Raw genomic sequence first — 453309 nt, 5'->3', positions numbered from 1 at the left:
GCCTATGAAAGCCCCGGCGCGGCCGGTATGGATCTGCGCGCGGCGGTGCCCGACGACCGGCCGCTGCTGATCCTACCTGGAAAACGCGCTCTGGTGCCGACCGGGCTGATCCTGGAAATTCCCGAAGGCATGGAAGGCCAGGTCCGGCCACGCTCCGGCCTTGCTTTCAAACATGGTCTTACCGTCCTCAACACACCCGGCACCATCGACAGCGACTATCGCGGCGAGGTGAAGGTGCTGCTGATCAATCTCGGCGACGAGGATTTTGCGGTGACGCGCGGCATGCGCATCGCCCAGATCGTTTTCGCAGCGGTGACGCAGGCGGCCGTGGAAGAGCGCAGCCTGGCTGGGGGCACGGCGCGAGGTTCGGGCGGGTTCGGATCGACCGGCACCGCCTGATGCCCGAACTGCCAAAACTCGTCATCTTCGACTGCGACGGGATCCTGGTCGATACAGAGAACCTCGCCAATCGACGCCTCGCCGAATGGCTTGTTACCGCCGGCTATCCGACGAGCTTCGAATATTGCCGCAAGCATTTCTCCGGCCGCAGCATGGCGTCGGTGCAAAAACAGATTGAAGAGGAGGCCAGTGTCCGCCTCGGCGCCGATTTCGTCGACCGCTGGAATGCCGGCCTGCCGGATCTGTTCGCCCACGGGGTCGAGGCGATCCCTTACGTCCGCGAGTTTGTCGAAGCCGTGCGCTCAGCCGGCATCGCCTATTGCGTCGCCACCTCGGCCAGGGTGTCGAAGATGCACATCACACTCGGCCAGACCGGGCTGTTGTCGCTGTTCGAACACGCGATGTTCAGCTCGACGATGGTCGGGCGCGGCAAGCCATTCCCCGACCTGTTCCTGCATGCGGCCAAGACGATGGGCTTCGCGCCCGCCGACTGCGTCGTCATCGAGGACAGCGTCGCCGGCACGCAAGCCGGCATTGCCGCCGGCATGCGGGTGTTTTCCTATCATGGCGACCCCTATTCCGACCGCGACGGCCTGATCCAGGCCGGCGGCATCCTGTTCAACGACATGCGCGAGCTGGCCGGGCTGGTGCCGATCCACTGACCTGCCGGCCACCGATCCGCCGGGTTTGACGGACGGATTGGACGTCCCGGACCGCTATGCTACGTTCCGCGCGCCCGACAGACCAAGGCGCGCCTATGACAACGAACCTGCTTCGCTTCATCCTCGCCTTGACGCTGCTGCCATTTCTCTGGACAGCCGCCGGCGCGCAAGCCGTCAGCTTCCCGGAACTCGGCAGCGCGCTGCCCGGCCACAAGGACGTCACCTATCTCGACCTGGCGCGGATGGTCATCCCGGATCTCGCCGTGGACAAGGACGGCTTCTACAAGGGTGGGCTGCCGATCGACATGCGCCACATCGAGGGACCTGACAGCGGCGGTTCGCCGCCCGAGACATCAGGCTTTTCAAATGCCGCGGTGCTGGCCATCAAGGCTGGCGGCAAGGACCGGCTGGCAATGCTGTTCGACCTCGGCGATTCTCCCGACAGTGCCGAAGGCTATGCGGTGCTGGCGCTGTACGACACTTCGGCCAAGCCAAAGCTGCTCGACGCGGTCAATGTCGCGGTCGACCGTGGCACCTATTTCCGGGAACCCGGCAAGCTTTCCGTCAGCGTCAACGATGACATCCTCATCACCATGAGCGCGCATTTCAATTCGAACCAGAACTATGTGGCCACGCCGCTGATCATGGTTCGCGGCGACAAGTTCGAACTGATCGACATGATCTATACGTTCGATGAAAACCTGTGCAGCTACAGCCGCAAGCAGGACGTGGCCTTACAGGCCATCGCCGACGATGGGCCTTTTGCCGCCATCAAGGTGACGGTGACCGATGCCACGGTGCCGAACGGTGAAAGCTGCGATGACGCGCCGCCCGCGGCTGCGTCGCAGGACATTTCCGTCACCTATCACTGGGACACCACGGCCTCGCACTACGCCAAGGATTCCGACGCGCTGGAAAAATTGGCAGGAGAGAACGCCAAACGCTTCTGAACCAATGGCATTCGTTTGCCCGGCCAGGGAGGGCAGGATAGAATCCTTTCCGCCACGCCGCACATGATGGGGGGAATTACCATGGACAAGGGCAAGATCTTTCGTGACCTGCATGCCTCGACCTTCGTCATGCCCAATCCCTGGGATGTCGGCACGACGAAGCTGCTGGATTCTTTCGGCTTCAAGGCGCTGGCGACGACCAGCGCCGGCTTTGCCTTTTCGCGCGGCCTGCCGGACGGCGCCGTGACCTTCGAGGCGATGATCCACCATTGCCGCGACGTGACGGCGGCGACCAGCCTGCCGGTCTCGGCCGACCTCGAGAGAGGCAAGGGCGACAGCGCCGAGCGCGCCGCCGAAACCATCTTCGCGGCCGAAGCGGCAGGCCTTGCCGGCTGCTCGATCGAGGATCACACCGGCGATCCGGACAAGCCGATCTATGATTTCTCGCACGCCGTCGAGCGCGTCGCGGCCGCCGTGGAGGCGGCGCGGGCGTTGAAGCGCGATTTCGTCTTCACCGCGCGGGCCGAGAACTTCCTGTGGGGCAGGTCCGACCTTGACGACACCATCAAGCGGCTGCAGGCCTTCGAGAAGGCCGGCGCCGATGTGCTCTATGCGCCAGGCATCGGCGATATAGAGATGGTACGCACGATCTGCTCGGCGGTCAGCAAGCCGGTCAACGTCATGGCGAGGCCCGGCTTCACCGTCGCCGATCTCGCCACGGCCGGCGTCAAGCGCATTTCGCTCGGGCCGTGGTTGACCAATTTCGCTTATGGCATGCTGGAAACGGCGGCACGCGAGATCCAGCAGGACGGCACGTTCGGCTTCACCCGCGCCGCCATGCCGTTCGGCAAATTGCAGGCCTTGTTTGGCAGATCCCCAGATTAGGAGGCCTGTCGCATGACGCTGAATGTCGTCGACATGCATACGGGGGGCGAGCCGCTCAGGATCGTTGCCGGCGGCTACCCGGATATCCCGAATGGCACCATCCTGGAAAAGCGCGCCTATGTGCGCGACCATCTCGATCATTTGCGCAAGATTTTGATGTTCGAGCCGCGCGGCCATTATGACATGTATGGCGCCTTGCTGGTCGAGCCGGATCTGCCCGGCGCCGACCTCGCCGTGCTGTTCATGCACAATGAAGGCTATTCGACCATGTGCGGCCACGCCATCGTCGCACTCGGCCGCTACGCCGTCGACGAAGGGCTGGTGACGAAACGCGAGCCGGTGACGACCGTCAACATCGAGGCACCGTGCGGGTTGGTCGTCGCTTCGGTGGAGGTCAGGGATGGCAAGGCCGGTGCTGTCTCGTTTGAAAGCGTTCCGGCATTCCTGTTCGCACGAAACCAGGCGATCGAGCTACAAGGCTATGGCACGATCGGCTTCGACATCGCCTATGGCGGCGCCTTCTACGCGCTGGCCGACTGTCACCAGTTCGGTCTGGAATTCGGCCGCAATCGGGTGCGCGATTTCGTCGATGCGGCGACGGCGCTCACAAACAGGCTCAAGGCCGAGCTGCCGCTGTCGCATCCCGACCATGCCGACCTTGCCTTCCTTTATGGCACCATCCTGACCGATGGCCGCGACGCGTTTTCCGGCGACGTGACCAAGAACGTCTGCGTCTTCGCCGAGGCCGAGGTCGACCGCTCACCGACCGGCTCCGGCGTCACCGCCCGGCTGGCGGCGATGCATGCCAAGGGCGAGATCGACATCGGGCAGACGCGCACATTCGAAAGCATCGCCGGCTCGCGCTTTTCCGGGGCCGTGGTGCGGACGGCCAAGGCTGGCCCGCACGAAGCAATCATCGCCCGCGTCGGCGGCCGCGCCTACTATTCCGGGCGAGCGGAATTCATCGTCGAAGCCGATGATGAGTTGGGGCGCGGATTCCTGTTGCGCTGAACGGAACTCACCCCCGCGAGACGCGAGCCGCTTCCCGTCCGCTGATCGCCTTGTGCAGATGCACCATCATGGCGGCGGCAAAAAGCGGCGTCACCAGGTTGAGCAGCGGCACGGCGAGGAAGGCTGATATGACCAGACCGGCGAGGAACACCGTGCCGGCATAGTGCCTGCGCAAGGCCCTGGCCTCTTCTTCCGGGCGAAAGCGCATGGCGGCGAATTCGAAGAACTCACGCCCGAGCAGATAGCCGTTGACGATGAAGAAGGCGGCAATGTTGACGCCCGGCACCAAGAGGAGCAGCAGGGCGACGATGTTGCCGAGGATGACGACGCCCAGGAACCTGGCTGACAAGACCAGCGAGCGCAGCGCCGGCATGGCGCGTCCGGCCGGGTCGCCGGGATAGTCGGTGCGTTCGACGACTTCGGCGATGTCGTCGAGAAACAGGCCGGCGATGATCGCCGTGACCGGGGCGATGAGCAACGCCATGCCGAAGGCAAGGGCGATGGCGGCGATGATGCCGCCCAGCCAGCCGGCCCAGGACGGCATGCCGGGCAACAGCGTTTGGAGCCACGGCAGGGCCAGCCACTCGACGAGGCTGGTGAGGCCGAACCACAAGGCCACCAACGCCAGCAAGGTCAGCCCGAGCGTCTTGATGAACACCGAACGGAACTCGGGCGAGAACAACTGGCCGGCGGCGGCGCGGGCGGCGTCAGAGATCACGGTGCTTCCAACCTCACGTCGAACGGATCGTCCGGAGATAGGCGGCGCGCCCGCCCGCCACAAGCGTGGATCGCTTTCGGGGCCAAGGCAATCGTTTCAGGTTTCGAACTCGCCCCACCTTCCGGACGTGGGCGCTGCCCCTCACCTGCCTGCCGGCATCCTCTCCCCGTATTTCGCCACAAGTCGGAGACTATCTTCGAAGCGATTGCCCTGCCTATCGCGCGAGCGCCGGCTTTCGAACCGGGATGGTCATGGCTGCGACGCCTGCGACGACAAAACCCATTCCCAGCCATGCCGTCGGGCCAAGGCTTTCGCCGAGGAAGACGGCGCCGATGCCGACGCCAATCGGCACGCGCAGATAGGCTTGCGAGGTGGTGCCGACCGAGCCCAGCGTGTGGATGAGGCGGAAATAGATGACGAAGGCCAGCGCGGTCGAAAACACCGACAGGCCGAGCAAGGCCAGGATCGACGCCGTCGATGGCGCGAGCGTCCATGGCTGGTCGACCATCACGCTGAGCGGCACCAGGATGATGGCGCCGCACAGCATCGAACCGGCGGCGGGCAGCATCGGGTCGAGGCCCTTGAAGCCACGGCCGAAGATCGCCGCCCCGGCATAGCAGATCGTCGCCGCGACGATTGCCAACTGGGCCCAGAGCTCATGACCGAGACCACCCAGCGCCTCGGTGCCGATGATGAGGCAGATGCCGGCAATGCCGGCGCCGACACCAATCAGTTTGCGAAACGTGACCGGCTCGTGGCGGGTGATGAGCGCGGTCAGCAGGAAGGTGAAGATCGGCGAGGTCGCGTTGAGGATGGTTGCGAGACCGGCATCAACGGAGCGCTCGGCCGCTGCGATCAGCGTGAACGGCACGACGCTGTTGAGGCATGCCTGGAAGGCGAAGCGGCGCCAGCTTGCCGCATCGCCCGGCATGGCGAGCCCGCGCCAGCGAATGATGGCGAAGAGAATGCCGCCGGCAATCAGTGTGCGCGCGGCAATGAACGTGACCGGCGGGATCGTCTCGACGCCTATCTTGATGAAGGTATAGGAGGCGCCCCAAAGCACCGACAGCACGGCGAGCAGCGCCAGGTCGGTGGTCATATCGTTGCTTGTCGGCCTGTTATTTGTAGGCATAGGGGCTGGCTCGCCTTAGAAAAATGATCGGCTGAGCCAGGCTTGTAAGCGGCGCCGCGATGAAATGCTTCGGCCACGGTCGAATTGTCATAGCGCCTCGCTACAGAGGCGCACCCCGGTTTGCAAGAACCGCGGCTCTGTGCCTTCCTCGACAAGGGAATGGTCATCGCCGCCACGCCGGCAACGACAGAAAATCGGTTGCCAATTTTCGCAGTCTTGCTGTAGACCCGCCCGGGCATGGCAAGAAGCCGGCTCGGGTTTTTGGCGGAGACATTGATGCCGGATTATGACGTGCTTTGCATCGGCAATGCCATTGTCGACATCATCGCCCAGTGCGACGAGGACTTCCTCGAGACCAACGGCATCATCAAGGGCGCGATGAACCTCATCGACACCCAGCGCGCCGAACTGCTCTACAGCCGCATGGGCCCGGCCATCGAAGCGTCCGGCGGCAGCGCCGGCAACACGGCGGCCGGCGTCGCCAGCTTCGGCGGCCGCGTCGCCTTCTTCGGCAAGGTTTCGAACGATGCGCTGGGCCAAATCTACGCGCACGACATCCATGCGCAGGGCGTCGCCTTCGACACCAAGCCGCTCAAGGGCGAGCCGCCGACGGCGCGCTCGATGATCTTCGTCACCCCCGACGGCGAGCGCTCGATGAACACCTATCTCGGCGCCGCCATCGAACTCGGGCCGGAGGATGTCGAGGCCGACAAGGCTTCCGGCGCCAAGGTCACCTATTTCGAGGGCTATCTATGGGACCCGCCGCGGGCCAAGGAAGCGATCCGGCAGACGGCGAAGCTGGCGCACGCGGCAGGCCGCGAGGTGTCGATGACACTCTCGGATTCGTTCTGCGTCGATCGCTACCGCGACGAGTTCCTCGACCTGATGCGCTCGGGCACCGTCGACATCGTCTTTGCCAACAGCCACGAGATCAAGTCGCTCTATCAGACATCGTCGTTCGACGAGGCGCTGGCGCAGATTCGCAAGGATTGCCGTATTGCCGCCGTGACCCGCTCGGAAAAAGGCTCGGTCATCGTGCGCGGCGACGAGACCGTGCTCATCCAGGCGACCGCGATCAAGGAACTGGTCGACACGACAGGCGCCGGCGACCTCTACGCCGCCGGTTTCCTGCATGGCTACACGCAAGGCCGCGACCTCAAGGCCTGCGGCGACCTTGGCTCACTGGCGGCCGGATTGGTGATCCAGCAGATCGGCCCACGCCCGCGCCAGAACCTGCGCCGCGAGGCTGAGCAGGCCGGGTTGCTGTAGGTTAGGTTTTCCCTTCTCCCCTTGTGGGAGAAGGTGGCCGAGCGAAGCTCGGCCGGATGAGGGGTGTTCCAGCTTGGTACTGGCAACACTCCGTCCAACACCCCTCAACCGTCTTGGCGCTGCGCGCCAATCCACCTTCTCCCACAAGGGGAGAAGGGAAGGCCGACCGCCTCTCACCGTCGCGCGGTTGTCATACATCCCTCCTACACGCAATCGAGGCGACCTGGGACTGACATTTCGGGACGCCTGCAGTCAGTTGGGGTGTCATAAAATGCAAGACAGCATGCTGTCGGGCCGCTGCATCTGTTGCCGCGGCGATCTCCGCTCTCCGCTCTAGCCGTTCAACAACCGGCCGCAGCTGTGGGAGGAGCGCCCGGCCCAAGAGACAGATGCATGAACAGATTTCAAATCCAGGCAACCGGCATCAAGCAGGACGACTTCGCGGAAATGGTCGCGGAGGATGTCGAACGTGCGCTTGCCCACTATGACGAGGCCATCAACAGACCCACCATGGTCTCGGTCGGCAAGATTGCCGGCAGCATAGCTTCCGCCGTCACCTTGCTGTCGCCGAAGCATCAGCGTGCCATCGACGCCATCCATGCCGACCTTCCCGGGCTTGCATCGAAATTCGTACGCGCGCTGGCGGCGGAAGCCGCGCGCCGCAGCGACGCCGGCAGAGGCGGCGCGACGGGGCTGCCGCCGGCATCCCCCGTGGATTTCGATGGACCTGCTTCCCCGTCGTCGCGCGCCGACGACCTCGAATCGATGCTGATAGAGGACTGGGCCGGGCGCGTCGCCGGATCGACCTATCTGGAAGAGAACATGCGCATCGCCCGCTCGACCCTGCATCGCTGGCAAAGGCGGGGTGAGGTCATCGCCCTGCGCAAGGGCGGCCGCAAGCATGTCTTCCCGCTGGCGCAGTTCGTCGACGGCAGGCCGGTCGCGGGCATCCATGACGTGCTGTCCCTGATCAGCAATCCCAGGCTGGCCTGGCTGTGGCTGACACGCCCCTCGGCACAACTCGATGGCCGCGTTCCGATCGACCTGCTCCGGCAGGATCAGATCGAGCAGGTCGTCGAGGCCGCACGCGTGTTCGCGCCGGCTTGACCGCTTCGGTGCACGCCCTTGATAGACGTGCCTAGGCAGTCCTGCGGATTGAGGGACGAGGCGCGGACGATCGCTGTTGCGGTGCCATTTCCGTGGCGGTGACCAACCGGTTGCGGCCACTCTTTTTTCCGATGTACATCAGCCGGTCGGCGAGCGCGACCAGTGCTTCGGAATCGGCGGCTTCCGCCGGATACATGGCCACGCCGACGGTGCAGCCGACCTGGATGGCGCCATTAGGCGTGGGAACCTTGATCTGCAGCCTTTCCAGGATGCGTTCGGCAACGCGCACGGCCTTGTGCTGTGCCAGATCGGCGGCGCCCGAGAACAGGAAGGCGAACTCGTCACCGCCGAGACGGGCGACGAAATCGGCGCTGCGCAAGATCGAGCGAAGCTGGCTCGAGACGCGCTGCAGCAGCGCGTCGCCGGCCTCATGGCCGAGCGTGTCATTGACTTCCTTGAAGCGGTCGAGGTCGATGAACAGAAGACCGGCGGCCTCGCCGGTGGCGCCGCAGCGGGCGACCACCGATTTGAGTTCGTTGTGGAAGGCACGCCGGTTGGGCAGGTCCGTCAACAGATCGTGGTTGGCCGAATGGTCGCTCTGCTGCTTGGCCAGTTCGATCTCGCGCTTTTGCGCGGATAGCTCCTCGTTGGCGGTCTTCAGATCCAGCAGCAGCTGAGAATTGAGGTCCTCGACAACCTTGCGGTCGCTGATGTCGACGACGAAGCCTTCGAGGAATTCGAGCTCGCCGGCGGCGTCCCAGACACCGCCGCCGATCTCGCGGACCCACAGCGGTTCGCCGGCCCTGGGCACGATGCGGTAGTCGACGTTCCAGTTGCAGCGCGCTTCGAGCGCGGCGTCGACGGCGGCATAGACCGAGGCGAGGTCGTCCGGATGGATGGCCGAAACGTAGTCGCGCACGGCGTTGTGCACGAAATCCGTTGGCGGATAGCCGCTGACGGTGAGAACGCCGTCGCTGATGTAGAGCATGGTGTAGGACGCATCGTTGCGGCAGCGGTAGAGGTAGCCGTCCATGCGGCCGGTGATGCTGAGCAGCGCGTCAAGGCGCTCGTCGTGATAGGCTCGCTCGCCGACCACGGATGCGGGAATCGTATCGTGCTTCACGGCTGCAAATCCATGATTGTCACCACCCCGGTCTGTCCAAAATGCCCCTCTGGCACATCGATGACAGCTCTCTGGTATAACAACCGGATATTATCAATATCTTATGGATCGCAGCGATTTTCCCATAAATTCGGCTTGAATCGCGGGATTCCTGCGATTGCACACATTCAGGTGGAGTGGTGCGGCCCTCGACCAGGGCCTGGGCCTAGCATCACTCGAAAGGCGTTCACGGGGCTTTCGTCCGCCGCTCAAGCCCCCGCTGTATACGCCGCAATCGCGGCCATGTTGACGATGTCTGAATCCTTGGCGTTCAACGACACGATCTGGACCGGCTTGTTCAGCCCGACCAGCAGCGGGCCGATCACCGTCGAGCCGCCGAGTTCCTGCAGCATCTTGGTCGAGATCGAGGCGGAGTGGAACGCCGGCATGATCAGCACATTGGCTGGACCAGTGAGGCGGATGAACGGATACTGCGACATGGCCCGCGCATTGAGCGCGACGTCGGCGGCCATCTCGCCGTCGTACTCGAAATCGACGCGGCGCTTGTCGAGGATGCGCACGGCTTCCTGGACGCGCTCGGAGCGCTCGCCCTGCGGATGGCCGAAGGTCGAATAAGCGAGCATGGCAAGCCTCGGCTCGTAGCCCATGCGGCGGGCGAAGCCTGCCGCCTCCTCGGCGATGTCGGCGATCTGCTCGGCGTTCGGCATGTCGTGCACGGCGGTATCGGCGACCAGCACGGTCCTGCCCCGCGCCAGCACGATCGAAACGCCGATGACGCGGTGGCCGGGCTTGGCGTCGATGACGCGGCGGATGTCGTCGAGCGCGGTCGAATAGTTGCGGGTCACACCGGTGACGATGCCGTCGGCATCGCCCAGCGCCACCATGCAGGCGGCGAAGTGGTTGCGGTCGTTGTTGATCAGCCGCTGGCAGTCACGGAACAGGAAGCCCTTCCGCTGCATACGCTCGTAGAGATAGTCGGTGTAGATGCCGTTGCGGCGCGATAGCCGGGCATTGATGATCTCGATGCCTTGCTTGTTGAGGTCGATGCCGGCGTGCTTGGCGTTCTCCTTGATGACGTCGTCGCGGCCGAGCAGGATGGCGGTGCCGAGCCGCTGGTTCACATAGGAGACGGCGGCGCGCATCACCTGCTCCTCCTCGCCCTCGGCAAAGACGATTCGCTTGGGCTGGCGGCGCACACGGTCGTAGATGCGCTGCAAGGTCGAGGCGATCGGGTCGCGGCGGGCGGACAGCTCCTGCGCGTAGCGGTCGAGATCGAGGATCGGCTTGCGGGCGACGCCGGAATCCATCGCCGCCTTGGCGACCGCGATCGGGATGGCCGAGATCAGGCGCGGGTCGAACGGCACCGGGATGATATAGTTGGGGCCGAATTTCGGCCGGTTGCCCTGATAGGCTGCAGCGACGTCGTCGGGCACATCCTGGCGCGCCAGCGCTGCCAGTGCCTGGGCGGCGGCGATCTTCATGTCGTCGTTGATGGTGGTAGCCCGCACATCCAGCGCGCCACGGAAGATGTAGGGAAAGCCGAGCACATTGTTGACCTGGTTCGGATAGTCCGAACGCCCGGTCGCCATAATGGCGTCGGTGCGGATTTCGGCGACTTCCTCGGGCGTGATTTCCGGGTCGGGATTTGCCATGGCGAAGATGATCGGGTTCTTGGCCATCGACTGCACCATGGCGGTGGTCAGCGCGCCCTTGGCCGAGAGGCCGAGGAAGACGTCGGCACCGTCGAGCGCCTCGGCGAGGCTGCGCGCCTCGGTCTTCACCGCATGTCCGGACTTCCACTGGTTCATGCCTTCGGTACGGCCCTGGAAGACGACGCCCTTGGTGTCGCACAGGATGATGTTTTCGGGCGCGAAGCCCATCGCCTTCATCAACTCGATGCAGGCGATGCCGGCGGCGCCAGCGCCGTTGCAGACCATCTTCGTCGTCTTCATGTCGCGGCCGGTGATCTCCAGCGCGTTGATCAGGCCGGCGGCCGAGATGATGGCGGTGCCGTGCTGGTCGTCATGGAAAACCGGGATGTCCATCAGTTCGCGCAGGCGCTGCTCGATGATGAAACACTCAGGCGCCTTGATGTCTTCAAGGTTGATGCCGCCGAAGGAGGGGCCGAGGAAGCGCACGCAGTTGATGAACTCGTCGGCATCCTCGGTGTCAACCTCGAGGTCGATGGAATCGACATCGGCGAAGCGCTTGAACAGCACCGCCTTGCCCTCCATGACCGGCTTGGAGGCCAGCGCGCCGAGATTGCCGAGGCCAAGGATGGCGGTGCCGTTGGAGATGACGGCGACCATGTTGCCACGCGTCGTGTAGTCGAAGGCGCGGCTGGGGTCCTCGGCGATGGCCAGAACAGGTACCGCGACGCCCGGCGAATAGGCGAGGCTCAGATCGCGCTGCGTCGCCATCGGCTTGGTGGCGACAACCTCCAGCTTGCCGGGGCGGCCCATGGCGTGGAATTCGAGCGCTTCCTGCGCACTGACGGACGGACCGTTGTTCTCGGTTTTTTTGGCCATGATGCTTTTGATTTCCTCGCCGGTGCAGCACCTCGTTAGGGCGGGTGCTTTGTGAGGTTCCGAATTAAGACCACGCACCGCCGCGTGTAAACCGCCAGTGTTCGGGAATCGCGCTGGTGCTGGCGATTGCGGGCATCTGGCCGTGTCGGTCGTCCCCTGTTTTTCGAGGCGCCGGCATTAAACCGCGCGACCACATCTGCTAGCGTGCCGCGCATGAACATGCATAGCCCGAACGAGCCGGACGCCCCCGAGGCGATGGCGCCCCTGCCGACAGCCGCTGCCGCCGTCACGCCGATGATGGAGCAGTTCATCGAGATCAAGGCGGCGAACCCGGATTCGCTGCTGTTCTACCGCATGGGCGATTTCTACGAGCTGTTCTTCGACGACGCCGAGAAGGCAAGCCGGGCGCTGGGCATCGTCCTGACCAAGCGCGGCAAGCACCAGGGCCACGACATCCCGATGTGCGGCGTGCCGGTGCATGCCGCCGACGACTATCTGCAGAAGCTGATCGGTCAGGGTTTTCGCGTCGCCGTCTGCGAGCAGATCGAGGATCCGGCCGAAGCCAAGAAACGCGGCGGCAAATCGGTGGTACGCCGCGACGTGGTGCGGCTGGTGACGCCGGGCACCATCACCGAGGACAAATTGCTGGCGCCGTCGGAATCGAGCTTCCTGATGGCGTTGGGACGGGTGAAAGGTGGGGCGGACCACTCCTTTGCCTTGGCCTGGATCGACATTTCGACCGGGGCTTTCCGCGTCGCCGAGACCACCGCCGACCGGCTGCTCGCCGACATCTTCCGCGTCGATCCGCGCGAGCTGATCGTCGCCGAGCCGGTGTTCTACGATGCCGAACTGAAACCGGTCTTCGACGTGCTCGGCCGCGTCGCCAACCCGCAGCCGCCCTCGCTGTTCGATTCGGCCTCGGCCACGGGGCGCATCGCCCGTTTCTTCGACGTGGCGACGCCGGACAGTTTTGGGGCGTTTTCGCGCGCCGAATTGTCGGCGATCTCAGGCGCCATCGCCTATGTCGAGAAGACGCAGAAGGCCGAGCGTCCGCCGCTGTCGCGGCCGGAGCGCGAGGAGCAGGGCTCGACCCTGTTCATCGATCCGGCGACGCGCGGCAATCTGGAACTGCTGCGCACGCTGTCCGGCAGCCGCGAAGGTTCGTTGTTCAAGGCGATCGACCGCACGGTGACCGGCGGCGGCGCAAGGCTGCTGGCCGACCGGCTGATGGCGCCGTTGACCGATCCGGCGGCGATCGGCGCCAGGCTGGACTCGGTGTCCTTCTTCCGCGCTGAAACGCGGCTCTGCCAGGCGGTGCGGGCAAGCCTGAAGAGCGTCGCCGACATGCCGCGCGCGCTGTCCAGGCTGGCGCTGAACCGTGGCGGCCCGCGCGACCTCGGCGCGCTGCGCGCCGGTTTCGAAGCGGCCGGTGCGATCGCCGGGATCTTCGGCGAGACCGCCCTGCCTCAGGAGCTCACGGCGGCGTTGGGCGCCATCCAGGCGCTGCCCAGAGCGCTTTCCCAGCACCTGACGCAGGCGCTTGGCGACGAACTGCCGCTGCTCAAGCGTGACGGCGGCTTCGTTCGCGGCGGCTACCATGCCGAGCTCGACGAGATGCGGGCGTTGCGCGACGAATCACGAAAGGTCATCGCCGGGCTGGAGCGCTCGCTTATCGACGAGACCGGCATCCGCTCGCTTAAAATCCGGCACAACAATGTGCTTGGCTATTACATCGAGGTGACCGCCAATCACCATGCGGTGATGACCGGCAGCGACGGCGCCAAGGCGCGCTTCATCCATCGCCAGACCATGGCCAACGCCATGCGCTTTACGACGACCGAACTCGCCGAACTGGAGACCAAGATCGCCAATGCCGCCGACCGGGCGCTCGGCATCGAGCTTGCCGCCTTCGACGCGCTGACGGCGGAAGCGGTCGGCGAGGCCGAAAGGATCCGCGCCGGCGCCGATGCACTGGCCGTGCTCGACGTGTCGGCGGCGCTCGCGCTGTTGTCCGAGAGCGAAGCCTGGTGCCGGCCGGTGGTGGATTCGAGCCTCGCCTTCGAAATTTCGGGGGGCCGGCATCCGGTGGTCGAGCAGGCGTTGCGGCGTTCGGGCGAAGGCCCGTTCGTCGCCAATGATTGCGACCTGTCGCCCGAGGGCAGCGCCAAGAATGGCGCGATCTGGCTTTTGACCGGCCCCAATATGGGCGGCAAGTCGACGTTCCTGCGGCAGAACGCGCTGATCGCCATCCTGGCGCAAACCGGCTCGTTCGTGCCGGCGGCATCGGCCCATATCGGCGTCGTCGACCGGCTGTTCTCGCGTGTCGGCGCCTCGGACGATCTGGCGCGCGGCCGCTCGACCTTCATGGTCGAGATGGTCGAGACGGCGGCGATCCTCAACCAGGCCGGCGAGCGTGCGCTGGTAATCCTCGACGAGATCGGCCGCGGCACGGCCACTTTCGACGGCCTGTCAATCGCCTGGGCGGCGGTGGAATACCTGCACGAGAAGAACCGCTGCCGGGCGATCTTCGCCACCCATTTCCACGAAATGACCTCGCTGGCGGGCAAGCTGGCGCGGCTGCACAACGTCACCATGCGGGTCAAGGAATGGGAAAACGACGTCGTCTTCCTGCATGAGGTCGGCAAGGGTGCCGCCGACCGCTCCTATGGCGTGCAGGTGGCACGGCTGGCCGGATTGCCGGAAGCGGTGGTCGACCGAGCGAAAGAAGTGCTGCACCAGCTGGAAGAGGGCGAGGTTTCGGGCAAGACCAACCGTCTGGTGGACGACCTGCCGCTGTTTTCGGTGGCGGTGAAGCGCGAAGCGCCGAAGCCGGTCAAGAACGATGCTCTGGGCGCCGCACTCGGCGACATCAACCCCGACGAGATGACGCCACGCGAGGCGCTTGAGGCGCTGTATCGGCTAAAGGTGCTGGCGGGAAAGTAGTCAAATCATCTCCAGACCGCGCTTGCGGGTCGGCGGCGGAAAGGCGCGGTCGAGTTCGGCGATGTCCTGCGGCGTCAGCTCGATGTCGAGCGCTGCAAAATTCTGGCGGACATGCTGCTGGCTGCTGGCCTTGGGAATGGCTATGACACCCTCCTGGTGCATGACCCAGGCCAAGGCAATCTGCGCCGGGGTCGCATCGTGGCGGGCCGCGACGGCGCCAAGCCTGGTATTGCGTGCCAGCGCGCCCTGCTCGACCGGTGAGTAGGCCATCAAGGCGATGCCGCGCTGGCGGCTCCAGGGCGCCAGATCGAATTCGAGGCCACGCCGAACCAGATTGTAGAGCACCTGGTTGGTCTGGACGTTGCCGCCGTCGGACAAGCCGACCAGTTCTTCCATCTCGTCGGTGTCGAAGTTGCTGACGCCCCAGTGGCGGATCTTGCCGGCATCTTTCAGCGCCTCGAAGGCCGCTACGGTTTCAATCAGCGGCACGCTGCCGGGCCAATGCAGCAGATAGAGATCGATGCGGTCGGTGCGCAGGCGCTTCAGGCTGTTTTCGCAGGCGCGCTGCACGCCGGCGCGCGAAGCGTTGGACGGCAGCACTTTCGAAACCAGGAAGGTCTCGTCGCGGCGCCCGGCGGTGGCCTCTGCGACCACCTCCTCGGCACCGCCGCTGGCATACATTTCGGCGGTGTCGATCAGCGTCATGCCAAGGTCGAGGCCGAGCTTGAGAGCGTTGACCTCATCGGCGCGGCGGCTGAAATCCTCGCCCATTTTCCACGTGCCCTGACCAAGCACCTGAACGGCTTCGCCGGAAGGCAGCGTGGTTGTTCTGATCGTCGATGGCATGGCAGGCTCCAGTTGAGGGCCGGATCGCATCACAGGCTCGGCGGGAAATCCAGAGAGAGCTCTCGCCGAATCCTGGCTTCGCGAAAAGGCTTATTTCACCGGATGGGCTGCGAGCCAGCCCTGCATCTGCTTGATCTCGGCTTCCTGCGCGGCGATGACCCCCTCGGCCAGCTTGCGGATCTCCGGGTCCTTGCCGTTGGCAAGCTCGACCTTGGCCATGTCGATGGCACCCTGATGGTGCGGGATCATGCCACGGACGAAATCGACATCAGCATTGCCAGTATTTTGCAACGCCATCATATCGGCATGCATCTTGTCCATGGCCGCCTTGTAGCCTTCGGTCGAAGGGCTGGTCGCATCCGCCGTCATGGCACCCATGTCGTGTTTCATCTCTTCACTCTGCGCCGGAACGCTTTCGAGGAAGACGGCAAGCAGCATTCCGGCAGCCATCAGCAAAAGGACGAGTTTTTTAGCCAAGGTCATTCATGGTCTCCTGTTGAGTGGGTTTCGTATTTGGGGGCTTTGCTCAGAGTTTCAACGCTCTCAGCCGCAATGCGTTGGATATCACCGACACCGAGGACAGGCTCATCGCCGCCGCCGCCAGCATCGGCGACAAAAGCGTGCCGGTGAGCGGATAGAGCACACCGGCGGCGACGGGTACGCCGAGCACGTTGTAGAGGAAGGCGAAGAACAGGTTCTGGCGGATGTTGCGGATCGTCGCCTGGGCGAGCGTACGCGCCCGCACGATGCCGTTGAGGTCGCCCTTGACCAGAGTGATGCCGGCGCTTTCGACGGCGACGTCGGCGCCGGTGCCCATGGCGATCCCGACATCGGCGGCGGCAAGGGCGGGGGCGTCGTTGACGCCGTCGCCGGCCATGGCGACGCCTTTGCTCCTGGCACGCAGCTCTTCGACCAGGGCTGCCTTCTGTTCCGGCAGCAGTCCGGCGCGAACCTCATCGATGCCGAGGCTCCTGGCGATCGCTTTTGCAGTACGTTCATTGTCGCCGGTCGCCATGACGATCCTCAGGCCGCTGTCACGCAGGGCCCGGATCGCTTCGGCGGTGGTCGCCTTGACGGGGTCGGCGACAGCGACGATGCCGGCCAGTTTGTCGCCTACGGCAACGAACATCACGGTCCTGCCTTCGGTCTGCAGCGTTTCGGACCTGGCGGAGACGGACGCGGTGTCGATGCCGAGATCGGTCATCATCGCCGCATTGCCGAGCGCGACCTTCTTTCCCGACACGGTGCCGGAAACGCCCTTGCCGGTGACGGCCTCGAAGCCGCTGGCGTCGGCGATCTCCAGGCCGCGCGTACCGGCGCCTTCGACGATGGCTTCGGCCAGCGGATGCTCCGAGCCCTTTTCCAGGCCGGCGGCAAGGGCCAGCAATTCGTCTTCGGAAAAGCCGTTTGCGGCAACGACATCGGTCAGTTTCGGCCGGCCTTCGGTCAGCGTGCCCGTCTTGTCGACGATCAGTGTGTCGACGGAAGCGAAGCGTTCGAGCGCGGCGGCTTCCTTGATCAGCACGCCGGCATGGGCGCCGCGCCCGGTGGCGGTCATGATCGACATCGGCGTGGCGAGGCCGAGCGCGCAGGGGCAAGCGATGATCAGCACCGACACCGCCGAGACGATGGCGAAGATCAGGCTGGGTTCGGGGCCAAGGACAGCCCAGGCGACGAAGGCGGCGATCGCGACCAGCACCACAGCCGGGACAAAGTAGAAGGAAACGCGATCGGCCAACCCCTGGATCGGGGCGCGCGAGCGCTGCGCCTTGGCGACGAGTTCGACGATGCGCGCCAGCGTGGTCTCGGCGCCGATCCGCTCGGCACGCAGGATCAGCGAGCCGTTTTTGTTGAGCGTGCCGGCGGTTAGGGTATCGCCTTCGGCCTTTTCGACCGGCAACGGTTCGCCTGTGATCATCGATTCGTCGAGGGAGGAACGGCCTTCCAACACGGTGCCGTCGACCGGCACGGCGTCACCGGGACGGATGCGCAGGCGGTCGCCCACCTTGACCGCGTCGAGCGGCACGTCGCCTTCGGAGCCGTCGGAACCGATCAGCCGCGCGGTCTTCGGCGCGAGATCAAGCAAAGCGCGGATTGCCGACCCGGTCTTTTCACGGGCGCGCAGCTCCAGCACCTGGCCGAGGAAGACCAGCGCGACGATGACGGCGGCGGCCTCGAAATAGACGGGCACCGCACCACCATGGCTGCGGAACTGATGCGGAAAAATGTCCGGGAACAGCGTGGCTGCGACGCTGTAGAGATAGGCCGCGCCGACGCCGAGCGAGATCAGCGTCCACATGTTGGGGCTGCGGTTCACGAGCGAATCCCAGCCGCGATGGAAAAAGGGCAGCGCCGCCCACAACACGACGGGGCTGGCCAACGCCAGTTCCAGCCAGACCATTGTGCGTTCGTCGACAAATACCTCGAACGTCAGGCCGAGCATCGGCGCCATGGCGATGAACAGCAACGGCAGCGACAGCACGGCACTGACCCAGAATCGCCTGGTGAAATCGACCAGCTCGGGATTTGGTCCTTCATCACCAGTGGGCACGCCCATCGGCTCCAGCGCCATGCCGCATATCGGGCAGGAGCCGGGCTTGTCGCGGATGATTTCGGGATGCATCGGGCAGGTGTATTGCGTGCCCTTGGGCATCGGCGGCGGTGCGGCCCTGTCGCCAAGATATTTCTGCGGTTCCGCCTCGAATTTCGCCTTGCAGCCGGCAGAGCAGAAGTAGAAGTCCCGACCTTGATGACGGACAGAGTGCTTGGCCGTCGCAGGGTCGACGGTCATGCCGCAGACAGGATCCCGCACCACGGCCGCCTCCCCGGCCGCGGCTTTCGCCGCGCAGCAGCCGTCATGCGCGTGATGATGATGGTCTGAATGCGTCATTCAAAATGCCTCGATGCCTCGTCTCGATGAGGAGGTAGTGCTTCCAGTAACTGGAAGGTCAAGGGCATAATTTTCTTTTTCCGTATGCCGGCGCCGGCGCCAGGCCACCGTCAAAGAAAGTCGGATGCGCGGTGGCTTCTTGTGCTATGGAGCCGTCGATCGACAATCCAAACGCATCCAAATGCATCGATTCCATTTCCAATGAAGTGCCTGGTTATAAACCTCGACCGGTCCCAGGACCGGCTCGCGCATATGACGTCGGAGTTTGCCCGCATCGGCATTGACTTCGAACGCGTCGCGGCGGTCGACGCCCAGGGCCGATCCGACCTCCCGCAAACACCGATGCGGCTCAATCCGCTGACGCAGTTGCATCTGACCAACACCGAGATCGCCTGTTTCCTCAGCCACAAGGCCTGCTGGGCAAAGATTGCCGATGGCGACGATGCCTATGGCGTCGTTTTTGAAGACGATGTCGTCTTTTCGGAAAATGCCGGCGCGATGCTTGCCGACGCCAATTGGATCCCGGCTGATGCCGAGATCGTCAAGCTGGAGACGTTCTTCAAGAAGACCCGGCTCGCATGGCGGCGCTCTCCGGCCGGGCACGGCTTTTCCACGTCCAGACTGCACGGAGATCACGTCGGCGCGGCCGGCTACATACTCTCGAGGCAGGCGGCGCGTGATCTCATCGACGGCACCGCAGAGCTCAGCAGTCCCGTCGACCAGGTCATCTTCAATCCAAGATTCGCCCCCTCGCCCGGCAAGGCGATCTATCAGCTGATTCCGGCTCTGTGCGCGCAGGAACGCTTCTTGCGGTCCGCCGCACTGCCGAGCCTGCTTCTTGAGGAACGGCGGGACCAGTGGCTTGCCGGTGTCCAATCCGGGTCGCGCACGACCAAGACGCTGACGATGAGAATCGGGGCTGAGGCCAGGAAATTGCTGAGCAGGATCGTCGACCTCTGCCTCCTGAAGCAGAGAAACAGGCTCATAGCGTTCTATCGCCACGGCGAACGTGTCCGTCCTGCCCATACCCACAACCGCGAAAAGGCGCTATAGACGCCGCCGAAAAGGCGAGGCCAACCGGTACCTATGGCGAAAATCTCCCTGAAACTCGACGAACTGATCGACGGCGAAGCCTTGCGCCGCGAGATGACGGCGCTGACCGCGACCACCGCGGGGGACGGCTCTGGACAGGCCGCGCGCAGCGGCGTGCTTCAGCTTCTCAAGGGGCGGTTGGCGGATGGACGCGCCATTGCCGAACGCATGCTGAGGGACGACGGCGGCGGCCGTGCCTGTGCAGCGCGTCTGTCGCACCTCATGGACGAGATCATCCGGGCGCTTTACGATTTCGCCGTCACGCATGTCTACCGGGTCAAGAATCCGTCTTCGGCGGAGCGCATGGCCGTCGTCGCCGTCGGCGGCTATGGCCGTGGCACGCTGGCGCCTGGCTCCGACATCGACCTTCTGTTCCTGTTGCCCTACAAGCAGACGCCATGGGGCGAGCAGACCGTAGAGTACATGCTCTACATGCTGTGGGATCTCGGGCTGAAGGTTGGCCACGCCACCCGCAACATCGACGAATGCCTGCGCCTGTCGCGCACCGACGTCACCATCCGGACCTCGATCCTCGAGGCGCGTTTCCTGTGGGGCGAGCTCAAGCTCTATGACGAGCTGATGCTGCGCTTCGACCATGAGGTGGTGCGCACGACCGGCCCCGAATATGTCCAGGCCAAGCTTGCCGAACGCGACGACCGGCATGCCAAGGCCGGCGAAAGCCGCTATCTCGTCGAGCCCAACGTCAAGGACGGCAAGGGCGGCCTGCGCGACCTGCAGACGCTGTTCTGGATCGGCAAGTATTTCTACCGCGTGCGCACCGGCGAGGAACTGGTCGACAAGGGCGTCTTCACTGAGGGCGAATATCGCGAGTTCCAGAAGGCCGAGGATTTCCTGTGGGCGGTGCGCTGCCACATGCATTTCCTCACTGGCAAGGCCGAGGAACGGCTGCATTTCGACATCCAGCGCGAGATTGCCGAGCGGCTCGGCTACACCAGCCATCCCGGCCTGTCGGCGGTCGAGCGCTTCATGAAGCACTACTTCCTCGTCGCCAAGGATGTCGGCGACCTGACCCGCATCTTCTGCGCCGCGCTCGAGGAAGAGCAGGCCAAGCACGTGCCAGGCTTCAACCGCATCTTCCTCACCTTCTCGCGGCGCAAGCGCAAGCTTGCCGGCACCTCTGACTTCATCGTCGACAACCACCGCATCAACGTCGCCGACGACCAGGTGTTCGAGCGCGATCCGGTCAATCTCTTGCGGTTGTTCTGGTTCGCCGACAAGCACGGTCTGGAGTTCCATCCCGATGCGCTGAAGCTGTTGACCCGCTCGCTCGGCCTGGTCAACAAGTCGCTGCGGCGCGACGAGGAGGCCAATCGGCTGTTCCTCGACATCCTGACCTCGGACCGCAATGCCGAACTCAATCTGCGGCGCATGAACGAGGCCGGGCTGCTCGGCAAGCTGATCCCGGATTTCGGCAAGATCGTCGCCATGATGCAATTCTCGATGTACCACCACTATACGGTGGACGAGCACCTGATCCGCTGCATCGGCGTGCTGGCCGAGATCGAGCGCGGCGATGGCGAGAAAGTCCATCCCCTCTCCCACACGCTGATGCCGGGCCTGAAGAAGAGCCGCGAGGCGCTCTATGTCGCCGTGCTACTGCACGACATCGCCAAAGGCAGGCCGGAGGATCATTCCGAGGCCGGGGCCAGGATCGCCCGGCGCATCTGCCCGCATATGGGGCTGTCACCAGCCGATACCGAAACGGTCGCCTGGCTGGTCGAGAACCACCTCGTAATGTCGATGACGGCGCAGACCCGCGACCTCAACGACCGCAAGACCATCGAGGATTTCGCCGCGATCGTGCAATCGGTCGAGCGGCTGAAGCTGCTTTTGATCCTCACCGTCTGCGACATCAGGGGCGTCGGACCCGGTGTGTGGAACGGCTGGAAGGGCCAGTTGCTGCGCACGCTCTATTACGAGACCGAACTGCTTTTGACCGGCGGCTTTTCGGAAGTGTCGCGCGCGCAGCGGACGGCGGCGGCGCGCGAGCGTCTGGCCGAGGCGCTCGCCAACTGGTCGGACAAGGCCCGCAAGCGCTATGTCGCCCTGCACTACGAGAATTACCTTTTGACCGTCGATCTCGCCGATCAGCTGCGCCATGCAGAGTTCATCCGCGAAGCGGACGCTTCGGGCAACAAGCTCGCCACCATGGTCAAGACCCACCAGTTCGAGGCAGTGACCGAAATCACCGTGCTGGCGCAGGACCATCCCCGCCTGCTCTCGGTCATCGCCGGGGCCTGCGCCGGAGCCGGCGGCAACATCGTCGACGCGCAGATCTTCACCACGTCGGACGGCCGCGCCTTGGACACCATCCTGATCTCGAGGGAATTCGACCGCGACGAGGACGAGCGTCGGCGTGCCGAGCGCGTCGGCCGGCTGATCGAGGACGTGCTGTCGGGCAAGAGCTGGCTGCCGGAGATGATCGAGAAGCGGACCAAGCCGCGGCGCGGCGCCAAGGTGTTCAAAATCCCACCGCGCGCCGAAATCCGCAACGCACTGTCGAACCGTTTTTCGGTCATCGAGGTCGAGGGGCTGGATCGGCCGGGCCTGCTCTCGGAGATCACCGGAACGCTATCCGACCTGTCGCTCGACATCGCATCGGCCCACATCACCACCTTCGGCGAGAAGGTCATCGACACCTTCTATGTCACCGACCTCACCGGCCAGAAGATCGACAATCCGACCCGCATCGCCACCATCCGCAACCGGCTGATGGCGGCGCTTGAAGGCGTCGCGCCCGAGCGTGGCGGCAAGGCCAAGGCCGCCGCCGAGTGACAGCGACCATCACTTTGTCCCAATTCCGCAGGCAGTTCCCGAAAGCATGAGCCTCGTCAAGAAATTCGCAACGGTCGCTTCCGGCACGCTGATGAGCCGCGCGCTCGGCTTCGGCCGCGAGATGCTGATGGCGGCAGCGCTGGGCACCGGGCCTGTCGCCGACGCCTTCAACGCCGCCTTCCAGTTTCCCAACACCTTTCGCCGGCTGTTCGCCGAGGGCGCTTTCAACGCCGCGTTCGTGCCGCTGTTCGCCAAGGAGATCGAGACACACGGCACCGAAGGCGCCAAGCGCTTCTCGGAGGAAGTGTTCGGCGTCTTGTTCACGGCGCTGCTGGCGCTGACCATCGTCATGGAATTGTCGATGCCGCTGATCGTACGCTACCTGGTGGCGCCGGGTTTTGCCGGCATACCGGGAAAATTCGACACCACGGTGACGTTGGCGACGATCATGTTCCCCTACCTGATCTGCATGTCGCTGGGCGCCATGATGGCGGGGATGCTGAATTCACTGCGCCGCTATTTCGCGGCGGCGGTGGCGCCGGTGTTTCTCAACATCATCCTGATCGGCGTGCTCGCATACGCCTGGTACAAGGGCTCCGACGCCCTCACCGTCGGCTACGGACTGTCCTGGGGCGTGCTGGCCGCCGGACTGGTGCAACTGGCGATCGTCTGGGTGGCGGTGCGCCATGCCGGCATCTCGATCGGCTTCCGCCGTCCGAAAATGACGCCCGCGGTCAAGCGGCTGCTGATCCTGGCGCTGCCGGCGGCGATCACCGGCGGCATCACGCAGATCAACCAACTTATCGGCACTGCGATCGCCTCGGCGCAGAACAGCGCGGTGTCCTCGCTCGCCTATGCCGACCGCATCTACCAGTTGCCGCTCGGCGTGGTCGGCGTGGCGGTGGCGATCGTGCTGTTGCCCGAACTGTCGCGGGCGCTGAAGTCGGGCAACCTGATCGAAGCCGCCAATCTGCAGAACCGCTCGGTCGAGTTCACGCTGTTCCTCACCTTGCCGGCAGCCGCGGCACTGTGGGTAATGTCGGAGCCGATCGTGCGGCTGGTCTATGAGCGCGGCGCGTTCGCCGCCAACAACTCGACGCCGACGGTGGCGGCGATCCTGGCGATCTTCGGCCTCGGCCTGCCGGCCTTCGTGCTGATCAAGGCGTTCACCCCAGGCTATTTCGCCCGCGAGGACACCCGCACGCCGATGATGTTCGCCGCCATCTCGGTGGCGGTGAACGTCACCACGGCGCTGACGCTGTTTCCGGAAATGGGCGCGCCCGGCATCGCCGTCGCCTCGGCGGTCGCCGGATGGGTCAACGCGCTGATGCTGCTCGGCGTCTTGATCAGACGTGGCCATTGGGGCCGCGACGTGCCGCTGATGAAACGCATTCCGCGGCTGGTGCTGTCGGCGATCGTGATGGGGGCGGCACTTTATTTTGCCGAACACTGGTTCGCCGTCAGGCTCGGCCGGGGTGCGCCGCTGGTCGTCAAGGCGACGACGCTTCTGGCGCTCGTCGCCGGCGGGGCGCTGCTCTACTTCATCACCGCCTTCGCCACCGGCGGCGCCGATTTCGGCATGATCCGGCGCAACGTCAAGCGGGGATCGGGGAAAGCGGCGCCACCGGCCCCAAAGACCGCCCCGGATGAGTAGGGCCGGATAACTCGACGGCAAAACCGGTCTTGATCGTATCGTCGTGTTCGTCCATAAGCGCGCCGTCGCAAGACTTTCGCCGCGCGCGAAACGGCCCTCCACAAGCCAAGGGAACAACCATGACCGCCTTCAAGCCACTCGTCTTTTCCGGTGTCCAGCCGACCGGCAATCTGCATCTCGGCAACTATCTCGGCGCCATCAAGAAATTCGTCGCCCTGCAGGAGACCTCCGACTGCATCTATTGCGTCGTCGACCTGCATTCGCTGACCGCACAGCTCGTCTATGACGACCTCGCCGACCAGACGCGGTCGATCACCGCGGCGTTCCTGGCCTCGGGCATCGACCCGAAGAAGCACATCGTCTTCAACCAGTCGCGGGTCATGCAGCATGCAGAACTCGCCTGGATCTTCAATTGCGTGGCGCGCATCGGCTGGATGAACCGCATGACGCAGTTCAAGGACAAGGCCGGCAAGGACCGCGAGAACGCTTCGCTGGGCCTGCTTGCCTATCCGAGCCTGATGGCTGCCGACATCCTGCTCTATCGCGCCACCCACGTCCCGGTGGGCGAGGACCAGAAGCAGCACCTGGAGCTGACCCGCGACATCGCGCAGAAATTCAACAACGACTTTTCCGACCGCATCGCAGCCCTTGGCGTCGGCGTCGAGATGCAGGTCGGCGAGGAGACCGTCAACGGCTATTTCCCGCTGACCGAGCCGGTGATCGGCGGGCCGGCGGCGCGCATCATGTCACTGCGCGACGGCTCGAAGAAGATGTCGAAGTCGGATCCGTCGGACCTGTCGCGCATCAACCTGACCGACGATGCCGACGCCATCTCGAAGAAGATCCGCAAGGCCAAGACCGACCCGGAAGCGTTGCCGAGCGAGCTGGACGGGCTGGCCAGCCGGCCCGAGGCGGAAAACCTGGTCGGCATCTATGCTGGTCTTGCCGATATGTCGAAGGCAGACGTGCTGAAAGAGTTCGCCGGCCAGCAGTTTTCGGTGTTCAAGCCGGCGCTGGCCGACCTTGCGGTGGAGAAGCTGGCGCCGATCGCCAGCGAGATGCGCCGCATTTCCGATGACCGCGCTTATGTCGACGCGGTGCTAAGGGATGGCGGCGAGCGCGCCGGTGTGCTCGCAGAGGCAACGATGAAAACCGTGCGCGACATCATCGGGCTGCTGCAGAGCTGATCCCAACATCGGGTGCACTGCACCACACTGGCATAAGGCCGGCGGCTTGCCGCCGGTCTGCGGCAGTGGCAGATTGCGGCAGCAATGACACCGAGTACGTAGACATGGTCTCCAAACGCCTCAGCCGCGAAGCCGGCCATCGCCGCAAGTTCCTGGCGATCATCGACGACACGCCGGAATGCGAGCGCGCCGTCGCCTACGCCTCGAAGCGGGCGCAGAGTACCAACGGCATGCTGGTGCTGCTCTATGTGATCGAGCCGGACGATTTCCAGCACTGGCTGGGTGTCGAGAAGATCATGCGCGAGGAGGCCAATGCCACGGCGCGCGCCGCGCTCGACGGTTATGCCAACAAGGTACGCCAGAAGCTCGGCATGGAGCCGGAGATGGTGGTGCGCGAAGGCAAGCCGACCGAAGAGATCCACAAGCTGATCGAGGAAGACCAGGACATCGCCATCCTGGTGCTGGCCGCCGGCGCCGGCAAGGAAGGTCCCGGACCGCTGGTCGGCGCCGTGGCCGGCAAGGGTGCCGCATTCCCGATCCCGGTGACCGTGGTGCCGCAGAACCTGTCGGACGAGGAGATCGACAGCCTCGCCTGAAATGTATCGATATTCGGGTGATGCCGGCCTGCAAACGGCCAGACCTGAATCGCACCTCAAAGCGCATCGCAGGTCGCAAAAACATTCCGCCAGCCAGCCGTTCCGGCGATGCGTTTCGCTTGAATGTCCAGCCAATAGAGCCTATTTAGAACTATTCCAAACTGGTTGCCCGAAACGGGCACGGAGACGGCCATGTTCATCCAGACCGAATCGACGCCAAATCCGGCGACGCTGAAATTCCTGCCCGGCAAGGAAGTGCTTCTGGAAGGCACCGCCGATTTCCGCGATGCCGACAGCGCCGCCACCGCCTCGCCGCTGGCTGGCCGGCTGTTCGAGATCCCCGGAGTTACCGGTGTTTTCTTCGGCTACGATTTCATTACCGTGACCAAGGACGGCCCCGACTGGCAGCATCTGAAGCCGGCGATTCTTGGCGCCATCATGGAGCATTTCATGTCCGGCGCGCCGGTCATGGTCAAAGCCGGCCCCGCCGCCGAGACCAGCCTGACGGGTGAGTTCTACGACAAGGCCGACGAGGAACTCGTCATCACCATCAAGGAACTGCTCGACACGCGGGTGCGCCCTGCGGTCGCCCAGGATGGCGGCGACATCACCTTCCGCGGCTTCGAGAACGGCACGGTGTTCCTGCACATGAAGGGCGCCTGCGCCGGCTGCCCGTCTTCGACGGCGACGCTGAAGCACGGTATCCAGAATCTCCTGCGCCACTTCGTGCCGGAAGTGCAGCAGGTCGAGCAGGTTTCCTGATTGTCCGCCGGACGCTTTGCCGGCAAAACAGATTCATAAAACGCAAAAAACAGGCGCAAATAACAAAAAACCGGGCCGAATTGCCCGGTTTTCTGTTTGGGACGTCCGTTGTTGCCTAGACGGTCCGCGCATGAAAGGCGTCTCTATCTGATCATGATTTTGCCGAAAACCGGTACCGGTTTTCGGGATCATGGCCTAAAGAACAATGACCTTGGCGCCCACCGAGGTGCGGTCATAAAGGTCGATAATGTCCTGGTTCATCAGGCGGATGCAGCCTGACGACATTGCCTTGCCGATCGAATTCCACTCCGGGCTGCCATGCAGGCGATAGCCCATGTCGCCGCCCTTGTTGAACAGGTACATGGCGCGGGCGCCGAGCGGGTTCTTCAGGCCCGGCTCCATGCCGCCGGCAAACTTGGCCAGTTCCGGCTGGCGGTGGATCATCTGCGAAGGCGGCGTCCAGGTCGGCCATTCGCGCTTCAGCGCGATGTGGGCGGTGCCGTGCCATTCGAAGCCTTCGCGACCCACGCCGATGCCGTAGCGCATCGCCAGGCCATCACCCTCGACGAAGTAGAGGAACTTGTTCTGCGTATCGACGATGATGGTGCCCGGCTTTTCCTTGGTGTCGTAGTCCACCTCCTGCCGATGATACCTCATCGGCACCTTCTCGATCGGGATGCGCGGCAGCTGGTAACCGGCGTCGGTGACCGCACCGTAGTCGTTGGAGAAAATCCGCATGCCGATGCTGCTGCAACCGGCGATAGCAGTGGAAAGCGCCAATGCGGCGACGATTGCAAACGACTTCATGCGCATAAGATGATCCGGCGCCCCGCCCCAACTTCAGCGGCACGAGTCGGCCGCTTTCTCACTGTCATTCATGCTGGCATTTGCTTTGCTTGCCAAGCACGCGATGCCTATATGCGGAGGCTTACCTGCTGGTAAGCGCATTACTATGGCATTTCGGCAACAGGCCTCACAGGATTGTGAAGGAAATTCAATGGCCCCGTCCGCAAGCCCGTTAAAAATCAAGGAAAATCGTCATGAATGTCGGTGACGCCGCCCACCATTCAGGCCTGCCGGCCAAGACCATCCGCTACTATGAGGAGATCGGCCTGATCGCCCCTGCGCGTGCCGCCAACGGCTACCGCGACTATTCGGGCGACGATATCCACCGGCTTGCCTTTCTGCGCCGCGCGCGCAACCTCGGCTTTTCCATCGACGATTGCCGCCAGCTGATGGCGCTCTACAAGGATCGAAGCCGCGCCAGCCACGACGTGCGCGAGATCGCCGCCGCCCATGTCAGGGCGATCGAGGAAAAGGTGCGCGAATTGCAGTCGATGCGTTCGACCCTGCAGACGCTGATCCACGCCTGCCACGGGGACGACCGGCCGGACTGCCCGATCCTGGATGACATGGCCGGGGCTGCGCTGCCCAGCGGCAAGGATGCTTCGACGGCCGCATAGGCGCTATGCGTCCAGCGGGAGCATCATTTGGAAACCAGTAGGATTTGCCGTAATATTAACCGGGGCTAATGCACATGTCCTTGGTCGGAAGGGACCTGAGTGGGGAAGTTCCTGGCAGGCCTGGTGGCCGCGGCGCTGGTCGCGTCGGCAGGACGATGCTGGTCCAAGGACAAACAGCCTTACAAGCCGATCTTCGAAGAAAAAGTAAGAATGGCCAGCGCCCTGCGGTATTCCGACATCCTGAGCCAGGAATGCATGCACGGGCGGCGGTATCCGCGGAACAAGATCAAGAACGGCTTCAAAAGGCACTACCAGGAAATGTGCCTGCAGTTGGTCGCGGAAGGGTACACCATCGTGCCAGATGTCACCGGGAACAGCTCACCCCAGGCACTGTCCGAGATGGAATTCGACGCCAAACGGCGGCGTGGGATCGCGCCCCAATTTGGCTGTTTTCGAGCATACTGGCTGGATGATTGAAGCCCGCTTCTCAATTGGCCCACAGAGTCGGCCTGTCAGTGGCCCGAGCGCGCCATGCTGGTGCGGCGCGGCGTGCAACGGCTTTTGATGGAGACGGGCGGCTGGGCATTCCCAAGATCGCTCCGGCCACCCGGCGTATCAAGTCGGTTCGCGCGGACGATCTCTTTGTTTTTCGACGAACTGATTGGCGTGTTCCGCCCAATCGTCCGCTGTGATCTTATGTTCCTGAACAGACTTTCCAAAGGCCTCGCGCAGAGCGTCAAGGTCGAAGGCCCACAGCTGTTCGCCTTCGTTGCTGTTCGATGTCGCGTCACCCGTCCCCATGGAAGCGACGATAAGCTCCACAAGTTCAGGCTTTCAAGGACCAATGCCTGACTTCTTTTGGGTGCATCCGGGTTAGATCATAAGATCGGCGTTCTCGCTCATCGGACGCCCCTAGCTTAGCGGTTGTGCTTCGTACCAGCGGGCCAACCAATCCAGAACGTCCATCCAGATAAGCTACCGGACCGGTATCGGCATGGAAAGAAGGGCATTCTCCAATCTATGGATTCGTGGCCTTGGGCTTCCGGCCGCGAGGGTGTCCTGCTTATGTGGCCAAGGCGGTATAGACCCGAGTGATGAAGCCATGGAATTGCATCATGTAGTCGCGCAGGAACTCCTCGGTCCCGGCGTCGGTGACCTCGCCTTCATCGGTGATCAGGCCGGGTTTGAACTGGATGTAAGCCTCGATCGAGTTCATCTGCGGGGAGTTGCAGAAGCCAAGAACGCCGCGAAGGCTTTGCTGCGCCAACGCGGTGCCGATCGAACCCGGCGAGGTGCCGATGACCGCCGACGGTTTTCGGGTGAACGAGTTGTGGCCGTAGGGTCGGCTCGCCCAGTCGATCGCGTTCTTGAGCCCACCTGGGATTGAGCGGTTGTATTCCGGCGTGACGAACAACACGGCTTCGATCCCGGCGAGCGCTTCCTTGAATGCCTTTGCCGGCGGAGGGAAATCAGCGTCGTAGTCGTAGCTGTACAGCGGCAGGTCCTTGAACGGGATTTCGGCCATCGAGAGTTCGGCTGGCGCCAAGTTCACGAGCGCCTTGGCCAGCTTCCGGTTGATTGAGCCCTTGGCGAGGCTGCCAATGAGATAACCGACTTTGTACGCGGTCATAAGAATGCCTCCTCGGGAGAAAGCCAGTATGCGGCTGGCAGCGCAGTCCTGAAGGGTACACCCCAAGGCCGATCAATGCACGCGTATCGTGGGTAGCGGCTGCCCTACGGCTGGGCAGGGCGTGTCTGGGACTTCAGTCTTAGTTGAGATATCGCTAATGTGCCTATAGCTTGGGCAGTGCGGGGGACGATCCCAAAAGCCTGATCCCGCAGTGGCCGGTGCGGCCTACCCCCAACACCAAGCACCCCGACCGTACCGGCCACTCCCATAGGGCCGGGCGAATTGGCTAGGCCGCCATTCATCGTAGCGCCTCTACCAACGAAGCACCTGAAGACCTTCTATCGGCCTTTCTCGATTGAACTCGTGCCCTTGGGCACGAAGAAACACCGCCATCTGTATCTCTGGTAGGCCTCGAACTTCATATGGGGAATGATCGTTCGATAGAACGTCATTAAATGCTCACAGAGATGGTAGCGGTCATCGGGGGAGGCTTGGGCACGCTCTCTAATACGTTCGCGGCGTGGTCCACACGAACACCGTATCACTATCGGAAGCCCGTCCAATTGAAGCTTCCCCTGTGGAAAGGCCAACCGTTTCGGAAACGGAATAAGCGTTGAGTCTTAAGGCGAAACCACCTATATTGTAGCTCTCCCTCGGCCCGAAACCCCTGCCAAGTGTAGGGAACCCGTCCAAGACGGAGGCGAAAGCTAGGGCCGGGGGACGCCTCTCATCTTCCTGTGCCAAATAGTGAATTTGCCCTGCATGGCGGTGTCGCGCGTCACGTCCAGAACACGCGCGCTGTCCAGTATGTAGTCCGACAGCCAGCACTTCGCGGGAGATGCGCCGGCGGCCTTCCTGTGCCCGTTTAGGTGGAATGCTACCGCGCCGATGAGCAAATCAGTCATCTGCAATAGCGGCTCATCGTGCGAGCTACGGAAATGAAGCCTGCGAAAAGGCCAGTCGCGCCGGTCTCCTTTCTTTTTGATCCCCCTGTTCAGCATCAACCGAATTTCTTCCAATGGCGTGTTCGTCTCGCGCTTGTCCGGGTAGACATGGAAAAGGCGGTTGCCGTAGACGCGACCGAATTTCATCAGGAGTTGGTAGATCTCCTTGTTGAAGCCAATTTCTCGATTGCCGCCGTTGAATGCGTGTTCGTTTCGGCGTGCCATTTCGACAACGAGACAATGGAATTCGACGGGGCCGCCGTACCACTCGCCCACGAAGAACTGATCTACGATTCGTCTATATAGATCGAGCTTAGCCGACGAAACTTTCGTCCATTTCAACTCTGAACCGGGCAACCCTTCACGACGGATAATGCCGCACGAAACGTTCAAGCGTTCGGCTGCGTAGCGCGATGCAATGATACCACCGAGAACCAGGAACCGGTGCTGGTTCTGGCTGCTTTCGTCGATGTAGATATTTCTGATAAGATCGTCGTCCGGAGACTGCATTGGAGGCCGTAATGGCAACTGAGTCGCAAGAGAAACAACAGTATCAGAAATTCAAAGGAGCCGCGTGGAAGCTGGAAACCGACCAGTCCGAGGAAGCCTTTGACCGCGTGTTGAAGAAGGTAGCGAAGGCACCGCCGCCTAAGGACGATAGGAAGGGCGGCAAAGAGTCAAGCTGAGCGGCTTCGATGGCATTCCTTCTGGCCTTCCTCGTCTGCGGGGCTATATTACTTGCCGTCGTATTCATCCATCAAAACTGGCTGCGGAACCACACAAGGGACTGGGTGCCGACAGCCGCTGAAGTTCTGAAGTTTATTGACGGTGGCGAGGGGCCTAACCGCTATCTGCTGCAATATGTGTTTGATGGAAAGGTCTACCGCATCGAAACCAGTCCGTGGTTGGTGCCCGTCTGCACTGCCAGCAAGGCGGGCTCGCAAATCAACGTTCTGGTCAACCCATATAGCCCTTACCGATGCGCAATCATCGATGGAACGGGACGAGGCCGGTGAAGCCCTCCTAGAGGCGGATAGCCGGCAGCCCATCCCGCAATTCAATGAATTGATCTTTTAGGCCGTGGGCGCGGATGTCGGGAGAATATTCAAATCGGCTCTTGTCGGGATTGGGCCGAAAGACGTTTTGTAGATGACCGTCGAGGCGATAGATCGCCAGCAGATCGCCTTCGAACACCCAACGAAATTCGTTGGCGTTGTTGCCATCTCCAATAGAGCCATTCTCTAGAAAGGTGATTGGCTTGCGCGCATCGGGTTTGAAATTGAAATACCGACGCCTGCGAGTGAGCATATCGCGTAGCGATGTCACATTCCCATTCTCGACAGGGGCCGGAGCAGGGGCTGGAGCGGGTGTGGTCTTGTCAATCTTCGGTGGCAGCGACGGCAGCGTTAGCTTAGGTGGCATCGGCGTCGGTGGTGTGGCAGGCAACTTAGGATGGTCGAGACGCAACTTCAGTTCCGTTATTGTCTCGTCACGGCGTTCCAACCGGCTTTTGAGATTTTCAATGCGTTCGCCGTACATGAACCGGCCGATCGCCCACCCGCCACCGGCGAACAGGACAGCTAGGGTTACGAACACCCACGGCGCGGCCATTACCGCAGCCCAATTAGCTTGAAGAAACTCGATAAGCCCCATGCGCTTTTCATATCAGCGCACCGTGGATTTCGCCAATGGGTCTGTCAAAGATACAATCGCTCCCATAAAACAGGTTCAAACCGTGAACAAAATCTGGCATGGTGCCGCCATGCCAATCATCTCGCCGATTCTGCAAAACCCGCTTATCGACGGTCGCCAGTCGGAGCGCGCCATGCTGGTGCGGCGCGGCGTGCAGCGGTTGTTGATGGAGATGGGCGCGCATGTGCTGCCCGAACTGTCGCTGGCCACCGGCCGCCGTGCCGACCTCGTCGCGCTGACGCGGCAGGGCGACATCTGGATCATCGAGATCAAGTCCTCGGTCGAGGATTTCCGGGTCGACCGCAAATGGCCCGACTACCGGCTGCACTCCGACCGCTTCTTCTTCGCCACTCATCCCGGCGTGCCCTCGGAGATCTTTCCCGAGGAGTGCGGCTTCATCCTCTCCGACGGCTACGGCGCCGAAATCCTGCGCGATGCGCCGGAGCACCGCATGGCGGCGGCGACGCGCAAGGCGCTGATGCTGCGGATCGCGCGAGCCGGCGCCTCGCGGCTGCTGGCGGCTGAGCTTGCCGGCGTGTCGGTGCCGGCGCTGGAGGGGGAGAGCGAGTAGTTCGCAAAACCCAGAAAATGCGGGGCCAGCCCTACTCTTCGCTCTCGTCCACGGCACTCGCCGCCGGCGCCATCAACAACACGGCGGCGCCGAGGAGGGCGGCGATGAAGGAGCCGGCGAGGATGCCGACCTTGACCGCGTCCTGGAGTGCCGCGTCGCTGGCGAAGGCGAGCAGGCCGATGAACAGGCTCATGGTGAAGCCGATGCCACACAGCAGCGAGATGCCGATCAAGTGCGACCAGCCGGCATGGGCCGGCAGGTCGGCAAGGCCGAAGCGGATGGCAAGTGCCGAGGAGCCGAAGACGCCGACCAGCTTGCCGACGACGAGGCCGGCGGCGACACCCAGCGTCAACGGCTCGACCAGCGCGCCAAAGCTCAGGCCGGCGAGCGAAACGCCGGCATTGGCAAAGCCGAAGATCGGGATGACGACAAAGGGCACGATCCTGTGCAGGCCATGCTCGAGCCGGTGCAGCGGCGAATGGTCGAGATCGTGGCGGATCCCGGCAGAGCGTTCGAGCGGAATGGTCAACGCCAGCGCCACGCCGGCAAGCGTGGCATGGACGCCGGATTTCAGCACCAGCACCCACAGAACGGCGCCGAGCACGAGATAGGGCAGCAGCGTCATCACCCGCATGCGGTTGAGCACGACGAGCACGGCAATGACGGCGAAGGCGGCACCAAGATAAGCTGATGACAGCCCGCTGCTGTAGAAGACGGCGATGATGATGACGGCACCGAGATCATCGATGATGGCAAGCGCGGTGAGGAAGACTCTCAGCGAGGCCGGCACACGGCTGCCGAGCAGCGACAGCACGCCGAGCGCGAAGGCGATGTCGGTGGCGGTCGGGATCGCCCAGCCGGACAGGGCCGCCGCATTGTTGCGGTTGATCGCGACGTAGACGAGTGCTGGAACCACCATGCCGCCGGCTGCGGCGATGCCGGGCAGGACGCGGCGCGGCCAGGTCGAGAGCTGGCCGTCCAGCACCTCGCGCTTGATCTCCAGCCCGACAAGCAGGAAGAACACCGCCATCAGCCCGTCATTGACCCAGTGCGAGACGCTGAGCGGGCCGAGATAGGCGTGGAGAGCGGAGAAATAGGTTTCGGAGAGAGGCGAGTTGGCAACGATCAGGGCCAGTGCGGCGGCCACCATCAGGACGATGCCGCCGGCCGCCTCGCTATCGAGAAACTCGCGGAAGACGGAAACCGGCCGCTGCTTCAAGTCCTGCATGTCGCCTCCGTCGTGCCGCCTATTGGCCGGCGTCATTTTCCGAGCGCTGGCGCCGCCCCTCACCTGCCTGCCGGCATCCTCTCCCCGTATAGTGACGGGGAGAGGGACGCTGTCATCAATGGTTTCGCCAATTTATCAGCGTTGCAAGAAAGGCACCGGCTTTGCGGCCGGCCCCTTTCTCCCCGTCACTATACGGGGAGAAATGCCCGGCAGGGCAATGAGGGGCGGGGCTTGCTTCGACAATTGGTGGTCACGGCCAAGAGTTGGAAACCGTCATTGATCCGAAGCCATTTGCCCCGCGTATTGCGCCAACTCAGCGCGGCGCGCGCTTGGCCAGGATCCGCTGCAAGGTGCGGCGATGCATGTTGAGCCGGCGCGCGGTCTCGGAGACGTTGCGCTCGCACATCTCATAGACGCGCTGGATATGCTCCCAGCGGACGCGATCGGCCGACATCGGGTTTTCCGGAGGCGCTGCCCGCTCGCCCGCCGTCCGGGTGAGCGCGGCGAAGATGTCATCGGCATCGGCCGGTTTGGAGAGATAATCGACGGCGCCGAGCTTCACCGCCGTCACCGCGGTGGCGATGTTGCCGTAGCCGGTCAGAATGATGGTGCGGGAATCGTCGCGCTTCTCACGGATGGCGGCAACCACGTCGAGACCATTGCCGTCGCCGAGCCGCATGTCGACCACGGCATAGGCGGGCGGGTTGGCACGCGCCTTGCCGACCGCCTCCTCGACGCTCTCGGCCGTCTCGACCACGAAGCCCCTGGTTTCCATGGCGCGGGCCAGGCGCGTGAGGAACGGCTTGTCGTCATCGACGATGAGCAGCGAGGTGTCCTCGCCTTCCACCATTGCGCCAATGTTTTCGTCGCCTGTCATGGTCTCAAAATTCCTGCTGCCTTAATTCCACGCAGATATAGTTCCTGAGCCTCATTGTCCAATTTTTCGAGCCCTTGCAAGGCTCTCAGGCGGTGTCGAACATGCTGGCCGAGGTGATTTCCGGATTGAGGAACACACCGCGCGGCCACGATATCTGTACCACGGCGCCCTCGCCCAGGCCGCTCGAATTGCGGAAATCGAGCGTCGCGCCGGAGCGTTCGAGCAGCGTCTTGGCGATGAACAGGCCCAGCCCCAGGCCGCCGCCGGCTTCCGTGCCCTGGCGCGTCGACATATAGGGCTCGCCGATACGGTCGATGATCTCGGCCGGGAACCCCGGCCCGTCATCGATGATCGAGAAGGCCACAATGGTGTCGTCCCAACTCCAGCTCACGGTGACGCTCTTGCGGGCGAAATCGACGGCGTTCTCGACCAGGTTGCCAAGGCCGTAGATGACGCCCGGATTGCGGCGCCCGACCGGTTCGGGGCCGATGCGCTCGCCAGGCCGAAGCTTGATCGAGATGCCGAAGTCGCGGTGCGGGGCGGTGACCTCCTCGACCAGCGAGGTCAGCGGCAACCGGGAAAGATGCGCCTCGCCCTCGGACGACAGGCTGGTCAGGCGCTTGAGGATCTCGCGGCAGCGCTCGCTCTGCGAGCGCAGCAGCTTGACGTCCTCGCCGTATTTGGGATCGTTGCCGAGCGCCTTTTCCATCTCCTTGACAACAAGCGTGATGGTGGCGAGCGGCGTGCCAAGCTCGTGCGCGGCGGCCGCCGCCAGCCCGTCCAGCGCCGACAGGTGCTGCTCGCGCTGAAGCACCAGTTCGGTGGCGGCAAGCGCATTGGCCAGAAGCCGCGCTTCGGCGGCCACCCGGAAGGCGTATATAGCGGTGAAGGCGATCGAGGACAGCACCGCCATCCAGATGCCGGCGACGTAGATGAAGGGCATCTCTAACGGCGCGCCTTCATGCCAGGGCAGCGGCAGATGGACGAAGACCAGCAAGGTCGCCGCCGTCATCACCAGTCCGCCGAGGATGGCGGTCAGGCGCAGGGGCAGCGAGGTGGCCGAAATGACGACGGGCACGGTCATCAGCAGCGAGAACGGGTTGGTGAGGCCACCGGTCATGTAAAGCAGGCCGGCAAGCTGCAGGCTGTCGAAGATGAGGATGCCAAAGGCCGCGAGCGGGGTCAGCCGGTGCGCCGCCGGAAAGCGAAAGGCGAGAAACAGGTTCATCCACGCCGAACAGGCGATCAGGGCGAAGCAGAGGCTGACCGGCAGCGGAAACTTCAGGCCATAGGCGACGACGAGCACCGTCACGCTCTGACCGACGATGGCAAGCCAGCGCAACCTGATCAGCGTGTTGAGGCGCAGTCTCTGGCTCTGCTGGAAATCGGGCGAACGCAAAACGTTGATCATGGTGATGGATTACAGCCGCGGGACGGTGAACGCTAGGTACCGCACCAATCCGAGGAGCCGGATTGGAGCTCTACTTCTTGTTTGAGCATGATCTTTTCCAAAAACCGGTTCCCACCTTTTGGGATCATGCTCTGGGCTTGGCGCGGGCCGTAGCGGCGGCGAGCAGCGGATTTTCCGGCCAGACATGCTTGGGATAGCGGCCGCGCATGTCGGCGCGCACATCGGCCCAGGAGCCGCGCCAGAAGCCGGGCAGGTCGCGCGTCGTCTGGATCGGCCGGTGCGCCGGCGACAGGAGCTCGAGCGTCAGCGGCACCGTGCCGTTGGCGATGGCAGGATGGCGGTCGAGGCCGAACAGCTCCTGCACGCGCACAGCCAGCACCGGCCATTCGCCGTCATAGCGGATCGGTACATGGCTGCCCGACGGGGCGTCGAAATGGGTTGGCGCCAGCGCTTCGATCCTGCGCTGCAAGTCATGCGGCACGAGCGTGGCCAGCCCCGCCGCGACGACGCCCGGATCGATGGCGGCAAAGGATGCCGCGCCGGACAGGAACGGCAGCAGCCAGTCGTCGAGGCGCTCGATGAGGGGGGCATCCGACATGTCCGGCCACGGCGCTCCGAGGCCACGGTGCAGCCAGGAGAGCCGCTGGCGCAGCGTTTGCGCCTCCTTGCCCCAGGTCAGCAGCGACAGCCCATGCTCGCGCAAGGCGTCGAGGATGGCTCGATCGGCAGCAGCGCCGGTTGGCGGCGGCAGCATACGCTCGGAAAGGGTGATGGCGCCAAGGCGCACGGTCTCGCGCACACGCACGGCGCGCTTGTCGCGGTCGAAGCTGGTTTGCCTGCGCGTTTCGATCCTGTCGGCAAGTGCTGCGCGGACATCGTCCTCGCCAATTGCCGCAGCCGCCGTGATGCGCGCATTCTGCGCCTTGCCCTGCAGGTCGGCGACGACCAGAAACGGCTCGCCGGCCAGCGGGTCGGGAGCGTCGAGCATGGCGCCGGAACCGTTGGCCAACACGAAACGGCCGCGCTCGCCGCGCGCCTTGGCGACGCGATCGGGCCAGGCGTGGATCAGAAGCGCGCCGGCGGAAACGGTCCCGCCGTTCTTCGCCCCGCCGGCCTGTCTCGCCAGCCGCTCGGCGAGCTGGCGCGCGGCGGTGGCGCGCGGCGATCGCTCGGAGCGAAAGCGCATCAGCCGTCGCTCCAGATCGGCGCCGTCGCCGCCAAGTCCACGTTCCGTCAGCAGCACGGCAAACATGGCCGCCTCGCCGGCATGGCCACTCCTGGCGGCCTCGGCGACCATATGCGCGAGCCGCACCGGCAGAGCGAGCTTGCGCATCGCCATGCCCGCGTCCGTGAGGCGGCCGGCCTCGTCAACGGCATCCAGCGCCCGCAGCAGCAGCCTTGCCTCGTTGAGCGCCGGAGCGGGCGGCGGATCGAGGAAGGCGAGGCTGATGGGATCGGCGACACCGAAGGCGGCGCAGTCGAGCAACAGGCTGGAAAGGTCGGCCTCGAGGATTTCCGGTGGCGTGAAGGCGGGGAGCGCAGCGGTCTGCTCGGCCCGCCACAGCCGCATGGCGACGCCTGGCTGCGTGCGCCCGGCACGGCCGGCGCGCTGGTCGGCGGACGCCTTGCTGACGCGCACGGTTTCCAGCCGGGTGAGGCCGCTGGCCGGCTCGTAGCGTGGCAGCCGTGACAGGCCGGAATCGATGACCACGCGCACACCGTCGATGGTGATGGAGGTTTCGGCGATAGAGGTGGCCAGCACCACCTTGCGGCGGCCAGCAGGCGCCGGCTTGATCGCAGCGTCCTGCGCCTTGCCGTCGAGCATGCCGTAGAGCGGCACGATATCGGTGTCGGCGCCAACCTTGCCGGCCAGCCGCTCGGCGGTGCGCTCGATCTCGCGTTGGCCAGGCAGGAAGGCGAGCACGCTGCCGCTTTCGTCGGCAAGCGCCACACGGATCGCCCTGGCCATGGCGTCCTCGATGGCAACGCCGGCCGGACGCTCGTCGTAGCGGATGTCGACGGGGAAGGCGCGGCCCTCGCTCTCGATCACCGATGCGTCGGACAGCAGCTTTGCGACGCGGGCGCCATCGAGCGTCGCCGACATCACCAGAACCCGCAGATCCGGCCGCAGCGCGCCTTGCACATCGAGCGCCAGCGCGAGGCCGAAATCGCCATCGAGCGAACGCTCGTGGAATTCGTCGAAGATCACCGCCGAGACGCCGGGCAGTTCGGGGTCATCGAGGACCATACGCGCCAGCACGCCTTCGGTGACGACCAGTATCCTGGTCTTGGCCGAGGTGCGGTTCTCCATGCGCATGGCGTAGCCGACGGCGGCGCCGGGCTCCTCGCCGAGCAATTCGGCCATGCGGCGGGCGGCGGCGCGGGCCGCGAGCCGGCGCGGTTCGAGCAGAACGATCTTGCCGGCCCCCAGCCAGGGCGCCCCGAGCAGCGCCAGCGGCACCAGCGTCGTCTTGCCGGCGCCGGGCGGCGCCACCAGCACGGCGCTGTTGCGTTCGGCCAGCGCTTCACTCAGCGCCGGCAGCACAGCGGATACGGGAAGCTCCGGCAAGGGTTTTGTCGTCATCGCGTCCGCATATCAGCGGTCGCGGTCGCCGTGCAACCGTGACAGGTTCAAAGCCGGGTGCGGGAAAACGGGTTCCAGCGCACCGTGCCGAGGCGCGCTTCCTCACGCACCATGGTCAGCAAGCCGGAGCCGCCGACGACCGCGAGGCCGACCAGCGACAGCCAGTCGGGGTATTCCTGGAAGAACAGCGCGCCGAGGATGACCGCCCAGACGATCTGCGAATAATGCGTCGGTGCGATCCGGTTGGCGGGCGCATATTTGACCGCCAGCAGCTGCAGCAACTGGCCGCAAGCGGTGAAGGCACCCGCCATCACCAGCCACACCAGCTGCTTGCCGTCCGGAACGGTGAACGAGGTGGCGGCGGCCCCAACGCCGTTGAACAACAGGCCGTAGCCGATCAGCACACCCAGCATGGTCGTGCGCTTTTCCTGCTGTGCCAGCGAGCGCATCAGGATGACGCTGGCGGCGGCGAGGAAGGCAACGCCGAAGGCGGCAAGATGGCCGAGATTGAGCTCGCGAAACCCCGGTCGCACCACCAGCATGACACCGGCGAAACCGGCGACCACCGCCAGCCATCGCCATGGACCGACCTTTTCCTTGAGGACGATGGTGGAGAGGATGGTGACGCAGAGCGGCGCCAGAAAGACCAGCGCATAGACTTCCGCCAGCGGGATGGTGGTGAAAGCGTAGACGCTAAGCACGCCGGACGCGATGCCCGCCCAGGCGCGCGCCTGCACCGCCCAGGGCCGGCTGGTGCGCCCAAAATCACGCCAGCGCTCACCCGCCGGCCGCGTAAAGAAGAGAAAGAAGCCGGCAAACAGCGTCGTGAAGAAACCGATCTCGAAGACCGTGAACTGTCCGCCGAGGCTTTTGACAACGGCATCGCTGCCCGAATAGCTTGCATAGGCGATCAGGGCGAGCAGGATTCCGTTCGTCACGTTTTTTCATTTCCGGGGAGAGAGTGGCTTGAAGATATTGGCGCTCGGTGCGCATCCGGACGACATCGAGATCTTCATGTTCGGTACGATGGCCGCCTATGCCGCGCAAGGCGCAGAACTCACTTTTGCCATAGCCACCGATGGGGCCAAGGGCGGCAAGGGAGATCCCGGCGCGCTTGCCCGGGCGCGGCGCAAGGAGGCGAGCCAAGCGGCAGGCCTGCTTGGGGCCACGCCGCGCTTTCTCGACTTCCCGGATGGTGCGCTGGTAGCCGATGCGGCGCTGATCGCGGCGGTGAAGGCGCTGATCGGCGAGATCGGCCCGGACCTGGCGATCACCCATGCGCCGAACGACTATCATGGCGACCACCGCGCGCTGTCGGACGGCGTGCGCATCGCGGCTTCTTTCGTGGTGCCGGTGCTGCACGCCGACACGCTCGGCGGCACCGGTTTTTCGCCGACGCACTATGTCGATATTTCCGCGCATGCCGACGTCAAGGCCAAGGCGATCCGCATGCATCAGTCGCAGGATCCGGAGCGCTTCGTCGACGGCGCGCGAACGCAAAACCTTTTTCGTTCAGGCCAGTGCAACGGCGCACAGGGTTCATTGGCCGAGGCCTTCCGCTTCGAACCTGTGTTTCCGTTCGCCGACATCCGCGCGCTGCTGCCGCCGGCACCGGCGATCCGGCCGGTCATGGTGAGCACCAAACGGGTCGACTGAGAGCCGAGACGACCTTCGAGTCTGGCCGGGCCCGGCCTGCGCGGCTTCCACAATAGGATCCGCGATACACGCTTTTCCCAACGTTTTCAGGCACCGCCGCAAGCATGCTGCGGCGCAGCAACGAATTCGCTTGCGTTGTTTAGTAAAAATTGCATCACTAAACAAATTACTAAACATCTGCAGCGCTGCCGCGCCGCCATGTTTGGGCCCCTGAGGAGAGGGGTTTGGAGCTCTTGAAACCGTCATCCGGACGCGTTTCGCAAATGGGAGGAAGGCATGAAATCGAGCTTGAAACTGGCGTTGGGACTGGCCTCGGCGATTACAACGTCGACAGCCGTGTCGAATGTCGCGCACGCTGAAGACCTGACGCTGTGCTGGGCCGCCTGGGACCCGGCGAACGCACTTGTCGAACTGTCCAAGGATTTTACCAAGGAAACCGGCATCGGCATGAAATTCGAATTCGTGCCGTGGACCAACTATGCCGACCGTTTCCTCAACGAGCTGAACTCGCACGGCAAGCTGTGCGACCTGATCATCGGCGACAGCCAGTGGATCGGCGGCGCCGCCGAGAACGGCCACTACGTCAAGCTGAACGACTTCTTCGACAAGGAGAAGATCAGCATGGACGACTTCGTGCCGGCAACCGTCGTCGGCTATTCGGAATGGCCGAAGAACACGCCGAACTACTGGGCGCTGCCGGCCATGGGCGACGTCGTCGGCTGGACCTATCGCAAGGACTGGTTCTCCAAGCCGGAGCTGCAGAAGGAGTTCAAGGAGAAGTACGGCTGGGATCTCGGCCCGCCGACCACCTTCGACCAGCTGAAGCAGATCGCCGAGTTCTTCCAGAAGCGGCAGGTCGACGGCAAGACCGTCTATGGCGCCTCGATCTACACCGAGCGCGGCTCGGAAGGCATCACCATGGGCGCCATGGACGTGCTTTACAGCTACGGCTTCCAGTACGAGAACCCGAAGAAGCCCTACGAAATGGAAGGCTTCGTCAATTCCGACAAGTCGGTAAAGGGGCTGGAGTTCTACAAGGCGCTCTATGATTGCTGCACCCCTCCGGGCGCCTCGAACAGCTACATGGGCGAAGGCGTCGATGCCTTCAAATCCGGCCAGGTGGCGATGCACATGAACTTCGCCTTCACATGGCCGGGCCTGCAGAAGGACGAGAATGTCGGCGGCGACAAGATCGGTTACTTCGTCAACCCCAAGGGGCCTGACGGCGATCAGTTCGCCCAGCTCGGCGGCCAGGGCATCTCCGTGGTGTCCTATTCCGACAAGCAGGAATCGGCGCTGAAATACATCAAGTGGTTCGCCAACAAGGATGTGCAGGCCAAATGGTGGTCGCTCGGTGGCTATTCCTGCCTCAATGCGGTGGTCAAGGACCCGAAGTTCCCGGCCAGCCAGCCCTATGCGCAGACCTTCCTCGACTCGATGGCGATCGTGAAGGACTTCTGGGCCGAGCCCAGCTATGCGCCGCTGCTGCAGGCGTCGCAGAAGCGCTTCCATGACTATGTCGTTGCCGGCCAGGGTTCGGCCAAGGATGCCCTCGACGGCCTGGTCAAGGACTGGACGCAGGTCTTCCAGGACGACGGCAAGATGTAACAGGCTCCTCCCGAGCTAGGCCCAGGCGTCCCGTGCCACCTTGGCACGGGACGCAGTTCAGATAAATTCCATGACAGAGACGACCCAAGTGACCGAAGCAGGACTGACCATGCTCAATCGGACCGCGGAGAACGTTGCCCGGGCGACCCCGGAGCCGTTGGCCCGCAAGGTCCGGGGCATCAGCGACAAGGGCCTCGCCTGGCTGTTCATCTCGCCGACGATCCTGTTGCTGCTCGCCATCAACATCTTCCCGCTGTTCTGGGCGATCTATCTGTCGTTCACCAATTTTCGGGCCAACCGCCCGAACGAGGTGGTGAAGAATCTCGGCTTTGCCAACTACCAGCGCATCCTCGCCGATAAGGATATCTGGATCGCCATGCAGACGACGGCGCATTTCGTGTTCTGGACCATCCTGCTGCAGACGCTCATCGGCTTCACGCTGGCGTGGCTGATCGACAGAAAGTTCCGTGGCCACGCGTTCTGGACGACCCTCATCCTGGTTCCGATGATGCTGTCGCCGGCGGTGGTCGGCAATTTCTGGCGCTTCCTATACGAGCCGCAGATCGGCCTGTTCGCCTATGCCATTTCCTTCGTCACCGGCATCCCGCCAACAAACATCCAGATGCTCTCCAACGTGTCGCTGGCGCCATGGTCGATCATCATCGTCGACACCTGGATGTGGACGCCCTACGTGATGCTGATCTGCCTCGCCGGGCTGCGCTCGATCCCCGAATACATCTATGAGGCGGCCGAGGTCGACCGCGCCTCCAACTGGCGGCAGTTCTGGTCGATCACACTGCCGATGGCGTTGCCTTTCATCATGCTGGCGGTGCTGTTTCGCGGCATCGAGAACTTCAAGATGTTCGACATGGTCAATCTGCTCACCGGCGGCGGGCCGGGCTCGACCACCGAGGTCGCCTCGATCACGCTGAAACGCCAGGCTTTCGAGAGCTGGCGGACGGGCTATTCCTCGGCCTTCGCCATCATCCTGTTCGTCGCGGTGTTCGGTCTCGCCAACATCTACGTCAAGGCGCTCAACAAGGTGAAGCAGAGATGAGCCTGACCACTGCCCACTCGGTCGTCGCACCTTCGGCAAATTCGAAGCGCATCGCCGGCGCGATCATCATCGCCTACGCGCTGATCTCGATCGTGCCGCTGCTGTGGATCTTCGCCACCAGCTTCAAGACGCCGCCGGACTCGATTGCCTATCCGCCGAAACTGCTGTTCCAGCCGAGCCTTGAGGGCTACTGCAACCTGTTCACGACGCGCACCCGGCAGACGCCGGAATACATCAACTCGCTGGGTCCGGCGACGGGCTTCTGCGACGAGACCACGCGCAAGCGCAACATGGTGATCGCCGGCCCGTCCAACTTCCTGCCGCGCTTCGTCAATTCGCTGATCATCGCCTTTGGCTCGACCTTCTGCGCCGTCTTCCTTGGCACGCTGTCGGCCTATGGTTTCTCGCGCTTCAAGGTGCCGCTCGCCGACGACCTCCTATTCTTCATCCTGTCGACGCGCATGATGCCGCCAATCGCCGTCGCGATTCCCATCTACCTGATGTACCGCGAGCTTGGCCTGTCCGACACCGCGCTCGGCATGATCCTGCTCTATACAGCGGTCAATGTTTCACTGGCGGTGTGGCTCTTGAAAGGCTTCATCGACGAGATCCCGCGCGAATATGAGGAGGCGGCGATGATCGACGGCTATACGCGGCTGCAGGCCTTCTGGCGCACCGTGCTGCCGCAAGCGACCACCGGCATTGCCGCCACCGCCATCTTCTGCCTGATCTTCGCCTGGAACGAATATGCCTTCGCTGCCCTTTTGACCTCGGGCACGGCGCAGACCGCGCCGCCCTTCATCCCGACCATCATCGGCGAAGGCGGCCAGGACTGGCCGGCGGTGGCGGCCGGCACGACCATCTTCCTGGTGCCGATCCTCGTCTTCACCATCCTGCTTCGCAAGCAATTGCTGCGCGGCATCACCTTCGGCGCGGTGCGCAAATGAGCTTGACCAGCCCTCAGAAACGCAAATCGCGCTGGCCGGTCTGGGCCAGGCGCGGGCTGATGGAAAACATCGCCACGGTGCTGATCGCCCTCGGCTTCCTGATGCTGTTCCAGCCCTTCGCGCTGTCGCTCTATACCTATTCCTTCATCACCATGCTCGCCGGCACCGTGATGTTCATCATCGTCTCGAAGTTCCCGGAATAGCCATGGCCGAAATTCGCGTTCAGCACCTGAGAAAGGCCTTCGGCGATTTCGTCGCCGTGCAGGATTCCAACTTCGTCGTCGAGGATGGCGAGTTCTTCGTCATGCTCGGACCGTCGGGCTGCGGCAAGACGACGACGCTGCGCATGATCGCCGGGCTCGAACTGCCGACAGGCGGGCAGATCCTGCTTGGCGGAGACGACGTCACCATGCTGCGGGCGCGCGAGCGCGACATCGCCTTCGTCTTCCAGCTGTTCGCGCTCTACCCGCACATGAACGTGCGCAAGAACATCGGCTTCCCGCTGCTGGCGCAAGGCATGCCGTCAGCCGAGATTCGCCAGCGCGTCGAAGAGACGGCCAAGCTTCTGCGCATCGACCATCTGCTCAACAAATCCGTCTCAGGCCTCGCCGGTGGCGACCGCCAGCGGGTGGCGCTCGGCCGCGCCATCGTGCGGCGGCCAAAGTGCTTCCTGATGGACGAGCCGCTCGGGACCCTTGATACCGAGTTCCGCGATTTGATGGTCCATGAGTTGCGCGAACTGCACAACCGCATCCACGCCACCACCGTCTATGTCACGCACGACCAGATGGAAGCGATGTCGATGGCCGACAAGATCGCGGTGATGAACCATGGCGTCATCGAACAGTTCGGCACGCCGCGCGAGATCTACGACCGGCCGGCGACCATGTTCGTCGCCGATTTCATCGGCTCGCCGCCGATGAATTTCCTGGGCTTCGGCGGTGGACTGGCAAAGGGCGTGAAGGAAATCATCGTCCAGGGCGCGAAGGTCGCGGTGCCGGAAGTGCGCGAGGATATCGCCCCGGCCGACATGGCGCTGGGCATCCGTCCGGAACATATCCGCTTCGACGACAACTCCAAGCTGCGTGGCGCAATCTACGGCACCGAATATCTCGGCACCACACAGATCGTCGCGGTGGAGACGGCGGACGGCATCATCAAGGCCCGGGTGCCGGCCGAAATCCGGCTCTCGACCGGCGACCATGTCGGCCTGACGCTGAGCAGCGCGCGGCTGTCACTGTTCGAGAAAGGATCGGGCCGCGCGGTGAGAACCGCGATCCACGATGCCGCCTCGGAGCGGAGGGCACAGCATGGCTGACGTGCACATCAAGAATGTGAGCAAGAGTTTTGGCGACCATGTCGCCGTCAACGGTCTCGACCTCTCCATCGCCGATGGTGAGTTCGTCGTGCTGCTCGGGCCGACCGGCGCCGGCAAGACGACGACGCTGCGGCTGATCGCCGGGCTGGAGCGGCCGGATGCCGGCACCATCGAAATCGGCGGCCACAATGCCACGACGCTGTCGCCGGCCGAGCGCGACACCGCCTTCGTGTTCCAGCAATACTCGCTCTATCCGCATCTGTCGGTTTTCGACAACCTTGCCTTCCCGCTGCGCTCGCCGGCACGAAGAATGCCGGAAGAACAGATCCGCCGCCGGGTCGAGGAGGTGGCGAAAATGGTGCGCATCCACCACAAGCTCGCCAACCGCTCGACCAAGCTGTCGGGTGGCGAAATGCAGCGCGTCGCCATCGGCCGTGCGCTGGTGCGCAAGCCTTCCATCTATCTGATGGACGAGCCGCTGTCGTCGCTCGATGCCAAGTTGCGGGCGGATCTCAGGCTCGAACTTAAACGCATCCAGGCCGAACTCGGCGCCACCATGCTCTATGTCACGCATGACCAGATCGAGGCTATGACGATGGCCGACCGCATCGGCATCCTTGCCGATGGCGTGCTGGTGCAGATCGGCTCGCCCCGTACGATCTATTCGGAGCCGGCAAACCTGCATGTCGCGGCCAGGCTCGGCCAGCCGGCGATCAATCTATTGCCAACCGGGCTGCTGCCCGATGGCGGCGCACCGGCCGGCACCAAGACGATCGGTGCACGCACCGAACATCTGTCGATCGAGAAGGCCGCGAATGGCCATGCCGACGGCGTCGTCGACTGGGTCGAGCATCTTGGCGACCAGAACCACCTGCATGTGACGGTGGGGGCCAGGAAGCTGGTGACGCTGACCGATCCCGAAACGGATCTGGGGCAAGGCGACAGGGTGGTGATCCGCTACCGGTCGCCGCTCTATTTTGGTGCCGACGGACAAAGGCTGATATGAACGGTTTTCGGTGTTTCCCTGCCAAGGGGTCAACACCGGCTTCTGATTGATGACTGCAGACAAGTGACTGGACGAATTCGATGAAGCACTTTTTCAATCGCAGGGAAACGATCGTCACCGAGGCGCTGGACGGCCTCTTGCGGACCATTGGCGCAGGCGACCTCGCGCGTCTCGATGGCTATCCCGAGATCAAGGTCGTCCTGCGCGCCGACTGGGACAAGACCAACGTCAGCGTCGTCTCCGGCGGCGGCGCCGGGCACGAGCCGTCACATGCCGGCTTCGTCGGCAAGGGCATGCTGACGGCGGCGGTCTCGGGCGAGATCTTTGCCTCGCCAAGCGTCGAAGCGGTGCTGGCGGCCATTCGCGCCGTGACCGGCCCGGCCGGCTGCCTGCTGATCGTCAAGAACTATACCGGCGACCGCCTCAATTTCGGTCTGGCGGCCGAGAAGGCGCGCGCCGAAGGCTTTCGCGTCGAGATGGTGATCGTCGCCGACGATATCGCGCTCCCCGACATTGCCCAGCCGCGCGGCGTTGCCGGCACCCTGTTCGTGCACAAGATATCAGGCCATCTGTCGGAAGCCGGCCACGATCTGGCTGATATCGCGGCGGCCGCGCGAGCCGCGGCGAAGGACATCGTGTCGCTCGGCATGTCACTGTCGTCCTGCTCGATACCAGGCCAGCCGCACGAAGACAGATTTGGCGAGAACGACGGCGAGCTCGGCCTCGGCATCCATGGCGAGCCGGGCGTGGAGCGGATCGCCGTGCAAAGCGCGGACAGACTGGTCGCGATCATGGCGGAGCGGCTTGCGGCACGGCTCGATCCTGCGGCCAGCCATGCCCTGCTGATCAACAATCTCGGTTCAGTACCGCCGCTCGAAATGTCGCTGGTCGCCAATGCGGTGCTTGCTTCGCCGCTGGCCAAATCCATCAAGCTCACGATCGGCCCAGGACCGTTGATGACGGCGCTCAACATGAACGGCCTCTCGCTGTCGCTGATCCGGCTCGACGCCGTACGCGAGAAAGCCCTGCTGGCGCCGGTTGGTCCGCACGCCTGGATGCCGGCAAAGCCTGTTGTATCGCCCTCTGTCGTGCCCATCGCGAAACCAGCTGCTGAAGGCGCGGCGCGCAAACCCAGCCAGGATGCCCGCACCCGGCGCCTTGTCGTCAGCATCTGCGAAAAGCTGATCGCGCTCGAAGGCACTTTGAACGGGCTGGACGCCAAGGCGGGAGACGGCGACACCGGTTCGACGGTGGCGACAGGCGCGCGCAGCGTGCTCGAGCGGCTTGATACGCTGCCGCTTGCCGATCCTGCGGCCACCCTTGGCGCGGTGGGCGACATTCTGAGCGCGTCCATGGGCGGCTCCAGCGGGGTGCTGCTGTCGATCTTCTTCACCGCGGCGGCGCAGGCCCTGGACGGCGGCGCCAGCGTGGCCAAGGCGCTGCTTGCCGGTCTCGAACGGATGACTTTCTATGGCGGCGCGGAGGTCGGCGACCGCACCATGATCGATGCCCTCGAGCCTGCCCTGAAAGCGCTCGACGCCGGCGGCCTGGGGGAAGCGGCAACAGCGGCTCGACGCGGTGCCGAGGCCACGTCCGCCATGGACCGGGCGAAAGCCGGGCGGTCCGCCTATGTCGGCAGCAAGCTGCAGGGCGTGGTCGACCCCGGCGCCCATGCGGTGGCCGAGGCCTTTGCGGCCGCGGCCGCGCTGCTTGCAGCGGCCTGACGCATGCTACAGTTGTCGAATGAAAATTCTTTCGCTACTGCCGGCAGGGTGGGAACCAGGAATTTGGCTGACATGGCGGCGTTGAACCTTTCCAGGCTGATCGTGGCGGCCGCGGATACGATTGCCGCTCACGCCGAGGAGTTGACGGCGCTGGACCAGGCGATCGGCGACGGCGACCACGGGCTGAACATGAAGCGCGGTTTCGAGGCCGTACGCAGCGAGGCCGAGGCGTTTGCCGCCAAACCGCTGCCCGAGGCACTGAAGGCGATCGGCACCAAGCTGGTGATGACGGTCGGCGGCGCTTCGGGTCCGCTGTTCGGCACCTTGTTCATGGCGCTCGGCAAGGAAATTTCTGCCGCGCCCGACCGCGCCAGTCTGACCTTGGCTTTCGGCAAGGCCATCGAAGCCGTGGCGGCGCGGGGCAAATCGCAGGTCGGGCAGAAGACGATGCTCGACGTGCTGCAGCCTGTGCATGAGGCGCTGCTTCAGGGAAAGACGGCGGCGGAGATCGCCGACAGCGCCGACGCGGCCGCCGAAGCAACCGTGCCGATGAAGGCCCAGCGTGGCCGCGCCTCGTTCCTTGGCGACCGTTCGATCGGCCATATGGATGCCGGTGCGCGCTCAACCGCGCTTCTGGTGCGGACAGTGGCGAAAACCGTCGAGGAAAGCGCATGAGCAATGTCGGCATCGTCATCGTTTCGCATTCGCCGCTCGTCGCCGAGGGCACGGCCGACATGGTGCGGCAGATGGTGGGCGACGAAGTGCCGCTTGCATGGTGCGGCGGAAACGGCCATGGCGGGCTCGGCACCAATGTCGAGGCAATCATGAGCGCCATCGACAGGGCCTGGTCGGAAGCCGGCGTCGCCATCCTGGTCGATCTCGGCGGTGCCGAGACCAACAGCGAAATGGCGGTGGAGATGATCGGCGAGCCGCGTGCGCAGAAGATCATCGTCTGCAACGCGCCGATCGTCGAAGGCGCGGTGATGGCGGCGACCGAGGCGTCCGGCGGCGCCTCGCTGCGGGAAGTGGTGGCGACGGCGCACGAATTGTCGCCGTCGTGAACGAACGGGAACTTTAAAGACATGTCCGCATCCGCCGAAGCGACCGTCCTGATCACCCACGAGGTGGGTCTGCATGCGCGTCCTTCGGTGAAGTTCACCAAGCTGGCCAAGACCTTCGCCGCCGAGGTGGAAATAGCACTGGCCGCCAATGGGCCATGGTTCGACGCCAAGAGCATCGTCAAGGTGATGGCCACCAAGGCGCCGAAGGGCACGGTACTGCACATTCGCGCCAGCGGCGATGGCGCCAATGATGCCGTCGACGCACTGGTCGAACTGGTGCGGCGCGATTTCGACGAAGGCGCGGACCATGTCCGAACCGCTTAGGCTGCAAGGCATTTCGGCCTCGGCCGGGTATGCCGAGGGACCGCTGTTCGACCTCGACCAGATTGCAATTGCCTACGCCTGCAAGGAAAATGCTGCCGACGAGAAGGCTGCGCTCGAGACCGCAATCGATGTCGCGACGAGCCGTCTCGCTGGATTGATCAAAATCGCTGACGGTGACGCCGCCGACATCCTCGAATTTCAGATCGCGATGCTGGAGGACGACGCGTTGAGCGGCCCGGCTTTTGCTGCGATTGCCTCTGGACACCCCGCCGATGCGGCATGGCGACAGGCGCTGGATGTGGAAATCGCTGGCTACGAGACCTCGGATCAAGATTATTTCCGCGCCCGTGCGGCCGACATACGCGACATCAGGGACCAGGTGCTGCGCGCGCTGACCGAGGATGGCGGGGTTCAAGCACCGTCCGGCGCCATCCTCTACGGCGCGGACATCGCGCCGACGCGTTTTCTCGAAACCGACTGGAGCGGCGGTGGCGGCATCGCGCTGAAGGCGGGCAGCACGGCGAGCCACGTCGCCATGCTGGCGCGCTCGCGTGGCGTGCCCATGGTCGTGGGGCTTGGGGTGGTGGATCTTGGCAACGCGCCCGCCAATCTTGCCGGCATAGCACTGCTCGATGCCGAACATGGCGGCATCGTGCTGTCACCTTCCAAGGCCGAGATCGACGCCTTTCGCCAATCGTCGTCGTTGTTCTCGGCGCGCCGCGACCGGGCCGGGATTTTTCTGGCGCGGCCGGCGGTGACCAGGACCGGCATAGCGGTGCGGGTGCAGGTCAACATCGCCGACCCGTCCGACGTCGACGGCATCGACATCGCCACCTGCGACGGTGTCGGCCTGATGCGCACCGAATTCCTGTTCGGCAAGACGTTGCCCGATGAGGAAACGCAGTATCGCGCCTATCGCAAGGTGCTGGACTGGGCCGGCGACAAGCCGGTGACGATCCGCACCGTCGATGCCGGCGGCGACAAGCCAGTGCCCGGCTTTACCGTCGAGGAAGGCAATCCGTTCCTCGGCCTGCGCGGCATCAGGCTGTCGCTGGCGCGGCCGGAAGTGTTTCGTGTACAAATCCGGGCACTGCTGCGCGCCGCCGTCCATGGCAGTCTGAAAGTGATGTTCCCGATGATCGCCATTGTGGAGGAATACAGACAGGCAGCGGCGATGTTCGCCGAAGAGCAGGCAGAGCTCGCCGCGCGCGGCATCGCGCAAAAGATGCCACCGCTCGGCATCATGGTCGAGGTGCCGTCGATGGCGATCGCGCCTGAGGCCTTTACCGAGGCCGCCTTTTTCTCGATCGGCTCCAACGACCTCACCCAATATGTCATGGCAGCCGCCCGCGACAACGCTCTGGTGGCGCACCTCAACTCGGTCCGTCATCCAGCCGTGCTGCGGCTGGTCGCCGCGGTCACCGCGTTTGGCCTGCGCGAAGAAATCCCGGTCAGCCTGTGCGGCGATGCCGGCGGTGACCCCACCGCGATCCCATCGCTGCTCGAGGCCGGCCTGCGCGATCTGTCCGTCGCTCCGGCGCAACTCGCCATGGCCAAGGCGGCGATCGCGGACGTTTCTATCCAGGCGCGGCCGGCATGATCGACAAGATACCTGAAGCCGGTTCCGAAGAGGCGATCCGCGCTTATAAGACGATCCTGTCGCATGTCATCGACCAGCGACCGTCCGGCATGCGCCAGCGGCTTGCCGATGCGCTTGGCAAGCACCGCAGCTTCGTCACGCAGATCTCCAGCCCGGCCTATTCGATCCCGATTCCGTCAAAGCATTTGCCTTCGATCTTTTCGGTCTGCCATTTCAGCCCGGCCGAGCGCGATCAGTTTCTTGCCGCCTACCACCAGGCGCATCCGGGAAAAATGTCTGTCGCGGCAGGCATGCGCAAGACGCGGCATGTTTCGCTCATCGTGCCCGATTTCGGCGACGACAAGCAGAACGCTGCACTCGATCGGGCAGTGAATGATTTTATCCAGAAGATCACCAGCATCACCGGCAAGGGTGGTTGATCCGTCAGAGCGGTTCAACAAGGCCCATTTCGGGAGGAGACGGCCGTGAAGAAATTTATGAATTCGCTGGACACGGTGCTGACCGAAAGCCTCGACGGCTTCGTTGCCGCCCATGCCGACATCCTGGTGCTTGGCGAGGAACATAAATTCGTCCGCCGCAAGACCTTGCGGCCGGGCAAAGTAGCGCTGATCTCCGGCGGCGGCTCCGGCCACGAGCCGCTGCATGGCGGCTTTGTCGGTCACGGCATGCTCGACGCCGCCTGCCCCGGCCAGGTGTTCACCTCGCCGACGCCGGACCAGATGCTGGCGGCGGCGGAAGCCGTCGACACCGGCGCCGGCTGCCTGTTCATCGTCAAGAATTATGAGGGCGATGTGATGAACTTCGAGATGGCGGCTGAAATGTCGGAAGGCGTCGTGCAAATCGTCACCAATGACGATGTCGCCGTCGAGAATTCGTCCTACACGACCGGCCGGCGCGGCGTCGCCGGCACGCTGGTGGTGGAAAAGATCGTCGGCGCGGCGGCCGAGCATGGCCTGGCGCTGGCGCCGCTGAAGGCGTTGGGCGAACGCGTCAACGCTGCTACCCGCTCGATGGGCGTGGCGCTGACCAGTTGCACCGTGCCGGCCGCCGGCAAGCCGACTTTCGACATCGGCGACGGCGAGATGGAGTTCGGCGTCGGCATCCACGGCGAGCCCGGACGGCGACGAGACACATTGAAAAGCGCCGATGCCATTGCCGAGGAAATTTGTGCCGCGATCGTCGGCGATCTCGGCGACGGAGCCAAGGGCCCGGCGCTGCTGTTCGTCAACGGTTTTGGCGGCACGCCGCTGATGGAGCTCTACCTCATGTACAACAGCGCGCGGCGGATTTTCGAGAAGCATGGCGTGACGGTGACCCGTTCGCTGGTCGGCTCCTATGTGACCTCACTGGACATGGCCGGCTGCTCGATCACGCTGACCATGCTCGACGCGGAAACGGCCGCGTTCTGGGATGCGCCGGTGCATACGGCGGCGCTGCGCTGGGGCATGTAATCTTCTGGAAGCCGGCGGCGGGAACACGCCCGCCGCCGGCTTCCAGCAGGTATCGTCCCAGAAATAGTCTTCTTCGCGATGCGGGAGCGCCCGACCCGTCCGGGCCAGACCGTTGCTTTTCTTCCCCTAAGTAAGGTAAAGACTCCTCGGGCCTTCGGGAGATAGCGTATGCGTTACAATTGGGAGCGGGCTCCGACGAGCTTCGAACGTCACAGAAAAGCCCTGGCGACAGCCATTTTGATCTTCGGTGGCATCGGCCTCATGCTTGTGGCTTTGCCGATCTAGAGCAATCGACTTTGTCAGCGCGGTTGGCCGGTCACCGCAATGAAGCGGCGGTCGCGGCCCTCGAAGCCCTGGCTGAAGCGCTGCACCAGCACCACAATGACGGCGGGCTTGCCGGCCGGGGTGAATTCGTAGGATTCCGAGAGGCTGTAGGAGGTCGGGCAATTCCTCGACCCCGGCACGGTCTTGTCTTCATGCAGGACCTTGAAGGGCTTGCCGTCCTGCCCTTGCAGCGTCAGCCGGAAGCCGAGCGCCTTGCCCGATATGTCGCCTTGCTGTGTGGCGTCGAAACTCGCTGAACAGTCTGTGGTGCTGCTGGCCAGGATCTGGTCGAGCTGGATGGTCGAAATGTCGAGTTGGTCATAGAGCGGCGAAAGCCATTTCTGCGATACCTGCTCGAGGCGGGAAATGTCGTTGTAGGCAACCATCTCATCGGGAAAGGTGAACTTGTCGGAGGCCGTCTGCTCGCCGCGCGATGCGATGGCATATTTGGCAAGGATGGGCGCCGCCTTGGCGGCGGCCTGTGCCCTTGCCTGTTCGAGGGTCAGTGTCGCCTCCTCGGACTCGTCGACGACGAGGATCGGCTTGCCGCCAACGAAGGCGTCGGCACGGGTGTCGATGATGTCGATTTGCGAATAGCCGGAGTTCGAAGCGCCGGCGTCGAGCGTTCCATATTGCTCGAAGGCGAAATAGTTGCCGTCGGGCGAAAAGCCGATGATGCGCCGGGCCGAGGCATCGCCAGCCCAGGCGGCGGACGCGGCCGTCAATGACAGCGCCGCCAGCACGGCCGCTCCAATCCGATATCGCAATTTCATCGCAGCTTGCCCCCAAGCGCCAGATCGATGCCGGCCGCACAATGGCGCACATTTGCGGCCAAGGTTAGAGCGCGCTATCTGGTGGGAAGAAAAACATTCCTGGGGAGGTGTCGGATGACTTCACGCTATCACGAGGTCTATGACGGCTGGAAACGCGATCCGGAAAGGTTCTGGGCGGAGGCGGCCGATGCCATCGACTGGTATTCGCCCTATGACAACGTGTTCGATGCCACGGCCGGCGTCTACGGCCGCTGGTTTACCGGCGCGACCTGCAACACCTGCTACAATGCCATCGACCGCCACGTCGCGGGCGGACGCGCCGAGCAGATCGCGCTGATCCATGACAGCGCCATCACCGGAACGATCAAGAAATTCACCTATGCCGAACTGAAGCGCGAGGTGGTCGCACTGACCTCGGTGCTGAAGAACCGCGGCATCGGCAAGGGCGACCGCGTCATCATCTACATGCCGATGGTGCCGGAGGCCGCCTTCGCCATGCTGGCCTGCGCCCGCATTGGCGCCGTGCATTCGGTCGTCTTCGGCGGCTTTGCCTCGCATGAGCTTGCCACCCGCATCGACGACGCCAAGCCGAAGCTGATCATCTCGGCCTCTTGCGGGCTGGAGCCGGGCCGCGTCGTTGCCTACAAGCCGCTGCTCGACAGAGCGATCGAGATTTCCCGCCACAAGCCGGACGGCTGCCTGATCCTGCAGCGCGACCAGTTGCCCTGCGAATTGAAAGAGCATTTCGACATCGACTATGCCGATGCCGTCGCCCGCGAACGGGCAGCCGGCGCCAATGTCGACTGCGTTCCGGTGCTTGCCACCGACCCGCTCTACATCATCTACACATCGGGTACGACCGGCCAGCCCAAGGGCATCGTGCGCGACAATGGCGGCCACATGGTCGCGCTCAAATGGACGATGGATAACGAGTTCGGCGTCAAGCCGGGCGAGGTGTTCTGGGCAGCCTCCGACGTCGGCTGGGTGGTCGGCCATTCCTATATCGTCTATGGGCCGCTGCTGCATGGCTGCACCAGCGTGCTGTTCGAAGGCAAGCCGATCGGCACGCCCGATGCCGGCACCTACTGGCGGGTGATAGCTGAGCATGGCGTCGTCGCGCTGTTCACCGCGCCGACCGCGTTTCGGGCCATCAAGGGACAGGATCCGAAGGGCGAGTTCATTCCGAAATACGACCTGTCGAAATTCCGCACGCTGTTCCTTGCCGGCGAGCGCGCCGACCCCGAAACCATCAAATGGGCGGAGCAGAAGCTCAACGTGCCGGTGGTCGACCATTGGTGGCAGACCGAGACTGGCTCGCCGATGACGATCAATCCCGCCGGCCTCGGCCTCCTGCCGGTGAAATATGGCTCGCCCGGCGTGCCGATGCCCGGCTACGACATTCGCGTCCTTGACGATGCCGGCCACGAAGTGCCGCGCGGCACGCTGGGCAATGTGGTGGTCAAGCTGCCGCTGCCGGCCGGCTGCCTGCCGACGTTGTGGAATGCCGATGCGCGGTTTCGCCAAGCCTATCTCGACGAGTTCCCCAGCTTCTACAAGACGGCGGATGCCGGCATGGTCGACGAGGATGGCTATCTCTACGTCATGGCCCGCACCGACGACATCATCAATGTCGCCGGCCACCGGTTGTCGACCGGAGCCATGGAGGAAGTGCTTTCCGCGCATCCCGATGTTGCCGAATGCGCCGTCATCGGCATCGCCGATACCATGAAGGGCCAGGTACCGCTCGGCTTTGTGGTGCTGAATGCAGGCGTTTCGCGCGAAACCGGCGCCATCGAAAGCGAAGTGGTCGGCCTGGTGCGCGAACGCATCGGCCCGGTCGCCGCCTTCAAGACGGTGGTGACGATCAAGCGCCTGCCCAAGACACGTTCGGGCAAGATCCTGCGCGGCACCATGCAGAAGATCGCCGACAAGGAAGAATGGACGATGCCGGCAACCATCGACGATCCGCTGATCCTCGACGAGATAACCGCCGCCTTGAGGGAGCGAGGGATCGTGGTTTAGGAAAATCGGCAAGGTCGACGCCGCAATCTTTTGTTGTGCAATGCAGCAATCCACCTTACACCCTCGATCGGGGGGCCATCCGGCGAGGCGGTATGGCTCAGCAGAAGAAAATCACATTTGGCGGCGTCGACATCCTGCGGTTCCTCGCCGCCGTCATGGTCATGGTCTACCACTACGGCTTCTGGGTGTGGGCATTTCCGGACGGCGTTTCGGCACGCGCCACGGGCGGCATTCCCGCGCAACCGGCGATAGGCGCCTGGGTCGAATCCGGCTGGGTCGGCGTCCAGATCTTCTTCGTCATCAGCGGCTTCGTCATCGCCTTCAGCGCCGAGAGATCGACGCCGCTGCGGTTTTTCGAAGCAAGGGTGAAACGACTGGCGCCGGCGGTCTGGATCTGCGCACCCGTCACCGCGGTCGTGCTTTTGATCGTCGGCCTGAGCTGGCCGACCGATGCCGTCGACAGGCTGGTTCGCACCGGCCTGTTCGTTCCCTACGCACCCTGGGTGGACAGCGTCTACTGGACGCTCGGCATCGAGATTGCCTTCTATGCCATCGTCTGGACCTTGCTGCGGCTTGGCCGCTTCCATCAGATGGAAATGGTGGCCGTCGCCATCGGACTGGTCAGCACGCTTTTCTGGTGCCTCTATTACCCACTCGGCTGGGCCGACCTTGCCGAGACACGCACGCTCGACCTTTTGCTGGTGCATCACGGCGTTTTCTTCGCGACCGGCGTCATGTTGTGGCTGATGCGCTTCAAGGCGGTGACGACGGCTCGCCTTGCCTTCTGCGCCCTGTTTCTGGGCGGCGGCGTGCTGCAGATCGCCAGTTCGGTCGACGTTCACATCCTGAAGGTCGGGCAAGAGATGCCGTTCGCGCCGCCGATCCTCATTTTCCTAGCAGGGGTCGGGCTGATGGCGTGGTCGCTTCGGCTCGATCTCTCCTGGAGCGGCTGGCGCCGGATCGGCCTGATGACCTATCCGCTCTACCTCCTGCACGACGTCGTCGGCGCGGCCCTGCTCGGCGTCCTGGTCCGCGCGGGACTGCCGCATCTCTTCTCGATGGTGATCGTCGGCGCGACGATGATCGCGGCAAGCTGGCTGGTGGCGACCGAGGCCGAACCACGCATCCGGCTGCTGCTCGACCACACCGTTTTCCGCTATCGGCTCAAGGCGGCGTAGTCGCGACTGTTCATCCGCAGGTCTCCGAGGCCCGGCTCGGCACTGCGGCCTTCCAGAGCCGACGGCCACAGGAATCGCCCGACCCGCGAAGTAGGCTGATTCATGTGCTCTAGAGGCTGATCCGCTCCTAATGCATCACCCAAAGCGCGCGGCGTTTGGGGCATGCATAAAGCGAAGATTCAGGGCGCGTCGACCGGCCCTGTTTCAACGCAATGCTCTTTCGAAAGGGCCTACTCGAACACCGTCAGACCGTTGCCTTTGCCTTGCTGCGCACTTCCGACTTTTCCAGATAGTAGGTCGAGTATTTGTCGAAGAATTTCTCGGAGCCGCCGAACGATCCGTATTTGGCCAGCTTCTTCAGATCGACCTTGTTCAGCACCGCCCCGATGATCTTGTTGGCAACATAGGGTTCGGATTCCAGCATCGACCTCACCATCGCGCGGGGCGTGCGCCCCCATTCGGTGACGAGCACAAACCCGTCGACCAGCGGCGCGAATGCCTTGGCATCGACCACCGGTCCGAGCGGCGGCAGATCGACGACGATGTATTCGAAGGTCTCCTTGGCGTTGTCGATGAAGCGCCGCATCCCGGCCGAGGAGAGAAGTTCGCTGGTGTGCGAGAAGTGACCGCGCGACACGGCCGGGATGATGGCCAGCTTCGTCTGCCGGTCGATCTTGCCAACGGACTGCCACGCCTGGCCGTTGACCACGGCTTCCATCAAACCTTGCTCGGCTTCCATGCCGAGACCACGGCTGAGGCCGGGGTTGCGCAGGTCGCCGTCGATGAGCAGCGTCTTGGCGCCGTTGGCGGCAAGCAATCCGGCGAGATTTGCCGCGACCGTCGACTTACCCTCGCCGGGAAGCACCGAGACGATGCCGATAACGCGGCTGCCTTGCCCTTCCATCACGACGTCGAAGGCGATCTTGGCGCTGCGCAGCGTTTCGGAGAACATCGACGCAGGCGAATCGATGCTCACCCGCATGCGCGCCCGCCTTTCGGCGGACGACAGCGATCTGGCGGTCTTGTCATCCACCTGGGTATCGCCGGGCTTTTCTTCCTTGCTCAGCTTGCCGCCGATCGTCGGCAGATAGCCGAGGAATTTCAGCCCGACACGGTCGCGCACTTCCTCGCCGGTCCTGAAGAAACGCTCGTTGAATTCATTCAGGCCGCCGAAGCCGGCGCCCATCAGCGTGCCAAGCACCAGCGAAAGTCCAATCACGATGATCGTGCGTGGGCTTGACGCGGAGAGCGGCATCGAGGCGTCCGAGATGATGCGGATCTTGCCAACCGGGAAGGATTGCTGCTGCGCGGCCTCCTCGTAGCGGCCGAGGAATGTCTGATAGAGCGTGGTGAGCGCCGTCGCCTGCTGATCGAGTTCACGCAGCTTGACTTGCGTCTGGTTGTCGACGGAACTCTTGCCTTGCGCGGCCGCGACATTGGCCCTGAGCGCGGTCTCGCGCGCCAGCGCCACTTCATATTCGTTGCGATAGCTTTCGGTCAGCTGCTTCAGTTCGCCGAAGATCTGCGTCGATATGTCGGCCTTCTCCTTGGCAAGCGCCAACGCCTGCGGATGCTGGGCGCCGAAATTCGCCTCGACGTCCTGCAGCCGCTTGGAGACTGTGAGGTAGCGGGTCTTGAGCGCCGCGATGACCGAGCTGCTCGGCTGGTCGCTTGATATGGCGGCATCCTTGAAAGCGTTGTCGGAGCCGCTTTCGACAATCGCCTTGTACTGCTGGTAGCGGGCACTGGCGCGTGCGGTGTCAGCCTGCGCGACGATGAGCTGGGCGTTGAGATCGGACAGTTGCTTGTCGCTCATCAACTGGCCATCGCTGTTGGCGGCCAGGCCATGTTCGGCCCTGAATTTCTCGACCGCGAGCGATGCCGCCTGCGAGCTCTCGCGCAATTCCGTCAACCGGCCCTGCAGCCAGACCGCCGCCCGCTCGGTGGCGTCGAAGCTGGCATCGAGCTGATCGGCAAGATAGGCATCGGCATAGGCTTTGGTGATCGCGTGGGCCAGAGCCGGATCCGTCGACTGATAGCCGAGGGCGATGACGTAGCTTCGCCCCGTGCGCTCTGCCCGCACCTCGTTCTGCAGCTTGAGGATCGCGTAGTCGCGACGGGACGTGGCGATCAGCGCATCGCGGGCGGCGGGGTCGAGCTTGCTGATGTCACCGACGCCCGGCATGACGGGGCTGGGGCGAACATACTGGATCAGGCCCCGGATCAGACCGACGCCCCTTGCCAGAGCCGATACGGGCGGATTCAGGAAGGCATCGTTCTGGTCGAGCTTCAGCTTGTCGACGACCACGGCGGCAAGCCGCGTCGAGGTCAGGATCTCGATCTGGCTCAGGATGGCGGAATCGGTCTGCATGGTTGTCGACGCCGCCGAGATGTCGTCGACGATCTTGTTCAAGCCCTCGTCGATCAGCACGCTTGAGACCGACTGATATTGGGGCGGCGTGGTCTGCAGATAGAGCAGGCCTAGAAAGAGACCGATGACGGCGCACACGGCAACCACCTTGGCTTGCCGTGCGGCCATACCAAGCAGCCGCTCGATGTCGATGAAGTCTTCGCCGTCTCCAGCGTCCGAATTCGGCAATGGCATCCTCTTGTCGAGAGGAAAGTTGGCATAATTCATCTTCGGTCCAATTCCAGAGCCTGTTCCATCCCGATGATCGGGATGGGGATCCATCTCAGCGTTTGAACATGATCTTTTCCGAAAACCCGTAGTCATTTTTCGGGATCATGCCGTGGCTTGCACAGCCGCGAAGATCGGGAGCATTGCGCAACAAAACGCAAACTTCGTGCCAGGCGGTGCGGGAGCTATCGCCCCGCGTCGCCGGCCATCTGTAAATGCTCCCGAAACATGGGCATTATGCGGCTTCTTCCTGGCGTTCATGCGACCGGACGAACTCCTGAAGCATCTCGAAAATCGGGCCCTTCATGTCGTCGCGCGCCAGCGCGAAGGCGATGTTGGCCTGGATGAACCCTTCCTTCGAACCGCAGTCGAACATGCGACCCTTGAACGGCTGGGCGAAGAACGCCTGATCCCGCGACAGCCGGACCATGGCATCCGTCAACTGGATCTCGTTGCCGGCGCCGCGCTGTTGATTGCCCAGAAGCGCGAAAATCTCGGGCTGCAGGATGTAGCGGCCGTTGATGTAGAAGTTCGACGGCGCGTTGGCCGGCGCGGGCTTTTCGACCATGGCCGTCACCTCGAAGCCGCCGCCGATATCGGCGCCACGGCCGACGATGCCGTATTTGTTGGTCTCGGTCGGATCGCAGCGCTCGACGGCGATGACGTTGCCGCCGGTTTCAGCATAGAGATCGACGATCTCGGCCAGGCATCCGCGGCCACCGAACGACACCATGTCCGGCAACAGCAAGGCGAAGGGCTCGTTGCCGATGACTTCGCGCGCGCACCAGACGGCATGGCCGAGGCCTTGCGGCGATTGCTGGCGGATGAAGGAGGTGGCGCCGGCCACCGGCAGCATGCTTTCGAGCGCCTCCAGCTGGGTCTTCTTGCCGGTCTGCTCCAGGGTTCCGATCAATTCCGGATGCAGGTCGAAATAGTCCTCGATGACCGCCTTGTTGCGGCCGGTGACGAACACGATGTGCTCGATGCCCGCCTCGAAGGCCTCGTCCACCGCATATTGCACGACAGGCCTGTCGACGACGGGGAGCATTTCCTTCGGCATCGACTTGGTCGCCGGCAGGAACCTTGTTCCAAGTCCTGCCACCGGTATCACGGCCTTCCTGATTTTCTTCATCGCAAATTCCTTCTGAGGAGATCGACTTCAGTCCATTCACAAGCCACGAAAAATCCCTTCATGTGCCTGCATCTTCACCTCCCCACCCCAACGGCAAACTGCGCCGCTACTCTTCGCAACCGCACGGCGATCGGCATGCCCAAATGCCTGACCGCCGCCGGGTCGCTGAGCGCAGTCCGGATCGCCTTGAGCGGGGACCGCGCCTTGATGTGCTGAACCATAGACAGGAACGATGCGGCCTTGCGCAGGCTGCGGCTGCGCCGGGCGAACGCGACTTGCGCGGCCTCGTCCATCGAATGGGTTTGAGCGAACACGGCATCTGCCTTGCGCATCGCTTCGACGTGGTGAAGCTCGAGCACCCGGGAGATGGAGCCGCTGCGGATATGATAGGCATAGCCGGTCGTCGGCTCGACCACGCATTTGCCGCCCTTGGCCAAGGCGTTGGCGAGCAGGATGTAATCTTCGCCGATGCTCAGTTTTTCATCATAGCGAAGCTCGTTTTCGTTCAGGAACGCGCGCTGGAAGATCGGCTTGAGGTAGCCGAGATTGAATTTCGATTCGAAAACGACGTTGCCGGCGATGTAGCTGGCCAGCGAGATTTCGCTCAAATCCTCCAGATAGCGCGTTGGAAACATCGCGTCCTCGACGACACCGTCCTCGCGAATGACCTGCAAATTGTCGACGGCGATCTCGGCGCCCGCCTTTTCGGCGCGGGCGATCATGGCCGCGATGCGGTCGGGAAAAACGGCGTCGTCGGAATCGAGAACCGCGATCCATCTGCCGCGGGCGACATCGAGCCCGGCATTCCTGGCGCCGCCGGGACCGCGATTGCTGGCCAGGGCGACGACGCGAACGATATCTTGCGGATAGGCCCGCGCCACGTCGAGCGTCGCGTCGCGCGACTTGTCGTCGATGACGATGATTTCGACGCTGACGTTTTTCTGCGCGATGGCGCTCGTGATCGCCCGGTCGAGGGTCGCCTCGGCGTTATAGGCGGCGATGACAAAGCTGACGTCAGGCTGCACGCTTGCCCCCTTCCTGCGGCGAAGGCTGGCCGTAGAGACGGATTTCGCGGATGCCGACAAGGCCGCTGACGACACCGATATGCATAATGCCGCGCAGCACGCTGCGGTTCCTTCGAACCGGGCTGACGACGACCGGAAGCGCAGAGGCGAAGCAATAGATGGCCTTTGCCGACGCCAAGCCAACCTGCTTGACCAGGGCGATGCCGCGCGCGTTGCGCCCCAGAAGATGCCCGTGCGTCTGCCCGACGCGGAAGCGGCGGCGCCCGAGCCAGTCGAATGCCGCCCTTGAGCGCGGCACCACCTCGTCGACCCAGGCGTCGGGCGAAAAGACGATGCGGCCGCCCGCTTTGTGCATCTGGTCGAAGAACTCGGTGTCCTCGCCGCCGGTCTGGCCGCGCGCCAGGCTGAAGCGGCGGCCGCGCAGGCTGTCCGACCCCATGCGGAGCAGAACGTTGCAGGTGTAGCCGGTCTGGATCTCGCCGCGAACCCAGACGGGCAAGGTCGAATGGAAATCGCCGCGCCGCATCCAGTCCGGCGCATCCGCGCGATAACGCGCCCGGACCGGGCCGAGCACGGCGGCCGCTCCGCTGGCTTGCGCCACTGCGGCCAGTTCGGCGAGCCAGCGCGGCGTGGCCGTCTCGTCATCGTCGATGAAAGCGACGAAATCCGCTGTGCTGGCGTCGAGGCAAGCGTTGCGGGCGATCGAAATGTTGCGCGCCGGGCAATGCTGATAGCGGACCGGCACCGTCAATTCCCGCGACAGCGCCGTCACCAGGTCGCGGGCGGTCGGCGTGTCGTCATTGTCGGCGACGATGATGCTGATATCGAACCCCGCCGGCATCTCCATGGTGTCGAGCGAGCGCAGCGTGTCGGCCAGCTCCGGCCGCCGGAACGTGCAGACGCCGATGTCGATGCTGAGCTTCTTGGCCATCACGCCACCCCGCGCCGCGACCCGAGGCCGAGAAGCTGCAGCCAGAAGCCGATCGACCAGCCAAGGTGCATGACCATCGCCGAGACGCCGGCCAGCGCGATGTCGGCATTGCGCTGGCGGATGGCCGTCCACAGGCCGTAACCCTGGCACACCGAGGCCCACAGGAGCAGCGGCACCGCCGCCAGCCAGTGCACGAATGAGAGCGCCGCCAGCAGCACGACCGGAAACACCAGGAGCGGCACCATCTGCCGGACCTTCGGGATGACGCGGTGCTTCAGCACATTCTTGGCGCGGCCGCGGCCATAGCCGAGATACTGGAAATAGAGGCCGCTGAGCGAGGTGCGCGGGTAGTAGATCATATGCGTCTTGCCGCTCATCCAGATCTTGTAGCCGGCCTGTCTCAGCCTGTAGTCGAGCTCGGCATCCTCGTTGTGGCTGAACGTCTCGTCATAGCCGCCGACAGAACCGAACGCCGATATCCTGATCAGCGCGTGATGGCCGTGATCGACCCACTCTCCGGCGGAGCGGTGCCGGTGCTTGGAGCCGCCGGTGCCGAGCTTGGAATTCTGCGCCGCCGCGGCAGCCTTCTGCACGGTGCTGCTGCCGCTGGTCAGCATCGAAACGACAACCGAATCCGCTCCGGTGGCCAATGCCTCCTCGACCAGCCGGTCGCAATAGTCGTCGGGATAGCCGCCATGCGCATCGATGCGGATGAGATAGTCGGCGCCTTCGCCGAAGGTACCGACGGCGAGGTTTATCGCCGCGCTCTGGATGCGCCGTTCGTTGTGAAGCAGGATAACGCGCGGATCCTTGCTTGCGACGTCCTTGACGATAGCCAGCGTGCCGTCGGTGCTGCCGCCATCGGCGACGATGATCCTGCCGCCAAGCCTTGCCGCGGCAGGGCGCAGTTGATCGAGCAGCGCGCCGATATGGGCCGCTTCGTTCAGGCACGGAATAACGATCAGGCTGGATGAAGTTTTTTTAGTCTGCGTCATCAGCCTCTGTCCATGTTCAGCCATCCTATGCCAACGCCTCAGCTGCAAACGAACCCGATACGGCGGTCAGGCTGCGCAGCCGCTCGACAAGCGCCCGGCAATCGCTGCGGTCGTAGCTCCAGGTCCTCGGGTTGCGGGCAAGAACATGCGCCTTCAACCCGGCGAAACGATGCTCATCCATCTTGCCAAGCGTCGCTTCGAGCGCCTCGGGCGAAGCCTCCGGCAAGAGAATGCCGATATCCTGTTTGCTGAGGAACCGCCCGGTTTCGGTGTCCCCCATCGAGATCGGCACCGCGCCGAAGCGGCAGCCTTCGTAGAGGCGGTTGGGCAGGAGCCATTCGGAGTTCTGTCCCGCTTCGAAGAAATCGATCGCCCAGGAAAAATGGACATCGCCATAGATCGACGCCATGTCCTCCGGGTTGCGATAGGGCCCGCCAAACGAGAGCCACGGCTCTGATTCGACGAAGGCATGGAAATCCGGGAATTCGGACAGAGCCGGACGGCCGCGCAGCACGATCTCGACGCGTCCCTCCATCCGGCGGGAGAAATCGGCCAGCAGTTCGAGCGAGCGGCGGCAGCGCAGCGCGCCGAACCAGCCGATTCGCCATGGCGGTCCGACGGGACTCTCAACCGCCTCAGGGCTAACGGGCGCTTCAGGGCTGCCGGGCAAAATCGCGGCTGCCTCGAAATACTTGTTCTCGACCAGTTCGATCGGCGCCGCGACCTGGCCGAACGGCTTGAAATAATTGGCGATGAAGGCAGGCGAACTGGTCACCAGCAGCTTCACGTCCCTGGCCAGAAGGCGTTCGACCGCGCGCAACGCCTTGCCCAGGACATCTTTGCGAAGCACAAGGCGATGAATGTCGAGGCACTCGTACACGATCGGAACCGATGCACCGAAGGCGGATCTGGCACGGCGGGCAAGCGCCAGCATTTCCAGGTTGCGCGCAATGATGAGATCGGGCCTGGGCATGCCGCCAAGCCTGGAGCCGATCGAAACCGCCGCCTTGGCGACCGCCGCGAGCCGCTGGCCGAATCGCCCGTCACGCGTCGCGCCAAGGTCGATCGGCCGCAATCCCTCGATATCCGCAATCGGATTTGTGGTGCGACGGAAGCCGGCCAACGTGACCTCGGCCCCACCTGCCCTGAGCATTATGATCCTCCGGCGCACGGCCGGATCGGAGACGTCGTGCACAAGGTACAAGACATGCAGCATGAAAACTCGACCGCTGTTGGCCCACCCAAGGAGAACCTAGTACAGCTCTTGCTGCATCGCAACATTTTTGGCGCGACGATCCACCTTTTCTGTTGCACTGCAAAATTATTGCCGTAGTTTGTCGTTGGCGGCGGTGGTGGATTTTTTCGGGGTCGGAAATCCGCACAAAAGTCAGGAATCCTGAATTTGGAAGCCAATGCATTCGATCCGCCGGAAGGCTCCCTGCGCAAATCCGTTGGGCGCGGTGCGGTTGTCACGGCCATGGCGCAATCGGTGCGCGTCGCGACACAGATCATATCCGTCATCGTGCTGTCGCGGCTTTTGTCGCCGCAGGATTTCGGCGTCGTGGCGATGTGCGCGCCGGTGCTGGCCTTCATCGCGCTGTTCCAGGATTTCGGCCTGACCCAGGCGACAATCCAGAAGAGCGGCATCCGGCATGAGGAAGTGAACTACCTCTTCTGGATCAATGTGGCCGTCAGCGCGATTCTGGCCTGCGTGCTTGCGGGTGCCGCCCCTCTGGTCGCCGCTTTCTATGGCGAGCCGCGCGTGGCCGGCCTGGTGGCGGCGTTCGGGCTGCAGATCATGGCCTATGGGTTGGGCGCCCAGCACCTGGCGCTTTTGACGCGCCGCATGCAGTTCGGCCGGCTGGCCGTCATCGACGTCGCCAGCGCCGTCGTGGGGCTCGCCGTATCGATCGCCTGGACCTTCATCGACCGCTCCTATTGGGCGTTGTTTGCCGGCACGCTGACCGGTTCCGTGCTGCCGACGCTCTGCTACTGGGCAAGCTCGCGCTGGCGTCCCGGCCTGCCGCGCAAGGTCGCCGGAATCAGCGAACTGATCCATTTCGGTGCCGGCATCACCGGCTTCAACTTCGCCAATTTCTTTGCCCGCAACCTCGACAATGTGCTGATCGGCAAATACTGGGGCGAAGCCCAGCTCGGCCTTTATGACCGCGCCTACAAGCTGCTTTTGTTTCCGCTGAGCCAGATCACCAATCCGTTGTCGAAGGTGATGGTTCCGGCGCTGTCCAGGCTGAAGGACGAGCCGGACCGCTACCGCAGTGCCTATCTGCGCGTCATGCCGCTGATCCTGCTGGTGGCGCTTCCCGGCGTCGCCTTCGCCACCGCGATGTCGGACGTGCTGATCCCCTTCGTGCTCGGCGAGCAATGGCGCGCGAGCGCCGACATTTTCCTGGCGCTCGGCTTTGCCGGGCTGCTGCAGCCGCTCAACAATCCGGCGGGATGGCTTTTCGTCAGCCAGGGCCGCTCCGGCGATTTCATGCGCTGGGGCATCATAACGGCCGTGACGTCGGTGCTGGCCTTCGCGCTCGGCCTGCCCTATGGCGCGGTGGGCGTGGCGATTGCCTATGCGATCAGCGAGTATCTGAGGACGCCGTTCCTGTGGCTCTATGTCGGCAAGAGCGGTCCGCTCCAGGCGCACCACGTGCTCCGTGCGGCAACGCCGTTCGTGCTTGGCGCCCATCTGGCGCTGGCCGCCATCTGGTTCATGAAGCCGGTGCTGCCGCAGCAGCATGTCATTGGCTTGGCCAGCGGCGCCGTTCTCGCCTATCTGATCACCATCGTCGTCGCCTTGGCATTCGCATCCGGCCGCGAAGCCCTGCGCGAGGCCTTGAAGATGCTGCCGGCAAGGCTGCCCGCAGCAGCACCACGCGAGGCGCAATAGTTTGCGCGACCTCGACAGGTACGGACATTCACTCCAGGACCAGGTCTGACCCTATGCACTACCGATCGATTTCCGACATGAACGACGCCATCGTCAGGGGCCTGCACCGGCTGCCGCGTGACATCGACCTGGTCGTCGGCGTTCCCAGAAGCGGTGTGCTCGCGGCGACGCTGGTGAGCCTGGCGGCAAACATTCCGATGACCGATCTGGACAGCTTCCTGGCCGGGCGGATCTACACATCGGGCATCACCAAGCGCCGGGCGGCACTCGACCGCAAGGTCTCCGAAATGCGCAAGGTGCTGGTGATCGACGACAGCGTCGCCGGCGGCAACGCCATGCGCGATGCACGCTCGCGCATCGAGACTGCCGGCATCGAGGCCGATTTCACCTTTGCCGCGGTGTTCGGCCTGCAGCCGCAGCATCAGGAGACCGATGTCGTCTTCGAGGTCGTGCCGCATCCGCGCATGTTCCAGTGGAATTTCATGCATCACAAATTCCTGGCGCAATGCTGCGTCGACATTGACGGCGTGCTGTGCCTCGATCCGACCGAAGCCGAAAACGACGATGGCCCGGCCTATGAGAAATTCCTCAGCGAGGCGCGGCCTCTCCATGTTGCGACCCACAAGATCGGCTGGCTGGTTACCAGCCGGCTGGAGAAATATCGCGCGCTGACCGAGGTATGGCTCGCCAAGCACGAGATCAAATACGACCAGCTGATCATGCTCGATCTGCCGAGCAAGGCGGAGCGGCAGCGGCTTGGCGCGCATGGCAGTTTCAAGGCCGATTTCTACCGCAAATCCGATGCCATCCTGTTCATCGAAAGCGAGCACGAGCAGGCGCTGAGGATCACCGAACTGTCCGGCAAGCCGGTGCTGTGCGTCGAAACGCATATGGTGAGTTTTCCCGACGCGCTGTCGCTGCCGGCACTTGGCCAGGCGGCCCGCAACCTGCCGGCAAGGCTGCGGCAGATCAACTCGCAAGAGGGCCGCAAAAGCGCCGCCAAGACTCTTGCCCGCGCCCTGCTCGGTGCGCGCGGTTACGAGACGCTGAAGAGCCGGGTCAAACGCCCGGCCTGATCCGCACGACGCCACCAGGCTTGCCGCGAGTTGGTTGCTACGCGGCTGGCGCCGCGAGCCTGGGTTAAGCGGCTTGCCGCCCGCGCTGCTGTATCGCCCTGTCCACGATCGAGAAGAAGGTGATGAACTGGCGGTCGGGTTCCAGTTCCGGCCGCCCGGCGAAGCTGCGCGCGAGGCCCGAGACCCGGTCATATTCCTGGCTGTCGTTCCACAGCCGCCTGACGGCCGCGACCCAGTCGGCGAGCGGTGCATCGTAGTCGAGCACCACGCCACCTGAGCCGATCGCCTCGGGCAGGCCGCCACGCCGCGAGCCGACAACCGGGATTCCGCTGCAATGGGCTTCCGACGCGACGCGGCCCCAGGCCTCTTCCCATTTGCTGGGAGCAAGCAGGATCTTGGTGCGGCCGTAAACCGTCTTCATGTCGCTGGTGCGGTTCTCCAGCACGACATTACCCAAAGGCGCGATCGTCTGTTCGATCCGCGCCCGATGATCGTCTTCCAGCTTCCAGCTTTCGACGAACAGGAACGGTATCTCGGGGCAGGCGCCGGCAATGCGCACCGCAAGCTCAAAACCCTTTTCCTCATACGGATTGATCAGCGTGACAAACTGGCCCGTGGTCGGCGTGCTGTAATGCGCCGGATTGATGGTCGGCGGGATCACCGTCGCGTTGATGTCGAACTCGTTCTTGTAGGTGCGCGCGGTGAACTCGGAATTCGCGATGTATAGTGCAGAACGCAGTTCGCGCAGGTCGCCGCCCAGTTCATGGAATTCGACATTGCGGAGATAGACGACCAAAGGCACGCCCTCCGCCTGCAGCGCCTTGCCGATCGGAACCGATTTGTGACACTGGACGACGGCCACATCCGGCTTCAGCCTGTCGACGGCAAAGGCCGCCGCTTCCCAGGGAAACCAGGCCCGTACCACCGGATAGCCGGGATAGCTGTCGATGACCGCCGGTTGCCGCAACAGCTTCATCTTGGCGCGCGCCTTCAAGCCGAAGACACCATCGCCGAACAGGGCGGCGAGCACAGCGGCTTCGTGGCCATGTTCGATCAACTGTTCGGCCAGATGGTGCGTGCTCGACTGAACGCCGCCGCTGAACTCGGGTGGATAGCCGCTGCCACCTGCAAAAAGGACTTTCATGGGATCGGGCTCCTTGTCGCATATCGTATTTCGTTCCGAGGCAACCGGCGGCGCCTCGCTTTCGACGTCAGGCGAGTTTCGGCGGCTCCAGATTCGCGAACGGGTTGGTACAGGATTGCCAGCCGGTAAACCGGATCGGGTCATTGGGCGAACTGCGCCATGCGTAGTCCGTCAGCATATGGAATTCGGCGATGACCCAGCGATCGAATTGGATCAGATCTTCCCGCTTCTCCTGCGGCAGGAGGCGGCGGACGGTGCCCAATTTGAGCTCCTCGACCAGGGTGACGGCGTCGCTAAGCTTGTCACTGGGAAATATCCACGGGTTCCGGTTGCGGAACTCCAGCACGAACTGCTGCAGATGCTCGATACGGATGTTGAGCCTGCCGAGGTATTTTTCGAGGGTGACGCGCACCAGGTCCTCATCGGAAAACGAGCTGACGGCAGCAAAGGCAACGCCCGTCGACACCACCCCACCGGCCACGACGGCCAAGGCCGAGCGTCTGGAAACTTCGATCATCAGATGCCCTCCTCTCACGCCATGCGGCTCGCCGCCCTCAGGGAGAGGGCCGCGGCGGTCAGGCTCGGGTTGGCGCAGGAACAGCTCGGATAGGTGCTGGTGCCGACGACAACCAGGTTTCTCAACTGGTGATGGATCATGTCGCTGTCGATGACCGAATCGGCCGGGCCGGTTCCCATCCTCAGCGTGCCCTGGACGTGCGATTCGGTTGGCCGGATGCCGCGATCGAATAGCTTTTCGACCGGCAGCGGAGCCAGAAGGTCAGGCAATTTCTCCAGCGCGCGGGCCATGCCCTTGACCGCGTAGTCCGACGGCGCCTTGAAGTTGACGAAGGCGTTGTCGTCTTCGTCGAGGGTGACGAAATTTTCGTGGTCGAGCAGGTTTTCGGTGACCACGACGAGCGGCAGCGCCTGGCGCAGCCGCCCCTTTTCGGCACGCATTCCGTGCTGCCAGCGGTTCTCGAAATAGACCAGTGCCGCCGCATGCTCCGATCTGTGCGGACCGTCATAGAGGCCGAAGTTCAGGCCGGTGGTGATGGTGCTGCCGTCGAAATTGTCGACACCGTCGAGATAGACCTCGAAGTTCCAGCCGTATGATTCGTGCAGGCCGCGGCCGACGAATTCGCCGCCCAGGCCGGACCGCAGCATGATCGCCGCGCTCTGGATGGCATTGGCACCGAGAATGAAAAGGTCGCCGCTGACCTGGTATTCCTTGCCGTCATGCATGAACGTGACCGAGCGGACCGTGCCGCCGACATGATCGAGCCGCCGTACCTCCGCACCGAGGCAAACCGAAATGTCGGGATGCTCGAAGACATGCATCAAGCCGTTGTTGACGGTGAATTTGGCGTCGACCGGACACAGCCAGCAGCGCAGGTTGGCACAGCATGAGGTGCGCTGCGCGGTCGGCACCCGCGCCCGCGCCGTCGGCATGACGAAATGCTGACCGGGCTGCGCCGCCTTCATCATCCGGTCCGGCGTCGACATGCGATGCGGCGGTTGCGGGAACGGCTTCGAGCGCGGCAGCATCGCCGCCATGTCGGGATCGCCGGAGATCGACATGATGTCTTCGGCGTCGCAGTAGAACGGTTCGACGTCGTCATAGCTGATCGGCCAGTCATTGCCGATGCCGTAGGTGCTTTTCAGCCTGAAGTCATTGGGATGGAACCTTGGCGTCTGCGCGAACCAGCAGTTCGTTCCACCCCCCAGTCCGATGGTGTAATTCCACGGCTTGTCGGAATTGGTCTTGTAGGTCGTCTCGTCGTCGATGTCGGTGTTGGCATTCTGCTGGAGCTGCCATTCATGGGTGTTGTGCCGGCCCCATTCGAGCACCAGGACGCGTGCCTTTCGGCGCTTGGCGAACTCATGCAGGAAGAAGGCCGAGCCGAAGCCGGAACCGATCGCGACGAGATCGAAATGATCGCTGGTGATTTGCTCGGGCTTTACGTCCAGCACCATCAGCCACAACTCCTTGAGGCGCCGGGCGCACCCGCCGGATTCCGCTTCCGGCTCTTCGCTGCCGGCCTCATGCCGCCATTCTGCCGATCGAGTGATATTCGATGCCGTGGCGGGCGATGACCTTGGGGTCATAGAGGTTGCGGCCATCGAAGATGATCGGCGTGGTCAGCGCATCCTTCATCGCGTCGAAGGACGGCGCGCGGAAACTCTTCCATTCGGTGGCGATCAGCAGCGCATCGGCGCCGCGCAGCGCGGCTTCCTTGGTGCCGCACAACAACAGGTCGTCGCGCAGCCCGTATATGTGCTGGCATTCCTGCATCGCCTCGGGGTCATAGGCCTGCACTTTGGCGCCGGCGTTCCACAGCGCCTCCATCAGCGTGCGGGCGGGCGCCTCGCGCATGTCGTCGGTGTTGGGCTTGAAGGCCAGCCCCCATAGCGCAAAGGTCTTGCCCTTGAGATTGCCCTTGAAATAGCGATTCACCTTGTCGAACAGGACGGATTTCTGCTCGTTGTTGCGTTCCTCGACAGCGCGCAGCAGCTTGGCGTCGAACTTGACACCTTCGGCGGTCTTGATCAGCGCGCGCACATCCTTGGGGAAGCACGAGCCGCCATAGCCAAGCCCCGGATAGATGAAGTGGTAGCCGATGCGCGGATCGCTGCCGATGCCCTTGCGGACCTCCTCGATGTCGGCGCCGAGCTGCTCGGCCAGGTTGGCCATCTCGTTCATGAAGCTGATCTTGGTCGCCAGCATGCAATTGGCGGCGTATTTGGTGAATTCGGCGCTGCGCACGTCCATCACGATCATCTTCTCGTGGTTGCGGTTGAAGGGAGCGTAGAGCTCGCGCATCACCGCTTCGGTGCCCTCGCTGTCGGTGCCGACGATGATGCGGTCGGGCTTCATGCAATCGGCAACCGCGGAACCCTCCTTGAGGAATTCCGGATTCGAAGCGACGTCGAAGGACAGGTCCTCGCGCCCTCTTTTCTTCAGCGTCTCGGCGACCCTGGCCTTCACCTTTTCGCAGGTGCCGACCGGCACGGTCGACTTGCCGACGATGATCTTGGGGGTGTCCATCTCACGGCCGATGGTCTCGGCGACCGCCAGCACATATTTGAGATCGGCCGAACCGTCCTCGCCCGGCGGCGTGCCGACCGCGATCATCTGGATTTCGCCGTGCCTGACCGCGGCCGCTGCGTCGGTGGTGAACTTGATGCGGCCAGCGGCATGGTTCTCCTTGACGAGGCTTTCGAGCCCGGGCTCGAAAATCGGAACGAACCCCTGGTTGAGCCGCTCGACCTTGTTGGCGTCGATGTCGACGCACACCACCTGGTGCCCGACTTCGGCAAGCACCGCTGCCTGCACGAGACCGACATAGCCAATTCCAAAGACCGTCAAATTCATTCGAGTTCATTCCCATGCAAGGCAGCGGACCGCTCTCGGCCCGGCCAGTTCAAATCGACTTTCCCAACTACTTTATGCTGCATGCCAGCGATTCTGGAAACTGACAGGGCTCGCCCAAGGCCGTGAACGCCACGCGATCGATCTGCAGCGTGAGCTTGCGACCTGGATCGGCGAACGCTCCCATCCAACCGGTCATCTTGTCGCTGCCCCAAAGGCTGAAGAATATCTTCTGGGCATGCGTCGGCAATTTAGCCGGATCGGTGATCGTGTTGACCAGCTGGCCGTTGACATACCAGCGCAAGCTATCTTTCTGCCAGACGAAGGCATAGTCGTTGAAGGCCTTGTCGGTGCCGCCCGCCACGTCGACCAGCTTCTCATTGTTGCCCTTGCCGGCGATGTAGGCGTTGACCTGCACCTTGGAGGTGTCCTTGGTCAGGACCTCGAAGTCGATCTCATCCCAGGGCTGCTTGTCGGACGGACCGATATAGGAGAAGAAAGCCGCATTGAGACCGGAGCCGGTGTCGGTCTTTATCCGCGCCTCATAGGTGCCGTAGCCGAAGCGCTGCTTGGTCTGGATCTCGCCGCAAGCGTAGTCGCGGTCCTTCAGCTTCTGCTTTTCGAAGCCGAGCGACAGCACGCCGTCGGACAGCGCGACCAGGCCTTTCGACCAGGTGCAGTTTTGATGACTGCCGTTCGACCAACCGTCGGAAACATACCAGCGTGCACGATCGAAGCTGGTGAAATCATCGACGAATGAAGGCGACGACTGAATGTCCTGGGCGTGGGCAGGAGCCGTCACCAAACTCCCAAGAGCGACGAGCAGCAACGCGCTGATCGCACTCAGCCGCTTGAGGCCGGCTTGTCTGGCCTGGCTTGTGAACGGCGTTCCGCCGGCTGCGATGGTGGACGTAGTCTTCGGATTCGAATTCATACCAAACTCACCTTTGTGCTGTGCATCCCCAACCCAAAGTCGACGTTCGAACCACTTCCTGAACGGGCCAACCTTGACCTCCTGCTTGACCCTCCCCTGACCTTGTCCTGCCTCGCATCAAATCTGTTGCAGCAATTGCGAACCTTCACTTTCAACCTCTGCCAGCGCCCGCCGGCCTGGTGTACTCGGCGGCTGCGGTGGCCGAATCGGACGCCGCATTCTCGTCGAAGACCGTATCCAGCGAATGACGGAGTTCTTTCATCATGCCGTTCTGGCGCGACAGCTCCGCGATGCGGCGTTCGCAATTCAGGATCGACTTCGTCAGTGCGCTGACTTCGGATGACCGGCGGTCTGAGGTGGAACCGTTCTCCATCGCTTCGACCAGGAAAGCGGCGTTGGTCGCCTTCGTCCGATAGCGATTCTCCAACCCGGCTCTCTCGGCCTCGATCTCGACCGCGATCTGCTCAAACAGCTTTGCCAGGCGATCAAGGCGTGAACCATCGGTCTGCCGGTCACGGGCCGGATCCCTGGATCTGAAACCGAATATCGAAGCCATGAACTCAGATTCCTGTCATCGCCGGCCTATGGGCCGGGCTTCTGGCCGATCCCCGCAGCCGGGGCTCAAAAAACTCATACTGCTCTGTCCTGCTCCCCTGAGGGAGAGACATCAGACCAATCCGATCGGGGGCCAGTTCGGCTTGTCGTCCAATTTGCTGCACCGCAACATAGACTGCCATCGTCTGGGCCGAGAGGCAACCACCCAGTTCGTAAACTCATAAATCCGACCGAAATGGTTTGCGCGATCAACTTGTCGCCGGCGGGTCAACCCGGACGAAACGGACAGTTTCACCGCTCCTTGCCGGTGCTGGTGCCGGCCATCAAAAAACGCAATGGCGGCACGTGCTTGTGCCTGGACACGAGGCCGACGCGGCGAAACAGCGCCTCGATCTTGTCGAAAGCCACGCCCTGGACGATGGGGACGAGGTTGGATTGGCTGGCGAATGCGTAGGCCGCTGCCGATGCCAGCCCGCGCTCGGCCTTGACGTCGAGGAAATTGCGCAGCCGGTATTTGTCGCGCACGTGCCGCTCGTGCCGTCTCAGCACCGCTTTCGAGCCTTCCGGCAGACTGTCGATCGCCAGCAGCGCCAGATCGGCATCGGCCAGACGCTTCAGGTCCTGCGTCTTGTGGCGGCCGCTGAGCGAATCGGCGCGGACGATGGCGCCGTAGCCACACGAGCGGATGACCTTGAAGCGCGCCCCGCAGGCGACAGCGCGGGCGTAGAGTTCATAATCCTCGCCGAGCCGCAGGCTCTCGTCATAGCGCAATCCATGGCGATCGAGGAAGGCGCGGCTGATCACCGGCTTGAGGAAGCCCAGTTCGCCCCTTTGCACGCGGCGCCTGGAAATATTACCTTCGACGAAGCTCTCGAAATCGAGGAATTCCGGATCCGCGGCAAATTGCGGGGCCACGATTTTCGTCGCGTCGCCGGTCGCATCATCCCTGATGAGCATGATGTTGTCCGCCGCGAAATCCCAGTCGGCGACGGCAAACAGGTTGCGAAACCGGCCTTCGAGGAAAAAATCGTCGGCGTCGAGAATGCTGATGAACGGCGATCTCGAACTGGCGATCGCGGCGTTGCGAGCGTAGGAGGGGCCGCGATTGACATCGAGGCGCATCACCGCAAGCCGGCCGCTGCCGTCGTCGGCGGACCGCGCGACGGCCGCGGTGTCGTCGGTGGACGCGTCGTCGACGACGACGACCTCCGCCACTTCCGGTTCGCGCAACGCGGACGCGATGGCGACGGCGATTGTCGCCGCCGCGTTCTTGGCCGCGATGATCACGCAGACCTGGGATTTCGTCATCGACATGGATTAGCCTCTCGTACAGGTGATATCGATTTGTGTTCGCCCCGTACCCGTTCGATGCCCGATTGCCACCAGCGCCAAATCTGTGTTCATTCAACGACCGCCCGGCCGTTCAAAGATGCGGCGGCTGATGTCAGCGGACGCCGCCCAACCAGCTTCCGCCAGATAGCGGACCGGCGCGCGACCGCACAGTTCCCACAGCACCGTTCGCCGCTGCGGCCACCGAAGCGACGACAGCCACGGCGCCATGACCATGTTGAGCAGGTCCTCGTTGCCGATGCGTGACAGGATGCGCGTCGCACGCTCCGACAGCAGCGTGCCGCCACCGCCGAGCAGTACATCGGCTGCGCGTATACCGAGCAGCAGCGTATCGTCCAGTCCCTGCGCTACCGCGGCATCGAGCACATGCCGCTGGTCCGTCTCGTCGAGGCGGCTGGCGCTGGCGCGCACGTCACAGACATAGCCCGCGCAGGGTTCCCGGTTGAACAGTGCCTTGGCGACGCTGATGCAGGACAAAAGCAGCGTGTCGGCGGCCGAGGTGAACGGCACCGTCCCACCGGCGATTTCGACCTGCCGCTTTCGCCGCAGAAACCCGTCCGCGTCGCGCGGGCTCGGCGAGCCGGGCTGCTGGAGGCGGTAGTGGAGATCGACGGTGGACTGCCTCGGTCCGTTGCCACGCGTCATATGCTGTTCGCCGAGGAAGCGAACCCACCAGACGGAGCGCGACTTGCCGGCGACCTCGTAGCCGATCGAGCGCAGCGCATCCCGCGCCTTGAAATAGCCGACCGGCGAGACCAGAATGTCGACATCGCCCGAGGGCTTCATGAAGTGGTCGTCGTAGAGAAGCTGCTGCTGGAACGGACCCTTCAGAAAGACGAAATCAATCCGGCTTTCACGCAGCACGTCATGGATTGCCATCGAATCCATGATGCAGGACGCGTTCATCGAAACCGTCCTCCTGCGGTAGCTGTCCAGCCAATGGAAAAGCTCGGGCGGTCCGTCACTGACAGGCGCGCGTGACAGGGCCTTGAGGACAAACGTCGCGACCTTGTTCAGCCTGGCGATGTCGGCAACATTGGCACCGCCAGGGCCGGGCATCGATACGTCGCCAGTGGTGGCTCCTGCCCCGGCGAAATACAACCGCAGGCAGGCCCGCACATAGGCAACCTCGTCGGCACAATCGGCGGCGCGCAGTCGTTCATAGGAACCATCCGGCAAGGCCATTTAGCGCACAGTCTCCCAAAAAAAGCGATTTGCGCGGCGCGTATGCTGCAAGTGCGAAGCAAGCATCACCAAAATCCTTGATGGCGTAAAGCCTTTCCTTTTGCAGTGCAGAATTTTGCAACCTGAGCGTTTACCGACACTTCTGAAAAGCCGGTCAAAACCGCTGTTGAAATACCGCCCCTAACAAGGCGTTTTCAGCTTGCCTCACCATGGATTTGCCGGCTCAGTTCACCCTATTAGGGATGCCTAAAATAAAGGCACTTCGCAAATGTTTTATTCAAGCAAAATCAAATGCTTAAAGAATCGGCATCGTCATGGTCGCCAAACATAGGGAATCGGTCTAGAAGATGTCATATTTTAGGCATGACCCACACATAAGGTGCTCGCGCAACCCGTAATTGATTAATGCCTGGTAAATCAGGCTTGACTCATAAATGCTGCCATGCAGCTATTGCGCTGCAGCATGCAAGTGCTGACGGCACTCGACAAGCCGTTTCCAGTCCATATTGGAGAGTAAAATGGAACAGAATGTTGAAAAGCAAGAATACGAGACGCCAAGCCTGACGGTGCATGGTTCGATCGAAACCATCACCCAGGGCGGCGGCGGCAGCACGGCGATCGACGCGTCTTTCCCCGCGCATACGCCGATCGGCGACCTGACGTTTTCCTGAAGCCTATCGCAATTACTCCAGAGTGATGACGTTGGGTCTCTGGGTTTAAAAAATAAGAGAGTCGGGGGCACTGCCTCCGACTCCCCTTTCATTGCCTGGAACTGCGAAGCGTAGTGTAAGCGAGGTTTTGGGATGAACTGGAAGCAATCCGGCCAGGAGTTGGCCGAACAGGATTTGGCCGACCGATATTCAGCCGACCACGCTCGTGTGAGTGCGACCAAGGATGCCGTGGCTTGCGAGTTCGGCGATGGCCTGGCGCTCCTCAATCTGAAATCCAACATCTATTACAGCCTGAACGGCGTCGGCGCCTTCATCTGGGATTTGATCCAGGAGCCCAAGTCGATCGCGGAGATCCGCAGTGCGGTGCTTGCGCGCTACAACGTCGATCCAGAGCGCTGCCAGGCCGACGTCGAGGCACTGCTGAAGGGCCTGGCCGATAACGGGCTTGCGAGGCTTGATCATGAGGAACTTGTCTAAGCAGGTTCCGCACAAGGCCATGGTTTTGCGGCAGGAACCCGCGACCGAAAGGAGCCCCCAGCAGAAAAGGCGCCGGCAAGGCCGGCGAAGCCTGTTTGGCATTCTCTCCCTGAGCGGCTCGGAAATGATCTTCCTTAGCCGCTGCCTGCTCGTGGTCGCGGCGGTTCGGCTGGGACTGACACTGTTGTCCTACAACCGTGTTCGCAGCCTGGTGACGCGGCTTGACGCGCGACAGTGCGCCAGCATGGGCGAACTGCGGCGCGTCGCTTGGGGGGTTGCCGCAGCGGCCCGTTTCGTTCCCTACGCCACGTGCCTGACCCAGGCGCTTTCGGGTCAATACATGCTTGCTCGACAGGGCAATGCCTCGAAGATACGCATCGGCATCGAACGCGGCACGGGCGAGCAACTCAAGGCGCATGCCTGGCTGGTCAGCGACAATCATATCGTGCTTGGCGGATCGATCGACGGTTTCGCCCATCTGGTCGACCACGGCAACTGATGAGCGGCGTGGCCGGAATCCTGCTTCGACAGGGGCACGCGGCAGCGGCCCGGGGGCACACACCGGCGGTCGCGGCGGCCGATATCCAGCAGATGCTGGCGCGCATGCGCCATCGCGGCCCCGACGGAAATTCGTGGTGGCTGGACACCGGCATCGCGCTTGGCCACGCCTGGCTCAACACCACCGATGAAGCCGGCCCCGGTCCGCTGACGATGGCCGACGGCAAGCTCGCCATCACCGCCGACTGCAGGCTCGACAACCGTGACGAGCTGCTGGCAAGGCTGGGCATCCGCGACAGGTCGGTCGCCGATGCGACCTTGCTGATGCGGGCCTATCTGCGTTGGGGCGAAGCCTGCCCCGTGCATCTGCAAGGCGATTTCGCATTCGCCATCTGGGATGCCGAGCGGCAGCTGCTGTTTTGCGCGCGCGACCATTTCGGGGTCAAACCGTTCTACTACCATGCGGCGGATCGGCGTTTTGCCTTTGCGTCGGAGATCGGGCCGATCCTTGGCGTCGAGGGGGTTGGCGGACATGTCTCCGAGCACCAGATCTCCGGGTTTCTGGCCGGGCTTCCCGATGACCCGCAGGCGACACCCTACAGCGACATCTTCAGCTTGCCGGCGCGCCACAGCCTAACCGTCACCGGCCAACAGGTGGTGCTGCGCCGTTACTGGCAGATCGAGCCGTCGCAACGACCGATACGGTCGGATGCGCCTGAGGAATTCGCCCATCTGTTCTCGCAATCGGTGCGCAATCGCATGCGGGGAACCTCGGCGGTCGGCGCGATGCTGAGCGGCGGCCTCGATTCCTCCTCGATCGCCTGTGTCGCCGGCCTGCAGAACGCCGCCGAGCGCAAGCCGAGGCTGCCCACCTTCTCGCTAATTTTCGAAAAGGGCTCGTCGATGGACGAGCGCCCGTTCATCGATGCGGTGCTGGATCAGCAGAAGGTCGACGGAACGCTGATTCCAGTCGGCAACTATGCGCCATTCGCCGAGTTCGAACGGGTGCTGGAAGAGCAGGAAGGGACGTTCCTGGCGCCGGGCCTGACGCTGACCCGCGGCATCTACCGGACTGCCGGCACAAAGGGCATCAAGGTGCTGCTGGACGGCCATGGCGGCGACGAGGTCGTTTCACAAGGTCATGGCCATCTGCATGAGCTTGCCAACGCCGGCCGATGGATGGATCTGTGGCGTGAGATCCGCAGCGCCTCCGACACCTATGGCGACAGCACGCTGGGCCTGTATTTCCAGTTCCTGACCCTCTACGGGCCGGCCTGGCGGATCGCGAGACTGAGGCATATGGCGAACCGCATCCTGAACAGGATACGCAGGCCGGCGCAGGCGCCGCGCGGCCGAGGCTGGCGCGACCTGGTCAATCCGGACCTGGCCAGGCGCACCGAGCTTGTGGACCGATTTCACCGAGCCGGATACATGCCGCCCGGCGTCCAGGCCAGCGACGCCTTGAGCCATCGCTGGATCCTGTCGAATGGTTATGTCCCGCATGCTTTCGAGGTTCTCGACAAGGCTGCCGCCAATTTCGGCGTCGAGCCGCGCTATCCGTTCTGGGACAAGCCGCTGGTCGAGTTCTGCCTCGGCCTGCCCGGTGAGGAAAAGCTCAGCCACGGCTTTGGTCGCTATGTGCTGCGCCGCGCCATGGAAGGCGTGCTGCCGGCAGCGGTTCAGTGGCGGCGCGACAAGATCGACTTCACCGCCAATCTCGTCAACGGCATGCTGCGCAACCACCGCGACCTCTTGGAACAGCTGCTGATCTCGGATGCGAGCCGCATCGCGCCCTACGTCAATCTCCCCCAGGTGGGTGCTGCCTATGCGCGGCTGCTGCGTCAGCCCGATCGGGCGGCGCCTTTGGATGTCCAGTATGTCTGGCGCTCGGCATCGCTGTCGCTCTGGCTGCGGCAGCTCCAGCACAGCGGGAGCTCCGCATGATGCCGCGCAATGAGCCGCTCGCCGCATACAGTGATCATCACCGCCCGCATAGCCGGATCACGAGAGAGCGCCGCTTCTACCGCGCCTATGGCCTGACCATCGCATCCGAGGTGACGTTGCCCGAACTGGAGCCGACGGCGCCTGGGGCGGCGGACGTCGTGATCGCCGTCGGCCCGATCGACCTGCCGAAACCCGGCTTGGAAGCCGCGACCGAGTTTCGGTTCGAAGCGGAGCGGCAATATCTCGCATGGCATGCCGTCGGCACATTCCTGATCAGCGATGGCTGCCGCATCGACGTCGAACCCGCGCCCGGCGTCGACGACACGCTGATCGCGTTTCCACTGCTGGGTCCGGTGATGGCGCTGCTGCTGCATCGGCGCGGCCTGCTCGTCCTGCACGCCAGTGCCATTGCGGTCGCCGGCACGAGCGCCATCTTCATGGGCGACAAGGGCGCCGGCAAGTCGACGACGGCAAGCGCGATGATCCGGGCCGGACACGACCTGCTTACCGATGATGTCGTGGCGCTGGACCTCGCCAATCCGGGTCAGCCGATGATCGTTCCGGGTTTTCCGCAGATCAAGCTGGCAGCCGACGCCGCGGCGGCGATCTCGCTCGGAGAAGCCGAGGTGCGACCGCAAGTGCATCCGGCAATCGACAAGATGCAGCATCGCCTGAATGGCGCCTTTTCCGGCAACAGGGTGCCTGCGACCAGGATCTATATCCTCGAGCGCGGCGAAAAGGCTGCCATCACGCCGTTGCCCGGCATCGCCGCCCTGCCGGCCATCATCAAATTCTCCTATGTGACGCGGTTCGGCCGCGCGGCCCTGCCAAGCGATCTTGCAGAAGTGCATCTTCGGCAATGCGCGCGGCTGGCTGACCATGTCGGCGTTCGACGCCTCGAAGTCCCGACGGGCCTCGACAGGATCGGTGAGGCCGTGGACATGATCGAAAGGGATCTGGCGGCCGGGAATCTGGCGACTGATCGTATGCGGTCGTGAGCGCAATCATGTCGAAGTTCTCAATCCTTCGCCTGTCGCTGTTTCGAGACGTTGCCGCATTCGGCGCCGCCATTGCCCAGATCGGCGGCCGGCGAACCTGGACGGCGCTGCTCTTCCTGATCCTCGGCAGCCTGACCGAAGGTATCTCCATCCTGCTGCTGGTGCCGCTGCTGCATCTGGTCGGACGCCCCGACCAGGATTTTGCGGTCAAGCTGCCGAACAATGATTTCGTACGCTGGCTGGTGCCGGACGGAACGCTGCAACTGACGACCGTGCTTTGCCTGCTGGTCGGGCTTGTTGCCGTGCAGGCGGCGTTCAACCGCTTCAAGTCGGTCTACATGGCCAAACTGCTGTTCGATTTCATCAACCGCGTGCGCATGAATCTGTTCGAGAGCATCGGCAAGGCACGCTGGGGCGTCTTCACGCGCATGCGCAGTTCCGATCTCGACCATGCCCTGACCGGCGATATCGACCGCGTCCAGGGCGCTGCCTTCTCGCTGTTGATGCTGGTGCAGATCGCCGTGCTCCTGGCCGGCTATCTGCTGGTTTCAGTGTTCATCTCGTCGGCGATGACGCTGTTTGCGGTCATTATCGGCATCGTGATGTTCGTGGCGCTGCAGCCGTTTCGATCGCGGGCCACCGCCTTTGGCCGGGTTCTGACCGCCAATCGCCAGGATCAGTACCGGACGGTTTCGGAATTCCTGGGCGGCATCAAGGTGGCCAAGAGCCTGAATGTCGAGGCGACCTATTTCGCACAGCTGCAAGCGACGCTCGAAAAGATGAAGGCCGACAATGTCGACTATGTGCGCAACAGCACGATCGGCACCGCGGTGTTCCAGGTGGCGAGCGTCGTTGGTTTGAGCCTGTTCATCTATGTGGCACTGGTCCGCTTCAACCTGTCGCTGGCCGAGATCGTCGTCCTGCTGCTGGTTTTCATGCGAATCGCGCCGCGCTTCATGGACATGCAGACGCAGGCCCAGCAGGTCTTGATCAATCTGCCCGCCTATACGGCGATGCGCGGCATGCAGGCGCGTTTCGACGCCGAACGCGAGCCGGGCGATGCCGAAACCAGCGACGGCGGCAAGCTGTCTCTGGCAACCGGCCTCAACATCGGGGACGTCTGTTTCGGCTATAGCGACGACCCGGCCAAGATGGTCGTCAGGGACATCACCTTCGGCCTGCCGGCCGGCAAGGTCACCGCGCTGATCGGCCCCTCCGGCTCGGGCAAGAGCACGATCGCCGACATTCTGCTCGGCCTGCTCGAGCCGACCGCCGGCACGATGCTCGTCGATGGCGTCGAGATCGATGCCGGCAACCGGCGCCGCTGGCGCGATCAGGTGGCCTATGTGCCGCAGGACGTGTTCCTGCTGCATGACACGATCGCGGCGAACCTGCGCCTTGCCGCGCCGCAAGCCAGCGATGACGATCTGTGGACCGCGCTGCGCTCGGCGCACGCCGGCGAATTCGTCGAACGGCTCGACATCGGGCTCGAGACGGTGGTCGGCGACCGCGGCGTGCGGCTTTCGGGCGGCGAACGCCAGCGCATTGCGCTTGCGCGCGCGCTGCTGCGCAAGCCGTCCCTGCTCATCCTGGACGAGGCCACCAGCGCGCTCGACTGGCAGAACCAGTCGCTGATCGCCCAGTCGATTGACGGATTGCGCGGCACCATGACGATCCTGACCATCGCGCACCGGCCGTCGATGATTGCCTTCGCCGACTGGGTGGTGGCGATGGAAAACGGCCGAGTCGTCGAAGTCGGGCAGTATCAGCGGCTGAAGGAAAAAGCCGGCAGCCGATTGTCGCGGATGCTTTTGGGCGAACAGTCCGAGAGCCAGCCCGCTAACGTCGCGTGAGGGCTGGCAGGCTTCTGGTTAGTGTAGGCTTCGCCTGGCGCTGCCCAGCTTCTCGCCTTCGGCCACCTCGGGCGCATTCAGCTTTCTCTCCGCGTCGCGAGCCATGTCGGCCGGCGTCGGCGGGCTTCTGGCGATCATGGCATAGACGAGCACGAAATAGCCCGCCTGAATGATAATTGCGCAGATGATGACGCGGATCAGCGTCGTACCGATCGAAGCGCCGCCTAGCCAGGACCAGGCAACGACGATTGAAAGAGCGAAAATCATCCCGACGATGAATTTTGGAAGTGCCATACCCAACAGCCCATAAACCGGCTCGGGTCTATATAACGATTGCCCCACCCGAGCGCCGTCCCTTGTCATGCGGGCTTGTTAAGGTCGCCCGCTCTCGGCCGGTTGCTTCCGGCCTTTTCTACCTGTCGCCACTGTGACAGGTATAATTTGCAATTCTATTAAGGCGAGCAGTAGGCGGCAAGGGCAACTCCGGATATTTTTGATTGAGCTTTTGCGATCGATTCGGCCATGCTGCAATGCACGCAAAGGGATTTGAACCGACCTCGAATGGTCGCCATTCTTGAGTAAAAGAAACAATATTAAGTAGTATTTTATGGGATTTGCCTTGAGTATCGAGCTCTGCTAAAGCACTATTGTGCTCCGCGCCGTACCCCGCAGGACAGCCCGCCTAAGAACCGCCCCAAAAAGGCCTTTATTTTTTGGGGTTTGCCCATTTATTGTCACAAATGTGCTAAATATCCCGAAATTTGTGCATGGCTAGCTTATTATTTAGTCAATTCATGACGCGACTATTTCAACCGGTTGGTAAATTGTGTGTTGCGCTGCAACATTTTTTTGGTATCTTGCGGCGAACCATTCGTTCACGCATGGAGTTTACGGCATGAGGGACGTTGCCAAGTCGGCCACAGCGGGCTTTTCGCAGGTCGACATCGATTTTCCGCCGCCGATCGGCGGCCTGCTCAAACGCAGCTTCGATATCACCGGATCACTGATTGGCTTGATCGCTCTCAGCCCGCTGTTTGTTATGATCGCTCTGCTCGTCAAACTTTCCGACGGCGGATCGATTTTTTACGGCCACAGGCGAATCGGACGCGGGGGACGGATTTTTCCGTGCCTGAAGTTCCGCACCATGGTTCCCGATGGCGACAAGGTGCTGGCCGCTTATCTCGCAACCAACCCGGACGCCAACGCGGAATGGGTGGCGACCCGCAAGCTGAAGAGCGATCCGCGCGTCACCCGCGTCGGAGCGGTCTTGAGGAAACTCAGCCTCGATGAGCTGCCGCAGATCATCAACATCCTGCAAGGCGACATGAGCCTTGTCGGGCCGCGTCCGGTCGTGCGCGACGAGCTCGAGATCTATGGCACCTCCGCCGTCTATTATCTGAAATCCCGCCCGGGCCTGACCGGCCTGTGGCAAGTCAGCGGTCGCAACGACGTCTCCTATGACAGCCGCGTCGCCTTCGATCGCCACTATGTCGAGAACTGGTCGCTGTTCGAGGACGTTCGCATCATCATCAAGACCGTCCCCGCCGTCTGGATGTCACGCGGTTCTTACTGACCGCCGCGATGCCAGGCTTTCGCGGCAAGCATCATCGGGCGATGGGGCTAAAGCGGATCGGAACTTTCAGTTGAAAACAGATATGTTTGAAGCCCTTCGCAGCGGCCCGGTTTCCGGCCGGCTGCGGCGGGCGCGTTTGATGGCCACATGCGTTGCCATGTCGCTGGTCATCCCCCACATCGCCGCGGCCGACGAATACCGTCTCGGATCGCAGGACAAACTCACCATCCGCGTTGCCGAATGGCAGACGGTCGAAGGCACATTCCGTGACTGGTCGGCGGTGAATGGCGAGTACACGGTTGGCCCATCCGGCACGCTGTCGGTTCCGTTTGCCGGCGAGCTTCCGGCATCCGGCAAGACCACGTCGGAAATCGCAGCGGCGATCGGCCAGGCATTGCAACGCAAGCTCGCTCTGTCGGACAAGCCCGAAGCCTCCGTCGAAATGGCGCAGTACCGGCCATTCTACATTTCGGGCGAAGTCCAGAACCCCGGCCAATTTCCCTATGTGCCCGAGCTGACGGTGCTGAAGGCCATCAGTGTCGCCGGTGGCATCAGGCGAAACGCCGACTACGGCCCGCAGCTCGGCAAGGACCTGGTCACCGCCAAGGGCAATTTCGATATCTCTGACGACCAGCGCATTCGGCTGCTCGTCAAGCGCGCCCGCATCGATGCCGATATGGCCGGCAAAGCGAGTTTCGAGGTGCCGAAGGAGGCCGAGGGCGATCCGCGGTTGCCAGCCATCGTCGCAGACGAGATGACGATCCTGACGTCCGACCAGAAGGCGCTGAAGCTGAAGCTTGAGGCGCTCAGCGATCTGAAGGGGGTTCTGCAGTCCGAAATCGAGTCGCTGCAGAAGAAGATCGTCAACCAGCAGCAGCAGGTTGACCTGGCACAGCAGCAGCTCACCAGCATCGGCCCGCTGGCCCAGAAAGGCCTGATCGCCAACGCCCGGCTGCTCGATTCGCGGCAGTCCGTCGCCGACCTGCAGGGCAAGATCCTGGACTACGAAACGGCCATCCTCACCGCCAAGCAGGCGATCAGCAAGGCGACGCAGGACGCCATCGATGCCCAGAACACCTTGAGTTCAAATCTCGCCACCGACCGGCAGCAGACCGAAGCCGACCTCAACGAGGCCGCGCTCAAGGTGAATATGCAGAAAGGCCTGATGGCCCAGGCAAGCGATCCCTCGATGAGGTCCGCCAGTGACACCGACCAGCAACCCAGCCTGCTCTACGCACTGGTGCGGGTCGTCGACGGCAAGAGCAGCGAAATCTCGGCGAAGGAAGATACGCCGGTGCTGCCCGGCGACGTGATCAAGGTCAAGCTGGCGCCGTTGACCAGCCAGTAGCCCCCAGCCCGCAGACCCCGGAAACCCCCAGCACGATCCGGTGTTTCGATCCTTCCCGCCAGGGATGGATCCCGCCTTGCGCCAGGCCTGCCTGGGCGAAGGCTCCCAGGCGAAGCCACCTTTGGCCCGGCTTCAGCCTGCGAAACGATAAAGCGCGTCGCGTTTGAAGGGATTCATGCGACGCACTTCAAGCCTTTGTTTTTATGCATTTCAAAATTGCTGCGCAGTTTGAGCGCCATGCACTGGCTCAGGACGGGTTGGCGGCCGCCGGACCATTCACATGCCGGGGCCAGGCGGCCTCTCTCTTGGCCGCCTCGGCCTGCTCGAAAGCGGGGCTCCACCGCGTGCGGGTGACCGGCAGCCGCGCCAGCTTGAAGAAGCTGAAATACATCAGGAAGGAGCCCATGATGTAGGGGTTGAGAATCTCGACCTCGACGAAGGAGCGGATCAGGAGCAGCACCATCACGCCGAAGAGAATCACCGAATCCGCTTGCCATGCCTTGAAGATCACCGCCGAGACATGGCCATAGAGCGTGCGCAGCATGATCAGCGAGACCAGCGTCGCTCCGACGAAGCCGAGTTCGACGAGGGCTTCGATATAGGTGTTGTGGAAATGGAAGCCGGTGCGGGTGGTGATGTAGAATTCGTTCCACAGCCGCTCGGCTTCGGCGAAGCCCTGCACCCAATAGGCGGCATAGCCGAGGCCGAGAATCGGTGCTTTCTGCACGGCGTTCCAGCCCTGCTCCCACAGATAGGTCCGCCCGGTGAGCGTCGAATCCTTGCCGAAGAGGCCAAGGACGAAGTCCATCAGCCCGAGATTCAAGGCGACGAAGGCAACCACGACCAGCAGGCCGGCGCCGATCAGGAAGATCACCCGCCGATAGCGCCGCGACAGCAGCTTGCTCATGGTAAGAAGCGCGACTAGCGCCAGGACCGCCGGTATCGAGGCCATCGAGGTGGCGGAATGCGCAATGACCAGCAGATAGGCCGACAACAGCACGATAGGCACCGCCAGGATGACGCTCCGCCAGCCGCGCCTGTAAAAAGCAACGAAAACGACGCAGAAGTAGATGCCGAGCGAGGCGACAAAGCCAATCTGGTTCTTGGAGGCGAAAGCGCCGACGAAGTTGTAGGTACCGTCGAGAACGTCCTCGGAATAGTTTCCGACCCGCAGCGAATAGAGCAGGACGACAAATATCCCGATCAGGGCGCCTATGGTCAATGTGCGCACACTGACGGTGCGCGCCGCGACGTAGGCGCAGGCGATATGGGAAAAATACTGGATCGACGTCCTCGCCGTGACGCCGGGCGCCTGCGACCAGAAGACCGAGAAGCAGACATAGGCGGCAAACAGCAGTGGCAGCCAGGCACTGGACAGGTGCCGCAGGAACCGCCGGTAGTCGACCAGGATGAGCGGCAGCCAGACCGCGTAGTAGGCGAGGATCAGGATCTGGCCGAAAATGACCGAATAGGAAAATGCCCAGATCGAGACGGCAACGGCAAAACTGCCATAGACCGAATTCTTCTCGGGATCGACCAGCAGGGACTTTGGAATCTTCATCTCAGAGTCCCGCCGGCGCGACCCAAGGCCGGCAGGCCGTGGGCCAGTCGGCATATCCGCAAACAAGGGCGTGCAATAAACGGCGTCTCCATTGTGCAGTGCAATATAACCTATCGCGCCCGGCGCTCAATGGCAAATCCGGTCACCTTGTCTTACAGCGAGGCGATTGCCGAGATCAGGCCGGCGCTTGTCCGGTCACAGCTGCCTGGATCAGCGCTACCACAGTGCTCCGCCGGTGATCTGTATGTTTTCCATGGTGATGCCCTTGGCCAGCTCCGAGCACAGGAAGACGGCAAGAGCCGCGATCTCCTGTGGCTGCAGCAGGCGCTGCTGCGGGTTGCCGCTGGCGATTTCGGCCATGGCTTGCTCCGCCGTGCGCCCCTTGCCTTCGCGCTCGACGACCTGCGCCACGTTGCGGCGCATCAGTTCGGTCTCGACCCAGGTCGGGCTGATCATGACGCAGGTGACGCCATGCGCCGCCCCTTCCAGCGCCACGCAGCGGGTCAGGCCGAGCAGGCCGGCCTTGGAAGCGCAATAGGCCGGGTTGTCCTTCCAGCCGACGGAGGCGGCGGTCGAGCCGATGTTGACGATACGGCCCCAGCCGCGCCCGATCATGCCGGGCAGCACGGCACGGGTGACGCGGAAGGCGCCGTTCAGATTGGTGTCGACGATCTTGTCCCACAGCGCGTCGGAGTGGCCGCAGACCGGCTGCTCGGCGGTGGTGCCGGCGGCGTTGACCAATATGTCGGCGGGGCCGATAGCGGCTTCGGCTTCCGCCGCGAAACCGTTGGTGACGTCGCTGTCGCGCACGTCGAGATGGGCGGCGTGAACCCTGGTGCCATGGGCGGCAAGAGCTGCGCGCACGCGTTCGATTTCGTCGGCGCCGGGATAATAGGCGGCATCGGATTTGTCGGCGCCGGCGGGCGCAATGTAGGAGCCGACGGCGACATTGGCGCCAGCCTCAGCCAGTGCCGTGGCAATGGCAAAGCCCATTCCGGAAAACCCGCCGGTGATGATCGCGCTGCGGCCGGAAAGGTTTGTCATCAGGCGTGGTCTCCAAGACAATTCGGTGCAGGCAGCCAGGCTACCTTGCCTGCAACGCGGCTCACAAGATCACTGCCGTCAAAGTGGTTTGCCCAGCCATTCGCGATAAAAGCCTTCGAGATCGGGTTCGAAATCATGCACGATCGGATATCCCGGCGCCGCCGCCTCGACCTCGTGCAAGGTACCGCACTGCGGGCAGATGAATTCGCGGATTTCCATCCATTCGGGATCGGGAAGATCGCTGTTCGGATAGATCTCGCGCAGGGATTGCTCGGTGTTGCGCACGTTGATGGCGGCGTTGAGCTTCCAGTTCTTGCGGTAGTCGCCGAAGGAGTGGCCGCACTCGCAGCGGGTTATCCGCTCATCGCCGCTCTGGCAGATGAACAGGTGATCCGAGACCGGCAGCAGGATCGGATCCTTCCAGGCCACACGGTCCTGATAGACGGCGACCATCTTGAAGAAGCGGTCATCGTCCTTGTAGGCACTCATGATGCGCCGCGTCTGCAGCCAGGGCAGCTGGCCGGTAGCCAGATCGCGGATGACTTCCTTGCTGTACGAGGTCATGGCTTTGCTCCCGGCGTGAAGATATACTTGGCGTCGACGTTCCAGAAATCACTGAAATCCTTGGTGAAGCGCGACGACAGCTTGATCGCGCTGGCGTACATTTTCTTCACCTCAGGCGCGAAGTCGGCCTTTTCGACCCTGCCTCGCTCGGTGGCGATCCAGTCCGCCACCGGGATTGCTTTCGCCAGCCGCTCTTTGCGCATGGCGGCACGACGCGTCACGGTCGCATCGATATCGGCTTTGGGATAACCGTCCTCATCGTCCTTCAGCACGATGCCGAACACGCTGTCCGCCGCTTCGCGGGTGAGAAAACCGTTCTCGACATCCCAGGCCGTCTTGATCGGATCGCGCTCCAGCACGTCGCCGTAGCCGCCGCCGCCATTGTAGGAATGGCTGAAGATATCGCCCTCCTTGTGCGGCGAGGTGATGTAGGGGCCCTCGACCACGACATGGTCGCCGCCAATGTTCTTCTCATAGTCCGACACAAGCGGGTCGATGCCTGGCGCATGCGCCAGCGGTTCGCCCCTGGCCGCCAGTTCATGGATGTTGGAATTGCGCACGGCGCGGTGCTTCTGGCAGGTCGGCGCCGGATAGCCGCCGCACATGCCGCCATTGTCGAACACGCGCGAAGAGTGCTCCGAGGTGTGGAGCCGCAGATGCGGGGTCTTGTTGATCAGCCAGGTCGAGACGAAGGAACAGCCGCCGCGATATTTGCCGGCGCCGCCGGAATTCGGCACGATCGAGCGGCCGATATAGACCATCGGCATCGACTGTTCCCAGACCTCGATGTTGCCCATGTCGGATTCCGGGTTCCAGCCGACATAGGCGGTGTCGAGGCCATCCTTGATGGCCAGAGCGCCGGAGCCGGCGGCGGCGCATTCGAAGTGTGCCATGCCGAACGGTGTGCCGTACTGGCTTTCGCCGCCCATCTCGATCATCGGGCTGTTGACCTGGCCGACGAAGGCCTCCTCGACGAAACCACGGGCAATGAAGCTGCGCGACAGCAGCCGCTGGAACACGCCATAGGCCGGCAGCAGCAGCGCCCATGATGTGGCTGTCGCCACCATCTCGTTGTCGGGGTTGGTCCAGGTGCCGTGCGGCAGTTTCAGCTCGGTCGCCATCCAGGCGCCGTCATTGACCAGGCCTTCGAAATTCATGTGCTGGGTCAAGGTCACGAACATGCCGCCATCCATGCCGGCCGGCGTGCAGTTCATCGAATGGTAGCCCCAGGGCTGGGTGCCCTCGAAGTCCATGGTGATCTTGCCGTCGGTGGTGATCTCCATCTCGATCGGGATGTTGTAGAGCCAATCCGGATCGCCGAGCAGCTGGAAGCCGGGCTTGCCTGCCGTGACGTGGCCATAGAAGGTGTGGCCGCGATAGATGCCGGGCACGGTGAGCTGGCGGGTGCGGGCAAGCTGCGCGCGGCGGCCTTCCTCGATGAACTCCTTCGACACCTTCATCCAGTAGTCGAGGCCGATCTCGGAGATCAGCTGCTTGACGCTTTCGCGCATGTCGATGCAGGAGGCGACCTTGGCCTTCTCGTCCAGCACCCAGTAGATCGGCATGCGCAGATTGCGCTCGCAGCGGATGACGTAGTCGCGGCGGATCTCGTCGTTCTCACCAATCTTTTCGGCGCATACGAACAGGCCTTCGGTGAAGCGCTCCTGCGCCAGGCAGACGTCGCCGCCGGGCGTGATGCCGCCGGCCTCGAGCTCGTGGCAGACGGCACCGGCCCAGCCGACCAGGGTGCCCTCATGGAAGATCGGCACCACGTCCATGACGTCGGGCACCTGCACGGTGCCGATGAAGGCATCGTTGTTGGCGAAGATATCGCCTTCGCGGATGCGCGGGTTTTCCTCGTAATTGTTCTTGATCATCCATTTGATGAAGCGGCTCATCGTGTGGACATGCACCATTATCCCGTTGGACAGCGCGATGGCGTCGCCCTCGGGAGTGTAGATGGCGACCACCATCTCGCCGACCTCGCGCACGCCAGGCGAGGCCGAGATGCGCCGGGCCATTTCACGTGCCGAGACGCAATAGGCGCGCAGCTTGGTGTGCAGGGTCTCGAATTTCAACGGATCCTGGTTGCGCAGCGTGAGTTCCGTGATGCCGTCATAGCAGCCGGTCTCTTCCATCAGCCGCTCGGAATCGAGCAGTCTTTCGCGAAGGCGCAGGGCCGAGGCAGGTTTGTCCAACATGGCGATCGCCCTCTCAAGCGTGGGTGTAGTGCAGCAGCGTCCATTCATCGACATGGACGCGATCTTGCGGGTGGACGACGAGCGTCGTGGCGGGATGTTCGATGATGGCGGGCCCGATCACCTCATGGCCGGGTTGCAAGAGATCCATCTCGTAGAGGTTGGCCTTGTGCCAGCGCCCACCGATATAGGCCTCGCGCACGCCCTTGTGGGCGGCAGCCGGATTGGAGGCACCGAGCGGCCGCTTGAGCAGCACCGGCTTGACCTTGTCGGCGGTGGCGATCAGGCCGAGTTCGGTGATGGTGAACCCGGCCTCGCCATAGCGCGACACGCGGTGGTTGACCTTGGCATAGACCGCCTCGAACTCGTCGAGCACCTTGCGCATGTCGTCGGCCGAATTGACTTCGGCGAGCGGCGCCATCACTTCGACGTCCTCGAGCTGGCCGGTGTAGCGCATCATCAGGAACGGCACGGTCCTGATCTTTTCGCGCGCGTGGCCGTCGGCGATCATCTCGTCGACCGCGGCCTTGGTCAGATCGTTCCAGACCGTGGTGACCTTGGCGCCGAAAGCGGCAAGCGTCGGCTCGTCGGCGCGCGAGGGGATGTCGTGCTGCGTCGACACCGAATGCCGGCGCATGAAATCGGCCGTGGTGCAGCCGAAGGCGGAGAAGGCGGCGGCGAACTGGAAGGTGATGATGTCCTTGAAGCCGATGCCCCTGGAGCAGCCGGCCAGATGCAGCGGGCCAGAGCCGCCATAGGACAGCAGCGTGAATTCCGACGGATGGATGCCCTGGCCCGAGATGACGCGGCGCAGCGCGTTGTTGGCGTCGGCCTCCAGCATGTCGATCATGCCTTCGGCGGCCTCCTCGACACCGACGCCGAGCACGTTGGCGCACTTTTCCTCGAAAGCCTTGCGGGCCTTCTCGACCTGCAGCACGACCTTGCCGCCGAGGAAGTAATACGGGTTCAGCCGACCGAGAATGGCGTCGCAATCGGCGATGGTCGGCTCGGTACCGCCCTTGGCGAAGCAGATCGGGCCGGGATCGGAGCCGGCGCTTTCCGGCCCTAGGCTGACTTTTTTGGTCAGCGGATCGACCTTGAGGATCATGCCGGCGCCGGCACCAATGGTGTCGAGATGCAGCGTCGGCACGTTGAGTTTGAAACGGTCCATCAGCGGCTCGTTCTCGATCCGCGTCTGGCCGCGCGTGATGACCCCCATGTCGAAGGAAGTGCCACCCATGTCCGAGCAGATCAGCGAGTCATTGCCGATCAGCTTGCCGACATAGGCCGCACCGAGAATGCCGCCGATCGGGCCTGAGATCATGGTTTCATGCAGGCGCGGATGATTGATCGAGGTCAGGCCGCCGAAGGAGAGCAGCGTCTGCACCCCATATTTGAAGCCGTATTTCTTCGAGACGTCCTCGATCCCCTTGAGCTGCTTGCGGCCGCGCGAGGTGGCGTAGGCCTCGATCAGCACCGAGTTCAGCCGCGACTGCTCGCGGATGACAGGGCGGACTTCGTGGCTGGTGTAGACGGTGATCTCGGCGCCGGCCTTCTCGATCTCCTCGCGGCAGATCTCGGCAATGCGCTTCTCGTGCACCGGATTGACGTGCGAGAAGATCGTCATGATGCAGATCGCCTCGACCTTGTCGGCGATCAGCTTTTTCGCGGCCGCCGCGACCTCATGCTCGTAGAGCGGCAGCACGATGTCGCCGAACTGGTCGATGCGTTCGGTAACGCCATGGGTACGGCGGCGCGGCACCAGCGGATCGGGATGATGGTGGGTGACCGCATGCAGCCGGTCGGCGTAGGAATAGTCGGCCCAGGCCTGCAGGCCGCGACCCATCAGGATCATGTCCTCGAGGCCCTTGGTGGTGATCAGGCCGAGCCGGCGCCCGGTGCGCGACAGCAGCGTGTTGAGCATGCCGGTACCGGAATAGAGCACGACATTGACGCCGGAAAACAGCTGCTCCAGCGAGATGCCCCAGGCGTCCGCCGCGTCCTCGGCCGAAGCGAGGAAACCTTCGGCTTCGTTCTTCGGCGTGGTCGCCGACTTGCCGATCTTGAAGTGGCCGTCCTGATCGACAAGGATCGTGTCGGTCATGGTGCCGCCGGCGTCGATACCGATGACAATTGGATTGCCAATGATTGGCGAATTGCCAACGATGGGGCTGGTGAGGTTGGGCTGGGTCACGGTCGCCTCGGAATCTGGTCTAAGTTGTCGCTAGGCTAGATTCGACGGGTGGCCTCGCGCCATATGCCTAAAGACACAATGACGGGCTGACCGACATCGCCGAGAAAAGGGCATGCGCATGGGGACCATCTGGGCGCCGCTCGCCAAAGCGATCGCCGCCACCGGCACGGACAGGCATGTCGATTGCCTGATCGACCTGATCGGCGCGGACATCGCGCACGACCTCGTCACCGTGACGCGCTATTCGGCGACGCAGACACCGGAATTCGTCAAGCACCGGCGCTTCTCGGACGAGATGGTGCAGCGCTATCTCGCCAGCTACTACGTCTTCGACCCGTTCTATGCCTCGTGGCGGCGCGAGCGAAGGCTCGGCATCATGCCGCTGAAGCGGCTTGCCGACGACGCGGCCAAGCGCGGCCAGTACATAGCCGGCTTCCTGGCGCAGTCGGAAATCTGCGACGAGGTTGGCATCATGCTGGCCGATGGCGGCGACTGGTGCCTCGGCATCTTCCTCGACCGCTCGACCACCGCATTCAAGGACAGCGAGATCGCCCTGCTGGACGAGCGGCTGCCGGTGTTCGAGGCGTTGCATGCGCTCGACATCAAGGCGCGCGGAACCGAGTTCTCCCGCACCTCAGCACCGACCGGCCCCGGTGCCTCGCCCCGGCAGGAGCCGACCATCCCGGCAAGCCTGTGGCCGGAACTGTCGCTGCGCGAGCGGGAACTGGTCCAGCTGATCCTGGCCGGCCACCCGACGGCGAACATCGCCGAGCGCCTCGGCATCACCGTCGGCACCGTGAAGAACCATCGCCGCCGCATCTACGAAAAACTCGACATCACCACCGAGCGGGAACTGTTCCTGCAGTTCTTCCAGCACCAGGTGGACCGATAGATGCTCCTGCGTCGACGTGCCTTTCCGTCGGTGGCGATGTGACAGCGCCATCCACCGGACCATTCCCTGCGTCGGCGGATACAGCTACAATTCTGCGTGACGGGGGCAACGAAGGGAGCGCTACACGCGTATGATTGCCAACGCCCGAATCGACGAGAACGCAAGAAAGATATGGGAAAGCCATGAGACCGAGTGACTGTTCGGCATGCGCGATGACCTGCCATGGGCTCGCCATGCGACCGGCGGAACCTGCAGCGGTCAGGCTGGAGTGTGCATCGTTTGCTTAGGGCCGAACCCGCCGCGCTGTCCGATGACGAGCTTCTGGATCGCTACCAGCGTGCGGCCTTCGACTATTTCCTGGAGAATGTGAACGCGGAGAACGGGCTGGTCGCCGATACGTCGCGGCCGAATTCGCCGGCCAGCATCGCCGTCGTCGGTTTCGCCCTGTCCTGCTATCCGATTGGCGTCGAGCGCGGCTGGATGACACGCGAGGCGGCGGTGAAACTGACCCTTGCTGCACTGCGCTTCTTCTCGACCTCCACGCAAGGCAATGGCGACGACGTCACCGGCCACAAAGGCTTCTACTACCACTTTCTCGACATGCGGACCGGCCTGCGCGTCTGGCGCTGCGAACTGTCGATGGTGGATACGGCATTGCTGATCGCCGGCGTGCTGGTGGCGGGCGCCTATTTCTCCGGTGACGATGACGAGGAAACCGAAATCCGCCGGCTGGCCGAGACACTCTACCGGCGTGTCGACTGGCGGTGGGCGCAAGGCAGCAGTCCGACCTTGCGGCAGGGCTGGAAGCCGAAGAGCGGCTTTCTCCACTATGGCTGGGAAGGCTACAACGAAGCGACGATCCTCTATGTGCTGTCGATGGCCTCGCCCGACAGCCCGACCTCCGGCGACAGCTACGAAGGTTGGACGGCCACCTACCAGTGGGAAAACATCTACGGCTACGACGTGCTCTATGGCGGACCGCTGTTCATGCACCAGTTCTCGCATGCCTGGATCGATTTCGCCGGCATCCGCGACGCTTTCATGCGCGAGAAGAATTCGGACTATTTCGAAAACAGCCGCCGCTCGACCTACCTCCACCGCGACTATGCGCGACACAACCCCTATGGCTATGGGGGTTACGACGAGAACCTGTGGGGACTTTCGGCAGGCGACGGGCCCGGCGGCTTTCGCACCAGCGTGGAGCGTCAGCGTCGCCGGTTTTCCGGCTATGCCGCGCGTGGCGCTCCGTTCGGGCCGGATGACGGGACGATCGCCCCATGGTCCTACCCCGCGTCACTGCCTTTCGCGCCGGAGATCTGCCTGGCGGCGCTGCGCCATCTCGGGGATCGCTACCCCGAGGTGGTCGACAATTTCCGGCTGCCGAGCGGCTTCAACCCGACACTGGCGAACCGGCGAAAATTCGGCCGCAACGGTTGGGTGTCGGAAGGCCACTACGGTCTGGACCAGGGCATTGTGGTGATGATGATCGAGAACCACCGCTCGCGCCTGGTCTGGAAACTGATGCGCTCCAACCAGCACATCCGTCGCGGCTTGCGCAAGGCGGGCTTCACGGGTGGATGGCTGTCGAGGGATGACGGCGATGGCGCGTGACCGGACTGCCGCCTTCCCTGTCGACCGCAATGACGTCGAGCTGATCCAGCACGCCCATCCACCGCACTGGAAGAACCCGGAGCCGGACGGTCCCTACAACCTCGTCGTTATCGGCGCCGGGCCGGCCGGGCTGACCGCCGCCCGCGACGCGGCCGGCCTCGGCGCAAAGGTCGCGCTGATCGAGCGCAACCTGATCGGCGGAGCCTGCGTCAATGTCGGCTGCATCCCGTCGAAGTCGGTCATCCGCACGGCCAGGCTCTATGCCGATATGCGCGATGCCGAAAGTTTTGGCGGCGACACGCCGGACCGTCTTCACGTCGACTTCCAGCGGGCCATGAGGCGGATGCGGCAAATCCGGCAGCGGATCAGCCGCGCCGATTCGGCCGCGACCATCGCCTCGGAAGGCATCGATGTCTTTTTCGGCGAAGCGCGGTTTGCCGGACTGGACGCGGTCATGGTCGCCGGCAAGACGCTGCGTTTCAAGAAGGCGCTGGTCGCGACAGGTGCCCGTGCGAGCCTGCCGACGATTCCGGGGCTGGCCGAAGCCGGTTATCTCAGCAACGAGACCGTGTTCAACCTCACAGCCTGCCCGCCACGGCTTCTGGTCATCGGCGGCGGGCCGCTCGGTTGCGAGGCGGCGCAGGCCTTCTGCCTGCTGGGTGCGAAAGTCATCCTGGCCCAGCGGGACCCGATGTTCCTGCCCGGCGAGGAGCGCGACGCCGCCCAGGTCCTTTCGGATGCGCTGGCGCGCGAAGGGGTCGAGGTTCGGCTCAACACCGAGGTTGTGGCGGTACGGACGGCAGGCGGCAAGAAGCTCGCCGACCTGCTGCGGGACGACGACACGACGACGATTTCCGTCGACGAGATCATCACCGGCATCGGCCGTTCGCCCAATGTCGACGGTCTCGACTTGGAAAACGCCGGGGTGGCATACGATGCCAACGGCATCAAGGTCGACGATTATCTGCGGACCACAAATCCGCGCGTCTATGCGGCGGGCGATGTCTGCCTCGACTACAAATTCACCCATATCGCGGAGGCAACGGCCCGCATCGTCGTGCAGAACGCCCTGTTCCTCGGGCGCAAGAGGGTGAGCCAGCTGGTCGTGCCGTGGTGCACCTATACCGATCCGGAAATTGCCCATGTCGGCCTCTATCCGGCACAGGCGCGCCAGGATGGCATCCCGGTCAAGACCTATACGGTGCTGATGCACGACGTCGCGCGTGCGGTCATGGACGGCGAGGAGGAGGGCTTTGTCAAAATCCACGTCAAGGAAGGGTCGGATCGCATCCTGGGTGCCACGGTCGTCGCCAGCCATGCAGGCGAGATGATCAATGCGGTGTCGCTCGCCATCAAATCCGGTATGGGACTGCACGCGCTTGCCGACGTCATCCATCCCTTCCCGACGCAGGCACGAGGCATAAAGATGGCCGGAGACGCTTACCGGCGAACCCGGTTCACCTCGCTGTGGAAGCGGTTGTCGGCGCGCTGGCTGGCGTGGTCCAGGCGGTGACCCCTGTGGCCCGCCGCCATGTTGCTGCACCAGACATCCAATGTATATCCGCCGCTTGACGAAAGCGCCGTTCAGCTAAACAAGTCGAACCCCTTTTGTGATTGCGGAACGGTCTGGAATGCCGTCTGGAACAGAGCCTCGGAGCGCCGAACGGCGTGTGCTGGTCGTGTCGCACGATCCGGCCTTTCCGCCGCAGTCCGGCACCGATCTGCGCAACCACCGCAATGCCGTGGCGGCAGCGGCGTTCGGACCCGTCTGCCTGGCATCGGTGCGGCCGCAGGCTGTGAAAGCAGTCGATCCGTCGATCCGCATCGAGGCCCTGTCGAACGAAGGCGAAGCTCGTACCGGTTCGATCGGCTGGTGGCGCATAAGGGCAGAACATCGCATTTCGCGCTCTGCCCTGACGCGGCTCGAGGCCCTCGTTCGAGACTTCCGCCCGGACACAATTGTGGTCGAGGGCATAGGCCTGTTCAAGCTGCTGCAGCCTTTGAGACCCCTGGCGAAACAGCTCATCCTCGACATGCACAATGTCGAGTCCGACCTGGCGGGACAATTGCATCGCGCCGACAAGGCGCGATCCGCCGCGGCCAGGCTTGCCACGGCCATTGCCATCAGGCGCCTCGAAGGAAAGGCGCTTTCCCTCGTCGACAGGGTATGGGTCTGCTCGAACGAGGACCGCGCAAGGCTGATGACCCTTTTCCCGCACAAGGTGCCGGTCGACGTCGTTCCTAACGGAATTCCCCACACCGGCGATATCCCCGAAACGCTGCGCGCCCAGGATGCGGCTGACAATGACTCTCCGGTGATCCTGTTCGTCGGCCATCTCGACTATCCGCCAAATGTCGATGCCGCCAAGAGATTAGCCGGCATCATATTTCCTCGAATCCAGGCGGCTTTTCCGGCGGCGACGCTGATTATTGCCGGGCGCAGGCCGAAGCCTGCAGTGCGGGCGCTGGCCGGATTGCAAGGGGTGGAGCTCGTCGAAGACCCGGAAACCATGGCGCCGCTCCTGTCCAGGGCGCATCTTACCATCATCCCGCTTGTGGCAGGCGGCGGCACGCGCATCAAGATCCTGGAGGCGATGGCCTGGGGCGTGCCGGTAATCGCGACACCGCTGGCGGCAGAGGGGCTTGGCTTTGTCGAGAACCAGGAGCTGCTGCTGTCGGTTTCCGATGAAGTGCTTGCCGACATGGCGGTCGGACTTTGCCTGGACGCTGAACGCAGAGCAAAGCAACGCATCCGCGCACATCAGGCGGTCTGGGCCAGGTTCGGTCCGCGAGCCATCCGCAACGCCGTTCGCGACGGGCTGGGGCTGGACGAGGCTGGTGGGTGATTGAGGCGCAGAAGCGCAGGCTTCAGTCGTGCAGTTCCCGCGCTATCGGCGGGCCGACCGAAAAGCCGGAGAACGTGACCTCAAAACCTTCGCGTTGCGGCGAACAGCACATCATGCCGACATCGACCACCTTCGAGATCGGAAAATAGGCGAGCCGCACCGGCTTCCAGCGGCCGTCGGAAGCATCGAGATACTGGATGCGGATCGTCTCGGCATGACGGGTCAAGCGGATCCGCACACCGTGCGGGCTGGCTGGAATGGTGGCCAGCGACCAGTCCGAGGCATCGTTGGTGACGACGACGGAAAAATACATAACGCCGTCGGTGTATTCGATACCGGCCTTGATCCAGTGCGTTTCGCTGAGCCGGACCATCAATCCGGCCTGATCGTAGAGCACCTCGTAGCGCCCTTCGACAGTGACTTCGGCGGTGAAATCGCCCTCGACCTTACGGTAGAGGAAGTGGCCGTTGTCGCGCCAGAAATCGTAGAAGGTCTCGCGCCAGAAATCGGTCTCCTTGCCGGTGCGCACACGAACTGTATCGCCGTCGATGGCATGGTGCGGCGGCGGATTGAGCCAGGTCAGGTCTCGCAATGTCATCGCCGCGCGCCGGTCCGGTGTTCTTGATGTTGCCGTATCGCCGGCATGATCGGCAGGGTGGCCGATCAGCCTGCGAAGGTATAGGCGGTCTTCACCGTGGTGTAGAATTCCATGGCATAGCGGCCCTGTTCGCGCGGGCCGTAGCTCGACCCCTTGCGGCCGCCGAAGGGAACATGGAAATCGACGCCCGCCGTCGGCAGGTTGACCATCACCATGCCGGCCTCCGAATTGCGCTTGAAGTGCGTGGCGTGCTTGAGGCTCGTGGTGCAGATGCCCGAGGTCAGCCCGAAGGGCGTGTCGTTGGCGACGGAAAGCGCCTCGTCATAGTCCTTGACGCGGATGACGCTCGCCACAGGGCCGAAAATCTCCTCGCGCGAGCTGCGCATGGCATTGGTGGCTTCGGTCAGCAGGGCCGGGTTGAGATAGAAGCCGGGCGTCTTGCGGTCGAGCCGTTCGCCGCCGAAGGCGAGCGTGGCGCCTTCCCTGACGCCGATGGCAATATAATCCTCGTCCTGCTTCAATTGGGTCGCGTCGACGACCGGGCCGATCTGGGTCTGCGCGTCGAGAGCGTCGCCGACGACCAGCTTGCCCATGCGATCCTTGAGGGCATCGACAAAACGGTCATGGATGGCGTCGGTCACGATCAGCCTGGACGAAGCCGTGCAGCGCTGGCCGGTCGAGAAGAAGGCACCGTTGAGCGCACAATCGACGGCGACCGCAAGGTCGGCATCGTCAAGCACGACCAGCGGGTTCTTGCCGCCCATTTCGAGCTGGAACTTGCGCATGTGCTCGACGCTTGCGGCGGCGACGCGCTTGCCCGTGCCGACCGAACCGGTGAAGCTGATAGCGTTGACATCTGGACTGTCGAGCATGGCCTGACCAACGACCGAGCCCTTGCCCATGACGAGATTGAGCACGCCCTTCGGCAGGCCGGCGCGATGCAGGATGTCGACGATGGACCAGGCGCTCTCGGGAACCAGCTCCGCCGGCTTGAAGACGACCGTGTTGCCATGGGCGAGCGCCGGAGCGATCTTCCAGGCCGGAATGGCGATCGGGAAATTCCACGGCGTGATGATGCCGACCACGCCGACGGCTTCCCGGGTGATCTCGACGCCAACGCCCGGCCGCACGCTTGGCACGACCTCGCCTGACAAGCGCAATGTTTCGCCGGCGAAGAAATCGAATATCTGGGCGGCGCGAATGGTCTCGCCGATGCCTTCGGCCAGTGTCTTGCCTTCCTCACGCGCCAAATTGCGGCCGATCTCGTCCTTGCGCGCCATAATCTCGTCCGAGGCCTTTTTCAGCACTGCGTGGCGCGCCAGCGGACCAGACCGGGACCATGCCGGAAACGCGGCCTTTGCGGCAGCGATTGCCTGCCCCGCCTGCGCGGCACCCGCCGAGGCATAGTCGCCGACGACATCGCCGGTGTCCGAAGGGTTGATGTTGCGGGAGCCGGCGTCGCCGACCCATTCGCCATCGATTAGGTTCTGTCGAAACAGGGTCATGTCTTGTCTTCCTGCTGGTTGGCCGCGCGGCGGCGTCTGTCTGAATTGGTATTTGCCAGACAATTGCCTTTCGGGAAAGCATGCAGTGGGCTGGCCGCCCGCGACAAAATCCCAGGCCTGGCATCATGCCGATGGCGCGGCGGCGACAGCGCCATACGTGAGGCATCATCCGGGCCAGGCCGAATTGACCTGGACAGAAGTGTCCATAGCCTTGATTTGCCTGATGCAGCGTGTCATGCGTCGTGCCTATGGAAGCCACAGATACGACGATCCAGCGCGCCGGCGCCACCGGAAACATCAAGGCCACCCGCGAAGACTGGCTCAAGCTTGCGCTCGAAACGTTGATCTCGGATGGTGTCGAACGCGTCCGCGTGCTGACCCTTGGCCAGAAGCTCGACGTCTCGCGCTCCAGCTTCTACTGGTATTTCAAGAGCCGTCAGGACCTGCTCGACCAGTTGCTGGACTACTGGCGGCAGACCAACACCAGGTTCATCGTCGAACGCGCCAGACGGCCCTCCGCGACCGTGATCCGCGGGGTAATGAGCATCTTCGAGTGCTGGGTGGACGAAAGGCTGTTCGATCCGCAGCTCGATTTCGCGATCAGGGCCTGGGCCCGTCGCTCGCCTGCCATCAGGCGCGCGCTCGACGAGGCCGATGAGGAGCGCGTCGATGCCATTCGCGACATGTTCGTGCGTCACGGCTATGACGAAGAAGACGCGTTCGTGCGCGCCCGCGTGCTCTATTTCATGCAGATCGGCTATTACTCCCTCGAACTCAACGAGCCAATGAGCAGCCGCCTGGCTCAGGTCGCCTTGTATCTGCGCAGCTTCACCGGCCAGGAGCCTTTGGCAGAGGATGTCGAGGCGTTCTCGCGCTACGTCGAGGAGACGATTTCGCGCAAACGCTAGCACCTATCCACTACGTGCACGATGGACAGGCGTACTAGACATATATGTACAATACCATTACGCTTTAAACTGAGAGAGCAGCTTGCCCGGCACGCCATGACCAGAATTTATTCCGCTTTGTCGCTCTTCAAGGAGGGTCTGGTCGGCCAGACCGGCTGGCAGCCCGCTTGGCGATCGCCCGAACCGAAGCCATCCTATGACGCGATCGTCATTGGCGGCGGCGGCCATGGGCTGGCGACAGCTTACTACCTGGCAAGGAACCATAATATCAGCCGGGTTGCAGTGCTGGAAAAGGGCTGGATCGGTGGCGGCAACACCGGCCGCAACACCACCGTGGTACGCTCCAATTACTATTATCCGGAAAGCGTAGAGCTCTATGGGCTGGCGCACCGGCTCTACGAGGGGTTGTCCAGGGATCTGAACTACAATGTCATGCTGTCGCAGCGCGGCATGGTCAATCTTTGTCACAGCACCGCCGAAATGGAGGTTGGGGCGCGCACCGTCAACGCCATGCAGATCAACGGAATCGATGCGGAGCTGTTTTCGCCCGAGGATGTGCGCCGGGTGGCGCCGATCTACAATTTCTCAACCGATGCGCGCTTCCCGGTGTTCGGCGGCATCTGGCAAGGCCGGGCCGGTACGGCGCGCCATGACGCGGTCGCCTGGGGTTACGCGCGGGCGGCGAGCCGGCTCGGCGTCGACATCATCCAGAACTGCGAGATCACCGATTTCATCATCGAGGGCGGCCGCTGCCGCGGCGTCCAGACGACGCGGGGCGCGATCCGTGCCGACCGCACCGGCATGGCGGTCGCCGGACATTCCTCGGTGCTGGCGGCCAAGGCCGGCTTTCGCCTGCCGATCAACTCCTACGCGCTGCAGGCCTGCGTTTCCGAACCGGTCAAGCCGATCCTCGACACGGTGGTGCTGTCGCCCGGCACAGGCGTCTATGTCAGCCAGTCGGACAAGGGCGAGATTGTCATCGGCGGCGGGCTCGACCGCATCCCCTCCTATGCGCAGCGCGGCAATCTGCCCTCCTTGGAGACGGTGATTGCCGGCGTGCTGGAGATGTTCCCGATCTTCGGCCAGTTGAAGCTGATGCGGCAATGGGCAGGGATCGTCGATGTCGTGCCGGACTCCTCGCCCATCATCAGTGAATCGCCATTGCCCGGCCTGTTCCTCAATTGCGGCTGGGGCACGGGGGGCTTCAAGGCCATCCCCGCCGGCGGCACGCTGCTGGCGCAATTGCTGGCAACAGGCAAGCACAACGACATCAGCCGTCCGTTCGACCTGGATCGCTTCGCCAGTGGGCGGCTGATCGACGAAGCGGCCGGCTCTGGCATCGCGCATTAAGAGGACTTTATGCAGCTTTTCCCTTGCCCGTTCTGCGGCCCGCGCGACGAGACCGAGTTCCACTATGGCGGCGATGCCGGCAACACGCGGCCGGATGGCGTCGATGTGTCGGTCGGGCGCTGGGCTGATTACCTCTATCTGCGTTCCAACCCGAAAGGCACCGCGCGCGAAATCTGGGTGCATATGAACTGCGGCGAGTTCTTCGTCATGGAACGTGACACCGTCACCCACACGGTGGTGTCCTCAACCGCTCTTGGTGGGGAGCACGCGGCGTGACCGCCTCGCGCCTCGCCACCGGCGGTAGCGCCATCGACCGGTCGCGGCCGATCCGCTTCAGCTTCGACGGCGCCACCGTGCACGGCTTTGCCGGTGACACCATCGCTTCGGCGCTGCTGGCCGGCGATGTCGCGGTCGTCGGCCGCAGCTTCAAGTATCACCGGCCGCGCGGCATCTGGGGCGCCGGCGTCGAGGAACCGAACGCACTGGTCGACATCGGCGGCAGCGTGCCGGCGACGCCGAACACGCGGGCCACGACCGAGGCGGCGCGCGACGGGCTGGTGGCGAAAAGCGTCAACGCCACGCCAACCGCACTGGCCGACCGCAACGCCTTCCTCGATCGCTTCTCCCGCTTCATTCCAGCGGCGTTTTACTACAAGACCTTCATGTGGCCCGACTGGCACATGTTCGAGCCGCGCATCCGCGCCATGGCGGGACTGGGCACGGTCGATACGGACTGGACATCGCAGGGCACAGCCGACCAGATCAACCACCATTGCGACGTGCTGGTGGTGGGCGCGGGACCGGCCGGGTTGGCGGCGGCAAGGCTGGCGGCCGGCGCGGGTCTCACCGTCACGCTGGTCGACGACCAACTGAGGCCAGGCGGATCGCTCGGCCACCGGACTGGTGAGATCGACGGCAAGCCGGTCGCCGACTGGATCGAGGAGGTGGTTGCGGAGCTTGCCGCGGCCGGTCACCTGGTCCTGTCTTCGACCACCGCCTTCGGCGTCTACGACCACAATCTGGTCGGCCTGAACCAGCGCCATCGCGACGGACGGCCGGACACGCTGTGGCGGGTCAGGCCGCGCCAGATCGTGCTGGCGACCGGCGCCATCGAGCGGCCGCTGCCCTTCGCCAACAACGACCTGCCGGGCATCATGTCGGCGGATGCCGCACTCGCCTATCTCAGGCGGCATGCGGTGCTGGTCGGCCGCAGGATCGTCATCGCCACGAACAATGACAGCGCCTATGAAGTGGCGGAGGCGCTCGCCACGGCCGGCGCCGAAGTCACGCTTGTCGATCTGCGGCGCGACGACACGCCCGCCGGGCCTGCCAATGTCCGGCTGATCGCGGGACGCAGCCTCGCCGCCGCGCAGGGCAGGTTGCGTGTCCAAGCCGTGACCCTCGATGACGGCACCAGGCTGGATGCCGATTGCGTGCTGGTTTCGGGTGGCTGGTCGCCGACCATTCATCTCTTCGGCCAGGCCAGGGGCAAGCTCGCCTGGAGCGAGGCGCGCGCCGCCTTCCTGCCGGGCGACCCGGTCGATGGTATCGCCGTGGCCGGCGCCGCAGCCGGTGCGGTTTCCTTGTCGGAGGTGTTTGCAGGCGCCGGCAAGGCGATTGCATCGCTCGGCCAGACCACGACAGCGGTGCCGCGCAGCACCGGGCCGGAAGCGACGGGCGGCATTCTCGCGGTATGGCCGATGCCCGGCTCGAAGGGACGCATCTGGATCGACTACCAGAACGACGTGACGGTGAAGGACGTCGAACTGGCGGCACGCGAAAACTTCGTCTCGGTCGAACATCTGAAGCGCTACACGACGCTCGGCATGGCAACCGACCAGGGCAAGACCTCCAACCTGCCGGGTCTAGCGCTGATGGCCGGGATCACCGGCCGGACGGTGCCGGAGGTCGGCACCACCACCTATCGCCCGCCGTTCACGCCGGTGCCGCTGGCGAGCTTCGCTGGCACGCGCGCCGGCGAACTGATGGCGCCAGTGCGCCGGCTGCCGCTGGAGAGCGTGCATCGTGCCAGCGGCGCCGTCTTCCAGGAGTATGGCGGCTGGCTGCGCCCGGCTCACTATGGCGGCAACGCCGATGCGGAACGCTCCATCGCGGACGAGGCGCGGCGCGCTCGCCAGTCGGTCGCGCTGTTCGATGGTTCAACGCTCGGCAAGATCGAGGTGATCGGACCCAAGGCGGCCGAATTCGTCGATTTCATCTACTACAACACCATGTCGACGCTGAAACCCGGCCGCTGCCGCTATGGCTTCATGCTGTCGGAGAATGGCGTGGTCTTCGATGACGGTGTGCTGGTGAGGCTTGACGAGCATCGCTTCGTGGTGTCGTGCTCGTCCTCGCATGTCGCTGCAGTGCATGCGCGGCTCGAGGAGTGGCGCCAGGACCGCTTCGGGCGCGGCGCCGTCTACATCCACAACGCCACCGCCGAAATGGCGACGCTGACCGTTTCCGGGCCTAACGCCCGGAAGTTGCTCGAAACGCTGGATCTCGGCCTCTCGCTCGACGATGCCGACCTGCCGCATATGGCGGTCAGCCATGGCTCCTATGCCAGTGACGAGGTCCGCATCGCCCGCGTCAGCTTCACCGGCGACAGGAGCTACGAGATCTCCATCCGGGCTGATCGCGCCGAGCCGCTGTGGGCGCACCTGCGCCATGCCGGCCAGGCGTTCGACGCGGTTGTCATCGGCCTCGAGGCATTGATGATCCTGCGGGCCGAGAAGGGGTTTATCGTCATTGGCAAGGACACTGACGGCACCACGCTGCCGCATGACCTCGGCGTCGATGGTCCGCGCGCCAAACGTCAGGGCGAATTCGTCGGCCGCCGCTCGTTGTTCACCGAGGAGGCTTCGCGCGGCGACCGCATGCAGCTTGTCGGACTGACGGTGCCTCAAGGCGAAGCGCCGCTGCCGACCGGCGCGCATGGCGTCAGGCGGAGCGACGGCAGATTGCGCAGCCAGGGCTTTGTCACCTCGAGCTACCAGAGCCCAGCACTCGGTCGTCCGGTCGCACTTGGGCTGATCGAACGCGGCGCCGCCCGCCACGGCGAGACGATCGACATCCAGCACCTCGGCAAGGTCAGCAAGGCGACGATTGCCGCGCCTTGCGCCTTCGACCCGGCAGGAGACCGGCTGCATGCGTGATCTGGCTGAAAAATGGTCCGTCGCGCCCGACTGGCAGTCGGCGGTCATCACGGCACCCGGCCTCGTGGCGCGCGCGACCGCCGGCCTCAATCAGTTGCTGGTCAGCGGCGACCTCGACGCCTGGTCGCGGGCGTCCGGCCTGGACGGAAATGGGGTCGGTGCCTTTCGCACAGCGCAAGGCGACCGCTATGCGGCGCGGCTGGCGCGCGACCGGCTGCTCGTCGTGTCGAACAGCCCACTCGCCGTCGCGATGGGCTGGCACGCAGAAGGCTTCGCGGTGACGGCGGTCAGCGCCGGGCTGCAGGTGTTCGAGGTCGAGGGCTCGGCGCTCGACGCTTTCATCGCGCGCGGGACGACACTCGATGCCAAGCAAGCGAGTGCCAGCGCAGCGCTTTCCTACGCCGGCATAAGCGCCATCGTCTATCGCCATCAGGGCAGGCTGCGCATCCATGTCGATCGCGGGCTTGCCGCCTATCTCTGGACATGGATGGCAACGGCGGCCAGCAACATCAGCGTCGGGTCAGGAAACTAGCCGGCTATGCTCTGGTCAGAGCGAGAAGGACCAGAACAGGCAGGCCAGCGTCGCGGCGGCAAAAACCACGAAGAACAGGCTGCGCAGCAGCACATTGCGGCGCAGCTCGTTCATGACGAAGTGGCAACCGACGATCGCTGCGGCAAACAGGAACCGCCAGTTGAGCAGCGCCCACACGGCGCTGCCCTGGCCGAAGGCCCATCTGGCAGCGAGACAGCCGACGATGGCGGCAAACAGCACGATCACGGTCCAGAAGACCGCATCGGCGGCATGGGTGAGAACGATGCTGGCCGCCCTGATCGGCAGGATCATCATCAGCAGGGCGCTGAAGAAATAGACCGCGGCAAGCGGAATGAACGTTCCGGCATCGGCAATACCATCGAGCCGCCTGACGCCGATCGCGCCATAGGGATAGCCGTGCCTGGCGACAGCCAGGCTCAACGCCATGAGCAAGGCGGTCAGCACCGCGACCAGTGCGAAGGATGTGAGGGCTTTGCTCATGACGTTCCTGTCTCAGACGAATCAGACAGGAACAGATGTAGCGGGCGGTCGTAAATTGCGCGTAAGCGAGACTACCGCCCACAGGAATTATCGTCGCAATCCGCCGACGGAATGCTACTCGGCGGCGATCCTTCCAGCCGAACGGTTGGCCAGCACGAAGCAGACCTCGTCCACCGCCTGCGCCGCACGCTTCAGGATGGCATCGGAGCGCAGCACGCCGTCGGTAAAATCCTTGTCGGTGGCGTAGACGGCGGTGGGCAGCGTGAAGGCCTCGAAGAAGCCGAACAGCGGCCGCAGCTGGTGCTCGACGATCAAGGCGTGGCGCTCGCCACCGCCGGTCGCGGTCAACAGGATGGGCTTTCCCCGCAACGCGGCCGGATCGATCAGGTCGAAGAAGTGCTTGAACAGGCCGGTATAGCTGCCCTTGTAGGTCGGCGACCCCACGACGAGCACGTCGGCAGCGAGGATTTCCTCGAGGATTGGGCGCGCCTGGCTGTCGAGATCGCGAGCCCATCTTGCCGTTCCCAGCGACGGACCGAGATCCTCGATATCATAGGTGCTCGCCGACAGGCCGTGGCGGGCTGCTATGTCCCTGGTGACCAGATCGACGAAGGCGCGCGTCTTTGACGGCAGGGTGATGTTGCCGGAAAAGCCGACGACTGTTGGATTTGACATGGCAGTGGGCCTCTTGATGATCGATGTCTGATGCGGCGAACCTGTGCCCGCCGGTGGAAAAATCAGCTCCAGGCGTGCAGCGGCGGATTTTCGCCGTTGAGGAAATACTTACCGAGGATGGAGTATTTCCAGCGCACCGGATCGTGCAGCGTGTGCGTGCGGGCGTTGCGCCAATGCCGGTCGAGATTGTGCTCGGCCAGCGTCGAGCGGGTTCCCGCCAGTTCGAACAGCTTGTTGGTGGCGGCGATGGCGATTTCCGTCGACAGTATCTTCGCCTCGGCGGTGACGACCTGCGCATGCGCCACCGTCTCGGCGGTCGGCTCGGCCACCGCCCGGTCTATCGCCAGGCCGGCCTTTTCCAGCAGCGCCTGCGCAGCGTGCAGGCGCAGCGTCAGGTCGCCGATGGCCTGGATGGTGTAGGGATCGTCCCAGGCATTGTCGACGCCGCTGTCGATCCAGGCGCGGCTCTTGGTCCTGACGAAACTGACCGTCTCGTCGATCGCCGCCTGGGCGATGCCGGTGTCCACCGCCACCTGGATGATCTGGAAGATGGCGCCGTCGGCGGTCGGCTTGTCATAGCCCTTGTAGCCGGGCACCAGATGCGTCTTCGGCACCTTGACATTGTCGATGATGACTGTGCCGGACAGCGTCGTGCGCTGGCCGAAGCTCGACCAGTCGTCGATGACCGTCAGGCCAGGCGCGGCGCGGTCGGCGATCGCATACCAGGCACGGCCCTCGTCATCGAGCGCCACGATCGGCACCAGATGAGCGAGCAGCGCGCCGGACGAATAGAATTTCCGGCCGTTGACGACGACATGATCGCCGGCATCAGTGAAGCGGGTCTCGAAATCGGCGGCGCGCTTGGAGCCGAACTCGGAAAAGGCGTTGCCGAACCGCGTGCCCTTCAGCACTTCGGCGAACAGCAGCTTCTGCTGATCCGCATCCGACACCGTACGAATGGCGGCGACGACACCAAGATGGTTCTGCGCAACCTGGCCGATCGAGGAATCCGCCGCCGAGATGATCTCGATCACCCTGGCGAGGGTGGCATAGGACAATTCGGGACCACCGAATGCCTTCGGCACATTGATCGACCACAGGCCGCTTTGCGAAAACGCATCGAGTTCGGCAACGGGCCAGATCCGCTCGCGGTCGCGCCGGGAAGAATCCCTAGCGAATTCGGCGGCGAGCGCTTGAGCGATGGCAATCGCCTCGGCGTCGTCCTTGACGATGTGCGCCGACGCGGTTGGCCTTGCGACTGGCGGCACGGCGGCGGAGGCGTGGTCGGTCTTGACGGTCGAGACGGTCATTTCACTGTTCCTTTAGATTTCGGTTCAGGCAACGGCATGAAGATGAGCTGATTTGGCGGCCGGCGATGCCTGTTGCCCCAGGTAGAAGGCCCGCACATCCTCGCGCTGGCGAAGCTCGGCAGCCGCACCGGAGAGGACGGAGACGCCGTTTTCGAGGACCGTGGCATGGTCGGCATATCTAAGCGCGACCGCCGAGTTCTGCTCGGCGACGAGGATCGACAGGCCGGTCTCGCGATTGAGTTTCCGGAGCGTCTGGAAAATATCCTGGACGATGAGCGGCGCGAGCCCCATCGAGGGTTCGTCGAGAACCAGAAGACGCGGCCGCGACATCAGCGCCCGGCCGATGGCCGTCATCTGCTGCTCGCCCCCAGAGGTGAGGCCGGACAGGGTCCGGCGCTTCTCCTTGAGACGGGGAAAATAGCCGTAGATCCGCTCGAGATCCCCGTTGATCTCGGCGCGGCGACCGCTGCGGCCGATGCCGCCGGCGACCAGGTTCTCCTCGACGGTGAGGCTCTTGAAACAGTGCCGGCCTTCCAGCACCTGCACCAGTCCGGCGCGCACCAGATCTCCCGGCTGGCGGCGCGAGACATCGCTGCCGTCATAGCGGATGGTACCGGCATTGACCTGACCGCGCTCAGCCGGCAGCAGGTTGGAGACGGCCTTCAGCGTGGTGGTCTTGCCGGCGCCGTTGGCGCCGAGCAGCGCCAGGATCTCGCCGCGCCTTAGCTCGAAGCTGACGCCGTGCAACGCGGTGATGGCGTGGTTGTAGGTCGCATGAACTGCGTCCACGACAAGAATGACGTCATCGTTCGGCATGGGCTCTTACTTCCCGTGGTTCGAAAACCGGAAATGGGCCGGGCGTCGCGGAAAACTGGCCGTGACGCCCGGCTTGGGTTGGTCAGTTGGTGGTCACGGCATCGGCGTCATCGGCGGTCCGCAGCTTGATGCCTTTCTCGGCGGCATAAGCCTCGGCAGACTTCTCGATGATCGGCCGCAGCAGAGCCCAGTCCGGCGCGATCCAGTCGGAGACGACATTCCATTTCTTGCCGTCCCACTGCTGGAAGGTCACGTAGCCCTCGCCCTCGTGATTGTCCCAGCTGACATTGATCGAGTGGAACAGGTCCTTGGCGCCGAGCGCCTCGACCTTGGCCGGATCAAGCTTGAGGTGCTCGAAGCCCCAGCGGACCTCGTCGCCGGTCAGCGTGCGATGGCCGAACTTCTCCTGCGCGACGCGGATCGCCTCGACATTGAGGATGCCGTTGACGATGCCGAGGTTGTGATAGACCGAGCCGATGCGCGACTTGTCTTCCAGATTGCCCTTGCCGGCGTCGTAGACCGTCTTCACGATCTCCTGCACCACCGGATAGGAGTTGCCGGAGGCCTGCGTGGTGATGGCGGTGTAGCCCTTGGCGGCGTCGCCGGCCGGGATCACGTCCTCTTCCGAATTCGACCAGACATTGCCGACGATATGGTCGACGGGATAACCGACCTTGACCGCCGTCTTCAACGCCACCGGGTTCATCACGCCCCAGCCGCGCAGGACGACGAAGTCCGGCTTGGCGCGGCGGATGGTCAGCCACTGCGACTGCTGCTCGTTGCCGGGATGCGGCACCTCGATCTGCTGCACGGTGAAGCCGTATTTCTGCGCCAGCAGCTCGTAGATCGGGATGGTCTCCTTCCCGTAAGGCGAGCCGTGATAGAGCACGACGATCTTCTTGCCCTTGAGCTTGTCGATGCCGCCCTCCTTCGAGGCGATGTAGTTCACGATGCCGGACGTCTCGCTGTAGGGATTGAGAAGCAGCGGAAAGACGTAAGGGAAGACACGGCCGTCGGTTGAGTCGGTACGGCCGTGGTTGACGGTGATCAGCGGCACCTTGTCGGCGGTGATGCGGTCGATCATGGCATAGGCGATGCCGACCGAGAGCGGGTTCCAGGCGGCGGCGCCGGCATGGCTCTTCTGCCGTTCGTAGCACTCGACGCCGCGCTCGACCTCATACTGGGTCTCGCATTCGTCCCAGGTCAGCTTGACCCCGTTGACGCCGCCGTCGCGGATGTTGATGAGATTGAGATAGTCGATGAAGCCGCCGAAGAAGCCGGTGCCGCCGGCCGCATAGGGCCCGACGCGGTAGCTTTGCAACGGGAAATATTGCTCGTCGGCGTGGGCGGCGGGCAAGGCCACCGACACGATCATCGCCGCGGACAGCGCCGCCGCCTTGATGGTGCTCAGGAAGGTCATGGCTAGGGTACTCCCGGTATGGGCCGTCTTGGGTCCGGCCTCTGGTTCATTTTCAGTTCGGGGCGGTTGCCCCGGATCAGCTCATGTCGACTGCCAGGCGAACAGGAGCCGTCTTCGGATCCTGTCCCACAGCGCCACCAGCCCGTCGGGTTCGAGGATCAGAAACAGGATGATGAGCGCGCCCAGCACGATGCGCTGGCTCATGTCGAGCACACCCGAGTCAAAGAGATCGCCGAGCAGAAAGCCGCCGAGGCGAGACAGAGCGAGCGGAAAGACCACGATGAGGGCGGCACCGAAGAAGGCGCCGCGGATCGAGGCCAGGCCACCGATGATGATGATGAACAGGATCTGGAACGAGCGATCGAGGTCGAAACCATCCGGCTCGACGGTCCGCAGATAGGCGAAGGCCCAGATGACGCCGGCGACGCCGATGATGAAGGACGAGATGGCGAAGGCCAGAAGCTTGGTCTTCAGGACCGGGATGCCGATGATGCGGGCGGCGGTTTCATTGTCGCGGATGGCGATGAAGTTGCGCCCGGTCTGTGACGACACCAGCCGATAAGCAAGGAAGGTGAGGACGGCGACGATGGTCAGCGCGAAGAGATAACGGCCGACGGCGCCATCGAGAGCGTAGCCGGCTATTGATAGTCTTGGCGCATCGATGATGCCGGACGCCGAGTCGTTGGAGAACCAGCTGAACTTGGTCAGCGCCCACTGGACAAAGAACTGTGCGGCAAGCGTCGAAACCGCGAGATAGAAGCCCTTCAGCCGCAGGCTCGGCAGGCCGAAGACGATGCCGATCGCGGCCGCGACCAGACCGGCCAGGACAATGCTGCCGATCAGCGGCAGGCCCTCGACCCGCAGGTTGAAATTATAGGCGGCGAAGGCGCCCGCCGCCATGAAGGCGGCGCTGCCCAGCGAAACCTGGCCGGCATAGCCGGTCAGGATATTCAAGCCCACGCCGGCGAGGCTGAGCGCCAGGAACGGCAGCAGGATGGCCTCGAACAGGTAGCTCGAGCCAATCAATGGCACGACGCCGTAGGCGAAGGCGAGCAGCAGGACGGGCGCGGTCCATTTCGGCAGCACCGGCGCGGAGGAGAAATCGCTTGGTATCGCGGTCATGGCTCAGATCCTTTCGACGAGCTTCTGGCCGAACAGGCCGGAAGGACGGATCAAGAGGAAGACGAGCGCGACGACATAGGCGAACCAGCTCTCGATGCCGCCGCCGAAATAGTCGCCGATATAGACCTCGGCGAGCTTTTCGCTGGCGCCGATCAGCAGTCCGCCGACGATGGCGCCGAGGATGGAATCGAAGCCGCCGAGCACCAGCACCGGCAGCGCCTTCAGCACCACCAGGGACAGCGAGAACTGCACGCCAAGGCGAGCCCCCCAGAGCAAACCTGCCACCAGCGCGACGAGGCCGGCCGCCGCCCAGACGGTGCCCCAGATCAAGGGCAGGCGCAGGCCAACCGCGAGGGCCGCGAACTGGTCGTCGGCGACGGCGCGAAAGCTGAGGCCGATGCGGGTGTAGCGGAAGAACAACGACAAAAGCAGAACCATGCCGGCGGCCACCACGGCGGCAAAGATATCGAACTGGCTGATCAGCACGCCGCCGATTTCCAGCGGCACGTCCTCGATGCCGAGATCGAGGCCGTGGACCTGCGTGCCCCAGATCAACTGGGCGGCGCCCTCGATGATGTAGGAGAGGCCAAGCGTGGCCATGAACAGCGTGATCGGCGGCTTGTTGGTGAGAGGCCGCAGCACGGTGCGCTCGATGGCGATGCCGATCGCCACCATGATGGTGAAGGTGACCACCAGCGCCAGCGCGAAGGGGATGCCGCGTTCGACCAGGCTGACGAAGGTGAGCGCCGCGAACAGGAGCAGCGCGCCTTGCGCGAAATTGAGCACGCCTGAGGTCTTGTAGATCAGCACGAAGCCGATGGCGACCAGCGAGTACATGACGCCGGAGAGCAGGCCACCGACGAGCACTTCGATGAAGAACTGATAATCGAAGTCGGCGATCATATGCCTGCCCCATCCTCATTGTCCGAGGCGACGCCGAGATAGGCATCGATGACGCGCTGGTCGTTCCTGACTTCGTCGGGCGTGGCGTCGGCGATCTTGCGGCCGTAGTCGAGAACGGCGATGCGGTCGGACAGGCCCATGACGACGCCGACATCATGCTCGATCAGCACGACGGTGGTGGCGAAGCGGTCGCGCGCGGCACGCACGAAGCCCGCCATCTCGCTCTTTTCGCTCGCGGTCATGCCGGCCATCGGTTCGTCGAGCAAAAGCAGGCGCGGCTGCGCGACCAGCGCGCGGGCAAGTTCGACCCGCTTCTGCAATCCGTACGGCAAGGTGCCGACAAGACGATCGCGAACGGCGGTGAGGTCGAGGAATTCGAGGATCTGATCGGCGCGGCTCAGAGTGTCGCGCTGCTCGCCGCGCGAGCGGCCGATGCCGAGCACCTGGCCGGCAAAGTTGGAGCCGACCTTGTAGGCAAGGCCTGAGGCGACATTGTCGAGGACGCTGAGGCCCTTGAACAGGGCAAGGTTCTGGAAGGTCCTGGCGACGCCGAGATGCGCCAGCCGCTGCGTCGGGACCTGGGCGTGACTGATCCCGTCGAGCAGGACATGACCGCGATCCGGCCGGTAGACGCCGCTGATGACGTTGATCAGCGAGCTCTTGCCGGCGCCGTTCGGGCCGATGATGGCGCGGATCTCGCCTGATAGAACCGACAGGTCGATATCGGCCAGTGCGACGACGCCGCCAAACGACAGGCCGATGCCCTGAAGTGAAAGCAGTGGGGCGGCTTGCGCGGCAAGCCCTGTGTGCTCGGCGCGGTCTTCGGCTGGCTGCACTGGCGGCAGGGTTGACGGCAGGCCGCGCGCCAAGATTTCCGGCGCATAGACCGAAGCCTCCATCGCTCCGAGGGCATAACTTGGCAACGGCATTCCAATCGTCCTCGATTGCACCCTCAGGCGCGCAAATCCTCGCTGCCGCTCGAAGGATCGAGCGCGCCGGGCAAGCTTCATTCGTGGGTTGGCCGGCGCCTGTCCGGCCAACCTTTCAGGGTGGCTATTCCGCCGCCAGCGAGGCTGCCGCCTCGCTGTCTTCCAGCTCGCGAACGAGCGGGATGACATGCTTGCCGAAATACTCGACCTCTTCCTGGAAGTGCAGGAAGCCGAGCAGGATGAGATCGGCGCCGGCGCGCTTCAGGTCGACGATGCGCTCGGCGACCTGCCTCGGCGTGCCGATCAGGTTCGAGCGGAAGCCGTCATTGTACTGGACCAGATCGTCGAAGGACGATTTCGCCCAATTGCCCTCACCTTCCGGCGAGGCCTTGCCGGCATTCTTGACCTCATGGCCAAAGGCGTTGACCGCTTCGGGATTGGCCTTGGCGATGATTTCGGCGAGCACCGCCTTCGCCTCGTCCTCGGTTTCGCGGACGATGGCGAAGGCATTGACGCCGACCTTGACCGAATGGTTGTTGGCCTTTGCCTTGGCCTGGATGTCATCCACCTGTTTGGCGATCTCGGTCGGTGTGTTGCCATTGGTGAAGTACCAGTCCGAAACGCGCGATGCCATGTCGCGCGCGGCGCGCGACGAGCCGCCCTGGAAGATTTCGGGCAGCGGATGCGGCGGCTTCGGCTTCAGCGAATATTCGTTGAAGCGATAGAAATCGCCACGGAAGGTGAAGCTGTCCTGCGTCCATATTCCGCGCAGCGAACGGATGAATTCCTCCGAGCGGCGATAGCGCTCGTCATGGTCGAGCCAATGCTCGCCGATGGCGTGGAACTCGCCACGGAACCAGCCGGAAACGAGGTTGATGGCGACGCGGCCGTTGGTCAGGTAGCTGATGGTGGCGATCTGCTTGGCCGCCAGCGCCGGATTCCACGGTCCGGGCAGGATCGCCGCTATGACCTTGAGCGTGGTGGTCGCCGCCAGCAGGTCATGGCTGAACGCCACCGATTCATGCTGCTCGTCGGCGCCGTAGCCGGCGGTGAAACGGATCTGGCTGAGCGCATAGTCGAAGCCGGCCTTCTCGGCGATCTGCGCCAGCTTGCGATTGTATTCAGCCGAATGGTTGGTGCGCTGCTCGATGTTGGAGATCACCAGGCCGCCCGAAACATTGGGCACCCAGTAGGCGAATTTGATCGCGTCGGTCTCTGCGTGTGCCATGAACTGTCTCCCCTTCAGGCCGTGTCGTTGATCGATCCGACCGCAGCCGGGTTTCGCCAATATTTATTATGTTTATAGAATATATATACAAAGAAGGATTTTCCGTTTTTGAAGCCCTCGCGGGACGGAAATACCAATTTTGCGCGGCCAACCCGGCTTCGATTGTCAGCCCGCGACCCGACCGTGTCCGGCAGTGGCGCCGACGGCCTCGGCTGGCGTGTCGAGCAACTTTGCAATCTCGGCCGCGACAGCCTGGGCATGGCGGGCAACCTCCGGCAGGCCCATGAGTTCGCCGAAAGTCCCCCGTGCCAGCGGACCGGCGACAAAGAGCGTCGTGACCACCCTGCCGTCCCGGCCGACGGCGCGGCTGTCGCGACTTGTCTCGATACCGAGCCCGTAGGGGTCGGCTCCGATCAGCCCTGCCTCGGTCAGCGAGCGCAGTGCCGGGTTGAGCTGCAGTGCCTGCCCATGCGCCGGGCCGGTGGTGTTGATGACCGCGTCGAAGCGGGCCGTCTCGATCCGCGTCTGCCCGCGCCGTTGAAAGCTGACCGCCAGGCTGCCGTCCTCGTGGTTCGATGCGACAAGCCTGGCGGCGATGTTGTCGAATGTGCCGGCTGCATGGCGGCGGTCGAGCACGGCCGCGACCTGCGGTGCGATCCTGAAGCGATGCACGTCCCAGAATACGCGCAGCTGGCGGACCAACCTTGCCCGCTCGGGCGGGGCAAGTCCTGCCCACAGCACCGGTCCCTGCTGGCGCAGCTGGTCGAAGACGGACTGCCAGTTGACATTGGCTGCCTGTGCCGCTGCCAGCGTCGTTCGGATGGTCTTGAGCAGAAGCAGCGCCGTCGCGGCCGGCTCGGACGCAAAGTCGCCGAAGGCCTCACCCCTGATGTCAGGGTGGCCGCGCGAGCGCAGCCCGCGGCGAGACAGCGCCAGGATGCGGCCGCGATGCTCGCGACGATCGAGTTCGGCAACCATGTCGGCCGAGGTCAGTCCGGAGCCGACGATCAGCACCGACGCTTCCCGGCCGATCCCGGCAAGTGCTGCAGGAGCGTACGGATCGGCGATGAACCCCGGCGCCTCCGCCAAGGAGGCCAGTGCGGCGGGAACATTGGGCAGCGGATGCGTCGCCGCCAGGACGACGATGTCAGCGGCGACCGGCCCGCTGGTGGTGTGCACGGTCCAACCCCTGCCATCTGCGTCAGGTGCCACATGTTTGGCGAGACCGTTGACATGACGCACCGCGCCCGAACCGAGCCAGGGAGCGAGGTGCTCGGCGACGTAACGACCGAACACGCGCCGACGCGGATAGGCGTCGCCATTCTTCCAGATGGCGTCCGGATCGCGTTCGAGTTCCCCATCACGGCTCAACCAGCGCGCAAAATGCTGCGGATCATCGGGAGCCATGCTCATCCTGACTGCCGGGACATTGACCCGGTGCGCGGGCTCCTCGCTGGAATAGGCAAGGCCGCCGCCGAGCGCCGGTCGCGGCTCGATCACGGAAATCGACAGGCGCTCCGGTCGAGATGCCTGCGCCAGATGCCAGGCCACCGCGGCACCGGAAAAGCCGCCGCCGATGATGGCAACGCGCAACCGACGGGCTGGAGGAAGCGCGTTCACGAGGCGCTGGCGAGTGACTTCGGCCGGTGGTCGCCGGCAATGGTCTCGCCGAACGGGCCGGTGTTGACCGACGAGCCGGCGTGCTTCACCGGATGATCGGTGGGCAGTTTCGGCAGCACCAATTCGCCGAAGCGGTAGGCTTCTTCGAGATGCGGATAGCCAGACAGGATGAAAGTATCGATGCCGAGGCGCCGGTACTCGTCGATGCGCTCGGCAATCGTGTCGGGGTCGCCGACAAGCGCTGTTCCAGCGCCGCCGCGCACCAGGCCGACACCGGCCCACAGATTGGGTGCAATCTCGAGCTTGGCGCGGTTGCCGCCGTGCAGTGCGCTCATCCGCGCCTGGCCGACCGAATCCATGCGGGCAAAGACCTTCTGCGCCGAGGCGATCGTCGCATCGTCGAGCCGGCTGATCAGGCTGTCCGCCGCGGCCCAGGCCTGTTCGGTCGTCTCGCGCGCGATGACATGCAGGCGAATGCCGAAGGAGAGCTTGCGGCCGGCCTTCTCGGCCAGTTCACGCACCGTGTCCAGCTTGCGCTCGACATCGGCGGGCGGCTCGCCCCAAGTCAGGTATTTGTCGATCTCCTGCGCTGCCACCACGGATCCGGCGTCGGAGGAGCCGCCGAAATAGAGCGGCGGGTACGGCGTCTGCACCGGCGGAAACAACAGCCGGCCATCCTCGATGCGGAAATGCTTGCCTTCATGCTCGACCGTCTCGCCGCTCAGCACGCGCTTGTAGATCTGCAGGAATTCCTGAGTCACCTCGTAGCGCTCGGCGTGCGACAGGAAGATGCCGTCCCCCTTGTTCTCCAGCGGGTCACCGCCGGTGACGACGTTGATCAGCAAACGGCCGTTGGAGATGCGGTCGAGCGTCGTGGTCATGCGCGCGGCGAGCGTCGGCGATTGCAGGCCGGGCCGCACGGCGACAAGGAAGCGCAACCGCTCGGTCGCCGGCACCAGAGCCGAGGCGATCACCCAGGAATCCTCGCAGGCCCGGCCGGTCGGCAACAGTACGCCATAATAACCCAGCGTGTCGGCTGCCTTTGCCACTTGCGTCAGATAGGGCAGGTCGACGGCCCTGCCGCCTTCCGATGTGCCGAGATAGCGGCTGTCGCCATGCGTCGGCAGGAACCAGAGCACCTTGATGCGGTCAGGGATGTCCCGGGTCATGACCTGCCTCCCGCGGTCTGACGACATTGGCCGACTATGCCAGACGGAATTGAGGGCGAGCGCAAAAGGTTGGGCATGGCGGGGTCCTGTCCGTGTGGAAACCAGATCGCCAGTGCAGATTGCTTATTCTATAAATTCTGTAGAGTTAGTTTATTCCAAATCCGCGACGGCGATTAGAATTTCTCTCCTCAGGTGGTGGCGCCGACCCGGTTCAACCCTTGCCCAAATCGCCGAAGCCGTGCTGCGATCGTCTCTTGGCTATGATCTTTCCCCGGCACTCAGGCGGGATGCTGCAGCTGGCTCAGCCCACCATCGACGACGAGGGTGGCCGCGTTCATGAACGGGCACTCGTCGGAAATCATGAACACCGCGGCGAGCGCGATCTCGTGCGTCGAGGCGATGCGGCCGCCGGGATGCAGCGCCATGGTGTCGGCGCGCGCTGCCACCGGATCAGGAAAACTGTTCCAGTAGTCGATGGCCTTCTGCGTCTCGACATAGCCCGGCGCCAGCGCGTTCACGCGCACGCCCTGCGCCGCATATTCGAGCGCCAGCGATTTGGTCAGTCCGAGCAGCGCGTGCTTGGCGACGGGATAGGGGAAAGTATGCGGAATGATGGTGAAGCTGTGCGTCGAGGCGATGTTGAGGATGACGCCACCGCCGCTTGCGATCATGCCCGGCAAGACTGCCTTGCTACAATTCCAGGCGCCCTTGACGTTGACATCGAAATTGCGGTTCCACTCCTCCTCGCTGGTGTCGAGCGGCGTCGAGAACACATTGACCCCGGCATTGTTGATCAGCGCGTTGATCGTACCGATTTCATCGTTTGCCCGGCTGACCGCCGCGGCAATCGCCGCCCCATCGCTGATGTCGGCGGCGGTATGCCCGACATGGCCTTGCGGTGCGACGAGGCTCGCGACGGTCTTGTCCAGCAGCGCGCCGTCGCGGTCGACCAGGAACAGTCTTGCTCCCTCGGCCAAACAGGCTTCGGCAATTGCGAGCCCGATGCCTTGCGCGGCCCCCGTCAGGAAGATGCGTTTGCCGGACAGGCGCTCAGCCATCTTTCTTGCTCCAGTCGAGGACGGTCAACGTCGGCCCAGTGCCGACGAGCGCAGATTGTCGAGCAGCACCGCCAGGAGCAAGATAACGCCGCGCACGATGTACTGGTAGAAGGCCGGGATGTTGAGCAGGTTCATGGCGTTTTCGGCGATGCCCATGATCAGCACGCCGACGATGACGCCCGACATGGTGGCGCGGCCGCCGGCGAGCGAGACGCCGCCGAGCACGCAGGCCGAGATGACCGAAAGCTCAAGGCCGACCGCCGCGTTGGGCTGGCCGGAGGTGATGCGTGACGCGAGCAGGATGCCGGCGATGCCGCAGACGACGCCCTGGAGCGTAAAGATCCAGATGCGCGTCCTGTCAACATTGACGCCGGCCAGCCGCGAGGCCTCCGGATTGCCGCCGATGGCCAGCGTGTTCTTGCCGAAGACGGTGCGGTTCAAGACAAAGCCGAAGATGCCGAAGAGAACGGCCAGCACCCAGATCGGCGTCGGTATGCCGAGCAGTTTCGACAGCGCCAGCTGGTAAAAATCCGGGCTGTTGATGCCAACGGCGCGGCCGTCGGATGCGATCAGCGCAAGGCCGCGCACGATCTGCATGGTGGCCAGGGTGGTGATCAGCGCGTTGATGCGGAATTTCGCGATGACGACGCCGTTGATGAAGCCGACGAAGGCGCCGCAGGCGATTGCCGCCAGAAGGCCAAGCAGGATCGAACCGGTGACGTTCGACGCCATCACCGCGACCATCCCGGCAAAGGCGACGATAGAGCCGACCGACAGGTCGAAGTCGCGCGCCGCGAGGCAGAACATCATGGTGCAGGCGACGATGCCGACAGTGACCACCGACTGCAGCAGGCCGAGCATGTTGCGGTCGGTGAGGAAGTTCGGCACCAGAGCCGACACCAGCGCGAAGGCAACGACGAAGATGACGACGAGGCCCTGTTCGCCGAGCAGGATCTTCTTCAACCGGTCGGTCATGGCAGGGTCCTCAGGATGCGATCGCGTCGGGGGTTTTCTTGTCGGGAAGGGCGGCGGCCAGGATCGCCTTCTCGGCGAACTGGTTGCGGTTAAGTTCCGCGCTGATGCGGCCACCGCACATCACCAGGATGCGGTCGCAGATGCCCATCACCTCCGGCAATTCGGACGAGACGACGACGATCGCCATGCCGTCCTCGGCAAGCTGGTAGAGCAGTTCGTAGATTTCCGATTTGGCGCCGACGTCGATGCCACGCGTCGGCTCGTCGACGATGAGAACCCGCACACCTTGCTCGGACAGCCAGCGGCCGAGGATGACCTTCTGCTGGTTGCCGCCGGAGAGGTTGATGATGTCCTGCTTGCGCGACGGCGTGCGCACCTTGAGCTTCTTGATGAATGTTTCGGCGGTCGCGATCTCGCTGGCGCGGTTGAGCACGCCAAAGCGTGTGTGATGGCGGCGTGACGAGATGTTGATGTTCTCCTCGATCGAGCGGCCCTGGATGATGCCGTCATGCTTGCGGTCTTCCGAGCACAGCACGACGCCGGCCCGGATCGCGCCATGCGGATCGGAGGCGTGGATACCCTTGCCGTCGACGGTGATGGCGCCGCCCGAGCGCGGATCGGCGCCGAAGACCAACCGCATCAGTTCCGAGCGCCCGGCGCCGATCAGGCCGAAGAAGCCGACGATCTCGCCGGCACGAGCCTCGAAGCTGGCAGGCGTCCGCAGCTTTGCCCCTGACAGGGCCTCGATCTTCAGTCTGATATCGCCTGCCTTGCGGGGGCGAAAGCCCCAAATGTCCGAGATTTCGCGGCCGACCATTTCGGCGACGACCTGGTCGCGGGTGACGTCCTTGAGCGAAATGTGGTGCGCCGCCAGCTTGCCGTCGCGCAGCACGGTCAGGCTGTCGCAAAGCCGGAACACCTCATCCAATCGGTGCGATACGTAGATGATGACCTTGCCCTCGCCGCGCAGCCGATCGATCAGGGCAAACAGGATTTCGCTTTCGCGCGACGATAGCGACGAGGTCGGCTCGTCCAGTGCTATGACGCGCGCGTCGAGCATGATCGCCTTGGCGATCTCGACCATCTGGCGTTCGCCGATGGACAGCGTCTTGACCTTGCGGCGCATGTCGATGTCGATGCCGGCCGATTTCAACTTGGCGCCGACGTCGTCCAGCATCCTGGTGCGCGCGATGATGCCGGCGCTGGCGGGAAAGCGGCCGAGGCTGAGGTTTTCGGCAACGGTGAGCTCGGGAACGAGCTGCAGTTCCTGGTGAATGACGATGACGCCATTGTCGAAGGCATCCCGGGTCGAGGCATAGGCCTGGACCTTGCCGTCGATGCTTATCTCACCCGTGTCGGCATGCTGGTCGCCGGACAGGATCTTGATCAGGGTGGATTTGCCCGCGCCGTTCTCGCCCATCAGGCCATGCACGGCGCCCTTGTCGACGCCGAACGAGACGTCCGACAGCGCCTTGACGCCCGGATAGGTCTTGGTGATGCGCGAAAAGTCGAGAAAGGACACGGGCGTCGATCCCTGTTGTGCCATGACAAACAGGCGGCGGGATGAGCCGCCGCCTGTTTGTACAGGGAGGATTACTCGATGCCGAGGCCCTGGCGGACCTTCTGATAGTCGTCGCGCTTGGCCAGCGCGCCGGAGGTCAGGATCAGCTTCTCCGGCTCCTTGTTGTTGGCAACCCAGTCGTACATGTTGAGCGCCGTCTCATAGCCATGGCGCTTCGGCGAGATGATCACGGTGCCGACAAAGCCGGTGGCGGCCGGCTTCTTGAACTCGTTGATCGCCGAATCCGCGCCGCCGATGCCGACGCCGATCATGCCGTCGGCCGGGATGCCGACGCTCTCGGAGGCGCGCACGGCGCCCAGCACGGCTTCGTCGTTGAGGCCGAAGGAGATCCATTTCTTGATGTCGGCATGCGCATTGAGCACGACCGTCGCGGCATTCAGCGCGGCTTCCGTGTCGGTCTTGGCCTGCGGGGCGTCGAAGATGTTCTCGGCCTTGAAGCCGTTCGCCTTCAGCACCGAGATGGCGCCTTCGACACGATCGACCGCCGTCGGCAGCTGATCATAGGAGACGCGGATGGCGCCAACCTCGTCGGCCTTCCAGCCGCGCGCCTTCATTTCATCAACGATCGCCTGGCCGACGGCCTCGCCGATCTTGGTGGCCGAGATGCCCATATGGGGCACGTCTTCCAGCGCCTTGCCGTCGGCACCGACCAGACGGTCGTCGACGGTCATCAGCTTGAGATTGTTGGCGGCGGCCTTGGCGACGATGCCAGGTCCGAGCTTCACATCCGGCGTGCAGACGATGAAGCCCTGGGCGCCCTGGGCGCCGAGATTGTCGATCGCCGACATCAGCTTCTCACCGTCCTCGGCGCCGATCTTGACGAGGGTGAAGCCCTTTTCCTTGGCTGCCTGGTCGGCGAACTTCCATTCGTCCTGGAACCACGGTTCCTCGGGCTGTTTGACGATGAAACCGATCTTGGTGTCCTGAGCATAGGCAGAAGCGATCGTCGTGACGGACAGCACGGCAAGGGCGCCCGCGACGAGCGCGGTCTTCAAAAGTCGCATGATTACCTCCCAGCGATAGGCCGGGCGCTCAGCCCGGGTGTCGGTGTTTCTATTCGCTTTTATCATACTCGTCAATTGATCTGGTATGATAATTAAGGTACATGCTCTGACCAACGATCGCTGGCGCAACTCGTTTGCATCCGCTAATGCCGGGCCGGTTGCGCGAACTCGCAGGTTCGCCGCCTTGGAGGAGGGCTAAGGTGACCGAAATTTCGAAGAAAGCCCCGGAGGGTGCGACCACCCGTCGCCCGCGCGTCATGCCCGACGTGACCAAGGCGATGGCCTCGGACATCTTTTCCGGCCGCTACCCGGCCGGGTCCTCCTTGCCGACCGAAAACGAACTTGGCGTCGAGTACGGCGTCAGCCGCACCGTCATCCGCGAGGCGCTGAAGGTGCTGGCCGCCAAGGGGCTGGTGTTGTCGCGGCCGCGCGTCGGCACCATCGTCTGCAACGAGGACGACTGGAACATCATCGACCCGCAGGTGCTGGCCTGGCACGCACCGCACGCGCTGGACGACAAGCTCTTCGACGCCATCCTGGAGACACGCCGGGCCATCGAACCGCTGGTCGCCGAGCTTGCCGCGACACGCGCGACGCTGCAGGAGATCGCCGATCTCGAAGCGGCGTGGCGCGGCATGGCCAGCGCCGGCGAGGATCGCGCCGCTTTCTCGCGCAGCGACATCGCTTTCCACCAGATCGTCTATGCCGCGAGCCACAACCCGATCTTTCGCCAGATCGGCAACCTGATCGATACGGGGCTCAAATTCTCGCTGGAGGCGACGGCGACGATTTCACTCGAACGGCGCCTGGAAGCGGTGGCGGCGCACCGCGAGGTGGTCGAGGCGCTGCGCATGCGCGACGCCGAGTCGGCGCGTGGGGCGGCAAACAAGATCCTCGACCTTGCGGCGCGCGACCTCGTCAGCGCCAAGAAACTCAAGAACAACTGAGACAGCGCATGAAAATCATCTCGCTCACCACCTACATCGTTCCACCGCGCTGGCTGTTCCTGAAGATCGAGACCGATGCCGGCGTCACCGGCTGGGGTGAGCCGGTCGTCGAAGGCCGGGCGCTGACCGTCGAGGCGGCGGTCAAGGAGCTTGGCGATTATCTCATCGGCAAGGATCCGCGCCTGATCGAGGACCACTGGACGGTGATGCATCGCGGCGGCTTCTACCGTGGCGGACCGATCCTGATGAGCGCCATCGCCGGCATCGACCAGGCGCTGTGGGACATCAAGGGCAAGGCGCTCGGCGTGCCCGTGCATGAACTGCTCGGCGGCAAGTTGCGCGACAGCATCAAGGTCTATTCCTGGATCGGCGGCGACCGTCCGGCTGAGGTCGCCGCCGGCGCCCTGGAAGTGGTGGCGCGCGGCTTCCTGGCGCTCAAGATGAACGGCACCGAGGAACTGCAGATCGTCGATAGCCATGACAGGATAGATGCCGCGGTCGAGCGGGTCGCCATGGTGCGCGAGGCCGTCGGCCCCAACATCGGCATCGCCGTCGATTTCCATGGCCGCGTGCACCGGCCGATGGCGCGCATCCTGGTCAAGGAGCTCGAGCCCTACAGGCTGATGTTCATCGAGGAGCCGGTGCTGAGCGAAAACCGCGAGGCGCTGAAGGAAATCGCCGCCCTTGGCTCGACGCCGATTGCTTTGGGTGAGCGGCTCTACAGCCGCTGGGACTTCAAGTCGGTGTTCGAGCAAGGCGTCGTCGACATCATCCAGCCCGACCTTTCGCATGCCGGCGGCATCACCGAATGCCGCAAGATCGCGGCCATGGCCGAGGCCTATGATGTCGCGGTGGCGCCGCACTGCCCGCTCGGGCCGATCGCGCTTGCCGCCTGCCTGCAGCTCGATGCGGTGAGCTACAACTGCTTCATCCAGGAGCAGAGCCTCGGCATCCACTACAACGCCGCCAACGACCTGCTCGACTATGCCGCCAACAAGGATGTCTTCCGCTACGAGGATGGTTATGTCGCCATTCCCGATGGCCCCGGCCTCGGCGTCGAGATCGACGAGGACTACGTCAAGGAGCGCGCCAAGGAAGGCCACCGCTGGCGCAACCCAATCTGGCGCCACAAGGATGGCTCCTTCGCCGAGTGGTGATGGCTACGCTTTCACCTGCGCCGCTTCGGATGACTTCAGTCCATCAATCAGGTGATGAAGATCCGCCTCGTTCTCGTAGTGCAGGGTAGAGACCAACGCATCAATCGTAAATTCCGGATCGACCTTGTCTATTTGAGCGAGGTGAGCGGACGCAGCGGTCCGATCGCCCAGCCAGTGATAGGCCGCCGCGACAAAAGCGTGTTGGTTGGCATCCATCTTCGACAGATGCATGAAGGCCTCGATTGCTTCGGGATATTCGTGGGCTGTAAAGTGAGCTTTCCCAAGATGGCTCCAGAAGCGTTCTGGGTGGTGAGGGTTCAACCGCATCGCCTTGCGGATCCAGTCGGCCCCTTCCTTGGGGTGACCGAGCCAAGTCAAAAGCTCGCCGTGCTGGACCACGACGAGATCGTAGTTTGGATTGAGGGCGAGTGCCCGCTCCTGGTGGTGCCGAGCCTTCGTCAGATCATTGCGGCTGATGCTGATGGCCGCCAATATCCGTTGGACGTCCGCATCGTTGCTGTCCAGTGCCTGCGCCAACTCAAGCTCACGGACGACTTCGTCGAAAGCGGCGTCCTTATCGGCGCACCAGCCGTAGCCCCAAGCTTGCCCCAGGATGCAGCCCCGCCAGGCATGGGCATGGGCGTATTCGGGGTCGAGTTCCAGCGCTCGTGTCACCAGCTTCAGCGCCTCCTCATTCTCGGCTCGACTGCTGCGATGGTGGCGGACCTTGGCCGCGAGCACGCATTCGTATGCTGCCATGTTGGCGGGTGTTTTGCGCGCCACGACATCCTGCTGCGCGGCTTCGACGCGGCCTGGCAGCGTGGCCACGATCGCTGCGGTCAGCTCGTCCTGAATGGCGAAGACATCGTCGAGCTTGCGGTCGTATCGCTCGGCCCAGATGTGCGTATCGGTGGCGGTATCGATCAGCTGCGCCGTCACCCTGAGCTGCCCGCCCGATTTGCGGACGCTGCCCTCCACCAGGAATTGCGCCCCCAGCTTCCGGGCAATTTCACGAAGGTTAACCGACTGCCCTTTGTAGACGAAGGTGGAGTTGCGCGAGATGACGAACAGCTCGTGCCGTCGCGAAAGTTCCGTGATGATGTCCTCGGTCAGACCATCAACGAAAAATTCCTGTTCGGATTCGCCGCTCATGTTGGCGAAAGGCAGGACCGCGATCGACGGCTTCACCACGCTGTGCCGGGCCGAGCTGTCCCCCACTCGCGGATCGGCTGCATCGTCCAGCACCGCGCGCCAGACCCGTATCGGGCGAGAGATGTTCTTCAGGGCCTTCTCGCCAAGGTCCTCGAACCTGATTTCGAGCCGATCGAAGACCTGTTCGTACACGGCCTGGGTGACGCACACCCCGCCGACTTCGGCCATCTGCTCCAGCCGGGCGGCGACATTCACGCCGTCGCCATAAATGTCGCCCTCATCGAAGATGATGTCGCCGAGATTGATGCCGATCCGAAACTGAATGCGTCCGGCTTCCGGTACGTCGGCGTTGCGGCGGCGCATGCGGATCTGCACCTCCGCCGCGCAGCGCACGGCATCTGCCACGCTCTGGAACTCGACCAGCATGCCGTCACCGGTGGTTTTGATGATGTGGCCCTGGTTCTTGGCGATTGCCGGATCAATGAGTTCGATCCGGTGCGTTTTGAGCCGCGCAAGCGTGCCCCTCTCGTCGGCTTCCATGAGCCGAGAGTATCCAGCCATGTCGGCTGCCAGCACCGCCGCGAGCCTGTGTTCCATGTTCCAGCCTCGAAGCACGCAATCCTAGATGGCAAACGCTGCAATCAAAGCCGATCACGGTCACGCCGCCACCTAACAGCACCGTCCCCGCGCGATCGGAAGGCGCCCAGTCGTAGCATTACTCGAAATGAGCGCATGCGGGAAGGAAATCGAACGCTCCCCATACCCGCTCGCGGCTGTTCAATTGGTCTGCCTGCTCGAAAGGGCAAGGTTTCATCCCAAATCGATCGCATTCAGTAGCCGATTGAACGGCTTCGAAGATGGTGGGAAAGTGCTTCGACCACGTGCGTAGAATAGAGCCTTGAAATCAAGGCTTTCCAGGAAAATCAATGGTCTAGAGGGAACTTGGTGGAGCCAATCGGAATCGAACCGACGACCTCTTGAATGCCATTCAAGCGCTCTCCCAACTGAGCTATGGCCCCACTTCCGGCAGTCAACCGGCGCCGTTTCCGGCGAAGAGATCCGGCGTGGGTTGGAGACCGCGCCGTTAGTGCAGGCGGCTTCTAACCCCGCCTTTCGTCAATATCAAGCCTTCAGGAGCGGCTTTTTCTTCACAGGCCACGAAAGCTGGCAAACGCCTGCTTTCAAGGCCGATCAGACCTCGTCGTCGTCGTCGCCGACGCCGATCATGTCGGCAACGTCGTCGTCTTCTTCTTCTTCGTCGGCAAGGAAGGTGTCATCTTCGTCGTCGCCGAGGTCGACATCGTCCTCGTCGTCGCCGAGATCCGGCAGATCGTCAGCCTTGACGTCCTCGTCGGCCTCTTCGAGCGAGACGACTTCAACGCCCTCTTCGTCCTCGGCGTCCACTTCCTTCTCAGCCACTTCCTCTTCCTCCTCGAGGGCGGCGATCTTGCCTTCCTCGAAATAGGAACGCGGATAGGTCTTGCCGGTGTAGGGCGAGACGATCGGGTCCTTGTTCAGGTCGTAGAATTTTCGACCCGTCTCCGGGTCGATGCGCTTTATGCCAAGTTCGGTTTTTGCCACGGCAAGCCTCGTCAATAAAAGAGTGGTCCCCTTAACCACAGTTTGCAGCGCTGTCAAAGCGAAAAGCCGGCGTCACAAAACCATGCAATGAAAGGCCTCGCGTCGATGACGACCATGGGGGACGACCATGGGGGATGACCATTTCGGCCCGCCGTGATACGAGACCGCCGCAACAAATGAAAAGCGCCGGCCCGCCGGCATTCCGTCCAGGGAAATTCCATGTCTCACGCCGCCGCCCCAAAGTCGGCCACCGCCCGCAAATCACCAGCCCTTGCCGGCACGGCGCGCGTGCCGGGCGACAAGTCGATCTCGCACCGCTCCTTCATGTTTGGCGGCCTCGCCTCTGGCGAGACCCGCATCACCGGCCTACTCGAAGGCGAGGACGTGATGCGCACCGGTGCGGCCATGAAGGCAATGGGCGCTCATATCGAGAAGCGCGGCGCCGAGTGGGTGATCCGCGGCACCGGCAATGGCGCGCTGCTGCAGCCGGAAGGCCCGCTCGACTTCGGCAATGCCGGTACTGGCTCGCGGCTGACCATGGGCCTGGTCGGTACCTATGACATGGAAACGACCTTCATCGGCGACGCTTCGCTGTCGGGCCGGCCGATGGGCCGCGTGCTCGAACCCTTGCGCCAGATGGGCGTTCAGGTGCTGAAGGCGACGCCCGGCGACCGCATGCCGATCACGCTGCATGGGCCGAAGCACGCCGCACCCATCACCTACCGCGTGCCGATGGCCTCGGCGCAGGTCAAGTCGGCGGTGCTGCTCGCCGGTCTCAACACGCCGGGCATCACCACCGTCATAGAGCCTGTCATGACGCGCGACCACACCGAAAAGATGCTGAAGGGCTTTGGCGCCAATCTGTCGGTGGAGACCGACGAGCGCGGCGTGCGCCACATCTTCATCGAAGGCCAGGGCAGACTGACCGGCCAGACGATCGCGGTGCCGGGCGACCCGTCCTCGGCCGGCTTCCCGCTGGTGGCGGCACTGATCGTACCGGACTCCGACATCACGATCGAGAATGTGCTGATGAACCCGACCCGCACCGGCCTGCTTTTGACGCTGCAGGAAATGGGCGGCAAGATCGAGATCCTCAATCCGCGCAATGCCGGCGGCGAGGATGTCGCCGACCTGCGCGTGCGTTATTCCGAACTGAAAGGCGTCACCGTGCCGCCCGAGCGGGCGCCGTCGATGATCGACGAATATCCCGTGCTTGCGGTTGCCGCCAGCTTCGCCGAGGGCGAAACGCTGATGCAGGGGCTGGAAGAGCTGCGGGTGAAGGAATCCGACCGGCTGTCGGCCGTCGCCAACGGGCTGAAGATCAACGGCGTCGACTGCACCGAGGGCGAGGCTTCCCTCGCCGTGCGCGGCAAACCGGGCGGCAAGGGACTTGGCCGCCATCCCAACGGCCAGGACACGACGGTGCAGACCCATCTCGACCACCGCATCGCCATGAGCTTTCTGGTCATGGGGCTGGCGACGGAAAAGCCCGTCACCATCGACGACCAGGCGATGATCGCAACCAGTTTTCCGGAATTCATGGGGCTGATGAAGGGGCTGGGCGCGGAGATTGGGTAACGGTTGATGGCAGCAACCCTGGGAGATTGGGACCGAACGGGAAGGTCGGAGGGACAGCGCGAAGGAATGCAACGCTTGTCTGGACCGCTGCGCTCTTCGATCTCAGTCACGGTAGCCCACCAATGACACACGTCTTCACCATCGCCATCGACGGCCCGGCCGGCGCCGGAAAAGGCACGCTGGCTCGGCGACTTGCCGACCATTACCGTCTGAACCTGCTCGACACTGGCCTTACCTATCGCGCGGTGGCCTACGCGCTGATCCAGCACGCGCTGCCGCTCGACAATGTCTCGGCGGCCGAAACCGCTGCACGCCAGGTCAATCTGGCGAAGCTCGACCGGTCGGTGCTGTCGGCGCATGCGGTCGGCGAGGCGGCCTCGAAGGTCGCGGTGTTCCCGACCGTGCGGCGCATCCTGGTGGAAAAGCAGCGCGCATTCGCCACGACACCGCCGGGCGCCGTCCTCGACGGCCGCGACATCGGCACCGTCGTCTGCCCCGATGCCGATATAAAACTCTATGTGACGGCGAGCGCCGAGGTGCGGGCGCGGCGGCGACTGGCCGAGATCGAGAGCATCGGCGGCACCGCCGATTTCACCGAGATCCTCGCCGATATCGTGCGCCGTGATGAGCGAGACATGGGCCGCGCCGACTCGCCCTTGAAGCCGGCGGCAGACGCGCACTTGCTTGATACCAGCGAAATGGCTATAGAAGCCGCGTTTCTTGCGGCCATGGCGATCATCGACGACGTGCTGGCCAAGAGAGACAAGGCCTGAGCCGGGTTTTTCCCTCGTGTTTCCGTTGCCGGAGGCGAAGAAAATACCCATATCGGGCACGAACCAGCCTGCCAGCATTCTTCATGCGCCGGAATTGCCGCTTAAAGAGCGGCCCAGGGCTTTTTGTAGCCCGGAACGCCGGCAGGCCAACGCAACGCTAACCCACGGCGCCCGTCCCGCGACAGAAGCGGGGCACTCCAGGAGAAACAATGTCAGCTGCAAATCCCACTCGCGACGATTTCGCGAGCCTGCTCGAAGAATCATTCACAACGGGTCATTCCGGCGAAGGCCAGGTCGTCAAGGGCACGATCACGGCCATCGAAAAGGACATGGCCATCATCGACGTCGGCCTCAAGGTCGAAGGCCGCGTGCCGCTGAAGGAATTCGGCGTCAAGGGCAAGGACACCACCCTCAAGGTCGGTGACACCGTCGAAGTCTATGTCGAGCGCATCGAGAACGCGCTTGGCGAAGCGATGCTCAGCCGTGAGAAGGCCCGCCGCGAAGAGAGCTGGGTCCGTCTCGAAGAGAAGTTCACCAAGGGTGAGCGCGTCGAAGGCGTCATCTTCAACCAGGTCAAGGGCGGCTTCACCGTCGACCTCGACGGCGCCGTGGCCTTCCTGCCGCGCAGCCAGGTCGATATCCGCCCGATCCGCGACGTCTCGCCGTTGATGCACAACCCGCAGCCCTTCGAGATCCTCAAGATGGATCGCCGCCGCGGCAACATCGTGGTGTCGCGCCGCACCGTGCTCGAGGAGAGCCGCGCCGAACAGCGTTCGGAAATCGTGCAGAACCTCGAAGAAGGCCAGGTTGTCGAAGGCGTCGTCAAGAACATCACCGACTACGGTGCGTTCGTCGACCTCGGCGGCATCGATGGCCTGCTGCATGTCACCGACATGGCATGGCGCCGCGTCAACCATCCGACCGAAATCCTCAATATCGGTCAGACGGTCAAGGTGCAGATCATCCGCATCAACCAGGAAACCCACCGCATCTCGCTCGGCATGAAGCAGCTCGAGAGCGATCCGTGGTCCGAGATCGGCACCAAGTTCCCGATCGGCAAGAAGATCAAGGGTACCGTCACCAACATCACCGACTACGGCGCGTTCGTCGAGCTGGAGCCGGGCATCGAAGGCCTCATCCACGTTTCGGAAATGTCGTGGACGAAGAAGAACGTGCATCCCGGCAAGATCCTGTCGACGACCCAGGAAGTCGACGTGGTGGTGCTCGAAGTCGATCCGGCCAAGCGCCGTATCTCGCTCGGCCTCAAGCAGACGCTCGAGAATCCGTGGCAGGCTTTCGCCAGCAGCCATCCGGTCGGCAGCCAGGTCGAGGGCGAGGTCAAGAACAAGACCGAGTTCGGCCTGTTCATCGGCCTCGAAGGCGATGTGGACGGTATGGTCCATCTCTCCGATCTCGACTGGACCCGTCCGGGCGAGCAGGTCATCGAAGAGTACAATCGCGGCGACATGGTCAAGGCGCAGGTGCTCGACGTCGACATCGACAAGGAGCGCATCTCGCTCGGCATCAAGCAGCTGGCCAAGGATACGGTCGGCGAAGCAGCGACGAGCGGCGAACTGCGCAAGAACGCGGTCGTCACCTGCGAAGTCATCGGCGTCAAGGATGGCGGTCTGGAAGTGCGGCTGGTCGACAGCGGCATCGAGACCTTCATCAAGCGCTCCGATCTGAGCCGTGACCGCGACGAGCAGCGCCCCGAGCGCTTCACCGTCGGCCAGAAGGTCGACGCGCGCGTCATCGCCTTCGACAAGAAGACACGCAAGCTGCAGGTCTCGATCAAGGCGTTGGAAATCGCCGAAGAGAAGGAAGCGGTCGCCCAGTACGGCTCGACCGACTCCGGCGCTTCGCTGGGCGACATCCTGGGTGCCGCGCTGAAGAAGCAGGGCAGCTAAGTCATCTGCCCCCGCCGCCCTGCGCGGTGGTCAGTTCAAGCCCCGCCGGAGCGATCCGGCGGGGTTTTTCTTTACGGTAAGATAAACTTCCTCGGGTATTTGCCAGTGGTCCGAGGAGAGGCTTTCCATGCGCAATGACGACGATTGTCCCGCTACGGGCTCTTCGTGGTTGCCGCGTCTCTACATCGGGTCACCGGCCTTGTTCTGCTTTTGCGGAATGGCGATCTTGATGGCCGTCCTCTGGTCCCTGGGCTTCCAGCTCAACGGCGACGTGGACGACCTGGTCAAACTGCATGAAGTCCGCACCTTGCTTGAAACGGGCAACATCTTCGACCGGATGCTGCCCGGTGTTGCCCAGCCAGAGCCTTATGTCTCGCATTGGCCATGGATAGTGGACCTGCCCTATGCCGCCTTCGCGCGTCTGCTGATGCCGTTTGCCGGCTTCGAGCCGGCGCTGACGATGGCAAGCTTTGCCGTGCCGCTGCTGCTGCTTGCGCCGGCGCTCTATTTCTACAATCGGCTGGTGATCGCAGTGGGCTTTGCCAACCCGGCCGTTGCATTGCCGCTGGCTCTGATCTTTGCCGCGCGCAGCTTTTTCGAATATGCCCCGGGACGGATCGACTACCACAATCTGCAAATACTGCTTCTGCTCGCGGCCCTGGTCTTGATGTTGTCGCAGAACCGCTTCGCTGCCTTCATCAACGGGCTACTGGCGGCCTTGGCGCTTGCGATCAGCGCCGAGTTCGCACCGTTCTATGCGCTGGTGATGGCGGTCTATGCCTTTGACTGGATCTTCGGCCGCGAACGGGGTGCCGACAGGATCGCTGGCTTCGGGCTGGCATTGGCCCTGGGCGGGCTCGGGCTGTTCGCCACGATCGTGCCGCCTTCAGCCTATTCCGACGTCAGATGCGACACCTATTCGACACCGCATGTGACGGCACTCGTCGCGGCCGGGCTTTCATTTGCCGTGGTGCCTTTGCTTGTCGGCCGGCGCGGCGGATGGGCGACGCGGACGGCAATCTTGCTGGTGTTCGCGGCCGCCAGCGCGGCGGCGCTGGTGGTGTTGTTCCCGCAATGCCTGGCCGGCCCTTATGCTTCGCTCGACGCCTATGTACGCGACAACATGCTCAACAGGATCCCTCAGGAACTGAGCCTGTTCCGGCGCCCTGATTTCGTTTTGTCGGACAGCTTTCCCAGCATGGCGTTGCTGTTCGTCGGCGCGCTCGCCCCGGCAGTCATCTGCCCCAATCCGCGGAGCCGAAGCCGGCCGCTTGTCATCCTGGCGCTGTTCTCGCTGCTCTCGCTGGCGCTGGCGATCGGCTACTTCCGCTACTTTCGCTATCTTCCGGTCTTTTCCGGCATCGGTCTGACCTTCGTGCTGGCGAGTTTCCTGCCACCGGATGCGGGACTGGGGCGCTATTTGAAGTCACGCGTGCCGGTGGCATCGCGAAGATACGCGTTGATCCTGCCCGGTCTGGTTCTGTCCGCGGCGATGGCGCTGTACCAGCTGTCGGCAAGACCATCGCAGGCAGCCATTCCAGCCGGCGAGTTCGCCGACAGCTGCGATCTCAGGCACATTGAGCCGCGACAGGGTTGGCCGGCAGGCGCCGTCGTTCTGACGCCACCGTTGATCGGAGCGCATTTTCTTGCTCTTGCCGAAGGTCCCAAGGTGGTGACAATCCCCAATCACCCGTCGGCTCAAGGGATCGAACGGAGCTATCGCTTCCTTGATCCCTCGACCGCCGACCCGCGCTCGTTTCTCGATGCGTCCAAGGCGACGCATGTCGCCCTTTGCGGGTGGAGAGGCCCACCGTCGCCAGATCTCGAAACCATCTATCCATTCGCGGCAGCGCTGATGGAGGGCCACCCGCCATCATGGCTCAAGGAGTGTCCGACGGATGCTTCCTCGCCGCTGCGGCTCTACCGCTACCGCAACGCCGACGGATCGGAGGCCACCTGCCCTGTTTCGACGGCTTCTGCTCAGGCCCTGCCGTAGAGCGGCACCAGCGTTCCGCTCATCGCCTGATTGGCTGGCGAGGCGAGATAGGCAATGGCTTCGGCGGCCGCTTCGAGACTGACCCATCTGGTGACGTCGGCATCCGGCATATCGGCGCGGTTTGCCGGCGTATCGAGCGTCGATGGCGCCACGGCATTGACCAGGATGCCCTTGCCTTTCAACTCCTCGGCCATCGCCACAGTCATCGCCGCTACCGCGGCCTTGCTGGCGGCGTAGGCAACCATGCCGCTGCCGCGCCGCGGGTCGAGCCCGGCGCGCGCTGTGACATTGACGATGCGGCCCGCGATGTCCGACGCCAGCATCGAGCGCACTGCCGCACGGCAGCACAGGAAGGCGGTGCGTGCGTTGGTGTCCATCATCTCGGCAAAGGATGCCGACTCGATCTTTTCCACCGGTGCCGCGGTGAAGCCGCCGGCCAGATGGATCGAGCCCCACAGACCTGGAACCTGGCTGTAGAACGCCTCGACCTTGGCGGAGTCCGAGAGATCGACATTGTGCACCAGCTTGACGCGGTCGTGCTCGGCAAAGGGGAAATGCCCGGGCGCCGCGGCATGGGCATTGGGCACATGGCAGATCGCGCCCTCACTCAGCAGTTTGCCGACGACCGCACCACCGAGCGCCCCGGTGCCTCCGGTCACGACAATGTGCCTGCCTTCAAGTGTTTCCGTCATCCTGGACCGCTCCTGTTATTTTTTTGATTGTGTCGCTTGTTACGCCGCCCGACGCAGAGCGTCGCGCCTTTCGCACCATCACTCAACTGATATCTCGACATGGCAGTTGTTGCGTCTTTGCATGCATCAGCCTGTCGGCCAGCCGGGTCCATGCCGGCTGAGGCACATGAAGCACGTTGCGCCGCCACTCTTCAGTCGACAGTGATTTCGATGACGCGCGGCAGTCCGGTTGCCCGGGCGCGTTTCAACGCGTCCGCCAAGGCGTCGATATCGGCAAGCCGTTCGGCGCCAAGGCCATAGGCTTCGGCCAGCTTGCAGAAATCCGGCGGCGCCGGCGACACGCCGACAGGCTCGACGCCGACATCGAGCATCGAGGTTTCGATCTCGCGGTAGCCGCGATTGTTCCAGACGACGAAGATGACCGCTGCCTGGGCATCAAGTGCGGCGCCCAGTTCCGGTAGCGTAAACTGGAAGCCGCCATCCCCCGTGAGGCAAACGACCGGCGCATCGGGCACGGCAAGGGCGGCTCCGATCGCCGCCGGCGGGCCGTAGCCGAGCGCGCCGAAGCCGGTGGCGGCGTTGAACCAGCCGCCGGGGCGATCATGGTCGTAGTAGAGATTGGCGGCATAGATCGGCTGCGTCGAATCGCCGACGATGAGCGCGCCCGGTAGTGCGTCGCGGATCACTTCCACGGCGCGCACCTGTGACTGCATCGTCGGACTGATCTCGGCAAAAGCCGCCTCTCGTGCTGCGGCGGCGCGTGATGGTCCGCCCTCGCTTGCCGGGACATGGCTGATTTCCAGGAGCAGCGCTTCGAGCGCCTCGGCGCAATCGGCCTGAATCGAAACCGTCGCCGGGCGGCGGGCCAATTGGTCCGCGCCGATATCGATGCGGATCAGATTGGCGGGCAGGACGAACCCGCCATCGCTGTAGCCGTCATAGTCGGTGGGGCCGAACTCGGTGCCGGCGGCAATGACCAGATCCGCTTGCGCCATCAGCGCCCGCACTGCCTTGAGGCTTGGACTGGCCGGCACGCAAAGCGGATGGGCATGCAGGAGGCCGCGCGCATTGGCTGTCTCGACGACCGGCGCCCCAAGCTGTTCGGCCAGACGCCGCAATGGCGCTTCGGCGCGTTTGGCGCCGCCGCCGGCCAGGATCAACGGAGCGCGCGCCGCGGCGATGAGTTTGGCCGCGCTGGCAATTGCCGCGCCGGAGGGCGCAGGCGGTGCTGCATTGCTCAGCATGGCGGTGATGCCATCCGCCGGCTTGACCATGACGTCGGTCGGGATTTCGATGTGCACCGGACCGGGCCGGGCCGATGAAAACAGCGCGAAGGCCTGCGCCAGCGCGCCAGGCAATTCACTAGCGTCGGTGACCCGCTGCGAAGAGAGCGCCACCTTCTCCATCATGCCGCGCTGGTCGGGCAGTTCATGCAGATGACCCAGGCCCTTGCCGAGCGTCGGCGTCGCGTTGACGCCTGAGATCACCAGCATCGGCACCGAATCGGCACGCGCCTGCCCCATGGCGGTGATGGTGTTGGTGAGCCCCGGTCCGGTGATGACGAAGGCGACGCCCGGCCTGCCGCTGGCGCGTGCATAGCCGTCGGCCATGAAGCCGGCACCCTGCTCGTGGCGCGGCGTGACGTGGCGGATATTCGAGCGCGCCAGCCCCCGGTAAAGTTCGACCGTGTGCACGCCGGGAATGCCGAAGACCGTGTCGACGCCATGGGCTTCGAGCAGCGAAATGAGCGCCTCGCCGACAGTCGTCCCTATGGTGTTCCCAATGGTGGTCCCGATGGTGGTCATTGGCGCAGTACCGGTCGCGTCAGGCAGGTCGGGCCACCCTCGCAAGCGATGCACAGCGCATCCGCCTCGAAGGTGGAAACCGTGCAGCCGGCCGCCTGCATGGCAGCCGCCGTCCTGGGGAAGCCGGCGACGGCGATCACCTGGCGTGGCGCCGTCGGCAGCACATTGAGACTGAGCCCGTTGGAAGCATGGAACTCATCTGCATCGCCCTCGACCAGCGTGATGCCGCGCCCCTTCAGCATCTGGTAGAAGGCGGCCGGCAGCAGAGGCGCGTAGACCAGCGCCAGATCATCGGCAAGCGGACTGATCACCGACATCAGGTGCAGGCAGGCCTCCTCGCCGTGCCAGAGCGGCAGATCGAAGCCAAAAACCGAAATCCCCCTAGGCGAAAGCAGGTTGGCGAGCTGCTGGATACCATCCTGGTTGGTGCGCACGCCACGGCCGACCGCCAGCGTGTTCGCATCCACCCAGACACAGTCCCCGCCTTCCACCTGGCCCGGATCATCGATGCGGCCGAGGATGGGAATGCCAAGTCGCTCGTAGGCTGCTTCGTGCAGGCCGGGCTCGGTCCGGCGCAGCGCCTTGCCCATGGCAAGAATGATCGCGCCGTGATCGGTCATCAGCGAAGGATCATGGGTGAAGACCGAATCGGCCAGCCCGTCGTTGGCATCCGTCAGCCATTCGACCTCGGCGCCGGAGGCAGAAACCAGCTGCGTCAATCGCTCATGCTGGGCAGCCGCCTTTCCCGGCTCGAAGCCCGGGCCGTAGTGCCACTCCTGCGCCCTGGCATCACGCATGGCGCTGGCGGCGGACCGCATAAGCACGCGTTTCAGCGGTCCGGCCATGGACTGCGACCCGTATGATTTGCCCACTCAATTCTCCCGACACGTCCGTTGCCGCCACTAACCACTACGGCAAGCTGTGATCAATAGTCCAAAAACCATGGTTGACGGAGGCAAGCGGAACGGTCCATCTTGAGAACGGGAACTCTGTCCAGTGACGGGTAATGGGTAAAAGAATCCAGCAGCGACGGGCTCGACCACTCCGCGGAGCGTCGAAGGGATGATGGCGCAAAGCGCCGTCCCCGTACTGAAACACACGGCGCAGGACGGCGCCGCCGAAGCCATCCATGTCGAGAACCTGCACAAGCGGTTCGGTGAGCTGCATGTGCTGAAAGGCGTCTCGCTGTCGGCGCGCGACGGCGAGGTCATCGCCATCATCGGCGGCTCGGGTTCGGGCAAATCGACATTACTGCGCTGCATCAACTGCCTGGAGAACCCGACCAGCGGCATCATCCGCGTCAATGGCGAGGAGATCAAGCTGAGGGCCGACAGCCACGGCCACACGGTTCCGGCCGACCGCAAGCAGATCGAGCGCATCCGCTCCAAGCTCGGCATGGTGTTCCAGAACTTCAACCTGTGGAGCCACATGACGCTGATCGAGAACGTCATCGAGGTTCCCGTGCACGTGCTTGGCATCCAGCGCGATGTGGCGATCCGCGAGGCCGAGAAGCTGCTCGCGCGCGTCGGCCTGGCCGAAAAGCGCGACGTCTATCCGGCCTATCTGTCGGGCGGCCAGCAGCAGCGCGCCGCGATCGCCCGGGCGCTGGCCATCAATCCGCGCGTCATGCTGTTCGACGAGCCGACTTCGGCGCTCGATCCCGAACTGGTCGGCGAAGTGCTGAAGGTGATCGGCGACCTGGCGCGCGAAGGCCGCACCATGGTGCTGGTCACCCACGAGATGAAGTTCGCCCGCGAGGTCGCGACGCATGTCGTCTATCTCTACAATGGATTGGTCGAGGAAGAAGGACCGCCGGAGCAGATCTTCGGCGCGCCCAGATCCGAAAGGCTCAAACAGTTCATCCGCAACATCGGCTAGGACAGGCCGAGACGGAAGAAAACCGGGAACCAACAACAAACTGGGAGTCGTGAAATGAAGACTGTTCTGAAGACATTTGCCGCAGCGCTGCTGCTGGGCGTCGCCGCCATGGGCGTGGCCAAGGCCGATCCGGTCAAGATCGGCGTCGCCGCCGAGCCCTATCCACCCTTCACCTCGCCTGATGCTTCGGGCAAGTGGGTTGGCTGGGAGATCGATTTCATCGACGCCGTCTGCGCCGAAGAGAAACTCGACTGCGTCATCACCCCGGTTGCCTGGGACGGCATCATCCCGGCGCTGACGACAAAGAAGATCGATGTCATCGCCAGCTCGATGTCGATCACCGCCGAGCGCCAGAAGACGATCGACTTCTCCGACAAATATTACAACACGCCAACCGCGATCATCGGTCCCAAGGACCAGAAATTCGGGCCCGCTCCCGCGGACCTCAAGGGCAAGGTCGTCGGGGTTCAGGTCTCGACCGTGCATGCCGTCTACGCCAAGAAGCACTTCACCGAGGCGGCCGAGATCAAGGAATACCAGACCCAGGACGAGGCCAACAACGATCTCGCCGCCGGCCGTCTCGACGCGGTGCAGGCCGATTCCATCGCGCTTGGCGAATTCCTCAAGTCGGACCAGGGCAAGGCGTGCTGCGACCTCAAGGGCATGGTGGCTCCGGACGATGAAGTGCTCGGACCGGGCGTCGGCGCCGGCGTGCGCAAGGAGGACACCGAGCTGAAGGACAAGATCAACGCCGGCATCAAGGCCATCCGCGCCAACGGCAAGTATGACGAAATCTCGAAGAAGTACTTCGATTTCGACATTTACGGCGGCCCGACGCAGTCGAACTGACATCGCCCACGCATGAGCAACAACCGCACGGCATCGCGCCGTGCGGTTTCGCCGGAACCTGTCCACGCACGCTTTCCGCTGACGAGAATTGACAGCGGCTGACGCCAGCAATTCGGGGACGACGCTGATCGACGCACTTCTTTCGGCCTCCGCGGCCGGCATCATCGAGCTTCTCTCGCCCTACCCGCCGGGCTGGGGCGGAGCTCTCTTGGTTGGATTGCTCCATTCGATCGAGATCGCGCTGGGCGCCACGTGCCTCGGCCTTCTGATCGGCACCGGAGGCGCCTATGGCAAGCTCTATGGCGGGCCGGTGGTACGCGATCTCCTGGCCGTCTACACCACCATCGTGCGCGCCGTGCCCGAACTGGTGCTGATCCTGCTGCTGTATTATGCCGGAACCGACCTGATCAACCAGGCGCTGACAGCAATGGGTTATCAGCGCGTCGACATCAGCGGCCTTGCCGCCGGCATCGCCGTGCTCGGATTTGTCCAGGGCGCCTATTCGACCGAAGTGATACGCGGCGCGATCCTGGCCATTCCGCAAGGCCAGATCGAAGCCGCCCGCGCCTATGGAATGTCTCCCGGCCTGCTGCTGCGGCGCATCACCTTGCCGGCCATGCTGCCCTTCGCCATACCGGGCCTCGCCAATCTCTGGCTGATCGCCACCAAGGACACCGCGCTGCTGGCGGTCGTCGGCTTCTATGAACTGGCGCTGGCAACGCGGCAGGCCGCGGGCGTCACCAAAGCCTATTTCACCTTCTTTTTTGCCGCCGGCGTGCTCTATCTGCTGCTGTCGCTGTTTTCCAATCTGATCATCGGCCGTATCGAGGCCTGGTCGCGGCGCGGCATGCCTTCGCTCAAGGAGGCGCGCTGATGACTGGTGAAACAGCCATCATCAATATCGTCGCGCGAACGTCGCTGTGGTTGCAGCCGCACCGCATTGTGCTGATCCTTGTGGCGTTGGGGCTGGTTCTGGGAGCCACCTTTTTCATGCGGTGGGACTGGCTGCCGCAGTATTATGAAATGGGATTGCTGGGCATCTGGCGCTCGCTGTGGATCCTGGCCGTCACCTGTGTGCTGGGCTTCCTGCTCGCCGTGCCGCTTGGGCTGGCGCAGGCGACCGGCTCCTTCTGGTTCGCCGCACCGGCCAAGGTCTTCTGCACGGTGATCCGGGGCACGCCGCTGCTGATCCAGTTGTGGCTGCTCTATTACGGCCTCGGCTCGCTGTTTCCGCAATACCCGTGGATCCGCGAATCCTGGATGTGGCCGTATCTGCGGCAAGCCTGGCCTTATGGCGTGCTGGCATTGACCTTGTCTTTCGCCGGGTATGAGGGTGAGGTGATGCGCGGCGCCTTTGCCGGCGTTCCCAAGGGCCAGGTCGAGGCCGCCCGCGCCTTCGGCATGACCCGCTGGAAGACATTTCGGCGCATCTGGCTGCCACAAGCATTCTATCGTGCGCTGCCGACGCTTACTGGCGAAACCGTGCTGCAATTGAAGTCGACGCCACTGGTGGCGACGATCAGCGTCATCGATATCTTCGCCGTTTCGTCCAAGGTGCGGCAGGATACCTACCTGACCTACGAACCCTTGCTGCTGCTGGCCCTGATCTACATGACGATCACCGGCATACTGGTCTTCGCCTTTAGCAGGATCGAGGCGCGGATCCCCAACAAGATCGGCTAGCGAGCAGCCAGCAGCGAATAGCGGGTAGAAGCGGCGCGCCGCATCCTCTATTCACTAGCCACCACTCCCTACTCGCTTAGAGGCAGCCATGATGCAACTCAGTCTCGACCAGGCAAAAGGACTTTGCCGGATGGCGGCGCTTGGCGCCGGCGCCAATGAGGAAGCGGCGCAATCGCTCACCGCCTCGATCATCGCCGCCGAGTCGGAAGGGCTTTCGACCGTCGGGCTCTCGCATTTCATCGATTATCTCGAGGCGCTTGAAGCCGGACGCATCGACGGCAATGCCGACCCGGTGATCACCAGGCCGGCGCTGGCGGTCTATCTCTCCGACGCGCGCGGCGGGCTGGCGCATACAGGCTTCGACCGCACCATCGACGACCTCGCCAAGGCGGCAAAGCTGTTCGGTGTCGCCATCTTCTCGCAGAAGAACGCCTATACATGCGGCGCGCTCGGCTACTTCACCGGCAGGCTGGCAGAACTTGGGCTGGTGTCGTTCGCCGCCACCAATGGCCCGGCGGTGCTCGCCGGCTCGGGCTCGGTCAAGCCGGTCTACTGCACCAACCCGATGTCGTTTGCAGCACCTGCCGCCGACGGCGCGCCGCTGGTCATCGACCAGTCGTCGAGCGCCACCGCCTTCGTCAACATCCGCAAGGCGGCGGAAGACGGCAAAAAGATCCCCGAAGGCTGGGCGCTGGATGCCAGCGGCAACCCGACCACCGATCCGGCCGCAGCCATGAAGGGCGCCATGCTTGCCTTCGGCGGCCAGCGCGGCGCCAACATCGCGCTGATGGTCGAAGTGCTGGCGGCGGGCCTGTCAGGCGCCAACTGGTCGCTCGACGCGCCATGGTTCACCGGCGGGCCGGACAGTCCAGGAACCGGGCTGTTCGTGCTTGCCGTCGAGCCCAAGCTGCTCGATCCCGATTTCGAGCAGCGCATGAAGGACCAGCTCGACCGGCTGCGGCGGCGCTTCGGCGTGCATGTGCCAGGGCGTGCCCGGGCCGAAGCCGCCGAGAAGGCACAGGCGCGGGGCATCACCGCGCCAAAGGCGGTGGTGCAGCGCATTTCCGAATTCGCCGCACGTTATTCTTCCTGAATAATCCGCTTATTTATCAGCTAGTTATCTGAAGACTGCCCGCCCAAGGCGAGCTGCGGTGCAAATTTTCTTTGCGTGCTGCTGAACCTTTCAGCGCATCGCAGCGACCCAGCTATGTCCAGGGCAAGGCGAGCTTGCCCGATCCACACCGAGGGGAACAGCAAACCGAAAGCGAAAGCCTGTTTCACGCAGGGGATGTCCCTTTGCGCCTCGAAAACCCACCCAAATCAAAAGGAAATTGCCATGACCAACACCAAGCTCACCATGCTGACCGCCGTCCTTCTTCTCGGCTCGTTCATGGGCGCCACACAGGCTGCCTCCTTGAAGGCCGCGCCGGTCAAACCGTCGGCGCCCGGCGTCATCACCGCTCCGGGCGGCGGCGCCACCGAGGATCATTACTGCAAGAACGGCCATGCAAAATTCGCCAACTGCAGCGCCGATTTCATCGCGGCCTGCAAGAAGGTTGGCGGCACCATGTCGGATGTCCAGGGCTGGGGTGGGCGTACTTGCTTCACGCCCTCCTGATACCGTCTCAGGTCAGGCCGCTCCGTCGGCCCCTGGCTTCGCATGATGTCACCCGGAAAACCCCGCTGCGGCGGGGTTTTCTGTACTTTGTTCTATGGCGCCAAAACATGACGGTCAAAGTTAACTTTTGTTAACTTGACTTGATGGGAGCCATCGGGCGTTTGCAAGGGATTATCACAAAAAGCAGGAGCTACGATGTCCGTGACCACTGACGCCTCCCGCGGCAAGCTGATCATTCCAGTGCTTGGCCGCCTGTATTCGTCGCTGCATGACGCCGGTGAAACCGTTCTTCGCGTCGTCGCCGGTGCGTTCCTGGCCATCCATGGCTCGCAGAAGATCACCAATCCTTTCGGCGCCGCCGAGATGGTCGAGGGCCTCGGCTTCTATCCCGGCGCCTTGTGGTCGTTGCTTCTGGCCTGCACGGAATTCTTCGGCGGCGTCTTCATTGCCATCGGCTTTTTGACGCGGCCGGCCGCCTTTGCTGGCCTGTTCGTGCTGCTGGTCACGGTCTGGTTCCACTGGGTCACGATGAGCCAGGGCTTTTCGGGTGCCGAGAAGTCGCTTCTGTGGGCCGCGATCCTGCTCTTCTTCGTCATTCGTGGCGGCAACCGCCACTCGGTCGACGCCCGCATCGGCAAGGCGTTCTAACAGATCGAAACAGGGGTGACGCGACCACGCGTCGCCCTTTGCCTTTGGCGCGAAACGGATTATGAAACGGCTTCAGCCAAGCTTGCGAGCGCCGGAGCCAGCCATGACCGAAATCCTGCAGACCCCAAAGCTCGTCGTCGTCTTTGGCGGCTCAGGCTTTGTCGGCCGCCATGTCGTGCGCGCGCTGGCCAAGCGCGGCTATCGCATCCGGGTCGCCTGCCGGCGGCCCGATCTCGCCGGCCATCTGCAGCCGCTCGGCAATGTCGGTCAGATCCAGCCGGTGCAGGCCAATGTGCGCGTCCGCTGGTCGGTCGACCGCGCCGTGCAAGGTGCCGACCATGTCGTCAATCTGGTCGCCATCCTGCATCAGAGCGGCCGGCAGAAGTTCTCCACGGTGCATGAGTTCGGCGCCCGCGCGGTGGCCGAAGCGGCGCGCGCCGTCGGCGCCGGCCTTACCCATATTTCAGCGCTTGGTGCCGATCTGGACTCCGGATCGGACTACGCACGCACCAAGGCGCTTGGCGAAAAGGCCGTCCTGGAGACGATCAGGGACGCCGTGATCTTCCGGCCGTCGATCATTTTCGGGCCCGAGGACAGCTTCTTCAACCGCTTCGCCAATATGGCGCGCTATTCGCCGGTGCTGCCGCTGATCGGCGGCGGGCAGACCAAGTTCCAGCCGGTCTATGTCGGCGACGTCGCCGAAGCCGTGGCGCGCTCGGTCGACGGCAAGGTCGATGGCGGCCAGATCTACGAGCTTGGCGGCCCCAAGGTGCTGACCTTCAAGGGGTGCATGGAAGAACTGCTAGACGTGACCGAACGCAAGCGCCTGCTGGTGCCGGTGCCGTGGTGGGTGGCGAATATGCAGGCCTCGATCCTCGGGCTCCTACCCAATCCGCTGCTGACCAAGGACCAGGTGATGCAGCTGCGCGAGCACAACATCGTTTCGGACGCGGCGGCCAAGGCTAACCGGACATTGGTCGGGCTCGGCATCCAGCCGCAATCGATCGCCACGATCCTGCCCAGCTACCTCTGGCGCTTCCGCGCCGCCGGCCAGTTCCAACAGCGCAAGCCCGCAGCATAAGTCAGTGCATCGCTAGCGCGCCGTGACCTGCATCGGCAAACCGCCTTGCGGCTGCGTGGTCAGCTTCTGCACCGGCCAGGGTTTCGTCTCGGCCGTGGTGTCGAAGCGGAAGCGCGACAGCATGATGGCGAGCGCGATGATCGCCTCCTGCATGGCGAAGCTGGCACCGATGCAGACGCGTGGGCCCGCGCCAAACGGCAGATACTGGAAGCGATCGATCTTCTCGCGGTTTCCCGGGTGGAAGCGCTCCGGCATAAAGGCGTCAGGGCGGTCCCACAACTTCCTGTGGCGATGGACGACCCATGGCATGACCAGCACCGCAGCGTATTTCGGGATGTAAAGATCCTTCCACATTTCCGGCTCGATCGGCTCGCGATTGATCGACGGCGCCGGCGGATAGAGCCTGAGCGCCTCGTCGAAAGCCGCACGCGTGAACGGCATGGCATCGAGCCATTTCGTCGGATCGGGCTCGCGCGCCAGCACCCGGTCTATCTCCTGCTCGACCCTGTCGCGCTCCCATGGCGATTCCGCGAGACAGTAAAGCGTCCAGCCGAGTGCACGCGCCGTGGTCTCGTGGCCGGCGCCGATGAAGGTGATGATGTTGTCCTCGACCTCGGCCCGCGTCAGCCCGTCGGGCCCCTCGGCCTTGAGCAGGAGCGTCAGGAAATCCTGTGGGACGGCATCGGGGTCGCGCTTGAATTTCTGTTCGCGCATCTTGACCGTGTCGGTGACGATCTTGCGGAAATAGGCCATGGTCTTGCGACCACGGATGCGGGTGAGCCGTGGCAGCCAATCGGGGGCGCGCAACAGGTCGAGCGGATCGACGCGGCCCATGGTCTCGAACAGCCGGTCGATCTCATTGGCAAAACTGCCCGGCTGGCCAGCGATCTCGCCGGAAAACAGCGTCTCGGCCAGGATGTCATAGGTGAGCAGCGTCATGTCATGGGCGATGTCGGACGTGCCGCCACCCTCGTAGCGGGCGACGAACTCTTGCGTGCGCCTGAGCATCGGCTCGGCGAAGCCGAAGATGTGGCGCGGCGTGAACACCGGCGCCATGGCCTTGCGCGAACGCTTCCAGACCTCGCCCTCGGCGGTCAGCAGGCCGTCGCGCAGGATCGGCCGCAGGATCTTCTGGCGCACCGTCGCCATCTTGTAGTTCTTGGCGTTGTCGACCAGCACGTGGCGGATGAGGCCGGGATCGTTGGCAACGACCAGATGTCCACCAATGCCATTAACCGAAATCCAGGGCTGGTTGTAGGTATGCTCGCCCCACAGTTCGAGCGGATTGCGGTAGACGATGCGGATCATCTCCAGCGTCGAGGGCGGCGTCGTGCGCGGCTTTGGCGCCGGGGGAACGAAGGGGGCGGGCTGGACGTCCATGGAGTGCTCCGCTGATACCTCAATGTAGTGGCTGGCAATCCAGGCGTCCATGTGACCGAAACGCAGACCGAAACCTCGGCAGCCAAGACGCGAACTCAGATCGTGTGTTCATCTGATCGTGACCGTTCTGCCGGCGACCTCGCCTTGTCCCCCAGGACGCCCTGCCGTAGTGACAGTCACCAACAGATACCGCCAATCGAAGGAGCCCGCCTTGAAGCACCAGTTGAACATCATCATCGGCAGCACGCGGCCCGGCCGTGCCGGACCGGTTTTTGCCAAATGGCTGGAGGCATTCGCACGCAAGCACGGGAAATTCGAACCGGTGCTGACCGACATCGCCGCGTTCAATCTGCCGGTTCTGGACGAGCCGCATCACCCCAAGCTCGGCAACTATCAGAACGACCACACCAAGGCCTGGTCGAAGGCGATCGATGCCGCCGACGCCTTCGTCTTCGTGGCGCCGGAATACAATTATTTCGCCGCTCCGGCGATCATCAACGCGATCGACTATCCGCACGCGAGTGGAAATACAAACCCGCCGCCATCTTCAGCTATGGTGGCGTCTCCGGCGGCCTGCGCGCGGCGCAAGCGCTCAAGCCGCTGCTGACTTCGGTGGGCGTAATGCCAATCTCCGAAGCGGTTTCCTTGCCGCTCTATCAGAAACTGCTCGAGCATGACGGCTCTTACCGGGCCAGCGAGCAGGTGCAGGGCGCAACCACGGCCATGCTGGACGAGCTGTTGCGCTGGAGTGAGGCCCTGAAGCCGATGCGGACGGCCTGAAGGAGCCGGTTTTCGGCCCAAAAACCCGGCTTGCTCGCGCCATAAAGAGGTGGAATGGTTGGCGAACGACTGCGCCGGGGGCGGTTCGACTTGCGCTTGCTGTTTGCCTTGCTGCTGATGCTTACGACCACCGCCACCGCGGTGGCGGAGCGGCGCGTGGCGCTGGTCATCGCCGACGACGACTACCGTCTGGTCCGGCCGCTCGCCAATCCCATCAATGACGGCGAGGCGATGGAAGCGTCGCTGAAGAAGCTCGGCTTCGAGGTCGTTCTCGAAACCAACCGCGATCTCCGACGCATGCGCCGCGCGCTCGACGATTTTCGCGAGGATGCGAAAGGCGCCGACGTGGCGCTGGTCTACTTCTCCGGCCATGGCGTCGAAATCTCAGGCGACAACCGGCTGCTGCCGATCGATGCCGACGCCTCTTCGCTCGATGCGCTGCAGAAGACCAGCCTGCCGCTGGAGGAAGTGCGCGACACGGTCGCCGCCACCGCAAGGGTCGGGCTGATCGTGCTCGACGCATGCCGCAGCGATCCCTTCTCGGGAAGCAGCAGCGAAGGGCGAGGCGCGACCTCACTGGCAAAGGATGTTGCCGACAAGGTCAAGCCGGGACTTGGCCGGATTGGCCGCGCGGAAAACATCCTGTTCGCCTTCTCGGCCGCCCCCGGCGAGACGGCTGCCGACGGAACCGGCCAGAATTCGCCGTTTACGACGGCACTGGCCAAATATCTCGGCACCGACGGTCTCGAGATCCGCTCGGTGCTGACTTTGGTGCAGCAGGAGGTCTATGACCTGTCGCGCGGAAAACAGCTGCCTTACGTCGAGAGCGGCCTGCCCAAACTGTTCTTTGCCGCGGCGGCCAAGGAACAGCTGCCGGAGCGCGAACGCCTGCTGCTCGCCATGGCCGACGTGACGCCGGACATGCGCGGCCAGGTCGAGCAGATCGCCAGCGACGCCGACATGCCGCTGGCGCCGCTCTATGGCGCGCTGATCGGTTCCGACACCGGCAATTTGTCAGCGGACAGCCTGAATACCCGGCTGCGTGAAGCGGCCGACGCCTTCGTCAAGGTGCGCAGCGAGATGAAGACGCTCGCGGCCGATGATCCGCGAGTGACGGAATTGCGTCGGCAGGCCGAAGAGCAGCTGTCGCTCGGCGCCTTCGACGCAGCGCAGGCAAAGCTGACGGAAGCGGCCAATATCGACGAGGTGTCGCGCAACGCACTGAAGGTGAATTTCGTCGACCGCACGCTGTCGCAGGCCGCAACGGTATTCCTGTCGGCAGGCGCGGCGCGCGCCGACCTGAACTATGCGGCAGCCATCAACGGCTACGAATTCGTGCTGGCGCTGTATGGCGAGGCCGGGCAGACCTCGCTCAGCCTGGAACAGGCCGACCGCCAGAGCCGCACGCTGGAGGAACTCGGAGTTCTCTATACGACGGTCGGCAATAGCGACGCGGCCGGCCGCGCCTTTTCCGCACTGTTGGCCAACCTCGAGCAGCGATCGCTTCAGGAAACCGATCCCAGCGTCAAGCGCGATCTCGCCATCAGCCATATCAAGCTCGCCAACACAAGGATGGCGCAAGGCGACCTGCCAACCTCCCTGGAAAACTATGAGTCGGCCAGGGACATGCTGCAGGACCTGACCACAAGCGTGCCGGACAAGAAGGACTGGCTCGGTGATCTTGCCATGGCCAACGACAAGATCGGCAACGTGCTGGCGACGCAAGGCGATGTGAACGCCGCGGCCCAAGCCTATCAGCAAAGCCTCTCGATCAAGCAACAGTTGGCCGATTCGGAGCCGGGCCGCGCCGATCTGCTCAATGATCTGACAATCACCTATGACGAAATCGGCGACCTTGCCCGTACTGCCGGTCAGTTGGACGGCGCCCAGACAGCGTTGGAAGAGAGCCTGAGAATTCGGTTGGCGCTGGCCGAGAACAAGCCCGATGACACGCGGCGCCAACGCGCTGTCTCAGTCAGCCAAACCAAGATCGGTGATCTGCTGCGGGAGCGCGGCGACGCCGCCGGTGCGCTCGTAGCCTTCAACAAGAGCCAGGCGATCGCCGAAGACTTGGCGCGCCGCGACCCCAACAATACCGACTTGAAGCGCGACCTGTCGATCGGTTACTCCAAAATCGGCAATGCTTACAGCGACCAGAAGGATTGGCCGCTCGCGCTGGAGGCCCACCAGCAGGCGCTGGCCACGGCGCGCGACCTTGCCGCCATCGATCCCGGCAACACGGACTGGCAGCGCGACCTGTCGGTGTGCCTCGAGCGGGTCGCCGAGGTGCTTAGGGTGCAAGGCAATGCCAGCGGCGCCCTGCAAAACTATCAGGACAGCCTTGCTATTGCCGACCGGCTGGCCAAGCTGGATTCTGCCAATTTGAACTGGCAACGCGATATTTCGATCACCCTGCAGAAGATCGGGTATCTGGAAACCGACCGACGTCACTTTGAGGGTTCCAAGGCGGCCTTCGAGGCCAGCCTCGCTATTGCCCAGAAATTGGCCCAGTCCGATCCGAACAATGCGATCTGGCAAATCGATCTGGCGCGCGCCTACGTCGCCTATGCCTATGTGGCGAGGGATCCGAAGGCCGCGCTGACCACGGCGCTCAACCTAACGCTGGAGCTCGACCGCACGGGGCGGCTGGCGCCCGGAGACAAATTCATGATCAAACATTTGCGCAGCCTTCTCGCCAAATCCGGCGCTCGAAAAAAATAGCCGGCTGCCGGCTCGGGATTCACCCCGGAAATGCCTGCAAACCTTGGAAAAACCGCCTTTAGCGCCTATATCTAGACAATATCAGAGGCGCGATTCGGTGCCGATTTTCAGCACCGTGCAAGCGGCATCCAGACAATAGGTTTTCATGAGCGATCAGATCGACAACAACAACGGCGCTGAAGCCGAATACGGCGCCGATTCCATCAAGGTTTTGAAGGGGTTGGATGCTGTCCGCAAACGCCCCGGCATGTATATCGGCGACACCGACGACGGTTCCGGCCTGCATCACATGGTCTACGAGGTGGTCGACAACGCTATCGACGAGGCCCTGGCCGGTCATGCCGACCTCGTCACGGTGACGCTCAACCCCGATGGTTCGGTCACCGTGATCGACAATGGCCGCGGCATTCCGACCGATATCCACACCGGCGAAGGCATTTCCGCGGCCGAAGTGATCATGACGCAGCTGCATGCCGGCGGCAAGTTCGACCAGAATTCCTACAAGGTGTCGGGCGGACTGCATGGCGTCGGCGTCTCGGTGGTCAACGCGCTTTCGGCATGGCTGAAATTGAAGATCCGCCGCAACGGCCAGATCTTCGAGATGAGCTTCACGCACGGCAATGCCGACGCGCCGCTGAAGGCGACCGGCACCTACGAGCAGCACAAGGTTGCCGGCACCTACGAAGGGCGCAGCGGCAGCGAGATCACCTTCTTCCCGTCGGCCGAAACCTTCACCATGGTCGAATTCGACTTCGGCACGCTGGAACACCGGCTGCGCGAACTCGCCTTCCTCAATTCCGGCGTGCGCATCGTTTTGACCGATGCCCGCCATGCCGACATCGTGCGCCACGAGCTGCATTATGATGGCGGGCTGGAAGAGTTCGTCAAATATCTCGACCGCGTCAAGAAACCGCTGATCGACAAGCCGGTCGCCATCAAGGCCGAGCGCGACGGCATCACCGTCGAAGTGGCGATGTGGTGGAACGACAGCTACCACGAGAACGTGCTGGCCTTCACCAACAACATCCCGCAACGCGACGGCGGCACCCATCTGGCCGGTTTCCGCGGTGCGCTGACCCGTCAGATCACCGGCTATGGCGACTCCTCGGGCCTGACCAAGAAGGAAAAGGTCTCGCTGATCGGCGACGACTGCCGCGAGGGCCTGACAGCGGTGCTGTCGGTCAAGGTACCCGATCCAAAGTTCTCCTCGCAGACCAAGGACAAGCTGGTCTCTTCAGAGGTCCGTCCGGTGGTCGAAGGGCTGGTCAACGAAGCGCTCGGCACCTGGCTGGAAGAACACCCGAGCGAGGGCAAGGTGGTCATCGAGAAAGTGATCCAGGCCGCGGCTGCGCGCGAAGCCGCGCGCAAGGCGCGCGACATCACCCGCAAGAGCTCGCTCGGCGTCACCTCGCTGCCCGGCAAGCTGGCCGACTGCCAGGAACGCGACCCGGCGAAATCCGAAATCTTCATCGTCGAGGGCGATTCCGCCGGCGGCTCGGCCAAGGGCGGCCGTTCGCGCCAGAACCAGGCGATCCTGCCGCTGCGCGGCAAGATCCTCAATGTCGAACGGGCTCGCTTCGACCGCATGCTCGGCTCCGACATGATCGGCACGCTGATCACAGCGCTCGGCACCTCGATCGGCAAGGACGAGTTCAACGCCGACAAGCTGCGCTACCACAAGATCATCCTGATGACCGACGCCGACGTCGACGGCGCCCACATCCGCACCTTGCTGCTCACCTTCTTCTTCCGGCAGATGCCGGAACTGATCGAGCGCGGCCATCTCTACATCGCCCAGCCGCCGCTCTACAAAGTGACGCGCGGCAAGAGCTCGCAATACATCAAGGACGAGAGCGCCTTCGAGGAGTTCCTGATCGGCTCGGGGCTCGAAGAAGCGTCGCTTTCTCTGGGCTCGGGCGAAGTTCGCACCGGACAGGACCTGCGCAGCGCCATCGACGATGCGCTGGCGGTGCGGCAGCTGATCAACGGGCTGCACACGCGCTACAACAGAGGCGTGGTCGAACAGGCGGCGATCGCCGGCGGGCTCAACCCCGACGTCTTCACAGATCTCGGCCGCGCCGATGCCATGGCGGAGCGGATCGCAAAACGCCTCGACATCATCGCCGAGGACACCGAGCGCGGCTGGACCGGCCGCATGTCAACCTCGAACGAAGGCGTCGGCGGCTATGTGTTCGAGCGTACGGTGCGCAGCGTCAAGGAATACGCGCATCTCGACCTGGCGCTGATCAATTCGGCCGATGCCCGCCAGCTCGACCGCTACGCACAGCGCCTCAGCGAGGTCTACGGGACGCCGCCGGTGCTGCGCCGCAAGGATGTCGCCGAAACCATCTCGGGGCCGCTGGCGCTGCTCAACGCGGTCTTTGCGACCGGCCGCAAGGGGCTGACCATGCAGCGCTACAAGGGTCTCGGCGAGATGAACGCCGAGCAGCTCTGGGAGACCACGCTCGACCCGAACGTGCGCTCGTTGCTGCAGGTCAAGGTCAACGACGCCACCGACGCGGACAGTCTGTTCTCGCGGCTGATGGGCGACGAGGTCGAGCCCCGGCGCGAATTCATCCAGGACAACGCGCTGTCGGTCGCCAACCTGGATATTTGATCTCCCTGGATATTGATCTCCGGCATTGGCGCGCTGCGGCGCGCCAATTTGTTCCATCCGAGGCAAACAAAATCATTTCATAACCCGCCGGAACGGAAGTCCCCGAGGGACATTGTGACAGTATCGATCACAATTTCTCACAGGAGGCCTTCATGGGACGCGGTATCTTGCTCTGGCTACTTGGAATCCCGATTCCAATCATCATTCTGATCATGCTTTTCTTACGGTAGGGGGGAAATTCATGCAGTCCACCCTATCGGCTGTCGACGTTTCCGCTTCCACTGAATCCTCCACTCCTGCCGTCAGCTGGGGACCGATCATCGCCGGTGCCTTCGCGGCCTCGACGTTGACCTTGATCCTGATGCTGCTCGGCTCAGGGCTCGGTCTCACCATGGTGTCACCCTGGTCGGGCTCAGGCGCGTCGGTCACCACCTTCGCGGTGTCCACCGCGATCTGGCTGATCGTCGTGCAATGGCTGTCCTCCGGTGTCGGCGGCTACCTTGCAGGGCGCCTGCGCACCAAATGGGTCGGCATCCATACCGACGAGGTCTATTTCCGCGACACCGCCCACGGCTTCCTCGCCTGGGCGCTGGCCACCTTGCTCGTCGTCGGGGTGCTTGGCTCGGCCCTCTCCGCTGCGCTGGGGTCAGGCGTGCAGGCGGTCTCGACCGTCGCTTCGGGTGCCGCCATGGGCGCGTCGGCGGGTGCTTCCGCCGGCGGTGTTTCGACCGACAATGCGACGTCTTATCTGGTGGATTCGCTGTTCCGCCCGGCCGATGCAAGCAAGCTCGCAGTAGCCAATCCGGACAGTAATGCCGCCGCGGTCGGGCAAGCCTCGCGCATCCTGATCGCCGGCGTTGCGGCAGGCGAGATTTCGGCCGACGACAAGACCTATCTGACGCAACTGGTCGCTGCCCGCACCGGCCTTTCGGAGGCAGATGCCAAGGCGCGGGTCGACGCGATCCTTGCCAAGGCTCAGGACGCCAAGGTCAAGGCGCAGCAGGCTGCCGACACCGCCAGGAAGGGGAGCGCGACCTTTGCGCTGCTTGGTGCGCTGTCGCTGGCCATCGGTGCCTTCATCGCAAGTGCTGCGGCGGCCCTCGGCGGCAGGCAGCGCGACGACGAGGAGGCGGTGTTCCTGACCGGCCGCTGATTCTGGGGCCGAAGCAAAATCAATCCACTCCGGGCCAAGCCCGGAGTGGATTTCTGTTTGAATTGCCATGCAGCGCGGGGGGATCTCTCTGTTCTTATCGTTTGGCAGTCGCCGGCGCTTGGCTTGGCTCCAGCTTACGGCCAAGATCCACAGCGTCGCGCAGCACGGCAAGATGCGTGCGCGGCACAACGCCGGCCGACGCGGCGACCTCGACGCCGGTTGCCGCCAGCGACCAATAGAGCGTGTGCGTGAAGATGCGGCCGAGGGAGCCGCGCAGCTCGACCTGGACGTTCTCCACGCCGGGGCCGAAATTCTCGGTCATCGGCCCGGAAATCGGGTCGCCGGTCAGCCAGCCATTGCCCCTGTCGAAGATGTTGGTCCATCGCGTTGCGGCAAACACCGCGCCATGATGCACCGCCCGTTCCGGTTTGCCTGACGGACTGCGCCCTTCCTGATAGAGGGTAGTGCCTCCGGCTGCGACCCCTTCGGCGATTGGCGGACAGGCTGAGAGCAGGCGCTCTGCGATGCCGCGCCGGAACTCGGTGAGGTCATACGTCACCAGAAACTCGCTGTGGGTCAGCGGACTGCCGAGCGTGACGAAATCGCTGATCTTCCATGGCAGCGGATGGTCGGCATCTTTCGTGCGCAGCTGTCGGTAGAGCTCCCACTGATCACGCCGCAAACCGGCGAGGTCGTCCAGCCTATCGGGCCACGCGGAACCGTCGGAACTGAGCGTCGCCTTGTCGATGGCGCGGATCGCTTTGAGTTTCGCCTTGTCGCGGATGGCCTCCAGTTTTCGGGGCCTGAAATCGGCCCACAATATCTGCAAGAGATCATAGGCGATCATCGATCCCAGACTGTGCGAGACGAGCACGATCCGGTCGTAGGTATCGTCCAACATCAGGCGCTTCAGCAGCCTGAGGCCACGCTCGCGGATCAGCGCGCGCTTCTCGACCGTCGCCGCTTCCGCGCGCACATAGGCGGCGACATCGCCGAAATAGGGAAGGCCGAACCGGTCGACCGACCAGATGACGAATGAGGCCAGGATCGTGACGAGCACGCCGGCGGCCCAGGACATGTAGCCTTGCCAAACCGATGTCGCCAGCGCCAGCGTCGCGCACAGGACGACGATGACCGCAAAGAGGGTGACGAGATAGAGCTTGCGGGCGTCGCGCGGAATGTCCGCGGGCTTGCGCCACAGCAGGTTCGTCACCCAGGCCGCGAGCCGGCCCCGTGTCGTGCCTTGCGTGATGTCGGCCCAGTAAAGCTCGTAGAAATCGGTGCGACGGCCATCGACATCGTAAGGCGTCGTGATGCGGCGAAGTTCGTACGAATTTGTCCGGCTGTCGGGTGTGATCCAGCTCTGGTTGATCTTCGCGCCAGCGGGGTCGACCGGATCGGCGACATGGGCATAAAACGGCGCACGGGCGGGGTCATGGCTCCAGACCGCCTGAACAAAGCCCCGCAGCGTATCCATGGGCCGCTGTTCGCCCATGCCATGCACGATCACCACCGCCTGGCTGAGCTTGCGCGGCGCTTTTGGGGTGGCCGGCGATGCGAAGGGGTCGGGCACCAACGTCTCCGTTGACGACAATCCCGTCGACGGGACGGGCATTCGTCATCGTAGCCCCGAAACCGCCGTCAAGCCAAGAAAAAGCCCGGCGCGAGGCCGGGCGTTTCTTGGCGCATCTCAGTGCTGATCCCCTGATCAGTGATCCATGGCCTTGACGATCTCCTCGGTCATCTTCTTGGCGTCGCCGAGCAGCATCATGGTGCCGTCCTTGTAGAACAGCGTGTTGTCGATGCCGGCATAGCCGGAGCCGAGCGAGCGCTTGACGAACAGGCAGGTGCGGGCCTTGTCGACGTCGAGGATCGGCATGCCGTAGATCGGCGACGACTTGTCGTCGCGGGCGGACGGGTTGGTGACGTCGTTGGCACCGATGACGTAGGCGACATCGGCCTGCGCGAATTCGGAGTTGATGTCCTCGAGCTCGAACACCTCGTCGTACGGCACGTTGGCCTCGGCCAAGAGCACGTTCATGTGGCCAGGCATGCGGCCTGCGACAGGATGAATGGCGTACTTGACGTCGACGCCGTTGGCCTTGAGCTTGTCGGCCATTTCGCGCAGCGCATGTTGCGCCTGGGCCACCGCCATGCCGTAGCCGGGCACGATGATGACCTTCTGCGCGTTCATCATCAGATAGGCCGCATCGTCGGCCGAACCTTGCTTGACTGTGCGCTCGATGCCGTCGTCGGCCGCCGCCGCCGTCTCGCCGCCGAAGCCGCCAAGGATGACCGAGATGAACGAGCGGTTCATGCCCTTGCACATGATGTAGGACAGGATCGCGCCGGACGAGCCGACCAGCGCGCCGGTGATGATCAGCGCCAGATTGCCAAGCGTGAAGCCGAGTGCGGCAGCCGCCCAGCCGGAATAGGAGTTGAGCATCGAGACGACGACCGGCATGTCGGCGCCGCCGATCGGAATGATGAGCAGGATACCCAGCACCAGCGAGGCGGCGACGATCAGCCAGAACACCAGCTTCGATTCCGTCGTGACCAGAAGCACGATCAGCACGATCAGCGCGATGCCGAGTGCGGCGTTGATGAAGTGGCGGGCGCCGATCATGATCGGCTTGCCCGACATGCGTCCGTCTAGCTTCAGGAAGGCGATGACCGAGCCGGTGAAGGTGATGGCGCCGATGGCGACGCCAAGGCTCATCTCGATCAGCGCCTGGGCATGGATGTCGCCTGCCGTGCCGATGCCGAAGCTTTCCGGCGCATAGATGGCCGCGGCGGCCACCATGACGGCGGCAAGACCGACCAGCGAGTGGAAGGCGGCGACCAGCTGCGGCATCGAGGTCATGGCGATGCGGCGCGCGGTGATGGCGCCGACGCCGCCGCCGATGGCAAGGCCAAGCACGATCAAACCGAAACGGCCGGCCGACGGAGTTGCCAGCGCCAGCGTGGTGGCGATGGCGATGCCCATGCCGATCATGCCGTAGAGGTTGCCCTGGCGGCTGGTGGTCGGATGCGACAGGCCACGCAGCGCCATGATGAACAGGACGCCGGAGACCAGATAGAGGAAGGACGCGAAGTTGGCGTTCATGGCGCTCTACTTGTCCTTCTTCTTGTACATGGCCAGCATGCGCTGGGTGACGAGGAAGCCGCCGAAGATGTTGACCGACACCAGCATAAGCGCGACGAAGCCGAAGCCGGCGGCAATGCCGGAGGCGGCGATGCCGACGGCAAGCAAGGCGCCGACGACGATGACCGAGGAAATGGCGTTGGTAACGGCCATCAGCGGCGTGTGCAAAGCCGGGGTCACCGACCAGACGACGTAGTAGCCGACGAAGATCGCCAGCACGAAGATGGCGAAGCGGAAGACAAAGGGATCGATGGCACCACCCGACAGGGCGTGCGCGGCATCACCCGCAGCTTCAGCGCCGCCGGGCGCCGTCGCCATGTTCTGTACCGCCAGCCGAACGGCGGCGGAGGCCTGGTCGAGCTGGTCGAGGGCTTTCTGCAAGGTCTGATCCATCACGCAATGCCTTTCGACTTCGACGAGGGCGACTTGGGTGCGGCCGGTTTCTTGGGCGCGGCCTTCTTTGCAGCCGGCTTGGCCGAAGCATCGGCGACCATGGTGGTGGCCGGGATCGCGGCGGGCTCGACATGAGGCTGCTGGTCGGCCTTGGCGAAGGCCGGATGGACCACCTTGCCGCCATCGGTGAGCATCGTTGCCTTGACCAGGTCGTCATCGCGGTTGATCGCAAGCGTCTTCGTCGTCTTGTCGACCAGCGTCTCGAGGAAAGCGAACAGGTTCTTGGCGTAAAGCAGCGAGGCGGATGCGGCGACCCGGCCCGGCACGTTGAGATGGCCAACGATCTTGACGTTGTTGGCCGTGGTGACGACCTTGCCGGCTTCAGCGCCCTCGACATTGCCGCCGCGCTCGACCGCCAGATCGACGAGCACCGAGCCCGGCTTCATCGAGGCGACCATGGCCGCCGACACCAGCTTCGGCGCCGGCCGGCCGGGGATCAACGCCGTGGTGATGACGATGTCCTGCTTGGCGATGTGCTCGGCGGTGAGTGCCGCCTGCTTGGCCTGATATTCCTTCGACATTTCCTTGGCGTAGCCGCCTGCCGTCTCGGCCGCCTTGAATTCGTCGTCCTCGACCGCCAGGAATTTTGCGCCGAGCGAGGCGACCTGTTCCTTGGCGGCGGGACGCACGTCTGTGGCGGTGACGACCGCACCGAGGCGACGCGCGGTGGCGATCGCCTGCAGGCCGGCGACGCCGACGCCCATGATGAAGACCTTCGCCGCCGGCACCGTGCCCGCCGCCGTCATCATCATCGGCAAGGCGCGATCGTATTCCGAAGCGCCGTCGATCACCGCCTGGTAGCCGGCGAGATTGGCCTGCGAGGAAAGCACGTCCATCGACTGGGCGCGGGTGATGCGCGGCATGAACTCCATCGAAAAAGCGGTGACACCCGCTTTTGCCAGGGCCGCCACGGCGGCATCATTGCCATAGGGATCCATGATAGCGATGACAGCCGTACCGGGCTTGTAGCCCTTCAGCTCGGTATCCGTCGGCCGGCGGACCTTCAGCACCACATCGGCCTTTGCGACATCGCCGGCCTTGCCGATGGCGGCACCGGCCTTGGCGAATTCCTCGTTGGGGATGCGCGACCTCGTGCCGGCACCGGTCTCGACGACGACATCGAAGCCAAGCCCCGCCAGCCGTTTCACCGTGTCGGGCGAAGCCGCTACGCGCGGCTCGTTGGCATCGAGTTCACGAGGGATGAAAACCGTCTGTCCCACCGCATGATCCTTTCGGCCGGAAGCTGTTTCCCGCAAGACGCCGACCGGCCTCGCGGCGGCGCCGTGGACAAGGTGTCGGAAAAATCTATCGGAGGATAAAGGCGCCGGCGGCCAGAATCAGAATGAACAGGATGGTCGCCGAAAAGAAGCCGCCCGCAAAGAAGCCGAAAGCCATCGCCAGGAGTATGGCGCCGCAAAAGAGCGATCCGTATTTGGCCAGCATGAGAAAGCCCGCATAGGTGCGGTCATGCTCGGCATAGTCCATCTTCGCGCCCAGTTCGACAGGACCGGTCGGCGTGTGATCAGCCATAGCAATACCCCTTCGAAGACATCTTTCAGGCACATAGCGAAAAGCCGAGCCGAGAGCAATGGCGCTATTGCCGCATCGCAGCCGACAACTGCCTCAAAGGAAAATTGAAGCCGGCTCCCCGAACCCGACCACAGGCGGCACCGGCGACCCTGTCAGCGGAACTGAACGCGCTGTGATAATTTCACATTTTCGGCGACATCAGCCCATCTCACGCAGGAAGATGCGCCCGAGGCGATCGTCGCCGCGACGCTGCGTTTCTTCGCCGGCTGACGGACGCTTCAGCCGGCAAGATGGGGGAAAAGCCCGAGAAGACCGACGACGATCAGATAGAGCGCGACAATGTAGTTCAACAGCCGAGGCATAATGAGAATCAGCACGCCGGCGATCAGCGAGATGAGCGGCGTGAGCGCGAGCTGCGAGATGTGCATGTCGGGTTCCTTCAAAGACTTCGCGGCGATGCCCGGGGCGCGGCAGCGCCCTTGACGTCATCCAGAACGCAGAAGTGGCCGGAAAGGTCCAGGCGCTTCGCGAAAATCGCGCGGTCTCAGGCGGCTTCGCGATAATATTTCGCTGTCGGCACGATGGACAAGGGTGTCAGTCGGTTGATGGCCGGATTGGCAAACATCAGCCGCTGTTCGGTCGGCGTCGACCTGAAGAATGGGAACCGTTCGAGTGTCAGGCGCATGTTTTCGCCGGCAGGGATTTCGAACAGTGCGATCGGAGTAAGAACGCCAGGAAACTCTTTGCCCTCAGTCCTCTGCACGGCATTGAAGTAACGGGCATAAAAATTGGAATGCTCGATCTTGACCGGCGTAAGGACCGAGTCCTGGCCAAAGTAGCGCGAGGCCACCATGGCAAGCCTGAGTGTCAGAAAAGGCAGCACTCCGGGCGCCGGCGCGCTATCGGGATCGGTTGCGAACCGGGTTCCGTCGATGAAGGTTTCTCCGCGGGCAAGTCGCTCGATCAGTATTTCCGGATAGGCATCGACGGAGGGCGAATACGGGTGCTCGCTGGAAATGTAATGGAAGCGGATCGTGCTGACCAATTCGCCATAGCAATAGACACCGAACCGGTAGGAATTGGGAAGATTGTCCCAGCGGTCCTCGAACATACCGCTGGCGATCGGACCGCACATGCCTGAGCGCAGGTAGGATTTATAGCGAAGTCGGTAGATCGCCTCCAGATCCTCGCCTCCTGTAATAAGGCGATAATCGACATGCTCCAGCAGTTGCATGATCGATCGGTTCAACACCGAATCCCCAGCCGTGCTGACCCCGCCAGACGCACTCCCTACAGCCCGTGCAGCATCCATTGTCTGTCCTCGAAAATCCCGCCTGCGGATAGGCTATTCGAGCTGAAATGAGACACAAGCTGAAATTCCGATATTGTTCATTTACCTTCTGTTAACGTTAACGGCCGGGCGTCCGTTTGGAAATGTCTACTGATGAATAACTCGAGTGAGGAGGAGGCTGCCAAGAGCCAACTTCGAAAAGCAGGATACTAACTGGCTGTCCGCTTGCCGGTGAGAAGCAGATCAGCGACGAATGGCCAGGTGGCACTCGACATCGTCTCGATACCCGACGCACTAAGCGCGGCGCCGAAGAGGAAGCCTTGCACGAGATCCGGTTTGACCTGCAAGGCCAGGATCTTGAGCTGCTCGAAGGTCTCTACACCTTCGACGGTCACGGAAAGTCCGAGCGGCCGTGACAGATTGACAATGCCCTTGAGCAGTTCGAGCGAGCGGCTGTTCTGAGTGACGTCTATCAGGAACGAACGGTCGATCTTGATCTTGTCGAGCGGCAGCTTGTGCAGGTAACTCAGGCTCGAATAGCCGGTGCCGAAATCGTCGAGCGCAATGCGCACGCCAAGCTGCTTCAGCTCCTCGATGTACTGGCGCGTCAGCGACTTGTCGTCGAGCAACGCCGTTTCGGTGACCTCGATCTCCAGCCGGCCGGCGGCGAGGCCGGAGCTGGTCAACGCATCACGAACCTTCTGGACGACGTCGCGGCTGCGGAAATCCTTGGCGGAGAGATTGACCGAGACGGTCGTCTGGTCCGGCCATTTGGCGCATTCGGTGCAGGCCGCCTGCAGCACGAAGGTGCTGATCTCGGAAATGATGCCCATTTCCTCGGCCAGCGGAATGAAGATGCTGGGCGAGATCGGCCCGAGATCTGGATGATCCCACCGGCACAGCGCCTCGCAGCTGGCGATACGCATGGTGCTCATCGCCACGATCGGCTGATAGACCACCCGCAGGGCCTTGCTTTCCACGGCGGTGCGCAGATCTGCCTTCATCAGCTGACGGTTGCGGAAGGCGGCATCCATCGAGGCCTCGAACAGCCGCCAGCTGTTCTTGCCGAGTTCCTTGGCCTTGTAGAGCGCCAGGTCCGCCTTGACGATCATGGCGTCGACATCGGTATCCTTGACCCGCGACAGCACCGCGCCGCCGCTGGCCTGGATGCGCAGCCCGTGACCGGCGACGTCGACCTCCCCCTGCAGGCCGGCGAAAATCTCGTCGAGCTGGCCGGTCAGATGGCTCTCGTCCTCGACGCGGTCGAAGAAGATCATGAATTCGTCGCCGCCGAAACGGCTGACCGTGATGCCTTGCCCGGCAATGGCGGCAAGGCGCTCGGCGACGGCGTAGATCAACCCGTCGCCGATCGGGTGCCCAAGCGTGTCGTTGACGCTCTTGAAATCGTCGAGGTCGAGCACTGCCAGCCCGCAGAGACGGTCGCCGTCGCCGGACGCCATGGCCTCGCCGACCAGTTCGTGGAAATAGGCGCGGTTGGGCAGGCCGGTGAGGTTGTCGTAGCGGGCCATGAAGCGGATCTTGTCTTCCGCCTCGACACGGGCGGTGACGTCCTCGAAGGTAATGACGCCCAACTCCTGGCTGCCCTCGCGAGCCGAGAATTCATAGTGCTGGCCGTTGGCGAGCGAAACCAGCACCTTGCGGTCGCGGCCTTCGCGCAGGGCGCGCGTCAACTGGGCCTCGATATAGCGGCAATCCTTCGGCGCCAGCATGCCGCCGGCGACACCGCGCATCAACAGACCGTGGATCGACCGCCCGAGCAGCGCATCCGGCGACTTGAGCGACATCAAATGCGCGGCCTCGGCATTGGCCACCGCCACGCGGCCGTTGGGGCCGAGCATGACAAGGCCGTGCGACATGGTGTTGAGGGCGCGATCGAACCTGAGGGCGAGCTTCCTCGCTTCCTTGTGGCCAATGACGGCCGAGAAAAGCACGTTGCGGACGTGATCGGCGCTGTTGATGGTGATGAAAGTCAACGGGATGATCATCAACCCGAGAACGACCGAAGGGACATCCATGCGCAGCAAGAGTGCAAGTGCCGCCGGACCAATGAAGGTCACGGAAAAAATCCGCACCATGCGCGGAGATCCGTAGTTCCGGCCAACAACCGTGACCAGGGTGGCAATGGCCAGCGACGTCGCGGCCAGTTCGGCAAAGGGGTCAGGGTACACATAGATCGAAATGAAGCAGAGCGCGCCCAACCCGAGGCCCTGCAGGCTGCCCTTGAGGATGTAGTTGCGCTCCCACCGCCGCGCCTCGTCGACATTGGCTATGACACCGCCCGCCTTGCGGAAGGCGCGAATGCCGAAGTAACGGAAGAGGCTGATGGACAGTAGAGTAAAGGAGAAAGCCAGGAACAATGGATTGTGCGTGCGAAAGTAGATCATGAATCCGAGGATCCAGTAGCACACGCCGCCAATCACCAGCATGTGGGCGTTGTCGAACAACGACCGCACAAACTGGATATAAACATCCGGTGGGATGTTTTCGGTCTTTGTCCTGCCCATATCGTCGGCCCAACGCTAAGCCCTGTCATGCCACGTCCGCCTTAAGAAAGGCTTAGAACAGTGGTTTCGGCTCGGTTGCCGAGGGCGCGCAGATGCAGGATCGGCTGGGAAACTGGGCTTCAGGTAAACAAGGCGTATCGATCATTCGGCAGCTTGAAGTTTCGGCCGTGCCGACGTGTTCGACAGACGTTCGAGCAGCCTTTTGCGTTCGCCGGCCGCCTTTTCGGCGCTGGCCTGGCGGACGTGGCCATAGCCGCGAATGAGAGCCGGCACCGAGGCCAGGGCAATTGCCGCATCGACCCCGGCCGGCGCCAGCGATCTGGCGACGAGGTCCAGATCCGCCTCGTACTGCACAAGAAGTTGCCGCTCCATGCGCCGCTCGGCGGTGTAGCCGAACAGGTCGAAGGCGGTGCCGCGCACACCTTTCATCGCCGCCAGTAGGCGAAAACCCTTCATCATCCAGGGGCCGAAGCTCGATTTCCTCGGTGTGCCGTCATTGCCGCGGCGGCCCATGATCGGCGGGGCGAGATGGAATTCGAGTTTCTCGTAGCTCTGGAACTGCTTGCCCAATTCGGCGGCGAAGGAACCATCGGTGTAGAGCCGCGCCACCTCGTACTCGTCCTTTATGGCCATCAGCTTGAACAGGTTCCTGGCGGCAGCCTCCGACACCGCGGTCGAACCGGGCACGGCCTTGGCTTCGGCGGTGCGCAGGACGGCGATCCTTTCGGCATAACGCCTGCCGTAGGCGGCATTCTGGTAGACGGTCAGGAAAGCAACGCGGCGGGCAATGATGTCATCCAGCGTCTCGGCGATCGCCGCGGCCTGCCCGGTCTTGCCCGGCTGGGCGACGAGGCCGCGCACGAAATCCGGCTGATGGGCGGCACGGCGGCCCCAGCGGAAGGCGGCGATGTTCATCGCCACGGCTTCGCCATTGAGCTCAATCGCCTTCTCGACAGCTTCGGCCGAAAGCGGCAAGCCGCCGTGCTGGAAGGCAAAGCCGAGCATGAACATGTTGGCGCCGAGCGAATTGCCGAACAGCGCGGTGGCCGTGCGCGTGGCGTCGAAGAAATGCGCCTTGCCGTCGCCGGCGGCGGCGCGGATCGCCTTCTTCAGGCGCTCGATCGGCAACGAGAAATCGGCCGACCGGGCAAATTCGCCGGGCATGATCTCGGCGGTGTTGGCGAGAAAGATGGTGTGGCCCTCGCGCACCGCCGTCAGCACTTTCTTGGCGCCCGACACGACGAGATCGCAGCCAAGCACGAGATCGGCCTTGCCGGCCGAGACACGGATGGCATGGATGTCGTCCGGGGTGCGGGCGATGCGGACATGGGTGAACACCGAGCCGCCCTTCTGCGCGAGGCCGGCCATGTCGATCATGCCGCAGCCCTTGTCCTCGAGATGGGCCGCCATTCCGAGCACCGCACCGACGGTGACGACGCCGGTGCCGCCGACGCCATCGATGATCGCCGCCCAGCCCTGCTCGCCAAGCGGGAATTCGGCGGGCGTCGGCACGCCGTCCAGCGGGTCGGCCTTGCCGGCCGTCCCCTCGGCCTTGCGGATCTTGGCGCCGTGCACGGTGACGAAGGACGGGCAAAAGCCGTTGACGCAGGAGAAATCCTTGTTGCAGCTCGACTGGTCGATCCTGCGCTTGCGGCCGAATTCGGTCTCGACCGGCTGGATCGAAACGCAGTTCGACTGCACGCCGCAATCGCCGCAGCCTTCGCAGACCAGTTCGTTGATGAAGACCCGCTTGTCGGGATCGGGAAAGGTGCCGCGCTTGCGGCGGCGGCGCTTTTCGGCCGCGCAGGTCTGGTCGTAAAGCAGCACCGACACGCCTTTGACGCCGCGCAGCTCGCGCTGGACGAGATCGAGGTCGTCGCGGTGATGGATGGTGGCGCCGACTGGGAATTCGGCCTTGCCGGCATATTTGTCCGGCTCGTCGGTGACGATCGCGATGCGGTTGATCCCTTCGGCGCGCACTTGCCTGGCGATCATGTCGACGGTCAGGCCGCCTTCGTGCGGCTGGCCGCCGGTCATGGCGACGGCGTCGTTGTAGAGGATCTTGTAGGTGATGTTGGCGTCGGTCGACAGTGCGAAGCGGATCGCTAGCGTGCCGGAATGGTTGTAGGTGCCGTCGCCGAGATTCTGGAAGATGTGGTCGCGCTTCGAGAACGGCGCCTGGCCAACCCATTGCGCGCCCTCGCCGCCCATCGCGGTGAAGCCGAGGGTGTTGCGGTCCATCCACAGCGCCATGAAGTGGCAACCGATGCCGGCAGCGGCGATCGAGCCGTCCGGCACCTTGGTCGAGGAATTGTGCGGACAGCCGGAACAGAAGAACGGGGTGCGCGAGCCGATGTCGGTGGCATCCGCCAACATCGCCTGGAACTGGCGCAGCTTTGCCACCCGCGCCGAAATCTCGTCCGACGGTCCGATCGTCCGCACGATCCGCTCGCCAAGCGCGATGGCGATCTCGTTGGGGTCGAGCGCACCCTTGGCTGGAAACAGCCAGTCGCCGCGCTCGTCCTTCTTGCCGACAATGACCGGCTGCGAGGCGGTGCCGTAAAGGCTTTCACGCAGTTGCACCTCGATCAGCGAGCGCTTCTCCTCGACGACGACGATGGTGTCGAGGCCGCGGGCAAAGTCGGCGATATGCTGCAGGTCGAGCGGCCAGGGACAGCCGACCTTGAACAGCCGCACGCCAATGCGGTTGGCGGCCGCCTCGTCGATGCCGATGTCCTCCAACGCCTGGCGGACATCGAGATAGCTCTTGCCCAGTGTGATGATGCCGAGCTTCGGGTTGCGGCCGCCCAAATAGACGATGCGGTTCAGCCCGTTGGCATGGATAAAGGCGGAGGCAGCGGCGCGCTTGTATTCATGCAGCCGCTCCTCCTGGCCGAGCATGTCGATCTCGTGGCGGATATTGAGACCGCCGGGCGGCATGTCGAAATCGGGCACGACGATGTTCAGCCGTTCGAGCGAGGCATCGACCGAAGCCGTCGATTCGATGTTGTCCTTGACGCATTTGATGGCCGCCCAAGTGCCGGCAAAGCGCGACATGGCAAAGCCGTAGAGGCCGTAATCGATGATCTCCTGGACGCCGGCCGGATTGAGGATCGGCACCATGGTGTCGACGAACAGGAATTCGGTGGCGTGCGCGTTGGTCGATGATTCGGCCATGTGGTCGTCGCCCATCAGGGCGAGCACACCGCCATGTTTGGACGAGCCGGCGAGATTGGCGTGGCGGAACACGTCACCCGAACGATCCACGCCCGGCCCCTTGCCGTACCAGACCGAAAAGACACCATCATGGGTGCCCTCGCCCAGCAGTTCCGCCTGCTGCGATCCCCAGCAAGCGGTGGCGGCAAGCTCCTCGTTGAGGCCGGGTTGGAAGACGATGTCGGCCTGGGCCAGATGCGTCTTGGCCTTCCACAACTGCATGTCGAGCCCGCCGAGCGGCGAGCCGCGATAGCCGGAAACGAAGCCCGCCGTGTTGAGGCCGGCGCGACGGTCGCGCTCGCGCTGCATCAGAAGCATGCGGATGACCGCCTGCGCACCGGACAGGAAGATGCGCTCCTTTGCGAGGTCGAACTTGTCGTCGAGCGCGACATCGTGCAGCGTCATCAGGCATTTCCTCTGCGGAGGCCGCGTGGAAGCAGGCAGCCAACGTTCGGAGTCGGATGACGCATCCTTTCTCCCCTTGCAAGGCAGGTCAAACAAAATCGAAGGTACCAGGCAACCCGCAACGAACGGTCCGAGGCGATCTCGAATTGGGTGCGAAACCACTCCACGGACGCTGCCTAGCGCACTAAATTTCTGCGCGTCAGATGCCTTTGGAGCAATCCGGCTTCGGTTCACCCGGCAACTTGCCGTCGGGATGGCCGACGAGATCGGGATTGGCCGTGTAGAGCTGATCGATGACCAGCGGCCGGTCGGGCAGCACCGACTGGTCCTCCGTCGACATCAACGTGGTGTCGATCTTTTGCAGGATGGCGCCATCGGCGCCCTTGATGCTGATGGCGATCGCATAGGGCTTGTTCTTGACGACGCAGGTCAGGGCCGGGCTCTCAAGGGTCACCTTGTCGAGCTTCGGCCAGACCTTCTGCTCGACCATCAAAGGCGCGCCGCCGGCGGGATCCTGGAAGCTGGCGACCGCCACCTGGCCGTCTCCCATTGGCTTTAGCGGCCGCAGCGTGACGACATAGGTCGCCCTGGCGAGACGGTAGTTGAAGACGAATATCTTGCCGGAAATCTCGAACAGCTTGCCTTCGTCGTTGCCGGTATCGCGGCAGGCACCGAGCGCAACGGCGGCAATCAATGCAGCGCCGACAACGATCGAGCGGGAAAGACTTCTAAGCATCCTTGACCTCATTGGCCGCCATGCGGCGGCGACGATAGTGACGACTTGCCTTCTGACGGTTGCCGCATACCGCCATGTCGCACCAAAGACGGCTGGAATTGCGGCTTCTGTCGACGAACAGCCAGGTGCAGTTGGGACAGATCCTCAGCCTTGCGACGGTGTCGTCGCGCAGCAGCGACAGGGCGGAAACCGCCAGCGCCGCCTCGAAGGCGATCGGTGTCACCGGGTCGCCGAACGGCCTCCCCGGCGCCCCGATTTCAGTCTGGCTGCCAGCCAGCCCCTCCGCGCAGGCGCTCAAGAACCCGGGCAGATCGGCGGTGGCAACCGTGCCTTTCGAAACCGCGCCACGAAACAGTCGGTCCGTCGCCTCGCGGATCGACAGCACGACGGGCGCGATTGCGACGGGCGACGATACCGCCAGTTGCCGGTCGCCCAGTTCGGCGGCGCGAAAGCCGCTCGCCGCGTCGGCAAAGCGGGCGATCTCGGCCGGATCATCGAAGCGGTCGAACGTTTTCTCCGGATCGCCGCGCAGCACCACGGTGTTCGCCGTGTCGAGCGCAAGCAGGCCGCCGGTGAAGCGGTGCGGGGTCCAGGATACCGTCATGCTCGAAATCTAACCGATAAATCGCATTTGACAAGTTAGATTCAGCGATGCAAACCTTCGTGAGGATGCGGTTCCCGCAGCCTTTTTGAACATGTCGTCGTCAAAACCGTTGCTTCGGGACGGCATGATCCGAGGGTTTTGCATGCTCTATTTTTTCCAGCAGGTGCTGAACGGGCTGCATTCGGGGGCGCTCTACGCGCTGCTCGCCTTCGGCTACGTGCTGACCAACGGCATCCTGCACCGCACCAATCTTGCCTATGGCGCACTGTTTGCGTTTTGCGGCCAGACGATGATCCTCACCGCGGCTTTCGGCTATCAGGTGCTGTGGCTGACGCTGCTGGCTGCGGTGGGACTCGGCGTCGCCGCGGCTTTCCTGTATTCCGCGCTGGTCAGCTACGTGCTGTCGCGCAGCGTCTTCGAACCGTTGGCCGACCGCTCGCCCAATGCGATCGTGGTGACGACGCTCGGCATCCTGCTTTTGTTGTCGGAAGCAAGCCGTATCGCCGCCGACACGCATGATCTGTGGCTGCCGCCGATGCTGGCACAGCCCGTCGTTTTCGCGCAGGACGCAACCTTCAAGGCAACGCTGACGCTCATCCAGCTCATCGACTGCGCGGTGGTGCTGGCTGCAATCGTGCTGGCTGCGTGGGCATTTGCCCGTTCGAGCTTCGGCCGGCGCTGGCGCGCCGTCTCCGACGATCCCAAGGCGGCCGCCATGTGCGGTGTCGACGTGCGCGCGGTGTTCCGGCATGCGGTGCTGTTCGGCGGTTTCTGCGCTGCACTGGCCGGCGTCATGGCCGGCCTCTATTACGGCAACGTCAGCTTCGGGTCAGGCCTGGTCTACGGCTTGAAGATCCTGTTCGTGACCGCGGTCGGCGGCTATCTCTCGCCGCCGCGCGCAGCGCTCGGTGCGGCCGCCTTCGGCATGGCCGAATCGCTGTGGGCCGGGTATTTCCCGGTCGAATGGCGCGACGCCTGGATGTATCTGTTCCTGGTCGCCATGCTGGTGCTGATCGGCGCCGGCCGCGACACCAGCAAAATCGCCTGAAACCATCAGACTTTGGTTGCATGACGCTGGGGCAGAGCGCCAATATCCGGACCTGCCCTCCGATGCGATGACGTTTGCTGCCTCCACCTTGTTGACCCGTCAATCCACGCGCGGCATACCGTTGGACCACGCGGCGTGACGGACCTGAGGGGGAAGCCGGCACGCCTCCGGCACTGGGAGGAATGCATGGCAGGGCTTCTCGCTCTATCCAGGACCATTGATCGCGCGAACGAATTCATCGGCAAATGGGTGTCGTGGCTAATTCTGCTGGCGATCCTGGTCAGCGCCGCCAACGCCATCATCCGCAAGATCTTCGACATATCCTCGAATGCCTGGCTGGAGCTGCAGTGGTATCTGTTCGGCGCCGCCTTCATGCTGGCTGCCGCCTATACGCTGAAGCAGAACGAACATATCCGCATCGACATCGTCTACGGCATGTTTTCGCGCCGCGTGCAGCACTGGATCGACCTGCTCGGCCACATCCTCTTCCTGATGCCATTCGTGACGCTGATGGTGATCTATTTCGTTCCCTATGTGTCGCTGTCGTTTCGCAGCGGCGAGATGTCCAACAATTCCGGCGGACTGATCATCTGGCCGGCCAAGGCCATCCTGCTGGTCGGCTTTTTCCTGCTCGCTCTGCAGGGCATCTCCGAGATCATCAAGAAGATCGCCATCATGCGCGGCGATATGGACGACCCCAATCCGTTCATATCGGCACATGAGCAGGCCGAACTCGAAGCCAAGGCGCTGGCCGACGGGGTGCGCTCATGATGGAGTTGATCGCCCAGAACATGGCGCCGATCATGTTCGCCTCGCTGATCATCTTCCTGCTGATCGGCTACCCCGTCGCGTTTTCGCTGGCCGCCAACGGCTTGATGTTCTTCTTCATCGGCGTGCTTCTCTCGCCCTATTCCGGTGGATCGATCAATCTCGCCTGGCCGCTTCTGCACGCCCTGCCGGATAATTTCTACGGCAGCCGGGTGATGTCGAACGACACGCTGCTTGCCATTCCGTTCTTCACCTTCATGGGCATCGTGCTCGAGCGATCGGGCATGGCCGAAGACCTGCTCGACACGATCGGCCAGCTGTTCGGACCGATCCGCGGCGGACTTGCCTATGCGGTGATCTTCGTCGGTGCACTGCTGGCGGCAACCACCGGTGTGGTGGCGGCGTCCGTCATCGCCATGGGCCTGATCTCGCTGCCGATCATGCTGCGCTACGGCTATGACCGCCGGCTGGCATCCGGTGTCATCGCGGCATCCGGCACGCTCGCCCAGATCATCCCGCCGTCGCTGGTGCTGATCGTGCTGGCCGACCAGCTCGGCCGCTCGGTCGGCGACATGTATGCGGGCGCGCTGATCCCGGGCCTGGTGCTGACCGGCCTTTACGCGCTTTACATCCTGATCATGTCGATCGTCCGGCCGGCATCGGTGCCGGCGCTGCCGCTGGAGGCCCGCACGCTCGGCCACGGCGTTCTGTCGCTGCTGGCGGCATTGCTGGTCACGTTGGCGGTTTCCTATGCAGCGTATCGCTATCTCGCGCCGGCGCATGGCGACAATGCCGACATTCTCGGCGCCACCGCCGGCGTGCTCTTCATCTACGTCGTGGCAATTGCCGACAAACGCCTGAACTTCAACATGATGTCCAGGCTGGCACAGCAGGTGATCATCGTTCTGATCCCGCCACTGGCGCTGATCTTCCTGGTGCTCGGCACCATCTTCCTCGGCATCGCCACCCCAACGGAGGGCGGCGCCATGGGTTCTGTCGGAGCCTTGATCATGGCGGCGGCAAAGGGGCGGCTGTCGCTGGACGTGGTCAAGCAGGCCTTGACCTCGACGACGCGGCTGTCGTCCTTCGTCCTGTTCATCCTGATCGGCGCGCGGGTGTTCTCGCTCACCTTCTACGGCGTCAACGGCCACATCTGGGTCGAGCACCTGCTGACCTCGCTGCCGGGTGGCGAAGTCGGCTTCCTGATCGGCGTCAACATGCTGGTCTTCTTCCTGGCGTTCTTCCTCGACTTCTTCGAACTCGCCTTCATCATCGTGCCACTGCTGGCGCCGGCCGCAGACAAGCTCGGCATCGACCTGATCTGGTTCGGCGTGCTTCTGGGCGTCAACATGCAGACCAGCTTCATGCACCCGCCCTTCGGCTTCGCGCTGTTCTACCTGCGCTCGGTCGCCGCGCGCGTGCCCTATCTCGACCGCATCACCGGCAAACAGATCGCGCCGGTGACCACCGGGCAGATCTATTGGGGCGCGGTGCCCTTCGTCTGCATCCAGGTGATCATGATCGGGCTGACCATCGCCTTCCCGCAGATGGTGATGCATTACAAGGGCACGGTGGTCGATCCCGGCACGATCGACTACAAGGTGCCGGAAGTCCCCGGCCTGTCGCCGCTTGGCACACCGCCGGCCGACGGCGGCTCGGCGCCGGCCGCTCCTGCCGCCCCTGATCTGTCGCAACCACCGAATTTCGGCGACACGCCGCCGGCCAAACCGGCGGCACCGCAGCCGGACCTGTCGCAACCGCCAAGCTTCAACTGAACCCGGCATGGCCAGGATCATGAAAGCGGTGCGGCTGGAAGCGGTGGGCAGCATCGCGCTGCGCGAGGTCGACAAGCCCGACATCGGGCCGGATGAGCTTCTGGTGCGCGTTGAAGCCTGCGGCGTCTGCGGCACGGACCGGCATCTGTTCCACGGCGAATTCCCGTGCACGCCGCCGGTGACGCCCGGGCATGAATTCTCCGGCATCGTCGAGGCACTCGGAAAATCCGTATCCGACTTTGCCGTTGGCGACCGCGTCACCGGCGACCCCAACATCGCCTGCGGGCGTTGCGCGCACTGTCATGCAGGGCGGGTCAACCTCTGCAGCAACCTGCGCGCCATCGGCATTCATCGCGATGGCGGCTTTGCCGAATACCTTGCCTTGCCGCAGAAGCAGGCCTTCATCCTGCCTGCCGACCTGAAGCCGACGCATGGTGCCTTCTGCGAACCGCTCGGCTGTTGCCTGCATGGCGTGGACCTGGCCGAGATCAGGCCAGGCAGATCGGTGGCCGTGCTTGGCGGCGGCGTCATCGGCCTGCTCACCGTGCAGCTGGCGCGCCTGGCCGGGGCCACGACCATCATCCTGTCGACCAGGCAGGCCTCGCGGCGCGCGCTCGCCGAAGATCTCGGGGCCACGGCGACGGTCGATCCGACCGCCGCCGATGTCATCAGTGCCGTCGCCGGGGCAACGGGCCTGGCGCCAGGCGGTGTCGACGTCGTCTTCGAATGCGCGGGCGTGCGGGAGACCGTCGAGCAGTCGATGCGGCTGGCCCGCGCCGGCGGCAAGGTCGTCATCGTCGGCGTGACGCCGCAAGGCATGAAGGCGGAATTCGAGCCTTTCGACCTGCTGTTCCGGGAATTGAAAGTGCTCGGCTCCTTCCTCAATCCCTACACGCATCGCCGCGCCGCCGAACTCATTGCATCGGGCGCAATCGAGATCGACCGGCTGATCTCCAGGCAGGTGGCGCTCGAAAACGCGGCAGCGGTGATCGCCAATCCGCCGGCGCCCGGCGAGGTCAAGGTGCTGGTGGTGCCGCACGCGGGCTGAGCGGCTGCGCCTTGGCCGTGCGCGCTTGCCGGCAACCCATCGATCGGTTATTGGGTACGCGCCGAAAAAGACATGACCGGTTCGGTAGTCCGGTCTCTTCCGTTGTTGAACGGAGGCCTGTTCACCGCATGATTTGCGGGAGAACCCACGGCCGGCAAGCGAGGCCAAAACCCGCGAGCCGGTTGGGTCATGTCCGGATTTCCTGATGCCACGGCCCCGCCGGTTCACGGTCTGCAGCCACGCCTGTCAACGCTTCAACCAACGACAGGACAAAGGACCATGAAACTGAACCATGCCAATCTCATTGCCACCGAAGTCGCGGCTCTTGCCGGCTTCTTCACCAGCCATTTCGGCTTCGAGCTTGTCGCCATGCGCGGCAAGGATGCCTTCGCGGTTCTACGCGGAACGGATGGCTTCATCCTCAACCTGATGATGCCGGGCAAGGGAGAGACGGCCAGATATCCCGATGGTTTTCACGTCGGCTTCATCGTCGGCAAACCGGACATTGTGCACGCAAAGCAGGCCGAGCTTGCCGATGCGGGCCTCGCGCCTGGCGAAGTCCAGGAGCTGACGCGAGGCGGCGTCAATTCGACCACCTTCTACTGCCTTGCGCCAGGCGGAATACTGATCGAGGTGAGTTCCTCGCCAGCCTGAAAGAAGGACCCCGGGCGAACAGGCCCGGGGTCCTGGAATGAATACATTGGAGTGGTTTACAGGGCTAAAGCTTGCCGTTGCGCTGCTGGACCATCATGAAGGTGTCGTAATTGTATTCGGCCACCTGCGCCCAGAGATAGTGCTCCTTGCGGAAGCCCTTGATCGATTCCCAGATCTTCTTGAACGGCGCGTTGGAGGCCTCCATTTCGGCATAGACCTCGTTGGCCTTTTCGAAGCAGGCGGACATGATCTCCTGGCTGAATGGGCGCAGCTTCGCACCACCGGCCACAAGCCGCTTCACCGCTGCCGGGTTCAGATAATCGTACTTCTGCAGCATGTTGGCATCGGTAGCCTGGGCGGCGGTGCGCAGCAGTGACTTGTAAGCCGGCGAAAGCTCGTCGTATTTCGCCTTGTTGAACATCAGGTGGACGGTCGGACCGCCTTCCCACCAGCCGGGGTAGTAGTAGTAGGGCGCCACCTTGTAGAAGCCGAGCTTCTCGTCGTCATACGGGCCGACCCATTCGGCGGCGTCGATGGTGCCTTTTTCCAGCGCCGGATAGATGTCGCCGCCGGCGATCTGCTGCGGCACGACGCCGAGCTTCTGCACCACCTTGCCGGCAAAGCCGCCGATGCGCATCTTGAGGCCGGACAGGTCGGCGACCGTGTTGATCTCCTTGCGGAACCAGCCACCCATCTGCACGCCGGTGTTGCCGCCCGGCAGGCCGAAAAGGCCCTGCGTGGCGAGAAACTCGTTGAACAGGTCGATGCCGCCGCCATGGTAGTGCCAGGCGTTCATGCCGCGCGCGTTGAGCGAAAAGGGAACCGCCGCACCGAGCGCCCATGTCGGGTCCTTGCCCCAGTAATAATATGCCACCGTGTGGCAGGCCTCGACCGTGCCGGCCGTGGTGGCGTCGGCGGCCTGCAGGCCAGGCACGAGTTCGCCGGCGGCAAAGACCTGGACCTGGAAGTTGCCATCGGTGGCTTCCGACAGCATTTTGGAGAACACCTCGGCGCCGCCATAGATGGTGTCGAGCGACTTCGGGAAGGACGACGCAAGCCGCCACGTCACCTTGGGATTGGACTGGGCTATTGCCGGCGCCGCGAGCGTGGCCGCCGCCGCCGCAGCACCGACGCCAGTAACACCAGCCTTGCGAATGAATGAACGACGATCCATGAAGTTCCTCCCTTTTGGACCAGACAGACCGACGTTCGGAAAATCCTCGCTTCCGTGTCGGTTGGCGCGAAACAATACACAGGCAAGAGGTCGAGTCCAGCGCGGCGGCCCGATTTGACGGCGCGGCCCAGCCGCCTTGCAACTATAGTCTAACAGGCTGTTTCGTGGCCCATGCGACACGTGAAACTTGTCATGGAAAAATGGCGGCGGATCGCCTATTTTGGAGGCAGGACATCCTTTGCAGATGGAAAACAGAGCCAAAATGCATCAGCCGCTCGTCGCCATATCGACCGACGTACGTCAGTTCGACAACTACACCTGGCATGCCGCCCCGCAGCAATATCTGGAGGCGGCGATTGCCGGTGCCGGCGTGTTTCCGGTGCTGGTGCCATCGTTCGGCGACAGGCTCGACTTCGACGAACTTCTCTCGTCGGTCGACGGGGTCATGGTCACCGGGTCGAAATCCAATGTGCACCCCTCGCTCTATGGCGGCGACGCTAGCGAGGCCAATGGCCCCTACGACCCGGCGCGCGACGCCACCACGCTCCCGCTGATTCGCAGGGCGATAGAGCGCGGCGTACCGCTGCTCGCCATCTGCCGCGGTATCCAGGAAATGAACGTGGCGCTCGGTGGCACGCTGGGCACCGAGATCCAGGAGCGCGAGGGTTCGTTCGACCACCGCGCGCCGGTGAGCGACAATCAGGATGAGCGCTTCGCCATCCACCAGACCATTTCGATCAAGCCGGGCAGCTGCCTGGCCGGCGTGTTCGGCGCCGGAGACATCAAGGTCAATTCGTTGCACCGCCAGGCGATCGACCGGCTGGGCTCGAAACTGCAGATCGAGGCGGTCGCCGGCGACGGCACGGTCGAGGCGGTTTCGGTGCGCGACTCCCGCGCCTTCGCCGTCGGCGTGCAATGGCATCCGGAATATTGGGTCAACTCGGACAGCAACTCGGTCAAGATTTTCCGTGCCTTCGGCGATGCCGTGCGGCTGCACGCCGTGGCGAAAGCCGGTGCGCGCGCCGCAGCGGAATAATCAGTCCCTAAAATCACCTGTCGCCGCCAGCGACAGCAATGGTGCGGCCGGCGCATAGGATTCGTAGCCGTCACCGTCAGCAACCGCGAAGGTGACGATCGGATCGACGCCATTGGCGCTGAAGGCGACCGTGCCGTCCTGTTCCTGGCGCCAGAACTTTGCCCGCTCGATGCCGGGCAAGAGCCGGCGGCAGTTCGGCCCCATCGTCAACAGCGACAGGTCATCCGAAACCGACGCACCGCGCGTGACCGCGCAGTTGCCTTGGTCGCCATTGGCCACCAGCCTGTAGCTGTTGGATGGTGCGACCGCATCGGCGGCACTTTCACCGCCGCCGTCGTGAAGCAGATGAAAGCTCCCAAACAGCGCGGCGGCAGCTGTCACGAGGGAAAGCGTTTTTATCATTCTTCATCCTCGAACACGGACAGGATAAAGAATGATTTCAGATGGTTAAGCGGACGTTAATAAGTGTGGCAACCTGCCGCCTGTCCGGACGGAAAGGCGCTTCACGCTTTTCCTGGAATAGCTTTGGCCTTCACATTCACAGTCTCCGGCACCGGCGTCAGCGGCCGCCGTTCGGTGAACCAGGAGACCAGATTGTCGACGCACAGATCCGCCATTGCGCGCCGTGTATGGTCCGAGGCCGAGCCGACATGCGGCAACAGCGAGGTGTTCGGTGCGTGGAGCAGCGCCTTGGGCACGTTCGGCTCGTCGGCAAAGACATCGAGCCCTGCGGCGGCGATGGTGCCATTGGCGAGCGCTGCCGCCAGCGCTGTCTCGTCGACCGTGCTGCCGCGGCCGATGTTGACGAAGACGCCGTTGGCGCCGAGCGCCGACAGGATTTCGGCATTGACCGCCTTCTCCGTCGAGGCGCCGCCGGGCGCCACCGAAATCAGCGTGTCGACCGCTTCGGCGAGGCCCTTCAATGTCGGGTGGTACTGGTAGCTCAAGCCTTCGACCCGGCGCCGATTGTGATAGGCGACCGACAGGCCAAAAGCTTCCAGCCGCCGGGCAACCGCTTGGCCGATTCGGCCCATGCCGAAAATACCGACCTTGCGGCCACGCAAGGTCAGCCGGCTCAGCGGATAGTTGCCCTTGCGCAGCCAGCTGCCGTCACGCAGCCAGGTCTCGGCGCGCGGCAGGTCGCGGATGGTGTTGATCAGCAGCCCGATGGTGGTGTCGGCAACCTCTTCGGTCAACACGTCGGGCGTGTTGGTGACCATGATGTTTTTGGCGGCCGCATGGCCGACATCAACCGAATCATAGCCGACGCCGAAGGAGGCGATGAGTTCGAGATTGGGCAATGCATCCATCATCGCCGCATTGATGCCGGCGAACGAGGCAATGCCACGCACGTTGCTGCGCATCTCGTCGGTGACCAGCGCCGGATCGGCTCGTTCGATCTTGACTCGCTTGAAGGTGCTGTCGATGCGCTTGATGGCATGATCGTTGAAATCGCCCGGCACCAGAATGGCGACGGTCTGCAATTGCTCGGCCTTGGTCATGCACGCTCCACCGGCTTGCCGGTCGACTGGCGCACATGCAGTTCCGGCTTGATCAGTTCCTGCGACGGCCGCACCGTCTGCCCGTTCAACTTGTCCAGCAGCGCACTGGCGGCGCGGCGTCCAACCTCGCGCTGGCCGTTCCAGACGGTGGTCAGCGCAGGCGTCGCAATTGCCGCCTCTTCGAGATCGTCATAGCCGGTGACCGAGATGTCGACGCCCGGCACCAGGCCGGCACGCGCGATGCCGTTCATCAGGCCGATGGCGACAAGGTCGTTCCAGCAGCAGGCGGCCGTCGGCTTGTCCTTCAGCGCTAGGAACTGCCCGGCGGCCTCGAAGCCGGCTTGCTTGGTGCGTGGGCCGGCGATGCGCCAGGACGGCCTGACCTCAAGCCCGGCCGCCTCCATGGCGTTGACATAGCCCTGGTAGCGATCGCGGCCGGTCGAGGTCTGGTCGGTGCCGCCGATCATGGCGATGCGCTTGTGGCCGAGCGAGATCAGATGGTTGGTGGCGAGCCCGGTGCCATAGGCATCGTCGCCGCGAAAGACCGGCACATCGGCACCCTCGACCGTGCGTGCGATCAGCACCGCCGGCAGGCCGTTCTCCTCGGCCATCAGGATGTCGGAAGCCGGCGTGCCGATGGCCGGCGACATGATGACGCCGTCGGCGCCCAGCTGCAGCAGCGTATCGATGAAGGTGCGCTGCTTCTCGAGCTGGTCATAATGGTTGGACAGGATGAAGGTCTGGCGGCTGCGGTCGAGTTCGCTTTCGATCGAGCGCAGGATCTCGGCGAAGAACGGATTCATGATGTCGTGGACGACGACCCCGACAATGCCCGAACGCGAGGTGCGCAGGCTGGCGGCGCGCCGGTTATAGATATAGCCGATGGCGCGGGCATGTTCCTTGATGCGGTCGCGGGTGGTGCCGGCGACCAGTGGACTGTCGCGCAGCGCCAGTGACACCGTGGCCGTGGAGACGCCGAGCGCATCCGCGATCGTCGAAAGCTTGATTTTCTGTGCCAGCGACCTGTGCTCCCCGACCGGCTTCAGTCCCTATGCATGTCGTTGTCCCGAAACCGGTTCCCACATGCATTAAACAGTTTAAAGGCGGCGTTATGCCATCGATCGGCAGTAAATCAAAGTTTTTTTGCCAACGCCTCCGCTTCGACATCGGAGGCCGCTCGGCTCTGCAGCCGAAGCCGATGCTCGCGATGAACGATGTAGAGGCCGCTGGCGACGATGATCGCGGCGCCGACCAATGTCCAACGGTCAGGGAACTGCTTGAAGACGATCCAGCCGGAAATGATCATCCACACCATCTGCGAATAGGGATAGGGCGCCAATGCGGTGGTCGTCGCAAGCCGGTAGGCCTGGACCAGCAGCCAGTGGCCGACGCCGCCGAACACGCCAAGCATGAGCAGGACGAACCAGTGCCAGCCATCATGCGGCAGGGAAAACGAAAACGGCAGCAGGGGCAAAAGTAGCACCGCCGGCGCCAGTGCCGAAAACAGGATCAGGCTTTCCGACGTCTCCCTCGCCGACATGCGGCGCGTCATGATGACGTAAAAGCAGTTCGACAGCATCGAGCCGAGCGCGAAGAGATGTCCGATGCCGAAAACGCCGACGCCTGGCCGGGTGATGATCAGAACCCCGGCGAAAGCGGTCAGGATCGCCAGCCAGCGCCGCCAGCCGGCCCATTCGCCAAGCAGCGGGCCGGCAAGTGCGGTGATCACCATCGGCCCGAAGAAATAGATCGAGGTGGTTTCGGCCAGTTGCAGGGAGCGTAGCGCCAGGATGTTGAACATGGTCGAGCCGAACAGGAACAGACCGCGCAGGACATGGGCCGGCAGGTTGACCGGGCGAAACCGTACCGGTTGGCGCCAGCCGCGCAAAAGCGTGCCGACCAGCACCACATGCACGGCAAATCGCACCCAGGCGACGATCAGTACGGATACGCCGGCCAGGACGAGATATTTGCTGCTGGTGTCGAGGAAGGTGAAGAAGATGTAGGTGGAAAGCATGCAGAGGATCGCCACCGGGGGCGTTGCGCTTTCTGGATGTCTTTGGGGAGCACTCACTTGCAGGCCGGATGGGAAGCTGGGCTGGAGCCCACCTTTGCGGGAAATGCCGCTTGCCGGCAAGCCAATTGTCGGCTGCCACCACGCCAAAGCCGGCTGGCACAACATCAGCGCCCGGCAGGCTTAGTCTTTTGGAGCGAAGGTGCGTCGAAACCCCCGATCAGGCCGGCATATTCAGCGCACCCTAGTCGTGCATCCGGGCGCCCTTGGTGATCTTGTCGACCACCTTCTTCTCGGCGCGAAGCGCGATACCGACCACCTTTGCGTCTTCAGGTGCGAATTCGGCAAAGACTGCACGGTTGGCCGCGTCGTGGCCGGTCGCGAACATCTCCTCGACATAGAGCGAGGTTGTCACGCCACGCTCCAGCGTGCGCCGGTTGATTGCGGCCAGCGTTGCCTGGTCGGCGGACAGCACGATGACCGGCTGGATCGACAGCGGATTGTAGAGATTGCCGGCGCGGTCGCGGTAGGGTTCGCCGATGATGTCCGGGAATTGGGCGACGATGCCGCTGGTCAGGAAGGCGGTGACGTTGAGTTTCTGCCAGACCGGCAGATCCTGCCGGAGCACGATTGCAAATTTCGTATCGAACATGAGACATTGACCATTCGAGCTGTGCCCCGATACGAGGCTGAAGGAGAAGATGTCGCACGATCTAAACAGCCAGGCCTTCGAGGGTCTTGGACGTTTGTGCGTTGACGCGGCGGAGAACCGCATCATCTCCGCCTCCGACCCTGCCGGCATGGAGCGGATCGAGGCGCGGTTCCATGGCAGCGCCTTCGACCTGCATCGCCACGACACCTATGCGATCGGGGTGACGCTGCACGGCGTACAGCGGTTTCGCTACCTCGGCGCGACGCGCCACAGCCTGCCTGGCCAGATCATCGTGCTGCATCCCGACGAATTGCATGACGGTGGTGCCGGCACCGAGGACGGATTGCGCTACAGGATGCTCTACCTGGAACCGTCGTTGATGCTCGACTGCCTTGGCGGCGCGTCTTTGCCCTTTGTCAGGGACGGCGTGCTGACGGACGATAGCTTCTGCACGACGCTGCTTTCGGCGCTGGGGCCGCTGGAGGAGGAACTCGACGAGCTGTTCGTTGCCGACTTCCTCACCCAGTTGATGCAAAGCCTGACCCGGCATGCCGGCCAGCCGGCGAAGCCGATTGCCAGGACGGCGTGGCGGGCGGCTGCGCTGGCCCGCGACTATCTCACGGAGAATTTCGGCCGCCCCGTCTGCTCGGGCGAACTGGAGGCGATCACTGGGCTCGACCGCTATGCCTTGTCACGGCATTTCCGGGCCGCCTTCTGCACCAGCCCGCATCGCTTCCTGGTGATGCGCCGGCTTCAGAGCGCGCGGCGGATGATTGCCGCCGGCGAGCCCTTGGCGCAGATCGCCATCGAGGCCGGCTTTAGCGACCAAAGCCATTTCATCAGGCAATTCAAGAAGGCGTATGGCATGACGCCGGGACGCTGGTCGTCGCTGATCCAAGGCACTGCAACGGAGGCGGCTTGATTGTTGCGCCGGGACCAGGCGATCAGTCGTCCGTCTCGGCGTCGTCGTCGATCAACACCAATTCCTCATTCGAGAGGTTGGCCTCGATACGGGCAAGCAGCTTGAACAGTGCCTTCTGGTCCTTCTTGTCGAGGCCCTTCAGCGCCTGCTTTTCGGTCTTCTTCACCGATTTCTCGATAGCGTGGATGATGTCGCGGCCCGTGTCGGTGAGGAAAATATGGGCCTGGCGAGCATCGGCCGAGGAGGCGCGCTTTTCCAGAAAGCCCTGCGCCTGCAGGCGGTTGATGGTTTTGGTGATGGTTGGCGGGCGCACGCCGAGGCGTCCGGCGAGATTACCCGGCGTCTGGCCGTCTTCACGGTCGAGCGCCAGCATGATCTGGTCCTGGCCGGCATAGAAGCCGTGTGCCAGAAGCCGCGCCGCAAGCGCGGTTCTTGCCAGCCTTGCTGCCGAATGCAGCCGGCTCATTGTTGCAGTCTTGTCCGCCTTGGCCATGGTCATCCCTCTTCGGCCGTACCGGTGCGGTCAGCATAGACTCAGCCGGCCGGTTGGCAATCGACTATCAAAAAGATTCCGGCGCTCCAAACAGCTTTGCCGGCAAGCATTGCGGTGTCCGCCGTGGCTAATGCCAGATGTTTATTTCAGTTAGATGACAAACGACTTTTCGCGAGCGGAGTTTTCGCCGCGGACCAGATGCGTGAGGGAATGTCGCTCAGCCGGGCTTCACTGCCACGATCATCAGTGCTTGATAGGCATCCTCCACCTCGTGCAGTGCGGCCCGCGACAGCGGTCCGGCCTGCCTGGCGATGCCGTCGCCGGCGTTCGAGGTGTCACGCTTGCCGGGCCTGTCGTTGTATGGCGCGACAGTGGTGAAGATCTGGTCGCTGACGCTGTCGGGGAAGAACAACTGCCCGGTCATCACCGAATTCTCATCAGGGAAGACCTTGAAATGGATATGGGTGGTGCGGCCGTGATACCAGCCGGGATAGATGGTGGCGAAGGAAACGATGCCGCTTGCATCGGTCTTCTGCCAGCCACGCAGGAACGTCTGGCCCGACGTGTCGACATCACGGCCGTCACCTTGTCCCGGGTAGCCCGAATAGGCACCTTGCGCATCGCAATGCCAGATGTCGACGCGGGCGCCGGCAAGCGGGCGGCAGGTCGCGTCGACAACCTGCAGCCTTACAGTGAGGGCAACGCCCTTTTTGCCTTCAGTGACATCGGCACGTTCGAGTTTCGGGTCGAAATAGAACGGCCCTTCGGTCACCTCGGGCGTGATGGCACAAACGCCGGCGCCGGATTGGAACAGGGTCAGCCCGGCATAGGACGAAGACTGGGCGGCGATTGCCGCGGCCGGCAGGAAGGCACCACCTCCGGCAGTCACCGCGATCAAGCCGAGCGCCTTGCGCCGGCTCAATGAGATGGAGAATGGCTTTCCGGACATATCGTGCCTCTCGAATTGGCCCCCGTCTCCTGATCTAGGCTGTGACGGCGGCTCCCGCCAATGAAAATTCGGCAATGCCGGCAAGCCGGTTTGGCCCATCGGTTTGCCTCGTGCAAAAGCCCGGCACACGTCCTATATGGAGCCGACAATCCCTTTTCGAGGCCTTTCAAGGCCCAGATTTTTCGAGGCAAGTCATGAGCGACGCACAGACGCAGATCCCCGTAACCGTTCTCACCGGCTATCTCGGCGCCGGCAAGACGACGCTGCTCAACCGCATCCTGTCGGAAAACCACGGCAAGCGCTACGCCGTCATCGTCAACGAGTTCGGCGAAATCGGCATCGACAACGAACTGATCGTCGAATCCGACGAGGAAATCTACGAGATGAACAATGGCTGCGTCTGCTGCACGGTGCGCGGCGACCTGATCCGCGTCGTCGAAGGCCTGATGCGCCGGCCCGGCCGTTTCGACGCCATCGTGGTCGAGACCACCGGCCTCGCCGATCCGGTGCCGGTGGCGCAGACCTTCTTCATGGACGACGATGTGCGCTCCAAGACCAGGCTCGACGCGGTGGTGGCGCTGGTCGATGCCAAGCATCTGCCGCTGCGGCTCAAGGATTCCAGGGAAGCCGAGGACCAGATCGCCTTCGCCGACGTCGTCGTGCTCAACAAGACCGACCTCGTCACCCCCGAAGAACTCGCCAAGGTCGAAGCGACGATCCGTGCCATCAATCCGGCGGCGAAGATCCATCGCACGACGCGCGCCGGCGTCGCCTTGACGGAAGTGCTTGACCGCGGCGCCTTCGACCTTTCAAGGGCGCTGGAAAACGATCCGCATTTCCTCGAGGCGCATGACGATCACGACCACGACCACGACCACGACCACGACCATCATGATCATGACCATAATGGGCATGACCACCACCATCACGCGCATCCTTCCGACATCCATGACGTGACGGTGCAGTCGGTGTCGCTGCGCGGCGGCGAGATGGACCCGAAAAAGTTCTTCCCGTGGATCGAGAAGATCACCCAGATGGAAGGCCCCAACATCCTGCGCCTGAAGGGCATCATCGCGCTCAAGGGCGATGACGAGCGCTATGTCATCCAGGGCGTGCACATGATCATCGAGGGTGACCACCAGCGCGCCTGGAAAGACGGCGAGAAGCATGAGAGCCGGCTGGTGTTCATCGGCCGCGAACTCGATGCCGAGCGGCTGAAGAAGAGCTTTGACGCCTGCCAGGCTGCCTGATTTCCTAATCAGTTTCTGGCGCTAGCGCTGGCCTTCCTTCTCCCCTTGTGGGAGAAGGAAGCCGGGCGAAGCTCGGTCGGATGAGGGGTGTTCCAGCTTGGCAAACCGCAATCCGTCCAGCACCCCTCAACCGTCTTGGCGCTGCGCGCCAATCCACCTTCTCCCACAGGGGGAGAAGGAAACGAGCGCGGTCGCCCGTGATTGAGACGGAAGAGGCCCAAACAGAAATCTCGAATGGAATAGTTGTAGATGCCCACCGTCGCCCCGCTTGATCTCGAAGGCCATTGCGTCGCCGCCGTCTTCCTCGGCGACGTGCCGCATTTCGCGCTGGCCGATGGTGCCGTCCATCGGCTCGACCATGGTCACAAGACCATTGAGGCCAATGACGGGCTGCTCGCCGCCTTCCACGATGCGGCCAATGACCGGCTGATCACAGGCGGCGAGGATGGCAAGATTTCCTCTGTCACCGCGGGCGGCGACGTCCAGGAACTGGCCAGCGCCGGGAAAAAATGGATCACCAGCGTCGCAGCCGGACCGCAGGGCGCGGTTGCCTATGCGACGGGCAAGACCGCCTTCGTGCGCTTCGCCGACGGCAAGACCAGGGAATTTGCCCATCCGCGTTCGGTCGAGGGGTTGGCGTTCTCGCCCAAGGGCATGCGCTTCGGTGTTGCCCGCTACAATGGCGCGACGCTGCATTTCCCGGCCACCGAAGGTAAGCCGGCGGAGCTCGAATGGGCCGGCGCCCATACCGGCATCACCTTCTCGCCCGACGGTGCGTTCCTAGTCACCACGATGCAGGAGAACGCCCTGCACGGCTGGAAGCTTGCCGACGGCAAACACATGCGTATGAGCGGCTATCCCGGCAAGGTCAAAAGCCTGTCATGGAGCGCGAAAGGCAAGTGGCTGGCGAGTTCCGGTGCACCGGCGGCGATCGTCTGGCCGTTTTCAGGCAAGGACGGCCCGATGGGCAAGGCGCCCCTGGAACTCGGCACGCGCGGCAACGCCATGGTGACGGCAGTCGCCTGCCACCCGAGCCAGGATGTCGTCGCCGTCGGCTATGATGACGGCATGGTGATGGCGGTACGCTTTTCCGATGCCAAGGAAGTGCTGTTGCGGCGACAGGGCAAGGGCGCCATCACCTCGATGATGTGGGACAAGGAAGAGCGCCGCGTCGCCTTCGGCAGTGCGGCCGGCGATTGCGGCGTCATCGACATCACGGCGTAAGGTGTGCTGAAATTCAGGTGAGGCCGGCCTGCAAACGACAGCTCTCTGCGCTTCCGGTGCTCACGGACCCGAACGTCCGCTCCGCTCCGGTTCTCGAAAGCCATCATTTTCGGCTCGGCCTGACCTGAATCTCAACACACCCTGGTCTGGGATCACTCGGCGCCGCAGGATACCTTGCCGGTCAGATCGGTGGTCTTGCCATCGCCGTCCTTGTCGGCGGTGCTGTCATAGACGGCAAGCGTGTACTGCCCGTCATAGACACCTTCATCGCTGGCCTTGGTCAGGATCGTCAGTTCGACGGAGCTGAAGGTCTGGGCCACCTCGTGCTCATGATAGATGTTCAGCCGCAGATCCTTGTCGTCGAGCCAGTATTGGGTGAGGTTGGCATCCTCGAACACGGTCTTGCGCAGATGGTCGTCAGCGGGCCTTGCCTTGATTTCGAGGTCGCCGCGAAAGTTGAAAGTCGGGCCGCCCATGCCTCTGGTGACACCGGCGCCGACCTCGAATGCCACCGCCGCATCGTCGACATTGCACCAGATGCCACCGGAGGCGCGGGCCATATTGGCCGACAGGAACAGCGCTGCCGCGCAGATGATCGTTCGCATTTTTCCCCCCGCGTAGGCCCAATGCCGTCCACATTGGCGCTGACTTCCGGATCAGCGTCAAGCGTTGCCACCAGCGGCTGAGCCAATGCAGGACAGACGCGCGGCCGATTGCGGTCGCGGACATGGATTGGCTAAGAGGGACGACCAGGGGGGTTTTCATGCATAGCGGCAGTTCAAGGACGTCCATCGGCGGCATCGATCGTGATCGCATTGCCGACCTGCGCGAGACCGAGGCGGCAGCCTTCCGCAAGGCGCGGCCGAAATCACAGGCGAAGGTCGGCAATGGCCTGCCTGGCTTCTTCGGCGGCGTGCCGATGCACTGGATGAACGACTGGCCGACGCCGTTTCCGATCCTGGTCGACAGAGCCAGGGGCGCCACCATCACCGATATCGACGGTATCAGGCTCGACGATTTCTGCCTTGGCGACACAGGCTCGATGTTCGGTCATTCGCCGCCGCCGGTGGCGCGCGCCATCCGCCGCCAGGCCGGACGTGGCCTGACCTATATGCTGCCCTCCGAAGACGCACTCGCCATCGGCCCGCTGCTGCAGCAGCATTTCGGCCTGCCGTTCTGGCAGATCGCGACGACGGCGACCGATGCCAACCGCTTTGCGCTACGGGTCGCCCGCGCCGTCACCGGACGCGAAAAGATCCTGGTCTTCAACGGCTGCTATCACGGCTCGGTCGATGAGACGATGGTGCGGCTGGTGGATGGTGTTCCGGTCAACCGGCCGGGACTGGCGGGCGAATTCCGCGACCTGACCCGCACGGCGAAGGTGATCGAATTCAACGATGTCGCCGCACTGGGGGCCGCGCTTGGGGACAAGGATGTCGCCTGCGTCATTGCCGAGCCGGTGCTGACCAACTCCTGCATGGTGCTGGCCGATCCGGGCTTCCATGACGCGTTGCGCAGGCTGACGCGTGAAGCCGGTACGCTGCTGCTGATCGACGAGACGCACACCATCTCGACAGGCCTGGGCGGTTACACCAGGAAATACGGGCTGGACCCGGACTTCTTCGTGCTGGGCAAGCCGATCGCCGGCGGTGTGCCCGCCAGTGTGTGGGGCATGAGCGACGGTGTCGCCTCGCGCTATGCGGCCTACAACAGGGAAAAGGAGCCGGGCTATTCCGGCATGGGCACGACGCTCTCGGCCAATCCGCTGCAGTTTGCGGCGATGCGCGCCACGCTCGAAGAGGTGATGACCGAAGACAATTATGCCCGCATGGACCATCTGGCGCGGCGGCTCGACGCCGGGCTGACCGGCGTCATCGACCGTTATCGCTTGCCCTGGCATGTTGCCCGCGTCGGCGCCCGCGTCGAGTTCATCTGCGCGCCCGGCCCGCTGCGGAATGGCGGCGAGGCCGAGACGGCGCATGCGCCGGAACTGGAAGCCGCCATCCATGTCGCGCTGGTCAATCGCGGCGTGCTGATTGCGCCCTTCCACAACATGATGCTGATCTCGCCGGCGACCACCGGCGCCCAGGTCAACCGGCTGATCTCCGCCTTCGGCGCGGTTGCGGCGAAGCTTGCGGCATGAGACAAGCGGCTAACACATGGGCGCGCCAAGCAAAGCCGGACAGATCATGACCTCACCTTCGGGCTCGACGCCCACCGAGGCGCAAGCCTTCCTCGAGGCCCATCCCGAGATCGAGGCCTTCGATATCGTGCTGACCGACGCCAATGGCGTCGGCCGCGGCAAGATCGTGCGCCGGCATGAGCTGAAAAGCATCTTCGAGGGCGGCCGGCACATGCCGATCTCGATCCTCGGCCTCGATATCACCGGCGAGGATGTGCACGAAACCGGGCTGATCTGGACAACCGGTGACGGCGACCTCAGGGCCTGGCCTATCCCCGGCACGCTGGTGCCGCTCTACGGCACGAACCCGCCACGCGGCCAGTTGCTGATGGAGATGTATCACCTCGACGGCCAGCCGATGTCGTCGGATCCGCGCCTGGCGCTGGCACGGCAAGTGGCGATCCTGGCCGCCAAGGGTCTTCATCCCGCCGGCGCCTTCGAGCTGGAATTTTTTCTCCTGGCCAACGAGCGCGATGCCGACGGCAAGGTGCAGCCGGCGCGCGCCGTGCTCGACGGCCGCGTCTCGGGCAAGACAGAAGTCTATTCCGTCGATCACCTGCACGGCATGGAGCCGCTGTTCTCCGACATCTATGCGGCTGCCAAGGCACAAGGCATTCCGGCCGAGACGGTGATTTCCGAATATGCGCCTGGCCAGTACGAATTGACGCTGAATTACCGCAAGGACGTGATGCGGGCGGCAGACGACTTGGTCATGCTGAAGCGGCTGGTGCGGGCACAGGCGCGCCGACACGGCGTCACCGCCTGTTTCATGGCCAAGCCAATCGAAAAATATGCCGGCTCAGGCATGCATTTCCACGTCTCGCTGCAGGACAGAGCGGGCCGAAACGTCTTTGCCGAAGCCGGCGGCGAGAGCTGGTCGCTGCCGCTGCTGCGCGGCCTTGGCGGCCTGATCCAGACGATGGCCGAATCGATGCTGGTGTTTGCGCCGCATGCCAATTCCTGGCGGCGCTTCGTCTCGCAATCCTATGCGCCGGTGGCGCCGACCTGGGGCGTCAACAACCGCTCGGTGGCGCTGCGCGTGCCGGCCGGCGACGCGAAGAACCGGCGCATCGAGCACCGGCCCTCGGGCGTCGACGCCAACCCCTATCTGATCGCCGCTACAGTGCTCGCCGGCATCATCAAAGGTCTCGACGAAGGTCTCGATCCCGGCCCGGAAACCACCGGCAACGGCTATGAGGCAGCGGTGACGCGCACGACCATGCCGGTCGACTGGCGCGCCGCCATCGAGGCCGCGCGAGCATCCAGCTTCCTGAAGGGCGCGCTCGGCGAAGACCTGCACCGCACCTTCGTGGCGATCAAGCAGTCCGAGTACCTGCGCGTGGCGCGCACGGTGAGCGAACTGGATTATCACCTCTACCTGCACGAGGTCTGAGAGCTTTTTGATCAGGCGGCGATCACTTTTTCGCCGCCTCCATCAAATGAGGTGGCGCGCCCGCCTTCAAGAACATATCATGAACATATGAGCGCACTTACCGTCCGCGAAAAGCTAGCGATCCTGTCCGATGCCGCCAAGTACGACGCCTCCTGCGCCTCATCGGGCGCGGCGAAAAAGGATTCCCTGAAATCCGGCGGGATCGGCTCCACCGAAGGCATGGGCATCTGCCATTCCTATGCGCCGGATGGGCGCTGCATTTCACTGCTGAAAATCCTGCTGACCAATTTCTGCATCTACGATTGCAGCTATTGCATCAACCGCTCGTCGTCGAATGTGCGGCGCACCCGTTTCACCGTTGACGAGGTGGTGAAGCTGACCATGGATTTCTACCGGCGCAACTACATCGAGGGCCTTTTCCTGTCCTCAGGCGTCATCCGCTCGCCCGACGAGACGATGGGCGAGATGGTCGAGGTGGCGCGAAGGCTGCGACTGGAAGAGAAGTTCTCCGGCTATATCCATTTGAAGACCATTCCGGAAAGTTCGGCGGAACTGGTCGAGAAAGCAGGCCTCTACGCCGACCGGCTGTCGATCAATGTCGAACTGCCCACCGATGAGGGCGTCAAAAAACTGGCGCCGGAAAAGAAGCCGGAAACGATCCGGCTTTCGATGGCCAGGCTGCGCGAGAAGATGGAGGAAAAGGCCGAGCCGACGCTGAGGACCAAAAAGCGCGAACGCTTCGCGCCGGGTGGGCAGTCGACGCAGATGATCGTCGGCGCCGACAGCACCACCGATGACGGCATCCTTCATACCAGCGCGCGGCTCTATGGCAGTTACCATCTGCGGCGCGTCTATTATTCCGCGTTCAGCCCGATCCCGGATTCGTCGTCGTCCCTGCCCTTGCAGAAACCGCCGCTGATGCGCGAACACCGGCTCTACCAAGCCGACTGGCTGATGCGGTTTTACGGATTTTCGCAGCCGGAGATCCTGGCCGGCAGCAGCGACGGCATGCTCGACCTCGCCATCGATCCGAAACTGGCGTGGGCGCTGCGCAACCGGGGACGGTTCCCCGTGGATATCAACCGCGCTGATCGAGAGGCATTGTTGCGCGTGCCCGGTCTCGGCACCAAGGTGATCGCCAAAATCCTGGAGACCCGACGTCACCGGCGGCTGCGGCTGGAAGATATCGGCCGTCTCTGCCAGTCGATCGCCAAGCTCAGGCCATTCATCGTCGCCGAAGGCTGGTCGCCGGGCGCGCTCACCGACAAAGCCGGTTTGCGCGGCAAGATCGTGCGTTCCTGCGAACAACTGTCCCTGTTTTGACCATGCGACCGGCACAGCTCGATCTTGCCAGATATACGGTTCGGCTCGACGCGGAGACCGACTTTTCCGGCTGGCGCGACGCGGCACGCCGGCTGGCCCTGAATGAAGTCGGGCCCGATGACATCAGCTGGCATGTCGAGCCGGGCTCCAATCAAACCGATTTGCCCGACCTGCCTGCGGGCGTGCAACTGGTGGTGCCGCGCGACTTCGTCGAGCATGCCGAAATCGCCTTCTGCCATTCAGACCCCGGCCGGTTCGCTTTTCTCTACCGGTTGCTCTGGCGGCTGCGCACAGAGCCGAAGCTGCTGGCAATTGCATCGGATCCAGACATCAGGCGTCTCGAAACCATGGAGAAAGCGGTGCGGCGCGACATCCACAAGATGCGCGCCTTCGTACGCTTCCGGAAGATCGGCGACGGTGACGAGGAGCGCTATGTTGCCTGGTTCGAGCCGGATCATTTCATCGTCGAGCGCAACGCGGCTTTCTTCGTCAGGCGCTTCACCGGCATGCGCTGGACCATTTTGACGCCGCATGCCTCTGCCGACTGGGATGGCGACAGGCTGGCGATCGGGCCTGGCGCCGTCAAGGGCGATGCGCCGGCGCAGGACGATACCGAAGCCCTGTGGCGCACCTATTTCGAGAACATCTTCAACCCGGCGCGGCTGAAGGTGAAAGCCATGCAGAAGGAGATGCCTAAGAAATATTGGCGGAACCTTCCCGAGGCCTCGCTCATTCCAGAACTGATCTCGGGAGCGGACAAGGCCGCTAAGGACATGATTGCCAGAATGCCAACGACACCCGCGCCGCACCACGCCAGGCTGCAGGCAAAGCATTGGCCGAAGAATGAGCCGGCTGAGGCCCTGGAAGATCAGGCCGCCAACACCATTTCCGAATTGCGAGAGGCGGCAAAAGGTTGCCGGCGCTGCCCGCTTTGGCGCGACGCCACGCAGACAGTGTTCGGCGAAGGGCCTGACGGCGCCAAGGTGATCTTCGTCGGCGAACAGCCCGGCGACCAGGAGGATCTGGCCGGCAAACCTTTTGTCGGCCCGGCGGGCAAGGTGTTCGATGCGATCCTCGACGACGCGGGGGTTGACCGCCAGAAGGTCTACGTCACCAATGCAGTCAAGCACTTCAAGTTCGAGCCGCGCGGCAAGCGGCGCATCCATTCCAAACCGAATGCCGGCGAGGTTCAGGCCTGCCGCTGGTGGACAGACAAGGAGTTCGAGCTGATCAAGCCGAATCTGGCCGTGGCACTCGGCGCAACGGCGGCCTTGTCGCTGCTTGGCAAGGCGATCCCGGTGACAAAAATGCGCGGCCAGGTGATCGAACGCGAGGACGGCTTGCGTGTCTTCATCACCATCCACCCCTCCTTTATCCTGCGCATCCAAGAGCCCGCGGACAAGGAAGCTGAACGCCAGCGGTTCCTGCAAGACATGAAGCAGGTGAAGCGGCTGATGGCCGCTTGAGGTTACCGGATCAGAATTGCCCGCAGGTCGTTTACATTCGTGCCAGTCGGGCCGGGTACGAATAGATCGCCTATCGCATTGAAGGCCGTCCAGGCATTGTTGCCCGCAAGCATCGCCTTGGCGTCGACGCCGGCCGCGCGCATGCGCGACACGGTCGAACCGTCGGCGAAGGCCCCGGCATTGTTTTCCGAACCGTCGATGCCGTCTGTGTCGGCGGCGAGCGCGTGAATGCCTTGCGCGCCGTTGATGCCGATGGCGAAGGCGAGCAGGAATTCCGAATTGCGGCCGCCCTTGCCTTTTGCGCGCAAGGTCACTGTCGTCTCGCCACCGGACAGGATCAGCACTGGCTTTGCGAATGGCCGGTTGCGCGTCGCCACTTCGCGCGCGATGGCCGCATGGACGCCGCCGACCTCACGCGCCTCGCCTTCGATGGCATCGGAAAGGATGACGGCTTCGATGCCTTGCCGTTTCGCCTCAGTGGCCGCTGCTTCGAGCGAGACGCCGGCCGAGGCAATCAGATGCACCTCGTTGCGTGAAAAGCAGGGATCATTGAGGTTTGGTGCATCGGCGGCAGGCGTGCTGATATGCGCCATCACCGCAGCCGGCAGTTTCATCCCATAGGCTGCAATCGACGCCATCGCGTCTTGACGGCTGCCGGTATCCGGCACGGTCGGACCGGAGGCAACCAGGGCAGGATTGTCGCCGGGAATGTCGGAAACGACCAGGGACACCACCTTGGCCGGCCAGGCGGCGGCAGCCAACCGTCCACCCTTGATGGTGGAAAGATGTTTGCGGATGGTGTTCATCGCTGCGATCGGCGCACCAGACGCGAGGAGCGCCTCATTGACGGCAATCTCGTCGGCCAGCGTCAGGCTGCCGGCGGGCGATGGCAAAAGCGCCGAACCACCGCCGGAAATCAGCGCCACGACTAGATCATCCGCTGTCAGCCCTTGGACCTTGGCGAGCAGGCGTTGCGAGGCTTCCAGGCCCGCGGCGTCCGGCACCGGATGCGCCGCCTCGATGATCTCGATGCGCTCGCATGTCGCGCCATAACCGTAGCGGGTGACGACCAGCCCCTCGATCGGCCCGTCCCAGACCTTCTCGAAGGCCGCTGCCATCTGCGCGGAGCCTTTTCCCGCGCCAATGACGATGGTGCGGCCCTTGGGCCTCGCCGGCAAATGATCCCGGATGGTTCGCTCCGGATCGGCGGCGGCGACGGCGGCGTTGAAGATGGAGGTGAGGAACGTCTTGGGGTCGCTCATTGTTCTTCCGGGGGCAGTGCCAGACCGCGCTTGTCGATGCCCAAATGATCGCAAAGTGCCTCGACGACGACGCCGTGATCCTGGCGCTCCGGCAGGCCGGAAACGGCGATCACACCGATGACGCCGGCGCCCTTGACCGTGACCGGGAAACCACCTCCGGCCAGCACATAATCAGCAATATCCAGCCCTTCGCCGATCTTGAAGGTGCGATCGGGGCGCTGTTGTTCCAGCACCATGCGGTAGGTGCTTTTCAGGAACCGCTTGACCACATTGATCTTGCGCCGCGCCCAGTCGGGATTGGAGGCGTTCGAACCTGGCATCGCGGCATAGAACAGCGGGCGGTCGAAAGTCCTGATGTCGACGATAACAGGCAGGTTCTCGGCCAAGGCTCGATCACGGATGGCCGAGCCGATCTTGAAGGCCACGGCCTCATCGAAGGCGGGAAAGACAAGAACGTCTTCCTGTCTCGTGATCAGAGCGATGTCTTCGGCAACGGCCATGTCGTTCCCCTGTCAACTTCGCCGCACGCTTTGACCGATGGCTGCCGCCGGGTCAAGCAAGGAAACACATCGGAGGGTGCCTAAATCGCCATGTCGGATTTGGCCGCTCGCCCGGCCACATAGACCTCGCGCACGGCGCGATCGTCGCCCAGCGTCTGCAAGAGAAACAATTCCTGTGCCAGCGTCTCGACCGTTTCCATCCTGAGCCGCATCGCCGATGTAGCCCTGGCATCGAGTACGACGATGTCGGCGTCGCTGCCTTCATCCAGCGAGCCGACCTTTTCCGCCACCGACAGCGCCTCGGCATTGCCGCGCGTCATCTGCCAGAAGGACTGGAAGGGATTGAGCTTCTCGCCATTCAGCGCAATCACCTTGTAGCCTTCGTCCATGGTGCGCAGCATGGAATAGTTGGTGCCGCCGCCGACATCGGTGGCGGCGGCGATCCGGATCGGTTTGTCGCGGCGGCGAAGGCGCTGGTAGCCGAACAGGCCGGAGCCGAGGAACAGGTTCGAGGTCGGACAGAACACCGCCACCGAACCGCTGTCCGACAGCGCATCCGCCTCACGGTCCGACAGATGGATGCAATGGCCGAACAGGCTCTTTGTCCCCAACAGCCCAAAGTGCTCGTAAACGTCGGTGTAGTCGCGCGACCACGGATAGAGTTCCTGGGTGAAGGCGATTTCGGCGTGGTTTTCCGACAGGTGCGTCTGCATGTGCAGGTCGGGGTACTCCCGGCACAGCGCGCCGGCCATCTCCATCTGTTCCGGTGACGAGGTGATGGCGAAGCGCGGTGTGATCGCATAGTGCTGGCGACCCTTGCCGTGCCATTGCGCGATCAGGGCCTTGCTGTCGTCGTAGCCGGATTGCGGCGTGTCGAGCACACCGTCGGGTGCATTGCGGTCCATCATCACCTTGCCGGCAATGTTGAGCATGTTGCGGTCATGCGATTCGGCAAAGAAGGCCTCGGCGGATGCCTTGTGCACCGAGCAGTAGGCGGCCACCGTCGTGGTGCCGTGGCGCACCATCTCGTCGAGGAACAGCCGTGCGACGCGGCGGCCATGCTGCGCATTGGCGAATTTCGTCTCTTCCGGGAAGGTATAGGTGTTCAACCAGTCGAGCAGTTCGGCGCCATAGGAGGCGATGATCTGCATCTGCGGGAAATGCACATGCGCGTCTATGAAGCCCGGCAGCAGCAGATGCGGCCGATGGTCGATCTTTTTCGCTGCGTCGCCTGCCTGTTTCTCGACGTCTGCATAGGCACCGGCGGCGACGATCCGGCCGTCGCGGATCAGCAGGCCACCATCCTCCTCGTAGCGCCAGGCGGAATGGTCATCGATGGTTTGCGGCCAGCGCACGAAGGACAGCGTGCGGCCGCGCAGAAGTGTCGAGGTCATGCTATTTCCCTGCGCCTTCGAACCAGGCCACCAGCAGCGCCCGTTCCTTGTCGGTAATCTGCGAGACGTTGGCCGGCGGCATGGCGTGGCTGCGGCCGGCCTGCAGATAGATCTCGCGGGCATGGTTGGCGATGTCGGCGTCGGTGTCGAGCATCACCCCCTTTGGCGCGTGGTAGATACCCTCATAGACCGGCTCCGCCGCGTGGCACATCGAGCAGCGGCCAAGCACGGTATCGCGCACGGCCGGGAAATGCGCTGATGCGACATAGATCTGCGCGGCGGCCGATTCTTTCGGCTCGCCGGTCAGCACCTTCGGCGCGGTCGACAGCCAGATGATGATGATGAACAGGACAACGGCTCCCAGCCAGGTCCAGGTCGGGTTACCCTTGCGCGCATGGACGCTGTTGAAATAGTGCCGGATCAGCACGCCGATGATGAACACCAGCGAGGCGATGACCCAGTTGAACTGCGTGCCAAACGCCAGCGGATAGTGGTTCGACAGCATCAGGAACAGCACAGGCAGCGTCAGGTAGTTGTTGTGCAGGGAGCGCTGCTTGGCGATCTTGCCGTATTTCGGATCGGGCTTGCGGCCGGCGATGAGGTCGGCAACAACGATCTTCTGGTTGGGGATGATGACCATGAAGACGTTGGCCGACATGATCGTCGCGGTGATGGCGCCGAGATGCAGGAAGGCGGCACGGCCGGTGAACAGATGGGTGAGGCCCCAGGCGATGAACACCAGCACGCAGTAGAGCACCAGCATCAGGCCGGTGTCGCTTTTTCCCAGCGGCGAACGGCACAGCAGGTCATAGACCACCCAGCCGACGCCGATCGTCGCCAGCGACAGCAAGATGCCGACCGGCACCGACATTGGCAACACATTGGGATCGATCAGGAACAGATCGGCTCCGGCATAATAGACGACGCACAGCATCGCAAAACCGGACAGCCAGGTGGCGTAGGATTCCCATTTGAACCAGGTCAGGTGCTCAGGCATCTCGGCCGGCGCCACCAGATATTTCTGGATGTGGTAAAAGCCGCCGCCATGCACCTGCCATTCCTCGCCGAAGGCGCCGACAGGCATGCCAGGGCGCTGCCGCAGGCCGAGATCGAGCGCCACGAAGTAGAAAGACGAACCGATCCAGGCGATGCCGGTGATGACATGCAGCCAACGCACGGCGAAGCTCAGCCAGTCCCAGAAAATCGCGAAATCCATCATTGAAGTCGTCCCTGCCGATGACGCGACTTTACGGTGTCGCGCGCAAACGGAAAGAGGCGAGGTGCGCGATGACTTTCAAAAAAAAATGGAAAATACTAGGTTGTTGAACGCAGCTGGATGAGAGCCACGAAACCGCATGGCCTATCTCGACAACATCGCCGTCTTCGTTCGCGTCGTCGAGCTCGGCAATTTGTCGGCGGCAGGCCGCGACATGCGCATTTCGCCGGCGGTCGCCTCCAACCGCATCAAGGAGCTGGAGAAGCATCTGGGCGTGCGGCTGTTCAACCGCACCACACGGCAATTGATGCCGACCGAGCATGGCACGGTTTTCTATTCGGGCGCCAAGCAGGTGCTGGAGGCGATCACCGAAGCGGAAGCCGCCGTTTCGGCACTGTCCGGACAACCGCGCGGCACCATCCGCGTGACGGCACCGCTCGGCCTCGGCCGCCGGCTGGTGGCCTCGGGCATCCCCGATTTCCACGACAAATATCCCGACATCGAAGTGCGGCTGAGGCTCTCGGACCACAATGTCGATATCATGAAGGAAGGCATCGACGTCGCCTTCCGGCTCGGCATCATCGAGGATTCCAGCCTCAGGATGCGCGGCATCATGGAATGCGAACGCGTACTGGTGGCAGCGCCGAAGTATCTGGAAGCGCGCGGCGAACCCGTTGAGCCGCAGGAACTGATCGGCAAGAAGCACGACTGCCTGATGCTGCGCTATTCCGGCGCGCGCGAATATGTGTGGACGTTGCAGACCCCCACCGGCCAGCAGAAATTCGAGGTGCACGGGCCCTACGACACCGACGATGGCGACGTGCTGACCGGCTGGGCGCTGTCCGGCCGCGGCATCATCAACAAGCCGCGCTTTGAGGTCGAGCCGTTCATCCGCGACCGGCGGCTGAAGGTGATCCTTAGCAACACGCCGCCGACGCCGGTGCAGTTCGCCGCCGTCTATCCGCACAAGAAGCTGCAGGACCCCAAGGTGCGGCTGCTGCTCGACTTCATGGCCGAGCGCTGCCAACGGCTGATCAAAGATCTTCTCGCTGGCAAGTAAGGGTTGGCTGGCAAGCAAGGCTGGTTCGAAAGTGATGGCTGGCAAGCAAGTGACCGGCAGTTGGCCCAGCGCCGGCGGTTGCCATCGCTGGACGTGACGAACATAGTTCCGATGGTATTTCGCCTTGCAGGGACCATCGATGGACAACGGCGCCACAATGCATCTTGCCGTTTCACCGCTTCCGGGAACCTCCGAGCCATCGCCAGGAGCCGAGCCGGACTTCAGCCTTCTGGCGCGGTTTGTCCAAAGGGCCGAAGTGGCCGGTCTGGACATGGTGATTTTCGCCGATTCCGCGCCGGCTTCCGGCAGCGATGCCGCGACGATGCCCTTCGAAGCGACGACCTTGGTGGCCGCGCTGGCGACGGTAACGATCACGATCGGGCTGGTCGCGGCGGCCTCGACGGTTGCCCACCAGCCCTACAATCTGGCGCGCCGTTTTGCTTCGCTCGACATCATCAGCCATGGCCGCGCTGGCTGGAACGCGACGATGGCGCAGGCCCCGCGTGAGGCAGCCAATTTCAGCCGCCCGGACGGGTTTTCCGCTGACGATTTTCGCCGCCGCAGCGAGGAATATTTCGCCATCGTTCAGGGCTTGTGGCAAGGCTGGGACGAAGACGCGCTCAAGTTCGACAAGAGCGGCGGCCGCTTCCACGATCCCGAAAAGATGCACCTGCTCGACCACAGGGGCGAATTCTTTTCGGTGCGCGGGCCGCTGAACGTCGCGCGCTCGCCACAGGATACGCCGGTGCTGGTGCTGTCCGGCCTGTCAGCGGCAGACATGGACATTGCCGCTCGCACCGCCGATGCCGTCCTGCTGGACAGCGAACCGATCGAGAGCGTGAAAACCCGCCATGACGATCTGAAGCGCCGCGTTGCCGCCTGCGGACGCGACCCGGATGTCGTGAAGGTGCTGATGAATGTCTCGCACGTCATTGATGAAAAGCTTGCCGTCACCGCCGATCGTCTCGACGACATGTTCCGGTCGAAAAGCTGCGATGGGTTCAACATGCAGATGCCGGCGGAGCTTTCGGCACTCGACAATTTTGTCGATATGGTTTTGCCGGCGCTGCGGCGACGCGGCCTGTTTCGAGAAAGCTATCGCGGGACAAATTTGCGGTCGCATCTTGGGATTGCCGGCGGAGGTGATCGATGACCGCCGCTTCCCGCCAGATGAAGCTTGGCGCCTTCCTGTGGGCGACAGGCCATCATATCGCCGCCTGGCGCCATCCCAACGCACATGTGACCGCCGGCATCGACATCGACCATTACATCCAGCTGGCGCGCACAGCGGAGGCGGCGAAGTTCGATATGGTCTTCTGCGAGGATGCCGCCGGCCTGCGCGAAGCCAATGTCGCCATCGCCAGCCAGACCTCGCGCTCGATCGGCTTCGAGCCGATCAGCCTTCTGTCGGCGCTGGCCGTCCAGACCAGCCGCATCGGCCTCGTCTCCACCGCGTCGACAAGCTACAACGAGCCCTACGGCCTGGCGCGGACCTTCCTGTCGCTCGACCATCTGAGCGGCGGTCGGGCCGGCTGGAATCTGGTCACTTCGGCCAGTCCCATCGAGGCCGCCAATTTCGGTTCGACCGGCTTGCGGCCGCATGCCGATCGCTACGAGCGGGCGCGTGAGTTCGCTGATGTGGTCACCGGACTTTGGCGCGGCAATCCAGATGGGGCTCCCGGTCACGATGGCCAGAGCTTTTCGGTGAGGGATCCGCTCGATCTGCCGCGTTCGCCGCAGGGCGCACCGGTGCTAGTTCAGGCCGGCGCCTCGGATGTCGGCCGCGACCTTGCCGCCCGCACCGCCGATGTGGTGTTCACGGCGGCGCAGACCTTCGAGGAAGCGAAGGCCTTCTACGACGATCTCAAGGGGCGCCTGGTGGCCTATGGGCGAGAGCCCGACGACATCAAGATCATGCCCGGCGTCGCACCAGTAGTGGCTGAAACCGCGGCGCAGGCCCAGGAAAAATACGAGGAATTGCAGGAGCTGATCCCCGACGATGTCGGCGTTGCGCTGCTGTCCAGCTACCTCAGCATCGCCGATCTGTGGCGCTATCCGATCGATGGGCCGCTGCCCGAGCTGCCGCCCAGCGAAGGCATGCAGAGCCGGCAAGCGCTGGTCATCGAGCAGTCGCGCCGCGACAACCTCTCCATCCGCCAGCTGGCGCGGCATTTCGCCGGCGCCCGCGGCCACTGGCGCATCGTCGGAACGGCGGCCGAGATCGCCGACGAGCTGCAGGCGCGGTTCGAAGGAGGTGCTGCCGACGGCTTCAACGTCATGCCCTCATATTTCCCCGGCGAACTCGATGCCTTTGCGACACTCGTCGTGCCGGAACTGCAGCGGCGTGGCCTTTTTCGCAAGGATTATGAAGGCCGCACGCTGCGCGACCATCTGGGCTTGAAGCGGCCGATGTAGCTGCGATGTAAGATTATCCGGCTAACACCCTGTCACGCTGGACCTGACGACCGGCGTTTGACGCTGCGCTGTGAATGACCATCGCGGTCATGATTTCTGCGGCCGCGAGTGCGGCGATGACAGGCGGGCGCTTGTCCTTGACGGCATCGCCGCCGATCGGCGAGACGAAGCGGGCAAACTCGGCCTCGCTGCCGTCCGCCGATTTCAGGAACCAGTTCTTGAACGTCGCTTTCTTGGTCTTCGAGCCGATCATGCCGACATAGGCGGTATCGTTGCGCTTCAACGCTTCGGCGACGATCAGGAAATCCAGCGCATGGTCGTGGGTGAGGATGGCGAAAGCGGTGCCGGCCGGCGCATCGCGCACCATCGCTTCGGGCATCGGCGTCAACCGGGTCTCGACGGTTTCCGGCATGCCTTCGAGCGCCTCGGCCCGCGTCTCGATGACGACGGCGTGCACAGGGAGAAGGGCCACCGCGGAGGCCAGCGCCTGGCCGACATGGCCGCCGCCGAAGATATAGACATAGGGCAGGTGTGCCTCTTCTGTCTCAGCCGATGCAACCAGCTCGGCTGCCAGCCCTGCGTCAACGAGCCGGATCAACACTTCGACGCGCCCGCCACAGCATTGGCCGATCTCGGGGCCGAGCGGCACGTCTAAGGTCGCGCAGACCTCGTCAACCTCGATGCGGGCATCCCTTGAGGGGGAGACAAGCATCTGCCGCGCCTTGTCGATCGCCATGTATTCGAGCTGGCCGCCGCCGATCGTGCCAAGAATCGTCGCCTGCGAGACGAGCATCAAGGCGCCCTTCTCGCGTGGCGTCGAGCCCTTGGTGCCCGCCACTTCGACCAGGGCAACCCGGCCGGCGGTACTGAGAAAGGCTTTCAGACTTTGCACTTTCGAGTTCATTTCTCACGTTCCCGAATGGGAAATGTAGGCTTTTTCGGCCTGAATTGCACGTTTTGCCGATTTCAGGCGGTCTTGACCTCGTTCTTCAGCCGCTCGATCGCCATCAACACCCGTTCCGGCGTCGCCGGCGCATCGAGACGCGGGCAGATCCTGTGGTCGGCGACGCTGGCCACCGCGTCCGACAGCGCGTGCAGCACCGACATGCCGAGGGGGAACGGCGGTTCACCGACTGCCTTGGAGCGGTGGATCGTCGGCTCGCTTGCTTCCGGCCAGTCGGCCAAGGTGACGTTGAAGATCTTCGGCCGGTCCGACGCCAGCGGGATCTTGTAGGTCGAGGGCGCGTGCGTGCGCAGCCGGCCCTTGCCGTCCCACCACAGTTCCTCGGTCGTCAGCCAGCCCATGCCCTGGATGAAGCCGCCCTCGATCTGGCCGATATCGATGGCGCGGTTCAGCGAGCGGCCCGTGTCATGCAATATGTCGGTGCGCTCGACCATGTACTCGCCGGTCAGCGTGTCGACCGAGACTTCCGAGCAGGAGGCGCCATAAGCGAAGTAGTAGAAGGGGCGGCCCTGGCCCTTGTCACGGTTCCAGTGGATCTTTGGCGTTTTGTAAAAGCCCGCCGCCGAAAGCTGGATACGGGCCATATATGCCTGTTTGACGAGGTCGGCGAAGGCGATCTCCTGGTTGCCGATGCGCACCCGGTTGGGCAGGAACAGCACCTGGTCGCGCGGCACCTGATATTTTTCGGCCGCGAAATCGGTCAACCGATCCTTGATCTGGCGAGCGCCATTCTGCGCCGCCATGCCGTTGAGATCGGAACCGGATGACGCTGCGGTGGCCGAGGTGTTCGGCACCTTGCCGGTCGTCGTCGCGGTGATCTTCACCTGATCGAGATCGATCTGGAACTCTTCCGCCACCACTTGCGCCACCTTGACGTAGAGGCCCTGCCCCATCTCCGTGCCGCCGTGGTTCAGATGCACCGAGCCATCGGTGTAGACATGCACCAGCGCGCCGGCCTGGTTGTAGTGCGTGGCCGTGAACGAGATGCCGAACTTGACCGGCGTCAGCGCCAGGCCACGCTTGATGAAACGGCTGTTGGCATTGAAGGCCGATATCTCGCGCCGCCGCCGCGCATAGCTGGCGCTTTGCTCAAGCTCGGCGACGATGCGCTGTATGATGTTGTCCTCGACCGTCTGGTGGTAGGGCGTGATATTGCGGTCGCTTGTGCCGTAAAAATTCTTCTTACGAATTTCGAGCGGATCCTTGCCGACGGCGAAGGCAACCTCGTCGATGACGCGCTCGGCGCCGACCATGCCTTGTGGACCGCCGAAACCACGGAAAGCGGTGTTCGACACGGTGTTGGTGTAGAGCGGCGCTGACTGTGCATGCACCGCCGGCCAGAAATAGGTGTTGTCACAGTGGAACAGCGCGCGATCGGTCACCGGACCCGACAGGTCCGAGGAGAAGCCGCAGCGCGCCGCGAACATGAAATCGACGCCGAGAATGTTGCCCTCGTCATCGAAGCCGACTTCGTAGTCGACGAGGAAGTCATGACGCTTGCCGGTGGCGATCATGTCGTCGTCGCGGTCGGGCCGGATTTTCACGGCGCGATGGTGCTTTTTCGCGGCGATGGCGGCCAATGCCGCAAACTGGTTGCCTTGCGTTTCCTTGCCGCCGAACCCGCCGCCCATGCGGCGGATTTCCACCGTGATGGCGTTGCTCGGCACGCCGAGCGCATGGCTGACCATGTGCTGGACTTCGCTCGGATGCTGGGTCGAGGAATAGATGGTGACGTCCTCGTCCTCGCCGGGCACGGCCATGGCGATATGGCCCTCGAGATAGAAGTGCTCCTGACCGCCGACGCGCATCTGGCCTTTGAGCCGGCGGGGCGCGGCCTTGATCGCTGCCGCGGCGTCGCCGCGCTTCAGGGTCAGTGGCGGCGTGACTAGCTTGTCCTTACGGGGATCAAGTTCGCCGATGTCGGTGACGAAAGGCAATTCCTTATATTCGACCTTGGCCAGCCTGGTGGCGCGGCGTGCCTGCTCGCGCGTCTCGGCAATGACGCAGAAGATCGGCTGGCCGTAGAACTGCACCTTGCCGTCAGCCAGCACCGGCTCATCATGGCGCCCCGTCGGCGAAATGTCGTTTTCGCCAGGCACATCTTTGGCCGTCAGCACGTCGACGACCCCGGGGGCGGTGCGCACAGCCGACAGGTCCATGCTGGTGATGGTGGCATGGGTGGCAGCCGAAAGCCCAAGGCAGCCATGCAGCGTGCCGGCCGGTTCCGGCATGTCGTCGATGTAGACGGCGGTGCCGCTGACATGCTTGTGGCCCGAATCATGCCGCTGGTCGGTGGCGACGCCGCCGGTGATCTTTTCGGCCTTGGGATTGGGGGTGGCGTGCTTGTTCATCATGCCGCCTCGTGCCTTGAAACCTGGATCGGCTCCCTGGTGCCGCTGGTCTCGGCGAAGAAGCGCAGCAAAAGGTTGCGCGCCGCCAGGGCGCGATATTCGGCCGAGGCCCGCATGTCTGTCAGCGGGGTGAAATCATCAGCATACTTTGCCATCGCAGTCACAACCGTCTGTTCGGTCCACGGCTTGCCGACCAGCGCTTTTTCGACAGCCGACGCCCGCTTCGGTATCGCCGCCATGCCGCCATAGGCGATGCGCACATCGGCGACCGTGCCATCCTTGGCCAGGTTCAGGAAGAAGGCGCCAAGGGCAGCCGTGATGTCCTCATCGCGGCGCTTGGTGATCTTGTGGACAGCGAATTTCGTGCCTTTGGCGGGGATGGGAACGTGCACCGCCTCGACGAACTCGCCAGGCTGTCGGTCCTGCTTGCCATAGGCGACAAAGAAGGTTTCCAGTGGGATCGTCCGCCGCTTCTTGCCCTTGCGCAGCGTCAGGCGCGCGCCGAGCGCGATCAGGGGCGGTGGCGTATCGCCGATCGGCGAACCGTTGGCGATGTTGCCGCCGATGGTGCCCATGTTGCGCACCTGATCGCCACCGATGCGATCGAACAGCGGCCCCATCGCCGGGATGCGCTTGGCGAGCGTCGAGAACGCGTCGGTGTAGGTGACGCCGGCGCCGATGGTGATGACGCCGTTGGCTTCGGCGATGGTGCAAAGCCCGTCGAGATCACCGATGAAGACCGCCGGCGAAATATCGCGCATGTGCTTGGTCACCCACAGGCCGACATCGGTCGAGCCGGCAACGATGGTGGCGCCGGGTTCCTTGTCAAGCACGGCGGCGAAATCGTCGACGTTGGCCGGCACGACGAGCCGCTCCTTGCCGACGCCGATCTCGATCCGCGCGCCGTCATGCATGGCCTGGAGCCTTGCCGTGATTGTCTTGCGCTCGACCGCCAGCGGGTCCTTCGCCGCCTTGCCGTAGCTGGAGATGGCGCGGGCCGCGCGCATGATCGCCTCGTAGCCTGTGCAGCGGCAGAGATTGCCTTGCAGCGCCTTTTCGATGGCTTCATTCGACGGGTCGGGCGACCTCATCCACAGGCCATAGAGCGACATGACGAAGCCCGGCGTGCAGAAGCCGCACTGCGAGCCATGGAAATCGACCATCGCCTGCTGCACCGGGTGCAACTGGCCGGGAAGACCGCGCAAATGCTCGACAGTCACGACATGGGTGCCGTCCAGCGAGCCGAGGAAGCGGATGCAGGCGTTGACGCTTTCATAGACGAGACCGCCTGCCGAGAGCTTTCCGACCAGCACGGTGCAGGCGCCGCAATCGCCCTCGGCGCAGCCTTCCTTGGTGCCGCGCAGCGAACGGTCGAGCCGCAGCCAGTCGAGCAAGGTCGCGTCTGGCGCCACCGACGAAAGCGCGACGCCCCTGCCATTGAGAATGAAGCGTATCTCGTTGCGGATACGGACCTTGGCCATGCGTCAGCTCCCCCTGTAGGTCGAATAGCCGTAGGGCGAGACGAGCAGCGGCACATGATAGTGCACGGGTTCGGCCATGCCGAAGCGGATCGGTATCACGTCGAGAAAGGCCGGCTTGGGCAATTTCGTCCCCTGCTGGCGCAAATAGTCGCCCGCGGCAAAGATCAGTTCATATTCGCCGGCGCGGAACTCGGCGCCGGCAAGCAGCGGTGCGTCGCAACGGCCATCATCATTGGTGACGACGGTCTTCAGATGTGTGCGCGTATCGCCCTCGAGGTGATAGAGCGCGATCGACAATCCCGCCGCCGGCCTGCCGGTCGCGGTGTCGAGGACATGGGTCGTCAGACGCCCGCCATCGGCTTTCGACGTTTCTGCCACTGGCCGCCTCCCATTTCCTGTACGAGCGAACTGGCCCGGTACAGTCGAACATTGCTGATGAATTGTGCGCCAATTAAAGGCGATGCATAAGTCCCGGTCGAGCGGAGTGCGACAAAAACACTTTCAAAAATTTTCGGGGGAATGCGCGAGCAGCCCTTTCGATATCCTGATCATACATCGGGCAATGCCCGGCGGGAGGGACGATGCGTTACATCAGAGACATGCGCGGCTATGGAGCCAATCCGCCGGATCCGAAATGGCCTGGTGGTGCGCATGTCGCCGTGCAGTTCGTCGTCAACTACGAAGAGGGCGGCGAGAACTGCGTGCTCCACGGCGACAAGGCTTCGGAAGCCTTCCTGTCGGAGATCGTCGGCGCCGCACCCTGGGTGGGCCAGCGCCACTGGAACATGGAATCAATCTACGAATACGGCGCCCGCGCCGGTTTCTGGCGGCTGCTCAGGCTGTTCACCGAGGCCGAGGTGCCGGTGACCTGCTACGGCGTCGCCACCGCGCTCGCCCGCTCGCCCGACCAGGTCACGGCGATGCAGGAAGCCGGCTGGGAGATCGCGTCGCACGGGCTGAGATGGATCGACTATCGCGACCACAGCGCCGAGGACGAGCGCCGCGACCTCGAAGCGGCGATCAGCCTGCACTACGAGGTGACAGGCCAGCGCCCGACCGGCTGGTACACGGGGCGCACATCGGTCAACACGGTGCTGCTTGTGGCTGAGGAAGGCGGCTTCGCCTATGTGTCGGACACCTATGACGACGAGCTGCCCTATTGGTTCGAGCACGAAGGAGGCGCCCAGCTCATCATCCCCTACACGCTCGACGCCAACGACATGCGCTTCGCGACGCCACAAGGCTTCAATTCAGGCGACCAGTTCTTTGCCTATCTGAAGGACAGTTTCGACACGCTCTATGCCGAGGGCAAGGCCGGCCGGCCGCGCATGATGAACATCGGCCTGCATTGCCGCCTCGTCGGGCGGCCGGGCCGGGTGGCGGCGCTGAAGCGCTTCGTCGACTACGTGAAGTCGCACGACAAGGTCTGGCTGGCACGGCGCATCGATATCGCCCGCCACTGGCAAGAAAACCACCCCTATCGACCCGCAGCACTCAGACCGTCCAAGATGGAATTCGAGACGTTCGTCCACACTTTCGGCGGTGTCTTCGAGCATTCGCCCTGGATCGCCGAACGCGCCTTCGAGTTGGAGCTGGGCCCGGCGCATGACTCATCCGGCGGCCTGCACAACGCGCTTTGCCGCGTCTTCCGTTCCGCAAGCGAGGCCGAGCGGCTTTCAGTGCTCAACGCCCATCCCGACCTTGCCGGCAAACTGGCCAAGGCCAAACGGCTGACGGCGGAATCGACCAAGGAACAGGCCTCAGCCGGACTCGACGCGCTGACCGACAAGGAGCGCGAACTGTTTTCCAAGCTCAATGCCGCATACGTCACCACCTTCGGCTTCCCGTTCATCATCGCGGTGAAAGGCAAGACCAAGGAGGAGATCCTGGCGGAATTCGAGGCACGCATCGGCAACAGCCGCGGCGTTGAATTCGACACCGCCTGCAAACAGGTCGAGCGCATCGCGCTGCTCCGCCTCAAGGACATGCTTCCGCAATAGGTTTAACCCATGGATACGATCAGGATGCCCGACCGAACCTATTACGCGCCGCATGGCGGCCACCCTGGCCAGAGTGAGCTGCTGACCGGCCGCGCCGTCTTCACCGAGGCCTATGCCGTCATCCCCAAGGGGGTGATGCAGGACATCGTCACCAGCGCCTTGCCGTTCTGGGACAAGACCCGCGTCTGGATATTGTCGCGGCCGCTGTCCGGCTTTGCCGAGACGTTTTCGCAATACATTGTCGAGGTCGCGCCCGGTGGCGGCAGCGAGAGGCCGGAGCCCGATGCAGGCGCCGAAGGGGCCTTGTTCGTGGTCGAAGGCGAGTTGACCGTTCTGCTTGCCGGCAAGAAGCATGTGCTCAGACCGGGCGGCTTCGCCTTCCTACCGCCGGCCAGCGCCTGGACGGTTCGCAACGAGAGCAAGACCGAGGTCCGCTTCCATTGGATCCGCAAGGCTTACGAGGCGGTCGACGGTCTAGAGGCGCCGGAAGCCTTCTTCACCAACGAACAGGACATCGCGCCAACGCCGATGCCCGGCACCGAAGGCCGCTGGGCGACGACCCGTTTCGTCGATCCTGCCGATTTGCGCCACGACATGCACATGACCATCGTGACGCTCGAGCCCGGCGCGGTCATTCCCTTCGCCGAGACGCATGTCATGGAGCACGGGCTTTATGTGCTGGAAGGCAAGGCGGTCTACCGCCTCAACCAGGACTGGGTCGAGGTCGAGGCCGGCGACTTCATGTGGCTGCGCGCCTTCTGCCCCCAGGCCTGCTATGCCGGCGGCCCGGGCAAATTCCGCTATCTGCTCTACAAGGACGTCAACCGCCACGCCAAGCTCGGCGGTGCCGGCATTGCTAGGCGGGCGCCGTGACCCGCATCGTCGCGCGGCCGCTGACCCGCGAGAGCTTTGCCGCCTTCGGCGACGTCATCGACATGGGCGGCGACAATCACTACCCGATCAATGGCGGCAAGGCCGAGCGCTACCACGATCTTGCCACGGCGCAAGCGACAGGGCCGAACGCCCGCGTGCTGATCTCGATGGTGCGCGGCACGCCTTACGAATTGCCGCTAAAGCTGACCATGGTCGAGCGCCATCCATTCGGCAGCCAGGCTTTCATTCCGCTGTCGCCCCGGCCGTTCCTTGTCGTCGTCTGCCACGACGGCGATGGGGGACCGGGTGAACCGCAGGCCTTCATCACCGCGCCCGGACAAGGCATCAACTATTCCCGCAACCTCTGGCACGGCGTGCTGACGCCGCTCGGCGAGGCGCAGGATTTCCTGATCGTCGACCGCGGCGGCGACGGTTCCAACCTGGAAGAATTCCATTTCTCGCACGCCTACGAGATCCATCTCCCCGACGAGAGCTTGTAATGACCGACATTTCCCTGATCGACCGCCTGCTCGACGTGATCGAGCACGACATCGTGCCGAAGACGGCCGACGGTGTTGCCCATGGCAACAAGCTGTTCGGCGCGGCGATCCTGCGAAAGGACGACCGTTCGCTGGTACTGGCCGAAACCAACAACGAGATCGAAAACCCGCTCTGGCATGGCGAGGTGCATTGCCTGAAGCGCTTCTATGAAATGCCAAAGGCCGAGCGCGTCGATACGAAAGACGCCATCTTCATCGCCACGCATGAACCCTGCTCGCTCTGCCTATCGGCGATCACCTGGACCGGCTTCGACAATTTCTACTATCTGTTCAGCCATGAGGATTCGCGCGACAGCTTCGCCATCCCGCATGATCTGAAGATTCTCAAGGAAGTCTTCACCCTCGATCCCGGCGGCTACAATGCCGAGAATGCCTACTGGAAGAGCTTTTCGATCCGCAGATTGGTACGGTCACTCCCCGAGGCCGAGCGCCAGCGGCTGGAAACGCGCATCGGCGAGATCTCGGCACGCTATGACGACCTGTCCGGCGCCTACCAAGCGAGCAAGGGCGACAACGACATTCCGCTGAATTGACGCGGACTGACCAGCCGAATTCGTTGGCTGGCCCACGACGCGATGCCACGGGCTCCATCATCTGGCGATCCTGGAGTCCCGCATGAAAATTGTCACCGAGTTCCCCCGCAAAGTCGTCGAATTTCCAGTAATGGGGATTGTCATGCCGGACGGCTGCCGGCTGTCGGCGAGGGTCTGGATGCCGGAAGACGCCGGCGACGATCCGGTGCCGGCGATCCTCGAGCACCTGCCCTACCGCAAGCGGGACGGCACCATTCTCCGCGATCAGCTGACGCATCCCTATTTCGCCGGCCACGGCTACGCCTCGATCCGCGTCGACATGCGCGGCAATGGCGATTCCGAAGGGCTGATGGACGACGAATATTCCGAACAGGAATTGCAGGACGCCTGCGACGTCATCGCCTGGGCGGCTTCGCAGCCCTGGTGCAACGGCAATGTCGGCATGATGGGCATTTCCTGGGGCGGCTTCAACTGCCTGCAGGTGGCGGCCAAGCAGCCCCCGGCGCTGAAGGCGGTTATCAGCCTGTGCTCGACCTCCGACCGCTATGCCGACGATATCCACTACAAGGGCGGTTGCCTGCTGATCGAGAATTTCGGCTGGGCGTCGACCATGCTGTCCTATTCGTCGCGGCCGCCGGACCCGCTCTTCACCGGCGACAAAAGGTGGCGCGACCTTTGGCTGACCCGGCTGGAGAACCAGCCTTTTCTCGCGCCGCTGTGGCTGAAGCACCAGCACCGCGACGCCTATTGGAAGCGCGGCTCAATCTGCGAGGATTATTCCGCCATCCAGGCCGCCGTGCTGTCGATCGGCGGCTGGCACGACGGCTACCGCAACACCGTCTCGCATCTGGCCACCAACATCGAAGCGCCGGTGAAGGGCATCATCGGACCGTGGATCCACAAATACCCGCATTACGCGGCACCCACACCGCGCATCGGTTTCCTGCAGGAGGCCCTGCGCTGGTGGGACCGCTGGCTGAAGGATATCGACACTGGTGTCGAGGTCGATCCAGCCTATCGTGCCTATGTCATGGACAGTGTCCGCCCCGCGCGCTGGCATCCCAAGCGGCCCGGTCGCTGGGTGGCTGAGCAGGAATGGCCGTCGCCTGCCATCAAGACGCAATCGATCGAGCTTGTCTCCGACGGTAGCAAGCCCGCCATCGTTGCTTCGCCGCAGAGTTGCGGCCTTGCCGGCGGCGAGTATTTTCCGTTCACCTTCGGCCCCGAACTGCCCGGCGACCAGCGCCCCGATGACGCTTTGTCGGTGTGTTTTGACCAGCCGGAACTCACTGAGGCGATCGACATCGTCGGCGCGCCCGAAGTCGAGGTGCGGCTGTCCTCCGACCGACCGCAGGCCAACATCGCGATCCGGCTGTGCGACGTGCACCCTGACGGTGCCCCGGAACTGATTTCCTACGGCGTGCTCAATCTGACACATCGCAATTCGCACGAATTCCCCGAGGCGCTGGTACCGGGCGAAACCGTGTCGGCGCGCGTGGTGCTCGATCAATGCGCCTATCGCGTGCCGGCAGGCCACCATCTGCGCATTGCCGTGTCGAATACCTATTGGCCGATGATCTGGCCGTCGCCGGAGCCGGTTCGGCTCGCCTTGTCGGCCGCCGTGCTGGCCCTGCCGCTGCGGCCGCTGGCGACAGGCAACGAAGTGACGTTTGCCGAGCCGGAAAGCGCCACTCCCTGGGCGACCGAGACGATCCGCGCCGCCAATTCCGAGCGTCATGTCGATCGCGACGAGAAGACCGGAATTGTGACGCTTTCCATAACGGATGATTTTGGCAAGGTGCGCGATCTTGCCCATGGCCTGGCCAATGGCAGCATCGCCCGCGAGATCTGGACGATCCATCCGGACGATCCCCTGGCGGCCTCTGGAAAAACGCACTGGACGCAGACCCTGTCGCGAAATGGATGGTCGGTGCGCACCGAGACATTCGCGGAAATGCGATCGGACGCGCAAAACTTCATCCTCAGCGCCAGAATCGAGGCCTATGAGGGCGAAACTCTCGTTTTCGAGCGTAACTTCGAGGAAAGGGTGCCGCGCGTCCTCCTGTGACCACGGATTTGGTTGGTCCAAATGCGACGTACGATTTACGCCACGGCATGTCGCATTCGGTCTTGCTTACCGCTTTCCCTTGCGGTCATTATTCTCCTCACAAGAAACAAGAAAAACGACCGCAGAGTCGAACCAACAGAGTGAGGAACTCAACATGTCAAACGAACTGGAATTCCTTAGCCGGCGAGTCGCTTCCGGCAAGTTGAGCCGTCGCGATTTTCTCGGTCGGGCGGCAGCACTCGGCGTCACCGCGACCTTCGCCAACTCGCTGCTTTCAGGTGCGGCGCGCGCTGCCGGCCCAATCAAGGGCGGCACGCTGAAGGCCGGCCTCGTCGGCGGCGAATCCACCAACAGCCTCGATCCGGCGCTGATGATGACGCAGGTGCCGTTCGCCTTCGGCAAGTGCTGGGGCGAAATGATCGTCGAGCTGTCGCCGGAAGGCAAGCTTGAGAACCGCATCGCCGAGGAGATCGGCTCCTCGGACGACGCCAAGGTGTGGACGTTGAAGATCCGCGACGGCGTCGAATTCCACAATGGCAAGACGGTGACCGCGGCAGACGTCGCCGCGACCCTCGAGCGCCATTCGGACGAAAAGTCGAAATCCGGCGCGCTCGGCTACATGAAGGGCATCGAGACCATCAAGGCAAACGGCAAGGAAGTGGTGCTGACGCTGAAGGAGGCCAACGCCGACCTGCCCTATCTGCTCAGCGACTATCACCTGATCGTGCAGCCGAACGGCGGCAAGGACAAGCCGGATGCCGGCATCTCGGCCGGCCCGTACGTGGTCAAGACCAACGAGCCCGGCGTACGCCATGGCGGCGAGCGCTTCGCCAATTACTGGCAGGGCGACAAGATGGGCCATGCCGACCAGATCGAAGTCATCGTCATCAACGATGCGACCGCCCGCACGGCGGCCCTGCAGGGCGGCCAGGTCAACATGATCAACCGCGTCGAGCCGAAGATCGTCGACCTGATCAAGCGCCTGCCGGGCGTCACCATCCGCAACCACGCGGGTCCTGGCCACTACGTGTTCATCATGCACTGCAACACGGCACCATTCGACAACAACGATCTGCGCATGGCACTCAAGCTGGCCATCGACCGCGAGGAAATGCTGGACAAGATCCTGCGCGGCTACGGCTCGCTCGGCAACGACTTCCCGATCAATTCGTCCTATCCGCTGTTCACGGAGATCGAGCAGCGCAAGTACGATCCCGACAAGGCCAAGTTCCACTACAAGAAGTCGGGTCACGACGGCACCGTGCTGCTGAGGACCTCGGACGTCGCCTTCCCGGGCGCTGTCGATGCCTCGCAGCTGTTCCAGCAGAGCGCGGCCAAGGCCGGCATCAAGATCGAGCTCAAGCGCGAGCCCGGCGACGGCTACTGGAACGAGGTCTGGAACAAGCAGCCCTTCTGCGCCTCCTACTGGGGCGGCCGCTCGACGCAGGACCAGATGTACTCGACCGCCTATCTGTCGACCGCCGACTGGAACGACACGCGTTTCAAGCGTCCGGACTTCGACAAGATGGTGCTGGCGGCGCGCGCCGAACTCGACGAGACCAAGCGCAAGCAGATGTACCATGACATGGCTGTCCTGGTGCGCGACGAGGGCGGCCTGATCCTGCCGATGTTCAACCAGTTCATCGATGCGACCGGCGCCAAGGTCGATGGCTGGGTCGATGATCCGCATCAGGAATTGATGAACGGCTACGCCCTGGCGAAGTGCTGGCTCCAGGCCTGAGCCCGGCTTTGCGGATATGTCTTCACCCATCCTGAAGCTAATTGCCCAGCGCGTTGCGCTGGGCATCGTCCTGTTGTTGGCCGTTTCGGTCCTGATCTTCGCCGGCACCCAGATCCTGCCCGGCGACGTCGCGCAAGCCATTCTCGGGCAATCGGCAACACCGGAGTCGCTCGCCAATTTGCGCGAGCAGCTCGGCCTCAACGATCCGGCCTATATCAGGTATTTCCGCTGGCTCGGCGGCGTGCTCACCGGCGATCTTGGCACAGCCATGACGAGCGGCCAGGACATCGCGACGTCGATCAAGGACCGGCTGTGGAACACGCTGTTTCTCGCCTTCTGGGCGGCGATCGTCGCCGTGCCGCTGGCGATTATCCTCGGGCTGATCGCGGTGCGCTACCGCAATGGCTGGGTCGACAAGCTGATCTCCGGACTGGCGCTGGCCTCGACCTCGTTTCCCGAATTCTTCATCGGCTATGTGCTGGTCTATTTCTTTGCCGTGAAATGGCAGATCTTCCCCGGCATTTCGACCGTCTATGACGGCATGCCGTTCGGCGAGCGCATGCAGGCGATCGCCTTGCCGGCGACAGCGCTGACGCTGGTGGTGCTGGCCCACATGATGCGCATGACGCGCGCGGCGATCCTCAACGTCATGCAGTCGGCCTATGTCGAGACGGCCGAACTGAAAGGCCTGTCAGCATTCAACGTCATCCGCAGGCACGCCTTCCCCAACGCGATCGCGCCTATCATCAACGTCGTGATGCTCAACCTCGCCTATCTCATCGTCGGCGTCGTCGTGGTCGAGGTGATCTTCGTCTACCCGGGCATGGGGCAGTATCTCGTCGACCACGTCACCAAGCGCGATGTGCCGGTGGTGCAAGCGGTCGGCCTGATCTTCGCCGCCGTCTACATCAGCCTGAACATCATTGCGGACATAGGGGCTATCGTCGCCAATCCGCGCCTCAGACATCCAAAATAGGGGGCGGATATGCTCGATATCAAACGCATCCCCATCCCCGCGCTGATCGGCATCGTGCTGACGTCACTGTTCGTGCTGGCGGCGCTCTTCGCACCCTGGATCGCGCCGCACGGCAATGGCGAGATCGTCGGCGACGTCTGGGAACCGATGTCGGCAACGCATTGGCTCGGCACCGACAATCTCGGTCGTGATCTCCTGTCGCGCATGATCTACGGCGCTCGCATCACGCTGTTCATCGCCGTGCTTGCCACCGCCCTGTCGTTCTCGCTCGGCGCCATCCTCGGTTTCTCGGCGGCGGTGTTCGGCGGCTGGTTCGACACGCTTTTGTCGCGCCTCGTCGATCTCCTGATGTCGATCCCGACGCTGATCATGGCCCTCGTCGTGCTCTCCGTGCTGCCGACCAACCTGGTGACGCTGATCCTGGTGATGGGCGTTCTGGACTCGACCCGCGTCTATCGCCTGTCACGGGCCGTCGCCGTCGACATCAACGTCATGGACTACGTCGAGGCGGCGAAGCTGCGCGGCGAAGGCAGCGCCTGGATCATTTTCCGCGAGATCCTGCCCAACGCGCTGTCGCCGCTGGTTTCGGAACTCGGCCTGCGTTTCATCTATGCCGTGCTGTTCCTGTCGACGCTGTCGTTCCTCGGCCTTGGCGTCCAGCCGCCGGATGCGGACTGGGGCGGCATGGTCAAGGAAAACAAGGACGGCATCGTCTTCGGCATCGCAGCCGCGCTCATCCCGGCGGCGGCAATCGCCATGCTGGCGATTTCCGTCAACCTGGTTGCGGACTGGGTGCTCAACCGGACGACCAGCCTGAAGGGAGGACGCGGGTGATGGCTGACAGCAAAGCGAACTCTGGCCTCCTGCTCGACATCCGCAATCTGCGCATCGAAGCCACTGTCTTCCCGCCAGGCGAGCCGCCGAAGAACATCGTGCTGGTGCACGACGTCTCGCTGACTCTGCAAAAGGGCAAGGTGCTTGGCCTGATCGGCGAATCCGGCGCCGGCAAGTCGACCATCGGCCTCTCGTCCATGGGCTATGGCCGCGGTGGCGTGCGCATCACCGGCGGCGAGGTGATCCTCAACGGCCGCGACATCCTCAAGGGCGGCAAGGACGGCTTCCGCAAGCTTCGCGGCCGTGAGGTCTGCTACGTCGCGCAATCGGCGGCCGCCGCCTTCAACCCGGCGCACAAGCTGATGGACCAGGTGGTGGAAGCCACCCTGCTGCACGGTACGGCGACACGCGCCGAGGCGGAGAAGCGCGCCGTTGCGCTGTTCAAGAAGCTCAGCCTGCCCAACCCCGAAACCATCGGCGAGCGCTTTCCGCACCAGGTCTCGGGCGGCCAGCTGCAGCGCGTGATGACGGCGATGGCGCTCTGCTCCGAGCCGGACCTGATCGTCTTCGACGAACCGACCACGGCGCTCGACGTGACGACGCAGATCGACGTGCTGGCTGCGATCAAGGACGCCATCCGCGACACGCATGTGGCGGCGCTCTACATCACCCACGACCTTGCCGTCGTCGCTCAGGTCTCGGACGAGATCATGGTGCTGCGCCATGGCCGGCTGGTCGAATGGGGTGGCACGCGCCAGATCATCAAGGAGCCTCGCCAGGAGTACACCAACGCGCTGGTGTCGGTGCATGAGATCGAGCACGCCGAGCAGAAGCCCGGCACGACGCCGTTCCTGTCGGTGAAGAACGTCACCGCCGCCTATGGCCGCAGCCATATCAAGGTGCTGAAGAACGTCTCGGTCGACATCTATCCGGGCCAGACGCTGGCCGTGGTCGGCGAATCCGGCTCCGGCAAGTCGACGCTGGCGCGCGCCATCACCGGGCTTTTGCCGCCGGAAGAAGGAACCGTCACCTTCGATGGGCGCCCGCTGGCAAACCGGCTGGCCGACCGGCCGAAGGAGGATCTGCGTCAGTTGCAGATGATCTACCAGATGGCCGACGTGGCGATGAACCCGCGCCAGACCGTCGGCACCATTATCGGCCGGCCGCTGGAATTCTATTTCGGCATACGCGGCCGCGAGCGCGACAAACGCGTCGCCGAACTGCTCGACAAGATCGAGATGGGCAAGGGCTTTTCCGATCGCTACCCGGCCGAGCTTTCCGGCGGCCAGAAGCAGCGCGTCTGCATCGCCCGTTCGCTCGCCGCCAAGCCGAAGCTGATCATCTGCGACGAGGTGACATCGGCGCTCGACCCGCTGGTTGCGCATGGCATCCTGAAGCTGCTGCTCGAGCTGCAGAAGGAGGAGAACGTCGCCTATCTGTTCATCACCCATGACCTCGCCACGGTGAAGTCGATCGCCGATTCGATCGCGGTGATGTATCGCGGCGAAGTGGTGCGCTATGGCCCGAAGAGCAAGGTGTTGAGCCCGCCCTTCGACGACTATACCGACCTTCTCCTGTCGTCGGTGCCAGAGATGGAGATCGGCTGGCTGGAAAAGGCGATCAAGGGACGGCGCATGGCGAGCGCGGGAAACTAGGGCAATTCCGGGAAAAGTGTGCGCCGTTTCCCGTCCGGAACTGCGTCAGAGCAGGGATAGACCCGACCCGCTGGTCCAGGCACGCCTGCCGTCATCCGCATGCAACACTAGATTGCCACACGTCCCTTTGGACGGGCGCCGCCCGTGTGACGTTGTTTTAGAAAAGGGGGTAGGACATGAACACTGAACTCGACCATCTCGCTGAACTCGCCGGACAGGGCCGGATATCGCGTCGCGACTTCCTCGGCCGTACCGCGGCACTTGGCGTCTCGGCGGCACTGGCCACGACGTTGGCCGGCAAGGCCTTCGCCCAGACGCCGGTCAAGGGCGGCATCATCAAGGCCGGACTGCAAGGCGGCGAATCGACCAACAGCCTCGACCCGGCGCTGAACCTCAGCCAGGTCACCTACAATTTCGGCAAGCAGTGGGGCGAATTCCTCGTGCGCCTAACACCCGAAGGCGGCGTCCAGAACCTGATCGCCGAGGAGATCGGTGCTTCCGATGACGCCAAGACCTGGACCATCAAGGTGCGCGACGGCATCGAATTCCACAACGGCAAAACCGTAACCGCCGAGGATGTCGCGGCCACGCTTGAGCGCCACGCCGACGAAAAATCGAAATCGGGCGCGCTCGGCGTGCTGAAGAACATCAAAGCCATCAAGCCGAGCGGCAAGGAAGTGATCGTCACGCTCGGCGACGCCGATGCCGACTTCCCCTATCTGATGGCCGACTACCACCTTGTCATCCAGCCGAATGGCGGCAAGGACAATCCCAACGCCGGCATCAGCGCCGGGCCTTACAAGGTCACCGTCAACCAGCCCGGCGTGCGCCATGGCGGCGAGCGCTTCGCCAATTACTGGCAGGGCGACAAGCTGGGCCATGCCGACCAGATCGAGATCGTCGTCATCAACGACGCGACCGCGCGGCTGGCTGCCTTGCAAGGTGGACAGGTGCAGCTGATCAACCGCGTCGAGCCGAAAGTGGTCGATCTGGTCAAGCGCATCCCCGGCGTCACCATCGAGAACGTGTCGGGCCGAGGCTACTATCCGTTCAACATGTTCTGCGACACCGCGCCCTTCGACAACAGCGACCTGAGGATGGCGCTGAAGCTGGCCATGGACCGCGATGAATTGCTGGAGAAGATCCTGCGCGGCTATGGCTCGGTCGGTAACGACTTCCCGATCAACGAAGCCTATCCGCTGTTTTCGAGCGATATCGAACAGCGTAAGTTCGACCCGGAAAAGGCTGCGGCAGCCTACAAGAAGTCCGGCCACAGCGGCTCGATCCTGCTGCGCACCTCCGACGTCGCCTTCCCAGGCGCCGTCGATGCGGCCCAGCTCTACCAGCAGTCCTGCGCCAAGGCCGGCATCAAGATCGAGATCAAGCGAGAGCCCGGCGACGGCTACTGGTCGGAGGTCTGGAACAAGCAGCCCTTCTCGCTCTCCTATTGGGGTGGGCGGCCGACGCAGGACCAGATGTATTCCACCGGTTATGTCTCGACCGCCGACTGGAACGACACGCGTTTCAAGCGGCCGGAATTTGACAAGATGCTGTTCACCGCCCGCGCCGAACTCGACCAGGCCAAGCGCAAGGCGATCTACCACGACATGGCGGTGCTGGTGCGCGACGAAGGCGGGCTGATCGTGCCGTTCTTCAACCAGTTCATCGACGCTGCCGCCACCAACAAGATCGCCGGCTACGTCAAGAACCCGAACGGCGAGATGATGGACGGTTATGCCCTTGGCGCGTGCTGGCTGACCGCCTAGCCTATCCTTGGTTCATAAACGGAACGCCGTGTGCCCAGCGGTGCACGGCGTTCTGATTTCAACTGGTCAATCGCAGGGAGCCGCCCGTGGCGCTCAAGACAAAACTTTTGCTGATCATCCTCGATGGCGTCCCCTACAGGAACTGGCGCCGGCTGATGGGCAATCTCGAGGGCTGGGTGCAATCGGGCGAGGCAAGCGTCTGGAAGATGCGCTCGGTGCTGCCGTCGACCTCCGCCTGCTGCTACGCCTCGATCCACACCGGGGTTTCGCCGCAGGTGCATGGCATCCTGTCCAACGAGAACCGGTTCCGCGTCGAACAACCCGACATCTTCTCCGAAGTCAGCAAGGCTGGTGGCAAGACGGGTGCGGTGACCCATTCCTATTGGTCGGAATTCTTCCGCGCCCATCCCTTCGACCTGGTCGAGGACATGGAATTCGACGAGCCGGGTGGACCGATCACGCATGGGCGGTTCCACACCATGACCGGCTACAATCTTCGCAACCAGATGACGCCGAGCGACGTCGATTTGTTCGCGACGCTGACCATGCTGACCAGGCGCCACGGCATCGATTACGGCATCCTGCACACCTGTACGCTGGACTCGATGGGCCACCGCTTCGGCCATGACTGTCACGAGATGGATCATGCCGTCTATGCGATGGACGGCATGCTGGCCGCCTTCCTGCCGCGCTGGATCGAGGCTGGCTACGAGGTCATGGTCACCGCCGACCACGGCCAGACCGATCGCGGCCACCATGGCGGCCATGACGACGAGATGCAGGATTTCGCGCTGTATTATTTCGGGCCCGGCAAGGGTCCGCAGGCCGAGACGCTGCTCGACCAGCTGCAACTGGCGCCGACCATCTTGAGCCGCCTCGGGGTGCCGGTGCCGGCGACAATGAAGGCCAAGTCTTTCCTGGACTGAAGGGGTGCCGGCGACGCACGCCAACATTGAAAATAAATAGCGAACGCCGACGCCGCCCCTCATCCGCCTGCCGACACCTTCTCCGGTACAGGAACGTGGAGAAGGGATGGTCTGGCAACCGCCCGACTCTTCGGTTAGCCTCCGCGAATTCCTTGGCGGAGGATGAACCTTTTTGGACCGATCAGCGACAGAGCAGACAGGAGCCAGGCGGCTCGACCGGCCATGACGGCAGCGACGGAGACCGATCGCGCTCTTGTCGACCGGGTCGCGAAGGGCGACCGTGCCGCCGTGCGGCTCCTGTTCATGCGTCACCACGCGCGGGTCTACCGCTTCGTGGCGCGCCAGACGGGATCGGAAATGATGGCAGACGACATCGCGAACGAGGTGTTCCTCGAACTGTGGCGGCAGGCGCCAGCCTTCGAGGGGCGCTCCGAAGTCTCGACATGGCTGCTCGGCATCGCCCGGTTCAAGGCGCTGTCTTCGCTGCGCAAGAAAAAGGAAGACTGGATCGACGACGAGGCTGCCGCCGCGGTGCCCGACAGCGCCGACACGCCGGAAGTCGTCACCATGAAGGAAGACAAGGCTGCCGCCCTGCGACGCTTCGTCGACGCGTTGCCGGAAGAGCACCGCACGGTGATCGATCTTGCCTATTATCATGGGCAGTCGGTGGGCGAGATCGGCGAGGTGCTCGGCATTCCGGTCGCGACCGTCAAGACCCGAATGTTCTACGCCCGCAAGAAACTCGGCGAGGCCCTGAAGGCCGCCGGTTACGACAGGGGGTGGCCATGAGCGCCGCTGAAAAGATGTCGCGCCGCGACGAAATGGAAACGCTGCTGCCGTTCTATCTGAACGGCTCGCTGGAAGGCTCGGACCTGGAAGCCGTCGAGGAATGGCTGGCCAGCGATCCCGCGGCGCTGGCCGCCCTTGGCGAGGCCGAAGCCGAATTCTCCGGCACCACCGCCGCCAACGAAGCGATCCGCCCGCCGGCCGATGCGCTGAGCCGCTTCGCCAAAGCGCTCGACGCCGAGGCCGGACCTGCACGCGCGTCCGCGGGCGCGTCCTGGCTGGCGCAGGCATGGGGCCGCTTCATGGCGGTGCCGGTCGGTGTCGCCTGGGCGGCGGCCGCGGTTCTGCTGGCGCTGATCATCGTGCAGTCGTTTGTTCAGCCCGGCGGCAAGGGTAAGGATTTCGAGATTGCCGGGGCGGAAGGCGATCTGGCGAAAATGCCGTTCGCCCTGGTCAAGTTCAAGCCGGATGCAAGGATGTCCGATATTTCGGGCTTTCTGGGCAATAACGGGCTGAAGATCATCGGCGGACCGACCGCCGATGGCGTGTTCCGGCTTGGTATTCCCGCCGCCAACGCCGCCGACTACACCAAGCAGCTCGGCCTTATTGCCGCCCAGCCTTTCACCGAGACTGTGATCGAGGGAAGGAAACCGGTTGATGGCGGCTGAGGCGGCGGTCATTCGATTTGCGGCAATCCTGGCGGCGGCGATGACAATCGCCGCCGTGCCTGCGTCGGCGCAGACCAACGCCACCAACCCCGATCCGACGAAAATCGACTGCAGCGACGCGAGCAATGCGGCAAGCGCCGACTGCGCCAAGGATGGCAGCGACACAAAGAACGGATCGGGCGCGGCGCAGCCCGGCGCTGTTTTCCTGCCAGCCCTGATCGTCGACCTGTTCCCCAATCCGGTTGCCCCCCCGGCACTGCCGCCGACACCACGGTCGGATCCGGCGACGCCGCCTGCCGACAGCCAGGCCGGCCCGCCGCCTGGCGGCCCGATCGTCTCGCCGACCGATCTCATCGCCGTTCTGCCGCCGCGCGCGGTGGCCGGCGATTTCGTGCCGGACGAGGTGCTGGTGACAGTCGACGGCGATGCCGGCGCGGTGCAGCAGATCGCCGCGTCCTACGGCCTCCAGGTGCGCTCGCAGCGCCAGTCGCTGCTGCTTGGCACCACGCTGGTGCGGTTCGGCATTCCCGACGGCCGCCCCGTCGGCGTCGTGCTGGCGCAATTGGCCGCCGACGGCCGCACCCAGCGACGCGAACCCAACCATGTCTATTCGCTGCAGCAGGCCGCCAACATCGTCAATTATGCCTTCGAGCGCATCGCGCTCGATTCCAAACAGGCCAGCGGCGAAAACGTCCGCATCGCGGTGATCGACACCGGTATCGACGACAGCAATCCGGCGCTCTCAGGCGTAATCGCCGGGCAGTTCGACGCCATGCCCGACGTGCCGATCGAAAAGCGCGATCACGGCACTTCGGTCGACGGGCTGATCGCTGGCGTCGGCGCGCTGGAGGGCATGGCGCCCGGCGCCAGGATCTATCACGCCCGCGCCTTCGAGGGCGGCAAGTCGACCATGGACGTCATCCTGTCGGCCCTCGACTGGGCGGCGAGCCAGGACGTACGCATCATCAACATGAGCTTCGTCGGACCGAAGAACGACCTGCTCGGAGTCGCCTGCCGCAATGCGCGGGCGCTCGGCATCGTGCTGGTCGCCGCCGCCGGCAACAACGGGCCGAAGGCGCCCTATGGCTACCCGGCGGCATTCGACGGCGTCATCGCGGTGACCGCCACCGACGCCAAGGATGGGCTGATGCCGCAGGCCAATCGCGGAGCCTATGTCTTCATCTCGGCGCCTGGCGTCGAGATGGTGGCGCCGAGCGGCGCCGGCTCGGACGTGGTCACCGGCACCTCGTTCGCGGCAGCGATCGTGACCGGCGCCATTGCCAATCTCATCCATGCCGCGCCCGACCGCTCGGCCGACGGCATCGAGAAGGCGCTGGCGGCAACGGCCAGGGATCTCGGCCCCAAGGGGCGCGACAATGATTTCGGCTACGGCCTGCTCGACATCAAGGCCGCCGAGGCGGCGAAGGAGTAGTCCGCGACGGCTCAAGTCGCGGTTTGGGACGCGCCAGAAAATAGAATGCGGCGATGTGCGTGATCATCAGCAGCGGAACATAGATGACCGGGATCGCGTAGGTGGCGCCCAATTCCCCCGCGCGAGCGGGAAGGTCGATCTGGACGGCATGGTAATAGTCGATGATGAGGTCAACTATCCCGACGAGATTGAAGGCGACGACGAACGCCCAGAACAGCTGAGGTATCCTCACCGTGAGCAGCGACAGCATGGCCAGCACCCCGGTTGCGAAGTCGCCATAGGCGGCGAACACGGCGAAGCTGGCCGGCAGATCGGGGCTGACGACGCCCGGGACGAGGAAGACGAGCCCGAAGAAGCGGAAGCTGTGCAAGGTAGCAATAGCGCGTTGCGCCGCGACCCTGTCCATCGATCTCAGCCACGGCAGACCGTAGGCACGGAGGCAAAGCAGCCACGCGACATAGCCCAGAACGAGATGGGTTTGGAACAGGACTTCTGTAGACATTTGACCTCCTCAACGGTTGGTTCACACAACCTCGAACACCGCGGTCAGGACGCCGAGCCGCCCTTCCATGAGATTTCGTCCCAGGTTGGCCGCAAGCTCCGCGAAGTCCTGCCCCATCACCACGCCGAGATTTGGCGAAGGCGGCGGTCCCGAAACGCGGAGCTGTGCGAACCAGGCCTTGGCGACCTCGGTGTCGTCTTGCCATGCCAATATGCGGAAGCCGGCTGGTTCGATCGCTTCGCGCGTCGCACTGATTGTCAGGAGAAAGCTCGTCGCCGGCGTTCGCGCCCAGGGGAGCGGATAGCGTGGCTCGCCGACGCCCGACACGACGTCGAAGGTGGCAAACCTGCCGCCTGGCTTCAGCACGCGCCGTATCTGGCGATAGAGCTGCGCCCGGTCGGAGATGTTCATCGCCACATGCTGCAGCAGCACGATGTCGAAACCGCCATCATCGAATGGGAGCTCCAGTGCACTGGCGGTCTGGAACGACAGCTGCCCGCTCTGTCCCGTGCGGTCGGTCAGATAACGCGCGGCATCCACGAAAGGCTCGCTGATATCCACGCCAGTGACCCGGCAACCATAGGTCGCGGCCAGGAAGCGCGCCGGCCCGCCGATGCCCGAACCGACGTCCAGTACTGACATGCCGGCGGCGATCCCCGTCAATTGGGCGAGCTCGGCGGTGGCGGCGAGCCCACGGGTATGAAATTGGTCAAGGGCGCCCAATTGCTGGGGCGTGAGAAGCTGATCATCCGGACCAAGGGCGGCCAGCACCGTCTTCAGCCGCTCAGTCAGGCCGGTCGCGCGATAGTGGTCGCGCACCCCATCAAGTTCATCGGTCATTGCAAGATGTCTCCTGGCTTCACCTCATACCTAAGCCCGCTTCCATAATTCGACTATCCGCTGTAATCACAACAACCCATGAAGCAGAACTACACAGTCCGACACGGTGCACTGGAGGGCGTCGAGGCGTTCCTGGCTGTCGCCAGGCACCGCAACTTCCGCCGTGCCGCCGCGGACCTCGGCGTGACACCGTCCGCCGTGAGCCAGGCGGTGCGCGCGCTGGAAGCGCGTATGGGCACGGCGCTGTTCGTCCGCACGACGCGCAGCGTCGGCTTGACCGAGCCTGGCCAACGGTTCCTCGACCGTGCCGGCCCTGCCTTCGAGGAACTCGTCGCTGCCGGCGAGGCGGTGCGCGACGCCAGCCAGCGGCCGACCGGGCTGCTGCGCCTGTCCGTGCCCCGCGCCGTCGTGCCGTTGATCCTGGAGCCGATGATCGCATCGTTCTGCCGAGCCTATCCCGAGATCGAGCTGGAGATCGCCGCGAGCGACGAGATGGTCGATCTCGCGACCGGCGGGTTCGATGCCGGTATCCGCCTTGGCCAGTTCATCGCGGCTGACATGGTGGCGGTGCGGCTCACGCCGCCGTTCGCGTTCGTGGTCGTCGGCAGCCCTGGCTATCTCGAGCGCCACGGCCGCCCCGAGCGTGTCGACGACTTGCGCCACCACGCCTGCTTGCGCTTGCGCCGTTCGAACGGCGCGATCGCGCCCTGGTCCTTCGTCGACGGCAACGAGGCGATCGAGGCGATGGTCTCAGGCCCGCTGATCGCACACGACTATCCGACGTTGCTTGGGGCCGCCATGCAGGGTGTCGGGCTGGCGCAGACGCCTCGACCCGTCGCCGAAGGTCCTATAGCCGAAGGAAAACTCAAGTCGGTACTGGACGACGTTGCCGGCTCGACGCCGGGCGTCTTCCTCTATCATCCCGGCAAGCGCCAGGTCTTGCCGAAGCTGCGCGCCTTCATCGATCACCTCAAATCCCCGGCCTGAGACGCCGGCCAACCGTCGTTCGGAGTTGTCCGGTCCCTAGGCCGGCGCGCCGGCGACCGATCCCCTGACCACCAGGTCGACCGGCCAGACCTCGCCGCGGGCGCCCTCTTCCAGCCCCGAGATCCGTGCCGCCAGCCGTTCGGCGACGCGCGCGCCGGCGAGACGGATCGACGAGCGCGTCGTCGACAGCGGCACGGAGAAGTTCTCCGGCCTCAGCCAGGGGAAAACGTCGTCATGGGCAATCAGCGACATGTCGCCTGGAATGGTAAGGCCGAGATCGCGCACAGCGCGCACGACGCCCAGCGCCATGATCAGGCTGGAGCAGACGATTGCTGTCGGCGCATCGCCCGCCTCCAGCAAGCGCCTGGTGGCGCGATAGCCGTTCTCCTCGGTCATGACCACCGAGCAGACATGGCGTTCGCCCAATGCCAGCCCGCTCGCCGCCAGCGCCCGACGAACGCCGCGCTCGCGATGGATGGCAAAGGTCTCGCGGTCGTCACCGTTGATCAGGGCCAGCCGCCGGTGGCCGAGCTGGATCAGCAGCCGCGACGCCTCGTGAAAGGCGCCTTCATTGTCGATGTCGGTGAACGGATAGTCGAAATCGAAGCCTTCGCTGCGGCCATGGACGATGAAGGGAATGCCGAGCGTGTTCACCAGCGCCACGCGGCGGTCGGCGGGTCTCGGCGAGGAGATATAGACGGCGTCGACCTGCCGGTTGGCGACGATGCGCCGGTAGGTCGTTTCCTGGTCGTCGGCGTCGGCCGGCGACAGCACCAGGTCCAATTCATGCGAGCGGGCATAGTCGCCGAGGCCGGACAGGAACTCGACGAAATGCGGATCGATGTCGACGGACGCACCGGTCGGCAGGACATAGCCGATCATGCCGGTCTTGCCGGTCGCCAGCCGGCGTGCGCTGGGGTTGGGACGATAGCCGTGGCGCTTGGCGGCATCCATCACCCGCCGGCGCGTCTCTTCGTTGACCTCGGGATAGCCGTTCAAGGCACGACTTACCGTGGTCTGCGAAAGCGCCAGCATATGGGCGAGCTGCTTGAGGTTCACAGGAGGCCTCCGCGCCTCAAAGCGCTTTAATTCGATTGGATCCGAGCGCCACGCGGGACGCAGCGATATGAAGACAAGCATAGGCGCGCTTTGGGCGAGTTTGAAACAAAAATTGCTGCTGCACCGCCATAAATACATGTTGCAGCGCACTTTTTACACGTCGCCAGCTCAATATCAAATCGATTAGCCGGTCACCCTCTTGACTTCCGAGCGATTCAATGGCGAGATCAAAAAAGCCAAAGCGCTTTGGAAGACTCTTCGAAAGGTTGCGGTTCCTTTCCGACTGAGTCACAGTCCTGCGGCGTCGGCGGGCGGAATGGAGGTTCCGTCCGGTGTTTGTGGCCCACTGGGAGGAATACCGATGAAGAAAATGCTTTTGCTGGGTGCTGCGTTTGCCACGCTCGCCCTGAACGCGCCCGCGTATGCCGAACTGAAGTTCAAGCCGGGCGAGGATCCCCGCTTCAACTGGGCGAATTACGAAGAGCTCAAGAAAGTCGATCTCAAGGGTGAGACGCTGTCGATCTTCGGACCGTGGCGCGGTGAGGACGAAGGCCTGGTGCGCGGCGTTCTCGACTACTTCTCTGAAGCCACCGGCGTCGAGATCAAATACTCCTCCTCGGAGAACTATGAGCAGCAGATCGTCATCGACACGCAGGCCGGCAGTCCGCCCAACATCGCCGTGTTGCCGCAGCCGGGCCTGATCCAGGACCTGGCATCGAAGGGCCTGCTGACGCCACTGGGCGACGACACCGCCAAATGGGTCAAGGACAATTACGGCGCGGGCCAGTCGTGGGTCGACCTCGGCACCTTCAAGGACAAGGACGGCAAGCCGGGCTTCTTCGCCTTCCCCTACAAGGCCGACGTGAAGTCGCTGGTCTGGTACTCGCCCGATAATTTCGAGGAAGCCGGCTACAAGGTGCCGAAGACGCAGGAAGAACTCGCCGATCTCGAAAAGAAGATCATCGCCGATGGCGGCAAGCCGTGGTGCATCGGCCTCGGCTCCGGCGGCGCCACCGGCTGGCCGGCGACCGACTGGGTCGAAGACCTGATGCTGCGGACCCAGGCGCCTGACGTCTACGACAAATGGGTGAAGAACGAGATCCCGTTCAACGATCCCGCCGTGGTGAACGCCATCGACATCTTCGGCAAGATCGCGACCGACGACAAGATGGTCGACGGCGGCGCCAAGGCGGTTGCGGCGACCGATTTCCGCGACAGCCCGAAGGGCCTCTTCTCAGTGCCGCCGAAGTGCTACCTGCACCATCAGGCGTCGTTCATCCCGACCTTCTTCCCGGAAGGCACCAAGGTCGGCCAGGATGCGGACTTCTTCTACTTCCCGCCCTATGCCTCCAAGCCTGAACTGGGCACGCCCGTGCTCGGCGCCGGTACGCTGGCGATGATCACCAAGGACTCAAAGGCCGCGCGCGCCTTCATCGAATTCCTGAAGATGCCGCTCGCTCACGAGATCTGGATGGCCGAGGGCGGTTTCGTGACGCCGTTCAAGGGTGTCAACAAGGCTGCCTATGCCAGCGACGCTCTGAGGAAGCAGGGCGAAATCCTCGCCAATGCCTCGACCTTCCGCTTCGACGGTTCCGACCTGATGCCGGGCAAGATCGGCGCCGGCGCCTTCTGGACCGGCATGATCGACCTGGTCGGCGGCAAGTCCGCGCAGGATGTCGCCACCGACATTCAGAAGAGCTGGGACGCGATCAAGTAGCGGCCGGCAAGCAGGGGCCTGTCCGGCTCGGCGATCAAACGGCCGAGCCTGCCATTCTCGCACTGGATCCGGACCCTACCGGCCCGGATCCGACGGCGGCCTGTGCCGCAGCCATTCGTCATGAGCGCATTGACATAAAGCGCGATCGGCATGCGAGCAGGTTTCCGCCGCCGACGACGCTCCAACAACTGAATCGGCGCCTGGTCCCGTCACCAAGGTCATTCCTTGTCGGGATCATGCGCAGGGAGAGGGACCCATGGCGGCTCAGATTTTCTCGGCCATATTCGTCATCATCGTCGGGGTCGGCGGTTGCGTCGCCTATTTCTGGGGCGCCAACAAGCTGGTCGACCTGATATTCCCGTCGCGCGGCGTCGCCGGCGCTGCTGCCATCGACAATCTGCGCCGGCAAGGGCTGGTCAGGCCGTGGCTGTTCGTCGGTCCGGCGATGATCATCCTGACCATCTACCTCATCTATCCAGTGGTCGAGACGCTGCGGCTGTCGTTCCTCGATCGCGGCGGCATAAACTTCGTCGGCCTCGCCAACTATGAATGGGCCTTCGGCGATCGCGAGTTCCGCAACTCGATCCTCAACAACATCGTCTGGCTGGCTGTGGTGCCGGCCGCCTGCACCTTCCTCGGGCTGATCATCGCCGTGCTCACCGACAAGATCTGGTGGGGCACGGTCGCCAAGAGCCTGATCTTCCTGCCGTTGGCGATCTCCTTCGTCGGCGCCAGCGTCATCTGGAAATTCATCTACGAGTACCGTGGCGAGGGCCAGACCCAGATCGGCCTGCTTAATGCCATCATCCAGCATTTCGGTGGCCAGCCGCAGGTCTGGATATCACTGCCGTTCTGGAACAATTTCTTCCTGATGGTGATCCTGATCTGGATCCAGACCGGCTTTGCCATGGTCATCCTGTCTTCGGCCTTGCGCGGCATCCCGGAAGAAACTCTGGAAGCCGCCGTCATCGACGGCGCCAATCCGTTCCAGATCTTCTGGAAGATCATGGTACCGCAGATCTGGGGCACCATCGCCGTCGTCTGGACGACGATCACCATCCTGGTGCTCAAAGTGTTCGACATCGTGCTGACCATGACCAACGGCCAGTGGAACAGCCAGGTGCTGGCCAACCTGATGTTCGACTGGATGTTCCGTGGCGGCGGCGATTTCGGCCGCGGCGCCACCATCGCCATCATCATCATGATCGCGGTCATTCCGATCATGGTCTGGAACATCCGCCAGGCGAACAAAGAGACGGGAGGACATTAAGATGGCCGTTGCGACCGGAAATTCCTTCGCCAGCCGCTTCGGCGTCCATATTGCCGTCCTCATCTTCGTCGCCATCTGGACCATACCGACGCTCGGCATCCTGGTCTCGTCGCTGCGTGACAAGGACCAGATCATCGCCTCGGGCTGGTGGAATTCGTTCTCCAGTTCCACCCAGACGGAAGCCGGCCGGCTGCCGGCTGCCTCGATGCAAGTCGAAAAGGACGGCAAGTTCGTCCTTAAGGGCAACATCTTCGGCAACAGCCCTGTCCGCAACATCAGCGCTTTCGGTGTCAAGTCGGCAGCACCGACGCAATACCCCGCCGGCACATCGGCCGATCTCGGCGACGGCGTCACCCTGCAGCTCAATGCCGACGGCAGTTTCATCATGCAATCGCCGAAGGCCTTCGAAGGCGATCGCGGCCAGCGCGTCTATTATGCCTCGTCGGCGCCACCTAAATTCACCACCGACAACTACAAGACTGTGCTGTTCTCGGAAGGCATCGGACGGTCGTTCATGAATTCGCTGACTGTCACCATACCGGCGACCGTCATCCCGATCCTGATCGCCGCCTTTGCCGCCTATGCACTGGCCTGGATGCGCTTTCCCGGCCGAGCGCTGCTGATCGCGGTCATCATCGGCCTGCTGGTGGTGCCGCTGCAGATGTCGCTGATCCCGCTGTTGAAGCTCTACAACGGCGTCGGCGCCTTCTTCGGCATGCCGTCGAAAACCTATCTCGGCATCTGGCTGGCGCATACCGGCTTCGGCCTGCCCTTCGCCATCTACCTGTTGCGCAGCTACATTGCCGGCCTGCCGCGCGAAATCATGGAATCGGCGCGCATCGACGGCGCCAGCGATTTCGAGATCTTCGTCAAGATCGTGCTGCCGCTGTCGTTCCCGGTGCTGGCCTCGTTTGCCATCTTCCAATTCCTGTGGGTATGGAACGATCTGCTGGTCGCGATGGTTTTCCTGGGTACGGAGGCAGACCAGATCGTGCTGACCGCCAAGCTCAACGCGCTGCTTGGCTCACGTGGCGGCGACTGGGAGATCCTTACGACATCGGCTTTCGTGACCATCATCGTGCCGCTGATCGTGTTCTTCTCGCTGCAGCGCTATTTTGTCCGCGGGCTGCTTGCCGGCTCGGTGAAAGGAGGCTGAGACCATGCAATCCGCTTTGAAGGCCAGTTCGAAGCCTGACCTCGCCGTCGATCGCGACTGGTGGCGAGGTGCGGTGATCTACCAGATCTATCCGCGCAGCTACCAGGACTCGAACGGCGACGGCATCGGCGACCTGAAGGGCATCATCGGCCGGCTCCCCTACATCGCGGCACTCGGTGCGGATGCCATCTGGATCTCGCCGTTCTTCAAATCGCCGATGAAGGATTTCGGTTACGACGTCACCGATTACTGCGACGTCGATCCGATGTTCGGCACGCTGGCCGACTTCGACGCGCTGACCGCCGAGGCACACAGGCTGGGCTTGAAGGTGATGATCGACGAGGTGCTGTCGCACACTGCCGACAACCACCCATGGTTCAAGGAAAGCCGTTCGAGCCGCACCAACGCGAAGGCAGACTGGTATGTCTGGGCGGACGCCAGGCCGGACGGCACGCCGCCCAACAACTGGCTGTCGATCTTCGGCGGCTCGGCCTGGCAATGGGACACCAGCCGCCAGCAATATTACCTGCACAACTTCCTGGCCGAGCAGCCCGATCTCAACTTCCACAACCATGAGGTCCAGAACGCGCTGCTCGACGTCACCCGCTTCTGGCTGGAGCGCGGCGTCGACGGCTTCCGGCTCGACACCATCAATTTCTACTTCCACAGCCAGGGCCTGGAGAACAATCCGCCGCTGCCGCCCGAGCAGCGCAACGACCAGACCGCACCCGCGGTCAATCCCTACAACTACCAGGACCATCTCTACGACAAGAGCCGTCCGGAAAACCTCGGCTTCCTCGAACGCTTCCGCGCCCTGCTCGATGAGTATCCGGCCACCGCGGCGGTCGGCGAAGTCGGCGATTCGCAACGTGGGTTGGAAGTGGTGGCGGCCTATACCGCCGGCGGCAAGCGCGTGCACATGTGCTACTCGTTCGACTTCCTGGCGCCGGAAAAGATCAGCGCGGCCAAGGTCCGCTCGGTGCTGGAATCGTTCGGCAAGGTCGCCAGCGACGGCTGGTCGTGCTGGGCCTTTTCCAACCATGACGTGATGCGCCCGGCCTCGCGCTGGGCGGCAGGCGAAGCCGACACGACCGCCTATCTCAAGGTCATCTCGGCGCTGCTGATGTCGCTGCGTGGCTCGGTCTGCATCTACCAGGGCGAGGAGCTTGGGCTCGGTGAGGCCGACCTCCACTTCGAGGATTTGCAGGACCCCTACGGCATCCGCTTCTGGCCGGAATTCAAGGGCCGCGACGGCTGCCGCACGCCGATGGTGTGGGACGGCAGCGCCAGGAATGGCGGCTTCTCCTCGGCCAAGCCATGGCTGCCGGTGCCGGCCAAGCACCTGTCGCAAGCGGTCAATGTCCAGCAGGGCGACGAGAGCTCGCTGCTCGAGCACTACCGGCGCTTTCTCACCTTCCGCCGTGCCCATCCGGCGCTGGCCAAGGGCGACATCACATTCATCGAAAGCGAGGGCGACACCGTCGCCTTCACACGCCGCGCAGGCAATGAGCAGGTCGTCTGCGTCTTCAATCTGGCAGCCAAGCCAACCAGGATTGAGCTTGGCAACCGATCGCTGCAACCTTTGCCGGGACACGGATTTTCGGGGCAGGCGAGCAGCGGTTCCATACAGCTCAACGGCTACGGCGCCTGGTTTGGGCGCATCGACTGAACTTCAGATCACTTGAATTTCAAATCACTGGGAGGAAACCAATGGCCGATGTCACGCTAAGACAAGTGAAGAAGTCCTACGGCAATCTGAACATTCTCCACGGCATCGACCTCGATATAAAGTCGGGCGAGTTCATCGTCTTTGTCGGCCCGTCGGGCTGCGGCAAGTCGACATTGCTGAGGTCGATCGCCGGGCTGGAGGAAATCACCTCCGGCGAACTCAAGATCGCCGGCGAGGTCGTCAACGACGTGCCGCCGTCGAAGCGGGGCATCGCCATGGTGTTCCAGTCCTACGCGCTCTACCCGCACATGACGGTGTACGACAACATGGCGTTCTCGATGAAGATCGGCAAGGAGAACAAGGCCGAGATCGACCGCCGCGTGAAGCAGGCCGCGGAAATCCTGCAGCTGACCAAATATCTCGATCGCCTGCCCAAGGCCATGTCGGGCGGCCAGCGCCAGCGCGTCGCCATCGGCCGCGCCATCGTGCGCAACCCGAAGGTGTTCCTGTTCGACGAGCCGCTGTCGAACCTTGACGCGGCGCTGCGTGTCGCCACCCGCATCGAGATCGCCAAACTCAAGGAATCGATGCCCAACACGACCATGATCTACGTCACCCACGACCAGGTCGAGGCGATGACGCTGGCCGATCGCATCGTGGTGCTCAAGGAAGGCCATATCGAGCAGGTCGGCACGCCGATGGACCTCTACAAGAAGCCCGGCAATTTGTTTGTCGCCCAGTTCATCGGCTCGCCGGCCATGAACATCCTGCCGGCGACCATCGACAAGACCGGAAACCCGACCGTCGTCAGCCATGTCGGCGGCCGCAAGGCAAGCGTGCCGATCGCAACGCCGGCTTCGGCAAAGGGTGCCGCGGTGAGTTTCGGCGTGCGGCCGGAAGATCTGATCATCGCCAGCGGCACGGAGTATCTGTTCGAGGGAACGGTCGACTATGTCGAACAACTCGGCGAAGTCCAGCTTGTCTATGTCGACATCGGCCGCGCCGAGCTGCCGCTGGTGACCAAGCTGCCTGGCAATGTCGAGGTCAAGCGCGGTGCGACGCTGCGGCTGAGCGCGGACGCCAACGACCTTCACATCTTCGACGCGGACGGGCACTCCTTCTCGCTCCGTCAGCCGGAAGTAAAGGCGGCTTGAGACAGAACCAAGTCTCGACACGAAAAGAGCGGCGGGCCAGGCCCGCCGCTCTTTTTTGGAAATCAACTTCGGCTGTTAGCGATTGCCGAAGAGGTCGCGGTCGGCGCTCTGAGGGGCGGACTTCTCTACGTCACCCGACGAATTGAGCAGCTTGCCGACGAAACCACCGCTGTTGCGGATCGAGCCCGTTTGAGAGTTGTCAACCGAACCGACGGCAGGCTGGTTGGCGCCATTCGAACCGTAGTTGTCGCTGGCGGCGAAAGCGCTGCCGGAGATCGCCACGACGGCGGCGGCAGCAAGCATGATCTTCTTCATTTCAAATCTCCTGAATTCTGGATTTCGCCAAGACGGCGGGAGAGCCCGCCGCCTTCTGGGAATCGGCTGTTAGTTATTGCCGAAGAGGTTACGGTTGCTACCCTGGGCAGGCGTCTGAGCAGCCGGCTCCGACTTCTTGGTCGAAGCAGTGTACGAGCTGTCGACAGCAGCGGTGGCTGCCGGGGCATTCGAACCATAGTGGTCGCTGTTCGCGAAGGCGCTGCCGGAAATGGCCAGAAGGGCGGCGGCAGTGAGGATGATCTTTTTCATTTTTTGGTACTCCAGTATTTCTTATTTTTGCCGTCCGTCTAGCGGCGTGTCTTGGGAAGAAATCGCGTCGTTCGGACAGCCCCGATGTGGGAGAGCCATCCAGCCATTTCCAATCACGAAGTTGTTCCGCGTGGACCAAGAATCCACCACTTGAAATTGCGCCAGGGGTTTCCACACTCAATGTTTTTCTAATTCATATCAAAGAGTTGTACGAAACAGGTACCCCGATCACCAACTGTGTCGGAGGCCCAGCGTTCACAAGTCCTGCACGCACAGTCAACAGAAACGAACCGTTCGGTTCGATTTTAGCGGCAGCTAATAGTCACTTTTCGATACCGTTAACCTTTTCTGCTTCCTGGCAAGGGGTCGGTTTCGGCGAGATTGGAGCCGGCTATGGTTGCCCAAGAGAAAGGCTTCCGCTTCGCGATCACCGACCGGAACGTTTCGCAAGCGTGTCGCGCCGCATGGATACGATGTCGTTTTCATGCCGATGACGCGCCCGCGATCGTGATTAGATCATGTCATCTCAGGTGCCGCTTCGTGACGACGAGGCGGAGAATTGGGAAGCCGGTCAGAATCCGGCGCTGCCCCCGCAACGGTGGTGGAGTTCAAGTCGCAACGGGAGACCACTGGGCGTCAGCCTGGGAAGGTGTCGCGATGGTCCGCAAGGACAACTCCAGAGCCCGGAAACCAGCCCGAGATGTCTAGACTCGACTGATCGCGGTGGGCGGTCAAGAGGCGGATAGTGCATGTCCGGCGCATCGCCGGCCTGCGTCCAATCCTTCCTCCGTCACCACCAGTTCAGTCCTTAGAAACGAGGACAGGACATGGATGCTCGCAACGACATGCTGAGGCTCTTGAGTGGCCGGCGGCAAGGCTTTTCGCTAGGACAGCCCTTCTACACCGATCCAGACTATTTCAAGCTCGACATGGAGCTGATCTGGTATCGCGACTGGCTGTTCATCGGTCATGATTGCGAGCTGCCGAAGCCGGGCAGCTACATCACGGCGCAGATTGGCGACTATCCAGTCGTGCTTGTCCGCGACCAGAAGGGCAATATCAACGCCTTCCACAATTCCTGCCGCCATCGCGGCAGCCGCGTCTGCAATTCCGACAAGGGCACGGCGGCAAAGCTGGTCTGCCCCTATCACCAATGGACCTACGAGTTGGACGGAAGGCTCTTGTTTGCCAGGCAGATGGCCGACGGTTTCGACAAGAGCCAGTTCGGCTTAAAGCCCGTCGCCTGTGAAAGCGTCGGCGGCTACATTTTCATCTGCCTGGCCAAGGAGCCGGCGGATTTCGCACCGATGCGCGCGATGATCGAGCCCTACCTTTTGCCGCACCGGCTGCGCGAGGCCAAGGTGGCGTTCGAATCGACCATTGTCGAGAAGGGCAACTGGAAGCTGGTCTGGGAAAACAACCGCGAGTGCTATCATTGCGCCGGCAATCATCCGGAGCTCTGCAAGACTTTTCCAGAGGCACCCACGGTGACCGGCGTGCAAGGCGCCGACAGCGACCCGGAAATGCTTGCGCACTGGGCGAAATGCGAAGCGGCCGGCCTGCCGAGCAAATTCCGCATCGATCCGGCCGGACAGTACCGCGCCACCCGCGCGCCGCTGCTGCGCGATGCCGTCAGCTACACGATGACGGGAAAGCGTGCGGTCAAGAAGAACCTGTCCGACAGCGTTTCGACCGACCGCATCGGTTCCTTGCTGCTCTATCACTATCCGACGACCTGGAACCACATTCTGGGCGACCACGCCGTCACCTTCCGGGTGTTGCCGATCAGCGCCACGGAGACCGCGGTGACGACCAAATGGCTGGTTCACAAGGATGCGGTCGAAGGCATCGATTACGATCTCGACGAACTCACCCACGTCTGGACCGAGACCAACGACCAGGACCGGCGGATCGTCGAGGAAAACGCCTTCGGCATCCTGTCGCCTGCCTACGAGCCCGGCCCTTATTCGGAGCTGCATGAGGGTGGCGTCATCCAGTTCGTCGAGTGGTACGCGTCGTTCATCGGCCCGCGCCTTGCCGAAGGCGGCCGGCCGGCGCTGCGCAGCGTTGCATAGTGCATGTCGCCCAAAAGTGCGCAGCGGTTTTGGGAACTCGACATGCACAGGGCAAGAGTGAGGACAAGAGGATGAATGCGATGACGGATCTCGGCCTCTATCGCCATCTCGACCAGATGACGCCCTGGAACGACCGGCTCCAGGTGCTGGAGGTGATCGGCGTCAGCGACGAAGCGCCTGATGTGAAGACCTTCACCTTCCGCTCCGACAACCAGACCTGGTTCCGCTACAAGCCCGGCCAGTTCGTGACGCTGGAACTGCCGACCGCCGACGGGCCGCTGATGCGCACCTATACGCTGTCGTCGTCGCCATCGCGGCCGTTCTCGATCGCGGTGACGATCAAGGCTCAAGCGGGCAGCATCGGCACACGCTGGATGTTCGACCATCTGACGCCGGGCTCGCACGTCAAGGCCTATGGGCCGACAGGCGACTTTTCGCTGCACAGCCACCCGGCCGCCAAGTACCTGTTCATTTCAGCCGGCTCGGGCGTGACGCCGATGATGTCGATGCTGCGCTGGCTGAACGACTGCGCGCCATGGACCGATGTCGGCTTCGTCAATTGCGCGCGGCGCCCGGAAGAGATCATTTTCCGCAAGGAACTCGAACTGCTCGGCAGCCGCATGCCGGGCCTGTCGCTCGGCTTCATGATCGAGGAGCGGTCCAGCCGCGAGGGCTGGTTCGGCCATATGGGCCGCATCGACGCGATCCGGCTGCCCTTGCTGGCGCCCGATTTCCGCGAGCGTGAAATCTTCTGCTGCGGCCCCGATCCCTTCATGCGCGCCGTGCGCGGCATGCTGGACGCCGCCGGCTTCGACATGACGAAATACCATCAGGAGAGCTTTGCGGCGCCTGTCGTGGAGGAGATCCCGGCACCATTCACCTCGCCGGCGGAAGACGGCGCCGCGATTGTCGTCGAAGCCGCGACGCCGATCCGGTTTTCGCTCTCGGATGTCGAGGCCGAATGCGTCGCCGGCCAGACCGTGCTGCAGACGGCTCGCGCCTCGGGCGTGCGGATACCCGCCGCCTGCGAGTTCGGCCTCTGCGGAACCTGCAAGGTGAAGAAGGTCGCCGGCGATGTCGAGATGAGCCACAATGGTGGCATCCTCGATCACGAAATCGACGACGGCTTTATCCTCGCCTGCTGCTCGAAGCCGCTTTCTGCGCTCGAAATCGAGGCGTGACCGCCGGGCGATGCCAAGGCTCAGAACGACGACACGGGAAACCTCTCGAAATGCCGTGTCCGTTCAAACTCCGTAGCGCTCGGTGCGGATGATCTCCGCTGCGACGCCGGCATCGATCAGCGCTTGGGCGGCGGCCGAAACGAAGGCGTTGGAGCCGCAGACGAAGGCGATATCAGGCGGTCCGGGCAGGTGCGCCATGGATTGCACCATCATGGCAACGTCCACCCGCCGCGAATAATCGGCTGGACGGCGTGCGGCTTCGCGCGTCAGGGTCAGCACCAGGTCGAAGCCGTCCTTGCGATCGTCGAGGGCAACCAGTTCGTCACGAAAAATCACCTCGTCCCAGATCCGCGCTGAAAAGACCAGGGTGACGGGCACTACCGAATTGCGCCTGGCGCGGTGACGGACCATCGCCATCAAAGGCACGACGCCCGAACCACCCCCGACCAGCAAAACCGGCCCGCTATCGACATCGGGCCAGATGAAATGCCCGCCGAGCGGCCCGCGCAGTTCGACCTCGTCGCCAATTGCTGCGACGTCGTGGAAAAAGGGCGAGACCTCGCCATCGTCGAGTTTTTCGATCGCCAGTTCGATCACCCCGCCATCTCCGGGCGCGGAGGCAATGGAATAAGAGCGGCGCGCCTGATAGCCGTCCGGCGCCGTCAGCCTGACGTCGACATGCTGACCGGCAAGATAGGTGAAAGGCCGCGATGGCTGGAAAAAGAAGCTGGTGACACGCGGCGTGCGCTTTTCGATACGGACGATCCTGACTGTCTGCCAGGGCGATTGCACTGCCGCAGCGTCGCTCATGGATCGTTCGTGTAGCGCTGCTCGCGCCAAGGGTCGCCATAGATGTGATAGCCGCGCAATTCCCAGAAACCCGGCTCATCGCGCTCGGTGAACTGCAGGCCGTTCAGCCATTTGGCCGATTTCCAGAAATAGAGATGCGGCACCAGCAGCCGCGCCGGGCCGCCATGGTCAGGCGTGATCGGCTTGCCTTCGTAAAGCAGAGCCACCATCGCCTTGCCGGCGGTGAGGTCCTTGGTCGGCACGTTGGTGGAATAGCCGTCGAAGGAATGCGCCAGCGTGAAGGCGGTCGGCGGCTCGATGCCGGCATCGGCGAGGATGTCGTCAACAAGCACGCCTTGCCATGGCGTGTCGAATTTTGTCCATGCGGTCACGCAATGGATGTCGCGCGTCATCTTGGTCAAGGGCAGCGCGTTGAACTCGGCCCAGTTCCATTTCTTGATCGGCCGCGGCCCGTGCTTCAGCGTGAACGACCAGTCCTCGGTGCGCACCCGCGGCGTCGGGCCGGCTGACAGGACCGGAAATCCCTGCTCGAGATATTGCCCGGGCGGGATGCGCGCATCGCCGTCGATCGGCGGGCGCCGTCCTGAAGAAAACCCTCGGGTGACCATCGCGGCAATCCCCCCTGCATCGGGCCACTATCGGCCTTATGCAATGTTCTCGAAGATGACGTGGCGGGCAACCGAAATCTTGATGGACAGGATCGGCGGGCCGGCGTCGCCGCGCCCGCCGATCGCTGCCTTCACGTCAGCGCCCCGGCGTCAGCCATTGGCAAACGGCACCGCGACATAGATCTGGCTGCCCTCGCGCTCGACCAGCAGAAGCACCGATTTGCGGCCGGACTTGCCGGCTTGGGCGATCGCCTGCGTCACTTGCCTGGCGGTTTTCACCGGCGCCTGATTGACGGCAACGATGATGTCGCCGGGCTGGATGCCCGAGGCCGAGGCCGGTTTGTCGGGATTGACGCTTGCGACCAGGGCGCCATGCTGATTGGCAGCCAGGTTCAACTCCTGGCGGACATCAGGGGTGATGTCCATCAGGCCAAGCCCGATTGCCGGGACGCGCGAGCCCTGCTCGGTACTCGGCGCGCCGGACCCGTCGGTCACGGATGCGGTCTTAACATCGTCGCCGTTGAGCCCGACGTCGACGGAAATATCCATGGCCTTGCCCTTGCGCCAGATATCCAGCGTCTCCCTGGCGCCCGGCGCGACATCGGCGACGGCCCGCGACAGGTCCTTGGGATCCTTCACATCCTGTCCGGCAAAGCTGGTGATGACGTCGCCGGTCTCGACGCCGGCCTTCGCAGCCGGCGAGCCTTCATTGACCTGCGAAACCAGCGCGCCGCCAGGATGGTCGAGCCCGATGGCGCTGGCCACATCCGGCGTCACCGGCTGTATCTCGACACCGAGGTAGCCATACTGGATGGAGCCATCCTTCATCAGCTTGGCGACCACCTTCTGGGCCTGGTCGGACGGGATGGCGAAGCCGACGCCGACACTGCCGCCATTGGGCGAATAGATCGCCGTGTTGATGCCGACGACATTGCCGCTGACATCGACCAGCGGACCGCCGGAATTGCCATGATTGATCGGCGCGTCGATCTGAATGAAGTCGTCGAACGGCCCGCTGTGCAGATCGCGGCCGCGTGCTGACACAATGCCCGCCGTGACTGTGGTGCCGATGCCGAACGGATTGCCGATTGCCAGCACTTGGTCGCCGGTCATCAGCCTGTCGGAATCGCCCCATTTGACGGTCGGCAAGGGCTTGTCGGATTTGATCTTGAGCACGGCGAGATCGTTCTTGGCATCGCGGCCGACGAGCTTGGCGGGAAGCTCGGTGCCGTCGTCGAGCGTTACCTTGATGGAAGAGGCGCCATCGACGACGTGATTGTTGGTGACGATGGTGCCATCGGCAGCGACGATGAAGCCTGAACCGAGCGCCTCGGCACGCGGAGCCTGCTGCGGCGGGGCCTGTGGAGCGGGCATGCCCTGGTCGCCGAAGAACTGACGGAAATACTCGTCGAACGGCGAGTTGCCGAGAGGCATGCCGTCGTCCGTGCTTTCCGGCTGCGCCTTCATGACGGTGGTAACTGTCACCACCGCGGGCTTGTCGGCGGCCACGATGGGAGCGAACGAGCCGTTGGGTGCAGCGATGCCGGCGACAGGTGTCTGGGTTGTCGGAACGGCGTTGCTCGCACTTTGAGCGAAAGAGATGACAAAGGGAGATATTATCAGCGCAGCGCCCAGCGAGGCCGCGACGCGATGTCTGCGAATGATATCTGACATGGTCGTTTGTCCGGGCGAGAGTTGATCCTGCGCTGTGGCCGCCTCTCTTGGAAACTGGCCATCCCGCGTGTCGAGGGTCGCGATTGCCCGTCTCGCCTTGCATGGCAGCCGACCGGATCGACAGCCCTGCATCTAGGGTGCCGATTGGCCCGATTTAGGGTTTTCAGGCGACCTTACGAAGATTTAATTTCCAGACGGCGGCCGGTCACAATGTCGTGGGGTGGCGGCAAGACGGTCTTCCCAGCCCCGCAGAGGGATCAGATCGCGTCGGTTCGCCCGAGATATGCTGTGGCGATGTCGTGCATGCGCTTGCCGTCGAAGCTCGGCCCGTGGCCGCCATGGCCGATGCGGATCGGGACGTCGAGCAGGCGCTGCATCGTGCGGCGATAGGCTGTTCGATCGGAGTCCGGCAGGTCGTCGATCAACGTGTCGTCGTAGATGGCGTCGCCGCTGAAGAACAGGCCATCGGCCTCGTCGAGCAGCGCGATCGAATCCGGCGAATGTCCGGGCAGGTGCAGCACGCGAAACTGACGGTCGCCGAGATCGATCACGTCGCCCTCGTCAAGGGTTCGCGTCAATGGCGCTGAGGGGATCCTGTAATCGCCTGCCTTCCAGCCCGGCGCGGGCAGTTTCGAGACGGCACCTTCAAGGTCGTGGAGCATGTAGGCATAGGTCGCGGCGTCATCCATGGTCTCGAACTGCGCGGCACTCATCCTTGGCCCGGCCCGCAACGGGAACTCGTGCAGCGATCCGACATGGTCGAGATGGATATGGGTTGCGACGACGAGCAGCGGCTTGCCGTCGGACAACTCGATCTCCGGCGCCAGCGGACAGATGCCCATGCCGGTGTCGACCAGAAGGTCGACATCGCGGCCGCGCAGATGCCAGATGTTGGCGCGCACGTATTCGTGCACGAACGGCTCGGTCAGCATCGACGTCTTCTCGTCGACGATGCTCTTGCTGAACCAGCCCGGCATCAAGTGTGAGCCCGGCATCACGTGTGAGCCCGGCATCACGTACAAGCCGGCATCAGACGAACGGCTTCCCGACCTTGTATTTTTCCGGCACCAGCCGCTTGAGATAGGCCATGCCGGCCTCGGACAGCTGATTGACATCGGGCTTCATGAAATCGTCGGGCATATGGCGGGTCTTGCCGGCGACGTTCTTCAACGGCACCTTCTTCAGCACCGTTTTGGCGCCGTCATATTGCAGCGCCACCGAGCCGCCACCCTGTTCAGCGACGCTGACCGCAAAAGCGCCGGCATCAAACGCCTCCTGCGCGTCGACAGCGCTGATGGCGCCGATATAGCCGCGCGGCATGTAGCCGAGTGCATCGACGCGGGCCCGCTTGCCGGGCAGGCCTTCGGCCAGCGCGCGCTCAAGTGCGGCCGGCAGGTCGCTGCCCGACAGCTTGACGTTGCCGTGCGCGTCGCGCTCGAGCTTCTCCGGCGGCACCAGGCTTTCGACCAGCGCCTTGCCATCGGCGGTGCTGACACCTTCCGACACGGCGACGATACAGCGCTTGTGGCGGTCGAGCGTGGCGCGCACGTCGTCGATGAAGCCGGCCGCGGAGAATGGGCGCTCCGGCACGTAGACGAGGTGTGGGCCGCTGTCGGGGTCGAGTTGCCAGGCCGCGGCAGCGGCCGTGAGGAAGCCGGCGTGACGGCCCATGACGATGCCGACATAGATGCCGGGCAGAGCGCGGAAATCGAGGTCGACGGACAGGAAGGCGCCAGCGACGAACTCGGCCGCCGAGATGAAGCCCGGCGTGTGATCGTTCTCCTCGAGATCATTGTCGATGGTTTTCGGTGCATGGACGAAAGCGATCGTGCCGCCGGCGGCGTCGGTCAGGATCTGCTGCGTGCCGGACGTGTCATTGCCGCCGATGTAGATGAAGGCGTCGGCGCCGGCCTTCTTCAGCCCGTTCAGGATAACCTCGCAATAGGCGGCGTCCGGCTTGTCGCGAGTCGAGCCGAGGGCCGCACTTGGCGTGCCGGCGATCAGCCGCAGCCGGTCTTCCGGGATGGCGGAGAGGTCAACATAGTTGCCGTCACGAATGCCGCGCACGCCGTGAATGGAGCCGAGCACCTTGGCGCCGGGATGCCGCTTGCGGATCTCCAACGTCGCCCCGACCACTGTCTGGTTGATGACGGCGGTCGGGCCGCCGCCCTGCGCGATAACGAAAGTTCCGGCCATTCCTGACGTCTCCCGAGCGATGAAATTCGCAGGCACATTCGCCTGTCTTTCGCCATCGCGCAACGGGAGAACCAGAGCATGATCCCGAAAAGCATGCCCCCGGCCCGAGGGTGGGAACCGGCTTTCGCCAGAGATCATGCTCGAACAGAAAGAGAAGCGGCCGCACCGGCGGCCGGCAGAGTCACATGACGACGACCGGGTTTTTCTTGGAGACGCGGCTGTAGAGGTCGATGATGTCCTGGTTGATCAGGCGCACGCAGCCCGACGACATCGCCTGGCCGATGCTCCACCATTCGGGCGAACCGTGGATGCGATAGCCGGTGTCCTTGCCATCCTGATAGATATAGAGCGCCCGGGCGCCAAGCGGGTTGGTGAGGCCGCCGGGCTGGCCGGACTGCCATTTCACCAGCTCCGGCTTGCGGGCAATCATTTCGGGCGGCGGCGTCCAGGTCGGCCATTCCCTGCCGTACTGGATGTTGGCGCGGCCGGACCAGCGGAAGCCGTCCTTGCCAATGCCGACTCCGTAGCGGATGGCTTCACCGCCCGGCTGGACGAGATAGAGCATGCGCTCCTGCAGGTGGACGACGATGGTGCCGGGCGCCTCGCCGGTCGTGTCGACGACGATCTGGCGGCGGAATTCCGGCTTGACCTTCAGATAGGGCACTTCCGGCACGTTGAAGCCGCCATCGGTCAGCCCCGCATACATCAGGTCGGGGCTGGTGATGTGCTTGTCAACGCTGATGCTCGGCCGGATCGGCACTGAGCCGGTGACCGTATCGTCGAGATCCAGCATCGGCAGACCGCCGCCCGAGGTCGAGCAGCCGGCAGCGCTGAGCAGAGCCAATGCCCCTGCGCCGGACAGGATGGTGCGACGGGAAAGATGATGATCGGTTTCGATTGCGTCGCCGTTTCGCGGCGGCATCAGACCTTGCGGCAACTCACGCATATACCCAAACCCTACGCTGTCGGCGGGAAGCACGGTCCGGCCGGATGAAACGCATTTTCATCATTCATGGTTGATAAAGCGTGAAGGCCTTGCGCAGCCTGCGTTTGCGCGCTGCCTTGCTGGCGTTCGAGCCGCCGCCCGACCGCCGACCGAAGGGCTGCTGCACAAAAAGGTCTCCGTCAGGCCATATTCCCGGCGCCGGCGCTTCCTACCCCTGCAGGCGGCTACCGAGGGGGATCCATGTGCAAGACCTTAAAAACCGACATCAAGCTTTTTGCCGCGGCCATTGCCGCAGCAGCAATCGTTCTCGGTGCCGATGTCAGCCTGGCCGATATCGTGAACACACTGAGTGGCGCGAACTGACACCGACCTGCCGTTGGCGAAATTAGGAAATCACCCTTTACATTCTCCCGCTGCCAAGGATTTATCCTCTTCTTTACGCTCAAAGGAGACGAGCATGTCCTTCGAAAACTGGGCCGCCTTCACTGCCGCATCGACGATCCTTCTCATCATTCCAGGTCCGACCATCCTTCTGGTCGTGTCCTACGCGCTGGGCCAAGGCTGGCGTACCGCCTTGCCGATGGCGGTCGGCGTGGCGCTCGGCGACTTCACCGCCATGACGCTGTCGATGCTGGGCATCGGCGCGCTGCTGGCCGCTTCGGCGACCGTCTTCACCGTCCTGAAGCTGATCGGCGCCGGCTATCTGATCTATCTCGGCGTGAAATTGTTTCGCGCCGGCGGCGCGCTGAAAGCCGAACCGCGCACCGATGTGGTGTCCTCGGCCAAGATGATGGCGCATGCCTGGCTGGTCACCGCGCTCAACCCGAAAAGCATCACCTTCTTCGTCGCCTTCCTGCCGCAGTTCCTCGACCGGCATGCCGATTTCTGGACGCAGATGCTGATCTTCGAGACGACCTTCCTGGCGCTCGCCTTCGCCAATGCCTTCGGCTATGCGCTGATCGCGGCGCGCGCACGCAACGTCGTGCGCAATCCCAAGGCGATCCGCATCTTCAACCGCACCGGCGGCACGCTGCTGGTCGGCGCCGGCATCGCCACGGTGGCGATGCGTTCGGGCAATTAGGGACAATGGAGAAAATTTCGGCTTCACCATTTGACGCTGAAGCCGAGATTGCCCTGGAAAATGTACCGGTTGGCGAGTCTGTGGCCCATGCTTTAGGATCGCCTTGGGCCGAAGGATCGAGGCTCATCGCAAGCCGATCAAAGGACATTGCATGGCCATCAGGGACGCATTGGATCTAACACTTTCGGGCGCAACGGAGGCGGGGTTCACGCCCTACAGCCAGGCCGTGCGTGAACTACTGTGCTTCATCGGCGATCCCGTCGCCTCCATCGACCGTGCCATATCGGCGGATCCCGGTTTCGTCATGGCGCATGTCTTCAAAGGCTATCTCTTCGGCCTCGCCACCGAGCGTGACGCGACGGCGGTAGCCAGGGCTTGCCACGAGGCGGCGCTGCCGCTCGCCGCGACGCCGCGCGAAGAGGCGCATGTCTTGGCCCTCGGCCACCTCGCCAACGGGCGCTGGCATGACGCCGCCAGGGTTCTCGAGGATATCGCCATCGAGACCCCGCTCGACGCGCTGGCGCTGCAGGTCGGGCACCAGATCGACTTCTTCACAGGCAATGCGCGCATGTTGCGTGACCGCATCGCCCGCGCTTTGCCGTCCTGGCGGAGCGATATGCCCGGTTATCATGGCATTCTCGGCATGCAGGCCTTCGGGCTGGAGGAAATGGGCGACTACACCAGGGCCGAAAAGCTTGGCCGCGCGGCGGTCGAGATCGAGCCGCGCGACGGCTGGGCGCAGCATGCGGTCGCGCATGTCATGGAAATGCAAAGCCGGCAAAGGGACGGCATCGCCTGGATGCGCGCCAATCCCGAGGCCTGGACAAGGGAGAGCTTCCTGCAGGTGCACAATTGGTGGCACCTGGCGCTGTTCCACTACGATCTCGCTGAGACCGACCAGGTGCTGGCGCTCTATGATGGACCGATCTATGGCACGCCATCGGCTATGGCGCTGAACATGGTCGATGCGTCGGCGATCCTGTGGCGGCTGCATCTCGGCGGCATCGATGTCGGTGACCGCTGGACGGCGCTCGCCGCCAATTGGCCCAAGGCCGGCGCCGGCGATTATGCCTTCAACGATGCGCATGCGATGATGGCCTTCGTTGGCGCCGGGCTCGGCACCCCAGCGCGGACCTTGCTCGAGGCGCAGCGCGAGGCGATGCATGGCAGCGGCGACAACGTCGCCTTCACGCGGGATGTCGGCCATCCGCTGACGCTGGCAATCAAGGCATTCGGCGAGGCCAACTACACCGAGACCGTGCAGCTGATACGGCCGATCCGGGCGATCGCCAACCGCTTCGGCGGCAGCCACGCACAGCGCGACGTCATCGACCTGACGCTGATCGAAGCGGCATTGCGGGCCGGCGACGGCGCGCTCGCCAGGGCGCTCACGGCCGAGCGTTCGATGGCGCGGCCGGACAGTCCGCTGTCAGTGCTGCTTTCGCGGCGCGCCGCCGATTTGTCAGAGAATTGACCCGAAGCGGATCTTGTCTTAAAAACTGGCCAAGCCAGATTTTTTCGAGATCCGAAAAAATTAATGGCATGGGAGGAAATCATGTATCTCGGCCTCGATCTCGGGACATCGGGCGTCAAGGCGCTGCTGATCGATGCCGGGCAGACTGTCATCGGCTCCGGTCACGCATCGCTCGACGTGTCGCGGCCGCATCCGGGCTGGTCGGAACAGGATCCGTCTCACTGGATACGCGCTTGCGAAGAAGCAATTGCCGAACTGAAGGCTTCCCACCCAAGCCAGCTCGCCGCGGTGAAGGGCATCGGCCTGTCGGGACAGATGCATGGCGCGACCTTGCTCGATTCCGCCGACGAGGTGCTGCGGCCCTGCATCCTGTGGAACGACACGCGCAGCCATGCCGAGGCGGCGGCGCTGGACGCCGACCCGCGCTTTCGCCAGCTGACCGGCAACATCGTCTTTCCAGGCTTCACCGCGCCGAAACTTGCCTGGGTGAAGAACAACGAGCCCGCGGTCTTCGCCAAGGTCGCAAAAGTGCTGCTGCCCAAGGATTTCCTTCGGCTCTGGCTTTCGGGTGAGTACATTTCGGAAATGTCGGATTCGGCCGGCACCTCCTGGCTCGATGTCGGCAAGCGGCGCTGGAGTGCGGACCTGCTCGCGGCGACATCGCTCGACGAGAAGCAGATGCCGTCGCTGGTCGAGGGCACACAGAAGGCCGGGGCCCTGCGCAGCGAACTGGCCTCGAAATGGGGCATGCAGGCCGGCATCCCGATCGCCGGCGGCGCTGGCGACAATGCGGCTTCGGCATGCGGCATGGGCACGGTCGGTGCAGGCCACGCCTTTGTCTCGCTCGGCACATCGGGTGTGCTGTTTGCCGCCAATGCTTCCTATCTGCCCAACCCGGCAAGCGCCGTCCACACGTTCTGCCATGCGCTTCCGAACACCTGGCATCAGATGGGCGTCATCCTGTCGGCGACCGATTCGCTGAATTGGCTGGCGGAGATCACCGGCAAAGGCGCGGGCGAACTGACCGCCGAGCTCGGCGATATGCTGAAGGCGCCGAGCGGCGTGTCCTTCCTGCCCTATCTGTCGGGCGAGCGCACGCCCTACAATGATGCCGCCATCCGCGGCGCGTTCACCGGATTGGCGCATGAATCGAGCCGCGTGGTGCTGACGCAGGCCGTGCTCGAAGGCGTCGCCTTTGCCTTCCGCGACAGTCTCGAGGCACTCGCCACAGCCGGCACGACCTTGACGCGGGTGACGGCGATCGGCGGCGGTTCGCGGTCGCGCTACTGGCTGAAAGCGATCGCCACCGCGCTTGGCCTGCCCGTCGATATTCCCGCCGATGGCGATTTCGGCGCCGCCTTCGGCGCGGCGCGGCTTGGCCTGCTCGCGGCGACGGGTGCCGATCCCCTCAGCATCTGCACGGCACCCAGGACGGATGCCACGATCGAACCGGATGCGGCACTCGGCAGCGTCTATGCCGATGCCTATCAGCGCTACCGGGCGCTGTATCCGGCGATCAAGGTGGCCACGGCGTGACTGCGTTCTCGCCCACGCCGCGGTCTGCCAGGGCGGCGTTATTGCGCCGGCACCTTGTCGAGAAAGCCAGTGACGTTCTTCAGGCGGCCGTTCTCGATGACGCCGATGTCGGTGCCTTCGATGATGGAGGGAGTGCCTTCCGGGCCAAGGTTCCACGAGAAGCGGATGGTGTCGGCAAAACCGTCCGGCGTGCCCTTCAGCGAGAACCGGAAGCCGGCAAAGCGCTGCTGCACGCCGTCGATCAGCGCCGCGACGCCTGCATGGCCGTCGCCCTGCATCAGCGGATCGCGATAGCTGACGTCTTCGGTGAAGGTCGCCTTGAGCAATTCGACCCGGCGATCCGCGTCGCTCTCGTTCCAGGCGCTGATGTAGCCTTCGGCGATCTTGATGAGGTTGGTCATGGTCTGTCTCCTTCGTTTGACGGTTTTGACATGAGCCTTTTCGACCGGCGGAAGAACGAAACCAATTACGCCTGAGGTAATCAGGGCGAACTATTCGAGAGAGGACAAAGATCATGAGCAGCGGATTTTTCGGCGACATCAAACAGATCAAGTATGAGGGGCCGGATTCGACCAATCCGCTCGCTTACCGGTTCTACAATCCCGACGAGGTGGTGGCCGGCAAGCGGCTGGAAGACCATCTGCGTTTCGCCGTCGCCTACTGGCATTCCTTCGCCTGGCCGGGCGGCGACCCGTTCGGCGGGCAGACCTTCGACCGTCCGTGGTTCCCGAAAGCGGGCGGCGTCGACACGATGGAACTGGCGAAGCTCAAGGCCGATGTCGCCTTCGAAATGTTCTCGCTGCTCGGCGCGCCCTATTTCTGCTTCCACGACGCCGATGTGAGGCCCGAGGGCAAGGACTTTTCCGAAAGTGCGACACGCCTCGACGAGATCGCGGACTATTTCGCCACCAAGATGAAGCAGACCGGCGTCAAGCTCTTGTGGGGCACGGCGAACCTGTTCTCCAATCGCCGCTTCATGTCGGGCGCCGCCACCAATCCCGATCCGGATGTGTTTGCCTATGCGGCGGCGACGGTGAAAAGCTGCATCGACGTCACCAAGCGGCTGAAGGGCGAGAATTACGTGCTGTGGGGTGGCCGCGAGGGCTATGAGACACTGCTCAACACCGACCTTGCCCGCGAGCAGGAACAGGCCGGCCGCTTCCTCAGCTTGGTCGTCGACTACAAGCACAAGATAGGCTTCAAGGGCACGATCCTGATCGAGCCGAAGCCGCAGGAGCCGACCAAGCATCAGTACGACTATGATGTCGCGACGGTCTATGGCTTCCTCAAACGCTTCGGGCTGGAGAAGGAGGTCAAGGTCAACATCGAGCAGGGCCACGCCATCCTGGCCGGCCATTCCTTCGAGCACGAGCTGGCGCTGGCCAATGCGCTCGGCATTTTCGGTTCGATCGACATGAACCGCAACGACTACCAGTCGGGCTGGGATACCGACCAGTTCCCCAACAACGTGCCGGAAATGGCGCTGGCCTATTACCAGGTCCTGCAGGCCGGCGGCTTCAAGACCGGCGGCACCAATTTCGATGCCAAGCTGCGCCGCCAATCGCTCGACCCGCAGGATCTGCTGATCGGCCACATCGGCGGCATGGATTCGTGCGCGCGCGGCCTGAAAGCCGCAGCCCGCATGGTCGAGCACAAGGCGCTGTCCGCACCTCTGGCAGAACGTTACGCCGGCTGGAACACGGCCGAGGGCAAGGCGATGCTTGCCGGCAAGCGCACGCTGGAAGAGATCGCCGAGCGCGTCGTCAAGAAGAAGATCGAGCCACAGCCAAGGTCCGGCCGCCAGGAACTGCTGGAAAACATCGTCAACCGGTACGTGTGAAGCCTGATCTCTGGACCGACATCCACCACCTCTGGCTGAAAGCAGCCGTGGTCGCCTTCTGCTAGTCACGGATCTTTGTTGGCCTGTGCGAGTTCAAGGTGCCGCGCCGCCGAAAAGGCGACGCGGCGGCTGGCAGGAGGAGGAGATGGCAGAGATCGAATCATCGTGCGCCGGGCGCAGGCAACCGACATCCCGGCGTTGAAGCAGGTGCTACAGGAAACATTCCAAGGCACCTGGCTGCCGAACATCACTCAGAAATCGGCGCAGCGCTACGTCGAATTGGATACTGGCGGGCGCTACGTCGACCAGAGCTGGCCGGAATTTGCCGTTGCCGAGATCGATGGCGACGTCGCCGGCCTGATCCATTGGCGCGCGGACTTCATCGAAGCCCTGCACGTCATGGCGTCGCGCCAAGGGCAAGGTGTCGGCCGCAAGCTGCTTTCCCATGCCGAACAGGCGATTGGCGCCGCCGGATTTGCGCAGGCGCGGCTGGAAACCGACACGTTCAACCTGCGCAGCCAGACGCTCTACAAAGCGGTTGGCTATGCCGAGAAAGATCGCTACCCCGACGACGAATGGGACAGCGGCTTCACCACCGTGCTGTTCGAGAAGCGGCTGTAGACGTCTCCGACCTGGCCTGGCCAGACGCGGGAACGACTTTGCGCAAGGCTGGCTCCGACGACACGGTTCTGCCCTCTACCGCCCTTCAATGACCTCGCTCTTGCCTTCAAACTGCCGTCACGTATCTCGTATAAGACTGGCTCGTGGCGGGAAGGAAGAAGGAGGCGAACCGATATGCAGAACGAACGTGAAATCGACGCCCTGCTCTCACCTGGCGAGGCCGGATCGATCATCGACCGGCTGATGGCAATGCCGCATCCGAAAGACGGCACGCAGCGCACAAACGAATGGGATCGCGCGGTTGCCGCGCGACTTGAAACAGTGCTGGCCAAGAGCATGCGCTCGCGCATTGTCCACGAAAGCCGCGATGTCGCTTGAAGGTCCCTGTGGTTTGACGAACGGAGCCTGTTTCGTCATCCTTCGCCGATGGTACGCGCGGTGCTTCTGGACCTTTTGGGTGTCGTCTACAATGGCGACACCCCGATAGCGGGCGCTGTCTCGGCAATCGATCGCCTGCGCAATGCGGGCTTGCCGCTCCGCTTTGTCAGCAACACAACTCGCTCAACACACAAGGCAATCATCGCGCAACTTACCGCCCTCGGCGTCGAGGTTGGAGAAGAGGAATTGCTGACGCCGGCGCATGCCGCCGTCGAATGGCTGCGCAGGCACGGCCTCACACCGCATCTGCTCGTCCATCCCAACCTGGAGCCTGAGTTTTCCGGACTGGACGGCGCAAATGGGCGGGCCGTCATCGTCGGAGATGCAGGCGAAGCCTTCGATCATGCCAGGCTCAACCGGGCGTTCCGCGAGCTGGTGGCCGGCGCCGATTTTGTGGCGCTCGCCACCAATCGCACCTTCAAGGATGCAGACGGTCTGCTTAGCCTGGACACCGGCGCCTTCGTTGCCGCCCTCGAATTCGCCAGTGGCCGAAGCCCTGTCGTGCTCGGCAAGCCGTCACCGGACTTCTTTCTTTCGGCGCTTGCCAATATGAACTGCCCGACCGCCGATGCGGTCATGGTCGGCGACGATGCCGAGAGCGATGTCGCCGGCGCGCTGCGCGCCGGGCTTGGTGCGGCGCTGCTTGTGCGGACAGGCAAGTATCGCCCAAACGACGAAACACGTTTCAATCCGGCGCCCACGGCGGTGGTAGATGACCTCGCCGCCGCGACCGACTGGATACTCACCAACCGCGCCGTACTCTGACTGGCGCCTCGCCAAAAGCCCGTGAAAACGCCCTCGAAAACGCCGCAGCGGACGAAAATCCGGTCCGCCCGGCAATATCGGCCATCGCCACCCTGGTGTCGACCACCAGCCGGCGCGCCGCCCCCAGCCGAAGCCTGAGATAGTAGGCACCCGGCGTCTCGCCGATCGACTTGCGAAAGATGCTTTCCAGTGTCCGCGCCGTCACGCCGGCGCGCTTGGCCACCGCTTCTATGGTCAGCGGCTGGTCGACATGCGATTCCATCAATCGGATGGCTTGCGCCAGCCGTGGATCATAGCCATCGAGCCGGCCGAGCGAGACCAGCGGCTGGGCATCGGTGGCGGCGCGTGCCTGGTCGTAGATGAAGACGCTGGCGACATCGAGCGCCACCGCCATGCCGAGGCGCGTGCGAATGAGATGCAGCATCAGGTCGAAGGTCGGCGACGCGCCGCCTGAGGTGAAGACCGGTCCGTCGATGACATAGCGGTCCGGGCGGACATCGACGCCGGGAAAGGCCGACGAAAAATCCTCCATATCCTCCCAGTGGGTGGTGGCGCTGCGCCCTTCCAGCAGGCCGGCGCGCGCTACCAGCCAGGTACCGGCCTCGACGCCGCCGCAGGCACGCGCCGTCCGTGCCGCCCGGCGCAGGCCTGACAACAGAGCCGACGTTGCGTAGTTCTGTGTGCCGAAGCCGGCGACGACGACAAGCACGTCGGTTGGATCGGCCGCGTCGAAGCGGCCACTGACCGCCACCGGCAGGCCGCACGTGGTGACTGGAGCCTCGCCGGTGACCGAGACCAGCTTGAAATCGAAGAGGGTCTCGCCGGAGATGCGGTTGGCGGCGCGCAAGGGATCGACTGCCGACGCGACGCACATGATCGACGAGCCGGAAAACACCAGCAGCGTCACCTTGAGCGGCAGGCGCTCCGCGCGAAAGATGTCGGATTTTTCGCTTTTTATCATATGCCCTTCGTAAAAGGCAAAACAGTTTCCGGCAAGTCAGGCAATGTTGGTTAGTTCTTATGCATGTCGGTGTCCCAAAACCGGTTGCCACTTTTGGGCGGCATGCATGGTTGTTTCGATTGGGAGGAGAATTCGATGCCGCTCGCGATGAACCGTGAGGTCTTCATTACCTGTGCCGTGACCGGGTCCGGTGGCTCGCAGGACCGCAGCCCGCATGTGCCGCGCTCGCCCAAGCAGATCGCCGATTCGGCCATCGACGCGGCTAAGGCGGGTGCCGCGATCGTGCATTGCCATGTGCGCGACCCCGAAACAGGCAAACCTCGTCGCGACGTGCATCTCTACCGCGAAGTGACAGAGCGCATCCGCGCGGCAAACGTCGACGTCATCCTGAACCTGACCGCCGGCATGGGCGGCGACATGGTGTTCGGCTCGCCCGAAGCACCGCTGCCTTTGAATGAAAAAGGCACCGACATGGGCGGCGCCACCAACCGCATGGAACATGTGCGCCAGTGCCTGCCGGAAATCTGCACGCTCGACTGCGGCACCATGAATTTCGCAGAGGCCGACTATGTCATGACCAACACGCCCGGCATGCTGCGCGCCATGGGAGGCATGATGACGGCGCTCGGCGTCAAGCCGGAGATCGAGGCCTTCGACACCGGTCATCTGTGGTTCGCCAAGCAGCTGGTCGAGGAAAAGGTGCTGAACCCGGATGCCCTAGTGCAGCTCTGCATGGGCGTGCCGTGGGGTGCGCCTGACGATCTCAACACCTTCATGGCCATGGTCAACAATGTGCCGTCGACCTGGAACTGGTCGGCCTTTGCCATCGGCCGCAACCAGATGGCCTATGCAGCCGCAGCGGTGCTTGCCGGCGGCAATGTCCGCGTCGGGCTGGAAGACAATCTCTGGCTCGACAAGGGCGTGCTGGCAACCAATGCACAGCTAGTAGAGCGTGCCGCCAGCATCGTCACCAATCTGGGCGCCAGGATTCTCGGGCCCGAAGAAGTGCGCAAGAAGCTGAACCTGACCAAGCGGGCGCCGATAGCGGCATGAGCATGATCCCGAAAAATGGGAACCGGTTTTCCCGGACAAACGAAACGGTTTGTCCAGAGATCATGCTCAAACAAGAAGACTAATTCGCTGGGAGGTCGGCATGACTACCGTCAAGTTCACCGCGATGAAGGATGGCGACAGGCACGACTACGAGTTCCTGACCGCGCATGAGATCGACTATGCGGCAAAGACCGGCGAGCGGCTGCTCGACGCGCTGGTCCAGCTCGATGAAGGCCTGTCGGGCTACAAGATCACCCGGCTCGGCCATTCGCTGCAGGCGGCGACGCGCGCCTGGCGCGATGGCGCCGACACCGACTGGATCGCCTGCGCGCTGCTGCACGACATCGGCGACATCTACGCGCCCTACAATCACGATGAATATGCCGCTTCGATCCTGAAACCCTTCGTGCGCGAGCAATGCACCTGGGTGGTGGAGAAGCATGGCGACTTCCAGCGGCTCTACTATGCCCATCATCTTGGTGGGAACCGCCACGCCCGCGACCGCTTTGCCGGCCACGCCTATTTCGACGATTGCGATGCGTTTTGCGAACGCTGGGACCAGTCGAGTTTCGACCCCGACTATGACACGCTGCCAATCGAATTCTTCCGGCCGTCCGTGCTCGAAGTCTTTGCCCGCAAGGCCTATGACCCGTCCGTGATCCGCGCCGGCGAGCGCGTGCCCCTCCTCGATTCTGAAACCGCCACCAAGAGAACCGGAGCCTAAGCATGAGCATCATCAACAAGGCGGCCGCCATCGGCGGCGGTGTCATCGGCGCCGGCTGGGTGGCGCGCCTGCTGCTCAACGGCATCGACGTTTCGATCTTCGATCCCGATCCGGAAGCGTCGCGCAAGGTCAACGAAGTGATGAAGGGAGCGCGCCGCGCCTATAAGCAGATGGTGCCCGGCGGCCTGCCGAAAGAGGGCCGGCTGACCTTTGCCAAGACCATCGCCGAGGCGGTCGCCGACGCAGATTTCATCCAGGAAAGCGTGCCGGAACGGCTCGACCTCAAGCACCGCGTGCTGGCCGAGATCGATGCCCACGCACCAGCCAATGCCATTGTCGGCTCCTCGACCTCCGGCATCAAGCCGACCGACATGCAGGTGGCGATGAAGAAGCACCCTGAGCGGCTGGTCGTCGGCCATCCGTTCAACCCGGTCTATCTGCTGCCGCTGGTCGAGATCGTCGGCGGCGAGCAGACCTTTCCCGAAGCGATCGAAGTCGCCAAGGAGATCTACGCCTCGATCGGCATGAAACCTGTCGTCATCCGCAAGGAAATCGAAGCCTTCGTCGGTGACCGCCTGCTCGAAGCGGCATGGCGCGAGGCGCTGTGGCTGATCAAGGACGGCATTTGCACCGTTGAGGAACTCGACGACATCATGCGCTATGGCTTCGGCCTGCGCTGGGCGCAGATGGGCATGTTCCAGGTCTATCGCGTCGCCGGCGGCGAGGCCGGCATGCGCCACTTCATGGCGCAGTTCGGTCCGTGCCTGAAATGGCCGTGGACCAAGCTGATGGACGTGCCAGAGTTCAACGACGAATTGGTCGACCTGATCGCAACGCAGTCGGACGACCAGGCGCATGGGCTGTCGATCCGCGAGCTGGAAAAGATCCGCGACGACAATCTGGTCGCCATCATGGACGCGCTGTCGAAGCAGAACAAAGGCAAAGGCTGGGGCGCTGGCGCCTTGCACAAGGACTATACCAAGCAGTTGGCCAAGCTGGCGGCGAAGAAGCCGACCGCCTCCAGGGCGGCAGAGAAGGCCAAGGCAAGCAAGCCGAAGAAAAAGACCGGCAAGAAGAAGGGCTGACCCCATGGATTTCGGGCTGTCGGAGGAACAGAAACTCATCGTCGAGACGACGCGTGCCTTCGTCGAAAACGAGCTTTATCCGCATGAGCGCGAGGTCGAGCGCACCGGCGTGCTGCGCCGCGAACTCATCGAGGAGATCAAGGTCAAGGCGATCGAAGCCGGCCTGTACGCCGCCAACATGCCGGCGGACGTCGGTGGCGCCGGGCTCGATACGGTGACCTGGCTGCTTTATGAAAAGGAGCTCGGCCGCGCCAACTATGCCCTGCATTGGACCTGCGTGGCGCGGCCGTCCAACATCCTTTTGGCCGGCACGCCGGAGCAGCGCGAAAAATATCTGTTCCCTTGCATCCGTGGCGAGAAATGGGACTGCCTGGCGATGACCGAGCCGGGCGCCGGTTCCGATCTGCGCGGCATGAAGGCGACCGCGGTGCAGGATGGCGACGACTGGGTGCTGAACGGCACCAAGCACTTCATCAGCCATGCCGATCTCGCCGATTTCGCCATCGTCTTCATGGCCTCGGGCGAAGAGGATTCGCCTCGCGGCAAGCGCAAGAAGATCACCGCCTTTTTCGTCGACAAGGGCACCAAGGGCTTTGCCGTGCGCGACGGCTATCGCAACGTCTCGCATCGCGGCTACACCAACGCCATCCTCGAATTCGATGATTGCCGGCTTCCCGCGAGCCAGGTGCTCGGCGAGGTCCATAAGGGATTTGACGTCGCCAATTCCTGGCTCGGCGCCACCCGGCTGCAGGTCGGGGCCACCTGCCTCGGCCGCGCCGAGCGGGCGCTTGGCCATGCCGTCGAGTATGCCGCGCAGCGCCAGCAGTTCGGCCAGCAGATCGGCAAGTTCCAGGGCGTGTCGTTCAAGCTTGCCGACATGGCGACGGAACTGAAGGCGGCTGACCTGATGGTGTTCGAAGCCGGCTGGAAGTACGATCAGGGCACCGTCACCGATCAGGACATGGCCATGGCCAAACTGAAGGCCACCGAAATGCTTGCTTTCGTCGCCGACGAAGCGATCCAGATTCATGGCGGCATGGGGCTGATGGACGACCTGCCGCTGGAGCGTATCTGGCGCGACGCGCGCGTCGAGCGTATCTGGGAAGGCACGTCCGAGATCCAGCGCCACATCATTTCACGGGCGCTGCTGCGCCCGTTTGGAGCCTGAGCATGATCGCGAAAAGTGGTATCCGGTTTTCTCGGACAAACTATCTCGTTTGTCCCGAGATCATGCTCCAACGAGAAAACCATCATGCATAAACTCGAACGTCTCCTGCGGCCGAAGTCGATCGCCGTCTTCGGCGGTGCGCAGGCTGCCGCCGTCGTCGCGCAATCGATCAAGATGGGCTTTGCCGGCGAGATCTGGCCGGTACACCCGAACAAGGACGAGGTGGCCGGCCGCAAGGCCTATCGTTCGGTGGCCGATCTGCCCGGCGCGCCTGATGCCACCTTTGTCGGCGTCAATCGCCACCTGACCATCGAGGTGGTCAAGGCGCTGGCCGAGCGCGGTGCCGGCGGCGCCGTCTGCTTTGCCGCAGGCTTCCTCGAGACCGAAGCCTATGACGACGACGGCGAACGGCTGCAGGCCGAGCTCGTCGCGGCGGCGGGCCAGATGCCGATCATCGGGCCGAATTGCTATGGCCTGATCAATTATGCCGATGGCGCACTGCTGTGGCCCGACCAGCATGGCGGCATCAGGCTGGCCGAGGGCGGCAAGGGCGTCGCCATCATCACCCAGTCGTCCAACATCGCCATCAACATGACGATGCAGAAGCGCGGCCTGCCGATCGCCTTCCTCATGACCGCCGGCAACCAGGCGCAGACCGGCCTGTCCGAAATGGCGCTTGGCCTGATCGAGGACGAGCGGGTCACGTCGCTCGGACTGCATATCGAGGCCTTCGATTCGGTAGCCGGTTTCGAACGGCTGGCGGCCCGGGCGCGCGAGCTGAAGAAGCCGATCATCGCCATGAAAGTCGGACGTTCCGAACAGGCGCGGCAGGCGACAGTCTCGCACACCGCCTCGCTGGCCGGTTCGGACGCGGCCTCGGGAGCCTTCCTGAGGCGGCTCGGCATTGCCCGCGTCGATTCCATCCCCGCCTTCATCGAGGCGCTGAAGCTGCTGCACGTCACTGGTCCGCTGCCCGGTTATCGTCTGTCGTCGATGAGCTGCTCGGGCGGCGAGGCCTCCGTCATGGCCGACAGCGCCGAAGGCCGCTGGGTCAATTTCCCTGACCTGACCGGTTCGCACCGCGCTCATGTCAAATCGACGCTCGGGCCGTTGGTGGCGGTGGCCAACCCGCTCGACTACCACACCTTCATCTGGAACAACGAGCCGGCGATGACCGCCACCTTCACCGCCATGGTGTCGGGCGGTTTCGATCTCAACATGCTGGTGCTGGACTTTCCGCGCCCCGACCGCTGCTCGGACACCGATTGGTGGGCGACGTTGCGTGCCTTCGAATCGGCGCTGAAGACCAACAAAGCGCAAGGCGCCATCGTCTCCTCACTGCCCGAGAACCTGCCGGAAGAATACACGGCCGGACTGATGGCGCGTGGCATGGTGCCGTTGTTCGGCATTTCCGAGGCCATGGACGCCGCCCAGGCGGCAGCCTTCATCGGCTGGGCATGGCGCGAACCGCAGGCGCAGCCGATCGACACGTCCGCCTCCGGTGCGCCCGGTGGCGACCACATCACGCCCGACGAGGCCGAGGCGAAATCGCGGCTGATCAAGGCCGGCCTGCCAGTGCCCAAGGGCGAACGCGCCGCCAATGCCGTCGAGGCGGTGATCTCCTCGATGGCGCTCGGCTTTCCGGTGGCGCTGAAGGCGCTGGGCGTCACCCACAAATCCGAGGTCGGTGCTGTCAGGCTCAACCTCAAGGACGCCGAATCCGTCAGCACGGCAGCGCATGACCTGCTGCCGCTCGGCACCGGCCTCTATGTCGAGCGCATGGTGCGCGACGGCGTCGCCGAACTGATCGTCGGCTTCACCCGTGATCCGATGTTCGGCGCGGTGATGACGCTGGGCACCGGCGGCGTGTTGGTCGAGTTGTTGCGCGACAGCGTCACGCTGATGCTGCCGGCAACCCGCGACGACATCGAGGCAGCGTTGCGCGGCCTCAAACTGTTCCCGCTGCTCGAAGGCTATCGTGGCCGGCCGAAAGCCGATGTCGCCGCGGCCATCGAGGCTATCTCGGGCATTGCCGCCTTCGTGCAGCAGAATGCCGGCGAGATCGAGGAACTCGACATCAACCCGCTGATCGTCTGCACCGAAGGCAAGGGCGCCTGGATCGCCGACGCGCTGCTGGTGCTGGGAGACAAGAAGAATGGCTGACGTCATTTCGACCCGTCGCGAGGGCACCATCCTCGAGGTCACGCTCGACCGGCCCAAGGCCAACGCCATCGACCTCAAGACCTCGCGGCTGATGGGCGAGACGTTCAAGGCATTTCGCGACGATCCGGACCTGCGCGTTGCCATCGTCAAGACCGCCGGCGACAAGTTCTTCTGCGCCGGCTGGGATCTGAAGGCGGCTGCCGGCGGCGATGCGGTCGACGGCGATTATGGCGTCGGCGGCTTTGCCGGCCTGCAGGAGCTGCGCGACCTCAACAAGCCTGTCATCGCTTGCGTCAACGGCATGGCAGTCGGCGGCGGCTTCGAGCTGGCGCTGTCGTGCGATCTGATCTACGCCTCCGATCATTCCTCCTTCGCGCTGCCCGAGATCCGCGCCGGCACGCTGGCCGATGCCGCGACGATCAAGCTGCCGAAGCGCATCCCCTATCACGTGGCCATGGACCTTTTGCTCACCGGCCGGTGGATGGATGTCGCGGAGGCGCATCGCTGGGGTCTGGTCAACGAAGTGCTGCCGAAGGAGAAGCTCGAGGACCGTGTCTGGGAGATCGCCCGGTTGCTCGCCGGCGGCCCGCCGCTGGTGTTTGCCGCAATCAAGGAGACGGCGCGGGTGGCCGAGGCGCTCACCTTCCAGGACGCGATGAACAAGGTAACGCGCCGCCAGTTGCCGACCGTCGATGCCCTCTATGGCTCCGAGGACAATATGGAAGGTTTTCGCGCTTTCGCCGAGAAACGCGAGCCGGTTTGGAAGGGGAAGTAGTGGCGGCCCCATGACCGACTACAAAGCCCTCATCGACGCCGAGACCTGGGCCTTCATCGAGCGGACCAATTCCTATTATCCGCCTGATACGATCGACTACACGATCGCGCAGCAGCGGGAGATCTATGACCGCATGTGCCGCGAATTCTTTGCCGGCTATCCCGAGGGTGTTGCGGTCGAAACCTCTGCCATTGCAACGCCCACCAATGATATCCCGATCCGCATCTACCAAAGCGCGCCGCAGGCAAAGGCGACGGTGCTTTACTTCCATGGCGGCGGCTTCATCCTCGGCGGGCTGGACAGCCATGACGATGTCTGCGCCGAGCTCTGCGGCCGCACCGGCTATGAGGTGGTTTCGGTCGACTACCGGCTGGCGCCGGAGCACCTGCATCCGGCGGCCTTCGACGACGTGATGAGCGCCTTCGAATGGGCCACCGCCAATCGCGACCATCCCATCGTGCTTTGCGGCGACAGCGCCGGCGGCAATCTTGCCGCTGCCGTCAGCCATGCGACACGCGGCCATCAGCGCAAGCCGATCGGGCAGGTGCTGATCTATCCCGGGCTCGGCGGCGACCGCTCGCGCGGCTCTTATGTGACGCATGCCGAGGCGCCGATGCTGACCGTGCGCGACCTGGAATTCTACAAGAACGTCCGCACCGGCGGCGTGGATGGGACCGGTGACATCACGCTGTCGCCGCTCGCCGATGGCGACTTCGCCAATCTGCCGCCGACGGTGCTGATCACTGCCGAGTGCGACCCGCTGTCATCAGACGGCGAAGCCTATCGCGCACGCGTCGCCGCCGCCGGCGGACGGGCATATTGGTTCGAGGAACCTGGGCTGGTGCATGGCTATCTGCGAGCCCGGCACACGGTCGGCCGCGCCCGCGCCAGCTTTACGCGGATCGTCGATGCGGTAGCCGCTTTGGGAACGGGCGAATGGGTCCCCTGAGCGCCGTCATCCATATGCGGCGTATATAATTCAGGCCAAAACCTGCTCTCGAATTCCTATGCGGCCAGCGATTAAGTACTTCCGGGCCGCCGCTCGACGGCGGCCGGAACGACAGACTGGCTTCAAGGACCATGAGAACACATTCAGTCTGGCTGACCTCCAGGGTCAGCCGCAGGGTGCCTACGGAATATTTCGTCCTGGCAAACCTCAGAGAACAAGGCGCGATCATCGGCCGGCTCGCCGGCCATCCGATCGCCGATACGGTCATCGATGCGAGCGGATCCCGATATCGCTATGTCGGCGTTGCAACGCGCGACGCCGATGGGCGTTTCGATGTCGAAGCGCTGCGGGCTGGCGAATGGATCGTCCAACCGGGCCTGGTTTATGCCGCCGACGGCAAGGCCGCTCCATCAAAACCGCTGCTGAGCAGGCGCGACCGCAATCCGTCCTGATTGCATTGCGCTGGGTCCACCTTCGTTCAAAGTCACCATCGCCTCTCGAATTGCCGTCGCAGTTTCAGGACGGACAGGGGTCATTGGCAAGCGGACGTCCGGGCTCAGCCCCAGCGCCAGATGCAGGGCGTACTTGACCGGTACCGGATTGCTCTCCAGCTCGAGCGCCGCGATGAGTGGCCGCAAGCGATGATGGATGGCCCGAGCGGTGTGGTGGTCGTCTTGCCGGCAGGCATCATGCATCTCGACGCACAGTCGCGGGGCGACGTTGGAGACCACGGAGATCGTGCCACGCCCGCCCATCGAGTTGAAGCCGAAAGACGTGGAGTCGTGGCCGGACAGGCAAATGAAACGGCGCCTCAGCACGGCGGGCAGCGAGGACAGGCGGTTCACATCGCCAGTGGCGTCCTTGATGCCGACGATGGTTGGAATCTGCGCCAGGCGCTCGACCGTCTCCTGCGACAGGTCGACACCGGTCCGGGCCGGGACGTTGTAGACGATTATCGGTATCTTGACCTTGCTGGCGACCGCTTCGAAGTGGCGGAATATCCCCTCCTGGCTCGGCCTGTTGTAGTAGGGCGTGACGATGAGGGCAGCGTCGGCCCCGAAAGCCTCGGCGGCTGTCGAAAGAGCAATCGTCGTCTCGGTGCTGTTCGTCCCGGTGCCGGCGATGATCGGCACCCTGCCCGCGGCAATTTTCACGCAGAGCGCGATGATGTCGAGGCGCTCCTCCCACGATAAGGTCGGGGACTCACCGGTGGTGCCGCACGGCACCAGCCCGTTGATCCCTTGTTCGATCTGCCAGCGCAGCAGCGTGGTCAGTTGCTTCAGGTCGACCTCGCCGTCGGTGAATGGCGTTACCAGCGCGGTCATCGCTCCGGTCAGGCGCGTTCGTGCTTGTTCGGGTGTCATGGCAATCAAATTCTCCTTGGTGATTGTTTGAGGACGCCGCCTGTTCGACGTGCGTAAGAAGCAAAGCCGAGAGCACCGCTGCAGCCAGATCGGTATGTTCCGCTTCGGCTATGCAGGCGTTGCCCGGCGTCGCTACAGGCGGGGTTTGAATGGTGCAAAACCATCGCTCGCCGATCCTGCTGAGCGACGAAACCGAGCGCTCCGGTTTCGAGAGGGCGACGAGCAGGAGGACGGCGTCGAGCGTGGCGCCGGCCTCGACCAGGCCGGCAAACCGCCGGCCTTGCTGGGACGATCTGTCGAGCGACAGGCCGCGTGCGGCCTCCCACAGCTGGTGTTCGAGCAGCCTGCCGACATGCGGGAGACGATCGAACAATCCGGCCAGATCGGCAGTGTTGGACGTGTCCATGGTCAGACGTTCCGGAACGGTGAAAGCAGCCGGAAACAGGATCAGTTGAAGAGGGAAAGGCACACGCTTGCCGGGGCGAAGCGTATCGCGCCGGCCTGATGACCGCTTTCCATCGTGGCGAAACGAACAGCCGAGGTCCTGTCGGCGAAAACACCGCCGGTCATGCCTTCTTCGTCGCGCGCGATCCAGTGGCCTTCGCCGTCGCGCCCGACCACGAAACGGTGAAGGGCGTTTCCGTCAGAGGGGATATGAGAACGTTGCATGATAATCTTCTGCTTTGCGATCAGGAAACTTGAGCAGCGATGGTGGCGGCGACCAGCAAGCCGCCGGCGACCAGGAGCCACCATGTCGGAGTGAAGGGCGCGACCAGTCTGACCGGCCTGCGATTGTTGTTGGCAGCACGCCGCGCTTGCTCAAGCTGCGACGCCGGCAGCGGACGATGGGTGGGCAGATAGAGCCCGTCTGAGAGGAACATCGAAGACTTCTTTCTCTCTTAACTGTCGCCACGAGGTGGTGACTGCCTGCAGCGGCTCAGGACCGGCCGCACTCAGAAAGATAAAAGGATCCGCATTTGTATTCGAGGCGGCCGAAAACTGAAAAATATAAAAAAGTCATATGTTTATCGCCTGGGCGTATGTGGGACCCAGGGCTGGAAATCGGATCGCGTTGTCGCCGTTTCACGCCACTGCGGCGGCCGCCCGACCGGCGCTGCGGCCGGAAAAGATGCAGCCGCCGAGGAACGTGCCTTCAAGCGCCGCGTAGCCATGCACACCGCCGCCACCGAAACCTGCGGCCTCGCCAACGGCATAAAGCCCTGCCACCGGCTGGCCGTCGGCACCCAGTACGCGGCTGTCGAGATCGGTCTCCAGGCCGCCCAGCGTCTTGCGGGTCAGGATGTTGAGGCGGACCGCGATCAACGGACCGTTTGCCGGGTCGAGCATCTTGTGCGGCTTGGCCGTGCGGATCAGTTTGTCGCCGAGATAGGCGCGGGCGCCGCGCAGGGCGGTGATCTGCATGTCCTTGGAGAACGGATTGTCGAGCTGCCGGTCGCGGGCGCGGATCTCGCGCTCGACCTTTGCGAGTTCGAGCAGCGGCTCGCCGCCGGCCAGTGCGTTCATACGGGCGACCAGCTTCGGCAGGTCGGCCTCGACGATGAAATCCTCGCCCTTCTCCATAAACGCCTTCACCGGGCCCGGAATGCCCGACGTGGCGCGGCCGAGCACCTGACGCCAGCTCTTGCCGGTCAGGTCGGGGTTCTGTTCGGAGCCCGACAGCGCGAACTCCTTCTGGATGATCTTCCTGGTCAGGATGAACCAGGAATAGTCGAAGCCGGTACTCATGATGTGGTTGAGCGTGCCCAGCGTGTCGAAGCCGGGATAGAGCGGCACCGGCAGGCGCTTGCCCCTGGCATCGAGCCACAGCGATGACGGGCCGGGCAGGATGCGGATCGCATGATCGGTCCAGATCGGCGCCCAGTTCTTGATGCCCTCGACATAGTGCCACATACGGTCGCGATTGATGACGCTGCCGCCGGCCGCTTCGGTGATCGCCAGCATGCGGCCGTCGACATGATCGGGCACGCCCGTGATCATGCGCTTGGGTGCCGCGCCCAGCCGCTGCGGCCAGTTTTCCCGGACAAGCTGGTGATTGGCGCCAATGCCGCCGGAGGCGACAATAACGGCTTGCGCATGAAGCTCGAAATCGCCTGATATGTCGCGCGAGCTCTTGTGGCCACGCTCGACGGTGCTCGGCTGCAGGATGTCGCCACGCACGCCGTCGACGGTGGCGCCCGTGCGGGTCAATTCGTTGACCCTGTGGCGGAATTTGAAGCGGATCAGCCCGCTTTTCTCGGCTTCGCGGACGCGCTGGACGAAGGGTTCAAGCACGCCGGGGCCGGTGCCCCAAGTGACGTGAAAGCGCGGCACCGAATTGCCATGGCCGATGGCATTGCCACCGCCACGCTCGGCCCAACCGACGACGGGGAAGAATTTCAGGCCGCGCTGCATCAGCCATGAGCGCTTCTCGCCGGCGGCGAAGCCGACATAGGCTTCGGCCCATTTGCGCGGCCAGTAATCTTCCGGGCGGTCGAAAGCGGCGGTGCCCAGCCAGTCTTCGAGCGCCAGGTCATGCGAATCGCGGATGCGCATGCGCCGCTGCTCGGGCGAATCGACGAGGAAGAGCCCGCCGAACGACCAGAACGCCTGGCCGCCGAGCGACTGTTCCGGCTCCTGGTCGACGATGACGGTTCTCTTGCCGGCCTCGGCAAGCTCGGCGGCGGCGACCAGCCCGGCAAGGCCAGCGCCGACAATGATCACGTCCGCATCGTCAGCCATCTTTCCCCTCCCCATTTGCCGGCTAAAGCAATTCCAGCGTGAACGGTTTTCCCTCCGGAATTGCGTCGAACAAAGGGCTGGCTAGACGGCTTCCCAACCTTCCTTGCCGCCAGCGCGGAAGATGGCGTCGATGACCTTCTGGTTGAGCACGGATTCCTCCAGAGTGAAGACCCGCTCCTTGCCACCCTGTGCGGCCCGAGCGAAGGTCTCGACCTCCAGCCGGTACTGCTGGGTGCCGGGAAAGCGGAATACCTGCGCCTCCGTGTGGTTCTGGTTGTGCAGTTCGACGCGGTGATGGTCGTAGAGCCCGGCGTTGAAGGGCGAAAACACCTCGATGAACCCCTTCTCGCCATGGAACACCATGACCTGGCGCGCCGCCATCTGCGTCGACAGGTAGAAGGACAGCTCGAAGTCGCCGAAATCGGCGCGGATCGAGGAATAGATGTCGGTGCCGAATGTCTTGTCGCGCTCTATCGTCGCCTGGACGCGCAGCGGCTCCTTGCCGGTGGAAAAGCGCGTCGAGACGGTCGGGTAGACGCCGATGTCGGGCAGCGCGCCGCCGCCGAGATCGAGCTTGTTGCGCATGTTGTCGGGGTCGACATTGTAATAGGAGAAGGCGCCCTGGACGTGGCGCAGGCGGCCGATCGCGCCGCTGGCGATGAGATCGCGCACCTTGATCCATTGCGGGTGGTAGATGACCATGAAGGCCTCGCAGACCAGCACCTTCTTGGCATCGCGCAGCTTGATTAGCGGCAGGATGTCCTTGGCGTCGAGCGCCAGCGGCTTTTCGACCAGCACGTGCTTGCCGGCCTCGATCGCCTTGGCCGTCCATTCGACGTGTTGGGAGGTCGGCAGCGGGATGTAGACGCCGTCGACCTCGCTGGAGGCGAGCAGGTCCTCATAGGAGCCGAATGCATGGCGCGCGCCGAAGCGCTCAGCCAAGGCCTTGGCCTTCGACAGGTCGCGGCTGGCGATCGCCGACAGAACACCGTTCTCCGCGTCGACCATTGCCGGCAACAACTGCTCGCGGCCGATCTTGGCCGTCGACAACACACCCCATCGAAACATCAGGCTTCTCCATAGCGATTGCAGGCGACGAGGTTTGCCCGAAATCTCAGGAAAAGCCAATGACCAGGACTGCCTGGATCAGCCCCGTTTGCCCGTCAGCGTCATGTCGAAGGCGACGATGTTGGAATAGATAGGCGTGCCGACATCCATGCCGTAGCGTGACCTGAGCACCTTGCCGGTGACATGGAATTTTATCGTGCCGGCCTTGAGGTCGCCAAGCTGGGCCGTGAATTCTTCCGGAAACGTCTTGCCGCGCGCCGTCAGGCGGCCGCTGACGAGGGCCGTGGTGTCGCTGGTGCGGGTCACGCTGGTCGAGCGGAACTGGATCTCAGGGCTGTCGGCGGCATCGAACACCGCGTCCGAGCGCAGGAAGGCATCGATGCGGCCCTGGCCGGTACCGACGCTTTCGGGAAATATGGTGAAATTGACCTGCGAGCGGGCGACGTCGCTGTTGTCGATGCGGATCGAGCCTTTGAAGCGGCCGAAGGCGCCATCGAGGCCGCCGCCACCGACCTTGCCGATGGAAAAGTGGATCGAGGAGTTGGCCGGGCTGATCGCGTAACTGCCGGCGGCATCACCAAGCGCGATTGCCGCTGAAGCCGGCATGGCAAAGCAAACGGCGACCGCCGCAAATCCGAGGATACGCGTGTACATTGAGGTGTTCCTTGTTGTAGGCAGCGCATTTCCTGCGCGCCCTCACCCAATGAACGAATGACCCGGCCGCTCTATTCCGCACTGTCCTCTGACGAAGGCGTGATCATGCGTGTGAGCACGCCATCCTTGAGCTGGAAATGATGACGCAGCGCCGCCGCGACATGCAGCACGACCAGGGCCATGCCGGCATAGGCGAGATACCAATGCGCTGACGCCCAGAAGCTTTCGGCCGCATCCGATTCGGCCAGCGGCAGGTTCGGCATGAGGAAAAGGTTGAACGGCAGGCTGGGGATCTCCAGCATCGACACCGACACCAGCGCCCAGCCGGACAAGGGCAGGGCCAGTTGAAACGCGTAGAGCGCAATGTGAGCGAGTGGCGCGGCCCGCCGCTCCAAGGTTCCAACCGAGCGCGGCAGCGCCGGCGCCGCATTGCCGAAGCGCCAGGCGATGCGCAGGATCACCAATCCGAGCAGCAGAAAGCCGAAGGATTTGTGCAGCTGGATCAGTTCGAAGGCAGTGCGCTGGCTGGCCAGCCGCACCATGATGAAGCCGAGCCCGAACTGGCCGATGAAGATCAGCGCAATAAGCCAGTGAAGAATGATCGCACCCCAGCCATACCGGGTCGTGCTGTTGGTAATCGATGCCTGCATGGGACGTGAACGAATGCCGGGGGGACTTTCTTCCTTCGCTTCACCCTGCGCCCTACGAGATCCCCCGCTTCGCAAAAGCCGCCTTGCGGCAGTTGCTGCGCGACCCTCCCAACAAGGGCGAGGGTGAAGTTATCCGCTCACCTTGAAAAAATCGACGAAGGCGCGCAGCGCCGGCCGCATCTGGCGGCGGCTGGGATAGTAGACGAAGAACCCATCGAAAGGCGGGCACCAGTCCTCCAGCACGCGGATCAGTCGGCCGTCGGCGAGCGGCGTGGCGACATAATCCTCGAAGACAAAGGCTAGCCCGGCACCATCGACGGCCGTTTGGGCGATCAGATGGTCCTCATCGAGGACAAGCGGTCCCTGCACGGCCATCTCGATCGCCTCGCCGCCCTTCTCGAACTCCCACCGGTAGAGGATGCCACTGGAGAAGCGGAAGCGGATGCAGCGATGACCGGCAAGCTCACGCGGGTGGTGTGGCCTGGGCATGGTTTTGAAATAAGACGGCGCGCCGACCACCGCGCCACGAATGTCCGGCCCGATGCGCACCGCGATCATGTCGCGCTGCAAGCTCTCACCAAGTCGCACACCGGCGTCGAAACCACCTTCGACGACATCGGTGAAACGATCCTCGATGACGATCTCCAACACGATGTCGGGATAGACCGCCGCGAACGCACCGAGCCGTGGCGTCAACACCAGATGGGCGGCGGTGCGCGGTACGCTGAGCCGAAGATTGCCGGCCGGCCGGTCGCGCGCCTCGACCGCCGTCTCCAGTGCAAGGTCGATCTCGGAAAGTGCCGGCCGCAACCGTTCAAGCAGCTGCGCGCCCTCCTCGGTCGGGGCGACGCTGCGGGTGCTGCGGGCCAGAAGACGAACGCCCAGCCTCGCCTCCAGGCTGGACACCGCATGGCTGACCGCCGAAGGCGCGATGCCAAGTTCGCGGGCGGCCCCGCGAAAGCTGGCGCATCGGGCGACGGTGGCCAACACCACGAGTTGGGAGAGGTTCGTTCGATTCATTGATCTATTTCTTGGAACAAGCCGTGCAAAAGAGAGACGATTATCGAACGGAAAGCAAGGCGCTATCTCCCCATGCATGTCGCCCAAAAGCGCGCAGCGGTTTTGGGGGCAACGACATGCTTAAGACTTAAAGCGCGTTGTCGACGCGTTAAGCATCGCAACAAGGAGACGCGTGATGCAAACCCGCAAGCTAGGAACTGAATTGAACGTCTATCCCGTCGGCCTCGGCTGCATGGGCATGAGTTTTGTCTATGGCGGCCAGGCGGAGGCCGAGGCGATCGCCACCCTGCACCGCGCCGTCGAGATCGGCGTCAACTTCTTCGATACGGCGGAAGTCTATGGCCCCTACGAGAACGAGATCCTGCTCGGCAAGGCGCTGAAGTCGGTTCGTGACAAGGTGACCATCGCCACCAAATTCGGCTTCAAGATTTTGGAGGAAGGCACCGGCATCGACCGCATAGCCGGCGTCGACAGCCGCCCCGAACATGTCAAGGCGGTCGCCGAGGCGTCGCTGAAGCGGCTTGGCACCGATGTCATCGACCTCTACTACCAGCATCGCGTCGATCCCAACGTGCCGATCGAGGACACGGTCGGCGCCATGGCCGAACTGGTGCGCGAAGGCAAGGTGCGGGCGCTCGGCCTGTCGGAGGCGAGTGCGGCAACCATCCGCCGGGCGCATGCCGTGCATCCGATGTCGGCCGTGCAAAGCGAATACTCGCTGTGGAGCCGTGATCCGGAGGACGAGGTGCTCGCCGTCTGCCGCGAACTCGGCATCGGCTTCGTCCCCTACAGCCCGCTCGGCCGTGGTCTGTTGACCGGCACGATCGCCAAGCCCGAGACTTTGAGCGACGACGACTGGCGCCGTGGCCAGCCGCGCTTCCAGGCCGACGCCATGGCGGCCAACGCCGCTGTCATCGCCACGCTGGAGAAAATGGCGGCTGAAAAGGGCGTGACCTCGGCGCAGCTGGCGCTGGCGTGGGTGCTGCACCAGGGCGATTTCATCGTGCCGATCCCCGGCGCGCGGAAAATCCGCCATCTGGAACAGAACACGGCGGCGGCCGGGATCGAGCTGAGCGCGGCCGAAGTGCAAACGATCGGCGAGGCGCTGTCGCCGGATAAGGTGACCGGCAAGCGCTACACCGAGGAGTTGCTGGCGCTTGTGAATGGGTGAGCTTAGTCACCGCCGGATAGTTGAAAGGGGGCGCTGCGGCGCCTCCTTTTTGCACCGCGTGGAGGTGCGAGACGTTGGCGCGAAACACCCCCTCTGTCCCGCCGACATCACCAAGGATAGACAGTGATCTCCGGCCAGCAGGCCCTCGCACGCGCGCCCTTGGCCTCATGCGTCTGGCGGTTGTCCATCATCCGGTTCGGTGTGATGCGAAACGAGAAGATGTCGTCGAGGCCAAACGGCGCCACGAGGTCAAGCTGCCCATCCGCGTCGAAACGGACGCCGACCGCGTCGGTTTTGGAGGCGAAGTGGCGGACCGAGTCGCTGGAACTCGTGTAGCGCGGGCACGGCTGTCCGAACTTCAGAGGATACCAGAGATGGACACGGGCCTGGTTGCGCACCTCGACCGGCAGCGGCAGCCCGGCGAAGACCGGAGCGGCAGCGGCGATCACGCCATCCTCAGCCTCATAGGAGAGGTCGCTGTCATCGAAGTAGAACAGGTCGACATCCCTGATGCCGTAACCCGACGGCTTGCCGGTAAGCTCGTTCCAGACGGTGTTGTAGAGCGCGCCGGAGACCAGCAGCCAGTCGGGCAAGGCAAGACGCCGCGCCCGACCCAGAGCATCACTCAGCAACGCATCTCTCGACACAATGTCCAGAAACGCCGCGCGTTGTGCCTCGAACGGGAGCCCGGAATAGCGCAAATGGTCCATCGCCCTTTGGAGGGCGATTCGCCACTTGCCTGCAATCCCTTAGCTCATTGCGCTGTCATTGGCGCTTGTACATCACGTCAGTCCGGATGACATATTTGCACCCCGAAAGCACCTCGTCGCCGCGATGCTCGATCGGGTGATAGAAGGCCAACGCCATGCCTTTCCTGGGTTTCACCACGAGGTTCGTGCCGTCATAGCCCGGCATCTCGCCCCGAAACGAAGTCCCGCCGCCATCAAATCCATCCGAGAGATAGATCATGAAGGTGAACTGGCTGCGCTCCGACGCATTGCGCTCGAAATAGCCGTCATTGTGCCAATCGAACTTCTGGCCGGGTCCGTATCTGTAGAATCGGAAACGCTCGTTCAGTCCCGTCAGCCGCCAGTCGCCAAGGCCGCGATAGAGCAGTGGGCGCGCCCGCGCAAAGAGCAGATCCGCAAGGTCCTCGTCGTCAAAGACAACCCGGTCGTTGTTGCGAAGCTCCTTCACGACGGTCGCACCGCCGGCGCTGTTCACCCTGGCTGCCTCGAAACCGCGCCGTTCGCTGTCAGCGATCAGGTCCGCGCATTCCTGATCATCCAGGAAGCCGTCGATCGTCCCGATATGCGTTGCCAGCCAAGTGGTGGAAAGCTCGTTGGTGTGAGCCATCATGGCATCCGTTCTAGGTCCTGAGCACGCCACCCGTCTGCTTGCAGACATTCTCGATGATGCGCTTGGCCAGGGCTTCGAAATCCTCGTCGGTCAGCGTCTTTTCGACCGGCTGGATCGACACCTCGATGGCGATCGACTTCTTGCCTTCGCCGAGTGATGCACCTTCGAAAATATCGAAGACCGAGACAGCGGTGATCAGCTTCTTGTCGGCGGCGAGTGCCGCGCGCACCAGCGTGCCGGCTTCGACCGTCCTGTCGACGACGAAAGCGAAATCGCGCTTGACCGCCTGGAAGGCGGACAGTTCGAGCTTCGGCTTGGTTTTGGTCGGCTTGGCCTTCGGCTCGGGCACGGCGTCGACGAACACTTCGAAGCCGCAGAGCGGACCGGAGACATCGAGCCCTTCCAGCGTCTTGGGATGGAACTCGCCGAAGGTGCCGAGCACGGTCTTCGGCCCGAGCTTGATCGTGCCGGAGCGGCCAGGGTGATACCAGGCCGGTCCGCCGGCCTCGACCTGCAATCGGTCGACCGGCGCGCCGCAGCCTTCGAGCGCGGCGATCGCATCGGCCTTGGCATCGAATACGCCGACCGCGCCTGAATTGCCGGCCCAGTTGCGACCGGAGCCATCGAGCTTGGCGGTGCCGCGCCGGACGCCGGCAGCAACGCGCCGCTGCTGGTCGGCGCCGTCGCCCTCATAGGTGCCCGACACTTCGAACAAAGCGACGTCGCCGATGCCCCTGTCGGCGTTGCGCTGGGCAGCGGCGATCAGCCCCGGCAGCAGCGACGGCCGCATGTCGGACATGTCGGCAGCGATCGGGTTGGCAAGCTTCAGTGCCGTCTGGCCGCCGCCGAACAGTTCGGCGTGCCTGGCCGGAATGAACGACCAGGTGACCGCCTCCATCATCCCGCGCACGGCAAGCGCGCGCTTGGCCGTGCGGGTGCGGACCTGCAGCGTGGTGAGGATCCTCGCATTGACAGCGTGATGCGCGCCAAGCGGCTGCGGCGCGATGTTGTCGACGCCGTGGATGCGCATGACCTCTTCGACCAGGTCGGCCTTGCCATCGACATCGGGGCGCCAGGACGGCACGGCGACGTCGACAACATCGCCCGAGCCCTGCGCCTCGAAGCCGAGGCGCGACAGGATATCAAGGCTTTCCGCCCTTGGCACCTCGATGCCCGTCAGCCGCTTCACTTCCGACAGCGGGAAGGAAACGATCTTGGGTTGGTAGCCGGCATAGCCGGTCACTTCGATCTCGGTCGGCGTGCCGCCGCAGAAATCGAGCACCAGCCTGGTCGCCAGCACGACGCCGGGCACCATGAATTCAGGGTCGACGCCGCGCTCGAAGCGGTAGCGCGCGTCGGTGATGATGCCGAGCGTGCGGCCGGTGCGGGCGGTGGTGATCGGATCCCAGAGAGCCGATTCGATCAGCACGTCCGACGTGTTTTCGTCGCAGCCCGAATGCTCGCCGCCCATGATGCCGGCGATCGACTCGACGCCATCCTCATCGGCAATGACGCACATCTCCGGCGTCAGCGTGTATTCGCGGCCGTCGAGTGCCTGCACCTTTTCGCCATCGCGCGCGCGCCGCACGGTCAAGTTGCCGGCAACCTTCCTGGCGTCGAACACATGCAGCGGCCGGCCGCGGTCGAAGGTGACATAGTTGGTGATGTCGACCAGCGCACTGATCGGCCGCAGCCCAATGGCGATCAACCGCTGCTGCAGCCATTTCGGTGATGGGCCGTTCTTGACGCCACGCACCAGCCGCAGCGCGAAACCAGGGCAGAGCTCTGGTGCTTCGATCGTGACCTTGACCGGCGTCTCGCCCTTGCCCGGGATCGCGTCGATCGCAGTGCTCTTCAACGTGCCAAGCCCGCTCGCCGCCAGGTCCCTGGCGATGCCGTAGACGCTGGTCGCGTCCGGCCGGTTGGGCGTCAGGTTGATCTCGATGACCGGATCGTCGAGATGCGCATAGGCAGCAAAGCTGGTGCCGACAGGCGCATCTTCAGGCAGGTCAATGATGCCGTTGTGCTCGTCGGAAAGCTCCAACTCGCGCTCCGAACACATCATGCCGTGGCTTTCGACGCCCCTGATCTTACCGACCGTCAGCGTCACGTCGATGCCGGGCACATAGGCGCCGGGCGCGGCAAAGGCGCCGATCAGGCCCGCGCGGGCGTTCGGCGCGCCGCAGACGACTTGCACCGGTGGCTTGCCGTCGCCTGTGTCGACAGAGAGCACGCGCAGCCGGTCGGCATCGGGATGCTGCACCGCCGTCAACACCTTGGCGATGACGAACGGTTTCAGGCTCGACTTGTCGTCGACATGCTCGACTTCGAGGCCGATCGAGGTCAGCCGCTCGACGATCTCGTCGAGGGTGGCGTCGGTCTCGAGGTGGTCCTTGAGCCAGGAGAGGGTGAATTTCATGGGACTGTTCCGTCTGGTCTTTTGACGCTTGTTTTCAGATGTCTCGGCAGATCGTCGGATATTTGCAGGAAGGGAAGCTTCTCGCTGACATAGGCATGCAGCGTCGGCGGGAAATCGGCCGGCATGTCCATGGCGCCGAGCGTGAAATAGATGACGTCCTCCAGCCGCTCGTCGACATAGGCGATCGGCGAGCCGCAGACGCCGCAGAACGAGCGCGTCACCGGCCCGTTCTCATACATCTTCAGTGCCTTGCCGGTGAACGCCACCTGACCGACCAGGAAGCCGACAAAGGCCGATACCGGCGCACCGCTCGCCCGCCGGCAATCGCCGCAATGGCAATAGCTGACGTGGTGCGGTCCGGCCGAGGCCTCGAACCGCACGGCGCCGCAGCGGCAGCCGCCGGCGTGGGCGGCTGTCATGCGCTCAAGCCTCCGAACAGCGTCGGCATGTCGAGCGGCCTGAATCCGTAATGCGACAGCCAGCGCACGTCGGCATCGAAGAAGGCGCGCAGGTCCGGCATGCCGTATTTCAGCATGGCGATGCGGTCGATGCCCATGCCCCAGGCAAAGCCCTGGTATTCGTCCGGGTCGAGCCCGCCATGGCGCAGCACATTGGGATGCACCATGCCGCAGCCGAGGATCTCCATCCAGTCGGAGCCTTCGCCGAAGCGCACTTCGCCGGGCCGCGAACGGTCGCACTGGATGTCGACCTCGAGGCTCGGTTCGGTGAACGGGAAGAAGGACGGCCGGAACCGCATCTTGACCGAGGGCACTTCGAAGAAGGCCTTGCAGAACTCCTCCAGCACCCACTTCATGTTGGCGACGTTGGCCGTCTTGTCGATCACCAGCCCCTCGACCTGATGGAACATCGGCGAGTGGGTGGCGTCCGAATCCTGCCGGTAGGTCTTGCCCGGAATGACGATGCGGATCGGCGGCTTTTTCGTCTCCATCGTGCGGATCTGCACCGGCGAGGTGTGGGTGCGCAAAAGCTTGCGATCGCCCTTCTCGTCCGGCTGGAAGAAGAAGGTGTCGTGCATCTCGCGCGCCGGATGACCTTCCGGAAAATTCAGCGCGGTGAAATTGTAATAGTCGGTCTCGATGTCCGGGCCCTCGGCGATCGAGAAGCCGAGGTCGCCGAAGATCGCCGCGATCTCGTCGATGACCTGGCTGATCGGATGGATGCGGCCGCGCTCGGCCGGCGACTGCCGTACGGGCAGCGTCACGTCGACCTTTTCGGCGGCCAGGCGGGCGGTGATCGCCACATCCTTCAGCTCGGCCCGACGCAGCGAGAGTGCATCAGTGACGCGGTTCTTGAGGCCGTTGATAACAGGGCCCTTGAGCTGGCGCTCCTCGGCGCTCATCGCGCCAAGCGTCTTCAGCATCTCGGAAACCGAGCCCTTCTTGCCCAGCGCCGAAACGCGTACTGCCTCGATCGAGGCCTCGTCCGCGGCCGATGCGATATCAGCCATCAGGGAATTTTCGAGAGTTTCCATGTCACTCATGTTCCAGACCCGACAAAAGGCATAAGAAAAACCCGCGCCAGCCGTGCCAGCGCGGGTTCCCCAAATCAGAATTTCGAATGCTTGGGAAGCGCTGGCTTAGGCGACAGCGCTTTCAAAAGCGTTCGGCGTGGTGTTCTTCAGATATTCGAGCGCAACCTTGGCCTTGGCCACGAGTGCGGCGAAAGCCTGCGGCTCATGGATGGCCATGTCCGACAGGATCTTGCGATCGATCTCGATGCCGGCCTTGTTGAGGCCGTCGATGAAGCGGCCATAGGTCAGGCCGTGCTCATGGGTCGCGGCGTTGATGCGCTGGATCCACAGGGCGCGGAACGAGCGCTTGCGGTTCTTGCGGTCGCGGTAAGCGTACTGCAGCGACTTTTCCACCGCCTGCTTGGCGATGCGGATGGTGTTCTTGCGGCGGCCGTAGAAGCCTTTGGCGGCTTTCAGGACCTTCTTGTGCTTGGCGTGCGAGGTGACGCCTCTCTTTACGCGTGCCATGTCATGATCTCCTTAAAAGCAATTCCAGGAAAAGTGCCTAGCGGTTTTCCGTTCGGAATTGCGTAAAACAAATGCGTGTCCGGACCGAATGCCTTAGAGGCCGTTCGGCAGAAAATTCTTGATGACCTTCTTGCCATCCGGTTCAGCCAGAACCATCGTGCCGCGGGCATTTCGAATGAACTTATTGGAACGCTTGATCATGCCGTGACGCTTGCCGGCTGCAGCCGACAGGACTTTACCCGTACCTGTGATCTTGAACCGCTTTTTGGCGGCGGACTTGGTCTTCATCTTGGGCATTTTGCTACTCCGTTTCTATGAGGTCGCTGTCCGTGCCTCTGGCACGCAGCACCTCTTGTTTTGTTCGCTTCAGGCCGACCAAAGCCCGAAAAGCAAATGAAACCGCCACGGCATGCCCTGCCGGGCGGTTTTTTGGAACGCGGTCCTATACGTCAAAGCAGGCGGCTGTGCAACACCCACTGCGCCGCTCGTTCGCGGAATGCTCCGCCCTCGATCAGGGAAGTGTGAACCAGACCGGCAGCATGCCCGACTGCTGGGCGCCGTCGATCAGTTCGAAGGCCGGCAGCGCCATCAGGAACACCAGGCCATCGAGCAGCGTGGTCAACAGCAGGCGCGGCTTGAAGCTGCCCGTATCGCCCTCCTGGTAGAGGGAAAGGTTCGGAAAGAAGCGCGGCACCCTCGCCAGATAGGCCTGATAGGGCGCACCAAGCGCTTCCTTGAGGAATTTCTCCTCCCGCAGGATGACGATATGGAAGGCACCCGCGCACAGCACAGCAAAGAGAATGATGCCGGAGAACGAACCGATCTGCGCGCCGACGCCGGCCGCGGCCACGGTCGAGAACACATAGAGCGGATTGCGGGTCATCGAATAGGGTCCGCCCGTCACAACTTCGGAAGATTTGCGCCCGCCTATATAGAGCGTCGACCAAAGGCGGCCGACGATGCCGAGAAAAATCAGCAGCACGCCGAACATCTCGATCGTCTCATGCATCGCGGTATCGGGCGGGAAGGTCGATTGGCCAAACAGCAGTGCGGCGAACAACACGACCACGAGCACGGCAAGCACTATTCTGCGCGTGCGCTGGTAGTTACCCAGCCCGTATTTGAGTTCTTTGTCCAAGGGAGGAATCCGATCGTCGAGGAGCCTAATGCATGTCGCCCAAAAGTGGCCCCGGTTTTGGGAAGACGACATACATGAAAACAGAGCCAGCGATCGCAGCTGTGGCCAGGAAGCAGGCGTCCCGCCGATCGCCGGGACGCCCTGTACTACAATTCAGGCGGATTTAGAGCGCGGTGACCAAGCCTGACGTCATCGTGATCTCGATGTGTTGACGTTCAGGTGATGCCGGCCTGCAAACGGCGCCTGACCACAATCTCACTGCACCCCTAGCGCGGCGCCAGCACCATCATCATCTGGCGGCCTTCGAGCTTCGGTTCCGCTTCGACCTTGGCAATGGTCGCCACTTCCTCGCGAACCTTGTTCAAAAGCTGCATGCCGAGTTCCATATGCGCCATCTCGCGGCCACGGAAACGCAAAGTCAGCTTGACCTTGTCGCCCTCCTCGAAGAAGCGGCGAACCGCCTTCATCTTGGTCTCGTAGTCATGGCTGTCGATGTTGGGGCGCATCTTGATCTCCTTGATCTCGATGACCTTCTGGTTCTTGCGCGCCTCGGCCGCCTTCTTCTGGTTGGCGTATTTCAACTTGCCGAGATCGAGGATTTTTACGACGGGGGGCACCGCATTGGGCGATATCTCGACGAGATCGAGCCCAGCCTCTTCGGCGAGCAGCAATGCGTCGTTGATTGAAACATCGCCGCGGTTCTGGCCTTCGGCGTCGATAAGCTGGACCCGGGGAACCCGGATGTCACGGTTGGAGCGCGGGCCATCCTTGGTCGGCGCCGCTGCTTTGAAAGGTCTGCGAATGGTCGTGGTCTCCTTGGCCGTTTCGTTCAGGGTTTGCGGATATTGATGCGTGGACGCGCCAATGTGGTAAGCGCGCGGGCGAAGTCAATAGCACAGCATTGACAGGAAATCACCCTGATCACTGCCCTGCACCAAACAAAGAACCATCGCGAGCACTTTTCGCCACGCCACTGGCTGTGCCACAAGACGCCGTGCGCCAAAAGACGGGCGTGAGGAAGAAATCATGACCGACACGCCTCCTGTCTTTCTGGATGTCGACGGATCGAGCATCGCGGTGCGCCATACGACAGGTGCCGCGCCCGGCATCGTCTGGCTCGGCGGCTACAAGTCCGACATGCTGGGCACGAAGGCGCAGACGCTGTCGGACTGGACGGCAAGAGAAGGCCGCGCCTTCCTGCGCCACGACTATTCCGGTCATGGCGAATCCGGTGGCGCCTTTGCGGACGGCACCATTTCGAAATGGCTTTCGCAGAGCCTCGCCGTGTTCCGGCATTTCACCCAGGGCAAGCAGATCCTGGTCGGCTCCTCGATGGGCGCCTGGATTGCGCTGCGCATGGTGCAGGAATTGCGCAAGGCGGGCGACAGCAATGTCGCGGGTCTGGTGCTGCTGGCGCCGGCGCCCGATTTTACCGCTGAGCTGGTCGAGCCGGCGCTGACCAAGGCGCAGAAACGCGCGCTCGCCGAAAAAGGCTTCTTCGAGGAGCCGTCGGACTATTCCGCCGAGCCTTACATCTACACAAGCGCGCTGATCGAGGATGGACGCAACAACCTGGTGATGACAGGCCCGATCGACACGCATTGCCCGGTGCACATATTGCAGGGGCTGGCCGATGCGGACGTGCCGGCAAGCCACGCGCTGAAGCTGGTCAGCCGGCTGCCGTCCGACGACGTGACCCTGTCGCTGATCCCCGAGGGCGACCACCGCCTGTCGCGTCCCCAGGATCTCGACATGTTGGTGCGGGCAGTCGACGCCATGGCGCAGAGGGGAAACTGATGCGCCTTTCCATTCCGATATCCGCTTTTGTCGCGGCAATCGTCGGCTTCGGCGGCACGCTGGCCATCGTCATCGCCGCCGCCAAGGCGGTCGGCGCGACACAGATCGAGACCGCGAGCTGGGTGACGGCGATCTGCCTGGCGATGGCAATCGAATGCCTGTGGCTGTCCTGGCGCACGAAGATGCCGGTCATCACCGCCTGGTCGACACCGGGCCTGGCGCTGATCGCCGCGTCGAGCAGCTTCTCGATGGGCGAAGCGGTCGGCGCCTTCATCGTCACCGGCATCCTCTTGATCGCCACCGGCCTGTTCGGACCGCTGACACGGCTGATCGCCAGGATCCCGCCGTCGGTGGCATCGGGCATGCTGGCCGGCATCCTCGTCAGCTTCGCCATCAACGCGATTAAGGCCATCCCCGCCGATCCCTGGCTGATCCTGCCGCTGATCGCGGCCTTCTTCGTCATTCGCCTGTTCAATCCGGCGGTGTCGGTGCTGGTGGTGCTGATCGGCGGCGGCCTCGCCGCTTTCTTGACCGGCCGCGTCGGCGGCTTGCCGACACCGGAACTGTCGACGCTGACGCTGATCGCGCCGCACTTCAGCGTCGCCGCGACCATCGGCCTGGCGCTGCCGCTGTACCTCGTCACCATGGCTTCCCAAAACCTGTCCGGCCTCGCCGTGCTGCGCGCCGCCGGCTATCACCCGGAGCCCGGCCCGCTGATCGGCGTCACCGGCCTGTTTTCGCTGCTGTCGGCGCCGTTTGGCGGCTCGACCACCAATCTGGCTGCGATCTCGGCGGCGATCTGCACCGGGCCGGACGTCCACCCCGACCCCGCCGAACGCTGGAAGACCGGCCCGTTCTATGCGCTCGCCTATCTTGTCTTCGCCATCTTCGGTGCGTCGCTGGTGGCGATCTTCGCCGTCCTGCCGCAGAGCCTGATCGTGCTGGTGGCGGGTCTCGCGTTGATGGCGCCGCTTGCCAACGCCCTGTCGATCGCGCTCAAGGACGAAGGTCACCGTATGGCCGCCACCGTCACCTTTGCCGTCACCGCTTCGGGTTTGACGCTGTTCGGCGTCGGTGCGGCATTCTGGGGCCTGGTCGCCGGGATGATCGTGCTTTTCCTCGAAGAACTCAAAATGCGGCAGTCGTTTCAGCCGCTTGTCCGGATTTGGCGGACATTGTCCTAAATCGCCGCCTTTCCCCTTCCCATCCACCGCAACATGCTGCGGCGGGCGGGATGGTCGTCAGAGGTCACCTGCCACGCCCTGCGGGCATTCAGCCATTGCGAAACGTATAAGCATAGCCGTTGATGGCTGGAGCGCCGCCAAGGTGGGCGTAGAGCACCTTCGACCCTTCTGGGAAATAGCCCTTCCTAACGAGGTCGATCATGCCCTGCATGGATTTTCCCTCGTAGACAGGATCGGTGATCATGCCTTCAAGGCGCGCGCAGAGACGGATCGCTTCCTTCGTCTCCTGCGAGGGCACGCCGTAGACCGGGTAGGCATAATCCTCGATGAGGATCACATCGTCTTCACCGAGTTCCTTGCCGAGTTCGACCAGCGTCGCCGTGGTCCGCACGATGTCCAGCACTTGCGCTTTGGTCTGCGCCGGGGTGCAGGATGCGTCGATGCCGATTACCTTGCGCTCGCGACCGTCCTTGGCGAAGCCGACCACCATGCCGGCATGGGTCGAGCCGGTGACGGTACAGACGACGATGTAGTCGAAGGCAAGGCCGAGTTCCTTCTCCTGCGCGCGCACCTCTTCGGCGAAGCCGACATAGCCTAGGCCGCCATATTTATGCACCGACGCCCCGGCCGGAATCGGATAAGGTTTGCCACCCTTGGCTTTCACATCGGCGATCGCCTGTTCCCAGCTTTCCCTGATTCCGATGTCGAAACCCTCATCGACCATCTGGACATCGGCGCCCATGATCCGGCTCAAAAGGATGTTGCCGACGCGATCATAGACGGCGTCCTCGTGGGGCACCCAGCTTTCCTGCACGAGGCGGCATTTCATGCCGATTTTCGCCGCCACGGCTGCCACCATGCGCGTATGGTTGGATTGTACGCCACCGATCGAAACCAGCGTGTCGGTGTTTGAGGCGATCGCGTCCGGGATGATGTATTCGAGCTTGCGCAGCTTGTTGCCGCCGAAGGCGAGGCCGGAATTGCAATCTTCCCGCTTGGCGTAGAGATCGACCTTGCCGCCGAGATGAGCGCTGAGCCGATCCAGTTTCTCGATATGGGTCGGTCCAAATGTGAGCGGATAACGTTCGAACTTCTCCAACATGAGAGATCCTCCTCTGATTGTGATTTTGATGCTGGAAACACTACCAGTTTTGGCTTGAAAGGTGCTCTCAAAGATCGAGTGGAAAATGCCAGAAATCGAACTTTCTGACGCTAAAATGCTATATTACTTCGATGACTCGCCTCAATAACGGAAGAATCTTCCATGAAGGCATCACTCGACCGGATCGACCTCAAAATGTTGCGCCTGCTCCAGGACAATGGGCGGCTGACCAATGCGGAGCTGGCGCAGTCGGTTGCTGTCAGCCCGGCGACGTGCCACCGCCGCACGCAACGCTTGTTCGATGAAGGCTACATCAGCCATGTCAGGGCAGTGGTGACACCGCAGAAGGTCGACAGAGGCGCGCTGGTGATGGTTGGCGTCGTCCTCGACCGCTCGACCCCGGAAAGTTTCGCGGAATTCGAGAAGGCAGTCGCGAAACTGAAGTTCATTCTTGATTGCCATCTGGTGGCAGGCGACTTCGACTATTTTCTGAAGATCAGGGTCGGCGACATGGCGGACTTCAACCGGATCCACGGGGATCAGTTGATCGCATTGCCCGGCGTTCGCCAGACGAGGACGTTCTTCGTCATGAAGGAGGTCGTCGACAACGCGCCACTGGATTTTTGAAAGGAATAGGTTCCCCGCCGATGCATCAAACCATAGCACCGCCGGCGGCATTGCCACTGTTCCTCATGGCTGGTCGTGCTTTTCTTCGATACGCTCGAAAAGCGATAATCATTTCATGAGCTTGTCCGGTTTTGGCCGATATTGTCTTGAATCGTCGTTTTCTCCTTCCCATTTCGATTCCACGCAGCCGGATCTTGGCTGTCTCCAACCGAAGGAATGGGAGAAAATGAACACATCTGCATTGATCCGCCCGGCCTGGACGCCGGCAACCATCGCGTTGATGGTGATCGGTTTCATGGTGTTCTGGCCACTCGGCTTCGCCATGCTTGCCTACATCATCTGGGGCGACCGCCTCGATGGTTTCAAGCGTGACGTCAACCGCGCCACCGACGGCATCTTCGCCGGCTGCCGCCGCGGTTCCGACAAGGCGGCGCGCTGGGGCCACGGCTCCGCCCGCACCGGCAACGTCGCTTTCGACGACTGGCGCGAAAAGGAACTGGAGCGCCTCGCCGAGGAACGCCGCAAGCTCGACGAGATGCTGACCGAGTTCGACGACTACGCCCGCGAATTGCGCCGTGCCAAGGACCAGGACGAGTTCGACCGCTTCATGGCCAACCGCAACAAGTCGACGGCTCCGACGAAGACCGACCCGAGCACCGGGACGACCACCACGAAGCGTGGCAAGGGCTCGAACCTGCTTGACGACTGAGGCCCGGCGACAGGCCAAGGTATGATGACGGCGTCGCGCGAGCGGCGCCGTTTCTTTTTTGTTCTATTCGTTTTTCTCGAATCGCGTATCGTCCCGCCATGACCCTCGGATTCTTCCGCAATCTGACAAAGCCCAAGGCCACGCCCGTCGTGGAGCGCGAATATTGCGTCGCCGGCCGTACCTTGCCGCTCAAGATCGTCGAGAACGACCGCGCAAGGAGGCTGACGCTGCGCATCGATTCGGGCGGTAAGGGCCTGCGCATCACCGTGCCGCCGGGCCTGCGCCGCGGCGAGGTGGAGAAGTTCCTCGACCGTCACCAGGACTGGCTGGAGCAGCGGCTGGCCAAGGTACCGGCCCGGCCGCAGGTGCGGCCGGGCATCAAGATCCCCGTACGCGGCGTGCCGCACCGCATCGTCCATGAGCCTTCGAAGCGCGGCACGGTGACCATATCGAGCGACGAGCGCGGTCCGCTGCTGATCGTGCATGGCGACCGCGTGCACCTGCCGCGCCGCATCGCCGATTTCCTCAAGCGCGAGGCCAAGCGCGAGATCGAGAAGCTGGTGGGCAAACACACGCTGGCGCTGGGCAAGCGCGCCAAGGCGATCCGCTTCAAGGACACGTCGAGCCGCTGGGGCTCCTGCACCTCCGACGGCAATCTGTCGTTTTCCTGGCGCATCATGATGGCGCCTTCGCCTGTCATAAACTACCTCGTCGCGCATGAAGTGGCGCATCTCAAGGAGATGAACCACGGTCCGAAATTCTGGAAACTGTGCGAACAGCTTTGCCCGGACACCGAGCGCTGCAAGGCCTGGCTGAAGCGCAATGGGGGCGCGCTGCAAGCAATTGCGTTCGAGTAGGGCATGGCCGTTAAGATCGACTATCGGGTGGCTGACGCGGGCTGGGCCGACTGCGATGTAGCTATCGACGGCAGCGCGGCCAGCGTTGAAGCATCCTATTTGGGCGATGCCTTGCTCGAGTTGATCGAGGCTACACGCGCTATCGTCGACGGTGCGAACTATTCAGTTGCTCACTTCTACGACGAGCCGGGAGAATGCCGCTTTGTCCTTGAGCCACAAGGCGACACGATCAGGGTTCGCATACTGGAGTTTGGGGAAACCTGGTCAGAAGAGCCGGATGAAGCAGGCATTGTAAGACTTGAGGCGGTATGTCCATTGCAGGAGTTCGCTGAGGCGGTTTTGGCAGCAGCGAGTCAGGTTCTCAATACCCATGGGCTGGAAGGGTACAAGGAAAAATGGGTTCGCCACGACTTTCCATCAGAAGCTGTGTATGGGTTGCGCCGCGCACTGCAAGGAGAGACCCTTCACTGACATCTGACCTCGGCATTGCGCTCAATCGTCATTCGCCGCGTTGAGCTCCTCCGGTCGCAGTCCCTCATCGCCATGATGCGGCCACGGCAGGAAGTTGCCGTCGAATTGATCCCCGCCGAAATAATCCAGCGCGCGATGGGCTTCGGCGCCGTTGAAGGCGGCCTTGTCCATCAGATGGGCGATGACCTCGCGCGCCTGCGCGATCTTCTGCCTGAGTTCGGCAACGGTTCTGTCAGCCATGGTCTTGCTCCCGCCTTGTGTCCCTGTCCTTCAATAGGTAGCGCCTTTGGCCTTGCCGGCAAACAGCATGCTTTTTCTCGACTCTTGGCGCTTTTCATGCCAATCCCCGCGCCATGGCGCTCGACATCAAGATTTGCGGCTTGAAGACCGACGTGGCAATGGCCGCGGCGCTGGCCGGCGGCGCCAGCCACGTCGGGTTTATCTTCTTCGCCAAAAGCCCGCGCTATGTCGAGCCGGCCGAGGCTGGCCGCTTGCGCGAGGCGGCGCGCGGCAAGGCAAAAGCGGTGGCCGTCACCGTGGATGCCAGCGACGCCTTCCTGGATGAGATCGTGCCAGCGATGCAGCCCGACATGCTGCAGCTGCACGGCTCGGAAACGCCGGAGCGCGTGGCCGAGGTAAAAGCCCGCTACGGCTTGCCGGTGATGAAGGCGCTGTCGGTCAGCGAGGCCACCGACCTCGAACGGACAAAGCCGTTTATCGGCATTGCGGACCACTTCCTGTTCGACGCCAAGCCCCCAAAGGGCTCCGAGCTGCCCGGCGGCAATGGCGTGGCCTACGACTGGCGCATCCTCACCGGCCTTGACGCCGGCGTCGATTACATGCTTTCCGGTGGGCTCAACGCCGCCAATATCGGCGATGCCCTTCGGCTTGCCAACCCGCCCGGAATAGACATTTCCTCAGGCGTGGAAAGCGCGCGGGGCGTCAAGGATCCGGCGCTGATCGAACAGTTTTTCCGGGCCGTCAGGGCAGCGCGCGACAACCGCGCCGCCTGACCGGCTCAAACCAGAGCATGTCCCGGAAAAGTGGGAACCGGTTTTCCGGCAAGGACATGCCCCCACATCGAGACCAGGAGATCGGCGATGGACAAGCCGGCGACACCCAATTCCTTCCGTACCGGACCCGACGAACAGGGCATGTTCGGCATTTTTGGCGGTCGTTTCGTCGCCGAAACGCTGATGCCGCTGATCCTCGACCTTGAGCGGCACTGGAACGAGGTCAAGAACGATCCGGATTTCAAGGCTGAACTCACCGACCTTTCGACCCACTATGCCGGGCGGCCGTCGAAGCTCTATTTCGCGGAAGGGCTGACCAGGCATCTCGGTGGTGCAAAAGTCTACTTCAAGCGCGAGGATCTGAACCACACCGGCTCGCACAAGATCAACAACTGCCTCGGCCAGATCCTGCTGGCCAAGCGCATGGGCAAGAAGCGCATCATCGCCGAGACGGGCGCCGGCCAGCATGGCGTGGCGTCTGCCACCGTCGCGGCCCGCTTCGGCTTTCCCTGCGTCGTCTATATGGGCGCGACAGACGTCGCCCGCCAAAGCCCGAACGTCTTCCGCATGAAGCTGCTCGGCGCCGAAGTGCGGCCGGTGACCGCCGGCCACGGCACGCTGAAGGACGCCATGAACGAGGCGTTGCGCGACTGGGTGACCAATGTCGAGGACACTTATTACCTGATCGGCACCGCCGCTGGACCGCATCCTTATCCGGAACTGGTGCGCGACTTCCAGTCGGTGATCGGCACCGAAGCGCGCGCCCAGATCCTCGAGCAGGAAGGCCGGCTGCCGGACACCATCATCGCCTGTGTCGGCGGCGGCTCGAACGCCATCGGCCTGTTCCATCCCTTCCTCGACGACAAGGACGTTCGCATCATCGGCATCGAGGCCGGCGGCCGTGGTCTCGACGGCATCGAGCACTGCGCCTCGATGAGCGCCGGCGCGCCTGGCGTGCTGCACGGCAACCGCACCTATCTCCTGCAGAATTCCGACGGCCAGATCATGGACGGCCATTCGATCTCTGCCGGTCTCGATTATCCCGGCGTCGGGCCGGAGCATTCCTGGCTGCGCGATTCCGGCCGCGTCGAATATGTGCCGATCCTCGACGACGAGGCGCTGGAGGCCTTCAAGCTGACGACGCGCGTCGAAGGCATCATCCCGGCGCTGGAATCGGCGCACGCCATTGCGCACGCGGTGAAGATCGTGCCGGCCATGGACAAGGACCAGATCGTCATCGTCAACCTGTCCGGCCGTGGCGACAAGGACGTGCACACGGTTGCCAGCATGCTGGGCATGGAGATCTGATCATGACCACCCGCATCGACCGCCGCATGGCCAAGCTGAAGACCGAGGGCCGCCCGGCACTCGTCACCTATTTCATGGGTGGCGACCCCGACTATGAGACGTCGCTGTCGATCATGAAGGCACTGCCTGGAGCAGGCGCCGACGTCATCGAGCTCGGCATGCCGTTCTCCGATCCGATGGCCGACGGCCCGGCGATCCAGGCAGCGGGCCTGAGGGCGCTGAAAGGGGGCCAGACGCTGGTCAAGACGCTGAAGATGGCCTCGGAATTCCGTGCCGGAGACAATGAAACGCCGATCGTGCTGATGGGCTATTACAATCCGATCTACATCTATGGCGTCGACCGCTTCCTCAAGGACGCGATCGCCAGCGGCATCGATGGGCTGATCGTCGTCGACCTGCCGCCGGAAATGGACGAGGAATTGTGCATTCCGGCGCTCAAGGCCGGCATCAACTTCATCCGGCTGGCAACGCCGACCACCGATGATAAGCGCCTGCCCAAGGTGCTGCAGAACACGTCGGGTTTTGTCTACTATGTGTCAATGACCGGCATCACCGGTTCGGCGCTGGCCGACACCGGCAAGGTGGCGGCGGCGGTGCAACGCATCAAGGGTCACACCGATCTGCCGGTCTGCGTCGGCTTCGGCGTCAAGACCGCCGAGCAGGCCCGCGTGATCGGTGCCAATGCCGATGGCGTCGTCGTCGGCACCGCGATCGTCAACGCGGTGGCCAATGTGCTGGGACCGAAGGGCCAAAAGACCGCCGACCCGGCCGAAGCCGTCGCCACGCTGGTCAGCGGCCTAGCGCAAGGCGTGCGCTCGGCCCGCCTTGCTGCTGCCGAATAGTTTTCCTACCTCTGGTTTTGTGCATGCCGTTATCCCAAAACCGGGACTCTTCGTCAGGACAGGAGCCGAAGCGATGAACTGGATCACCAATTACGTTCGCCCGAAGATCAATTCGATGCTCGGCCGGCGCACCGACATGCCCGAGAATCTCTGGATCAAGGATCCGGAGACCGGCGAGATGGTGTTCCACAAGGATCTGGAATCCAACCAGTTCGTCATTCCGTCCTCCGGCCACCATATGAAGATCTCGGCCAAGGAGCGGCTGAAGTTCTTCTTCGACAACGGCAAGTACGAGACCCTGGACAACCCCAAGGTCATGCAGGATCCGCTGAAGTTCCGCGACGAGAAGCGCTATGTCGACCGGCTGAAGGACGCAAAGGCCAAGACCGGCTTGGAAGACGCCATCATCAACGCGCTGGGGACCGTCGAAGGCCTGCCGGTGGTAGTGACCGTGCAGGACTTCGCCTTCATGGGCGGCTCGCTCGGCATGGCCGCGGGTGACGCCATCGTGCACGGTTTCGAAGTCGCCTTGCAGCGCAAGCGGCCGCTGATCCTGTTCGCCGCCTCTGGCGGCGCCCGCATGCAGGAAGGCATCCTGTCGCTGATGCAGTTGCCGCGCACCACGGTTGGTGTCGACCGGCTGAAGGAAGCCGGCCTGCCCTATATCGTCGTCTTGACCAATCCGACCACCGGCGGCGTCACCGCCTCCTACGCCATGCTGGGCGACGTGCACATCGCCGAGCCCGGCGCGCTTATCGGCTTTGCCGGGCCGCGTGTCATCGAACAGACCATCCGGGAAAAGCTGCCCGACGGGTTCCAGCGCTCCGAATACCTGATGGAACACGGCATGGTCGACATGGTGGTGTCGCGCCTGGAGATGCGCCAGACCATCGCACGGCTGCTGAAGATGCTGCTCAAGCTGCCGGAGGAGCAAAAGCCGCTTGAGCCGGAAATCCTGCCGCCGGCGACAATTCCGGCCGAGGCGCGGCCACAAGCCTGACGCGACACTCTTCGCCGCGAACCGCGATTGCGCCGTGTCCGTGGCGCGCTGTAGCTTTTTGATTGCCATGGCCATTGTGAAACCGATTCTGGTTCCTGGGCCATGGGCCAGGATTGTGCCATGAAAACGCTTGCCGCCGACCGCGAAATCGAAGCCCTGATGGCGCTTCACCCGAAAGGCTTCGACCTTTCGCTCGACCGCATTTCACGGTTGCTGGAGCGGCTCGATGACCCGCAGGACCGGCTGCCACCGGTCATCCATATCGCCGGCACCAACGGCAAAGGCTCGTGCGCCGCGTTTTCACGCGCACTGCTCGAGGCGGCGGACTATCGTGTCCATGTCCACACCTCGCCGCATCTGGTGAACTGGCACGAGCGTTACCGGCTGGCCGCCGATGGCGGCGGCAGGCTGGTCGACGACAGGGTGTTCGCCGATGCCATCGCCCGTGTCGCCAGGGCCAATGAAGGCGAGCATATCACTGTCTTCGAGATCCTCACCGCCGTCACCTTCCTGCTGTTTTCCGAACACCAGGCCGATGCCGCCATCATCGAGGTCGGGCTCGGCGGCCGTTTCGATGCCACCAATGTCATCAAGGAGCCGGCCGTGTCGGTGATCATGCCGGTGTCGCTCGACCACGAGGCCTATCTCGGCGACCGTGTCGAACTGATCGCCGCTGAAAAGGCCGGCATCATCAAGCGCGGCTGCCCGGTGGTCATCGGCGCACAGGAAAGCGAGACGGCACTGCAGGTGCTGATCGAGACCGCCGAGCGGCTTGAATGTCCGACCTTCGTCTACGGCCAGGATTTCCTCGCCTTCGAGGAGAATGGCCGCATGGTCTACCAGGACGAAGACGGCTTGATGGACCTGCCGCCGCCACGGCTGCCCGGGCGTCACCAGTTCGCCAATGCGGCGGCGGCGATCGCGGCGGTCAAAGCGGCCGGCTTCGAGATCAGCCATCGCGCCGCCGAGAAGGCCATGACCAGCGTCGCCTGGCCCGGCCGAATGCAGAAGCTGGCGCAGGGCCGGCTGGCCGAACTGGCGCCGAAGGGCGCCGACATCTGGCTCGACGGCGGCCACAATCCGGGCGCCGGCGTGGTGGTTGCGGAAGCGCTCGCCGAGCAGGAAGAAAAGAACCCGCGTCCGCTCTTCCTCATCTCGGGCATGATCAACACCAAGGACCAGAGCGGCTATTTCCGCGCCTTCAAGGGCCTCGCCCGGCATGTCTACACGGTGCCGGTGAGCCTCAGCGACGCCGGCGTGCCGAACGACGAACTGGCGATCCGCGCGACGGAAGCCGGGCTGACGGCCGAACCGGTGAGTTCCGTTGCCAGCGCGCTGATGTTGCTGCGCGACACATGGGACGGCCCGGCGCCGCGCATCCTGATCGGCGGTTCGCTCTATCTGGCCGGTGCGGTGCTCGCCGAAAACGGCACGCCCCCGACCTGAGTTCGGCTTTCGGCGATCACCGCAAGGAGCAGTCATGATCAAGGTCAAGCAGCTCGCTCACGTCTGCATCTTCGCCAATGATCTGGAGGCGACGCGAAGCTTCTATCGCGATGTCCTCGGCATGGACACCCAGTTCAATTTCCTGCGCGACGGCAAGATTTTCGGGTTCTACCTCGATTGCAGCGGTCGCAGCCACGTCGAGGTGTTCCAAAAGGACGGGGCCAGCTATGGCGACCTGAACCAGATCAACCACTTCTGCCTCGAAGTGGAAAGCATCGATGCAGCGATCGCCCATATCAGGTCGAAGGGCGTCGACGTCACGGCAAAGAAACTCGCCTGCGACGACACCTACCAGGCCTGGATTCGCGACCCCAACGGCGTGAAGATAGAACTGTTCGAGTATACCGAAAAAAGTGCGCAATTCGCCGGAGGCGATCGTATCGCCGACTGGTGATGGCGCCTGCCGCCCGATGGCCTTCGCGGTTACTTCAACTCGATCTCGATGAAGGCGTATTCGCCCTCATTGGCGTTGATGACGTCGTGTTCGACGCCCTCCTTGCGAAAATAGGGCGCGCCCTTCTTCATCTCGGCGAAGGATTCGCCGTCCTTGGTCAACAGCTTCACCTTGCCGTCCATCAGCGGCACGACGACATAATCGTGGCCGTGGCGGTGCCAGCCGGTGTTGTCGCCGGGCGCAAAGCGATACTCGGTGACGATGACACGCTCATTGTCGATGAAGACGGTGGCCTTGGCGGATCCGGTCATGGGCGTTCTCCTTGCTTCTCGTGACAACAGAAGACATGGAGTGCGCAGGCGTGAGGGCCAGAACCACCCACCGATGACGCCAACAAAAAGCCCGGCGCGAGGCCGGGCTTGATGTCAGGAATTTGGGACGGATCAGGCGAGGCTGCCATTAATCCAGTGCGACAGCGCGGTCTTGGGTGCGGCGCCAACCTTCATGTCGGCCACTTCGCCGCCCTTGAAGATCATCAGCGTTGGGATCGAGCGCACGCCGAACTGCGCGGCGAGCTCGGGATTCTCGTCGATGTTCAGCTTGGCGATCTTCACCTTGGCGCCGAGTTCAGTGGCGATGTCTTCGAGCGCCGGAGCGATCATCTTGCACGGACCGCACCATTCCGCCCAGAAATCGACGACGACCGGTACGTTGGCGTTAAGCACATCGGCCTGGAAATTGCTCTTGTCGACCTTGACGGTGGTCATGCGGAAAATCCTTTCGAAAGTTTTGTCGCACCAAATGTGGTGGTGATCGCGCCCTTCTTCAAGCAGGTGTTGTGTCACGCTCCTGTGAGTCGAGCAAGGGCGTCATCCATGGCACCGGCCGGCAGTTCGATCAGCCGCGGCGCTTCGGTGAACAGCAAGGCCGCCTTGACCGCGCGTCCGGGATAAAGCGGCTGCAGCAGGGCTCGATAGAGGGCGAGCTGCAGGACATAGGCCGTCGGGACTTCGGCCAGGGAGGCGGGTGCCGGCCGGTTGGTCTTGTAGTCGACGATCGAGACCGCGTCCGGCGTCACCGCCAGCCGGTCGATCTTGCCGGAAATCGAACGCTTTTTGCCCTTGACCTCCAGGCTGCCCATGATCGCGACCTCGGCGCGCGACGATGGCGCAAACAGCGGACCGAGGCCGGGATCGGCAAGGATGGTGGTGACCGACGCCAGGGCCTTTTCGCGCTCGCCGGCAGGCCATTGCCCTCCGGTGCGGGCGAGGTAGCGTTGCGCCGCGCCCTCGCGTTCGGCCTCGGCAATGCCCGGCAACATCTGCAGTAATTTGTGCAAAGCGAGCCCGCGCAGCACGGCAAAGCCTGGCTCGGCATCGGCATCGAGCACCGGCGAAGCCTTGGCGACCACCGCTTCCTTGCCTTCGTCGATGAGCGCCGAGGCGCCGGATGGCGACAGCGGACGCGGCAAATCCTCGAAAGGCGGCAAGGGCCGGAACAGGGTCGTCGGCAGTGGCCCGAAACTGTGCGCTTGCCGCGCCTGCTCGCTGGAAACCGGTGCGACGGGCGGCAGGTTGGTGACGTGAAAACGATGCACCGGATCGCCGCCGGCGGGGTGCGGGCGCTCCACGCTCTCAGGCGCGCCGATCAACGCTCGGCTGACGATCGAATGCCAGGTGCCGGTGTTCGGCGCCCGCTTGCCGTGATAGCCGCAGACGATCAGCCGGTCCTCGGCGCGGGTCATGCCGACATAGAGCAGCCGGCGGTATTCGTCGTCGGCGAGTTCCCGTGCCCGCACCGCCGCAGCCTTGGAAAACCCATTGGCGACGTCGCTGGCCGAGCGCCAGAGATAGCCCTTGCCGTCCCAGCCCGAGCCTTCGAAAGGCATCAGGCGCGGCAGATGCTGGTCGCTGAACGGCGCCGAACCGCCATCGACCAGGAACACGACCGGCGCCTCTAGGCCCTTGGCCGCGTGCACGGTCATGACGCGGACCTCGTCGCGGGTCTGATCCATCTCGCGCTTGATCTCGGGGCCGGTATTCTCCAGCGTCGACAGGAAGGCTTCCAGCCCCGGCAGGCCGGTTCGCTCCTCGGCAAGGCAGAAGCTCAGGAACTCGTCGAGAATGTCGCCGGCCTCAGGACCGAGCCGCGCGATCATCCTCTTGCGCACGCCATCGCGTGCCAACAGGCCGGCGTAAAACTCGAACACCGGCTTGAAGGCGGCGTCGTTCGTCCAGATGTCGAGCTGGGTGACGACCGCCGCCAAAGCCTCGCTCTCGCCGGCATGGGCGCGCAGCGATGCAAACAGCGACAGGCCGGTCGGCCTCTCCGCCGCAAGCGCAAAAAGCCCCTCCTCCGGCAGATCGAAGATCGGGCTGCGCAGAACGGCGGCGAGCGACAGATCGTCCTGCGGCTGGATGAGGAGATGGCCGAGCGCGATCAGGTCCTTGACCGCAATGTGTCCGGGCAGGCTCAGCCGGTCGGCGCCGGCGACCGGAATGTCGCGGCGTTTGAGCGCCCGGGTCAGAGCGTGGACGAAGCGATCGCGCTTGCGCACCAGCACCAGCACGTCGCCCGGCCGCAGCCGCTTGCCACGGCCTTCGACGATCTCGCCGGCGCCGATCCAGCCGGCAATGGTCGCCGCGACATGCTCGGCAACGCGCACCGCCGGTGCATGGGCATGGTCGATGGCTTGCGTCCAGTCGTCGGGCTCGTCGACGACGTCGGCACCGACGGACGGCCAGACCTCGACATAGCCCGGCGCATCGGTGCGGATCGCCTGGTGGCGCAGCGGATCAGGATCATGGCTGATGCCGCGCCGCACGACAGGATCGGCAAAGACGCGATCGACCGCGGTCAGAACATCGTCGGTCGAGCGGAACGACCAGGTCAGCTTGAGGTCGGCGAAGGACGCCTCGGCATCACGCACCCGTCCCGCAAACAACAGCCGGCTGTCGGCGAAGGAGTCCGGCGCGGCGCCCTGAAAGGAATAGATCGACTGCTTTTCGTCACCGACGGCAAAGACCGTGCGATGGACCCTGTCGCGGGCGCCGAAGCCGGCAAAGAACTCTTCCGCCAGCCGCTTCACCACTTCCCATTGATCCGGGCTGGTGTCCTGCGCCTCGTCGAGCAGGATGTGGTCGATGCCCTGGTCGAGCTTGTACTGCACCCAGGGGCCGGCGTCGGGCCGCGCCAGCAGATTGACCGTGCGGGTGATCAGGTCGTTGAAGTCGAGAAAGCCGCGGCTGCGCTTCAACACCTCGTAGCGGGCGATCAGCCAGTCGGCGATGGTCAACGCGGCGCGCGTGCCTTCCAGCATCCGGAACAGTGCCAGCCTGTCGACCGTTTCGACGATGGCATTGGCCGTCGAGAGATACCGTTCCGCCAGATCCGGCAGCCGATCGACCAGAGCCTTCTTGAAGGCATTGGCCGGATCGTAAGCGCTGCCATCGGTCTTGAGAAAGGCCCTCGCAAGCAGTTGCAGACGGCGAACCGGGTCGCTCTCGGCAAAAGCCTGACGCGCATAGGGCAAGATGTTGTTCAGCACCGTCCTGGCATCGGTGGCATCCGCGGCCTGGGCGAAGCCGGCAAAATAGTCGGGCAGGAAACCCGGTAACGGCCAGACCGATGCCGCTATGCCTTCGGCGGTCTGGCCGGGGCGGAAATGGAATTCATCGAATAGCGCCTGGAAACGCGTGCCATCGCGCCCAATCATGTCGATGAAATTGCGCAAGCCGTCGCGCTTACGCACGATCTCGCCCAGCAAGGCATCGAGCCCGGCTTCACCGCCACGATCGAGAATGGTGGCAAACGCCTCGGCCAGGTCCATGTCGCCGGCGGCCGTTCCGGAAATCATGTCGCGGCGCGCGGTGGCGAACAGCGACGCCTCCATCACCGGATCGAGCATTTCGAAATGCGCCGGGATGTTGGCCTCCAGCGGGAACTGGTGAAGCACCGATTCGCAGAAAGCGTGGATGGTCTGGATCTTCAGCCCGCCGGGCGTTTCCAGCGCCTCGGCAAACAGGCGCCGTGCCCGGCGCATGGTCTCAAGATCGGGCCGGCGGCCTTCCAGCGTTTCGACCCTTGCCGCAAGCTCCGCGTCGCCGAGTGCCGTCCACTCTGACAGTGTCGAAAACACCCGGTTCGACATGTTGGCGGCGGCGGCGCGCGTATAGGTCAGGCACAGGATCTTCGACGGATCGGTGCCGCGCAGCAGCAGCCGGATGACGCGCTGGGCCAGCACATGGGTCTTGCCGGAGCCGGCATTGGCCGACACCCAGGCGGAATTCTGGGGGTCGGCGGCGCGGGCCTGGCTGGTCGCGGTGTCGGTGGGGATGGGATAGGCCTTCTTCATGCCTCCCCTCCCTCGTCGCCGGCATCGCCGCCGGCCGACCATTCGAGCACGCGGGCAAGATGGTCGTAATCGCCATCGGTCTCGCCTTCGCGAAACGGCAGCGCACGCGACAGATATCCGGTCGCCGGGTCGGCATAGTGGACCAACAGCTTTTCCAGCCGCGCCCAGGCCTCTTCGGCGAGATCGGTGGCGGTGCGTGGCTGGCGGTTGTGTTCGAGGATCGATTCCTCGAACACCTCGCCATTCGGCTTCAGGCGCACGAAGGCCAGTTGCGAGGGTTCGCGGGCGCCCAGATCCTTGAAGGCGCCCCGCCTGAGCAGCGCTCCCTCCAGCGCCAGTTGCGGTGCGAGCAGCGTGTGCGCCTGTGCCTTGGACGGCGACGAACCTGTTTTGTAGTCCAAGATATCGGCCATCCCACCGGCCAGCAGGTCGACGCGGTCGGCATAGCCGGACAGCGTCACGCCGGACTGCCCGACGACGGTCTTTCCGGCGCGCTCCTCGGCATGCCGCCGCATCACCGCGTCGGCGCGCGTGCGCTCCCACTCGATGATGTTGGCGGCGAGTTTCTCAAAACGCGGCCACCACACCGCCTCAACATCGGCCGGAAGTGCGGCTTCGGCAAAGCAGGCGCGGCCAGCAGCGATGAGGCCGGCGAGCGCGTCGGCTGCGCGCGGATCGGCAACGCGCGCCGAGAACAGATGCAGGATGGCGTGGAACAGCGTGCCGCGCTCGGCCGCACCGGGGTCGCGGATGACCGGATCGAGCGGCATCAGGCCGAGAATTTTTCGTGCATAGACGGCGTAGGGATCACGGCGCAGGGTCTCGATCTCGGTGACCGAGAAATGGTTCGGGCGAACCGACAAAGGCGGCTTCGGCTGTGGCCGCGGTGCGAAATCCTGCCTTGGGCCGGTGTCGAGCGCGCGTGCCCAGGCGAGCAATTCTTCGCCGCGCCGACGCAGTTCAACCGCCTGGTCGTTGCCTATGAATGTGAGCAGGCGCTGCAGCCACCGCGACGGCACGGCAGGCGCGTCGCCGGCACGCGCCGAGCGGGCCAGCACCACCTTCTTCGCGCCCAAGGCCATCTGGAAATCATGCGCGGCAAGGCCGATGCGCCGTTCGGGTGGTTCGAGATCGATGCCGGTCTTCATCAGCCGCGACATGAAGCGGTCGCTCTCGGGCTTGCGCGGCCACACGCCCTCGTTGAGCCCGCCGATGACCAGCGTGTCTACATCCTGCAAGCGCGCTTCCAGCGCGCCCCAGATGGCGATGTTCCTGTCGGTTCCCTGTGCCGGCTTGACCATTTCAGGCGCGATCAGCGCCGCCATCACGTCGGGCCACTCGTCCGCAGCGAATGAGAGCGGCGCGGAAGCCGCGACCAGCCCACGCAGCAATTCGGCAAGCTTCTCGCCGGCGTCACCCGCATAGAGCAAGCCAAGGCCGCCATCGGCGGTGCGGCCGAGACTTTCGAGCGCCACGATGCTTGCTCCGACCAGCGCGCCAAGGTCGGCGTCCGCCTGGCCGCGAAACGCCGCGAGCGGCGCCAGCGCCTGTGTGAGACGTTCGAGCAAATTCTTCGCGGCTTCGATGGAGCGCAGGGTGAGACGGGAAAACCAGAAGGGCTGCCGGCTGCCGCTGGCAAGGCCGGTGAGACGGGTTTCGAACAGTTCCGGAAGCGAAACGATGTCGGGGCGGCCGGTGCCGCCGCGCAGCGCCACCAGTTCGACCAGCTCCGCCGCGTGGCGCACATCGGCCCGTTCGAGGCCAAGCCCAAGCAGCGGATGTTTGAGCAGCGACAGCAGGCCGACCGGATCGCCTGGCCGGTACACCGCCTCGAGCGCCAGGCCGAGCAGGCTGGCCGCCGGGGTGTTGGCGAGCGGCGTGCCACCGGAATCGTCGGCGACGACGCCGAACCGCAGGAGTTCCACCGAGACGCGCCGCGCCAGCGCGCGGTCACCGGTCACGAGAGCCGCCCGTTGGCCCGGCTCTTCGACCGCGCGCTTGAGCGCAACAGCGATCGCGACGGCTTCATCGCGTTCGCTGGCGGCTTCGAGCAGCGTCACACCGGCAAAGGCCCCGGCAATGTCGGAGGCTGAAAAGCCCTCGCGCGTCTCGGCCCACAATTCGGTGGTTTCGGCCGGCCGCAGCGCTTCGCCGACCAGGGCGGCGCGGAGCGCAAGCCGTGGCTCGGCTGTGCCGATCTCCTCGACATCGCCGCGCAGCACACCGATCTTGCCGATCAGCCTTGCGAGACCGTATTGCGGGTGCCCGAGCACGGCCGGACGCGCGCCGGGCGCCGCGATTGCCTGGAACGACGCTTCGTCCAGCGTCCGGTCGAGACCGGGCAACACGATGGCGCCACCGGGCAAGCGGGCAATCGCGGCAAGCAGTTCGGCGGTGGCCGGTATCGAGCCGGTCGAGCCCGCAGCGATGACCGGCCCGGCTGGCGGATTGCGCTGCAGCCGTGCGGCTTCAGCGCGGATCAGCGCGCTGCGATGTGCGGCCGGGTTGGAGCGATCGCGTTCTTCAAGGAATTTCGGCCACGCATCGGTGACGATGCCGAGAAATTCAAGCGTCACCTGCCACCATCCGGCAAGGTTACCGGTCACCAGGCCGGTGAGCTTGGCCCAATCCGTGCCTTCCGTCTCGATTTCATCCATCAGCCGGGCGAGATCGCGCGACAGCCAGATCGCGTCGGCGGTAGAGGCAGGGATGACGATCTCCTCGGCGAAGAGCGCCGCGACATGCGCCGGCAGCCGGCGTTTCCAGGCGCGGACCAGCGGCGCCAGCAGCAACAGGCGTTCGCTTGCCGAAATCGGCGGCGCGAGGTCGATGGCGGCGGACGCCTCGGTTTCGAATGCAGCCTCATCCTCATCGAACTCGCCGAGCGGACGGATGACCGGCAGGATCGCCGACCCGCCGCCGCCGCGTGCCGCCAGGCTGTCGACGAAAACACCCCGCAAGGCGCGCGCCGCGCGCCGCGTCGGCACATAGATGGTGACGTCGGCCAAAACGAGCGGGTCGCCGTCAAACCGGAACCCCGGAACAAGGCGCCCGGCTAGCAGCGCCTCGGCAAGCGTCGGCAGGAACGGCGCTCCGGAGGGAATTGAGAAAACGCGGCTTGAGCCGCTCATTTCAACTCGGCTAGCGCGCCAGCCACGGCCGCCTCGGCGAGCGGAATGGCATCGGGCGTGCCGACGGTGATCCAATGACCCTGCATCGGCATGCCGAACAGCCGGCCGGCAGCAATGGCGGTGTCGAAATAGGCGTTGAGCGAGTGCGGCCCGGACTGGGCATCCTCGAACAGGCGCGGATGGACGATCGCCGCTCCGGCATAGATCAGTCCGGCCGGATCACCTTTTGATCGCCGCAAGCCACCATCCGGCGCCACCAGGAAATCGGTGCTGCCGCAGTGTCCGGTCGCCTGATGGAGATCCGCCAGCATCAGCAGAATATCCATTTTCGCAGCGTCCCATGCAAGGGCAAGACGGCCGAGATTGAGAGAACCCTGGTCGATCCAGAAGGTATCGGCGTTGAGGATGTAGAAGGGTTTTCCGCCCAGCTCCGGCAACGCCTTGACGATGCCGCCGGCGGAATCGAGCAGCTTTTCGCTCTCATCGGAGATGATGATTTTTGGCGTGCGGCGCGCCGCGACATGGGCAACGATCTGTTCGGGGAGATAATGGACGTTGACGACGGCCTTGCCGACACCGGCGGCGGCCAGGCTGTCGAGCCCCCAGTCGATCAAGGTCTTGCCGGCGATCTTGACCAGCGGCTTGGGAATGGTGTCGGTGATCGGCCGCATGCGCTTGCCAAGCCCGGCGGCGAGCACGATGGCTGTGTCCGGATTTGCTGTCACAGTGCCCGCTCCTCCAGCAAACCGTTGGCGTTGTAGAACTCCCGCAGGCTGGCCAGCGCCGGATGAGACAGCGCCCGGCGCAGATAATCGCGGATGCGCGGCAGGTGCTTCAGATAATAGGGCTTGCCGTCGCGCTTTTCGAGGCGGACGAAGATGCCGAGGATCTTGGAGTTTCGCTGCGCCGCCATGATCGCGTAGGATTCCAGGAAGCCTTCTTCGTCGAAGGCGCCGGCTGCGTGGCGCGCCGCGACATAGGCGTCGAGCGTCTCTCTCTCGATCTCGGGCGACATCGTAACACGCGCGTCCATGGCGAGCGAGGCGACGTCATAGGCGCACGGACCGATCAGTGCGTCCTGGAAATCGACGATGCCCAGCCGATCATGCTTGGCTCGATCGCCGCGCCAGATGATGTTGGGCGAATGGAAATCACGCAGCATCAGCGTGGTTTCGCGGCCTTGCAGCCGGTCGAGGTGCGCGTTCCATTCCTTGTGGTAACCGGCACGCAAGGCATCGCTGGCCGGGCTGCCTGATATGGCCGGCACGTACCAGTCGACCAGCAAATCGGCTTCGATCATCATGGCATCGCGGTCGAAAGGCGGCACGTCATGGAAGCCGCCCTGCCCCGTTGCCAGGCGCTGCGGCCAACTCCTGCCATGCATCATGGCCAGCAGTTCCGCCGCCGCCGCATAACGCGCGGCCACCGGCTGGCCATCGCCGTTGAGAAATCCTTCCGAACCAAGATGTTCGAGCAGCAGGAACCCCTGATTCTGGTCCTCGGCATGGATTTCCGGAACGCTGACCCCACCCGCCTTCAAAGCTCGGTCGATGGCGACGAAGGCGGAGACCGACTGCGCGGTGTGAGCGATCTCGGCATAGGGCTTGCCGTCGCGGACCGGCGGCCCGAGAACCAGCCGCGGCGAGTTCATCAATACCTGCGGCTTTCGGCCGGCAAGCGAGACAATCTCGTAGGAGCGGGCCGAGGCATCGCCGATGAAATGGCGGCGCCTTGCGTCGCCCCATCCGGCAGTTTGGAGAAAGTCGCGCATGGCCAGCGATCGCGCCACGCGGTCGAAGGCGGCGCCCTCGCCCGACAGCCGGGCCAGCCGTCCCTCGCCATGCTGGACGAGTTCGATCAGAACCGAGGTTTTCGGCAGGTAGCCTTCGGCTCGTTCGGGCCATTCAACCAGGGCAGCGCCTTGCGCCAGGGCTTCGTCGAAACCAAGTTCGTCAATCTCAGCCGCCGAGGACAGGCGGTAGAGATCGAAATGATGGACCGGGATGCGGGTGTCGTAGCTCTGCACCAGCGTGAAGGTTGGGCTTGGAACATCGAGACCGGCATCGTCGGCCAAAGCCCTGATCAACGCTCGCGCCAGGGTGGACTTGCCGGCGCCGAGGTCGCCCTTGAGCGCCAGGACGTCTCCTGGTCGCAAAGACAACGCCAGATCCTCGCCCAGCAATGCTGTCTGTGTCTCGTCGGCGAGTAAACGCTCCAGCACCAATCCCGTCATCGAGCGCGCTACTCGGCCGCGGCGCGGATGCCCGGCATGTCGGGAAAAGTGCAGATGACGGTCGTGCCCTTGTCCTTGCCGGTTTCGATGCGAACGCTGCCGCCATGCAGCTCGACAAAGCTCTTGACGATCGACAGGCCGAGACCGGCACCGCGCCGGCGGCCGCCATTGGCACGCGGCTCAAAACGGCGGAACACCGAATCGAGCAAATCCGGCGGCATGCCGGGGCCGTCGTCATGAACCGAGAATTCCACCCCGTCCGCCAGATGGCGGCAGGTTAGCCGGATGGTGCTGGCTTCCGGCGCATAGTTGGCGGCGTTGCTGAGCAGATTGTAGAGGATCTGGCGGACGCGGATCTCGTCGCCGTGGAACGTCTTCGGCGCAGCAGTGGCGTCAACCTCGAGCCTGATCGAATGCTCTTCCAGCCGGTCGGCCACCAGTTCGGCGGCGGCCGCGATGGTGCGATCGACATGCACCTCTGAAATGTCGAGCTGCATGATGCCGGCGTCGACCGTCGCCAGGTCGAGGATGTCGTTGACGATGGTGAGCAGGACCGAGGAGGACGATCCGACATGCTCGACATATTCGCGCTGCTTCTGCGTCAGCGGGCCGGTCGCCGGCAGCGACAGAAGTTCGGTGAAGCCGATGATGTTGGTCAGCGGCGAGCGCAATTCATAGGAGACGTGCTGGACGAATTCGTTCTTGAGCTGATCGGATTTCTGCAGCGCCTCGTTCTTGTCCTTGAGCGCCCGCTCGACGTTGACGCTGTCGGTGACGTCGACGAAGGTCATCATCACTTGCCCGTTGGGCAGCGGGATCATGGCATAGCTCAGCACATTGCCATTGTTGAGTTCGGTCTGGCCGTGACGGTCGCGGCGCTCGTCGTCGAACCCGGTGATGGCGGCAACGAAACCCGGCCAGGGACTGTCCGCCGCCGCCTGCCGGTCGCAAAGGTCGCGGATCGTGGACACGTGCACATTGGGCTTGGCCGCATCGCCGCTCAGGCCCCAGAGCTTGGCAAAGGCAGGGTTCGACAGACGAAGCCTGCCATCGGGGCCGAACACCGCCACGCCTTCGGCAAGATTGTCGAGCGTCTCGCCCTGCACCCGCACCGCTGTCTGGTAGCGGCTTTCGAGGTCCATCTTCTCGGTCAGGTTCTCGAACACCCAGGTCACGCCGCCCTTGGGCTGCGGGTTGGCGACGACGCGGATGGTCTTGCCATCCGGCAGATGCCACCAATGTTCCTGCGATTCGACGGCGCGGTAAGCGCCGAGCAGGCCTTCCTTCCAGCGGCGCCATTCCGGCTGTTCGGCGATCTTGCCCGAGCTGCGCAGCCGGTCGAGCAGCAGAGCATTGTCGGGAGCGCTGTGCAGGAAGCCGCTGTCGAGGCCCCACAGCTTCTGGAAAGCCTGGTTGAAGAACCGCAATTTCTCGTCGGTGTCAAAAATAGCGACAGCCGTGTTGAGCTGGTCGAGCGTGTCGGCGTGGCTCCTGACGGTCCGTTCGTACTCGCTGCGAACGGTCTCGATGGCACTGGTGTCGCAGGCAAGGCCGGCCGAGCCATCCGCGCCGGCGAAATCGGTGACCGCAAACACACGGCGATCGCCTTCGATCACGGTGGAAAGCGACTGTTCGAAGACCGGATGCGTCTTGTGCTGGGCGGCAATCGCATCGCGTGCCTGGCCGCCGAGGAACTCCTTTGCCTCGCGAACCGCGGCTTCGGCATTGTCGGCTTCAACCGCATCGGCATAGGCCCGGTTGACCCACTTCAGCCGCCCATCCTCGCTGCGAAGCCATGCCGGCATGTTCAACGCGTCGAGCAGGCCGATCATCGTGTCATGGTCGGCCGCCAGCCGCTGGTTCTCGATCTTCAGCCTGGCCTGGCTGCGCTGCGTCTCCGAGAGCGAGACGAAACGAACCAGCACGTGGGCTGCGCTTTTGCGGCCATGCACTTCGAGCGGTGCGCCGGCCTGCGATTCGATGACGAGGTCGAAGTGTTTCGCCTTCTCGCGCAATCCCGCGACGGCATGTTCGAGCGCCGCCGCCGAACGCGGCATCAGCCACCGGCCGAAAGCAAGGAAAGCGGCTCGGTCCTCGGGGGCACCGCTTTCCACGGGCAATGTGCCGATGAGTTCGGGCTTCTTGTTTTCCGCGGCCCAGACGACCAGGCGCTGGTCGCGCAGATTGAGCAGCGCCTCCGAGCGCCGCAGGGCCGCGTTGATGTCGGCGAGGCGGCTCCTGAGTTCGACATTGTCCGCCGAGGTGCGGGCTCTTTCGCGGATGAGAACGATGGCCGACAGAAGTGCCGCGCCGGTCACGCCGACAAACACCGCAAGCTGCATGACCTCGATCGCGCTGATCGACATCCCGGCCGTGGTCACGCCGGCGGCTTCGGCATGCGCAACCACATTGGCCAAGGGGCAGGCAAAAGCGGACGTGGCGAGGAACAGTGCCGCGCGAGCACGCCATGACAGGCTTCCGCCTTGCAAGGCGGAGCCAGTAACCCCCGAATCGTCTTGGCCGCCGGAAACGGCCCGTCCCGCTCTGTGCGGGTGTTGCCCCGGCATGTCTTGGTCCTCTCCGCCGCCTGAATGCAAGACCGCCCTGATGCGCGCCTCTCTTGATCCCCTCTCGGGCCGGAAGCGTCGCGAATCACCTGACAATAAACCCTCGCCGAATCGCCGTGAAGGCTGGCGGCGCGCAAAAATAAAGCCGGGCGAAAAGTCAATCGCCCGGCATCAATATCTGGTAGCAATTTTAGCTTTGGTTAATAGCGGTAGTGTTCCGGCTTGAACGGTCCCTGCTGAGTCACGCCGATATAGGCGGCCTGCTCACCGGACAACTCGGTCAGGCGGGCGCCAAGCTTGTCGAGATGCAAGCGCGCGACCTTTTCATCGAGATGCTTGGGCAGGACATAGACCTGGTTCGCGTACTGGCCGGGCTTGGTGTAGAGCTCGATCTGGGCCAGCACCTGGTTGGTGAACGAGGCCGACATGACGAAGCTCGGATGACCGGTGGCGTTGCCGAGATTGAGCAGCCGGCCTTCCGACAGCAGGATCATCCGCTTGCCGTCGGGGAAGGTGATCATGTCGACCTGCGGCTTGACGTTGGTCCATTTGAGGTTGCGCAGCGAGGCCACCTGGATCTCATTGTCGAAGTGACCGATGTTGCCGACGATGACCATGTCCTTCATCGAGCGCATGTGGTCGAGGGTGACGACGTCCTTGTTGCCGGTGGTGGTGATGACGATGTCGGCGGTGGGTGCCGCATCTTCCAGCGTGACGACTTCAAAACCGTCCATCGCCGCCTGCAGGGCGCAGATCGGGTCGACCTCGGTGACCTTGACGCGGGCGCCGGCGCCCTTGAGCGAGGCCGACGAGCCCTTGCCGACGTCGCCGTAGCCGCAGACAACCGCGACCTTGCCGGCCATCATGGTGTCGGTGCCACGACGGATGCCGTCTACCAGCGATTCCTTGCAGCCATATTTGTTGTCGAACTTCGACTTAGTGACCGAGTCGTTGACGTTGATGGCGGGGAAGGGCAGCAGGCCCTTCTTCTGCAACTGGTAAAGCCGGTTGACGCCAGTGGTCGTCTCTTCGGTGACGCCGCGGATCGCTGCCTTCTGCTTGGTGAAGAAGCCAGGCGAAGCCTTCAGGCGCTTCTTCACCTGGGCATAGAAGTATTCCTCTTCCTCGCTCTGCGGGTTGGACAGCACGTCCTCGCCGGCCTCGGCGCGGGCGCCGATCAGGATGTACATGGTGGCGTCGCCGCCATCATCGAGGATCATGTTGGAGGTGCCGCCGTCGGTCCACTGGAAGATCTTGTCGGTGTAGTCCCAATACTCCTCGAGCGACTCGCCCTTGACGGCGAACACCGGGATACCCGCCTCGGCGATGGCCGCGGCCGCATGGTCCTGGGTCGAGAAGATGTTGCAGGAAGCCCAGCGGATATCGGCGCCGAGCGCCTTCAGCGTCTCGATCAGCACCGCCGTCTGGATGGTCATGTGCAGCGAGCCGGTGATGCGCGCGCCCTTGAGCGGCTTCTTGTCGCCAAACTCCTCGCGGCTGGCCATCAGGCCCGGCATTTCGGTTTCGGCGATCTCGATTTCCTTGCGGCCCCAGCCGGCAAGCGAGATGTCGGCGACCATATAGTCCTTGCTACCCGTCATGGCAGTGCTCCGATGCGAATTATTCTTGCTGCGAATTGGTTGCGGATGCGCCCACGCCAGTCGGCGCGTCTAAGGGCGCGAATTGCCGGTCTGACTAGCAGATCGGGGCTCAGACGACAATGGGATATAAAGAAATCTTTATCCCTGCATGTCCATCGGACATGCTATGGCGATGTAGAGGATCAGCTTTCCTCGCCGAAGCGGGATGCCACCAATTGCTCCAGCGCGTCGATGACCTGCAGCGCCTGCGGCCCGCTGGCGGTGACACGGATCGAGTAGCCCGGGCTTGCCGCCAGCATCATCAGGCCCATGATCGAGGTGCCGCCGACCTTGACGCCGTCCTTCTCGACATGCACCGAAGCGTCGAAGCCGCTCGCCAGTTGGACGAATTTCGCCGAGGCGCGCGCGTGCAGGCCGCGCTGGTTGATGATGGGAAAATCCCGGACGATCTGATCTTCTTCCGGGGACAGCGCGTTCATTTGCTGCTCAAAAGCTGGCTGGCGACGTTGATGTATTTGCGGCCGGCCGCCTGCGCCTCATCAAGTGCGGCCGCCATGTTGTCGCCCTTGCGGATCGAGGAGAGCTTGATCAGCATCGGCAGGTTCATGCCGGCTATCACCTCGGTGCGGCCGGACTCCATTACCGAAATGGCAAGGTTGGAGGGGGTGCCGCCGAACATGTCGGTCAGCACGATGACGCCCGTTCCGGTGTCGACACGGGCGACGGCGTCGACGATGTCGCGACGACGCTGCTCCATATCGTCATCGGCGCCGATCGCCACGGTTTCGAAATTGTCTTGTGGCCCGACGACATGTTCCACGGCATGTCGGAACTCGGCGGCCAGTTGACCGTGCGTTACAAGCACGAGTCCGATCATTCTTTGGTGGCTCCCGTCATCGCCGCTTCACAGGCGCATATTATGCTCGCCAGCCATTCCAGGCGGCGGGAGCGCTATCTTGTCGACGCGCGGCCGGTTGACAAGCCCCAAATTGCGCGGGCCCATGCCATTTTGACGCATTGCAGCAAGAAATCCCAAGCGGATCATAGAAAAGGCGCGATCGACAGCCGCGCCATCACGGCGGGCAGGGCAGTGGCGGCGTTGCGCTCGGCAAGATCGATACGCGGCACCGGGCAGCCTGCGACCGGCTCGCTTATTTCCTCCTGGAAACGGGCCATGTCTGCCTTTGGCACCAGCCTCACATGCAGGTCGATCACTCCGCCCGGCTCGAACGGCAGCGGGCACGGCATGAACCCAGGTACTTCGGCGAGACCGGCGATGGTCGCCGGCACGCGACAGACCAGCCGCCCGGCGCGGGCTGCGGCAAGCAGCCTGTCGTCGCCAATCAGCCGCGAGAACAGCCCGCGCGCGCGGCAATGGTCCAGGAGTGTCAGCGCCAGCGTCGTCTTGCCGGCTCCGGACGGCCCGGTGATAAGGACGCCGCGCTCTCCGATCAGGATCGCGGTTCCGTGAATGTTTTCTGGCTGCGCAACCGGATCAGGCGCGATCTTATCCGGGATCATGCTTCTGCCGGCAGTGTCACGACGAAGCGTGCGCCCTTGATTTCGCCGGGCTTGGTGCCGGGGATATTTTCGGCGGTCAGGGTGCCGCCATGGGCCTCGACGATCTGCCTGGATATCGACAGGCCAAGACCCGAATTCTGGCCGAACGCCTCGCCTGCGGGCCGGTCGGTGTAGAAACGTTCGAAGATGCGGTCGATATTGTCGGCGCGAATGCCGGGACCATTGTCGTCGACGGTGACGATGTTGAACTTGCCGGCGCGCGCCAGCGACAGGCTGATGTGGCCATGGTCCTCGGGAACGAAGGAGCGGGCGTTCTCGATCAGGTTGGTGATGACCTGGCCGATGCGCAGATCATGACCGACGACCACATAGCCTTTGACGCCCTGCGGCAGCTTGGCGACCTTGAACTCGATCTCGACGGCCTTCTTGTTGCGCGTGGCTTCACGCGAAACGGCAACGAGATCGGTGATGAATTTCTTCAGGTCGACCGTGCCTGCATCTTCGCGCGCCAGTTCGGCATCAAGACGGGAGGCGTCGGAAATATCGGTGATCAGCCGGTCCAGCCGCCTGACATCGTGCTGGATAATATCCATCAACCGGCTGCGCGAATTGTCGTTCTTGGCCAGCGGCAAGGTTTCCACCGCGCTGCGCAGCGAGGTCAGCGGGTTCTTCAATTCGTGCGACACGTCAGCCGCAAAGCTTTCGATCGCCTCGATGCGGGCGTAGAGCGCGTTGGTCATGTCGCGTATGGCGATCGACAGATTGCCGATCTCATCTTGGCGGTCGGAAAAGTCCGGGATTTCCTCGCGGCTCTTGACGCCGCGCCGCACCCGCACGGCCGCCGCCGACAGCCGGCGAAGCGGATTGGCAATGGTGGAAGCGAGCAGCATCGACAGGATGGCGGTGACAAGCGCCGCGATGCCGAACACGCGCAGGATCGCCTTGCGCTCGGCGGCGACGATCTTGTCGATATCGCCGCCTTCGGTCGACAGCATCAGCACGCCGAGGACGGCGCGGAAGCGCTGGATCGGCACCGCCACCGAAACGATCTGCTCGCCCTGTTCCGAGACGCGCACGATGGTCGACGGGCTGCCGGTGAGCGCCTTGACCACTTCCGGGAAAGCGGCGCCATTGCCGCCCGGCTGCTCATGATAGACCGGCAGTTCGGTGTTGCGGAAGAAATCGAAGACGAATTTCTGGATGCGCTCGACCAGATCGGGCTCTTCCTCTTCGACTGGCGGTAGGTCGTAGCGCAGGATCTGGCCGCGCGAATAGAGATGGCGCGAATCGAGCAGCAGATTGGCGTCGCGGTCATAGATGCGGGCGCGCGTCCGGGTCGGCGAGATCAGCCTTCTCAGCACCGGCGCGACACGTTCCGGGTTGATCGGGAAGTCGAGATTGTCGAGCTGGTCGGAGCCCGGCCCGAGGCTTTCCCCGGCCTGCAGCTCGAGCAGCTTTTCCGGGTCGATGCTGATCGAATCCGTCTCGACCGTCGCCGACGCGGCGATGGCACCGGCGATGATCTCGCCCTGGGTCATCAGGCTCTCGACCCGGGCGTCGATCAGCCCGTCACGGAAGGTGTTGAGATAGAGGATGCCGGTGACAAGGACGGCCAGGCCGGCGAGGTTGAGGAAGAGGATACGCCGCGTCAGGCTGGAAAAGATATGATGGCCGAGGAAGCGGCGCATCGGCACCGTGATTTTCGACAGGAATGACGGCATGATACGCGACGGCCGCCTCGCAGCGCCCGCCGGTCTTGCTCGCTGTGCTTCCACTGCCATCGAATAGCAGCTCCCGCCTAGTCTTTGCCTTGATGCATGTCGTTGTCCCAAAACCGGGCCCACTTTTGGGCGACATGCATTACCTTGCTTTGACGCATGTCGTTATCCCAAAACCGGGATCACTTTGGGCGACATGGATCGACTTACGCTTCGCGGAACCGGTATCCGACTCCGTAAAGGGTTTCGATCATCTCGAAGTCGTCGTCGACGGCCTTGAACTTCTTGCGCAGCCGCTTGATGTGGCTGTCGATGGTCCGGTCGTCGACATAGACCTGTTCATCATAGGCCGAATCCATCAGCGCATCACGGCTTTTTACGACACCAGGTCGCTGCGCCAGCGAGTGCAGGATCAGGAACTCGGTGACGGTCAACGTCACCGGCTCGCCCTTCCAGGTGCAGGTGTGGCGCTCCTGGTCCATGACCAGCTGGCCGCGCTCGAGCGACCGGGCCTGCTGGCTGGGCGTCTTTGCCGCGGCCTCGCGGGCACTGGCACGGCGCAGCACGGCGCGCACCCGCTCGACCAGCAGACGCTGCGAGAACGGCTTGCGGATGAAATCGTCGGCGCCCATCTTGAGGCCGAACAATTCGTCGATCTCGTCGTCCTTTGAGGTCAGGAAGATCACCGGAAGGTCGGACTTCTGGCGCATCCGGCGCAGCAGTTCCATGCCATCCATGCGCGGCATCTTGATGTCGAGGATGGCAAGGTTCGGCGGGCGTGCCGCCAGCCCTTCCAGCGCAGACGCACCATCCGTGTAGGTCTCGACGCGGTACCCCTCGGATTCGAGGGCGATCGACACCGATGTCAGAATGTTGCGGTCGTCATCGACAAGCGCGATTGTTGCCATTTCAAGCGGCTCCCTCATGAGCTGTCCCTTCTTTCGTAGAGAAGGGGCTTTTGCAGGACAAATTAGGTACAAAATGTGGCATAGGCCTTGTCCGCTGTCACGCGCGGCTTGCCGGCGGCCACAATCCTACCCCGATATGGATTGGACGAACGAACACTGCCAATCCTTTGGGCAACCACCAAAGTTTTCGCACATATAAACGATTTAAACAACTTTCAAAATTTTTAAATCGATTAATGATTTGATATCATTTGGCTTTTCTGGTTCTGACGATCTCAGCCTGCTTGTGGGCATGCCGGAATATACGCCGGCAAAGACGCGGAAAACGAAGAGGGACACTTGATGTCGGAAGTCGGAAAACGCAATTCTGCCTGTGCGATCGATCATATCGGCCTGAAGACCACCGGCGTGGTGCGCTATAATTTCGGCGCGGCAGCCCTTTACGAGGAATCGATCCGGCGCGGCGAGGCCCGGCTCACCGCACATGGCGCACTGGTCGCCGAGACCGGCCAGCACACCGGTCGGTCGCCCAAGGACAAATTCGTCGTGCGCGACGGCGCCACCGAGCCGCATATCTGGTGGGACAACAACAAGGCGATCTCGCCGGCCCAGTTCGACCTTCTGCTTGCCGATTTCCGCGCGCATGCCGCGGACAAGGATCTCTACGTGCAGGATCTGGTCGGCGGCGCCGACGCAGGGCTGAAACTGCCGACCCGGGTGGTTACCGAACTCGCCTGGCACTCGCTGTTCATCCGCAATCTGCTCATCCGCCCGGATGCCGCCGAGCTTGATCATTTCGTGCCCGAGATGACCATCATCGACCTGCCGTCGTTCCGTGCCGATCCCGCCCGCCACGGCAGCCGTACCGAAACGGTGATCGCTGTCGACCTGACGCGCAAGATCGTGCTGATCGGCGGCACCTCCTATGCCGGCGAGATGAAGAAGTCGGTGTTCACCATGCTCAACTATCTGTTGCCGGCGAAAGGCGTGATGCCGATGCATTGCTCGGCCAATGAGGGTGCGAGCGGCGACGCCGCCGTCTTCTTCGGCCTGTCGGGGACCGGCAAGACGACGCTGTCGGCCGATCCGTCGCGCACGCTGATCGGCGACGACGAGCATGGCTGGGGACCGCACGGCATCTTCAATTTCGAAGGCGGCTGCTACGCCAAGACGATCAAGCTGTCGGCGGAAGCCGAGCCTGAAATCTTCGCCACCACGCAGCGCTTCGGAACGGTGCTGGAAAATGTCGTGCTCGACGCCGACGGCGTGCCGGATTTCAACGACGGAAGGCTCACCGAAAACACGCGCTGCGCCTATCCGCTGGATTTCATCCCCAATGCCAGCAAGACGGGACGCGCCAATCATCCGAAAAACATCATCATGCTGACCGCAGATGCCTTCGGCGTGATGCCACCGATCGCCCGGCTGACCCCGGCGCAGGCGATGTATCATTTTCTGTCCGGCTACACCGCCAAGGTGGCCGGAACCGAAAAGGGCGTGACCGAACCCGAAGCGACGTTTTCGACCTGCTTCGGCGCGCCGTTCATGCCGCGCCATCCCTCGGAATACGGCAATTTGCTGCGCGAACTGATCGCCCACCACGACGCCGACTGCTGGCTGGTCAACACCGGCTGGACCGGCGGCGCCTACGGTACCGGCAAGCGGATGCCGATCAAGGCAACGCGGGCATTGCTTGCGGCTGCACTCGACGGCTCGCTGAAGGCGGCCGAGTTCCGCACCGACCCTCATTTCGGTTTCGAGGTGCCGGTGGCGGTTCGCGGCGTCGACAGCGCCATTCTCGACCCGCGGTCGACCTGGGCCGACAAGGCTGGTTACGACCGGCAGGCGACAAGGCTGGTCGGCATGTTCGCCGTCAACTTCGAGAAATTCGAAAGCCATGTCGACGCCGTAGTGCTGGGTGCCGCGCCACGCATGCAGGAAGCGGCGGAGTAATCACGTCATTGGGCTGAACTCAGCCTGTCGTTGAAAGGCCCGGTTTCGATCGGGCCTTTTCTTTTTCGATCCGCCGCGCCATGACTGCGGCATGGCGAGCGACGACGACATCATCATTGCCGACGATGCGGTGATCCATCCGGGCGACCTGCACGAGGACTTCATCCGCTCGTCCGGTCCGGGCGGCCAGAACGTCAACAAAGTGGCGACGGCGGTACAGCTGCGCTTCGACGCGGCCAACGCAGCAGGCCTTTCGGAGCGCGTGCGCGAGCGGACGATCAAGCTTGCCGGCCAGCGTGCCACCAAGGACGGCGTCATCGTCATCGAGGCAAGCCGCTTCCGCACGCAGGAACAGAACCGGGCGGACGCACGGGCAAGACTCACGGCGCTGGTCGCCAAGGCCGCCGAGCCGCCACCGCCGCCACGCAAGAAGACGCGGCCGTCGAAGGGCGCGGTGGAGCGGCGGCTGAAGAGCAAGGCCGGACGCGGCACGATCAAGAAACTGCGCGGCCGGGTCGGCGACGACTAAGCCGTCGGAAGCGTCTGGAGATACGGTTTTCGGGTCGCTGACGGTGACCCGTCATGGCATCATGTTTTCGCACGACCAATGTGATTGAGCCTCATGCTCGTCCTGCCCAAAGGCGTCCGCCACATGCCGGCCTATCTGTCTCGCACCATGCAGGAAACGCTGGTCGAGGCGGTGAGAGGCATCGTGCAGCAGGCGCCGCTGTTCGTGCCGGCGATGCCACGCACCGGCAAGGAGATGAGCGTGCGGATGACCAATTGCGGTCCGCTCGGCTGGGTCACCGACAAGGAGCATGGCTATCGCTACCAGCCGACGCATCCGGTGACCGGATTGCCGTGGCCGTCAATTCCGGACGGGCTGCTCGAGCTGTGGCGGCAGGTGTCGGGCTACCCACGTCCGCCGGAAGCGTGCCTGGTCAATTTCTATACCCCGGAGGCCAAAATGGGCCTGCATCAGGACCGCGACGAGGCCGATTTTTCGGCACCGGTGGTTTCCGTTTCGCTGGGCGACGATTGCCTGTTCAGGGTCGGCCAGACGACGCGTGAGGGCGGCACGAAGTCGTTCCGGCTGAAAAGCGGCGACGTCGTGGTGCTCGGCGGCGAAGGACGCCTCAGCTTTCACGGCGTCGACCGCATCTACCCCTCGACCTCGGCACTCCTGAAGAATGGCGGCCGCATCAATCTAACGCTGCGGCGGGTGACGAAACCAACTCCCGCTGGGAGGAACGAAGTTTCGGGAGATTGAGGCGCTGGGCGCCGTCATCACAGCTTCCTGAGCGCCACTTCCTCGATCAGGTGATCGGCGCCCTTGCGCAGGATGAGGTCGGCGCGAGCCCGCGTCGGCAGGATGTTCTCACGCAAATTCTTCAGATTGATGTTGGTCCAAAGGCCTTCGGCGATGGCGCGGGCCGAATCCTCCGAGAGCTGCGAATAGCGGTGAAAGAAGGAATCCGGGTTGCGAAAGGCGGTCTCGCGCAGCCGCATGAAACGGGCGGTGTACCATTGATGGATCAGCTTCTCGTCGGCATCGATATAGATGGCGAAGTCGAAGAAGTCCGACAGGAAGGGCACGATCTTGCCGTCCTGCGGCAGCTTGCCGGGCTGCAGGACATTGATGCCTTCGAAGATCAGGATGTCGGGGCGGTCGATGGTGACGAACTCGCCGGGAATGACGTCATAGGTCAGGTGCGAATAGACGGGCGCCCGGACATTGCGCTGCGCCGACTTGATGCCCGAGAGGAAGCGCAACAGTGCCCCGACATCGTAGCTGTCGGGGAAACCCTTGCGCTCCATCAGGTTTTCGCGGCGCAGCACCTCGTTGGGCAGCAGGAAGCCGTCGGTGGTGATGAGATCGACCTTGGGGCTCGACGGCCAGCGCGCCAGCAACTCCTTCAACACGCGCGCGGTGGTCGATTTGCCGACCGCGACGGAGCCGGCAATCCCGATGATGAACGGCGTCTTTTCCACGTCGACCGCGTTGAAGAAGGCCTGGCGCTGCCTGAACAGCAATTGGCTGGCCTCGACATGCGCAGATAAGAGCCGCGACAGCGAGAGGTAGATGCGCTTGACCTCTTCGAGGTCGACCGGGTCGTTGAGCGAGCGCAGGCGGCGGAATTCATCCTCGCTCAGCGTCAGCGGCGTGTCGGCGCGGAATTGCGACCATTGCTCGGCGGAGAAGAAACGAAAGGGAGAATATTTCTCGGTCGGCGCGAGCTGATCCATCGAGATACCTGCCCTCCCTCACGGTCAGCCCTTGGGCCGTGACGCCTTCTCGGCAATGCCCGAACGACCGGTGCGGTCTTCGAGTTCCCTGAGCACGTCGCTCAACGGAACCCCTGAGATGCCGAGAACGACGAGCCAATGATATATAAGATCGGCACTTTCCGAAACGAGAGCCTGTTTGTCGCCCTTGACGGCGGCAATCACCGTCTCGACCGCCTCTTCGCCGAGCTTCTGCGCCGCCTTGTCGATGCCGCGTGCGAACAGCTTTGCCGTCCAAGACTCCGGGTCACCGGAATGGGCGCGTTCCCTGACGATTTTTTCCAGATCGGAGAGCGAAAACTCGGTCATGGCGCCTAGAGCCTTTTCTTAGCCGGAAAGCCTCTAGGGCCGATCCGCGGGCGAGTCCAGCCGCATCGGCAGCCCGGCCTGGGCCATATGCGCCTTGGCCTGCCCTATCGTGTAGGTGCCGAAATGGAAGATAGAGGCGGCCAGCACCGCGCCGGCATGACCGTCGCGGATGCCTTCGACCATGTGATCGAGCGTGCCGACCCCGCCGGAAGCGATGACCGGCGCGCGCACCGCATCCGCAATCGCGCGGGTCAGTGCGATGTCGTAGCCAGCCTTGGTGCCATCCCGGTCCATCGAGGTCAGCAGGATCTCGCCGGCGCCGCGATCGACCATCAGCCGAGCGAATTCGACCGCATCGATGCCGGTTTTTTCGCGCCCGCCATGGGTGAAGATCTCCCAGCGGTCGGCTTCGCCGGCGCCGGATACTTTCTTGGCGTCGATGGCGACGACGATGCACTGGTTGCCGAACTTGTCGGCGGCCTCGGCGACGAAATCCGGGTTCTTCACCGCCGCCGTGTTGATCGACACCTTGTCGGCGCCGGCCAAAAGCAGCTTCCTGATGTCGGCGACCTGGCGCACGCCACCGCCGACCGTCAGCGGCATGAAGCACTGTTCGGCGGTGCGGGCGACGACGTCGAAGATGGTCTCGCGATTGTCCGATGAAGCCGTTATGTCGAGGAAGCAGAGCTCGTCGGCGCCGGCCGCGTCATAGGCCTTGGCCGCCTCGACCGGATCGCCGGCGTCGATGAGATCGACGAAGTTGACGCCCTTGACGACACGGCCGTTCTTGACGTCGAGGCACGGAATGACACGGGCTTTCAGCATCACCTTCCCTCTATCGTGGCGATGAGATCGTTGAGCAGCTGGCCGACCAGCGGTGGAACATCGCCCTTGGCGTCGAAGGCCGGATCGTAGGCGGAAACGGTGATGCCGACGACCGGCAACGCAAGCGCCATGGTGCAAGCCGCGCCGCGCAGCTGTTCCGGGTTCGGCCCGCCCGAACTGACGTAACGGTTGGCCTGCAGTTCCTCCGGATCGTGCACGTCCAGATCGAGATGCATGTGAATGCGTTTGGCGCCGGCGGCCTTCAGCTTTTCGGTCGCCTGGGCCACTCCAGGACATTCCGTTCGAAGGATCGGCAATGTCTCGAGAAGCTGTTTTTCAGCCGGATCGAGATCGCGTGCGTTGACGAGCACGCAACGTGACGGATCGATCGGCTGGAACCCGGGAATGGCCGCCGCCATCGGGCGCCAGCACAGGCCGAGCACGGTCGCCAGCGCCATGCCGTCGAGAAAGCCATAGACGGATGTCTCGGGCGTGTTGAGATCGCCATGCTGGTCGGCCCAGACGATCGCATCGGCACCTTCGCCAGCGACCGCGCCGGCGCTGGTCAGGCAATTTCCTGAGAGAACAATGGGAAAGCGGCCGCTGTCGCGAGCAAGGCGAACCATGGCCGCGACCGCGTTGCAGACGGCAAAGCCGGTGGCGATCTCGCGCTCCTGGACGTCGCCTACCCTGCCTATGTCTTCGACGACAACGTCATGACCGGCTATGGTCAGGGCTTCGACCAGCCCGCCGGATATCAACGCGTCGGGACCCTGGCCCATGCCGCCATGATAGTGGCCGCTGTCATAGGACGCCAGGATGATGGAGATCTTCACCGCTGCGTCTCCACCGCCGGCCTGCCTTGCAGGATCGCCAGCGCCTCCGCCGGATCGATGCGGCCGTCATAGAGCGCCCGGCCGGAGATCGCGCCTTCGAGCTTTTGCGCATCGGGCATGGTCATACGCACGATGTCGGCGATCGAGGCGAGGCCGCCGGACGCAATGACGGGAATGGACACGGCGTCGGCGAGGTCGATGGTGGCATCCCAGTTGATGCCGGTCAGCACGCCGTCGCGGTCGATGTCGGTGTAGATGATGGCGGAAACGCCGGCACCTTCGAATTTCTTCGCCAGTTCGATAACACCGAGGCTCGATGCCTCGGCCCAGCCCTCGACGGCGACCTTGCCGCCCTTGGCGTCAATGCCGACGGCCACCTTGCCAGGAAAAGCCTTGCAGGCCTGCTTGACCAGATCGGGATCGCGCACCGCCACCGTGCCGAGGATGACACGGGCGAGCCCGCGGTCGAGCCAGTCTTCGATCTGCTCCAGCGTGCGGATGCCACCGCCGAGCTGGACCGGGTTCTTGGTCGCCTTGAGGATGGCTCCGACCGCCGCGCTGTTGACGCTCTGGCCCTTGAAGGCGCCATTGAGGTCGACGACATGCAGCCATTCGAAGCCCTGTTGCTCGAAGGCTTTTGCCTGGGCGGCCGGGTCGTCGTTGTAGATGGTCGCGGTCGCCATGTCGCCGTGCTTCAGGCGCACGCACTGGCCGTCCTTGAGATCGATGGCTGGAAACAGGATCAATTTTCAGGCGCCTTCAACGATGACGAAATGGCCGGTCGAGGCGGCGAGCCGGAACTTCGAGGCGTGCTGATATTCCGGCGAATGATAGCATTCGACCGCCTTGTCGTAGGATTCGAACTCGACCAGCACATGACGGTTGCCGGTCGGTCCTTCGGGATTCTCGTAGCGACCGGCCCGCACCGGGAATTTCGCGCCGTATTTCGCAAAGGCCACCGCATTCGCCTCGATGTACTGCTTGTACATTTCGGGATCGCGAACATCGATCATAGCCATCCAATAGCCCTTCTTGCTCATGATTCTTCAGGGCCTCCAGCGTAGGAAATTGGTGATCAGCGCCAGGCCCAGCGCCTGGCTCTTTTCGGGATGGAACTGCGTGCCGACGAGATTGTCGCGGGCGACGGTGGCCGTCACCGGGCCGCCATAGTCGGCGACCGCCAGAACCTCGTCGGACTTCCGCGCATCCAGATGGTAGGAATGCACGAAATACGCATGCAGTCCGCTGTTTCCGGTCGGAATGCCCGCAAACAGGGGGTGTTGACGCTTGAGTTCGATCGTGTTCCAGCCGATCTGTGGGATCTTCAGCGCCGGATCGGCCGGCATGATCTGCTTGACGTCGCCGGCGATCCAACCAAAGCCGTGGGTCACGGTCTTTTCCAGGCCGCGCTGCGACATCAGCTGCATGCCGACGCAGATGCCAAGGAAAGGCCGGCCCTTGAGGATCGCGACTTCCTCGACCGCTTCCCACATGCCGGCGACGGCGCGCAAGCCGGCCGCGCAGTCGGCATAGGCACCGACACCGGGCAGGACGATGCGGTCGGCGGTGCGGACCCGTTCGGCGTCGGCGGTCAGGTCGATTTCAGCCGATATGCCGGCTTCACCCGCGGCGCGCTCGAAGGCCTTGGTGGCCGAGCGCAGATTGCCCGAGCCGTAGTCGATGATCGCAACCCGCATGTCAGGGTCTTCCCGGAATGTGAGTCAGCCCCAGCGCCATGCCCGGCTGCGCCGGGCGCGCCAAGGCGGCATCCGGGACCATGCGCGGCGCCGGCACGGCTTGATCCGAAAATGCTTCCGCCTCCAACGCGTAGCGCCCGTCGGCATCGTCGAGCCGACCGGCCTCGACCACGCCCCATTCATGCCAGCCGCGGCGGCGAAGTGCCGCGATGCGCAGCCCTTGCCCCTCCAACCCGACATAGAGCGAAACCAGCAGCGACAGCAACGAACCGGTCAGGCCGAGGCCGAGCTTTTCGCCAAGCAATGAAAGCAGGGCCGCGACGACGAAGGCGAGCGCGGCTTCGATCCACAGCCGATGCCAGGCAAACCAGAGCGGCGGCACCAGGAATCCGATCCAGGTGAAGCCGTCGCGGACAAAGGCCGTTGCGTCGGCCTTCTCGCTGCGGCCGGGCGGTTCCATCACGACATAGATGGCCATGACCTTATCCCTTCAACGATCCCTTGGTGGAAGGAACCGCGTCAGGCTGGCGCGGGTCGCGTTCGAGCGCTGTGCGCAGCGCACGTGCCACCGCCTTGAAGCAGGTCTCGGCGATGTGGTGGTTGTTGGCGCCATAGTGGTTGGTGACGTGCAGCGTGATGCCGGCATTCTGTGCCAGCGCCTGGAAGAATTCACGCACAAGTTCGGTGTCGAACGTGCCTATCTTCGGCGACGAGAAGGAAACGTTCCAGACCAGGAACGGCCTGCCGGACACGTCGATCGCCGCGCGCGTCAGCGTCTCGTCCATGGCAAGGTCGATCGAGGCATAGCGCATGATGCCGCGCCGCTCGCCGAGTGCTTTGGCCAGCGCCTGGCCGAGCGCGATGCCGGTGTCCTCGACGGTGTGGTGGTCGTCGATATGCAGATCGCCCTTGGCCCTGACCGTCATGTCGATCAAGGAATGGCGCGACAGCTGATCCAGCATATGGTCGAAGAAACCGACGCCCGTCGAAATGTCTGACTTGCCCGAGCCGTCGACATGGACCGATACAGCGATATCGGTTTCCTTGGTCTTGCGGCTTGCTTCGGCGGAACGGGGCGACATGATCTTGTCCTTGTCCCAGGGTTTGATGCGTTCCAAGCCTTCGCCAGCTTGAAAACGAAAGCCTTCTAGCAGCATGATCCGGCGATTGCCAGTTGCCATCCGGGTCGCTATCGAGCCGTTTGCAATCACCGGGCCCATGCATACATATGGCCGATCAAGTCACTCGTACCGCGCCAATCGCCTTTTGGGATGGCGCGAATCGGAGCCAGGAAATGTCTGATAATCTGACCATGCACGCCACGACCATCGTGACGGTGCGCAAGGGCAACAAGGTGGTGATTGCCGGCGACGGCCAGGTCAGCCTTGGCCAGACCATCATGAAGGGCAACGCCAAGAAAGTGCGCCGCATTGGCAAGGGCGGCAATGTGATTGCCGGTTTCGCCGGCGCTACCGCCGATGCCTTCACGCTGCTGGAGCGGCTGGAAGCCAAGCTCGAACAATATCCCGACCAGCTGACGCGCGCCTGTGTCGAGCTCGCCAAGGACTGGCGTACCGACCGCTACCTGCGCCGGCTGGAAGCAATGATGCTGGTTGCCGACAAGTCGACCTCACTGGCGCTGACCGGCACCGGCGACGTGCTCGAACCCGAATATGGCGTCATGGCCATCGGCTCCGGCGGCAACTACGCGCTGGCCGCCGCACGCGCGCTGATGGACACCGACAAGGACGCGGAGGAGATCGCCCGCAAGGCGATGCAGATCGCGTCCGACATCTGCGTGTACACCAACAACAACTTCGTCGTCGAAACGCTCGATGCCGGTTGATCCGGCCATCCTTTATGATTTTCGGCCGGTGACCGAGAAGGACCTGCCGATGATCGCCGGCTGGCTCGCCGAGCCGCATGTCGCGCAGTGGTGGGACGACCCCGAGACGGAAATCGCCGAGATTCGCGACCATATCGACAGCATTTCCGTCGAGCCGCTGATCGTCGAACTCGACGGCAAGCCGATCGCCTACCTGCAGAGCTACGACCCGCATCTGGAAGACGACCACCCCTATGCCGACCAGCCGTTCGGCACACTCGGCATCGACCTGTCGATCGGCCTGCCGGAGCTGATCGGCCTCGGCCACGGCTCGGCGATCGTGCGGCAATTCGTCGAGCAGCTGTTCGAGGAAGGCGTGCCGCGCGTCATCATCGACCCGCATCCTAACAATGCACCAGCGATCCGCGCTTATGAGAAAGCCGGCTTTGTCGCCTTTGACACCCGGACAACGGAATACGGGCCAGCCCTGATGATGGCGCGCGAAGCACCACAGGAGGCCGGTTGATCAGCGCTGAAACACTCGACAAGGCAGTCGCAGCAGGTCTGATCTCGCAAATCACGCGGGATCAGCTGGAGGTCATGGAACGCGCCGTCGCTCTCACCCCCGAGGGCAGGCGCGCCGATGACGATGGTGACGAGGAAAACCTGCGGCTGGTCGGCGGCGGCAACGATCTGTTCGTCACCGTGGGAACAGTCCTGCTCAGCGCCGGCTTCTTCTTTGTCCTCACCACCTTGCTTCCAGGCCAGACATTCTGGATCGCTGGCATCCTCGCGGTTTTCGCCTGGGGGCTCGCCGAAATTGTCACGCGTCAGCACCGGATGAAATTATCGTCGTCCGTGCTTGCGCTGATTTTCATGACCGCCATTCTGGTCGCTCTGGCGCTACAAGTGGAGGCCAGCTTCGGCATACGCAAGCCGGAGACTATCTGGCAGCTATTGGCGTTGCGCCAGACGGCGTCCCGGGCCGGATATCTGTTCCTGGGCGGAGGAATAATCGCGGCGGCGATCTATTTCTGGCGCTTTCGCGTCCCCATCATTGCCGGGGCTATCGCCATCGCGTTCACACTGCTTGCCTTCCTGCAAACGGCGATAATCCTCTATGACAGTGTGACAACGGGCGCGATTGCGCCGCCGCGCCTTGAGGATGTTCCCGAATTGCTCCGAGCGGCACTTTACATGCCGCTGATCTGCGGCCTGATCGTGTTCGCAACGGGTGTAGCTTTTGACATTTACGATAGGGATCGACGCAAGATCTGGTCCGATTGCGCTTTCTGGCTGCATGTCGTCTCGGCGCCCATGCTGGTGCATCCGCTCTTTATCATGGCAACCGGCCAGAACGTCGTATTCGGACATATCGCACCTGACGCCAATGCAACCATTATGCTGACGATCCTGATCCTTGGCTTCCTCTATGTCGCGCATAGACCGCCGTTCGCTTCTGGTTCCTACGTTGGCTTACTTCGGCTCGCTGGGCATCTATTATCTGGTGAATTCCGCCTCCGATTCGACGGGCGTCCCGCCTTTTGCCTTGATCCTGGTCGTTGTCGGCGCGCTGATTATTGTGTTCGGGGCTGGCTGGCAGCGTATCCGGCGGATTGTCGTCAAACCCACCTTGCCTGCGGCCGTGATCCGCCGGCTACCGCCGCTGAAGGCGTGACGGGCTTTGTGATGGTCGAGACGGCGACGCGGAAGAGAGGCAATAGGGCATGAATGCATCGGGCGACGACAACAGCTACTCGGCCTATGAAGACAGCTGGCGAATGGGGCTGCTGCTTGTGCTGGCCCTGCTCATCTTCCAGGCCGGAGCCCTTTACGGCATGGGTCATCCGCCGATCTGCACCTGCGGTTACGTCAAGCTCTGGCACGGCGTGGTGAACAGTTCCGAGAACTCCCAGCACATTTCGGACTGGTACACGTTCTCGCACATCATCCACGGCTTCCTGTTCTATACGCTGGCGCGGTTCCTGTTTCCGCGTTCGCCGATCGGCTTGAGGCTGGCATTCGCGGTCCTCATCGAAGGCGGCTGGGAGTTGCTGGAAAACAGCCCGTTCATCATCGAGCGCTACCGCGCCGGCACGATCTCGCTCAACTATTACGGCGACAGCATCATCAATTCGGTGTCCGACACACTGGCCATGGTGCTTGGATTTGTGATGGCGCGAAGGCTACCTATATGGGTGATCGTCAACCTCGCCATCATCTTTGAACTCGGTACCGGCTATCTCATCCGGGACAATCTGACACTCAACGTGATCATGCTGCTGCATCCGTTCGAGGCCATCAAGCAGTGGCAAAGTGGAATTTAGTGATATGAGCACATTCTCCCCCCGCGAAATCGTTTCGGAACTCGACCGCTTCATCATCGGCCAGAAGGACGCCAAGCGCGCCGTGGCCATCGCCCTGCGCAACCGCTGGCGCCGCCAGCAGTTGGAAGGCCAGATGCGCGAAGAGGTGATGCCGAAGAACATCCTGATGATCGGGCCGACGGGCGTCGGCAAGACCGAGATTTCACGTCGCCTTGCGCGCCTTGCCGGGGCGCCTTTCGTCAAGGTCGAGGCAACCAAGTTCACCGAAGTCGGCTATGTCGGCCGCGATGTCGAACAGATCATCCGCGACCTGGTCGAGATCGCCATCGGCCTGGTGCGCGAGAAGATGCGCGAGGACGTCAAGGCACGCGCCCACATCAACGCCGAGGAACGCGTGCTGGAGGCGCTGGTCGGCAAGACGGCGAGCCCGGCGACGCGCGACAGCTTCCGCAAGAAGCTGCGCGACGGCGAACTCGACGACAAGGAGATCGAGATCGAAGTAGCCGACACCGGCAATGGCGGCATGCCCGGCTTCGAGATTCCCGGCATGCCGGGCGCCAATATCGGCGTGCTGAACATCAACGACATGCTGTCGAAGGCGATGGGCGGCAAGAAGACCAAGACGCGCAAGACGACGGTCAAGGAATCCTACGCGCTGCTGGTCGGCGACGAGTCCGACAAGCTGCTCGACCAGGAGGAGGTGGTGCGCCGGGCGCTGGACGCGACGGAGAATGACGGCATCGTCTTCCTCGACGAGATCGACAAGATCGCGTCGCGTGAAGGTGGTATGGGCGCCGGCGTTTCCCGCGAAGGCGTGCAGCGCGACCTGCTGCCGCTGATCGAAGGCACCACGGTGGCGACCAAATATGGGCCGTTGAAGACCGACCACATCCTGTTCATCGCCTCCGGGGCGTTCCATGTCTCGAAGCCGTCGGACCTGTTGCCGGAATTGCAGGGCCGCTTGCCGATCCGCGTCGAATTGCGGGCGCTGGAGAAGGACGATTTCGTCCGCATCCTGACCGAGACCGAAGCCAGCCTGATCAAGCAGTATATCGCCCTGATGAAGACCGAAGGCGTCGACCTGACCTTCACCGACGACGCCATCGATTCGCTGGCCGGCATCGCCGTCGACCTCAATGCCAGCGTTGAGAATATCGGTGCAAGGCGGCTGCAGACAGTGATGGAGCGGGTGCTGGACGAGATCTCCTATGACGCGCCCGACCGCAACGGTACTGCGGTCACCATCGACGCCGCCTATGTGGAAAAGCATGTCGGCGACCTCTCCAGAAACACAGATTTGTCGCGATTCATCCTTTAAAGGACGGCGCCGGGTCACTCCGGCGCCGGCTTCTTCAAAGTGAAGCATCATGCTTTCCAAGAATCGATACCGATTTTTGGGCCGATGCATTGCAACACAGTCCGGCAAACAGAATCATGTGTGGCCAGATGGCACCATCTGGCCACCTTTCGTCTTGCCGCCGGATGGGGCGCTCTCGACTCGAGAGAGAGCACTACCTAGTTTGCGCGGCAACATCTGCAGGCGGCGGCGCATGAAAAAACTGATCCTGGGCATTCTCGGCTTGACGCTGGCTGCGACGCTGTTCGCCGCCGATGCGGCGACATTGGTGCCGCCAGGAAACCGCAACGCCGAGCAGCCGGATATTCCCGGCGCTTCGAGCCGGCGCACGCAGGCCACCAACACCACCTTCCAGGCGAAGTATCGCAAGGTCTACGCCTTGCTGAAGAACGACGCCGATCTGCGCGGCAAGATCAAGAAGGCCGCCGCGGCCTACGGCATTGATCCCCTGCACATTGTCGGCGCCATCGTCGGCGAGCACACCTACAATGTCGACGCCTACGACCGGCTGCAGACCTACTACGTCAAGGCGATTTCCTATCTCTCCAGCAAGCTGACCTTCGCCTATGACGGCGAGGACATCACCGATTTCGTGCAGCGGCCGGAATTCAAGAAATGCGCTGGGGTTCCGGACAGCTATGATCTGTGGGAATGCCGCGAGCAGGTGTGGAACCATTCGTTTCGCGGCAAAAGCGTCGGTGGCGAGAGTTTCCCGGACGACCGTTTCGGCGCCACCTTCTTCCAGCCCTACTATGCCGGCCAGACCTTCGGCCTCGGCCAGCTCAACCCGCTGACGGCCTTGCAGATGAGCGATCTCGTGCACAAGGTTTCGGGCTTGCCGAAGCTCGACGTCGCCGATCCCAACTCGGTCTACAAGACCATCATGGATCCCGACCTGACGCTGCCTTACGTCGCGGCGACGATCCGGAAATCGATCGACGCCTACAAGAACATTGCCGGCTTCGACATTTCGGGAAATCCGGGGCTCACGGCCACGCTCTACAATGTCGGCAATCCGGAGCAGCGCGCCGAAGCGCTGAAGGCGGAGAATGACAGGCGCCGCGCCGCCGGCGAGCCTGAAAAGCTGCCCGAGGAGAATTATTACGGCTGGCTGGTCAACGACAAGCTGCCGGAGCTGAAGGCGCTTTTCTAAGGTGCGGTTTCAGGCTTTTGAGCCGGAACCGACGTCCTGCACCGAAGCTTCCGCTACGCCGCCAGCAACGACTTCAGCTTGATGGCCTGCGAGCTGAGGGCTTCCGGCGCCGGTTTCGCCCGTTTGCCGATCAGCATTTCGGCGAGCCTGATGTCGCGGGCGACCGCATTGCCGGGACCGATGCCGCTGGCCGCCACCAGCCTGCCGTCTTCGCCCAGATGGAAGAGGATAAAGGCGCCGTCGCCGAGATCGCGGCGCACGACGCTGCGGCCTTCGTCGGAAAGCCCCGCGATCTGCAGGGACAGACCATATTGATCCGACCAGAACCACGGCACCGCCGCATGCGCCTCGCCGGCACCCAGCATGTTCCTTGCCGCCAGAGCGCCCTGTTCCTGGGCATTGCGCCAGGCTTCCAGCCGCACGCGGCGGCCACCATAGACGGCGAGCGGAAACGAACAGCAATCGCCGGCGGCAAAGATGTCGGGATCGCTGCTGCGTAGCTCGGCATCGACGGCGATGCCGTTGTCGATCGTCAGGCCTGCTTCGGCGGCCAGCCCGGTCACCGGCACGGCGCCGATGCCGATAACGGCGAGATCGGCTGATATCTCCCGTCCGCCGGCAAGCGTCACGCGAACCTCTTGGCCGTCGTCGACGATGGATGCGATGCCGTTGCCGCACAGAATGTCGACGCCCTCGGCGACATGTGCAGCATGGATGATTTCGGCGATCTCGGCCGGCACGCCGCGCATTAGGATGCGCGGTTGCGCCTCGATGACGGTGACCGTAGCGCCGAGCTTGCGGGCCGCGGCGGCGAGTTCGAGGCCGATGAAGCCGCCGCCGACAATGGCGATACGCTTGCCGGGGCTGAGATGGGCGCGAATGGCCAGCGCATCGGCGAAGGTGCGGAGATAGACGCAGCGCGAACCCAATCCCGGCATCGGCAGCTTGCGCGGGGTCGAACCTGTGGCGAGCAGCAGCTTGTCGTAAGGCAGGGCCGAACCGTCCGACAGACGCACAATATGCGCCGCAGGGTCGATCGCAACGGCCTGGACGGAATGGATATGGTGGATCGATTTTTCAGCCAGCAACTCATCACTGGCAATCGCCTTGATTTCGGGCGCCTCGCTGGCCATCGCCTCCTTGGACAGAGGCGGGCGCTCGTAGGGCAGATGCGGTTCGTCGCCGACCAGTGTCACCGGACCGTCATAGCCGAGATCGCGCAACGCCAAGGCTGCCCGCCCGCCGCATTCGCCGGCCCCGATGATGACCATCCCTCGTGTCATACCAGTTATCCGATCTGGATGAGGACTTTGCCGGCGTCGACCTTGACCGGATAGGTCCTGAGATTGACGCATACCGGCGCGCCGCGGGCGTCCCCCGTCTTGTAGTTGAAACGGCCATTGTGCTTGGGGCATTCGATGATGTCGTCCATCACCAGGCCGTCGGCGAGATGCACCTTTTCGTGGGTGCATAGACCGTCGGTGGCGAAATAGTCATCGTCCGGGCTGCGATAGATGGCGAAGGTGCGGCCGCCATGATCGAAGCGCATCACATCCTCTTCATCGATATCACCTGCGGCACAGGCCTCGACCCAGTCGCTCATTCAGTCCTCCCGTGGAAATCGGATAGCCGCACGATCACTCCGCCGCCGCGACGGCATCGTTGTGGAATTCTTCGCGATATGGCCTGGCGGTGGGCGGCAGCTCGCGCTTGAGGAAATAGTCTTCGTTGCGCAACTGGCGCAGGAAGGTTGGGATCATCTCGCGATAGCCGGCCAGGATCGACGTCGTCGGCGCCGGCAAATCGTGCTTGATCAGCTCATGCAGCTTCGGCAGCGCGTGGTACGGCACCATCGGAAACATGTGATGCTCGACATGGTAGTTCATGTTCCAATAGATGAATCGGCTGATCGGGTTCATGTAGACGGTGCGGCTGTTGAGGCGGTGGTCGGTGACGTTGTCGGCCAGGCCGCCATGCTGCAACAGCCCGACCATGACGTGATGCCAGGCGCCATAGAGCCTGGGCAGGCCGACCAACATCAGGGGCAGGAACGAACCGGTATAGAGCGCCAGTGCGATGGTGGTGGCATAGATCGCCGTCCAGATGCGGGCGAAGCGGATTGCCCTTGGCTGCTCCTGTTGAGGAATGAAGGTCTTTTCGGCCGCGCTGATGTTGCCGGCCGCGTTGCGCAGCATGTCGCTCATCGCATGCCAGGCATCGAGCACACCGACAAAGGCAAGGACGACGCGAGCCAGGTCCGGTGGCCGCATGACCGAGATTTCCGGGTCGCGGCCGACGATGATGGTGTCGGTGTGGTGGCGCGTGTGGCTCCAGCGCCAGGTCACCGGATTGCGCATGATCATGAAGCAGGCGATCTGGTAGACCACATCATTCATCCACTGCGTCCGGAAGGCGGTGCCGTGGCCGCATTCATGCCAGCGTGAATCGGTGGATGAGCCGTAGAGCACGCCGTAGACGAAGAAGAACGGCACGCACCACCATGTGCCCCAGAACCAGGCGGCGCCGGCGCCGCTGAGGATCAGGGCGGCGAGCCAGATGATGGTATCGCGGATCGCCGGTCCGTCGGAGCGCTGCATCAGCTCCTTCATCTGCTTGCGGGGGATCTCGGTGTGATACCACTCGGCCGCCGACAGGCCGGTCTCGACGGCGAGCTTGGCGTCGCGGCCGATCAGGCTGTAGTCACGCCGGGACGGCGCTGTGGACATGGTTGCCTCCCTCGGCAGGGCATTCGCCAGGCGAATGCCCGATATTCCTACGCTTCGAGGCTGAAAATAGCGCCGACGCATGATTAGACTCAACATCACAAAGATAGTTTCTATCATTTCCTATCAGAATGATGTAAGACGGGGCCAAGCAATCCGATGAGGCAAGCATGGCAAAACGGCCGACCATCACCGATCTGGCGCGCATCTCCGGTGTCAGCGTTGCCACGGTGGACCGTGTGCTCAACAGCCGCCTGCCGGTGCGCGAGGACACGGCACGCCGCGTCTACGAGGCGGCAACCGAGATCGGCTATCACGCCGCCGGCCTGATCAAGCAGCGGATGCGCCATGAATTGCCGGAGTACCGGCTGGGTTTCCTGTTGCTCAAGGGCAATTATGTCTTCTACAGCGAGTTCGCCCGCGAGCTTGAACTCGCCGTGTCGCGGTCGCCGCGTTTCCGAGGTGTCGCCATCATCGACTTCGCGGACTCGCTGGCCCCCGATGAAATCGTCGAACGCGCGCGCAGGCTGGCGGCCAAATGCAGGGCCGTTGCCTTGGTCGGGCCGGATCACCCGACCCTGACGGTTGCCGTCGAGGAGATGAAGGCGAAAGGGCTGCCCGTGTTTTCCCTGCTGTCCGACTTCGCCGCCGGCATTCGCGAGGGCTATGTCGGCCTCGACAACCGCAAGGTCGGCCGCACCGCCGCCTGGATGGTTTCGAAGGCCGCCAAACGGCCGGGCAAGGTCGCGCTGTTCGTCGGCAGCCATCGCTTCCATGGCCATGAGTTGCGCGAGATCGGCTTTCGCTCCTTCTTTCGCGAGCAAGCGCCGGAATTCACCTTGCTTGAGACATTGGTCAACCTGGAAGCCAACCAGATCACGCAGGACACGCTGCTCGACCTTCTCGGCCGCCACCCCGATCTCGTCGGCTGCTATGTCGCCGGCGGCGGTATGGAGGGCGCGGTCGCCGCGCTCAGGCAAGCAAAGCCGGCCGAAATGCCCGCGGTCATCTGCAACGAGATCACAGCCATATCGCGTTCAGCCCTGGCGGACGGCGTCCTGACGATGGTGATCTCGACGCCGCTGGCAGCGCTGTGCCGCGAGCTGGTCGATCTGATGGCACATGCTATCGAAACGGGCGCCGCGAACGCTCCGGGCCAGACCTTCCTGCCGTTCGACATCTATCTGCCCGAGAACATCTAGGCTCTCGACCTTCGGGTTCGGCCGAGGTGCCTTTGACGACGCTTGCGAAGGCCCCGGCTGATCGTCGGGCTGGTGACAGGTGGCAGGCGCCCATCATCCGAAATTCGCGCATCCGGTTTTGGAATCTCCCTTGACGTCCGGAGGCAAAATGGAATAAATATTTCACCAGCTATATATTTTGGTTCTTTCGTTCCGGAACATCTGTTTCAAACAGATGGTTTGACGTTCCAGCAAACGGGAAACGTCACCCGGGACAGAAATAACATCGGGAGAGATTCCCCGGGGAGATCGGGGATTCCGGATAGATCGGTGCAACCGGACACCAATATGTGGAGGAGAAACACAATGAAGAAACTGATTTTGGGCGTCGCTTTCGCGGCGCTGATGAGTTCATCCGCCATGGCCGCCAAGGTCGGCGTATCGATGGCCAAGTTCGACGACAACTTCCTGACCGTGCTGCGCAACGGCATGATCGAGCAGGCCAAGGGCATGAGTGGCGTGGAGCTGCAGGTCGAGGACGCGCAGAACGACGTCGCCAAGCAGCTTGACCAGATCAAGAACTTCGCCGCCTCCGGCGTCGACGCGATCATCGTCAATCCGGTCGACACCTCGGCCACGCAGGCAATGTCGGACGCCGCGGCGGCCGCCAAGATCCCACTGGTCTACGTCAACCGCGAACCGGTCAATGTCGACAAGCTGCCGGAAAACCAGGCCTTCGTCGCTTCGAACGAGGCCGATTCCGGCACGCTCGAGACCAAGGAAGTCTGCCGCCTGTTCAAGGAAGCCGGCAAGAAGGAAGCCAATGTCTATGTGATCATGGGCGAGCTGTCCAACCAGGCCGCCGTGCAGCGCACCAAGGATATTGAAGAGGTGATCGCCACGCCGGATTGCAGCTTCATCAAGATCATCGACAAGCAGACGTCGAACTGGAACCGCGACGAGGCCCAGAACCTGATGACCAACTGGCTGTCGACCGGTAAGCCGTTCGATGGCGTCATCGCCAACAATGACGAGAGCGCCATCGGCGCCATCCAGGCCATGAAGGCCGCCAACATCGACATGAAGTCGGTCGTGGTCGGCGGCGTCGACGCCACCCAGGACGCGCTTGCAGCGATGCAGGCGGGCGACCTTGACGCAACCGTGTTCCAGGACGCGGCCGGCCAGGGCGCGGGCGCGCTGGACGCGGCGTTGAAACTGTCCAAGGGCGAGAAGGTCGAACACAAGGTCTACGTCCCCTTCCAGCTGGTGACGCCTGCGAACATCGACAAGTTCCTGAAGAAGAACTGAGCAGCGGACATAAGGAGCGGCGCACAGAGCGCCGCTCCCCTTTCCCTCAGCGCCGGCAAGGCAGCGAGGGCGACCGCTGCTGACGGAGGATAGAAGATTTGGCACAGACATCTCATGGCGTCGGCGGGGTCGGCTACGACGCGAAGAAGCGCGCGTGGCCTGCCGAAATCAACGTTTTCCTGGCGCTTGTCATCCTCGTCGTCGTCTTCGAACTGATCGGCCGGATCTTCCTCGGCGACAGCTTCCTGTTCAACACCCGCAGCGACGTCAGCGCGATCTTCAACGAGGCACGCCTGCAGATCATCATCCTGCAGGTGTCGATCGTCGGCATCATTGCCATCGGCGTGACGCAAGTGATCATCACCGGCGGCATCGACCTGTCCTCGGGTTCGATCGTCGGCGCGACCGCAATGATCGCCATGAGTTTTGCCCAGGTGGCGACCGTCAACGGCAATCCCAACCCCAAGGCGATGTTCCTCGCGCAAGGCTGGACCGACCTGCCTGTCATCGTGCCGCTGCTGGTCGCGATCAGCTGCGGGCTGTTCGCCGGCCTGGTCAACGGCGCCTTGATCGCCTACACGCGCATTCCGCCATTCATCGCCACGCTCGGCATGATGGTGACGGCGCGTGGCATCGCCAAATGGTGGTCCAAGGGACAGCCGATCTCGTTTCCCACCGACAGTTTCGCGGCAATCGGCAAAGGCCTGATGCCGGTCATCATCTTCCTGTCGCTGGCCGTGCTGTTCCAGCTGATCATGACCTACACCCGGTACGGCAAGCACTGTTACGCGATCGGCTCCAACGAGGACGCCGCGCGCATGTCCGGCATCAAGATCGCCAACCACAAGATCCTCGTCTACGTCATCGCCGGCGTGCTCGCCGCGCTCGCCGCCGTGGTGCTGAGCTCCAAGAACCTCACCGCGCAGTCGGGCATGGGCGTGATGTACGAACTCGACGCGATCGCCATGGCGGTGATCGGCGGCGTCTCCTTGTCGGGCGGCCGCGGCTCGATCGTCGGCACGGTGATCGGCTCGCTGATCTTCGGCGTCATCATCTCCGGCTTCACCTTCCTGCGCCTCGACGCCTACTACCAGGAGATGGTCAAGGGCGTGATCATCGTCGGCGCAGTCGTTCTCGACCAGTGGCGTCAACGCCTTAGGGCAATGAGGGCTTGATCATGGCAGACATCGTCCTGAAGACCGAAAACCTGACCAAGCGCTATGGCGGCGTGCATGCGCTGGAAGGCGCTAACTTCGAGCTGCGCAAGGGCGAACACGTCGCAATCATGGGCGACAACGGCGCCGGCAAGTCGACCTTCGTGCGCCAGATCACCGCCGTCGAGCAACGCACCGAGGGCAAGATCTGGTTCGACGGCAAGGAGGTGAACTTCACCGGGCCGATCGCGGCGCGCGAGGCGGGCATCGAGACGGTGTTCCAGAACCTGGCGCTGGCCGACGACCTCGACGTGCCGTCGAACCTGTTCCTCGGGCGCGAAAAGGTGCTGTTCAATCTCGGGCCGTTCTCGATCCTGGACCGCAAATACATGCGCAAGGCGACCGAGGCGGCACTGGTCCGCACCGCGGTGAAGATCCCCAATCTGTCCAACACCATCCGCCACATGTCGGGCGGCCAGCGCCAGTGCGTGGCGATCGCCCGGACCGCGACCTTCGCCTCCAAGCTCATCATCATGGATGAGCCGACGGCAGCCCTTGGCGTGCAGGAGACCGCGCAGGTCGAAAACATCATCCGCACGCTGAAGGATAATGGCGAGCCGCTGATCCTGATCAGCCACAACATGCGCCAGGTGTTCGACCTTTGCGACCGCATCGTCGTCTTCCGCCGCGGCCGCATCGTCGCCAACCTGCGCAAGCAGGACACCGACGGAAACGATATCGTCTCCTACATCACCGGTGCCAAGACCGGAGAGGCGGAACTCGCGGCCTAGGGCCGGGCAAGGAGGCGGTGGTCACCGCCTTCCTGTCGATGTCGTCTTGACCGGAACATCACCCGCGCCCATGACCGGCGCCTTGCTTCGAACCATCCTCAAAGGACATTCCATGGTACTCCGCTTCGCCCTCCTCGGTGCCGGCCGCATCGGCAAGGTCCACGCCCGCGCCGTCGGCTCCAACCCGCAGGCCAAACTGGTTGCCGTCGCCGACGCCTTCGAGAAGGCGGCGACCGAGCTGGCGACGGCCTATGGCGCCGAGGTGCGCAGCATCGACGCCATCGAAAAGTCCAAGGACATCGACGCCGTCGTCATCTGCACGCCGACCGACACCCATGCCGACCTGATCGAGCGTTTCGCCAAGGCCGGCAAGGCGATCTTCTGCGAGAAGCCGATCGACCTCGACGTCAAGCGCGTCGAGAAGTGCCTGGCCGTGGTCGAGAAGGCCAAGGCAACGCTGATGGTCGGCTTCAACAGGCGCTTCGACCCGCATTTCGCCGCCGTGCGCAAGGCGATCGACGACGGCGCCATCGGCACCGTCGAGATGGTGACCATCACCTCGCGCGATCCGGGTGCGCCGCCGATCGACTACATCAAGCGCTCGGGCGGCATTTTTCGCGATATGACCATCCATGATTTTGACATGGCGCGCTTCCTGCTCGGCGAAGAGCCGGTGGCGGTCAGTGCGCACGCCTCGGTGCTGGTCGACAAGAAGATCGGCGAAGCCGGCGACTACGATAGCGTCAGCGTCATCCTCGAGACCGCTTCCGGCAAGCAGGCCGTCATCTCCAACTCGCGCCGCGCCACCTATGGCTACGACCAGCGCATCGAGGTGCATGGTTCGAAAGGCATGATCGCGGCCGAAAACCAGCGCCCGGTCTCGATCGAGCTGGCCAACGAGAAGGGCTATACGCGCCCGCCGCTGCATGATTTCTTCATGACCCGTTACCTCGACGCCTATGCCAACGAGATCGCTGCCTTCATCACGGCCGCGACGTCAGGCAAGAAGGCGGCGCCAAGCGGCGCCGACGGGCTCGTGGCGCTGAAGCTTGCCGATGCAGCGCTGAAGTCGGCGACGTCAGGCAAGACCATCCGTCTCGACACGGCAAAGTAAAGAACACCAGGTACAGGAGCCCAGCGATGAGCACATCAGCCGGTCGCAATCATGAAACGCGCGCCATCGTCACCGGCGGCGCGCAAGGCATCGGCTTTGCCGTCGCCGAGGCGCTGGCGGACGAGGGCTGCCGGGCGCTGGCGCTCATCGGGCGCTCGCAGGACAAGGGCGACAAGGCCGTCGCCCATTTCAAGAAAGCAGGCGTCGACGCGATCTTCATCAGCGCCGACGTCTCGAAGGTCGCCGACTGCAAGCGCGCGGTCGCGACCGCAATCTCGCATTTCGGCACCATCAACGCGCTGGTCAATGCCGCCGCAACGTCGGCACGCGGTTCGCTGGTCGAGACGAGCGAAGAGCTTTTCGACCAGATCTTCGACACCAATGTGCGTGGACCCTTCTTCCTGATGCAGGGGCTGGTCGCCCACCTCCTGGAGCGCAAGGCGCCGGGGTCGATCGTCAACGTGCTGTCGATGTCGGCGCATGCCGGCCAGTCCTTCCTGACGCCCTATTCGACCAGCAAGGGCGCACTGATGACGCTGACCAAGAATGTCGCCAGCTCCTATCGAGGGAACCGCATCCGCTGCAACGCGGTGCTGCCCGGCTGGATGGACACCGAGGGCGAGGCGATCGTGCAGAAGAAATGGCACGACGCGCCGGACGACTGGCTGGAGAAGGCCGAGGCCGCGCAGCCGATGGGGCAACTGGTCAAGCCGGCGCAACTCGCCCGGCTGATCACCTATATGATCAGCCCGCAGGCCGGCGTCATGACCGGGTCGCTGGTCGACTACGACCAGAACATCGCCGGAGTGATCGGCGAGTAGCAGCAACTGGCCTGACGTCCAGAAACAGCTCGGCTCCTGTTGCCGCTACATCGCCATTGCCGCATAGTCAAGATGGTCAGAAGGTCATGGAGGTCGAGATGCCGCCTGTGCCAAAAGTGGGTGCCATCTGGACGGTCGCCGAGGCAAAAGCCCGGCTCTCGGTGGTTATCGATTGCGCGCAGGCTTCGCCGCAGACGATCACCAGAAACGGCAAGCCAAGCGTGGTTGTTGTCTCGGCCGAGGAATGGCGGCGCAAGACCGCGCGCAAGGGTACGCTTGCCGAGTTCTTGCTGGAGTCGCCGCTGCGCAGCCTCGATCTCGACCTTGAGCGTCAGCGCGACGAACCGCGTGCCCCGCTGCTGTGAGGCTGTTGCTCGATACGAATGTCCTGTCCGAGGTGACAAGGCCGGCGCCGCGAGCGTGGCAAGAGAATCTCTGATGCATCCATATTGGATCACGCTAAGCGGCCATCTTGGTGTCGGCATCACCGCCCGCTCGGAAGCCGATGCCCTGCAACTCTTCGCGCTTGCCTTCGGGTCCGCCGAGAAAATTGTCAGCATCGAGATCATCAAGGACATGAACGATCTCGAACAAAATCACGTCGTGCCCAATATGGGTGGAGCCAACTGGTTTCGACGCGGCATCTGGTTTCCGCAGGGCCACGAGCACATTTCAAATTGAGGGGGACGTGACAAACGCCTCCGCTTCGACTATATGAGCCTCATGATCAACCTGACCGCCACGTATTGGTACTTTAGGAGCTCGCTGGCGGCGGGAGGATTGCGCTCGATCTGAAGATTGCAGCATCAAAATCCGAACAGCCGCCAGACCTGGCGGCTTTTTTGTTTCAGCCGGCAGGTCTCCCAATCAGGAGCAGAAAGCCGTGTTGACCACCACAGATGACCTTCGGGTCAAGGAAAGTACGCCGGACCAGGTGATGCGGGAGATCCCGCGCACGCTGACGGCGACGCGCACCGTTGCCGCGTCACGCAATGCAACCCACGCCATTTTGAACGGGACCGACGATCGACTGCTCGTCATCGTCGGTCCCTGTTCGATCCACGATCCGGTCGCGGCCGTCGATTATGCCAGCCGTCTGGCGGCGCTGCGCGAGACCCTGTCCGACCGGCTCGAGATCGTGATGCGGGTCTATTTCGAGAAGCCGCGCACGACGGTCGGCTGGAAGGGCCTGATCAACGATCCCGACCTCGACGGCAGCTTCAACATCGACAAGGGGCTGCGGATGGCGCGCAACGTGCTCTCCGCCGTCAACAATCTCGGCCTGCCGGCGGCGACCGAATTCCTCGACATGACCACGCCGCAATACATTGCCGACCTCGTCGCCTGGGGCGCCATCGGCGCGCGCACGACCGAGAGCCAGATCCACCGCGAGCTGGCATCGGGCCTGTCCTGCCCGGTCGGCTTCAAGAACGGCACCGACGGCAATCTGCGGATCGCCGCCGAGGCGGTGAAATCGGCCGCCCAGCCGCACCATTTCATGGCGGTGACCAAGGGCGGGCGCAGCGGCATCGCGACGACCACCGGCAATGAAGACTGCCACGTCATCCTGCGCGGCGGCGTTCAGCCCAACTATGACGCGGCGAGCGTCGAGGCGGCCTCGGTCGAACTCGCCCGCATCGGCGTCGTACCTCGGCTGATGATCGATGTCAGCCACGCCAACTCGGCCAAGAAGCCGGAGAACCAGCCCAAGGTCGCGGCCGACGTGGCGGGCCAGGTGGCGGCGGGCGACGAGCGCATCATTGGCCTGATGATCGAGAGCAACCTCGTCGCCGGCCGGCAGGACGTGGTGCCCGGCAAGCCGCTCGTCTATGGCCAGAGCATCACCGATGGCTGCATCGACTGGGCGACCACCGAGACGGTGCTGCACGGCCTTGCCGGCGCGGTCGAGGGGCGGCGCTCGGCACGCCGCGCCATGATCGACAGCCGCCAAGGGGCAGCCTGACAGGCCGGGTATAAGGCGGCGGTGTTTCAGGCTCGGGCCTGGAATTCACGCCGCCTTCAAACCTTGCCAGGCGGTCAGCACCGACACCGCAACCAGCAGCAATCCGGCCGCCCGGCCGGCAAATGCGGTCGCCCGGGGATTGGCGACCACCAGGTTGCGGCTGCGCCCGGCGGTGACGGCAAGCCCGCCATAGACGGCAAACTGCACGGCCACCGTCATCAATCCCATGACGGCCGCCTGTATCCAGATCGGACCATAGGCGGGCTTGAGAAATTGCGGATAGACCGCAAAGACGAAAAGATAGGCCTTGGGATTGATCAGGCAGATCACCAGCCCCTGGCGAAATGCCTTCCATGCGGAGCGGCTGCCGGCAGGCCCCCCGTCGCCGACCTTGATCGAGCTGCGCATCAGCGTCAGGCCGATAAAGGCCATGTAGGCGGCGCCGGCAATCAGCAGCGGATTGTAGAGGACCGGCACGAAATGCATCAGCAGGCCGACGCCGACAGCGCCGTTCAGCGTATGCACCATGCCGCCCAGCATGATGCCGCCGGTCGCGGCGAGGCCTCTGTTGCCTCCGCCGGTCAGCGCATTGGCAAGCACGAAAAGCATGTCCATGCCGGGCACGATGATGATGCCGAACAGGAGGAGGAAGAACAGCCAGAGATTTTCCGCATAGCCCATGTCAGTTGCCTGTCGCCTCGCCCGGCCAAGCCGCTGCGGAATGTGTTGATTTTCAAATCGATAGGCAGTCGTATAGGGCAGCCCTACTGACGATGTAGTGTCAGTTGCGCACGGAGCGGGTGAGGAAATGCGCAAGGCGTCACGGCTGTTCGAGATCATCCAGATCGTGCGGCTGGCGCGGCAGCCGGTGACGGCGGCGATGATGGCCGAAAAGCTGGAGGTGACGGTCCGCTCCGTCTATCGCGATATTGCAGCACTTCAGGCGATGCGCGTGCCGATCGAGGGCGGGCGTGGCATCGGCTACATCCTGCGCCCCGGCTTCGACCTGCCGCCGCTGATGTTTTCGATCGAGGAAATGGAGGCGATCGTTCTGTCGCTGGCACTATTGGAGCGCACGGGGGACAGCGAACTCAAGCAGGCGGCCAAGCGCGTCAGCGCCAAGATCGCCGGCGCGGTGCCGCCGCCCTTGCGCCAGACGTTCGATGCCAATGCGTTGCATGCGTGGGGGTTCGCCGCGCCCTCGGTTGGTGCGGTCGACCTGGCGCTGGTGCGCCGCGCCATCCGCGACGAGGAGAAGCTCGACCTGTCCTATCGCGACGAGCATGGCCGCGCCTCCGAGCGCCTCATCCGCCCGATTGCGCTGATCTATTACGCCGAAACCGCCAACATCGTCGCCTGGTGCGAGTTGCGCCAGGCGATCCGCAATTTCCGCAGCGACCGGATCGAGGATTGCCAGGCGACGGGGCTACGGTTCAAGGGCGAAGGCGATCGCTTGCGGCAGGTCTGGGTGAATGGGTGGGAGACGAACGTCGCCCAGGCCGCAAGCAACTGAGGCGATCCATCGCGAAGCGGACTACCTCACATCCACCCAGCGCTTTTCGTCGAACGAGCGCGCCATCGCATGCACCGTGCGCTCGATCTCCAGCCCTTCGGCGAACTCGATGATCCGCGCCGGCTTGCCGGCCAGCCGCGTCAACAGTTCGTGGCACTCGATGATCTTGAGATCGTTGAAGCCGAGGCCATGGCCGGGCGCCGGCAGGAAGGCGTCGTAGGGCTTGTGGTGCGGCGCCACCAGGATGGTGCGATAACCCTGCTCGGTCGGACGATCGGCGGTGAGGTAGAGCTGGAATTCGTTCATCCGCTCCTGGTCGAACAGGATCGATCCCTTCGAGCCGAATATCTGGATGGCGATGCGACCCTTGCGGCCCCAGGCCGAGCGGTTGACCAGCAGCGTGCCGGCAATGCCGTTTTCCAGATGCATCAGCACGCTGGCGATGTCGTAGGTCTCGACCGCGCGGCGGCCGCCGGCGGCGAGCTTGCGGTCGGCATAGGGCTTGGCCATGTCGCAGATGACGCTGGCGACGCGGCCGAACAGGGCTGAGACCAGCGACAGCGGATGCACGGCGAAATCGTCGAGCGCGCCATAACCGGAAGCCGCTTCGTGCTTCCAGAAGAACAGCGCCTCCGGGTCGGCCATGAAGTCCTCGTCCATCTCGATGCGCAGATGGTTGACCTCGCCGATGACCTTCTCGTCGAGAAGCGCGCCGATGTGGCGGATGGCCGGGCTCTGGATGTAGTTGTAGCCGAGGGCGGCGACCTTACCCGACGTCTTCGCCGCCGCCGCCATGGCTTCGGCCTCGGCGAAGCTCGGCGCCATAGGCTTTTCGCACCACAGATGCTTGCCGGCCTCGAGGATGGCGATGGCCATCTCCGGATGAAACTGGTTGGGCGTGGTCAGCGAGACGATATCGACATCCGGGTCGTTGACGACAGCGCGCCAGTCGCCGGACGCCTTGGCGAAGCCGAACTCGCCGGCCTTGCGCCTGGCGAGGTCCTCATTGACCTCGCCGAGATGGACGAGCCGGGGCTTGGGCACGTCGGGAAAGACGGCGCCGACGGCACTCCATGCGATGGCGTGACACTTGCCCATGAAACCCGTGCCGATGAGACCGACGCCGACCATTTTCCATTTCTCCACTGCCTGAAGCGTTGGATGGATGAATTAGTCCATTTTCTCTTGGAATGGAATGTCTGCCTCATTTTTTATGGCGTTCTTGCGCAGGCTCGCTATGATGGGGCAGAGAGGGTACCCATAGATGAGCCTGGACAGAGCGACGATGGACGAACGGGTACCTCGCGACTTCGAGACGCTGCGCGCCACCATCCTGGACCGGCGCGAAAGCCTGCCCAAGCGCATCGCCCAGATCGCCGCCTACGCGCTCGACAATCCCGACGACATCGCCTTCGGCACCGCCGCCAGCATCGCCGCTTCGGCCGGCGTGCAGCCGTCGACCCTGATCCGCTTTGCCCAGCAGCTTGGCTTCGACGGTTTCACCAGCCTGCAGCAGGTGTTTCGCGAGAGGCTGCGCGAGCGCAACTCGTCCTATGACGAACGCCTGCAGGCGCTGCGTGCCAAGGCTGAGGGCGCCGCCGGTCACCGGGCGATCTTCGATGGCTTCGTCGCCGCCGCCAGCACCTCGCTCAACGACATTTCGCGCACGCTGGACGACGCGCATCTGGAAGACGCGATTTCGCTGCTGGCGAAGGCGGAGACCATCTATGTGCTGGCCAAGCGCCGCTCCTATCCGGTGGCGTCCTACATCGCCTATGCGCTGGGCAAGCTGAAGATCCGCAACCAGCTTATCGAATCGGCCGCCGGGCTGAACGCCGAGATGATCGCATTCGCGACGCCGGCGGACGCCGTCATCGCCATCAGCTTCTCGCCCTACGCGCCGGCGACCATCGAGGAGGCGCGCAGCATTTCGGAACAGGGCGTGCCGATCGTTGCCATCACCGACAGCTCGTTTTCGCCGCTTGCCCAGTTCGCCAGCATCTGGTTCGAGGTGGCCGAGGCCGATTTCGCCGGCTTCCGCTCGCTGTCGGCGACGATGGCGCTGGCCATGGCACTGACCGTCGGCGTCGGCGAAAAACGGCGCAGCACGGGCCGCAGGCGCAAGGCCTAGCAGGCACCTCAAAGACAATTTTAGACTGGGGAATGCTCATTCCATATTGACTATGGATTGGAATTATTATTTCATATTCCCGGCGCCACGCTGCCGCTCGCGCGTGTACCCCAAAATGCGTTGCTCAAGACAACAAGACTGACGGGAGGTTCCAATGAGCGAAGCCGTGGACGCAAAACAGGCGCCGCTCGACGTCATCACCATAGGTCGCGCTTCCGTCGACCTTTATGGCCAGCAGATCGGCTCGCGGCTGGAGGACATCACCTCGTTCGCCAAGTCGGTCGGCGGCTGCCCGGCCAACATTTCGGTCGGCACGGCGAGGCTCGGCCTGCGCTCGGCCCTGCTCACCCGCGTCGGCGACGAGCAGATGGGCCGCTTCATCCGCGAACAGCTCAAGCGCGAAGGCGTTTGCGTCGACGGGCTGAAGACCGACAAGGAGCGGCTGACCGCCTTGGTGCTGCTGTCGGTCGAGGATGAAGGCGTGTCGCCGATGATCTTCTACCGCTCAGATTGCGCCGACATGGCGCTGGCGCCGGAAGACATCGACGAGGCCTTCATCGCCTCGGCGCGCTCCATCGTCGTCACCGGCACGCATTTTTCCCGGCCCAACAGCGATGCCGCCCAGCGCAAGGCAATCCGCATCATCAAGGCCAAGGGCGGCAAGGTGGTGTTCGACATCGACTATCGGCCGAACCTCTGGGGTCTGGCCGGCCATGCCGAAGGGTTCGAGCGCTATGTCAAGTCAGACAGGGTCTCGGCCCAACTGAAGACGGTGCTGCCCGATTGCGACCTGATCGTCGGCACCGAAGAAGAGATCATGATCGCGTCGGGCGCCGATGATTGCCTGAGCGCCTTGAAGACGATCCGCTCGCTGTCTTCGGCGACCATCGTTTTGAAGCGGGGCGCCATGGGCTGCATCGTCTATGACGGGCCGATCAGCGACGATCTCGAGGACGGCGTCGTCGGCAAGGGCTTTCCGATCGAGATCTACAATGTGCTCGGCGCCGGTGACGCTTTCATGTCGGGCTTCCTGCGCGGCTGGCTGGGCGGCGAAGACCATGCGACGGCGGCGACCTGGGCCAATGCCTGCGGCGCCTTCGCCGTGTCGCGCCTGCTGTGCGCGCCGGAATATCCGACCTTCGAGGAGTTGCAGTTCTTCCTCAAGAACGGCAGCAAGCATCTCGCCTTGCGCAAGGACGAGGCGATCAACCACATCCATTGGGCGACCACCCGTCGCCGCGACGTTCCCTCGCTGATGGCGCTCGCCTGCGATCATCGCGTGCAACTCGAGGATGTGGCGGCGAAGGCCGGTGCCGATCCCGCACGCATCCGCGATTTCAAGGTTCTGGCGGTCAAGGCGGCGGCGAAGATCGCCGCCGGCCGTGACGGCTATGGCATGCTGATCGACGAGAAGCATGGCCGCGAGGCGATGTTCGAATTCTCCCGCCATCCCTTCGCCTGGCTCGGGCGGCCCGTCGAATTGCCGGGATCGCGACCGCTGCGTTTCGAGTTCTCGCAGGACATCGGCTCGCAGCTCGTCGAATGGCCGGTCGATCACTGCATCAAGTGCCTGTGCTTCTATCATCCCGACGATCCGGCGGCGCTCAAGGAAGAGCAGCAGCAGAAGCTGCGCGCGCTGTTCGAGGCCGCACGCAAGGTCGGCAGGGAATTGCTGGTCGAGATCATCGCCGGAAAACACGGCAAGCTCGACGACAAGACGATCCCGCGCGCGCTGGAGGAACTCTATGCGCTCGGCATCAAGCCCGACTGGTGGAAGCTCGAACCACAGGCTTCGGCAGCGGCGTGGGCAAAGATCGAAGCGGTGATCCTGAAGCACGATCCGTGGTGCCGGGGTGTCGTGCTGCTTGGCCTGGAAGCGCCGCAGGACGAGCTGGAAGCGGCTTTTGCCGCAACCGCCAAGGCGCCCATCGTTAAGGGGTTTGCCGTCGGCCGGACCATCTTCGTCCACGCGGCCGAACAATGGCTGGCCGGCAAGATGTCGGACGACGAGGCGATCGCCGACATGGCCTCGCGCTTCGAACAGTTGACCGAAGCGTGGCTTGCCGCGCGCGGCCGCAAAGCAGCATAAGAAGGCGCGGCATAGGACTGCGGAGGAAAAACACCATGAGCAAGACAATCCGCCTGACGATGGCGCAGGCGCTGACCCGCTTTCTCAGCAGGCAGATGACCGAGATCGACGGCAAGAAAGTCCCGATCTTCGGCGGTGTCTGGGCGATCTTCGGCCACGGCAATGTCGCCGGCATCGGCGAAGCGCTCTATCAGGTGCGCGACGAACTGCCGACCTTCCGCGCCCACAATGAACAGGCGATGGCGCATGCGGCGATCGCCTATGCCAAGGCCAATTTCCGCCGCCGCTTCATGGCCGCGACCTCGTCGATCGGCCCCGGCGCGCTCAACATGGTGACGGCTGCGGCACTGGCCCACGTCAACCGGCTGCCGGTGCTTTTTCTGCCCGGCGATGTCTTCGCCAACCGCATTCCCGATCCGGTGCTGCAGCAGGCCGAGGATTTCTCCGACGGCACGGCGACGGTCAATGACTGCTTCCGTCCGGTGTCGCGGTATTTCGACCGCATCACGCGGCCCGAACAGATCATCCCGGCGCTCAGCCGCGCCATGCAGGTGCTGACCGATCCGGCCGATTGCGGCCCAGTGACGCTGTCGCTTTGCCAGGACGTGCAGGCCGAGGCCTATGACTATCCCGAGAGCTTCTTTGCCGAGCGCGTCTGGCACCAGCGCCGGCCGCGGCCGGACCGCCACGAGCTTGCCGCGGCGGTGGCAGCACTCAAGGGGGCGAAGAAGCCGCTGGTGATCGCCGGCGGCGGCGTGCTTTATTCGCAGGCCTCGGACGAGCTGGCGAAATTCGTGCAGGGCGCCGGCATCCCGGTCTGCGAGACGCAAGGCGGCAAATCCTCGCTGCCGGACGATCATCCGCTCAACATGGCGGCGGTCGGCGTCACCGGCACCTCGGCCGCCAACCGGCTGGCCGAGGAAGCCGATATCGTGCTGGCCATCGGCACGCGCCTGCAGGATTTCACCACCGGCTCGTGGGCGTTGTTCAAGAACTCCGGCAAGACCATCATCGGCTTGAACGTGCAGCCTTTCGATGCCGGCAAGCACCGGGCGCTGCCGCTGGTCGCTGATGCGGCCGAGGGGCTGGCCGAACTCGGCGCGGCGCTGAAGGACTGGAAAGCGCCGGCAAGCTGGACCGACAATGCGGCCGCCGGCAAGAAGGCCTGGCAGGTGGAGGCGGCCAAGGTGACGGCGTCGACCAACGCCGCCTACCCGTCCGACGCGCAGGTGATCGGCGCCGTGCAGCGCGCGATGGGCTCTGGCGTAACCCTGCTGCACGCCGCCGGCGGCCTGCCCGGCGAACTGCACAAGCTGTGGCAAGCGGGCGCGCCGGGCTCCTACCACGCCGAATACGGCTTCTCGACCATGGGCTACGAGATTGCCGGCGGGCTTGGCACCAAGATGGCGAAGCCTGACGAGGAGATCGTCGTCATGATCGGCGACGGCTCCTATCTTATGCTGAATTCCGAAATCGCCACGTCGGTGATGCTCGGCCTCAAGCTGACCATCGTGCTGCTCGACAACCGTGGCTATGGCTGCATCAACCGGCTGCAGATGGCGACCGGCGGCGCCAACTTCAACAATCTCCTGAAGGACTCGCGCCACGAAATCCTGCCCGATATCGACTTCGCCGCGCATGCAGCGAGCATGGGGGCGATTGCCGAGAAAGTGCCATCGATCGCCGGGCTGGAAAACGCCCTGGAAAAGGCAAGGAAGAACAACCGCACCACCGTGCTGGTCATCGACACCGATCCGCTGGTTTCGACCGATGCCGGCGGCCATTGGTGGGATGTTGCGGTGCCGGAGGTCTCGGCGCGTGCCCAGGTGAACGCGGCGCGCAAGGCCTATGACGAAAAACGGCAGATGCAGACCATTGGCGATTGATGCCAACGCCGGCAAATCCCACCTTTCCCCTCGCGGGGAGGGTGAGCACGAACTGAAAACTGGAGTGACGACTTGAAAGCCAAACTGGGCATGTCCCCCATTGCGTGGTGGAACGACGATCTCGCGGAACTCAGCGATGATGTGTCGCTGGAAGAGTGTTTGCGCCAGTCGCGCTCGGCCGGTTTCACCGGCATGGAGATGGGCCGGCGGTTTCCCAACGATCCCGATGTCATGCTGCCGATCCTGAAGGCGGCCGACGTGACGCTTTGCGGCGGCTGGTTCTCGGGCACACTGATCGATGAGGACATGGGCAAGAACAAGGATCGCATCCAGCCGATGATCGATCTGTTCAAGGCGGTGAACGCGCCTTGCATCGTCTATGGCGAGGTCGGCCGCTCGATCCAGGGCGACCGCTCGAAGCCGCTCGCAACCAAGCCGAAGCTCTCGGACGACGAGATGAAGGCCTATGCGAAACGCCTCACCGAATTTGGCGAATGGTGCGCCGAACAGGGCATGCCGCTTTCCTATCACCATCACATGGCGGCGGTCGTCGAGACCGAACCGGAACTCGATTCCTTCATGAAGTATTCCGGAGCCGGCATACCGCTGCTGCTCGATGCGGGGCACCTGGCCTTTGCCGGCGGCGACGTCCTGCGCGCGATCGACAACCACCACGCGCGCATCAGCCATGTGCATGTGAAGGACGTGCGCATGGGCGTGATCGACAAGCTCGACCGCACCAAGCAATCCTTCCTCGACGCCGTGGCGCTAGGGGCCTTCACCGTGCCGGGTGACGGCTCGCTGGATTTCGGCGCCATCGTGCAGCGGCTCGCGGACCATGGCTACGAGGGCTGGTTCGTGGTCGAGGCCGAGCAGGACCCGAAGAAGAACCCGCCGCTCAAGATGGCTGAGGTGGGCCACAAGGAATTGATGCGGGTGATGACGGCGGCCGGCTACACCGTCGAGACGCAGGGCTTTCCCAATGCCTAGGGCCTCCCCAATGCCCGACGCGCTGGTTCTCGGCGAAGCCGGGTTGCTGTAGGTTGGCCGGATGAAAGATTCCGAGCATCCGTTTTTCCGGCCTTTGTGGCGGCGCGTCGCCGTCGTCGCGGTCTGCGTCATCTGGTCGATCATCGAATTCGCCACCGGCACGCCGTTCTGGGGCGTGATCGCGATCGGCTTCGCCGGCTACGCCGTGTGGCAGTTCTTCTATCTCTACAAGCCGGCCGACGAGAGGCCGGCCGACGAGAGCAAGACAACGGCCGAGGCCGAACCGAAGGAGTAACCGGATGTCGAAGCTGCTGGTGAAGGCCGACAAGGGCCATGGCCGCGTCGCCCATGTGACGCCGAAAACCGCCGGCTGGACCTATGTCGGTTTCGACCTGCATCGGCTGAAGCCCGGCGAGAGCGCTGCTGGAAAAACGGGCGATCGCGAAGTCTGCCTGGTGTTCGTCACCGGCAAGGGCAAAGCGACAGCCGGCGGTAAGGACCTCGGCCTGCTCGGCGAGCGCATGTCGCCGTTCGAGGGCAAACCCTGGTCGGTCTACATACCCGAAGGGTCGGACTGGTCGGTTGCGGCAGACACGGAGCTCGAACTCGCGGTCTGCTCGGCACCGGGCCTCGGCGGCGGCCTGCCGGTGCGTGTGATCAGACCAGAGGATCTCGGCCAGGAGGTGCGCGGCAAGGGCACCAACACGCGCTATGTCACCAACGTCCTGCCGGAAGGCAAACCGGCCGATTCATTGCTGGTGGTCGAGGTCATCACGCCCGGCGGCCACACGTCGAGCTACCCGCCGCACAAGCACGACCAGGACAATCTGCCGGCCGAATCCTATCTTGAGGAAACCTACTATCATCGCCTCAACCCACCGCAGGGCTTTGCCTTCCAGCGCGTCTACACCGACGCCGACAAGAACGGTCATCGCGCGCTGGATGAAGCCATGGCGATCGAGGATGGCGATGTCGTGCTGGTGCCCAAGGGCTATCATCCCTGCGCCGCCTGCCATGGCTACGACCTCTACTATCTCAACGTGATGGCCGGGCCGAAGCGGACGTGGAAATTCCACAACGCGCCCGAGCACGAATGGTTGATGAAGGCCTGACCGGTCGCACGTTTTGGGTGAAGCTGTTGGTCCAGCTTGGAAAAATCGTCGGCTAAGGACCTGCCGGGTCGATTTGCCTTCGAAAACCCTTCAAAGCTTCGTCAATCCGTCATGGAAATCGCCTATGGCAGCGGGGCCAGTGCATGTCGCCCAAAAGTGAGCAGCGGTTTTGGGATTACGACATGCGAAAAACCAAGACTTAAAGCGCGTCGCAGCATTTCTTCAAACGCGGCGCGCTTTAACGAGGACTTCTTCTCATGCGCTACGCCATCTATTTCACTCCCCGGCAGGACGAGCCGCTGGCGCGGATCGCCGCCAACTGGCTGGGCCGCGACCCGTTCGGTGGCGCGACAAGGCCGGTGGAGACGGTGGCCGATCTGTCGGCGGCGGAAGTTGCCTTCCACACCGCTTCGGCGCGGCGCTACGGTTTTCATGCGACGCTGAAAGCCCCCTTCCGGCTGGCTGCCAACGAGACGGAGACCTCGCTGCGCGCGGCACTCGACCATTTTGCCGAGGCAACGCCGGTGGTGACGATCCCGCGCCTTGTCGTCAGCCAGATCGACAGCTTCTTTGCGCTGGTGCCGGAAGGACCGCTGCCTCCGCTCAACCGCTTTGCCGATGACGTGGTGCTCGGTTTCGACCGGTTTCGCGCGCCGTTGACAGAGGCCGAGATCGAACGGCGCAGCCCGGACTCGCTGAAGCCCGCCCAATTCCGCAATCTGTGCCAGTGGGGCTATCCCTATGTCTTCGAGACCTTTCGCTTCCACATGACGCTGTCCGGCCGGGCGGGGCCACAGGAAAGCCCTCGTCTTCGTGCAGCAATCGACAGCCTGTTCGCGGAGGTGCTGCAACAGCCGGTGCTGGTGGATGCGTTGACGCTGTTTGTCGAAACCGAACCGGGCGCACCGTTCATGGTGCTCTCCCATCACGCGCTCGGGCGCCGCCCTGCCAGAAAAACCGCCTGAATAACCGAGCCGGAATAACAAGGACTGCCTGAAATGACCGCCGAAACTGTTCTTACCAACGCGCGCATCGTGCTTGCCGACGAGATCGTCGAGGGTTCGCTGGTGCTGCGCGACGGCTTTATCGCCGGCATCGATGCCGGCACCGGCCACACCGGCGGGACCATGGCCGGCGAGGATATGGGCGGCGACTACATCATTCCCGGGCTGGTCGAACTCCACACCGACCATCTCGAAGGCCACTACGCGCCGCGGCCGAAGGTGCGCTGGAACCCGATCGCCGCCGTGCTCGCCCATGACGCGCAAGTGGCGACGGCCGGCATCACCACCGTGCTCGATGCCTTGCGCGTCGGCATGGACGAGGACGCCGACCTGACATCGGACGACATCCGCAAGCTGGCCGACGCGATCGAGGACAGTGTTCAGCAGGATCGTCTGCGGGCCGACCATTTCATCCATCTGCGCTGTGAGGTTTCGGCGCCGGACTGCCTTAAGGCCTTCGCCAATTTCGACGGCGATGAGCGGGTCAAGCTGGCATCGCTGATGGACCACGCGCCCGGCCAGCGCCAGTTCGTCAACCTCGAAACCTATGCCTATTACTACCAGCGCAAGCTGAAATTGACCGACCGCGACTTCAAGCTGTTCTGCGAAAAGCGGATGGCGGAATCGGCCCGGAATTCGGGACCGAACCGTGTCCATATCGCCGCAGCCTGCCACGAGCGCGGCATCGTGCTGGCCAGCCACGACGACGCCACGACAGGCCATGTCGACGAGGCGATCGAACAGGGCGTGCGCGTCGCCGAGTTCCCGACCACGGAGGAAGCCGCCAGGGCCTCGAAACAGGCCGGGCTTGGCGTCTTGATGGGTGCGCCCAACGTCATGCGCGGTGCTTCGCATTCGGGCAATGTCTCGGCCCGCACGCTGGCCGGCGACGGGCTGCTCGACATCTTGTCGTCCGACTATATTCCTTTCAGCCTGATCCAGTCGGCATTCTTCCTCGGCGACGTTGTCGAAGGCATTTCGCTGCCGCAGGCGGTCGCCATGGTCTCGAAGAACCCGGCCGAAGCGGTCGGCCTGACCGACCGCGGCATCATCGAGCAGGGCCGTCGCGCCGATCTGGTGCGCGTGCGTGTCGACGACCATGTCCCGGTCGTGCGCACGGTCTGGCGGCAGGGACGCCGGGTCGCATGATGGTCTCGGCCTTGATCGAGCGCGAATTGTCCGCCGAGAGGTTTCCGATCCGCGACGGCGTCTTCGTCGCCGTCGTCGGACCGAGCGGCGCTGGCAAGGACACGGTGATCGGCTACGCCCGCGCCCGCTTTGCCGACGAGACCCGGCTGGAGTTCGTTCGCCGCGTCATCACCAGGCCGAGCGATGCCGCGAGCGAGGATCACGACACGCTGGCCGACGCGGCCTTCGTCGAAGCCGAAGCGGATGGCGCCTTTGCCATCTCCTGGGAGGCGCATGGCCTGCGTTATGGCATTCCGGCCGATGTCGACTGGTCGGTCGCCAATGGCCATGTCGCCGTCGCCAACGTGTCGCGCGCGATCATCCCGGTGCTGCGCGAGCGCTATGCCAATCTGGCCATCGTCGAGATCACCGCTTCGCCGGAGGTGCTGGCAGGGCGGCTGGCGATGCGCGGGCGCGAGTCGCGCGGCGAAGTGCTGGCGCGGCTGGCGCGAAGCGCCAGTGTGACCTTGTCGGGACCTGATGTTACCTCGATCGACAACAGCGGCCCGCGCGAGGCGGCCGGTGAACGCTTCGCCGAGGTGCTGCGCAAGGCGATGGCCTTCTCCTACATATCGGGCTTGATCTAGAGCCAATTGGCGCTTCACTTGCTTTTTCGCTGCCACTGGAGCGCTGTATGGTGCTGACGGCATCATGATGCCGGATCGCGATCCCGGGGCAACGACCTTCCAGGAAGAATCTCCATGCAGACTCTGACACCCATCCTTTCGACGATCACGGCGGCATTCCTGGCGTCCTTCGTCGAGGTCGTCGAGGCCTTCACCATCGTGCTCGCCGTCGGGGTGACGCGCAGCTGGCGCCCGGCACTGACCGGCGCCGCACTGGCGCTGGCGCTGCTGGCGGCCCTGGTGCTGACGTTCGGCCCGCTGCTGGCGCTCGTACCCATCACCACGCTGCAGTTCGTCGTCGGGGTGCTGCTGATCCTGTTCGGTATGCGCTGGCTGCGAAAGGCAATCCTGCGCAGCGTCGGCGTCATCGCCCTGCATGACGAGGAGGCGGCCTTCTCCAAGGAAACCGCCGCCTTGCACCAGCAGGCCAACGACCGCCGCGCCGACTACCTCGCCGGGCTGGCGTCGTTCAAGGCGGTGCTTCTCGAGGGCGTCGAGGTGGTGTTCATCGTCATTGCGGTCGGCGCTGCACATGGGCAAACGCTCTACGCCAGCCTCGGCGCGCTGGCGGCTTTTGTCCTGGTGATGCTTATCGGCCTAGCCGTCCACCGGCCGCTGGCGCGCGTGCCGGAAAATGCGCTCAAATTCGTCGTCGGGCTGATGCTGACCAGCTTCGGCATCTTCTGGACCGGCGAAGGCATCGGCGCCGACTGGCCGGGTGCCGATCTCGCCTTGCTCGCAATTTTCGCCATCGTCGCACTGGCGTCGTTTGCCATGGCGCGCTGGCTGCGCGGTGCCTACCCCACACTCACCGGAGGGCTCGCCCGATGAACGTCATTCGTCTTGCGGCCAAGGAATTCTTCGGCATGTTCGTCGATGACGGCAGTCTAGCGCTGCTGGCGCTGGTCCTGGTGGCCATCATCACGGCGGCGGTGAAGCTGCTGGCGCTGCCGCCGCTGCTCGGCGGCGCCCTGCTGTTGATAGGCTGCCTAGCCATCCTGTTGCACAGCGTTCGCCGCGCCGCACGCGGGACCAATCGGTAGGGCTGGCGCGGGCGCTTTAATCCCCAAGCGCAAAGGGTATCAGCGACACGCTGCCAGCCGCACTTTCGCCTGGGGCGAGCACGATGATGCCCTCGTCCGGATCGTTCCATCCGCCCCGGTTGAAAGCGCCGGAGGCGTTGGTCTGCGGCTCGACGCAGAAATATGGCTTTGTCGGGTCGGCGTACAGCATCAGGTGCTTGAAGACGGGATCGGCCTTGATGCGCAAGCCGGCGCCGCGCAGGGGAAAGCAAAGCGTCGCCTCACCCGACCAGCCGCCATAGTCATTGTTGCGCCAGCCGGCGGGCAAAGGCCGGCCGCCGGCGAAGTCGAGTTCGGGCACAAGCGTGATCGGATCGCCGGCAATGCCTTGCGGTTCTTCGAGATAGAACCGCGTCGCCTCGAACTGCAACGTGACGTCCGGGTCGCGATCGAACCAGGGATGCAGGCCAAAACCGAACGGCATGGAAACCGGCCCCGTGTTGGTCAGCGTCATGGTCACGCCGAGCCCTACCTCGGACACCACGAAAGCCTGCGTGGCGCGGTAGGAGTAGGGTTCGACGCCGGCCGCGATATCTAGCGACAGCGTTGCCTGGGCGTCGCTCGCCTCAGCGACAGTCCAGGCGTGTTTCCAGCCACTGCCATGCACGTTTATTGTTTCGGGTGGATTGTTCGGCTGGACCTGCCAGCGCCTGGCTGCGAACTCGAAGGCATTTCCAGCGATGCGGTTGGCGTAGGGCATCATCGGGAACATGGCGACGCCAAGCACGTTGCCCGCTTGCCGATCATCATCGGAAAGCCGGCGCAAGAGGTCGATGCCGCGCCAGCGCAGCGCGCCCACGCTGCCGCCAATGCGCGGCACGAGATCGACCTCGAGCGCCCTGGCCCTGAGCGTCAACAGTTCAGGAACTGCATCCATCGCCTGCCATCCATCCGCCATCGATATCAGGCATTTGGCCCGATGTGCTTGTTCAGTGGATCGCAGAACAACACCACGGCTGCAATCATTTCATCGATACAGAGCTGTGCCGGGGCTGGCGGCTATTCCGCAGCCGCACCGGCCACGTTCTTGCGAGCGGCATCGACCATCAGCCGTCTTGCCCGGAACACGCCCCATTGCTGGTCGACCAGCACGCCGATGAGGATGACGCCACCCATCACCGCGAAATTGAGCGAGGACGGGATGCCGAGGAGATTGACGAGATTCTGCAGTTCCTGCAGCAGCACCGTGCCGAGGATGACGCCGATCAGCGAGCCCTCGCCGCCGCGCAGCGAGAAGCCGCCGAGCACGGCCGCGGCAATGGCATAAAGCTCGTAGAACTGGCCATGGCTGGCCGGCGAGATCGAGCGCGTGTACATGGCGAAATAGATCGCCGACAGCGCCGTCAGTACACCGCAGATGACATAGGCGGCCATGACGACGCGGCCTGTGCGGATGCCGGAGTACTTCGCCGCCTCCTCGTTCTTGCCGATGGCGTAGAGATAGCGGCCGAACACGGAGCGGTGCAGCACCACCCACATGACGATGGAGATGACGATCAGCGCGATGAAGCTGTTCGGCACGCCCCAGGAGCGGCCGGCCGTCAGGAATTCCAGGTCAGGAAAATTCTGACCGAAGGCGAAGCCGGCGGTGCCGTCGGCGGTGTAGAAGCGGGCGACGCCACGATAGATCAGCAGGCCGCACAGGGTGACGACGAAGGGCTGCAGCTTGAGCCGCGTGATCAGCCAGCCATGCACCAGGCCGATGATGGCGCCGAGCGCGATGATCAGCACGAAGGCCAGCGGCCAGTCCAGCTCGCGCACGGCGATGAAGTCGATGAACAGCGTTCCCAGCAAAGCGACAACCGAGCCGACCGACAATTCGATGCCGCCGGTGATGATGACGAAGGCCTGACCGATCGACAGGATGCCGAACAGGCCGATCAGGTTCGAGGTGTTGGCGAGATTGATCGGCAGCAGGAAGCGCGGGTTGATGATCGCCACCACCGTTCCCACCACCAGGATCAGGATCAGCAGGCCGAGATCTTTCTTGCTCATCGTCTTCTCCCCAATGCCGCCTGAGCAGATCGCGCTTCCCGCGACCCCGCGGCAAAAAACTATTTCGGCTGCTTGCCCACAGCCAGCAGCAGCACGTTTTCCTGGCTGAACTGGTCCTTGTCGAGAATGCCCGATATCTGGCCCTCATGCATGACGGCGATGCGGTCGGACACGCCGATCACCTCCTCCATGTCGCTGGAGATCATCAGCACGGCGACGCCGGCGTCGGCCAGCGCCCGCATCAGCCCGTAGATCTCCGCCTTGGCGCCGATATCGATGCCGCGCGTCGGCTCGTCGAGGATCATCACTTTCGGGTTCATGGCCAGCCATTTGCCGAGCACGACCTTCTGCTGGTTGCCGCCCGACAGCGTGCCGGTGCGTGTCTGCACCGACGGCGCCCTGATGCCGAGATTGCTCTTCTGCTTTTCGGCGGTGGCGGTCTCGGCACTTGCCGAAACCAGCGAGCGGCGCGCATGCGCCGGCAGATTGGGCAGCGAGATGTTCTGGGCGATCGACAGGTCGAGCAGGATGCCGGTCAACTTGCGGTCCTCGGGCACCAGGAAGATGCCGTGGGCGACGGCATCCGCCGCCGAGCCCAGCGCAAGCGGCTTGCCGCCAAGCTCGAGGGCACCGCCAAGGCTGCTGTCGATGCCGAAAAACACCCGCGCCAGTTCGGTGCGGCCGGAGCCGACAAGCCCGGCAAGGCCGAGGATTTCGCCGCGCCTGACATCGAGATCGACAGGCCGGCTGGGATAGGCAGGAGTGCGGATGGCCTTGGCGGCAAGCGCGACCGCGCCGGGAGCCCGCGCGGCCTCGGAGGCTTTTTCGCGCTCCTTCAGCATGCGGCCGATCATCAGCTTGACCATCTGGTCGTGGTTGATGGCGCTCTTCTGCAGCGTGCCGGCAAGCATGCCGTCGCGCAAAACGACGACGCGGTCGGCGACGCGCTCGACCTCATGCAGGCGGTGCGAAATGAAGATGACGCTGATGCCATCGGCCTTCAAGGCCTTGATGACGTCGAGCAGTTTGTCGGTTTCGGCGAGCGGCAGGCTCGATGTCGGCTCATCGAGGATGACCAGCCTTGCCTTGATCGACAGCGCCTTGGCGATCTCGACCATCTGCTGCTGGGCCAGCGACAGAGCGGCAACCGGCGTGTCGGCCGAAAAATTGGCGCCGACGCGCTTCAGCAGCGGCGCCACCATGGTGCGCAGCCGGGCGCGGTCGACGAGCTTCAGTGCGCCGGCTCGCAACGGCTCGCGGCCAAAGAAGATGTTGGCGGCAACGTCCAGATTGTCGAACAGGTTGAGTTCCTGGTGGACGAAGGCGATGCCCGAACCGAGGCTGGCTTCGACCGAGAGCCCGTCATGCGCGATGCCGTCGACCGTGACGGTGCCGGTGTCGGGCCTGGTGACGCCACCGAGGATCTTCATCAAGGTCGATTTGCCGGCGCCGTTTTCGCCGACGAGGCCGATGACCTCGCCCGGCCTGACCTCCATGGAGAAGCCATCGAGCGCGACGACGCCCGGATAGGTCTTGCGCACGTTCTCGAGCGTGAGGAACGGGGTGGACGCCGTTATGGATGTTTCGGAATAATTCATCACGCCTGACAGCAGCCGGTGGGCCACAGACTGACCGGCCTTCGCCGGCCCGTCAATACGAATGCCGGCCCGGGGCGAACCCCGGACCGGCGCAATTGCTCTGTCTCAGTTTCCGGACATCGCCTTCAGATTGGCGGCATAGGCGTCGACGTCGTCCTTGCCGATGATCTTGGTGGGGATGATGATCAGGCCGCCCTCCGGGATGCCCGACTTGTCGCCCTTGAGATAGGAAGCCATCAGCTTCATGCCCTGATAGGCCCATTCGAAGGGCTGCTGCACGACGGTGGCGGCAACGGTGCCTTCCTTGACGCCGCCCAGCGTGATCGGATCGTCATCGAAGCCGACGACGGTGATCGAGCCGAGCTTGCCGGCGTCGCGCAGCGCTTCATAGATGCGCGGCGTGTTGTAGGAGTAGAAGCCGACCATGCAGGTGACGTCGGGGCTGGCGACCAGCGCGTCCTCGACGTTCTTCTTGGCGCGCGCCTGGTCGATGTCGTCGCCACGCACGTCGACGAGCTCGATCTTGGTGCCGGCGAGGCCGTCCTTCATGCCCTGGATGCGTTCCTTGGCATTGTCGGCGCCGAGCAGGCCGACGAAGCCGAGGCACTTGCCGCCATTGGGCATCGCCTTCTTGGCGATCTCGGCCGCCTGCTTGCCGGCATCGACGTTGGACGAGCCGATATAGGCGACACGCTTGGTCTGCGGGGCGTCGCTGTCGGTGGTGAACAGCGCCGTTTGCGAGGCGATCTTGTTCAGCCCGTCGGTCGAGGTTTTGGGATCGACGGCCGAGACCATGATGCCCTTGACGCCGGCCGTAACCAGGTCATCCATCAGCCGCTGCTGGATGGCGACGGAGGACTGCTCGGGATATTTGAGCTCGAGATTGTAGTCCGGCAGTTCGCCTTGCGCCTTCTTGACGCCGGCTTCGGCGGCCTTCCAGAAATCGGAAGCGCCGTTGACGACGAAGGCCAGCGTCGGCTTGTCGTCGGCGCGTGCGATGGCCGTCGCCGTCAGGCCGATGAGCAGCGCCGCTGTGGCTACGGATGCATTTCGTATCAAGGATTTCATGTTCAACCTCCCGTTTGGCTCAGTCGTTCGACTGACCGATCTTAGTCATCTGGAATTTGCCGTCTGCAGCTTGAACGCCCTCCTCCTCAAAGGGTCCCGGCGCCGAAACAACGGCGTCGTTCCAGCTGCGATCATGGACTTTAGAGACTCATCCTTCGTTCGTAAATAGTCCGATTTGTCAGACATATCACTTGTCCGAAACACAGCTTGCGGAGGTAGTATCCGCTCGCCATCGGGCTATTTTTACGCAATCCACCGCTCCCGGACCGACCGGGCCGGATGCGATGGATTGACGGTACAGCGCATTTTTGTATTAGTAAACAGTATTAGTTTTTGAGCCGTATCCAGGGCAGTATTGCGGTTTCGCGGCGCACCTGCCGGCGAGCCGGCGCATTGCGTGCGTCTGAGAGCAAGCCTTGTGGCTTTTGGGTTTCGAACCCTGTGGCACTGCGTGAGAGATGGACCTCGAGAGCGCTAATAGATATAAATGATCGCAGCGATCTCTATAAATCGATAATGTCACGCCATCTTGTCGGCCTCACCGGCTGCCGCTAGACAGGCCTAGGATTGGGGATGCCATGAGCGAGACGACGGATCCGGAAACCCTCGACACGGCGAAGCGGCGCAAGCCGCTGGCAAAGAGCGCCAGGGGTCGCGTCACCATGACCGACATCGCCAGGGCCGCCGGCTGCTCGCAGGCGACCGTTTCCTTCGTGCTCAACAATTCGCCCGGCATCAAGCTGTCGCAGCAGACGCGCGAACGGGTGATCGAGGCCGCGCGCTCCCTCGGCTATGCCGCGCCGGCATTCTCCGCCCTGCGGGCGCCCGTGGCCTCGTTCGAAGGGCTTGACGGGGTTATTGGCTTTGCCGTCGACCAGCTTGCCACCAGCCCCGAAGCCGTCGTCGCCATCGAAGGCGCGCGGCAGGCCTCGTGGAACGCGGGCAACGTGCTTCTGGTGGCGCAGACGCTGGGCGATTCCGTCATGGAGCCGCGCGCCATCGCCGCCTTGACCAAGCGGGGCATTTCGGCGCTCATCTACATGACCATCTTCACCCGCGAGATAACCGCACCCGACTATCTCTACGGCCTCGACATCCCGGTGATCCTGCTCAATTGCTACACGGCGGACTATGCCTTCCCCGCCGTGGTGCCGAGCGAGATCGCCGGCGGCCAAAGCTCCACCCGCCACCTGATCAGCCACGGCCACCGCCGCATCGCCACCATCACCGGCGAGCCTTGGATGCAGGCTGCACAAGATCGGCTGAAGGGCTATCGCCGCGCACTCGCCACCGCCGACATCCCGTTCGATCCCGAACTGGTGGTCGAGGGCGACTGGTCGGCCAGCGCCGGCTATGCCGCGACCGTCAAGCTTTTGGCGCTGAAGGACCGGCCGACCGCCATCTTCTGCCAGAACGACCGCACCGCGATCGGCTGCTACGAGGCGCTGAAGGAAGCCGGCCTGCACATCCCGCAGGATATTTCCGTCGTCGGCTACGACGACGAGGAAATCGCCCGGCATTTGTTCCCACCGTTGACGACCTCGATCCTGCCGCACATGGCAATGGGACAATGGGCGATCGAACAGCTCGAGGTGCCCGCGGCGCCAGGGCGAGGACGCTATCCGATCACCAAGCTGGAATGCCCGCTGGTGGAACGGGAGAGTGTGCGGGCCGTGGCGGCCGTGTCCTAAAAAAACGCGTCGCTTCTGAAGAGATACAGGCGACGCGCTTTCGGTCTTCCATTGTCGATAGGGCCGTCGCTGCCCGGTTGTTCGCAGCCACGCAAAAGTCCGCCCAGAAATAGTCAAATGCCGCGAATTGACCGCGAGCAAGTCCCGACCTAGCGTCCGCCGCGGTTGGGTTTGGTTTGGGTTACCTCAAGAATTTGGTGCTTGAAACGGATGCGCTGTCCGGCATCCGGGCGGACAGCTGTGTCCTGTCGACGGGCTCCAGCAGGGCACAAGGGGCGGATGACGCTTGAGCGGCAGGTCTTTTCGGATGGCGGGGCGCGACCCCTCGCGCGCCTGCGGTCCAGGACGCGGCGCGTTGGCGCATTCCTCTTGCCGACCAGGGTCGGCGGCTAACCCAGAGGATCAAGTTTTGCGGCGAACCCGGCCATCACCGCCAGGCGTCGGTGCGGGCGCTAACGAGGGACGACGATGACCACTTTCACGATTTCCGACCAGGCCACCCTCAACGCGGCGATCACTGCTATCGCGGGCCGCGCCGGGACAGACATCTTCAATTTCACGACCAGCTTCACGCTCAGCGGGAATATGACGTCGCTGTTCCTCACGGCCGGCGAAAACCTGACGATCAACGGCAATGGCCAGACGATTGACGGCGCCAACACCTATGGCGGCTTCGTCATCGAGCACGGCACAGTCGCCATCAACGACCTCGACATCGTCCATACCACCGCAAGAGGCGGTACTGGCGGCGTGTGGCAAGGCAATGGCAGCGGCGGCGGCGCCGGGCTGGGCGGCGGCCTGTTCGTCGGCGCCGGCGCCAATGTGACGATCAGCAATGTCGATTTCACCGGCGACCGGGCAATCGGCGGCAATGGCGGCGGTATCAGCAGCACTTTTGCCAATGGCGGCCTGTGGAATGGCTTCCTCAACGATGGCACCGGCTTCGGTGCTGGCGGCATTGGCGGGACTGGCTCTGGCCCTGGCGGCAGTGGTGCAAGTGGTGGCTTCGGCGCCGGCGGCGGCGCGGCCACACCTTCTGCCGGCGCACCCAATGTGCCTGGAAATGGCGGCTGGGGCGCTGGCGGAGGCGGCGTCGGAAGCTTCAGCCATGCCGGATATGCCGGCGGCGGCGGCGGCCTGGGAGCAGGCGGTGCCATCTTCGTCGATACGCTTGGCACGCTGACCATCGCCGGAGGCACGATCTCCGGTGGCGCAGTGCAAGGAGGGGCGGCGGGCCCGAATCAGGGCATCGGGGTCCAGGGCGGCGGCGGCGGCGGGTCAGCCGGCTCCGGCATCTTCCTGCACGGCACGACCATCAATTTCGCGACGGCGCTCGGGCAGATCTCGACCATCAACGACGTCATCCAGGACGGCGACGGCATCGGCGGCATCGTCATGAAAGGCGCTGGAACGCTGCAACTGGGTGGCGCCAACGGCTTTGCCGGCGGCATCACCGTCTACAGCGGCACGCTTTCACTGGCCAACACAACCGCCGCCGGATCGGGCGCCATCAACTTCTTCGGCCATGGCGCGCTGCAGCTCGCTTCGGGTGTGAACATCGCCAACCAGCTCAAGAATTTCGGCACATCCGACACGATTTCACTGCTCGGCTTTGGTTCGGCGACCGGCGTCTCGTACGATTCAGGCACCCACATCCTGACGATCACACGCGCTTCCGGCGGCAGCGAGATCCTGCAGCTCGATGTCACCCACAGCTATCTCGGCAATCATTTCGTGACATCCACCGACGTCAACGGCAACACGACGATCGCGATCTCCAACCTTCTCGCTGACGGCGATTTCCAGTTCATCGATCTGTCGGACACCGGCCCCGGCGTGAGTATCGATCACACTGCCGGCAATACGGTGGCTGGTGTGCTGACGGGATGGACCGGGATCGGCTCCTTCGGCGCTTTCGCGCCGACATCAGCCGTTTCGACCGGCTTTGCCGGCAGCAATATCGGTTTTTTGGGTAACGGCAGCAGCGTATCGCAAACGGTCAACGCGCCTGGAAACTTCGACAGCTACAGTGTCGCTTTCGACCTCGGGAGCCGGGCCGACACGGGCAACGGAACCACTGTGCGGGTGCAGGTGTTCGCGGGCGGGATCCAGATAGCCTCGCAGGACTACGACACCTCATCGGCTGTGCAGGCACATGGCAGCGTCGCGCACTACGTGCTGAACACAGCCGCGCTTGACGCGACCACACGCGGCTTGGCCGTCAAGGTCCTCATCACCGAAATCGGCACTGGCCAGACGCTGTTCGACAACGTCGTGCTGACCGGCATCGACACCACCACGCCCGTAGTGACCAACCACCTCCAGACCGACACCGGCATTTCCAGCATCGACACCCTCACCAACGTCGCGACCCTGACCGGGACGGGCGACGCCAACGCGATCGTGCATTTCACCGTCGACGGCACGCTCGTCGGCCAAACGGCGACCGCCAACGCCGCCGGCGTCTGGACATTCACGCCGACCGGCCTCTTGAATGGCCCGCACACCATCATCGCGAGCGAAACCGACGACGCCGGCAACACCGGAACCTCGTCGACGACCTTCACCCTCGACACCACCTTGCCGGCGGTGACCAACCATCTCCAGACCGATACCGGCATTTCCGGCGCCGACACCATCACCAATGTCGCGACATTGACGGGATCGGGTGACGCCAACGCGATCGTCCACTTCACCGTCGACGGCAACCCAATCGCCCAGACGGCGACCGCAAACGGCGCCGGCGTCTGGACATTCGCGCCGACTGGCCTGCTGGACGGCCAGCACACCATCGTGGCGACCCAGACAGACAACGCCGGCAATACCGGAACGGCGTCGCTGACCTTCACCCTCGACACCACCTTGCCGGCGGTGACCAACCATCTCCAGACCGATACCGGCGTTTCGGGCAGCGACACCATCACCAACGTCGCGACGTTGACCGGAACGGGTGACGCCAACGCCATCGTCCACTTCACCGTCGACGGCAATGCCGTCGCCGGGACGGCGACAGCCAACGGCGCCGGCGCCTGGGCCTTCACGCCGACCGGCCTGCTGGACGGCCAGCACACCATCGTGGCGAGCCAAACGGACGCCGCCGGCAACACCGCAACGTCTTCGCTGGACTTTACCCTCGACACCAGCGCGCCGACGCTGACGATCTCCAGCGATAGCGACCGGATCCACGCAGGCGAATCGGCAACGATCACGTTCACCTTCAGCGAGGACCCCGGGGCGACCTTTGCGTGGGATGGCTCGACGGGCGATGTCACGGTCAGTGGCGGTACGCTCAGCGCGATCACCGGCACGGGGCTGACGCGGACAGCCATCTTCACGCCCAACGCGGTGCATGGCAGCATCGGCGTCGCCGGCACAACCTATAGCGATGCCGCCGGCAATCCCGGTGGCGCAGGCAATGCGCTGGCGCTGACCGGCCTCGATCACAACATGGTCAGCGGCACCGCGTTCGACGACAAAAACGGCAACGGCATCAATGACGACGGTGCCGTGCTGAGCGGAATTACCGTGCACCTTCTAGGCACGGACCATCTCGGCAACGCGGTCAACGTCTCGACCACGACCGGTCTCGACGGAGGCTATTCCTTCACCGACATCGTGGATGGAGCCTATTCTGTCCAGTTCGACGCCGACGGTCATATTTTCTCACCGGCGAACCAAGGTGGTGATGCCGCCCTCGACAGCGACGTCAATTCCCTGGGCATCGCGCCGACGATCGTCCTCGTTGAAAACGCCGACATCTCCAATGTGGACGCTGGCATGGCCGTGCCCGCCACGGTCGGCGATTTCGTTTTCAACGACACCAACCTCAACGGTCGCCAGGACGTCGGCGAGGTGGGAATTGCCGGCGTTTCCGTCTCACTTGTCGACACATCCGCGGCGCATAACATCCTGGCAACCGCCACCACCGATGCGAACGGGCACTACAATTTCACCGATCTCCTGCCGGGTTCCTATCAGCTGCAGTTCACGGCGCCCTCGGGATATGTGCTGACGACGCAGGACTCGCCTGTCTCCAACGACGCGACCGACAGCGACGTGTCCGTGTCAACCGGCCTGACAGGTGCATTCAGCTTGATCGAGGGCCAGAACGACACCAGCCGCGATGCCGGCATGTATGCCTTGCCGACCTTTGCCGGTCTCGACGGCGACGCGGCGACCTTCACCGAGGACGGGCCGGCTGTCCGTCTCGATACCGGCACCGCCGCTTCGCTGGCCGATGCCGACGGCACGATTTTTTACACCTACGATTCAAACAGTCTGCCGCAGCCCGGGCATCTCACGGTCTCGATCACCGGCGGCGGCACGGCGACCGAGGACGTGCTTGGCTTCGACACCTCAGGCGATGTTTCGCTTTCCGACGGCCTCACCGCCGGCAGCGTCGTCACGGTCGGCGGGGTAACCGTCGGAACGATCGCGGCCGGTGGCGATGGCCAGAACGGACATGACCTGACCGTCACTCTCGATCTCTCGCTGAACAACGCGAATTTCGAAACGCTGCTGCATGCGTTGACCTATTCCAACAGCAACGGCGCCGATCCATCGGCAGCCGACCGTACGGTCACCGTGAGCTTCGACGGCGACCTGCGCACGCATACGGCAACGACGACGGTCCACGTCTCCGCCGTCAACGACGCGCCGGTAGCCGCGAACGACAGCTACAACGCCAGCGAAGACACGCAGCTGACGATTGCGGCGCCCGGCCTGCTGGCCAACGACAGCGATGCCGACCACGATCCGCTGACGGCGCTGCTGGTCAACGGCCCGTCGCACGGCGTGCTGACGCTGAATGCCGACGGATCGCTGAGCTACACGGCCGACGCCAACTACAACGGCGCCGACAGCTTCACCTATAAGGTCGGTGACGGGACGACGACCTCGAACGTCGCCACGGTCAGCATAAACGTGGCGGCGGTCGACGACCCCGGGCTTGCGGCTGTCGATTCCTTCTCGACCAACGAGGCGACGGCGATCGGCCCGGGCTTCAACGTCTTCGCCGACAATGGCGACGGCGTCGATGTCGACATCGACAATCCCCTTTCAGTCGCCGCCGTGAACGGCGTCGCCGGCAATGTCGGCACCGAGATCACGCTGGCCTCCGGCGCGCTGTTGACGCTGAATGCGGACGGCACCTTCGACTATGATCCCAATGGCGTCTTCAACGATCTGCCGGGTGCGTCGTCGGGTGCGAGTAGCACGACCGCAACCGACAGCTTCACCTATACGCTCGCCGGCGGCAGCATCGGCACGGTGACCATCACTGTCCATGGGGTCGATGGCGACGGCGACAATCTGATCGGCACGGGGGGCGCCGACACGCTGAATGGCGGCATCGGCGCCGACACCATGCATGGCCTTGCCGGCAACGATATCTACTCTGTCGACAATGCCGGCGACCAGGTGTTCGAGGCGGCGGGCGAAGGCACCAATGACACCGTCCGGACATCGGTCAGCTATGCACTTGCCGCGGGCCAGCAGATCGAGACGCTGGCAACGGACAATGTTGCCGCCACGACCGCCCTCACCCTGACCGGCAATGAGTTCGCTCAAACCATCATCGGCAATGCCGGCGCCAATATCGTCGACGGTCTTGGCGGCGCCGACACCATGCAAGGCGGCCTCGGCAACGATACCTACATTGTCGACAATGCCGGCGACCAGGTGATCGAGGCGAACGGCCAGGGCACCGACAGTGTCTTCAGCTCCGTCTCCTTCAATCTCTCCGGCCAGGAGATCGAGATCCTGACGCTGACTGGCACAGGGTCCATCAACGGCACCGGCAATCAACTTGCCAACACCATCACCGGCAACAGCGGCGACAACGTCATCGACGGTCTTGGCGGCGCCGACACCATGCAAGGCGGCACCGGTAACGACAGCTATTATGTCGACAATGCCGGCGACCGTGTCTTCGAGCTCAACGGCCAGGGCACCGACAGCGTCTTCAGCTCGGTCTCCTTCAATCTCTCAGGCCAGGAACTGGAGAGCCTGACGCTGCTCGGCGCCGCGAGCATCGACGGCACCGGCAACTCGACCGCCAACGTTCTCACCGGCAATTCCGGCGCCAACACGCTCATCGGGCTCGGCGGCAACGACATGCTGGACGGCAAGGCCGGCGCCGACACCATGCAAGGCGGCGTCGGCAACGACATCTACTATGTCGACAATGCCGGCGACCATATCATCGAGGCCAACGGCCAGGGCACCGACAGCGTCTTCAGCTCGGTCTCCTTCAACCTCTCCGGCCAGGAGCTGGAAAACCTGACGCTGCTTGGCGCGGCAAACCTCGACGGCACCGGCAATTCCACCGGCAATTTTCTCACCGGCAATGCCGGCGCCAACACGCTGTTCGGCCTCGGCGGCAACGACACGCTGGATGGCATGGCTGGCGCCGATAGCATGCAGGGCGGCCTCGGCAACGACACCTACTTCGTCGACAACATCGGCGATCATGTCATCGAGCTCAACGGCCAGGGCTTCGATACGGTCAACAGCGCCATTTCGTTCAACCTCTCCGGCCAGGAGCTGGAGAACCTGACGCTTCTCGGCGCAGGCAACATCAACGGCACCGGCAATTCGACCATCAACGACATCACCGGCAACAGCGGCAACAACATCCTCGACGGCCTCGGCGGCGCCGACACCATGCGGGGCGGCCTCGGCAACGACACCTATTTCGTCGACAATATTGGCGATCATATCTTCGAGCTCAACGGCCAGGGCACCGACAGCGTCTTCAGTTCCGTCTCCTTCAACCTCTCGGGCCAGGAGCTGGAAAACCTGACGCTGACCGGCGCGGGCAACCTCAACGGCACCGGCAATTCGACCGGCAACACGCTCACCGGCAATGCCGGCGCCAACACGCTCATCGGCCTTGGCGGCAACGACACGCTGGATGGCAAGGCCGGGGCAGACACGATGCAGGGCGGCACCGGCAACGACATCTACTTCGTCGACAATGCCGGGGACCGGCCAATCGAGCTCGACGGCCAGGGCACCGACACGGTCAACAGTTCCGTCAGCTTCAATCTCTCCGGCCAGGAACTGGAGAACCTCAACCTGCGCAGCGGGGCCTCCATCAACGGCACCGGCAACCACATCGACAACGCCATCACCGGCAATTCCGGCGACAACATCATCAACGGCCTCAGCGGCAACGACACGCTGACCGGCGCGCAGGGCCATGACAGTTTCCTCTTCACCACCGCACTCAGCCTAGTCGTCAATGTCGACACCATCACCGATTTCTCGGTGGTCGACGACACCATCGTGCTCGATCACGCGATCTTTGCCGCACTGGCCGGCAACGGCACGCTGAGCGCCGACCAGTTCACCGCCAACGCCTCCGGCACCGCGACCTCCGCCGACCAGCACATCATCTACGAGACCGACACCGGCTGGCTCTACTACGACAGCAACGGCGATGCCGCCGGCGGCTCGAAGCATTTCGCGACGGTGGCGGCGAACCTGGCGATGACCAATGCGGATTTTGTGGTGGTGTGAGGGGGAAGGCGAGAGCCACTATCTGAGGGGGCTAGCCTGCCGCAGGACATTTCCGTGGTCGGCTACGACGATGAGGCCTCATCTCGTCGCTGACGACCTCGATCCCACATGGCGATGGCTAGTGGGCAATCGAACAGCTCGAAGTGCCGGTGGCGCCGCCTGGAAGGGGGCGCTATCCCATCACCAAGCTGGAGTGCCCGCTGGTGGAGCGGGAGAGTGTATGGGCGGTGGCGGAGATGCTTGCGGCCACATGAGCAATGGCTAGGAGCTCGCCACCTGGAATCCTTCTATGCTATTGCCACAGCCTCGTCATTCGCGCCCAACGGCTGTCTGTCTGACTTCTTTATCGATTGAACTCTTCCATACGTCGAATTCGTGCGGAAAAATGGCGATCAATTCTGCGTGCGACATCACTTCCGCTTCAAATGTCAGATCAAACTGCCGCAGGACCGCGCCAAAACGACGGGCGCTGCCTCGAAGACTGCCGGCAGTTCCGCGCTTTGGGCGACGGGTAACAGGATCGAGATAAAGTCGACCTGCAGCGGCAATGATCGGTCGGCTTGCCAGAACGCTCTGCCGGCCGCCAAACTGTTCCAGAATCTCTCCGTGAACGCTCAGCGGGTGTGGCGCCTCGCGCGACGACACCAGCAGAAAGCGTGCATTTTCGCCATGGTCGCGAACAAGCTGCCATGGCGTGCGCACTAGGTGGCGATAATAGTGCCGATAGTCAGGACTGAGAATATATCGATATGCCTTGTCAGGTTTGCGTTTTCCGCTGGCGGAGGGAGGACAGACGAGATCAAACCAGACGAGCGCCAGCGCAGACCAGAGGCCGGCGTCGCGCGAAATCACATTGGCATCAAGCGGTGTCAGCAACTCTTTAAGATACCAACCGAACTCGACTCGATCGGCGAAGCTATGTTTCACCGGTACGATAGCTACCGGCAGAGCTTCGGATGTCTCGGGGTTAGTTAGCAGCGAAACAGGCACAGGGCCGTCGGCACCCTCGGCAATCCAGTCAGCGAAGCGGCGCAGGCCCTCATCGTTCAGTTTTCTTAATACAGCACTCATCAGTGGACCCCCTCCGCTGCCTTTCTGATCCGGTCGACAAAGAGATTCTGCCGGCAGAATGCTAGGACGACCTCATCCACCCACTCTGCCCGCTCTTCTGCAGACAGACCGTCGAGGTCACTCTCGATACCAAGCTCGTCATGGCAAAACCGCAACCATTCAGCTTTCCAGTCGGCTTCATCCTCGGCATCAATCGACGTGAAAGACGCTAGTTTTTCCAGCACGATCCGCAGGGCCATCGGCATCATAACGCCGCGAAGCAATTCATCGGACAGCATTCGCGTCGGAAAGGTTGTAATCCTGCTGTTCAGGACCAGTGAGGGTGGAGTGTCCTCATCGACATCGACGTACCAAATCTGATCGCCGATGTTCCGATAATAGATCGGGAAAATGCTCCGGCGGCCGTCGTCATCTTCGCCACTTCTGGCGCGTATACGCTCGACTGATCCGAGCAACCGTCCGTTGACACCATCACGATCAACTACCTTGACGCGAAACTGGATAGTGCCACCGACATCAATCTCGTCCAGTGCCATAGCCGGAGGAATTCGAAGCTGTCCGACGGTCCCACAATCAAAGCGCATGGTCGATGAGCTGTGGTAGGCCTCGATGGCAACTCCGGCAGATGGTGGAAAATCGAGTCCGACAAGATTAATCGAAGCGGTAGCTTTCAGGATGCCATCGGGAGCGCCCTCAAGCAGGCGGATGTCGACAGCGTCATGCCGGATGCGCTTGCGTCCGGTAAAATTGATATGTCTCTTTGTCGTGGCCATCAGGCAGCCCTCGCATCAACAACAATGTCGCGGTTTTCGTCAAACCCGTGAGCTGTAATGCTGAAGTCGGGTCCAGTGACCTGCACGTCGAGCGTGTTGGGTTTCACAGGGTCAACATTGGCTGCGCATGCCTCGATATCGATTCCGCCCTTTGTCAGATCAAAATCGAACTTGCTGTGACGGTTGAACGGATTGGCGCCGATCAGGTCATATGCAACGCGCACACGCACCATTTTCGGGAACGTCCATTTCGCTGCGCCGGGCCCTGCGACGACCTGGAAGCCGCCCTTGCGCGGCTTGATACTGATTGCCTTCTCGCGCGGTACTGCGTTGATGTCAGGCTTGCGGCTGCGTTTCTTTTTTCCGGCCGACGACTGAGTATGATCCGCCAGCGAAAACAGGTCGATCAGCGCATTGCGGTCCTCGCGTTCGATCTGATCGGCGATACAGCCATAGAGCTCCCGCAGGGCATGACGGATATGCTTCAGAGTCGGCGACGGCAGTTTCCAGCGCTCCGATAGTCTTTCGGCGTTGGCATTCCAGGCTGTATGGGCAGGGTTCTCGGCATCACCCAAAAAGGCCACAACGCCCCCGTCTGCCGCAATCATCGCACCCCACGCATGGGCGCCACTGAAATAACGCATCTCACCCGGAACGGTGATGGATCCGCGTACAAAGAGAGCAAACGGCTTGTCGGTTTCGGGCACGGACTTAAGAAAGAGATCTACGTGACTGACGCGCTCGCCACCACCAGCAGGCTTGAGCTTTACGCGAACACGCGCGTGAATGAGGCTGTTTTCGGAGAATGACTTCTTCATTGCAGCGATGTCATCGCCGGAAAAACTTTTTTCCTCAAGGCCGCGGCCATTCATCGCGGAAGCAGCGAGGAACGAAGGCGTTTGCTGCAGTTGTGCGCTTACCTCCTCCACGAACTGCAGAGGAATAGCGATGCCATGGCCGCCGGAGAGACTGTCAGCAACCTGGTGAAACGTCTTGCGGTCGATAAGGGTTGAGCCAACCTCAACCACAAGGTGTCCGGCAAGAATGGGGAAATAGTAATTGCGAACCACTGCGCTGATTATCGTGGACTCGGTGACGTTCAGATTCAGATAGGGGATAATCAGCGACAGACCGGGCTGGCCCGATCGCATGACGCCGCTAAGCTCGGTCAGACTGCTGATCTCGGCAGCATCTGTTACGGGCATTTGCAATCCCTCGCTGTTGCGTTCACTGAACCAGAAGCCGTGGGCAAGATAACGTTTGCCCCCGATCTCGTGATTGCGAAGTACTGCCTGCCCAAGAAGGAGCGGCGAAGTATCGCCGGAGCGCAGTGTCAGGCCAAAGAAGGCTCGGATTTCGGATGATCCCGAGAAGACGAGCTTTCCAAGCCCCCAACGACCGCCAGCGTTACCTCCCTTGCCGGATCGGCCGTGGCGACGCCAGAAGTTGTGAAAATTGTCGCCGTCCAGAGCGCCAGGGTTTCCGGTAAGGCCTCGGGTGCCGAAGTCTTCTATAACCAGCACTCGTGCATGATTTCTGTCCAGGGAATTGGCGCTAATCGCACATTGCGCAAGATGAGGCCGAAGGCTCGCAAAGCGGGATCTCAGTACAGCTGCCCCGCCGGCATCGAGATCGCGGATCGCAAAGCGAACCTTGACCATCGTACCACCAATGGCGGCATCCGTGGAATTCTGGATAACTTCACGGATAAGCGCCTCGGAGAGCTCGACTTCATCATTATTGAACTGGTCACGCTGCGTCAGATCCTGCTCGACCTGAGCCATAGGCAACTCTTCAAAAGTCCAGGCTGTCATTATTCCTCCAGCGTAAATTCATTGTCGCGGCCGCCGCCGTCCTCACCAAATTTCCCTTTTGCCGAATCCATTTCCTTCTGGATCGCGCGAAACATTTTTTTCACGTCGTCGTCTGTGAAGCTGTAGGCGCTTTTGTTGGAAAGATTTCCGATCAGCCGGATATCCCTGATAGCCCTGTTCACTCTCGCTTGGGCCAACTTGATGAACTTCTGTCGCTTGTCCCGCATTTTTCCCTGCCTGATGTTGCACATTTCTCACACATTGCGGATCTCTGAGTCAACACATTTCGCGTACATTTCTGAAATGTTGGCAACATTGAAAAAAAAGGGACGTTGCACCTTGGCCCTTGAGGTGGCGCGTGCGCGTTTTGTTGCATTGTTGCCGGCACAAGCCTCGCTGGGTCAGACGGAGGCCGGGACAAATCGCGCATCCAAAAACAAACCACTGATTCTCTTGTGGATTCTTTTCTAATATTTTTCTTGTTCCCGATATGTTCTGATGACATCATGTCATAAATATTCCCAGCGATTCTGCGCCCAGGAGGGTCATCCATGCATACATTCTCGGAACTCAGACAAAGGGCCGGTCTCACCATCCAGGAGGCTGCGCGATGTGTAGGTTTCGACGAGAGGACAGTCTATCGCTGGGAGCGGGGTGAGGCTAACCCGCGTAGAACGGTGATCGAGCTGCTACGCATTATGGCCGACAGCAGGATCGACACTCATGCGACTTCGTTTTCATTTATCGATCTGTTCGCGGGGATCGGCGGCATGCGCCGTGGTTTCGAGTCAATCGGCGGGAAGTGCGTGTTTACATCTGAATGGGATCGTTTCAGCCAGGAGACGTACCGGGCCAACTACCCGATGGATCATGAACTGGCAGGCGACATTACGAAGATCGAGGCGGATGACATTCCGGAGCACGATGTGCTGCTCGCAGGTTTTCCCTGTCAGCCCTTCTCGCTTGCGGGCGTATCAAAGAAGAACTCCCTCGGCCGGGCTCATGGATTCCAGTGCGACATGCAAGGCACGCTGTTTTTTGACGTGGCACGCATTATCGCACATCACCGCCCAAAGGCTTTCCTCCTCGAGAACGTGAAGAACCTGCAGAGTCATGACAAGGGGCGCACGTTCGATGTGATCATGAAGACGCTTCAGGAAGATCTAGGTTATCAGGTTCATACGCGCATCGTCGATGCGCGCTTATGGGTGCCTCAACACCGGGAGCGTCTTTTCCTGGTGGGTTTCCGTGAGAAGAACGATTTCAGCCTGGATAACCTGATGCTGGCTGATCCCGCGTCTGGTCCGCGCCTGTCTTCCATCTTGCATCCGGAGGACGGATCAGAAGCGGCGGACGGGTACTTTATCGAAGGCAATCAGGGCGAGGTCTCGCCACGTTATACGCTGTCGGGTCACCTGTGGGGCTATCTTCAGGATTACGCAGAAAAACACCGCCTGAAGGGCAATGGATTTGGCTTCGGGCTGGTTGGGCCGGGTGATGTCGCGCGCACGCTTTCAGCGCGCTATCACAAGGACGGGTCCGAGATACTGGTCAAGCAAAAGCGAAAGAACCCCCGTCGTCTGACACCGCGCGAGTGTGCAAGGCTCATGGGTTTCGATAGACCGGGCCAGCAGGAATTCAGGATTCCGGTTTCAGATACGCAGGCCTATCGCCAGTTCGGCAACGCGGTTGTTGTCCCTGTTGTAGAAGCAGTGGCACGGCATATGGAGCCCTTTCTCCAGACGGCGATGGAAGAAGACGCTGCCAGCCGCAGGAAGGTAAGGGCTTTTGCCTGATGTCGTAGACCAGCAAACCCGCAGCCGGATGATGTCCGGTATCAGGGGCAAGAATACTCTGCCCGAGCTGGCGATACGGCGCGGGCTGCATGCCATGGGATTTCGCTTTAGGTTGCATGCAGCCGACGTGCCTGGGAAACCTGACCTGGTGCTGCCGCGTTTTCATGCGGCCATTTTTGTGAATGGCTGCTTCTGGCACCAACATGATTGTCATCTTTTCAAAATGCCCTCCACGCGGCCGGAGTTCTGGCAGAAAAAGATCGTGAGCAATGTCGCTCGCGACCAGGCCGTGCGCGCTGCATTGGAGGAAAGTGGATGGCGGCAGATGGTCGTGTGGGAATGCGCCCTCAAGGGGCGAACGAGCCTTCAGTTTGACGCGGTACTGCAACGGATTGTGGAGTGGCTTAAAGGGAGCGAGCTGACAGGCGAGATCAGAGGGACCGCATGAGCACGCAGACAGAATTTGCATTTCAACAGTCAGGTGCCGATGCCGATCTTCTGACCCGGCTGCTGGAAAAAGCCGACCTTGTTCTGATCAAGAAGCTTTCGAACAATGACCGCGACTGGGCACGCTATGCGAACAAGCACCAGGCGGGCGTCTACATCCCCCACGAGCAGCGAGACAGTGGCTTCTTCCCTCCTCTTGAGCTGAAGGACCGCAAGGACGGCAAACTGGACGAGATCTGGGAGCGTAAATTCCGGACCGTCTGGCCGCAGGTCGATGAGCCGGAAAAGAAATCAAGACTGGTGAACTACAGAAGCAAGGGGGAGGAAACACACCTTACCGGTGTGCCGAAAGCTGCGTTTGCCGAACTGCTCCCTGCCTCGCTTCTGATCATGGGGCGGCTAAAGGATGGCGATGAGATATTTTTCGAATGCCTGACGATCGACTCGGACAGTGATGAAGCAACGCTTTTGGCCGACATCTTCGATCTTCAGCCTGATTTCCTGATTGATATTTTCGAGCCGGCCGAGCGCAAGAGGGCGGAGCTTGATCGCATCCTGAACTTTGCCGAGCAGGTGATCGCAGCCTGGATCGCCGGGAACATTACAAGCTTCGCGCACAACAACGCTGCTATGCCGCCGACCGTCGATCTGGCACGCATGGCGCGCGATGCATACAGCAGAAAATACGGGCTCGAAAAAATTGATCCGTTCAAACTGGAAGCGCCGGGTGATGCCCTGCGCGAAATCAGTCGCATGATCGAATGGGATCTGTTTCGTGAATACCAGCGCCGCGAGCGATCGGTCGAACTGGTCCGGCTGGTGCTGGGGGATGAACCGAAGGAAGTTAGCGCCAGCGCAATCATCCGGAAATTGATTGACGAGCTTCCGTCGATCGATGCGCTGATGCTCTCGGCGAGCCAGCAGCGCAAGTCGCGCGCCGGTTATTCGTACGAGCACCACATCGAGGCAATGCTGACCGATGGAAACATCCCGTTCGAGAAACAGGTGATCCTGGCGTCGAAGAAGCGGCCGGACTTCATTCTGCCGTCGCTGGCATTCATTGACAGCGGCACGGCTGGCTCTGAAACCGGCCTGATCCTCAGCGCGAAAACGACGCTCCGCGAACGCTGGAAGCAGGTCGAGCGCGAGAAAGGATCACGTCCGTTATTCCTGACGACCGTCGATGAAAACATCGCTGGCAGTGTGATCGAGGATATGGCGTCAATCGGCTTATCGCTCGTGATCCCCGAGAGTCTCCGGAAAGCAAGGGAGACAGAGTACGATGGCCACTCCAACGTGCTGAGCTTTCGCGATTTCTGCGAGGGCGTTGTGCGGCCCCATTTGGCAATCTGGACAGCCTGACGCCGTTACGTCGCAGTGATTGACCGGCGATACGGTCGAATGGCACGATTAGGCTCCAAGACCCCTTCGGGCCAAAAGTGTTACCGATGTCTCCGGTACAAACCGTAACCTATGTCCAGAATGGACCAAGATGAGCTGGCGCACCCGACAGGATTCGAACCTGTGACCTCTGCCTTCGGAGGGCAGCGCTCTATCCAGCTGAGCTACGGGTGCTTCCCGGCGATCCGGAAAACGAACCAGCCGGTGAACCGGCAAGTCACGGCTTCTTAGCGGAAGCAGGCGCTGGCTTCAACGGGCAATTGGCGATTAGCGTCATCCGAGGGTCGAGCGCCGGACAGGCTGATCAGGTTCGCGCTCCGCCCGGCCTTCGCAGGCTCCCTGGCCTTCGGGCGTTCAGCCCCTTCAAAAAGGTCCACTGGACCTTTCGATCCGCCCGAAGGCGGACCGGAGCTTCACCGTTCGTCGTTCGGAAAGCCGAGCAATTGGCTTTCCGTCCGCTGCCGCTCCTGCGACAGGATCGAGATGTCGCGCGTGGCCACGTCCGTGGGGACCGACTGAAGGGCGGCCCACATGCCGAACATGGCGGTGCGCCTTCACGGCGCATGCGCCAGTCGCCGACGGGCGGGCGAGGTTGGACCTCGCCCAGCCCCGCGACCATTCGGTCAAGTGCAGCTGCGATCTGACGATCCATCGAAAGGACCATGGCGGCTTCCTTTCCTGGGCTTGCTTTAGCCCCCAACTAGGTTGTGATGATCTTGCCGTCCCATTCCCCGCCGACGGGGGATGAGGCGTGTTCATGGAACAGCTTCCACTCGCCGCCCCGCCGCTCGAAGCAGTCGGTCTGGCGCACCCAGGCATGCTTGGTCTCGCCGTTCTTGAGCACGATCTTGGCCTTCTGGACCGTACAGACGATCCCGATGTCGCCGCTGATCTTCACATCCTCTTCGAGGATGTCGATGTCGCAGGATTTGAACCCGCTGAACACGCGGTCGAACATCTTCTTCGCCGGCTCACGGCCCCTTGAAGCGAAGGCCGGAATGTCGAACCACAGCGCATCGTCCGCCCAGTGCCGCGTGCTTTGCTCAGCGGTCATGGACGTGGCCATTTCCTTCACGATGTCGGTGAGGGCCTTCTCGTCGGTGCTCTTGGTCATGGCGATCTCCTTTTCGAATGCGCCAGGGGGCTTTCCTCCGGCGGATGAGAAAAGAACTATTCTTTCCTTGAACGAGGGGGTAGAAAACCGATTGGAATACAATCAATTCCATTTTAGGAATGGATGGAGACGCAGATGGACCGTATGGGCGCCATCAGCCTGTTCGTCCGGGTGGTGGACGCCGGAAGCTTTTCCGCTGTGGCCCGCACCTTAAGCGTCGGGCAGCCGGCGGTGAGCAAGCAGATCGCGGCTCTCGAAGCACACCTCGGCGCGCAGCTGCTGCAGCGGACGTCCCGCAGCCTGACCCTTACCGAGGCCGGCCGTGACTTCTACGAGTCCGGCGTGCGACTGCTAGGCGACCTCGAAGCTGCGGAGTCCCGTGTGGGACGCGGCGTCGTCGCGCCATCCGGCCTGGTACGAGCCAATGTGACACCCGTCTTCGGCCGGCTCTATATCGTGCCTCGGCTGACCGCGTTTTTCGCCAGCTATCCCGGGGTATCCGTCGAACTGGTCGTCACCGATCACCTGGTCAACCTGGTCGAAGGGGGCGTCGATCTCGGTATCCACAATGGCGAACTATCGGATTCCAGCCTGATCGCCAGGAAGATCGCCCAGACGCCTATCGTCACCGTCGGCACCCCCTCCTACTTGGCGGAGCATGGCGAGCCACGGATGCCCGACGATCTGGAACGACACGCTTGCGTGATCTATGCACCCGATGGCGCGCCACGTGTCTGGGAGTTTTCGAGCCGCTTCAGTCCCATCGTCCACCACCCAAAGGGCGCCTTCCGCACCAACGACGCGGAACAGATCCGCGCGGCCGTCCTGGCTGGCTTGGGCCTGGCACACACACCGGGCTGGCTGTTCGCCGCGGAGATCGCCTCCGGAACGGTGCGGGAGGTGTTGAAGGATTACTCGCGCCCAAAGCTTGCGATCAGCGCGGTCAGGCCCAACGCAAGGTTCCTCGCTAGCAAGGTCAGGGTCTTCATTGACTTTCTGGCTGAAATTTTCGCTGAAGAGCCCAGTCTGGCCCTCTAAAGGTTTTTCGAGAGAGATGGCGCACCCGACACGATTCGAACGTGTGGCCTCCACCTTCGGGCGTTCAGCCCCTTCGAAAGGTCCACTGGACCTTTCGATCCGCCCGAAGGCGGACCGGGGCTTCACCGTTCGTCATTCGAAAAGCCAAGCAATTGGCTTTCCGTCCGCTACGCGGACCACTCCTCACCCCTTCACCGCCCGCGCCCTGCGTGGCGCGCGCTTGGGCTTCTTGGCGCCGGCTAGTTCGTGCATAGCGTCGAGCTGCATCTGCTGCATTTCGGCCAGGCGGGTCCATTGGCGCGAGATGAGGTAGTCGAGCTTTTCGTGCAAATGGCGCACTTCGAGCTCGGCCTTGAGGTTGACGCGGTATTCGTTGAAGGAGCGCAGGCGGTCCTTGGTCTCCTGCCGCTTCTGGCTCATCATGATGATCGGCGCTTGGATGGCGGCGATGCAGGAGAGCAGAAGGTTGAGCAGGATGAAGGGGTAGGGATCGAAGGCGCTCACCGTGCCTTCGAGCAGGTTGATGCCGATCCACACCAGAAGCACGGTGGCGAAGGAGATCAGGAACCACCAGCTGCCGCCGAAGGCGGCCATGTTGTCGGAGACACGGTCGGCAAATGTCCGGTGCTCCTCGAACTCCTCCTCGCTGTTTTCGGAAATGGTGTCTTGCCTGGCGATCGATTCGACCACCTGGCGGTCGAGCTCGGAGAATTCGCCATGCTCCTGCTGGAGCAGCTCCTCCATGTAGCGCATGCGGTAGCGGCCAAGCTCGGCGCGGCTGATACGGGCGCCCGCCGGCAGGTCCGGATGGTCGGCATGGATGCGGTCGGCGAGGCTGGGGCGCAGGGTGTCGATGCGGACCAGATCGCGCTTGCGGAATTTCCGCCCCGAGATCGCCGATGGCTTTTTCTTCGCCTTGGCGTGTGACGCGCCTGGAGCCGATGGCTCCGAGTCCGGCACTTCGGGCACCTCGGAGTGCTCGTCCGAACCATGTTCGGCATCGTGCTCGCCAATGGTCGGCGCCTCGAAATATTCGCTGCCGCCATCGTTCTGGTTGTCTGCCGCCTGTTCCGGCGTTTTCGGGACGGTGCTCATGGTGCGGGCTCCTGATGGGGGTGCTCAGCTTGACGATACGCCTATGCCGCAACATCGCCAGCATCGCGACGGTTTTCGCATGCCGTACAAGTTCTTGTGATCGACCTGAAGGGGGCGGTGGCAGGCATGGCCGAAGAATGCAGCGGCGGGATGGAAGTTCGTTCGGTAGCGATCCTTCCCACCCCCCTCTGTCCTGCCGGACATCTCCCCCGCAAGGGGGGAGATTTGATGTCACAACGGCTTTCGCCAATCCCCAACGTCGAAGAAAAGGCGCCGTCAGAGCAAACTGCCAATCTCCCCCCTTGCGGGGGTTGAGGAGTGGTCCGCGTAGCGGACAGGAAGCCAATTGCTTGGCTTTCCTAACGACGAACGTCCGGCAGGACAGGGGGGTGCTGTCCCGCCGACATCACACGAACTTCAGCACCGCGGCAGCGCTCCGAAGTCGCGGCATGGTTAGCGGCGGCAACAAAAAACCCGCCTCGCGGCGGGTTACTCGTCCAGTAGGTCAGTTGGCGCAAATCAGCACCATATCCGAATCTATAGCACAATTGCCCTCACCGGGCAATCCGTCGGCGGGCAGCCGGGCGCGTATTCGGGCTGCTCCTCACTGCTCCGCGAACATCAGCCTGGTCTTTGTGTCGGCCATAGCGGGCGACAGGCTGCGCTGGATCAGCGCCTCGACATGGTCGTTGCGCTGGCGGGCGCTGTCGGCGCCCATCACCACCACGATCAGCTGGCGGCCGTCGGCCTCGTAGGAGGTGACGATGTTGAAGCCTGAGGCCCTGATGTAGCCGGTTTTGATGCCGTTGACGCCGCGCACGCGGCCGAGCATGTCGTTGTGGCCGCGCACCAGCCGGCCGCGGAACATGAAATCGCTTTCGGAGAAATAGTGGAAGTGCTGCGGGAAGCGGGAATGCAGCGCCATTCCGAGCACCGCCATGTCGCGCGCCGAGCTGTGCTGGTCGTCGTCGGGCAGGCCGGACGCGTTGCGGAACACGGTGCTCACCATGCCGAGCTGGCGCGCCTTGGCGGTCATCATGGCGGCGAACTGCTCTTCCGAGCCGCCGAGATACTCGCCGACCGCCACCGCCACGTCGTTGGCCGACTTGACGACAATGGCGCGGATCGCCGAATCGACGTCGATGGTCTCGCCGCGCCGGAAGCGCATCTTGGTCGGCGGCTGCGAGGCGGCGTGGTCCGACACCGGGATCTGCGTCTCCTTGGTGACGCGCCCGGACTCCAGAGCCTCGAACAGCAGGTACAGCGTCATCATCTTGGTCAGCGAGGCCGGATAGCGCTGCGCCGTCGAGTTGACCTCGAACAGCTGCTTGCCGGTTTTGGCGTCGACGACGATGGCGGCATATTTCTGCGGCGGCGCCGGCACTGCCAGCACGGCATCCGGCGGCGTCACGGTCGTGCAGCCGGCAAGCAGCAGCAACAGGCCAAGGGCCGCGAAAAGTCTCTGGACGAGCGTAAGGGAACGCGAGTTGAACAAGGGCAAGTCTATTCTGGTCATGCTGTTGCTGAGATGAGGCGAAGCTAACGTAACCCGCCAGCTGCGTCCAACTGGTTAATGCCGGTCTCAGGGCAATTCCCCTGGGTTTTGAACGGCGCCAACCGATTCTAGCCACATCTTCCGGATGTTTGCGCTGCCCCTCACCCCTACCCTCTCCCCGTGAAGAACGGGGAGAGGGGGTCGCTGGCGCTGGAGCTTCTCCCTTCTCCCCGTTCTTCACGGGGAGAAGGTGCCGGCAGGCGGATGAGGGGCAGCGCCGACTTGGGATAGTGGTGGCGCCCCTTTCGAGCAGCCGCCCCGAAATCGCCTGTTTCCTGTCTTCCCTTGCCAAAACCGCGCTTCCTGTGGGAAGGGGCGTGGCATCTGTCGGCTTGGGGGGCTTGGGCATGACGAACATCGGGGCTGGCGGCGTTGCGCCGTCGCTTATCAAGGCATCACTCAGCCGCACCGGCAAATGGGCCGGCAGCATCGCCTTTGTCGGGGGCGCTGCTTCAGACATCCTCAACCCGCTGGCGCCGTTCGCCGCCTATATCGCGCTGGTCGCCTCGGTGGCGGCGGTCATCATCGCCATTGCCATCGTGCTCAGGCTGGTGCTGGCGGCCAAGGCACTGCCGGCCTTGATTTTCGCCACCAGCGCCGCCGCCGTCGCCGGCGGCGTCTACGGCCTGCAACAGCAGACCAATTCGCAGAACGGGGTGATCGCCAGCCTGGTGCCAGCCATCGCCGGGCTGCAGCAATCGATGGGCATCGTCTCGGAGAAGGTGGCCAAGATCGAGCAGACCGTCACGCAAACGCAAAAGACGGTCGAAGCGGTCAAGCAGTCGACCGACACGGTGGCCAAGAAGACCGACGAGATCGCGTCGGCCCAGCAGCAGCAGACGCAGCAGACCGCGCAGGTGCAGAAGACCGCCGAAGAGGTGAAGAAGCAGACCGAGACGCTGGCCGCCGGCCAGGCGCAGCAACAGGCCCAGACCGAGAAGCTGCAGGCGACGACCGAGCAGATCGCCGCCTCGATCGACACCATCGCCAAGGGCTTTGCCGCCCTTGCCGCGCAGGGCGGGGCGATCGCCGAGCCGAAGCGGCCGGACGAGTTCTATCACAACGCCCGCGTCTACGAATTGTCGGGCGACATGCTCAATGCGCGGCGCTCCTACCTCGCCTTCGCCGGCTTCGATGTCGATGCCATCGATCCCTACACGCGCTTTGCCACGCTGCTTCGGGTGCAGGACGGCAAGGCCGGCGCCCGCGAGGTGTTCGGCGCCCTTTCCGACAAGGGCAAGGCACTGTCGATCAAGCTCGTGCATATCCTGCAGTTCGACGACGCCCAGCGCCTCGACAAGCTCAACGCCTTCATCGCGGCCAATCCGGATTTCGCACCGGCCCATTTCCTGTTGGCGCAGGAGTTCTCGGAAGATCGCCTCGGCGCCCAGACGCTGGCCGACAAGCGCAACGAGGCCAAGGCGCTGACCAAATTCATGTCCTACGAAAAAGACGGCGGGCTGCTCAAATATTTCGTCGACCAGACCCAGCTCGCCGACTGGCAGGACCGCAGCCGCAGCCGGCTGGCGGCCCTTGGCGACGTGCTCGATCCCTCGCGCTTCGTGCCGACGCTGACGCCGATGCGCTCGAACCAGGGCTGGTCGATGACCATCTCGCTGCCCGAGCCGGCAACCGCCATCTCCTGGCGCATGGGCGACAGCGGCCCGTTCACCGACACCGGCTTCCTGGCGCTCAATGACCAGACCACCGGCAAGCCGATGCCCAATCCGAGTTTCGAGCTGCCAAGCAGCACCGCAGCCGGCACCATCGCCGTCAAATATCTCGACATCAGGGGGCGCGAGACCGGCCCGTTCGACATCCGTTTCGACCCGGAGGCAGCACTCCAGCAAGGCGACAAGCAGATCCTCGACCAGTTCTGGACCTCGTGGATCGCCTTCGACTCCGGCGGCAATCACGGCCTGGTCTATTTCACCCAGATGCTGTCCTACCGCTGCGCCATCAAGGAGGTGCATTACAGCCTCAACGGCGCCGCGCTCGACAAGGCGTTCGAGATACCGCCCTGCGACAAGAAAGACCCCTACGCCATCCCTTACGAGGCCAAGGGCTACATCAAGGTTGCCGACAGCGTGACGTCGATGTCGGTGCAGGTCACCTATACCGACGGCACCAAGTCGCCGGTGCGGGAGTACAAGCGGCAGTAAGCCTTTCATGGCGATGGCTTCGGGTCGAGATTTGCCTTGCCGAGCGTTTGCGCCGCCCCTCACCTGCCTGCCGGCATCCTCTCCCCGTATAGGAACGGGGAGAGGGGCGCTGTCGTCAACGGTTTCGCCGATCACCAGCGTTGCAGAGAAAGCGCGGGCCTTGCGGCCAGTTCCCTTCTCCCCGTCACTATACGGGGAGAAGGTGCCGGCAGGCGGATGAGGGGCAGCGCCGACCCGACGGTTTCCATTGTGCCTGATGCAAAATGCCTTACGCGGTGCTTGCGCAAGCCGCGCCGAACGGGTTCTTGTTCCGCCCATCAGAATCGGTGAGAGCGCTATGACTATCAGCACGATCAAGGCAAAAGGCATTTCGGTCTCGCTCGACCTCACGGTCGGCCACATCGCCGACATGGTCGTCGAAAGCGGCGGCCGGAAGCTCAAGCCGCTGCATCGTGCGCCGTGGATCGACGAGCCGCGCGAGACGCTACCCAAAGACTTGCCCGAGGGCACCGTCCGCCTGTCCGGCGACTTTCTCTGCGCGCCGTTTTCGCGCAGCGACGTCGAGGAGGCGCCGCTGCATGGCTGGCCGGCCAACAGCGCCTGGGATGTCACCGACAGCGCCGCGACCAACGATGGCTGGCGGGCCAGCTTCCGCTTGCGGCACAAGGTGATGGGCGCGACGGTCGACAAGATCCTGACGCTGCGCGACGACCATCCCTTCCTCTATCAGGAGCATGTGTTTTCCGGCGGCCATGGCGCGATCTCGGTCGCGCATCACCCGATGACGGCGATGACCGGCGGCGGCAGGCTGGCCTTTTCGCCAAAGCGGTTCGCCGCGACGCTGGACGATCCGCTGGAGCCGGATCCCGCACGCGGCCGCTTCATGCTGGCCTATCCAGCGCGGTCCGCAGATCTCAGCCATTTCCCGGCCGCCGGCGGCGGCACGCTCGACCTGACGCAGTACCGCATGGACGACCGTCGCGAGGATTTCGTCACTTTGGTCGAGGCCGACCATGGCGGCCCGGGCTGGACGGCGTTGGCGCGCCAAGCCGAAGGCGATCTGCTGCTGGTGCTGAAGAACCCGGCCGAGCTGCCGATCACCATGCTGTGGCTCAGCAATGCCGGGCGCGACTACGCGCCATGGAGCGGCCGCCATCGCGGCGTGCTCGGCATCGAGGACGGCCGCGCTTCCGTCGGCCATGCCGCGTCGATCGGCGACAACTGGCTGAAGCGCGAAGGGGTGGCGACCGCCTTTGCGCTCGGCGAGGGCATCAGCGTTTCCTTTCGCCATGTCATCGGCGCCATGCCGCTCTCCGGCGGCGAGCCACCGCGGGCAGTCACCACGGCGAACGGCCGCATGCGGCTGGCCGGCCGCTCGACCTGGGAGGTTCCCTTCGACAGCGATTTCCTGCGCATCGGCCAGCCTGTGGCTGCCTGAGCGGGCCTGCAAGGTTACCCATCAAAGTTGGCGCTGCCCCTCACCTGCCTGCCGGCATCCTCTCCCCGTATAGTGACGGGGAGAGGGGTGCTCTCATCGGCGATTTCGCCAATCACCAGCGTCGCAAGAAGGGGTGCCAAAGTTGCGGCCAGCCCACTTCTCCCCGTCACAATACGGGGAGAAGTGCCTTGCAGGGCGATGAGGGGCAGCGCCAACATCCGCAACTGACCGTTGCCAGTTGCACAAATCCCGGTTTGAAATTTCCGCCGACTGCCGCCAAGATGTGGCCGAAATCATCATGCGGAACATGGTGGATTTGAAGCTCCTGCCAGAGAGAGGCTCTCATGTCCGAAATCGCCCATCTCGCCGCCACCATCTTCAAGCGCGCCGGCAAGATGCGACGCTTCATCGTCGCCATTGCCGGTCCGCCGGGTGCCGGCAAGTCGACATTGTCGGCAAGCCTGCATGACCTGCTGCCGGAAGGTGCCGTGGAAGTGGTGCCGATGGACGGCTTCCATTACGACGACGTCGTGCTCGAGCGGCGTGGCCTGCGCGCGCGCAAGGGGGCGCCGGAAACATTCGACTTTGCCGGCTTCGAAACCTTGCTGAAGCGCATCCGCGCCGGTGAACCCGATATCGCCATCCCGGTTTTCGACCGCACCATGGAACTGTCGCGCGCCGCCGCCTCGATCGTCGCCACCGAGACCAAGTTCATCCTGGTCGAGGGCAACTACCTGCTGCTCGACGAGGAGCCGTGGTCGCGGCTGGCGCCGCTGTTCGATTTCTCGATCTTCGTCGACGTGCCGCGCGACGAGCTCGAGCGCCGCCTGCTCGAGCGCTGGCACGGTCATGGGCGCTCCGACGCGGATGCCCGCGCCTGGATCGCCTCCAACGACATGCCCAACATCGACCGCGTGCTTGCCCGCCGCCGGACCGCCGACCTGGTGATCGGCGTTTCGGCGTGATTGTAAGGATTCTTCAAGGGGAACCTTAAGACTTTCAGGCCGTTATCTCCCCAGGCAATTCGGCCAGAAGAGGGATTCCATCCGATGGCACAAAAGGCAAGAAGACCCGCGCCCGCCAAGGGCAAGGCAACCCAATCGAAGGCAGGCGCCGGTCCGGCGATCGCCGAGCGTTCCAAGGACGCCAAGCCGTCTTTCGGCAAGGCGGCGCCGAAGAAAGTGGTGCCTGCCGCGGCGAAGACCGCGCCGAAGGCCGCAAAGCCCAAAAAGCCGGCAAACACTGGCGATTCGCTGTCGGGCAGCGCCATGCGCACGGTCAAGGCCACGGCCAATGTGGCAGCCGGCGCCGTCGTCGTCGCGGCAAGGGGTGCGGCATCGTTTGCCGCTTCCGTCGTGGGCAGGGGCGGCTCGAAAGCCAAGGCGAAGGCAAAGTAGCCGCGTTCTGTCGAGGGCCTGGCCGGCTTTGATTCAGCCCTTCGCCGGGATGGTCAGGCCCTTTTGTACGGCTGGCCTGGCAAGGCCGCGTTCCAGCCATGTCCCGACATTGCCGAAATCATCGAAGCCGACGAGTTCGCGCGCTTCGTAGAAGCCGATCAGGTTGCGCACCCAGCCGAGCAGCGAGATGTCGGCGATGGTGAAGTCATTGTCCATGATCCACTTGCGGCCCTTCAGCCGGCCGTCGAGCACACCGATCAGGCGCCGCGATTCATCGCGATAGCGCTCCAGCGGGCGCTTGTCGGCAATTTCTCGGCCGGCGAATTTGTGGAAGAAGCCGACCTGGCCGAACATCGGCCCGACAGAGGCCATCTGGAAGAACACCCATTGGATCGTCTCGTAGCGCCGCGCCGCGTCCACCGGCATGAGCAGGCCGGTCTTTTCGGCGAGGTAGAGCAGGATGGCGCCGGATTCGAACAGGCCGATCGGCTTGCCGTCCGGACCGTTCGGATCGATGATCGCCGGTATCTTGCCATTGGGGTTGAGCGACAGGAATTCCGGTGTCCAGCTCTCGTTCTTGCCGATGTTGACCAGATGCGGCTCGTAGGGCAGTCCGAGCTCTTCCAGAGCGATCGATATCTTCACCCCATTGGGCGTCGTGGCCGAATAGAGCTGGATCTGGTCCGGATGCCTGGCTGGCCAGCGCGTTGCGATCGGAAAGGCGGACAGGTCGGCCATGGAAAACTCCTGAACGGGGATGGCGCCGGGCGACGCTGGTTTTGGCGGGTTCAGCCAAGGATTTAGGCGGACCGCCGATTCTGATCAATATGGCGGCGACAGTTTCGCTGCGCCGTTACCTTCGGTGTCCGAAGCACGTCCGTCATCAGGATGTCGGCAACGGGCGCTTGACATAGCGAACGTCCCGATCCGTGCTATATCTTGGCAGTTGGGGGGCTCGATGAACGACACCGACTACGCGCTGGGGCATGCAGAGGCGGAGTTGCGCCGCCTTAGCACCCAGGCACGGTTGATTGACCCGATCACGCGTCGCTTTCTGGAAGCTGCCGGAATCACCAAAGGTATGCGCATTCTCGATATCGGCAGTGGCGCCGGCGATGTCGCGTTTCTCTGCGGCGACCTGGTTGGGCCGACTGGAGAGGTTGTGGGTACCGACCTTGCCGTTGCAGCCGTCGAAAGGGCGGAGCTGCGCACCAGGAATGCCGGATCAAGCACGATCTCCTTCAGACACGGAGATCCGGCTGAACTGAATTTTGACGAACCCTTCGATGCGATAGTTGGTCGCTACGTTCTCCAATTCATGCCCGATCCGGCACAGTCGCTCCGACGGATGGTCCGTCATTTGCGGCCTGGTGGGGTCGTCGTATTCCACGAACTTGACTGGGATGGCGCTCGTTCGTCGCCCCCGTCGCCGACATACGATAAGGTATGCGGGTGGCTCAGCCGTACAATCGAGGGGGCGGGAGCGCAGGTGCGCCTTGGTGCCCGACTTGCCTCTCTGTTTGAAGAGGCTGGTCTACCCTCGCCTGTCCTGAGGCTGGAGGCGGTCATCTCGTCAGGGCCACGGGCAGTTGACGTTGTACACCTTGTGACCGATCTCGTGGAGACACAATTGCCGACCATGGAGCGGCTAGGGATCGCAGCAGCTTCGCAGGTCGAGCCCCTTACACTCGCTGACCGTATCCTGTCGGAGGTCGGTGCCGACGGCACGTTGATGGGGCGATCGGAGATAGGTGCCTGGACCACGAGACCGGAATGAACGCACGCGTCGTCGTGCGATGACCGCTCTCCAACCTCCGCCAGACGGTCTTCCAGCAGCACAGCATCCGGCAGACGGAACCGCCCGGACAGGCCGGGATCGCCTGCGGCCGGTCGAGATCGGGTGGGATCAGACCGCCTTGAAGGCCAGCACCGCATTGGTGCCGCCGAACGCGAAGCCATTGCTGATCGCCGTGCGCACCTTGCGTTCACGCGCCACGTTCGGTGTGATGTCGAGGTCGCAATCGGGATCGGCCTCGCGAAAATTGGCCGTCGGCGGCACCATGCCTTCACGGATCGCCATCACGCAGGCGATCATCTCCAGCGCGCCCGATGCGCCAAGGCAATGGGCATGCATGGATTTGGTCGACGACACCGACAGTTTGTAGGCATGGTCGCCGAAGACGCGCTTGATCGCCGCCGTCTCGATCTGGTCGTTGGCCTTGGTGCCGGTGCCATGGGCATTGAGATAGTCGACATCCTCGGGATTGAACCCGGCGTCGGCGAGGCACGCGCGCATGGCGGCCGTCGGTCCTTCGATGGTTGGCGCGACGATGTCGGACGCGTCGGCGGAAAGGCCGGCGCCGGCAATTTCGGCAAGAATGGTGGCGCCACGCGCCATGGCATGTTCGTAGCTCTCCAGCACCGCCATGCCGGCGCCCTCGCCGAGCGACAGGCCCTGGCGATCGGCCGAGAATGGCCGGCAGGTGTCGGGCGCCAGCACCCGCAATGCTTCCCAGCCCTTCAGGATGCCCCAGACCAGCGGCGCATCGGTGCCGCCGGCGACCATCACGTCGGCGCGGCCGAGCCTGATCTGGTCAACGGCCGAGGCGATGGCATGGTTGGACGACGAGCAAGCGGAGGTGACGCCGAAAACCGGACCGCGCAGGCCGAGACTCATGCTGACCTGGCCGGAGGCCGCACTGGGCATCACTTTCGGCACGGTGAAGATGCCGGCGCGGTTCTTGCCCTCGATCAGGATGGCGCGGTAGTTTTCTTCGATCGCTTCCCAGCCGCAAACACCGACGCCGACGACGGTGCCCATCCGGTAGGTGTTGGCTTCGTCCGAGGCCAGACCGGCCTGCTGCATAGCCTCCCTGGCCGCGATCACCGCCAGCAGGCTGAAGCGGTCCATCGACACCAATTGCTTGCGGTCGATGCCGTGATCGGGAAGCGTCTTGATTTCGCAACCGACCTTGACCTTCAGATCATGCAATTGCGGACTGCTGATCTGGCCGATGGCCGAGCGGCCGGCGCGCATTTCATTCCAGATCGCGAGCGCGTTGGTGCCAAGCCCGCAAATACCGCCCATGCCGGTGATGACAACGCGCTGCCGCATTCAGGTCAGGCTTTTTTCGCGATCAGCGCGCGAACAGCTTCCACCATGTCGCCGACATTCTTCAGATTGCTCCAGGCATCGACCGTGTTCATCTCGATCTCGATGCCATAATCTTCCTCGAGATCGAAGATGATCTCCGTCAGCTCGAGCGAATGGATACCAAGCGAGGTCAATTCAGTGTTGGTCGTGATTTCTTCGCCGCCGGGCTCGGCATGAGCCTTGATCTTCGCGATGATATCCGTTGCCAGCTGGTCGGCCATTCGGTTTCTTCCCCACTATGTCGCGTTTCCCGACGCCAATTGAGCAGCGCCCCTTTTTCTCCCGGTATCAAGCCGCCGTCTTCGCTCTATACCCCCGCCAAGCGCTGCATGACCGTACCAAGGTGGTTCCCTCTATAGAAACCGAAACGTTGTCAAGCAACAAGCTATATCAAGCCATGCATCGACAAAGGCGCCGGAGTGCTTAACGTGCTGGCATGGATAAGACCGAACATGGCAGGATTTCGACGCAGCGCGCCGCGGGCGCGGCTCGGCTTTCCTGCGCCGTCGTCGACGGTCGCACGCGGTTGCGGCGCCTCTATCAGGACGGTGCCGCCAAGATAAGGATGCCGGCGGTCTCGGCCGATCCGCTCGAAGCGGTGCTGATCAACACCGCCGGCGGGATGACCGGCGGTGACCGTATCGCCTGGGAGGTGGATGTCGGTGCGGCGGCCTCGGCCTCGATCACGACCCAGGCCTGCGAGAAAATCTATCGGGCGGCATCCGACCATGCCGAGGTACGGGTGAAACTATCGGTCAGTGAAAACGGCCGCATCGCCTGGCTGCCGCAGGAAACCATCGTCTTCGACCAGGCGGCGTTTGCCCGCACGCTCGACGTCGAGCTTGCCGTCGGCGCCGAGGCGCTGGTGCTGGAGGCCACGGTCTTTGGCCGCCTGGCCATGGGCGAACACGTCACGAAAGGCAATTTCCATGACCGCTGGCGTGTCCGCCAGGACGGCGAACTCATTCATGCCGAGGATTTCCGCATCGGACCCGATATTGCTGCCACGCTGGACCGCCCGGCGATTGCCGGTGGCGCGGTCGCGATGGCGACGCTGCTGCTGGTGTCGCCGCGGGCCGAGGCCCTGCTCGATCCGGTTCTGGAGATCGTCAGCGACCAGGGCAGCGCCAGTGCCTGGAGCGTGAGGAAATCTGGCAAGCTTCTTGCGAGGCTCTACGCCGGGGACGGCTATCGGCTCCGCCAGCGGCTGGTTCCGCTGGTCGAATTGCTCAACGGAAAGGCTGGGTTGCCCAAATTATGGTCACTGTAAGTCTGTCTACGCCAGTCCAGGGAAGCGCATGAACCTGACACTGAGGGAAAAGGACAAGCTGCTGATCGCCATGGCGGCGATCGTGGCGCGCAAGCGGCTCGAACGCGGCGTCAAGCTCAATCATCCGGAAGCGATCGCGCTGATCACCGATTTCGTCGTCGAGGGCGCCCGTGACGGCCGCCCGGTCGCCGAGTTGATGGAGGCCGGCGCCTACGTCGTCACCCGCGCGCAGGTGATGCAAGGCATCGCCGAGATGATCCCTGACGTGCAGGTCGAGGCGACATTCCCCGACGGCACCAAACTGGTGACCGTGCACGAACCCATCAGGTGAGGTGAGAAAAATGCTGGAGCTGCGTCCCAATTGCGAATGCTGTGACAAGGACCTGCCGCCGGAGGCGGCGGACGCGCTGATCTGCACCTTCGAGTGCACCTTTTGCGCCGACTGCGTGGAACACATTTTGGGCGGCACCTGCCCCAATTGCGGCGGCAATTTTTCGGCGCGGCCGATTCGCCCGCCGGCGATGCTGAAGAAATATCCCGCCTCGACCAAGCGCGTTCTCAAAGCTGAAGGGTGCGGGCCCCGCAAGGCGGCGTGACACCACCACCCCGCAAACGAAAGGCAAATAGAATGATGTCCGCCAAACGCCTGTGCCTGTCGGGGATCCTGCTGCTGGCAGCAGTCATGCCGGCCTATGCCCATGTCGGCATCGGCACGACCTCCTCCTTCATGGCCGGCTTCATGCACCCGCTCTCCGGCCTCGATCACATGACGGTGATGATCGCGGTCGGCCTGTGGGCGGCGCTCAAGGGCGACAAGGCAATCTGGGCCTGGCCGGCGGCTTTTGTCGGCGTGATGCTGGTCGGCGGCGGGCTCGGCATGCTGCATATGCCGCTGCCGTTGGTCGAACCCGGCATATTGGCGTCCGTCGTGGCGCTCGGGCTGCTGGTGGCGCTGGCAGTCGATCTGCCGGTCTCGGCCGGCGTCGCCATCATTGGCCTGTTCGCGCTGTTCCACGGCCATGCGCATGGCACCGAGGTGCCGGAAAATGCCGGCGGGCTCGAATATATGGCCGGCTTTGCCCTCGCGACAGCGCTGCTGCATGCCACCGGCATCGCTGCCGGGCTCGGGCTTGGCGTCAGGTTCCGTGGCCTGGCCCGCGCCGCCGGTGCGGCCTGCGCGGCGGTCGGTGTCGGCCTTGTCTTCGGCATGTTGTGAGGCACGATGATCCCGGGCGAAATCATCCCCAAAGACGGCGACATCGAATTGAACAAGGGGCTGCCGACCGTCACCCTGAAAGTGGCCAACAGCGGCGATCGGCCGATCCAGGTCGGCAGCCACTATCATTTCTTCGAGACCAATGAGGGCCTGAAGTTCGACCGCGACCGCGCGCGCGGCATGCGCCTCGACATCGCCGCCGGCACGGCCATGCGCTTCGAGCCTGGCCAGGAGCGCGACGTGACGCTGGTGCCGATCGGCGGCAAGCGCGAGGTCTACGGATTTCAGCAGAAGGTGATGGGCAGGCTGTGAGATCGATGGCGTCTCATGCATGTCGCCCAAGAATGACTGGCGCTATCGACTCAGTCCGACGGCTTGGCCGCGGCGTAGATGACGATCTTTCCAGGATCGTCGAATTCGACGGCGAGGACGTCCTGTGCAAGCACGCGCCGCGACTCGATGGCGTTGAACAGCAGCGCGTTGGCCTCGATCTCCTTGCGCAATTCCGCAATGTCGTCCTGATGCTGTTTGACCTTGCTCTCGATCACCGGCGGCGGGCCGCCTTCGCTACGCGCCGCATCGGTGAGGAGCACGATCTCGACCTTGTCGAGCTTGGACGTCTTGCGCACCGTGCCGATGTTTTCGCGCGTCCGGTCGATCGCCGTGTTGACGTTGCCGGCTTCGGCGGTGGCGTTGGCTTCTTCCTGCTTGACGTCCGAGCCGACGATACGGTTGACGGTCTCCGGGCTTTCAAGGCCCTGCGCTTTCAACGTGGCGTGGGGCAGGCTCGCCGACAGAAACGCAGCCGCTGCAATGGCATGCAGCCATCGGAGGTCGGGCAAGGTGATGATGGTCATCGCTCGCTTTCGAGATTTGTTTCGACACTCAAAAGGCGAAACGAATCCAGCCCTGCCAAGGTTCCTTTCCCTCTGCAGGCGGCAGGCCGGACGCCGGCCCGCCGCGCCGCGTCATCAGCTCGCCTTCTTGGTGATCAGGGTCAGCGCGCCATTGGGCTGCATGCTGGCGGCGACGACTTGCGCCGAGCTAAGCCCCTTGGCTACGAGCGCGGACTTCACCTTGGGCGTGGCGTCGATCGAACTGCGCAATTTCTGCAGGCCGGCGTCGCCACGCTGGGCGATCACCTGGTTGACCTGCGTCTGGGTGTCCTTTGGCAGCTCCGTGATGTCGACGATGTTGACGCTCTGGATCGTCGGAACGGCAGGCTGAGCCTTGGGCGCGGCCGGGGCAGGCGTGGTCGGCGCCGGAGCGGGCTGTTGCGCGGGTTGCTGCTGGGCACTGGCGGCGCCCGCCAGCATCAGCGTGGCGGCGGCTGCAATCAATATCGTCTTGCGCATGGATTTTCCTTCCATCGATTTGGCAAACGGTCGGTTTGGGGTGACGCCCTAACCTCAACCGTCAAATCGGATGAGAAGGTGTCGGCCAGCGGGTCATTGCGTGACCATTGGATGGCGACAATGTGCAGCCAGGCTTCAATCAAATCGCAATTCGGCAAATCGCATTTCGGCAAACCACATTTCGGGAGCAATCGCTGATGGCCAGAGTTACCCGCGCCGCCTATGCGCAAATGTATGGCCCGACCGTCGGCGACCGCGTTCGGCTTGCCGACACCGAGCTGTTCATCGAGGTCGAGAAAGATCTCACCACCCATGGCGAGGAGGTGAAATTCGGCGGCGGCAAGGTGATCCGCGACGGCATGGGCCAGAGCCAGGTGTCACGCGCGCAAGGCGCGGTCGACACCGTCATCACCAATGCGCTGGTGGTGGATGCCAGCGCCGGCATCTTCAAGGCCGATATCGGTCTGCGCGACGGCCGCATCGCGGCAATCGGCAAGGCTGGCAATCCGGACATGCAGCATGGCGTCACCATCATCATCGGCCCGGGCACCGAGATCATTGCTGGCGAGGGCAAGATCCTGACCGCCGGCGGCTTCGACGCGCATATCCATTTCATCTGCCCGCAGCAGATCGAGGAAGCGCTGATGAGCGGCATCACCACCATGCTTGGCGGCGGCACCGGCCCCGCGCACGGCACACTGGCCACCACCTGCACGCCGGGGCCATGGCACATGGCCCGCATGATCCAGTCCTTTGACGCCTTCCCCATGAACATCGGCCTGTCGGGCAAGGGCAACGCTTCGCTGCCTGCGGCACTCGAGGAAATGGTGCTCGGCGGCGCCTGTTCGCTGAAGCTGCACGAGGACTGGGGCACGACGCCGGCGGCCATCGACTGCTGCCTGTCGGTCGCCGACGATTACGACGTGCAGGTGATGATCCATACCGACACGCTGAACGAGTCCGGCTTCGTCGAGAACACTGTGGCGGCGATCAAGGGCCGGACCATCCATGCCTTCCACACCGAGGGTGCCGGCGGCGGCCATGCGCCTGATATCATCAAGGTCTGCGGGCTGCCCAACGTCATTCCGTCCTCGACCAATCCGACCCGGCCCTACACGGTCAATACGCTCTCCGAGCATCTCGACATGCTGATGGTCTGCCATCATCTGTCGCCGTCGATCCCCGAGGACATCGCCTTCGCCGAAAGCCGCATCCGCAAGGAGACCATCGCGGCGGAAGATATTTTGCACGACATCGGCGCCTTCTCGATCATCTCGTCGGACAGCCAGGCCATGGGACGCGTCGGCGAGGTGGCGATCCGCACCTGGCAGACCGCCGACAAGATGAAGCGCCAGCGCGGCGCGCTGCCGCAGGAGACCGGCAACAACGACAATTTCCGCGTCCGCCGCTACATCGCGAAATACACCATCAACCCGGCCATCGCGCATGGGCTGTCCAGGGATATCGGTTCGATCGCGGTCGGCAAGCGCGCCGACCTGGTGCTGTGGAACCCGGCCTTCTTCGGCGTCAAGCCGGACATGGTGCTGATCGGCGGCATGATCACTGCTGCCCCAATGGGCGATCCCAACGCCTCGATCCCGACACCGCAGCCGATGCACTACCGGCCGATGTTCGGCGCCTATGGCAAGGCCAGGACCAACTCGTCGGTGACCTTCGTCTCCAAGGCGGCGCTCGAGTCGGGGCTGCATGGCAGGCTCGGTGTCGACAAGCAGTTCGCCGCTGTCGAGAACACCCGGGGCGGCATCGGCAAGCATTCGATGGTGCTCAACGACGCCATGCCGCATATCGAGGTCGATCCCGAGACCTATGAGGTCCGCGCCGACGGCGAGCTGCTGACCTGCGAGCCGGCGACTGTGCTGCCGATGGCGCAGCGGTATTTTCTGTTCTGATGCCGAATTGGCTAGCGAGCCGACCGGTGCAATATCCGTTGCGGCCCCTGGTGGGACGCAGCAATATGCGGCCGACGAACAGGTCCGATGTGATCAAGCATGGCCACCGAAATCACTTCCGCCCACGACATCTTTCCGCATATTCGCATCGTCATGGGCATGGTGATCGGGCTTGGCGTCGCCCGCCTGCTGTCGGGGGTGGCACGCATCGTCCAGCATCCCGCCCAGTACCGGCTCTATCCCGTGCACCTGGCCTGGGTCGCTTCGGTGCTTCTGATGCTGGTGCATTTCTGGTGGTGGGAGTTCGGCCTCTACGCCATCGAGACCTGGACCTTCGGCAAGTACCTGTTCATCATCTTCTATGCGATCACGCTGTTCCTGCTCTGCGCGCTTCTGTTTCCGGATTCGATGCTGGACTACACCAGCTACGAGGATTTCTTCTATTCGCGCCGGGCCTGGTTCTTCGGCCTGCTGGCCGCGACCTATCTGCTCGACGTGATCGACACGCTGCTGAAGGGACCGGAGCATTTTGCCCGCTTCGGCAACGAATATCTGTTCCGCACGCCGGTCTTCGTCGCGCTGTGCATCGCCGCGATCCTGGTGCAAGACCGCCGCTTCCACATCGCCTTTGTCGCGGCCGCGCTCGTCTATCAGATATCGTTCATCCTGCGGCTCTTCGACACGATCGTTTGACTACAGCGCCGCGCGTCTTTCCGACGCGCAAAGGACGCTGTAGCACTTTGACAAGCGCCCATTGGGATGAAGTGAGGGATGGTCTAGGCTTCCAGGGAAAGGCAGGTTTGCGCATGTACAAGGCCGTCGGATCGCGTGGATCCCGGGTCAGCCGCGTTCTCTGGATGCTCGAGGAACTCGGGCAGCCCTATGAATTCGTCGAGGTCAAGCTGCGCTCGCCGGAAGCCTATGCGCTCAACCCGTCGGGCAAGGTGCCGATCCTGATCGACGGTGAAGTGACGGTGACGGATTCGGCTGCGATCTGCGTCTATCTCGCCGACAAGCACGCCGACAAGGGCATGGGCGCCAGTCCGGGCGTTGCCGGGCGTGCCGAAATGGACTCCTGGATGCATTTCGCTCAATCGGAATTCGAAGCACCGCTTTGGAACAAGCTGCGCCATCGCTTCCTGCTGCCGAAGGAGGTGCGGGTCGATGTCGGCCCCGCGGCGGCTTACGACTTCGCGTCCGAGCTCAAGGCGCTGGACCGGCGGCTGGGCGACAAGCCGTTCGCACTGGGCGACCGGTTTTCGGCCGTCGACGTGTTGCTCGGCGATATGGCCGGCTGGGCCCGCGCCGGGCGGTTTCCAATCGAATCCGAGCGCGTCAACACCTATTTCGACCGCGTGCTGGCGCGGCCCGCCCGTGCGCGGGCGCAAGCCAATGGGGGATCCATGAAATGAAGCTCGACATCCGCACCGACTTCACCAAATTTCCCCGCGCCGTCTCGGTGCTGACCGCGGGCAATGCCGGGACCACCGCGCCATCCGGCCGCGCCGTTCTCGCCCATGACGAGCGGCATCTGCGCCGCCGGGCGATCGAACTTGCCGACGGCAGCAAGGTGCTGGTCGACCTGCCCGAGCCCGTCGCCCTGAACGATGGCGACCGGCTGGTGCTGGAGGATGGCCGCCACATCGAGATCATTGCGGCGCCAGAGGATGTCTACGACATCCGCGCTCGCGACGGCGTGCATCTGGCCGAGCTCGCCTGGCATATCGGCAACCGCCATCTCGCCGCGAGCATCGAGGCCGGGCGCATCCTCATCCTGCGCGACCATGTCATCAGGGCGATGCTGGAGGGGCTGGGGGCCACGGTGACCGATGTCTCCGAGCCGTTCAAGCCGGTGCGCGGCGCCTATTCCGGCCACGGTGGACACAGCCATGATCACGGCCATGCGCACGCCGAGGCGCACGCGCACAGCCATGGTGAAGCGCATTCCCACGCGCACAGCGAATCCCTTTCCCATTCGCATTCCCACGCTGGCCACCACCACGATCATGAGTGACCAGCCTTCCAACATCGCCCTGCTGCGGCTGATGGCGTGGCTGTCGCCGGCCTTTCCGGTCGGCGGCTTTTCCTACAGCCACGGTCTCGAACGCGCGGTGCATGACGGGCTGGTTGCCGACGCGAAAACCCTCGCCGGGTGGCTGGAAACGCTGGTCGAGATGGGTTCGGGCTGGAACGACGCCGTGCTGTTCGCCGAGAGCTGGCGCCGCGCGCGCAACGACGGTGATCTCGACGAAATAGCGACACTTGCCGAGGCGCTCGCCAGTTCGCGTGAACGCCACACCGAGGCCATGCTGCAAGGCGCCGCCTTTCTCAAAGCGGCGGCAGCCTGGCCCAGCCCCGTGCTGGAGCGCCTGCCGGCCGAATGCGCCTATTGTGTCGCCGTCGGCGCCATCGCAGGCGGCCATTCAATTGCGCTTCAGGACGCGCTGTCCGCGTTCCTGCAGGCCTTCTTCTCCAACCTCGTCCAGGCCGCGATCCGGCTCGGCATCGTTGGCCAGAGCAAGGCCACCGCGCTGCTTGCCGGCTTCGAGCCGCTGGCGTTGTCGACAGCCGGCCGCGCCGCGCGCTCGGCATTGGATGATCTCGGCGGCTGCGCCCTTGTCTCCGAAATCATGGCTATGAAGCACGAAACCCAGTATTCGCGGTTGTTCCGTTCATGATTTTTCTCGCCTTCGCGCTATCGTTTGTCCTGCTGCTGATCACGGCGCTGCATGTCTATTGGGGCATTGGCGGCATCTGGCCGGGCAAGGATGCGGCCTCTTGCGCCCATGCCGTCGTCGGCTTTCGCGGCGTCGATGAGATGCCGACCCCTTTCGCCAGTTTCGCCGTTGCGGCATGCCTTGCCCTGGCGACACTGTGGCCGCTGGCGCTTGAAGGGGTCTTTGCCTCGCCCTTCCCCAGGGAGGGCCTCGCCGCCACCTCGCTGCTCATCGGGCTGGTGTTTCTGGGGCGCGGCATTGCCGGCTTCACGCCATGGTGGCGGCGGCTGGCGCCGGAACAGCCTTTCGCGCGGCTCGACCTGCGCTACTACTCGCCGCTGTGCCTGTTGATCGGGCTCGGCTTTGCCATCCTCGCCATCACGGAGTTTCCCGCATGACACAGAAAAATGGCCCGCTGCGCATCGGCATTGGCGGTCCGGTCGGTTCAGGCAAGACGACGCTGACCGAAAAGCTGTGCAAAGCGCTGCGCGACGAATTCTCGATCGCCGTGGTGACCAACGACATCTACACCAAGGAAGACGCCATGATGCTTGCCCGGCTGCAGGCACTGCCGGAGGATCGCATCATGGGTGTCGAGACCGGTGGCTGCCCGCATACCGCGATCCGCGAGGATGCCTCGATCAATCTGCAGGCGATCGCCGAGATGAACAAGAAATTCCCGGATCTCGACATCGTCTTCATAGAATCCGGTGGCGACAACCTCGCCGCCACCTTCTCGCCTGATCTCGCCGACCTGACGCTCTATGTCATCTCGGTCTGCCAGGGCGAGGAGATCCCGCGCAAGGGCGGGCCGGCGATCACCCGCTCCGATTTCCTGGTCATCAACAAGAGCGATCTGGCGCCCTATGTGAACGTCAATCTCGATGTGATGGAGAGCGACGCCGGCCGCATGCGCGGCAAGCGGCCATTCGGCTTCACCGACCTGTCGCGCGGCAAAGGGCTGCGGGAGGTCATCGACTTCATCGTCGAGCATGGCGGCCTGCGGGCCGGCGCCGCTGCCAGCACGGCGGCATAGGCAAGGACATCGGCGTCGGTCCCTGCACCAAGCGAAAGCGGTTGCGAGGCAGGGCTGGTCGCGGCATTCTCGCCTCTTTCACGGAGTGTCCTCGATGAGCATCGCCCGCCTGCAAAAGGAAACGCTGACCAACCTGCCCTTCTACGAGGAGCGCGTCGACCTCGCCTGCGCCTTTCGCTGGACGGCAAGGCTCAACATGCACGAGGCAGTGGCCAATCATTTCTCGCTGGCGGTCAATGACGACGGCACGCAGTTCCTGATGAACCCCAACCAGGTGCATTTCTCGCGCATCAAGGCGAGCGACCTGCTGATGATCGACGCCAACGATCCGGATACGCTCTCGGGGCCGAATGCGCCCGACCCGACGGCGTGGGGGCTGCATGGCGCCATCCATCGCAACGTCCGCCACGCGCGCTGCGTCATACATGTGCATTCCATCCACGCCACGGTGCTGGCATCGCTCGCCGACTCTCGCCTGCCGCCGATCGACCAGAACTCGGCGATGTTCTTCAACCGCCATGTCGTCGATGCCCATTATGGCGGGCTGGCCTTCGAGGAGGAGGGCGAACGCTGCTCGCAGCTCCTCGTCGACCCCAAGGTCAAGGTGATGGTGATGGGCAACCACGGCGTGCTGGTCATCGGCGACACGGTCGCCGATGCCTTCAACCGCATGTTCTATTTCGAGCGTGCCGCCGAGACCTACATCAAGGCGCTGTGGACCGGCCGCCCGCTGCGCACGCTGTCCGACGCGATCGCCGAGAAGACCGCAAGCGAGATGGACGACTATCCCGGCCAGGCCGAACGCCATCTCAGCGAGTTGAAGGCGATCCTCGACGAGCAGGAACCGGTCTACCGCAACTGAGCCTCTGAAGGCTAAAGCCCGAGTTCGGTGCGCAATTCCTCGGCGCTGTTGATGACGATAGCGCCGGGCGGGCCTTCCATCGGCTTTTCCGGCCAGAAGATCGTCGTCATGCCTGCCGCCAGCCCCGCCATGGCGCCCGGCCAGCTGTCGTCGATCGCTATCGCCTGCGCGGGAGCGACGCCAGCGAGATACGCGGCGCGCAGGAAGGGTTCGGCGTGCGGCTTGCCCTCGCGCACATCGTTGCGGCTGATCGTCTTCATGCCGGGATAGGTCAGCCCGACCATCCGAAGGTTGGCGTCGACGATCATGCGGTCCGAATTCGACACCACGGCTTGCGCCACGCCCCTTGCCCGCAAGTCGTTGAAGATTTCGATCGCACCGGGGCGCGGCTGCAAGCGCTTGACCAGCGGCAGATAGTGCTCGTATTTGCGGACGATCCAGTCGTCGAAGGGCAGGTCCAGGCCGAACTCGTCGCGCATCATCTCATAGACCGGCCAGGCGGCGACGCCGAGCACGCGCTCATGCAGGTCGGCCGGCGGGACGAGGCCGACATTGCGCATCGCCGCCACCAAGGCGGCCTCGTGCAGCGGTTCGCTGTCGACCAGCGTGCCGTCCATATCCCAGAAAACCGCTTTCGGCGTCATGCAAGGCTCCTTTTTGCGATCCCTTAAAGGGTTTACGCGGGGAGATAAACCTTCCCGATCGCAGAACGTGCCGGCCGTCGGAACTGAAAGCGATGGTCTTTCTCCGGCGCAATCATCGCCGGAGGAGGAAATTTGCGCGCCGTCTGTGCCGAGGATTGCAAGCAATTGCCCTTGAGATAGACAATTGCGCAGCGGCCCGTTCCCTGCAAGAGTAGACGCGGACCGCGCTCATGACCGGCGGTTTCGGGAGGCAGGACGTGAATACCCGGCAGGATGGCGGCAGCAACAGGCTGGACGACGCGGCACGCGCCGGCTGGCTTTATTATGTTGCCGGCAACACGCAGGACCAGATCGCCACCACGCTCGGCATATCGCGGCAGACGGCGCAGCGGCTGGTGTCGCTGGCGGTGTCGGAAGGCTTGATCAAGGTCCGTGTCGACCATCCCATCGCCAACTGCCTCGATCTGGCGGCGCGGTTGAGATCGCGCTTCGCGTTCGACCTGGTCGAGGTGGTGCCGAGCGATCCCAATTCATCGTCCACCACCATCGGCATCGCCGAGGCGGCCGCGGCCGAGATCGAGCGGCGGCTGCGCTCGCCGACACCGATCGTCATGGCGATCGGCACCGGCCGCACGCTGAAAGCGGCGATCGAACAGTTGCCGCCTATGGAATGCCCGCAGCACAAGGTGGTGTCCCTGACCGGCAACATCTCGCCGGACGGCTCGGCCGCCTTCTACAACGTCATCTTCACCATGGCCGACCGGGTCAAGGCGCGATCCTTCCCGATGCCGCTGCCGGTCATCGCCTCTTCGCCGGAGGAGCGCGAGATGCTGCTCAACCAGCCGATGATCCAGCCGACGCTGGCGCTGGCCGCCGAGGCCGACGTCACCTTCATCGGCATTGGGGATCTCGGCCCCAAGGCACCGCTCTATGAGGACGGTTTCATTTCCGAAAGTGAATTGAAGGCGCTGCAGAAGGCCGGCGGCATCGCCGAAATCGTCGGCTGGGTTTACGATCGCGAAGGCCGCATGATCGAGGGCATCACCAACGACCGGGTGTCGTCGGCTTCGCTGCCATCGCGCGAAAAATCACTGGTGATTGCACTGGCGATGGGCGAACGCAAACTGCCGGGTATCCTGGCGGCGGCCAACCGGCGGCTCATCAACGGCCTCATCACCGACGAGCGGACGGCGGCTGCCCTGCTGGCCAGCGTCTGACCGGGCCGCCATCGATCGCAGGACACCGGCGCGACTGATTTCGGATAAAGCCAGCCGGGCTATTTGCCTCGCCCAAAAGGGTCGTTGCCGTCGAGGAAGCCGACGTCGCGCTGCAGATGCGGCGACAGGTCCCTGATGTCGAGATGCGTCCGTTTTCTGATTGCGAACCAGCCCAATCCGTCCGTGAGCCACGAAATCCAGCGATGATCCGGAGCGGGAGTGCACTTTTGCTGCGCCATGGTCATGATCGTCAACCTTCGCTATCCTGAACCCGAATGAATGGTTGACCCTGAATGTCGGTCTTGCCGGCCGGCTTTGCCAATCGAACATCTGTTATGGCCCATAAGGAGGTTTTATGCCTGACCTCAGCTCGCGACAGCTCTCCCAACTCCCGCCGCTGCAGGCGATCAGGGTGTTCGACGCGGTGGCGCGGCATCTTTCCTTCACCAAGGCCGCCGAGGAGCTCGCCATGACGCAGGCGGCGGTCAGCTATCAGATCAAGGTGCTGGAGGAGCGCGTCGGCGCGCCGCTGTTCCTGCGCCGGCCGCGGCAGATTGTGCTGACCGAAGCCGGACAGCGCCTTGCCCCGGGGGTCAGTGAAGCCTTTGCCCTTCTTGGTCAGGCCTACGCCGCGGCGCGCGGCGGCGCCGACGGGCTGCTGTGCGTCACCACAGTGCTGACCTTTGCCTCGAACTGGCTGGCGCACCATCTGGGCTCGTTCCAGATCGCTCATCCCTCCCTTGCCGTTCGGCTCGAGACGTCAAGTCGCCTGACCGACTTCGCCCGCGAGGATGTCGATCTCGCCATCCGTTCGGGCGGCGGCAAATGGCCGGGCCTGGAAGCCTACAAGCTCCTCGATGCCGATTTCACGCCGATGCTGAGCCCGAAACTGGCGGCGAGCATCGGCGGCGTCAAAGAGCCGGCCGACCTGTTGCGGCTGCCGATCCTCGATCCCGGCGACATCTGGTGGACCGAGTGGTTTTCGGCTGCCGGCGTGAACTCGCACGACCTTGCCAAACGGCCCGGCAGCAGCATGGGCGCGCAGGCCTATGAGGCCAATGCAGCCATCGCCGGCCATGGCGTGGCGATCCTGACCCGGGCGCTGTTCAAGGCGGAACTCGCCGACGGCCGCCTGATCCAGCCTTTCGACCTGGTGGGCGACGATGGCCACGCCTATTGGCTGGTCTATCCCCAAGCGCGCCGCAACGTGCCGAAGATCCGCGCCTTCCGCGACTGGCTGCTGACCGAAATCGCCTGCTGACAGGCAAGTCCTCCGGCAAGCCAATCCTGCCCTGTCGCCTGATAGCTGTCCTGTCGCCTGAATGCCCGGGACCGGCGAAGTCGGCTTGGCAATTTTCACGCACCGATGGTCCCGTCGACACCGCCGAGTGCTGCGCTGCAGCATCGAATCGGGCTTGACATAATTAACGCCAAGTGAGTAATTGCTCATAGCCAAGGCAAATGCTCATCTTGGTTCATGGGAGGAATTTGATGAAACTTCGCACGCTCACCCTGGGCTTGTTGTCGGCCAGCGCTCTTGCCTTCGCCGCACATGCCGAATCCATCACCATCGCCACCGTCAACAATGGCGATATGGTCCGCATGCAAAAGCTGACGGAAGACTTCACCAAGGCTAACCCCGACATCCAGCTCAACTGGGTCACGCTCGAAGAAAATGTGCTGCGCGAGCGTGTCACCACCGACATCGCCACCAAGGGCGGCCAGTATGACGTGATGACGATCGGCACCTATGAAGTCCCGATCTGGGCCAAGCAGAGCTGGCTTCTGCCGCTCGACAAGCTCGGCGACGACTACGACGCCAAGGACATCATCCCCGCCATTGCCGGCGGTCTTTCGGTTGACGGCAAGCTCTATGCAGCGCCTTTCTACGGCGAGAGCTCCTTCGTCATGTACCGCAAGGACCTGATGGACAAGGCCGGGCTGAAGATGCCCGACGCGCCGACCTGGGACTTCATCAAGCAGGCCGCCGACAAGATGACCGACCGCGCCAATGGCGTGAACGGCGTCTGCCTGCGCGGCAAGGCCGGCTGGGGCGAGAACATGGCTTTCCTGACCGCCATGTCGAACTCCTTCGGGGCACGCTGGTTCGACGAGAACTGGAAGCCGCAGTTCGACCAGCCCGAATGGAAGAACACCCTGCAGTTCTATGTCGACCTGATGAAGGCCGACGGCCCCGAGGGCGCATCGTCCAACGGCTTCAACGAAAACCTGGCGCTGTTCCAGCAGGGCAAGTGCGGCATGTGGATCGACGCCACGGTCGCCGCATCCTTCGTATCGGACCCGAAGAACTCGACCGTCGCCGACAAGGTCGGTTATGCGCTGGCGCCCGACAATGGCCTGGGCAAGCGCGGCAACTGGCTGTGGGCCTGGTCGCTGGCCATTCCTGCCGGCACACAGAAGGCAGATGCCGCCGAGAAGTTCGTTTCCTGGGCAACCAGCAAGCACTATGCCGAACTGGTGGCCTCGAAGGAAGGCTGGGCCAATGCTCCTCCCGGCACGCGCTCCTCGCTCTACGCCAATGCCGACTACCAGAAGGCGGCTCCGTTCGCCAAGATGACGCTGGACTCGATCAATGCCGCCGATCCGACGCATCCGACCGTCAAGCCGGTGCCCTATGTCGGCGTGCAGTTTGTCGCCATCCCCGAATTCCAGGGACTTGGCACCACCGTCGGCCAACTCTTCTCGGCGGCTCTCGCCGGCCAGTCGAGCGTCGACGATGCCCTGAAGCAGGCCCAGGACGCTGCCACCGCGGCAATGACCGAAGGCGGTTATATCAAGTAGGCTCCTCCCGGTGCCGAATGCCGGTCGCCTCCTTGACCGGCAACGGCCGCCCGAGTCCCAGTTCGGGCGGCCGCCTTTAACGCCTTTTGAAAATTCAGTCTGACCATTGAAGGGTGACCGTCATGGCTACTCAGCAGACCCGTTCGCTTGCCCGTTTCATGATGGCGCCATCTGTCGTGCTGTTGCTGGTCTGGATGGTTGTTCCACTGGCGCTCACGCTGTGGTTCTCCTTCCAGCAGTACAACCCGCTCAACCCGATCCGCGACGGGTTCGTAGGCTTCTCGAACTACGCGCTGTTCTATTCCAACCCGGCCTTCCTGCAATCGATCCTCAACACGCTTACGCTGGTGATCAGCGTGCTCTTGATCACGGTGATCGGCGGCATCCTGCTGGCGCTTTTGATCGATCAGCCGATGTGGGGCCAAGGCATTGTCCGCATCCTCGTCATCTCGCCGTTCTTCGTCATGCCGCCGGTGGCCGCATTGGTCTGGAAGAACATGATCATGCACCCGCAATACGGGATTTTTGCCGACATAGCGCGCTTCTTCGGGGCCCAGCCGATCGACTGGTTCGGGCAGCATCCGATGACAGCGATCATCATCATCGTCGCCTGGCAATGGCTGCCCTTCGCGACGCTGATCCTGTTGACCGCGCTGCAGTCGCTCGACGGTGAGCAGAAAGAGGCCGCCGAGATGGACGGCGCCGGCTTCATCAGCCGCTTCATCTACCTGACGCTGCCGCACATGTCGCGCGCCATCACCGTCGTCATCCTGATCCAGACGATCTTCCTTTTGTCGGTCTATGCCGAGATCCTCGTCACCACCAATGGTGGTCCTGGATACGCCTCCACCAACCTGCCCTTCCTGGTCTACCAGAAGGCCTTGCTGGAGTTCAAAATCGGACAGGCATCCGCCGGCGGCATCATCGCTGTCATTCTCGCCAATATCGTTGCCTTCTTCGCCATGCGCGCCGTCGGCAAGAACCTGGACAAGTAAGGGAGATTGAGATGGCACGTGCAGTCACCACCCAGCACAAGACAATCGCGACCGTTGCCGCCTGGATCGTCGCGCTGCTGATCTTCTTCCCGATCCTCTATACGATCATCACCTCGTTCAAGTCGGAGCAGGAAGCGATCCAGGGCTTCAACCTGATCCCGTCGGGGACGTTCGAGAGTTACACCGAGGTTCAGGCGCAGAGCGGCTACTTCAAGTTCTTCTTCAACTCGGTGCTGCTCTCGGTCGGCTCGACCATCCTGGCCCTGCTGGTCGCCATTCCGGCGGCATGGTCGATGGCTTTCTCGCCGACCAAGCGGACCAAGGACATCCTGATGTGGATGCTGTCCACCAAGATGATGCCGGCGGTCGCCGTGCTGTTCCCGATCTACCTGATCTTCCGCAACTTCGGGCTGCTCGATAGCCGCGTCGGCCTGATGGTCATGCTGATGCTGATCAACCTGCCGATCGTGGTGTGGATGCTCTACACCTACTTCCGCGAAATCCCGGGCGAGATCCTGGAAGCGGCGCGCATGGACGGCGCTTCGCTGTGGAACGAGATCGTCTATGTGCTGACGCCGATGGCGGTGCCGGGTATCGCCTCGACCATGCTGTTGAACATCATCCTGGCCTGGAACGAGGCGTTCTGGACGATCCGGCTGACCACCACGGACGCCGCACCCCTGACCGCCTTCATCAGCTCGTTCTCAAGCCCGCAAGGCCTGTTCTGGGCCAAGCTTTCGGCCGCCTCGACGCTGGCCATCGCCCCAATCCTGATCATGGGCTGGTTCAGCCAGAAGCAGCTGGTGCGCGGCCTGACATTTGGTGCGGTGAAGTAACAGAAATTGCCTGACGCAATCCGGCAGAAATAAGCCCTCGGGGAGGAAACCATGGGAAACATCACGCTCAAGAACGTCTCCAAGCATTTTGGATCGACGATCATCATCCCCGGCCTCGACCTGGTGATCGAAAATGGCGAGTTCGTCGTCTTCGTCGGCCCCTCGGGTTGCGGCAAGTCCACGCTGCTGCGCCTGATCGCCGGGCTGGAGGACACCAGCGGCGGCACCATCAACATCGATGGCCGCGATGTCACCGGCGAAGCGCCGGCCAAGCGCAAGCTGGCCATGGTGTTCCAGTCCTACGCGCTCTATCCGCACATGACGGTGGCCAAGAACATCGCCTTCCCGCTGAAGATGGCGGGCGAAGACCAGGCGACCATCGACAAGAAGGTGAAGGATGCGGCGCGCGTCCTGAACCTGACCAACTATCTCGAACGCCGGCCCGGCCAGCTCTCCGGCGGCCAGCGCCAGCGCGTTGCCATCGGCCGTGCCATCGTGCGCCAGCCCTCGGCCTTCCTGTTCGACGAACCGCTGTCCAACCTCGACGCGGCGCTCCGCGGCACGATGCGGCTGGAGATCAGCGAGCTGCATCATCAGCTCAAGACGACGATGATCTACGTCACCCACGACCAGGTCGAAGCCATGACAATGGCCGACAAGATCGTTGTGCTGAACGCCGGCAACATCGAGCAGGTCGGCTCGCCGATGGAGCTCTACAAGACGCCGCGCAACCTGTTCGTCGCCGGCTTCATCGGCTCGCCGAAGATGAACCTGATCGAAGGGGCGCCGGCGGCCAAATACAGCGCCAAGACCATCGGTATCCGTCCAGAGCATATGGAGATCTCGACCACGGCGGGCGAATGGAAAGCCATCGTCGGCGTTGCCGAGCATCTCGGCTCCGACACCTTCCTGCATGTCCAGGCCGATGGCGTCGGTCCGCTGACGGTGCGCGCCGACGGCGAACTCGCCGTCCACCACGGCGACACCATCTACCTGACGCCCGACAAGGCCAAGCTGCATCGCTTCGGCGCTGACGGGAAGGCGATGTGAGGATGCGCCTGGCCGGCAAATCCGCGCTGATCACGGGTTCGGCCCGTGGCATCGGCAGAGCTTTCGCCGAAGCCTATGCCGGCGAAGGCGCCACCGTTGCCATTGCCGACATCAATCTCGAGGCTGCGCGGAAGACAGCCGCCGAGATCGGCGGCAAGGCCTATGCGGTCAAGCTCGACGTCACCGACCTCGCCTCCATCGAGGCGGCGGTGAAAACCGTCGAGACGACGACCGGCGGCCTCGACATCCTGATCAACAACGCCGCCCTGTTCGATCTCGCGCCGATCGTCGAGATCACCAAGGCAAGCTACGACAGACTGTTTTCCGTCAACGTCGCCGGCACGCTGTTCATGATGCAGGCAGCAAGCCGCTCGATGATCGCGCGGGGCAAGGGCGGCAGGATCATCAACATGGCGAGCCAGGCAGGACGGCGCGGCGAGGCGCTGGTCGGCGTCTATTGCGCCACCAAGGCCGCTGTCATCTCGCTGACCCAGTCGGCGGGGCTCGACCTGATCAAGCACCGCATCAACGTCAACGCGATTGCCCCTGGGGTCGTCGACGGCGAGCACTGGGATCACGTCGATTCGCTGTTTGCCAAGTATGAGAACCGGCCGAAGGGCGAGAAGAAGAGGCTGGTTGGCGAGGCGGTGCCGTATGGCCGCATGGGCACGGCGCATGACCTCACCGGCATGGCGGTCTTTCTCGCCAGCAGCGATGCCGAATACATCGTCGCCCAGACCTACAATGTCGATGGCGGCCAGTGGATGAGTTGAGGGCGGGGGTGGTCTCTGCTCCTCGTCCCTCCGCGGGGAGCAGAGGCCGACAAACGAAGGCCGAAGCCGGCCAAAGGGTAAAACAGATGACCGTGAAACTCTCGTCTTCCAACCTCGCCAAGCTGCCCGCCAAGGTTGCCGGTCCCAAATACGACCGCGCGGCGCTCAAGCCCGGCATCGTCCATTTCGGCGTCGGCAATTTCCACCGCTCGCATCAGGCCGTCTATCTCGACGATTTGTTCAATTCGGGCATCGGCCATGACTGGGCGCTGGTCGGCGCCGGCGTGTTCGAGGGCGAGAAGATCGGCCGCGGCAAACTGGAGGAGCAGGACTGGCTGACCACCGTGGTCGAACAGGATAGCGGCCATATGAGTGCCCGCGTCACCGGCGTCATGATCGACTTCCTGATGCCGGGCGATGCGGCCGGTATCATCGAACGGCTCGCCGACCCGGCGATCAAGATCGTTTCGCTGACCATCACCGAAGGCGGCTACTTCATCGACCCGGCTTCCGGCGTCTTCAACCCGACCCATCCCGACATCGTCGCCGACGCGCAGCCGGGCGCCACGCCGAAGACGGTGTTCGGCATCATCCTCGCCGGGCTGGTCCGCCGGCGCGATGACGGCGTCGTGCCGTTCACCGTCATGTCCTGCGACAACATTCCCCACAATGGCCACGTCACCTCCGATGGCGTCATCGGCCTTGCCCGGCTGATCGACGAGGATCTGGCAAACTGGGTCAGCGAGCATGTCGCCTTTCCCAATGGCATGGTCGATCGCATCACGCCGGCCACCACGGATCGCGAACGCGGCATCCTCGCCAGTGAGTTCGGGCTGGAGGACAACTGGCCGGTGTTCTGCGAGCCGTTCCGGCAATGGGTGCTGGAAGACCATTTCACCGACGGCCGGCCGCCACTGGAGAAGGTCGGCGTACAGTTCGTCAAGGACGTCGCGCCCTACGAGCTGATGAAGATCCGCATCCTCAACGGCGGCCATGCCACCATCGCCTATCCAGCCGGTCTGATGGACATCCATTTCGTCCATGAGGCGATGCAGGAACCACTGGTCAGCGGCTTTCTGGCCAAGCTCGAACGGGAAGAGATCATTCCGACCGTGCCGCCAGTACCGGACACGGTCCTGGAGGACTATTACCAGCTCATCGAGAGCCGTTTCTCCAATCCGAAGATCGGCGACACGGTGCGCCGGCTCTGCCTCGACGGCTCCAACCGCCAGCCCAAATTCATCATCCCGACCATTGCCGACCGGCTGAAGGCCGGAAAGGGCGTCGCCGGCCTGGCGCTGGAATCGGCCCTTTGGTGCCGCTACTGCTTCGGCACGACGGACAGCGGCGCCGTCATCGAGGCCAACGACCCGAGCTGGGACCGGCTGCAGGCGACGGCAAGGGCGGCAAAGGACGCGCCGGCCGCCTGGCTTGCCATGGAGGACATCTATGGCGATGTCGGCCGCGCCACGGCGTTTGTCGAGGCCTTTGCCCATGCGCTCAACGTGCTGTGGGCGAACGGCACGCGCGCGACGCTGACGCGCTACCTCGCCGGCGCGCTCTGAGACCTTTCGGCGCCATGACGCCTGAACTGGTCATCTTCGATTGCGATGGCGTGCTCGTCGACAGCGAGGCGCTCTCCGTCTCGGCGCTGCTTGGCATGATCCGGCTTGCCGGCGGAAGCATCGGCGAGGATGTCGCCTACGAGCATTTCCTCGGCAAGAGCATGAAAAGCGTGCGCGAGATCCTCGGCCGCGACTTCGGGCTTGAAATCACCGACAGCCAGCTCACCGACATGCGCGTCGAATTGATGCGCAGGTTTCGCGAGGAGCTGAAGCCGATCCCTGGTGTCAAGGAGATGCTGCCGAGGCTCGGGCTGCCGTTCTGTGTCGCGTCCTCGGGCACGCTCGACCGCATCCGCTACGCCCTCGACGTCACCGGATTGCTCGGGCTGATGGAGCCGCATCTGTTCAGCGCCGCTATGGTAACCACGGGAAAGCCCGCGCCGGATCTGTTCCTCCATGCCGCCGCCAGCATGCGAGCCCATCCGCGCAAATGCCTCGTCGTCGAGGACAGCCCGGCCGGTATCGCGGCGGCGCGGGCGGCGGGCATGCGCGTCTTTGCCTTCACCGGCGGCTCGCATGCCGGCAACCCGACCTTGCAAGCGCGGCTTGCGTCGAGTGAACCGGACTTTATATTCGCTGACATGCTGCAATTGCCCGATCTGATTGCAGGCCTGGGAGCGAGAGTAAGAGCATCTTGAAACAGTTCGTTTGCGCGGTCGATGTCGGCACCGGGAGCGCTCGCGCGGGCATTCTCGACACCAGCGGCACCTTGCTCGGCCGTGCCGAACGGCCGATCGCCATGAACCAGCCGAAGCCCGATCACGCCGAGCATGATTCGCGCGATATCTGGTCCGCCGTCTGCATCGCCGTGCGTGCCGCGCGCGAAAAAGCCGGCGTCGCCGCCGAAGATGTCGTCGGTATCTCCTTTGATGCCACCTGTTCGCTGGTCGTGCGCGACCGGCAAGGCGAACAGCTCAGCGTCTCGGTCACCGGCGACAGGCGATGGGACACCATTGTCTGGCTCGACCACCGCGCCATCGCCGAGGCCGACGAATGCACGGCCAGCGGCCACGCCGTGCTCGACTATGTCGGCGGCGTCATGTCACCGGAAATGGCGACACCGAAGCTGATGTGGCTGAAACGGCACCTGCCGAAGATCTGGAATGAAGCCGGCTATCTATTCGACCTGACCGACTTGCTGACCTGGCAGGCGACCGGCTCGCTGGCTCGTTCGCAATGCACGCTGACCGCCAAATGGACCTATCTGGCGCATGAGGAGACTGGCTGGCGCCGCGATTTCTTCGAGCTCGTCGGCCTCGACGATCTTTTTGAGCATGGGAACCTGCCCGAGAGGGCCAGTCCGGTGGGCACCGATATCGGGCCGCTGACGGCGCAAGCGGCGGCGGATCTCGGCCTCACGCAGAAATGCCGGGTCGGCGCCGGCGTCATCGATGCCTATGCCGGCGCGCTTGGCGTGCTCGGCGGGTTTGCCGGCGACGAACAGGACATCGGCCGCCACCTGGCGCTGATCGCCGGCACGTCGAGCTGCGTCATGGCGATGTCGCCCGATCCACAACCCTTCGCCGGGGTCTGGGGTCCCTACTACGGCGCGGCGCTGCCGAAGCTGTGGCTCTCGGAGGGCGGGCAGTCCGCCACCGGCGCCCTGCTCGACCATATCATCCGCTGGCACGGCGCCGGCGGCGAGCCGGACGCCGCCATGCATGCCAAGATCGCCAGGCGTGTCGCCGAACTGCGCACCGCCGAAGGCGAGGCGCTCGCGGCACGGCTGCATGTGCTGCCGGACTTCCACGGCAACCGTTCGCCGCTCGCCGATCCGCACGCCGTCGGCGTGGTCAGCGGGCTGACGCTGGACTCGTCCTTCGACAGCCTGTGCAAGCTCTACTGGCGCACCGCTGTCGGCATTGCGCTGGGCGTGCGGCATGTGCTGGAGGCGTTGAACGAAAACGGCTACCTGATCGACACGCTGCATGTCACCGGCGGCCACACCAAGAACCCGCTGCTGATGGAGCTCTATGCCGACGCCACCGGCTGCACGGTGGTCGAGCCGCTGGCCGACGAAGCGGTGCTGCTCGGCACCGGCATGGTCGCCGCCACCGCGGCCGGGATTTTCCCGGACCTCAACGCCGCCTGCCTTGCCATGCAGCAGGGCGGCAGGACGCGTGCGTCGAACCCGAAATCGGCCGGGCGTTTCGACCGCGATTACAGGATTTTCCTGGAGATGCACCGGCAGCGGCAGATGCTGGACGCGATACGGTAGCGCACGTCTCTAAATCAAAGAGATGGAGCATCATGTCGTCCGAAACCGCTTCACACTTTCCGGCATCATGCTCTATTGGCTCAGCAGGGACGCGCCGGACTCGGCATCGAACAGATGAAGGCTCGTTTCGTCAACGGTGTAGCGGACATTGCTGTTGACGGCCGGGCATTCGCGGGTCGGCACCAGCGCGCTGATTTCCTTGCCGCCGGAACCGAAGATCACCAGTGCGTCGTTGCCATGAAACTCGATGAGGTCGGCCGTGCCTTCCAGAAGGTTGCCGGCTTCAGGGCCGGCGGTCTTCAGGTCCGGAGGCCTGATGCCAAGCACTGCGCGCTGGACGCCTTGCAGATCGAAGCGGGAGCCTTCGATGGAAAAGATCGATCCGGCACTCGTCAGCGTCCAGCGGTCTTCCTTTCGTCCGACCGTGACGTCGATGAAATTCATGTTCGGCGTTCCAATGAACCCGGCGACGAACAGATTGCCTGGCCGCTCGTAGATTTCCGCCGGCGAGCCGATCTGCTCGATCCTGCCATCGCGCAGCAGCACGATGCGGTCCGCGAGCGTCATCGCCTCCAACTGGTCGTGGGTGACGTAGACGGTGGTCGTCTTCAACGACTGGTGCAGCCGGGCGATCTCGACGCGCATGTGGTTGCGAAGCTTGGCATCCAGATTGGACAGCGGCTCGTCGAACAGGAAGACCTTCGGCGTCTTGATCATGGCGCGGGCAATCGCCACGCGCTGCTGCTGGCCGCCGGACAGTGCGGACGGCTTGCGGCCGAGATAAGGGTCCAGGCCCAGCGTCTTCGAAACCGCTTCGACGCGCTGTTGTATTTCAGCCATCGGCACCTTCTGGCGCTTCAGGCCGAAGGCGATGTTGTCGAAGATCGTCATATGCGGGTAGAGCGCATAGTTCTGGAACACCATGGCAATGCCGCGATCGCCCGGGTCGAGGTCATTGACCACCTTGCCGCCGATCGAGACCTCGCCGCCGCTGATATCCTCCAGCCCCGCCAGCATGCGCAGCAAGGTCGACTTGCCGCAGCCGGAAGGCCCCAAGAAGACGACGAATTCGTGTTCCTCGATGCTCAGATTGAGGTCGCGGATGACGGTCGTGGCGCCATAGGATTTCTCGACATGGGAGCAGGTAATCGCGGACATGGTCAGGTCTTCTCGTCGGAAATCAGGATCTGCAGCTTGACGTCTTCCGGATGCGCCGCCGCCGCGCGCTCGAAAGCCTCGATGCTCTCGCTGAAAGGGTATGTACCGGTGATCAGCGGATTGAGGTCGACCTTGCCGGATGCGATCAGTTGCAGGGCACGGTCGAAGATGTTGGCGTAGCGGAACACCGTCTCGATCCGCACTTCCTTCGATATGGCCGCCGGCACGTTGAGTGCCACCGGCTCCACCGGCAGCCCGACAAGGACCACCGCGCCGCCGGGACGCACGACATCGAACAGATTGGCGAACACCTTCGGGCTGCCGCTGGCCTCGAAGACGATGTCCGCCCCCCAATTGTCGGTGACCGCCGCAACCGCATCGACCAGTGACTGCTCGCCGATATTGACCGGCACGATGCCCGCATAACGCGCCGCAATTTCGAGCTTGGGGGCGGAGAAGTCGGAAATCAGCACCTTCGAGCAGCCGCCGGCAAGGGCAGCGAGCGAAATCATGATGCCGATCGGGCCGCAGCCGACGACAACCGCGACGTCGCCGGGAACGATGCGGGCGCGGGCGGCGGCCTGCATGCCGATGGCAAAGGGTTCGACCATCGCCCCTTCGGCGAAGGAGACATTGTCCGGCAGCCTGTAAGTGAACGCGGCGGGATGAACGGCTTGAGGCGCAAGAATGCCGTGAACCGGCGGCGTCGCCCAGAAGCTGACATCCGGGTCGACATTGTAGATGCCGAGTTTTGTCGCGCGTGAGGACAGGTTCGGCACGCCGGGCTCCATGCAGACGCGGTCGCCGACCTTCAGCGTCCTGACATTGGCGCCGATTTCGGTGATCGTTCCGGACGCTTCATGGCCGAGCACCATCGGCGCGCGCACGACGTAACTGCCGATGGCGCCATGGGTGTAATAGTGCACGTCGCTGCCGCAGACACCGACCGTGTGGATGGCGATCCTGACGTCGTCCGGCCCGACGTCGAGCGGCAACGCGATCTCGCGCAGCGCCAGTTCGCCCTTCTTCTCAAGCACCAATGCCCGCATCGTGTCGTCCTCGCTTCAAGTCTTTTTTTGCTGGAAAACGGAATTCAGGAAGCCGCTGAGCACGCCGAGGAACAGCAGCGGCGGCAGCGACAGAAGCACGACCGAGGCGTTGAGGATTCCCCACGGCACGTTCATGCCTTGCTGGGACAACTCGGATGCGACGATCGGCAAGGTCTTGGCGTTCGAGCTGGACAGCATCAGCGCGATCAGGAACTCGTTCCAGACCAGCACGAAGCTGAAGGTGACCGCACCGATCAGCGACCGCGCCGCGACTGGCAGCGCGATCCGCCAGAACACCGAAAAGGCGCCGTAGCCGTCGACGAAGGCGGCTTCCTCGACCTCCTTCGGCACGCTCTGGAAGGCGGGAATGGCCAGCCACATGATCACCGAGATGGTGAGCAGCGAATAGGTGACAATCAGTGCCGCCAGCGTGTCATAGAGCCCTAGCTGCAGCCAGATCACCATCAGCGGTATGGCCACCGCCACCGGCGGCAGGAAGCGCAGCGACAGCACGAAGAACTGGATGTCGCCGGCCCAGCGGTTGGGATAGCGCGCCACCGCATAGGCGGCCGGCAGGCCGAGCACCACGCCGATCAGCACCGCGACGCCACAGGCGATGACCGAGTTGTAGAGGCCGGTCATGACGCTGTCGCGGCCGATGATATAGCTGATGTTGGCAAGTGTCGGCGTGAACACCAGGCGCGGTACGCGGGTGATGATGTCGACATTGTTCTTCAGCGAATTGAGCGCCGTCCAAAGCAGCGGAAACACGGCCATGAAGCCGGCGAATGCCAGGACGGTCTTGCCGATCAGGCGGCCCGGCCTCATGCCTGCACCCGCTTCCACAGCATGGTGAAAGTGATGACGGTGGCAATCATCATCAGCACGGCCATCGCCGAGGCGTAGGACACCTTGCCCGACTCGATGAAGCCTTGCGAAAACGCATACATGTCGAGCGTCTCGGTCGCGACGCCAGGCCCGCCGCGGGTCATCACATAGATCAGGTCGAAGGAACGCAGCGATTCGATCATCTTGACGAACATCAGGCTGACCAGCGGCGCCTTCAGCATGGGCAAGGTGACATAGGCGTGGATCTGCCAGCGCCTGGCGTGGTCGAGCCGCGCCGCCTCGATCGGCTGCGGCGGCAGCGTTTCCAACAGCTTCAGCACGATGACGGCGAAGAACAGGCCCCATTGCCAGACATCGACCGAGGCGACGGCGAACAGCGCCGTCGACGGCTTGGACAGCGGGTCGAAGATCAGCCCGCCGGTCAGCAGCCGATAGGGGTAGGTGGCGATGCCGTAGAGCGGGTGGTAGGCGAACTTCCAGACGAAGGCCGCCGAGACGCGCGGCAGCAAAACCGGAATGATGAACAGCAGGCAGTAGATGTTGCGCAGGCGCGGCGACGCGACCTCGAACATCAGCACCCCCAGTCCGATGGCCACGGCCATCGTCGCCGCAACGGTGACGATCTCCCACTTCACCGACACCCAGACGGCGTTGAGAAAGCGGCGGTCGAAGAACAGGTCGTAGAAATTCGAAAGCCAGACATAGGAATAGGTCGTGGAACTCAGCTCGCGGTTCTGCAGGGCGATGACGATCGCGTAGAGCGTCGGTACCATCGACAGGATCAAAAGGATGACGAGCGTCGGCACGAGGAAGGCGACCGGCAAGGATGAGCGTCGAGGCATTGGTCAGGCCTCGCTGTATTCGAACATGGCTGGATCCTCGCGTGGAGATGCTTCAGGCGGCGCCAGAGCAGGCCTTCCCGCGACGCACAGGTCCCGGCATTCGACCGAATGCCGTGGGCCGTGCGCCGCCAGAGGGAGGCTGCTACTTCTTCGCCAATTCGTTGGCGTAGGCTTCAAGTTCGTTGAGGCCGCCCTTGATGTCGGTGCGGGTGCCGGTGACCAGTTCCTCGAGGATGATGCCCCAGCGGTCGCCGAGGTCCGGCCAGCGCGGATCCTGCCAGAAGTTGACCGCCGTGACCTTGCCCGTCTCGGCCAGAGCCTGGCCAAGGTCGGCGCCGTAGATATCAGCGAATTCCTTGCTGGACAGGATGCTGGTGCGGTTCAGCTCGCCGAACTGGTGGGCGTCGAGCCGGCGCTTCTCGTTCTCCTTCGACGTCGCCCAGGCGATGAACAGGCCGGCGCATTTCTTCGAAGCGTCGTCGGCATTGGCCTTCGCCGCAATGGCGAGGCCATGGCCGTAGCCACCACCGGTGAGCGGCGCCGGCGGCGGCAGGAAGCCGATCTTGCCGACCACCTGCGAGGTCTTGGGATCGACCGACATGCCCGACAGCGGTGTCGATTCGACGAGGATCGCCACCTGGCCCGACAGGAACGCACCGGTCGATTCATCCCAGCTGCCGGTCTGCGTGCCGGGCGCCGAATCCTTGAACAGCTTCAGATAGGTCTCGGTCGCCTTGACGGCGGCGTCCGAATTGAAGACAGGCTTGTTGCCGTCGAACCACTGGCCGCCATAGGCCTTGAAGAAGGGCATCCAGCGCCAGACATTGGCGCCCGAACCGCGCGCGCCGCGCAAGGCGATGCCATACATGCCCTTGTCCGGATTGGTCAGCTTCGGCACGTCGGCGATCAGCTCGTCCAGCGTCTTCGGTGGCTGGATTCCGGCCGCCTCAAGGACATCCTTGCGGTAGACCATCAGGTCGCCACCGCCGGTCAGTGGCGCAAACCAGACCTTGCCGTCATAGGTCGCGACCTTCTGCCGGCCCGGGTCGAAATCGGCGTAGTCATAGTCCGCCGGATAGTAATCGGTGAGCGGCACGATCCATTTCGACGACGCAAACAGGGCGACGTTGGCCTCGTCGACATAGTAGACGTTGTAGTTGCCGACGGTGGACGCATCGGCGCGCGATTTCGCCCGGCGGTCGTTCTCGTTCAAATAGTCGATCTGGAAGCCGGCGCCGGCAAGCTTCTGGAACTCGTCCTTGGAGTCCTCCAGAAGCGTCAGGCCGTCGCGCGGCTGCGCCAGCACCTTGACCGGCGCCGAGCAGACCGGCGCCTGCGCCAGGGCAATGGTGGAAACGGCAGTGGAAAGCATAAAAGCTGCGCCAAGGCTGGCAGCGAGCCTAACTGGTTTCATTGATCTTTTCTCCTCCAGGAACACTTCGCAGGACGCGCAAGTCCTCGGGTCACGCGATCCTCACCATCGCCCGAACGACATGCCACCCATCGCCAAAATGCGAAGTTGCGGCGGGCCACGCTAGAAGCCCCGTTGCAACGGACCTGTACTTTTATGCATTGTGCAGCGCAAAAACTGGCGTCCGCTTGGGGAGCCCGTCACATGAGTATCGATCGAGGCCGGGGTAGGATTTTCAGGAACCGCTTATGCGCGCATCGTCAGCCGCTGCCGCGACAGCCGCCGATAGGACGACGGCGTCATCCGATGCTTGCGCATGAAGGCGCGGTTGAAGTTCGAGATGTTCATGTAGCCGACCTGGAAGCAGATGTCGGTGATCGCGATGTCGGTGTCCGCCAAAAGCTTGCAAGCCTGCCAGAGCCTGAGCTTGGCAAGGTGGTCGCTGAAACTGTTGCCGGTGTTTTTCTGGAAGAAGCGCGAGAATGTGCTCTCGGTCATTCCGGCGAGTTCCGCCACTTCCGGCAGCTTCAGATCTTCGGCGAAATGCTGGAACAGATAGGTCAGCGTGCGCTGGATGATGTCCAGCGAGGCGGCATCGAGAACCGGCGAGAAATCCGGTGACGACAACAATTCGTATTCGTCGGTCCGGGCGAGAAGATCGACCAGGCACAGGAAAAGGCAGAACCTGCTTAGCCCGCTAACCTCGCCCATCCGCTCCATCAGTTCGGCGCCTTCGCGTGCCGTCTGGCCGTGAAAGACCATCCCGCGCAGCGATCGCTCCAGGAACGGTTCCAGTTCGCGCAGTTCCGGCAGCAGGCCCACCGACCCGCGCAGCCTCTGCGCATCGAATTGCAGGACGATGTCGCGGCCTTCGATCAGTTCGCCCGGCTGCGTGGCGGTGACCCAGTCGTGTGGCAGTCCACCACCGACGATGGTGAGATAGCCTGGCCCGAACTCGCCGATGTGATCGCCGACCAGCACCACGCCGGAGGATTTTCGCAGCAGGTGGATCTCGTACTCCGGATGGAAGTTCCAGACGTTGCGTTCCCATGGGTAGTCGTCGAGCCGCCACAGGAAACTGTCGCTCGCTTCGGTGACGATGTGCTCGAAGGACGGCGCCGTCCGCGGGATAGCAGCCGTGTTTTTTCTGCGCCTGAACTGCATCCTGCCTCCTGGAAAATCCGGGATCTGTCGTCGCACCTCGTCGTCCAGGCAATCCGTAGCAGCCCGTTGCCGGCGTGTGAAATGCGCTTCGGCGGCACGCAACAATCGGTCCGGGCGTTCCGCTGGCTCAATCTGTTCCGGCCCCTCCTCTCTTGCCTTCATGTCGCGTTTCGTCCAAAAGCTGACGCAAACGCTGCGAAACCGAAGGTTTTGCCGTTTGAAATGCGGCTTCCGGCTCCTTGCCGACGCGCCGTACCTGGAAAGAGCGGAACAATGTCTGCGATCGAAGCCGGCGCTCACGCGCCGGAAAATCTTTGGCGTCAGGAAATCAGGGCGACGCTGGCGCTCGCCTGGCCGATGGTGCTGACCAATCTCGGCCAGACCGCCATGACGGCCACCGACGTCATGATGATGGGTCGCCTGGGGGCGGACACGCTGGCCAGCGGCGCGCTTGGCGCCAACCTCTATTTCATGCCGCTGATCTTCGGGCTCGGCCTGATGCTGGCGACGTCGCCGATGATTGCCACCGAGCTTGGCCGCCGCCGCCATTCGGTGCGCGACCTGCGCCGCACGGTGCGCCAGGGCCTGTGGCTGGCGATCCTGATCTCGATCCCGATCTGGCTGGTGCTTTGGCACGGCGAGGCCATTCTGCTGGCAATGGGCCAGGAACCCGCGCTGGCGCATCAGGCCGGCATCTATCTGCGCTGGCTCGAATGGGCGGTGCTGCCTTTCTACGGCTATATCGTGCTGCGCTCGTTCATCTCGGCGCTGGAGCGGCCGGGCTGGGCGCTGATCATCGTCTTCGTCGCCGTCGCCTGCAACGCCCTCTTCAACTGGGTGTTCATGTTCGGCAATCTCGGCGTGCCATCGATGGGCATTGCCGGCTCAGGGCTTGCGACCACGCTGTCCAGCACGCTTATGTTCATCGGCATGGCAGTGGTGGTGATGCTGGAGAAGAAGTTCCGGCGCTACCGTCTGTTCAGGCGCTTCTGGCGGTCCGACTGGCCGCGCTTCAAGGGGCTGTTGCGGCTCGGCATGCCGATTGCCGGTATCCTGGCCTTCGAGGTGACCATCTTCAACGCCGCGGCGCTGCTGATGGGCCTGATCGACGCCGATTCATTAGCCGCGCACGCAATCGCCATCCAGATCGCCTCGATCAGCTTCATGGTGCCGCTCGGCCTCAACCAGGCGGTGACGGTGCGCGTTGGCCTGGCGCATGGCGCCGGCAATCCGGAAGGGGTTTCCCGCGCCGGCTGGACGGCCTTTGTCATCGGCGTTTCGTTCATGGCGCTGATGGGGCTGGTGATGATCCTGTGGCCGCATCTGCTGATCAGCGCCTTCATCGATCTCGCCAACCCGGCCAATGCCAGGGTGATCGCGCTTGCCGTGTCGTTCCTGGTCTTTGCAGCGCTGTTCCAGATCTTCGACGGCGCGCAGGCAGTTGCCGCCGGCATGCTGCGCGGCCTGCATGACACCAAGGTGCCGATGATCTACGCCGCGATCGGCTATTGGGGCATCGGCCTGCCGCTCGGCGTGCTGCTCGCCTTCCATTTCGGCCTCCATGGCGTCGGCATCTGGATCGGCCTGTCGTCGGGGCTGGCCGTGGTGGCGGCGCTGCTGCTGGCGCGCTGGCTGCGGCGGGACCGCCTGGCGCCGCCATTGGTGTTTGGGCATTGAGCCAAGGCCTAACATCGTGGCTCGTCAAACGACGGCCTGCGAAACGACGTTAAGCGCCATGAGCCGACTTTGGCACCGAGGCGACGAATGCATTAGCAGTCCGGCATCGCGTTGCTCGCCAACAGTGACGATCCGATGTCTCCGTCGAGCGCAAAACGCTCGCAGCGCTCGCCGTCGGACTCATCGATGAAGCTCTCGATATGTTTGAAGCCGAGCTTCGCCAATATCCGCAGCGACGCGAAATTGCGCGCCGCCGCCTCGGCCGTTACCCGTTCAAGCGCCAGAGTTTCAAAGGCGTAGCGGAGGACTTCGCGCGCTGCCTCGCTGCCCAATCCGTGCCCCCAATGCGCACGCGCCAGCACAAATCCCAATGCCGCTGCCTTGGCGTCGGTTGCGCCGAAGGACAGGGTTATCGTCCCGATCGCGTTCGATACCCCTGCCTGGTCTATGGACCACTTGATCGCCTTGCCGTCAGCGAACCGCTGACGCGAACGGGCGAGCCATCGTTCGCCTGCGCTTTTGTCGTCGGGAACGGGATCGCCGGCAAGGGAGGCGGATTCGACATCCGTCGCGCGCGCAAACCATGCCGGGATATCCCGTTCGCTCGGCGCCCGAAGCACGAGCCTTGGTGTCGAGAGCCTGGGAAATCGGACAGCTTCCATGGGGGCATTTTCGACGTGAGGCGGCGCCGATGCAACGGCCGGGCATACTGCCGTGTGCTCATGGGCGCCTGCCCACGCGTCCGAAACCAGGCATCCGGCAACAATCAGCCCGCAAGGCGCGCACGAAACAAGGTGCAGCCGTCCGTCAGGCGCGACCTTGAGATATCGCGGAATCCAGCCTCCGTCATCCACGCCCGATACTGACCTTCAGTGTACGATTCGCCGTTGCGATAGAGGTTCAGGAAGGTGAGATTCAGAAAGACACCCTCACGCGGGCCGAGGCGGTCGTCATCGACGACACCCCACCCCGCAATTGCGATCTCGCCGCCCGGTGTGAGGCAACGCGCCGCGTTCAGGATCGAACTGCGCGCCTGGTCCGGCGGCAGGACCTGGACGACGGCCTTCAGGATCGCCAGATCGTGCCGACCGACCGATGGCGCGACAGTTATGTCCCCTTCTTCGACGACCACGTCTTCGGCACCATATTCCGACAGGATATCCGGCGCGACCGCTGCGACCGTTGGGAGTTCCATCAGCGTTGCCGCAATCTGCGGCCACCGCTCGCGAAGTCCGACGAGAATGGTCCCTGGGCCCCCACCGATGTCAATCACCGAACCGATCGCCGAGAGGTCCATCTCCTGGGCCAGAAGTCGGCCGAAAATCACCGCCCCCGGTGCGAGCATGCGGCTGAAGGCCGCCGCTTCCTCGGACCCTGCTTCGGAAAAATCGTGCAGCGCAGCCGGCCGGTTCTGTCGCAGCGACTCTGCGGTAAGCAGATCGGCTCCCCAGAGCTCGCGCAGGAGCGCATGATCGCCGACGCGATAGGTCGGCTTGGACGCGTCGAGGAAGGCCGACGCTTCGGCTCCGTTGCGAAATTGGCCATCCTCGACTTCGAGGAAACCAATGCTGGCGAGTGCGTAGAGGAGCCGCGACAGGCGATTGGGCTCGACTTTGAGCGCGGCCCCAAGGCTGTCCGCAGTCAGCGCGCTGTCGCCGAGCCGGGTGAAGATGCCAAGGTCCAGCCCGGCTCGAAGCGCCAAGGCGGGGGGCACCGCTTTGATCATCTTGTCGATCCGATCAGAATCCACCATGTCGCATCCCCTTCCGCGATCCAGGACCGGCTAAGATTAGAACTCCGTTCTCCCGAAAGTGAAGACAAAATGATCATTTCGAGCGACAGGTCCGGTCAGTTGCCCTCGGAGGACATCGCGCCGAGCAGCCTGCGGATGTCTCCGAACTTGGCGATCGCCCCGAACACCAGGGCTGCCACCGCGACGAAGAACACCGACACCGACGCCATGGTCGGCGTGTAGCCGTAGCGCAGCGCGTTGAAGATCTTGATCGGCAGCGTCTCGGTGGTGAACCCGATCGTCATGTAGGCGACGATGTATTCGTTGAGCGACAGCACGAAGGCGAAGGCGTAGCCGGAGACGAGGTAGGGCAGGATCAGCGGCAGCACCACCGTCTTCAGCACCGTGCGGTCGTCGGCACCCATGGTCGCGGCGGCCTCGACCAGCGAGCGGTCGATCGACGCAAAACCCAGCGACAGCGTCACCAGCGGCAGCGTGACGAAGAAAATGGCGTGGCTGATGATGGCGGTGAAGAACTGGCCGAACAGCCCGACCGTCGCCCAGAAGGTGAGGAAGCCGAGCGCGGTGATGACCGGCGGCAGGATGAAAGGCGCAAGCCCGAGCACCTGAAAAATGTTTGCCCAGGGCGCGATGCGCCGCCACAGGAACCAGGCAAGCGGCAGCGCGATAGCGACCGCGATCGCCGCCGAGCAGACGGCGAGCGTCACCGAATGGATCAGCGCCAGCCGCCATTCCGGATCGGCGAAGATCTGACCATACCAGGCGAGCGAGAAGCCTTTCGGCGGGAAGGTCAGTTCCTGCCGCGCGTTGACCGAGACGCCGGCGACGACGATCAGCGGCGCGGCCAGGAACAGGGCCACGATGGTGAAATAGAGCCGGCGAAGGAAGGTGGCGGTCATAGTGCGTTCTCCCTGCGGCCGACGAGCAGCGTCAGCCCGACCAGCGCCAGCGAGATCAGCACCAGGAAGACCGCCATGGCGGCTGCGAACGGCATGTTGGACTGGTAGATCGCCTGGTCGGTGATCAGCACCGACAGCGTCCAGTGGCGTGGCCGGCCGAGGATCTGCGGCAGCAGGTAGGAGCCGAGCGCGAAGACGAAGACCATGATCAGCGTCGCCACGATGGTGTTGCGCAGCGCCGGGGTGACGACGTTGAAGAAAGCTTTGACCGGCGAGGCGCCAAGCGTGCGGGCGGCCTCGAGCAGCGTCGGGTCGAGGCGGACCAGGGCCGGATAGAGCACCAGTATGGTGTAGGGCAGCGCCTGGTAGATCATGCCGGCCAGCACCGCGCCGAAGGTCGGCAGCAGCGCCACCGGCTTGTCCATCAGCCCGAGCGCGACGAAGAGGTTGGTGATGCCGGCGGTCTGCGAAAACAGCGTCGACCAGGCAAAGCCGATGATGACTTCCGACAGCGACAGCACCGACAACAGCCCGACCAGCCACAGCGTCTGCACGCGGCGCGAGCGCTTGGTCAGCAGATAGGTGAACGGAAAGGCGATCGAGACGCAGCAGACGGCGACCAGCACCGCCAGCATCAGCGAAAAGCCGAGCACGCCGGCGAAGAAGGTGGTCAGGAACCGCGCATAGTTGTCGATGACGAAATCGGGCGTGTAGAAACCGGCCGGATTGCGCTTGAAGAAGCTGACCGCGATCATCGTCGAAAACGGCACGACGAAGAACACCACGAGCATCAGCCCGGGAAACAGCAGCGGCGTATAGTCGGCGAATGATTTCGGCGCTTCGCGTCTCATGAGCCGAGCACCACGCAGCTCTCGGGCGGCAGCGTGACGCCGACCTTGGCGCCGACCGAGACGTTGGGCCTTTCGCGCGGCGTCGCCACCGCGATGATGCTGGTGCTGCCAACCTCGACGAAGGTTTCGATGGTGCCGCCGAGATCGCGCACGAAGGTCACCTGGCCGGTGATGGCGCGGCCGCCGGGTTCGCCCAGATGCACGTCTTCGGGACGGATCGACACCGAGGCCTTGGTGACGCCGGCCGGCATGGCGAGGCCCGGAATGGCGGTGCCGAGGATGGTGGTGCGTCCGGCGCTGTCGACCTCGGCCGGCAGAAGGTTGGTGATGCCGATGAAATCGGCGACGAAGGCGTCGGCCGGCTTGCGGTAGATCTCGATCGGCGGTGCCGCCTGCAGGATCCTGCCGTGGCCCATGACCACGACCAGGTCGGCCATGGTCATCGCCTCGCGCTGGTCGTGAGTGACGACGATGGTGGTGATGCCCAGCCGTTGCTGCAACTGGCGCAGTTCCACCTGCATGGCCTCGCGCAGTTTGGCGTCGAGCGCCGAAAGCGGTTCGTCGAGCAGGAACAGCTTTGGCGACAGTGCCAGCGCACGGGCGATTGCCACGCGCTGGCGCTGGCCGCCCGAAAGCTTCGCCACCGGCCGGTCGGCAAAGCCGGGCAGATGGATCAGCGTCAGCAATTCGTCGACGCGCTTCTTCTGCTCTTCCTTCGAGGCGCCGCGGATGCGCAGCGCGTAGGCGATGTTGTCGCCGACCGAAAGATGCGGAAACAGCGCCAGCGACTGGAACACCATGCCGAGATTGCGCTTGTGGGTCGGCAGCGGCGTGATGTCCTCGCCGTCGAGCACGATGGCGCCGCTGGTCGGCTCCTCCAGCCCGGCGATGATGCGCAGCAGCGTGGTCTTGCCGCAGCCGGATGGTCCAAGCAGGCAGACGAAGGTGCCGTGCGGCACGTTGAGCCGAACATTGTCGACCGCGATGAAATTGCCGAAGGCCTTGGTGATGGCGTTGATATCAAGTCCGGACATGGCTGATCCTGTTAACCGGAGGATATGGGATGGTTCCTCGCCGCCTCGTTTTCGCGGCGGCCTCTCCTCGGCCGCAAGAGGAGAGGCGCCGCGATTTCGGCGCGTAGCATATCCTCTCCCATCGCAATGGGAGAGGTGGTTCGCGAAGCGACCCGTCATGAGGAGCGCTTCGATGTCGGGCGAGCTGTTTTCGGCTTAGCCGACGATCAGCTCGGTCCACTTCTGGTTGATCCAGTCGGCCTTGGACGTATAGAGGTCGTAGCGCGGAATGATCGGCTCGATATCCGACGACACCGATGCGAACTCGGCCGGCGTCAGGTCGAGCACCTCCTTCTTCAGCGTCGGCGTGGTGCCGACCTTGCGCGACATCACGCCCTGCATCGACGGCTGGCTCATATAGTCGATGAAGGCATGCGCCTCGTCGACCTTGGTCGAAGCGCGCGACAGCACCCAATTGCCGGAGTCCTGGATGCCGCCCTCCTTCGGGAAGGTGGTGCGGACATGGAAGCCGTCGGCGATCGCGAGGCCGGTGACGTCGTGATAATACTGGCCCATCGGGATTTCGCCCGACTTCAGCGCCTGCTCGAACTGCGCTTCGTCGCGATACCAGAGGCGCACATTCGGCTTGACCTCGGCGAGCTTCTCGAACGCCTTGTTCAACCCTTCCTCGGTGTCGAGGGCATTGGTGCCGCCCATGAAGGTCTTGGCCGTCACTTCGAGCAGGAACGAGTTGGAGGCGAGCGCCAGCAGGCCGAGCTTGTCCTCGTTCGCCTTGTCCCAGAATGCCGCCCAGGAGGTCGGCGCCTCCTTGTAGACATCGGTGTTGGAGACCAGCGTGATCCACCAGGCCACCGCACCGATGCCGGCAACGCGGCCATCCGGATATTTGTTGATGAAGCGCGGCAACAGGTCGCCGTAATGCTTGAACTTGGAGGTGTCGAGCGGCGTCCACAGTTCGGTCGACTGGCCCTTGAGCGTCGAGGTCTGCGACATCATCGAAAGATCGGCCGGGGCCTGGCCGGCCTTGGCTGCCTGCTCGAGCTGCACCAGCCACGCCTCGCCGGTCGGCTCGGCGACCGATTCCACAGCGATGCCGGTGGCCTTGGTGAAGTCGGGGAAGACGTGCTCGTCGAAGGATTTCTTGAAGTAGCCGCCATAGACGCCGACCTTGAGCGACTTGTCCTGCGCCCGCAGGATCGACGGCATGGCGAGCACGCCGGCCGTCGCCAGGCCAGCGCCAAGCACGCTGCGCCGGCTGACTTGTGTTGCGATCAATCTGTTCATCTGGTCTCTCCTCTGTTTGTGCCGACTCTCCGGCTGGTTCCCTTGATTCCGTTGCCCGCCGTCTTCTTGCGGCTCAGTGGGCGGCGCGTCGTTCGAGCGAACGCGCATATTGCGTCAGTGGAAAACACATGACGAAAAAGATCAGCGCCACCAGCCCGTAGACCTTGAAGGGCTCGAAGGTCGCATTGTTGATGGCATTGGAGGTCCGCACCAGCTCCTCGAAGCCGATGATCGAGGTGAGCGCGGTCGACTTGATGAGCTGCACCAGGAACCCGACGGTCGGCGCGCGGGTGATCGAAAACGCCTGCGGCAGGATGATCAGCCTCAGTTCCTGCAGATAGTGCAGCCCAAGGCTGGCGCCGGCATCCCATTGGCCACGCGGCAGGGCGTCGACGCCGCTGCGCCAGATTTCGGCCAGATAGGCACTGGCAAAAAAGGTCAGGCCGAGCACCGCCGCCGTCCACGGCTCGATGCGTAGCCCGAGCATCGGCAGGCCGAAGAACATCAGGAACAGCTGCATCAACAGCGGCGTCCCCTGGAATAGCGCGATATAGCCGGAGGCAATGCGCCGGCTCCATTTGTTCTTGGCGATCCTGAAGAACAGCACGACCATGCCGACCACGCCGCCGCCAACGAAAGCGGCCAGCGACAAGAGCACCGTCCATCGGGCGGCGAGCAAGAGGTTGCGCACGATGTCCCAGAAGGTGAATTCGATCATGACACGCCAGCCCCCAGGACGCGGCGTCCGCCCGTGACCAAAAGCCGGCGCAACGCCATCGACAGGACGAGATAAACCAGCGTCACGACAAGATAGGTCTCGAAGGACCGGAACGTGCGTGCCTGCAGCATGTCGGCCTCATAGGTAAGTTCGCGCACCGCGATCTGCGACACCACGGCGGACTCCAGCATCATAATGACGATCTGGCTGGTCAGGGCCGGATAGATCACCTTGAGCGCCTGTGGCAGCACGATCTTGATGAACACCTGGCGTGGCCTCAAGCCCAGCGCAAGGGCTGCTTCGGTCTGTCCGGGCGGCACGGCGTCAAGTCCGGCGCCGACGATCTCGATCGTATAGGCTGCCATGTTGAGCGTCATCGCCAGGATGGCGGCCAGCACCGGATCGAGCCTGATCCCGAGGCTGGGCAGCCCGAAGAAGATGAAGAACAACTGCACCAGGAACGGCGTGTTGCGCATCACCTCGACATAGGCGGCGATGGCGCGCTTGAGCAGCACGGGGCCGTTTCGCCGTCCCGCAGCCCCCAGGATGCTGAGGAACGTCCCCGCCAGCGTGGTCACGGCGATCAACAGGATCGTCGTGACCGCTCCGCGCGCGATGTCACCCGCAGCCCCTGGAAGCCAGGCAAAGGCCACCGGATCTCAATCCTTGAGGTTGTCGGGGTTGAGCGGCGTCTTCAGCCAGGCCTGCGAGCTTGCGTCCAGCTTGCCGTCCGCCAGCATCTTGGCGATGGCGTCGTTGACCGCCTTCTTCAAGCTGTCTTCGTTCTTGTTGAGACCGATATGCGAAGGCGAGGTCAGAAGCTGGAACTTCTGCTCCGGCTTCAGCGCGTCCTGCTTGGCCAGCACCTGCGCGCCGACGTCGTTGCCGACGACCATCAGCTGCGTCTGGCCGGAAATGAAGGCCTGGATCACCGAATTGTAGTTGTCGAAACGCTTGATGTCGGCCGACGCCGGAGCCGCTTCGGTGAGCGAGGTATCTTCGAGCGTGCCGCGGTTGACGGCGATCGACTTGTCGGCAAGGTCTTCCTTGCCTTTGACCGACAGCGCCGCCGGACCGATCACGGCGATGTAGTAGGGCGCGTAGGCTGCGGCGAAGTCGATCACCTGCTCGCGTTCCTTCGAATAGCCGACGCTCATCAAGAGGTCGACGCGATGGTCGTTCAGATACGGAATGCGGTTCTGGCCGGTGACGGCGACGGGATTGAGCTTCACCTTCAACGTGTCGGCAATGTATTGCGCGACATCCATGTCATAGCCCTTGAGGCTCATGTCGGCGCTGGCCGAGGAGAAGGGCGGAAAATCGGCGAAGACGCCGACATTGATGGTGCCGGCCTTGGTGATGTCCGCCAGCGCGTCAGCATTGGCGGCTTGCGTGCCGAGGCCGAGGCTTGCGGTGCCAAGCATCAGCACGGCGGCGATGGATGATTTGAGCGTGATACGGATCGTCATTTTTATTCCCCTCTGGAAGCTTTGTTTGTCTGGGTCGGCCGCCGGCTCCAGCGCGGCGGCCGCCTTTGTCATCTAAACGTCAGGCTCACTTGCCTGTGATCGCCGGGCTGAACACCATCAGGCTCAGGATTTCGAACAGAACCTGGGCGCCGGCGTGCGCCGTGTTGGTGGTCGCGTCGTATTGCGGCGCCACCTCGACGACGTCGCCGCCAACGATATTGAGGCCCTTCAGGCCGCGCAGCAGTTCGAGCACTTCGCGCGTCGTCAGGCCGCCAACCTCGGGCGTTCCGGTGCCGGGCGCGAAGGCCGGATCGACGCTGTCGATGTCGAAGGAGACATAGGTCGGCCCGTCGCCGACGATCTTGCGCGCCTTCTCGATGATGGCGGGGATGCCGAGACCGGTCACCTCCTCGGCATGCACGACGGTCATGCCGGACTCGTAGGTGAACTCCCACAGATATTCGGCCGAACCACGAATGCCGATCTGGATCGTGCGCGTCGGATCGAGGACGCCGTCGAGCACCGCGTTGCGGAACGGTCCGCCGTGGTGGAACTTGGTCATGTCGAACAGGCCACTGGTGTCGCAATGGGCATCGATATGGATCAGGCCGACCGGGGCTTTCTTGCCGACCGCCTTCAGGATCGGATGGCTGATCGAATGGTCGCCGCCGACCGACAGCGGGATGACGCCGGCATCGACGATCTGATTGGTGCGGCGCTCGATATCCTCATGGCTGATCTCGAGCCGGTAGCGGCTGCGGAACGGCGTGTCGCCGATGTCGGCGACCCGAAGTTCATGCGTCGGGGCGCATTCCAGCACGTGATTGTAGGGGCCGATGCGTTCGATGGCGCGCAGCGCCCTTGGCCCGAAACGCGAGCCCGGCCGGTTGGTGACGCCGAGGTCCATCGGTACGCCGATCATCGCCACCTGCAGGTCGCCGAAATCTGGATTGTCGGCCGCTATTTCGCGGTAGGGGGCGGCGAGGAAAGTTGGTATGCCGGAATAGGGCGCCAGCCGGGTGCCGGACTTGGAAAAGATCTTGTCGGCGACGCGCCGAAACTTCGGGTCGAACATCTCGCCGCCATGGCTCTCGCCATATTTGCGACGCAACGCGTCGAGCTTGCCGCGATCGTAACCCATGTCCGCTCCTCCTGCCTGATGCAGGCGGCCGCCGGTGACCTTGGCGAAGCGACCGTCATCCGGCCGGGTCGTTGTCCCGCTGGCTGCCTGCAGATTTCACGTCTTGATGCTGTTCCGGGCCAAAGTGTCTGGCAGCCGCATTGAAAAATCAATTGATATTGTTAGGGTGTTGGCTGTGAGAAAATCTCACAATCAACTCTGAGCACGGTCTTATCCGAAAACCGGCCTCCATTTTTCGGGATCGTGCTTCAACGGATGCCCATGGCCAAGCGCCTGCCACCGCTGAATCCGCTGCGCGCCTTCGAGGCAACCGCCCGCCATGGCTCGCTGTCCAAGGCAGCGAGTGAGCTGAATGTCACGCATGGCGCCATCAGCCACCAGATCAAGGCGCTCGAGCAGTCGCTCGGCGTCAAGCTTTTCGAGCGCGCCGGCCAGCGGGTCAAACTGACGCCGCATGGTGCCGAGCTGCTGCCGGCGGTCTCGAGCGCCTTCGACGGCATAGCCGCCGCCACGCAGCGCATGACAAGGCCGGCGAGCAGCGGCACGCTCTCCGTCTCCTGCGTGCCCGCATTGCTCTTGCTGTGGATGACGCCGCGGCTCGGCAGCTTCATGGCGCAATATCCTGACATCAGGCTGACGCTGATCCCTTCCAACGACGCCAAGGATATCCGCGCGCCGCAGATCGATGTCTGCGTGCATTACGGCGACGGCAGCTGGACCGATTGCTGGATGCGCAAATGGTCGGGGCTCGAACTGTTTCCCGTGGTGAGCCCGACGTTGATCAACAACCGTCCGATCCGCAGCGTCAGGGATCTCGCCGACCATGTCTTCCTGCATGGCGATGACGGCCGCGAATGGCACACCTGGCTGGCGGCCGCCGATGCGTTGGATCTGGAGCGCGGCCGCCGTCATCATCTGGGCGATGCACGCATGGCGGTTGAGGCTGCGGTCCACGGCCATGGCGTGGCGCTGGGCGATTCGGTGACGGCCAGTTCGCTGCTGGCCAGGGGCATGCTGGTGGCGCCGTTCAGCCTGTCAGTGCCGGCGATCGACGACTTCTATGTCGTCTGTCGCAACGAGATGAAGTCGACGCCGATCGTGCAGCTTTTCATCGACTGGCTGTTTGCCGAGAAGGCGCAGGATGACGGCCGCGCCGATGCGCCGGTGGCGGGCCGCGTCGTCACCCGCCGCAAGCGTCCGGCGCTCAGGGTCATCGGCGGCAGAACCGGGAGCTGACACCGGCTGGCGGCGGCGGTGCCGGCCGATCGTGTCCGGCCGCATGCAGGGTTTTCTTTTTGTCGGGCCAGCCCTGAAACCGGGCAGCGTTTTGGCCAATTCGATGCTATGAGGCCTGTCGCGGTTGTGGGTAGCAGGCAGCGAAGGCGGTGTTGAAACATGGCTAGGACCGATATTGCGCGGCGTGTCTACAACCACACCTGGAAGCTCGACCCGATCGTGCGCAGCCTGCTCGACACGGATTTCTACAAGCTTTTGATGCTGCAGATGATCTGGGGCATGTACCCCAAGGTCGACACCACCTTCTCGCTGATCAACCGCACCACCTCCGTGCGGCTGGCCGACGAGATCGACGAGGGCGAACTGCGCGAACAGCTCGACCATGCCCGCACCTTGCGCTTCAGCAAGAAGGAGATGATCTGGCTCGGCGGCAACAATTTCTACGGCCGCAAGCAGATCTTCGAGCCGGAATTCCTCGCCTGGCTGGAGAATTTCAGGCTGCCGGAATACGAATTGTCGAAGCGCGACGGCCAGTATGAACTCACCTTCAGCGGGCCGTGGATGTACACCACGTTGTGGGAGATCCCGGCGCTCGCGATCATCAATGAGCTCCGTTCCCGCGCGGCCATGCGGGCGTACGGCCCCTTCGCGCTCGATGTGCTCTATGCCCGCGCCAAGGCCAAGATGTGGGCCAAGACCGAACGGCTGAAGGCGCTGCCCGGCATCCGCATTTCGGATTTCGGCACGCGCCGGCGCCATTCCTTCCTGTGGCAGCGCTGGTGCGTCGAGGCGTTGAAGGAAGGCATCGGCGAAGCTTTCACCGGCACCTCCAATGTGCTTTTGGCCATGGACAACGACCTCGAAGCACTCGGCACCAACGCGCATGAACTGCCGATGGTGTTCGCCGCACTCGCCAATTCGGAAAAAGAGCTGAAACAGTCGCCCTACAAGGTGCTGCAGGACTGGCAGCGCTATTATGGCGGCAATCTGCTGATCGTGCTGCCCGACGCCTTCGGCACGGCCTCGTTCCTGCGCGACGCGCCGGACTGGGTGGCCGACTGGACCGGCTTCCGCCCCGACAGCGCTCCGCCCATCGAGGGCGGCGAGAAAATCCTGTCCTGGTGGCGCGACAGGGGCAAGGACCCCAGGCAGAAACTGCTGATCTTCTCCGACGGGCTCGAGGTCGAAACGATCGAGGAGACCTACCGCCATTTCAGGGGCAAGGTGCGCATGTCGTTCGGCTGGGGCACCAACCTCACCAATGATTTCGAAGGCTGCGCGCCAACCGAAACCAACAGCCTGGACGCCATATCGCTGGTCTGCAAGGTCACCGAGGCCAATGGAAGGCCGGCGGTCAAGCTCTCCGACAATCCGGCCAAGGCGACCGGCGACGAGAAAGAGATCGAGCGTTATTTGCGCATCTTCGGTCAGAAGGACCGCGTGGAGCAACTGGTCAAGGTGTGAGGGGTGATGGGTTGAATGACATGACCGCCCGGTCGCATTCCCTCCCACCCCCCTCTGTCCTGCCGGACATCTCCCCCGCAAGGGGGGAGATCGGCCGCCACCTCTGGTTTCGCCAATTTTCAACATTGCAAGAAAGGTGGCCGGCAGATGAACTGCTGATCTCTCCCCTTGCGGGGGAGATGTCCGGCAGGACAGAGGGGGGTGCGAAGGATCGCGGCAGTGGCGTGTATCCCTGCTCGACGATTGCCTTTGTCGCAGTCCTGATCTTCGTCCTCCCCGCCCCTGCCTTCGCCCACGCCTCCGACCGTGGCCATGTCCTGCTCTTGCCGACCGGCTACTATCTGGCCGGCGGGGCTTTCGCCGTGGCCGTCAGTTTCCTTGTGCTGGCGCTGCTGCCGGGGGATTGGCTCGACCGTTTCTGGCGCTGGCGCATGCCGCTGTTCGGATTTGGCGACAGCGCGCGCACCACAGTCAGCCTGATCTCCTTTGCCGGCTTTGCAATCCTCATCGCCGCTGGCCTTTTCGGCAGCCGCGACCCGCTTTCAAACCCTTTGCCGCTGGTGATCTGGACCCTGCTGTGGGCTGGCGTCACGCTGCTGCAAGGTGTCCTCGGCGATCTCCGGTCATGGCTCAACCCGTGGTATGGGCCGTGGCGCCTTGCCTCACGTCTGCTCGGCGCGGGGGATGAAGGGAGCTGGCGACTTCCCCGATGGCTCGGCTGCTGGCCGGCCGTCCTGTTGTTTTTCGCCTTTGCCTGGTTCGAACTCGTCGATCCGGCGCCCGACGATCCGGCGCGGCTGGCGTATGCTGCCGGCCTCTACTGGCTGCTCACCTTCCTTGCCATGCTGGCGTTCGGCTATCGAAACTGGAGCCGCAGCGGCGAGTTCCTGTCGGTCTTCTTCGCGATGGTGGCGCGTTTCGCGGTCGTCGAGCGCAACGAAACCGGCCGGCTTGGCCTGTGCTGGCCCGGCGCCAAGCTGCTCGCCGCCGAGCCGTTACCGGCCAGCGGCATTGCCTTCCTGCTTCTTGCCCTGTCGTCCGTGTCCTTCGACGGCCTGTCGAAAACCTTCTTCTGGCTCGGTCTGTCCGGCATCAATCCGCTCGAATTTCCCGGCCGCACGGCGGTGATAAGCAGCGGCAGCCTTGGGCTGGTTCTGACGTTCGTGTTGCTGGCAGGCGTGTTCATGCTTGCCGTCTGGCTCGGCCAGCATCTTGCGCGAAGCGATCGCCCCTTCGGCCAGGCAGCCGGACTGCTGGTGTGGTCGATCGTGCCGATCGCGCTTGCCTATCATGCCGCGCATTATCTGACGTCGCTGCTCGTCGACGGCCAGTATGCGCTGGCGGCACTGTCGGACCCGTTCGCGCTGGGCTGGAACCTATTCGGCACCGCCGACATGCAGATCGAGGCGGGCATCGTTGCCGGTGCGGATTCCGCCTGGTGGCTGTGGAACGTCCAGGCTGGGGTCATCATATCAGGCCATGTGCTCGCCGTCCTCGTCGCGCACGGCTTCGCCTGGCGCCTGCACCCGCAGCCCTCCCGCGCAACCCTCAGCCAGTTCCCGCTCACCGTGCTGATGATCGCCTATACGGTCTTCGGCCTCTGGCTGCTTGCCACGCCGACGGTTGGCTGAGCCGTTCGCGTTGGAAAATAAACCGGGCTTCCCCCAGGGAACCGGCATTGCCGTGTCCGGACTTTGGTGATTTAGTTTGTACACATGCAATTTTTCGACTTCCGGAAATGAGCGGACTTTGCGCTCCTAAACGCTGAACAAGGGGAACGGCATCATGGACAAGAGCAAGACCTTCGACCTCTCGAAAACCGGTCTCACCCGCCGCACGGCGCTGAAGGGGCTGGCCGCCACCGCCGGTCTGGTCACCGCGCCAGGCTTCGTCCGCTATTCCCAGGCACAGAGCTCGGCGCCGATCAAGATCGGCTTCCAGTCGCACCGCACCGGCATCGGCGCCGCCTATGGCCGCTGGTACGAGAAGACCACCGCTGCCGCCATCAAGGCGATCAACGCGGCCGGCGGCATCAACGGCCGTCAGGTCGAGGTGATCATCGAGGATGACGGCACCGATCCGGGCCGTGGCGCCGAAGTGGTCGGCAAGTTCGCCACCCAGCACAAGACCGACATCGTCTTCGGCACATTGTTCTCGCATGTCGTCATCGGCTCGGCGCCCGCCGCCGGCGAGGCCAAGATCCCCTATTTCGTCGTCAGCGAAGGCCATCATGTCGCTTCGACCAAGCTCAACCGCTATGTCTTCCAGCCCGGTATCACCGACGTGAAGAGCCAGATCCAGTCGATGGCGCCGTGGATTGCGGCCAATGCCGGCAAGAAGGTGACGCAGATCTTCCCGGATTTCGCCTTCGGCTACGACCACCGCGACTACCTGCCACCGGCGCTGAAGGCGCAAGGCGCCGACGTCATCGCGCAGATCGCCATCCCGCCGACGGAATCGTCCTTCACCAAATACTTCCCGCAGATCCCGGCCGAGACCGAGGTGATCTACCACGTCATGGTCGGCCCGGCCGTGCTCACCTTCGTCAAGGAACTTGGCGAGTTCTACGGCTCCAACCGGCCGCAGCTGTTCGGCTTCATGGATTCGCTGGAGGCCACCGACATCAACAGCCCCGGTCTCGAATTTTTGGACGGCAGCCATTTCTGGGAGGGTTCGCCGCGCTATGCGCAGGCCGACGACAGCGCCGCGCAAAAAGCCTATCGCGCCGCCGTCGGCATCGACGACAATGGCGCCGCCGTCGGCGATCCAAAGGACGTCTCCACCGCGTCGCACATGTTCGGCTGCTGGGAAACGCTCTATGTCGTCAAGAAGGCGATGGAAGACGCCGGCTACAAGGGGCCGGAAGACCGCGCCAAGCTGGTCGAGGCGACCGAGGCGCTGACCGCCTTCGCCGAAGGACCCGAGCATCCGCAGGGGCCAAAAACCTTCAACGGCAAGATCCACCAGTGCTTCGGTATCCAGAACATATCCAAGGTCGAAGGCGGCAAGCTGAAGGTCGTCCACAAGACCAAGATCGAGGACGGGCTTTACGAGGCCGAGGGGGATTACACGACGCAGGCGCTGTAGTCTTAGCTGCTCCAGCAAGCGTGAGCGCCAAGCCACCCCCCTCTGTCCTGCCGGACATCTCCCCCTCACGGGGGGAGATTGGCAGTTCGTACGAAGGCGGCCGCTTACCGGCTTTGACGGTTGGTGAAAGCAATCATTACAGCCAATCTCCCCCCTTGAGGGGGAGATGGCCGGCAGGCCAGAGGGGGGTGCACTTGGCGCCTGCCGAAGTGTAACCGATGCACTTCGGTCCCCACCTCCTCCTCGCCGCCCTCGAAGGCCTCGTCACCTCCGCCGTGCTGGCGCTGACGGCGCTTGGGCTGTCGCTGGTGTTCGGCGTCATGCGCGTCGTCAACGTCGCCCATGGCGAATTCTTCATGCTCGGCGCCGTGCTTGCCTGGGCGATCACCACGGCGATCGGCGGTCACCCGGCGCTCGGCTTCCTGGCGGCGCTGGTGATCGCGCCGCTGATCGTCGGCGCCATCGCGCTGGTTGCCGAACGGCTGGTGCTGCGCCGGCTCAACTACAATCCGGAAGCCACCATCGTCGCCACCATCGGCATGCTCTACATCATCCAGCAGCTGGCGCTGACCTTCTACGGCCCGGAGGCGCGGCCGGTGGAGCCGCCGTTCAGCTATCGCATCCTTTTGCCGTGGTTCGGCTATTCCGGCTACAAACTGTCTGTCATCGCCGCCTCCGCGCTTCTGCTGGTGGCGACATGGCTGGTGCTGACGCGCACGAAGATCGGCCTGGTCATGCGCGCCACGCAGTACGACAGCGAGACGGCGCAAGCCTTCGGCATCCCGGTCGGCCGCGTCTATGGCGGCGTCTTCGCGCTTGGCGCCATGCTGGCGGCCATCGCCGCGGTGCTGATCGTGCCGATCAGCCAGGCGCATTACCTGATGGGCCAGGATCCACTGCTCCTGTCCTTCATCGTCGTTATCATCGGTGGTCTCGGCTCGCTGCGCGGCACGGTCGTCGCCGCCGTGCTGATCGGCCTGTCCGACGGCATCATCTCGGTGTTCTTCTCGCCGACGCTGGCCAAGATCATCGCCACGTTGCTGGTCGCCATGGTGCTGGTGTTCCGGCCCCAAGGCCTGTTCGGGACGGCGTCGCGATGAGCGAAGCTTCGCCGGCAAAGGCCTACGGCCTGCATCTCGGCGTTATCGCGCTGCTTTTCGTGCTGAGCTTCCTTTTGCCGGAGTACTATCACGGCCTGCTCGCTCGCATCATGGTGCTGGCGGTCTTCGCCATGGGTTACAACATACTGTTCGGCTATGTCGGCCTGCTCAGCCTCGGCCACGCCATGTTCTTTTCCGCCGGGCTCTACGGTGCCGGCCTTGCCGTCATCCAGCTTGGCTGGAACGTGCCGGCGGCATTCGCCGCGGGCCTCGGCTGCGGTGTCGTTCTTTCCCTGGTGATCGGGCTGCTGGCGCTGCGCACGTCAGGCGTCGCCTTCATGATCGTCACCATGATGTTCGCGCAGGTGTTCTATCTCATCATCCTCTACTTCTCGTCATGGACCGGCGGCGACCAGGGCATGGTCGTGCCGCAGCCGGCGCGGGTGCTTGCTTTCGGCGCCACATCGCTCGATCTCACCAACCCGACCGTGCGCTACATGAGCGCGCTCGGCTTGTTCTCGCTGGTGCTGCTGATCACGCTTGCCATCGTCCGCTCCAGATATGGCCGCGTGCTGGTCGCCATCCGCGAGAACGAGGAACGGACGAAGATGCTGGGCTACGACACCTTCTCCAACAAGCTCGCCGCCGTCGTCATCTCCGGCATCGTCTGCGCTGCCTCGGGTGCTGCCTATGCGCTGCTGTTCGGCTATGTCGGCTCGAGCTTCGCTTCGGTGCAGTATTCCATCCTGCCGCTGCTGTGGGTGTTGCTCGGCGGCGCCGCCACGACGCTTGGGCCGCTGATCGGCACGCTGTTCATGTACTATGTCATCGACATCACCAGCGGCTACACCTCGGCCTATCTGCTGATCGTCGGCATCGCGCTCATCCTGCTGGTGCTGTTTTTCCCCAAGGGCATTCTCGGCAGCATGCGGCAGCGCTGGCTCGGGTGGCTGCCGTGACGCCGCTTTTGACCACCAAGGGCCTGTCGCGCAACTTCGGTGGCCTGCGCGCCGTCGACAGTGTCGATTTCACCTTGATGCCCGGCGAGATCCGCGCCGTCATCGGCCCGAACGGGGCGGGGAAGACCACCTTCGTCAGCCTGGTCAGCGGCCGCATCCAGCCGTCGTCAGGCATGATCGTCTTCGATGGCGCCGACATCACCGGCCTGCCGGCCTATGTCCGGGTCCGCCAGGGCATTGCCTACACGTTCCAGATCACCAGCGTGTTCGCCAACCTCACCGCCTACGACAATGTCGCATTGCCGGTACAGCGCACACTGAGCGATGGCCGCTCGAAGGGCGCGGTGCGTGCCGGCGTCATGGCGGCGCTCGAACGCACCGGCCTAGCCGACCGCGCCCACATGCCGGCCGGACAATTGTCCTATGGCCACCAGCGCCTGCTGGAAGTGGCGATGGGCCTGGCGCTGAAGCCGCGCCTGCTGATCCTCGACGAGCCGACGCAGGGCCTGGCCGACAGCGAGATCGACAATTTCATCACCCTGGTGCGCGAGATCGCTGCGAGTGCCACCGTGCTCCTGATCGAACACAACATGCCCGTCGTCATGCAGTTGGCCGACCGCATCACCGTCTTCAATGCCGGCAAGATCCTCGCCGAAGGCACGCCCGAGGCGATCCGCGAGAACGCGGCTGTTCAAGAAGCCTATCTGGGGACCGCCCCATGACCGAAACGACCAAGACGCGGACAAAGACCGAAGCGTTGGTGGTCTCGGGGCTGGACTGCTTCTATGGCGAGGTTCAGGTGCTCTACGGCCTCGATCTCGTGCTGAACAAGGGCGAGGTGCTCTGCCTGTTCGGCCGCAACGGCGCCGGCAAGACGACGACGCTGAAGGCCATCATGGGACTGGTCCCCTCACGAGCCGGCTCGATAAACCTCGGTGGCCAGGAATTGACCGGTCTGCCGGCGCATGAGGTGCCGAAGGCCGGCGTCGCCTATGTGCCGCAGGGAAGGCGGCTGTTCGCCGAAATGACGGTCGCTGAAAACATCGAGATCGGCCTGATGGCGCGCAGCAAGGGCAAGGCGACGCGCGAAGCCGTGCTCGACCTCTTCCCGCTGCTGCGCCAGCGGCTGCGGCAACGCTCGGGCACCTTGTCCGGCGGCGAGCAGCAGATGCTGGCGATGGCGCGCGCGCTTTGTCTCGAACCAGAGGTGCTGCTGCTCGACGAGCCGACCGAAGGGCTGATGCCGTCGATGATCGCCAAGATCCGCGAGACGGTGTCGAAACTGCGCGACATGGGGGTGTCCACGATCCTCGTCGAACAGCGGGTCGATGCGGTGCTGTCGGTTGCCGACCGTGTATGCTTCATCGAGAACGGCCGCAACCGCGAGACGGCCGATGTCGAAGAGCTGCGCGCCGACCCGTCGGCGGTGCGTCGCTATGTGGGGGTCGGGTGAGGCAGGTAACGGTCGAGCGCTAGAGCGGTTCACCGCTTCACCGGAAACGCCGAACCGCTCTATCTGTTTGTTTTGGCGCAATTCCCTCAGGGAAAGCGCTACGCCCTTTTCCCGGGAAATCCGTTTCACACTTTTCCTGGAATTGCTAAGCTTCCAGCGCGCCGATCGCTTTCGCGCGCACAAATGCCAGGCCGGCTATTGCGAGATCGCCGACCGCCATGCCGCGGAACGCGAAAGCTGTTCGCTCACTCGCGCTTTGACGACCTGGCACGTCGCCGCTCACCAAACCCGTCAAGTCACCGGCAACGAGTTCGGGCCTGACCATCGGTTTGCTCATCTGCGCCTCTTGCACCAGATCGTCTATGGCGATGCGATCGAACGCAACCATGGTTTCAGCAAGCCAAGGCAGAGCCAGATCGGTCATGGTCGCGAACACTCCAGCCTTCAGCCAACGCGCATCCAGAAATGGAACGGGCTCGGGCACCAAAGTGACTGTTGTCACCACGATATCAGCAGATTCGACCGCCGCTTTGGCAGTATCACTCCGTACCGCAGTTAGACCGCGCGTCTCAGCTACCTGGCACAGTGAGTCACGACTGCCTTTGCCTCGACTAAAGGCGCGAATCTCTTGCAACGGAAAAAGATCGGCCAGAGCCTCTAGATGAGCGCGCGCCTGAACACCGCACCCGATAAACGCGACGCACGCCGAGCCCGCTCGGGCCAGACGCTTGGCCGCCACACAGCTTAGACCGGCCGTCCGCTTCGAAGTCACCCAATTGCCGTCGACCACAGCAAGCGGCAATCCCGTCTCAGCGTCGAGAAGAGTGACCAGCGAGTTAAGGGTTGCAAGTCCCCGCTCGTGGTTACGGGGATTGACCACCAGCGACTTGGTGGCCAGCACCCGGGGCTCGGTCGCGACGGCGAGAGTCGCCATGATGTAGCGGTCGTCGCCTGGCAGCACCACCGCCTTGGGCGCACACCATACTTCGCCTCGCCTCTGACCGATGATCTGCCGCTCGATTTCGTCGACCACGTCGGATGTCGAAATCGCCAGGCCGTCCAAGAATCCGGCTGACAGATAGGGCAGCTTCTCGATGGTCATTGTCGCCCCCGACCTAACCCTGCACCTCCTCGACAATAGCAGAAATTGCGGGCCCCGCATACGCATGCTCCATCGCCATCGAGCCACTCTATGCCAGCGGCTGCCGGAGGTTCCGGCTTCAACGCCAAGGGCGCCGAATCGAGTCTAGGCTCAACGGAAGAACACAAAACCCGCGATCAAAAAGGTCGGGATCAGCACCAGCCCGGACCACAGCATGTAGCCGAAGAAGCCCGGCATCTTCACGTCGCGATGCCTGGCGATGGCATAGACCATGAAGTTGGGCGCATTGCCGATATAGGTGTTGGCGCCCATGAACACGGCGCCCGCCGAGATTGCCGCCAGGGTCGAGGCAAACTCCGTCATCAGATGCCGAGGGTCGCCGCCTGCGAGTTCGAAGAACACCAGATAGGTCGGTGCATTGTCGAGGAACGACGACAGCGCCCCGGTCAGCCAGAAATAGGCGAGATCGTTGGGCTGGCCGGAGGGGGAACTGACAAGTGCCACCAGCGGCGCCAGAGCGCCGTCATGACTTGCCCTGAGGATGGCGATGACCGGCACGATGCAGATGAAGATGCCGGCAAACAATTTCGCCACCTCTGCTATCGGCCCCCAGTTGAAGCCGTTCGCTTCGCGGTGGCTCTTGTACGAGAGGGGAAGCGACAGCAAGGCCAGCGCCAGGTTGATGGCGTCGCGCACCAGATTCTGCAGCTCGAGGCTCACGCCCAACACGGAAAAGCTCACGCCCGGCTTCCAGGCCGCCGACAGCAGGATCGCACCGATCACACCTGCCAGCAGCGGAAGGTTGGCCATGCCGCGCAGGCGTACCTTCGTATCCGGCGTCGGATCCCTGGTCTTCGGTGTACCGTTTTCGCGCCGGTGCAGGATGATGTCGATGCCCAGGAAGACGGCCAGCACGACGCCGCCGACGAACAGCGTCTCGCGCCAGAGATTGGCGGTGACCCAGAAAAAGTCGACGCCGCGCAGGAAACCGACGAACAGCGGCGGGTCGCCGAGCGGCGTCAGCGAGCCGCCGATGTTGGCAACCAGGAAAATGAAAAAGATGACGACATGGGCGTTGAACGGCCTGGCGTCATTGGCGCGCAGGATCGGCCGGATCAGGACCATCGAGGCGCCGGTCGTGCCGATCACCGAGGCCAGGATCGCGCCAGCCAGCAGCAGCCCGGCATTGACCAGCGGCGTCCCGTGAATGTTGCCGGCAAGCAGGATGCCGCCCGAAATCGTGTAGAGCGCGAACAAAAGGATGATGAAGGACATGTATTCCGCAAGCAGCGCATGCAGCACCGCCTCGGTCGCACTCGGAATGCCGAAGGCCAAAGCCAGCGGCACGATCACCAGCGCCGCCCACAGCGCGGTGATCTTGCCATAGTGATGCTCCCATATGTGATGGAAGAGCAAAGGCCCGGTGGCGATCGACAAAAGCAGGCCGGCAAAGGGCAGCGCCCACCACAGCGACATCGCGGCGCCGGGCAGCACGTGTTCCTCAGCTGCCAAGGCCTGGCCTGGAAACAGCATTGCGAGAGCGATCACAGGGCCCGCTCCTGTCGCAATCCGCAAAAAGCCCCTCTTGCGCCCCACGTTCAGTTCAATCCAAGACGTGGTCTTCAAGCGTCACGCCGGCATCGCGCATGCGGTGCAACATTGTCTCGAGCGAACCGTTGAGATCGATGCCACGACAGGCATCGAGCCGTACGGTGGCTTTGAAACCTTGGCTGATGGCGTCCAGCGCCGAAAAGGCGACGCAGAAATCGGTCGCCAGCCCGACCAGGGTCAGCGTGTCGATGCCGCGTTCCCTGAGATAGCCGGCAAGGCCGGTCGGCGTCGTCCGGTCGTTCTCGAAGAAGGCCGAGTAGCTGTCGATGGCAGGCCGAAACCCCTTGCGGACGACGAGCTCCGCCTTGGTCCAGGCGAGGCCGGAGTGGAAATCCGAGCCCAGGCTGCCCTGGATGCAGTGGTCCGGCCACAAAGTCTGCGGGCCGTAGGGCATGTCGATCATCGTGAAGGGTTGCGAACCCGGATGGCTTGAGGCGAAACTCGAATGGCCGGCGGGATGCCAGTCCTGCGTCAGCACGACGTGATCGGCGTGCCGGATCAGGTCATTGACCAGCGGCACGATCTCGTCGCCGCCGGCAACCGCCAACGCGCCGCCCGGACAAAAATCGTTCTGCAGGTCGATGACAACAAGCGCTTCGTCGGCCATGGGGCTTTCCTCTTCTGTATGCAGGCTCCAGTGGAAAATGCCGCTGACGCGACCGGAGGCAGAAACTCGACCAGATGGCCGGCGGCGTCAACCTCTCAAGGCATAACAAATGCGTGCCGGACGAGCTGCCAAAAACTCTGGCTTTGACAATTCCTACGGTCTTGATATCATTTGCATACGAATGAATTTCGCCCGGCATCGATGCTGGCATGGTCTTTCGAAAATACCGGTTTCTGGAAGGCCTCTTTTCTGGAAGGCAAAGCGTGATCCGTTACGCCAAACCCACCTCGGTCGACGAAGCGCTCGCTTTGCTTGGCGAGAGCGCCTGGCGGATCCTTGCCGGCGGCACCGATTTCTATCCGGCGCAAGGCAGCAAACCCTTCCGCGACAATGTTCTCGACATCAATGGCCTGGCCGCGCTGCGCGGCATTGCCGAGACGGATGACCAGTTCGTCATCGGTGCGCGCACGACCTGGACCGACATCATCCGCCACCCCTTGCCGCCGGCCTTCGATGCGCTGAAACAGGCGGGGCGCGAGGTCGGCTCGGCTCAGATCCAGAACGTCGCCTCGGTCGCCGGCAATCTCTGCAACGCCTCGCCGGCCGCCGACGGCGCGCCGGCGCTGCTCGTCCTCGATGCCGAAGTCGAACTGCGGTCGGCGACAACGACACGTTGTGTGCCGCTGCAGGACTTCATTCTCGGCAATCGTCGCACTGCCCTGCAGCCCGGCGAGTTGGTCACGGCCATCCGCGTGCCGAAACCTGCTGCCGGCACGTCGGCTTTCGTCAAGCTCGGCGCGCGGCGCTATCTCGTCATTTCGATCGCCATGGTGGCGGCGCGTCTGGTGGTTGACAACGGCATTGTCGTGGAAGCGGCGGTTGCCGCCGGCTCCTGCTCGGTGGTGGCCAAGCGCCTATCCGGCGTCGAAGCCGCCTTGCGCGGCCTGCCCGCCGGCCAGGCGCTCGCCAATGCGGTCCTGGCCGCGCCGATGGCTGAGCTGTCGCCGATCGCCGATGTGCGCGGCAGCGCCGAATACCGGCTTGATGCGGTGCGCGAGATCGCTGCCCGCGCCGTGCTCATGGCCTGTGGGCTGATGAACGACCCGGAGGTGGTGGCGGCATGAGCCAGGTCTCGCCTGAAATGCGCGAAGCCCTGCCAGATCTCGGCGGCGTTCAGCCTCGCCTCGGCCCTGAGCGAGCCGACATCGCCTTCGAGGTGAATGGCGCAGCCATCTCGGTCAACGTGCCGCCGCTGCGTCGGCTGTCCTCGGTGCTGCGCGACGAACTGCTTTTGACCGGCACCAAGGTCGGCTGTGACGCCGGCGACTGCGGCGCCTGCACGGTGCTGGTCGACGGTGATCCGGTTTGCGCCTGCCTGATGTCGGCGGCTTCCGCGGCGGGAACGGCTGTGACAACCGTCGAAGGGCTCGCCAATGGCCGGCTGTCGGCGCTGCAGGCCTCGTTCCTCGACCATGGCGCGGCACAGTGCGGCATCTGCACGCCGGCCCTGCTTGTTGCGGCCACGGCATTGCTGGACAAAAAGCCCAAACCGACCGAAACCGAGGTCCAGGACGCGCTGGGCGGCATCCTCTGCCGCTGCACCGGCTACCGGAAAATCATCGCAGCGGTGATGGATGCCTCCCTGCAGGAAGGGAGCCTCGATTTCCGCTTGCCGCGATCGGGCCATGCTGTGGGCTCTTCGCCCGTCCGGCTCGACGGCGTGCCGAAGGTCACCGGCGGTGAAAAATTCGGCGGCGATTCCTTCCCCGCCGATGCATTGGCCGTGCTGGTGGTGCGCTCGCCGCATTATCATGCCAGCTTTGCCTTCGGCGACCTCGACGGCTGGGTGAAGGCGCATTCCGGCATCGCCGGTGTCTTCACCGCCGCCGACATTGCGGGCAAGAACTGCTTCGGCGTCATCGGCCCGTTCGCCGACCAGCCGGCGCTGGCAGAGGGTTTCGCGCGCCTTCGGGGCGAGGCGGTGGCGCTGGTCGCCGGCGAGCGCGAGGCCATCCTCGATCTCGACCTGTTGGATTTTCCGGTTCGCTGGAGCGAGCTGCCGCATCTCCTGGAGCCTTGCGAGGCGCAGGCCAGCGGCGCCAGGCTGATCCACGACAATCGCCCGGCGAACCTGCTCACCGCCGGCTTTGTCGAGCGCGGCGATCCCGAGGCGGCACTTACCGGCGCTGCCATCACCGTGTCCGGCACCATCGACACCTCCTATGTCGAGCACGCCTACATCGAGCCGGAAGCCGGCTATGCATATATGGATGGCGACACGCTGGTCGTCGTCGCCTGCACCCAGGCGCCCTATATGGACCGCGACGAGACCGCGAAGGTGCTCGGCCTTACCGTCGACAAGGTGCGCATCGTGCCGACCGCGACCGGTGGCGGCTTCGGCTCCAAGCTCGACGTTTCGCTGCAGCCGCTGATCGGCCTTGTGGCGCTGAAGACCGGTCGGCCGGCGGCGCTCGCCTATACCCGCAACGAATCGATGATATCGACCACCAAGCGCCATCCGGCCGAGATGAAGGCGACCATCGGCACCGATGCCGACGGCCATGTCACCGCCATGATCTTTGCCGGCGACTTCAACACCGGCGCCTATGCCAGCTGGGGGCCGACTGTCGCAAACCGCGTGCCGGTGCACGCCTCCGGCCCGTATGCGACACCGAACTATCGCGCCGAGGGCCGCGCCATTCACACCCATGGGCCGATCTCCGGCGCCTTCCGCGGCTTCGGCGTGCCGCAAGCGACGATCATGCAGGAGACGCTCTATGACGAGCTGGCCGACAAGTTGGGCATCGACCGGCTCGAATTTCGCTTGAAAAACTGCCTTCGGAACGGCTCCGAAACGGTTACCGGACAGCGGCTGGAGTCCGGAGTCGGCATTGCCGAATGCCTGGAATCGTTGCAGCCGCATTGGGCGCGGGCGAAGGCCGATGCGGTCGCGTTCAACGATACCAACAGGGATAGAAAGCGCGGCGTTGGCGTGGCTTCCTGCTGGTATGGCTGCGGCAACACCTCGCTGCCCAACCCGTCGACCATCCGCGTCGGCATCGCGGCTTCAGGCGACATCATCCTGCATCAGGGCGCGGTCGATATAGGCCAGGGCTCGAACACGGTCATCCCCCAGATCTGCGCCGACGCGCTCGGCCTGCCGTTGGAAAAATTCCGGCTGAAAAGCGCCGATACCGCCATCAGCCCCGATGCCGGCAAGACATCGGCCTCGCGCCAGACTTTCGTGACCGGCAAGGCGGCCGAAAAGGCGGGCCGTGCCTTGCGCGAAAGGATCCTGCGCTTTGCCAACGTCTCTGAGAAAGCATCGCTGCGACTGGACGGCCCGGCGATCATCATCCGCGAGGGCGAGGCCACGCGCCACATCGATCTTGCCGCTCTCGACATGGATGCCGATGGCTTCGTCTTTCGCGCCGAGGAAAGCTACGACCCGCCGACACTGCCGCTCGACGCCAAGGGCCAGGGCAAGCCCTATGCGGTTTATGGCTACGGTGCGCAGATCGCCGAACTCGAAGTCGATCTCAAGCTCGGCACGGTCAAGCTGATCAAGATCACCGCGGCGCACGACGTCGGCAAGGCGATCAACCCGCTGCTGGTCGAGGGCCAGATCGAAGGCGGCATCGCGCAAGGCATCGGCATGGCGCTGATGGAAGAGTATATCCCCGGCCGCACCGAGAATCTGCACGACTACCTCATTCCGACCATTGGCGACGTGCCGCCGATCGAGACCATCCTGATCGAGGTCCCCGATCCCGAAGGACCGTTCGGCGCTAAGGGCCTGGGCGAGCATGTGCTGATCCCGACGGCGCCGGCGATCCTCAACGCCATCCGCCACGCCACCGGCGTTCTGGTCACCAAGGTTCCGGCGACGCCGACGCGCATCCGCGCCGCCATTCGCGAAAAGGAGGCACGTCCATGAGCGAGCTTGCCGAACGTTTCGAAACCCACGATCCCGGCGAAAAGCAGATGGCGGAGAAGATCCGCTGCGATGCCTGTCCGGTCATGTGCTACATCGCCGATGGCCGTACCGGCGCCTGCGACCGCTACGGCAATATCGGCGGCAGGATCGTGCGCATGGATCCGCTGACCATCCTCGACCATGCGGCCGAGACCGGCGCGGCAATGGTGCCGTTCATCGCCGAGGGCGAGGCATGGGACGGCGAGCTGGTCAACACCGGCCGCCGCTTCGTCACCGCCATCGGTGCGGGCACCACCTATCCCGATTACAAGCCGGCGCCGTTCATCGTCAGCCAGCAAGTCGAAGGCGTCGATCTCGTCACTGTCGTTACCGAGGGCATCTTCTCCTACTGCGGCGTCAAGGTGAAGATCGACACCGACCGTCATATCGGGCCCGAAACGGCTACAGTGCGATCGCAAGGCGAAGCGATCGGCCATGTCACGACGGGCGAATATGGCTCGCAGATGCTGTCCCTGGGCGGCGTGCATCACCTGACCGGCGGCTCGAAGTCGGAAGGCCGGGCCACTTGCGACGCAATGCTCCATCTGTGCAACCGCAAGCCAGTGGAGCTCAGCATCGACGGCGGTGCCACCGTCATCGTCGAAGCCGGCAAACCACCGGTTATCGACGGCAAACAGGAACACCGCATGCGTGTCGGCTGCGGCTCGGCCACCATCGGCATGTTCGCCACGCAATGGCGCGGGCTGGTCGACGAGGTGGTGGTGGTCGACGACCACATCACCGGCGTCGTGTCCGAGCATCAGGCCGGCAAGGTGCTGGGCTGGCAGGACACGGGCATAAAAATCATCGGCCGCCGCTCGACGCCGGGCCGCTATTTCAAGGTGTCCGATCCCGGCCTTGGCTGGGGCGGCACCAGCATATCCGACCCGCTGTCGATCCTCGGCGAGTGGAACGCCAAGAAGGGCGCGCGGCCGGGCCTGTCGCTGCTGATGGTTTCGACCACCGGCGAGCAGTTTGCCTACTACGAACTCGATGACGACTTGAAACCAGTACAGAAACCCTTCCCGGAGCGGCTGCAAAAGTCAGTCGGGCTGATCGAGGACAATTGCGAGCCGGCGCTGTGCACCGTGCTGTTCATCGGCGGCGCCGGCGGCTCGCTGCGCGCCGGCGTCACCGAAAACCCGGTCAATCTCACCCGTTCCGTGCAAGGCCTGAGCACCTATGTGACGGTCGGCGGCGCGCCGGTCTATGTCTGGCCGGGCGGCGGCATCACGCTGATGGTCGATGTCACGCGGGTGCCGGAAGGCGCCTTCGGCTATGTGCCGACCCCGGCGTTGGTGGCGCCGATCGAATTCACGCTGCGCCGCGACGACTATGTCAGGCTCGGCGGCTACGAGGCCGAAATCCGCAGCGTCGAGGATATCGTCGCCAATGGCGGTGAGTATCTCAATCCGCGCCGGGGTACGGGTGCCGCGGCCGGCAATCCATGGCCGCCGTTGGCACAATTGCACCGTGCGCCCCCCAACGGGGCCGGGTGATGTCCGGTCCGCAAGCGCATTGGCTGCAGGACGGCAAGCGGCTGCATCTGAACCACGGGCCGATCGACCTGATCGTCGAGGCCTTTGGCGAGGCGCAGGAGTGCCGCCGGGCCTATGAGCAGGCGGTGGCGCGTTTCCAGACCATCTTGCCGGAGCTGGTCGAGGAATTGCCTGAATTGCGCCAGCCGGCCACGAGCCGACCGCGCGCTTTCGCCGGTTCGACAGCGCAGCGCATGGAAGCGGCCGTCGTGCCCCTAGCGAAAGATTTCATCACGCCGATGGCCGCCGTCGCCGGTTCGGTAGCCGACGAAATTCTCGGAGCGATGCTTGCCGGCCGGAAACTCGACCGCGCCTATGTCAACAATGGCGGTGACAGCGCCCTCCATCTCGGCGCCGGCCAGTCGATGACGCTTGCCATCGCCGGCACCGGCCACGGTCTGGCCGACCGCATCGTCATCCGTGCTGGCGATGGCGTTCGCGGCGTCGCCACAAGCGGGTGGCGCGGGCGCTCGTTTTCGCTTGGCATCGCCGATGCCGTCACCGTGCTGGCGCGGTCAGGGCCCCAAGCCGATGCCGCCGCGACGCTGATTGCCAATGCCGTCGACCTGCCCGGCCATCCGGCCATCCGACGCGTACCGGCGCGCGACCTGGCGCCGGACAGCGACCTTGGCGACCGGCTGGTGACGCAAGAGGTCAACCGGCTTTCTTCAGGGGAAATCGCCACGGCGCTGGACGGCGGACTTGCCGTCGCCGAAGATTTCCGCCGCAGGGGATTGATCACCGCATCGGCGCTGTTTCTTGCCGGCCAGACCCGCATCAGTGGTTCCATGGCGCTTGCCGCGCCCGACAAAAGTCCAGGGAAGGAAGTTGCCCATGCCTGAGTTTCCGATCCGCAAGATCGCGGTTCTGACCGAAGAGATCTTCCACGAGGGCGGGCCGGTGGCCAAGGTGCCGCGCCGGCGCGCCGCCGCCATGGCGCTAGTCAAGAACCCGTTCGCCGGGCGCTATGTCGAGGAGTTGCAGAACGCCATGGACGATCTGAAGCCGCTCGGCCTGCTGCTGGCCGACCGGCTGATCGCGGCGCTCGGCGACGTGAAACAGATCGACGGCTATGGCAAGGGCGCCATCGTCGGCTCCGCCGGCGAACTCGAACACGGCGCGCTGTGGCATGTGCCTGGCGGATACGCCATGCGCGAGCGGCTCGGCGACGCCAAGGCGATCGTGCCGTCGGCAAAGAAGGTCGGTGCCTTCGGCTCCAGGCTCGACGTGCCGCTCGGCCACATCAACGCCGCCTATGTGCGCAGCCATTTCGACGCCATGGAAGTCGGCATCAGCGACGGCCCGCGCCCCGACGAGATCCTGTTCTGCCTGGCCATGACCTGCGGCCCACGCGTCCACGACCGCATGGGCGGCCTGGCAGCCGGGGATATCAAGGCCTGGGACGGGTTGCGGTGAGCGCCGAGGACAATCTGCTGAAGCTGGTCGAGGCCGAAGAGCCTGATGAAAACGACTATCGCTTGCAGGAGCAGGTCGGTTTCATCCTGCGCAAGGCGCATCAGCGCCATGTCTCGATCTTCGCCGCCCATATCGCCGATCTGACGCCGCCGCAATTCGCGGCGCTGGCCAAGCTGCGCGATGTCGGCGAGACCTCGCAGAACCAGCTCGGCACGCTGATCGCCATGGACGCGGCGACGGTGAAGGGTGTCATCGACCGGCTGAAAGCGCGCGGCCTGGTCGATCTCTCCAAGCATGAGGTCGACAAAAGGCGGCTGCTGGTCAATTTGACCGCGGAAGGCCGCGACGCGGTCGAACGCCTGATCCCGCTTGCCCGCGACATCACCCAGGAAACACTGGCGCCGCTCTCGGCCAAGGAGATCGCCACATTCATGAAGCTGCTAGCGAAACTGGCCTGAGGCTCGACAGGCCCGAGCGTCTTTCGCGCAAGGTAGCGTTCAGAGCTTGAACGCCTCCGAAGAAAGCTCCCGCAGCTTTGGGAAGACACCCTTGCCGCCCGTGATGACCAGCGTTCCGTCCCGCAGCACTGTCTTCGGATCGGGTTTCAAGACCATGCCGCCGGCTTCCTCGACCAGAAGCATGCCGGCCAGGCAATCCCATGCGTTCATGTGCTCCTCGACATAGCCGAGCAGCCGGCCGGCGGCGACGTAGGCGAGCATCAAAGCGCCTGATGCGTTGCGGAAGAAGACGCCGCCTTCGGCCAGCAGCATGCGGACCAGCACGGCGACATTTTCGGTGTCGGCACGGTTTGAAAATCCAGTCCCGACGGATCCTTCTTCCAGGCTGGTGCCCGCACTGGTCTTGATCGGTCTGCCGTTGACGAAGGCGCCGCCGCCGAGCCGGCCGTGAAACGTCTCGCCGGTCGACGGTTCGTGGATCACGCCAACCACGGTCTCGCCATGCAGGGCGCAGGCGATCACCACGCACCAGGCCGGGATGCCGCGCACGAAATTGGCGGTGCCGTCGATGGGATCGATCACCCAGTCATAGCCTGTCGAGCCGGTGACCGAGGCATGCTCCTCGCCGACGATGCCATCTTGCGGATAGTCGGTGGCAATGGCGGCGCGGATGAACAGTTCGACCTCGCGGTCTGCTTCAGAGACCAGGTCCTGATGGCCCTTGCTCTCGATGGTCAGGCTGTCGAGGTCGCGGAAGTACTTCAGGCCGAGTTCGCCGGCACGCCGCGCCAGTTCGATGGCAAACTGCATGCGTGCGTCATGGTCATTTTTCACGGGGGAGCTCGATCTTGCGGAAGGATGCCCCGCCCTTAGCAGAAGCACCCTGTATCCTCCAAGCCAAGAATATCAGGCCGCCTGCGACAGCGATTTGTGGGCCTCGGCCAGGATCTCGAACGACCGCACGCGGGCCGCGTGGTCGAAAATCTGCGCGGTGACCATCAACTCGTCGGCGCCGGTGCGGCGCACGAACGCGTCGATGCCTTGCCGGACCGTTTCCGGAGACCCGACGACAGCGCAGGACAGCGCCTGGCCAAGCATGGTCTTGGCCATCGGATCGAGATCGCGGTCATAGTTCTCGACCGGCGGCGGCAGCCGACCGGGCCGGCCGGTGCGCAGATTGACGAAAGCCTGTTGCAGCGAGGTGAACAGCAGCCTCGCCTCCGCATCGGTGGGCGCGGCAAAGACGTTGAGGCCGAGCATCACATGCGGTTTGTCGAGCTGTTCCGACGGTTGGAAGCGCGAGCGGTAGACGTCCAGGGCATGGTCGAGTTCCGCCGGCGCGAAATGCGAGGCAAAGGCATAGGGCAGGCCAAGCATGGCGGCAAGTTGCGCGCCGTAGAGGCTGGAACCGAGGATCCAAATCGGCACGTTCTGGCCCTCGCCCGGCACGGCGCGGATGCGCTGGCCTTCCGCGGCCGGCTGGAAATAGCCCATCAACTCGACGACATCCTGCGGGAAATTGTCGACGCCGGCCTCGAGGTTGCGCCGCAAGGCGCGTGCGGTGCCCATGTCGGTGCCGGGCGCGCGGCCGAGGCCGAGATCGATGCGGCCCGGATGCAAGGCGGCCAGCGTGCCGAACTGTTCGGCAATCACCAGCGGCGAATGGTTGGGCAGCATGATGCCGCCGGCGCCGACGCGAATGGTCCTGGTGCCGCCGGCGACATGGGCAATGACGACCGCGGTGGCGGCACTGGCGATGCCGGGCATGTTGTGATGCTCGGCCAGCCAGTAGCGCTTGTAACCCAGCCGCTCGGCATGACGGGCAAGATCGAGCGAGTTGGCGAGCGACTGGGAGGCATCGCTGCCTTCGATGATCGGCGACAGGTCGAGAACGGAAAGAGCGGTCATGAACGGGATCCTGTGTAAGGACCGCATGTAGGGAGCGCCCGGCGACGCCGCAAATTCAAAAATATTGATCAGCCCTTTGCGGATTCCGTGTCGGCGATGTCGTCTTCGACGACGACGGCGGTGTGCTGCGCGGCGAGGAAGTTGCCGACAGGGCTGAGCCCGTCGAAATGATCGCAGAACACCTTGATGACGACCAGCAGCGGCACCGCCATCAATGCGCCGACGAAGCCCCAGAGCCACGACCAGAAGGCGATGGCGATGAAGATCGCCACGGCGTTGATCTCAAGGCGCCGGCCAACCACCATCGGCGTCACGAACTGGCCTTCGACGATGTCGCACACCAGCACGAAGGCCGGCGCCAGCAGCGCGTAGGAGATGGTGTCGAAGCTGATCAGCGCCATGATCGCGACCAGCACGATGGTCATCAGCGCCCCGACATAGGGCAGGAAGTTAAGCAGGGCCGCGGCGACGCCCCAGACCAGCGGGTTGGGCATGCCGAGCGCCCACAAGCCAAGGCCGATGACCGTGCCGAGACCGGCGTTGATGATGGTGACGGTGAGCAGATAGTGCGAGATTTCCCGTTCCACGTCATAGACGACGCGCAGCGCCCGCTTCTTTTCGCTGAGACTGGCGAAGGACTGGATGATCTTCTCATAGAACATCGTGCCCGAAGCGAGCAGGAACAGCGACAGCACGAAGATGATGGTGAGGCCTGTTCCAGCCGACAGGATGTTGCTGGCCGCCGACGACAGGATGCCTGATTGGGCGACCGCCACCTTCTGGATGCCGGACTCCTGCGACGTCTCGGTCAGCTGCTCGATCTGGTGCGAGATCTGCATGATCCTCTCGAACGGACGCCGCAATTGCGCCAGCCGTTCGGTGAGCTGCTGGCCGATCGACGAGGTGTTGTTGATGAGGTCGATGACCGGGCCGCTGAGCAAATAGCCTGCACTAGCGAAAATGCAGACCGACAACAGCACCAGAAGGGTCGCAGAAACCACTTCGGGAACGCCGCGCCTTCGCAGAAGCCGGACGATCGGTGTCAGTGTCAGCGCCAGCAGGAAAGCCAGGATCACCGGCATGAAGAAGGCGCGGGCGAAGTAAAGCGCGTAGATGGCCATGAACAGGAAGATGCCGACGAGCAGCGAACGCATAAGATGCGTGTCCGCGCGAGCCGCTGCGCGCGGGTCTTCAGGCTCGGCAACGCCTGTGCCTAAAGCTGCAGGTTCGGCTTTCATCATGGACCCTCACCGGCGCACCGCAATTGGTGCAATCCAATGACGAAAACGCCTCTACCGCCGCTTGGGTTCCGTTAGCCGGGCAAGGCCCGGAGCGCGGACCTCCCGCTGACCTATGCGACGGGCGCCGGCACCGCGGGCGCGGACTTCGCTGTTTCCTTGCGCACGATCGGCGCCACCCTGGTGCCGTAGAGCTCGATCGCCTTCATGATCTTTGCATGCGGCATGGTGCCGATTGCCATCTGCAGCAGGAAGCGGTCATTGCCGAAGATCCTGTGCTGGGCGACGATTTTTTCGGCCACCTGCTCGGGATTGCCGACGAACAGGGCGCCATTGGGGCCACGCGACTGGTCGAAATGCGCCCGCGACGTCGGACCCCAGCCGCGCTCGCGACCGATGCGGTTCATCACCTCGGCTTGTGGGCCGTAGAAATCATCCGCCGCCTGCTCGGTCGTTTCGGCGATGAAACCGTGCACGTTTATGCTGGTGGCGAGGCTTGCCGGATCGTTGCCGGCGCGCTTGGCCGCCTCACGGTAGAGATCGAACAGCGGCGCGAAACGCGCCGGCTCGCCGCCGATGATGGCGAGCGCCAGCGGCAGGCCGAGCGCACCGGCGCGCGCCGCCGATTGCGGCGTGCCGCCAATGGCGATCCAGACCGGCAGCCTGTCCTGGAACGGCCTTGGATAGACGCCGCGATCGTTGATCGGCGCACGCAGATTGCCGGACCAGGTGACCTTCACATGATCGCGGATGGCAAGCAGGAGGTCGAGCTTTTCGGCGAAAAGCTCGTCATAGTCCTCCAGATTGTAGCCGAACAGCGGGAAGGATTCGATGAACGAGCCGCGCCCCGCCATGATCTCGGCACGGCCGCCCGACAGAAGATCGAGCGTGGCGAACTGCTGGAAGACGCGCACCGGATCATCGGAGGACAGGACTGTGACCGCGCTGGTCAGCCTGATACGCTTCGAGCGCTCGGCGGCCGCGGCCAGCGCCACCACCGGTGCGGAGGCAGCATAGTCGGGCCGGTGATGCTCGCCGAGACCGAAGACGTCGAGGCCGACCTGGTCTGCCAGTTCGACCTCCTCGATCAGGTTGCGCAGTCGTTCATGCGGGCTGATGGCGCTGGGACCCGGCTGCGGGCTGACGTCGGCGAAGGTGTAGAGACCGAGTTCCATTCGAATGTCATCCTGGTGTTGGAGTTTCGGGCTAGAGGTAGCCATCGACCCGCCTCGCCGCCAGAGGGGCGGACGGTGAACAGTGCATGTCGGTTCCGGCCGAAAATACGTCTCCCAGGTGCAACATCGCGGAATTTCATGGCTGGCATGCCGTTTTGGCGCTTGAACTCTCGGCATTCGCGCGTATGTAAGCGTCGCGAATTGACTTCAGGGAAGTGGACTTGGCTATCTACAGGGAAAAAGACATTTTCGAGCGGCGCAATGCCGCAAACGAGGCAAAGAAGGCGCTTCTGGAGCGCTTCAAGTCAAAGCCGGCAGCAGACGATCCGACGGTGCTGGCACGACAGGCCGAACGCAAGGCAATCCTCGAGGCTCGCCAGATACGCGAGGCTGAAAAGGCCAGGCTGAAGCAGGAAAAGCTGGCACGCGAGGCGGTCGAGAAGGCCGAGCGCGAGGCAGCAGCCGAAGCGGCACGCATCGCGGCCGAAGAGGCGGCACAGGCTGAAGCCAAGATTCGGGAAGCCGAAGAAAACGAGCGCATCGCCCGTTTGCTGGCCGACGAAGCCGAACGCAAGGCCAAGCGCGACGCGCGTTATGCAGCGCGCAAACAGCGCACGGGCAGGACGCCTCCGGGCTTCTCCGCCCGCTAGCCTCCAGGCAATGGAGCAATCTGCTTCGAAGATCAGGGTCGCCTTGCAGCGGCCCTGAACGTGTTTGTCCAATGCATGTCTCGCAAATGAGGCCCCGGTTTTGGGAGGACGACATGCAAGACCCTAAAGCGCCTCACCCGAATCCGGCCCAACGCGACGCGCTTTAGAGCAATTCCAGGAAAAGTGTGAAGCGGTTTTCCCGGGAAGAGCGCGTAGCGCTTTCCCTCAGGGAATTGCGTAAAACAAAAAGATAGAGCGGTATGATCAGGCGGCGAACTTCAGCCCCATGATGCCGCAGACAATGAGCGCGATGCACGCCAGCCTGATCGCGGTGGCCGGCTCGCCGAGCAGCCAGATGCCGAGCAGCGCCGTGCCGACGGTGCCGATGCCGGTCCACACCGCATAGGCGGTACCGACGGGCAGCGCCTTCAGCGCCAGGCCGAGCAGAGTGAGGCTGACGATCATCGAGGCAACGGTCAGCACGGTCGGCATCAGCTTCGAGAAGCCGTCCGTGTATTTGAGGCCGATTGCCCAGCCGATCTCGAACAGGCCGGCAAAAAACAGAAAAATCCACGCCATCGACTACGCTCCATCAAAGCATCGGACCGAATTCGGATTCGGTATCCGACGCTCAATCAACAATGGCGGGTCGTCCCGGCCGGATTTTCGGGGAAAGCGCGAGGTCGTCCCCGCCCCGCCAATATAAGAAATTCAAGCGCTCGATCAACAACGACCGGCAACAACATTGCCGGTCGCAATCCCGTTCGGACGGGTATTGCCCGGACCTACTTGTCCTTGAGCTTCATCGCCTTGACCGGCGGCGCCTTCAGGGCCGGAGCCGGGGCTGGCTTCTTGGCATCCTTCTTCGGCTTGCGGGCTTCCTTGCCTGCCTTCATCGCACCTTTAGCCATGATTCGTTCCTCCGATTGCGGGAAGCGAAGTGAAACAAGAGAAACGTCCGACTGCAAGAGGCCAGCGCCTATCGACACCGCCAGCCGGCCGCTTTTAACCGGTTTCTAATTTGCTCGTAAACCAGGCCGGTCCGTGCCATGGTCATCTTCGCACTGCAGCATCCACCGGCGCTTTCGCCCGGAGATGAACACGCGGGCCGGTCAGGACGACAATGCGAATCCATATCGGCTGCGAGATGAGCTTCGACTTTCCCCAGGAAACCCCGCTCATCGCGATGCTGAATGTTCACTATTCCCGCGCCTCCGACCTTGAGCGGCCCGACTTTTTGACCTCCAACCCGCCCGTGCCGATCGAGAGTTATCGCGACAGTTTCGGCAATTGGTGCAACCGGTTCGTCGCTCCGCCAGGGCGGTTCACCTTCGGCACCGACGCGGTGATCCGCGATCCCGGCACCTTCGAGATGGGCGACCTGATGGCCTGGCAGCACGAGGTGCGCGACCTGCCGGCGGATACACTGCTGTTTCTGCTGCCCAGCCGCTTTTGCGAGAGCGACCTCTTGGCGAGCGAAGCGTGGCGGCTGTTCGGCCACACGCCGCTCGGCATTGCGCGTGTGCAGGCGGTCTGCGACTTCGTCCACAATCATATCGTCTTCAACTACGGCAATGCGCGGCCGACACGCACCGCTGCGGAAGCCTATCGCGAACAGAGTGGTGTCTGCCGCGACTTCGCGCATCTCGCGGTCACCTTCTGCCGGGCGCTCAACATCCCGACGCGCTACTGCACCGGCTACATCAGCGACATCGGCACGCCGAAGCCGTGGTCGAGCATGGATTTCGCCGCCTGGATGGAGGTCTATCTCGGCGGCCGCTGGCACGCCTTCGACCCGCGCAACAATGCGCCGCGCATCGGCCGCATCCTGATCGCCTCCGGGCGTGACGCGGCCGACGTGCCGCTGACCCATATCTTCGGGCCGGGCACGCTCGCCGGTTTCAAAGTTTGGACCGACGAGGTCGTCGAATAGCCGACCGAACGAGCCGACGGTTCGCGCGTTATGTTGTCTTGTGGAGCTTTGACGGGCTGGCCGTTAGACTGGCGCCTTGAACGGGGGCAGCATCATGGCCGGGCATGGCGGCTCAAAAAGGGTGATCTACGCGGCGCTCGCCGGCAATCTCGCCATCGCATTGACCAAGTTCGCCGCCGCTTTCTTCACCGGCAGTTCGGCGATGCTGTCGGAAGGCGTGCACTCACTGGTCGATACCGGCAATGGCGGCCTGCTGCTCTATGGCATGCACCGCGCCGCCCGCCCGCCCGATCGGACGCATCCGCTCGGTCACGGCCGCGAACTCTATTTCTGGAGTTTCATCGTCGCCCTTCTGGTCTTCGCACTGGGCGCCGGCGTCTCCTTCTACGAAGGTGTGATCCACATCATGGCGCCGGAGCCGGTCGTCAACGCGAAGGTGAACTACATCGTTCTTGGCCTGTCCTTCCTGTTCGAGGGCAGCTCCTGGCTGGTGGCGCTGAAGGAGTTCCGCCAGCAGAAGGGCAAGCAGGGCTGGCTGCAGGCCGTGCAGTCGAGCAAGGACCCCAGCGTCTACACCGTGCTGTTCGAGGACAGCGCCGCCTTGCTCGGCCTGATCGTCGCCTTTGCCGGCATCCTTGCGGCGGAGCTGCTGGAGATGCCGGAGCTCGACGGCGCCGCCTCGATCGGCATCGGGCTGATCCTGGGCGCGACGGCGATCTTCCTGGCCCGCGAAAGCAAGGGGCTGCTAATCGGCGAGCCGGCCTCCCCGGAGGTGCAGAGACACGTGCTGGCGATCGTCCAGCAGGATCCGGCGGTGCAACAGGCGAACGGCGTTCTGACCGTCCACATGGGGCCGCAAGAGATCGTCGCTGCTCTCAGCATCGAGTTCGAGGATCACCTGACTGCGCCGGAGATCGAAGCCTGTGTGGAGCGCCTGGAGGCGCGGCTGAAGACAGAGATGCCGGAGATCGCAAGGCTGTTCGTCAAGCCGCAGACGACCGGGACCTGGGAACAGCGGCGCAAGATTGTTGAAGCCGCGTCAGGAGACGAGCCGGATCAGGCCGGTTAAGATGCCGACGAAGCAGGGAGAAACAAGATGAAAATCGACGGCGGCTGCCATTGCGGCGCTATCGCCTACGAGGCGGAGGTCGACCCGGAAAAGACCTCGATCTGCCACTGCACCGACTGCCAGAAACTGACCGGCACGGCCTTTCGGGTGACTGTTCCGGCGCCTGAGGATCACTACCGGATCACCAAGGGTACGCCGAAAATCTATATCAAGACCGGGGCGAGCGGCGCCAAGCGCGCCCAGGCCTTTTGCGCTGACTGCGGTTCGCACCTTTACGCCACCTCGGTCGGAGATGGTCCGAAGGTCTATGGAATTCGAGCGGGAACCGCGCGGCAACGCGAGGATCTGGTCCCGACACAGCAAAAATGGCACAGTTCAGCGCTGCACTGGCTGCCGGAATTCCAGGGCATGACCACCGTGGAGAAGCAGTAGCGCTGCTGCGGCGTCAGTCGTCGCCTTCGACGACCCTCAGCCTGAGCTGCCCGGTCTTCGAATCGGCGACGCGGGTCCCTGTCTCGACCTTCGTGGTGGCAGGCCGTGATGCTGCTTCGGGGCCAGCCTCGCCGTCGGGCTGGGCGCCGAACTCCAGTGCCTCGATCTTCTGGCCGCGTCTGGTCACCTTCGACGTCGAGACGAGGATGTCGTCGATGTCCTTGGCCGACTGGCCGAAATGGACCTGCAGTTTGCGCACCCGCTCGTCGACGCGCGCAACGTCCTCCATCAGCCGGATGACTTCGCCCTGGATCAGATGCGCCTGTTCACGCATGCGGGCGTCCTTGAGGATGGCCTGGATGACCTGGATCGACAGCATCAGCAGCGACGGCGAGACGATGACGACGCGAGCGCGGTGCGCCTTGTGGACGATGGCCTCGAAATTCTCGTGGATCTCGGCGAAAACCGATTCCGACGGCACGAACATGAAGGCTGTATCCTGCGTCTCGCCCTGGATCAGATATTTCTCGGATATATCACGGACATGGATTTCGATGTCGCGGCGGAAGGCCTGGGCAGCGACCTTCTGCAGGTCGGCGCCATCGGCAGCGCGGATGGCGTTCCAGGCTTCGAGCGGAAATTTGGCATCGATGGCGAGCGACGGCGCGCCATTCGGCATCTTCACCAGGCAGTCCGGCCGGCTGCCGTTCGACAGCGTTGCCTGGAACTCGTAGGCCCCGTGCGGCAAGCCGTCGGCAACAATCGCCTCCATGCGCGACTGGCCGAAGGCACCGCGCGTCTGCTTGTTGGAGAGGATCGCCTGCAATTGCACGACCTGGCCGGCAAGCGACTGGATGTTGCCTTGCGCGGTGTCGATGATCGCCAGCCGTTCCTGCAATTTGGCCAGGCTCTCATGCGTGGATTTGGTCTGCTCGGTCATGGTCTGGCCGATGCGGCCGGTCATGGCGTCGAGGCGCTGGCCGATCGACTGCGTCAGCTCGGCTTGGCGTGCTCCGAACACTTCGGCGATGGCGCCCATGCGGCCCTGCATCTCGGCCTGGCTTTGCAAGATGCCGGCCATCCGCGCCTCGGCGTCTCGGGCATGGTCGGCGGCCTCAGCGGCGGCGACGGCGCGCGCCTTTGCCGAACGCCACAGCGCGATGACAAGCGCCACGAACAGGCCGACAAACAGCAATGCGCCGACGGCCAGAGCATGGCCGAGCGTGATCGTGGAGGCGCCAAGCCGGGCGACAGGCTCCGAAAGGATGGATGTCAGATCATTCATGTGGACAGCATAGCCGATTCGCGGGGCTGGCACAGATCAAAACGTGAACGGCGCCCCGGCGCCCCGGTTGACGCTTTTCGCTGGAGGTCTTAGGTGGAAAGCCATGCCGATCAAGCCGCTCATCATCCTTCCCGACCCCATCCTGCGCCAGGTTTCCAAGCCCGTGGAGCGCGTCGACGGGCCTTTGCGCAAATTAGCCGACGACATGCTGGCGACCATGTATGACGCGCCCGGCATCGGACTGGCGGCAATCCAGATCGGCGAACCGGTGCGCATGCTGGTGATCGATCTGGCCAAGGAAGACGAAACGCCGGCACCGCATGTCTTCATCAACCCGGAAATCCTGAGCAGCGCCGACACGCGGTCGGTCTACGAGGAAGGCTGCCTGTCGATCCCGGACTACTATGCCGAGGTCGAACGCCCGGCAGCCGTGAGGGTCAATTATCTCGACCGCGACGGCAAGCTGCAGGAGATCGAGGCCGAGGGGCTGATGGCGACCTGCCTGCAGCATGAGATCGACCACCTCAATGGCGTCTTGTTCATCGACCACATCTCGAAGCTGAAACGCGACATGGTGGTGAAGAAGTTCAAGAAGCTCGCCAGGGACAAGGCGCCAGGCAAGATGGTGGGATAGGGGAAATGCCCCTTCGCGTCATCTTCATGGGCACCCCGAAGTTTTCGGTGCCGACGCTGCGGGCCATCGCCGAGGCCGGACATGAAGTTGCTGCCGTCTATACGCAGCCGCCGCGCGCCGCCGGACGGCGCGGGCTTGAGCTGACGCCGTCGCCGGTACAGCGCGAGGCGGAGCGGCTGGGCATCGAGACACGCACACCGGTATCGCTCAAAGGCGGGGCCGAGCAGGCCGCTTTCCGCGCCCTGCGGGCCGATGTCGCAGTGGTCGTCGCTTATGGCCTGCTGCTGCCGAAGGCAGTTCTGGAGGCCCCCCGGCTTGGCTGCATCAACGGCCATGCCTCGCTTTTGCCGCGCTGGCGGGGTGCCGCGCCGATCCAGCGCGCGATCATGTCCGGGGACAGCGAAACCGGCATGATGGTGATGCGCATGGAAGTGGGCCTGGACACCGGCCCGGTGGCAATGGTTGAAAAATGCGCCATCGAACCCGATATGACTGCCGGCGATCTGCATGATCGATTGATGAGTGTCGGTGCTGCACTGATGGTGGAAGCGCTGGCGCGACTGGAAAGGAACACCCTGACATTTACCGCACAAGCGGTGGAAGGGGTGACCTACGCCAAAAAAATCGATAAATCTGAGACTCGCTTGGACTGGACTCGCTCGGCGAGCGAAGTGCACAATACCATTCGTGGCCTGTCGCCCTTTCCCGGGGCTTGGTCCGAGATTGCAATTGGCGGCCGCCCGGAGCGGCTGAAACTGCTTCGCTCGACGCTATCGCAAGGCGCCGGCGAGTCGGGAGGAATTCTCGATGACCGGCTGACGGTCGCCTGCGGGGCAGGCGCGATCAGTCTGGTCGAAGTTCAACGGGCGGGCGGAAGGCCCGCTGCCGCGTCGGAATTCCTGCGCGGGGCCAAGATCGAAAAAGGAATGAAATTCTCATGAGCATGATGTCGATACGCGCGGCGACGCCGCGGGATCGCGAGGCCATCCGCCTCGTCGAGGAACACGCTTTCGGCCAGCAGGCGGAGGCCGGACTGGTCGACGCGCTGGTGACCGGCGGCGACGCCGTTGCCGAACTGGTGGCGGAAGAGGACGGCCAGGTGGTCGGCCATATCCTGTTTTCGCGACTGTTCGTGCAGAGCGGCGGCAAGAACTTTGCGGCCGTGGCGCTCGCGCCGCTGGCGGTCGAGCCCTCGTTCCATGGCAGCGGCATTGGCGGCGCGCTGATCCGCGAGGCGCATATCCGCCTCAGGGATGCCGGCGAGACGCTGGCCGTGGTGCTGGGTGATCCGGCCTATTACAGCCGTTTCGGCTACACCCATGCCCGCGCCGAAAAGTTCGAGAGCGAGTACCAGAGCGAGGCCCTGCAGGCACTGACCTGGGGCGACGCCCCGGAAGCCGGCAGGCTGGTCTACGCCTCGGCCTTCGGGTCGGCACTCGCCGCGTAAGCGGCATCTGAATGCGCCTCTAACTCAAAGAGATAGAGCATGATGTCGTCCGAAAGCCGCTTCACACTTTTCGGCATCATGCTCTAGCATGCCGCGTTTTCGCCTCGACATCGAATATGACGGTAGTCTGTTTGCCGGCTGGCAGCACCAGGCGGATCAGCCTTCGGTGCAGCAAGCGATCGAACAGGCGATCGAAAAATTCTGCGGCGAAGAGGTCCGGTTGCGCGCCGCCGGCCGCACCGATGCCGGCGTGCACGCAACCGCCCAGGTGGCGCATGTCGACCTCGCCAAGGCGTGGTCGGGCGACAAGGTGCGTGATGCCGTCAACGCACATCTGCAGATGGCCGTCGCACATATCGCCGTCCTGAAGGCGACGGTCGTCGCAGACAGCTTCGACGCGCGCTTCTCAGCCACCGGCCGCCATTATGTCTACCGCATCCTCAACCGTCGCGCGCCGGCTGCTATCGACAAGGGCAAGGTGTGGTGGGTGCCGAAACGGCTCGACGCCGACGCCATGCACGAAGCGGCGAAAGTCCTGCTCGGTCGGCATGACTTCACCACCTTCCGCTCGACCCAGTGCCAGGCCAACAGTCCGATCAGGACGCTGGAGCGGCTCGATGTGAGCCGAGAGGGTGACCTGATCGAGGTGAAGGCTTCGGCACGCTCGTTCCTGCACAATCAGGTGCGTTCGATGGTCGGCTCCCTCAAACGTGTCGGCGAAGGCGCCTGGACCGTCGCCGACCTGAAAGCGGCGCTCGATGCGCACGACCGCGCCGCCTGCGGCCAGGTGGCGCCGCCTGACGGGCTTTTTCTCATTGGTGTCGATTATCCCGAGGGCGTCGATTATCCAGGATAGAGCCCCATAAGGCGCTATCCCGAGATGAACCCGGAAAGGCTCTGAGACCCGACATCGTCCGGCACAGAGATGCCGAGCAGCGCCTGCAGGCCGAACAGCGCCAACAGCGAAGCGATGAACATGCCGACGAAAACGGCGGAGCCGATGGCTACGCCCTTGCCGATTGTGGCGTTGGTCATGCGCCAGGTCAGCACCATGGACAGGGCAAACAGCAGCAGCGACACAAGGCTCGAAACCTGGCTTGCCGACGACAGGAAAAGTCTGATCAGCGCCGAGGGCAGCATCAGCCAGGCGGTGATGGCCGAGGCCCAGTTGCTGGCGACGACATAATGGACGAAGCGGCCGCCAATGCCAGCGCGCGGCGCGACCAGGGCCAGAGCGATGAGCGGCAGCACCCAGGAGCCTATATCGACCGTCGCCAGGCGCAACAGCATGCTGAAGCGTCCGGCAAAGGCCTCGGGATCGCCGATCTCGTTGGCGATACCGACCCACCCGACGATCAGAGCCGGTGCGGCAACGATGATGGCGAAAAAGGAATTCCAGAAGCCGTCGGCCGACAGGTCGAGCAGGCGCAGGCCGTCGGCCTTGCCGAGCATCAACCGCCAGGCGCCCGTCAGCGAAGCTTGGGTTTCGTCCGCTGAAAGCATGCTCATGCCTGCCCGAACCAGTCTTCGATGAAGCGCTGGTAGATTTGGGTCAGTGTTTCGAGATCGGCAATGGCGACGCGCTCGTCGACCATGTGCATGGTCTTGCCGACCAGGCCGAACTCGACCACCGGACAATAGTCCTTGATGAAGCGCGCATCCGAGGTGCCGCCCGAGGTCGACAGCGTCGGCTCCTTGCCGACCGCCGACCTGATCGAACCGCGCAGCGTTTCGATCAGCCTGTCGTCACGGGTCAGGAAGACATGGCTCGGCCGGTCGCGCCAGACGAGGTCGTAGTCGACCGGCGTCTTCTTGCCCTGCCGGTACTTCTTGCGTTTGGCCGCCTGATCGAGCCGGTTGTGGATTTCCGCCTGCACGGTCTCGGCCGTCCAGGTGTCGTTGAAGCGGATGTTGAAGGTCGCGGTCGCCTTGGCCGGAATGACATTGGTGGCCGGGTTGCCGACGTCGATGGAGGTGACCTCCAGATTGGTCGGCTGGAAGTCCCTGGTTCCCTTGTCGAAGACAGGATGCAGCAAGGCATCGACCAGGCCCATCAGGCCGCGCACCGGATTGTCGGCAAGCTGTGGGTAGGCGACATGGCCCTGGCGGCCGTTGACGGTGATGGCGCCCGACATCGAGCCGCGGCGGCCGATCTTGATCATGTCGCCAAGCGCGTCCGGGTTGGTCGGCTCGCCGACGATCGAGGCATCCCATTTCTCGCCCCTGGAAGCCGCCCATTCGAGCAGCTTGACCGTGCCGTTGATGGCCGGCCCTTCCTCGTCGCCGGTGATCAGCAGCGAGATCGAGCCTTTCGGGCCGCCATTGTTCTCGACATGGCGCGCCACCGCAGCGATGAAACAGGCAATGCCACCCTTCATGTCGACGGCGCCCCGGCCATACATCTCGCCGTTGGCGATTTCGGCGCCGAAGGGCGGATGCGTCCAGGCGGCTTCGTCGCCGACCGGCACCACGTCGGTGTGGCCGGCGAACATCAGATGCGGGCCGTTGCCGGAACGCCTGGCATAGAGGTTTTCGATGTCCGGCGTGCCATCTTCCGAAAACACCGGCCGATCGACCAGGAAGCCGAGTGGTTTCAGCATCGTCTCCAGCGCTGTCAGCGCGCCGCCTTCGGCGGGCGTCACCGAAGCGCAACGGATAAGGGCGGCGAGGTTCTCGGCGGGATCGGTCGGCAGCGTCATGGCAAAAGCGATAATCGAAAGCGGCGGGCCTGTCACGGCCAGACATAAGGGCCAGTGATGGCGCCGACATTATGGTTTTCATGTCGTATAGTTGCGGGGCGGTGCGGAGCGACGGGATGGCAAACGCGGACAAGAGGATCGTCATTGCCGGCGCCGGCAGCATCGGTTGCTATGCCGGCGGCTGCCTGGCACTCGCCGGGCGCCGGGTGATCCTGCTGGCGCGGCCGCGCATCGAGGCGGCGTTGCGGCAGCGCGGACTGCGGGTCAGCGACCTCCAGGGCCGCGACCGCATGATCGCGCCGGACGCGCTTGTCGTCACCGCCGATCCGGCTGTCGCCCTGTCCCAGGCGGATGTGATCCTGGTCACGGTCAAAAGCGGCGCGACGCAGGATATGGCAGACCTCATCAGGGCTCACGCCCACCGCGATGCGGTGGCGATCAGCCTGCAGAACGGCGTCGACAATGCCGACAGGCTGCGCGCCGGGCTCGACGGCCGGACGGTGCTGGCCGGCATGGTGCCGTTCAACGTGGTGCAATCCCCGGACGGCGAGTTGCCGCTGCGTGTGCACCGCGCCAGCGACGGCAAGGTGATGATCGAAGACGGTGATGCCGGCCTGGCTGGCCTTCTCGGTGTCGAAGGGTTTGCGGTCGAAACCCATGGCGACATGAAGGCCGTGCTGTGGGGCAAGCTGCTGATGAATTTGAATAACGCGCTGGTGGCGCTGTCCGGCCTGCCGTTGGCGAGCGAACTCGCCGACCGTCGCTGGCGGATGATCCTGGCCGGCCAGATCGACGAGGCGCTCACGGCGATGAAAGCGTCCGGCATCGAGCCGGCGCGGATCGCCGGCTTGCGGCCGGCACTGCTGCCGAAGGTGCTCGGGCTGCCGGACTGGCTGTTCGGGCTGCTGGCGCGGCGCATGCTGGCGATCGACCCACATGCGTTCGTCAATGTGGGACGATCTTCAGCGCGGCAGGCCGACGGAGATCGGCGAACTGCAAGGGTCCGTGCTCGGCCTTGCCGAACAGACGGGTACGCCGGCGCCCCTGCTTAAAAAGATTACCGCCTTGGTGCGCGCGGCGGAAGCGGAGCGGCTTGGCTCGCCGGGCCTGGCGCCGGAGCAGGTTGTTGCGCCGGATGGGCCTCGATCAGCGTGATCTTCTGCCAGATTTTCCGCGACAGGTTGGACGCCAGGTTCTCGATGTCGTTGACGCCGTCGATGACCACGTCGTCATTGACCGACTGCGCGAACAGCGCGGCGATCTTGCCGGTGATCGACAGCATTTCGGAGCAATAGTCGAGGTAGCGCGCCAGGTCGGCGGCATTGGTGATGCGGGCCGGTGAGTGCGAGGTCGGCTTGAAATTGGCCGAGAGGGCCGCCGGATCCTTGGTCAGCTGGTGCATGTCGATGACATGGATCAGCGACCGCAGGCCGTGCAGCTGGCGAAACACCCGCTTGCGCTTGATGCGCTCCTCGGTACGGACCAGCGCCAGGAAACCGAGCACGGCGAGGATCATCATGTTGATCGTGGCTTCGATGCCCTGCACCGACTGAACCGCGTCGTCGGCCTGGGAGATGTGAATGAGCGGCAGGATGGTGCCGACAAACAGGAAGACCAGCGCGCCGGCGACAACGGCGGCGACGATGAGCCCGCGCAGCCACCAGATCGGCGCCTCGAGCGCCTGAGCCGCCTTGGTCAGATCGCGCGACAGTGACACCAGTTCGGCGGCGACGCCGCGTAGTCCCGCGTTGGGAAAACGCTCGGCGACGCGGCCCTCCAGCCGTTCGGCGGTGTCGATGATCAGTTTCGGATCAAGCGTGCGGTAGCGCATGTCCGATCGGCCCTCAGGATTGCGCCGGCTCGTTGGTGCGCCGGCCATAGCGATTGGGCCCAGGCTGCCCTGGAAACAGACACAACACAAGGAAGGCGACGATCGAGACCACCGGCACGAACAGGATCAGCGCGGCAATGCCCGGCTTGTCGAGGTCGTGCAGCCGCTTCACGGCCAGCGCGATGTTCGACCATAGCGAAGCGATGAAGGCGATGAAGAAGATGAACGACCACATGTTGCTCTCGGCCGAACCTTCCGGCACCAGCGTGAAGCGGTAGAGCGGAAAGGCCTGTATGATGGCGACGAGCAACCCGCCAAGAAAATAGGCCGCGCGACTGACGCGGCCCGATGTTTTGAAGAAAAGCCAGGTGGGATCTGATCTGTCAGGCAAGCGGGTCCGGTCCATATTGATTGGCGCCCTTGGCGCCTTCGAGAATGCCGCACTCCACCAGAAACCAGATCCCGCCGATGATCGGCACGAGGATGATCAGGCTCCACCAGCCGGACTTGCCGCGATCGTGCCAGCGCTTGGCGTAGACGGCGAAGATCGAATAGAGCATGGCGAGCGAGTAGAGCAAATAGATAAAGCCGTAGGGCATTTGGTTGAACGTCGTGCCGAGTATGTTGTCGAGGATCGTCGCGATGATCCCGCCGACAAAGACAACGCCGACACAAGCCCAGAACTTGGCACGGTTGATGCGACCCTCGTAGCTGGTCAGCAGATACTTCCAGTCCATGTCACCCCTCCATCAGTCACGCGCGACTCATTGTCGCGCCGGCGGAAGGTGCGTCCGTTTCCGGGAAAGATCAATCGCGCAGCAATTCGTTGATCGAGGTCTTGGAGCGGGTCTTGGCGTCGACCCGCTTGACGATGACGGCGCAGTAAAGACCCGGGCCTGGCTCGTTGTTCGGAAAAGGCTTGCCAGGCATCGACCCGGCGACAACGACGGAATTCGGCGGCACTTCGCCGTAGAAGACTTCGCCAGTGGCGCGGTCGACGATCTTGGTCGACTGGCCGATGAACACGCCCATGCCGAGCACCGAGCCTTCTCGCACGATACAGCCCTCGACCACTTCCGAGCGCGCGCCGATGAAGCAATTGTCCTCGATGATGGTCGGGCCGGCCTGCATCGGCTCCAGCACGCCGCCGATGCCGACGCCGCCCGACAGATGCACGTTCTTGCCGATCTGGGCGCAGGAGCCGACCGAAGCCCA

The 453309-nt window shown here is 63.5% G+C and carries 425 protein-coding genes, 2 tRNA genes, 2 pseudogenes and 1 riboswitch (2 of these 430 running past the window's edge); of the genes and pseudogenes, 230 read left to right on the top strand and 199 right to left on the bottom strand.

What is annotated here, in order from left to right; translation table 11 throughout:
• The 5 genes from dut to AC1DYW_RS04525 form a co-directional block, all read left to right on the top strand.
• Nucleotides 1–399, top strand: partial view of a dUTP diphosphatase gene (dut, locus tag AC1DYW_RS04545; protein ID WP_477225252.1) — the 3' portion only. The gene continues 87 nt to the left of window position 1, outside the view; the window shows 399 of its 486 coding nt (coding positions 88–486); the start codon falls outside the window, past its left edge; its stop codon occupies nt 397–399.
• On the top strand, nt 399–1061 hold the full coding sequence (locus tag AC1DYW_RS04540; protein WP_477225251.1) for an HAD family hydrolase: 663 nt from the start codon (nt 399–401) through the stop codon (nt 1059–1061). Before dut ends, AC1DYW_RS04540 begins: the two co-directional genes overlap by 1 nt.
• A 95-nt stretch (nt 1062–1156) precedes the next feature.
• Complete coding sequence (locus AC1DYW_RS04535) at nt 1157–2011, top strand: hypothetical protein (RefSeq protein WP_477225250.1); 855 nt, start codon at nt 1157–1159, stop codon at nt 2009–2011.
• Nucleotides 2012–2092: 81 nt separating this feature from the next.
• Entirely contained in the window at nt 2093–2896 is an 804-nt protein-coding gene (locus AC1DYW_RS04530) for an isocitrate lyase/PEP mutase family protein (RefSeq protein WP_477225249.1), read from the top strand.
• Nucleotides 2897–2908: 12 nt separating this feature from the next.
• Nucleotides 2909–3907, top strand: a complete 999-nt coding sequence (locus AC1DYW_RS04525; RefSeq protein WP_477225248.1) for a proline racemase family protein — start codon at nt 2909–2911, stop codon at nt 3905–3907.
• Nucleotides 3908–3914: 7 nt separating this feature from the next.
• On the opposite strand, the gene AC1DYW_RS04520 is transcribed toward AC1DYW_RS04525, so the two are convergent.
• Nucleotides 3915–4625, bottom strand: a complete 711-nt coding sequence (locus AC1DYW_RS04520) for a sulfate transporter family protein (RefSeq protein WP_477225247.1) — start codon at nt 4623–4625, stop codon at nt 3915–3917.
• A gap of 214 nt (nt 4626–4839) precedes the next feature.
• A complete protein-coding gene (locus AC1DYW_RS04515) occupies nt 4840–5724 on the bottom strand; it encodes an EamA family transporter (protein WP_477225246.1) in 885 nt (294 codons plus the stop codon).
• A gap of 309 nt (nt 5725–6033) precedes the next feature.
• On the opposite strand from AC1DYW_RS04515, the gene AC1DYW_RS04510 reads away from it, so the two are divergent.
• Together AC1DYW_RS04510 and AC1DYW_RS04505 are read left to right on the top strand one after the other, a co-directional pair.
• Nucleotides 6034–7026, top strand: a complete 993-nt coding sequence (locus tag AC1DYW_RS04510; protein ID WP_477225245.1) for an adenosine kinase — start codon at nt 6034–6036, stop codon at nt 7024–7026.
• A gap of 393 nt (nt 7027–7419) precedes the next feature.
• Nucleotides 7420–8133, top strand: a complete 714-nt coding sequence (locus AC1DYW_RS04505; protein ID WP_477225244.1) for an antitoxin Xre/MbcA/ParS-like domain-containing protein — start codon at nt 7420–7422, stop codon at nt 8131–8133.
• A gap of 31 nt (nt 8134–8164) precedes the next feature.
• Here the strand turns inward: AC1DYW_RS04505 and AC1DYW_RS04500 are convergent, their stop codons facing one another.
• Together AC1DYW_RS04500 and AC1DYW_RS04495 are read right to left on the bottom strand one after the other, a co-directional pair.
• On the bottom strand, nt 8165–9256 hold the full coding sequence (locus tag AC1DYW_RS04500) for a sensor domain-containing diguanylate cyclase (RefSeq protein ID WP_477225243.1): 1092 nt from the start codon (nt 9254–9256) through the stop codon (nt 8165–8167).
• Between the two features lie 248 nt (nt 9257–9504).
• Nucleotides 9505–11784, bottom strand: coding sequence for an NADP-dependent malic enzyme (locus AC1DYW_RS04495; RefSeq protein ID WP_477225242.1), 2280 nt, complete (start codon nt 11782–11784; stop codon nt 9505–9507).
• A 213-nt stretch (nt 11785–11997) separates the two neighbouring features.
• Here AC1DYW_RS04495 and mutS point away from each other — a divergent pair, with 213 nt between their 5' ends.
• The gene (gene mutS, locus AC1DYW_RS04490) at nt 11998–14727 is read left to right on the top strand and encodes a DNA mismatch repair protein MutS (RefSeq protein WP_477225241.1); all 2730 of its coding nucleotides are present in this window, start codon (nt 11998–12000) and stop codon (nt 14725–14727) included.
• Here the strand turns inward: mutS and AC1DYW_RS04485 are convergent, their stop codons facing one another.
• The 3 genes from AC1DYW_RS04485 to AC1DYW_RS04475 all read right to left on the bottom strand — a co-directional run bounded on the left by AC1DYW_RS04485 (nt 14728) and on the right by AC1DYW_RS04475 (nt 18463).
• Complete coding sequence (locus tag AC1DYW_RS04485; protein WP_477225240.1) at nt 14728–15573, bottom strand: aldo/keto reductase; 846 nt, start codon at nt 15571–15573, stop codon at nt 14728–14730.
• 90 nt (nt 15574–15663) lie between these two features.
• Complete coding sequence (copM, locus tag AC1DYW_RS04480; protein ID WP_477225239.1) at nt 15664–16056, bottom strand: CopM family metallochaperone; 393 nt, start codon at nt 16054–16056, stop codon at nt 15664–15666.
• A 43-nt stretch (nt 16057–16099) separates the two neighbouring features.
• Nucleotides 16100–18463, bottom strand: coding sequence for a heavy metal translocating P-type ATPase (locus AC1DYW_RS04475; RefSeq protein WP_477225238.1), 2364 nt, complete (start codon nt 18461–18463; stop codon nt 16100–16102).
• Nucleotides 18464–18664: 201 nt separating this feature from the next.
• Between AC1DYW_RS04475 and AC1DYW_RS04470 the strand changes: the two genes are divergently transcribed.
• From AC1DYW_RS04470 to AC1DYW_RS04445, 6 genes are all read left to right on the top strand, one after another.
• Nucleotides 18665–19516 (top strand): glycosyltransferase family 25 protein, encoded by an 852-nt coding sequence (locus AC1DYW_RS04470; RefSeq protein ID WP_477225237.1) that lies wholly within the window; start codon nt 18665–18667, stop codon nt 19514–19516.
• Between the two features lie 33 nt (nt 19517–19549).
• Entirely contained in the window at nt 19550–22351 is a 2802-nt protein-coding gene (locus AC1DYW_RS04465; RefSeq protein ID WP_477225236.1) for a [protein-PII] uridylyltransferase, read from the top strand.
• A 46-nt stretch (nt 22352–22397) separates the two neighbouring features.
• A complete protein-coding gene (murJ, locus tag AC1DYW_RS04460) occupies nt 22398–24005 on the top strand; it encodes a murein biosynthesis integral membrane protein MurJ (RefSeq protein ID WP_477225235.1) in 1608 nt (535 codons plus the stop codon).
• A 119-nt stretch (nt 24006–24124) separates the two neighbouring features.
• Nucleotides 24125–25192, top strand: a complete 1068-nt coding sequence (gene trpS, locus AC1DYW_RS04455) for a tryptophan--tRNA ligase (protein ID WP_477225234.1) — start codon at nt 24125–24127, stop codon at nt 25190–25192.
• A gap of 104 nt (nt 25193–25296) precedes the next feature.
• Nucleotides 25297–25788 (top strand): universal stress protein, encoded by a 492-nt coding sequence (locus AC1DYW_RS04450; RefSeq protein WP_095082749.1) that lies wholly within the window; start codon nt 25297–25299, stop codon nt 25786–25788.
• Nucleotides 25789–25980: 192 nt separating this feature from the next.
• Nucleotides 25981–26550, top strand: a complete 570-nt coding sequence (locus AC1DYW_RS04445; RefSeq protein ID WP_095084295.1) for a NifU family protein — start codon at nt 25981–25983, stop codon at nt 26548–26550.
• Nucleotides 26551–26745: 195 nt separating this feature from the next.
• On the opposite strand, the gene AC1DYW_RS04440 is transcribed toward AC1DYW_RS04445, so the two are convergent.
• The gene (locus AC1DYW_RS04440; protein ID WP_095082750.1) at nt 26746–27363 is read right to left on the bottom strand and encodes a L,D-transpeptidase; all 618 of its coding nucleotides are present in this window, start codon (nt 27361–27363) and stop codon (nt 26746–26748) included.
• Between the two features lie 227 nt (nt 27364–27590).
• On the opposite strand from AC1DYW_RS04440, the gene cueR reads away from it, so the two are divergent.
• The 3 genes from cueR (at nt 27591) to AC1DYW_RS04425 (ending at nt 28865) form a co-directional block, all read left to right on the top strand.
• The gene (gene cueR / locus AC1DYW_RS04435) at nt 27591–28013 is read left to right on the top strand and encodes a Cu(I)-responsive transcriptional regulator (protein ID WP_457150044.1); all 423 of its coding nucleotides are present in this window, start codon (nt 27591–27593) and stop codon (nt 28011–28013) included.
• 99 nt (nt 28014–28112) lie between these two features.
• The gene (locus AC1DYW_RS04430; protein ID WP_477225233.1) at nt 28113–28490 is read left to right on the top strand and encodes a hypothetical protein; all 378 of its coding nucleotides are present in this window, start codon (nt 28113–28115) and stop codon (nt 28488–28490) included.
• 54 nt (nt 28491–28544) lie between these two features.
• On the top strand, nt 28545–28865 hold the full coding sequence (locus AC1DYW_RS04425; RefSeq protein WP_477225232.1) for a hypothetical protein: 321 nt from the start codon (nt 28545–28547) through the stop codon (nt 28863–28865).
• Nucleotides 28866–29076: 211 nt separating this feature from the next.
• Here AC1DYW_RS04425 and AC1DYW_RS04420 read toward each other — a convergent pair whose 3' ends face one another.
• Together AC1DYW_RS04420 and AC1DYW_RS04415 are read right to left on the bottom strand one after the other, a co-directional pair.
• Entirely contained in the window at nt 29077–29643 is a 567-nt protein-coding gene (locus AC1DYW_RS04420) for an NADPH-dependent FMN reductase (protein WP_477225231.1), read from the bottom strand.
• Nucleotides 29644–30350: 707 nt separating this feature from the next.
• A complete protein-coding gene (locus AC1DYW_RS04415; protein ID WP_477225230.1) occupies nt 30351–31097 on the bottom strand; it encodes a DUF3800 domain-containing protein in 747 nt (248 codons plus the stop codon).
• Nucleotides 31098–31108: 11 nt separating this feature from the next.
• Here AC1DYW_RS04415 and AC1DYW_RS04410 point away from each other — a divergent pair, with 11 nt between their 5' ends.
• The gene (locus AC1DYW_RS04410; RefSeq protein ID WP_477225229.1) at nt 31109–31273 is read left to right on the top strand and encodes a hypothetical protein; all 165 of its coding nucleotides are present in this window, start codon (nt 31109–31111) and stop codon (nt 31271–31273) included.
• A 9-nt stretch (nt 31274–31282) separates the two neighbouring features.
• Nucleotides 31283–31603 (top strand): hypothetical protein, encoded by a 321-nt coding sequence (locus tag AC1DYW_RS04405; RefSeq protein WP_477225228.1) that lies wholly within the window; start codon nt 31283–31285, stop codon nt 31601–31603.
• 7 nt (nt 31604–31610) lie between these two features.
• Here AC1DYW_RS04405 and AC1DYW_RS04400 read toward each other — a convergent pair whose 3' ends face one another.
• Nucleotides 31611–32240, bottom strand: a complete 630-nt coding sequence (locus AC1DYW_RS04400; protein ID WP_477225227.1) for a hypothetical protein — start codon at nt 32238–32240, stop codon at nt 31611–31613.
• A gap of 109 nt (nt 32241–32349) precedes the next feature.
• Here AC1DYW_RS04400 and AC1DYW_RS04395 point away from each other — a divergent pair, with 109 nt between their 5' ends.
• Nucleotides 32350–32850 carry an MmcB family DNA repair protein gene (locus tag AC1DYW_RS04395; RefSeq protein WP_095084296.1) on the top strand — a complete coding sequence of 167 codons (501 nt, stop codon included), beginning with the start codon at nt 32350–32352 and terminating at the stop codon, nt 32848–32850.
• Between the two features lie 31 nt (nt 32851–32881).
• Here the strand turns inward: AC1DYW_RS04395 and nhaA are convergent, their stop codons facing one another.
• The 5 genes from nhaA to AC1DYW_RS04370 all read right to left on the bottom strand — a co-directional run bounded on the left by nhaA (nt 32882) and on the right by AC1DYW_RS04370 (nt 39888).
• Nucleotides 32882–34078 carry a Na+/H+ antiporter NhaA gene (nhaA, locus tag AC1DYW_RS04390; protein ID WP_477225226.1) on the bottom strand — a complete coding sequence of 399 codons (1197 nt, stop codon included), beginning with the start codon at nt 34076–34078 and terminating at the stop codon, nt 32882–32884.
• Nucleotides 34079–34391: 313 nt separating this feature from the next.
• Nucleotides 34392–34955 (bottom strand): ActR/PrrA/RegA family redox response regulator transcription factor, encoded by a 564-nt coding sequence (locus AC1DYW_RS04385; protein WP_095082767.1) that lies wholly within the window; start codon nt 34953–34955, stop codon nt 34392–34394.
• A gap of 85 nt (nt 34956–35040) precedes the next feature.
• On the bottom strand, nt 35041–36366 hold the full coding sequence (locus tag AC1DYW_RS04380) for an ActS/PrrB/RegB family redox-sensitive histidine kinase (protein ID WP_477225225.1): 1326 nt from the start codon (nt 36364–36366) through the stop codon (nt 35041–35043).
• Between the two features lie 124 nt (nt 36367–36490).
• Complete coding sequence (gene hrpB / locus AC1DYW_RS04375) at nt 36491–38950, bottom strand: ATP-dependent helicase HrpB (protein WP_477225224.1); 2460 nt, start codon at nt 38948–38950, stop codon at nt 36491–36493.
• Nucleotides 38951–38997: 47 nt separating this feature from the next.
• Entirely contained in the window at nt 38998–39888 is an 891-nt protein-coding gene (locus tag AC1DYW_RS04370) for a DMT family transporter (protein ID WP_477225223.1), read from the bottom strand.
• A gap of 28 nt (nt 39889–39916) precedes the next feature.
• Between AC1DYW_RS04370 and AC1DYW_RS04365 the strand changes: the two genes are divergently transcribed.
• The 14 genes from AC1DYW_RS04365 (at nt 39917) to dhaK (ending at nt 52702) form a co-directional block, all read left to right on the top strand.
• A complete protein-coding gene (locus AC1DYW_RS04365) occupies nt 39917–40606 on the top strand; it encodes a PIG-L deacetylase family protein (RefSeq protein WP_477225222.1) in 690 nt (229 codons plus the stop codon).
• A 276-nt stretch (nt 40607–40882) separates the two neighbouring features.
• Complete coding sequence (locus AC1DYW_RS04360; RefSeq protein ID WP_477225221.1) at nt 40883–42214, top strand: ABC transporter substrate-binding protein; 1332 nt, start codon at nt 40883–40885, stop codon at nt 42212–42214.
• Between the two features lie 109 nt (nt 42215–42323).
• Complete coding sequence (locus tag AC1DYW_RS04355; RefSeq protein ID WP_184873362.1) at nt 42324–43271, top strand: carbohydrate ABC transporter permease; 948 nt, start codon at nt 42324–42326, stop codon at nt 43269–43271.
• A complete protein-coding gene (locus AC1DYW_RS04350; protein WP_095082780.1) occupies nt 43268–44218 on the top strand; it encodes a carbohydrate ABC transporter permease in 951 nt (316 codons plus the stop codon). Before AC1DYW_RS04355 ends, AC1DYW_RS04350 begins: the two co-directional genes overlap by 4 nt.
• Nucleotides 44215–44421, top strand: coding sequence for a hypothetical protein (locus tag AC1DYW_RS04345; protein ID WP_457150034.1), 207 nt, complete (start codon nt 44215–44217; stop codon nt 44419–44421). Before AC1DYW_RS04350 ends, AC1DYW_RS04345 begins: the two co-directional genes overlap by 4 nt.
• Nucleotides 44422–44423: 2 nt before the next feature.
• Nucleotides 44424–45536 carry an ABC transporter ATP-binding protein gene (locus tag AC1DYW_RS04340; RefSeq protein WP_457150033.1) on the top strand — a complete coding sequence of 371 codons (1113 nt, stop codon included), beginning with the start codon at nt 44424–44426 and terminating at the stop codon, nt 45534–45536.
• Complete coding sequence (locus tag AC1DYW_RS04335; RefSeq protein WP_457150032.1) at nt 45529–46542, top strand: ABC transporter ATP-binding protein; 1014 nt, start codon at nt 45529–45531, stop codon at nt 46540–46542. Before AC1DYW_RS04340 ends, AC1DYW_RS04335 begins: the two co-directional genes overlap by 8 nt.
• Before the next feature lie 80 nt (nt 46543–46622).
• Entirely contained in the window at nt 46623–48266 is a 1644-nt protein-coding gene (locus tag AC1DYW_RS04330) for a dihydroxyacetone kinase subunit DhaK (RefSeq protein WP_457150031.1), read from the top strand.
• A gap of 72 nt (nt 48267–48338) precedes the next feature.
• The gene (gene dhaL, locus AC1DYW_RS04325) at nt 48339–48941 is read left to right on the top strand and encodes a dihydroxyacetone kinase subunit DhaL (RefSeq protein ID WP_457150030.1); all 603 of its coding nucleotides are present in this window, start codon (nt 48339–48341) and stop codon (nt 48939–48941) included.
• On the top strand, nt 48938–49327 hold the full coding sequence (dhaM, locus tag AC1DYW_RS04320) for a dihydroxyacetone kinase phosphoryl donor subunit DhaM (RefSeq protein ID WP_184873275.1): 390 nt from the start codon (nt 48938–48940) through the stop codon (nt 49325–49327). The genes dhaL and dhaM overlap by 4 nt, the downstream gene beginning before the upstream one ends.
• Nucleotides 49328–49348: 21 nt before the next feature.
• A complete protein-coding gene (locus AC1DYW_RS04315) occupies nt 49349–49651 on the top strand; it encodes an HPr family phosphocarrier protein (protein ID WP_184873274.1) in 303 nt (100 codons plus the stop codon).
• Complete coding sequence (gene ptsP / locus AC1DYW_RS04310; protein ID WP_477225220.1) at nt 49635–51251, top strand: phosphoenolpyruvate--protein phosphotransferase; 1617 nt, start codon at nt 49635–49637, stop codon at nt 51249–51251. The genes AC1DYW_RS04315 and ptsP overlap by 17 nt, the downstream gene beginning before the upstream one ends.
• The gene (locus tag AC1DYW_RS04305; protein WP_457150028.1) at nt 51248–51670 is read left to right on the top strand and encodes a hypothetical protein; all 423 of its coding nucleotides are present in this window, start codon (nt 51248–51250) and stop codon (nt 51668–51670) included. The genes ptsP and AC1DYW_RS04305 overlap by 4 nt, the downstream gene beginning before the upstream one ends.
• 45 nt (nt 51671–51715) lie before the next feature.
• On the top strand, nt 51716–52702 hold the full coding sequence (gene dhaK, locus AC1DYW_RS04300; RefSeq protein WP_457150027.1) for a dihydroxyacetone kinase subunit DhaK: 987 nt from the start codon (nt 51716–51718) through the stop codon (nt 52700–52702).
• Nucleotides 52703–53001: 299 nt separating this feature from the next.
• On the opposite strand, the gene AC1DYW_RS04295 is transcribed toward dhaK, so the two are convergent.
• Entirely contained in the window at nt 53002–53799 is a 798-nt protein-coding gene (locus tag AC1DYW_RS04295) for a DUF2259 domain-containing protein (RefSeq protein WP_477225219.1), read from the bottom strand.
• Between the two features lie 114 nt (nt 53800–53913).
• Between AC1DYW_RS04295 and AC1DYW_RS04290 the strand changes: the two genes are divergently transcribed.
• Together AC1DYW_RS04290 and AC1DYW_RS04285 are read left to right on the top strand one after the other, a co-directional pair.
• Nucleotides 53914–55821, top strand: coding sequence for a propionyl-CoA synthetase (locus AC1DYW_RS04290; RefSeq protein ID WP_477225218.1), 1908 nt, complete (start codon nt 53914–53916; stop codon nt 55819–55821).
• Between the two features lie 92 nt (nt 55822–55913).
• Entirely contained in the window at nt 55914–56999 is a 1086-nt protein-coding gene (locus AC1DYW_RS04285; RefSeq protein ID WP_477225217.1) for an acyltransferase family protein, read from the top strand.
• Nucleotides 57000–57243: 244 nt separating this feature from the next.
• Here AC1DYW_RS04285 and AC1DYW_RS04280 read toward each other — a convergent pair whose 3' ends face one another.
• From AC1DYW_RS04280 to AC1DYW_RS04255, 6 genes are all read right to left on the bottom strand, one after another.
• Nucleotides 57244–59637: a polysaccharide biosynthesis tyrosine autokinase gene (locus tag AC1DYW_RS04280; RefSeq protein ID WP_477225216.1), complete on the bottom strand. Its 2394-nt coding sequence runs from the start codon at nt 59635–59637 to the stop codon at nt 57244–57246.
• A gap of 235 nt (nt 59638–59872) precedes the next feature.
• Complete coding sequence (locus AC1DYW_RS04275) at nt 59873–60769, bottom strand: UTP--glucose-1-phosphate uridylyltransferase (protein WP_095082814.1); 897 nt, start codon at nt 60767–60769, stop codon at nt 59873–59875.
• A 74-nt stretch (nt 60770–60843) separates the two neighbouring features.
• Nucleotides 60844–61794: a glycosyltransferase family 2 protein gene (locus tag AC1DYW_RS04270; RefSeq protein ID WP_477225215.1), complete on the bottom strand. Its 951-nt coding sequence runs from the start codon at nt 61792–61794 to the stop codon at nt 60844–60846.
• A complete protein-coding gene (locus AC1DYW_RS04265) occupies nt 61784–62725 on the bottom strand; it encodes a glycosyltransferase family 2 protein (protein WP_477225214.1) in 942 nt (313 codons plus the stop codon). Before AC1DYW_RS04265 ends, AC1DYW_RS04270 begins: the two co-directional genes overlap by 11 nt.
• The gene (locus tag AC1DYW_RS04260; RefSeq protein ID WP_477225213.1) at nt 62725–63720 is read right to left on the bottom strand and encodes a glycosyltransferase family 2 protein; all 996 of its coding nucleotides are present in this window, start codon (nt 63718–63720) and stop codon (nt 62725–62727) included. Before AC1DYW_RS04260 ends, AC1DYW_RS04265 begins: the two co-directional genes overlap by 1 nt.
• A 25-nt stretch (nt 63721–63745) precedes the next feature.
• Nucleotides 63746–64936, bottom strand: coding sequence for a glycosyltransferase (locus tag AC1DYW_RS04255; RefSeq protein WP_477225212.1), 1191 nt, complete (start codon nt 64934–64936; stop codon nt 63746–63748).
• A gap of 186 nt (nt 64937–65122) precedes the next feature.
• On the opposite strand from AC1DYW_RS04255, the gene AC1DYW_RS04250 reads away from it, so the two are divergent.
• Together AC1DYW_RS04250 and AC1DYW_RS04245 are read left to right on the top strand one after the other, a co-directional pair.
• Complete coding sequence (locus tag AC1DYW_RS04250) at nt 65123–66619, top strand: lipopolysaccharide biosynthesis protein (RefSeq protein ID WP_477225211.1); 1497 nt, start codon at nt 65123–65125, stop codon at nt 66617–66619.
• A 53-nt stretch (nt 66620–66672) separates the two neighbouring features.
• Nucleotides 66673–67695: a phosphoribosyltransferase gene (locus AC1DYW_RS04245; protein WP_477225210.1), complete on the top strand. Its 1023-nt coding sequence runs from the start codon at nt 66673–66675 to the stop codon at nt 67693–67695.
• 64 nt (nt 67696–67759) lie between these two features.
• On the opposite strand, the gene AC1DYW_RS04240 is transcribed toward AC1DYW_RS04245, so the two are convergent.
• The 8 genes from AC1DYW_RS04240 to AC1DYW_RS04205 form a co-directional block, all read right to left on the bottom strand.
• Complete coding sequence (locus AC1DYW_RS04240; RefSeq protein WP_477225209.1) at nt 67760–68839, bottom strand: glycosyltransferase; 1080 nt, start codon at nt 68837–68839, stop codon at nt 67760–67762.
• Nucleotides 68840–68906: 67 nt separating this feature from the next.
• Nucleotides 68907–69356: a hypothetical protein gene (locus AC1DYW_RS04235; RefSeq protein WP_477225208.1), complete on the bottom strand. Its 450-nt coding sequence runs from the start codon at nt 69354–69356 to the stop codon at nt 68907–68909.
• Nucleotides 69357–69370: 14 nt separating this feature from the next.
• Nucleotides 69371–70813: a GMC oxidoreductase gene (locus AC1DYW_RS04230; protein ID WP_477225207.1), complete on the bottom strand. Its 1443-nt coding sequence runs from the start codon at nt 70811–70813 to the stop codon at nt 69371–69373.
• Between the two features lie 67 nt (nt 70814–70880).
• Nucleotides 70881–72212: a UDP-glucose dehydrogenase family protein gene (locus AC1DYW_RS04225; RefSeq protein WP_095082841.1), complete on the bottom strand. Its 1332-nt coding sequence runs from the start codon at nt 72210–72212 to the stop codon at nt 70881–70883.
• 67 nt (nt 72213–72279) lie between these two features.
• Nucleotides 72280–73143 carry an endo-1,3-1,4-beta-glycanase ExoK gene (gene exoK, locus AC1DYW_RS04220; RefSeq protein WP_477225206.1) on the bottom strand — a complete coding sequence of 288 codons (864 nt, stop codon included), beginning with the start codon at nt 73141–73143 and terminating at the stop codon, nt 72280–72282.
• Between the two features lie 151 nt (nt 73144–73294).
• Entirely contained in the window at nt 73295–73699 is a 405-nt protein-coding gene (locus tag AC1DYW_RS04215) for a hypothetical protein (RefSeq protein ID WP_477225205.1), read from the bottom strand.
• Between the two features lie 290 nt (nt 73700–73989).
• A complete protein-coding gene (locus AC1DYW_RS04210) occupies nt 73990–75012 on the bottom strand; it encodes a glycosyltransferase family 2 protein (protein WP_477225204.1) in 1023 nt (340 codons plus the stop codon).
• Nucleotides 75013–75102: 90 nt separating this feature from the next.
• Nucleotides 75103–76233 (bottom strand): nucleotidyltransferase family protein, encoded by a 1131-nt coding sequence (locus tag AC1DYW_RS04205; protein ID WP_477225203.1) that lies wholly within the window; start codon nt 76231–76233, stop codon nt 75103–75105.
• A 518-nt stretch (nt 76234–76751) separates the two neighbouring features.
• On the opposite strand from AC1DYW_RS04205, the gene AC1DYW_RS04200 reads away from it, so the two are divergent.
• From AC1DYW_RS04200 to AC1DYW_RS04175, 6 genes are all read left to right on the top strand, one after another.
• A complete protein-coding gene (locus tag AC1DYW_RS04200; RefSeq protein ID WP_095082854.1) occupies nt 76752–76904 on the top strand; it encodes a lasso peptide in 153 nt (50 codons plus the stop codon).
• Nucleotides 76905–77036: 132 nt separating this feature from the next.
• Entirely contained in the window at nt 77037–77381 is a 345-nt protein-coding gene (locus tag AC1DYW_RS04195) for a PqqD family protein (protein WP_477225202.1), read from the top strand.
• Between the two features lie 124 nt (nt 77382–77505).
• Nucleotides 77506–77880: a lasso peptide biosynthesis B2 protein gene (locus AC1DYW_RS04190; RefSeq protein WP_457153753.1), complete on the top strand. Its 375-nt coding sequence runs from the start codon at nt 77506–77508 to the stop codon at nt 77878–77880.
• Nucleotides 77880–79823 (top strand): lasso peptide isopeptide bond-forming cyclase, encoded by a 1944-nt coding sequence (locus tag AC1DYW_RS04185; protein ID WP_477225201.1) that lies wholly within the window; start codon nt 77880–77882, stop codon nt 79821–79823. The genes AC1DYW_RS04190 and AC1DYW_RS04185 overlap by 1 nt, the downstream gene beginning before the upstream one ends.
• Entirely contained in the window at nt 79820–80821 is a 1002-nt protein-coding gene (locus AC1DYW_RS04180; RefSeq protein WP_477225200.1) for a phosphoenolpyruvate carboxykinase (ATP), read from the top strand. Before AC1DYW_RS04185 ends, AC1DYW_RS04180 begins: the two co-directional genes overlap by 4 nt.
• Before the next feature lie 8 nt (nt 80822–80829).
• Entirely contained in the window at nt 80830–82674 is a 1845-nt protein-coding gene (locus AC1DYW_RS04175; protein WP_477225199.1) for an ABC transporter ATP-binding protein, read from the top strand.
• A gap of 18 nt (nt 82675–82692) precedes the next feature.
• On the opposite strand, the gene AC1DYW_RS04170 is transcribed toward AC1DYW_RS04175, so the two are convergent.
• Entirely contained in the window at nt 82693–82968 is a 276-nt protein-coding gene (locus tag AC1DYW_RS04170; RefSeq protein WP_095082865.1) for an exopolysaccharide production repressor exox, read from the bottom strand.
• Between the two features lie 601 nt (nt 82969–83569).
• Here AC1DYW_RS04170 and AC1DYW_RS04165 point away from each other — a divergent pair.
• Both AC1DYW_RS04165 and AC1DYW_RS04160 read left to right on the top strand, forming a co-directional pair.
• Complete coding sequence (locus tag AC1DYW_RS04165) at nt 83570–84247, top strand: sugar transferase (protein WP_095082866.1); 678 nt, start codon at nt 83570–83572, stop codon at nt 84245–84247.
• 82 nt (nt 84248–84329) lie between these two features.
• Nucleotides 84330–85595, top strand: coding sequence for a polysaccharide biosynthesis/export family protein (locus AC1DYW_RS04160; RefSeq protein WP_477225198.1), 1266 nt, complete (start codon nt 84330–84332; stop codon nt 85593–85595).
• Nucleotides 85596–85842: 247 nt separating this feature from the next.
• Here the strand turns inward: AC1DYW_RS04160 and AC1DYW_RS04155 are convergent, their stop codons facing one another.
• The 5 genes from AC1DYW_RS04155 to AC1DYW_RS04135 all read right to left on the bottom strand — a co-directional run bounded on the left by AC1DYW_RS04155 (nt 85843) and on the right by AC1DYW_RS04135 (nt 93108).
• Entirely contained in the window at nt 85843–87156 is a 1314-nt protein-coding gene (locus AC1DYW_RS04155) for an O-antigen ligase family protein (RefSeq protein ID WP_477225197.1), read from the bottom strand.
• Nucleotides 87157–87372: 216 nt separating this feature from the next.
• A complete protein-coding gene (locus tag AC1DYW_RS04150) occupies nt 87373–88200 on the bottom strand; it encodes an SDR family NAD(P)-dependent oxidoreductase (RefSeq protein ID WP_477225196.1) in 828 nt (275 codons plus the stop codon).
• A 78-nt stretch (nt 88201–88278) separates the two neighbouring features.
• Nucleotides 88279–88764, bottom strand: coding sequence for an acetone carboxylase subunit gamma (locus tag AC1DYW_RS04145; protein ID WP_477225195.1), 486 nt, complete (start codon nt 88762–88764; stop codon nt 88279–88281).
• Nucleotides 88761–90965 carry a hydantoinase B/oxoprolinase family protein gene (locus AC1DYW_RS04140; RefSeq protein WP_477225194.1) on the bottom strand — a complete coding sequence of 735 codons (2205 nt, stop codon included), beginning with the start codon at nt 90963–90965 and terminating at the stop codon, nt 88761–88763. The genes AC1DYW_RS04145 and AC1DYW_RS04140 overlap by 4 nt, the downstream gene beginning before the upstream one ends.
• A 13-nt stretch (nt 90966–90978) precedes the next feature.
• Entirely contained in the window at nt 90979–93108 is a 2130-nt protein-coding gene (locus AC1DYW_RS04135; protein ID WP_477225577.1) for a hydantoinase/oxoprolinase family protein, read from the bottom strand.
• Nucleotides 93109–93268: 160 nt separating this feature from the next.
• On the opposite strand from AC1DYW_RS04135, the gene AC1DYW_RS04130 reads away from it, so the two are divergent.
• From AC1DYW_RS04130 to AC1DYW_RS04115, 4 genes are all read left to right on the top strand, one after another.
• Nucleotides 93269–94048, top strand: a complete 780-nt coding sequence (locus tag AC1DYW_RS04130; RefSeq protein WP_457150138.1) for a helix-turn-helix transcriptional regulator — start codon at nt 93269–93271, stop codon at nt 94046–94048.
• Between the two features lie 279 nt (nt 94049–94327).
• Nucleotides 94328–95659 carry a glucoamylase family protein gene (locus AC1DYW_RS04125; RefSeq protein WP_477225576.1) on the top strand — a complete coding sequence of 444 codons (1332 nt, stop codon included), beginning with the start codon at nt 94328–94330 and terminating at the stop codon, nt 95657–95659.
• A complete protein-coding gene (locus AC1DYW_RS04120; RefSeq protein WP_477225193.1) occupies nt 95649–97172 on the top strand; it encodes a mercuric reductase in 1524 nt (507 codons plus the stop codon). The genes AC1DYW_RS04125 and AC1DYW_RS04120 overlap by 11 nt, the downstream gene beginning before the upstream one ends.
• Nucleotides 97173–97290: 118 nt before the next feature.
• Complete coding sequence (locus AC1DYW_RS04115) at nt 97291–98505, top strand: glycosyltransferase family 4 protein (protein ID WP_477225192.1); 1215 nt, start codon at nt 97291–97293, stop codon at nt 98503–98505.
• Nucleotides 98506–98527: 22 nt separating this feature from the next.
• Here the strand turns inward: AC1DYW_RS04115 and AC1DYW_RS04110 are convergent, their stop codons facing one another.
• On the bottom strand, nt 98528–99103 hold the full coding sequence (locus AC1DYW_RS04110) for a DUF1349 domain-containing protein (RefSeq protein WP_477225191.1): 576 nt from the start codon (nt 99101–99103) through the stop codon (nt 98528–98530).
• Between the two features lie 65 nt (nt 99104–99168).
• Nucleotides 99169–100608 (bottom strand): aldehyde dehydrogenase family protein, encoded by a 1440-nt coding sequence (locus AC1DYW_RS04105; RefSeq protein ID WP_457150134.1) that lies wholly within the window; start codon nt 100606–100608, stop codon nt 99169–99171.
• A 248-nt stretch (nt 100609–100856) separates the two neighbouring features.
• Here AC1DYW_RS04105 and AC1DYW_RS04100 point away from each other — a divergent pair, with 248 nt between their 5' ends.
• The 5 genes from AC1DYW_RS04100 (at nt 100857) to AC1DYW_RS04080 (ending at nt 106556) form a co-directional block, all read left to right on the top strand.
• The gene (locus AC1DYW_RS04100; RefSeq protein WP_477225190.1) at nt 100857–101516 is read left to right on the top strand and encodes a TetR/AcrR family transcriptional regulator; all 660 of its coding nucleotides are present in this window, start codon (nt 100857–100859) and stop codon (nt 101514–101516) included.
• Between the two features lie 96 nt (nt 101517–101612).
• Entirely contained in the window at nt 101613–102866 is a 1254-nt protein-coding gene (locus AC1DYW_RS04095) for a sarcosine oxidase subunit beta family protein (RefSeq protein WP_477225189.1), read from the top strand.
• 9 nt (nt 102867–102875) lie between these two features.
• Nucleotides 102876–103142: a sarcosine oxidase subunit delta gene (locus tag AC1DYW_RS04090; RefSeq protein WP_477225188.1), complete on the top strand. Its 267-nt coding sequence runs from the start codon at nt 102876–102878 to the stop codon at nt 103140–103142.
• Entirely contained in the window at nt 103139–106024 is a 2886-nt protein-coding gene (locus AC1DYW_RS04085; RefSeq protein ID WP_477225187.1) for a sarcosine oxidase subunit alpha family protein, read from the top strand. Before AC1DYW_RS04090 ends, AC1DYW_RS04085 begins: the two co-directional genes overlap by 4 nt.
• On the top strand, nt 106017–106556 hold the full coding sequence (locus AC1DYW_RS04080) for a hypothetical protein (protein WP_477225186.1): 540 nt from the start codon (nt 106017–106019) through the stop codon (nt 106554–106556). The genes AC1DYW_RS04085 and AC1DYW_RS04080 overlap by 8 nt, the downstream gene beginning before the upstream one ends.
• 15 nt (nt 106557–106571) lie before the next feature.
• Here the strand turns inward: AC1DYW_RS04080 and AC1DYW_RS04075 are convergent, their stop codons facing one another.
• The 15 genes from AC1DYW_RS04075 to AC1DYW_RS04005 form a co-directional block, all read right to left on the bottom strand.
• Nucleotides 106572–107057, bottom strand: a complete 486-nt coding sequence (locus AC1DYW_RS04075; protein WP_095082895.1) for a hypothetical protein — start codon at nt 107055–107057, stop codon at nt 106572–106574.
• A 114-nt stretch (nt 107058–107171) separates the two neighbouring features.
• Complete coding sequence (gene msuE / locus AC1DYW_RS04070; RefSeq protein WP_477225185.1) at nt 107172–107732, bottom strand: FMN reductase; 561 nt, start codon at nt 107730–107732, stop codon at nt 107172–107174.
• A 62-nt stretch (nt 107733–107794) separates the two neighbouring features.
• Entirely contained in the window at nt 107795–109042 is a 1248-nt protein-coding gene (locus AC1DYW_RS04065) for an SfnB family sulfur acquisition oxidoreductase (RefSeq protein ID WP_477225184.1), read from the bottom strand.
• A 24-nt stretch (nt 109043–109066) separates the two neighbouring features.
• Nucleotides 109067–109858, bottom strand: a complete 792-nt coding sequence (locus tag AC1DYW_RS04060) for an ABC transporter ATP-binding protein (RefSeq protein WP_477225183.1) — start codon at nt 109856–109858, stop codon at nt 109067–109069.
• A gap of 82 nt (nt 109859–109940) precedes the next feature.
• Nucleotides 109941–111278 (bottom strand): ABC transporter substrate-binding protein, encoded by a 1338-nt coding sequence (locus AC1DYW_RS04055; protein WP_136618300.1) that lies wholly within the window; start codon nt 111276–111278, stop codon nt 109941–109943.
• An 81-nt stretch (nt 111279–111359) separates the two neighbouring features.
• Nucleotides 111360–112400: a branched-chain amino acid ABC transporter permease gene (locus AC1DYW_RS04050; protein WP_477225182.1), complete on the bottom strand. Its 1041-nt coding sequence runs from the start codon at nt 112398–112400 to the stop codon at nt 111360–111362.
• Between the two features lie 3 nt (nt 112401–112403).
• Nucleotides 112404–113303 carry a branched-chain amino acid ABC transporter permease gene (locus tag AC1DYW_RS04045; RefSeq protein WP_457150122.1) on the bottom strand — a complete coding sequence of 300 codons (900 nt, stop codon included), beginning with the start codon at nt 113301–113303 and terminating at the stop codon, nt 112404–112406.
• Nucleotides 113300–114232 carry an ABC transporter ATP-binding protein gene (locus tag AC1DYW_RS04040; RefSeq protein ID WP_457150121.1) on the bottom strand — a complete coding sequence of 311 codons (933 nt, stop codon included), beginning with the start codon at nt 114230–114232 and terminating at the stop codon, nt 113300–113302. Before AC1DYW_RS04040 ends, AC1DYW_RS04045 begins: the two co-directional genes overlap by 4 nt.
• Before the next feature lie 124 nt (nt 114233–114356).
• Nucleotides 114357–115460: a dimethylsulfone monooxygenase SfnG gene (sfnG, locus tag AC1DYW_RS04035; RefSeq protein WP_184873220.1), complete on the bottom strand. Its 1104-nt coding sequence runs from the start codon at nt 115458–115460 to the stop codon at nt 114357–114359.
• Nucleotides 115461–115625: 165 nt separating this feature from the next.
• Nucleotides 115626–117080: an FAD/NAD(P)-binding protein gene (locus AC1DYW_RS04030; RefSeq protein ID WP_477225181.1), complete on the bottom strand. Its 1455-nt coding sequence runs from the start codon at nt 117078–117080 to the stop codon at nt 115626–115628.
• Entirely contained in the window at nt 117077–118249 is a 1173-nt protein-coding gene (gene ssuD, locus AC1DYW_RS04025; protein WP_477225180.1) for an FMNH2-dependent alkanesulfonate monooxygenase, read from the bottom strand. The genes AC1DYW_RS04030 and ssuD overlap by 4 nt, the downstream gene beginning before the upstream one ends.
• 278 nt (nt 118250–118527) lie before the next feature.
• A complete protein-coding gene (locus tag AC1DYW_RS04020) occupies nt 118528–119307 on the bottom strand; it encodes an SDR family oxidoreductase (protein ID WP_477225179.1) in 780 nt (259 codons plus the stop codon).
• A gap of 24 nt (nt 119308–119331) precedes the next feature.
• Complete coding sequence (araH, locus tag AC1DYW_RS04015; protein ID WP_477225178.1) at nt 119332–120282, bottom strand: L-arabinose ABC transporter permease AraH; 951 nt, start codon at nt 120280–120282, stop codon at nt 119332–119334.
• Nucleotides 120283–120292: 10 nt separating this feature from the next.
• Nucleotides 120293–121804 (bottom strand): L-arabinose ABC transporter ATP-binding protein AraG, encoded by a 1512-nt coding sequence (gene araG, locus AC1DYW_RS04010; RefSeq protein ID WP_477225177.1) that lies wholly within the window; start codon nt 121802–121804, stop codon nt 120293–120295.
• Between the two features lie 71 nt (nt 121805–121875).
• The gene (locus AC1DYW_RS04005; RefSeq protein WP_477225176.1) at nt 121876–122868 is read right to left on the bottom strand and encodes an arabinose ABC transporter substrate-binding protein; all 993 of its coding nucleotides are present in this window, start codon (nt 122866–122868) and stop codon (nt 121876–121878) included.
• 257 nt (nt 122869–123125) lie between these two features.
• On the opposite strand from AC1DYW_RS04005, the gene AC1DYW_RS04000 reads away from it, so the two are divergent.
• Entirely contained in the window at nt 123126–123815 is a 690-nt protein-coding gene (locus AC1DYW_RS04000) for a FadR/GntR family transcriptional regulator (RefSeq protein ID WP_477225575.1), read from the top strand.
• 8 nt (nt 123816–123823) lie between these two features.
• The gene (dgoD, locus tag AC1DYW_RS03995; protein WP_477225175.1) at nt 123824–124972 is read left to right on the top strand and encodes a galactonate dehydratase; all 1149 of its coding nucleotides are present in this window, start codon (nt 123824–123826) and stop codon (nt 124970–124972) included.
• A gap of 3 nt (nt 124973–124975) precedes the next feature.
• Here the strand turns inward: dgoD and AC1DYW_RS03990 are convergent, their stop codons facing one another.
• From AC1DYW_RS03990 to AC1DYW_RS03980, 3 genes are all read right to left on the bottom strand, one after another.
• On the bottom strand, nt 124976–126721 hold the full coding sequence (locus tag AC1DYW_RS03990) for an adenylate/guanylate cyclase domain-containing protein (protein WP_477225174.1): 1746 nt from the start codon (nt 126719–126721) through the stop codon (nt 124976–124978).
• Nucleotides 126722–127067: 346 nt separating this feature from the next.
• Nucleotides 127068–127143: transfer RNA gene (locus AC1DYW_RS03985), tRNA-Ala, on the bottom strand.
• A gap of 172 nt (nt 127144–127315) precedes the next feature.
• Nucleotides 127316–127705, bottom strand: coding sequence for a TIGR02300 family protein (locus AC1DYW_RS03980; RefSeq protein ID WP_457150112.1), 390 nt, complete (start codon nt 127703–127705; stop codon nt 127316–127318).
• Nucleotides 127706–127924: 219 nt separating this feature from the next.
• Between AC1DYW_RS03980 and aroA the strand changes: the two genes are divergently transcribed.
• From aroA to AC1DYW_RS03960, 4 genes are all read left to right on the top strand, one after another.
• Nucleotides 127925–129283, top strand: a complete 1359-nt coding sequence (gene aroA, locus AC1DYW_RS03975; RefSeq protein WP_477225173.1) for a 3-phosphoshikimate 1-carboxyvinyltransferase — start codon at nt 127925–127927, stop codon at nt 129281–129283.
• A 122-nt stretch (nt 129284–129405) separates the two neighbouring features.
• A complete protein-coding gene (gene cmk, locus AC1DYW_RS03970; RefSeq protein ID WP_457150110.1) occupies nt 129406–130056 on the top strand; it encodes a (d)CMP kinase in 651 nt (216 codons plus the stop codon).
• Nucleotides 130057–130265: 209 nt separating this feature from the next.
• Nucleotides 130266–131963 carry a 30S ribosomal protein S1 gene (rpsA, locus tag AC1DYW_RS03965; RefSeq protein WP_013528183.1) on the top strand — a complete coding sequence of 566 codons (1698 nt, stop codon included), beginning with the start codon at nt 130266–130268 and terminating at the stop codon, nt 131961–131963.
• A 229-nt stretch (nt 131964–132192) separates the two neighbouring features.
• A complete protein-coding gene (locus AC1DYW_RS03960; RefSeq protein ID WP_477225172.1) occupies nt 132193–133959 on the top strand; it encodes a hypothetical protein in 1767 nt (588 codons plus the stop codon).
• Here the strand turns inward: AC1DYW_RS03960 and AC1DYW_RS03955 are convergent.
• From AC1DYW_RS03955 to AC1DYW_RS03945, 3 genes are all read right to left on the bottom strand, one after another.
• Nucleotides 133944–134651 carry an SDR family NAD(P)-dependent oxidoreductase gene (locus tag AC1DYW_RS03955; protein ID WP_095082930.1) on the bottom strand — a complete coding sequence of 236 codons (708 nt, stop codon included), beginning with the start codon at nt 134649–134651 and terminating at the stop codon, nt 133944–133946. The genes AC1DYW_RS03960 and AC1DYW_RS03955 overlap by 16 nt on opposite strands.
• Nucleotides 134652–134842: 191 nt before the next feature.
• Complete coding sequence (locus AC1DYW_RS03950) at nt 134843–136456, bottom strand: 5-guanidino-2-oxopentanoate decarboxylase (RefSeq protein WP_477225171.1); 1614 nt, start codon at nt 136454–136456, stop codon at nt 134843–134845.
• Entirely contained in the window at nt 136453–137301 is an 849-nt protein-coding gene (locus tag AC1DYW_RS03945) for a dimethylarginine dimethylaminohydrolase family protein (RefSeq protein WP_477225574.1), read from the bottom strand. The genes AC1DYW_RS03950 and AC1DYW_RS03945 overlap by 4 nt, the downstream gene beginning before the upstream one ends.
• Before the next feature lie 220 nt (nt 137302–137521).
• On the opposite strand from AC1DYW_RS03945, the gene AC1DYW_RS03940 reads away from it, so the two are divergent.
• The 8 genes from AC1DYW_RS03940 (at nt 137522) to AC1DYW_RS03905 (ending at nt 144213) form a co-directional block, all read left to right on the top strand.
• The gene (locus AC1DYW_RS03940) at nt 137522–138334 is read left to right on the top strand and encodes an ABC transporter ATP-binding protein (protein ID WP_477225573.1); all 813 of its coding nucleotides are present in this window, start codon (nt 137522–137524) and stop codon (nt 138332–138334) included.
• Nucleotides 138335–138388: 54 nt separating this feature from the next.
• Nucleotides 138389–139183: a transporter substrate-binding domain-containing protein gene (locus tag AC1DYW_RS03935; RefSeq protein WP_095082937.1), complete on the top strand. Its 795-nt coding sequence runs from the start codon at nt 138389–138391 to the stop codon at nt 139181–139183.
• A 160-nt stretch (nt 139184–139343) separates the two neighbouring features.
• Nucleotides 139344–140057 (top strand): ABC transporter permease, encoded by a 714-nt coding sequence (locus AC1DYW_RS03930; RefSeq protein WP_206073704.1) that lies wholly within the window; start codon nt 139344–139346, stop codon nt 140055–140057.
• Nucleotides 140057–140866 carry an ABC transporter permease gene (locus AC1DYW_RS03925; protein WP_477225170.1) on the top strand — a complete coding sequence of 270 codons (810 nt, stop codon included), beginning with the start codon at nt 140057–140059 and terminating at the stop codon, nt 140864–140866. The genes AC1DYW_RS03930 and AC1DYW_RS03925 overlap by 1 nt, the downstream gene beginning before the upstream one ends.
• A 91-nt stretch (nt 140867–140957) precedes the next feature.
• Nucleotides 140958–141959: an Ldh family oxidoreductase gene (locus AC1DYW_RS03920; RefSeq protein ID WP_167392072.1), complete on the top strand. Its 1002-nt coding sequence runs from the start codon at nt 140958–140960 to the stop codon at nt 141957–141959.
• A 243-nt stretch (nt 141960–142202) separates the two neighbouring features.
• Entirely contained in the window at nt 142203–142484 is a 282-nt protein-coding gene (locus AC1DYW_RS03915; RefSeq protein ID WP_477225169.1) for a hypothetical protein, read from the top strand.
• A 195-nt stretch (nt 142485–142679) separates the two neighbouring features.
• The gene (locus AC1DYW_RS03910; RefSeq protein WP_477225168.1) at nt 142680–143132 is read left to right on the top strand and encodes a DoxX family protein; all 453 of its coding nucleotides are present in this window, start codon (nt 142680–142682) and stop codon (nt 143130–143132) included.
• Nucleotides 143133–143235: 103 nt separating this feature from the next.
• Nucleotides 143236–144213 (top strand): complex I NDUFA9 subunit family protein, encoded by a 978-nt coding sequence (locus AC1DYW_RS03905; RefSeq protein WP_477225167.1) that lies wholly within the window; start codon nt 143236–143238, stop codon nt 144211–144213.
• A 12-nt stretch (nt 144214–144225) separates the two neighbouring features.
• Here the strand turns inward: AC1DYW_RS03905 and AC1DYW_RS03900 are convergent, their stop codons facing one another.
• Nucleotides 144226–145593: a cytochrome P450 gene (locus AC1DYW_RS03900; RefSeq protein WP_477225166.1), complete on the bottom strand. Its 1368-nt coding sequence runs from the start codon at nt 145591–145593 to the stop codon at nt 144226–144228.
• Nucleotides 145594–145804: 211 nt separating this feature from the next.
• Between AC1DYW_RS03900 and AC1DYW_RS03895 the strand changes: the two are divergent.
• From AC1DYW_RS03895 to AC1DYW_RS03880, 4 genes and pseudogenes are all read left to right on the top strand, one after another.
• Nucleotides 145805–146373, top strand: a pseudogene (locus tag AC1DYW_RS03895) (NADPH-dependent FMN reductase).
• A gap of 54 nt (nt 146374–146427) precedes the next feature.
• A complete protein-coding gene (locus AC1DYW_RS03890) occupies nt 146428–149094 on the top strand; it encodes a caspase family protein (RefSeq protein ID WP_477225165.1) in 2667 nt (888 codons plus the stop codon).
• 145 nt (nt 149095–149239) lie between these two features.
• Nucleotides 149240–151711 carry a DNA topoisomerase (ATP-hydrolyzing) subunit B gene (gene gyrB, locus AC1DYW_RS03885; RefSeq protein WP_477225164.1) on the top strand — a complete coding sequence of 824 codons (2472 nt, stop codon included), beginning with the start codon at nt 149240–149242 and terminating at the stop codon, nt 151709–151711.
• Between the two features lie 241 nt (nt 151712–151952).
• Nucleotides 151953–152864, top strand: coding sequence for a hypothetical protein (locus tag AC1DYW_RS03880; RefSeq protein WP_477225163.1), 912 nt, complete (start codon nt 151953–151955; stop codon nt 152862–152864).
• 94 nt (nt 152865–152958) lie between these two features.
• Here AC1DYW_RS03880 and AC1DYW_RS03875 read toward each other — a convergent pair whose 3' ends face one another.
• The 11 genes from AC1DYW_RS03875 to AC1DYW_RS03825 form a co-directional block, all read right to left on the bottom strand.
• On the bottom strand, nt 152959–154437 hold the full coding sequence (locus AC1DYW_RS03875) for a hypothetical protein (protein WP_477225162.1): 1479 nt from the start codon (nt 154435–154437) through the stop codon (nt 152959–152961).
• A gap of 135 nt (nt 154438–154572) precedes the next feature.
• Nucleotides 154573–155970, bottom strand: a complete 1398-nt coding sequence (locus tag AC1DYW_RS03870; RefSeq protein ID WP_477225161.1) for an NAD(P)(+) transhydrogenase (Re/Si-specific) subunit beta — start codon at nt 155968–155970, stop codon at nt 154573–154575.
• A gap of 6 nt (nt 155971–155976) precedes the next feature.
• Nucleotides 155977–156402 carry a proton-translocating transhydrogenase family protein gene (locus tag AC1DYW_RS03865; RefSeq protein ID WP_091581083.1) on the bottom strand — a complete coding sequence of 142 codons (426 nt, stop codon included), beginning with the start codon at nt 156400–156402 and terminating at the stop codon, nt 155977–155979.
• Complete coding sequence (locus AC1DYW_RS03860) at nt 156402–157682, bottom strand: Re/Si-specific NAD(P)(+) transhydrogenase subunit alpha (RefSeq protein ID WP_477225160.1); 1281 nt, start codon at nt 157680–157682, stop codon at nt 156402–156404. Before AC1DYW_RS03860 ends, AC1DYW_RS03865 begins: the two co-directional genes overlap by 1 nt.
• A gap of 85 nt (nt 157683–157767) precedes the next feature.
• The gene (locus AC1DYW_RS03855) at nt 157768–157992 is read right to left on the bottom strand and encodes an aa3-type cytochrome c oxidase subunit IV (RefSeq protein WP_095082965.1); all 225 of its coding nucleotides are present in this window, start codon (nt 157990–157992) and stop codon (nt 157768–157770) included.
• Nucleotides 157993–158270: 278 nt separating this feature from the next.
• A complete protein-coding gene (locus tag AC1DYW_RS03850) occupies nt 158271–158420 on the bottom strand; it encodes a DUF3096 domain-containing protein (RefSeq protein ID WP_019862764.1) in 150 nt (49 codons plus the stop codon).
• Between the two features lie 116 nt (nt 158421–158536).
• The gene (locus AC1DYW_RS03845) at nt 158537–159244 is read right to left on the bottom strand and encodes an N-acyl amino acid synthase FeeM domain-containing protein (protein ID WP_477225572.1); all 708 of its coding nucleotides are present in this window, start codon (nt 159242–159244) and stop codon (nt 158537–158539) included.
• Nucleotides 159245–159492: 248 nt separating this feature from the next.
• Nucleotides 159493–161808: a putative bifunctional diguanylate cyclase/phosphodiesterase gene (locus AC1DYW_RS03840; protein ID WP_477225159.1), complete on the bottom strand. Its 2316-nt coding sequence runs from the start codon at nt 161806–161808 to the stop codon at nt 159493–159495.
• Nucleotides 161809–161949: 141 nt separating this feature from the next.
• Complete coding sequence (locus tag AC1DYW_RS03835; RefSeq protein ID WP_477225158.1) at nt 161950–165429, bottom strand: indolepyruvate ferredoxin oxidoreductase family protein; 3480 nt, start codon at nt 165427–165429, stop codon at nt 161950–161952.
• A gap of 199 nt (nt 165430–165628) precedes the next feature.
• Nucleotides 165629–166165, bottom strand: coding sequence for a hypothetical protein (locus tag AC1DYW_RS03830; protein WP_477225157.1), 537 nt, complete (start codon nt 166163–166165; stop codon nt 165629–165631).
• The gene (locus AC1DYW_RS03825) at nt 166158–166769 is read right to left on the bottom strand and encodes a CGNR zinc finger domain-containing protein (protein WP_477225156.1); all 612 of its coding nucleotides are present in this window, start codon (nt 166767–166769) and stop codon (nt 166158–166160) included. Before AC1DYW_RS03825 ends, AC1DYW_RS03830 begins: the two co-directional genes overlap by 8 nt.
• A gap of 142 nt (nt 166770–166911) precedes the next feature.
• On the opposite strand from AC1DYW_RS03825, the gene AC1DYW_RS03820 reads away from it, so the two are divergent.
• The 5 genes from AC1DYW_RS03820 to AC1DYW_RS03800 all read left to right on the top strand — a co-directional run bounded on the left by AC1DYW_RS03820 (nt 166912) and on the right by AC1DYW_RS03800 (nt 172062).
• Nucleotides 166912–167817, top strand: coding sequence for a branched-chain amino acid ABC transporter permease (locus AC1DYW_RS03820; RefSeq protein WP_477225155.1), 906 nt, complete (start codon nt 166912–166914; stop codon nt 167815–167817).
• 186 nt (nt 167818–168003) lie between these two features.
• On the top strand, nt 168004–168588 hold the full coding sequence (locus AC1DYW_RS03815) for a TRAP transporter small permease subunit (protein ID WP_477225154.1): 585 nt from the start codon (nt 168004–168006) through the stop codon (nt 168586–168588).
• A complete protein-coding gene (locus AC1DYW_RS03810) occupies nt 168585–170360 on the top strand; it encodes a TRAP transporter large permease (RefSeq protein ID WP_477225153.1) in 1776 nt (591 codons plus the stop codon). Before AC1DYW_RS03815 ends, AC1DYW_RS03810 begins: the two co-directional genes overlap by 4 nt.
• A gap of 19 nt (nt 170361–170379) precedes the next feature.
• Nucleotides 170380–171408, top strand: coding sequence for a zinc-dependent alcohol dehydrogenase family protein (locus AC1DYW_RS03805; RefSeq protein ID WP_477225571.1), 1029 nt, complete (start codon nt 170380–170382; stop codon nt 171406–171408).
• A gap of 279 nt (nt 171409–171687) precedes the next feature.
• A complete protein-coding gene (locus AC1DYW_RS03800) occupies nt 171688–172062 on the top strand; it encodes a VOC family protein (protein WP_477225152.1) in 375 nt (124 codons plus the stop codon).
• 64 nt (nt 172063–172126) lie between these two features.
• Here the strand turns inward: AC1DYW_RS03800 and AC1DYW_RS03795 are convergent, their stop codons facing one another.
• Nucleotides 172127–173236 (bottom strand): TRAP transporter substrate-binding protein, encoded by a 1110-nt coding sequence (locus AC1DYW_RS03795; protein WP_457150949.1) that lies wholly within the window; start codon nt 173234–173236, stop codon nt 172127–172129.
• 262 nt (nt 173237–173498) lie between these two features.
• Here AC1DYW_RS03795 and AC1DYW_RS03790 point away from each other — a divergent pair, with 262 nt between their 5' ends.
• Nucleotides 173499–174272: a gamma-glutamyl-gamma-aminobutyrate hydrolase family protein gene (locus tag AC1DYW_RS03790; protein ID WP_095084310.1), complete on the top strand. Its 774-nt coding sequence runs from the start codon at nt 173499–173501 to the stop codon at nt 174270–174272.
• Here AC1DYW_RS03790 and AC1DYW_RS03785 read toward each other — a convergent pair whose 3' ends face one another.
• The 5 genes from AC1DYW_RS03785 to AC1DYW_RS03765 all read right to left on the bottom strand — a co-directional run bounded on the left by AC1DYW_RS03785 (nt 174273) and on the right by AC1DYW_RS03765 (nt 178440).
• The gene (locus tag AC1DYW_RS03785; RefSeq protein WP_477225151.1) at nt 174273–174674 is read right to left on the bottom strand and encodes a hypothetical protein; all 402 of its coding nucleotides are present in this window, start codon (nt 174672–174674) and stop codon (nt 174273–174275) included. It abuts the gene before it with no gap.
• 101 nt (nt 174675–174775) lie between these two features.
• Nucleotides 174776–175774: a 2-hydroxyacid dehydrogenase gene (locus AC1DYW_RS03780; RefSeq protein WP_477225150.1), complete on the bottom strand. Its 999-nt coding sequence runs from the start codon at nt 175772–175774 to the stop codon at nt 174776–174778.
• Nucleotides 175771–176793 (bottom strand): LacI family DNA-binding transcriptional regulator, encoded by a 1023-nt coding sequence (locus AC1DYW_RS03775; RefSeq protein ID WP_184873355.1) that lies wholly within the window; start codon nt 176791–176793, stop codon nt 175771–175773. Before AC1DYW_RS03775 ends, AC1DYW_RS03780 begins: the two co-directional genes overlap by 4 nt.
• 113 nt (nt 176794–176906) lie before the next feature.
• The gene (locus tag AC1DYW_RS03770) at nt 176907–177791 is read right to left on the bottom strand and encodes a DMT family transporter (RefSeq protein ID WP_457150946.1); all 885 of its coding nucleotides are present in this window, start codon (nt 177789–177791) and stop codon (nt 176907–176909) included.
• A gap of 241 nt (nt 177792–178032) precedes the next feature.
• A complete protein-coding gene (locus tag AC1DYW_RS03765; RefSeq protein WP_457150945.1) occupies nt 178033–178440 on the bottom strand; it encodes a DUF2000 family protein in 408 nt (135 codons plus the stop codon).
• A gap of 49 nt (nt 178441–178489) precedes the next feature.
• Between AC1DYW_RS03765 and AC1DYW_RS03760 the strand changes: the two genes are divergently transcribed.
• A complete protein-coding gene (locus AC1DYW_RS03760; RefSeq protein ID WP_457150944.1) occupies nt 178490–179362 on the top strand; it encodes an AraC family transcriptional regulator in 873 nt (290 codons plus the stop codon).
• 22 nt (nt 179363–179384) lie between these two features.
• Here AC1DYW_RS03760 and AC1DYW_RS03755 read toward each other — a convergent pair whose 3' ends face one another.
• Nucleotides 179385–179855 (bottom strand): MarR family winged helix-turn-helix transcriptional regulator, encoded by a 471-nt coding sequence (locus tag AC1DYW_RS03755; protein WP_095084311.1) that lies wholly within the window; start codon nt 179853–179855, stop codon nt 179385–179387.
• A gap of 217 nt (nt 179856–180072) precedes the next feature.
• A complete protein-coding gene (locus tag AC1DYW_RS03750) occupies nt 180073–180804 on the bottom strand; it encodes an intradiol ring-cleavage dioxygenase (protein ID WP_457150943.1) in 732 nt (243 codons plus the stop codon).
• Nucleotides 180805–180998: 194 nt separating this feature from the next.
• Here AC1DYW_RS03750 and AC1DYW_RS03745 point away from each other — a divergent pair, with 194 nt between their 5' ends.
• Nucleotides 180999–182054 carry a CobW family GTP-binding protein gene (locus AC1DYW_RS03745; RefSeq protein ID WP_477225149.1) on the top strand — a complete coding sequence of 352 codons (1056 nt, stop codon included), beginning with the start codon at nt 180999–181001 and terminating at the stop codon, nt 182052–182054.
• A gap of 249 nt (nt 182055–182303) precedes the next feature.
• Nucleotides 182304–183278, top strand: coding sequence for a WD40 repeat domain-containing protein (locus AC1DYW_RS03740; RefSeq protein WP_457150429.1), 975 nt, complete (start codon nt 182304–182306; stop codon nt 183276–183278).
• A gap of 152 nt (nt 183279–183430) precedes the next feature.
• Here the strand turns inward: AC1DYW_RS03740 and AC1DYW_RS03735 are convergent, their stop codons facing one another.
• The gene (locus tag AC1DYW_RS03735; protein ID WP_457150430.1) at nt 183431–183883 is read right to left on the bottom strand and encodes a hypothetical protein; all 453 of its coding nucleotides are present in this window, start codon (nt 183881–183883) and stop codon (nt 183431–183433) included.
• Nucleotides 183884–184041: 158 nt separating this feature from the next.
• On the opposite strand from AC1DYW_RS03735, the gene AC1DYW_RS03730 reads away from it, so the two are divergent.
• From AC1DYW_RS03730 to AC1DYW_RS03715, 4 genes are all read left to right on the top strand, one after another.
• Complete coding sequence (locus AC1DYW_RS03730) at nt 184042–185421, top strand: aspartate aminotransferase family protein (protein ID WP_457150431.1); 1380 nt, start codon at nt 184042–184044, stop codon at nt 185419–185421.
• Between the two features lie 46 nt (nt 185422–185467).
• Entirely contained in the window at nt 185468–186853 is a 1386-nt protein-coding gene (locus AC1DYW_RS03725; RefSeq protein ID WP_457150432.1) for a glutamine synthetase family protein, read from the top strand.
• Between the two features lie 87 nt (nt 186854–186940).
• On the top strand, nt 186941–188176 hold the full coding sequence (locus AC1DYW_RS03720) for a putative DNA modification/repair radical SAM protein (protein ID WP_457150433.1): 1236 nt from the start codon (nt 186941–186943) through the stop codon (nt 188174–188176).
• A gap of 2 nt (nt 188177–188178) precedes the next feature.
• Complete coding sequence (locus AC1DYW_RS03715) at nt 188179–189642, top strand: UdgX family uracil-DNA binding protein (RefSeq protein ID WP_477225148.1); 1464 nt, start codon at nt 188179–188181, stop codon at nt 189640–189642.
• Nucleotides 189643–189644: 2 nt separating this feature from the next.
• Here the strand turns inward: AC1DYW_RS03715 and AC1DYW_RS03710 are convergent, their stop codons facing one another.
• The 4 genes from AC1DYW_RS03710 to AC1DYW_RS03695 form a co-directional block, all read right to left on the bottom strand.
• Nucleotides 189645–190904, bottom strand: coding sequence for a glycerate kinase type-2 family protein (locus AC1DYW_RS03710; protein ID WP_477225147.1), 1260 nt, complete (start codon nt 190902–190904; stop codon nt 189645–189647).
• Nucleotides 190901–191404, bottom strand: coding sequence for a heme-degrading domain-containing protein (locus tag AC1DYW_RS03705; protein WP_457150436.1), 504 nt, complete (start codon nt 191402–191404; stop codon nt 190901–190903). The genes AC1DYW_RS03710 and AC1DYW_RS03705 overlap by 4 nt, the downstream gene beginning before the upstream one ends.
• Nucleotides 191405–191484: 80 nt before the next feature.
• Nucleotides 191485–192798 carry a guanine deaminase gene (guaD, locus tag AC1DYW_RS03700; protein ID WP_477225146.1) on the bottom strand — a complete coding sequence of 438 codons (1314 nt, stop codon included), beginning with the start codon at nt 192796–192798 and terminating at the stop codon, nt 191485–191487.
• Between the two features lies 1 nt (nt 192799).
• Nucleotides 192800–194017 (bottom strand): urate hydroxylase PuuD, encoded by a 1218-nt coding sequence (locus AC1DYW_RS03695; RefSeq protein ID WP_457150438.1) that lies wholly within the window; start codon nt 194015–194017, stop codon nt 192800–192802.
• A 136-nt stretch (nt 194018–194153) separates the two neighbouring features.
• Between AC1DYW_RS03695 and AC1DYW_RS03690 the strand changes: the two genes are divergently transcribed.
• The 3 genes from AC1DYW_RS03690 (at nt 194154) to AC1DYW_RS03680 (ending at nt 197489) form a co-directional block, all read left to right on the top strand.
• Entirely contained in the window at nt 194154–195074 is a 921-nt protein-coding gene (locus AC1DYW_RS03690) for a LysR family transcriptional regulator (RefSeq protein ID WP_095083019.1), read from the top strand.
• Between the two features lie 139 nt (nt 195075–195213).
• Complete coding sequence (locus AC1DYW_RS03685) at nt 195214–196227, top strand: LLM class flavin-dependent oxidoreductase (RefSeq protein WP_477225145.1); 1014 nt, start codon at nt 195214–195216, stop codon at nt 196225–196227.
• Nucleotides 196224–197489, top strand: coding sequence for an LLM class flavin-dependent oxidoreductase (locus tag AC1DYW_RS03680; protein ID WP_457150440.1), 1266 nt, complete (start codon nt 196224–196226; stop codon nt 197487–197489). Before AC1DYW_RS03685 ends, AC1DYW_RS03680 begins: the two co-directional genes overlap by 4 nt.
• 13 nt (nt 197490–197502) lie before the next feature.
• On the opposite strand, the gene xdhC is transcribed toward AC1DYW_RS03680, so the two are convergent.
• The 4 genes from xdhC to uraH all read right to left on the bottom strand — a co-directional run bounded on the left by xdhC (nt 197503) and on the right by uraH (nt 202663).
• Entirely contained in the window at nt 197503–198393 is an 891-nt protein-coding gene (gene xdhC / locus AC1DYW_RS03675; RefSeq protein WP_457150441.1) for a xanthine dehydrogenase accessory protein XdhC, read from the bottom strand.
• Nucleotides 198394–198455: 62 nt separating this feature from the next.
• Complete coding sequence (gene xdhB, locus AC1DYW_RS03670) at nt 198456–200804, bottom strand: xanthine dehydrogenase molybdopterin binding subunit (RefSeq protein WP_457150449.1); 2349 nt, start codon at nt 200802–200804, stop codon at nt 198456–198458.
• On the bottom strand, nt 200804–202285 hold the full coding sequence (xdhA, locus tag AC1DYW_RS03665; protein ID WP_457150442.1) for a xanthine dehydrogenase small subunit: 1482 nt from the start codon (nt 202283–202285) through the stop codon (nt 200804–200806). Before xdhA ends, xdhB begins: the two co-directional genes overlap by 1 nt.
• 3 nt (nt 202286–202288) lie before the next feature.
• Nucleotides 202289–202663 (bottom strand): hydroxyisourate hydrolase, encoded by a 375-nt coding sequence (uraH, locus tag AC1DYW_RS03660; RefSeq protein WP_457150443.1) that lies wholly within the window; start codon nt 202661–202663, stop codon nt 202289–202291.
• Between the two features lie 203 nt (nt 202664–202866).
• Here uraH and puuE point away from each other — a divergent pair, with 203 nt between their 5' ends.
• The 14 genes from puuE (at nt 202867) to AC1DYW_RS03590 (ending at nt 219103) form a co-directional block, all read left to right on the top strand.
• A complete protein-coding gene (puuE, locus tag AC1DYW_RS03655; protein ID WP_477225144.1) occupies nt 202867–204285 on the top strand; it encodes an allantoinase PuuE in 1419 nt (472 codons plus the stop codon).
• A 9-nt stretch (nt 204286–204294) separates the two neighbouring features.
• Nucleotides 204295–205158, top strand: a complete 864-nt coding sequence (locus AC1DYW_RS03650) for a bifunctional allantoicase/(S)-ureidoglycine aminohydrolase (protein ID WP_457150445.1) — start codon at nt 204295–204297, stop codon at nt 205156–205158.
• Nucleotides 205155–205658, top strand: coding sequence for an ureidoglycolate lyase (locus AC1DYW_RS03645; RefSeq protein WP_095083037.1), 504 nt, complete (start codon nt 205155–205157; stop codon nt 205656–205658). Before AC1DYW_RS03650 ends, AC1DYW_RS03645 begins: the two co-directional genes overlap by 4 nt.
• The gene (locus tag AC1DYW_RS03640) at nt 205658–206251 is read left to right on the top strand and encodes a nucleoside deaminase (RefSeq protein ID WP_457150446.1); all 594 of its coding nucleotides are present in this window, start codon (nt 205658–205660) and stop codon (nt 206249–206251) included. The genes AC1DYW_RS03645 and AC1DYW_RS03640 overlap by 1 nt, the downstream gene beginning before the upstream one ends.
• A gap of 82 nt (nt 206252–206333) precedes the next feature.
• Complete coding sequence (locus AC1DYW_RS03635) at nt 206334–208319, top strand: CocE/NonD family hydrolase (RefSeq protein WP_477225143.1); 1986 nt, start codon at nt 206334–206336, stop codon at nt 208317–208319.
• 154 nt (nt 208320–208473) lie between these two features.
• Nucleotides 208474–210060: an ABC transporter substrate-binding protein gene (locus AC1DYW_RS03630; RefSeq protein WP_477225142.1), complete on the top strand. Its 1587-nt coding sequence runs from the start codon at nt 208474–208476 to the stop codon at nt 210058–210060.
• A 16-nt stretch (nt 210061–210076) separates the two neighbouring features.
• Entirely contained in the window at nt 210077–211036 is a 960-nt protein-coding gene (locus AC1DYW_RS03625) for an ABC transporter permease (protein WP_477225141.1), read from the top strand.
• Between the two features lie 9 nt (nt 211037–211045).
• The gene (locus AC1DYW_RS03620; RefSeq protein WP_095083047.1) at nt 211046–211870 is read left to right on the top strand and encodes an ABC transporter permease; all 825 of its coding nucleotides are present in this window, start codon (nt 211046–211048) and stop codon (nt 211868–211870) included.
• Entirely contained in the window at nt 211870–213525 is a 1656-nt protein-coding gene (locus AC1DYW_RS03615; RefSeq protein WP_095083048.1) for an ABC transporter ATP-binding protein, read from the top strand. The genes AC1DYW_RS03620 and AC1DYW_RS03615 overlap by 1 nt, the downstream gene beginning before the upstream one ends.
• A gap of 176 nt (nt 213526–213701) precedes the next feature.
• Nucleotides 213702–215291 carry an ABC transporter substrate-binding protein gene (locus AC1DYW_RS03610; RefSeq protein WP_477225140.1) on the top strand — a complete coding sequence of 530 codons (1590 nt, stop codon included), beginning with the start codon at nt 213702–213704 and terminating at the stop codon, nt 215289–215291.
• Nucleotides 215292–215377: 86 nt separating this feature from the next.
• Nucleotides 215378–216217 carry an alkaline phosphatase family protein gene (locus tag AC1DYW_RS03605; protein WP_457151935.1) on the top strand — a complete coding sequence of 280 codons (840 nt, stop codon included), beginning with the start codon at nt 215378–215380 and terminating at the stop codon, nt 216215–216217.
• Nucleotides 216218–216439: 222 nt separating this feature from the next.
• The gene (locus AC1DYW_RS03600; RefSeq protein WP_457151934.1) at nt 216440–217006 is read left to right on the top strand and encodes a sigma-70 family RNA polymerase sigma factor; all 567 of its coding nucleotides are present in this window, start codon (nt 216440–216442) and stop codon (nt 217004–217006) included.
• Nucleotides 217003–217671, top strand: a complete 669-nt coding sequence (locus tag AC1DYW_RS03595; RefSeq protein WP_457151933.1) for an anti-sigma factor — start codon at nt 217003–217005, stop codon at nt 217669–217671. Before AC1DYW_RS03600 ends, AC1DYW_RS03595 begins: the two co-directional genes overlap by 4 nt.
• A complete protein-coding gene (locus AC1DYW_RS03590) occupies nt 217661–219103 on the top strand; it encodes a S8 family serine peptidase (protein WP_457151932.1) in 1443 nt (480 codons plus the stop codon). The genes AC1DYW_RS03595 and AC1DYW_RS03590 overlap by 11 nt, the downstream gene beginning before the upstream one ends.
• Here AC1DYW_RS03590 and AC1DYW_RS03585 read toward each other — a convergent pair.
• Together AC1DYW_RS03585 and AC1DYW_RS03580 are read right to left on the bottom strand one after the other, a co-directional pair.
• Nucleotides 219075–219605, bottom strand: a complete 531-nt coding sequence (locus AC1DYW_RS03585; protein WP_457151931.1) for a hypothetical protein — start codon at nt 219603–219605, stop codon at nt 219075–219077. The genes AC1DYW_RS03590 and AC1DYW_RS03585 overlap by 29 nt on opposite strands.
• Before the next feature lie 21 nt (nt 219606–219626).
• On the bottom strand, nt 219627–220445 hold the full coding sequence (locus tag AC1DYW_RS03580; protein WP_477225139.1) for a class I SAM-dependent methyltransferase: 819 nt from the start codon (nt 220443–220445) through the stop codon (nt 219627–219629).
• Between the two features lie 78 nt (nt 220446–220523).
• Between AC1DYW_RS03580 and AC1DYW_RS03575 the strand changes: the two genes are divergently transcribed.
• Entirely contained in the window at nt 220524–221432 is a 909-nt protein-coding gene (locus tag AC1DYW_RS03575; RefSeq protein WP_477225138.1) for a LysR family transcriptional regulator, read from the top strand.
• 36 nt (nt 221433–221468) lie between these two features.
• Here AC1DYW_RS03575 and AC1DYW_RS03570 read toward each other — a convergent pair whose 3' ends face one another.
• Entirely contained in the window at nt 221469–222491 is a 1023-nt protein-coding gene (locus tag AC1DYW_RS03570) for a substrate-binding domain-containing protein (RefSeq protein WP_477225137.1), read from the bottom strand.
• A 361-nt stretch (nt 222492–222852) separates the two neighbouring features.
• On the opposite strand from AC1DYW_RS03570, the gene AC1DYW_RS03565 reads away from it, so the two are divergent.
• The 5 genes from AC1DYW_RS03565 (at nt 222853) to AC1DYW_RS03545 (ending at nt 229457) form a co-directional block, all read left to right on the top strand.
• Nucleotides 222853–224208, top strand: a complete 1356-nt coding sequence (locus AC1DYW_RS03565; protein WP_477225136.1) for an ABC transporter substrate-binding protein — start codon at nt 222853–222855, stop codon at nt 224206–224208.
• Between the two features lie 256 nt (nt 224209–224464).
• Nucleotides 224465–225478 (top strand): carbohydrate ABC transporter permease, encoded by a 1014-nt coding sequence (locus tag AC1DYW_RS03560; protein ID WP_095083068.1) that lies wholly within the window; start codon nt 224465–224467, stop codon nt 225476–225478.
• A 1-nt stretch (nt 225479) separates the two neighbouring features.
• Entirely contained in the window at nt 225480–226634 is a 1155-nt protein-coding gene (locus tag AC1DYW_RS03555) for a carbohydrate ABC transporter permease (protein ID WP_477225135.1), read from the top strand.
• Nucleotides 226635–226638: 4 nt separating this feature from the next.
• Nucleotides 226639–228303 (top strand): beta-galactosidase BglA, encoded by a 1665-nt coding sequence (bglA, locus tag AC1DYW_RS03550; protein WP_457153517.1) that lies wholly within the window; start codon nt 226639–226641, stop codon nt 228301–228303.
• A gap of 41 nt (nt 228304–228344) precedes the next feature.
• Nucleotides 228345–229457, top strand: a complete 1113-nt coding sequence (locus tag AC1DYW_RS03545) for an ABC transporter ATP-binding protein (RefSeq protein ID WP_477225134.1) — start codon at nt 228345–228347, stop codon at nt 229455–229457.
• Between the two features lie 75 nt (nt 229458–229532).
• Here AC1DYW_RS03545 and AC1DYW_RS03540 read toward each other — a convergent pair whose 3' ends face one another.
• Nucleotides 229533–229772: a DUF680 domain-containing protein gene (locus tag AC1DYW_RS03540; protein ID WP_095083076.1), complete on the bottom strand. Its 240-nt coding sequence runs from the start codon at nt 229770–229772 to the stop codon at nt 229533–229535.
• A 69-nt stretch (nt 229773–229841) separates the two neighbouring features.
• A complete protein-coding gene (locus tag AC1DYW_RS03535) occupies nt 229842–230042 on the bottom strand; it encodes a DUF680 domain-containing protein (RefSeq protein WP_095083078.1) in 201 nt (66 codons plus the stop codon).
• 511 nt (nt 230043–230553) lie between these two features.
• Nucleotides 230554–230755, top strand: a riboswitch (cobalamin riboswitch).
• A gap of 114 nt (nt 230756–230869) precedes the next feature.
• Between AC1DYW_RS03535 and AC1DYW_RS03530 the strand changes: the two genes are divergently transcribed.
• Both AC1DYW_RS03530 and AC1DYW_RS03525 read left to right on the top strand, forming a co-directional pair.
• Complete coding sequence (locus tag AC1DYW_RS03530) at nt 230870–232117, top strand: aromatic ring-hydroxylating oxygenase subunit alpha (RefSeq protein WP_477225133.1); 1248 nt, start codon at nt 230870–230872, stop codon at nt 232115–232117.
• Between the two features lie 80 nt (nt 232118–232197).
• Nucleotides 232198–233298 (top strand): FAD-binding oxidoreductase, encoded by a 1101-nt coding sequence (locus AC1DYW_RS03525; RefSeq protein ID WP_477225570.1) that lies wholly within the window; start codon nt 232198–232200, stop codon nt 233296–233298.
• A 63-nt stretch (nt 233299–233361) separates the two neighbouring features.
• On the opposite strand, the gene AC1DYW_RS03520 is transcribed toward AC1DYW_RS03525, so the two are convergent.
• The 6 genes from AC1DYW_RS03520 to AC1DYW_RS03495 form a co-directional block, all read right to left on the bottom strand.
• Entirely contained in the window at nt 233362–234108 is a 747-nt protein-coding gene (locus tag AC1DYW_RS03520) for a ferredoxin reductase (RefSeq protein WP_477225132.1), read from the bottom strand.
• A complete protein-coding gene (locus AC1DYW_RS03515) occupies nt 234105–234716 on the bottom strand; it encodes a sulfite oxidase-like oxidoreductase (protein ID WP_457151074.1) in 612 nt (203 codons plus the stop codon). The genes AC1DYW_RS03520 and AC1DYW_RS03515 overlap by 4 nt, the downstream gene beginning before the upstream one ends.
• Nucleotides 234717–234866: 150 nt before the next feature.
• Entirely contained in the window at nt 234867–236390 is a 1524-nt protein-coding gene (locus AC1DYW_RS03510; RefSeq protein WP_477225131.1) for a DegQ family serine endoprotease, read from the bottom strand.
• 257 nt (nt 236391–236647) lie between these two features.
• On the bottom strand, nt 236648–237367 hold the full coding sequence (locus AC1DYW_RS03505) for an MBL fold metallo-hydrolase (RefSeq protein WP_477225569.1): 720 nt from the start codon (nt 237365–237367) through the stop codon (nt 236648–236650).
• 52 nt (nt 237368–237419) lie between these two features.
• On the bottom strand, nt 237420–238586 hold the full coding sequence (locus AC1DYW_RS03500; protein ID WP_477225130.1) for a diphosphate--fructose-6-phosphate 1-phosphotransferase: 1167 nt from the start codon (nt 238584–238586) through the stop codon (nt 237420–237422).
• 181 nt (nt 238587–238767) lie between these two features.
• Nucleotides 238768–239532 (bottom strand): L,D-transpeptidase, encoded by a 765-nt coding sequence (locus AC1DYW_RS03495; RefSeq protein ID WP_477225129.1) that lies wholly within the window; start codon nt 239530–239532, stop codon nt 238768–238770.
• A 240-nt stretch (nt 239533–239772) separates the two neighbouring features.
• On the opposite strand from AC1DYW_RS03495, the gene AC1DYW_RS03490 reads away from it, so the two are divergent.
• The 4 genes from AC1DYW_RS03490 (at nt 239773) to xylB (ending at nt 243623) form a co-directional block, all read left to right on the top strand.
• On the top strand, nt 239773–239895 hold the full coding sequence (locus tag AC1DYW_RS03490) for a hypothetical protein (protein ID WP_477225128.1): 123 nt from the start codon (nt 239773–239775) through the stop codon (nt 239893–239895).
• A 94-nt stretch (nt 239896–239989) separates the two neighbouring features.
• Entirely contained in the window at nt 239990–240613 is a 624-nt protein-coding gene (locus tag AC1DYW_RS03485) for a LysE family translocator (protein WP_457151079.1), read from the top strand.
• Nucleotides 240614–240764: 151 nt separating this feature from the next.
• Nucleotides 240765–242087 carry a tetratricopeptide repeat protein gene (locus tag AC1DYW_RS03480; RefSeq protein ID WP_477225127.1) on the top strand — a complete coding sequence of 441 codons (1323 nt, stop codon included), beginning with the start codon at nt 240765–240767 and terminating at the stop codon, nt 242085–242087.
• Nucleotides 242088–242168: 81 nt separating this feature from the next.
• Nucleotides 242169–243623 carry a xylulokinase gene (gene xylB, locus AC1DYW_RS03475; RefSeq protein ID WP_477225126.1) on the top strand — a complete coding sequence of 485 codons (1455 nt, stop codon included), beginning with the start codon at nt 242169–242171 and terminating at the stop codon, nt 243621–243623.
• A 38-nt stretch (nt 243624–243661) separates the two neighbouring features.
• Here xylB and AC1DYW_RS03470 read toward each other — a convergent pair whose 3' ends face one another.
• Nucleotides 243662–244024 (bottom strand): nuclear transport factor 2 family protein, encoded by a 363-nt coding sequence (locus AC1DYW_RS03470; protein WP_477225125.1) that lies wholly within the window; start codon nt 244022–244024, stop codon nt 243662–243664.
• Nucleotides 244025–244137: 113 nt separating this feature from the next.
• On the opposite strand from AC1DYW_RS03470, the gene xylA reads away from it, so the two are divergent.
• The 4 genes from xylA (at nt 244138) to AC1DYW_RS03450 (ending at nt 247287) form a co-directional block, all read left to right on the top strand.
• Complete coding sequence (gene xylA / locus AC1DYW_RS03465; protein WP_477225124.1) at nt 244138–245463, top strand: xylose isomerase; 1326 nt, start codon at nt 244138–244140, stop codon at nt 245461–245463.
• Nucleotides 245464–245628: 165 nt separating this feature from the next.
• Nucleotides 245629–246084 (top strand): N-acetyltransferase family protein, encoded by a 456-nt coding sequence (locus AC1DYW_RS03460; RefSeq protein WP_477225123.1) that lies wholly within the window; start codon nt 245629–245631, stop codon nt 246082–246084.
• Nucleotides 246085–246258: 174 nt separating this feature from the next.
• Nucleotides 246259–246462, top strand: a complete 204-nt coding sequence (locus tag AC1DYW_RS03455) for a hypothetical protein (protein WP_095083103.1) — start codon at nt 246259–246261, stop codon at nt 246460–246462.
• A gap of 60 nt (nt 246463–246522) precedes the next feature.
• Nucleotides 246523–247287, top strand: a complete 765-nt coding sequence (locus tag AC1DYW_RS03450) for a TIGR01458 family HAD-type hydrolase (protein WP_477225122.1) — start codon at nt 246523–246525, stop codon at nt 247285–247287.
• Here AC1DYW_RS03450 and AC1DYW_RS03445 read toward each other — a convergent pair.
• Nucleotides 247265–248248, bottom strand: a complete 984-nt coding sequence (locus AC1DYW_RS03445; protein WP_184873122.1) for a GlxA family transcriptional regulator — start codon at nt 248246–248248, stop codon at nt 247265–247267. The two genes, AC1DYW_RS03450 and AC1DYW_RS03445, sit on opposite strands and share 23 nt — an antisense overlap.
• Nucleotides 248249–248383: 135 nt before the next feature.
• Between AC1DYW_RS03445 and bcoG the strand changes: the two genes are divergently transcribed.
• The 8 genes from bcoG to AC1DYW_RS03405 all read left to right on the top strand — a co-directional run bounded on the left by bcoG (nt 248384) and on the right by AC1DYW_RS03405 (nt 256617).
• Entirely contained in the window at nt 248384–249301 is a 918-nt protein-coding gene (bcoG, locus tag AC1DYW_RS03440) for a 3-dehydrocarnitine:acetyl-CoA trimethylamine transferase BcoG (RefSeq protein WP_095084316.1), read from the top strand.
• A gap of 100 nt (nt 249302–249401) precedes the next feature.
• Nucleotides 249402–250025 carry an HD domain-containing protein gene (locus AC1DYW_RS03435; protein WP_477225121.1) on the top strand — a complete coding sequence of 208 codons (624 nt, stop codon included), beginning with the start codon at nt 249402–249404 and terminating at the stop codon, nt 250023–250025.
• 2 nt (nt 250026–250027) lie between these two features.
• Entirely contained in the window at nt 250028–251110 is a 1083-nt protein-coding gene (locus AC1DYW_RS03430; RefSeq protein WP_477225120.1) for a carnitine 3-dehydrogenase, read from the top strand.
• A 4-nt stretch (nt 251111–251114) separates the two neighbouring features.
• The gene (locus AC1DYW_RS03425; RefSeq protein WP_457151090.1) at nt 251115–252278 is read left to right on the top strand and encodes an acyl-CoA dehydrogenase family protein; all 1164 of its coding nucleotides are present in this window, start codon (nt 251115–251117) and stop codon (nt 252276–252278) included.
• An 84-nt stretch (nt 252279–252362) separates the two neighbouring features.
• Nucleotides 252363–254441, top strand: coding sequence for an acetate--CoA ligase family protein (locus AC1DYW_RS03420; RefSeq protein ID WP_477225119.1), 2079 nt, complete (start codon nt 252363–252365; stop codon nt 254439–254441).
• A complete protein-coding gene (locus AC1DYW_RS03415) occupies nt 254434–255216 on the top strand; it encodes a carnitinyl-CoA dehydratase (RefSeq protein WP_477225118.1) in 783 nt (260 codons plus the stop codon). Before AC1DYW_RS03420 ends, AC1DYW_RS03415 begins: the two co-directional genes overlap by 8 nt.
• A 10-nt stretch (nt 255217–255226) precedes the next feature.
• Entirely contained in the window at nt 255227–256165 is a 939-nt protein-coding gene (locus AC1DYW_RS03410; protein ID WP_477225117.1) for an alpha/beta hydrolase, read from the top strand.
• Between the two features lie 131 nt (nt 256166–256296).
• A complete protein-coding gene (locus AC1DYW_RS03405; RefSeq protein ID WP_477225116.1) occupies nt 256297–256617 on the top strand; it encodes a hypothetical protein in 321 nt (106 codons plus the stop codon).
• Here the strand turns inward: AC1DYW_RS03405 and dapA are convergent.
• The gene (gene dapA, locus AC1DYW_RS03400) at nt 256576–257529 is read right to left on the bottom strand and encodes a 4-hydroxy-tetrahydrodipicolinate synthase (RefSeq protein ID WP_457150100.1); all 954 of its coding nucleotides are present in this window, start codon (nt 257527–257529) and stop codon (nt 256576–256578) included. The genes AC1DYW_RS03405 and dapA overlap by 42 nt on opposite strands.
• A 94-nt stretch (nt 257530–257623) precedes the next feature.
• Here dapA and AC1DYW_RS03395 point away from each other — a divergent pair, with 94 nt between their 5' ends.
• Complete coding sequence (locus tag AC1DYW_RS03395; protein ID WP_457150099.1) at nt 257624–258034, top strand: hypothetical protein; 411 nt, start codon at nt 257624–257626, stop codon at nt 258032–258034.
• Nucleotides 258034–258231: a hypothetical protein gene (locus tag AC1DYW_RS03390; protein ID WP_457150098.1), complete on the top strand. Its 198-nt coding sequence runs from the start codon at nt 258034–258036 to the stop codon at nt 258229–258231. Before AC1DYW_RS03395 ends, AC1DYW_RS03390 begins: the two co-directional genes overlap by 1 nt.
• Here the strand turns inward: AC1DYW_RS03390 and AC1DYW_RS03385 are convergent.
• From AC1DYW_RS03385 to AC1DYW_RS03360, 6 genes are all read right to left on the bottom strand, one after another.
• Nucleotides 258219–258410: a hypothetical protein gene (locus tag AC1DYW_RS03385; RefSeq protein WP_457150097.1), complete on the bottom strand. Its 192-nt coding sequence runs from the start codon at nt 258408–258410 to the stop codon at nt 258219–258221. The genes AC1DYW_RS03390 and AC1DYW_RS03385 overlap by 13 nt on opposite strands.
• 202 nt (nt 258411–258612) lie before the next feature.
• A complete protein-coding gene (locus AC1DYW_RS03380; protein WP_477225115.1) occupies nt 258613–260268 on the bottom strand; it encodes an FAD-binding dehydrogenase in 1656 nt (551 codons plus the stop codon).
• An 81-nt stretch (nt 260269–260349) separates the two neighbouring features.
• On the bottom strand, nt 260350–261336 hold the full coding sequence (locus tag AC1DYW_RS03375) for a Gfo/Idh/MocA family protein (RefSeq protein WP_477225114.1): 987 nt from the start codon (nt 261334–261336) through the stop codon (nt 260350–260352).
• Between the two features lie 78 nt (nt 261337–261414).
• Nucleotides 261415–261990: a YceI family protein gene (locus AC1DYW_RS03370; protein ID WP_477225113.1), complete on the bottom strand. Its 576-nt coding sequence runs from the start codon at nt 261988–261990 to the stop codon at nt 261415–261417.
• A gap of 71 nt (nt 261991–262061) precedes the next feature.
• Complete coding sequence (locus AC1DYW_RS03365) at nt 262062–262640, bottom strand: cytochrome b (RefSeq protein WP_477225112.1); 579 nt, start codon at nt 262638–262640, stop codon at nt 262062–262064.
• A 129-nt stretch (nt 262641–262769) separates the two neighbouring features.
• On the bottom strand, nt 262770–263660 hold the full coding sequence (locus AC1DYW_RS03360; RefSeq protein ID WP_477225111.1) for a LysR family transcriptional regulator: 891 nt from the start codon (nt 263658–263660) through the stop codon (nt 262770–262772).
• A 175-nt stretch (nt 263661–263835) separates the two neighbouring features.
• Here AC1DYW_RS03360 and AC1DYW_RS03355 point away from each other — a divergent pair, with 175 nt between their 5' ends.
• Complete coding sequence (locus AC1DYW_RS03355; protein WP_477225110.1) at nt 263836–264831, top strand: aldo/keto reductase; 996 nt, start codon at nt 263836–263838, stop codon at nt 264829–264831.
• 107 nt (nt 264832–264938) lie between these two features.
• Here AC1DYW_RS03355 and AC1DYW_RS03350 read toward each other — a convergent pair whose 3' ends face one another.
• The 9 genes from AC1DYW_RS03350 to infC all read right to left on the bottom strand — a co-directional run bounded on the left by AC1DYW_RS03350 (nt 264939) and on the right by infC (nt 272549).
• Nucleotides 264939–265541: a nucleotidyltransferase family protein gene (locus tag AC1DYW_RS03350; protein ID WP_477225109.1), complete on the bottom strand. Its 603-nt coding sequence runs from the start codon at nt 265539–265541 to the stop codon at nt 264939–264941.
• 55 nt (nt 265542–265596) lie between these two features.
• Entirely contained in the window at nt 265597–266187 is a 591-nt protein-coding gene (locus tag AC1DYW_RS03345) for a prolyl hydroxylase family protein (protein ID WP_477225108.1), read from the bottom strand.
• A 13-nt stretch (nt 266188–266200) separates the two neighbouring features.
• Entirely contained in the window at nt 266201–268609 is a 2409-nt protein-coding gene (gene pheT / locus AC1DYW_RS03340; RefSeq protein ID WP_477225107.1) for a phenylalanine--tRNA ligase subunit beta, read from the bottom strand.
• Nucleotides 268606–269028 carry a GFA family protein gene (locus tag AC1DYW_RS03335; RefSeq protein ID WP_477225106.1) on the bottom strand — a complete coding sequence of 141 codons (423 nt, stop codon included), beginning with the start codon at nt 269026–269028 and terminating at the stop codon, nt 268606–268608. The genes pheT and AC1DYW_RS03335 overlap by 4 nt, the downstream gene beginning before the upstream one ends.
• Entirely contained in the window at nt 269025–270110 is a 1086-nt protein-coding gene (gene pheS, locus AC1DYW_RS03330; RefSeq protein WP_477225105.1) for a phenylalanine--tRNA ligase subunit alpha, read from the bottom strand. Before pheS ends, AC1DYW_RS03335 begins: the two co-directional genes overlap by 4 nt.
• Nucleotides 270111–270206: 96 nt before the next feature.
• The gene (rplT, locus tag AC1DYW_RS03325) at nt 270207–270608 is read right to left on the bottom strand and encodes a 50S ribosomal protein L20 (RefSeq protein WP_006201247.1); all 402 of its coding nucleotides are present in this window, start codon (nt 270606–270608) and stop codon (nt 270207–270209) included.
• A gap of 93 nt (nt 270609–270701) precedes the next feature.
• Entirely contained in the window at nt 270702–270905 is a 204-nt protein-coding gene (rpmI, locus tag AC1DYW_RS03320) for a 50S ribosomal protein L35 (RefSeq protein WP_006201248.1), read from the bottom strand.
• A gap of 214 nt (nt 270906–271119) precedes the next feature.
• The gene (locus AC1DYW_RS03315) at nt 271120–271746 is read right to left on the bottom strand and encodes a methyltransferase family protein (RefSeq protein ID WP_095083153.1); all 627 of its coding nucleotides are present in this window, start codon (nt 271744–271746) and stop codon (nt 271120–271122) included.
• Nucleotides 271747–272012: 266 nt separating this feature from the next.
• Complete coding sequence (gene infC / locus AC1DYW_RS03310) at nt 272013–272549, bottom strand: translation initiation factor IF-3 (RefSeq protein ID WP_010912915.1); 537 nt, start codon at nt 272547–272549, stop codon at nt 272013–272015.
• Nucleotides 272550–272772: 223 nt separating this feature from the next.
• On the opposite strand from infC, the gene AC1DYW_RS03305 reads away from it, so the two are divergent.
• Complete coding sequence (locus AC1DYW_RS03305) at nt 272773–273543, top strand: alpha/beta hydrolase (protein ID WP_477225104.1); 771 nt, start codon at nt 272773–272775, stop codon at nt 273541–273543.
• Entirely contained in the window at nt 273543–274727 is a 1185-nt protein-coding gene (locus AC1DYW_RS03300; RefSeq protein WP_477225103.1) for a benzoate/H(+) symporter BenE family transporter, read from the top strand. The genes AC1DYW_RS03305 and AC1DYW_RS03300 overlap by 1 nt, the downstream gene beginning before the upstream one ends.
• Before the next feature lie 88 nt (nt 274728–274815).
• Here AC1DYW_RS03300 and AC1DYW_RS03295 read toward each other — a convergent pair whose 3' ends face one another.
• Nucleotides 274816–275829, bottom strand: a complete 1014-nt coding sequence (locus tag AC1DYW_RS03295; RefSeq protein WP_477225102.1) for a 1-aminocyclopropane-1-carboxylate deaminase — start codon at nt 275827–275829, stop codon at nt 274816–274818.
• A 162-nt stretch (nt 275830–275991) separates the two neighbouring features.
• Here AC1DYW_RS03295 and AC1DYW_RS03290 point away from each other — a divergent pair, with 162 nt between their 5' ends.
• The 4 genes from AC1DYW_RS03290 (at nt 275992) to AC1DYW_RS03275 (ending at nt 278493) form a co-directional block, all read left to right on the top strand.
• The gene (locus AC1DYW_RS03290) at nt 275992–276456 is read left to right on the top strand and encodes an Lrp/AsnC family transcriptional regulator (RefSeq protein ID WP_095083161.1); all 465 of its coding nucleotides are present in this window, start codon (nt 275992–275994) and stop codon (nt 276454–276456) included.
• Nucleotides 276457–276682: 226 nt separating this feature from the next.
• Nucleotides 276683–277165, top strand: coding sequence for a DUF2852 domain-containing protein (locus AC1DYW_RS03285; protein ID WP_095083163.1), 483 nt, complete (start codon nt 276683–276685; stop codon nt 277163–277165).
• Nucleotides 277166–277263: 98 nt separating this feature from the next.
• On the top strand, nt 277264–278022 hold the full coding sequence (locus AC1DYW_RS03280; RefSeq protein WP_095083165.1) for a M48 family metallopeptidase: 759 nt from the start codon (nt 277264–277266) through the stop codon (nt 278020–278022).
• A 3-nt stretch (nt 278023–278025) separates the two neighbouring features.
• A complete protein-coding gene (locus tag AC1DYW_RS03275) occupies nt 278026–278493 on the top strand; it encodes a hypothetical protein (RefSeq protein WP_477225101.1) in 468 nt (155 codons plus the stop codon).
• Between the two features lie 21 nt (nt 278494–278514).
• Here AC1DYW_RS03275 and AC1DYW_RS03270 read toward each other — a convergent pair whose 3' ends face one another.
• A complete protein-coding gene (locus tag AC1DYW_RS03270) occupies nt 278515–278733 on the bottom strand; it encodes a hypothetical protein (protein WP_477225100.1) in 219 nt (72 codons plus the stop codon).
• Nucleotides 278734–278846: 113 nt separating this feature from the next.
• Here AC1DYW_RS03270 and AC1DYW_RS03265 point away from each other — a divergent pair, with 113 nt between their 5' ends.
• From AC1DYW_RS03265 to AC1DYW_RS03240, 6 genes are all read left to right on the top strand, one after another.
• The gene (locus tag AC1DYW_RS03265; protein ID WP_477225099.1) at nt 278847–279506 is read left to right on the top strand and encodes a phosphoribosylanthranilate isomerase; all 660 of its coding nucleotides are present in this window, start codon (nt 278847–278849) and stop codon (nt 279504–279506) included.
• A gap of 87 nt (nt 279507–279593) precedes the next feature.
• Nucleotides 279594–280814 carry a tryptophan synthase subunit beta gene (trpB, locus tag AC1DYW_RS03260; RefSeq protein WP_095083173.1) on the top strand — a complete coding sequence of 407 codons (1221 nt, stop codon included), beginning with the start codon at nt 279594–279596 and terminating at the stop codon, nt 280812–280814.
• Between the two features lie 2 nt (nt 280815–280816).
• Complete coding sequence (gene trpA / locus AC1DYW_RS03255) at nt 280817–281656, top strand: tryptophan synthase subunit alpha (protein WP_477225098.1); 840 nt, start codon at nt 280817–280819, stop codon at nt 281654–281656.
• A gap of 73 nt (nt 281657–281729) precedes the next feature.
• Nucleotides 281730–282656: an acetyl-CoA carboxylase, carboxyltransferase subunit beta gene (gene accD, locus AC1DYW_RS03250; protein WP_095083177.1), complete on the top strand. Its 927-nt coding sequence runs from the start codon at nt 281730–281732 to the stop codon at nt 282654–282656.
• A gap of 120 nt (nt 282657–282776) precedes the next feature.
• Nucleotides 282777–284102 carry a bifunctional folylpolyglutamate synthase/dihydrofolate synthase gene (locus AC1DYW_RS03245; protein WP_477225097.1) on the top strand — a complete coding sequence of 442 codons (1326 nt, stop codon included), beginning with the start codon at nt 282777–282779 and terminating at the stop codon, nt 284100–284102.
• 34 nt (nt 284103–284136) lie between these two features.
• The gene (locus tag AC1DYW_RS03240) at nt 284137–284556 is read left to right on the top strand and encodes a VOC family protein (protein WP_477225096.1); all 420 of its coding nucleotides are present in this window, start codon (nt 284137–284139) and stop codon (nt 284554–284556) included.
• A gap of 29 nt (nt 284557–284585) precedes the next feature.
• On the opposite strand, the gene AC1DYW_RS03235 is transcribed toward AC1DYW_RS03240, so the two are convergent.
• The 13 genes from AC1DYW_RS03235 to AC1DYW_RS03175 form a co-directional block, all read right to left on the bottom strand.
• Nucleotides 284586–284867 (bottom strand): cupin domain-containing protein, encoded by a 282-nt coding sequence (locus AC1DYW_RS03235; protein WP_095083181.1) that lies wholly within the window; start codon nt 284865–284867, stop codon nt 284586–284588.
• Nucleotides 284868–284999: 132 nt separating this feature from the next.
• Entirely contained in the window at nt 285000–285323 is a 324-nt protein-coding gene (gene trxA / locus AC1DYW_RS03230) for a thioredoxin (RefSeq protein ID WP_013891648.1), read from the bottom strand.
• 74 nt (nt 285324–285397) lie between these two features.
• On the bottom strand, nt 285398–288910 hold the full coding sequence (gene addA, locus AC1DYW_RS03225) for a double-strand break repair helicase AddA (protein WP_477225095.1): 3513 nt from the start codon (nt 288908–288910) through the stop codon (nt 285398–285400).
• Complete coding sequence (gene addB, locus AC1DYW_RS03220; protein ID WP_477225094.1) at nt 288907–292041, bottom strand: double-strand break repair protein AddB; 3135 nt, start codon at nt 292039–292041, stop codon at nt 288907–288909. Before addB ends, addA begins: the two co-directional genes overlap by 4 nt.
• Nucleotides 292038–292766 carry a nucleotidyltransferase family protein gene (locus tag AC1DYW_RS03215; RefSeq protein WP_477225093.1) on the bottom strand — a complete coding sequence of 243 codons (729 nt, stop codon included), beginning with the start codon at nt 292764–292766 and terminating at the stop codon, nt 292038–292040. The genes addB and AC1DYW_RS03215 overlap by 4 nt, the downstream gene beginning before the upstream one ends.
• On the bottom strand, nt 292763–294274 hold the full coding sequence (gene tsaE / locus AC1DYW_RS03210) for a tRNA (adenosine(37)-N6)-threonylcarbamoyltransferase complex ATPase subunit type 1 TsaE (protein WP_477225092.1): 1512 nt from the start codon (nt 294272–294274) through the stop codon (nt 292763–292765). The genes AC1DYW_RS03215 and tsaE overlap by 4 nt, the downstream gene beginning before the upstream one ends.
• A gap of 8 nt (nt 294275–294282) precedes the next feature.
• Nucleotides 294283–296841, bottom strand: a complete 2559-nt coding sequence (locus AC1DYW_RS03205) for a sensor histidine kinase (protein ID WP_477225091.1) — start codon at nt 296839–296841, stop codon at nt 294283–294285.
• A 200-nt stretch (nt 296842–297041) separates the two neighbouring features.
• The gene (ahcY, locus tag AC1DYW_RS03200; RefSeq protein ID WP_477225090.1) at nt 297042–298442 is read right to left on the bottom strand and encodes an adenosylhomocysteinase; all 1401 of its coding nucleotides are present in this window, start codon (nt 298440–298442) and stop codon (nt 297042–297044) included.
• Nucleotides 298443–298624: 182 nt separating this feature from the next.
• Nucleotides 298625–298921, bottom strand: a complete 297-nt coding sequence (locus tag AC1DYW_RS03195; protein WP_095083198.1) for an HPr family phosphocarrier protein — start codon at nt 298919–298921, stop codon at nt 298625–298627.
• Complete coding sequence (locus AC1DYW_RS03190) at nt 298918–299319, bottom strand: PTS sugar transporter subunit IIA (RefSeq protein WP_056589309.1); 402 nt, start codon at nt 299317–299319, stop codon at nt 298918–298920. The genes AC1DYW_RS03195 and AC1DYW_RS03190 overlap by 4 nt, the downstream gene beginning before the upstream one ends.
• A 164-nt stretch (nt 299320–299483) precedes the next feature.
• Nucleotides 299484–299963 (bottom strand): HPr kinase/phosphorylase, encoded by a 480-nt coding sequence (locus AC1DYW_RS03185; RefSeq protein WP_477225089.1) that lies wholly within the window; start codon nt 299961–299963, stop codon nt 299484–299486.
• Entirely contained in the window at nt 299960–301744 is a 1785-nt protein-coding gene (locus AC1DYW_RS03180; RefSeq protein WP_477225088.1) for a stimulus-sensing domain-containing protein, read from the bottom strand. Before AC1DYW_RS03180 ends, AC1DYW_RS03185 begins: the two co-directional genes overlap by 4 nt.
• Nucleotides 301745–301887: 143 nt before the next feature.
• On the bottom strand, nt 301888–302589 hold the full coding sequence (locus AC1DYW_RS03175) for a response regulator transcription factor (protein ID WP_013528337.1): 702 nt from the start codon (nt 302587–302589) through the stop codon (nt 301888–301890).
• A 342-nt stretch (nt 302590–302931) separates the two neighbouring features.
• Here AC1DYW_RS03175 and AC1DYW_RS03170 point away from each other — a divergent pair, with 342 nt between their 5' ends.
• The 3 genes from AC1DYW_RS03170 to AC1DYW_RS03160 all read left to right on the top strand — a co-directional run bounded on the left by AC1DYW_RS03170 (nt 302932) and on the right by AC1DYW_RS03160 (nt 305812).
• Nucleotides 302932–304542 carry a phosphoenolpyruvate carboxykinase gene (locus AC1DYW_RS03170; protein WP_477225087.1) on the top strand — a complete coding sequence of 537 codons (1611 nt, stop codon included), beginning with the start codon at nt 302932–302934 and terminating at the stop codon, nt 304540–304542.
• A 91-nt stretch (nt 304543–304633) separates the two neighbouring features.
• The gene (gene arfB / locus AC1DYW_RS03165) at nt 304634–305071 is read left to right on the top strand and encodes an alternative ribosome rescue aminoacyl-tRNA hydrolase ArfB (RefSeq protein ID WP_457150070.1); all 438 of its coding nucleotides are present in this window, start codon (nt 304634–304636) and stop codon (nt 305069–305071) included.
• A 93-nt stretch (nt 305072–305164) separates the two neighbouring features.
• Nucleotides 305165–305812 (top strand): alpha-ketoglutarate-dependent dioxygenase AlkB family protein, encoded by a 648-nt coding sequence (locus AC1DYW_RS03160; RefSeq protein WP_477225568.1) that lies wholly within the window; start codon nt 305165–305167, stop codon nt 305810–305812.
• Between the two features lie 17 nt (nt 305813–305829).
• Here the strand turns inward: AC1DYW_RS03160 and coaA are convergent, their stop codons facing one another.
• From coaA to hisB, 9 genes are read right to left on the bottom strand one after another with little or no spacing between them, the layout of a single operon-like run.
• Complete coding sequence (gene coaA, locus AC1DYW_RS03155; RefSeq protein WP_095083214.1) at nt 305830–306789, bottom strand: type I pantothenate kinase; 960 nt, start codon at nt 306787–306789, stop codon at nt 305830–305832.
• Between the two features lie 24 nt (nt 306790–306813).
• A complete protein-coding gene (locus tag AC1DYW_RS03150; RefSeq protein ID WP_477225086.1) occupies nt 306814–307137 on the bottom strand; it encodes a phosphoribosyl-ATP diphosphatase in 324 nt (107 codons plus the stop codon).
• A gap of 33 nt (nt 307138–307170) precedes the next feature.
• Nucleotides 307171–307962, bottom strand: coding sequence for an imidazole glycerol phosphate synthase subunit HisF (gene hisF / locus AC1DYW_RS03145; protein WP_095083224.1), 792 nt, complete (start codon nt 307960–307962; stop codon nt 307171–307173).
• Complete coding sequence (locus AC1DYW_RS03140) at nt 307962–308798, bottom strand: arginase family protein (RefSeq protein ID WP_477225085.1); 837 nt, start codon at nt 308796–308798, stop codon at nt 307962–307964. The genes hisF and AC1DYW_RS03140 overlap by 1 nt, the downstream gene beginning before the upstream one ends.
• Entirely contained in the window at nt 308795–309544 is a 750-nt protein-coding gene (gene hisA, locus AC1DYW_RS03135; protein WP_477225084.1) for a 1-(5-phosphoribosyl)-5-[(5-phosphoribosylamino)methylideneamino]imidazole-4-carboxamide isomerase, read from the bottom strand. Before hisA ends, AC1DYW_RS03140 begins: the two co-directional genes overlap by 4 nt.
• Nucleotides 309545–309547: 3 nt before the next feature.
• The gene (locus AC1DYW_RS03130; protein ID WP_457150065.1) at nt 309548–309838 is read right to left on the bottom strand and encodes a DUF1330 domain-containing protein; all 291 of its coding nucleotides are present in this window, start codon (nt 309836–309838) and stop codon (nt 309548–309550) included.
• 6 nt (nt 309839–309844) lie between these two features.
• Nucleotides 309845–310495 (bottom strand): imidazole glycerol phosphate synthase subunit HisH, encoded by a 651-nt coding sequence (gene hisH, locus AC1DYW_RS03125; protein ID WP_477225083.1) that lies wholly within the window; start codon nt 310493–310495, stop codon nt 309845–309847.
• Nucleotide 310496: 1 nt separating this feature from the next.
• Nucleotides 310497–310973 carry a DUF2628 domain-containing protein gene (locus AC1DYW_RS03120; RefSeq protein ID WP_477225082.1) on the bottom strand — a complete coding sequence of 159 codons (477 nt, stop codon included), beginning with the start codon at nt 310971–310973 and terminating at the stop codon, nt 310497–310499.
• Between the two features lie 4 nt (nt 310974–310977).
• A complete protein-coding gene (gene hisB / locus AC1DYW_RS03115) occupies nt 310978–311577 on the bottom strand; it encodes an imidazoleglycerol-phosphate dehydratase HisB (protein WP_352879363.1) in 600 nt (199 codons plus the stop codon).
• A gap of 212 nt (nt 311578–311789) precedes the next feature.
• Between hisB and hslV the strand changes: the two genes are divergently transcribed.
• The 6 genes from hslV (at nt 311790) to AC1DYW_RS03085 (ending at nt 317157) form a co-directional block, all read left to right on the top strand.
• The gene (gene hslV / locus AC1DYW_RS03110; RefSeq protein ID WP_095084319.1) at nt 311790–312341 is read left to right on the top strand and encodes an ATP-dependent protease subunit HslV; all 552 of its coding nucleotides are present in this window, start codon (nt 311790–311792) and stop codon (nt 312339–312341) included.
• Nucleotides 312331–312846 carry a GNAT family N-acetyltransferase gene (locus tag AC1DYW_RS03105; RefSeq protein WP_457150062.1) on the top strand — a complete coding sequence of 172 codons (516 nt, stop codon included), beginning with the start codon at nt 312331–312333 and terminating at the stop codon, nt 312844–312846. Before hslV ends, AC1DYW_RS03105 begins: the two co-directional genes overlap by 11 nt.
• Nucleotides 312843–314051: a hypothetical protein gene (locus tag AC1DYW_RS03100; RefSeq protein WP_477225081.1), complete on the top strand. Its 1209-nt coding sequence runs from the start codon at nt 312843–312845 to the stop codon at nt 314049–314051. The genes AC1DYW_RS03105 and AC1DYW_RS03100 overlap by 4 nt, the downstream gene beginning before the upstream one ends.
• Entirely contained in the window at nt 314048–314647 is a 600-nt protein-coding gene (locus AC1DYW_RS03095) for a DUF2585 domain-containing protein (protein ID WP_477225080.1), read from the top strand. Before AC1DYW_RS03100 ends, AC1DYW_RS03095 begins: the two co-directional genes overlap by 4 nt.
• Nucleotides 314648–314651: 4 nt before the next feature.
• The gene (gene hslU / locus AC1DYW_RS03090) at nt 314652–315965 is read left to right on the top strand and encodes an ATP-dependent protease ATPase subunit HslU (protein ID WP_095083240.1); all 1314 of its coding nucleotides are present in this window, start codon (nt 314652–314654) and stop codon (nt 315963–315965) included.
• 232 nt (nt 315966–316197) lie between these two features.
• Nucleotides 316198–317157 carry a DUF1402 family protein gene (locus AC1DYW_RS03085; RefSeq protein ID WP_477225079.1) on the top strand — a complete coding sequence of 320 codons (960 nt, stop codon included), beginning with the start codon at nt 316198–316200 and terminating at the stop codon, nt 317155–317157.
• Nucleotides 317158–317210: 53 nt separating this feature from the next.
• Here the strand turns inward: AC1DYW_RS03085 and AC1DYW_RS03080 are convergent, their stop codons facing one another.
• From AC1DYW_RS03080 to AC1DYW_RS03070, 3 genes are read right to left on the bottom strand one after another with little or no spacing between them, the layout of a single operon-like run.
• Nucleotides 317211–318440, bottom strand: a complete 1230-nt coding sequence (locus tag AC1DYW_RS03080; RefSeq protein WP_477225078.1) for an NAD(P)/FAD-dependent oxidoreductase — start codon at nt 318438–318440, stop codon at nt 317211–317213.
• Nucleotides 318441–318445: 5 nt separating this feature from the next.
• Entirely contained in the window at nt 318446–318760 is a 315-nt protein-coding gene (locus AC1DYW_RS03075; protein WP_095083246.1) for a MocE family 2Fe-2S type ferredoxin, read from the bottom strand.
• A 34-nt stretch (nt 318761–318794) separates the two neighbouring features.
• On the bottom strand, nt 318795–319883 hold the full coding sequence (locus AC1DYW_RS03070) for a fatty acid desaturase family protein (protein ID WP_477225077.1): 1089 nt from the start codon (nt 319881–319883) through the stop codon (nt 318795–318797).
• 167 nt (nt 319884–320050) lie between these two features.
• Here AC1DYW_RS03070 and AC1DYW_RS03065 point away from each other — a divergent pair, with 167 nt between their 5' ends.
• The 9 genes from AC1DYW_RS03065 (at nt 320051) to AC1DYW_RS03025 (ending at nt 328212) form a co-directional block, all read left to right on the top strand.
• Complete coding sequence (locus AC1DYW_RS03065) at nt 320051–321082, top strand: LacI family DNA-binding transcriptional regulator (protein WP_477225076.1); 1032 nt, start codon at nt 320051–320053, stop codon at nt 321080–321082.
• 345 nt (nt 321083–321427) lie between these two features.
• Entirely contained in the window at nt 321428–322369 is a 942-nt protein-coding gene (locus AC1DYW_RS03060) for a sugar ABC transporter substrate-binding protein (protein ID WP_095083253.1), read from the top strand.
• Nucleotides 322370–322467: 98 nt separating this feature from the next.
• The gene (locus AC1DYW_RS03055; protein WP_477225075.1) at nt 322468–323544 is read left to right on the top strand and encodes an ABC transporter permease; all 1077 of its coding nucleotides are present in this window, start codon (nt 322468–322470) and stop codon (nt 323542–323544) included.
• 2 nt (nt 323545–323546) lie between these two features.
• The gene (locus tag AC1DYW_RS03050; RefSeq protein ID WP_477225074.1) at nt 323547–324314 is read left to right on the top strand and encodes an ATP-binding cassette domain-containing protein; all 768 of its coding nucleotides are present in this window, start codon (nt 323547–323549) and stop codon (nt 324312–324314) included.
• A gap of 112 nt (nt 324315–324426) precedes the next feature.
• Entirely contained in the window at nt 324427–325428 is a 1002-nt protein-coding gene (gene iolG / locus AC1DYW_RS03045; RefSeq protein WP_477225073.1) for an inositol 2-dehydrogenase, read from the top strand.
• Nucleotides 325429–325454: 26 nt separating this feature from the next.
• The gene (locus AC1DYW_RS03040; RefSeq protein ID WP_477225072.1) at nt 325455–326249 is read left to right on the top strand and encodes an SDR family oxidoreductase; all 795 of its coding nucleotides are present in this window, start codon (nt 325455–325457) and stop codon (nt 326247–326249) included.
• Between the two features lie 86 nt (nt 326250–326335).
• Nucleotides 326336–326614, top strand: a complete 279-nt coding sequence (locus tag AC1DYW_RS03035; RefSeq protein ID WP_477225071.1) for a type II toxin-antitoxin system Phd/YefM family antitoxin — start codon at nt 326336–326338, stop codon at nt 326612–326614.
• Nucleotides 326574–326930 carry a hypothetical protein gene (locus tag AC1DYW_RS03030; protein WP_477225070.1) on the top strand — a complete coding sequence of 119 codons (357 nt, stop codon included), beginning with the start codon at nt 326574–326576 and terminating at the stop codon, nt 326928–326930. The genes AC1DYW_RS03035 and AC1DYW_RS03030 overlap by 41 nt, the downstream gene beginning before the upstream one ends.
• Nucleotides 326931–327132: 202 nt before the next feature.
• The gene (locus tag AC1DYW_RS03025; RefSeq protein ID WP_477225069.1) at nt 327133–328212 is read left to right on the top strand and encodes a 3-deoxy-7-phosphoheptulonate synthase; all 1080 of its coding nucleotides are present in this window, start codon (nt 327133–327135) and stop codon (nt 328210–328212) included.
• 45 nt (nt 328213–328257) lie between these two features.
• Here AC1DYW_RS03025 and AC1DYW_RS03020 read toward each other — a convergent pair whose 3' ends face one another.
• On the bottom strand, nt 328258–328893 hold the full coding sequence (locus AC1DYW_RS03020; RefSeq protein ID WP_477225068.1) for a LysE family translocator: 636 nt from the start codon (nt 328891–328893) through the stop codon (nt 328258–328260).
• 127 nt (nt 328894–329020) lie between these two features.
• On the opposite strand from AC1DYW_RS03020, the gene AC1DYW_RS03015 reads away from it, so the two are divergent.
• Nucleotides 329021–329725: a helix-turn-helix transcriptional regulator gene (locus tag AC1DYW_RS03015; RefSeq protein ID WP_477225067.1), complete on the top strand. Its 705-nt coding sequence runs from the start codon at nt 329021–329023 to the stop codon at nt 329723–329725.
• A 21-nt stretch (nt 329726–329746) separates the two neighbouring features.
• Here AC1DYW_RS03015 and AC1DYW_RS03010 read toward each other — a convergent pair whose 3' ends face one another.
• Nucleotides 329747–330856 carry a Gfo/Idh/MocA family protein gene (locus AC1DYW_RS03010; RefSeq protein ID WP_477225066.1) on the bottom strand — a complete coding sequence of 370 codons (1110 nt, stop codon included), beginning with the start codon at nt 330854–330856 and terminating at the stop codon, nt 329747–329749.
• Nucleotides 330857–331010: 154 nt separating this feature from the next.
• Here AC1DYW_RS03010 and AC1DYW_RS03005 point away from each other — a divergent pair, with 154 nt between their 5' ends.
• The 11 genes from AC1DYW_RS03005 (at nt 331011) to AC1DYW_RS02955 (ending at nt 341794) form a co-directional block, all read left to right on the top strand.
• Entirely contained in the window at nt 331011–331856 is an 846-nt protein-coding gene (locus tag AC1DYW_RS03005) for a MurR/RpiR family transcriptional regulator (protein WP_167392076.1), read from the top strand.
• Between the two features lie 154 nt (nt 331857–332010).
• Nucleotides 332011–333945 (top strand): bifunctional 5-dehydro-2-deoxygluconokinase/5-dehydro-2-deoxyphosphogluconate aldolase, encoded by a 1935-nt coding sequence (locus AC1DYW_RS03000; protein ID WP_477225065.1) that lies wholly within the window; start codon nt 332011–332013, stop codon nt 333943–333945.
• Nucleotides 333946–333980: 35 nt separating this feature from the next.
• A complete protein-coding gene (gene iolD / locus AC1DYW_RS02995) occupies nt 333981–335831 on the top strand; it encodes a 3D-(3,5/4)-trihydroxycyclohexane-1,2-dione acylhydrolase (decyclizing) (RefSeq protein WP_477225064.1) in 1851 nt (616 codons plus the stop codon).
• Nucleotides 335832–335903: 72 nt separating this feature from the next.
• The gene (gene iolE / locus AC1DYW_RS02990; RefSeq protein ID WP_477225063.1) at nt 335904–336821 is read left to right on the top strand and encodes a myo-inosose-2 dehydratase; all 918 of its coding nucleotides are present in this window, start codon (nt 335904–335906) and stop codon (nt 336819–336821) included.
• A 61-nt stretch (nt 336822–336882) separates the two neighbouring features.
• Entirely contained in the window at nt 336883–337116 is a 234-nt protein-coding gene (locus AC1DYW_RS02985) for a DUF3329 domain-containing protein (protein WP_477225062.1), read from the top strand.
• A gap of 4 nt (nt 337117–337120) precedes the next feature.
• Nucleotides 337121–337933, top strand: coding sequence for a 5-deoxy-glucuronate isomerase (iolB, locus tag AC1DYW_RS02980; protein ID WP_477225061.1), 813 nt, complete (start codon nt 337121–337123; stop codon nt 337931–337933).
• A gap of 257 nt (nt 337934–338190) precedes the next feature.
• A complete protein-coding gene (locus tag AC1DYW_RS02975) occupies nt 338191–338898 on the top strand; it encodes a DUF1045 domain-containing protein (protein WP_095083282.1) in 708 nt (235 codons plus the stop codon).
• Nucleotides 338899–338931: 33 nt separating this feature from the next.
• Nucleotides 338932–340086: an alpha-D-ribose 1-methylphosphonate 5-triphosphate diphosphatase gene (locus AC1DYW_RS02970; protein ID WP_095083284.1), complete on the top strand. Its 1155-nt coding sequence runs from the start codon at nt 338932–338934 to the stop codon at nt 340084–340086.
• A complete protein-coding gene (gene phnN / locus AC1DYW_RS02965; RefSeq protein WP_477225060.1) occupies nt 340083–340712 on the top strand; it encodes a phosphonate metabolism protein/1,5-bisphosphokinase (PRPP-forming) PhnN in 630 nt (209 codons plus the stop codon). The genes AC1DYW_RS02970 and phnN overlap by 4 nt, the downstream gene beginning before the upstream one ends.
• Nucleotides 340713–340826: 114 nt before the next feature.
• Entirely contained in the window at nt 340827–341582 is a 756-nt protein-coding gene (locus AC1DYW_RS02960) for a COG4280 domain-containing protein (RefSeq protein WP_477225059.1), read from the top strand.
• Nucleotides 341579–341794 carry a hypothetical protein gene (locus AC1DYW_RS02955; protein WP_477225058.1) on the top strand — a complete coding sequence of 72 codons (216 nt, stop codon included), beginning with the start codon at nt 341579–341581 and terminating at the stop codon, nt 341792–341794. Before AC1DYW_RS02960 ends, AC1DYW_RS02955 begins: the two co-directional genes overlap by 4 nt.
• A gap of 16 nt (nt 341795–341810) precedes the next feature.
• On the opposite strand, the gene AC1DYW_RS02950 is transcribed toward AC1DYW_RS02955, so the two are convergent.
• The 4 genes from AC1DYW_RS02950 to AC1DYW_RS02935 all read right to left on the bottom strand — a co-directional run bounded on the left by AC1DYW_RS02950 (nt 341811) and on the right by AC1DYW_RS02935 (nt 346494).
• Nucleotides 341811–342710 carry an aldose 1-epimerase gene (locus tag AC1DYW_RS02950; protein ID WP_477225057.1) on the bottom strand — a complete coding sequence of 300 codons (900 nt, stop codon included), beginning with the start codon at nt 342708–342710 and terminating at the stop codon, nt 341811–341813.
• Between the two features lie 122 nt (nt 342711–342832).
• Nucleotides 342833–343828, bottom strand: a complete 996-nt coding sequence (locus AC1DYW_RS02945) for an ABC transporter permease (RefSeq protein WP_095083296.1) — start codon at nt 343826–343828, stop codon at nt 342833–342835.
• Nucleotides 343829–343887: 59 nt separating this feature from the next.
• Nucleotides 343888–345426 (bottom strand): sugar ABC transporter ATP-binding protein, encoded by a 1539-nt coding sequence (locus tag AC1DYW_RS02940; protein ID WP_095084325.1) that lies wholly within the window; start codon nt 345424–345426, stop codon nt 343888–343890.
• Nucleotides 345427–345531: 105 nt separating this feature from the next.
• Nucleotides 345532–346494, bottom strand: coding sequence for a sugar-binding protein (locus AC1DYW_RS02935; protein ID WP_095083299.1), 963 nt, complete (start codon nt 346492–346494; stop codon nt 345532–345534).
• Between the two features lie 578 nt (nt 346495–347072).
• Between AC1DYW_RS02935 and AC1DYW_RS02930 the strand changes: the two genes are divergently transcribed.
• Together AC1DYW_RS02930 and AC1DYW_RS02925 are read left to right on the top strand one after the other, a co-directional pair.
• Nucleotides 347073–348185 (top strand): LacI family DNA-binding transcriptional regulator, encoded by a 1113-nt coding sequence (locus AC1DYW_RS02930; RefSeq protein ID WP_457150154.1) that lies wholly within the window; start codon nt 347073–347075, stop codon nt 348183–348185.
• 468 nt (nt 348186–348653) lie between these two features.
• Nucleotides 348654–355706, top strand: a complete 7053-nt coding sequence (locus AC1DYW_RS02925) for an SdrD B-like domain-containing protein (protein ID WP_477225056.1) — start codon at nt 348654–348656, stop codon at nt 355704–355706.
• Nucleotides 355707–356015: 309 nt separating this feature from the next.
• On the opposite strand, the gene AC1DYW_RS02920 is transcribed toward AC1DYW_RS02925, so the two are convergent.
• Genes AC1DYW_RS02920 through AC1DYW_RS02905 form a run of 4 tightly spaced genes read right to left on the bottom strand, consistent with a single transcriptional unit; the run spans nt 356016 to nt 359591 of the window.
• Nucleotides 356016–356777 (bottom strand): hypothetical protein, encoded by a 762-nt coding sequence (locus AC1DYW_RS02920; protein ID WP_477225055.1) that lies wholly within the window; start codon nt 356775–356777, stop codon nt 356016–356018.
• The gene (locus AC1DYW_RS02915; protein ID WP_477225054.1) at nt 356777–357550 is read right to left on the bottom strand and encodes a hypothetical protein; all 774 of its coding nucleotides are present in this window, start codon (nt 357548–357550) and stop codon (nt 356777–356779) included. Before AC1DYW_RS02915 ends, AC1DYW_RS02920 begins: the two co-directional genes overlap by 1 nt.
• Nucleotides 357550–359364: a hypothetical protein gene (locus AC1DYW_RS02910; RefSeq protein ID WP_477225053.1), complete on the bottom strand. Its 1815-nt coding sequence runs from the start codon at nt 359362–359364 to the stop codon at nt 357550–357552. The genes AC1DYW_RS02915 and AC1DYW_RS02910 overlap by 1 nt, the downstream gene beginning before the upstream one ends.
• On the bottom strand, nt 359364–359591 hold the full coding sequence (locus tag AC1DYW_RS02905; protein WP_477225052.1) for a hypothetical protein: 228 nt from the start codon (nt 359589–359591) through the stop codon (nt 359364–359366). Before AC1DYW_RS02905 ends, AC1DYW_RS02910 begins: the two co-directional genes overlap by 1 nt.
• A gap of 324 nt (nt 359592–359915) precedes the next feature.
• On the opposite strand from AC1DYW_RS02905, the gene dcm reads away from it, so the two are divergent.
• From dcm to AC1DYW_RS02890, 3 genes are read left to right on the top strand one after another with little or no spacing between them, the layout of a single operon-like run.
• The gene (dcm, locus tag AC1DYW_RS02900) at nt 359916–361160 is read left to right on the top strand and encodes a DNA (cytosine-5-)-methyltransferase (RefSeq protein ID WP_477225051.1); all 1245 of its coding nucleotides are present in this window, start codon (nt 359916–359918) and stop codon (nt 361158–361160) included.
• Nucleotides 361153–361608: a very short patch repair endonuclease gene (locus AC1DYW_RS02895; RefSeq protein WP_477225050.1), complete on the top strand. Its 456-nt coding sequence runs from the start codon at nt 361153–361155 to the stop codon at nt 361606–361608. The genes dcm and AC1DYW_RS02895 overlap by 8 nt, the downstream gene beginning before the upstream one ends.
• On the top strand, nt 361605–362969 hold the full coding sequence (locus AC1DYW_RS02890; RefSeq protein ID WP_477225049.1) for a type II restriction endonuclease: 1365 nt from the start codon (nt 361605–361607) through the stop codon (nt 362967–362969). The genes AC1DYW_RS02895 and AC1DYW_RS02890 overlap by 4 nt, the downstream gene beginning before the upstream one ends.
• Nucleotides 362970–363105: 136 nt before the next feature.
• Here AC1DYW_RS02890 and AC1DYW_RS02885 read toward each other — a convergent pair.
• From AC1DYW_RS02885 to AC1DYW_RS02875, 3 genes are all read right to left on the bottom strand, one after another.
• Nucleotides 363106–363182: transfer RNA gene (locus AC1DYW_RS02885), tRNA-Arg, on the bottom strand.
• A gap of 239 nt (nt 363183–363421) precedes the next feature.
• Nucleotides 363422–363550: a hypothetical protein gene (locus tag AC1DYW_RS02880; RefSeq protein WP_477225048.1), complete on the bottom strand. Its 129-nt coding sequence runs from the start codon at nt 363548–363550 to the stop codon at nt 363422–363424.
• A 158-nt stretch (nt 363551–363708) separates the two neighbouring features.
• Nucleotides 363709–364122 carry a YybH family protein gene (locus AC1DYW_RS02875; protein WP_477225047.1) on the bottom strand — a complete coding sequence of 138 codons (414 nt, stop codon included), beginning with the start codon at nt 364120–364122 and terminating at the stop codon, nt 363709–363711.
• Between the two features lie 135 nt (nt 364123–364257).
• On the opposite strand from AC1DYW_RS02875, the gene AC1DYW_RS02870 reads away from it, so the two are divergent.
• Nucleotides 364258–365160 (top strand): LysR family transcriptional regulator, encoded by a 903-nt coding sequence (locus AC1DYW_RS02870; protein ID WP_477225046.1) that lies wholly within the window; start codon nt 364258–364260, stop codon nt 365158–365160.
• 183 nt (nt 365161–365343) lie between these two features.
• Here the strand turns inward: AC1DYW_RS02870 and AC1DYW_RS02865 are convergent, their stop codons facing one another.
• Nucleotides 365344–366255 carry a DUF1003 domain-containing protein gene (locus tag AC1DYW_RS02865; protein ID WP_477225045.1) on the bottom strand — a complete coding sequence of 304 codons (912 nt, stop codon included), beginning with the start codon at nt 366253–366255 and terminating at the stop codon, nt 365344–365346.
• Nucleotides 366256–366859: 604 nt separating this feature from the next.
• Nucleotides 366860–367771, bottom strand: coding sequence for a D-alanyl-D-alanine carboxypeptidase family protein (locus tag AC1DYW_RS02860; protein WP_477225044.1), 912 nt, complete (start codon nt 367769–367771; stop codon nt 366860–366862).
• A 386-nt stretch (nt 367772–368157) separates the two neighbouring features.
• On the opposite strand from AC1DYW_RS02860, the gene AC1DYW_RS02855 reads away from it, so the two are divergent.
• The 4 genes from AC1DYW_RS02855 to AC1DYW_RS02840 all read left to right on the top strand — a co-directional run bounded on the left by AC1DYW_RS02855 (nt 368158) and on the right by AC1DYW_RS02840 (nt 372807).
• Nucleotides 368158–369972 carry a methyl-accepting chemotaxis protein gene (locus tag AC1DYW_RS02855; RefSeq protein ID WP_477225043.1) on the top strand — a complete coding sequence of 605 codons (1815 nt, stop codon included), beginning with the start codon at nt 368158–368160 and terminating at the stop codon, nt 369970–369972.
• A 337-nt stretch (nt 369973–370309) separates the two neighbouring features.
• The gene (locus tag AC1DYW_RS02850; protein ID WP_477225042.1) at nt 370310–371410 is read left to right on the top strand and encodes a hypothetical protein; all 1101 of its coding nucleotides are present in this window, start codon (nt 370310–370312) and stop codon (nt 371408–371410) included.
• 344 nt (nt 371411–371754) lie between these two features.
• A complete protein-coding gene (locus AC1DYW_RS02845) occupies nt 371755–372375 on the top strand; it encodes a nucleoside triphosphate hydrolase (RefSeq protein ID WP_477225041.1) in 621 nt (206 codons plus the stop codon).
• A gap of 84 nt (nt 372376–372459) precedes the next feature.
• Nucleotides 372460–372807, top strand: coding sequence for a hypothetical protein (locus AC1DYW_RS02840; RefSeq protein WP_477225040.1), 348 nt, complete (start codon nt 372460–372462; stop codon nt 372805–372807).
• 33 nt (nt 372808–372840) lie between these two features.
• Here the strand turns inward: AC1DYW_RS02840 and AC1DYW_RS02835 are convergent, their stop codons facing one another.
• The gene (locus AC1DYW_RS02835; protein WP_457150162.1) at nt 372841–373545 is read right to left on the bottom strand and encodes a glutathione S-transferase family protein; all 705 of its coding nucleotides are present in this window, start codon (nt 373543–373545) and stop codon (nt 372841–372843) included.
• Between the two features lie 220 nt (nt 373546–373765).
• On the opposite strand from AC1DYW_RS02835, the gene AC1DYW_RS02830 reads away from it, so the two are divergent.
• Nucleotides 373766–374584 carry a methyltransferase domain-containing protein gene (locus tag AC1DYW_RS02830; protein WP_477225039.1) on the top strand — a complete coding sequence of 273 codons (819 nt, stop codon included), beginning with the start codon at nt 373766–373768 and terminating at the stop codon, nt 374582–374584.
• Nucleotides 374585–374713: 129 nt separating this feature from the next.
• On the opposite strand, the gene AC1DYW_RS02825 is transcribed toward AC1DYW_RS02830, so the two are convergent.
• Nucleotides 374714–375922, bottom strand: a complete 1209-nt coding sequence (locus tag AC1DYW_RS02825) for a beta-ketoacyl-[acyl-carrier-protein] synthase family protein (RefSeq protein ID WP_477225038.1) — start codon at nt 375920–375922, stop codon at nt 374714–374716.
• Nucleotides 375923–375927: 5 nt separating this feature from the next.
• Nucleotides 375928–376182, bottom strand: coding sequence for an acyl carrier protein (locus AC1DYW_RS02820; protein ID WP_184873030.1), 255 nt, complete (start codon nt 376180–376182; stop codon nt 375928–375930).
• 215 nt (nt 376183–376397) lie between these two features.
• On the opposite strand from AC1DYW_RS02820, the gene AC1DYW_RS02815 reads away from it, so the two are divergent.
• Genes AC1DYW_RS02815 through AC1DYW_RS02795 form a run of 5 tightly spaced genes read left to right on the top strand, consistent with a single transcriptional unit; the run spans nt 376398 to nt 378759 of the window.
• A complete protein-coding gene (locus AC1DYW_RS02815; protein ID WP_477225037.1) occupies nt 376398–377231 on the top strand; it encodes an urease accessory protein UreD in 834 nt (277 codons plus the stop codon).
• Nucleotides 377232–377259: 28 nt separating this feature from the next.
• Nucleotides 377260–377562 (top strand): urease subunit gamma, encoded by a 303-nt coding sequence (locus tag AC1DYW_RS02810; protein ID WP_477225036.1) that lies wholly within the window; start codon nt 377260–377262, stop codon nt 377560–377562.
• A gap of 10 nt (nt 377563–377572) precedes the next feature.
• Nucleotides 377573–377827, top strand: a complete 255-nt coding sequence (locus AC1DYW_RS02805) for a DUF1272 domain-containing protein (RefSeq protein ID WP_095083341.1) — start codon at nt 377573–377575, stop codon at nt 377825–377827.
• Nucleotides 377828–377859: 32 nt separating this feature from the next.
• Nucleotides 377860–378447: a HupE/UreJ family protein gene (locus AC1DYW_RS02800; RefSeq protein WP_477225035.1), complete on the top strand. Its 588-nt coding sequence runs from the start codon at nt 377860–377862 to the stop codon at nt 378445–378447.
• Nucleotides 378448–378453: 6 nt separating this feature from the next.
• Nucleotides 378454–378759 carry an urease subunit beta gene (locus AC1DYW_RS02795; RefSeq protein ID WP_477225034.1) on the top strand — a complete coding sequence of 102 codons (306 nt, stop codon included), beginning with the start codon at nt 378454–378456 and terminating at the stop codon, nt 378757–378759.
• Between the two features lie 50 nt (nt 378760–378809).
• Here the strand turns inward: AC1DYW_RS02795 and AC1DYW_RS02790 are convergent, their stop codons facing one another.
• Together AC1DYW_RS02790 and AC1DYW_RS02785 are read right to left on the bottom strand one after the other, a co-directional pair.
• Nucleotides 378810–379304 carry a hypothetical protein gene (locus tag AC1DYW_RS02790; protein ID WP_477225033.1) on the bottom strand — a complete coding sequence of 165 codons (495 nt, stop codon included), beginning with the start codon at nt 379302–379304 and terminating at the stop codon, nt 378810–378812.
• Between the two features lie 114 nt (nt 379305–379418).
• Nucleotides 379419–379802, bottom strand: coding sequence for a hypothetical protein (locus AC1DYW_RS02785; RefSeq protein WP_477225032.1), 384 nt, complete (start codon nt 379800–379802; stop codon nt 379419–379421).
• 194 nt (nt 379803–379996) lie between these two features.
• Between AC1DYW_RS02785 and ureC the strand changes: the two genes are divergently transcribed.
• From ureC to AC1DYW_RS02745, 8 genes are all read left to right on the top strand, one after another.
• Entirely contained in the window at nt 379997–381712 is a 1716-nt protein-coding gene (gene ureC / locus AC1DYW_RS02780; protein WP_477225567.1) for an urease subunit alpha, read from the top strand.
• 99 nt (nt 381713–381811) lie between these two features.
• Nucleotides 381812–382405, top strand: coding sequence for a hypothetical protein (locus tag AC1DYW_RS02775; protein WP_477225031.1), 594 nt, complete (start codon nt 381812–381814; stop codon nt 382403–382405).
• Nucleotides 382406–382518: 113 nt separating this feature from the next.
• Complete coding sequence (locus tag AC1DYW_RS02770; protein WP_477225030.1) at nt 382519–383124, top strand: glutathione S-transferase family protein; 606 nt, start codon at nt 382519–382521, stop codon at nt 383122–383124.
• Nucleotides 383121–383726 carry an urease accessory protein UreE gene (gene ureE / locus AC1DYW_RS02765; protein ID WP_477225029.1) on the top strand — a complete coding sequence of 202 codons (606 nt, stop codon included), beginning with the start codon at nt 383121–383123 and terminating at the stop codon, nt 383724–383726. The genes AC1DYW_RS02770 and ureE overlap by 4 nt, the downstream gene beginning before the upstream one ends.
• Complete coding sequence (locus tag AC1DYW_RS02760; RefSeq protein WP_477225028.1) at nt 383719–384390, top strand: urease accessory protein UreF; 672 nt, start codon at nt 383719–383721, stop codon at nt 384388–384390. Before ureE ends, AC1DYW_RS02760 begins: the two co-directional genes overlap by 8 nt.
• On the top strand, nt 384387–384827 hold the full coding sequence (locus AC1DYW_RS02755; protein ID WP_477225027.1) for a DUF3995 domain-containing protein: 441 nt from the start codon (nt 384387–384389) through the stop codon (nt 384825–384827). The genes AC1DYW_RS02760 and AC1DYW_RS02755 overlap by 4 nt, the downstream gene beginning before the upstream one ends.
• On the top strand, nt 384824–385465 hold the full coding sequence (ureG, locus tag AC1DYW_RS02750) for an urease accessory protein UreG (RefSeq protein ID WP_477225026.1): 642 nt from the start codon (nt 384824–384826) through the stop codon (nt 385463–385465). Before AC1DYW_RS02755 ends, ureG begins: the two co-directional genes overlap by 4 nt.
• A gap of 94 nt (nt 385466–385559) precedes the next feature.
• Complete coding sequence (locus AC1DYW_RS02745) at nt 385560–386327, top strand: class II aldolase and adducin N-terminal domain-containing protein (protein WP_477225025.1); 768 nt, start codon at nt 385560–385562, stop codon at nt 386325–386327.
• Between the two features lie 11 nt (nt 386328–386338).
• Here the strand turns inward: AC1DYW_RS02745 and AC1DYW_RS02740 are convergent, their stop codons facing one another.
• Nucleotides 386339–386971 (bottom strand): HAD family hydrolase, encoded by a 633-nt coding sequence (locus AC1DYW_RS02740; RefSeq protein ID WP_477225024.1) that lies wholly within the window; start codon nt 386969–386971, stop codon nt 386339–386341.
• A 257-nt stretch (nt 386972–387228) separates the two neighbouring features.
• Between AC1DYW_RS02740 and AC1DYW_RS02735 the strand changes: the two genes are divergently transcribed.
• Nucleotides 387229–388188, top strand: coding sequence for a sugar-binding transcriptional regulator (locus tag AC1DYW_RS02735; protein ID WP_457150178.1), 960 nt, complete (start codon nt 387229–387231; stop codon nt 388186–388188).
• 59 nt (nt 388189–388247) lie between these two features.
• On the opposite strand, the gene AC1DYW_RS02730 is transcribed toward AC1DYW_RS02735, so the two are convergent.
• The gene (locus AC1DYW_RS02730) at nt 388248–388433 is read right to left on the bottom strand and encodes a hypothetical protein (protein ID WP_095084331.1); all 186 of its coding nucleotides are present in this window, start codon (nt 388431–388433) and stop codon (nt 388248–388250) included.
• A 110-nt stretch (nt 388434–388543) separates the two neighbouring features.
• Here AC1DYW_RS02730 and gcvA (AC1DYW_RS02725) point away from each other — a divergent pair, with 110 nt between their 5' ends.
• From gcvA (AC1DYW_RS02725) to AC1DYW_RS02685, 9 genes are all read left to right on the top strand, one after another.
• Nucleotides 388544–389449: a transcriptional regulator GcvA gene (gene gcvA / locus AC1DYW_RS02725; protein ID WP_477225023.1), complete on the top strand. Its 906-nt coding sequence runs from the start codon at nt 388544–388546 to the stop codon at nt 389447–389449.
• Nucleotides 389450–389679: 230 nt separating this feature from the next.
• Complete coding sequence (locus AC1DYW_RS02720) at nt 389680–390990, top strand: ABC transporter substrate-binding protein (protein ID WP_477225022.1); 1311 nt, start codon at nt 389680–389682, stop codon at nt 390988–390990.
• Between the two features lie 122 nt (nt 390991–391112).
• A complete protein-coding gene (locus AC1DYW_RS02715) occupies nt 391113–391985 on the top strand; it encodes a carbohydrate ABC transporter permease (RefSeq protein WP_477225021.1) in 873 nt (290 codons plus the stop codon).
• A gap of 11 nt (nt 391986–391996) precedes the next feature.
• Nucleotides 391997–392821: a carbohydrate ABC transporter permease gene (locus AC1DYW_RS02710; protein ID WP_095083370.1), complete on the top strand. Its 825-nt coding sequence runs from the start codon at nt 391997–391999 to the stop codon at nt 392819–392821.
• 51 nt (nt 392822–392872) lie between these two features.
• On the top strand, nt 392873–393871 hold the full coding sequence (locus AC1DYW_RS02705) for an ABC transporter ATP-binding protein (protein WP_095083372.1): 999 nt from the start codon (nt 392873–392875) through the stop codon (nt 393869–393871).
• 2 nt (nt 393872–393873) lie between these two features.
• Complete coding sequence (locus tag AC1DYW_RS02700) at nt 393874–394644, top strand: L-iditol 2-dehydrogenase (protein WP_477225566.1); 771 nt, start codon at nt 393874–393876, stop codon at nt 394642–394644.
• Between the two features lie 86 nt (nt 394645–394730).
• Nucleotides 394731–396209: a mannitol dehydrogenase family protein gene (locus tag AC1DYW_RS02695; RefSeq protein ID WP_477225020.1), complete on the top strand. Its 1479-nt coding sequence runs from the start codon at nt 394731–394733 to the stop codon at nt 396207–396209.
• Nucleotides 396210–396223: 14 nt separating this feature from the next.
• On the top strand, nt 396224–396907 hold the full coding sequence (locus tag AC1DYW_RS02690; protein ID WP_477225019.1) for an HAD family hydrolase: 684 nt from the start codon (nt 396224–396226) through the stop codon (nt 396905–396907).
• Entirely contained in the window at nt 396901–398487 is a 1587-nt protein-coding gene (locus AC1DYW_RS02685; RefSeq protein ID WP_477225565.1) for an FGGY-family carbohydrate kinase, read from the top strand. Before AC1DYW_RS02690 ends, AC1DYW_RS02685 begins: the two co-directional genes overlap by 7 nt.
• Nucleotides 398488–398559: 72 nt before the next feature.
• Here the strand turns inward: AC1DYW_RS02685 and AC1DYW_RS02680 are convergent, their stop codons facing one another.
• The 6 genes from AC1DYW_RS02680 to AC1DYW_RS02655 all read right to left on the bottom strand — a co-directional run bounded on the left by AC1DYW_RS02680 (nt 398560) and on the right by AC1DYW_RS02655 (nt 404960).
• A complete protein-coding gene (locus AC1DYW_RS02680) occupies nt 398560–399645 on the bottom strand; it encodes an ABC transporter ATP-binding protein (RefSeq protein WP_457150826.1) in 1086 nt (361 codons plus the stop codon).
• Between the two features lie 2 nt (nt 399646–399647).
• Nucleotides 399648–400694 carry an NAD(P)-dependent alcohol dehydrogenase gene (locus AC1DYW_RS02675; protein WP_477225018.1) on the bottom strand — a complete coding sequence of 349 codons (1047 nt, stop codon included), beginning with the start codon at nt 400692–400694 and terminating at the stop codon, nt 399648–399650.
• Nucleotides 400695–400709: 15 nt separating this feature from the next.
• The gene (locus AC1DYW_RS02670) at nt 400710–401522 is read right to left on the bottom strand and encodes a carbohydrate ABC transporter permease (RefSeq protein WP_457150828.1); all 813 of its coding nucleotides are present in this window, start codon (nt 401520–401522) and stop codon (nt 400710–400712) included.
• The gene (locus AC1DYW_RS02665) at nt 401519–402385 is read right to left on the bottom strand and encodes a carbohydrate ABC transporter permease (protein WP_477225017.1); all 867 of its coding nucleotides are present in this window, start codon (nt 402383–402385) and stop codon (nt 401519–401521) included. Before AC1DYW_RS02665 ends, AC1DYW_RS02670 begins: the two co-directional genes overlap by 4 nt.
• Before the next feature lie 142 nt (nt 402386–402527).
• On the bottom strand, nt 402528–403799 hold the full coding sequence (locus AC1DYW_RS02660; RefSeq protein WP_457150830.1) for an ABC transporter substrate-binding protein: 1272 nt from the start codon (nt 403797–403799) through the stop codon (nt 402528–402530).
• Nucleotides 403800–404042: 243 nt separating this feature from the next.
• Nucleotides 404043–404960, bottom strand: coding sequence for an AraC family transcriptional regulator (locus AC1DYW_RS02655; protein ID WP_457150831.1), 918 nt, complete (start codon nt 404958–404960; stop codon nt 404043–404045).
• Between the two features lie 273 nt (nt 404961–405233).
• On the opposite strand from AC1DYW_RS02655, the gene AC1DYW_RS02650 reads away from it, so the two are divergent.
• The gene (locus tag AC1DYW_RS02650) at nt 405234–406637 is read left to right on the top strand and encodes an MATE family efflux transporter (protein ID WP_477225016.1); all 1404 of its coding nucleotides are present in this window, start codon (nt 405234–405236) and stop codon (nt 406635–406637) included.
• A 92-nt stretch (nt 406638–406729) separates the two neighbouring features.
• Here AC1DYW_RS02650 and AC1DYW_RS02645 read toward each other — a convergent pair whose 3' ends face one another.
• The 10 genes from AC1DYW_RS02645 to speB all read right to left on the bottom strand — a co-directional run bounded on the left by AC1DYW_RS02645 (nt 406730) and on the right by speB (nt 415786).
• A complete protein-coding gene (locus AC1DYW_RS02645; RefSeq protein ID WP_457150833.1) occupies nt 406730–407257 on the bottom strand; it encodes a GNAT family N-acetyltransferase in 528 nt (175 codons plus the stop codon).
• A 146-nt stretch (nt 407258–407403) separates the two neighbouring features.
• Nucleotides 407404–408363, bottom strand: coding sequence for a methyltransferase (locus AC1DYW_RS02640; protein ID WP_477225015.1), 960 nt, complete (start codon nt 408361–408363; stop codon nt 407404–407406).
• A 122-nt stretch (nt 408364–408485) separates the two neighbouring features.
• The gene (locus AC1DYW_RS02635) at nt 408486–409289 is read right to left on the bottom strand and encodes an ABC transporter permease (RefSeq protein ID WP_095083388.1); all 804 of its coding nucleotides are present in this window, start codon (nt 409287–409289) and stop codon (nt 408486–408488) included.
• Entirely contained in the window at nt 409286–410140 is an 855-nt protein-coding gene (locus AC1DYW_RS02630; protein WP_457150836.1) for an ABC transporter permease, read from the bottom strand. The genes AC1DYW_RS02635 and AC1DYW_RS02630 overlap by 4 nt, the downstream gene beginning before the upstream one ends.
• Entirely contained in the window at nt 410137–411174 is a 1038-nt protein-coding gene (locus tag AC1DYW_RS02625) for an ABC transporter ATP-binding protein (RefSeq protein WP_477225014.1), read from the bottom strand. The genes AC1DYW_RS02630 and AC1DYW_RS02625 overlap by 4 nt, the downstream gene beginning before the upstream one ends.
• 195 nt (nt 411175–411369) lie before the next feature.
• The gene (locus AC1DYW_RS02620) at nt 411370–412458 is read right to left on the bottom strand and encodes an ABC transporter substrate-binding protein (RefSeq protein ID WP_457150837.1); all 1089 of its coding nucleotides are present in this window, start codon (nt 412456–412458) and stop codon (nt 411370–411372) included.
• A gap of 73 nt (nt 412459–412531) precedes the next feature.
• Nucleotides 412532–413176 carry an amino acid ABC transporter permease gene (locus tag AC1DYW_RS02615; RefSeq protein WP_457150838.1) on the bottom strand — a complete coding sequence of 215 codons (645 nt, stop codon included), beginning with the start codon at nt 413174–413176 and terminating at the stop codon, nt 412532–412534.
• Entirely contained in the window at nt 413173–413829 is a 657-nt protein-coding gene (locus tag AC1DYW_RS02610) for an amino acid ABC transporter permease (RefSeq protein WP_457150839.1), read from the bottom strand. The genes AC1DYW_RS02615 and AC1DYW_RS02610 overlap by 4 nt, the downstream gene beginning before the upstream one ends.
• A 6-nt stretch (nt 413830–413835) precedes the next feature.
• Nucleotides 413836–414645: a transporter substrate-binding domain-containing protein gene (locus AC1DYW_RS02605; protein ID WP_477225013.1), complete on the bottom strand. Its 810-nt coding sequence runs from the start codon at nt 414643–414645 to the stop codon at nt 413836–413838.
• 85 nt (nt 414646–414730) lie between these two features.
• Complete coding sequence (speB, locus tag AC1DYW_RS02600) at nt 414731–415786, bottom strand: agmatinase (protein ID WP_477225012.1); 1056 nt, start codon at nt 415784–415786, stop codon at nt 414731–414733.
• Between the two features lie 261 nt (nt 415787–416047).
• Here speB and gcvA (AC1DYW_RS02595) point away from each other — a divergent pair, with 261 nt between their 5' ends.
• From gcvA (AC1DYW_RS02595) to AC1DYW_RS02560, 8 genes are all read left to right on the top strand, one after another.
• Nucleotides 416048–417022, top strand: a complete 975-nt coding sequence (gcvA, locus tag AC1DYW_RS02595; protein WP_477225011.1) for a transcriptional regulator GcvA — start codon at nt 416048–416050, stop codon at nt 417020–417022.
• 159 nt (nt 417023–417181) lie between these two features.
• Nucleotides 417182–418486 carry a nicotinate phosphoribosyltransferase gene (pncB, locus tag AC1DYW_RS02590; RefSeq protein WP_477225010.1) on the top strand — a complete coding sequence of 435 codons (1305 nt, stop codon included), beginning with the start codon at nt 417182–417184 and terminating at the stop codon, nt 418484–418486.
• Nucleotides 418487–418665: 179 nt separating this feature from the next.
• Nucleotides 418666–420117, top strand: a complete 1452-nt coding sequence (locus AC1DYW_RS02585) for a hypothetical protein (RefSeq protein ID WP_477225009.1) — start codon at nt 418666–418668, stop codon at nt 420115–420117.
• 154 nt (nt 420118–420271) lie between these two features.
• On the top strand, nt 420272–421573 hold the full coding sequence (locus AC1DYW_RS02580; protein ID WP_457151180.1) for an ABC transporter substrate-binding protein: 1302 nt from the start codon (nt 420272–420274) through the stop codon (nt 421571–421573).
• A 218-nt stretch (nt 421574–421791) separates the two neighbouring features.
• The gene (locus tag AC1DYW_RS02575; protein WP_457151179.1) at nt 421792–422673 is read left to right on the top strand and encodes a branched-chain amino acid ABC transporter permease; all 882 of its coding nucleotides are present in this window, start codon (nt 421792–421794) and stop codon (nt 422671–422673) included.
• Entirely contained in the window at nt 422670–423632 is a 963-nt protein-coding gene (locus AC1DYW_RS02570) for a branched-chain amino acid ABC transporter permease (protein ID WP_477225008.1), read from the top strand. The genes AC1DYW_RS02575 and AC1DYW_RS02570 overlap by 4 nt, the downstream gene beginning before the upstream one ends.
• Nucleotides 423629–424354, top strand: coding sequence for an ABC transporter ATP-binding protein (locus AC1DYW_RS02565; RefSeq protein ID WP_477225007.1), 726 nt, complete (start codon nt 423629–423631; stop codon nt 424352–424354). Before AC1DYW_RS02570 ends, AC1DYW_RS02565 begins: the two co-directional genes overlap by 4 nt.
• Complete coding sequence (locus AC1DYW_RS02560) at nt 424351–425085, top strand: ABC transporter ATP-binding protein (protein ID WP_477225006.1); 735 nt, start codon at nt 424351–424353, stop codon at nt 425083–425085. The genes AC1DYW_RS02565 and AC1DYW_RS02560 overlap by 4 nt, the downstream gene beginning before the upstream one ends.
• Nucleotides 425086–425230: 145 nt before the next feature.
• Here the strand turns inward: AC1DYW_RS02560 and AC1DYW_RS02555 are convergent, their stop codons facing one another.
• The 3 genes from AC1DYW_RS02555 to pncA all read right to left on the bottom strand — a co-directional run bounded on the left by AC1DYW_RS02555 (nt 425231) and on the right by pncA (nt 428405).
• Nucleotides 425231–426187: an ornithine cyclodeaminase family protein gene (locus AC1DYW_RS02555; RefSeq protein WP_477225005.1), complete on the bottom strand. Its 957-nt coding sequence runs from the start codon at nt 426185–426187 to the stop codon at nt 425231–425233.
• Between the two features lie 150 nt (nt 426188–426337).
• The gene (locus AC1DYW_RS02550; RefSeq protein ID WP_477225564.1) at nt 426338–427720 is read right to left on the bottom strand and encodes a sodium:proton antiporter; all 1383 of its coding nucleotides are present in this window, start codon (nt 427718–427720) and stop codon (nt 426338–426340) included.
• Between the two features lie 70 nt (nt 427721–427790).
• Nucleotides 427791–428405, bottom strand: coding sequence for a bifunctional nicotinamidase/pyrazinamidase (pncA, locus tag AC1DYW_RS02545; protein ID WP_477225004.1), 615 nt, complete (start codon nt 428403–428405; stop codon nt 427791–427793).
• Between the two features lie 263 nt (nt 428406–428668).
• On the opposite strand from pncA, the gene AC1DYW_RS02540 reads away from it, so the two are divergent.
• Genes AC1DYW_RS02540 through AC1DYW_RS02515 form a run of 6 tightly spaced genes read left to right on the top strand, consistent with a single transcriptional unit; the run spans nt 428669 to nt 435793 of the window.
• On the top strand, nt 428669–429529 hold the full coding sequence (locus AC1DYW_RS02540) for an FAD binding domain-containing protein (protein WP_477225003.1): 861 nt from the start codon (nt 428669–428671) through the stop codon (nt 429527–429529).
• A 17-nt stretch (nt 429530–429546) separates the two neighbouring features.
• Nucleotides 429547–432342 (top strand): molybdopterin-dependent oxidoreductase, encoded by a 2796-nt coding sequence (locus AC1DYW_RS02535; RefSeq protein ID WP_477225563.1) that lies wholly within the window; start codon nt 429547–429549, stop codon nt 432340–432342.
• Entirely contained in the window at nt 432339–433880 is a 1542-nt protein-coding gene (locus tag AC1DYW_RS02530) for a 6-hydroxynicotinate reductase (RefSeq protein ID WP_477225002.1), read from the top strand. Before AC1DYW_RS02535 ends, AC1DYW_RS02530 begins: the two co-directional genes overlap by 4 nt.
• Nucleotides 433880–434761 (top strand): UPF0280 family protein, encoded by an 882-nt coding sequence (locus AC1DYW_RS02525; protein WP_477225001.1) that lies wholly within the window; start codon nt 433880–433882, stop codon nt 434759–434761. Before AC1DYW_RS02530 ends, AC1DYW_RS02525 begins: the two co-directional genes overlap by 1 nt.
• Nucleotides 434754–435335: an amino acid synthesis family protein gene (locus tag AC1DYW_RS02520; protein ID WP_477225000.1), complete on the top strand. Its 582-nt coding sequence runs from the start codon at nt 434754–434756 to the stop codon at nt 435333–435335. Before AC1DYW_RS02525 ends, AC1DYW_RS02520 begins: the two co-directional genes overlap by 8 nt.
• Entirely contained in the window at nt 435332–435793 is a 462-nt protein-coding gene (locus AC1DYW_RS02515) for a MarR family winged helix-turn-helix transcriptional regulator (protein WP_095083429.1), read from the top strand. Before AC1DYW_RS02520 ends, AC1DYW_RS02515 begins: the two co-directional genes overlap by 4 nt.
• A 39-nt stretch (nt 435794–435832) precedes the next feature.
• Here the strand turns inward: AC1DYW_RS02515 and AC1DYW_RS02510 are convergent, their stop codons facing one another.
• From AC1DYW_RS02510 to AC1DYW_RS02495, 4 genes are all read right to left on the bottom strand, one after another.
• The gene (locus AC1DYW_RS02510) at nt 435833–436627 is read right to left on the bottom strand and encodes an inositol monophosphatase family protein (RefSeq protein WP_477224999.1); all 795 of its coding nucleotides are present in this window, start codon (nt 436625–436627) and stop codon (nt 435833–435835) included.
• Nucleotides 436628–436699: 72 nt separating this feature from the next.
• On the bottom strand, nt 436700–437701 hold the full coding sequence (locus tag AC1DYW_RS02505) for an LLM class flavin-dependent oxidoreductase (protein ID WP_477224998.1): 1002 nt from the start codon (nt 437699–437701) through the stop codon (nt 436700–436702).
• Nucleotides 437702–437769: 68 nt separating this feature from the next.
• Nucleotides 437770–438939, bottom strand: a complete 1170-nt coding sequence (locus AC1DYW_RS02500; RefSeq protein ID WP_477225562.1) for an AI-2E family transporter — start codon at nt 438937–438939, stop codon at nt 437770–437772.
• Between the two features lie 113 nt (nt 438940–439052).
• Entirely contained in the window at nt 439053–440114 is a 1062-nt protein-coding gene (locus AC1DYW_RS02495; RefSeq protein WP_457152959.1) for an LLM class flavin-dependent oxidoreductase, read from the bottom strand.
• Nucleotides 440115–440335: 221 nt separating this feature from the next.
• Here AC1DYW_RS02495 and AC1DYW_RS02490 point away from each other — a divergent pair, with 221 nt between their 5' ends.
• Nucleotides 440336–440764, top strand: a complete 429-nt coding sequence (locus AC1DYW_RS02490; protein WP_184872979.1) for a DUF6481 family protein — start codon at nt 440336–440338, stop codon at nt 440762–440764.
• Between the two features lie 264 nt (nt 440765–441028).
• Here AC1DYW_RS02490 and sugE read toward each other — a convergent pair whose 3' ends face one another.
• Nucleotides 441029–441343, bottom strand: a complete 315-nt coding sequence (sugE, locus tag AC1DYW_RS02485) for a quaternary ammonium compound efflux SMR transporter SugE (RefSeq protein ID WP_095083439.1) — start codon at nt 441341–441343, stop codon at nt 441029–441031.
• Between the two features lie 206 nt (nt 441344–441549).
• Complete coding sequence (locus AC1DYW_RS02480) at nt 441550–441675, bottom strand: hypothetical protein (protein WP_013528464.1); 126 nt, start codon at nt 441673–441675, stop codon at nt 441550–441552.
• A 212-nt stretch (nt 441676–441887) separates the two neighbouring features.
• On the opposite strand from AC1DYW_RS02480, the gene AC1DYW_RS02475 reads away from it, so the two are divergent.
• From AC1DYW_RS02475 to AC1DYW_RS02465, 3 genes are all read left to right on the top strand, one after another.
• Entirely contained in the window at nt 441888–442697 is an 810-nt protein-coding gene (locus tag AC1DYW_RS02475) for a transglutaminase-like domain-containing protein (protein ID WP_457152961.1), read from the top strand.
• Between the two features lie 94 nt (nt 442698–442791).
• Entirely contained in the window at nt 442792–443766 is a 975-nt protein-coding gene (locus tag AC1DYW_RS02470) for a cation diffusion facilitator family transporter (RefSeq protein ID WP_457152962.1), read from the top strand.
• 27 nt (nt 443767–443793) lie between these two features.
• On the top strand, nt 443794–444198 hold the full coding sequence (locus AC1DYW_RS02465) for a GFA family protein (protein WP_477224997.1): 405 nt from the start codon (nt 443794–443796) through the stop codon (nt 444196–444198).
• Between the two features lie 13 nt (nt 444199–444211).
• Here the strand turns inward: AC1DYW_RS02465 and AC1DYW_RS02460 are convergent, their stop codons facing one another.
• Nucleotides 444212–445483, bottom strand: a complete 1272-nt coding sequence (locus tag AC1DYW_RS02460; protein ID WP_477224996.1) for a DNA recombination protein RmuC — start codon at nt 445481–445483, stop codon at nt 444212–444214.
• Between the two features lie 103 nt (nt 445484–445586).
• Here AC1DYW_RS02460 and def point away from each other — a divergent pair, with 103 nt between their 5' ends.
• From def to truA, 4 genes are all read left to right on the top strand, one after another.
• Nucleotides 445587–446117: a peptide deformylase gene (def, locus tag AC1DYW_RS02455; RefSeq protein WP_095083447.1), complete on the top strand. Its 531-nt coding sequence runs from the start codon at nt 445587–445589 to the stop codon at nt 446115–446117.
• Nucleotides 446118–446122: 5 nt separating this feature from the next.
• Nucleotides 446123–447058 carry a methionyl-tRNA formyltransferase gene (gene fmt / locus AC1DYW_RS02450; protein WP_457152965.1) on the top strand — a complete coding sequence of 312 codons (936 nt, stop codon included), beginning with the start codon at nt 446123–446125 and terminating at the stop codon, nt 447056–447058.
• Nucleotides 447055–447564, top strand: a complete 510-nt coding sequence (locus AC1DYW_RS02445; protein WP_095083451.1) for a GNAT family N-acetyltransferase — start codon at nt 447055–447057, stop codon at nt 447562–447564. The genes fmt and AC1DYW_RS02445 overlap by 4 nt, the downstream gene beginning before the upstream one ends.
• An 88-nt stretch (nt 447565–447652) precedes the next feature.
• Nucleotides 447653–448420, top strand: a complete 768-nt coding sequence (gene truA / locus AC1DYW_RS02440) for a tRNA pseudouridine(38-40) synthase TruA (RefSeq protein WP_457152927.1) — start codon at nt 447653–447655, stop codon at nt 448418–448420.
• 14 nt (nt 448421–448434) lie between these two features.
• Here the strand turns inward: truA and AC1DYW_RS02435 are convergent, their stop codons facing one another.
• Together AC1DYW_RS02435 and dapE are read right to left on the bottom strand one after the other, a co-directional pair.
• Nucleotides 448435–449067, bottom strand: coding sequence for a transporter (locus tag AC1DYW_RS02435; RefSeq protein WP_457152934.1), 633 nt, complete (start codon nt 449065–449067; stop codon nt 448435–448437).
• A 2-nt stretch (nt 449068–449069) separates the two neighbouring features.
• Nucleotides 449070–450263: a succinyl-diaminopimelate desuccinylase gene (dapE, locus tag AC1DYW_RS02430; protein WP_457152928.1), complete on the bottom strand. Its 1194-nt coding sequence runs from the start codon at nt 450261–450263 to the stop codon at nt 449070–449072.
• Between the two features lie 116 nt (nt 450264–450379).
• On the opposite strand from dapE, the pseudogene AC1DYW_RS02425 reads away from it, so the two are divergent.
• Nucleotides 450380–451418: pseudogene (locus AC1DYW_RS02425) on the top strand (2-dehydropantoate 2-reductase).
• Here the strand turns inward: AC1DYW_RS02425 and AC1DYW_RS02420 are convergent.
• From AC1DYW_RS02420 to dapD, 4 genes are all read right to left on the bottom strand, one after another.
• Complete coding sequence (locus AC1DYW_RS02420; protein ID WP_457152929.1) at nt 451321–452094, bottom strand: hypothetical protein; 774 nt, start codon at nt 452092–452094, stop codon at nt 451321–451323. The pseudogene AC1DYW_RS02425 and the gene AC1DYW_RS02420 sit on opposite strands and share 98 nt — an antisense overlap.
• Before the next feature lie 13 nt (nt 452095–452107).
• Nucleotides 452108–452500, bottom strand: a complete 393-nt coding sequence (locus AC1DYW_RS02415; protein ID WP_477224995.1) for a DUF805 domain-containing protein — start codon at nt 452498–452500, stop codon at nt 452108–452110.
• A complete protein-coding gene (locus tag AC1DYW_RS02410) occupies nt 452478–452831 on the bottom strand; it encodes a DUF805 domain-containing protein (RefSeq protein ID WP_095083461.1) in 354 nt (117 codons plus the stop codon). The genes AC1DYW_RS02415 and AC1DYW_RS02410 overlap by 23 nt, the downstream gene beginning before the upstream one ends.
• Nucleotides 452832–452901: 70 nt before the next feature.
• On the bottom strand, nt 452902–453309 hold the end of the coding sequence (dapD, locus tag AC1DYW_RS02405) for a 2,3,4,5-tetrahydropyridine-2,6-dicarboxylate N-succinyltransferase (RefSeq protein WP_457152930.1). Its footprint extends 447 nt past the window's final position; only the last 408 of its 855 coding nucleotides appear in the window; the start codon falls outside the window, past its right edge — the gene reads right to left on this strand; it ends in the stop codon at nt 452902–452904.

Source organism: Mesorhizobium sp. P2_D5, assembly GCF_056404355.1.
Note: the sequence above shows the minus strand (reverse complement) of the source record. Positions and strands in the feature narration are given on the sequence as shown.

Excerpts from the sequence above, each read along its gene's own strand:
- AC1DYW_RS03960 (WP_477225172.1), top strand. The coding sequence starts at position 132,193 with ATGGCCGTCCTCTGGTCCCTGGGCTTCCAGCTCAACGGCGACGTGGAC.
- AC1DYW_RS03205 (WP_477225091.1), bottom strand. The coding sequence starts at position 296,841 with ATGCCGGGGCAACACCCGCACAGAGCGGGACGGGCCGTTTCCGGCGGC.
- AC1DYW_RS03730 (WP_457150431.1), top strand. The coding sequence starts at position 184,042 with ATGCATAGCGGCAGTTCAAGGACGTCCATCGGCGGCATCGATCGTGAT.
- AC1DYW_RS03195 (WP_095083198.1), bottom strand. The coding sequence starts at position 298,921 with ATGAACGCGCTGTCCCCGGAAGAAGATCAGATCGTCCGGGATTTTCCC.
- AC1DYW_RS04235 (WP_477225208.1), bottom strand. The coding sequence starts at position 69,356 with ATGATCGAAGTTTCCAGACGCTCGGCCTTGGCCGTCGTGGCCGGTGGG.
- AC1DYW_RS03410 (WP_477225117.1), top strand. The coding sequence starts at position 255,227 with ATGACCGACTACAAAGCCCTCATCGACGCCGAGACCTGGGCCTTCATC.
- AC1DYW_RS04055 (WP_136618300.1), bottom strand. The coding sequence starts at position 111,278 with ATGACCTTCCTGAGCACCATCAAGGCGGCGGCGCTGTCCGCGGCGATG.
- AC1DYW_RS04210 (WP_477225204.1), bottom strand. The coding sequence starts at position 75,012 with ATGTCGATGACGAAATCCCAGGTCTGCGTGATCATCGCGGCCAAGAAC.
- hslU (WP_095083240.1), top strand. The coding sequence starts at position 314,652 with ATGAGCACATTCTCCCCCCGCGAAATCGTTTCGGAACTCGACCGCTTC.
- AC1DYW_RS03160 (WP_477225568.1), top strand. The coding sequence starts at position 305,165 with ATGCTCGTCCTGCCCAAAGGCGTCCGCCACATGCCGGCCTATCTGTCT.
- hisF (WP_095083224.1), bottom strand. The coding sequence starts at position 307,962 with ATGCTGAAAGCCCGTGTCATTCCGTGCCTCGACGTCAAGAACGGCCGT.
- AC1DYW_RS03420 (WP_477225119.1), top strand. The coding sequence starts at position 252,363 with ATGCATAAACTCGAACGTCTCCTGCGGCCGAAGTCGATCGCCGTCTTC.
- AC1DYW_RS04305 (WP_457150028.1), top strand. The coding sequence starts at position 51,248 with ATGATCGACAAGATACCTGAAGCCGGTTCCGAAGAGGCGATCCGCGCT.
- AC1DYW_RS03490 (WP_477225128.1), top strand. The coding sequence starts at position 239,773 with ATGTGCAAGACCTTAAAAACCGACATCAAGCTTTTTGCCGCGGCCATT.
- AC1DYW_RS03990 (WP_477225174.1), bottom strand. The coding sequence starts at position 126,721 with ATGGAACACAGGCTCGCGGCGGTGCTGGCAGCCGACATGGCTGGATAC.
- AC1DYW_RS03385 (WP_457150097.1), bottom strand. The coding sequence starts at position 258,410 with ATGTTCCTCTCAGACGGGCTCTATCTGCCCACCCATCGTCCGCTGCCG.
- AC1DYW_RS02420 (WP_457152929.1), bottom strand. The coding sequence starts at position 452,094 with ATGCGCTACCGCACGCTTGATCCGAAACTGATCATCGACACCGCCGAA.
- AC1DYW_RS03750 (WP_457150943.1), bottom strand. The coding sequence starts at position 180,804 with ATGTCCGGAAAGCCATTCTCCATCTCATTGAGCCGGCGCAAGGCGCTC.
- iolG (WP_477225073.1), top strand. The coding sequence starts at position 324,427 with ATGGTACTCCGCTTCGCCCTCCTCGGTGCCGGCCGCATCGGCAAGGTC.
- AC1DYW_RS02580 (WP_457151180.1), top strand. The coding sequence starts at position 420,272 with ATGGACAAGAGCAAGACCTTCGACCTCTCGAAAACCGGTCTCACCCGC.
- AC1DYW_RS03795 (WP_457150949.1), bottom strand. The coding sequence starts at position 173,236 with ATGGATCGTCGTTCATTCATTCGCAAGGCTGGTGTTACTGGCGTCGGT.
- AC1DYW_RS04380 (WP_477225225.1), bottom strand. The coding sequence starts at position 36,366 with ATGATCAACGTTTTGCGTTCGCCCGATTTCCAGCAGAGCCAGAGACTG.
- trxA (WP_013891648.1), bottom strand. The coding sequence starts at position 285,323 with ATGACCACCGTCAAGGTCGACAAGAGCAATTTCCAGGCCGATGTGCTT.
- AC1DYW_RS02860 (WP_477225044.1), bottom strand. The coding sequence starts at position 367,771 with ATGACCAGAATAGACTTGCCCTTGTTCAACTCGCGTTCCCTTACGCTC.
- AC1DYW_RS02825 (WP_477225038.1), bottom strand. The coding sequence starts at position 375,922 with ATGCGGCAGCGCGTTGTCATCACCGGCATGGGCGGTATTTGCGGGCTT.
- AC1DYW_RS04150 (WP_477225196.1), bottom strand. The coding sequence starts at position 88,200 with ATGACAAACCTTTCCGGCCGCAGCGCGATCATCACCGGCGGGTTTTCC.
- AC1DYW_RS04090 (WP_477225188.1), top strand. The coding sequence starts at position 102,876 with ATGCAGCTTTTCCCTTGCCCGTTCTGCGGCCCGCGCGACGAGACCGAG.
- AC1DYW_RS04000 (WP_477225575.1), top strand. The coding sequence starts at position 123,126 with ATGCCCGACGTGACCAAGGCGATGGCCTCGGACATCTTTTCCGGCCGC.
- AC1DYW_RS04405 (WP_477225228.1), top strand. The coding sequence starts at position 31,283 with ATGGCATTCCTTCTGGCCTTCCTCGTCTGCGGGGCTATATTACTTGCC.
- xdhB (WP_457150449.1), bottom strand. The coding sequence starts at position 200,804 with ATGAACAAGCACGCCACCCCCAATCCCAAGGCCGAAAAGATCACCGGC.
- pheS (WP_477225105.1), bottom strand. The coding sequence starts at position 270,110 with ATGAGTGACATGGAAACTCTCGAAAATTCCCTGATGGCTGATATCGCA.
- AC1DYW_RS02890 (WP_477225049.1), top strand. The coding sequence starts at position 361,605 with ATGAGCACGCAGACAGAATTTGCATTTCAACAGTCAGGTGCCGATGCC.
- AC1DYW_RS03720 (WP_457150433.1), top strand. The coding sequence starts at position 186,941 with ATGAGCGCACTTACCGTCCGCGAAAAGCTAGCGATCCTGTCCGATGCC.
- AC1DYW_RS03745 (WP_477225149.1), top strand. The coding sequence starts at position 180,999 with ATGAGCGACGCACAGACGCAGATCCCCGTAACCGTTCTCACCGGCTAT.
- AC1DYW_RS03290 (WP_095083161.1), top strand. The coding sequence starts at position 275,992 with ATGAAGGCATCACTCGACCGGATCGACCTCAAAATGTTGCGCCTGCTC.
- AC1DYW_RS03095 (WP_477225080.1), top strand. The coding sequence starts at position 314,048 with ATGAATGCATCGGGCGACGACAACAGCTACTCGGCCTATGAAGACAGC.
- copM (WP_477225239.1), bottom strand. The coding sequence starts at position 16,056 with ATGACCTTGGCTAAAAAACTCGTCCTTTTGCTGATGGCTGCCGGAATG.
- AC1DYW_RS04505 (WP_477225244.1), top strand. The coding sequence starts at position 7,420 with ATGAACAGATTTCAAATCCAGGCAACCGGCATCAAGCAGGACGACTTC.
- AC1DYW_RS03485 (WP_457151079.1), top strand. The coding sequence starts at position 239,990 with ATGTCCTTCGAAAACTGGGCCGCCTTCACTGCCGCATCGACGATCCTT.
- xylB (WP_477225126.1), top strand. The coding sequence starts at position 242,169 with ATGTATCTCGGCCTCGATCTCGGGACATCGGGCGTCAAGGCGCTGCTG.
- AC1DYW_RS03790 (WP_095084310.1), top strand. The coding sequence starts at position 173,499 with ATGCATCAGCCGCTCGTCGCCATATCGACCGACGTACGTCAGTTCGAC.
- AC1DYW_RS02720 (WP_477225022.1), top strand. The coding sequence starts at position 389,680 with ATGAAACTTCGCACGCTCACCCTGGGCTTGTTGTCGGCCAGCGCTCTT.
- AC1DYW_RS02905 (WP_477225052.1), bottom strand. The coding sequence starts at position 359,591 with ATGCGGGACAAGCGACAGAAGTTCATCAAGTTGGCCCAAGCGAGAGTG.
- AC1DYW_RS03245 (WP_477225097.1), top strand. The coding sequence starts at position 282,777 with ATGAAAACGCTTGCCGCCGACCGCGAAATCGAAGCCCTGATGGCGCTT.
- AC1DYW_RS03190 (WP_056589309.1), bottom strand. The coding sequence starts at position 299,319 with ATGATCGGACTCGTGCTTGTAACGCACGGTCAACTGGCCGCCGAGTTC.
- AC1DYW_RS04345 (WP_457150034.1), top strand. The coding sequence starts at position 44,215 with ATGAGCTTGACCAGCCCTCAGAAACGCAAATCGCGCTGGCCGGTCTGG.
- AC1DYW_RS04450 (WP_095082749.1), top strand. The coding sequence starts at position 25,297 with ATGGTCTCCAAACGCCTCAGCCGCGAAGCCGGCCATCGCCGCAAGTTC.
- AC1DYW_RS04100 (WP_477225190.1), top strand. The coding sequence starts at position 100,857 with ATGGAAGCCACAGATACGACGATCCAGCGCGCCGGCGCCACCGGAAAC.
- ureE (WP_477225029.1), top strand. The coding sequence starts at position 383,121 with ATGAAGCTCGACATCCGCACCGACTTCACCAAATTTCCCCGCGCCGTC.
- AC1DYW_RS02760 (WP_477225028.1), top strand. The coding sequence starts at position 383,719 with ATGAGTGACCAGCCTTCCAACATCGCCCTGCTGCGGCTGATGGCGTGG.
- AC1DYW_RS03725 (WP_457150432.1), top strand. The coding sequence starts at position 185,468 with ATGACCTCACCTTCGGGCTCGACGCCCACCGAGGCGCAAGCCTTCCTC.
- AC1DYW_RS03015 (WP_477225067.1), top strand. The coding sequence starts at position 329,021 with ATGCGCAAGGCGTCACGGCTGTTCGAGATCATCCAGATCGTGCGGCTG.
- AC1DYW_RS03470 (WP_477225125.1), bottom strand. The coding sequence starts at position 244,024 with ATGACCAACCTCATCAAGATCGCCGAAGGCTACATCAGCGCCTGGAAC.
- AC1DYW_RS03740 (WP_457150429.1), top strand. The coding sequence starts at position 182,304 with ATGCCCACCGTCGCCCCGCTTGATCTCGAAGGCCATTGCGTCGCCGCC.
- AC1DYW_RS02775 (WP_477225031.1), top strand. The coding sequence starts at position 381,812 with ATGGCCACCGAAATCACTTCCGCCCACGACATCTTTCCGCATATTCGC.
- pncB (WP_477225010.1), top strand. The coding sequence starts at position 417,182 with ATGGCTAGGACCGATATTGCGCGGCGTGTCTACAACCACACCTGGAAG.
- AC1DYW_RS03065 (WP_477225076.1), top strand. The coding sequence starts at position 320,051 with ATGGCAAAACGGCCGACCATCACCGATCTGGCGCGCATCTCCGGTGTC.
- AC1DYW_RS04080 (WP_477225186.1), top strand. The coding sequence starts at position 106,017 with ATGCGTGATCTGGCTGAAAAATGGTCCGTCGCGCCCGACTGGCAGTCG.
- AC1DYW_RS03560 (WP_095083068.1), top strand. The coding sequence starts at position 224,465 with ATGGCGGCTCAGATTTTCTCGGCCATATTCGTCATCATCGTCGGGGTC.
- AC1DYW_RS02855 (WP_477225043.1), top strand. The coding sequence starts at position 368,158 with ATGACGAACATCGGGGCTGGCGGCGTTGCGCCGTCGCTTATCAAGGCA.
- ureG (WP_477225026.1), top strand. The coding sequence starts at position 384,824 with ATGACACAGAAAAATGGCCCGCTGCGCATCGGCATTGGCGGTCCGGTC.
- dhaL (WP_457150030.1), top strand. The coding sequence starts at position 48,339 with ATGGCGGCGTTGAACCTTTCCAGGCTGATCGTGGCGGCCGCGGATACG.
- xdhC (WP_457150441.1), bottom strand. The coding sequence starts at position 198,393 with ATGAACTCGAAAGTGCAAAGTCTGAAAGCCTTTCTCAGTACCGCCGGC.
- AC1DYW_RS04400 (WP_477225227.1), bottom strand. The coding sequence starts at position 32,240 with ATGGGGCTTATCGAGTTTCTTCAAGCTAATTGGGCTGCGGTAATGGCC.
- AC1DYW_RS02880 (WP_477225048.1), bottom strand. The coding sequence starts at position 363,550 with ATGTTCGGCATGTGGGCCGCCCTTCAGTCGGTCCCCACGGACGTGGCC.
- AC1DYW_RS04005 (WP_477225176.1), bottom strand. The coding sequence starts at position 122,868 with ATGCGACTTTTGAAGACCGCGCTCGTCGCGGGCGCCCTTGCCGTGCTG.
- AC1DYW_RS02815 (WP_477225037.1), top strand. The coding sequence starts at position 376,398 with ATGGATAAGACCGAACATGGCAGGATTTCGACGCAGCGCGCCGCGGGC.
- AC1DYW_RS02955 (WP_477225058.1), top strand. The coding sequence starts at position 341,579 with ATGAACGTCATTCGTCTTGCGGCCAAGGAATTCTTCGGCATGTTCGTC.
- ptsP (WP_477225220.1), top strand. The coding sequence starts at position 49,635 with ATGTCCGAACCGCTTAGGCTGCAAGGCATTTCGGCCTCGGCCGGGTAT.
- AC1DYW_RS04145 (WP_477225195.1), bottom strand. The coding sequence starts at position 88,764 with ATGACCTCGTACAGCAAGGAAGTCATCCGCGATCTGGCTACCGGCCAG.
- AC1DYW_RS04115 (WP_477225192.1), top strand. The coding sequence starts at position 97,291 with ATGCCGTCTGGAACAGAGCCTCGGAGCGCCGAACGGCGTGTGCTGGTC.
- AC1DYW_RS04050 (WP_477225182.1), bottom strand. The coding sequence starts at position 112,400 with ATGACCGCGATACCAAGCGATTTCTCCTCCGCGCCGGTGCTGCCGAAA.
- AC1DYW_RS04225 (WP_095082841.1), bottom strand. The coding sequence starts at position 72,212 with ATGAATTTGACGGTCTTTGGAATTGGCTATGTCGGTCTCGTGCAGGCA.
- AC1DYW_RS04190 (WP_457153753.1), top strand. The coding sequence starts at position 77,506 with ATGATCTTCCTTAGCCGCTGCCTGCTCGTGGTCGCGGCGGTTCGGCTG.
- AC1DYW_RS03800 (WP_477225152.1), top strand. The coding sequence starts at position 171,688 with ATGAAACTGAACCATGCCAATCTCATTGCCACCGAAGTCGCGGCTCTT.
- AC1DYW_RS03850 (WP_019862764.1), bottom strand. The coding sequence starts at position 158,420 with ATGCACATCTCGCAGCTCGCGCTCACGCCGCTCATCTCGCTGATCGCC.
- AC1DYW_RS02525 (WP_477225001.1), top strand. The coding sequence starts at position 433,880 with ATGTCCGGTCCGCAAGCGCATTGGCTGCAGGACGGCAAGCGGCTGCAT.
- AC1DYW_RS04350 (WP_095082780.1), top strand. The coding sequence starts at position 43,268 with ATGAGCCTGACCACTGCCCACTCGGTCGTCGCACCTTCGGCAAATTCG.
- AC1DYW_RS03545 (WP_477225134.1), top strand. The coding sequence starts at position 228,345 with ATGGCCGATGTCACGCTAAGACAAGTGAAGAAGTCCTACGGCAATCTG.
- AC1DYW_RS02790 (WP_477225033.1), bottom strand. The coding sequence starts at position 379,304 with ATGACCATCATCACCTTGCCCGACCTCCGATGGCTGCATGCCATTGCA.
- AC1DYW_RS02975 (WP_095083282.1), top strand. The coding sequence starts at position 338,191 with ATGCGCTACGCCATCTATTTCACTCCCCGGCAGGACGAGCCGCTGGCG.
- dapA (WP_457150100.1), bottom strand. The coding sequence starts at position 257,529 with ATGACACCCGAACAAGCACGAACGCGCCTGACCGGAGCGATGACCGCG.
- AC1DYW_RS03515 (WP_457151074.1), bottom strand. The coding sequence starts at position 234,716 with ATGGTCACCCGAGGGTTTTCTTCAGGACGGCGCCCGCCGATCGACGGC.
- AC1DYW_RS04215 (WP_477225205.1), bottom strand. The coding sequence starts at position 73,699 with ATGGCTTCGATATTCGGTTTCAGATCCAGGGATCCGGCCCGTGACCGG.
- AC1DYW_RS03370 (WP_477225113.1), bottom strand. The coding sequence starts at position 261,990 with ATGTACACGCGTATCCTCGGATTTGCGGCGGTCGCCGTTTGCTTTGCC.
- AC1DYW_RS04230 (WP_477225207.1), bottom strand. The coding sequence starts at position 70,813 with ATGGTGCTGGACGTAAAGCCCGAGCAAATCACCAGCGATCATTTCGAT.
- arfB (WP_457150070.1), top strand. The coding sequence starts at position 304,634 with ATGGCGAGCGACGACGACATCATCATTGCCGACGATGCGGTGATCCAT.
- AC1DYW_RS03890 (WP_477225165.1), top strand. The coding sequence starts at position 146,428 with ATGGTTGGCGAACGACTGCGCCGGGGGCGGTTCGACTTGCGCTTGCTG.
- bcoG (WP_095084316.1), top strand. The coding sequence starts at position 248,384 with ATGCCGCTCGCGATGAACCGTGAGGTCTTCATTACCTGTGCCGTGACC.
- AC1DYW_RS03650 (WP_457150445.1), top strand. The coding sequence starts at position 204,295 with ATGGATACGATCAGGATGCCCGACCGAACCTATTACGCGCCGCATGGC.
- AC1DYW_RS02635 (WP_095083388.1), bottom strand. The coding sequence starts at position 409,289 with ATGACCGCCACCTTCCTTCGCCGGCTCTATTTCACCATCGTGGCCCTG.
- AC1DYW_RS04205 (WP_477225203.1), bottom strand. The coding sequence starts at position 76,233 with ATGGCCTTGCCGGATGGTTCCTATGAACGACTGCGCGCCGCCGATTGT.
- AC1DYW_RS03365 (WP_477225112.1), bottom strand. The coding sequence starts at position 262,640 with ATGCAGGCATCGATTACCAACAGCACGACCCGGTATGGCTGGGGTGCG.
- sfnG (WP_184873220.1), bottom strand. The coding sequence starts at position 115,460 with ATGGCACACGCAGAGACCGACGCGATCAAATTCGCCTACTGGGTGCCC.
- AC1DYW_RS03445 (WP_184873122.1), bottom strand. The coding sequence starts at position 248,248 with ATGATAAAAAGCGAAAAATCCGACATCTTTCGCGCGGAGCGCCTGCCG.
- AC1DYW_RS02755 (WP_477225027.1), top strand. The coding sequence starts at position 384,387 with ATGATTTTTCTCGCCTTCGCGCTATCGTTTGTCCTGCTGCTGATCACG.
- AC1DYW_RS03635 (WP_477225143.1), top strand. The coding sequence starts at position 206,334 with ATGAAAATTGTCACCGAGTTCCCCCGCAAAGTCGTCGAATTTCCAGTA.
- AC1DYW_RS02410 (WP_095083461.1), bottom strand. The coding sequence starts at position 452,831 with ATGGACTGGAAGTATCTGCTGACCAGCTACGAGGGTCGCATCAACCGT.
- AC1DYW_RS03625 (WP_477225141.1), top strand. The coding sequence starts at position 210,077 with ATGTCTTCACCCATCCTGAAGCTAATTGCCCAGCGCGTTGCGCTGGGC.
- AC1DYW_RS02575 (WP_457151179.1), top strand. The coding sequence starts at position 421,792 with ATGCACTTCGGTCCCCACCTCCTCCTCGCCGCCCTCGAAGGCCTCGTC.
- AC1DYW_RS03630 (WP_477225142.1), top strand. The coding sequence starts at position 208,474 with ATGTCAAACGAACTGGAATTCCTTAGCCGGCGAGTCGCTTCCGGCAAG.
- AC1DYW_RS02925 (WP_477225056.1), top strand. The coding sequence starts at position 348,654 with ATGACCACTTTCACGATTTCCGACCAGGCCACCCTCAACGCGGCGATC.
- AC1DYW_RS04105 (WP_457150134.1), bottom strand. The coding sequence starts at position 100,608 with ATGACCCTGTTTCGACAGAACCTAATCGATGGCGAATGGGTCGGCGAC.
- AC1DYW_RS04445 (WP_095084295.1), top strand. The coding sequence starts at position 25,981 with ATGTTCATCCAGACCGAATCGACGCCAAATCCGGCGACGCTGAAATTC.
- AC1DYW_RS03935 (WP_095082937.1), top strand. The coding sequence starts at position 138,389 with ATGAAGACTGTTCTGAAGACATTTGCCGCAGCGCTGCTGCTGGGCGTC.
- AC1DYW_RS04415 (WP_477225230.1), bottom strand. The coding sequence starts at position 31,097 with ATGCAGTCTCCGGACGACGATCTTATCAGAAATATCTACATCGACGAA.
- AC1DYW_RS03840 (WP_477225159.1), bottom strand. The coding sequence starts at position 161,808 with ATGGGCAGGACAAAGACCGAAAACATCCCACCGGATGTTTATATCCAG.
- AC1DYW_RS02460 (WP_477224996.1), bottom strand. The coding sequence starts at position 445,483 with ATGAATGATCTGACATCCATCCTTTCGGAGCCTGTCGCCCGGCTTGGC.
- AC1DYW_RS02935 (WP_095083299.1), bottom strand. The coding sequence starts at position 346,494 with ATGAAATCCTTGATACGAAATGCATCCGTAGCCACAGCGGCGCTGCTC.
- AC1DYW_RS04260 (WP_477225213.1), bottom strand. The coding sequence starts at position 63,720 with ATGACGCAGACTAAAAAAACTTCATCCAGCCTGATCGTTATTCCGTGC.
- AC1DYW_RS04470 (WP_477225237.1), top strand. The coding sequence starts at position 18,665 with ATGAAGTGCCTGGTTATAAACCTCGACCGGTCCCAGGACCGGCTCGCG.
- AC1DYW_RS03345 (WP_477225108.1), bottom strand. The coding sequence starts at position 266,187 with ATGGCTCACACCAACGAGCTTTCCACCACTTGGCTGGCAACGCATATC.
- AC1DYW_RS03950 (WP_477225171.1), bottom strand. The coding sequence starts at position 136,456 with ATGACCACCATCGGGACCACCATTGGGAACACCATAGGGACGACTGTC.
- AC1DYW_RS03880 (WP_477225163.1), top strand. The coding sequence starts at position 151,953 with ATGCAGTCCACCCTATCGGCTGTCGACGTTTCCGCTTCCACTGAATCC.
- AC1DYW_RS03105 (WP_457150062.1), top strand. The coding sequence starts at position 312,331 with ATGCCGGTTGATCCGGCCATCCTTTATGATTTTCGGCCGGTGACCGAG.
- AC1DYW_RS03505 (WP_477225569.1), bottom strand. The coding sequence starts at position 237,367 with ATGCCGGGCTGGTTCAGCAAGAGCATCGTCGACGAGAAGACGTCGATG.
- AC1DYW_RS02480 (WP_013528464.1), bottom strand. The coding sequence starts at position 441,675 with ATGGCTAAAGGTGCGATGAAGGCAGGCAAGGAAGCCCGCAAGCCGAAG.
- msuE (WP_477225185.1), bottom strand. The coding sequence starts at position 107,732 with ATGTCAAATCCAACAGTCGTCGGCTTTTCCGGCAACATCACCCTGCCG.
- AC1DYW_RS02865 (WP_477225045.1), bottom strand. The coding sequence starts at position 366,255 with ATGAGCACCGTCCCGAAAACGCCGGAACAGGCGGCAGACAACCAGAAC.
- AC1DYW_RS03120 (WP_477225082.1), bottom strand. The coding sequence starts at position 310,973 with ATGGCCATCTATGTCGTGATGGAACCGCCCGGCCGCAGCGAGAAGGCC.
- AC1DYW_RS02835 (WP_457150162.1), bottom strand. The coding sequence starts at position 373,545 with ATGGCCGACCTGTCCGCCTTTCCGATCGCAACGCGCTGGCCAGCCAGG.
- cmk (WP_457150110.1), top strand. The coding sequence starts at position 129,406 with ATGACACACGTCTTCACCATCGCCATCGACGGCCCGGCCGGCGCCGGA.
- AC1DYW_RS04160 (WP_477225198.1), top strand. The coding sequence starts at position 84,330 with ATGTTTGAAGCCCTTCGCAGCGGCCCGGTTTCCGGCCGGCTGCGGCGG.
- AC1DYW_RS02875 (WP_477225047.1), bottom strand. The coding sequence starts at position 364,122 with ATGACCAAGAGCACCGACGAGAAGGCCCTCACCGACATCGTGAAGGAA.
- def (WP_095083447.1), top strand. The coding sequence starts at position 445,587 with ATGCCGATCAAGCCGCTCATCATCCTTCCCGACCCCATCCTGCGCCAG.
- AC1DYW_RS03005 (WP_167392076.1), top strand. The coding sequence starts at position 331,011 with ATGGACGAACGGGTACCTCGCGACTTCGAGACGCTGCGCGCCACCATC.
- dhaM (WP_184873275.1), top strand. The coding sequence starts at position 48,938 with ATGAGCAATGTCGGCATCGTCATCGTTTCGCATTCGCCGCTCGTCGCC.
- AC1DYW_RS02805 (WP_095083341.1), top strand. The coding sequence starts at position 377,573 with ATGCTGGAGCTGCGTCCCAATTGCGAATGCTGTGACAAGGACCTGCCG.
- rpsA (WP_013528183.1), top strand. The coding sequence starts at position 130,266 with ATGTCAGCTGCAAATCCCACTCGCGACGATTTCGCGAGCCTGCTCGAA.
- AC1DYW_RS04240 (WP_477225209.1), bottom strand. The coding sequence starts at position 68,839 with ATGAAAGTCCTTTTTGCAGGTGGCAGCGGCTATCCACCCGAGTTCAGC.
- rpmI (WP_006201248.1), bottom strand. The coding sequence starts at position 270,905 with ATGCCCAAGATGAAGACCAAGTCCGCCGCCAAAAAGCGGTTCAAGATC.
- hslV (WP_095084319.1), top strand. The coding sequence starts at position 311,790 with ATGTCTGATAATCTGACCATGCACGCCACGACCATCGTGACGGTGCGC.
- rplT (WP_006201247.1), bottom strand. The coding sequence starts at position 270,608 with ATGGCACGCGTAAAGAGAGGCGTCACCTCGCACGCCAAGCACAAGAAG.
- AC1DYW_RS04495 (WP_477225242.1), bottom strand. The coding sequence starts at position 11,784 with ATGGCCAAAAAAACCGAGAACAACGGTCCGTCCGTCAGTGCGCAGGAA.
- AC1DYW_RS03610 (WP_477225140.1), top strand. The coding sequence starts at position 213,702 with ATGAACACTGAACTCGACCATCTCGCTGAACTCGCCGGACAGGGCCGG.
- AC1DYW_RS02550 (WP_477225564.1), bottom strand. The coding sequence starts at position 427,720 with ATGCTGTTTCCAGGCCAGGCCTTGGCAGCTGAGGAACACGTGCTGCCC.
- puuE (WP_477225144.1), top strand. The coding sequence starts at position 202,867 with ATGCGTTACATCAGAGACATGCGCGGCTATGGAGCCAATCCGCCGGAT.
- AC1DYW_RS03050 (WP_477225074.1), top strand. The coding sequence starts at position 323,547 with ATGGCAGACATCGTCCTGAAGACCGAAAACCTGACCAAGCGCTATGGC.
- AC1DYW_RS04255 (WP_477225212.1), bottom strand. The coding sequence starts at position 64,936 with ATGCTGCATGTCTTGTACCTTGTGCACGACGTCTCCGATCCGGCCGTG.
- AC1DYW_RS02770 (WP_477225030.1), top strand. The coding sequence starts at position 382,519 with ATGTACAAGGCCGTCGGATCGCGTGGATCCCGGGTCAGCCGCGTTCTC.
- trpS (WP_477225234.1), top strand. The coding sequence starts at position 24,125 with ATGACCGCCTTCAAGCCACTCGTCTTTTCCGGTGTCCAGCCGACCGGC.
- xdhA (WP_457150442.1), bottom strand. The coding sequence starts at position 202,285 with ATGGCCAAGGTCCGTATCCGCAACGAGATACGCTTCATTCTCAATGGC.
- AC1DYW_RS04395 (WP_095084296.1), top strand. The coding sequence starts at position 32,350 with ATGCCAATCATCTCGCCGATTCTGCAAAACCCGCTTATCGACGGTCGC.
- AC1DYW_RS02910 (WP_477225053.1), bottom strand. The coding sequence starts at position 359,364 with ATGACAGCCTGGACTTTTGAAGAGTTGCCTATGGCTCAGGTCGAGCAG.
- AC1DYW_RS03755 (WP_095084311.1), bottom strand. The coding sequence starts at position 179,855 with ATGGCCAAGGCGGACAAGACTGCAACAATGAGCCGGCTGCATTCGGCA.
- AC1DYW_RS03825 (WP_477225156.1), bottom strand. The coding sequence starts at position 166,769 with ATGACGGTATCCTGGACCCCGCACCGCTTCACCGGCGGCCTGCTTGCG.
- AC1DYW_RS04295 (WP_477225219.1), bottom strand. The coding sequence starts at position 53,799 with ATGAAATTGCGATATCGGATTGGAGCGGCCGTGCTGGCGGCGCTGTCA.
- nhaA (WP_477225226.1), bottom strand. The coding sequence starts at position 34,078 with ATGCAGGACTTGAAGCAGCGGCCGGTTTCCGTCTTCCGCGAGTTTCTC.
- AC1DYW_RS03565 (WP_477225136.1), top strand. The coding sequence starts at position 222,853 with ATGAAGAAAATGCTTTTGCTGGGTGCTGCGTTTGCCACGCTCGCCCTG.
- AC1DYW_RS03585 (WP_457151931.1), bottom strand. The coding sequence starts at position 219,605 with ATGTCTACAGAAGTCCTGTTCCAAACCCATCTCGTTCTGGGCTATGTC.
- AC1DYW_RS03920 (WP_167392072.1), top strand. The coding sequence starts at position 140,958 with ATGCAACTCAGTCTCGACCAGGCAAAAGGACTTTGCCGGATGGCGGCG.
- AC1DYW_RS03235 (WP_095083181.1), bottom strand. The coding sequence starts at position 284,867 with ATGACCGGATCCGCCAAGGCCACCGTCTTCATCGACAATGAGCGTGTC.
- AC1DYW_RS03595 (WP_457151933.1), top strand. The coding sequence starts at position 217,003 with ATGAGCGCCGCTGAAAAGATGTCGCGCCGCGACGAAATGGAAACGCTG.
- AC1DYW_RS03580 (WP_477225139.1), bottom strand. The coding sequence starts at position 220,445 with ATGACCGATGAACTTGATGGGGTGCGCGACCACTATCGCGCGACCGGC.
- addA (WP_477225095.1), bottom strand. The coding sequence starts at position 288,910 with ATGAAGAAGGCCTATCCCATCCCCACCGACACCGCGACCAGCCAGGCC.
- AC1DYW_RS04120 (WP_477225193.1), top strand. The coding sequence starts at position 95,649 with ATGGCGCGTGACCGGACTGCCGCCTTCCCTGTCGACCGCAATGACGTC.
- AC1DYW_RS04535 (WP_477225250.1), top strand. The coding sequence starts at position 1,157 with ATGACAACGAACCTGCTTCGCTTCATCCTCGCCTTGACGCTGCTGCCA.
- AC1DYW_RS02560 (WP_477225006.1), top strand. The coding sequence starts at position 424,351 with ATGACCGAAACGACCAAGACGCGGACAAAGACCGAAGCGTTGGTGGTC.
- AC1DYW_RS02985 (WP_477225062.1), top strand. The coding sequence starts at position 336,883 with ATGAAAGATTCCGAGCATCCGTTTTTCCGGCCTTTGTGGCGGCGCGTC.
- AC1DYW_RS04540 (WP_477225251.1), top strand. The coding sequence starts at position 399 with ATGCCCGAACTGCCAAAACTCGTCATCTTCGACTGCGACGGGATCCTG.
- AC1DYW_RS03600 (WP_457151934.1), top strand. The coding sequence starts at position 216,440 with ATGACGGCAGCGACGGAGACCGATCGCGCTCTTGTCGACCGGGTCGCG.
- ahcY (WP_477225090.1), bottom strand. The coding sequence starts at position 298,442 with ATGACGGGTAGCAAGGACTATATGGTCGCCGACATCTCGCTTGCCGGC.
- AC1DYW_RS02555 (WP_477225005.1), bottom strand. The coding sequence starts at position 426,187 with ATGACCATCGAGAAGCTGCCCTATCTGTCAGCCGGATTCTTGGACGGC.
- AC1DYW_RS02710 (WP_095083370.1), top strand. The coding sequence starts at position 391,997 with ATGGCACGTGCAGTCACCACCCAGCACAAGACAATCGCGACCGTTGCC.
- AC1DYW_RS04420 (WP_477225231.1), bottom strand. The coding sequence starts at position 29,643 with ATGACCGCGTACAAAGTCGGTTATCTCATTGGCAGCCTCGCCAAGGGC.
- phnN (WP_477225060.1), top strand. The coding sequence starts at position 340,083 with ATGATGGTCTCGGCCTTGATCGAGCGCGAATTGTCCGCCGAGAGGTTT.
- dapE (WP_457152928.1), bottom strand. The coding sequence starts at position 450,263 with ATGACGCTGCCGACCGATCCCGCCGAGAACCTCGCCGCCCTTATCCGT.
- AC1DYW_RS03915 (WP_477225169.1), top strand. The coding sequence starts at position 142,203 with ATGACCAACACCAAGCTCACCATGCTGACCGCCGTCCTTCTTCTCGGC.
- AC1DYW_RS03520 (WP_477225132.1), bottom strand. The coding sequence starts at position 234,108 with ATGAGCGACGCTGCGGCAGTGCAATCGCCCTGGCAGACAGTCAGGATC.
- fmt (WP_457152965.1), top strand. The coding sequence starts at position 446,123 with ATGCCCCTTCGCGTCATCTTCATGGGCACCCCGAAGTTTTCGGTGCCG.
- AC1DYW_RS02785 (WP_477225032.1), bottom strand. The coding sequence starts at position 379,802 with ATGCGCAAGACGATATTGATTGCAGCCGCCGCCACGCTGATGCTGGCG.
- AC1DYW_RS03510 (WP_477225131.1), bottom strand. The coding sequence starts at position 236,390 with ATGTCAGATATCATTCGCAGACATCGCGTCGCGGCCTCGCTGGGCGCT.
- AC1DYW_RS03435 (WP_477225121.1), top strand. The coding sequence starts at position 249,402 with ATGACTACCGTCAAGTTCACCGCGATGAAGGATGGCGACAGGCACGAC.
- AC1DYW_RS02950 (WP_477225057.1), bottom strand. The coding sequence starts at position 342,710 with ATGGATGCAGTTCCTGAACTGTTGACGCTCAGGGCCAGGGCGCTCGAG.
- AC1DYW_RS03805 (WP_477225571.1), top strand. The coding sequence starts at position 170,380 with ATGAAAGCGGTGCGGCTGGAAGCGGTGGGCAGCATCGCGCTGCGCGAG.
- gcvA (WP_477225023.1), top strand. The coding sequence starts at position 388,544 with ATGCCTGACCTCAGCTCGCGACAGCTCTCCCAACTCCCGCCGCTGCAG.
- AC1DYW_RS02660 (WP_457150830.1), bottom strand. The coding sequence starts at position 403,799 with ATGAAACCAGTTAGGCTCGCTGCCAGCCTTGGCGCAGCTTTTATGCTT.
- AC1DYW_RS03530 (WP_477225133.1), top strand. The coding sequence starts at position 230,870 with ATGGATGCTCGCAACGACATGCTGAGGCTCTTGAGTGGCCGGCGGCAA.
- AC1DYW_RS03955 (WP_095082930.1), bottom strand. The coding sequence starts at position 134,651 with ATGACGGAAACACTTGAAGGCAGGCACATTGTCGTGACCGGAGGCACC.
- AC1DYW_RS03035 (WP_477225071.1), top strand. The coding sequence starts at position 326,336 with ATGGAGGTCGAGATGCCGCCTGTGCCAAAAGTGGGTGCCATCTGGACG.
- AC1DYW_RS03940 (WP_477225573.1), top strand. The coding sequence starts at position 137,522 with ATGGCGCAAAGCGCCGTCCCCGTACTGAAACACACGGCGCAGGACGGC.
- AC1DYW_RS03835 (WP_477225158.1), bottom strand. The coding sequence starts at position 165,429 with ATGACGCTGCACGATGTCGCGCTCGACGACAAGTTCGACCTCGCAAAG.
- bglA (WP_457153517.1), top strand. The coding sequence starts at position 226,639 with ATGCAATCCGCTTTGAAGGCCAGTTCGAAGCCTGACCTCGCCGTCGAT.
- AC1DYW_RS04355 (WP_184873362.1), top strand. The coding sequence starts at position 42,324 with ATGCTCAATCGGACCGCGGAGAACGTTGCCCGGGCGACCCCGGAGCCG.
- AC1DYW_RS03815 (WP_477225154.1), top strand. The coding sequence starts at position 168,004 with ATGGCAGGGCTTCTCGCTCTATCCAGGACCATTGATCGCGCGAACGAA.
- AC1DYW_RS04180 (WP_477225200.1), top strand. The coding sequence starts at position 79,820 with ATGATGCCGCGCAATGAGCCGCTCGCCGCATACAGTGATCATCACCGC.
- AC1DYW_RS02945 (WP_095083296.1), bottom strand. The coding sequence starts at position 343,828 with ATGAGCAAGAAAGATCTCGGCCTGCTGATCCTGATCCTGGTGGTGGGA.
- AC1DYW_RS02570 (WP_477225008.1), top strand. The coding sequence starts at position 422,670 with ATGAGCGAAGCTTCGCCGGCAAAGGCCTACGGCCTGCATCTCGGCGTT.
- AC1DYW_RS02680 (WP_457150826.1), bottom strand. The coding sequence starts at position 399,645 with ATGTCCGCGATTACCTGCTCCCATGTCGAGAAATCCTATGGCGCCACG.
- AC1DYW_RS02740 (WP_477225024.1), bottom strand. The coding sequence starts at position 386,971 with ATGACGCCGAAAGCGGTTTTCTGGGATATGGACGGCACGCTGGTCGAC.
- AC1DYW_RS02920 (WP_477225055.1), bottom strand. The coding sequence starts at position 356,777 with ATGAGTGCTGTATTAAGAAAACTGAACGATGAGGGCCTGCGCCGCTTC.
- AC1DYW_RS03300 (WP_477225103.1), top strand. The coding sequence starts at position 273,543 with ATGCGCCTTTCCATTCCGATATCCGCTTTTGTCGCGGCAATCGTCGGC.
- truA (WP_457152927.1), top strand. The coding sequence starts at position 447,653 with ATGCCGCGTTTTCGCCTCGACATCGAATATGACGGTAGTCTGTTTGCC.
- AC1DYW_RS02940 (WP_095084325.1), bottom strand. The coding sequence starts at position 345,426 with ATGAATTATTCCGAAACATCCATAACGGCGTCCACCCCGTTCCTCACG.
- AC1DYW_RS02470 (WP_457152962.1), top strand. The coding sequence starts at position 442,792 with ATGGCCGGGCATGGCGGCTCAAAAAGGGTGATCTACGCGGCGCTCGCC.
- AC1DYW_RS04440 (WP_095082750.1), bottom strand. The coding sequence starts at position 27,363 with ATGCGCATGAAGTCGTTTGCAATCGTCGCCGCATTGGCGCTTTCCACT.
- AC1DYW_RS03240 (WP_477225096.1), top strand. The coding sequence starts at position 284,137 with ATGATCAAGGTCAAGCAGCTCGCTCACGTCTGCATCTTCGCCAATGAT.
- AC1DYW_RS04065 (WP_477225184.1), bottom strand. The coding sequence starts at position 109,042 with ATGACCGTCTCGACCGTCAAGACCGACCACGCCTCCGCCGCCGTGCCG.
- AC1DYW_RS03925 (WP_477225170.1), top strand. The coding sequence starts at position 140,057 with ATGACTGGTGAAACAGCCATCATCAATATCGTCGCGCGAACGTCGCTG.
- AC1DYW_RS04170 (WP_095082865.1), bottom strand. The coding sequence starts at position 82,968 with ATGGCACTTCCAAAATTCATCGTCGGGATGATTTTCGCTCTTTCAATC.
- tsaE (WP_477225092.1), bottom strand. The coding sequence starts at position 294,274 with ATGACGGGATTGGTGCTGGAGCGTTTACTCGCCGACGAGACACAGACA.
- AC1DYW_RS04465 (WP_477225236.1), top strand. The coding sequence starts at position 19,550 with ATGGCGAAAATCTCCCTGAAACTCGACGAACTGATCGACGGCGAAGCC.
- AC1DYW_RS03695 (WP_457150438.1), bottom strand. The coding sequence starts at position 194,017 with ATGATGGATTTCGCGATTTTCTGGGACTGGCTGAGCTTCGCCGTGCGT.
- AC1DYW_RS03905 (WP_477225167.1), top strand. The coding sequence starts at position 143,236 with ATGACCGAAATCCTGCAGACCCCAAAGCTCGTCGTCGTCTTTGGCGGC.
- AC1DYW_RS04275 (WP_095082814.1), bottom strand. The coding sequence starts at position 60,769 with ATGAAGAAAATCAGGAAGGCCGTGATACCGGTGGCAGGACTTGGAACA.
- AC1DYW_RS04175 (WP_477225199.1), top strand. The coding sequence starts at position 80,830 with ATGTCGAAGTTCTCAATCCTTCGCCTGTCGCTGTTTCGAGACGTTGCC.
- AC1DYW_RS03080 (WP_477225078.1), bottom strand. The coding sequence starts at position 318,440 with ATGACACGAGGGATGGTCATCATCGGGGCCGGCGAATGCGGCGGGCGG.
- AC1DYW_RS02705 (WP_095083372.1), top strand. The coding sequence starts at position 392,873 with ATGGGAAACATCACGCTCAAGAACGTCTCCAAGCATTTTGGATCGACG.
- AC1DYW_RS02495 (WP_457152959.1), bottom strand. The coding sequence starts at position 440,114 with ATGGAACTCGGTCTCTACACCTTCGCCGACGTCAGCCCGCAGCCGGGT.
- AC1DYW_RS03830 (WP_477225157.1), bottom strand. The coding sequence starts at position 166,165 with ATGCTTAGAAGTCTTTCCCGCTCGATCGTTGTCGGCGCTGCATTGATT.
- AC1DYW_RS04040 (WP_457150121.1), bottom strand. The coding sequence starts at position 114,232 with ATGCCGTTGCCAAGTTATGCCCTCGGAGCGATGGAGGCTTCGGTCTAT.
- AC1DYW_RS02810 (WP_477225036.1), top strand. The coding sequence starts at position 377,260 with ATGAACCTGACACTGAGGGAAAAGGACAAGCTGCTGATCGCCATGGCG.
- AC1DYW_RS04140 (WP_477225194.1), bottom strand. The coding sequence starts at position 90,965 with ATGTTGGACAAACCTGCCTCGGCCCTGCGCCTTCGCGAAAGACTGCTC.
- AC1DYW_RS04475 (WP_477225238.1), bottom strand. The coding sequence starts at position 18,463 with ATGACGCATTCAGACCATCATCATCACGCGCATGACGGCTGCTGCGCG.
- AC1DYW_RS02695 (WP_477225020.1), top strand. The coding sequence starts at position 394,731 with ATGACCGTGAAACTCTCGTCTTCCAACCTCGCCAAGCTGCCCGCCAAG.
- AC1DYW_RS03500 (WP_477225130.1), bottom strand. The coding sequence starts at position 238,586 with ATGGCCGGAACTTTCGTTATCGCGCAGGGCGGCGGCCCGACCGCCGTC.
- AC1DYW_RS03480 (WP_477225127.1), top strand. The coding sequence starts at position 240,765 with ATGGCCATCAGGGACGCATTGGATCTAACACTTTCGGGCGCAACGGAG.
- coaA (WP_095083214.1), bottom strand. The coding sequence starts at position 306,789 with ATGGATCAGCTCGCGCCGACCGAGAAATATTCTCCCTTTCGTTTCTTC.
- accD (WP_095083177.1), top strand. The coding sequence starts at position 281,730 with ATGAACTGGATCACCAATTACGTTCGCCCGAAGATCAATTCGATGCTC.
- trpB (WP_095083173.1), top strand. The coding sequence starts at position 279,594 with ATGGACAAGCCGGCGACACCCAATTCCTTCCGTACCGGACCCGACGAA.
- AC1DYW_RS03375 (WP_477225114.1), bottom strand. The coding sequence starts at position 261,336 with ATGTTTCGATGGGGTGTGTTGTCGACGGCCAAGATCGGCCGCGAGCAG.
- hisH (WP_477225083.1), bottom strand. The coding sequence starts at position 310,495 with ATGCGGGTTGCGATCATCGACTACGGCTCGGGCAATCTGCGCTCGGCC.
- AC1DYW_RS03280 (WP_095083165.1), top strand. The coding sequence starts at position 277,264 with ATGACCCTCGGATTCTTCCGCAATCTGACAAAGCCCAAGGCCACGCCC.
- AC1DYW_RS02690 (WP_477225019.1), top strand. The coding sequence starts at position 396,224 with ATGACGCCTGAACTGGTCATCTTCGATTGCGATGGCGTGCTCGTCGAC.
- AC1DYW_RS03020 (WP_477225068.1), bottom strand. The coding sequence starts at position 328,893 with ATGGGCTATGCGGAAAATCTCTGGCTGTTCTTCCTCCTCCTGTTCGGC.
- AC1DYW_RS04340 (WP_457150033.1), top strand. The coding sequence starts at position 44,424 with ATGGCCGAAATTCGCGTTCAGCACCTGAGAAAGGCCTTCGGCGATTTC.
- AC1DYW_RS02970 (WP_095083284.1), top strand. The coding sequence starts at position 338,932 with ATGACCGCCGAAACTGTTCTTACCAACGCGCGCATCGTGCTTGCCGAC.
- AC1DYW_RS03380 (WP_477225115.1), bottom strand. The coding sequence starts at position 260,268 with ATGGCTGACGATGCGGACGTGATCATTGTCGGCGCTGGCCTTGCCGGG.
- AC1DYW_RS03430 (WP_477225120.1), top strand. The coding sequence starts at position 250,028 with ATGAGCATCATCAACAAGGCGGCCGCCATCGGCGGCGGTGTCATCGGC.
- AC1DYW_RS03855 (WP_095082965.1), bottom strand. The coding sequence starts at position 157,992 with ATGGCTGATCACACGCCGACCGGTCCTGTCGAACTGGGCGCGAAGATG.
- AC1DYW_RS03575 (WP_477225138.1), top strand. The coding sequence starts at position 220,524 with ATGAAGCAGAACTACACAGTCCGACACGGTGCACTGGAGGGCGTCGAG.
- AC1DYW_RS03415 (WP_477225118.1), top strand. The coding sequence starts at position 254,434 with ATGGCTGACGTCATTTCGACCCGTCGCGAGGGCACCATCCTCGAGGTC.
- AC1DYW_RS04360 (WP_477225221.1), top strand. The coding sequence starts at position 40,883 with ATGAAATCGAGCTTGAAACTGGCGTTGGGACTGGCCTCGGCGATTACA.
- dcm (WP_477225051.1), top strand. The coding sequence starts at position 359,916 with ATGCATACATTCTCGGAACTCAGACAAAGGGCCGGTCTCACCATCCAG.
- AC1DYW_RS03000 (WP_477225065.1), top strand. The coding sequence starts at position 332,011 with ATGAGCGAAGCCGTGGACGCAAAACAGGCGCCGCTCGACGTCATCACC.
- sugE (WP_095083439.1), bottom strand. The coding sequence starts at position 441,343 with ATGGCGTGGATTTTTCTGTTTTTTGCCGGCCTGTTCGAGATCGGCTGG.
- AC1DYW_RS02445 (WP_095083451.1), top strand. The coding sequence starts at position 447,055 with ATGAGCATGATGTCGATACGCGCGGCGACGCCGCGGGATCGCGAGGCC.
- AC1DYW_RS04335 (WP_457150032.1), top strand. The coding sequence starts at position 45,529 with ATGGCTGACGTGCACATCAAGAATGTGAGCAAGAGTTTTGGCGACCAT.
- AC1DYW_RS04060 (WP_477225183.1), bottom strand. The coding sequence starts at position 109,858 with ATGCCGAACGATGACGTCATTCTTGTCGTGGACGCAGTTCATGCGACC.
- AC1DYW_RS04020 (WP_477225179.1), bottom strand. The coding sequence starts at position 119,307 with ATGGCTGAGCGCCTGTCCGGCAAACGCATCTTCCTGACGGGGGCCGCG.
- araH (WP_477225178.1), bottom strand. The coding sequence starts at position 120,282 with ATGACCGACCGGTTGAAGAAGATCCTGCTCGGCGAACAGGGCCTCGTC.
- AC1DYW_RS03735 (WP_457150430.1), bottom strand. The coding sequence starts at position 183,883 with ATGCGAACGATCATCTGCGCGGCAGCGCTGTTCCTGTCGGCCAATATG.
- AC1DYW_RS02745 (WP_477225025.1), top strand. The coding sequence starts at position 385,560 with ATGAGCATCGCCCGCCTGCAAAAGGAAACGCTGACCAACCTGCCCTTC.
- AC1DYW_RS04195 (WP_477225202.1), top strand. The coding sequence starts at position 77,037 with ATGAACTGGAAGCAATCCGGCCAGGAGTTGGCCGAACAGGATTTGGCC.
- AC1DYW_RS03180 (WP_477225088.1), bottom strand. The coding sequence starts at position 301,744 with ATGGCAGTGGAAGCACAGCGAGCAAGACCGGCGGGCGCTGCGAGGCGG.
- AC1DYW_RS04280 (WP_477225216.1), bottom strand. The coding sequence starts at position 59,637 with ATGAATTATGCCAACTTTCCTCTCGACAAGAGGATGCCATTGCCGAAT.
- AC1DYW_RS03555 (WP_477225135.1), top strand. The coding sequence starts at position 225,480 with ATGGCCGTTGCGACCGGAAATTCCTTCGCCAGCCGCTTCGGCGTCCAT.
- AC1DYW_RS04075 (WP_095082895.1), bottom strand. The coding sequence starts at position 107,057 with ATGAGCAAAGCCCTCACATCCTTCGCACTGGTCGCGGTGCTGACCGCC.
- AC1DYW_RS04330 (WP_457150031.1), top strand. The coding sequence starts at position 46,623 with ATGAAGCACTTTTTCAATCGCAGGGAAACGATCGTCACCGAGGCGCTG.
- AC1DYW_RS03685 (WP_477225145.1), top strand. The coding sequence starts at position 195,214 with ATGGACAACGGCGCCACAATGCATCTTGCCGTTTCACCGCTTCCGGGA.
- AC1DYW_RS02630 (WP_457150836.1), bottom strand. The coding sequence starts at position 410,140 with ATGAGACGCGAAGCGCCGAAATCATTCGCCGACTATACGCCGCTGCTG.
- AC1DYW_RS03270 (WP_477225100.1), bottom strand. The coding sequence starts at position 278,733 with ATGGCTGACAGAACCGTTGCCGAACTCAGGCAGAAGATCGCGCAGGCG.
- guaD (WP_477225146.1), bottom strand. The coding sequence starts at position 192,798 with ATGACCTCGACACTTCTGCGCGGCCGCACGCTGTCCTTCGTGCGCTGG.
- AC1DYW_RS04095 (WP_477225189.1), top strand. The coding sequence starts at position 101,613 with ATGACCAGAATTTATTCCGCTTTGTCGCTCTTCAAGGAGGGTCTGGTC.
- AC1DYW_RS03265 (WP_477225099.1), top strand. The coding sequence starts at position 278,847 with ATGGCGCTCGACATCAAGATTTGCGGCTTGAAGACCGACGTGGCAATG.
- AC1DYW_RS02500 (WP_477225562.1), bottom strand. The coding sequence starts at position 438,939 with ATGAAAGCCGAACCTGCAGCTTTAGGCACAGGCGTTGCCGAGCCTGAA.
- AC1DYW_RS04515 (WP_477225246.1), bottom strand. The coding sequence starts at position 5,724 with ATGACCACCGACCTGGCGCTGCTCGCCGTGCTGTCGGTGCTTTGGGGC.
- AC1DYW_RS04045 (WP_457150122.1), bottom strand. The coding sequence starts at position 113,303 with ATGATCGCCGACTTCGATTATCAGTTCTTCATCGAAGTGCTCGTCGGT.
- AC1DYW_RS04425 (WP_477225232.1), top strand. The coding sequence starts at position 28,545 with ATGCTGGTGCGGCGCGGCGTGCAACGGCTTTTGATGGAGACGGGCGGC.
- AC1DYW_RS03010 (WP_477225066.1), bottom strand. The coding sequence starts at position 330,856 with ATGGTCGGCGTCGGTCTCATCGGCACGGGTTTCATGGGCAAGTGTCAC.
- AC1DYW_RS04485 (WP_477225240.1), bottom strand. The coding sequence starts at position 15,573 with ATGCCATCGACGATCAGAACAACCACGCTGCCTTCCGGCGAAGCCGTT.
- AC1DYW_RS02840 (WP_477225040.1), top strand. The coding sequence starts at position 372,460 with ATGGCACAAAAGGCAAGAAGACCCGCGCCCGCCAAGGGCAAGGCAACC.
- AC1DYW_RS02615 (WP_457150838.1), bottom strand. The coding sequence starts at position 413,176 with ATGATCGAATTCACCTTCTGGGACATCGTGCGCAACCTCTTGCTCGCC.
- AC1DYW_RS03060 (WP_095083253.1), top strand. The coding sequence starts at position 321,428 with ATGAAGAAACTGATTTTGGGCGTCGCTTTCGCGGCGCTGATGAGTTCA.
- AC1DYW_RS03070 (WP_477225077.1), bottom strand. The coding sequence starts at position 319,883 with ATGTCCACAGCGCCGTCCCGGCGTGACTACAGCCTGATCGGCCGCGAC.
- cueR (WP_457150044.1), top strand. The coding sequence starts at position 27,591 with ATGAATGTCGGTGACGCCGCCCACCATTCAGGCCTGCCGGCCAAGACC.
- dgoD (WP_477225175.1), top strand. The coding sequence starts at position 123,824 with ATGAAAATCATCTCGCTCACCACCTACATCGTTCCACCGCGCTGGCTG.
- AC1DYW_RS04285 (WP_477225217.1), top strand. The coding sequence starts at position 55,914 with ATGGCTCAGCAGAAGAAAATCACATTTGGCGGCGTCGACATCCTGCGG.
- AC1DYW_RS02475 (WP_457152961.1), top strand. The coding sequence starts at position 441,888 with ATGCGAATCCATATCGGCTGCGAGATGAGCTTCGACTTTCCCCAGGAA.
- exoK (WP_477225206.1), bottom strand. The coding sequence starts at position 73,143 with ATGAATTCGAATCCGAAGACTACGTCCACCATCGCAGCCGGCGGAACG.
- AC1DYW_RS03395 (WP_457150099.1), top strand. The coding sequence starts at position 257,624 with ATGTTCCGCTTCGGCTATGCAGGCGTTGCCCGGCGTCGCTACAGGCGG.
- AC1DYW_RS02520 (WP_477225000.1), top strand. The coding sequence starts at position 434,754 with ATGCCTGAGTTTCCGATCCGCAAGATCGCGGTTCTGACCGAAGAGATC.
- AC1DYW_RS02870 (WP_477225046.1), top strand. The coding sequence starts at position 364,258 with ATGGACCGTATGGGCGCCATCAGCCTGTTCGTCCGGGTGGTGGACGCC.
- AC1DYW_RS03705 (WP_457150436.1), bottom strand. The coding sequence starts at position 191,404 with ATGGCCGTTGCCGAAGACATCGCTCTGATCACGAGACAGGAAGACGTT.
- AC1DYW_RS03590 (WP_457151932.1), top strand. The coding sequence starts at position 217,661 with ATGGCGGCTGAGGCGGCGGTCATTCGATTTGCGGCAATCCTGGCGGCG.
- AC1DYW_RS02670 (WP_457150828.1), bottom strand. The coding sequence starts at position 401,522 with ATGAGGCCGGGCCGCCTGATCGGCAAGACCGTCCTGGCATTCGCCGGC.
- AC1DYW_RS02665 (WP_477225017.1), bottom strand. The coding sequence starts at position 402,385 with ATGCCTCGACGCTCATCCTTGCCGGTCGCCTTCCTCGTGCCGACGCTC.
- AC1DYW_RS02700 (WP_477225566.1), top strand. The coding sequence starts at position 393,874 with ATGCGCCTGGCCGGCAAATCCGCGCTGATCACGGGTTCGGCCCGTGGC.
- hisB (WP_352879363.1), bottom strand. The coding sequence starts at position 311,577 with ATGTCGCCCCGTTCCGCCGAAGCAAGCCGCAAGACCAAGGAAACCGAT.
- AC1DYW_RS02650 (WP_477225016.1), top strand. The coding sequence starts at position 405,234 with ATGTCTGCGATCGAAGCCGGCGCTCACGCGCCGGAAAATCTTTGGCGT.
- AC1DYW_RS02585 (WP_477225009.1), top strand. The coding sequence starts at position 418,666 with ATGTCCGGCAGGACAGAGGGGGGTGCGAAGGATCGCGGCAGTGGCGTG.
- pheT (WP_477225107.1), bottom strand. The coding sequence starts at position 268,609 with ATGAAATTCACCCTCTCCTGGCTCAAGGACCACCTCGAGACCGACGCC.
- AC1DYW_RS04155 (WP_477225197.1), bottom strand. The coding sequence starts at position 87,156 with ATGAAGATTCCAAAGTCCCTGCTGGTCGATCCCGAGAAGAATTCGGTC.
- AC1DYW_RS03785 (WP_477225151.1), bottom strand. The coding sequence starts at position 174,674 with ATGATAAAAACGCTTTCCCTCGTGACAGCTGCCGCCGCGCTGTTTGGG.
- AC1DYW_RS03360 (WP_477225111.1), bottom strand. The coding sequence starts at position 263,660 with ATGAATCGAACGAACCTCTCCCAACTCGTGGTGTTGGCCACCGTCGCC.
- AC1DYW_RS02625 (WP_477225014.1), bottom strand. The coding sequence starts at position 411,174 with ATGTCCGGACTTGATATCAACGCCATCACCAAGGCCTTCGGCAATTTC.
- AC1DYW_RS04290 (WP_477225218.1), top strand. The coding sequence starts at position 53,914 with ATGACTTCACGCTATCACGAGGTCTATGACGGCTGGAAACGCGATCCG.
- AC1DYW_RS02795 (WP_477225034.1), top strand. The coding sequence starts at position 378,454 with ATGATCCCGGGCGAAATCATCCCCAAAGACGGCGACATCGAATTGAAC.
- AC1DYW_RS02655 (WP_457150831.1), bottom strand. The coding sequence starts at position 404,960 with ATGCAGTTCAGGCGCAGAAAAAACACGGCTGCTATCCCGCGGACGGCG.
- AC1DYW_RS04530 (WP_477225249.1), top strand. The coding sequence starts at position 2,093 with ATGGACAAGGGCAAGATCTTTCGTGACCTGCATGCCTCGACCTTCGTC.
- hrpB (WP_477225224.1), bottom strand. The coding sequence starts at position 38,950 with ATGACGACAAAACCCTTGCCGGAGCTTCCCGTATCCGCTGTGCTGCCG.
- AC1DYW_RS03455 (WP_095083103.1), top strand. The coding sequence starts at position 246,259 with ATGCAGAACGAACGTGAAATCGACGCCCTGCTCTCACCTGGCGAGGCC.
- AC1DYW_RS03710 (WP_477225147.1), bottom strand. The coding sequence starts at position 190,904 with ATGAGCGACCCCAAGACGTTCCTCACCTCCATCTTCAACGCCGCCGTC.
- AC1DYW_RS04185 (WP_477225201.1), top strand. The coding sequence starts at position 77,880 with ATGAGCGGCGTGGCCGGAATCCTGCTTCGACAGGGGCACGCGGCAGCG.
- AC1DYW_RS04200 (WP_095082854.1), top strand. The coding sequence starts at position 76,752 with ATGGAACAGAATGTTGAAAAGCAAGAATACGAGACGCCAAGCCTGACG.
- AC1DYW_RS02960 (WP_477225059.1), top strand. The coding sequence starts at position 340,827 with ATGCAGACTCTGACACCCATCCTTTCGACGATCACGGCGGCATTCCTG.
- AC1DYW_RS04165 (WP_095082866.1), top strand. The coding sequence starts at position 83,570 with ATGAGGGACGTTGCCAAGTCGGCCACAGCGGGCTTTTCGCAGGTCGAC.
- AC1DYW_RS03305 (WP_477225104.1), top strand. The coding sequence starts at position 272,773 with ATGACCGACACGCCTCCTGTCTTTCTGGATGTCGACGGATCGAGCATC.
- AC1DYW_RS02820 (WP_184873030.1), bottom strand. The coding sequence starts at position 376,182 with ATGGCCGACCAGCTGGCAACGGATATCATCGCGAAGATCAAGGCTCAT.
- AC1DYW_RS02465 (WP_477224997.1), top strand. The coding sequence starts at position 443,794 with ATGAAAATCGACGGCGGCTGCCATTGCGGCGCTATCGCCTACGAGGCG.
- AC1DYW_RS02845 (WP_477225041.1), top strand. The coding sequence starts at position 371,755 with ATGTCCGAAATCGCCCATCTCGCCGCCACCATCTTCAAGCGCGCCGGC.
- AC1DYW_RS03175 (WP_013528337.1), bottom strand. The coding sequence starts at position 302,589 with ATGGCAACAATCGCGCTTGTCGATGACGACCGCAACATTCTGACATCG.
- AC1DYW_RS03820 (WP_477225155.1), top strand. The coding sequence starts at position 166,912 with ATGCTCTATTTTTTCCAGCAGGTGCTGAACGGGCTGCATTCGGGGGCG.
- addB (WP_477225094.1), bottom strand. The coding sequence starts at position 292,041 with ATGAGCGGCTCAAGCCGCGTTTTCTCAATTCCCTCCGGAGCGCCGTTC.
- murJ (WP_477225235.1), top strand. The coding sequence starts at position 22,398 with ATGAGCCTCGTCAAGAAATTCGCAACGGTCGCTTCCGGCACGCTGATG.
- AC1DYW_RS02915 (WP_477225054.1), bottom strand. The coding sequence starts at position 357,550 with ATGGCCACGACAAAGAGACATATCAATTTTACCGGACGCAAGCGCATC.
- AC1DYW_RS03865 (WP_091581083.1), bottom strand. The coding sequence starts at position 156,402 with ATGGATCAGACCTTGCAGAAAGCCCTCGACCAGCTCGACCAGGCCTCC.
- xylA (WP_477225124.1), top strand. The coding sequence starts at position 244,138 with ATGAGCAGCGGATTTTTCGGCGACATCAAACAGATCAAGTATGAGGGG.
- AC1DYW_RS02530 (WP_477225002.1), top strand. The coding sequence starts at position 432,339 with ATGAGCGAGCTTGCCGAACGTTTCGAAACCCACGATCCCGGCGAAAAG.
- AC1DYW_RS04525 (WP_477225248.1), top strand. The coding sequence starts at position 2,909 with ATGACGCTGAATGTCGTCGACATGCATACGGGGGGCGAGCCGCTCAGG.
- AC1DYW_RS03085 (WP_477225079.1), top strand. The coding sequence starts at position 316,198 with ATGAAAAAACTGATCCTGGGCATTCTCGGCTTGACGCTGGCTGCGACG.
- AC1DYW_RS02535 (WP_477225563.1), top strand. The coding sequence starts at position 429,547 with ATGCGCGAAGCCCTGCCAGATCTCGGCGGCGTTCAGCCTCGCCTCGGC.
- AC1DYW_RS03425 (WP_457151090.1), top strand. The coding sequence starts at position 251,115 with ATGGATTTCGGGCTGTCGGAGGAACAGAAACTCATCGTCGAGACGACG.
- AC1DYW_RS02830 (WP_477225039.1), top strand. The coding sequence starts at position 373,766 with ATGAACGACACCGACTACGCGCTGGGGCATGCAGAGGCGGAGTTGCGC.
- AC1DYW_RS02435 (WP_457152934.1), bottom strand. The coding sequence starts at position 449,067 with ATGCTTTCAGCGGACGAAACCCAAGCTTCGCTGACGGGCGCCTGGCGG.
- gcvA (WP_477225011.1), top strand. The coding sequence starts at position 416,048 with ATGGCCAAGCGCCTGCCACCGCTGAATCCGCTGCGCGCCTTCGAGGCA.
- ssuD (WP_477225180.1), bottom strand. The coding sequence starts at position 118,249 with ATGACCCGGGACATCCCTGACCGCATCAAGGTGCTCTGGTTCCTGCCG.
- AC1DYW_RS02850 (WP_477225042.1), top strand. The coding sequence starts at position 370,310 with ATGACTATCAGCACGATCAAGGCAAAAGGCATTTCGGTCTCGCTCGAC.
- AC1DYW_RS03075 (WP_095083246.1), bottom strand. The coding sequence starts at position 318,760 with ATGAGCGACTGGGTCGAGGCCTGTGCCGCAGGTGATATCGATGAAGAG.
- AC1DYW_RS03130 (WP_457150065.1), bottom strand. The coding sequence starts at position 309,838 with ATGAGCAAGAAGGGCTATTGGATGGCTATGATCGATGTTCGCGATCCC.
- AC1DYW_RS03355 (WP_477225110.1), top strand. The coding sequence starts at position 263,836 with ATGCAAACCCGCAAGCTAGGAACTGAATTGAACGTCTATCCCGTCGGC.
- AC1DYW_RS03350 (WP_477225109.1), bottom strand. The coding sequence starts at position 265,541 with ATGGACCATTTGCGCTATTCCGGGCTCCCGTTCGAGGCACAACGCGCG.
- AC1DYW_RS03525 (WP_477225570.1), top strand. The coding sequence starts at position 232,198 with ATGACGGATCTCGGCCTCTATCGCCATCTCGACCAGATGACGCCCTGG.
- AC1DYW_RS03810 (WP_477225153.1), top strand. The coding sequence starts at position 168,585 with ATGATGGAGTTGATCGCCCAGAACATGGCGCCGATCATGTTCGCCTCG.
- AC1DYW_RS03715 (WP_477225148.1), top strand. The coding sequence starts at position 188,179 with ATGCGACCGGCACAGCTCGATCTTGCCAGATATACGGTTCGGCTCGAC.
- AC1DYW_RS03770 (WP_457150946.1), bottom strand. The coding sequence starts at position 177,791 with ATGCTTTCCACCTACATCTTCTTCACCTTCCTCGACACCAGCAGCAAA.
- AC1DYW_RS03040 (WP_477225072.1), top strand. The coding sequence starts at position 325,455 with ATGAGCACATCAGCCGGTCGCAATCATGAAACGCGCGCCATCGTCACC.
- AC1DYW_RS03535 (WP_095083078.1), bottom strand. The coding sequence starts at position 230,042 with ATGAAAAAGATCATCCTCACTGCCGCCGCCCTTCTGGCCATTTCCGGC.
- AC1DYW_RS03405 (WP_477225116.1), top strand. The coding sequence starts at position 256,297 with ATGAGAACACATTCAGTCTGGCTGACCTCCAGGGTCAGCCGCAGGGTG.
- AC1DYW_RS02605 (WP_477225013.1), bottom strand. The coding sequence starts at position 414,645 with ATGACGATCCGTATCACGCTCAAATCATCCATCGCCGCCGTGCTGATG.
- AC1DYW_RS03620 (WP_095083047.1), top strand. The coding sequence starts at position 211,046 with ATGCTCGATATCAAACGCATCCCCATCCCCGCGCTGATCGGCATCGTG.
- mutS (WP_477225241.1), top strand. The coding sequence starts at position 11,998 with ATGAACATGCATAGCCCGAACGAGCCGGACGCCCCCGAGGCGATGGCG.
- AC1DYW_RS03170 (WP_477225087.1), top strand. The coding sequence starts at position 302,932 with ATGTCGGAAGTCGGAAAACGCAATTCTGCCTGTGCGATCGATCATATC.
- AC1DYW_RS02800 (WP_477225035.1), top strand. The coding sequence starts at position 377,860 with ATGATGTCCGCCAAACGCCTGTGCCTGTCGGGGATCCTGCTGCTGGCA.
- pncA (WP_477225004.1), bottom strand. The coding sequence starts at position 428,405 with ATGGCCGACGAAGCGCTTGTTGTCATCGACCTGCAGAACGATTTTTGT.
- AC1DYW_RS03640 (WP_457150446.1), top strand. The coding sequence starts at position 205,658 with ATGACCGACATTTCCCTGATCGACCGCCTGCTCGACGTGATCGAGCAC.
- AC1DYW_RS04130 (WP_457150138.1), top strand. The coding sequence starts at position 93,269 with ATGCGCATGGGGACCATCTGGGCGCCGCTCGCCAAAGCGATCGCCGCC.
- AC1DYW_RS04110 (WP_477225191.1), bottom strand. The coding sequence starts at position 99,103 with ATGACATTGCGAGACCTGACCTGGCTCAATCCGCCGCCGCACCATGCC.
- AC1DYW_RS03680 (WP_457150440.1), top strand. The coding sequence starts at position 196,224 with ATGACCGCCGCTTCCCGCCAGATGAAGCTTGGCGCCTTCCTGTGGGCG.
- AC1DYW_RS04265 (WP_477225214.1), bottom strand. The coding sequence starts at position 62,725 with ATGGCCAAGAAGCTCAGCATCGACATCGGCGTCTGCACGTTCCGGCGG.
- speB (WP_477225012.1), bottom strand. The coding sequence starts at position 415,786 with ATGGGTTACGATCGCGGCAAGCTCGACGCGTTGCGTCGCAAATATGGC.
- AC1DYW_RS02730 (WP_095084331.1), bottom strand. The coding sequence starts at position 388,433 with ATGACCATGGCGCAGCAAAAGTGCACTCCCGCTCCGGATCATCGCTGG.
- AC1DYW_RS03780 (WP_477225150.1), bottom strand. The coding sequence starts at position 175,774 with ATGACCAAGGCCGAGCAATTGCAGACCGTCGCCATTCTGGTGCCGGGC.
- AC1DYW_RS03150 (WP_477225086.1), bottom strand. The coding sequence starts at position 307,137 with ATGACCGAGTTTTCGCTCTCCGATCTGGAAAAAATCGTCAGGGAACGC.
- AC1DYW_RS03615 (WP_095083048.1), top strand. The coding sequence starts at position 211,870 with ATGGCTGACAGCAAAGCGAACTCTGGCCTCCTGCTCGACATCCGCAAT.
- AC1DYW_RS03295 (WP_477225102.1), bottom strand. The coding sequence starts at position 275,829 with ATGTTGGAGAAGTTCGAACGTTATCCGCTCACATTTGGACCGACCCAT.
- aroA (WP_477225173.1), top strand. The coding sequence starts at position 127,925 with ATGTCTCACGCCGCCGCCCCAAAGTCGGCCACCGCCCGCAAATCACCA.
- AC1DYW_RS03765 (WP_457150945.1), bottom strand. The coding sequence starts at position 178,440 with ATGTTCGATACGAAATTTGCAATCGTGCTCCGGCAGGATCTGCCGGTC.
- AC1DYW_RS04510 (WP_477225245.1), top strand. The coding sequence starts at position 6,034 with ATGCCGGATTATGACGTGCTTTGCATCGGCAATGCCATTGTCGACATC.
- AC1DYW_RS02620 (WP_457150837.1), bottom strand. The coding sequence starts at position 412,458 with ATGAACAGATTGATCGCAACACAAGTCAGCCGGCGCAGCGTGCTTGGC.
- AC1DYW_RS03335 (WP_477225106.1), bottom strand. The coding sequence starts at position 269,028 with ATGACAGCCGCCCACGCCGGCGGCTGCCGCTGCGGCGCCGTGCGGTTC.
- AC1DYW_RS03185 (WP_477225089.1), bottom strand. The coding sequence starts at position 299,963 with ATGATCCCGGATAAGATCGCGCCTGATCCGGTTGCGCAGCCAGAAAAC.
- AC1DYW_RS03275 (WP_477225101.1), top strand. The coding sequence starts at position 278,026 with ATGGCCGTTAAGATCGACTATCGGGTGGCTGACGCGGGCTGGGCCGAC.
- AC1DYW_RS03540 (WP_095083076.1), bottom strand. The coding sequence starts at position 229,772 with ATGAAGAAGATCATGCTTGCTGCCGCCGCCGTCGTGGCGATCTCCGGC.
- AC1DYW_RS03910 (WP_477225168.1), top strand. The coding sequence starts at position 142,680 with ATGTCCGTGACCACTGACGCCTCCCGCGGCAAGCTGATCATTCCAGTG.
- AC1DYW_RS03900 (WP_477225166.1), bottom strand. The coding sequence starts at position 145,593 with ATGGACGTCCAGCCCGCCCCCTTCGTTCCCCCGGCGCCAAAGCCGCGC.
- AC1DYW_RS03390 (WP_457150098.1), top strand. The coding sequence starts at position 258,034 with ATGACCGCTTTCCATCGTGGCGAAACGAACAGCCGAGGTCCTGTCGGC.
- AC1DYW_RS03285 (WP_095083163.1), top strand. The coding sequence starts at position 276,683 with ATGAACACATCTGCATTGATCCGCCCGGCCTGGACGCCGGCAACCATC.
- AC1DYW_RS04315 (WP_184873274.1), top strand. The coding sequence starts at position 49,349 with ATGTCCGCATCCGCCGAAGCGACCGTCCTGATCACCCACGAGGTGGGT.
- AC1DYW_RS03690 (WP_095083019.1), top strand. The coding sequence starts at position 194,154 with ATGGCCTATCTCGACAACATCGCCGTCTTCGTTCGCGTCGTCGAGCTC.
- AC1DYW_RS04410 (WP_477225229.1), top strand. The coding sequence starts at position 31,109 with ATGGCAACTGAGTCGCAAGAGAAACAACAGTATCAGAAATTCAAAGGA.
- iolD (WP_477225064.1), top strand. The coding sequence starts at position 333,981 with ATGAGCAAGACAATCCGCCTGACGATGGCGCAGGCGCTGACCCGCTTT.
- AC1DYW_RS02505 (WP_477224998.1), bottom strand. The coding sequence starts at position 437,701 with ATGACCGCTCTTTCCGTTCTCGACCTGTCGCCGATCATCGAAGGCAGC.
- AC1DYW_RS02930 (WP_457150154.1), top strand. The coding sequence starts at position 347,073 with ATGAGCGAGACGACGGATCCGGAAACCCTCGACACGGCGAAGCGGCGC.
- AC1DYW_RS02415 (WP_477224995.1), bottom strand. The coding sequence starts at position 452,500 with ATGGACCGGACCCGCTTGCCTGACAGATCAGATCCCACCTGGCTTTTC.
- AC1DYW_RS03945 (WP_477225574.1), bottom strand. The coding sequence starts at position 137,301 with ATGGCCGGACCGCTGAAACGCGTGCTTATGCGGTCCGCCGCCAGCGCC.
- AC1DYW_RS03760 (WP_457150944.1), top strand. The coding sequence starts at position 178,490 with ATGTCGCACGATCTAAACAGCCAGGCCTTCGAGGGTCTTGGACGTTTG.
- AC1DYW_RS02675 (WP_477225018.1), bottom strand. The coding sequence starts at position 400,694 with ATGCGGGCATTGGTGCTTGAGAAGAAGGGCGAACTGGCGCTGCGCGAG.
- AC1DYW_RS03870 (WP_477225161.1), bottom strand. The coding sequence starts at position 155,970 with ATGAACGCCAACTTCGCGTCCTTCCTCTATCTGGTCTCCGGCGTCCTG.
- AC1DYW_RS02640 (WP_477225015.1), bottom strand. The coding sequence starts at position 408,363 with ATGATCAAAGCGGTGCCCCCCGCCTTGGCGCTTCGAGCCGGGCTGGAC.
- AC1DYW_RS04385 (WP_095082767.1), bottom strand. The coding sequence starts at position 34,955 with ATGACAGGCGACGAAAACATTGGCGCAATGGTGGAAGGCGAGGACACC.
- trpA (WP_477225098.1), top strand. The coding sequence starts at position 280,817 with ATGACCACCCGCATCGACCGCCGCATGGCCAAGCTGAAGACCGAGGGC.
- AC1DYW_RS02715 (WP_477225021.1), top strand. The coding sequence starts at position 391,113 with ATGGCTACTCAGCAGACCCGTTCGCTTGCCCGTTTCATGATGGCGCCA.
- AC1DYW_RS04245 (WP_477225210.1), top strand. The coding sequence starts at position 66,673 with ATGCACTACCGATCGATTTCCGACATGAACGACGCCATCGTCAGGGGC.
- gyrB (WP_477225164.1), top strand. The coding sequence starts at position 149,240 with ATGAGCGATCAGATCGACAACAACAACGGCGCTGAAGCCGAATACGGC.
- AC1DYW_RS03495 (WP_477225129.1), bottom strand. The coding sequence starts at position 239,532 with ATGCGTGAGTTGCCGCAAGGTCTGATGCCGCCGCGAAACGGCGACGCA.
- iolB (WP_477225061.1), top strand. The coding sequence starts at position 337,121 with ATGTCGAAGCTGCTGGTGAAGGCCGACAAGGGCCATGGCCGCGTCGCC.